Source organism: Mannheimia granulomatis (genome assembly GCF_011455695.1).
GTDB lineage: Bacteria > Pseudomonadota > Gammaproteobacteria > Enterobacterales > Pasteurellaceae > Mannheimia > Mannheimia granulomatis_A.
The window spans coordinates 288357-749729 of sequence record NZ_CP015030.1; the positions used below are offsets into that span (position 1 = coordinate 288357).

Sequence of the window (461373 nt, forward strand, 5' to 3'; positions counted from 1 at the left end):
AATATATGCCCTAACTCATTGTTATGTTTTAAGAGTGCTTTACCTGATTCCTCTATTGTTGTGACTAAAGTATTTTGAGCTAGAGTTTTAGAGAGATTATTGTTAGGTATGGAGTCCATAGCTAATTTAGCCTGTTTTAGCTCTAAGTTTATTGCTCCAATAGTGGTGTATTTCCCACTAAATGGAGATTTTTCTATCTTGCTTAGTTGTTTTCTATTTTTTGAAACTATGTCAACCGCATCAACCATTTTTTTTGAAAAGGCTGAAAGTGAGTAGTCTGTTCTATTTTGCTTATCGCTGACAAAATGTGACGTAGCTACAAATCGATCATTCGTTAGTGGATTATTTGTATTTCTTGATGAACTTGCAGAACGGCGAACATTAATATTATTTTTACCGCCTACTTTGTTTATTGTGTTTACAGCTGTTTTAGCAACGCTAGTGGCTACAGAAGCTGGGTTTCTGCTTACAGAGTTAGAATGATTTTTTGATAAGTTTGAAGGGCTGTTATTTCTTGATGAGCTTATCGAACGATTGTTTTTTGCTGAACTTGCAGAGCGGTTGTCTTTCGATGAACTTACAGATCGATTATTTTTTGCTGAACTTGTAGAACGGTTGTCTTTCGATGAACTTACAGATCGATTATTTTTTGCTGAACTTGCAGAGCGATTATTTTTTGCTGAACTTGCAGAGCGATTATTTTTTGCTGAACTTGCAGAGCGGTTGTTTCTTGATGAACTTGAAGAGCGATTGTCTCTTGATGAACTTGAAGAGCGATTATCTCTTGATGAACTTGAAGAGCGATTATCTCTTGATGAACTTGAAGAGCGATTATCTCTTGATGAACTTGAGGAACGGCTGCCTCTGGATGAGCTTGAGGAGCGACTGTCTCTTGATGAACTTGAGGAGCGATTGTCTCTTGATGAACTTGAAGAGCGATTATCTCTTGATGAACTTGAGGAACGGCTGTTTCTTGACATAATATTCTCGCTGAAGTTAATGTTGATATTAGAAATTGTATTTGTGAATAGAATGTAATCAATATGTTTAGATGAAATACAATGAGATTTTTTCTAAAATGAGATCTTCATCACATTCGGCTATTTTTGTTCTAGATCAAAAAAATGTGCCTTTCCGATAATTTTTTGCTAAAATAACTGCCGGGTTTTTACTCTATTACCTATAATTTTTTGAGGAGTTTATAATGGCATACACACTACCTGAATTAGGCTACGCTTATGATGCGTTAGAGCCACACTTTGATGCAAAAACAATGGAAATCCACCATTCTAAACATCACCAAGCTTATATCAATAACGCAAATGCAGCGTTAGAAGCTCATCCGGAATTATTAGAACAGTGTCCGGGTAAATTAATTACCGATTTAAACCAAGTGCCTGCGGAAAAACGCACTGCGGTACGTAACAATGTGGGTGGTCATGTAAATCATACTTTATTCTGGAAAGGCTTAAAAACTGGTACTACTTTGCAAGGTGCATTAAAAGATGCCATCGTGCGTGATTTCGGTTCAGTTGAGAACTTCCAAGCAGAATTTGAAAAAGCGGCAACCACCCGTTTTGGTTCAGGTTGGGCGTGGTTAGTGATTGAAGACGGCAAATTAGCGGTAGTTTCAACAGCAAACCAAGATAACCCATTAATGGGTAAAGAAGTGGCAGGCGTTTCTGGCTACCCGATTTTAGGTTTAGATGTTTGGGAACACGCTTACTACTTAAACTACCAAAACCGCCGTCCAGACTTCATTAAAGCATTCTGGAATGTGGTTAACTGGGATGAAGCGGCAAGCCGTTTTGAAAAACAAACTCCAGGCTGTGGCTGCGGTAAATAATACCTAATCTATAGAATTTAAGCGGTCATATTTTGTAAAATTTGATCTGCACCCCAAAAGTAAGTTAAGCAGCTAACTGATTAAGGTGCAGATTTTTTATTATCACACCTACCTCAACCTTCAAATCTATAAGTAATAGTTTAGTTTTTTGGAAGAGTAATAACTCTTTAGGAATTTTTGTCTTTTTATGTGATCTACTTCGCATTTTTGGTAATTTTCGATTGCTTTTGATTTTAAGGGTAATAAAATCAAATTCGAAAGCAATCGTAATTTTGTTGATTGCTTGTTCAGAGGAGAGAAAATGAAAAGTGCTTTGGAAAGACGCGCTGAAATTTTGAGTTTACTGCAACAAACCGGTAGTCAGCGAGTGGAGTTACTTGCTAATCAGTTTAACGTCTCAGCGGTAACTATTCGAGGTGATTTAAATTACCTTGAACAGCAAGGCTTTATTACTCGTTCTCACGGGTTTGCAGTGCTTAATTCTAGACTGATCAACGAACTTTCTATTGCGGATAAAGATCATCACTATCCTGAGCTAAAGCAACGTATAGGAAAATTAGCCGCCACTTTACTGAAAAACGGAGAGCGGGTTATTTTAGACTCCGGTACAACAACGAAAGCAATCGTAAGTCATGTTGGCGAAACGGAACTCACTGTTTTAACTAATGGTTTGGATTTAGCAATGGCATTAGTTCCTTGTCCGAATGTTGAAGTACGCTTAACCGGCGGTGTGTTACGTAAAAATGCGATGTCTTTTTCAGGTGTGATGGCAGATAATCATCTGCGGCAATATCGCTTTGATAAACTTTTTCTCGGTGTTGATGGTTTTGACTTAGATAAAGGTATTACTACCTTTAATGAGCAAGAAGCGCAATTAAACCGCCTGATGTGCGAAGCAGTCAATCAAGTGATTGTAGTTGCTGATTCCAGTAAATTCGGGCAGTACAGTGATTATGTCATTTGCCAAGCTAATCAAATTGACGTATTAGTGACTGATGATAAATTGCCGAGAAATTATCAGTATTATTTGGAAAATGCCGGTGTGCAGGTGTTGATCGCTTAATCACGGTAATTATCCGAAATCTCTCCTTCTCTCCGATAATTCTTATTTAGGGGGAAGTATGATCCTGAATATCGCTAACCAGATTTTGGAAAGCCAAAATGCCTTTTGGACGGCTAAAGAGATCGCCCAACAGCCTGAGACTTGGCGGGAAACCTCTGAAATTGTCTCTAATTCGCAAATTTCCGCCTTTTTACAACCGCTTGTTGAACGAGCTCAAAAAGGCGAACTCCGTATTATCTTTACCGGTGCTGGTACGTCCGCCTTTATTGGTGGCGTGGTTTCCCCAATTTTGAGTGAAAAACTCGGCTGTGTAGTGGAAGCAATTGCCAGTACCGATTTAGTCTCCAGTCCACATCAATTTCTCTTTGCTGATAAGCCAACGCTGCTTGTCTCTTTCGGTCGCTCCGGCAACAGTCCGGAAAGTGTCGGTGCAGTCGATAATGTTAATGCGATTGTGAAAGATGCCTACCACTTGGCAATCACCAACAATATCAATGGCGCACTCTTTACCAAATGCACCGATAACCCGAAAGCCTTCCCGCTTGCCCTGCCGGACAGCACCCACGATCAAGGCTTTGCAATGACCTCCAGTGCCAGCAATATGATGCTTGCCTCGCTGCTGAGCTTTGCACCGCACGCATTCGATAAAACGTGGGTAGAACAGTTTGCCACCGTGACCGAGCAGCTTTTAGAGCAAGACAGCCTTGAAATTCAACGCTTGGCACATTTACCGTTAAAACGGATCGTCTATTTAGGCTCTGGCCATTTCCAACATCTTGCCCGTGAAACCGCCCTCAAATTATTAGAACTGACCGCCGGTGAACGCTTGGGCTTCTTTGAAAGTGCGATGGGCTTCCGTCACGGGCCGAAATCCTTAGTGCAGCATGAAACGCTTATTTTCCTGTTTAGCTCTGCCAATCCTTATACCGCAAAATACGATGCCGATCTCTACCACGAGTTAGTCAATGACAAGAAAGCCTGTGAAGTGATATTACTCGGCGGAACAAGCGGTCGGTTTAAAGCGGAAATTTGCAAATTAGACGACGCAGCACGTATTTTCCCATTCCTTGTGATTGGTCAGCTCTATGCGTTTTATAGCTCACTGCACCTCGGTTATACCACCGATAACCCTTGTCCTACAGGCGAGGTAAACCGTGTAGTGCAAGGAGTAACCCTCTATTCTTATAAATAAACAGGAGAGAACTATGGCAATTTTGAATGTGCGAATCGATGCCCGCTTGATTCATGGTCAAGTAGCAAACCTTTGGACATCTTACCTGAATATTACCCGCATTATGGTGGTGGATGAAGTTGTAGCCAATAATGATATTGATAAAGCAGGCTTGCGTTTGGCTTGCCCTGCGGGGGTGAATTTAAGTGTACTCACCGTAGAGAAAGCGGCGACTAATATCAACGAAGGTCGCTACGATTCACAACGTGTGCTGCTGGTGGTACGTAATCCGCAAACAGTGCTACAGCTTGTGGAAGCCGGTGTCAATTTACCTGAGATCAACGCCGGTAATATGTCAAAAACCGATCTCACTCGTCCAATCCGTAAAACCGTACATGTGACGGAAGACGATGTTGAGACCTTCAAAAAACTTTCTGCAAAAGGTATTAGCCTGACGGCGCAGTTGGTACCGAATGAAGAAAAAGTCGATCTGATGAAACTTTTATAGGAGTAACATGCTATGATTGAATGGTGGCAAATCCTCTTGATTACGCTTTATGCGTTTTATCAAATTATTGATGAAATTACCATTGTATCCAGTGCAGGTTCACCGGTCTTTGCCGGCTTAGTCACCGGCTTGATTATGGGTGACTTAACAACCGGCTTGCTGATCGGTGGTTCAATGCAATTAACCGTGCTGGGTGTCGGCACGTTCGGCGGTGCATCGCGTATAGATGCCAACTCCGGTACTGTTATCGCGACTGCATTCTCGGTGGCAGTCGGTATGGATCCGCAATTAGCACTGACCTCTCTTGCTGTTCCAATCGCTGCTCTGATGGTTTATACCGATATTTTGGCTCGTATGTCTAACGTGTTCTTCGCACACCGTATCGACAAAAATATCCAAGACCACAACTATCGTGCGATTACCGTAAACTATCTCTCCGGTGCATTGGCTTGGGGTCTCTCTCGTGCGCTACCGATTTTCTTAGCTCTCGTCTTCGGTGGCCCGTTCGTGGCAAGCTTGGCTGAGGCGATGCAAACCGGCTTCCTGAAAGTGATCGCAGACGGCTTAACGCTGGCTGGCGGTGTATTACCGGCACTCGGTTTCGCTATCCTATTACGTTACTTACCGACCAAACGCCACATTGCGTACCTGATCTTGGCGTTCTCACTTACCTCCATCTTTATCACACTGTTTGGCAACGTGACCGCCGCCAGTGCAAAAGTGGGTGTGGTGAACAACATCAACAGCGTACCAATGCTTGCAATGGCTGCCATCGGCTTCGCCTTCGCCTACATTGTTTACCAACGTAGTACCGAAACAGGCTCTGCTCCTGTAGCGAAAAACACTACCTCTGCAAAAGGAGAAATTGAAGATGACGAACTCTAATAGCCAAGTCGGTAACCCAAAAGGCTACAAATTAACCGACGCAGACTTCCGCCAAATTAACATTCGTAACTTACTCTGCAACCAATTAGGTTGGAACTACGAACGTATGCAAGGCTCAGGCTACCTTTGGATTATGTTGCCACAACTACGCAAAATGTACGGCGACAACACCCCTGAACTGCAAAAAATGATGGTGATGCACAACCAATTCTTTAACACCAGCCCGTTCTTTAACACCATTGTAAAAGGGATTGATTTGGCATTAGAAGAGAAACAAGGCACGAAATCCCTTGAAGCGGTTGCCGGTATTAAATCTGGTTTAATGGGGCCGTTTGCGGCGATTGGTGATGCGATCTTCGGCTCACTCGTCCCAGCCATTATGGGTGCAATTGCCGCAACAATGGCCGTTGGCGGCAACCCGCTCGGTGTCGGCCTATGGGTGATGGTTGCCATTGCAACTATGCTGTTCCGCTGGGTGCAGCTGAAAGTGGCTTACCGTGAGGGCGTGAACTTAGTCACCAACCTCGGCCACAAACTCAACGCCTTAACCAACGCCGCTACCGTCCTCGGGGTGTTCGTGGTCGGGGTGATGTGTGCCACAATGGTCAATGTGATGGTGCCGTTTACCGCCACCATCGGTGAGAAAGTGGTTTCTGCCCAAGCGAACTTAGACCTCATTCTCCCACGCCTTGTGCCTGCGTTGGTAGTCGGCTTCATCTACTGGTTACTCGGCAGACCGAAAATGAACTCCAACAAAGCGATTATGATCATCATCGCCCTCTGTATCCTGCTCTCTTGGGCTGGATTGTTGGCGAAGGGCTAGAAATATCATCGCTAACTTAAATTCTCCCCTCGCTTGCGGGGGGAGTACCGCCGAAGGCGGGGAGGGGGGCAACAAGCGGTTAATATCGAATAAAAATCTGCAAAGCCCCCTACCCCCTTGCTACGCAAGGGTACTTCCCTCACAAGAGGGGGAGGAAAATTAAACAAACGTTCTCACTATTATTAAGGATAGATTATGAAAAAATTATCAATATTCTCCTTAGCATTACTTATGGGATTAAATACAAATACGTTTGGATCAAATGCTATGTCTAGTTTTTCGGAAAAGGGCTATGAGTTAAAAGAGGTTGTCGTTTTAAGTCGGCATAATATTCGAGCCCCTTTATCTGGTAAAGATAGTGTATTAGGAAAAGCAACAACACATCAATGGATAGACTGGAGTGCAAATCCAAGTGAATTAACGTCAAGAGGTGGTGTGCTCGAAAGTATTATGGGACAGTATTTCCGTAAATGGTTAGAGAAAGAGGGACTATTAACTGAAAATACCTGCTTAAATCGTGATGAGCTAAATATTTATGCAAATAGCATGCAACGTACTATTGCAACCGCAGAATATTTTAAATCTGGTTTTTCACCAACTTGTGGTATTGAAATATCACACCGTTTTTTACCAAGCAAAATGGATCCGATATTCTTTCCTCGTTTAACAAAACTCTCACCTGAATTTAAAGAGCAAGCGATAAAAGAAATTAATACTCTAGGTGGTAAAAATAGCTTAAAAGCACTCACAGAAAGTTTGAAACTTTCCTTTGAACTGATTGAAAAAGTGATGGATATGGAAAATTCTGTCGCTTGTAAAGAAGAAAAAATCTGTAAGTTAGATGATTTTGACACCAAAATGCTTTTTGCTCTAGGTGAAGAGCCTAATTTGTCTGGCTCATTGAAATTGGCGACGCGTATAGCAGATGCCCTAGTGCTTCAATATTTTGAAGAACCAAATGATAAAATCGCCGGCTTTGGAAATGATTTAAGCGCAGAGGATTGGGAGAAAATTTCTCGAGTAAAAGATGTTTATGGTGACGTATTATTTACTGCTCCAAGCGTTGCAACTAATGTTGCTCATCCATTATTAGTTTATTTGCGTGATGAGTTGAATGCAAAAAATCGCAAATTTACCTATCTTGTAGGACACGATTCCAATATCGGTTCCGTTACCAGTGCCTTAGGGGTGGAAGAATATTCTCTGCCAAATACTATTGAAAAGAAAACACCTATCGGCTCTAAATTGTTGTTTGAAAAATGGGTAAATAAAGAAACGAAAAAAGAGTATTTATCCCTAAACATTATGTATCAAACAACAGAACAGTTAAGAAATCTGGCCTTAGTTGATTTAAATAATCCGCCAATGATTTACACCTTAAAATTATCGGGATTAAAACCAAATGAACATGGTTTATACGATTTCTCTGAAGTAAATGCTCGTTTTAACGAAGTTATTTCAAAATATGAGGGAATGAAATGAACATAAGGCTTCCCTTATTTAACAGGGAAGCCTCAGAGTTAAATTTATATCAGAGGTAAAACCTAATGAAAGATCTCTGTTGAGGTAGCATAATGACCTTCCAAATCACCCAATCCGATTTCCTCCTTCATGGCAAGCCGTTTAAGATCTTGTCGGGGGCGGTGCATTACTTTCGTATCGTGCCAGAATACTGGTACAAAACGCTCTATAACCTGAAAGCGATGGGCTGTAACACGGTCGAAACCTATGTGCCGTGGAACTTGCACCAACCGCAACCGAACGAATTTGACTTCGACAAGCGGGCAGATTTACCGACATTTTTGCAAACCGCACAAGATCTCGGGCTGTATGTGATTTTACGCCCCACGCCGTACATCTGTGCTGAATGGGAGTTTGGCGGGCTGCCGGCGTGGTTGCTCAACATTCCGAATATCCGCCTACGCCAAAACGATCCGCTGTTTTTAGGTGAAGTCGATCGCTATTTTGCCGAGCTGCTGCCTCGTGTTGCACCGTTTCAAATTACCCTCGGCGGCAACATTTTGATGATGCAGATTGAAAACGAGTACGGCTCGTTCGGCAACGACAAAAATTACCTACGAGCGATTCGGGATTTAATGCACAAGCACGGCGTGGACGTGCCGTTGTTCACCTCTGACGGGGCGTGGCAAAACGCTTTGGAAGCTGGTGCGCTGATTGAGGACGATATTCTCCCGACCAGCAATTTCGGCTCTCGTTCCAATCAAAATTTAGACGAATTACAACGCTATTTCGACACCAACGGTAAATCCTATCCGCTGATGTGTATGGAATTTTGGGACGGCTGGTTTAACCGCTGGAAAGAGCCGGTTATTACCCGAGAAGCAAGTGACTTGCTCGCTTGTACCAAAGAGCTGCTGGATCGTGCCAATATCAACTTCTATATGTTCCAAGGCGGCACGAATTTCGGCTTTTGGAACGGCTGCTCCGCACGGCTTGATACTGATTTACCGCAAGTCACCAGCTACGACTACGATGCCCCTGTGCGTGAATGGGGTGAACCGAGTGAAAAATACTATCGGCTACAACAGCTTCTCGCTCAATACCCGAACGCCAGCCCGATTTGTGTGCCGATTTTGCCCAAAATCACCGCTTACCCACTCCTACAAGCGGCCAATTCCGTCTCCCTTTTTGCAACGCTGGATAGACTTAGCCAAAAAGTCGACAGCCTACACACGCTGACATTTGAGCAGCTCGGGCATTACTACGGTTTTGTACTTTATCGGGCAAATCCGACCGCTTACAGCGAGGAACTCAAACTGCGGATTTTCCAAGGGCGGGATCGCATTCAAGTGTTCAACAACCAACAAAAAGTGGCGACCCAATATCAGCACGAAATCGGGCAAGATGTGATGCTACAAACCCCTAACGGCAAGTTTCAGCTTGATCTGCTCGTAGAAAATATGGGACGAGTCAATTACGGCGGCAAACTGCTTGCCCCAACCCAACGCAAAGGGATTGGTGCGGGTGTGGTGCTGGATCTCCATTTCCACACCGGTTGGACACATTATCCGATTGATTTTAAACACCTGAGCCAAATTGATTGGGCGGGCGAAAAACAGCCGCAAAATCCATCGTTCTACCAATTCTTCCTTGATATTGACAGCGAACCACAAGATACCTTTATTGACACATCAACGCTCGGCAAAGGCGTGATCTTCGTCAACGGCGAAAACCTCGGACGCTACTGGAGTGAGGGCCCAACCTGCTATCTCTACCTGCCTGCCCCACTGCTGAAACATGGTAGAAACGAAATCATTGTGTTTGAAACCGAAGGGGTGGAGATCCGCGAATTGCGGTTTAGTAACGTGCCGATTTATAAAAAGTTGGAGACGAAAAATCTGTAATCGAAGAGAGAAAAATTCTGCCCCCGCTTGCGGGGAAGTACCCTGCTTAGCAGGGGGTAGGGGGCAAAATTTAGTATTATGAAAGGAGCAAAAAATGAGCTTAATCCTAATCAGCCACGGCGATTTCGCCAAAGGTTTACTTGAAACTGCCGAGATGATTTTAGGCGAAATCGACAACGCCCAAACCGTCTGCCTCTATCCGGACGAAGGCTCGGAAGATTTCCAACGCAAATTTGAACAAGCCCTTGAAAAAGCGACAGGCGACGTCGTGGTGTTCTGCGACATTATGGGCGGTACGCCTTGCAATGTGGCAATGCGTTACTTACCGAAATTGGCTGGGCTATACAGTGGAATGAACCTGCCGATGGTGATCAGCTATGTCTCCGAAGACGGCATAGACGGCTTGCTCGAAAATGCTAAAGAGCAGATCCACGATGTTGGGGCGAAGTTAAAGGCGTTGTCGTCTGGAGATGATGAGTAAACAACATTCTCGTAGGGGAGGGTTTTAACCCTCCCGTTGGAAACGATAAAGGGCGGGTTAAAACCCGCCCCTACACCAATCATAAAAATTAACAAGAGGTAACCATAATGAGCAAACAATCTTTCCTAAAAAAACTCTGTACCGAAGACGGCATTATTGCGGCATTGGCGATTGATCAGCGTGGTGCGTTACGCCGTATGATGGGCGATGACATCACCTTCGACCAAGTCAGCGAATTCAAAACTCTGATTTCCCAAGAACTCACCCCATACGCCTCCTCTATTCTGCTCGACCCTGAATTTGGCTGGGCGGCAGCCGGCAAACGTGATGAGAACTGCGGCTTAATTATGGCGTACGAAAAAACCGGCTACGACAAAACCGCTGTCGGTCGTTTCCCTGACTTAATTGATGACGTTTCTGTTTTCCGTCTGAAAGAAAAAGGGGCGGAAGCAGTGAAATTGCTGATCTATTTTGACATTGACGAACCGTTTGAAATCAACGACCGTAAAGCCGCTTTTGTGGAACGTGTGGCTTCCGAATGCAATGCCGAAGGCTTGCCGCTGTTCCTCGAAATTCTGACTTATGACGGTTCGAATGAGGATAAAGTCTATAACGCTAAAGTGAAACCACGCAAAGTAATCGAAGCGATGAAATTTTTCGCCGATCCACGATTTGGCGTGGATGTGCTGAAAGTGGAAGTGCCGGTGGTGATGAGCTATGTGGAAGACTTTGCCGAGGGTGAAGTGCTTTACACCGCAGCGGAGGCCAAAGCCTTCTTCAAAGCCCAAAGTGAAGCAACCAACTTGCCGTTTATTTTCCTCAGCGCAGGCGTATCGGCAAAACTGTTCCAACAAACCTTAGAGTTTGCCAAAGAGGCTGGCAGCCAATTTAACGGCGTACTCTGCGGCCGCGCAACGTGGGCAGGTGGGGCAGAAACCTACAAAGAAAAAGGTGTTGATGCCGCTCGTGAATGGCTCAAAACTCAAGGTAAGCAGAACATCAGTGAGTTGTTGGAAGTCTTGAAGCGTACGGCAACACCGATTAAATAAGCTGTTTGCAAAAAAATCCCGAAAATTAACCGCTTGTAAGCCAGCAGTTTTCGGGATTTTCGTACAAGAAGAGCGATAACTCCGTAAAAATAGTTTTATTTCGGTCGATTGTTCACATATTCCGGTTTGCAGAATTTTAGATTAGATAAGCCATACTTTACTTATATTCAAAAATCACACGAGGAGTGAGCTTGGTAATCAGCTCATAGCTAATCACGCCAATGTGTTTTGCCACATCTTCAATTAATAAATTCTCGCCCCAGAAAATCACTTTATCGCCCACTTTATCTTGGCTGTCTGCACCTAAATCTACTGTCATCATATCCATTGAAACACGCCCGACAATAGGGACGATTCTGCCATTGACTAAAACTGGGGTGCCTTCGGGGGCATTACGAGGGTAGCCATCGCCGTAGCCCATGGCAATTACGCCTAATTTAGTCTCTTTCTGGCTCACCCAAGCTCCGCCGTAGCCGACAGGTTCACCCGCTTTATGAGTGCGAACTGCAATTAAGGATGAAGAAAGGGTCATTACAGGCTTAAAGCCTAAATCGGTAATCGGGCTGTAGTGTGGAGAAATACCGTGCATAATGATACCGGGGCGAACCCAGTCATAATGAGCTTGCTTCCAATAAAGAATACCACTTGAGGCAGAAATGCTGCGGTCGTGATCCTTATATTTTTCGGTGGCTTGTTCAAACACGGCAATTTGCTTCTCGGTATAGCCGCAATCTAGTTCGTCTGCACGGCTGAAGTGGCTGACAAAACTGATTGAATTAACTAATGCACATTGTTTTAAGCGTTCCACAAACATATCCACTTGTTCAGGGTGAATACCTAAACGGTGCATTCCAGTGTCAATTTTAAGCCAAATATTGATCGGGAAATAGATTTTTGCCTTGCGTGTCCAAAAGCCTTTTTTCTGTTCTTCTTCCCACTCTTGAGCAACTTGTTCAAGGAGTTCAAGTTGCTCAATATTATGAATTACGGTATCAAATTTGCGAGAAAGAGTTTTAAGTAGCTCTTCTCGATCAAAAAAACCTTCCACCAATACAATTTTGCCGGTGTAGCCTGTTTCTTGAATTTCCAAAGCTTCACGTAGGCGAGCAACGCCAAAACCATCCACTAAATCCGTGAGTGTTGCAGCTGCAGGCAATAAGCCCTGCCCATAGGCATTGGCTTTAATCATTGCCAATAATTTTTGCTTAGGCGCAAAAGATTTAATAAGTTGGATATTATGTCGGAGAGCTTGGCTATCAATGGTTGCTGTTGCTGGTTTCATACTTATGTGACTACAATTAAATTACAAGTGTACTAAATTATACGCGGAAAATGAAAAATACCTTAGAAAATAATGCAAAAAAGATTAGTATTAGCATATCTAATAAGAGACGGTTTCCTTATGCTGAATTTATTACTTGAATTGAAAAAAGAAAAGATTATTTCCGATTTAAACTATCAATTTGCCCGCTTGATTGATAGCAAGCAGCAAAATTACGACTATTCACCGCTTCAAAAAAATTTAGCGGTGTTGCTAGCGGCTTTGGTTTCCTATCGGGTGGCTCAAGGGCATACGGCATTGCGTTTAGGTTCAGCCAATATCTCGAATTTTTTTGAGCTGAAAAATAAAGTTTCAACTCAGCCTTTTCTACAAAGTATTTTGCAAAAAATCGAACAAATTCCACCGCTTGAATGGCAATCAGTGCTGAAAAATCATATCGCTTTTAGTGATTCACCACGAAAAATTGCTCCCATGCTGTTTCAAAATGGTTTGCTCTATTTCTACCGCTACTGGCAGGCGGAGCATAATATTGCAACTTATTTACAACAAGCGGTCGAATTTTCCCCCAAAATTGCAAATACTCAGTTAGATGAGCAGATTATCCAACAGTTATTCAAAGACAAACAAACTCAAGACGAAATTGATTGGCAAAAAGTGGCGGTTGCAACAGCATTGAAGCAGAATTTTAGCCTTATTTCTGGTGGGCCTGGCACGGGAAAAACGACTACTGTCGTAAAATTATTGCTTGCTCTTCAACTTAAACAGCTGGCACAAAATGCTCCGTTATTACAAATTGCATTAGCTGCACCAACGGGCAAAGCTGCCTCCCGCATGAAAGAGTCGATTGAGGCTAAGTTAGCTGAAGAAAAGAATTTAGCGCAAGGTTTAAAAGAAGCTATTCCAAGTGAAGCAGTCACGATCCACCGTTTACTTGGTGCAAGACCGCTCACAGAAGAAACTAAATATCATGCCCAAAATCCACTGCATTATGATTTATTAGTATTGGATGAATCTTCAATGCTTGATTTATCTATGATGGAGAAGATAGTACAAGCTCTAAAACCTTCGGCTCGCTTGATTATGCTGGGAGATAAAGATCAGCTGGCCTCTGTGGAAGCGGGGGCGATTATGGGCGAATTAGGTGCATTTTTGCAATATGGCTACAGCCAGCAACATTGTGATTATCTCAAAGAAGTTACCCACTACCAGCTTAAGGCAGGAGAACCTTTGCCGATCTGTGATTCACTCTCACATTTGAAACATAGCTATCGTTTCGGGGAAAAAGCGTGGATTGGCGAATTAGCTAATGCGGTAAATGAGCAAAAGATTCAATTATCGTGGGACATTTTAGAAAAATACAAAAATAGTGGCAAGCTAGAAACGGTGCTTTATCCTGAAACAAAAGAGATGGAAGATAAAGCAAATTGGACGCAAAAAAGTGTGCAGTTAGTGGTAGATAACGCAGTGAAATTTTATCGTGACTATCTCCTGGCAGTAAAACAGAGAGAGCTAGAGCCTCAATCTGTTAGCATTGCAGAGATTTTTGAAAAATTTCAACAAGTGAGGTTTTTGTCAGCATTGCGTGTTGGGGAATTGGGAGTAGAACGATTGAATCACTTTATTGCGGAAGGCTTACGTCATGCAGGTTTAGTACAATTTAACCATAGCCGAGAGCGTTATATCGGTAAGCCGATATTAATTACAGAAAACATGTTAAGTAATAAAGTGGCAAGTGGTGATATCGGCATTATTCTACCTGATGAAAATGGCGAAAGTAGAGTATATTTTGATTCGAAACAGGGCGAAAGCGAGCAACACCACAACTTATCACTTAGCCAAGTTCCAAATCACGAAGCTGCCTATATTATGACGGTGCATAAATCACAAGGTTCGGAATTTGAACATACGCTTTTAGTTTTACCGCTTTCGATTTCCCCTGTCCTAACCAAAGAGCTGATTTATACCGCTATTACGCGTGCAAAAGATAGATTCACTTTATTTGGAAGTGAAAAAGTCTGGAAATATAGCGTTGCTTCTAAAACAGAAAGACAAAGTGGGCTAAAAGAACAATTAATTGCCAAATTTTGCTAACAGAATAATCGAGTTGTATTAAAACTATGCAAGCGGTAATATTTTTCAATTTTTTTACAATTTTTGCTTGCGTTCGTTTTATTTTTCCCTATAATACGCACCACACAACGACGCGCTGTTGTGAACGGTTTGTTTAGATTGCAGTGCGTCGTTTTATTTTGTTCTTTAAAAATTTATCAGACAATCTGTGTGGGCACTTGTTGATTGACTTGATTTAAAAATATTTTTTTTAATTTTGAAGTCTTAATAGGTGCTTAACTAGAAATTCATTACTTTCTTTTAACTTAACATTGAGTTGAGTGTAAATTTGAAAGTGCGATTTTATGTCAGTACATATTGAGCGATTAAACTTTTTGAATTGAAGAGTTTGATCATGGCTCAGATTGAACGCTGGCGGCAGGCTTAACACATGCAAGTCGAACGGTAGCACAAGGGAGCTTGCTCCCTGGGTGACGAGTGGCGGACGGGTGAGTAATGCTTGGGAATCTAGCTTATGGAGGGGGATAACTACTGGAAACGGTAGCTAATACCGCGTAATGTCTGTGGACTAAAGGGTGGGACCATTTGGCCACCTGCCATAAGATGAGCCCAAGTGGGATTAGGTAGTTGGTGAGGTAAAGGCTCACCAAGCCCGCGATCTCTAGCTGGTCTGAGAGGATGACCAGCCACACTGGAACTGAGACACGGTCCAGACTCCTACGGGAGGCAGCAGTGGGGAATATTGCACAATGGGGGGAACCCTGATGCAGCCATGCCGCGTGAATGAAGAAGGCCTTCGGGTTGTAAAGTTCTTTCGGTAGCGAGGAAGGTGATTGTTTTAATAGAACAATCAATTGACGTTAACTACAGAAGAAGCACCGGCTAACTCCGTGCCAGCAGCCGCGGTAATACGGGGGGTGCGAGCGTTAATCGGAATAACTGGGCGTAAAGGGCACGCAGGCGGACTTTTAAGTGAGGTGTGAAATCCCCGGGCTTAACCTGGGAATTGCATTTCAGACTGGGAGTCTAGAGTACTTTAGGGAGGGGTAGAATTCCACGTGTAGCGGTGAAATGCGTAGAGATGTGGAGGAATACCGAAGGCGAAGGCAGCCCCTTGGGAATGTACTGACGCTCATGTGCGAAAGCGTGGGGAGCAAACAGGATTAGATACCCTGGTAGTCCACGCCGTAAACGCTGTCGATTTGGGGATTGGGGTTTAACTCTGGTGCCCGTAGCTAACGTGATAAATCGACCGCCTGGGGAGTACGGCCGCAAGGTTAAAACTCAAATGAATTGACGGGGGCCCGCACAAGCGGTGGAGCATGTGGTTTAATTCGATGCAACGCGAAGAACCTTACCTACTCTTGACATCCAAAGAAGCTTGCAGAGATGCGAGTGTGCCTTCGGGAACTTTGAGACAGGTGCTGCATGGCTGTCGTCAGCTCGTGTTGTGAAATGTTGGGTTAAGTCCCGCAACGAGCGCAACCCTTATCCTTTGTTGCCAGCGATTCGGTCGGGAACTCAAAGGAGACTGCCGGTGATAAACCGGAGGAAGGTGGGGATGACGTCAAGTCATCATGGCCCTTACGAGTAGGGCTACACACGTGCTACAATGGCGTATACAGAGGGCGGCGACCCAGCGATGGTGAGCGAATCTCAGAAAGTACGTCTAAGTCCGGATTGGAGTCTGCAACTCGACTCCATGAAGTCGGAATCGCTAGTAATCGCAAATCAGAATGTTGCGGTGAATACGTTCCCGGGCCTTGTACACACCGCCCGTCACACCATGGGAGTGGGTTGTACCAGAAGTAGATAGCTTAACCGCAAGGGGGGCGTTTACCACGGTATGATTCATGACTGGGGTGAAGTCGTAACAAGGTAACCGTAGGGGAACCTGCGGTTGGATCACCTCCTTACCAAAAATCAAGGGTGAAGCTAAGCGAGAGCGAAGTGGAGCTGTAACGACAGCAAGTGTTCACACAGATTGTTTGATAGATGAAAGTAGAAGACAAAACCGAAGGTCATCCGTTGGGTCTGTAGCTCAGGTGGTTAGAGCGCACCCCTGATAAGGGTGAGGTCGGTGGTTCAAGTCCACTCAGACCCACCACTCAGAAGGCAAGCGAAAGCGAAGCGACTATGAGTGAAGAAAACGGAAGATGAAATTGGGGATATAGCTCAGCTGGGAGAGCGCCTGCCTTGCACGCAGGAGGTCAGCGGTTCGATCCCGCTTATCTCCACCAATCATCATACCTAAGGTTGCAAGCGGTTGAATTAAAGCAAAAAATTGCAAAATTCAACAGAAAATAAACCGCTTGTTGTTTTAGGTATGATGATAGGCGAAAGCCATTGTCTTAATGTTCTTTAAAAAATTGGAAACAAGCTGAAAAACTGAGAGATTTTCGAAAGAAAGTCTGAGTAGTTGAAGTCTTGAGTGAACAAAAGCACTCAAGCAAGTTGTTAATTTAGCAACCGAGAAAAAAACATTTGAGGTTGTATAGTTAAGTGACTAAGCGCACAAGGTGGATGCCTTGGCAATCAGAGGCGAAGAAGGACGTGCTAATCTGCGAAAAGCTTGGATGAGTCGATAAGAGGCGTTTAATCCAAGATGTCCGAATGGGGAAACCCAGTAGGTGAAGAACCTACTATCATTTACTGAATACATAGGTAAATGAGGCAAACCGGGAGAACTGAAACATCTAAGTACCCCGAGGAAAAGAAATCAACCGAGATTTCGTTAGTAGCGGCGAGCGAACGCGAAAGAGCCAGTTAGTGATAGCAGTTTTGTTAGAGGAATGAGCTGGGAAGCTCAACCACAGAGGGTGATAGTCCCGTACTCGAAAACATTATTGTGGTACTAGGCTAACAACAAGTAGGGCGGGACACGTGATATCCTGTTTGAAGATGGGGGGACCATCCTCCAAGGCTAAATACTCCTGATTGACCGATAGTGAACCAGTACTGTGAAGGAAAGGCGAAAAGAACCCCGGCGAGGGGAGTGAAATAGAACCTGAAACCTTGTGCGTACAAGCAGTGGGAGCAGACTTGTTCTGTGACTGCGTACCTTTTGTATAATGGGTCAGCGACTTATATTTTGTAGCAAGGTTAACTGAATAAGGGAGCCGTAGGGAAACCGAGTCTTAACTGGGCGTTTGAGTTGCAAGGTATAGACCCGAAACCCGGTGATCTAGCCATGGGCAGGTTGAAGATTGGGTAACACTAATTGGAGGACCGAACCGACTAATGTTGAAAAATTAGCGGATGACTTGTGGCTGGGGGTGAAAGGCCAATCAAACCGGGAGATAGCTGGTTCTCCCCGAAATCTATTTAGGTAGAGCCTTGAGCGGACACCTTCGGGGGTAGAGCACTGTTTCGGCTAGGGGTCCATCCCGGATTACCAACCCGATGCAAACTGCGAATACCGAAGAGTGATACTCAGGAGACACACGGTGGGTGCTAACGTCCATCGTGGAGAGGGAAACAACCCAGACCGCCAGCTAAGGTCCCCAAGTACTAGTTAAGTGGGAAACGAAGTGGGAAGGCTTAGACAGCTAGGATGTTGGCTTAGAAGCAGCCATCATTTAAAGAAAGCGTAATAGCTCACTAGTCGAGTCGGCCTGCGCGGAAGATGTAACGGGGCTAAAACTAGTCACCGAAGCTGCGGCATCAGACGAAAGTCTGTTGGGTAGGGGAGCGTTCTGTAAGCGGAAGAAGGTGAATCGAGAGGTTTGCTGGACGTATCAGAAGTGCGAATGCTGACATAAGTAACGATAAAACGAGTGAAAAACTCGTTCGCCGGAAGACCAAGGGTTCCTGTCCAACGTTAATCGGGGCAGGGTGAGTCGGCCCCTAAGGCGAGGCTGAAAAGCGTAGTCGATGGGAAACGGGTTAATATTCCCGTACTTGGTGTAATTGCGATGTGGGGACGGAGAAGGTTAGGTTATCAGGGTGTTGGATATCCCTGTTTAAGCCGGTAGGTGGAGCGTTTAGGCAAATCCGGACGCTTTTAACACCGAGAAGTGATGACGAGGCTCTACGGAGCTGAAGTAACCGATACCACGCTTCCAGGAAAAGCCACTAAGCTTCAGATTACACTAAACCGTACTATAAACCGACACAGGTGGTCAGGTAGAGAATACTCAGGCGCTTGAGAGAACTCGGGTGAAGGAACTAGGCAAAATAGCACCGTAACTTCGGGAGAAGGTGCGCCGGCGTAGATTGTAGTCCCTCGCGGACGAAGGTTGAACCGGTCGAAGATACCAGCTGGCTGCAACTGTTTATTAAAAACACAGCACTCTGCAAACACGAAAGTGGACGTATAGGGTGTGATGCCTGCCCGGTGCTGGAAGGTTAATTGATGGTGTTATCGAAAGAGAAGCTCCTGATCGAAGCCCCAGTAAACGGCGGCCGTAACTATAACGGTCCTAAGGTAGCGAAATTCCTTGTCGGGTAAGTTCCGACCTGCACGAATGGCATAATGATGGCCAGGCTGTCTCCACCCGAGACTCAGTGAAATTGAAATCGCCGTGAAGATGCGGTGTACCCGCGGCTAGACGGAAAGACCCCGTGAACCTTTACTATAGCTTGACACTGAACATTGAATTTTGATGTGTAGGATAGGTGGGAGCCTTTGAAGCATGAACGCTAGTTTGTGTGGAGGCGTCCTTGAAATACCACCCTTTAACGTTTGATGTTCTAACGAAGCGCCCTAATCGGGTGTTCGGACAGTGTCTGGTGGGTAGTTTGACTGGGGCGGTCTCCTCCCAAAGAGTAACGGAGGAGCACGAAGGTTTGCTAATCACGGTCGGACATCGTGAGGTTAGTGCAATGGTATAAGCAAGCTTAACTGCGAGACAGACAAGTCGAGCAGGTGCGAAAGCAGGTCATAGTGATCCGGTGGTTCTGAATGGAAGGGCCATCGCTCAACGGATAAAAGGTACTCCGGGGATAACAGGCTGATACCGCCCAAGAGTTCATATCGACGGCGGTGTTTGGCACCTCGATGTCGGCTCATCACATCCTGGGGCTGAAGTAGGTCCCAAGGGTATGGCTGTTCGCCATTTAAAGTGGTACGCGAGCTGGGTTTAGAACGTCGTGAGACAGTTCGGTCCCTATCTGCCGTGGGCGTTGGAGAATTGATTGGGGCTGCTCCTAGTACGAGAGGACCGGAGTGGACGCACCCCTGGTGTTCCGGTTGTGTCGCCAGACGCATTGCCGGGTAGCTATGTGCGGAAGAGATAAGTGCTGAAAGCATCTAAGCACGAAACTTGCCAAGAGATGAGTTCTCCCCGACTATAAGTCGGTAAGGGTTGTTGAAGACTACGACGTAGATAGGTGTGGTGTGTAAGCGTTGCGAGACGTTGAGCTAACACATACTAATTGCCCGAGAGGCTTAACTATACAACGCTCAAGTGTTTTTAGTGAAAGGGTTGAGAAATTAACAAAACAAAACGAAAAGACGGAAATTAAGAATCAGTAACAGCTTGTTTCGAATGAAAGGCGAAAGCCGAAGAAAGTAAAGAACGAAAGAACAATTTGGAAAGACAAAGATAAAAAGAAAGACGAAGAAAGTCTGAATCATCGAAGATTTTCCTGATGTCGATAGTGCTGTGGTGCCACCTGATTCCATTCCGAACTCAGAAGTGAAACGCAGTGACGCCGATGGTAGTGTGTGGATTCCGCATGTGAGAGTAGGGCAACATCAGGGCTTAATTAGAGGACCCCGAGCTTAGCGATAGGCTTGGGGTTTTTGTTTTGGGGTAGGTACGCAGAAAGGGCATGCAGAGATGGGCAGAGGCAGAGAAAAGAGAGGCTCGAGCCAGAGGGAAGAGCGAGGGTAAGAAGAAAGAGTAAGAGGAAAGAGGGTGTAGAGGCCGTGAGGGGAAAGCAGAAAGTAAGGATGATGATATCGCGAATCCTTTGCAAGATAAAGTAGACCGCTTGTGGTTATAAGCGAATACAAGCGGTCTGTTTTTAAGAAAAATCTGTAACTATTCTTTTTTTATGCCGGTAATACGGCACCATTCGTCATTAAAAAGCTAATACGCTCTGTAATTGCTCTACTGGTTTCTAGTTAATTAGCAGAGGATAATATTTATATTTTAGCTTCAATAATTTTGACCAACGCTTTGATATGATCACCGTTAGCGTTAAGAGCCGGAATGTAACGGTAAGATTCCCCCCCTGCTTTTTCAAAGTTCTCTCGGTTTTCTTCAGCGATTTCCTCTAAAGTTTCTAAGCAGTCGGCTGAGAAGCCAGGGCAAACAACAGCGACTTTTTTAATTCCTTTTTCCGGAAAGCCTTCTAAGGTTTCATCTGTGTAAGGTTGTAGCCACTCTTCATCACCAAAGCGAGATTGGAAAGATAAATGCCATCTTTCTCTTGGCAATCCAAGTTTTTCTGTAACTAATTCGGCCGTTTCATAGCAATGTTTTGAGTAAAAATCTCCCTCAGTTTCATAGCGTTTGGGAATACCGTGGAATGAAAATAATAGCAATTCATCTTCTTCAATTTCAATAGAATTAGCTAAGGCCTCAATATAGAGAGAATCGTTATGGTAACTATGGATAAAATCAAATGGTACAATTTTACGCTGTGTTTTTAAGCCATTGGCAAAAGCATCAAATACAGAAGCAGTAGTTGTGCTGCTATATTGCGGATAGAGTGGCAATACGATAATTCTCTCGACCCCTTGTTTGATTAAGTTATCTGTAGCACTTTCTATGCTCGGATTACCATAAGACATACCTAATTCAACCACCACATTTTTCCCTTTTGCATCAAAATAGCGCTGAACTGCTTTTTGTTGTTCACGAGAAATCGCCAATAATGGAGAGCCTTGATTGCTCCAGACAGATTTATAGAGTTTAGCTACTTTAGGAGAGCGTTTTGGTAACACGATGAAATTTAAGATAGCCTGCCATTTGATTTTAGGTAAATCAATAACACGGGGATCGTTTAAAAATTGTTTTAAATAACGTTTAACAGCTGGGGTTGTAGGCTCATCAGGTGTGCCTAAGTTTGCAAGTAAAATACCTATTTTTTGTTGATTCATGTTTTACTCTCAAGAACAAGAAATGGAATAGTTAACTGGAATTATGCCATAAAGAGATTTAAAATTCTGCGAAAATATGCCTCTTATTGCAAGCGGTTAAAATTTCCAAAAAATTTACAAAATGCGATTTGATGTTAGATTCATTCTTGCTTTTTGTTTTGTTTACCTGTAGAATTGCAACTCTTTTTATGGTCCTTGTTTGGCAGAAATAATTTTGTATGCCAACTCTTTAAATTTAGGTAGATAGTAATGAAACGTACATTTCAACCATCAGTATTAAAACGTGCTCGTACTCACGGTTTCCGTGCTCGTATGGCTACTAAAAACGGTCGTCAAGTGTTAGCGCGTCGTCGTGCTAAAGGTCGTAAATCTTTATCTGCATAATTTGCAGTAAAGAAAAGCAAACCTCTCTTTTTTAGATAAGAGTGAATAAGCTAACTTTTTCTCGGGAGCTACGTTTGTTAGCTCCCGTTCAATTTAAGGCTGTGTTTGAAGATCCTCTTCGAGCAAGCACTCCTCAAATGACACTTCTCGCTAGAGCTAATGCTTTGCAGAATCCCCGTCTGGGCTTAACTGTTGCTAAAAAACATTTAAAAAGGGCTCATGATCGCAACCGTATTAAGCGAATTGTGCGTGAAAGTTTTCGTTTAAAACAACATGAATTACCTCATTTTGATTTCGTGTTTGTTGCAAAAGGCGGTATCGGTAAGCTGGATAATGCAACTCTTTTTGAAACACTTGAAAAACTATGGGCAAGACACATTCGCCTGAGCAAAAAGCCGGTTCAGACCAATCAGTAAATGAAGCGAATCATGTAAGTTTATTGGCAAGAATACTGTTGTTGCCGATTTACTTTTATCGCTATGCCATTAGCCCATTAATTGGCCCTCGTTGTCGCTTTTATCCAACCTGTTCTACCTATGCTGTGGAGGCAATTAAAATTCACGGTGCAATCAAAGGTAGTTATCTAGCCTTGAAGCGTATTTTACGCTGTAATCCAATGAGCGAAGGAGGGGAAGATCCTGTTCCACTTTGCGGATGCCATAAAAATAAAAAACAGCCTAAATAGCGATTATTTAGGCTGTTTTTGTTTAAGACAAGCGGTCAAATTTGACGGTTTTTTTGCTAATTAAATACTAAATGAAGAACCGCATCCGCAGGTTGAGCTAGCGTTAGGATTGTTCACGACAAAGCGTGAGCCTTCTAAGCCTTCAGTATAATCTACAGTACCTCCAATCAAATATTGCAAACTCATTGGGTCAACCACTAAGCCGACATTTTGATTTTCAATAGTTAAATCACCATCATTTACCTGATCATCAAAGGTAAAGCCATATTGGAAGCCACTACAGCCACCGCCTGTAATATAAACACGCAAGCGAAGATTTGGATTATCTTCGCCTTCAATTAAGCTTTTCACTTTACGTGCAGCTGAATCGGTAAAAGTTAAGGGAATCTGGATATCACTCATTTTGTTTTAGATCAAATTTCTACTATAGTTCAATATTATCTAATAATTATTCTATAAGTGCAATCTTAAAAGAGAGTAAAGAAATTACACTAGGAGTATATCTCGTGTATAATGGCAGGCTGGAAATTGGTTAAATTCAGAGGAAACTATGAGAGATTCACTAAAAGCAACCCAACAACCGGCTGATGAAATTGATTTAATGGAAATTTTCCGTATTTTATGGAATAAAAAATTATGGATTATTTTCACGACATTTATTACAACTGTTTTAGCCGGAGTATATGCTTTTAATGCTAAAGAACAATGGACGTCGAAAGCAACGGTTATCGCACCTAAACTAACAGAACTAGGTGATTATTTGAATATTCGTAGAGAATATAACCGAATTTTACGCGTGGAGCCTATTGATCCAAATGCTTTATCTGCAAGTTTATTCAATAATTTTAACCGATTGGCACAATCTCAAGATACTAAAAATGAATTTTTTGTAAATTCTAATGTTTATAAGAAGCTAGCTGAAGGGAAAGATGAACAAGGGCAGCGTGCTGTTTTATTTAATTTAAGTAATGAAAGTACAAGCTTTATTATTCCTGATGCAAAGAAAGAGCCTAATGCAATAGGACGTACAATATCTTTTTCTGCGGAAACGCCAGTAGAAGCACAAGATACTCTAGGCGAATTGATTCAATTTATTAGTAACAAAGCCTTTAGCGTTGAATTAGAAGACTTTTTGGTTGATTTCCAAAATGTATTAGCGGCATTAAATTATGAAAAATCGCTTATTCAAGAGGATTTATCGGTAAATAAAGCTGTGCAGCTAGAAAACTTAAATAAAGCCTATGAGACCGCACAAAAGGCGGGAATTAAAGAATATTCAAAAGTTTTTAATGAGGCAAATCCATCAAATATTGCTGCGGCTTTAAGTGATACTAAAATTCCTCTTTCTGACTCGAAACTAGCAGATAGTTCTTATTTGTTTATGTTAGGTGAAAAATACTTAAGAGCACAAATTGATGTGGCGAATGAAAAAGGTATTATTTATCCCCCTCGCTATTATCAAATTGATTATCAACTTAAACAATTAGAGCCTTTATTTGAAAAAACGAAAGTAGCTAAGGCAGATGCTTATAGTTATCAAGCATCGCCGGATTATCCGGTTAATAAAGATAAGCCTAAAAGAGTATTGATTCTATTAATTGGAACTTTCATTGGTTTGATGATTTCTTGTTTGTCAATTATCCTAACTAATTATCTGCTTGTGAGTAAATTTAAATGAATTTGATTATTTGTTATACTCCATTACAAGTGAAAATAGCTGAATATATTGTAAAAAAATACTCAGCAGAAAAGTTTTTTGGGGTTTTTCTAGGTTCTGAGAAAAATGATAAGATAAAATTTTATTTTGATAAAATGTCTTCTTTTTGTGAGAAATCAATTTATATTGATATTAGTGTTGAAACTAATAAATTAGGATATCTTTTTAGTTTAATAAGTTTTCCCAAAAAATATTTATCTATATCTTTTTTTGAAAAGGTTTTTTTGGCTAATGTTAATTCTTTATGGATACAAAAAATACTTTCTAATATAATTTTTGAGGAATTATATACATTCGATGATGGTCTAGGAAATATCATTAAAAATCCACCTATTTTAGTTGAGAAATGGCTGAGTAGGAAGATAATTAATTGTATAATTCGTAACTCTTATTCAGTTAAAAAGTTATTAAAAATAAATAAAAAACATTTTACTATTTATCCAAAGTATAAAAACATTATTTCTAATGTAGAAACACTAAACATTTTTTCTAATAGAGAGCCATCTGATTTACCTTCGACTACTAAAGATGAAATAAGTATACTAATAGGTCAGCCTATTTTTGCTGATAAAGATAGGAATATCTCATTGATTAATAAGGTTTTTTCTATATTTAATATAGATTTTTATTATCCTCATCCAAGAGAATATTATCATTTGAGTAATATAGAATATATCTATTCTAAAATGATTTTTGAAGATTATATTTCTGAGTTACTTCTCTATAAAAGTAAAATTATTGTATATACCTTTTTTAGCTCTGTTGCACTTAATATAGCTAATTTTGAGGGAGTTGAAGTACGTATAATAAAGTTAAGTATAAGTGAAAATCGTGATGATATTACTAATGCATATAGGCTATTTGAAGAGTTAGGGATTGATACATATAGTGAAATAGAAATCTAATTTATTAGCTTAAGGTTTTTATATGATTTATTTTTTTTCTGTTTTTAATTTTGTCTTCCCTATATTAGGATTATATTGGGGGGTGCTTTATTTCTTTTTATCACGTAATCTTAATGAGAATCATATAAGGATATTTTTCTTTAACTTATCCTATTCATTAGCAATGGTAGCATTTCTATATAATAGAACTAACGAAACCGGGGATATATATCATTATTTTTTGTTTTTTAATGAAATAAAAGATCTAAATACTCTGTCTTTATTGTATAATGAATATACATCTTATTATTATAGCTGGGTATCACTTTTAAAGATATTATCTTACTTAGAATTTGATTTTAACTTTATTAATTTTATCTGTGTTTTTATAATTTATTATAGTTGTTTTAGTGTTATTATACATATATATTCTGAATATAGGGATATTCATACACTAAAGATAATTGTATTTAAGATATTGACTATGATAAGTATAATTACTATAGTTTCCTCCTATAGAAATATTCTTGCATTTTCTGTGACTTTTCTAGGAGTGTCTTTTATTCTAAAAAATAACCTTTTCAAAGGGGTAGGGCTATGTGTAATTGGAGTTGGATTTCATCCTAGTGCAATAATTATTATAGTGTGTTTAGGGATTTCTCGTTTCTTTAAATTTAGGAAAGTATACCTGTATGTGTTCTCTTTAATTGGTATTTTCCCTTTTTTACTAATATCTATCCTTTCTTTATTAAATATTCCTTTTTTGGATAATAAAATAAATGAATATATTTATGGTCAGTGGGCAAGCTATAAATTTGAGTCAAATATAGAGTATATTGTTATAATAGCAATTTATTCTTTTATTTTTTTTATTTTCTTTTCTGTTACTAAGTTTGATTATAATTATTTTCGGACTAGATATAGTAGTCGAATTCTTAATTTTATACTTTTCTATTTTACTATTTCATTGATCTTTATTCAATTTAAAACTCTATCTGATAGATTTATGTTTAGTGCAGGAGGAATATTGTTAATTTCACTTTCTTATTTTATTTTTTATTCCAGAGTCCTTTATAGAAGGAGTTTGTTGAATTTTATTCTTTTATTTATTTGGTTTTTATATATTGATTCACAATTGATTCATTTTTCGCAAAAATCCTATGTGATAGGTAATGGTTTTCCATATAATTTCATTTATTCTCCTTTATTTCAAAGCCTATTATAGACTGGAGCTTTTATTATGAATAAGAAAATTTCTGTTTTAATGAGTACATATAATGAACCCGTAGAATGGGTTGAGGAATCAATTAAATCAATATTGAATCAGACATATACTAATATAGAATTAATTGTTATATGTGATAATCCTGGTAATAAAGATATAGTTAATTTATTAAATTTAATAAAGGAGGAAGATAATAGGGTTGTTTTACATTTTAATGAAGAAAATAAGGGGCTAATCTATTCATTAAATAAAGCTATAGACTTATCCTCTGGTGAATATATAGCAAGAATGGATGCTGATGATATATCTTTACCTACTAGATTATCAGAGCAAATTTTATATTTAGAAGAAAATCATTTAGACTTATGTGGTTGTAATGCTTTGCTTTTTTCTGAAAATGGTAACCTTGGTATTACAAATAAACTGAATAGCCATGAGGCTTTAGAAAAACTTATGATGGCTGGTGATATTGGAATAATTCATCCTACTTTTTTAGCAAGGAGAAAAGTATTTGTTGAATCTAGAGGGTATAATCCCTTAGCTTTACATGCTGAAGATATGGAGTTTATTGCTCGTATTTTATCAATGGGATTTAGATTAGGAAATAATCCTAAGGTATTATTTAAATATAGATTTTCTACAAATAGTGTTACTAGAAGAAATGCTTTTCATTTATATACCACAATAAGTAATATAAATAAAGCATATAAGAGTTTTAAGAATGGAAACGATTATATGTTTTTTAATTCAATGAAATTGAATAAAAGAAAAGAAGAAAGATATTCTATGAATAAAATTTTAATGACTGAGGCTAGAGAAGAGCTAGTTAAGAAAAATTACTTTGGCTTCTTATATAAGATTATATTTTCTTTTATTTACTCTCCGAAACTTTTTTATCATACTATAAAAATAAAGTATATAGTTCATAAATTGAAAAAGCAGGAAAAGTAGTTGTGACGTTTTCGATACTAATATCTTTGTACTACAAAGAAAAACCGGCTTATTTAGAGATGTGTTTAGATTCTTTAGCATCCCAAACTTTGCCGGCAAGTGAAATCGTGGTGGTCTTTGATGGCAGAATTCCTGAAGACTTAGAGAAAATAGTGCAAAAATTTGTTGAAAAATTACCGCTTGTCGTTGTTCGTTTACCACAAAATATAGGGTTAGGACGTGCATTAAATGAAGGATTAAAGCATTGTTCCAATGAGTGGGTACTGAGAATGGATACGGACGATATTTGTTTGTCTGAGCGTTTTGAAAAACAGGTTGCTTTTATTCGTAATAATCCTGATGTTGTTTTGTTTAGTGGCCAAGTTGAGGAGTTTGACGAAACCATGTCAAACTCCCTTGGTATTAAGAGAGTGCCGGTAAGTTGTGAGGAAATTTATTCCTCTGCTTTATTACGAAATCCATTTAATCATATGACGGTTGCTTATAAAAAATCAGTTATTGAAAGAGTGGGGGGCTATCAACACCACCTTTATATGGAAGATTATAATTTGTGGTTAAGAGTGATTGCAGAACGATATCAAGTGTCTAATTTACCTGAGATTTTGGTGAAAGTAAGAAGTGGAGCTGCAATGTATGCTCGCCGCAAAGGATTAGACTATATTAAGAGCGAGTACCAATTAGCAAAATTAAAAAAAGATTTGAAATTGCAATCTGCTGGTGCTGCCACGATTTGTTTTATAATCAGAGCATTGCCTCGATTATTACCTAAATCCCTATTAGGAAAGGTTTATAAGAAGTTAAGAAAAGGATAGTTTATGGAAATTTATAAAAAGAAACGCCATTCTCGTTGGTATGAAAGATTATTTTTTAGTACAACGGTGCAAAGTGTCTTCGGTGTTCTCTTTTCTAGTTTATTGCCAGCCCTTTATTTTTGGGGCAGCGGCTTCAACTTAATTGATACTCGCTCTAATACCATTATTGCTACATCTTTAGCTTTTGTAATGATTGCAATTAGTTTGAGAGTGTTAATTAAATATCCGGGTAATAAGTCGGCTAGCTTTGTATTTTCTACTGTCATTGCATGGTATTTTATCGTGCTGATAGTATTAACATTATTCCGTTTAGATTATTCAAATATGTTGTTAGGCACTAGTTTTGTCTTAACAATGTTGTTTTGTTTTATCGGCTATTTTGTATCAAGAAGTTGGATTGTGCCTAAAATAGCTTATATTTCTCTTGGGCGTGCAGTCAATTTAAATCAAATTCAAAATGTAGAATGGATTGAGTTAACAGAGCCTAAGTTAGGGGAGCAAAGAATTAATGCGATAGCTGCTGATTTGCATGCCCCTGAATTATCTGCTGAATGGCATAAATTTTTAGCACAATGTACCTTAAATGGTATTCCTGTGTACAATGTCCGTCAATTACAGGAATCCTTAACAGGGCGTGTTAAAATTCACCATATGTATGAAAATGATTTAGGGTCGTTACTTCCTTCGCCAATTTATTCTTTAATAAAGCGTGTTATTGATATTTCTCTTATTGTACTGACATTCCCGATTACTTTGCCTGTTATGGCAATTACAGCGGTTGCTATTCGCCTAGAAAGTGAGGGCGGAGCAATGTTTATTCAAAATCGTGTTGGGCAAGGTGGTAAAGAGTTCCGTATCTATAAATTTAGAAGTATGTGTAAAGATTCTGAAAAAGATGGTGCACAATTTGCTTCAAGCGGTGATATGCGTGTTACTCGTATCGGGAAGTTTATTCGAAAAACTCGAATTGATGAGCTACCACAGTTCTTTAATGTATTGAAGGGTGATATGAGTTTGATTGGTCCTCGTCCTGAACAAAAAGCCTTTGTAGATAAATTTGAAGAAGAAATCCCTTTTTATAATTATAGACATATTGTGAAACCAGGTATTTCTGGTTGGGCTCAAGTTGTTCATGGGTATGCTGCTGATGTTGATGATACTCGAGTTAAAGTCGAACATGACTTCTATTACATTAAAAACTTTTCTCTGTGGCTAGATATTTTAATTATTTTTAAAACATTAAAAACTATGCTGACAGGATTTGGGGCAAGATAATCTTTTTATATTCATATTAAAGAGGATATGAAAACAATTTTGATAACAGGCGGAGCCGGTTTTATCGGTTCTGCAATGATTCGTCATTTTATCTCCAATACGCCACATGCCGTTATTAATGTGGATAAATTAACCTATGCTGCTAATTTATCATCTTTGTCTGCTGTGGAGTGGAGTTCGCGCTACTATTTTGAACACGCTGATATTTGTGCAAGCGGTCAAATTTCTGAGATTTTTTGCAAATATCAACCCGATGCTGTTATGCATTTAGCGGCAGAAAGTCATGTGGATCGTTCTATTACTGGTCCGGCTGATTTTATTCAAACCAACATTGTTGGAACTTATACTTTATTAGAAGCTGCTCATGAATATTGGATGAACTTGCCGGAAACTAGAAAATCAGCCTTTCGCTTTCATCACATTTCAACCGATGAAGTATTTGGTGATTTGCCATTAACGGCTGAATTATCCAAAGAAAATTCTCCTTATGCCCCTAGCAGTCCTTATTCCGCCTCTAAGGCTTCGGCAGATCATTTGGTTCGTGCGTGGTATAGAACCTATGGTCTACCGACTATTATTACTCACTGTTCTAATAATTTTGGTCCTTATCAGTATCCCGAAAAATTGATTCCATTGATGATTTTAAATGCGGTGCAAGGAAAAGCTTTGCCGATTTATGGTAATGGTTTACAGCGTCGGGATTGGATTTTTGTTGAAGATCACGTTAGGGCTTTATATCAAGTTTTAACTCAAGGTAGGGTGGGAGAAACTTATAATATCGGCTCTCACCAAGGAAAAACAAATATTGAGGTGGTAAGCGCGATTTGTGATTTATTGGAAGAACTTGTGCCTAATAAACCTGAAAATGTTAAATATTACGCAGATTTAATTACTTATGTGCAAGATCGCCCTGGGCATGATACTCGTTATGCGATCGACTCTTCAAAAATTCAAAAAGAGTTAGGCTGGCAGCCACAAGAAACTTTTGAGAGCGGGCTCCGTAAAACAGTGGAATGGTATTTAGAGAATCCAAATTTTTGGAAAGTATAAAAGGCAGAAATTATTTCTGCCTTTTCGTTTTTATTAAAGTTCTTGCTCTTTGTGTTTAATTAGGTGGTACAACAAAATCAATACAAAGAAATAAAATATTGAACCGGAATTATGTGCTAAGAAAGATTGGCTTAAGAAAAAGAATGAGTGTGCAGTAATATGTACTATACCTAATACTGCAATGCATTTAACTGCTCTGTCTTCAGCTTTTAGACGTCTTGCAAAAATTACAAATGGAATGAGTAAAATTGCCATGAGTGCAGTAAAGCCGATAATACCTCTTTTAACGAAAGATTCTAAATATTGATTATGTAGGCTGTTAAATCTTAAGGTAGTTTTTGCCATTTTTTGGGTTTCAACTTGTTTCTTTTTGAAAACTTCATATCCAGAGCTGCCATGCCCTAATAATGGTTTTTCACTTATCGCGCCTAGAGCATTTTCCCACATATCGAAACGAGCTCCTAGAGAAGAATTTTTCTTACCTTTTTCAAAATATTGAGTGATATCACTTTTAGCTGCATTGTATCTTTTTTGAATACCGAATTCAGGCTTATAGATAAATAATGAGAGAGAAAGTCCTAATAAGAGGGCTGAAGTGGCAAGAATTTTTTTATTTATCTGTTTAAAGTTAAATAGCAGAATGAGCAAAAAGCAAGCAGGGAAGGCAATCCACCCACCTCTTGCACCGGTTAGAATACTAGCAAGTAAGCCTAGCCCTGCAAATAAAATATATAAAATACCAATTTTATTTTTCTTTTGTGAAAACCAGTAAAATGCAATCGCGATACTAAATAAGCCTAGTACAATAGCAATATCACCTGCTTGAATGCTCATAATTTCAGGAAATGGCTTTACTAATTTTAGAACAAATTTCTGATAAATCGCTAACAGCCCTACTACTAATGCCCCAATTGGAACAAAGTGAAAGAGTGTCGTTTTTTTAATGGGGTACAGCCCGAAGAAAAAAATTAATGGAATAAAGAGTAAAATTCGACTTGGGTTGTCGATTTCACGAAATCCATCACCGTTACAAACAGCCGAGATTACAAAAGTCAGAAAATAGGCAAGAAGGGCGCAAATAAGATATTTGTCTTCTTTATCAATTTGCCATTTGTTTTTTAATTTGAAACGATGGTATAAGAATGTGAGCGTGGCGATAACACTTAACGCCATTGGCACATAACTGTAGCCTTTTTTGAAGGTTAAAACTGTAATAAAAAAAAGGGCGACGAGCAGATTGGAGAACAGCATCATCTTATTTTCTATTTTTCTGAAATTGAGCAGCATAGATTTATCCAAATAATTAAAAGAATACTACTCATTTTATAATAATAAAAGTGAACCTATCCATCTATTTTTTGAGATAAGAATCCGAGATTTTTACTTGAACTATGTTCTATAAACTTAGATTTTCAGCATCAATCTGCTCTTTACTTTGCTTTTTTGTTGAGGTAGAATGCACTACCTTTTTTGTTCTATGCCGCCAAAATTGTGTGCGGTTTAATTTAATCATATTTTTCTGAGGTGATGGCATATGCCAGTAATTAAAGTTCGTGAAAATGAATCATTTGACGTAGCATTACGTCGTTTCAAACGCTCTTGCGAAAAAGCAGGTTTATTAGCAGAAGTTCGTGCTCGTGAATTCTACGAAAAACCAACGACAATCCGTAAACGTGAAAAAGCATCACTTGCTAAACGTCACGCAAAACGTAACTTCCGCGAGAACGCACGTAACACACGCTTATACTAATTAGCAGAGCTGATTAGCAAAAATTTATCGAAACCGTGCTTCCTTTTAGGCTCACGGTTTTGGTGTTTTTATCCTTTGATTACAAGCGGTTTATTTTTGTGGTATTTTTGCAAAATTCCAGTGAAATATGATCGCTTGTGGAATCTTTATGAGCAGGAGGACAATCAATGAAAGGTATGATTCCACGTTCGTTTATTGATGATCTCATCGCTCGTACCGATATTGTTGAGGTCATCAACAGTCGGGTCAAGCTTAAAAAAGCCGGGCGGGATTATCAAGCCTGCTGCCCTTTTCATCATGAAAAGACCCCTTCTTTCTCTGTAAGCCAATCTAAACAGTTTTATCATTGCTTCGGCTGTGGTGTACACGGTAATGTTATCAGTTTTTTGATGGATTACGATAAGCTTGAATTCCCTGAAGCCATTGAAGAACTTGCCGCGATGCACGGTTTAGAAGTACCGCGAGAGAATGTTATCAATCAAGATGGCAAGCCCCAAGCTAATTACAAGACTAAACGCAATTTATACGAATTAATGGAGGCTGTGGCGAAGTTTTATCAGCAAAACTTAACTCACCAGGATGCGGCTCAGCGCTATTTGCAAGAGCGAGGGTTATCTCAGGAGATTATTATCCGTTTTGAAATTGGTTTTGCACCGAATGCCTTTGATGCTGCTTTAAGAACTTTCGGGCAATCACAAGAAGATGTGCAGAAATTATTAGATACCGGTGTACTAACTAAAAATGATAGCGGTCGAATTTATGATAAATTTCGCAATCGAGTGATGTTTCCAATTCGGGATAAACGTGGACGAGTTATCGCTTTTGGCGGACGAGTGTTGCCTGGGGATGAGCAAGGCGCGAAGTATATGAACTCGCCGGAAACAGTGATTTATCATAAAGGCAGTGAGCTTTACGGCTTATATCAAGCTCTGCAAATTAATGAGAATCCAGATTATCTATTTGTGGTAGAGGGCTATATGGATGTAGTTGCTCTCGCTCAATTTGGGGTCAACAATGCAGTCGCATCGCTTGGTACAGCTACTACAGGCGATCAAATTCAGCAGCTATTTCGTCATACTGAGCAAATTGTTTGTTGTTATGATGGTGATAGAGCGGGAAGAGATGCAGCTTGGCGGGCGTTAGAAAATGCCTTACCTTATTTGCATGATGGCCGTCAGTTAAAATTTATTTTCTTGCCGGATGGGGAAGATCCGGATACTTTCGTTCGTTCACAGGGAAAAGATGGCTTTGAGCAATATTTGGCAGATAATGCAAAATCATTAAGCGATTTTTTATTTGATAGTTTATTGGTTGATGTTGATTTATCTTCGAAAGAAGGCAAATCTAAGCTTGCGGCGTTAGCGGTACCGTTAATTAACCGCATTCCGGGTGAAATGTTACGGGTTTATTTACGCAACATTTTAGGTCAGAAACTGGGTATTTTCGATATATCACAATTAGAATCTATGCTGCCGAACAAAAAGGCAGAAGAAAACCCGCTTTATCAAGTGGTAAAAATTAAACGCACGCCAATGCGATTGCTGATTGCCTTGTTACTACAGAACCCTTATTTAGTTAAATTTGTTCCAGAGATTTCTTCATTAAAAGCGTTAAAAGAGCCGGGATTTGAGTTATTAACGGATCTGGTGCTAACCTGTCAGCAAAATGCAGGTATTAGTATGGGGGGGCTACTTGAACATTATCGGGATCATCCCCAATATAGAATCGTTGAAACACTGGCAAACTGGGATCATTTAGTCTTGCCGGAAAATATTGAAACGACTTTTATTGAAACCCTCGATTTTCTCTATGCTAATTTAGTCGAGTTGCGCAAAGAAGAGCTTATTGCTAAAGACAGAACCGTTGGTTTAACCGATGATGAGAAACAAGAATACGCGATTTTGATGTTTCAATAATCATTACAGCCCCAGGGGGGCTGGATATTTCTAACCTAGTGCGGTGATGGCGTGCTAGGTAAAAAAATTTTGCAAATTTACCAGTAAACCTAAATTTAGTGGTATAATTCACTACTATTTTTATGCTCGCATAATAAACGGATACACTATGGAAAACCAAGCAGATCAACAATTAGAACAGCAATCTCAATTAGAACTTCTGATTACTCAAGGACGTGAACAAGGTTATTTAACACTTTCTGAGGTTCACGATCACTTACCTGAAGAGTTAGTTGATGCAGAGCAAATCGAAGATATTATTCAGATGATCAACGATATGGGGATCCAAGTACTGGAAGTCGCTCCGGATACGGATGATTTATTACTTGCTGAAAATATTGCCGATGAAGACGTAGTAGAAGAAGCAACCAAAGTGCTTTCTACCGTAGAATCAGAATTAGGTCGTACTACTGACCCTGTGCGTATGTATATGCGTGAAATGGGAACAGTAGAACTTTTAACCCGTGAAGGCGAAATTGATATTGCTAAGCGTATTGAAGATGGAATTAACGAAGTTCAATGTGCAATTGCAGAATATCCTGAAGCTTTAGAAGGGCTTTTAAATTGCTACGCTCAGGTTGAGGGTGGTGAAATGCGTTTATCAGATTTGGTTACGGCTTTTGTCGATCCAAATGCAGCGGAGGAAGTATCAGAAGAAGAGTTAGAAGCTGCAATTGGCGATGATGAAGAATCTGATACTGTAGCAGATGTTGCTGATGATGAAAATGAAGACGAAGAGAGTGATGGTAACTCAGATAATAGCGATGATAGCTCTATTGACCCTGAACTAGCTCGTGAAAAATTTGAAGCGTTACGCAGCCAGCATCAAAAAGTATTGGTGTTCATTCAAAAACATGGTCGAACAAGCAAGAAAGCGAAAGAACAGATTGAAATTCTATCCAATATTTTCCGCGAATTCCGCTTAGTGCCAAAACAATTTGATTTACTTGTGGAGTCAATGCAGAAATTGATGAAACAAGTACGTGCAGAAGAACGCCAAATTCAGCGTTATGCAGTTGAATATGCTGGCATGAAAAAAACGGATTTCCTAAAAGCTTTTCAAGGACATGAATTAAGTGAAGCTTGGATTGAAAAAGCGATTAATGCGAAGAAAAATGCTGCACCAAAACTTGCAAATTATATTGACAATATTCGTGCTAACATTGCTAATTTACAGAATTTAGAGCAAACATCCGGTTTGACGATTTCGCAGATTCGTGAAATTGGTGGGCGTATTGCAAATGGTGAATTGAAAGCCCGCCGTGCTAAAAAAGAGATGGTCGAAGCTAACTTACGTTTGGTTATCTCGATTGCGAAAAAATACACCAACCGTGGTTTGCAGTTCCTAGACTTGATTCAAGAGGGCAATATCGGTTTGATGAAGGCGGTAGATAAATTTGAATATCGCCGTGGTTACAAATTCTCGACTTATGCAACATGGTGGATTCGCCAAGCTATTACCCGCTCAATTGCGGATCAGGCTCGTACTATCCGTATTCCGGTGCATATGATTGAAACTATTAACAAGCTCAACCGTATTTCTCGCCAATGTTTACAGGAAATGGGGCGTGAAGCAACGCCGGAAGAGCTGGCTGAACGCATGGGCATGCCGGAAGATAAAATCCGTAAAGTGCTGAAGATTGCTAAAGAGCCGATTTCAATGGAAACGCCAATCGGTGATGACGACGATTCACATTTAGGTGATTTTATTCAAGATGAAAGCCTTGAATTACCGTTAGATTCTGCGACCGCTGAGAGCCTACGTATGGCAACTAACGAAGTGCTGGAAGGCTTAACTCCGAGAGAAGCGAAAGTATTGCGTATGCGTTTTGGTATTGATATGAACACCGACCATACGCTTGAAGAAGTGGGTAAACAATTTGATGTAACCCGTGAGCGTATTCGCCAGATTGAAGCGAAAGCGTTGCGTAAATTACGCCACCCAAGCCGCTCGGAAACCTTACGCAGTTTCTTAGATGATTAATCATTTCCCCTGTGCCGGTTGGTACAGGGGATTTTTTTTATCCAAAACCGCCTACAAGCGGTTTGATTTATAGAATTTTTTGCAAAAGGAAACATTGATGAAAAAATCTCTATTAGCTCTGATGATTGCCGCGGTGTTGATGACAACCGCCTGTGAAGACAAAGAAACCCTACAGAAATTACAACATGCTGAGAAAGCAGTGGTTCAGTTAGAAACGGATTTAAAAACTGCGAAAGCTGAAAATGAAACCCTGAAAGCGGAACTTGCTAAGGCACAACAAAATATTCCGCTTCAGGTGGAAATTGCTAAAATTTTCGACAAGAGTGAAGTGATTAAACACAAAGTCGATCCAAAAGAAGAATATGCGATTGAAGAGACTAAAGTGACTTCATTTGTGACGATTCCAAAAACCAACTTAATGTGGCTTAACAACATTCTGATTAAATTTGCATATGATTACAATGAAGAGCAAGGTCGAAAATTGCAGAATCCGACAGAGCAAGACTTAATCAAAAGCCGTGAAGAAATTTACCAAGATATGGTAAAGAGTGCGAAAGAAGAGCCTGTATTTGGTTATGAGGAGAGCATTTTGAGTGATTTTATCGGGCAGCGTAATAATATTGTCACTTTTAGTATGCAGCCTTTTTCCTATAGTGGAGGAGCTCATGGATTACACCACACAAGCTATATCAATGTGGATTTAAATAAAAAATCGGTGATTAGTCTCAATGATTTAGTAAGTGAAAAAAATCAAGCTAAGCTTAAAGAGGCGCTTTGGGAAAACTATGCTGTGTTACGAGTGGACGAAAACGGTAAATATAATGGATTTGCGGATAAAAAAGAGTTTCGCATTTCATCGGAGTTCTATTTTGGTGCAAATGGGATTGTGTTTGTTTACCCGCCTTACGAACTTGGTCCGTATGCTGAGGGAGATGTGGAAGTTGAGCTACCTTGGTATCTGGCAAATGAATTACTGAATCCGGATTATCAACGTGGAGAGAAAGACGGATTCTTTAAACGGGAAGAGTAATTGCAAATTTCTTGCAAAAAAGAACCGCTTGTTGTGATGCAAGCGGTTTATTTTTACCAAAATTTTACACTTTAGCCCAACATAATTCCTAAACTAAACAGTAGATTTGTGATTAATGCCAAGCCTGCCATTTGCCCTAAAATCGGGTAAAGCTCTTTCGGATCTTTATGTAAATAGACAAATCGAGCGTGTTTGGCAAGGAGCGGTACGACTAGTAAGAATAGGAAGCTGTACCAATGCTGAAATTCGGATATTGCAAAAATCAGGTAAGAAATGACCGCTAGCACGAGCAGTACAACGTGATATTTTCGCCCGTTTTGGCTACCGATTCTCACAATGAGAGTATTCTTGCCGGCTTGTCTATCTTGGTTGATATCACGTAAGTTATTGATATTTAAAACCGCAACCGAAAGTAAACCACAACCGAAGGCAGGAAGTAAAATCATTGGTGGTAGGCTATGTGCCTGTAAATAAAATACCCCGATAACTGCTACGAAGCCAAAGAAAATCAGTACGAACAGATCGCCTAACCCCAAATAGCCGTAAGCCTTTTTGCCCACGGTGTAGGTAATGGCTGCGAAAATCGACACCAAGCCCAGCCCGATAAAGAAAAATAGATCTTCAATGGTTTTATAGGCGTACACGCTTAACACCACACCGGAAAAAAATGAAAGCACGCTTAACACAATCACTGCATTTTTTAGTTGCTCACCGCTGATCGCCCCTTGCTGAATGGCACGCAACGGCCCAATTCGCTCTTGGGTGTCTGAGCCTTTAACGTGATCGCCATAATCATTGGCAAAGTTAGATAAAACCTGCAATAAAATAGTAGTGATAAAGGCAAGAAGTGTGGTGATAAAATCAAACTTCCCTGCCCAATGAGCAAGTGCCGAGCCAACAATAATAGAGGCTAATGCCAAAGGTAAGGTTTTCGGACGAGCTGTGGTGAACCAAATAGAAAAATAAGAATTTTTGTTCATAAAATACATTTCGTTTAAAATAAGAGGTAATCGCTCTTATTTTAGCAGAAAAAATGCCAATGAACTCTACCCAGATCCAATTATCCCCCATTCAATATGTGCCTATTGGTTTTATTGAAAGCCCTTATGATGAAAAATTTTCCGTGCCTCGTCAGCCTAATTTGGTATGTGAGGGGCGTGGGCGATTAAAGTTAGTGCCGCCTTACAATACTGTTGATGCGGTGCGGGGCTTGGAGCAATTTAGCCATGTTTGGCTGATTTTCCAATTTCATCAAATTCCCGAACGGGATTGGCACGCTACCGTCAGACCGCCTCGTTTGGGCGGGAATGAACGCATCGGCGTGTTTGCTAGTCGAGCAACTCATCGCCCGAATGCGATTGGGTTATCCAAAGTAAAATTAGAGGAAATTGTGGTTGAAGGCGGCGAGGTGTATTTAAGGTTAGGGAGTGTGGATTTAGTTAATGGCACGCCGATTTTGGATATTAAACCCTATATTGCTTATGCAGATAGTGAGCCTGACGCGATTTCGGGCTTTGCTCAATACAAGCCGGAGGCAAAATTAGAGGTTATGTTTAGTGAGCAGGCAACACAAGCGGTTAAATTCTGCCAAAATTTTGCAAAATTCGGTATTGAGCATCCACTTACGTTTATTCGTGATGTGATTGCTCAAGATCCTCGCCCAGCTTATCAACAGAGGAAAAGCTCGGAACGAATTTACGGGATGAGCTTAGCCGGCTATAACATTCGTTGGCAAATTATTCAGCACGAGGAAAAAGAACAGGCCTTAGTGCTTTCGATTGTGCCTATTGAACTTTCTTAATAGTTATAAATCAAAAGAACAATGTTTAATCACTTTAAGGATAACATTTCTATGAAATTGAAAAATTTTCTAACTATTTTACCGCTTGCAGTTGCGACAATGTCAGCTTCAGCAGAAACAACTGCTGCTGAAAATAAAGAGAAAACATCAACCTTTAATTTTTCAACGGAAGTAAGCCGTACTGTAGATAAAGATTTAATGCAGGCAAGTGTGTATAGCCGTAAATCGGGAAAATCTTTGCCTGAGTTGAAAAAATCAGTGTCGTTAAATTTGAATCGTGTGTTGGAAGAAGCTAAGAAATATCCGAATATTGAAGTGCAAGCTGAAGGTTTAACCAATAATGTAAACTATAACAGCAAAGGCAATATTGACGGTTGGGAAACCACAGGCAGCATTAATCTCAAAAGTAAAGATTTTGAAGCAATGGCAGCAGTGCTTGAGAGCTTAGGCAAAGATGTGGCGATTAGCTATATTGATTTCAGTGTTTCTCCGGAAAAAATGGCTTCTCTTGAAGATGAGATGACTCTTGAAATTATCCGTAAATTCCAACACAAAGCAGATATTATCCAAAAAGGGCTAGGTGCGAAGAAATATAAGTTAAGCAATATTAATATCCAGACCCCGAATGATGGCGGCGCTAACCATCCATATTATCGCCAAGAGCGAATGTATGCTATGGCGGCTGCACCTAAGATGTCGGAAAGTAACCCAATGGAACAAATCCCATTAGAAGCAGGTAAGACGACTATTTCTGCCAGTGCGTCAGGAAATGTGGAGTTTGAATAGAAATGTATAGATTTGTATAGACTTGTATGTCTGCTTAATTTGGGCACAAAATCAGTTTATACTAGAAATATGAGCATTTAATTTATTCTTAGATGCTCATATTTTTATTTGGCTAGAAATAGCATTCGGAAAGTAAAACACATTATGTGTTATTCACCTTAATTAAGGTAAGGACAAAAAATGAAAAAGTATTTTGCTGAGTTTTTCGGTACATTTTGGTTAGTATTTGGCGGTTGTGGTAGTGCAGTATTAGCAGCCGGCATTCCTGAGTTAGGCATCGGCTATGCAGGCGTATCATTAGCCTTCGGTTTAACCGTATTAACAATGGCGTATGCAGTTGGTCATATTTCCGGTGGTCACTTCAACCCTGCCGTATCTATCGGCTTATTGGTTGGCGGTCGTTTTAATGCGAAAGATTTACTGCCTTATATTGCAGCACAAGTAATTGGTGCGATTGCAGCCGCCGCCGTATTATATGCTATCGCTTCAGGCATTCCGACTTTTGATGTAACCGCGGGTTTTGCAAGCAATGGTTATGGGGAACATTCTCCGCACGGTTATAGCTTAACAGCAGCATTGTTAATTGAAATCGTCTTAACCGCGTTTTTCTTAATCATCATTATGGGAGCAACCGATAAACTTGCACCGGCAGGCTTTGCACCGATTGCAATCGGGTTGGCATTAACCTTAATCCACTTAATCAGCATTCCGGTAACTAATACGTCTGTAAACCCTGCGCGTTCAACAGGTGTAGCGCTATTCCAAGGTAGCTGGGCTGTTGAACAATTATGGTTGTTCTGGGTTGCACCAATTGTTGGAGCAATTATTGGCGCTGTCGCTTATCGCGTTATTGCAGAAGAAAAATAATCCTAGCTGTGAATTTTATGCAGTCTCAATTATTGATTGGGGCTGCTTTTTTGTTTTGAAAAGGGCAAGAAAATGAAAAAATTAATCAAATTATGTGGTGTAATTTCAGCAACAATTTTACTGAGTGGCTGCCTAGTTACTTCTGTTGTTGGTGGTGTTGTGGGTACAGCCGTAGATGTAGTGGATACAGTAACACCTGATATCATTGACTAATGAATGTTACAAGCGGTTAAAATTCGCGGATAGATTGCAAATATAAAATAAAGCGTTACAATGGTTTGCTATTTTATAAAACAGATGAATTAAAAGGATTCAATATGAAAATTACCAAAGATTTAGTGCCAAGTATTGCTTATCAAGTTCGTACGCAAGAAGGCGTATTAGTTGATGAAGCACCGGTAAATCAGCCGTTAGAATACTTGCACGGTCATAACAATTTAGTGGAAGGTTTAGAAAAAGCTTTAGAAGGCAAAGCGGTTGGCGATGTGTTTGAGGTGCGTGTAAAACCGGAAGAAGGTTATGGTGAATACAACGACAATATGGTTCAACGTGTGCCGAAAGAAGTCTTTATGGGTGTGGATGAATTAGAAGTAGGTATGCGTTTTATCGCGGATACCGATTTAGGTCCACTGCCGGTTGTGATCACTGAAGTTGATGGTGACGAAGTGGTTGTTGACGGTAACCATATGCTAGCCGGTCAAGAATTGCTATTCTCTGTAGAAGTAGTTGGTGTGCGTGAGGCTACAGAAGAAGAGATTTCTCATGGCCATGTTCACGGTGGACACGGTGGCTGTGGTTGCGGCGGTCATGGACATGATCACGACCACGAAGGTTGCTGTGGTGGACACGACCATGATCACCATCATCATAATCACGGTGGCTGTGGTTGTGGTGGTCATCACTAAATTTAGTTTATCCCTCCTTTATGGAGGGATAGCTACTTTCAGCCTATGAGGATAGTGGTAAGCGGTTAAATTTTGCTAAAAATTTACCAATATCTTTATAAAAATCTAAATATGACAACAACCTTTCAAAATATGAGTGAAACCAAACAAAATCAATCTTCTATTGACTATCTGCGTGCGATTTTAAGTGCCAATATTTATGATTTAGCACAAGTTACCCCTTTGCAAAAAATGGAAAAATTATCTGAACGTTTAAGTAATCAGATTTTTATTAAGCGTGAAGATCGCCAACCGGTGCATAGTTTTAAATTACGTGGCGCTTTTGCGATGATTTCTAATTTAACCAAAGCGCAAAAAGAAGCTGGTGTTATTGCTGCTTCAGCCGGTAACCATGCACAAGGCGTTGCACTTTCGGCACAGCATTTAGGTTTAAAAGCATTAATTGTGATGCCACAGAACACACCTGCAATTAAAGTAGATGCCGTGCGTGGTTTTGGGGGGGAAGTGCTGCTATATGGTGCCAATTTTGATGAGGCGAAAGCTAAAGCTATTTCACTTTCCGGTGAATTGGGGATGACTTTTATTCATCCGTTTGATAGTCCTGCCGTCATTGCCGGGCAAGGCACAATCGGTTTGGAGCTGGTTCAGCAAAAATCCGATTTAGACTATGTCTTTATTCCTGTTGGTGGCGGTGGCTTAATTGCCGGTGTGGCGGTGCTGATTAAGCAAGTTTTGCCCAATATTAAAGTGATTGGTGTGGAGTCTAAAGATTCTGCTTGCCTTTATCATGCTTTAAAGCAAGGCCAGCCGACTGACTTAGAGCGAGTGGGGCTATTTGCCGACGGTATTGCGGTAAAACGTATTGGTGAGGAAACTTTCCGTTTATGTCAGCAATATGTGGATGATGTAGTATTGGTGGATAATGATGAAATTTGTGCCTCAATGAAACTGATTTTTGAGAATGTACGTGCGATTTCTGAACCATCAGGAGCAGCTTCCCTTGCCGGTTTGAAAAAGTATGTGAAATTACATCAATTAGAAGGTAAAAACTTAGCCTGTATTCTTTCCGGGGCGAACTTAAATTTCCATACCTTACGTTTTGTTTCCGAACGTTGTGAAATTGGTGAAAAGCGTGAGGCGATTTTGGCGGTCACTATTCCGGAGCAAAAAGGCAGCTTCTTGAAATTCTGTCAAATTTTAGGTGATCGTGCGGTAACTGAATTTAATTACCGCCATTCAGATGATAACAAGGCGTGTGTTTTTGTCGGTGTGCGTATTAGCGGCTCGGCAGAAAAATTGGATATCATTAAAGATCTTCAACAGCATGGTTATGATGTGGCGGATTTATCCGATGATGATATCGCTAAAACCCATATTCGCTATATGGTGGGCGGACGTACAACTTCGATCGAAAACGAACAGCTTTATAGTTTTGAATTCCCTGAACAGAAAGGGGCGTTGCTGAAATTCTTACAAACCCTAACCGATTGGGATATTTCTTTGTTCCATTATCGTGCACACGGCTCCGATTATGGGGATATTTTGGCAGCATTTGCATTAAATCATGGCGATGAAGTAGAATTAAACAAACATTTAGAACAGCTTGGTTATCGTTTCCAAAACGTCAGTGAAAGCCCGGCTTATCAATATTTTTTAAAATAAACTTTTGTTATAAAACTAGGAATCATAATGGCTCGTAAATATTTCGGCACAGACGGTGTGCGTGGTGAAGTGGGTAAATTCCCGATTACGCCTGAATTTGCATTAAAATTAGGTTGGGCAGCTGGTAAGGTACTTGCCACTCAAGGCACTAAAAAAGTGCTGATTGGTAAAGATACCCGTATTTCCGGTTATATGTTGGAGTCTGCTCTTGAAGCAGGTTTAACCGCGGCCGGTTTATCGGCTGTATTTGTTGGTCCGATGCCAACCCCGGCTATTGCTTATTTAACCCGTACATTCCGTGCAGAAGCGGGAATTGTGATTTCGGCTTCTCATAACCCTTATTATGATAATGGCATTAAATTTTTCTCCTCTGTGGGCGAAAAGTTGCCGGACGAAATTGAAGAAGCCATCGAAGCGATGTTAGATGCTCCAATGGATTGTGTAGATTCCGCCAACTTAGGTCGAGCAAGTCGTATTAATGATGCAGCAGGGCGTTATATTGAATTTTGTAAAGGGACTTTCCCTTCAGAATTAAGCCTTGAGGGTTATAAAATTGTGGTAGATAGTGCCAATGGTGCAACTTACCATATCGCACCAAATGTAATGCGTGAATTAGGCGCAGAGGTGCTTGAAATCGGCACTAAGCCGGATGGTTTAAATATCAACGAAAAATGTGGTGCGACTGATATTAAAGCATTGCAAAAAGTAGTTATTGAATCAGGTGCAGATGTTGGTTTGGCCTACGATGGTGATGGCGACCGTTTGATTATGGTCGATCATCTCGGTAACAAGGTGGATGGTGACCAAATCCTGTTTATTTTGGCTCGTGAAGCTCTGCGTTCAGGTAAATTACAAGGTGGGGTAGTTGGTACGTTAATGAGTAATATGAGTTTGGAATTGGCGTTAAAAGAGTTAGCAATTCCGTTTTCTCGTGCGAATGTCGGGGACCGCTATGTATTAGAACAGCTAAAAGAGAAAGGCTGGAAATTGGGCGGTGAAAATTCGGGCCATATTATTGTGTTAGATAAAAACACCACAGGTGATGGCATTATTGCTTCACTACAAGTATTGGCCGCAATGGCAAGCCATAAATTAAGTCTCAATGATTTAGCTAAAGCCGTGCCGTTATTCCCACAGGTATTGCTTAATGTCCGTTTTGAGAAAGGCGCTGCTAATCCGCTTGAAAGCGATGAAGTAAAAGCGGTAGCGGCAGAAGTAGAAAAACGCTTAGTCGGAAAAGGGCGTATCCTGTTGCGTAAGTCCGGCACCGAACCATTAATTCGTGTTATGGTTGAATGTGAAGATGGGCAACTGGCTCAAAGCTGTGCGGAAGAGATTGTTGAAGCGGTAAAACGTAATTAATCCAAGCGGTCATATTTTGTAAAAAATTTGCAAAATATGACCGCTTGTTGCTTAAAAGGAATAAATGATGAACCAACAAGAGATGAAAAAAATTGCGGCTCAAGCTGCATTAAAATTTGTTAAGCCAGATACAATTGTCGGGGTGGGCAGTGGCTCAACAGTAAATTGTTTTATTGATGCTTTGGCTTCTATGAAAGATGATATCAAGGGGGCGGTTGCTGCATCAAAGGCGTCGGAAGATCGTCTGCGTGAAATCGGAATTGAAGTATTTAGTGCTAATGAAGTCAGTGAGCTAGATGTTTATATTGATGGTGCAGATGAGATTACGCCTCAAGGTGCGATGATTAAAGGTGGTGGGGCAGCATTAACCCGCGAGAAAATTGTCAGTTCTCTGGCGAAAAAATTTATCTGTATCGTAGATAGTTCAAAGCAAGTAGATGTGTTAGGTTCAACTTTCCCGTTGCCGATTGAAGTAATTCCGATGGCACGTTCTTATGTTGCCCGTCAGTTAGTTGCATTAGGGGGTTCGCCGGAATACCGTGAAGGTGTGGTAACAGACAATGGTAATGTGATTTTAGATGTGCATAATTTCCAAATCTTAGAGCCGTTAAAGATGGAACATACAATTAATAATATTGCTGGTGTGGTAACTAATGGCATTTTTGCACAACGTTTTGCCAATGTAACTATTGTCGGCACGCCTGAAGGCGCTGTTATTTTAGAATAATTTTATATCGCAAACACAAAATATAACTAGGAGCAAAGCATGACCAAAATTTCTTTGGATAAATCAAAGATTAAATTCCTCCTGCTTGAAGGAGTACATCAAAATGCAATAGATGTGCTTTTAGCTGCAGGCTATACCAATATTGAAGTACACAAGAAGGCATTAGACGGTCAAGAGTTGCTTGATGCGATTAAAGATGCTCATTTTATCGGGATCCGATCACGTACATTTTTGACTGAAGAAGTGCTTGCTCATGCTCAAAAGTTAATTGCAATAGGCTGTTTTTGTATCGGTACCAACCAGGTTGATTTAGATGCAGCGAAAAGACGCGGTATTCCGGTATTTAATGCCCCATTCTCAAATACTCGTTCTGTGGCAGAATTAGTATTAGCTGAAATGATTTTACTTATGCGTCAAGTGCCAACTGCCAATGCTGAGGTACATCGTGGTGTGTGGAATAAATCGGCTGCCGGCTCAAATGAAGTGCGTGGTAAGAAATTAGGTATTGTGGGCTATGGACATATCGGCTCGCAGTTAAGTATTCTTGCTGAAGCCATTGGGATGAAAGTCTATTTCTATGATGTAGAAAATAAATTACCGCTTGGCAATGCGCAGCAAGTCCCAACATTAGAGCATTTGCTTTCTACTTGCGATATGATTTCATTGCATGTGCCGGAAATTGAATCGACTAAAAACTTAATGAGTGCGGAGCGTATTGCCCAGCTTAAGAATGGCTCAGTGTTAATTAACGCGGCACGTGGTACCGTAGTGGATTTAGATGCTTTAGCGGCTCGTCTTGAAGAGGGTTCTTTGCGTGGTGCTGCAATTGATGTATTTCCAGAAGAGCCGGCATCCATTAACGATCCATTTATTTCACCATTGTGTAAATTTGATAATGTGATTTTAACGCCACATATTGGCGGTTCAACGTCTGAGGCACAAGCAAATATTGGTACAGAAGTTGCAAATAAATTTGTGAAATATTCGGATAATGGTTCAACCTTATCGGCAGTAAACTTTCCTGAAGTCTCTTTGCCGATTCATAACCAAACTAAACGTTTATTACACATTCACGAGAATCGCCCAGGTATCTTAAATCAAATTAACCAAGTGTTTGTGGAATCGAATGTGAACATTGCAGCACAATATTTACAAACAGATCCAACCATTGGTTATGTGGTGATTGATGTTGAGTGTGATGATGTAGATAACGCATTACAACGTTTGAAAGCGATTGAAGGAACAATTCGTGCTAGAGTGTTATATTAATTGATATAAAAAGAGCCTGAAGACAGGCTCTTTTTATTACGAGTTACAAGCGGTCATTTTTTTAAAAAATTTTACCGCTGACTAAGGTTTAGAAGCGATAAGTCGCATTCGCTGAGAATAAATTTCCTTTTAGTTTTGTTCCACCACGTTTTAAATTTTCACGTGTGTATTCCGCACCGATCTCCACATCGCTTGATATCGCGTATTTTGCACCAGCACCAATACCGAAACCACGGAAAGTATCATTCCCTACTTTGCTTGAGCTTGCATCCACTTTCACGTAAGGAAGTAAGTCTGAGCCTACACGATAACCTTGTTGATAGGCAATCGTATATTTATGCTTTTGTTTTACATCATTAAACACTTTAGTGCTGCCTAATTTTGCTTTACCTTGTACGATACCGATAAAATTATTACCTTGATCAATACCGTAATCAACCACAAGAGTTGGGCCTGTTGATTGTTTACTTTTAACGCCGTTAACATCGTATTTAGTCGTGGTAACATCTACTCCTACGCCAACGCCGGTAAAAGTTTGACCTACAGGTGCTGCGAAGGCATGAGTAGAAAATAGGCAAGCTAATGCAACTATAGTTAGTTTTTTCATAAATGACTCCTATATGATTATTCAATATTGCCACAGAAGCGATAACCTTCGCCATGAATTGTAACAATAATTTCTGGGGTACTTGGATGATCTTCAAAGTGTTTACGAATACGACGAATAGTAACATCAACCGTTCTGTCGTGTGGTTTTAGCTCTCGCCCAGCCATTTTTTTCAATAAATCTTCTCGTGTTTGGATTTTGCCCGGATTTTCGCAGAAGTGCAGCAAGGCTCTAAACTCACTACGAGGTAATTTATTTACTTCACCTTCGGGGCTGATTAAGCTATGGCTGTTAATATCTAATGTCCAGCCGTTGAAATGATAACTATCAATTTCCGCTTGTACTTTAAATGCTTTTTCTGTATTCGCCATTGTGCGTTGTAACAAATTTCTAGCACGAATGGTTAGCTCACGAGGGTTGAAAGGTTTAGTAATATAGTCATCAGCACCGATTTCTAATCCTAGAATTTTATCAATCTCATTATCTCTACCGGTTAAAAACATAAGAGGAAGTTTCATATTCTCTCGGATTTCTCGAGCTAAAATTAAGCCGTTTTTACCCGGTAGATTAATATCCATTATCACCAGATTAATTTCTTGGTTGTTGAGCACCGTATGCATCTCGGCACCATCAGATGCTTCAAATACTTGATACCCTTCACCTTCGAAAATGCTTTTAAGCATATTTCTTGTTACCAATTCATCTTCAACAATTAAGACTTGTGGGGTTTTCATTTTTTAAACCTCGGATTTAATTTATCAATTCTTTTCATAACGTTTATGTTACAAGTTGATTTCATTCTACTGATAAATGGATTAATGAAAAAGTATAAAAATGCTAATTTATTTAATTCAATCAAATTTTTAGCGATTTCTCTCTGTCATCCACACCCAAAATTAAATAATTACCATCGATATCAGCAAGGCTACGAAAACCGATATTATAAATTTGGCATTCCTGATGGTGTTTTAAATGGCTGTAATTGAAATTATCGTGATGATGCCCATGGAATATTTTAGTTACCCCTAATTTTTTAGCTAATTGGTTAATTACCGAAAAACCTTGTGGGTGTGGTTTAGGGGCTTCGTGCGTAATTAAAATGTCGGCTTTTTGAGCCTCGAGAGCTTCAAAATCCGACGGAAAAATTGAAGAGCGATGCCTTAACGGAACGCCTCCCCGCCAAATTTTCTCTTGTGGAGAATATTGGCAGAAGTGAATAGGATCAAAAAACATCGGTCGGTTTGGCGGCATCCAGATATGACCTCGAAAAACACCGCCAACACCGGCAATTTTTACCCCTTGAATATCAACTACCTTACCGTGGATATTTCGCTCTTTCCAGGCACTATTCCAAATAGCATCGAAAGAGGCAACCGTTTTGCTATCATGGTTACCGTGAATAAACCAAATATCACAATATTGCGAGAGTTTATCCAGTTCATCTGGAGTAGTTAATTGGAGATCACCTAGGATGACTAATGCCACTTCCTCAGTCTGTGCTTTGAGAATGGGGTAAAGATGGTCATAGCTACCGTGTGGATCGCCTGCAAAAAGTATCATGTTATTTTTTTCCGTGAGCTTTATTGTGTTTCGTCTAAATTATATTGTTTAAATTGTAGTGGAATAGGTTCTTCGTTTAAAATCGCTTCAACTACTTCTTTAGTTTGATTGTATCTATCCAAATAGCTTGGAGACTCAATTTCAATATAAGGAATTCGGTATTTTTCCAATAATTTTTTCAATAATTGCTGAAATTGCTGACGCTGTTTTTTCGAGCCTAAACTACGTAGACCATCTGCCACCCATTTTGTGTTGTTTGAAAGTAAGATAGTGACATCAAACGGATACTCTCTAATCATTGAATCCAAGAATGGATGCGCTTTTCCCTCATATTGAATACAAAATGCTTGGGTTGTAATGTAGTCGGTATCAATAATAGCGACTTTGTGGGCGTGTTTCATAGCATAATCGACATAACGCTGATGACCTAATACCATCTGCGGATAGTCCGAATATTGCATTGCTTGTTCATTGCCCCCTAGCTGTTCAAACACAAATTCACGCCCATATTCCCACGCAGAAGTTGTATTAAATACATTTGCCAACTTACTGACAAGCACTGATTTACCGCTACTTTCACCTCCTAAAATTGCGATCGTTTTCACAAAGAACGGGCGAACCTCTTTGGGAATAAAACGCCAATATTGGAATGGATTATTCCGAATTTGAGTCGCAGAAACGTTGAAAGATTCACGGGCAGGATCCACTAATTCAACTTCTAAGCCCAAATATTTTTCGTAAGGTTCTTTGTCTTGAACTTCGCTGCTAAAAACAATGCTTGGGTTAATATTGTGTTCGGAAAATAGCTCTTTCACCCTAGCCGACCAACCTTCCCAACCGTTTGGATAGCTTGGAATACCGTCTTCTACTAAATGATGAATAAAGATTTGTTTTTGTTGATATTTAAATATTTGCTGTACCCAACGTAAACGATCTTCGTTAGTCGGCATCCGCTTCATTTTACTTTGTTCGAACAAGCGTAAGTCACGCTCAGAATCGGTACAGACAACTACATGAAGCACATCTACTTTACTAAATGCTTCATAAATCATATTAATATGACCTGTATGAATTGGGTAGAATTTCCCGAAAATAACCCCGGCTCTTTCATTGTTATCTTCCGCAATGTTTAAGACTCTATGTAAAGCTTTGAGCTTGCTAGCACTGGGGTTTTTTATTTTACCGCTGACTAACTGGTTAAAATAAGCGCGGGTTAAGCCTGCTTGCTCGCAAATTTCATTTACTTTCAGTTTGAGCTGTTTGCGTTTTTGTTGAAGATAAGCGAAGTCCGTCATAATTATTTCCTTATATTTCCTTATTTTTATTCGCAATCATATAGCAAAACGTAGTATTTGAATATATTTTATATCGCATAGAAGTAATTTTTATGCGATATTTTTCATTTTTTTAACCTATTACATTCCTCGTGTAACAACTTGGTTAGTTAATAGGCAGAACCTATGTTTTTCTTTCGCTATAGGTAAAAAATGTACGGAAATTTTTCCTTTTTTATCGATTTATCGCTATAATCACAGCAATTTTCACTTATAAAACGGTCTCTTTTTTATGCAACTTATTCGAGGTTTTCACAATTTAGCAAAATACGGCGCTTTGAATAAGGGCTGTGTTCTCTCAATTGGAAATTTCGATGGCGTGCATGTCGGACATCAAAATATTTTAAGTCGTTTGTGTGATAAGGCATTAGAGCTGAATTTACCCTCAGTTGTGATGCTGTTTGAGCCGCAACCTAGAGAGTTTTTTGCAAAAAAAAGTGGAAACTTGACCGCTTGTAACCCACCTGCACGCTTAATGCGTTTGCGTGATAAGTTAAAATATTTAGAAGAGGCTGGCGTAGATTTCGTCTTATGCGTTCGATTTAGTGAAAAATTTGCCCAAATTTCTGCAGACGATTTTATTAGTGATTTATTGGCGAAAAAGCTCAAAGTCCGCTATTTAAGTGTGGGCGATGATTTCCGCTTTGGAGCTAAACGTGCCGGCAGTTTTGAAACCTTACGCAATGCCGGGCTGAAATACCGTTTTGCGGTGGAAGAAAGTCACACGCATAGTTTAAATGAAGATCGTATTAGTAGCTCGCTTGTGCGGGAAGCCTTACAAAATAACGATTTAACCTTAGCTGAAACATTATTGGGTAAGCCTTACTCAATTCACGGGCGTGTTGCCCACGGCAACAAGCTTGGTAGAACAATTGGCTTCCCAACAGCCAATATTATGCTCAATCGTTTGGTCACACCGATTCAAGGCGTGTTTGCGGTGAAAGTAAACACAAAGAACGGAAGTTATAACGGCATTGCCAATGTCGGCAACCGCCCAACCATTAACGGTACAAAGCCGTTATTGGAAGTGCATATTTTTGATTTTAATGACTCCATTTATGGAGAAGCGATTGAGGTTATCTTTCTGCAAAAAATCCGTAATGAAACAAAGTTTGAGAGTTTTGAAGCGTTAAAAGTACAGATTGAGCAAGATGTAATGGCTGTAAGAAAGTATTTTCAAGCGGTCTGATTTTTAGAAATTTTTACAAAAATATTGATTAAAGTTGGTAGATAACAATGACAGTTGATTACAAAAACACCCTTAACCTGCCTGAAACAGGCTTTCCGATGCGTGGCGATTTAGCTAAACGCGAACCTGATATGCTAAAAAATTGGTATGATAAAAACCTATACCAAAAAGTGCGTGAAAGCTCTAAGGGCAAGAAAACCTTTATTCTGCACGATGGTCCTCCATATGCTAATGGTAATCTTCACTTAGGTCATGCAGTCAATAAAATCTTAAAAGATATTATTATGAAGTCTAAGACTTCGCTTGGTTATGATACACCTTATGTGCCGGGTTGGGACTGCCATGGTTTGCCGATTGAGTTAAAAGTAGAAGGTATTGTAGGCAAGCCGAATGAAAAAATTTCTGCAGCCGAATTCCGTCAAGCTTGCCGTGATTATGCCAAAGAACAAGTCGAAGGGCAGAAAGCTGATTTTATCCGTATGGGAATTTTAGGGGATTGGGATAATCCTTACCTTACAATGAACTTCAACACAGAAGCACATATTATCCGCACTTTAGGCAAGGTGATTGCTAACGGTCACTTATACAAAGGTTCTAAGCCGGTGCATTGGTGCTTGGATTGTGGTTCTTCGCTTGCGGAAGCGGAAGTGGAATATGAAGATAAAGTTTCCCCTTCTATCTATGTGCGTTTTAATGCGGTCGATAGTGCTGAAGTTGAGGCAAAATTTAACGCACAGGGTAAAGGCAACGGTAAATTATCAGCAGTAATTTGGACAACTACCCCTTGGACTATTCCTTCTAACCGTGCTATTGCTATCAATCCAGAGCTTGAATACGCATTAGTGCAATTAGGCGATGAGCGTGTGGTACTAGCGGTCGATTTAGTGGAAGATGTTGCAAAAGCGGCAGGTGTTGAAGCATTTGAAATTCTAGGCACAACCAAAGGCGAAAATTTAGAATTAATCCGTTTTAATCATCCATTTTATGATTTTAGCGTACCATTTATTTTCGGCGACCATGTTACGACAGATGGCGGTACAGGTTTAGTTCATACTGCTCCTGATCACGGTGCAGATGACTTTGTTGTCGCACGTAAATATAAGATTGAGATGGCAGGTTTAATTTCCAATGATGGTAAATTCAAATCCGACACCCCATTCTTCGCAGGCTTGGGCGTGTTTGAATCAAACGAGAAAGTGGTGGAAAAACTACAAGAAGTCAGTGCATTGCTGAAATTATCCCGCATTAAACACAGCTACCCACACTGCTGGCGACACAAAACGCCAATTATTTTCCGTGCCACCCCACAATGGTTTATCGGTATGGAAACCCAAGGCTTACGCCAACAAGCATTAGGCGAAATTAAATCGGTTCGTTGGATCCCAAGCTGGGGTGAGGCTCGTATTGATACTATGGTTGCCAACCGTCCGGACTGGTGTATTTCACGCCAACGTACTTGGGGCGTGCCAATGGCGATGTTCGTTCATAACGAAACAGAAGAGTTGCACCCACGCACATTAGAGTTAATTGAAGAGGTGGCTAAGCGTGTTGAGCAATCAGGCATTCAAGCATGGTGGGATTTAGATCCTGCTGAGTTATTAGGTGAAGAAGCTAAAGATTACCGTAAAGTGCCAGATACCTTAGATGTGTGGTTCGATTCAGGCTCAACTTATGCTTCTGTGGTAGAACAACGCCCGGAATTTAACGGTAAATCGGCAGATATGTATTTAGAGGGCTCAGACCAACATCGCGGTTGGTTTATGTCATCTTTAATGCTGTCAACTGCAACTAACGGTAAAGCACCATATAAGCAAGTATTAACTCACGGTTTCACTGTGGATGAAAAAGGCAGAAAAATGTCAAAATCGCTCGGTAACGTGATTTTACCAAGCGAAGTATGGAATAAAAACGGGGCAGATATTCTGCGTTTATGGGTAGCTTCTACCGATTACACCGGTGAAATTGCTGTTTCGCACAATATCTTAAACAGTGCCGGTGAATCTTACCGCCGTATCCGTAATACCGCCCGTTTCTTATTAGCAAACTTAAACGGTTTTGATCCGAAGCGTGATTTGGTTCAGCCTGACGAGATGATCGCACTTGACCGTTGGGCGGTAAGCTGTGCGTTAGAAGCCCAAAACGAGATCAAAGAAGCGTACGATAACTACCAATTCCATACCGTAGTGCAACGTTTAATGCGTTTCTGCTCAATTGAAATGGGATCGTTCTACCTCGACATCATCAAAGACCGTCAATATACCACTAAAGCGGACAGCCTTGCCCGCCGTAGCTGCCAAACCGCATTATGGCATATTGCAGAAGCCTTAGTACGTTGGATGGCACCGATTTTATCTTTCACCGCTGATGAAGTTTGGGGTTATTTACCTCAGGTGGAAGGGCGCAGTGAATTTGTGTTTACCGAAGAATTCTATGAGGGCTTATTCGGCTTAACTGAATCTGACAAATTAGACGATGCTTATTGGCAACAAATCTTAAAAGTTCGCGCTGAAGTAAACCGTGTGTTAGAGCAGGCACGTAAAGATAAAGTCATCGGTGCCGGCTTAGAAGCAAAAGTAACTGTATATGCGAACGATACACTACTTCCGTTACTTGAGCAGCTTGGCGATGAGTTACGTTTCGTGTTAATTACTTCACAGGCGATTATCAAGCCACTTGCAGAGGCAGAGGTGGCAGAGGGCGAATTAGCCGGATTAGCAGTGAAAGTAGAGCATGCAGACGGCGAAAAATGTCCTCGCTGTTGGCATTATGCAACTGATATTGGTACCCACACAGGTCATGAAGAAATCTGTGGTCGTTGTGTAGAAAATGTTGCAGGAGAAGGCGAAAAACGTTTATTTGCCTAATCGTAAGGGCGGGTTTTTAACCTGCCCTTATTTTTTTGTTTCTTCTTTCTCACAATATGCTAAAAAGAACAATAATATAATATTTGGTTATTTTTATTCTTCAATAAAATGAGTAGATTAAGAGAAAAAATGTTATCAGGAGATGATTATGACTATTTTAAAAGCGATTGAATTCTTACATACGCAAAAATGGGTGGATTTGAGCCACGGAGTGAATGCAACTATCCCTTATTTTCCTGCTTTTAAACCCATTGAGGAGAAAACTTTATTTACCGTAGAAAAAGATGGCTTTCTAGCCAAAGAATATACCGTTGCTAGCCAATACGGTACACATATTGATGCACCTGTTCATTTCGCGGATGGTAAACGTACTTTAGATGAGATTGGTGCTACAGAATTTATTTTGCCGCTAATTGTGATTCATAAAGAGAAAGAGGTTGCGACAAATCCTGATTATCGGTTGACAGTTGAGGATATTCAGCAATTCGAGGCTGAATTTGGAAAAATTCCGTCTGGTAGCTTTGTTGCTTTTGCAAGTGGTTGGTCAGCTCGTTGGCAAGATACTGTGGCATTTTATAACAAAGACGAAAACGGACAGGCCCACACACCGGGCTGGAGTTTGGAGGCATTACAGTTTTTGCATAATGAAAGAGATGTAGCGGCAATTGGGCATGAAACCCTTGATACAGATAGTGCGTTAGACTTTGTGAAAAACCAAGATTTAGTGGGTGAGCGTTACTGGTTATCGCAAAATAAATTTCAGGTAGAGGTACTAAATAATTTAAGCTCATTACCGTCGGTAGGCGGAGCAATTTTTATTGGTGTGCCGAAAATTGAACAAGCTTCCGGTTTCAATGCTCGAGTATTAGCGGTTGTGCCGGCATAGTGTATTAATTATATAAGATTTTGCAGTTGATTAAGATTGCCGATAAAGTTCGTCATCTAGTAATATATTAGGAAACTGTCTTTTTTATCAATAGTTAGACAGTTATCCTAAAATTTGCAAAAATTCTCCAAATAAGTACCGCTTGTATTTGGAATAATGATGAAACGTATTTTCCCTTTTTATCTGTTCTCGCTCCTCTTCCTTTTTTCTCACATTCTTAAAGCGAATTCCCAGCAATGTGAAAACTTAAAGTCCGTTCCACTTTATAACACCGAAATTTATAAGGCAGACTGGGTTGAGCAGTCTGAAAAATTGCCTGCATATTGCTTAATTCAAGGTGAAATTGAAAAAAGAGTAGGGGAGGGTGATAAGCCATACGGTATTCAGTTTGAGCTACGTTTGCCCGAGAAATGGAATGAAAAATTTCTATTCCAAGGTGCAGGAGGCATCGGTGGTGTCATTTTTCCGGCTGAGGGAAAGCTTTATCCTCATGGGACAACAGGCTTGAGTGCCTTGAGTCGGGGCTATGCAGTGGTAAGCAACGACAGCGGTCATCCTTATCGTGATTTAAGTTTTACCGAAGATTGGCAAGCCCGATTGAATTATGCCTATGCTTCGATTGGCAAAGTAACAGAGATTGCCAAACAGCTGATTACGTATTTCTACCAAAAATCAAGCCGCTATAACTATTTTATGGGCTGCTCAAATGGTGGACGAGAGGCAATGATGGCGGCAATCCGCTATCCGCAAGAATTTGATGGTGTAATTGCCGGTAGCCCTGGTTTTCGGGTTTCTCGTTCGGTATTGGCAGAAGTTTGGGATAATCGTGCTTTATTGGCTGCTTCGCCCCAAAATAGCGAAGGTGAGAAAATCTTAGCCGAAGCCTTGAGCCAACAGGATTTAGATCTTGTAGCCAAAGGTGTGTTGCAACACTGTGATAAGCTAGATGGTTTAGAGGATGGCTTGATTAATGCGTGGGAAAAGTGTGATTTTCAGCCTGAAATGGTTGTTGATAAGATAGGTAAAGAGAAAGTTAACCTACTTAAAACGCTCTTTGATGGAGCAAAAAATAGCCGGGGTGAATTGATTTATAGCTCTTGGCCTTATGATTCCGGCATTAACAGTAAAGGCTGGCGGCATTGGAAGCTGGGCGACAGCAAAACGGCAGCACCGAATAGTATCAGCTTTAAAATGGGGTTGAAAAGTTTAACTCATTATTACCTGACACCTCGCCAGCCGGAAGCGGATCCGCTGAATGTGGATTTGGATATCGTTGCTGAGCAAGTTAAAGCGGTTGGTCAAATTCACGACACTGACAGTCTTGATTTTTCCGATTTTCAGCAGCATGGTGGGAAAATGTTGATTTATCAAGGCGTTTCCGACCCGATTTTTTCTGCAGTTGATCTTAGAAATTGGTATCAAGCCTTACAACAAGCGGTTAAAAATCCGCAAAATTTTGCAAAGCTGTTCTTCGTTCCCGCAATGAACCATTGTGGGCGAGGAGCAACGGTAAATGATTTTGATATGCTCACTGCTCTTGAAAATTGGGTAGAAAAAGGAAAATCCCCAGATCATATAGAAGCAAAAGCGGGTGAACTTTATCCGAATAAAGCCAAACGGATTCCGCTTTGTGCTTATCCTAAGATTGCTTATTACCGTAGAGGAGACCCTCATCGCTTGGAAAGCTTTGAATGCCGTTAATCCAAAATCGCTTTATTGACAATTTCCGTGTAAAATAGACAGCAGTAATTAAAAAATCGGGAATCATTAATGTTAATTTTGAATAAACAACGCAAAGCCCAGCATCTGTTAGACAATTTATCATACTTGCCTCAACAGGCTGAGCAAATTAGCTTTCTCTCTTCCAGCGAAGCGTTTAAACAGCAAATTTTACAGCGGATTCAAACTGCCGAAAAACGAATCTATTTAACCGCACTCTATTTTGAAAAAGATGAAGCAGGACAAGAAGTATTAGCTGCTCTTTATGCGGCAAAGCAAAAAAATCCAAATTTAGAGATTAAGATATTAGTGGATTGGCACCGAGCTCAACGTGGTCGTATTGGGGAAGAAAGTTCAAGCTCAAATGCGGACTGGTATGAGCAAATGAAGCAGCAATATGCTCTTCCTCCTGAACAAGAAATTGAGTTTTGGGGGGTGCCGATTAATGGCCGAGAAGTTTTCGGTGTCCTTCATCTAAAAGGTTTTGTCTTTGATGATGCCATACTTTATAGCGGAGCAAGTATCAATAATGTCTATTTACAGCAATTTGATCGTTATCGCTACGACCGTTATCACATCATTGAAAATCAAGAACTGGCAGATAGCTGGGTAGCATTTATTCGCCAACATATTTTAAGCCATGAAGCGGTTACGCGTTTAGACACTGAACTTCGACCGAAAACGGTTGAAATTCGTTCACAAATTAGAGCCTTTCGTAAGCAATTAAGCGGTGAACGTTATGAATTTGATGGCATTCGTCACAATGGTGGTTTAAGTGTTTCACCATTGGTTGGGCTTGGCCGCCGTCATAATCAGTTGAACAAAGTAATTGAGGCTCTTTTTTATCAAGCTGAAGAAAAGCTCACAATCTGTACACCTTATTTCAATTTTCCTCGTTCATTAAGAAGCCGAATTGAGTGGTTACTAACAAATGGGAAATCGGTTGAAATTATTGTGGGTGACAAAACTGCCAATGATTTCTACACCAAGCCGGAAGAAAAATTCACCATGGCATCGGCACTACCTTATTTGTATGAAAAAAATCTGCGAGCCTTTGCAAAACGCCTGGATTTTTATATTCAAAATAAGCAGTTAACCATTCGTTTATGGAAAGATGGCGAGAATAGTTATCACCTTAAAGGCGTTTGGGTAGATAACAGCTATGTTTTGCTTACCGGTAATAATTTAAACCCTCGTGCTTGGCGGTTAGATGCTGAAAATGCGATTTTAATTTCTGACCCTAAAGCCGAGCTTAGCGAAAAAGCCCAAGCTGAGTTGAGCCAAATTCGCCAGCATACGACGATTTTAACTCATTATAGTGATTTAGAAATTTTGGCGGATTATCCGGAAAATGTACGCAAGTTGCTGAAAAAATTTGGACGAGTGAAATTAGATAAAATTGTGAAGATGTTGTTGTAGTTTCACCTCGTAGGGGCGGGTTTTAATCCGCCCTAGTATTTAACAGAAGATAAGAAGATAGAATATGAGTGAACAAATCTACGGAATCCATGCCGTTAAAGCCTTTTTGGACAATGCCCCGGAGCGGTTAATTGAAGTATTGGTGCTAAAAGGGCGTAAAGATAAGCGATTATTACCGCTATTAAATGAATTGCAGCGTTTAGGCGTATCGGTTCAGCAAGTAAACCGTCAGACCTTAGATAATAAAGCGCAAGGTGAAGTCCATCAGGGCATTATTGCCCGTGTTGTGCCGCAAAAAGAACTGAACGAACACGATTTAGCGGCAATATTAAGCCAAAAGCAAAACCCGTTATTATTGATTTTAGATGGCGTAACCGACCCTCATAATCTGGGAGCTTGTTTGCGTACTGCTGATGCAGCGGGGGTGGATGCTGTGATTGTGCCAAAAGATAAATCGGCACAATTAACTTCGACTGCTCGCAAAGTGGCTTGCGGAGCGGCTGAAGTTATACCACTCATTCGGGTAACCAACCTTGCCCGTACCATGCGTGATTTACAAGAGCGCCACAATGTTTGGATTGTCGGCACCGCTGGAGAAGCAACTTCAGGTATTTATGAGGCAAAATTAACCGGCTCAATTGCATTAGTGATGGGAGCAGAAGGCGACGGTATGCGACGTTTAACCCGTGAGCATTGTGACCAGCTTATCAGTATTCCAATGGCAGGTTCGGTGTCATCGCTCAATGTTTCTGTTGCCACAGGCGTATGCTTATTTGAAATTGTCCGCCAGAAATTGGCAGCTCAATAAGAAAATAAAATGCGAAGATGAATATCTTCGCATTTTTTATGTCTTTGCAAAAAATCCTCGAAAAAGAACCGCTTGTTAGCCTAAATACGCTTCCAAATTAATCACCTTATCGCACGATTTCTCAATCAAATGTGGATCGTGGCTCACTAAAATCAAGCTACAATTTCTTGCTCGGCATTGGCTGATTAAAAGCTCGATGGTTTCTTTCTGGGTAATTGGATCTAAGCGAGAGGTAACTTCATCAGCAAATAACAACACAGGTTCAAGGAGTAAGGCACGTAAAATTGCCACTCGTTGTAGCTCGCCACCGGACACATTTTCAGCCGTACGTTCCAAAATCTCAGGGTTTAATGAAAGCTGCTCTAATAAACTTGGAATCGGCAAGCGGTCAAGTTTGTGTTTGTTAATTACATCATCTAATAAGGTGTTGAGGCTTACATTCGGGGCAAACGCCTCGGGCGGATCTTGGTAAAGTTTCAACACCTGATGTTTTTTGTGGCTTTGGCTATGCCAGACCACTTCACCTGCTTTCGGCTTAAGTAAGCCACACAGCACATCAGCAAGCGAGCTTTTGCCAATACCGCTATGACCGACAATTCCCAATACCTCGCCTTTGTTCAGTTGAAATGACAGTTTACTAAACAGCGTTTTTTTGCCACGTGCTACAGTTAGATTTTTTACTGAAACAAGCGGTTGTTTTCCTTCCAAATTTTGCAAATTTTGTTGGGCTTGCCAATGTTTTGGATCAGCGGAAATGAGCGCTTTCGTATAGGGGTGCTGTGGATTGTTCAGCAAAGTTTGCGCCTCGCCTTGTTCCAATAGCTCGCCTTTTTTCATCACTAAAATTTGTCCGCCTAGTTGTTCGGCAACTTCAATATCATGGGTAATGGTGAGCAGTCCGCCACCATTTTCATAAGCTGATTTTAACAGCTCAATCACCTTTTCTTTACTAACAGGATCTAGCCCTTTAGTTGGTTCATCGGCAAGTAAAATTCGTCCACCTGCTGCTGTGGCTATTGCAAATGAAGCCCGTTGTGCCATACCGCCTGAGAGTTGGTGCGGGTAGCTTTCAACCCATTCGCCTAAGCCGAGTTGAGTTAAATAGTCCGTACTTTCGGTTTTTGCCTGAGATTTGTTTTTGCCTGCTACCAGATGAAAACTTTCCCATAGCTGTTTGCCGATAGACATAATTGGGTTAAGCGAACGGCGAGGCTCTTGGGGTAGCATTACTAAGGTTTTGCCCCACTGTTTTTCAATTTCAGTTTGATTGTTAAAATCAATATTGCAATTTTCTATCAAAATTTGACCGCTTGTAGTCAACCCAGATGGTAATGCTCCCATAATAGCTTGAATCAGCAGACTTTTGCCTGAGCCAGTCTCGCCTAGAATAGTAATGTTTTTACCTGACTCAAGAGCCAATGAAATCGGCTGTACCAGTGTGATTCCTGATAGAGTTTGCACACCGACATTTTTAATTTCTAACAGCATTATTTCACTCTCCCTGATAATAATTGCAAGCTTAGCACCATTAGGAATACGGTTAATACAGGTTGTAAGAAAATCATAGGTGCTTCGTAATAATAAGGGAACAATTCAGTCATCATTAACCCCAGTTCTGCCGTTGGTGGACGTAGCCCCACGTTTACAAAGCCAAGGGTGGCAAGAGCTAAAATCGCATTACCTAGTGAGAATGCCGATAAAGTTGCAATCATCGGTAATAAACGTGGCAATAAATGACGTTTGAAGCTGTAGATCCAGCCCATTCCCATTAAGCGGGAAGATTGAATTTCCGAGCTGTTTGCCATGGTAGAACTAATTGAGCGGATAACGCGGTAAAATTCTACCCACATCACCAGCGAAATGCCTAAATAGAGTGTCCAAAACGATCCCGGTGAAAGTGCGGCAAAGAGTAAAATCAGCAGTAAGCCGGGAAGAGCCATCACTAAATCGCAGATAAAGCTTAAAATACGGTCAAACCAACCACCAAAAAAGCCGGCCATAATGCCGGTAATTAATCCTGCAATTAAGGCACAAGCAACACTAAAGAGCGATAAGCCGAAAGATAAACGAATGGCTGAGGCAAGGCGTGCTAACATATCTCGCCCAAGATGATCGGTACCGAACCAAGCTAATTCGTTTGGATTGGAAAGGGTGTTAGTTAAATCCTGAAAGCCCATATCCATTGGATAGAAATAGGGTTGTAAAAAGGCAAAGCCGAGAATAATTACCAGCAGACTTCCGCCTAGAAATTGGGATGTTGAAATTTTCATTATCGTTATTTTCCTCTTAGCCTATCGCTTAATGCGTGGGTCAATCCAAGCACTGAGCATATCTGCAATCATATTAAGCACGACAAATAAGCCACCCATGACTAAAGTTGTGCCTTGAATCATTGGCACATCACGGGCAATAATGGCGTGAACGAGAGCATGCCCACTACCCGGCCAAGCGAATAAGCTTTCCACTACCACAACGCCTTCAATTAAATAAACTAACTGTACAGCGTGATAGGCAATTACTGGCACGGCAATATTGGGTAAGCCGTGGCGGATAAAGGCTTGGTGGCGACTTAGGCCTTTTAATTGGGCGAATTGGTAAAATTCCGCTTCTTTAATTTGCACCATTGCCGAGCGGGTTACTCTCACTGAAACCGCGCTTAGTCCAATGGCAAGGGTTAGTGCCGGCAAGACAAAATGTTGCCAACTGCCATAGCCGCCTGCCGGTAACCATTTGAGTTGGGCGGCAAATAGGGTAATTAAGCCGATGGCGATAATAAACACAGGTACAGAACGAAATAGGGTGCTAAGCACTAATGTCAAGCGGTCAAAAAAGCCGTTTGGTTTGCGGGCAGCTAATAATCCAAGCGGTGGGCCGATTAAGAGTGCAAGAATGAGAGAGACAATCGCAAGGCTTAATGTATGCCCGAATTGGTGCTGAATTTCCGCCCAAACAGAATCGCCTGTCACTAAAGATTTACCTAAATTAAATTGAGCTAAATCTAATAACCAATCAAAATAACTTTGCCACCAAGGTTGGTCAAGGGCAAGCTCGGCACGCACAGCTTCTGCAGCAGCACTATCGGCTTGGTCATAGCCATAGCGACTGGCAGCAATGCGGTATGCCATATCGCCCGAAAGCTGTCTGGTTAAAATAAAGGTGAGTGTTCCCACCGACCAAATTACCAGTAGTATTTGAGTTAGACGGCGGAGGAAAATGTTAAGCATTCAGATATCCTTAAAATAGAATAAGGCACGCGTGAGATAAGCGTGCCATCACTTTGTATTAGACGAAGTCTTATTTCGATAATTTTTCTAAATAGAAACGGCGTTCAAATGGGTCAAGAGTTAAGCCGTTAATACCTTTATGCGACACCACAGTTTGTTGATCGTAGACGATCGGAATAATCGGCAATTCATCATAGATAATTTGGCTGACCTGCTGTTTCAGCTGTTTGTTTTTCTGTGGATCGCGTTCTACTTCAATTTGTTTGAGCGAGTTTTCTAAGGTTTCATTACGCCAGTTCATCACCCCCCAATCGCTGCCGCCATTGGCATAATCTTGCACAATTAAGGCAAATGGGTCGAGGGTTTTGGCGTAGTTGAATGAGTAAAGTGCCATTTCTAATGTACCGTCTTGGTGACCAGACGGAATCTCACTGAAGTTACCTACAGATACATTTACATCAATACCGATTTTCTTCCATTCTGCTTGCAAAATAGTTGCGGTAATTGGCAATTCCGGACGATCTGAGTAAGTTCTTAGTGTGAAGCTAAACGGCTTACCATCTTTAGTGAGCTTACCTTCAGCATTATATTGATAGCCGGAAGCGGTTAAATTTTCCTTAATTTTTGCAATCACTTCTTCATGGCTGAGTGTAGTCTCTTTGGTTTCTACACGCCAGTCAGCAAAAGATTTCGGTAGAATTTGATCTGCCATGCCATCTTGGATTTTTAAGATCTGCTCAGCGATCGCTTTGCGGTTAATGGCTTGTGATAATGCTTGGCGAATCGTTAAATCATTAAAGAACGGTTTGGCTAAGTCCATTTTCAGCTGCATCGTACGGGCAATTGAGGTATTGATTAGCTGTAAATTCGGATCGGTTTTTAAGCGAGCCACGCTGGCTTTATCTAAGTTGAACACCAGTGAAGTTGCATCGCTTTGTGCCATCAGCGTGCGGGTTTCACTACGGCTGCTGGCAAGATAATTCGCTTGCTGAAGCTGTGGCTTATTACCCCAATAGCCCTCAAAACGGACAGTTTCCAATTTTTGTGGCGCCTCAATTTTAGTCGCTTTAAACGCCCCTGTACCGATAACCTCGGTAACATTGCCTTGTGCGTCAAAACTTTCTTCCGCCAGAATAAGCGTGGTGTAGTGTGTTAAGAAAGAAGGAAATGGTACAAAGGGTTGGGTTAATTCAAATTGTACTTTGTTGGCATCCAAAGCCTTAATGTCTTTGATAAACGCTTTTTGTAATACACCCGGTTTGGAATGTGCAATTTTTAAGGATTTTTCTACCGCTTGTGCGTTTAGTGGTTTGCCGTTGTGGAATGTTGCATCACGCAGGGTGAATGTCCAAAGGGTAGCATCAGCATTGCTTTCCCATTGAGTGGCTAAACCTGCTACCAATTGTCCCTCTGAATTGGCTTCCACTAAGGTTTCAGCAAGGTTCATTCGTTGGAAAATGACGCCCGATTGGTTAAGATCTAAGCTGTTTAATTCCCAAGGCGCAACTACGGTCACAAGCGGTAACATTTCTGCATTTTTTTGCAATTGTTCATTTGGCGTTGCCGCTTTTTGTACATTTGCTTGGGTATTGTTTTTGTCATCACAAGCAGCAAGACAGAATGTTGCTACTGTTAACGGAATTAACCACTTTTTCATTTCTTTTTTTCTCCATAAAAAAATCAGGGCTTTGATTGGCGAAACTTTAGCATATTTCCATAAAAAAAATAGAGTTTTTTAAGTTGAGTATTTTAATTGGTTGTTTTTACGCCAAAATGGTTGGCAACTTTCCGCTCTTCATTTTGCAAAATAGGCAAAGAATTTACCCGCTTGTTGCCGATTACCATGCTTGAACTGCCTCCTCCATCAAGGTTGATCGCCTGTGTTAGCTCAAGTTTGCTGGCAAGTTCAGCTAGCTCATCTAAAGTTACGCCTCCAAAGGTAAGCTGTCGCCCTTCCACCACAACCAGATAGAGCCAATTTTTCTGCTCGTTCAATCCAAGCAAGGTGCGAGGGTGCTTATCGTGAAAAATACTTTGTACGCAGCCGACCTTATCATTTTCCGCACACTCAAATTTTCCGTTTTTGGCGTTATACCAATGCCAACCGCTAATCGCTATTTGCCATTTCGGGTTCAGAGGAGTAATTTTATTTTTTGCCTCAATAATACATTTATTGGTTTTATCACAAGCAAAAATGACTCGATTACGCACATCACCATATTTTGACCAGCGTTTTCCTTGAGAAACAACTAAGCCAATAGGAGTGTAGTCTTTCCAATAAAAATTGGCGTTGATTGCCACATCGGTTTGATATTTTTCGGCAAAGGAAGACACCGTTGATCCGCTATCGCTTTTTTCCGAGCCGATAAAGGCTAAATTCTTGCAGTTCAAATCCACCCGAGTGATGTGAAAAGGGGATTGATCGGAATAATCAATACATTGATTTTCTGCGTGGGTGAAATTGGCTAATAGCAGAGATAATAGGAAGAAAAATAGTTTCATAGAGCGTTAAAAGTCTGCTTAGACAGGCTTTAAAATAGTGATTAGACAAGCGGTCAATTTTGCAAAGTTTTTTGTAAAATCGACCGCTTAAATAAAGGTTAGAATTATAAATTTTATTGAATATTACTACTTCCGATAGTTAATACTTGCTTAACTGTAGAATCAACCTCTTCCATTAAATATTTTTTTATAATATTTCTTGCATTTTCTGCATCAGCACTAAGTTTCTCGTAGGTTGTATATTTATCTCCCAACCATCCACCTACGCCTCCTACTTTCCCTAAACTAAGGATATTTGAATCATGCATAACTTGATAATTTACTACTCTATTGGGCTCAAATAGTAATGAATTTGGTGGGCTTAAATAACCCGTTTCAATATGTAAGAAAATTTTAAGCCCCTTTTGAGATTTATCTTTTTCTATACTACTTTCATTAGCTTCAATCACCTTGACATCATAGCCTTTAGTTTTTAGTTGTGTAACAAAAGCATTTGTAAAATCTGTATTCATTGAGTTTTTCTCATAAATACCTTTTAATTTTTCATTAAAATTGATCGTATATTTATTAGATTTGGCTTTATTTCTATCTGTGACTATATCATCAATTTTTAAAGAAATAAGATAAGGTAATATACCAGCTTTTTTATTTTCTGAAGCTTTACTCTCTTCTACTTTCACCTCTTGAAATTCTTGAGAATTATAAAATACAGTCACTTCTTTAGAATTATTAATCAATGTTTGATAATTTGATATTCTTTGTTGCATTTCTGGGTTGGTGCATCCAACTAAGAATAATCCACATACAATAATTAAGTTTTTCATTTTCTTTCTCCATGTACCCATATATGAGATTAATGCTCTCTTGTTTTAAAGAACGTCACATCAGGATAACGCTCTTGAGCTAAGTTCAAATTCACCATGGTTGGAGCGATATAAGTAAGGTTATCGCCTCCGTCTAAGGCTAAGTTTGCTTCATTTTTACGTTTAAATTCTTCAAATTTTTTCGCATCACTGCATTCAACCCAGCGGGCTGTTGCCACGTTTACCGCTTCGTAAATTGCTTCTACGTTGTATTCCGATTTTAAACGGGAAACCACCACATCAAACTGCAACACACCCACGGCACCCACAATTAAATCATTGTTGATTAACGGGCGGAAAACTTGTACCGCACCTTCTTCTGAAAGTTGTACCAAGCCTTTGAGCAGTTGCTTTTGTTTTAGTGGATCTTTTAAGCGAATACGGCGGAACAGCTCCGGTGCAAAGTTTGGAATACCAGTAAACTTCAGATTTTCACCTTGGGTGAAGGTATCGCCGATTTGAATCGTGCCATGGTTATGTAAGCCGATAATATCGCCTGCATAAGCCTCTTCAGCGTGTGAGCGGTCACCTGCCATAAAGGTTAAAGCATCAGAAATCACCACATCTTTACCGATACGGACGTGTTTAAGTTTCATCCCTTTTTCATATTTGCCGGAAACAACACGCATAAAGGCGACTCGGTCGCGGTGTTTTGGATCCATATTCGCTTGGATTTTAAATACGAAACCGCTGAATTTTTCTTCACTTGCCTCAACGGTGCGGCTGTCCGATTCACGGGCTTGCGGTGCTGGTGCCCATTCGGTTAAACCGTCTAAGAAATGGTTGACCCCGAAGTTACCTAATGCTGTTCCGAAGAAGACTGGTGTTAATTCACCGTTGATGAACGCTTCGTGTTCAAATTCGTGAGATGCACCTTGCACTAATTCCAGTTCATCACGTAATTGTTGGGCTAAATCATCACCTACGCTTTGGTCTAGCTCAGGGTTGTCTAAACCTTTGATAACTCGCACTTCTTGAATCGTATGCCCTTGTCCGGTTTGGTAAAGGTAAGTTTCATCTTTATAAATGTGATAAACCCCTTTAAACAATTTACCGCAGCCGATTGGCCAAGTGATTGGTGCACATTTGATTTTTAGCACGCTTTCCACTTCGTCCAACAATTCCATTGGGTCACGAATATCACGGTCGAGCTTGTTCATAAAGGTGAGAATTGGTGTATCACGCAGGCGGGTGACTTCCATTAATTTGATGGTGCGTTCCTCAACCCCTTTTGCTGAGTCAATCACCATCAAACAGCTATCTACCGCAGTTAGGGTACGATAAGTATCTTCCGAGAAGTCTTCGTGTCCCGGGGTATCTAACAGGTTCACTAAGCAATCATTGTAAGGGAATTGCATCACAGAGGTGGTAATGGAAATTCCACGTTGTTTTTCCATCTCCATCCAGTCTGATTTAGCGTGTTGAGCCGAGCCTTTGCCCTTTACCGAACCTGCGGTTTGAATTGCATTTCCGTATAAAAGCACTTTTTCGGTGATAGTAGTTTTACCCGCATCGGGGTGGGAAATAATCGCAAAGGTGCGACGTTTATTGACTTCTTGTGGATATGACATATTTTCTCAATAAGTAAATAAAAAAGGGCGGAAATACCGCCAAGAAATTTGTTGCTATTTTCGCTGATTTGAGGCGAGAGGGCAAGCGGTTAAATTTTCAGAGAATTTTGCAATATAACGCAGTTTCGCAAAAAAGTCGGCAAAAACGACCGCTTGCTTTTTGAACTTTGGCATAATACAAGGTAGAATAGCGAACTTTTACTCTCGGATTAAATAGATAATGAAAAAACTACTTCCTTTAATGATTGCAGCGATGGTGCTAAGTGCCTGTTCTTCCCAGCCTGCAAAGAAACAAAGCCCTCGTATTAAAGCTTCGGCTGCTTATATCCCGACTGAAAATTCAGCCTATGTGGTATTTGATTTAAACCAGAAAAAATTTTTAGAGGGTAAGAATTTTAATTTGGTTCGCCCGATTGCTTCTGTCACTAAATTAATGACCGCTGTGGTTTTCTTGGAAGAGAACCGCTACGGTAACAGTTGTCAAACGCAAATTTTGCCGTCGGATGCGGATTTTTTAAAAGGCACAACCAGCCCTTTGCCGAAAAATATCAATATCGCTTGTAGCGAATTACTTAAAGCGATGTTAGTACGTTCCGATAATTATGCTGCTCACGCATTGGCACACGCCACACACTTGAATAAAGCTCAATTTTTGGCACGAATGAATAGTAAGGCACGCGAAATCGGTATGACTCAAACCTATTTTAGCGACTCCTCCGGGCTTTCTTCAGATAATGTTTCAACAGTAATTGATTTGGCAAAACTTGCCGGTTATGCTGCAGGTAAAAAGGAAATTCAGCAACTTTCTAATTCGCCTTTAGTGAGTGTTTATGCCGGTGGGCAATATATTCCGATGAAAAATACGAATAGTATGGTGCGTTCACAATCTTATCAGGCTTTAGTCAGTAAAACAGGATACACTCGTGAGGCAGGTTATAATTTAGCCTTTATTGCTAAAGGTGATTGTAAAGGTAAGCGAATTGGTGTGGTAAGCCTTAATAATAGTAATGCTACAGCTCGTACTTATTTTACTGAATCGATGTTAGCTAAATATCAATGTATAGCAAATCCGTTTAGACAGTATGGTTAAATACAAAAATATAGTTTCTCTACGCCTTGAGGGGCTAAGCATTGAGAAAAGCGTATTTTTTCTCTACAATATTGCCCTTTAACTTCAATATATTGAGACAAGATTGTGACACAAATTAAATTGATTGTCGGGCTTGCTAACCCCGGAGCAAAATATGAGGAAACCCGTCATAATGCAGGGGAATGGCTGATAAATGAAATTGCCCGTATGTATAATGTAAGTTTGAAAGATGAGGCGAAATATTTCGGTAAAGTGGCAAAAATCAATACTCCTCAAGGCGAGGTACGTTTATTAGTGCCTACTACCTTTATGAATCTGAGCGGTAAGGCAGTTGGGGCATTGGCGAATTTTTTTCGCATCAAGCCGGAAGAAATTTTAGTTGCTCACGATGAGTTGGATTTACCGCCCGGTTCGGTCAAGTTGAAACAAGGTGGGGGACACGGTGGTCACAACGGCTTAAAAGATATTATTGCTGCTCTTGGCAATAATAAAGAATTTTACCGTGTCAGAATTGGTATTGGGCATCCCGGTCATAAAGATCTGGTCGCAAATTATGTGCTGGGCAAGCCGGCTCCTGCAGAAAAAGAGTTAATCAATGCGGTAGTGGATGAAAGCAGCCGTTGTATTGACATTTTATTAAAAGAAGGCGTAACTAAAGCGATGAACCGCTTAAATGGGTTTAAAGCCTAGTAAAAATTGTAGGGTGGGAGAATTATTTTCCTCTACAAGCGGTCAAATTTATACAAAATTTTGCAAAATAATTTTAATTTAAAGGAACAGAAAAATGGGATTTAAATGTGGAATCGTTGGTTTACCGAATGTTGGTAAATCAACCCTTTTCAACGCATTAACAAAAGCAGGTATTGAGGCAGCGAACTATCCGTTCTGTACTATTGAGCCAAACACCGGTGTGGTGCCAATGCCAGATCCGCGTTTAGATGCGTTGGCGGAAATTGTCAAACCTGAGCGCATACTTCCAACAACTATGGAATTTGTGGATATTGCAGGTCTGGTTGCCGGTGCGAGTAAAGGTGAAGGGTTAGGGAATAAATTCTTAGCGAATATTCGTGAAACCGATGCAATTGGTCACGTTGTACGTTGTTTTGAAAATGATGATATTGTTCATGTAGCAGGTAAAATTGATCCGGCTGATGATATTGAGATTATCAATACTGAATTAGCCCTTGCTGACTTAGATAGCTGTGAGCGTGCGATTCAGCGTTTACAAAAACGTGCAAAAGGTGGCGATAAAGACGCTAAATTTGAATTATCTATTATGGAAAAAATCTTACCTGTACTTGAAAATGCAGGGATGATTCGCTCGGTTGATTTAGATAAAGACGAACTTCACGCTATTAAAGGTTATAACTTCTTAACTTTAAAACCAACTATGTATATTGCTAACGTAAACGAAGATGGTTTTGAAAATAACCCATACCTTGATCGTGTACGTGAAATTGCGGAAAAGGAAGGGGCAGTTGTTGTGCCGGTATGTGCAGCGATTGAATCGGAAATTGCAGAACTTGATGATGAAGAGAAAGTTGAATTTTTGCAAGATTTAGGCATTGAAGAGCCGGGCTTAAACCGTGTAATTCGTGCCGGTTATCGTTTGCTAAATCTGCAAACCTACTTTACCGCAGGGGTAAAAGAAGTACGTGCGTGGACGGTTTCTGTCGGTGCAACTGCACCAAAAGCAGCAGCGGTTATTCATACTGACTTTGAAAAAGGCTTTATCCGTGCTGAAGTGATTGCTTACCAAGATTTTATCGATAACAAAGGTGAAGCAGGAGCTAAAGAAGCCGGAAAGTGGCGCTTGGAAGGGAAGGATTATATCGTTCAAGATGGCGATGTTATGCATTTCCGTTTCAATGTGTAAAATTTCTTAGAAAAAAGACCGCTTGTTATCTGCTCGAAAAGTGGGTTGTCAATTTAAGAGGTATTTTTGATCTGACTTTAAAAGTTAGACTTTTTTATGCGAGGGGTGGGTTCTGTTTCTGACAGGGCTTAGCCCTTTAATTTTTTATGGCACTATGCGTTTTTGTATATGAGTGAATAACAGAACGATTACCGGTAAGCTTCACAATCGATTAGTGATAAGTTTTTTGCTAAACGGCTTTAGTAGAGTCTAAAATGTTAAAAATCATATTGATTTTGTTACTTTTTTATCCGTTTGTGCAGAAAAAATTTGAAACAGATCACAAATTTATAATAATTTGATTACATGGCTTCACAAAGCGAGTAGAATGCGAGCCACTCTTGACCAGTGGGTCATTTTTATTTTTTAAAAGAGGTGCTTTATGGCTCTATTTCTGAGTATTTTTCCGATTGTTTTACTGATTTATTTAATGGTAAAACGTAACGCTCTACCGTCTTATGTGGCGTTACCGTTAACGGCGGCTTTAATTTTTGTTTTACAACTTACCTATTTTGGTAGTGATTTCACCCTTGTCGCGGCAAATATTATTGCAGGTCTGGGTGATGTTTTAACACCAATTACTGTTATTTTTGGTGCAATTTTATTTAACCGCTTTTCAGAAGTTTCTGGTGCAACCAATACCATGCGTAAATGGTTAGGTAATATTAATCCTAACCCTATTGCACAATTGATGATTATTGGTTGGGCGTTTGCTTTCATGATTGAAGGAGCTTCAGGTTTTGGTACTCCAGCTGCAATCGCCGCTCCAATTCTAGTAGGTTTAGGCTTCCACCCATTAAAAGTAGCAATGTTAGCTTTAGTAATGAACTCTGTGCCTGTTTCATTTGGCGCGGTAGGTACACCGACTTGGTTTGGTATGGGCCCTCTTTTAAAAGATGGCTTAATTACAGATGCACAGGTGCTTGAAATTGGCTCAATGACAGCCTTTATCCATTCTATTGCGGCCTTCGTTATTCCATTAATGGCATTGCGTTTAGTGGTGAGCTGGAAAGAAATTCGTCAAAATATCACTTTTATTTGCATTAGTATCTTAGCTTGTGTTGTGCCTTATTTCATTATTGCGCAATTTAACTATGAATTCCCATCATTAGTGGCTGGTGCTATTGGTTTATTGGTGTCAGTATTTGTGGCGAACTTGGGTATCGGTTTAGCTAAAACAGAAAATAATCTCGGTAATGATAAAGTAACCTTTGGTGAAGTGGCAAAAGCTTTATTACCAACAGGATTATTGATCGCTATTTTAATTGTTACTCGTGTTCAGCAACTTCCATTAAAAGCGATGATGAATGATGCAACTACTTGGATTGCAAGTACAGTTGGTTTTGCTAACTTTGAAATTAGCCAAGGTTTAATTTTTGCCTTAAAAAATATTTTAGGCACAAATGTGGCGACCAGCTATAAATTGCTTTATGTTCCAGCATTAATTCCATTTGTGATCACAGTATTAATTTGTATCCCGATTTTTGCAGTTTCTGGTAAAAATACTGCGAATATTTTCTCTACCAGCTTTGCTCAAGTGAAAAAACCATTCTTAGCATTATTAGGTGCGTTAATTATGGTAAAATTAATGTTAATTGGCGGTAAAGAGTCAATGGTACAAATTATCGGTCAAAACTTTGCGGCAGCAACTGGTGAATATTGGACAATATTTGCTTCATATTTGGGTGCAATTGGTGCATTCTTCTCCGGTTCTAATACCGTATCAAACTTAACATTCGGTACTGTACAATTTGCAACAGCTCAGGCAACAGGCTTATCTGTTACTCTAATTCTTGCATTGCAATCTGTAGGTGGTGCAATGGGTAACATGGTTTGTATCAATAATATTGTAGCGGTATGTTCAGTACTGGGTATTGATAAACAAGAAGGTAATATTATTAGGAAAACAGCAGTGCCAATGTTTGTTTACGGCGTGATTGCTGCTATCGTTGCACTCTTTGTTGTACCTTTATTCTATACAATCTAATCTTTAAAAATAGAGTAAGGAAGGAAGTAGATAGTCTATCTGCTTCCTTTTGCCGTTTTAGGGTGGTGCTTTTTGAGTTTAATTCTTATTTATATTTATTAATGTGGGAGTTCTTATGAACGTCAATTTTTATGTTACTTGCATTGCAGATGTGATGAAAGCAGGTGTTGCAAAAAATACGGTGCTTTTGTTAGAAAAACTCGGCTGTAAAATCACTTTCTTAGAAAAACAGGGCTGCTGTGGACAGCCGGCAATTAATAGCGGTTATACGAAACAAGCTTTATCGGGAATGAAAACTTTAGTTGAAACCTTTGAAGCAAATGATTACCCAATTGTGGCCCCTGCGGGTTCTTGTGTGTATGCAATTAAAACTTATCCAGAACATTTTGAGCGTTTTGGTGAGAGACAATGGGCTGAGCGTGCGAAAAAAGTCGCAGACCGCTTTCACGACCTTACAGATTTTATTGTTAATAAACTCGGCGTTAAAGATGTAGGCGCTTATCTTCCAGGAAAGGCTGTTTACCACCCATCTTGCAGTTTATTCCGTAAATTAGGGATTAAAGATGAGCCTATTATTTTGTTACAAAATGTAAAAGGCTTAGAACTATTACCAATCAAAAACCAAGAAACTTGTTGCGGTTTTGGTGGTACGTTTTCTGTGAAAATGGCAGAAATTTCCGGTGAGATGGTAAAAGAAAAAGTAGCAAATATTGATAATGATGAGCCGGATTATTTAATCGGTGCAGATGTGAGCTGCTTAATGAATATTGGTGGACGTTTAAGTCGTGAAGGTAAAGAGATTAAAGTTATGCACATTGCTGAAGTTTTAATGCAGGGGGAGAAATAATATGTCTTATTTACAAACAAATACCCTACCGTTTAAACAGCGTATTGAACAGCAAGTTAATAATGAAATTGTCCGTAAGGCATTAGTAAAAGCCCAAGAAACTATTGGGGCAAACCGTCAGCGTATGGTGGATGAGCTGGGTAACTGGGAGGAGTGGCGTGACGCGGCAAAACAGATCCGTAACCATGTTTTAGCGAATTTAGATGCTTATCTTTACCAATTAAGTGAAAAAGTTGCTCAAAACGGCGGTAAAGTTTTCTTTGCAGAAACGGCGGAAGAAGCAACTGATTACATTAAAAAAGTGGCTAAAGAAAAAAATGCGAAGAAAATTGTAAAATCTAAATCAATGGTTACTGAAGAGATCGGGATGAACCATGTTTTAGAAGCTGAAGGCATTAAGGTGGTGGAAACTGACTTAGGCGAATATTTATTACAAATTGTAGGCGACAAACCCTCTCACATTGTTGTACCGGCAATCCATAAAGATCGCCACAGAATCCGTCAAGAAATGCACGATGTGTTAGGCTATCAAGGCAGTGAGGCTCCAGAAGAAATGACAGCCTTTGTTCGCCAAAAAATCCGTGAAGATTTCTTAGAAGCCGATATTGGTATTTCAGGTTGTAACTTTGCCGTACCGGAAACAGGTTCTGTTTGTTTAGTGACTAACGAAGGTAACTTACGTATGGCAACTACAGTGCCAAAAACACATATTGCGGTAATGGGAATGGAACGTATCGCTCCGACTTTCCAAGAAGTGGATGTGTTAATTACCATGCTTGCTCGTAGTGCGGTAGGGGCAAAACTGACCGCTTACAACACTTGGTTAACCGGTCCTCGCTTAGAAGGTGAGACGGATGGTCCTGAAGAATTCCATTTAGTGATTGTGGATAATGGCCGTTCTAAAATCTTAGAAAGCGAATTTAAAGAGGTTTTACGTTGTATCCGTTGTGGTGCTTGTTTAAACACTTGCCCTGCTTACCGCCAAATTGGTGGCCACGGTTACGGCTCAATTTACCCGGGACCGATTGGTTCGGTAATTTCGCCATTATTGGGTGGTTACGAAGAGTTTAAAGAACTGCCTTATGCCTGCTCACTCTGTACGGCGTGTAACAGCGTGTGTCCGGTGAAAATTCCGTTGGCTCAATTGATTTTAAAACACCGTGAACATATTGCTCAACAAGGACTAACTCCGATTTCTGAGCGTTTATCCATTTTTGGCTTTAATTTCGCAAACTCACATCCAACAGTGTGGAAAGTAGGGGTTAAAGTAGGTGCGAAAGTTGCCGGCAAGTTGATTAAAAACGGCAAAGTACCTATTGAGTTTGGTGCGTTAGGTGAGTGGACAAAAGCTCGCGATTTGCCGACTGCCGAAGGCGAAAGCTTCCGTGAATGGTTTAACAACAGAGGATAACAGTATGGATTTACAAAACCGAGAAAAATTTTTAACTAAATTGGCAGAACGTATGGGCAGACCATTGCAAACTGTGCCTGAGCCAATGCCGGAATTGGTAAATGACCACGCAGTTACCCGTTTAACAGACCTCAGCCAAGAGCAGCTTTGCAAAGAGTTTGTTGATTTTGCTCGTGTGATGATGGCTGATGTGGTGGAAGTTAAAGAAGCTGATCTACCAACGGCAATTATTGAGATTTGCGAGAAATATGGCGGTGGCAATATTATTGTAAATAATGATGAACGCTTAAAAGCACTTGGTATTACAGGTGCAGTTCAAGCAAAATATGAAAACTGTCATCAATGGGATTTCAATTTAGGTGAAGAAAACCTTGAGAAAGCTAAACAAGCGAATATCGGCATTGTGTATGGTGAATATGGCTTAACTGAATCTGGCGGTATTGTGCTGTTTTCCAGCAAAGACTACGGTCGTTCAGTTAGCTTACTCCCTGAAAAATCGGTAGTTGTATTGCGTAAAAGTAGTGTATTACCAAGGGTGGCACAGTTAGCCAAAATCCTACACGATAAAGCACAACAAGGCGAAAGAATGCCATCTTGTGTGAATATTATTTCCGGACCATCAGCCACTGCAGATATTGAGTTAATCAAAGTAGTAGGTGTTCACGGGCCGGTAAATAAAATTTACCTCGTGATTGATGATTTGTAATTGCAAAAAATCGAATAAAAATGACCGCTTGTTAGTCTTACAAGCGGTCATTTTTTGTTAAAATTTTGCAATTATGCTGCCAATGCTTTGCGCTGAGCTTCAACTAGCTGGGCAATACCTTGTTTCGCTAGATCTAACAAGGTGAGAAGCTCTTCGTGGGAGAATGGTTCACCCTCAGCGGTGCCTTGCACTTCGACTAATCTACCGTCTTCGACCATTACCACGTTCATATCGGTTTCAGCGTTGGAATCTTCCACATATTCTAAATCGCATACCGCTTGCCCATCTACAATACCGACTGAAATGGCGGCCACTAAGCCTTTCATTGGGTTCGTTTTCAGAACGCCATCTGCCACTAATTTATTCATCGCGTCGTGTAGAGCGACACACGCTCCGGTAATGGAGGCGGTACGGGTGCCGCCGTCTGCTTGGATAACATCACAATCGACGGTGATAGTGCGTTCGCCTAAGGCTTTGAGATCAACTACTGCACGTAAAGAACGGGCAATCAAGCGTTGAATTTCCATCGTACGACCGCCTTGTTTGCCTTTTGCTGCTTCACGTTGGGTGCGAGAATGAGTAGCACGCGGCAACATTCCATATTCTGCTGTTACCCAGCCTTGTTGCTGACCTTTGAGAAAACGTGGCACAGTTTCTTCCACCGTTGCATTACATAAGACTTTAGTATCGCCAAATTCAATTAACACTGAGCCTTCAGCATAACGGGTGTAGTTACGGGTAATTTTAACTTGTCTGACTTGACTAATTTCTCGATTATTTGGACGCATTTTCTTTTCCTTTTCTTTAAAATTTTTACCATTTTAACAAAGAAAACAGTAGAATGTGATGTTTCTTTACAAAGAAGAATATTAAAGAATTTATTCCCCTCTTTAGCAAAGAGGGGTTAGGGGAGATTTGGCAGAAGTAATTTTATCCTCATACGAAATTTTAGCATCGTAATCAAATCTCCCCCTGCCCCTCTTTTCTAAAGAGGGGAGTAAAATACAAATAACAGTAATAAAACAAGGAATAACAATGATTTATAGTATGACAGCTTTTTCTCATTTGGAATTGAAAAAAGAGTGGGGAAATGCGGTATGGGAAATTCGCTCGGTAAACCAACGTTTTTTAGAAACCTATTTCCGCCTGCCGGAACAGTTTCGTAATTTGGAAATGACTTTACGGGAACGCCTACGAGCAACGTTGACGCGAGGTAAAGTGGAATGCAGTTTACGCATTGATTTAAGCAAAACTCAAAACAGCGAAATTGCGTTAAATAAAGGCTATGCTGAGCAGGTAATTCAATCACTAAAATGGATTAAAGAAACCGCTAACGAAGGTGAAATCAACCTAGTGGATGTGCTGCGTTTTCCGGGGGTAGTGGATAATGAAAGCCAAGATTTAGACCAAATCGCTCAAGATTTATTAGCCGGATTTGAGCAGATCTTATCTGACTTTATTGCAATGCGAGCCAGAGAAGGTGAGAATGTACAAAACTTAATTCAGCAACGTTTAGATGCTATTTCGGTTGAGGCAACCAAAGTACAATCTTTAATGCCTGAAATTCTGCAATGGCAGAAGGAACGCCTACAACAACGTTTTGATGAACTGAACTTGCAACTTGATCCACAACGTTTAGAACAAGAAATGGTACTATTAGCCCAACGTGTTGATGTGGCTGAAGAATTAGACCGCTTGCAACTGCATGTGAAAGAAACTTCTAATATCCTGAAAAAAGGGGGTGCTGTCGGGCGTAAATTAGATTTTATGATGCAAGAGCTAAACCGAGAGTCTAATACGCTTGCTTCAAAATCCATTAATGCAGAGGTGACTAATTCTGCGGTGGAACTGAAAGTACTAATCGAACAAATGCGTGAGCAAATTCAGAATTTAGAGTAGGAATAAACCATGAAATGTGAATGCAATCAAATTATTGAAGCTTATCCAGCACTCTGTGTACCACTTGCTCAGTATCGCTTAATTGAAATGGCAGGGGCCGATGCTGAGAAATATCTACAAGGGCAATTGACCTGCGATGTAACCAAACTGGCGGTGGGCGATCATACGCTAACCTGCCATTGTGATCCGAAAGGCAAAATGAGCTCGCTTTTCCGCTTATACCGTGCAGAACAAGAGAAATTTATTGCGGTAATTCATCAAAGCCTACTGCCTGAAGCCTTAACGCAACTTAAAAAATATGCGGTGTTTTCAAAAATCACTTTTAGTGAATTAGATACTCAAATTTATGGCGTAGCAGCCGAGCAAGTTGCAAAATTAAGTGAAAATATGACCGCTTTAACGTTAAGCGAAGGGCAAAAACGTGCTTTTGTTTGGGGCGAAGCCTTAGAAACTAATGCCGATGAAAGCCTTTGGACGTTAATGGATATTCAAGACGGTATTCCTGTGTTAGTGAAGGAAAATCAATTTGAATTGATTCCACAAGCGGCGAATTTACAACAACTTGAAGCCGCGATTTCATTCACCAAAGGTTGCTATATTGGGCAAGAAACGGTGGCTCGAGCCAAATACCGTGGGGCAAATAAGCGAGCGTTGTTTACCCTTGTAGGGCAATATGAAGGCGAAATTTCACTCCCTGAACCGGCCTCTGCGGTAGAAATGCAACTAGGCGAAAATTGGCGGGCAACTGGTACAATTTTAGCCTGTGCGACTCACAAAAATACCCTATGGGTGCAAGTTGTGTTAAATAAAGAGGTAGAAGCGGAAACTCAATTCCGAGTCAGCAGGGTGAATTTGAAAATAGTAGAATTGCCATATAGCTTGAAAGAAAACTAGAAAACGAACGGTCATATATTCAAAATATGACCGTTTTTTATATCTTATCAGGATGGTGGATCATCACGAAACGTTCCCAAAGTTGTTCCTCAGTTTCCTCATTATCGGGATCTTTTACAATACAGCTTGTAATCGGACAAACCTTCTGACAGGTCGGCTTTTCATAATGCCCTACACATTCCGTGCATAAAACGGGATCGATAATATAAATATCATCCCCCACCGAAATTGCCTCATTCGGACATTCCGGCAAACACATATCGCAGTTGGTACATTTATGGGTAATCAGTAAAGCCATAGTTATTGATAAGAATAGAAAAATTAAACAAGCGGTAAGATTTACAAAAATTTTTACCGTTTTATCTTAAATTAATCGTAAAAATTTTAAAAAAATCGACCGCTTGTCAGTAGATAAAGCCTATTATAAAACAAAAAAATTTGAACTACTTCACATTTTTACAATTTGCTTGTTTATTGTTAAGTAAAAATTTTTTATTCTCTCATCGAAACGTTTCGATGAATGGTTTAATCAGATAATGGAGCGTAAAGGGAGAGATTAGATGAAAAAGACGCTAAATCTTAATGCACAACTTTCACATTGTATTGCAAAACTCGGGCATACAGATAGCCTGGTAGTTTGTGATGCAGGTTTGCCGATTCCACAAACAGTAGAGCGGATCGACCTTGCATTAACTGAAGGGGTGCCAAGTTTTTTGCAGACATTTGATGTGGTTGTAAGTGAAATGTTTGTTGAAAAAGTGCTATTGGCAGAAGAAATTAAGCAGAAAAATCCAGATATCTTATCTACTCTTTTGGAGCGTTTACAAAAATTGGAACAAGCACAGAAAAACCAAATTCAAATTGATTATGTAAACCATGAAATCTTTAAAGAGTATACACAAGGTAGCAAAGCTATTGTGCGTAGTGGTGAATGTTCTCCTTATGCGAATATCATTTTATATTCGGGCGTACCGTTTTAAGGTGGAATGATGGAAACCTTGTTGAATATGAATGGGATAGATAAATCTTTCCCAGGCGTTAAGGCTCTGAGTAATGCCTGCCTTTCTGTCTATGCGGGTCGTGTAATGGCATTAATGGGTGAGAATGGTGCTGGTAAATCCACCTTGATGAAAGTCTTAACCGGTATTTATAGCAAAGATGCCGGTACTATCATCTATTTAGGACAAAATGTGTCTTTTAAAGGACCAAAACACTCCCAAGAAGCAGGTATTAGTATTATTCACCAAGAATTAAATTTAATCGGTAACTTAACAATTGCTGAAAATATTTTCTTAGGTCGTGAATTTAGAACCGCTTGGGGAGCGGTTGATTGGAAAAAAATGTATGCAGAGGCTGATAAATTATTGGCTCATTTAGGAGTAAAACATAGTAGTCATCAGCTTTGTGCCGAACTTTCTATCGGTGAACAACAGATGGTTGAAATTGCTAAAGCACTCAGTTTTGAATCCAAAGTCATTATTATGGATGAGCCAACCGATGCTTTAACTGATACTGAAACTGAAGCTTTATTTAAAGTCATTCATGAGTTAAAAGCAGAAATGCGTGGCATTGTTTATATTTCTCACCGCTTAAAAGAGATTTTTGAGATTTGCGATGATGTGACTGTGCTTCGAGATGGGCAATTTATTGGTGAGAAAGTGGTGGCGGATATTGATGAAGATCAGCTGATTGAAATGATGGTTGGCCGCCGTTTGGAAGAGCAGTATCCCCATTTAGAGCAAGAGCGTGGCGAGCTACTGCTAGAAGTGAAAAATTTAAGTGGCAGCGGCGTGAATAATGTATCTTTCCAACTGTATAAAGGTGAAATTGTCGGAATTTCGGGCTTAATGGGAGCTGGGCGAACAGAGTTAATGAAGCTACTTTATGGGGCTTTACCAAAAACCTCAGGAGTTATTGAGCTAAGAGGTAAAGAAATTTCAAACAGTTGCCCTCAAGATGGATTAAATAATGGCATTGTTTATGTGTCAGAAGATCGTAAAGGTGATGGGCTGATTTTAGGTATGTCAGTTAAAGAAAATATGTCTTTGACTTCTTTAGATCATTTCTCGAAAGCAGGTTCAATTCGCCATGATGCGGAAAGATTGGCGGTAGATGATTTTATTACGATGTTTAATATCAAAACTCCAAGTCATGATCAGCAAATTGCTCTGCTTTCCGGTGGCAATCAACAAAAAGTAGCGATAGCAAAAGGATTAATGACACGTCCGAATATCTTGATTTTAGACGAGCCTACTCGTGGCGTGGATGTAGGGGCAAAAAAAGAGATTTACCAATTAATCAATGAGTTTAAAAAAGATGGATTGAGTATTTTAATGGTGTCATCTGATATGCCAGAAGTCCTGGGAATGAGTGACCGTATTTGGGTGATGTGTGAGGGGCAAATTAGTGCAGAATTTTCTCGAGCTGAGGCAACACAAGAGAAATTACTGGCAGCGGCGATTGGAAAAAGTGCACTCTAAAATAAAGGTGTTTTTATGGCTACGCAAAAAAAAGAATTTCAGTTAGGTAAGTTTTTAATAGAGCAACGCTCCTTTGTGGCATTACTAGTATTGATTTTAATTGTTTCAACAATTAATCCTGATTTCTTCAGCGTTGATAATATCTTGAATATTCTACGCCAGACTTCAGTAAATGCGATTATTGCTGTTGGGATGACTTTTGTGATTTTAATTGCGGGGATTGATTTATCTGTTGGTTCTGTACTGGCATTAACCGGTGCGGTTGCAGCCTCATTAGTTGGATCTGAAATCCCTATTTTTTTGGTGATTCCTTTAGTGTTATTACTGGGAACAGCCTTTGGTGGAATTAGTGGTGCTATTGTAGCTAAAGGGAAAGTGCAAGCCTTTATTGCTACTTTAGTGACGATGACATTATTACGTGGTATTACGATGGTTTATACCGATGGTAGGCCTATTAGCACTGGGTTTTCAGAACAAGCGGATTTCTTCGCATTCATCGGCACAGGATATTTATTAGGTATCCCAGTACCAATTTGGATAATGGCAGTTGTGTTTTCAGTAGCTTGGTATATTTTAAAACATACTCCAATTGGCCGCTACATCTATGCGTTAGGTGGTAATGAGGCCGCAACCCAGCTTTCAGGCATTAATGTTAATAAAATTAAGATCTTTGTTTTCGCTGTAAGTGGCTTCTTATCTGCGCTTGCTGGACTCATTGTGACTTCTCGCCTTTCCTCAGCACAGCCCACAGCGGGCGTTTCTTATGAACTTGATGCCATTGCTGCGGTGGTAGTGGGGGGGACAAGCCTAATGGGTGGAAAAGGGCGCGTAATGGGAACATTGGTAGGAGCATTAATTATCGGTTTCTTAAATAATGCACTTAATTTGTTAGATATTTCTTCATATTATCAGATGATCGCTAAAGCATTGGTTATTCTTATTGCGGTATTAGCTGATAATTATCTAGGTACTAAAAAAGTATAATCATTTTAAGGAGATTTCTATGAAAAAATTAACTACTTTAGCATCAGCAATTATGCTTAGTTTTGCCATTGTAGGTAATGCTACTGCAAAAGAGACTATTGCACTTGCGGTATCAACCTTAGATAACCCATTCTTTGTGAGTCTCAAAGATGGTGCTCAGAAAAAAGCCGATGAATTAGGCTACAAATTAGTGGTGCTTGATTCGCAAAATGACCCGGCCAAAGAGCTTTCAAACGTGGAAGATTTAACCGTGCGTGGTGCAAAAGTGCTTTTAATAAACCCAACTGATTCGGAAGCGGTTGGAAATGCGGTGGCAATTGCAAATCGTAATAAAATTCCAGTCATTACGTTAGATCGAGGTGCCTCAAAAGGTGATGTAGTAAGCCATATTGCTTCTGATAATGTTGCCGGTGGTAAAATGGCAGGTGATTTTATCGCACAAAAATTAGGTGATAGTGCTAAAGTTATCCAATTAGAAGGGATTGCTGGTACCTCTGCTGCTCGTGAGCGTGGTGAAGGCTTTAAACAAGCAGTAGAGGCCCACAAATTTAATGTTCTAGCAAGCCAACCGGCAGACTTTGACCGTACTAAAGGTTTAAATGTAACTGAAAACTTATTAGCCAGCAAAGGCGATGTACAGGCAATTTTTGCTCAAAACGATGAGATGGCTTTAGGTGCTTTACGTGCAGTTAGTGCGGCAAATAAAAAAGTGCTAATTGTTGGATTTGATGGTACAGATGATGGTATAAAAGCGGTGAATAGTGGCAAATTAGCTGCAACTATTGCCCAACAGCCCGAATTGATTGGTTCTTTAGGTGTTGAAACTGCTGATAAAGTGTTAAAAGGAGAAAAAGTTAAAGCGAAAATTCCTGTAGATTTAAAAGTCGTTTCAAAATAATATTTGTAGGGGCAGGTTTTAACCTGCCCGCTATTTTATCCGTTATTGGGAAGAGCAAACCTTCCTTTATACTTTATAATAGAAATAAGGACTCAATATGAAAAACCTAACCGTTCTCGGCAGCATTAATGCTGATCATGTTATTTCTGTTCCCTATTTTGCAAAGCCGGGGGAAACCTTAAGCGGTACTGGCTATCATATTGCGTACGGAGGTAAAGGAGCGAATCAGGCGGTTGCAGCGGCACGTTTAGGTGCAAAAGTTTCTTTTATCGGTTGTATCGGTAACGATGATATTGGACGAGCAATGAAAACTGCCTTTGAGCAAGATGGTATCAATACGCAGTCGATTAAAACCATCCAAAATGAAATGACGGGTATTGCGATGATTCAAGTTGCCGAGTCGGGTGAAAACAGTATTGTGATTTCAGCTGGGGCAAACGGGCATTTAGGTGAATCTGTTGTGGTAGAATATCAAGCCGAGATTCAGGAGGCTGATTATTTATTAATGCAGTTAGAAACTCCACTACCGGCGATTATTCAAGCTGCAAAAATCGCCAAAGAAAATGGTACAAAAGTAGTGTTAAATCCGGCACCTGCAAAAGCTTTACCTACAGAATTCTTGAGTTTGCTAGATATGATTACCCCAAATGAAACCGAGGCGGAAATCTTAACTGGTATAAAAGTGATTGATGAACAAACTGCCGACCAAGCCGCTACTGTTTTCCACCAAAACGGTATTGAAAAAGTATTGATTACACTTGGTTCTAAAGGTGTGTTTGTAAGTGAACGTGGCGAAGGCAAAATTGTTGAGGGCTTTCGTGTGAAAGCGGTTGATACTACTGCTGCCGGTGATACATTTAACGGTGCATTAGTTACTGCAATGTTGGAAGATAAAACGCTTGATGAGGCGATTCGTTTTGCTCATGCTGCAGCGGCAATCAGCGTGACCCGTGAAGGGGCTCAGCCGTCTATTCCAACTCGTCAAGAAACTTTGGATTTTTTAAGTCAGCAAGGTTAGCAAGCGGTGCTTTTGAGGGAAAGTTTTACAAATGGCAACTATGAAAGATGTCGCTCGCTTGGCGAGAGTGTCCACTTCAACGGTTTCCCACGTTATCAATAACAGTCGTTTTGTGAGTGAGGAAATTCGCGAGAAAGTGCTGCGTGTGGTTAAAGAGCTTAACTACACGCCCTCTGCGTTGGCAAGAAGCCTCAAGGTTAATGAAACTAAAACCATTGGAATGTTAGTGACAGCAACCAGCAATCCATTTTTTGCAGAAGTGATGGCAGGAGTCGAGCTTTATTGCCAGCAGCAGCATTACAATCTGATTATTGCTACCACTAATGGTGATTCTGAGCGTTTGCAGCATCATTTACAGATGTTAATTCAGCGGAAAGTCGATGGCTTACTCTTAATGTGTGGTGATGCGAGATTCAGTGCTTCCAGTAATTTGAATATTCCCTTACCACTTGTGGTAGTGGACTGGTGGTTTACCGAGCTAAATGCAGATAAAATCTTTGAAAATTCCGCATTCGGTGGTTATCTTGCAACAAAAGCATTGATTGATGCAGGTCATCGTAAAATCGGCATTATTACTGGAAATTTAGCAAAATCTCTCGCTAAGAACCGTTTAGAGGGCTATAAACAAGCTTTAATTGAAGCCAATATTGCCATTAATCCGAATTGGATTATTGAAAGTCATTTTGATTTTGAGGGAGGCATTGTTGGAATGAACAGTTTACTTGCTCAAGAAGAACATCCGACAGCCGTGTTTGCTTCAAGTGATACCATTGCTGTTGGAGCGTATCAAGCGATTTGGCAAAAAGGGCTTAGCATACCGCAAGATATTTCTATTATCGGCTATGATGATATTGATCTGGCAAAATATCTTTCGCCACCACTTTCCACGATTAGCCAACCGAAGTCAGAATTAGGTCAGTTAGCGGTGGAAACCTTACTGAAACGAATTCGCGCAGAGTTGACCGAATTTCAAACTATTATGCTAGAGCCGGAGTTGGTATTACGAGATTCCATTCGTCAGGTAAACAAAAATGCTGAATAATTTGTTAGATTATTCAGCATGTTACATTGAATAGATTAGCCTTTTTGTTGCTCCAAATAAAGTACAGTGGCAGCTACGCGAGAGTGAACATTCAGCTTACGCAATAAGTTGCGAATATGCACTTTCACCGTTTCCTCGGAAATAAAGAGCTGTGCGGCAATTTGTTTGTTAGACATACCCGTTGCGATCCACTGTAGTACATCCAGTTCACGATCGGTTAAACTACTTAAAGGATCGTTTTCCGGTTGGCGGTTTAGTAAATGTTGGCGAACCGTTTCACTTAACACCATTTCACCACTGGCGGCTCTGCGGATATTATCCAGCAATTCCGGAGTATCGGTATCTTTTAATAAATAGCCATCTACACCGGCATCCATTAAGGCAAAAATGTCAGACTGTTCATCTGAAACAGTAAGCACAATGATACGGGCATCTACGCCTTTAGCTCGTAGTGAACGTAATGTGTCCAGCCCTGAAATGCCTTTCATATTTAAATCTAAAATAATGACATCCGGCTCAAGTCGCAGAGCCAGTTCAATTCCATCTGTGCCGTTGCTAGCTTCACCGATTACGGTAAATTGATAATCTAATTCCAATAATTGACGCATGCCCTGACGCATTAGAGGGTGGTCGTCAATCAATAAAATGCTAGTTGGAGCAGCCATTCATTTCTCCTTTCTTCTTCCTCTGTTAAGCGATTAATTTTGCTATCATTGCCTAAAAATAGCAAGTTGTGCTTTTTAATAAATGGTTGTTTTTTGATCTGGGCTAATTTTTATAACAAAAGAAATTGCAAATCTTTGCAAGAAAAAGACCGCTTGTTCGGCTATAATGAGGCAAAATTTTATATGAGCAAAAGATAATGATAAATAAAACTACTTATTTCGCAACCGCCGCTCGAGGTTTTGAAGAAATACTTAAAACCGAACTTGAGCAAATCTGCGGTGCAGAGTGCAAAGTTGCACAAGGCGGTGTGCATTTTACTACAAGCCAAAAAGGGGCATACCAAGCGTTATTACACAGCCGTTTGGCATCTCGTATTTTATTGCCTTTAATCAGCACTAAAATTTTCAGCGACAGTGATTTATACGCTTCGATTATCGCCTTTAATTGGGCAGAATTATTTGATCCACGCGATACTTTCTATATTGATTTCAACGGCACAAACCGAGAAATTCGCAATACCCAATTTGGAGCAATGCGGGTAAAAGATGGTATTGTGGATTATTTTGAGCGTAAAGGTTTTGCCCGTCCAACCGTAGATAAAGATAATCCTGATGTGCGGATTCACGTCTATTTAGATCGTGAAAATTTGGTGGTCTCGCTAGATCTGAGCGGTGATGCTTTGCATATCCGTGGCTACCGCGAAGACACCGGTAAAGCTCCGCTGCGTGAAACCTTAGCCGCGGCGATTATTTTACGTTCCGGCTGGCAAAAAGGTACACCATTGGTTGATCCGATGTGCGGCTCCGGTACACTTTTAATTGAAGCAGCCCAAATAGCGGCGAATATTGCCCCGCAACTTCACCGTAAATATTGGGGATTTAATGCTTGGAAAGGGCATGATGTGGAACTGTGGCGTGAAGTTTTAGAGGAAGCCTTTTCGCAAAAAAATGATCAAATTCAACCGCTTTTCTTCGGTTTTGATTTAGACCACCGCGTGCTTGCCAAAGCGAAACAGAATGCGAAAAATGCCGGGGTTGATCATTTAATTCAATGGCAACAGGGCGATATTGCGGCATTGAAAAATCCAATTCCCGAACAAATCGGTACGGTAGTGTGTAACCCACCATACGGCGAGCGTTTAGGTACTACACCGGCATTAATCGCTCTTTATTCGGTGTTCGGACAACGCTTAAAACAGCAATTTGGCGGCTGGAATGCCTCGATTTTTAGTGGTGAGCCGGAGTTGCTAAACTGCTTGCGTTTACGTTCGGCACGACAATTCAAAGCCAAAAACGGCCCGTTAGATTGTGTGCAAAAAAATTATTTGATTAGCGAAAATAACAAGCGGTCAGATTTATCTGAAAATTTACAATTTGAGCAAAACGCTCAAGTTGCTCCAGACTTCGCCAATCGTCTAGCGAAAAATATCAAAAAAGTGGAAAAATGGGCGAAGCAGCAGGGCATTGATGCCTACCGCTTATATGATGCGGATTTGCCGGAATACAACTTGGCGGTAGACAGATATGGTGATCATATTGTGGTGCAAGAATACCAAGCACCAAAAAGCATTGATGAGCAAAAAGCTCGCCAACGCTTGCTGGACGCGGTTTCTGCAACTCTTTATGTAACTGGCGTGGAAACGAATAAATTAGTGCTAAAAGTTCGCCAAAAGCAAAAAGGCACGAACCAATACGAGAAGTTAGCGAATAAAGGCGATTACTTCTACGTAAACGAATACGGGGTGAAGCTTTGGGTGAATTTAACCGATTATTTGGACACAGGCTTATTCTTAGACCACCGCTTAACCCGCAAAATGGTCGGAGAAATAGCGAAAGGAAAAACCTTCCTGAATCTCTTTGCTTATACAGGCTCGGCAACGGTTCACGCGGCACTAAATGGGGCGAAATCGACCACCACTGTGGATATGTCTAACACCTATTTGAATTGGGCTGAACAGAATTTGGAGTTGAACAAGCTATCGCTACGAAACAACCGTTTATTCCAAGCGGATTGTTTGCAGTGGCTTGCAGAATGTCGTGAGCGTTTTGAGTTGATTTTTGTTGATCCGCCTACTTTCTCAAATTCAAAACGAATGGAAAACAGCTGGGACGTTCAACGGGATCATATTGAGCTAATGAAACAGCTTAAACGCATTTTAACCGCAGACGGCACAATTGTTTTCTCTAATAACAAACGTGGTTTTAAAATGGATTTTGAGGGATTAGCAACTCTTGGCTTACAGGCAGAGAACATCTCACACAAAACTCTACCACTTGATTTTGAACGTAATCCACAGATTCATAATTGTTGGATTGTGAAACATTTATAAGGTGGAAAATTTAAAATGTTAGATATTGTTTTATACGAACCGGAAATTCCACAAAACAGCGGGAATATTATTCGTCTTTGTGCAAATTGTGGGTTTCGTTTACATATGATTGAGCCATTGGGCTTTGCTTGGGATGATAAAAAGTTACGCCGCTCAGGCTTGGATTACCACGAATTTGTGAACATTCAAAAATACAAAAATTTTGAGGATTTTTTAGAAAGAGCCAACCCAAAACGCTTGTTTGCTTTAACAACTCGTGGCGAGCAAAATCACAGTGATGTGAAATATGAATTGGGTGATTTTTTAATGTTCGGGCCGGAAAGTAGAGGGATTCCCAAACCTTTGTTGGCAGAAATGCCGATGTCGCAAAAAATCCGTATTCCAATGTGCCAAGACAGCCGTAGTATGAATTTATCCAATTCTGTTGCTGTTGTGGTATATGAAGCATGGAGACAGCTTGGTTACCGAAATGCAGTGTCGGCACAGTCTATTTAAATAACAAGCGGTTTGATTTTTGCAAAGTTTTGCAATGATCGAACTGCTTAAATTTTCTGTGATCCAGATCACAAAAACAGCATAAAAAATAGAATTTGAAGTTATATTTCATTAGAATAATAAAAAATGAAGTGTTTTTTCTCAAAATGAATTTTTTAAGGAGCTGTTATGCGTTTAATTCCGTTAGAGACTGATCATGATGTAAGTGTTTGGGCTGCTCGTTATATTGTAGATCGTATTAATGCCTTCAAACCAACCAAAGAGAAACCTTTCGTACTTGGCTTACCAACTGGTGGAACCCCTGAAAAAACCTATAAAGAATTAATTAAACTCTACCAAGCGGGTGAAGTCAGCTTTAAAAATGTGGTGACTTTTAATATGGATGAATATGTTGGCTTACCTAAGGAACATCCTGAAAGCTACCACAGTTTTATGTTCAAGCATTTCTTCGACCACGTTGATGTGCCACTTGAAAACATTAATATCCTAAACGGTATGGCAGAAGATGTGGATGCAGAATGTGCACGTTATGAAGAGAAAATCCGCTCTTACGGCAAAATCCACCTCTTTATGGGCGGTGTGGGTGTTGATGGGCATATTGCGTTCAACGAACCTGCCTCTTCACTCTCTTCCCGTACTCGTATCAAAACATTGACGGAAGATACCCGCATTGCGAACTCTCGTTTCTTTGATAATGATGTCAGCCAAGTGCCGAAATTTGCATTAACAGTGGGTGTGGGTACATTATTAGATGCGGAAGAAGTGATGATTTTAGTTACAGGTCATAATAAAGCATTAGCTTTACAGGCGTGTGTGGAAGGTGCGGTAAATCACCTTTGGACCATCAGTTGCTTGCAATTACACCGTCGTGGTATTGTGGTGTGCGATGAACCGGCAACGCAAGAATTGAAAGTGAAAACAGTTAAATATTTCAAAGAGTTAGAGAAAAATGTAGCGCGTTAGGTGCTTTATTACAAGCGGTTATTTTTGCAAAAAAATTTGTAAAAACGACCGCTTGCTACAATCTAAAGGAACAAAATATGAACCATTATGCCTTAACAAATTGTGTGATTTATACAGGCGAAGAAGTGTTGTATCAGCACGCATTAGTGGTGAAAGACGATAAAATCGACGCTATTGTACTGGAAGAAAATTTGCCGCAAACTCTTGAAAAAGTGGATTTGAAAGGGGCAAATTTATCAGCAGGTTTTATTGATTTGCAGCTCAATGGTTGTGGCGGTGTGATGTTTAACGAGGAGATCACTACGCGTACGCTTGAAATTATGCAAGAAACTAACTTGCGTTCAGGTACTACCAGCTATTTGCCGACTTTTATTACCTCACCCGATGAAGGAATGAGAGAAGCAGTGGCAGTTATGCGTGAATATCTTGCCAAACATAAAAACCAAGCACTGGGGCTTCATTTTGAAGGACCTTATTTAAGTGTGGAAAAAAAAGGTGTTCATCGCCCGGAATTTATCCGTGAAATCAGCCCGGAAATGTTAGATTTCTTATGTGCCAATAGTGATGTGATCACCAAAGTGACCATTGCTGCAGAAAACCCGACTGCAGATCATATTAAGCGTTTTAACGATGCTGGCATTATTGTTTCGATCGGCCATTCCAACGCAACTTTCGCTCAAACCAAACAGCGAATTGCTGAAGGAGCGGCCTTTGCAACACACTTGCATAATGCTATGTCGCCGGTGAGCAACGGGCGTGAAGGCGGTGTTGTAGGGGCAGTGCTGGATAGTGATATTTACACAGGCATTATCTGCGATGGCTTACACGTAGAATGGGGCAATATCCGCATTGCGAAAAAAGCCAAGGGGGATAAATTAGTGATTGTTAGTGATGCTGTTGCCGCTGCTGGTAGCGATATCGACTCATTCATCTTTGTTGGTAAGAAAGTGACAGTTAAAGACGGTAAATGTTATGATGAATTTGGATCTTTAGGTGGTGCAGCGATCACGATGATCGAATCTATCCGCAACGTGGTACTGCATTGTGATATCAGCCTAAATGAGGCGATTCGTATGAGTACGCTTTACCCTGCCAAAGCGATTGGTGTGGATGATACTCTAGGATCACTGGTTTCTGGCAAAATTGCTAACTTAGCCGTTTTTGATAATCAATTTAACGTAAAAGCTACTGCTGTCAATGGACAACTTCGTTGGCATTCGTAATTTAATAAACAGAACAGTCGGAAGGCTACACAAGGTGTAGCCTTCTTTTTGTTTACGCTTTATGCAAAAAACGATTTAAATGCTAATCGTTTTTAACTAGAATGTTGCAGTTTATTTTATTGTTTAAGGAACACTTTTGAATTACCATCAGCTACTATTGTTGATTTAATGGCAATCTATCAATTTAATAATAATTGGGTAGCGCAATTAAATGTGCAGAATGTGGGCGCATAAATATGTAGAAAGTTTAATTGGTGTTGTTATTATGGATCCGATCGCCATATTAATGCGACAGTAAGCTACAAATTCTAACCACAAAATCGTATAATATTAAGGCAGGCTTTGTGCCTGCCTTTATTTTTACTAGGGAGTATTCAATGCAATTTAAAGACTATTTAGCTACTTTTCCGGCTATCGACCATCTTGCAGGTTTAAACATAATTAACGAGAAAGGTGAAGTGATTCACAACATTCCAGCAATTGAAGGGAAATTAGGTTCTCTTAAACTTTACAATGCATTATTTGCAAAATTTGAAGGAAAATTAACCGCTTGTGCAGCCAAACAAGGCTTAGAATGGTTCGCAGAACATGTAGAAGATGCGAAAAATAACCTTGGCAAGCACCCGAATATTGATTTGTTGTGTAAAGTAATTGATGAAGATCTTACTTTAATCTTAGAACCTGTGGCTAAGTAATTTTAGTGTCTAAACAAAACCCACTTTAGTGTGTTTCTAAAGTGGGTTTTACATTTTATATCTTAAAAAGATCAGAGTTTTTCAGAAAGCATTGCTTCTAATTTTTCTTGGTCAATTGCAAATTTGCGGATACCTTCCGCTAATTTTTCAACAGCCATTGGATCTTGATTGTGCTCCCAATAGAATTCTGCTTCAGTCATCGGCTCTGGGCGAGCTTTCACTTCACCTTTATATTCTAATTTACGCACTAAAGTTTCATTGCTTTCTTGTAATGCTTTTAATAATGGTGGAGCAATAGTTAAACGGTCACAACCGGCTAATTCAACGATCTCACCTACATTGCGGAAGCTTGCACCCATTACAATGGTTTTATAACCATGTTGTTTGTAGTAGTTATAAATATTAGTCACAGAAATTACCCCAGGATCTTCTGCTGGTGCGTATTCTTTGCCTTCATTAGCTTTGTACCAGTCTAAAATACGGCCTACAAATGGGGAAATCAAATAAACGCCTGCTTCCGCACAAGCGCGAGCTTGAGCCTGAGAGAATAACAATGTTAAGTTACAGTTAATCCCTTCTTTTTCTAACACTTCCGCAGCGCGAATACCTTGCCATGTAGAGGCAATCTTAATTAGGATACGATCATTACTAATACCTGCAGCATTATATAAAGCGATCAATTTACGTGCTTTAGCGATCGTTTTTTCAGTATCGTAAGAAAAACGAGCATCAACTTCGGTAGAAATACGTCCGGGCACCAGTTTTAAAATCTCTAAACCAATGTTTACTGCTAATTTATCTTCTGCATCAACTAATTGCTGTGCTTTATCACCACTTTGTGCTTTAGCGTAGGCTACTGCATCCTCAATTAATGGAGCGTATTGCGGTAGTGCTGATGCACTAAGAATTAAAGAAGGATTGGTCGTTGCATCTTCCGGTTTATAAAGCTTCATTGCCTCAATATCGCCTGTATCTGCAACAACAACAGTAACTTTACGTAATTCATCTAATTGACTCATGTTCATTCCTTATCTGAAGTTAATAACTAAATTGAATTTTCGAATAATAGCAGTAACTACTTCAAAAGAGTAAATAATTTTGTGATATAGATCACATTTTTATAAAATAACTCAATAAATTTAGATAGAAGTTTTTCTTTTACGTTTAACTGATGAATAAATGCAACTATTTTGCTAGTTAGATCGTCATTTTGCTGAAAAGATCAACAAGCGGTAATATTTTTCAATTTTTTTGCAAAAAAGGCTTGCAAGGGTTTTATTTTTCCCTATAATACGCACCACACAACGACGCACTGTTGTGAACGGTTTGTTTAGATTGCAGTGCGTCGTTTTATTTTGTTCTTTAAAAATTTATCAGACAATCTGTGTGGGCACTTGTTGATTGACTTGATTTAAAAATATTTTTTTAATTTTGAAGTCTTAATAGATGCTTAACTAGAAATTCATTACTTTCTTTTAACTTAACATTGAGTTGAGTGTAAATTTGAAAGTGCGATTTTATGTCAGTACATATTGAGCGATTAAACTTTTTGAATTGAAGAGTTTGATCATGGCTCAGATTGAACGCTGGCGGCAGGCTTAACACATGCAAGTCGAACGGTAGCACAAGGGAGCTTGCTCCCTGGGTGACGAGTGGCGGACGGGTGAGTAATGCTTGGGAATCTGGCTTATGGAGGGGGATAACTACTGGAAACGGTAGCTAATACCGCGTAATGTCTGTGGACTAAAGGGTGGGACCATTTGGCCACCTGCCATAAGATGAGCCCAAGTGGGATTAGGTAGTTGGTGAGGTAAAGGCTCACCAAGCCCGCGATCTCTAGCTGGTCTGAGAGGATGACCAGCCACACTGGAACTGAGACACGGTCCAGACTCCTACGGGAGGCAGCAGTGGGGAATATTGCACAATGGGGGGAACCCTGATGCAGCCATGCCGCGTGAATGAAGAAGGCCTTCGGGTTGTAAAGTTCTTTCGGTAGCGAGGAAGGTGATTGTTTTAATAGAACAATCAATTGACGTTAACTACAGAAGAAGCACCGGCTAACTCCGTGCCAGCAGCCGCGGTAATACGGGGGGTGCGAGCGTTAATCGGAATAACTGGGCGTAAAGGGCACGCAGGCGGACTTTTAAGTGAGGTGTGAAATCCCCGGGCTTAACCTGGGAATTGCATTTCAGACTGGGAGTCTAGAGTACTTTAGGGAGGGGTAGAATTCCACGTGTAGCGGTGAAATGCGTAGAGATGTGGAGGAATACCGAAGGCGAAGGCAGCCCCTTGGGAATGTACTGACGCTCATGTGCGAAAGCGTGGGGAGCAAACAGGATTAGATACCCTGGTAGTCCACGCCGTAAACGCTGTCGATTTGGGGATTGGGGTTTAACTCTGGTGCCCGTAGCTAACGTGATAAATCGACCGCCTGGGGAGTACGGCCGCAAGGTTAAAACTCAAATGAATTGACGGGGGCCCGCACAAGCGGTGGAGCATGTGGTTTAATTCGATGCAACGCGAAGAACCTTACCTACTCTTGACATCCAAAGAAGCTTGCAGAGATGCGAGTGTGCCTTCGGGAACTTTGAGACAGGTGCTGCATGGCTGTCGTCAGCTCGTGTTGTGAAATGTTGGGTTAAGTCCCGCAACGAGCGCAACCCTTATCCTTTGTTGCCAGCGATTCGGTCGGGAACTCAAAGGAGACTGCCGGTGATAAACCGGAGGAAGGTGGGGATGACGTCAAGTCATCATGGCCCTTACGAGTAGGGCTACACACGTGCTACAATGGCGTATACAGAGGGCGGCGACCCAGCGATGGTGAGCGAATCTCAGAAAGTACGTCTAAGTCCGGATTGGAGTCTGCAACTCGACTCCATGAAGTCGGAATCGCTAGTAATCGCAAATCAGAATGTTGCGGTGAATACGTTCCCGGGCCTTGTACACACCGCCCGTCACACCATGGGAGTGGGTTGTACCAGAAGTAGATAGCTTAACCGCAAGGGGGGCGTTTACCACGGTATGATTCATGACTGGGGTGAAGTCGTAACAAGGTAACCGTAGGGGAACCTGCGGTTGGATCACCTCCTTACCAAAAATCAAGGGTGAAGCTAAGCGAGAGCGAAGTGGAGCTGTAACGACAGCAAGTGTTCACACAGATTGTTTGATAGATGAAAGTAGAAGACAAAACCGAAGGTCATCCGTTGGGTCTGTAGCTCAGGTGGTTAGAGCGCACCCCTGATAAGGGTGAGGTCGGTGGTTCAAGTCCACTCAGACCCACCACTCAGAAGGCAAGCGAAAGCGAAGCGACTATGAGTGAAGAAAACGGAAGATGAAATTGGGGATATAGCTCAGCTGGGAGAGCGCCTGCCTTGCACGCAGGAGGTCAGCGGTTCGATCCCGCTTATCTCCACCAATCATCATACCTAAGGTTGCAAGCGGTTGAATTAAAGCAAAAAATTGCAAAATTCAACAGAAAATAAACCGCTTGTTGTTTTAGGTATGATGATAGGCGAAAGCCATTGTCTTAATGTTCTTTAAAAAATTGGAAACAAGCTGAAAAACTGAGAGATTTTCGAAAGAAAGTCTGAGTAGTTGAAGTCTTGAGTGAACAAAAGCACTCAAGCAAGTTGTTAATTTAGCAACCGAGAAAAAAACATTTGAGGTTGTATAGTTAAGTGACTAAGCGCACAAGGTGGATGCCTTGGCAATCAGAGGCGAAGAAGGACGTGCTAATCTGCGAAAAGCTTGGATGAGTCGATAAGAGGCGTTTAATCCAAGATGTCCGAATGGGGAAACCCAGTAGGTGAAGAACCTACTATCATTTACTGAATACATAGGTAAATGAGGCAAACCGGGAGAACTGAAACATCTAAGTACCCCGAGGAAAAGAAATCAACCGAGATTTCGTTAGTAGCGGCGAGCGAACGCGAAAGAGCCAGTTAGTGATAGCAGTTTTGTTAGAGGAATGAGCTGGGAAGCTCAACCACAGAGGGTGATAGTCCCGTACTCGAAAACATTATTGTGGTACTAGGCTAACAACAAGTAGGGCGGGACACGTGATATCCTGTTTGAAGATGGGGGGACCATCCTCCAAGGCTAAATACTCCTGATTGACCGATAGTGAACCAGTACTGTGAAGGAAAGGCGAAAAGAACCCCGGCGAGGGGAGTGAAATAGAACCTGAAACCTTGTGCGTACAAGCAGTGGGAGCAGACTTGTTCTGTGACTGCGTACCTTTTGTATAATGGGTCAGCGACTTATATTTTGTAGCAAGGTTAACTGAATAAGGGAGCCGTAGGGAAACCGAGTCTTAACTGGGCGTTTGAGTTGCAAGGTATAGACCCGAAACCCGGTGATCTAGCCATGGGCAGGTTGAAGATTGGGTAACACTAATTGGAGGACCGAACCGACTAATGTTGAAAAATTAGCGGATGACTTGTGGCTGGGGGTGAAAGGCCAATCAAACCGGGAGATAGCTGGTTCTCCCCGAAATCTATTTAGGTAGAGCCTTGAGCGGACACCTTCGGGGGTAGAGCACTGTTTCGGCTAGGGGTCCATCCCGGATTACCAACCCGATGCAAACTGCGAATACCGAAGAGTGATACTCAGGAGACACACGGTGGGTGCTAACGTCCATCGTGGAGAGGGAAACAACCCAGACCGCCAGCTAAGGTCCCCAAGTACTAGTTAAGTGGGAAACGAAGTGGGAAGGCTTAGACAGCTAGGATGTTGGCTTAGAAGCAGCCATCATTTAAAGAAAGCGTAATAGCTCACTAGTCGAGTCGGCCTGCGCGGAAGATGTAACGGGGCTAAAACTAGTCACCGAAGCTGCGGCATCAGACGAAAGTCTGTTGGGTAGGGGAGCGTTCTGTAAGCGGAAGAAGGTGAATCGAGAGGTTTGCTGGACGTATCAGAAGTGCGAATGCTGACATAAGTAACGATAAAACGAGTGAAAAACTCGTTCGCCGGAAGACCAAGGGTTCCTGTCCAACGTTAATCGGGGCAGGGTGAGTCGGCCCCTAAGGCGAGGCTGAAAAGCGTAGTCGATGGGAAACGGGTTAATATTCCCGTACTTGGTGTAATTGCGATGTGGGGACGGAGAAGGTTAGGTTATCAGGGTGTTGGATATCCCTGTTTAAGCCGGTAGGTGGAGCGTTTAGGCAAATCCGGACGCTTTTAACACCGAGAAGTGATGACGAGGCTCTACGGAGCTGAAGTAACCGATACCACGCTTCCAGGAAAAGCCACTAAGCTTCAGATTACACTAAACCGTACTATAAACCGACACAGGTGGTCAGGTAGAGAATACTCAGGCGCTTGAGAGAACTCGGGTGAAGGAACTAGGCAAAATAGCACCGTAACTTCGGGAGAAGGTGCGCCGGCGTAGATTGTAGTCCCTCGCGGACGAAGGTTGAACCGGTCGAAGATACCAGCTGGCTGCAACTGTTTATTAAAAACACAGCACTCTGCAAACACGAAAGTGGACGTATAGGGTGTGATGCCTGCCCGGTGCTGGAAGGTTAATTGATGGTGTTATCGAAAGAGAAGCTCCTGATCGAAGCCCCAGTAAACGGCGGCCGTAACTATAACGGTCCTAAGGTAGCGAAATTCCTTGTCGGGTAAGTTCCGACCTGCACGAATGGCATAATGATGGCCAGGCTGTCTCCACCCGAGACTCAGTGAAATTGAAATCGCCGTGAAGATGCGGTGTACCCGCGGCTAGACGGAAAGACCCCGTGAACCTTTACTATAGCTTGACACTGAACATTGAATTTTGATGTGTAGGATAGGTGGGAGCCTTTGAAGCATGAACGCTAGTTTGTGTGGAGGCGTCCTTGAAATACCACCCTTTAACGTTTGATGTTCTAACGAAGCGCCCTAATCGGGTGTTCGGACAGTGTCTGGTGGGTAGTTTGACTGGGGCGGTCTCCTCCCAAAGAGTAACGGAGGAGCACGAAGGTTTGCTAATCACGGTCGGACATCGTGAGGTTAGTGCAATGGTATAAGCAAGCTTAACTGCGAGACAGACAAGTCGAGCAGGTGCGAAAGCAGGTCATAGTGATCCGGTGGTTCTGAATGGAAGGGCCATCGCTCAACGGATAAAAGGTACTCCGGGGATAACAGGCTGATACCGCCCAAGAGTTCATATCGACGGCGGTGTTTGGCACCTCGATGTCGGCTCATCACATCCTGGGGCTGAAGTAGGTCCCAAGGGTATGGCTGTTCGCCATTTAAAGTGGTACGCGAGCTGGGTTTAGAACGTCGTGAGACAGTTCGGTCCCTATCTGCCGTGGGCGTTGGAGAATTGATTGGGGCTGCTCCTAGTACGAGAGGACCGGAGTGGACGCACCCCTGGTGTTCCGGTTGTGTCGCCAGACGCATTGCCGGGTAGCTATGTGCGGAAGAGATAAGTGCTGAAAGCATCTAAGCACGAAACTTGCCAAGAGATGAGTTCTCCCCGACTATAAGTCGGTAAGGGTTGTTGAAGACTACGACGTAGATAGGTGTGGTGTGTAAGCGTTGCGAGACGTTGAGCTAACACATACTAATTGCCCGAGAGGCTTAACTATACAACGCTCAAGTGTTTTTAGTGAAAGGGTTGAGAAATTAACAAAACAAAACGAAAAGACGGAAATTAAGAATCAGTAACAGCTTGTTTCGAATGAAAGGCGAAAGCCGAAGAAAGTAAAGAACGAAAGAACAATTTGGAAAGACAAAGATAAAAAGAAAGACGAAGAAAGTCTGAATCATCGAAGATTTTCCTGATGTCGATAGTGCTGTGGTGCCACCTGATTCCATTCCGAACTCAGAAGTGAAACGCAGTGACGCCGATGGTAGTGTGTGGATTCCGCATGTGAGAGTAGGGCAACATCAGGGCTTAATTAGAGGACCCCGAGCTTAGCGATAGGCTTGGGGTTTTTGTTTTGGGGTTTTAGAGGAAATTGGAATAAAAGATAATAGCTTAAGGGCAAAAGGATGAGTGTTTGCTAGGTAGTAATAAGTTGTAAAAAGTTATTATATAATTGTGTTTCTATTTTCTCGACTGGCATCGATTTAATTTCTGCAATTTTCTTCACAACAGCTAAAAGTTGCTCAACGATATCAACTCTGCTAAACCCTTCATACTGCCAAGGAGCATCTGTTTCTATAAGAAGGCGTTCGAGGGAGAAATATTCGGCAACTCTTTGAGTTTTAGGATTGTACAGAATATCTGGAGTAAGGCTGACAAAATAATGGGTGCTCAATAGCTTTTCAAGCATTTCATCATTGGCTTTAAACCAGTGAAATTGAGCTTTATTTATATTGTGTTTACTCAGCAGCTCAAGGGCGATATCAGTATCTTCGTAGACGATATGCAAATTTAGAGGTAAATTATACCGCTTGCTGAGAAGGATAAAGTGCTCAAGTAAGGTAATATAAGGTGCGTAATCTAGTTGTGGGGTTTCCCGTTTAAGATAGTGTGGTAAACCAACTTCGCCTAAAGCGGTTAATTTTGTATGATTTTTTGCAATCCAATCAAACAACTCAGCTTGTTCTGTTTCAGAGGGTAGAGGCTGTTCAGGGTGGAAACCGGCAGCGATATGAAGTTTAGGAAACTGCTCTTTAAGTGTTAAAAGGCGTTTACAACTGGCTAAATCTGTTGCTACAGCAAGCAGACTATTAAGTTGAGCTGTTTGAAGAATAGAGTGGATTTCATCATCTGAAAATTGATCTAAGTGAATATGGCTATCATAAAGCATATCTTCTTCCTGCTAATCCTTTCTTTAGGGGTATATTCCTTACATATTTCACCCCGTAAATCCCAATAAATAAGGGCGAATATAATATTCGCCCCATATTTTTATAAACCTGCTCCAGCTCTTAATGCTTCTGCTTTATCTGTTTTTTCCCAAGGGAAATGTTCACGGCCAAAGTGACCATAAGCAGCAGTTTCACGATAAATCGGTTTAATTAAATCTAACATCTTGATTAAACCATAAGGGCGTAAGTCAAAGTTTTGGTAGATTAATTTAACAAGCGTTTCATTGCTTACTTTACCTGTGCCGAAAGTTTCCACCATAATTGAGGTTGGGTCTGCCACGCCGATAGCATAAGAAAGTTGGATTTCACAACGATCAGCTAAACCTGCAGCAACAATGTTTTTAGCAACATAACGAGCAGCATAAGCAGCAGAGCGGTCTACTTTTGATGGGTCTTTACCCGAAAATGCACCACCACCGTGGCGAGCTGCACCACCGTAAGTATCAACAATGATTTTACGACCAGTTAAACCACAGTCGCCCATTGGGCCACCGATCACGAAGCGGCCTGTTGGGTTGATGAAGTATTTGGTATTTTGGCTTAACCATTCGCTTGGTAGAACAGGTTTAATGATCTCTTCCATCACCCCTTCAATTAAATCTTTTTGGGAAATATGTTCCGCATGCTGGGTAGAAAGCACCACTGCATCAATACCAATAATTTTGTTGTTTTCATAGGCGAAGGTTAATTGGCTTTTCGCATCTGGGCGTAACCAGTCTAATTTACCTGATTTACGAACGATCGCTTGTTGCTCCATTAAACGGTGAGCATAGGTAATCGGTGCAGGCATTAATACTTCCGTTTCATTGGTTGCATAGCCGAACATAATACCTTGGTCACCGGCACCTTGTTCAAGTGGGTCGGCGCGATCAACACCTTGGTTGATATCCGGAGATTGTTTGCCAATTGCATTTAAGACCGCACAAGAGTGAGCATCAAAGCCCATATCTGAGTGGGTGTAGCCAATATCGCAGATTACTTGACGGGTTAAATTTTCAATATCTACCCACGCTGATGTCGTAATTTCACCGCCGACCAACGCCATACCGGTTTTTACATAAGTCTCACACGCTACACGTGCTTTCGGGTCTTGTTTTAAAATTTCGTCTAACACCGCATCTGAAATTTGGTCTGCGATTTTATCCGGATGCCCTTCTGATACTGACTCAGAAGTAAATAAATTAATAGCCATTAATTATTCCTCGTTAATTTAAAATAATAACAAGCGGTCGTTTTTTGCAAAACTTTTGTGTATTTCAACCGCTTGTCTAAAATCTGTTTGGAAGTATTTCCGTCTAGACGTCTATAATATATTTTTTGAGCTTTTTAGGCAAATGGTATTTTGCTATTTGCTCAAATAACGCCTTAATCCTACAAGAGCATTTTTCGCATCTTCCACGCCTAAATCATACATAGTTTGTAGCCTGTCGAGGTTCTTTTCCAAGCGGCTGATTTTCATTGTTTTGCTTGGGCGAATAACAAAAATCTCTTGTTTTTCATTAAGTTGAATTACCTCTTCAACCGCCTGATTATATTCCGCATAACGGTTTTCCCAACGCTCGATTAATTTCGGATATTTTTGATAAAACCATTTAAACAGCCACATTGAGCTTGGCTTTTTACGATATTCTAATGGGCGGGTGAGGACGACAATAATTTTATCGTATCCCATTGCCTGGAGTTTTTGATAAGGAATACTATCTGAAATGCCTCCGTCTAAATATTTTTTACCATCAATTTCCACAATTTTTGAAACAATAGGCATGGCTGAGGTGGCACGAAAAGCTTCCATCTGCTCAAAGGCATTATTGATTTTCACGTATTCAGGTTCACCTGTTTCTATGTTGGTTACGGTTACCCAGAAATCAGTATTTGATTGCTGAAAAGTTTCTTGATCGAAAGGATCAAGGGTGAACGGTAATTCATAGAAGGCAAAGTCTCGATTAATGATATTTCCTGTTGTAAGTAAGCTACTTATGCTCATATATCTTTTATCGTGCAGATATTTTTTGTTATATCTTAAGGCCCTTCCTTTTTGTTTCGAGGGCAAATTTACGCCAAATAATGCTCCGGCGGAAACACCAATTATGCCATCAATATGAATATTTTCTTCTAAGAAAACATCTAACACACCTGCAGTGAAAATGCCCCGTAAGCCACCGCCTTCAAGCACCAATCCGATTTTCATATAATTTCCCCCGTAATTTGTGTATTATAACCCGAATTTTCGCTAAAGGAGATCACATGGCAATGCAGAATTTATCCATTTTTTATTGGATCAACTTTCACCGATTTCGGGCTTGCGTTCAAAAAAGATGTTTGGTGACTATTGCCTGTTTTTTGGTGAGAAAATTGTGGCCATTATTAACAAAGATTATCGAATTTTTGTCAAAGCCAATGCCGAGACCTTGCCGCTGTTTTTAGCGGAAAATGCCGAGCAATTTAGTTATTTTGCCAAAGGTAAAATAAATAAAATGCACTATTGGACAATTCCCGAATACGCAGTAGAAGATTCAGACGAATTGAAAAAATGGATTCGTTTGGGTTTACAAGCGGTCTGATTTTGCAAAAAATTTGCAAAATATCACCGCTTGCTGTTGGAATCCGAGAGTTTTATATTCAACGAGATATTAAATAAATGAAAATGAATCAGCAAAAAATTGTATCCCTTATTGTGTTGGTCGTGCTGGCGATTATTTCCTACTTTTTTAACGATTCGGGGAAAAAAGAGTCGCCTAGAACAACGAAACAGCCACAAACACAACAAAGCACTCAGTCGGCAAATTCGTCTTTAGGCAATTACGATGTTCAGATGAAAAATGACCGCTTGAAGCAAAATGTTGTCGATACCGATTATTACACCCTTGCACTTTCGTGGTCGCCGGCGTTTTGCCAAAAACAGAGACGTAATAACAATGGTAAAGTACCACAGCATTTGAAATATCAATGTGACGGTCGCCAAGAATTCGGCTGGGTCATTCACGGTTTGTGGCCACAGAGTGAGGAAGCCCGTAGTGTGGAAGATCACCCGCGTTATTGTCAGGGTGATTTGCCGATGGTTGAGGAAAATACGATTAAAAAATATTTGCCGGAATCCCCGGGGGCTACGCTTTTGCAAGGCGAATGGGAAAAACATGGCGCTTGTGCCTTTAATCAAGCTGAGGATTATTTCAGTAAGCAAAAATCACTTTATAACGAGCTGACTTTGCCTGATTTTGAGATGTCAAAATCAGAGTTGTTTAAGTGGATAAAAGCCAATAATCCGCAATTAAGAGATGTTTATTTAAGTGGTGGCAAAGATGAATTCTATATTTGCTATAACAAACAATGGCAGCCGATGGATTGCCCGCGTTAATGTCTGATCTTCGTCAACTGAAAATGCAGGTTCAACGTCAGCTTAAGCGTGATCTGGAGCGTGCCAATACCTATTTCAATAAAACTTTTACACAACCCACCGTCAGCTATGCGGTGCGTGGTGTAAAAGCCGGTGTTGCCTATTTGGAGCGTGATGAAGTTCGCTTCAATCCTGTTTTATTACAGGAAAACGGATTAGAGTTTATTAGCCAAGTAGTGCCGCACGAGCTTGCCCATATTTTGGTTTATCAACATTTTGGGCGAGTGCAATCGCATGGTAAAGAATGGAAAATGATGATGGAAACCGTCTTGGGTGTACCGGCTGAAATCTATCATTGTTTCGATGTTCAAAGCGTGCAGCAGCAATTTAGCTATCAATGTGCTTGCCAAACTCACCAACTGTCTATTCGCAGACATAATGCAGTGATGCGTAATAAGCGAAGTTATATTTGCCGTTTGTGTAAAACAAAGCTTCATTTTTCTGGTTAGGCGTCTTCTTAATTTGCAAAAAATTACCAAATATAGACCGCTTGTTATTTATTTTTCGGCCTAAAAAGTAATAATCTTACTAATTTACTAGACATTATTCTTTTCGCGCATACAATGCATTTTAGTATCTAAATTTTAATCTTAACTTTACATTTTCGGAGTATTTTTATGGAAACTATTGTTATTGTAGGCGGTGGTGCAGGTGGATTGGAGCTTGCAACCTATTTGGGTAATAAGCTAGGGCGTAAGCAGAAAGCAAAAGTCATTTTAATTGATCGTAATGCAACCCATTTATGGAAGCCTTTATTGCATGAGGTAGCAACAGGAACCTTAGATGAAGGTACGGATGCATTAAGTTATCGGGCTCATGCAAAAAATCACGGTTTTGAATTTCAACAAGGTACTTTAGTTGCAGTAGATAGAGAAAATAAATCGGTTTCTCTTGCTCCAATTTATAACGATCATAACCAGTTATTAGTGAAAGAACGTAATATCCGTTATGATAAATTGGTGATTGCAATCGGGAGTAAATCAAATGATTTTGGCACCAAAGGTGTGGCGGAAAACTGTATTTTCCTTGATAGTTCAGAACAGGCGAAAGCTTTCCAAAAACGTCTGATGGAGCTGTTTTTACATTTCTCTCATAGTGAAGATAAAGATGTAAAAATCGCAATTGTTGGCGGTGGGGCAACCGGTATTGAGTTATCGGCAGAGCTTTATAATGTAGCGAAGAATTTAAACTCTTACGGGTTTGGTAAATTAAATCGCGCAAGCTTAAAAGTAACGTTAGTTGAAGCAGGTCCACGCCTTATTCCTGCTTTACCGGAAAGAGTTTCTATTTCTGCTTTCCATGAATTGAAAAAAGCCGGCGTAGATGTACGTTTGGGAACAATGATTACAGAGGCTCGCCTTGATGGATTAATGACCCGTTTAGGTGAGAAAATTGAAGCTGATATTATGGTGTGGGCAGCAGGTGTAAAAGCCCCTGAAATCACTCGAGAATTTGGCTTTGAGACTAATCGCTTAAATCAAATTGAAGTTAAAGATACCTTGCAAACTACGGTGGATGATTCGGTATTTGTGATTGGAGATTGTGCAGCCTTAATACAAGACGGTAAACCAATTCCGCCACGAGCTCAAGCCGCACACCAAATGGCAAGCCAATGTGGAAAAAATATTGTGGCTCTAATTGAAGGTAAAGAGATGAAACCGTTCAAATTTAAAGATAAGGGATCGCTACTTTCATTCTCAAAATTTGGTACTGTGGGTAATTTAATGGGAAATCTGGTCAGTGGAGATATGTTTATTGAAGGTAAAATTGCCCGCCTTGCTTACTTGTCGCTTTACCGAATGCATCAAGTTGCTTTACACGGCTGTGTAAAAACCGGCTTGATTGTATTAGTTGGGCAGATTAACCGATTCTTAAGACCAACGATGAAGTTACATTAAATTCTAATTTAATCGCAATTATCGTGGCTACGATAATCAATAAAAACCGCTTGTTTGATGTTGTGATTTACATCTTACAAGCGGTTATTTTTTCACTTAATTTTGCAATTAGTTGATATTATTTAGCCAGTTTGATTTCGGCTAACCATTTATCGACTAAGCGTTTACCTTCTTCACTTGAACCAGCTTTTTTATAGTCAATTTTAATAAACTCTAATGCATCTGCTTTAGTCGATTGCGGTGCAACTTCGGCATTTACATTAGTTGGTGTTTGGTATACGCCATGTTGTCTCCATGGGATTTCTTGGGCTTCTTTAGACAGCACCCAATCCATAAACAGTTTTGCATTTTCTAAGTTGCGAGCATTTTTTAAAATACTTACCCCACCTAAGGCATAGCCTACTTTGCCTTGTGGGATAACCGCTTCCACTGGTGCGCCTTTCTCTTTTTCAGTGGCATAACTATGCACAAATCCAACGGTAACTGCACTTTCACCACGGGCTAAATTACTAGTGACTAAAGTACTTTTTACATATTGAGAAATGTTGTTGTCTAGCTTTTTCAAATAATCAAAGGCTTTTTCTTCTCCCCATAAAGTCGAGAGGGTGGTAATTAGAGTATAGGTTGTGCCTGAGCTTCGAGGATCGGGCAGTTGTACTTCGCCTTTTAAGCGAGGATCAAGCAAATCTTCCCATGTTTTTGGAGTAGGTAAGCCGAGATTAGCCAATTTCTCACTGTTTACGCCAAAACCAAGTACTAACATATAAATGATAGAGGTGAATTTTCCTTGTTCGCTTTCAACTAAAGATTTAAATTGAGGTAAGATTTCCGCTTGGAGTGGTGAACGATAATCTTCTAGTAAGCCTAACTCACCAGCTTGAAAGTGAGGTTCAATAGTACCACCAAACCAAATATCTGCTTGTGGGTTGGCGGATTCTGCTTTGATTTTACCAAAAATAGTACCTGTTCCACCGTGGATAAACTGAGTTTCCACATTGTATTTCTGTGAAAATTGTTTGGTTATATCTTCACATACATTATTTTGTACCGAGCAGTAAACGGTTAAACGACCTTCTGCTTGTGCGGTATTAGCAGATAATAAAGTAGTGGCAAAGCCTAAACTGAATAATAAAGATTTTAATGTAAAGGATTTCATGATTTCCCCGAATAATATAAACAAAATAGATAGACGAAGTCTATCATTTCAGACCAAGAGTGGAAATAATTACAAACGATAAAATACGCTCAAAGAATCTAATTCTAGCCTATTATTTCAATGAGTTTCGGCTATCTTGCAAATTTTAAAACAAAAATGACCGCTTGTTTTGTATTGTAAGCGATCATTTTTAGCTATTTTTTACAAAATTAAATTGCTAATTCAAAAGCATAAAAGGCGACTAAGATTACAGCAATCATAACAGTGCCGACATTGAGTTTTCTAGCTTCTCCTGAAATTAGGCGACCGATCACAAGAGTTGCAAAACCTAACATAATACCTGTTACGATATTAGCAGTTAATACAATAAATACTGCACAAACTAAGCCTGACATTGCACCTACGAAATCACTAAAATCTAATTTAGATACATTACTTAGCATTAATAAACCCACATACATCAAAGCAGGGGCGGTTGCATAACTTGGTACTAAGAAAGCAAGTGGTTGGAAAAACAGCATAAATAAGAAGCCGATACCGACCACCACTGCAGTTAAGCCCGTTTTGCCGCCTACTGCAGTGCCGGCTGCTGATTCAATATACACTGCAGCGGGAGCCGTGCCAAATAAGCCGGATAAAATTGAGCCGAATGAGTCTGATGTTAGAGCTTTATCACCATTGATTATCTGCCCGTCTTTATCTAATAAATTTGCTTGTCCTGCAACGGCTCGAATTGTGCCTGTTGCATCAAAAATAGCGGTCATTACTAGGGCGAATACAACAGGTAAAATCGCCGTATTTAATGCTCCCATAATATCTAGATTTAAGAATTGGGAATTTTCTCCAAAACTTGGCATTTTGAAAAAGCCTGAATATTTTACATTTGGATCAAAGATTAAACCAACAATCGTGATAGCAATAATCACCCATAAAATACTTCCTTTTACTTTAAGTTTTTCTAAGCCGATAATTGCAGCCAAGCCGATTAAAGACATTAAAACAGGGAATGAGGTGAAATCACCTAGTTTGACTGGAATATCCATCCCACTATTAATCACTAATTTTACGTTGGTGGCAGCGATAATAAGCAGGAATAAGCCAATGCCAATACCGGCACCATGTGCAATACTGCTTGGTAAATTACGCAGAATCCAAGTTCGAATGCCTGTTGCAGAAATGATGGTAAAAACAACCCCCATTAAGAAGATAGCACCTAAGGCAACGGGGATAGAAACTTGCTGCCCTAGAACCAGGCTGAATGCGGTAAAGGCGGTAAGAGAAATGGCACATCCGATTGCCATAGGGGCATTAGCCCATAATCCGATTAAAATTGAACCAAGTCCGGAAACTAAACAAGTTGCAATAAATACAGATTCTGCAGGAAACCCAGCTTGGCTTAACATTCCCGGTACAACAATTACAGAATAAACCATTGCTAAGAATGTCGTTAAACCGGCAATCACTTCTTGACGAACGTTTGAACCACGTTCTTCAAATTTAAATAAGGACATAGAAACCTCAAAAGAGAAATAGAGAAAATTTTGGAAGCTGAATTTTACAGAAATCCGAAAGATTTAGCAAACGTTTGCGTACCTTAAAAAATAAAAGCAAGAATAAATCCTGCTTTTATATTAGTAATGTTAGTAATCAATAAATGAATCTTGATCTGCCCCTTCTTTTTCAACAGTAGGTTGAAGCATATGTTCACGCTTCAAGCCAAGTTGCAAGGCAACACCGATTGCAATATAAATAGATGAATAAGTACCAAAACCAATACCAATCAATAATGCAAGGGAGAAGCTATGTAATGTTGGACCTCCTAAATAGAAGAGTGCCAATACTACGAATAAAGTAGTCACCGAAGTCATTAAAGTACGGGAAAGTGTTTGGCTTAAAGAAATATCAATAATTTCAATAGAGCTTGCCCGACGAATTTTGACAAAGTTTTCTCGTACACGGTCGAATACGACGATAGAGTCATTTAGTGAGTAGCCTACCACAGATAAAATAGCAGCCACAAAGGTAAGATCAATTTCAATCTGTAGGAATGAAAAGATACCAATGGTTACTAATACATCGTGGAAAAGGGCCACAATACCACCTACCGCTAAGCGCCATTCAAAGCGAGTGCCTACGTAAATTAATAGCATCGCGAGAGTGGCAAGGGTCGCATAGATTGCCCCTTGAGTAAGCTCTTCGCCCACATTAGGTCCAACAAACTCAATGCTTTTGATAACGGCATTTGGATCTAATTTTTGATGGATCATATCCATCACTTGATTACCTACGGACATATCACCCGCATTAGCAGACAAGCGAATCATCAGATCTTTTTGGCTACCGGTTGTTTGTACTAATGCACTACCATAACCGCTGTTTTCAAGCTCAGAACGTAGCTTAGCTAAATCTGCAGGTTGCGAGAATTGTGTTTCAATAACTGTACCACCGGTGAAGTCTAGCCCCCAGTTAAATCCTTTTGTTACAATTGTGAAAATACATAGTGCAGTCACAATTAATGAGAAAACAAAACCAACATAGCGGTATCTCATAAAAGGAATCAGTTTATAAGGCAGCTTAATGTCTGCTACATCTTTTGTTACATTTTCAATAGCCATTTATTCCACCTTAAATCCAGAGTTTCTTCACGCGTTTGCCACCATACATCCAGTTTACCAGCATACGGGTTCCTGTAATGGCGGTAAACATGGAGATAATTACCCCCAATGCAAGTGTTACGGCAAAGCCTTTTACCGGGCCTGTTCCAACCCCGTAAAGCACTAATGAGGTTAATATCGTGGTTAAGTTTGAGTCAAAAATACTTGAGAATGCACCGTTATAGCCTTCATCAATTGCTTGTTGGATCGAGCGACCATTACGAAGCTCTTCTTTAATCCGCTCATAAATCAGCACATTTGCATCCACTGACATACCTACCGCAAGCACAATCCCCGCAATACCCGGCATGGTTAGCGTTGCACCGATTAATGACATTAAACCTACGGTTAGCACCATATTGGCAAGTAAAGCAAAAGACGCAAACACACCAAACATTTTGTAGTAAGCCAAACAGAATAGGATAGTTAAGCCAAGCCCTAAAATGCCGGCATCCATACCTTGTTTCACGTTATCTGTACCAAGTGATGCACCGATAGTGCGTTCTTCTACAATCACAATTGGAGCAATTAAAGCACCTGAACGTAACAATACCGACAAATTCTGTGCTTCAGCCGGTGAGTTAATGCCGGTAATTTGGAAATTATTACCAAGACGTGTTTGAATAGTTGCAACATTAATCACTTCTTGGTGTTTCTCAAGGATTACCTTGCCGTTAGCATCTTTACGTCCGGAATCTTTAAATTCGGTATAAAGAGTTGCCATCGGTTTTTTGATTGCCATTTTAGTGATTTCGCCCATCATTTCACCACCTGCAGTATCTAGCTTGATACTAACTTGTGGTAAACCACGCTCATCTTTACCTGCGGTTGCATCAATAATATGTTCACCGCCTAAAGAAGGCTTACGACGTAAGACTACAGGTTCACCGTCACGCGTGTTTTGGACTTCCGAATCAGCCGGCACGATACCACGGGCAGCAGAGGCAACATTAGCTTCGGTATTGACCAAACGGAATTCAAGGGTTGCAGTTGCCCCTAGAAGCTCTTTTGCACGAGCCGTATCTTGCACACCCGGTAATTCAACTACAATACGATCTGCACCTTGGCGTTGAATAGTTGGCTCAGAAACGCCTAATTCTTCAACACGTTTACGCAAAATTGATAAGTTTTGTTCAATTGCTGAACTACGAGAATCAGATAAAGCTTGCGTAGATTGTGTTAAAGTAAGATTATTTTCTTTAATTAAAATATCTAAATTGGGATGTACACGACGAATTAAACGTCCTGCTTTTTCAGCGGTTTCGTTATCAATGAACTCAATTTCAGTTGCAAAATTTTCGCCTTTTTTGACCGCTTTATACTGTAATTTTTCTTTACGGAAATCATTACGTAGGCTGTCTTGCAAAGAATCTTGTTGTTTTGCAAGTGCCGTATTCATGTCAACTTCCATTAAAAAACGTACACCGCCACGCAGATCTAAACCACGTTTCATTGGGCTACCACCAATATCGCTTAGCCAATTTGGTGTTGCAGGTGCAAGGTTTAATGCCACAGAATATTTGTTACCTAATACTTCGGAAATTTTTTCTTTGGCAGGAAGTTGTTGATCATCCTGTTCCAAGCGAACCAAAATCGAGCCGTTTTCCAGCACAGCGGATTTTGGCTGAATGTTCATTGATGAAAGTGTGGATTGTACTTGAGCAAGGGTTTCAGGCGTTGCTTCTTGACCACGAGTGCCGGAAATCTGCACTGATGGATCTTCGCCATATAAATTTGGAAGGGCATATAAAGCACCAATGGCGATCACGAAGATCACCATTAAATTCTTCCATAGAGGGAAACGGTTTAACACAATAAATCCCCAAATGTTAAATGTTTAATTAAAGCGATTTTAATGAACCTTTTGGTAGCACTGCAACCACGAAATCACGTTTGATGGTAACTTCTGTTGTATCATTTAGTGCAATGACGATGTTATCATTATCCGCAGTTACTTTTGTGATTTTACCGATTAAACCACCGCTGGTTAATACTTCTTCACCTTTTGCTAGGCTTGCAAGTAATTCGTGTTGTTGTTTTTGGCGTTTCGCTTGTGGGCGATAAATCATAAAATAGAAAATCAGACCAAAAATCAGTAGGATAAAGATCATCTCCATTCCGCTGCCTTGTTGCATATAAAGCTCCTTAAATTGTTATAAATGAATAAAAAATAAATGTTATAAAAACGCCTGTTAAAATACCATAAATTCAATGAATTAACGAGTAGAAAAATTCATCGAATGCTTTTCTTTTAAACAAAGATTTGAGTAAAATCGGTTTATTTGGTTCCCTGTAGGGATAAATTTTATAAATGTAAGGAGAAAAAATGAAGAAATCATCTCAACTAGCGGTTATTTTTGGCTTAATTTTTGCAAATGCAGCATTTGCTCACAATGTACAGCTAAATCAATCTGTACCTAATGTTGCAGTTGCTAAAGATGGCGAATTAACAGCTTCGGGCGGCAAAGTTTCTTATAAAAATTGGAATTCATCATCTCTAAGTGGAAAAGTGCGAGTAATCCACCATTTTGCCGGCAGAACTTCGGTTAAAGAAAAAAATGAAGCCTTGATGACAGCGATTAAAAGTGCCGGTTTTGATCGCAGTAAATACCAAACTGTCACTATCGTAAATGCAGATGATGCGATTGTCGGCACAGGTTTATTTGTAAAAAATAGTGTAGAAAACGGGAAATTAGACAATCCGCACAGCCAAGTTGTATTAGATCAACAAGGTAATGTGAAAAAAGCTTGGGGCTTAAAAGAAAAAGAGAGCTTTATTGCGGTGCTTGATAAATCAGGTAAAGTACAGTTTACTGCCGAAGGCAAATTATCCGCTAAGCAAATTGAAGACGTGATTAATTTGGTAAAAGCATTGACTCAATAAGTTGAAATGAGGGGCTAAATAACCCCTCATTTATTTATCGAATAAAGCGATAACTTATTGAATGCTGATAAGTTTCCCCGGCCTTAGTAATTCCCCCAAATTGCAATAATTCAGGTTGATTCACCGAGTTCGGGAAAAACTCGGGTTCTAATGCTACACCTGCATAATCCTCATATTCACCGCCTTTTGCATTCGGTTGCCCTTTTAGCCAGTTGCCCGTATAGAGTTGTAAAGCCGGCATTGAGGTCCGAAGTTCCATTTTTAGATCCGATACAGTTAAACAAGCGGTCGGATTTTGCGAATTTTTTGCAAGTTGGAAGGCGTGATCGTACCCTTTAACCGCTTTTTGATCGCCATCGCTTAACAGATCTTGCCCAATTGTTTTCGCGATGTGGAAATCAAAGCTTGTGCCGTCCACTTTTTTTAGTGGAGCATTGGGAATACCGCTTTCGTCCACCGGAAGGTAAGCCTCGGCATTAATCATCAGTTGGTGATTTAACACATCGCCAAAACCTTGTAAATTAAAATATGCATGATTGGTTAAACAAAGCGGCGTGTCTTGATTAGCCTTGGCATTAAATAGAATTTTCAGTTCGTTTTGTTCTAAACGATATTCTACAGTTGCTTGCACTTCACCGCCAAAGCCCTCTTCGCCATCTGCAAAAATATAGGAAAATTTAACCGCTTGTTCGTTTTGGTTTTCCAATTTCCACGTGACTTTATCTCCACCTAAAGCCCCTCCGTGCAAATTATTATTGCCGTTATTTTTGCCAAGCTGATAGGTTTTACCGTTCAGCGAATATTCGGCATTGGCAATGCGATTAGCATAGCGACCAATAGTCGCCCCAAAGTAAGCGGTCTGTTTTTGCCAATTTTTTGCAGATGTTGTAACTAACACTTCCCGTTCTTCATTTGGCATTTTGACTATGCAGGATAACCAAGAAGCGCCTAAATCGGATAGGGTGATTTTTAAAAATGCATTTTCGAGAGTGAATAGGTTCATAGATTACCTCTTTGCCCCATACGAGCCGTATGGGGTTAGAAAATCTGAGCCATGCTGTGGCTCTCTATTTTTCAGCTCTAGAGGAGCTGGGATAATGTAACCTAGCACGGTTGTGTTAGGTAAAGCTTATACCTCACGCACACCATCAGAAGCAATGCAAAGATAGAAAGTTTCCTTAATGCCAGTCTGCTTTTCATAGTTTTCAGCAACAAGTTGGCGAAGAGACTCTACTTTATCATTTGGTACTAAACAGACAATACAACCACCGAAGCCGCCACCTGTCATTCTTGCCCCGCCATTTTTCCCAATAGCTCTTTGGGCAAGTTCGACCAAATAATCAATTTCCGGAATAGTGATTTCAAAATCATCACGCATAGAGTCGTGCGATTGAGCCATTAATTCGCCTAGTTTTACCATATCATTCGCTTTTAATGCTTCTGCTGCTTCCAACACACGTTGGTTTTCACTAATGATATGTTTAGCTCTTTTATAAGCAAGTTCATTCACTTCGTTTAATTCCGCAGCTCGCTCGATAAACTGCTCGGCAGTGACATCACGTAATTTTTTTGCTCCAAAGAAATGAGCAGCAAATTCACATTGTTCACGACGGCTATTGTATTCACCTGTTACTAAATCGTGCTTCACGTTAGAATTGATGATTGCGATTGAATATCCTTGTGGAACAGGGGTAGGGGTGATTTCAAGGCTGCGGCAATCAATCATCACAAAATGATCTTTTTGCCCCAATGCAGAAGTCAGCTGATCCATATTACCGCAATTACAGCCAACAAATTTATTTTCCGCCTCTTGCCCGATTAAGGCAATTTTTTGCAACGAAAGTGGTAAATCGCCAAGCAGTTGAGCGGTTTTGCCGATAGAAATTTCGAGTGCGGCTGAGGAGCTTAAGCCTGATGACATCGGCACATCGCTGGTGATGACTAAATCCGCCCCCTGTTTGAAATCGGGATATTGGGTTTGAATGTATTTGACTACGCCACGCACATAGTTTGCCCATTTATGTTCACTTTGAGTGATTGGCTGGCTTAAATCAAACTCATCTTGTTCGTTAAGATCGATAGCAAAAACACACCATTTATGGTCGTCTCGTTTGGCAAAACTCACCGCAGTGCCATAATTAATGGCACAAGGCATCACAAAACCATCGTTATAATCCGTATGTTCACCGATAATATTCACCCGACCAGGGGCAAAAACGGTACGTTCAGCGGTGTAGCCAAAATGTTGTTCAAATTTTTGAATGGCAATTTCTTGTGGTTTCATTGGTATTCCTTACTTTTTATAATGTTCAATGTCACTGACTGCATTTAAACGTTCTGCTGCCTGCTCTGGGGTTAAATCTCGTTGGGTTTCAGCCATCATTTCATAGCCAACCATAAATTTACGCACCGTTGCCGAACGCAGTAGTGGTGGATAAAAATGAGCATGAAGTTGCCAATGTGCGTTTTCTTTGCCGTTAAACGGGGCGAAATGAAAGCCCATTGAATAAGGGAAGCTGATATTAAACAGATTATCGTAGCGCGTGGTGAGTTTTTTCAATGCCAAGGCTAAATCGGCTTTTTCCGATTCGTTTAAATCAGTAATCGACTTAAATTGTTTGGCTTTTGGCAGCAACAACGTTTCAAACGGCCAGCTCGCCCAGTAAGGCACAACCGCAATCCAATCTTCCGTTTCTACCACAATTCGCTCTTTTTTATCTAATTCACGCTTAGCATAATCCAGCAACAGCGGGCTGCCATATTGAGCGAAATAGTTGGCTTGGCATTCATCTTCAAGGGTGATTTCATTAGGCAAAAAATTACTCGCCCAAATTTGACCGTGCGGATGTGGGTTAGAGCAGCCCATCATTGAGCCTTTATTCTCAAAAATTTGTACCCATTGGTAACGCGTTTTCAGCTCGTTTGCTTGCTCTTGCCAAACGGTCACTACATCGGTAATTTCTGCCACAGAAAGTTGAGGCAAGGTTTTGCTGTGATCGGGCGAAAAGCAAATCACACGGCTTTCCCCTTGGGTATGTGAGATTTGAAACAGCGGATCGTTATTTGGCTCAGGAGCCGGAGTGTCGGGCAGTAACGCCGAAAAATCGTTTTTAAACACAAACGGCTTGGTGTAATTCGGATTTTGCTCACCGGTGATACGTTTATTGCCCGGGCAGAGATAACAAGTTGGATCGTAGCTTGGTTTATCATCTTGCACAATTTCTTCTTGCTGCCCTTGCCAAGGACGTTTTGCTCGATGAGGGGAAACCAAAATCCACTGATTTTTCAGCGGATTAAAACGGCGATGTGGATGGTCGTTAAGAACAAATTCGCTCATAAAGCACTCCTTGAAATTATAACTTTCAAAAGTATAGCGAAAGTTGTAAAAAATGACTGTGATATAGCTCACAAAAATGATGTCAAGCGGTTAATTTATCTGACATTTTTGCAAATTTTGAGATAAATTTTACCGCTTATAAGTGTTATGGATTTTTCCCTTCCACCTCAATAATCATCACTTCTGATTGAGAACCTAATCGCATTGGTACGCCCCAGAAGCCGTAGCCTGAGGTCACAAAATAATGCCCGAAACCGATTTTTTCATAGCCGTAATGTAGGCGATACATCAGCTTGGTAATAATGCTGGCGGGGAAAACTTGCCCTTTGTGGGCGTGTCCGGAGACTTGAATATCAATCGGTAATTGTGCGTGTTTTTCAATTTCTGTCGGGCGATGGTCGAGCAAAAACACGGGTAGGTTTGTATTTACCCCTTGCAGTAGTTTTTCCGTGGAAGGGCGGTCTTTTACCAAATCATCATTTCGTCCGATAATAGTAAATTTTCCGTCAATTTCAACCGCTTGATCCCATAAAACTGTGATCCCGGCTGCGGTAATTTCTTGTGCGATACTCTCTTGATCGCCAAAGAAATCGTGGTTGCCGAGGGTAGCATAAACGCCAAGTGGAGCTTTTAATTTCGCTAAATGCGGTTGCATATTTTCGGCTCGATAGGCACTGACATTATCGTCCATAATATCGCCGGGCAATAAAATCAGATCCACTTTTTCTTGGTTGAAAATGTCCGCTAGTTTATCAAGTTGCTTGGCTCCAAACAGTTTGCCTAAATGTAGATCGCTTGCCACACCAATACGTAGCGGTTGAGCTAATGGTTTATCTAGTTTTACCGAATAATGCACCACCGTTGGCGTATAGGCGTTATAAAAGCTCAGTGCAATTAAGCCTAAATACGTAAAAGGATAGCTGATTTTGAGCCAACGAGTAACGCTTGGATTTCCCTTAAATAATTTGTAAATACAAGCGGTCAAAAAACTGATAAAAAATGCAAATAGCAGCAATACCAGCACAAATGCCATTGGTCTAAACAGCATTACTGTGCGAGTAAGGTGTAAAACGACTAAGCCGTTAATCAGTAAAAAGGTGATGATAGTAAAGGTTTTACGGGCTTTAGCGGATAGATTAAACAGCCAAGCTATTGTTTTGCTAAAACTGAATAAAAAAAGTTGTAATGCGATAATCGCAATAGTGCTGGTGATGTAATAACGATATTCCATGTAATTTCCTATTAAAATAAAGTTTGTTCCATAAAATTAAACCCAGCCCATTTGGCGTAATATAAATAAGCCCAAGCTTGCACTCAACATTGAGCCAAGGGTGGTAACAGCAATTAAATTAGCGGCTGCTTCACCATCACCGCCATAATTTCGGGTCATTGCATAGGTGGCAGAGGCCACAGGCGCAGAGGCGGTAACAAATACAATGCCGAGTTCCATTGGTGGTAAAGCGAAAATAAATTTGCCGAACAGTAATAAAAATAGCGGGGCAAAAATTAAGCGAACTGAGGCAGAAAACAGCACAATTTTGTTAATCGTACTTTCCGCCCCTTGATTAAATTGCTTAAGCTGCTTGAAGTTAAGGCTTGCTCCGGTGCAAATTAACGCCAGCGGCAAGGTTAACCCGGCAATTAAATGTCCGGCAGATTCAATCGGCTTAGGAATCAGGCTGCTTAATTCAAATACGTTAAATATAATGCCTGCCACCACAGCCAATATTAGTGGATTTTTAAAAATTGAAATAATTAATCTGCCTACATTCACTTTTCTTTCGCTAAGTGAAGAGGTGAGTGTAATTACCGCCAGCACATTAAAGGTAATCACCAAACACGAAATATAGACAGAAGCCGCAGCTAAGGCTTTATCGCCGTAGGCATTGAGAATTAACGCAATGCCTAAAATTGCCGCATTAGCACGGAATGTGCCTTGGGTGAAAATGCAGCGATAACGTCTGTTTTCAATATGGCGTGCTGCCCACCATTCTGCCCAAAAGTAAATCAATAATGTTCCTACAACCCCTGTAGCAATGAGGTTGATTTGGCTGGAAAAATTCAATGGGCTTTTCAGCATATTGAAAAACAGCATTGGCGGCAGGGTAAAATTAAATACTACTTTTGATGCAGTCTGGCAGAATGCATCGTCAATAAATTTTCGATAACGTAAAAAGATACCGAACAACATTAATAAAATAGTTGGCAGCGTAACACTGATGCTGAATTGTAAGGATTCTAGGAACATAAGTTATCTTAATGGATGAGGCACCCTGCTTATCATGAGTGCCTTTCGTTTTGCTTGTTCAAGCATTAAGTGAACAATATTAAAGCCCAGCTTTCAAACTCGCTTCCACAAATTTGTCCAAATCGCCGTCTAGCACTTGTTGTGTAGTGCGGTGCTCCACACCGGTGCGGTGGTCTTTGATACGGGAATCGTCCAATACATACGAGCGGATCTGACTGCCCCAGCCGATGTCGGATTTATTGTCTTCCATCGCCTGTTTTTCGGCATTTTTCTTGCTCATTTCCAGCTCATACAGCTTCGCTTTAAGCTGTTTCATTGCCTGATCTTTGTTTTGATGTTGCGAACGTCCGTTCTGACACTGCACCACAATCCCACTTGGCATATGAGTAATTCGCACCGCCGATTCCGTTTTATTAACGTGCTGACCACCGGCGCCCGAGGCACGGTACACATCAATGCGGAGATCGGCAGGGTTGATCTCAATATCAATATCGTCATCAATTTCAGGATAAACGAATGCTGCGGAGAATGAGGTATGGCGGCCGTTATTGGCATCAAACGGGCTTTTACGCACCAAGCGGTGAATACCGGTTTCGGTTCTAAACCAGCCGTAAGCATAATCGCCGGAAATTTTTACGGTGGCGGATTTTATGCCTGCCACATCGCCGTCTGATGCTTCCATTAATTCGGCTTTGAAGCCTTTGGCTTCTGCCCAGCGTAAATACATTCGCAGCAACATTTCCGTCCAGTCTTGCGCTTCCGTGCCACCTGAGCCGGCCTGTAAGTCCAAATAGCAGTCGGCGCTGTCATGTGGGCCACTGAACATACGCTTAAATTCTAAATCAGCGAGTTTTTTCTCTAACTCGTCAGCTTCTGCTTGTGCTTCGTTGAAGGTATCCAAATCTTCGGCTTCTACGGCTAACTCAATCAAGCCTTCCACATCTTCAATGCCTTGTTCTAACGCTTTGATGGTATTGACGATCTGCTCCAACATCGCTCGCTCTTTGCCGAGTGCCTGTGCCTTTTCCGGCTTGTTCCACACATCAGGCTGTTCCAGCTCGGCATTCACTTCTTCTAAGCGTTCGACTTTATGTTCAAAGTCAAAGATACCCCCGAATTACCTCAGTTCGTTGAGATAAATCAGCAAGTTGGCTTTTAATCGGGTTCAATTCAAACATTATTTCTTCCTTTTTATTTAAATTCTGCGTTCAAAATAGAGCGTGATTATACCGCAAGCGGTCAAATTTTCGGAATTTTTTGCAAAAAATTTGCCGAATTTCACCGCTTGTTAGAGTACAATAGTACTTATTTTGATTGATTATGGAGGCGAGATGTCTGAACCGATTAGATTAACCCAGTTCAGCCATGGGGCGGGTTGAGGCTGTAAGATTTCGCCTAAGGTGTTAGGGACAATTTTACAAACTCAGCTAGAGAAATTTATCGATCCGAATTTGTTAGTCGGTAATGAAACGGCGGATGATGCGGCGGTTTATGATCTGGGTAATGGGCAGGCAATTATCAGCACAACGGATTTCTTTATGCCGATTGTGGATGATCCGTTTGACTTCGGGCGGATCGCCTCTGCCAATGCGATTAGCGATATCTTTGCGATGGGGGGTAAGCCGATTATGGCGATTGCCATTCTTGGATTTCCTGTCAATAAATTGCCGGCGGAAGTCGCTCAACAAATTGTTGAGGGTGGTCGTTTTGCGTGCCAACAGGCAGGTATTGCCTTAGCAGGCGGACATTCGATTGATTCGCCCGAGCCGATTTTTGGTTTAGCGGTAACCGGCGTGGTGCCAACCGAGCGTGTAAAACGTAATGCTTCTGCCGTGGCTGGTTGTGAGTTATTCTTAACTAAGCCGTTAGGTATTGGCATTTTAACTACCGCAGAGAAAAAAGGCTTACTCAAGCCTGAACATCAGCACTTGGCAAGTGAAGTGATGTGCCAAATCAACTTGATTGGGGCTGAATTTTCTGAGCTTGATGAAGTGACAGCAATGACAGATGTAACAGGCTTCGGACTATTAGGGCATTTAAGCGAAGTGTGTCAAGGCTCAAATGTGCGTGCCGAAGTGCATTTTGCCGATATTCAAACCCTTGACGGCACGAAAGATTATATCGCTTTAGGAGCAGTTCCGGGTGGTACAGCCCGCAATTTCGACAGCTACGGTCATCTAATTTCTGTGATGACAGACGAGCAAAAAGCGATTTTGTGCGATCCACAAACTTCGGGTGGATTATTGGTTGCAGTGCTGCCACAAGCGGTTGAAAAAATCCAACAAATTGCAAAAAATGCCGGTGTTCCTTTATTTCATGTTGGTAGATTGCATGAGCAAGAAGAAGGCAAACCGTTAATTGAGGTCATTTAATGTTTAAACCGAATGTAACAATGGCTTGCGTGGTGCATTGCAAAGGCAAATTTCTGTTTGTGGAAGAAATTGAGTACGGCAAACGCACGCTGAATCAGCCTGCAGGGCATTTAGAGGAAAATGAAACTTTGTTGGAAGGGGCAAGTCGAGAGCTGTTTGAAGAGACTGGTATTCAAGCAGAAATGACAAGCTTGATTAAAATTTATCAATGGAAAGCCCCGCAAATCCAAACCGATTATTTGCGTATTTTGTTTGCGGTGGAACTAGATGATTGGCTTAAGCCTCAACCCAAAGATGCAGATATTACCCAAGCGATGTGGCTTACGCTTGATGAGTTCCATCACTATATTCAGCAAGAGGGGCAGTGTGAGCGAAGTCCGTTGGTGATTCAGTCGGTGCAAGATTATTTAAAAGGCGAGCGTTATCCGTTAGCGATTTTGCAAGCGGTGGTTTAGGAGTGGGAATGGAAAGGCAGTTTGATGTTGTGATTGTAGGCGGAGCCGTCACCGGTTCGGTGTTGGCGTTGGCGTTAAGCAGTTTTTGTCAGCACAAAATTTCAATTGCGATTGTCGAAAAATTGTTACCTAACTATGAACAGCAAGGCGGTTTTGATGCGCGCAGCATTGCCTTAGCTGAAGGCAGTTTGCAAAAAATGAGCCAAATTATCCCGCTTTTAGGCGAGAATTTGCGGGCGATGATTCAATCTATTGCTACTCCAATTCAGCAAATCCAAGTAGCGGATAAAGGGCATTTTGGCAAAGCAACTTTAAAAGCAACTGAGCAAAATGTTACGCAGCTTGGAGTTGTGGTTGAACTTGCAAAATTAGGTAAAAATTTGACCGCTTGCATTGAGAAACAGCCTAATATCAGCTATTTCTGCCCAAATGAAGTAGTGGTAATTGAACGCTCACAACAAGATTGCAGACTCACTTTAGCCGGCGGTGAGCAACTGAGTTGCCGTTTACTGATTGCCGCAGACGGTATTCAATCAGCGATTGCCAAACAATGTGGCATAGAAACTCTGCAAGTTAAAGATTACGGGCAATCGGCGGTGATTGCGAATGTGGAGTTGAGCGAGCATCATCAAAATCAGGCGTTTGAATATTTCACCGAGCAAGGGCCTTTCGCTTTATTGCCTTTGGCGGGGAATTTTATGTCGTTGGTTTGGTGTGTGAAAGAGGCTGAGACATTAATGCAATTGTCAGATAGTGAATTTTTATCTCGCCTACAGCAGCAATTTGGTTGGAAATTAGGGCAATTTTTACGTGTAAGCAAGCGGTTTGTTTACCCGTTAATTTTGCAAAAATCGGAATCCCATATTCACCACCGTTTGGCGGTAGTCGGCAACGCTGCTCAAATGCTGCACCCCGTTGCCGGGCAAGGCTTTAACTTAGGTTTACGAGATCTCTTTACTTTAGCTACATTGGTCACTACTGCTTTTAATCAAGGCAAAGATATCGGTGAATTTTCGCTGTTATCTGAGTTTGAGCAGCTGCGAGAAAAAGATCAGGCTAGTATGATGAACTCAACAAGCGGTCTGATTTCACTCTTTTCTTGCGAAATGTTACCTGTGCAAATAGTGCGGAATTTAGCTTTGTTTACGGTTTCACATTCTTCTAACGCGCGTGATTGGGTAGCAAATAAAGCGTTAGGATGGTAGTTTAAAGGACGTATTCATGCGTCCTTATTACGCTAAATAACCTTTCAAAATGGATTGCCAGTCTTCGTCTTTAAATAAAATATTTAACCTCTCTTGCTCTTTTTTAAAAGAACGTAACAGGCGGGCTAAATTGCCTTTTTTCCAAATATCGCCTTTTTGAATACGACATTTATCGAAATCGATCAGCCAAAATTTACCCTTATCGTCCAGTAGAATATTATGAATATTCAAATCAGAATGATGAACTTGGTGATTATGCAAATGGCGGATTAATTTCCCAATCTGTTCATATTGCTTGGCTGATAAAGCCTGAGATTGTAAGCTTTTACTCAAATCCTGTGTGTTATCCAGTTTTTCCAGCATAATATCGGCACGATAGCAACATAAGGTTCTAACCACCTTGATTGCGACAGGACGTGGCACCGGTAAATTCCATGCCAACATTTGCTGTAGCAAGAAAAATTCTTGATATGCCCGAGTGTGTTTAAATCCGCTAAAGAAATAACTATCTTTCACTAATTTTCCGAATAATCCGCCTCGATAGTAATGACGAAGCACGATGTTTATTCCAAGCTCAGCCTTAGTTTTTAAAAACCATGTAATACCGCGACCTTTTGAGAAGCCTAGCAAGCGGTCGGAATTTTCAAAATTTTTGCAACTGAGTAATTCTTGGATAAACTCGACCTGTTCTTCGGCAACGAGTTCGGCATTAAAGAGATAGTGATTATTTCGCATGTCTAATATTGTATTTATAACTATGATAGGTCATTTTAGAGCTATTTTTTTTGATGTCAATTTGTTAGAATTTGCGGCTTATATTTGAGAGGAAAACCAATGACAACGATCTCACCGGAATTAGACACAACAGAAAATAGGATTTCTGCCGAAGCACAGAAAGTACGCCAAGCGTTATTGGCAAAAGGGATTGAGACCCCGACAGTTGCGCACCGCAAAGATAAAGATAGCCGCCGTGCGGAAATTCAGCAGCATATGCAAGCAGTATTGGAATTACTCGGCTTAGATTTAACGGACGATAGCCTTGAAGAAACGCCTCATCGCTTGGCAAAAATGTATGTGGATGAGATTTTTAGCGGATTAGATTATGCCACTTTCCCTAAAATTACCAATATCGAAAACCGAATGAAAGTGAGTGAAATGGTGTTGGTGGATGATATTACCTTAACCTCAACCTGTGAACATCATTTTGTGACTATTGATGGCAAAGTGGCGGTAGCGTATTACCCGAAAAAATGGGTGATCGGTTTGTCTAAAATTAACCGTGTGGTGCAATTTTTTGCCCAACGTCCGCAGGTACAGGAACGTTTTACCGAGCAGATTCTCACGGCATTCCAAACCATTTTAGAAACCGATGATGTGGCAGTGTATGTGAAAGCGACCCATTTCTGCGTAAAATGCCGTGGTGTAAAAGACACTAACAGCTATACCGTTACCTCGGCTTTCGGCGGCGTGTTCTTAGATGATCGAGAAACCCGTAAAGAATTTTTAGGTTTATTAAATAAATAATCGTAGGGGCGAAAAATTTTTCGCCCTTATTTTTGATATTAGGTTTTGAGGTTGAGATGAAAATTGCATTAGGCATTGAATATGACGGCAGCCGCTATTTTGGCTGGCAACGGCAAGAAGCAGTGGAAAGCGTGCAGCAAAAGTTAGAGCAGGCATTGTCTGTTGTGGCGGATTCCCCTGTTGAAGTGTTTTGTGCCGGTCGTACCGATGCTGGTGTACACGGCACCGGTCAGGTCGTGCATTTTGGTACTCGAGCCGTTCGTCCGTTGCAAAGTTGGTGTTTTGGCACGAATGCTCATTTGCCAGACGATATTGCGGTGAAATGGGCAGTTGAGGTAAGCGAGGATTTTCACGCTCGTTTTAGTGCAACTGCTCGCCGTTACCGCTATATTATTTTTAACAGTAAATTACGCTCAGCCATTTTGCCTAAAGGTGTAACCCATTTCCATTTTCCGCTGGATGAAGCCAAAATGCACCAAGCAGGGCAGTTTTTATTAGGCGAAAACGATTTTTCCTCTTTCCGAGCGGCGAAGTGCCAATCCAACACGCCATGGCGGAATATTCATCACTTAAATGTATCTCGCCAAGGCGATTATGTGATTGTAGATATTCAAGCGAATGCTTTTGTGCATCACATGGTGCGAAATATTGTCGGTACCTTACTTGAAATCGGGCAGGGCAGACAGCCTGTAGAATGGGCAAAATGGGTACTCGAGCAACGTAATCGAGAAATTGCCGCCCCTACAGCCAAAGCGGAAGGTTTATATTTAGTGGAAGTGCATTACCCTGAACACTTTGTGATTCCTAAAACACCATTGGGGCCGCTGTTTTTAGTGGATTAAAGGTTGCAAGCGGTCTAATTTACCTAAAACTTTGCAAAAGCGGCTAAATTTCCTTAAAATTCAGCCTTATTTTGATTTGATAAGCTAAGAGAAAGAATAATGTCTGAAAAACGCTATGGGGCGGATGAAATTACCGTTCTGAAAGATCTTGAGCCTGTGCAGCTTCGCCCGGGGATGTACACCGATACCACACGTCCGAACCATTTGGGGCAAGAGGTGATTGATAATAGTGTGGATGAAGCTCTGTCAGGCTATGCGGATAAAATTGACGTTATTCTTCACACGGATAATTCGTTAGAGGTGATTGATAACGGACGAGGAATGCCGGTGGATATTCATTCTACCGAGAAAATTTCCGGCGTAGAGCTGATCTTAACCAAATTACACGCAGGTGGTAAGTTCTCTAATAAAAACTACACTTTTTCCGGTGGTTTGCACGGGGTGGGGATTTCGGTGGTGAACGCTCTTTCCGAACGTGTAGAAATTCAAATCAAGCGTGGTGGAGAGGTTTATTCCATTGCGTTTGCCAACGGGGCGAAAGTGGAAGAGTTGACGGTTATCGGTACTTGTCCGAAAAAGCAAACCGGCACGACTGTGCGTTTTTATCCGAACCCGAAATATTTTGACAGCCCGCGTTTTTCGGTTAGTCGCCTACGCCATTTATTGCGTGCTAAAGCGGTACTTTGCCCGAAACTTACCATTAATTTCATTGATAAAATCAATAATACCGAAGAGACTTGGTACTATGAAGATGGCTTATCCGATTATTTGACCGAGGCTTTAAGCGGTTATGAATCGTTGCCGAATCCGCCATTTATTGGCGATACCTCAGCAGAAACGGAGGCGGTAAGTTGGGCTTTAACGTGGTTGCCTGAAGGTGGGGAATTAGTGGCTGAGAGCTATGTAAACCTTATTCCAACGCCGCAGGGCGGTACGCACGTAAACGGTTTACGTAATGGATTGCTCAAAGCGATGGTAGAGTTTTGTGAAATCCATAATTTATTGCCGAAAGGCGTTAAGCTGACGGCGGATGATGTATGGAACCGTTGTGCTTATGTGCTTTCGCTGAAAATTCAAGAGCCGCAATTTGCAGGGCAAACTAAAGAGCGTTTGTCTTCTCGCCAAGCCTCAAGTTATGTGGATAATTGCTTAAAAGACGCCTTTAGTTTATGGCTGAATCAAAATGTACAAACAGGAAAATTAATTGCTGAAATGGCAATTAGTTCTGCTCAAAGTCGTTTACGTGCAGCAAAAAAAGTGGTGCGTAAAAAATTGGTCAGTGGCCCGGCGTTACCGGGCAAATTGGCAGATTGTACCGCACAAGACTTAAGCCGTACCGAGCTTTTCTTAGTGGAAGGGGATTCTGCTGGCGGTTCAGCAAAACAGGCTCGAGATAAGGAGTATCAAGCGATTTTACCGTTGCGTGGTAAGATTTTAAACACTTGGGAAGTATCCTCAGACCAAGTGTTAGCCTCACAAGAGGTTCATGATATTGCGGTGGCATTGGGTATCGATCCGGATAGTGATAAATTAGATGAGTTGCGTTATGGGAAAGTCTGTATTCTTGCTGATGCAGATTCAGACGGCTTACATATTGCGACCTTATTATGTGCTTTGTTTTTACGCCATTTCCCGAAATTGGTACAAAACGGTCATGTTTACGTCGCAATGCCGCCACTTTATCGTATTGATATTGGTAAAGATGAGGTGTATTACGCCTTAGATGAAGCGGAAAAAGAAGCAATTTTGGCTCGTCTAGCCAAGAAAAAAGGCAAACCGAATGTGCAGCGTTTTAAAGGGTTGGGTGAAATGAACCCTAGCCAGCTACGGGAAACCACAATGGATCCAAGTACCCGTCGTTTAGTGCAGCTCACTTTTGATGAAAATGGTGAGTTGCAAGAGGGGGAAGTGGATACTTTTGAGATTATGGATATGCTGCTTGGCAAAAAACGGGCAGAAGACCGTAAACAATGGCTACAAAATCGCGGTGATGAAGCGGATTTAGCCGTGTGATATGAAATAGGCATAGTGAATTCACTATGCCTATTTTGCCCTATATGGTTGCTATGTTTTCTTTTTCTTAAATCTATCCCAAATTTTGTCTTCTTGTCCGCGCCATAAGCGTTGAATATTATCGTGATGGCGGTAAACCAACAAGCAGCATACCAGCGCAACAGGAAAGGTAAATTGTGGCTCAAACCACCAAATATAAAAAGGTAAAAGTAAGGCTGCCATGACCGCACTTAATGAGGAGTAGCCAAACAGTAGAAAAATGATCAGCCAAGTGCCAACTGCTCCAGCAGCTACAATAAAACTCAGCGGTATTATAGCGCCAAAGGCGGTGGCGACTCCTTTACCGCCTCGGAATTGAAAGAAAATCGGAAAAATATGCCCAAGGCAGACCGCTAAAGCGACAAACCCCAGCTGAGAAGGCGTTAAGGAAAAATAGATCCCCATAGCTACCGGCAAAGTGCCTTTTAATATATCAAATAGCAGTACGCCAAGCGCAGCACTTTTTCCGCCGATACGTAATACATTAGTTGCTCCGGCATTATGTGAGCCGTTTTCTCTTGGATCAGGCAAGCCGGCTAGCTTACAAAAAATAATCGCACTTGAGATAGAACCAAGCGAATAGGCGATTAAGATCAATAAATAGGGAATCATATTTATAAATTTTCCTGATTAAATTTATCTTGTGCTATATTCTACAGAAATTCAGAAAATAAAACAGGACGAAAAATGAGTGATAAAGTTTTTATTCGGGAGCTGACCGCATTTGCTTCTATCGGGGCTTATGATTGGGAACATACAATTAAACAACGTTTGGTTTTTAATATTGATATGGCATGGGATTTTTCCCAAGCCGCAAAAACAGATGACGTACAATTTTGCCTAAATTATGCAGAGGTTTCACAAAAAGTGTTGAATTTTGTGGAGTCGCAACCCTTTAAATTGGTTGAAACAGTGGCTTATCAGTTGGCAGACTTATTACAAAAAGAATATCAACTCAACTGGGTTCGTATTGAGCTACATAAACCCAAAGCAGTGGCGCAAGCAAGTAGTGTAGGTGTGATTGTTGAACATGGAAATAATCAATAAAGTTTGCAAAATATTAAGAAAATCCGACCGCTTGTTGTAGGCGATTTTCTGTAACAAAAACATTAATTGGAGGAATTATGGTGTTTAATTCAGCTATTTTAGCTCGCTTTGAAAAATTAGTAGTGGAAAAAAATGATGAAGTCACTCAAGCTGTTGTTGAACAGTTGGTGAACCAAGGTTTTCACGGGCAATTAAAAGCGGAAATAGTTCAACAGTTATGCAGGAAATTTAATTTATCTTCAGTAGAGCTGGCTTTAGGTTGTATTTCTGTTGCAGCCTGTTATGCAATTACACCGGTTTCTGCTTTCAATGTTGGGGCTGTTGCGATTGGCAAAAACGGTGATTTCTATTTTGGTGCAAACCAAGAATTTTCTGGTGAATGTATTCAACAGTCGGTTCACGCTGAGCAAAGTGCAATTTCCCACGCTTGGCTTGCGGGCGAAAGTTTGATTACCGATGTAGTGGTTAATTACACCCCTTGTGGGCATTGTCGCCAATTTATGAACGAGCTAAACAGCTCTACCAGCCTAAAAGTACATTTACCGCACAGCCAAAATAATTTATTGCAGAGCTATTTACCTGATAGTTTTGGACCGAAAAATTTAGGTATTGAGAAAGTGTTGTTTGATGAGCAACTTCAATCTTTTGAAGTTAAGGGTGATAAGTTAGAACAAGCGGCTATTCAGGCGGCAGCTTCATCTTACGCTCCTTATAGTAGAGCGTTTAGTGGGGTAGCATTGCAAGTTGGGGAGCATATTATCTGTGGTAAATATATGGAAAACGCCGCTTTTAACCCAACATTTTTACCTCTTCAAAGTGCGTTAAATTATCGATTATTTTTAGGTTTAGCTGATATACCGGTAAGTAGAGCAGTATTAGCAGAGTCGCAAGGAACTTTGAGTAGCAAGGCAATTACAGTATCCCTTGTGAAATCCTTGCTGGGTCTTGAGCTTGAATATATTTCTATACAAACTGCGTAATTTTATGTGTTTAAATACAAAACAGCCGAGATCTTACTCGGCTGTTTTTATACTTAAATAAGAAAAGGATTAATTTCCCCACACTTCATCGGCAATTTCTTTAATTAAATGTAATTTTGCCCATTGTGCGTTCTCTGTGAGGATATTGCCTTCTTCTGTAGAGGCAAAACCGCATTGCGGCGATAAACAAAGCTGATTAATTGGTACAATTTTCGCTGCTTCTTGGATACGGGCGATAATCGCATTTTTATCTTCCAAATCACCAAATTTAGAGGTAATTAAACCGAGTACCACTTGTTGATCTTTAATATGACGTAGCGGTTCAAAAGTTCCGGCACGTTCGGTATCGTATTCTAAGAAGAAACCATCAATACGGCATTTGCCGAATAAGACTTCAGCAATCGGTCCATAACCGCCTTCTGAGAACCAAGAAGAACGGAAATTACCACGACAAATATGCATTGTAATTGACATATCAGACGGTTTTGCATCCACAATACGGTTTAAGAGAGCAACATATTTTTCTGCTAAATCGGACAAATCAAAGCCTCTTGCTTCAAACTCTTTACGTTTATCCTCAGCACAGAATTGTCCCCAACTAGTATCATCTAATTGAAGGTTACGTAGTCCCATATCATAGAATTTATGCATTGCTTTAATGTAAGCATTAGCAATATCATCATACAATTTTTGTTCATCTTGATATTGCGGTAATGGTTGATAGTCTTCCGCTCTCACGCAGCAAATAATATGTAGCATTGTGGGGGCAGGAATTGTGAATTTTGTTGGGTAATCACCTGCAGCTTCTTTTAAAATACGGTAGGCATCTACAAAAGAGTGATTATCGGAAAAACCAATATCGCCCACGATTTTTACCGATTGAGCTTTAGGCTTATGCCCGGTGAAATTGACACTAAAGGTTTCGGTTTCTGTCCAATCCATGCCATCTAGTTCCGCTAAGAAATCCAAATGCCACCAAGTACGGCTAAATTCACCGTCGGATACTGCTTGTACACCATGTTGTTTTTGTAATTCAACTAATTTTTTAACTTCGGCACGAGTTACTTCACGTAATTGCTCTTGGCTGATCCTTTTCTGGTTAAAATCTTCTCTTGCCTGTTTTAACGCATCGGTGCGTAAAAAGCTCCCTACAATATCATTGCGATAAGGGGCTTGATGACGTGTGGTTGCTTCTGGAAATAGCTTACTCATTGAACACTCCTATTCAGTTTGATTATCAAAATTCTGCTCATCATAGCAAAATCAGATAAAAAAAGCCCTTCATTAACAGATGAAAGTTAATGAAGGACATTATGAAAATATTTAATATACAAGCGGTCTTTTTTTGCAAAATTTTTGCATTTTTTGACCGCTTGTTATCTATTGAACTGCTACAATTCTATCGCCTTGGTAATCTACCGTTACTGCTTTATTCGGCAATAATTGACCACTTAAAATTTGCTGTGCCAGCGGGTTTTCTAGCTCTTGTTGAATGGCTCGTTTTAAAGGTCTTGCACCGAATAATGGGTCGAATCCGGCTTTGCCGATATGGTCGATTGCCGCATCGGTTACTGTTACCTCATAGCCACGCTCCGCTAAACGTTTGATTAAGCGTTGTAGCTGAATTCGTGCGATAGAGCGAATGTGTTCTTGACCAAGCGGGTGGAACACAACAGTTTCATCAATCCGGTTGATAAATTCCGGACGGAAGTGTTGTCCAACCACAGACATCACCACTTCTTTCATTCCTTGATAATCCAATTCAGGATTTTCTTGAATGAGATGTGAGCCTAAGTTTGAAGTCATAATCACCACCGTATTACGGAAATCGACTGTTCTGCCTTGCCCGTCTGTTAGGCGGCCGTCGTCTAATACTTGTAATAAAATGTTAAACACATCAGGATGTGCTTTTTCCACTTCATCCAACAACACCACAGAATACGGACGACGGCGAACTGCTTCGGTCAAATAGCCGCCTTCTTCATAGCCTACATACCCCGGAGGCGCTCCTACTAAGCGTGAAACACTGTGTTTTTCCATAAACTCAGACATATCAATCCGCACCATGGCATCTTCATCGTCAAATAAGAAATTTGCCAAGGTTTTACAAAGCTCGGTTTTACCCACACCGGTTGGACCTAAGAATAAGAACGAGCCAATCGGCTTATTCGGGTCTGAAAGCCCTGCACGGCTACGACGAATGGCGTTAGCGACTGCTTCTACCGCTTCATTTTGTCCAATTACACGGCTATGAAGTACCGATTCCATGCGTAGTAATTTCTCTTTTTCGCCTTCCATCATTTTGGAAACCGGAATGCCGGTGGCTTTTGAAAGCACCTCTGCGATTTCTTCTTCGGTCACTTTAGTACGAAGGAGTTGGGCATCTGCATTTTTTTCGCCATTTTCGACCGCTTGTAACTGTTTTTCCAAGTTTGGAATCACGCCATATTGTAATTCTGACATTTTCTCAAAATCATTTTCACGGCGGGCTTGATCCATTGCTATGCGGGCATTTTCCAGTTCGGTTTTAATGTGCTGAGTACCTAACAGGGCAGATTTTTCTGCCTTCCAAACTTCTTCAAGCTCGGAATATTCACGCTCTTTGGCTGCCATTTCTTCGTCTAATTTGGCTAAACGTTGGCGGCTTGCCTCGTCTTCCTCTTTTTGTAATGCTTGGCGTTCCAGTTTAAGTTGGATAATACGGCGTTCTAATTTATCCAACGGCTCAGGTTTAGAGTCAATTTCCATACGCAGGCTTGACGCCGCTTCATCAATTAAGTCAATTGCTTTGTCCGGCAATTGGCGATCTGAAATATAGCGGTGCGAAAGCGTTGCTGCAGCCACAATTGCCGGGTCGGTAATTTGTACGTGGTGGTGAATTTCATAACGTTCTTTTAAACCACGCAAAATCGCAATGGTATCTTCTACAGTTGGCTCATCAACTAGTACTTTTTGGAAACGGCGTTCTAGTGCGGCATCTTTTTCGATATATTGGCGATATTCATCTAAAGTAGTCGCTCCCACACAGTGAAGTTCACCACGGGCAAGGCTTGGCTTTAATAAATTACCGGCATCCATTGCACCGTCTGTTTTTCCGGCACCGACCATCGTGTGAATTTCATCAATAAAGAGAATAACTTGTCCTTCTTCTTTAGCTAACTCTTTGAGTACGGCTTTTAGACGTTCTTCAAATTCACCACGATATTTTGCCCCGGCAATTAATGCTCCCATATCAAGGGAAAGCACTCGTTTATTTTTTAACCCTTCAGGCACTTCTCCATTGACGATACGCTGGGCCAAACCTTCCACAATCGCTGTTTTACCTACGCCCGGTTCACCGATTAATACAGGGTTGTTTTTCGTGCGGCGTTGTAGCACTTGCACCGCTCGGCGGATTTCTTCATCACGTCCGATAACAGGGTCTAATTTACCTGCTTTGGCACGTTCGGTTAAATCAATGGTATATTTTTGTAAAGCCTGTCTGGTTTCTTCTGCGTTTTGATTATTCACGTTTTCCCCTCCTCGAATTTGGCTGATTGCTTGTGTCAGCTTTTCTTTGCTCAAGCCAAATTTTTTAAATAATTTGCCTAAATCGCCATTATCATCAAGAGCTGCTAAAACAAACAATTCAGATGAAATAAAGCTATCCCCAAATTGTTGAGCAAGCTTGTCAGACTGATTTAATAGTCGAATTAATTGTTGTGAAACTTGGGTATTGCCGCCTTGAACTTGTGGCAAGCGGTCTAAAATTGTTTGTAATTCGCGAATCAATGTTGGCACATTCACATTTAATGTAGTAAACAATGAAGCGATAGAGCCTCCATCTTGTTTTAACAATGCATACAGTAAGTGAGCCGGTTCGATATACGGATTGTCTTTTCCAACAGCAAGTGATTGAGATTCTGCTAATGCTTCTTGCAGCTTGGTTGTCATTTTTTCAAAATTCATATTTTCTCCATATCATTATTAATGGATTATCACATTGAGCTAATGGTATTTAGCGTCAATCTCTAACGAAACTATAAATGGTGTTTGTCAAGCACTTTTCAAGTAAAAATGTGAAAAAGATCACAAAAATTAATGCATTAGCAAATTTTTGGCCGATTAATATAGGTGATTTACCCAGATTTAACGGTTTTAGTTTAGAAAAATAAAAATTTTTTGTCAGAACCTACCGCCGGCTCCGTCTAACTAATAATTTCATTTATTTTAGGAGCGTTTTATGTCCTCTTGTTCAACCCAATTTTCCGAATGCTGTGCAAAAACAATAGTAATGCCCGGCATAGGTTTACTGGTGTTACGTATATTTCTTGCCTATGAATTTTTTGAGGCCGGTTTAGAAAAGTTAAACGGCGAAAACTGGTTCAGTTCTATTGAGGACAGTTTTCCGTTCCCGTTTAGTCTGTTACCTACGGATTTGAACTGGGCAATGGCAAACTGTGCAGAAATTATTCTGCCAATCTTGTTAGTGCTAGGGCTATTTACCCGTTTTAGTTCGCTTGGTTTGATGATTTTAACCTCAGTAGCTTGGTATGCCGTTCATGCCGATTTAGGTTACAACGTGTGTAGCAATGGTTACAAAATGGCCTTGATCTATTTAGTGATGCTCGTGCCTCTATTAATGCAGGGGGCAGGTGCATTATCTCTCGATTTTCTATTACAGAAAAAATCGCCAACCAAAACTTGGTTGAAATTCCTTTAATCTTTAATTTGGAGAATTTTTAATGAAAAAATCAACTTTAATGGCATTAGCTAGCGCGTTAGCAATGGCAACTACAACCGTAAATGCAGAAACTATGGCAGTAAAAGCAGATGCCTGTGTTGAAATGAAAGATGGTAAATGTGTGAAAATGAAAGCCGCAGAAGGTAAATGTGGTGAAGGTAAATGTGGTGCAGCTGCACCTAAAAACATGATGTCGAAATCAGCAGAAGGCAAATGTGGTGAAGGTAAGTGCGGTGCTACTTCACCAAAACACACCATGTCAAAAGCAGGTGAAGGCAAATGTGGCGAAGGGAAGTGTGGAGCGACTAAGTAACCTCTGATTCCTCTATCCATTGAAGGGGAAGGCTGGGAGAAGAATAAAATTAGCAGATTTGCCTACCTTCTTGCAATTTTGTTGTAATTTTTTCCTCTCATTCCTTCCCTCTCACTTCCTCCCTTAGTCGGGTTGAGAAATAAGCAACAAGCGGTTGTTTTTCCCTATTTTTTTACAAATCATTAAAGGAACACAAAATGCTGAAATTTACAGGTGCAGGCTTAGGTTATCGCCGTGATTTGTCGGATGGCTTTTTATCTTTAACGGATAATAGTGTTATTAACTTTATGGAGGTATCGCCGGAGAACTGGCTTAAAATGGGCGGTCAGGCACGTTATAACTTCGATAAAGTAGCGGAAAAAATTCCGCTGGTTATTCATGGTTTATCGCTCTCACTGGGTGGTCAAACGCCGTTAGATAGGGAATTGCTCAAAGGCATTAAAAAAATGCAACAGCAATACAACTCTCACTTTTTCTCCGATCATCTCAGTTATTGCGAGTGTGAGGGGCATTTATACGACTTACTGCCGATGCCATTTACTGATGAGGCTGTCATGCATGTTGCTAACCGTATCAAGCAGGTTCAGGACTATCTCGGTATGCAAATCTCGCTGGAAAATACCTCTTACTATCTGCATTCACCAACCAGCACCATGAATGAGGTGGAGTTCCTGAATGCGATTGCAAAGGAGGCAGATTGTGGCATTCATCTGGATGTGAACAATATTTATGTAAATGGAGTCAATCATGGGCTTCTTGATCCATTTGTATTTGTCGATAAAGTAGATAAAGATCGTGTGAACTATATTCATATTGCCGGTCACGACGAAGATCATAATGCCGCAGAAGAGGTGAAAATCACCGAGGGTGAGTCGTTTAATATAGTGAAAGGAGAACTTCGCCATTTGCCGACTTTGTTGGTGGATACACATGGCGAGTCAGTGCAAAAAACGGTGTGGGATTTACTGGAATACACTTACGAACGTTTGCCATACATTCCACCAACACTTTTAGAGCGTGATTTTAACTTCCCTCCATTCCAAGAGCTGGTTGAGGAAGTTCAACATATAGCAGGCTTACAGAAAAAATATGCAAAAATGGAGCTTAAAGATGTTGCTTAAGCTGGTTGAAGATCCAAAACCCACGCTAAAGGAGATCCAAGTCGAGTTTGCTAATGCTATTCGTCACAACAATGTGAGTTTAATGCGTGGTAATGTGTCGCCGCAGCGATTGGGTGTATACGCCCGTTTGGTACGTAATAATACGTTGGGTTTTATTGATCGCTGTTATGTAGAATTGCCTCAGCATATTTCGGTTGAGCAATGGCGTGATGTTAAAGAAAAATTCGTACGGGAGGGCAAAGCCCACTCGCCGTATTTCCAAGATATTGCCAGTGAGTTTTTACATTTTTGCCAAGAATATGCCTATTTTGAACCTCACTTACTTGCTTTAATGGACTTTGAAAACGCACAGTTACAGGTAGAAGTATCGATGGCCAATGTGCCGGCAGAGTTTGAATGGGATAACAATACTGTAATGCAATTTTCCGGTGCTGCTGAGCTACGCCAATATGATGTCAATTTTATCCGTAGTGAGTTTAAGCAGTTTGAAGTTGAGCCAACCAATGTGCTGATTTGGCGTGATGCGACATTTGGTATTTACTATAACTGCTTAGAAGAGCTGGATTTTTTTCTACTTAGCTCGCTGCAAGAAGGTGCAAATTCACTAAATGGCTTACTGGCGGAATTGAGCAAATTTATCAATCAAGATCCAAATTTGAAAACAGTATTAAGACGGTTGTGGGACAAATGGGTTGAAGCAGAAGTGTTGTATCCGTCTTCAATTAAGGCAGATGAAGGTTAAATTTACAATCAATACGTTCTCGTATTAATTTTTGCTCCTATTTTCTAAGAGTAGAAATTAATAGCCATACAAGAGAAGGTATCTAAATTTAAGTAGTGCAATTTCTCCAATTTTTACCAAAGGATCTGTTTATGTCCCACCCGTCTTTATGGCAAATTTCTCCTAAGCAACTGGAAGAGTTACGTTTACAAATGGTGAAGTTTGCCTTTTTATATTTAAAAAACAACGAACTTGCTGAAGATGTGGTCCAAGAAGCATTTGTTAGTGCCTATAAATATGCTGACTCTTTTAAAGGTGAAAGTGCATTGAAAACGTGGGTTTTTGCTATTTTAAAAAACAAAATTGTCGATTTAATCAAAGCTAAGAGCAAATTGGTAACGGTATCTGAGCTCATTGAGCAAGATGAGCAGGATTTGAGTGAGAAGTTGTTTCATGAAAATGGGATGTGGGACCACGATGTGTATGTGTCAAGTGAATGGAAAAGCATTGATAGTGCTATTTATTCCGCGCAATTCTGGCAGATATTTGAGTTTTGTCTGAATAATTTACCGGTAAATCAAGCCCGAGTGTTTATGATGCGTACTCATTTAGAAATGGAAACAGAAGAAATCTGTACAGAGTGTGAGATTTCAGTGGCAAATGTACATACGTTGCTCTATCGATCAAGATTGCGTTTACAGGTCTGTTTAAGCCAAAAATGGTTTGGAGAGTAAGATGTTAAATTGTAAAGAAACTACCGAGTTGATTTCTCTTTCTTGCGAGCAGAAACTCAATTTTAAACAGCAGTTACAGTTGAAAATTCATTTGATGATATGTCCTCGTTGCCGAGGCTTTGCCCGCAATGCGCAGAAAGTGGATAAGTTGATGAAAGCATTTAGCAGCAGGACAGAGAGTTTAACTTTGGAATAACACAACAAAGCCAATTTAGCTGTATTTTTAATTTCTAGAATATTTTGAAGTAAAAATGTGAAAGAGATCACAAAAATAATGTTTATTAAGTCGTTTAATGTTAAATATTTGATAAATATCAATTCATTTTTATTTCACTTCATTTACACTTCACTAAAGTTTACCTCGTTATAGGTAATCTAATTATTTTTTGAGGATATGAAAATGAAAAAAACAACTTTAGCAATTATTTTAGGTGGAGCTTTATTAGCTGGTTCTGCAATGGCTCATCAAGCAGGTGATGTAATGTTCCGTGCCGGTGCAGTGCATGTTAAGGCGAATTCAAGTTCTAAAACAACATCTCCGGTACAGGTTGACTTAAAAGTTAAAAACAACACTCAGTTAGGCTTAACCGCAACTTATATGCTAGCAGATAACGTGGGTATTGAATTATTAGGTGCAACACCATTCTCACATAAAATTAATGCAAATGTTCCAGCATTAGCACCAAATTCAGACTTAGGTAGAGTTGTCAGCTTAAGACACTTACCACCTAGCTTATATGCTCAGTACTATTTCTTTGAACCAACTGCAACAGTGAAGCCTTATATTGGTGCAGGTTTGAACTATACACGTTTCTACCACGCTAAATCTGTTCACCCGGCAGTAACAGACTTGAATGTTAAAAAGCATTCATTTGGTCCAGTGGCTAACTTGGGGGTAGATGTTAAATTAACTGATAACATTTATTTTAACGCATCGGCTTGGTACACTCGTATCAAAACAACAGCGAAATTTAAGACTCCGGCTGTAACTCAGGATATGCAACACGAAGTAAAAGTAAAACTTGATCCTGTTGTATTATTTGCGGGTTTCGGGGTGAAATTCTAAATTTTTAAATAATAATATTAAGGGCTAATGTTTAATTAGCCCTTAAATTTAAGTCAAAATATCTTTTATGTATGAACTGATATTACCATTGATAGCCGATACTTCCACCGTAAGAAACATCGCTACGGCTATTCACTCCAAGCCCAAGCTTAATTGATACTTTGTTGTTATCTGAATTTCTAGCATAACCTACAGCAACCGCTGATTCTCCTTTGTATCCTCCTGCTGCTGCCGAAACAAGGCTTTTACCTGCTTCATTAGGGCGTTGTAGGAAAGACATTGCAGTGGCACCAGCAATACCTGCTCTTAGATTTTTATCTAAACGGTTCATTTTGTTATTAATGCTTTGTTCGCTATCTCTTAATTGACTCACATTAACTGCATCAGTTGCATTCACTCCTCGTGCGACATTAGTAATGCGATTCCCACCATTATTCAACCCATTTTGAGTTAGGCTTACGGTTCTATTTGGATCTGCATTATTGATGATAATGCCATTATTATTCATTACTGTGTTACCGGTTGTGACTGAATCAACTTTTACATTATGATTTAATGTAACTTCAACTTGGTTACCAGATGCTTTAGTTGTGATATTACGATCACCTTTTACTTTAACCGTGGAACCTAATTTCTGGCTGTTTGTGGAACCATTATCAGTAGAGAAGGTTAAACCTTTATTATCAACTATATTTTTGGCATCGACACCTTTTTTGATATCGTCTTTGGTTGATTGAGATAAATCAACTGCATAGTCAGTTACATCAGTATTTCCAACTTTAGTTGTTGCGCCTTTTGTAACTGTAATTGCATTAGAACCCGCGGAGGTTGAAGCTGATGTGTCTTTAACATTGCTAACAACATTACTGATTTCTTGCTTGATTGCATATAATTGACTACCGTTTACTGCATCAGTACTGGTTGGTGAAATATCACCATCTTTTACACCAACAATTTTAGTATTGTTAGCATTAATACCAACCTGATTAATAGTTACAGGTCCAACTGTTAAAGTATCTGTTACATTAACATTATTGAAAGAAACATCATCTTTAGTTGCAACACTAATAGTATTCCCGGTTTGGGTTACTTTGATATTTTTGCCCGCATCTAAAGTTACTGTTTCGCCTGTAGCGATTTTCTCAATAGTTGTACCTGATACCTCACCGGCTGAAGCAGATGTCGTTAAATTAAAGCCTGCATTATTAGCAACATCTTGAATGTCTGATTTGGTTTTCTCTGCAACCGCTTTCAATTGTGCTACGTTTACTGCATCTGTATCAGCAGTACCTGCTGCAACAGAGGTAATTTGACGTGTCACGCCATTTGCAATATCACCCACTGAAATTGCTGCTGCAGTCGATGTCCAAGTAGGGGAGGATGTATTAATATTTGCGTTTAATGGATTAGCACCTACAGCACCTTTATCTATACTTGCAACTGAGTTGTTACCTAATGCAACACCACCAGCCACATTGGCTTGAGCCGATGTACCGATAGCAATGCTATCCTGCTTACTTGCATTACTTGCCGAACCAATAGCAATAGCATCATTTTCAGCAGAAACAGCTGAACGACCTAAGGCGATTGATTGTATGCCAACCGCTTTAGATTGAACTCCTGAAGCGATACTGTATTTTCCTGTGGCAGTTGAGCCAGCACCTAAAGCAGAAGAGGACTCACCCTCAGATATAGCGCCTCGACCTAAGGCTACAGCACTACTGCCGGTTGCATTTGCAAAACTACCTAAAGCTAAAGCACCATTTTTAGTTGCTTGTGCTGCTTGACCTAATGCTACACTTGCAATACCGGTTGCAACAGAATTTGTCCCGACTGCTAATGCCGAGCCGGAAGTTGCTGTCGCACTATTGGTATCAACACCTGAGGCAAGGGCATTTGTGCCGATAGCAACGTCTCCTTGCTTATTAGCTTGTGCCTTGATACCGGCTGCTAAAGCATTGATACCTTTTGCTCCACCAATACCATCAACCGAATCTAAGTTTGTATCGTTACCTGTTTGTTCAGCGTTAGTATCATTCACATGGAAGTAGTTTTGCTTAGAAAGACCTTTAGCAACTATATATAACTGTGAGCCGTTAATTGCATCGGTAGAAGTCTCAGTAATCTGGCCGGCAGCAACATTAGTAATAGTACGCTTATATATTTCAGTTCCTATACTTACTGTTGCTGTCGGAGTATTGCCAGCAAAGCCCGAGTAAGTAATACCGTTTATCGTCGCACTGTCAGTACCGACAGCCTCTTCAGTTGTAGAGAGAAAGCCTAAAGCAACTGAACCTTCATGTAAAGCTGTTGCACTCTGACCAAGCGCAAGCGAATAATTACCTCTAGCTGTAGTTTCGCCGCCAAGAGATACACTTTGCATGCCGTATGAGTGTGCATTAGTACCATAGGCGATAGTATCAATTCCCTCGGCGGAGCTTTGAAATCCTATTGAGCTTGAGTGATAACCTGATGCAATAGCCATACTACCAATGGCAAGGCTTAACTCTCCTTCAGCTCGCCCTCCATTAATAGCCGTAGAAGCTCCTCCTGTTGCAGTAGAGTACGAGCCTATAGCCATATCGTACCGACTGGAAGAGACCGTATTGGTACCAATAGCGATACTATCAGTAGCAGAGGCAGTGACATTATTACCGAGAGCAATAGCTCTATCAGCCGGTGAGTTAAGACTAATAGATGTAGCAGTTGGTTCTCCGGTGTCTGATTTAATAATCATCGTTCCACCATCCGTGTTTGTAAAAATAACGGCTGAATAAGCTATGCTTGGGATGATAGCGGTGGTTATAGCAGCCGCAATTGCAGTTAGTTTAACGGACTTTGTTTTGCCTTGGCCTTTTGCAAATTCTGCAACTGCCATAAAAGCACCCGTGGATTTATTAAGAATGACTTTATAGATTGTGTTCATTAATATTCCTATATTAATCTTTCTATAAGCTATAAGCTATAAGCTATAAGCTATAAGCTATAAGCTATAAGCTATAAGCTATAAGCTATAAGCTATAAGCTATAAGCTATAAGCTATAAGGTTAAAATGAAAATTGAACAGAAAACCGGAAGTGATATTTTATTGTTCAACCGCTTAGCACTGTATGTTGAAATGCTAGTGTAATTTAACCATATTTTGGTTGTTATTTGATCATTATTTACAAATTTTATGCATTTTTTACAATTCTTATTGATTTTGTGACGTCTGTGCTACTGGAAGCTATAAGTTAAACTGCAAGTTGAGTGTTGTTAGAACGAGAATAGGGCGAATTTATCGCCCTATTTTGTTAACTATTTGAAGCAGTCTGTAATAAGTAAAAAAATGGAGAAAAAAGACCGCTTGTTATGTATTTTAGTCTTCTCTGCCCAAAATCTGATTTACCTCACTCTTATACAGCACCGCTTTTGCACCAAAAACCGCTTGTACGCCGCCGCCGACTTCGAGTACGTCAATCGCACCGAGTTTTTTGAGGGTGGCTTTATCAACCGCTTTCACGTTTTTCACTGCGACACGCAGGCGAGTGATGCACGCATCGACGTTTTCGATGTTGGCTGCTGTACCAAGTGCGGCAATGATTTTATGGGCATTTTCGGTCAGCGAGCTGGTTTGTTGCTCGGTGGCTTCTTCGGTGTCTTCCGCACGCCCCGGTGTCATCACGTTGAATTTTTTAATCAGGAACAGGAACGAGAAGTAGTAAAGTGCTGCCCACGGTAAACCGACCATCACCACACGCACCCAGTTGGTGTTTTCGTTGCCTTGCAGAATGCCGAACAGGGTGAAGTCAATAATACCGCCTGAAAAGGTGTTACCAATCGAGATGTTCAGCAGGTCAGCGATGAAGAACGACACACCGTCCAAGAAGGCGTGGAACACATAGAGCCACGGCGCAACGAACAGGAACATAAACTCAATCGGCTCAGTGATACCGGTGATGAACGAGGTCAATGCCGCCCCTAAGAATAAGCCACCCACTGCACCACGACGTGCTTTTGGCACAGCGTGATACATGGCCAAGCACGCTGCCGGTAAGCCGAACATCATCGTATCAAAACGGCCGGCAAAAAAGCGTGTCCCTTCGGTAAACAAGCCTTGATGCGTTGGGTCGGCAAGCTGGGCAAAGAAGATTTTTTGTGCGCCGATAATGGTTTCGCCGTTCACCACTTCCGTGCCACCCAGCTCGGTGTACCAGAACAGTGGGTAGATCATATGGTGCAAGCCTACTGCCCCACTCAGACGCATTAAGAAGCCGTAGAAAAAGGTACCGATTTCGCCCATTGAGCTAATGCCTTGCCCAGCAGAGACCAGCCAGTTTTGGAAGGTCGGCCAAATCAGGAAGAACAGCGCACCCACGAAGATCGCCGCAAATGCCGTCACAATCGGCACAAAACGCGACCCACCGAAGAAGCCGAGAATTTGTGGCAGTTGGATATTGTGGTATTTATTGTGCAGTTTAACAGTAATCAAACCCATCACCAGCGAGCCGATCACACCGGTATCAATCCCTTTGGTTTCAGGGGAAAAGAGCGGAATGAGGGCAGCAATCGTGCCGGTCATAATCAAATAACCAACCGCCGCCGCCAATGCCGCCACGCCTTTATCCCGCTTCGCCAGCCCGATACCCAAACCGATACAGAGCAGCAACGCCAGATTGCCGAACACCACGCTCCCTGCCGAAGACATAATCTGAAAAATGCCCTGCAAGGTAGGGTTATCCAACATCGGGTAGGCTTGCACCGTTGCCTTATTCGACAATGCCCCGCCAATTCCAAGCAGCAAACCTGCCGCCGGCAAAATCGCAATCGGCAGCATGAAGGCTTTACCGACCTGTTGAAGTTGTTTAAACATAGTTTCCTCCTTTGATAGTAATGTTAATAGCATACTTAAATTTAAGGATTTTCGATGTGATATAACTCACAGTTTTGCAAAATTTTTTATAAATCTGACCGCTTGTAAAAAAATTACCGCAGCTTCTAAAATTCAAGTAGAATAACTCAATTTATAGCAAACACAACATTCAAAATTTGGAGAGATTATTTATGCCTAAATTGAGATCAGCGACCAGTACACAGGGTCGTAATATGGCAGGGGCGCGTGCGTTATGGCGTGCCACAGGGATGAAAGAAAACGACTTCGGCAAGCCGATTATTGCGGTAGTGAACTCCTTTACGCAGTTCGTGCCGGGGCATGTTCACTTAAAAGATCTGGGACAGATGGTTGCCGAGCAGATCGAAAAAGCCGGCGGTGTCGCCAAAGAATTTAACACCATTGCGGTTGATGACGGTATTGCGATGGGCCACGGCGGTATGCTCTACTCGCTGCCAAGCCGTGATTTGATTGCAGACAGCGTGGAATATATGGTCAATGCCCACTGTGCTGATGCGATGGTCTGTATCTCCAACTGCGACAAAATCACCCCGGGAATGTTAATGGCAGCAATGCGTTTAAACATTCCAACTGTGTTCGTCTCAGGTGGCCCGATGGAAGCAGGTAAAACCAAACTTTCCGATCAAATCATCAAATTAGACTTGGTCGATGCGATGATCCAAGGGGCGAACCCGAACGTCTCGGACGAAGTGAGCGACCAGATCGAACGTTCCGCTTGCCCGACTTGCGGCTCTTGCTCAGGAATGTTCACCGCCAACTCGATGAACTGCTTAACCGAAGCTCTCGGTTTAAGTTTGCCGGGCAACGGCTCGTGCTTGGCAACTCACGCCGACCGTAAACAGCTCTTCTTAGACGCAGGGACGCAAATCGTGGAACTGTGCAAACGCTACTACGAGCAGGACGACTATTCTGTTCTCCCACGTTCGATTGCAACCAAAGAAGCGTTCGATAATGCGATGAGCCTTGATATTGCGATGGGCGGTTCAACCAACACCGTGCTGCACTTGCTTGCAGCGGCACAAGAAGCGGAAGTGGATTTCACGATGGCAGACATCGACCGCCTCTCTCGCAAAGTGCCGTGCCTGAGCAAAGTCGCCCCGAACACACAAAAATACCATATGGAAGACGTGCATCGTGCAGGCGGCATTATGGCAATTTTGGGTGAGCTAGATCGTGCAGGTTTGCTCAACAACCAAACCCGTACCGTGCTGGGACTGAGTATGGCGGAGCAGATCGCTAAATACGACATCGTTTTAACCAAAGACGAAGCGGTGCATAAATTCTTCCGTGCGGGACCGGCGGGCATTCGCACCACCAAAGCCTTCTCGCAAGACACCCGTTGGGATACGGTTGATGACGACCGTGAAAACGGCTGTATCCGCTCAAAAGAGTTTGCGTATAGCCAAGACGGCGGCTTAGCGATGCTCAAAGGTAACATAGCCCTAGACGGCTGTATCGTCAAAACCGCCGGCGTGGACGAGAGCATTCTCAAATTCACTGGCGAAGCCATTGTGTTTGAAAGCCAAGAAGATGCTGTTGCAGGGATTTTAGGCGGTAAAGTCAAAGCCGGCCACGTTGTGGTGATCCGCTACGAAGGCCCGAAAGGTGGCCCGGGTATGCAAGAAATGCTCTATCCAACCAGCTATTTGAAATCAATGGGCTTAGGCAAAGCTTGTGCATTGCTGACAGACGGACGTTTCTCGGGCGGTACATCGGGCTTATCAATCGGCCACTGCTCACCGGAAGCGGCGGCTGGCGGTTTAATCGGCTTAGTGAAAGACGGCGATAAAATCGAGATCGACATTCCAAACCGCTCAATTGAACTCGTTGTGCCACAAGCTGAATTAGACGCACGCCGTGCCGAGCAAGACAAAAAAGGCTGGCAGCCGGCAAACCGCCAACGTGAAGTATCCTTTGCGTTGAAGGTTTACGGACACTTTGCGACCTCGGCAGATAAAGGAGCTGTGAGGGATAGGTCGTTGTTGGATTAATACCATTTAGTCGCTTAATCTGCATCTTAAATATTTGAGGAATCAAGGTATTTAAGGTGCAGTTTTTTATTTGAGGCTACCCAATGCGTAGTAAAAAACGAATTGTTGAGGTCGCTCAGTATTTTCTTAAAGTACAAGCAGTTAAAAAAGAGAAATTTTGGAATAGTGGAAAAAATTGAGCATGGTTTCCCTATTATATAGCTATAATAATGGGTATTTTGAGTTTGTTATGGCTCTATTTTTAACTGTGTCAGTAAGTCAAACCCTTGATAAACATCATTGTATCGCTCACCCAGTTAATTCTTGTTGGGGGAGGCTAACTTGGCTTTCATCTGTTAAAAAATGACTTTACTAAATGAGGCGTCTGTGTGATATGTATCTCAGGATAGTTTATCAATAGTATATTACGTTTTAAACTTCAATAGGAACTTTGTAATCCCTTGTGTATGAATTGTTTTGTATGATGCTCAGAACTTTCATTAAAGTAGTTTTTATATTCATTAAGCCATGTTGATAGATTTTGTCGATCTTTATGTTCATTATAAATAGAAGATTTATATTGAGTGCTATGGTATATTGCCAAATATTTTTCACTGTCGTTTTAGTTGTTAAAAATTTATCAATAAATTTTCATTTAAGTTTTAAAGCGATAGTGTGTAAATGTGTGATGATCGCATAATCTTAGAGCTTGCTAAGGTTTAAGTTATTATATTGTTCAATTTTATTAAGTTAATTTACGAGGTATTTGTGAATAAGATTTACAAAGTGATTTTTAACAAATCAACCGGTACCTTCACAGCGGTATCTGAATTTGCAAAAGCAGAGGGTAAATCGTCTGCTGCAACAATTGGTTTGGTTGATAACCCTATTATGGGCAATTCTTATCTGTCTAAAGTTTACTCTCTGGTAGGAGCAGCTTTGGGGACGGCATTATTAAATATGCCGATTGTTGTTGGTACAGCAATGTTGCCAGTTTCTGAAGCGGTGGCAGTTGCTTGTACTATAAATTCTGGTTCAGCACCTGTTTCAAATCAAATTACCTCTTTAGCTTGTGGTCCAGGGGCAACAACAGCATCACTCCCTAATGCTGTCGCTGTTGGTGCTTCAGCAACAGTAACTAGTGAAGGCGGAGTATCAGTTGGTCAAGGGACCAATTCAGGAGCTCAATCTGTTGCTGTTGGTAAAGCTGCGAATGCAGCATCTGCGTATAGTGTGGTTATAGGTACTGAAGCAAAAGCAAATACTACAGGTACTAATCAGGGAGTAGCGATTGGTTATAAAACGAATGCTTCAGGTGATCAATCAACCGCATTGGGGGCAAATGTTATTGCTAGTGGTGCATCATCTGTTGCTATTGGTGGCGATGATTTGGATTCTGCCTCTAAATATATGACAAATGCTGACGGAGTTAGTGGTTCAGCTGGTACTGGTGCTATCAATAGTGGTAGTTTAAACACTAAATTTAAAGAAATTTCAGGGCATGATTTAGTTGATATGACTACGCCAGCTCAATATATTGCAACCCAATCCTCGGGGCAGGCATCAGTAGCTGTAGGGGTACAAGCTAGATCATCTGGTCACTTGGCGACCGCCTTTGGTACAAGTGCTGAAGCGTCTGGATTAGCTTCAACTGCCTTAGGGGTTGCAGCTAAATCTACGGGATATGGTGCTTTATCTGCGGCTCCTGGCGCACTAGCATCAGGAGAAACATCAATTGCGCTTGGAGCTGCTTCTCAAGCAACTAAAATAAACTCAGTAGCTATTTCTGAAAAAGCAAAGGCTACTGGTGATAATGCGATTGCTATCGGTCAATTATCAAATGCTACGAACACTAATGCAACTGCTCTAGGTTCTGCTGCTAATGTGACAGAAGAGAATGCATCTGCTATTGGTGCAGGTGCACAAGCTACTTTGAGTAACTCAGTAGCTTTAGGTAGTGGGTCTACTACTGCAACTAATGCAACCAAAGAAGATAATGCAACAGTTAATGGTATTACTTATGCTAATTTTAAGGGTGATGAAAATGTTGCTGTTGGAGATCAAGTTTCTGTTGGCTATGCAGGTCAAGAGCGTCAGATTAAGCATGTTGCACCAGGGGCTATTAATGCAACTTCTACTGATGCAATTAATGGTTCACAGCTTTATGCCACCCAAAATATTTTAGGTAACTTAGCGAACTCGGTCAAAACTGAATTTGGTGGGAACGCTCTATTAAACCCAAATACAGGTGCAATTACTTTCTCTAATATTGGAAATACAGGTAAAGACACTATTCACGATGCGATTGCTGCTGTGAAAGAAAATGTGGTAGCTGGTAGCAATGTTGTGGTTACACCAGTGACAGCAGCTAATGGTTCAACAACTTACACTGTTCACGCGAAAGATACCACGGCGAATCATTCTAGAGCATCTGCGGGATTCTTAACGGTAACTGCTCAGCCTCAAGCGAATAATGTAACTAATTATGAAACTGCACTTACAACCCGTGCTGTTACCGCATTAGAAAAGGCAGAAACTGCGGTACAACAATTTACCACAGCGGTAAAAGGAGCAACGGTTGATACCATCAATCAGCAGAACACTGTTATCAATTTTGTAGATGGCGTTGGTACAACGGCAACCATCAAAGATAATGACATTACCTTTGATGTGAATAAAGGTGGCTTAACAACTGATACTGCTGGCAATGTAACATCAAATAAAGCGGGTGATAACTTTGTAACTGGTGATGATGTAGCCAAAGCCATCAATGAAGCGGCTGCACGTACTGAAAAAAACACGACTGTTGTAGCGGGTAAGAATACTCACGTTCAAAACAAAGTTGATGGTAACAACACTGAATATACTGTGAGTGCAGATAAATCGACAGTATCGGTAAGTTCAGCATTAACTAAAACTGAAACATCAACAACAGATGCGACAATAGGTGCAGTCACAACTGACTACGCACTTGATTTAAGCCAAACAACTAAAGACGAAATCAAAAAAGGTGTGGATGCGAAAGACATCGTTGATAACAAAGGTTTAACGTTCACTGGTGATAGTGGTTCAACTGATGTTAAAAAATTAGGTTCAACAGTAGCAGTCAATGGCGATGACAACATCACCACAGAAGCAACTGCTGATGCAATTAACATCAAGTTAAACAAAGACATCACCGTTAATAGCGTGACAGCAAATACCGTAAAAGCTGGTGATACCACGATTAATAACGATGGTGTGACCATCAATAACGGTACAGCAGGTAATTCTGTTACTTTAACCAAAGATGGTTTGAATAACGGTGGTAACCAAATCATGAATGTAGCAAGCGGTGGGGATGTTAATACTAACGCAGCGAACATTGGCGATGTGAAAAATGCAAGAACGGTTGTAACTTCAAATAATAATTCAGTGAAAATTGTTAAAACCACAAACGGTTTACAAGATACCTATGATTTATCGGTTGATACTACAGTACCTACAACAACTTTAACAACAAATAAAGGTGTGGTTGAGACACCTACGAACGGAGATTCTTTTGTTACAGCAACGAATTTAGCAACCACTATTAATAGTGCAGTAGCCTCTGCAAAAGAAAAAGTGGAAGCAGGTACTAACATTGTTTCTGTAACATCTGAAACTGATCAGACTACAGGTGCAACGACTTACACCGTAAACGCTAAAGGTACGACTGCGTCAGCAGGTTCTGATAAAGTTAAGGTTACCCTAACAGAGAAAGCCGGTAATATTACTGATTATGTAGTTGATTTGTCTGATGCAGCCAAAGACAGTTTGAACAAAGCTGATACCGCGGTGCAAAATTTTAAAGTTGCTGTGAATGATAATGGCAATGTGAAAACTGTTTCAAATGGCGGTACGGTAAAATTTGTTAATGGTACAGGTACAACAGCAAAAGCAGTTGGTGAAGATGTGACCTTTGATGTGAATTTTGACGATAGTACATTAGAAATCAAAGATGGTAAGCTGAATGTTAAGGCAGATGCACTCGCTAAGCCACAGAACTATTTCCACGTTAATGACACCAATTCAGAACAAGTCGGCAACGCAAGCAACCTTGATAATGTTGATGGTATCGGTGGTGCAAAAGGTATAAATGCATTAGCAGCAGGTGTGAATGCACAGGCGATTAAGCAAGGTGATCTTGCTATGGGTAGTAATGCAAGTGCAGATGGTACAGATACAAACCCTGCACCAGGCACTATATCTGGTTCTGCATTGGCAATTGGTACAAATGCAAAAGCAAGAGGTATTGCAAGTACAGCATTAGGTGAAGAAGCAAATGCTGCTAAAAATGGTACATTGGCATTAGGTAGCAAAGCTCAGGCAACAGAAAGCGGTGCAGTTGCAGTGGGTAGAGGTGCAGTATCTAGTGGTGAGTCAGCGGCAGCATTAGGTGCAGCCGCAACGGCAACTGGTAAATACAGCATTGCATCAGGTGTTCAGTCAAATGCTAAAGGTACTCAATCTATTGCATTAGGTCGTTCAGCTGTTGCCGGAGATACTACTGCTACAGATGCGATTGCAATTGGTTCTGAGGCAAATGCATTATTTACTAATTCGATTGCGATCGGTACATCTACGAAAGTGGATGTAGATAATGGTGTTGCTTTAGGTAGTAACTCTGTTGCTACAACAGATAAAGGTGTTGAAGGGACCAACCCACTCAATGCTGTAATTGCTGATAAGACTTCTTCAGTATGGACATCTACAGCAGCCGCAGTTTCTGTGGGTGATGTAGGCAATGACGTTACTCGTCAAATTACTTCCGTAGCTGCTGGTACAGAAGATACTGATGCAGTTAACGTTGCACAGTTAAAAGCCACAGCTCAAGCTGCAAAAACAGAGGTAAAAGCGGGTAAAAATGTTACTGTTACTTCAGAGAAAGATAATACGGACGGTCACACAATTTATACTGTTAATGCTAAAGATACGACCGTAAGTGTAGCAGCATACAGTGCTAAATATGTGACAGCAACGAAACAACCAAATGCTGGAGAGAATACTACTAACTATGAAGTAGCATTGACTGAAGATGCGATCACAGACTTCACTAAGGATGTGTCTGCAAGCGTGACTGCGGGATCGACAGCGGTATCTGTTGAAAAAGGCACAACTCAGAATATTGATGGTGTAGATGTTACTAACTATAAAGTTGATCTTTCAGATGAAACTAAAGAACAAATCGCAAAAGAAGAAAGTGTCGATACCGAAGATGATAACCTAAGTGTTGAACAAGATAAATTGAACGACACGAAAGGTAAAAACTACAAGGTTAGCTTGAAGAAAAATCTTGATTTAGGTAATACAGGCTCAGTGAAAATGGGTGATACCACTATCAATTATGGCGGTTTAAAAGTTGGTGACATTACTGTTACCAATGCACCGATTACTGTAAACGGTAATACTGTAAATAATATCAATGATGCTATTAACCAAACAGCGGCACAAGCATTTAGCCCATTGTCATTCTCTGGCGATACGGGTACTAAATTTGACCGCAAATTAGGTACTGAAGTTAAGGTTGTGGGTGGTTCAACAGCCGCTGCAACAGATTCAAATATCGTTGTTGATGCAAATGGTACGGATACATTAGCAATTAAATTAGTTAAAGACTTAACAGACATCAATAGCATTGTGATCAATGATGGCCCGACTATTAACGGGAACGGCATTGATATGAATGGCGACAAAATTACCAATCTTGCTGATGGTGAAAATGACAGCGATGCAGTTAATGTTAAACAGTTAAAAGCGTCTAAAGAAGTTGTTAAATCTGATGATAAATCGGTAACTGTTAAAACAACACAAAATGCTGATGGTGCGAATGTATTCGATCTCTCTATTAAGAGAGCAACTATCGATGATGATCGTGATGATGCTGTATATCCAAACGCGATTTTGGCTGATTTCGATGGTTCTCTAGAAGCTCCACTTGAAGATGAAGATAAGAAAGCCTTTGTGGATGCTGAAACTTTAGTTAAGGCAGTAAACAGTGCTGGCTGGAAAGCTAAATCAGGTGGTAATAAAGCTGCTGGCGATGATGCCAAGGCTGAGTTAATCAAACCAAGCGATGAAGTGGAATTTGCAGCAGGTACAAACTTAAAAGTTAAACGTGTAGGAAAAATATTCACTTATGAGACTGCCGATGACGTTACCTTTAACAGCGTAACTTCTAATAACGTAACAGTGAAAGAAGGTGGCAATCTGACTGTGGGAGGAAACTCGACTGTTGATATGGGCGGTAACAAGATTACTAATGTAGAAGCAGGTGAAGCTCCGACAGATGCGGTAAATGTTAGCCAATTAACTGAAAAAACCAATGCAGCCAAAACTGAAGTGACAGGTACAGGCTTGGCAAATGTGACACAAAAAGCGGGTGATAATGGTCAAACCATCTACAATGTAGATGTGGCTAAAGCTGATGCTCCAACAGTTACACGTGGTAATGTAACTGTAAAAGATGGTGATGAAAATAAAGTCATGACTGCTAGTGATGTTGCTAAAGCGATTACAGATTCGGAGAAAACCTCGTCTGTTAAAGCTGGCTCAAAAGCTGTAAAAGTAACTACAGGTGAAGAAGATGCTAAAGGCAACACTGAATACACCGTGGATGTAGAAACCGATAAATCTATTGCTCGTGACGACGATGGTAAATTAACGGTGAATACTGACAACCTTACTATTGTGAAAGATCCTGATACTGGTGCAGTAAAAGCTAATACAACAACATTAACCAATACACCTGAAGGTAAGGTTACTGAGCCAACAGGTGATGATGCTAAGAAACTTGTGAATGCAGGCGATATTGCGAATGCAATTAATAACTCAGGCTTTACGTTAAAAACATCAGCAACAGAAGGAGAGAAATTATCTGGTGATAATGAGTTTATCAATCCGGGTGATAGTGTTGAAATGATTGCAGGTAAAAACTTAACTGTTAAGCAAGAAGCAGATGGTAAAGTAACTTATGCAACGAAGGCTGATGTCGAATTCAACAGCATCGATATGAGCAATGGTACACCTAACCAAACCGGTAAGATCACAAACTTAAGTAGCAGTGTTGCGGATAAAGCTCCAGTAGCTGATCCAAAAGCACCAACAATAGCAGAGCAAAAAGCAATTGCAGAAGCAGTTAAAAATGCGACGGGCGATAGCTTAACTAACGCTGTAAACTTAGGTGATTTACAGGCGGCAACTAATGCAGCGAAAACCAAAGTTGAAGCTGGCAAAGGTGTAACGGTAACATCTGAGACTAACGAAGATGGTTCAACTACTTACACTGTGGCAGCGAAGACTGATGGTACAACAATCAAAGTTGATGATGCAGGTAACATTACTGCTAACACTAGCGATTTAGGTAATAATACAGATGGTACGGTTAAAGCTCCAACTCAACCAAATGCGTTAGTGACTGCACAAACTGTAGCTGATGCTATTAACAATGCAGGCTTTAATATTCAAGCAAACGGTGATACGAAGAGCTTGGTGAAAACTGGTGATACTGTTCAGTTCTTAAATGGTAAAAACATCGAGATTACTCGTAATGGTAATGACATCACTGTTGCAACAGCATCGGATGTGGATTTCGATAAAGTAACCGTTGGTCCTGTAACCATTGATAAAACAGATGGTATTGATGCGGGTGATACAAAAATTACTGGCGTGAAAGCTGGCGAGGCTGATACTGATGCAGTGAATGTATCTCAGTTAAAAACGGAAGTAGCAGCAGCAAAAGAAAATGTTGTCTCTTCTGATGGTTCTATCAATGTTGATAGAACAGTAAATCCAGATGGTTCAACTGACTTTGATGTTACAGTCAATACTGATGATGTTACGATTGTGAAAGATCCGACAACAGGTGCAATCAAAGCAAATACGACGACCTTGAACGATGCTGATAAAGATGGAAAAGTTGATGCACCACAAGGCGATGATGCGAAGAAACTTGTGAATGCAGGAGATATTGCAAATGCTATCAACAATTCTGGTTGGAAACTTGCAGCTGATGGCACAGATGGTAATGAGTTAATCAACCCAAGTGATACTATTACTTTCAAAGTAGGTAGTGAAAATATCACTGTAAAACGTGAAGGTGCGGATATTACCTATGATTTAGCAAAAGATATTAATGTTGATAGTGTAACCTCTAATACGATTACCGTACCAACTGATGAAAATAATCCGGCGAATAACCCGATTACGATCAACAAAGACGGTATTAATGTAGGTAACAAAACAATTAGCAATGTAGCTTCTAATCTGAAACCTGTAACAGCTGATGATAAAACTCAGCCGTCAGCGAATAATCCTGCAGATTTAGCTAACAAACTGAACAATGCAGCAACGGTATCTGATGTGTTGAATGCAGGCTGGAACTTACAAGGTAATGGTAAAGCAGTTGATACGGTGACACATAATGACACGGTAGACTTTGTAGATGGAAAAGGTACAAAAGTAACTGTAGAGAACAAGGATGGCAAAAACACGATTAAAGTGAACAGTGCAGTTGAGTTTGTAAACACAGATCCTAATGATAGCTCAACACCAAGCAGCACAGCTAAACTAACTGGTGATGCACCGGTTCAGTTAGGTAATGTAGCAAGTGGTGTGCGTAATCAAGATGGCACCACTCCGGCAGGTAAAGATCGTGCAAATGCAATTAGCAATGCATCGGGAGATACTTTAAATAATGCTGTTAATGTTGGTGACTTACAAGCAGCAACTAAAGCAGCAACCACTAAAGTAGAGCAAGGTGACAATATTGTTGTTACTCCAACTACAAACCTAGATGGCAGTACGACTTACAAAGTAGCAACTGCAAAAGACTTGGTTGTAGATAGTGTTAAAGCAGGCGACACGACTGTAAATAATGACGGTGTTAAAGTTGGTGATATTAGCGTAACTAACGCACCTATTACTGTAGATGGTAATACTGTAAATAACGTGAACGAAGCGATTAACCAAACTGCTGCACAAGCGTTTAAACCACTCACTTTCGCAGGTGACAGTGGTACAAATGTAGAGCGTAGATTAGGTACAACTGTGAATGTGAAAGGCGGTGTGACTGATTCTGCTAAACTTTCAGACAATAATATCGGTGTAGTTGCAAATGGCACAGATACGTTGGAAGTGAAATTAGCAAAAGATATCAAAGGTATCGATAGCATTGCAGTAAATAACGGTCCAACTATTAATGATGATGGCATTAATATGAACGGTGATAAGATCACTAATGTAGGTAATGGTGATATTTCTCCGAACAGCCAAGATGCAGTTAATGGTTCACAGTTAAACAACTACACCAAAGTAAACGGTAACAACATTGGTACGGATAACGGTGCGATTAATATTGTCAACGGTGCTGGAACGACGGTAACGAGCGATAAATCCGGTGAGGTGAGAGTTAATGTGAACAATACTGATCTAACGGTCGCTGATAATGGTACTATCAATGTTCAAGACCCGAACGGCACAGGTGCTCACTATGTCAATGCAACAACGGTTGCAAAAGCAGTGAACAATGTAAGCTGGAATGTGGGTTCCGGTAAGGACGAAGCAACTGCGAACACAGCTACGAAGAATACTTATACTGCAGGTAGCAACAAGGTGAAAGCAGGCGATACTGTAAAAGTGAATGCCGGTCGTAACGTTGAAATCAGTGGTTCAGGCAAAAACATCAATGTTGCAGTATCTGACAACCCAGAATTTAACACAGTGAAAGTAGGTAAGGGCAATAATGCTACAACCATTTCTTCAGATGCAGACGGTGTACGTATTGCAAAAGCAGACGGTTCACCACAACGTATCACTAACGTTGCAGCCGGTCGAGCAGATACTGATGCAGTGAACGTAGGTCAGCTGAAAGGTGCGGTAGGTGATTTAAATAACAAAATCAACCGTAACCAACGTGAAGCACGAGCGGGTATTGCTGGTGCTGCGGCAATTGCAGGTTTACCGGAAATTCACTTAGCGGGTAAATCAATGCTTGCAACAGCTGCAAGTACCTATAAAGGTGAAAATGCGATTGCGGTTGGTTACTCAAGGCTTTCAGATAACAGTAAAATTAAGTTGAAACTCTCCGGTAGTGCCGATACCCGAGGTGACTTCATCGGTACTGTCGGCGTGGGTTATGCTTGGTAATAACTAGATAAATAAACTGCAAAAGCTATATGCAGTTTATTAAATGTGTATCATAAAGGCTGCTAATATTTAACTATTAGCAGCCTTTATTTTTAAACAATATGAACTGAAAAGGCTGATGTCAGATACAGAATATTTAAGAGAGATTTTCAAATAGGCAGTTATTTTTTCTGTTTAAGAAAATGGACAGTACAAGCTGCAAGTATTAATACAATCGCTGCACCTAGATAGAGCTCATTCTTTTTCCAGCCAGCATCTAATAAAACACCTGCAAGTGTTGGGGAGACTATAGATCCTAAACGACCAACACCGATTGCAGTACCAACTCCTGTGCTGCGAAAATCAGATGCGTAAAGGGTAGGATTAATGGTATATAAACCGGTAATACAGCCGTTGATTAATCCACCTACTAAGATAGCTAATGCAATAGCGAGACCTAAGCTGCTAGAGAATACAAAGGCAACAACTGCAGCGGCTGAGCAAAGGCTAAATAGCTGTAAAATATGTTTTGCAGCAAAACGGCTGACTAAGAATCCGAAGATAAGTGAGCCTATAGTACCACCTACTGAGATTGCCATGCCTACAGTTTGGCTTTGAGTTTTTGCCATGCCAGCTTCTTCAAGCAATGCCGGAGTCCAAGAACTGATAAAGTAGAATGAAGCAGAAATTGCAATAAATGCAAGCCAAATTAATAAGGTATTACGGCGATATTCAGGTTCAAATAAATGGCTAATCGCTACTTTGTTTTTACCTTTAAATTCAACTTCGGGTAATTCCCAACCTTCACCTATGCCTAATTTTATCGCGATTTGATTTAATCGTGCTTGGGCATTTTTCGGACGTTTGGAAATTAAAAACTCCACTGATTCAGGTAGTACGAAAAAGAGTAAAAGGAAAACCAAACCAGTTAAGATAGCTCCGACTAAGAATACCGCCCGCCAGCCATAAATATCTTGCAGTAATACCGCAGAAAGACCGCCTAACATTGCACCGATACCAAAACCGGAAGCGTAAATAGCAATGGCTAAACCACGCCATTTATTACTGGAATATTCGCTGACTAATACGTTAGTTCCGGTTAAGATTGAAGCGACGCCTAAGCCTGTTACAACACGCCATAATCCAATTTCAAATATAGAGTTTGCGAAATACGTCATTAGCATCCCAAGGGTTGCCAGCGCTGTGCCGATAAGTAGTAGTGGACGACGACCAAATTTATCGGCTAGAGGCGAAAGGCATAATGAGCCAACTGCCATACCAAATAGACCTGCGCTCATTAATGTGCCGATTTGTGCACCGTCTAACTGTAATTCTTCTCGAATACTTTTTGCTGTAAAGGCAAGGGCCATTAAATCAAAGCCATCAAGCATATTTAGTATCACGGTAAGTGCTACGACTAACCATTGGAATGAAGTCATTTTGTTGTGAGCAATTTTTTGGCGAATATCCATAAGTCCTCTAAATTCATATTTATTAAGTTATATTGTTGTAGATTGAACTATATGAATTTCAAAGAGAGGAATCAAACTCAAAATTTACATAAAATTTATGAAAGATTTTCATATTTGCAGATTTTCAAGGAAAAATGACCGCTTGTAAGTTACGATGATAGCCCCCTCTTTAGTAAAGAGAGGGGAGTTGATAATTAGGGGAAAATTACTTCTTGGCAGCGGCTTGTTCCGCTGCTTTTTTACGTCTGATTTCTTTTGGATCGGCAAGTAATGGACGGTAGATTTCAATTCTATCGCCATTTTCCACTGTCTCATTGAGTTTTGCCGGGCGGCTGAAAATGCCGACTTTGTTTTCACGTAGATCGATTTCGGTATATTTTTCTAACACACCGGAAAGCAAAATAATATTTTGAATAGTGGTATTTTGCGGCACTTGCAACTTTTTTAGAAAATATTTATCAGGGTAGGCATAGACTACCTCAACATTAATTTTATTTTCTTCTTTCGCTTGGATTTCCGTATCAGACACCATACACCTCTTTTGCTCGTTGTTTGAAGGCATTCACCATTTTTAAGGTTAGTTCATTAAAGACTTTGCCGAATACCAATGCAACGATAGGGCTGGCAAATTCGAATTCTAATTTAAGGGCAATTTTACAGCTTTGTTCATCAAATGGAGTAAATGTCCAATCACCGTGCAAGTGGTGGAAAGGGCCTTCAATTAAGGACATCTCGATCTTATACGGTGGGGTCATTTTATTGTGAGTGCTGAATGTTTGGCTAATGCCTAATTTTTGGATGTGTAATTCTGCTTTTAGCTCATTTTCATCCATACTTAATGTTTTAGCGTTAATGCAGCCGGACAAAAATTCGGGATATTTTTCATAATCGTTGACGAGTTGATACATTTGCTCAGCGTTGTAAGGCACTAAAGCAGATTGATTAACAATAGGCATAATTTTCTTTTATTTAAATTAACAAGCGGTCGTATTTTACAAGAATTTTGCAAATCTACAAAGAAACGCTTTTTATCTGCAGATAAACGGTTTGCTCAGTGGTAATCGCTAATTCATCAAATGCCCATAGGCTAATGGTTGCCCAAATCTGCTGACTTTCCACCACAACGGCAATATCGACACGTTCAGAGTGTTTTTCGATAAGCATGACTTTACCTTTTAATTGGTTGCGAATGGAGCTTTGAGTTGGCTTTTCCACACTAATGGACACATCTCGGCTGGCAATGGTAATTCGCAATTTATCGCCTATTCGGTGGCGAGGTGTTTCGTGAATCCACAGCATTTGCTCATTTAACGCCAAACCCAGCATTTTGTAGTCAGGCTGATGTTGTTTTATCGGTAGTTCCAACAAGCTGATGTGTTGATGATTCGGCTGCCAATCGGCAAAGGCTTTGCTATGCCAGACCTTTTCTACCGTATCAAATGCCACTACTTTACCGTTTTCCAGTAATACCAGATGATCGGCAAGACGGACGATTTCCTCAAGGCTATGGCTAACATAGAGAATCGGAATATCTAACTGCTCGGCAAGTTTGCTCAAATAATCCATTAGCTCCTGTTTACGAGGTAAGTCTAAGGCAGATAAAGGTTCGTCCATTAATAAAATATCGGGGGAACTTAATAATGCCCGTCCGATCGCCACCCGCTGCTTTTCACCACCTGAGAGGCCGGCAGGGTAGCGATTGAGTAGCTGAGTAATGCCTAGTAGCTCGGTAATTTGCAAAAAATCCTTATAATCCGACCGCTTGTAGCCGTATTTTAGGTTTTTTTCTACTGAATAGTGAGGGAATAAACGGGGCTCCTGGAATACATAGCCAATATTGCGTTTTTCCGGAGCAATATTTATTCGATTTTGGCTGTCAAAGAGCGTTCGTCCATTTAGCTCAATCATGCCTGATTGCGCAGTAGAAAGCCCGGCAATCACATTAATCAGACTGGATTTCCCTGCACCTGAACGCCCGAAAATTGCGGTAACACCTTTTGCCGGCAGGGTTAAATCTACATTCAGCGTAAATTCGCCAAGCTGTTGGGTAAGATTAAGTTTTAGCATAACGTTTTTGCCTTTCTGCTAACCATTCAGAACAAAAAAGAGCGATTAATGAAATGATAATTGCCACCATACATAAGCGTGCGGCTGCTAGCTCGCCATCTGGCGTTTCAATAAAGGTGAAAAGGGCGGCCGGAATAGTTTGAGTTTGGTTGGGAATGTTCGATACAAAGGTAATGGTTGCTCCAAATTCCCCCAGTGAGCGAGCAAAACCTAGCACGCTACCTGCGACAATGCCGGAAAAAGAAAGCGGAAGATTAAGAGTAAAGAAGACTTTTAGCGGGCCGGCACCGAGCGTACGGGCGGCTTGTTCTAATTTCGGGTCAATGGCATCTAAGGCTAAACGAATAGAGCGAACCATTAGCGGAAAGGCCATGACCATAGAAGCCAGTACCGCCCCTTTCCATGAGAAGCTAAAGCTAAAATTAAACCATTCCCACAAATATTGCCCGATTACGCCACGTTTTGCCATGGAAATTAACAGCAAATAACCGATGACCACCGGGGGTAAAACTAATGGCAAATGCACAATACCGTTTAAAAGGCTTTTTCCCCAAAACTGTTTGCGAGAGAGAATCCATGCCACCCAGATTGCAAGGGGCAGGGCAAGCATAACGGCAATTGCAGCAATTTTCAGGCTAAGAAAAATGGCATTGAGTTCTTGGGGAGTAAAGCTAAACATATTTTATGCATTGAATATTTGGTTTTATACGCTCTCAATAAGAGTGGAATTAATTGACCGGATAAAACCCGGCTGCTTCAAACTTCGCTTTTGCCTCAGATGTTTTTAAGAAATCTAAGAATTTTGTTGCTGTTGCTTTCCCGCTAACAGTTGCTGCCGGGTAAACAATTTCGCCGTAGCTCTCTGTTGGGAAAACGGCAATCACTTTTACTTTATTGGAAACTTTAGCATCGGTTGAGTAAACAATCCCTAATGGTGATTCGCCTCTTTCGACAAAAGAGAGAGCATCCCGCACGTTTTTAGCTCGCGCCAGACGAGGTTCAACGCTTTCCCATAATTTGTAGTAAGTTAAAGCTTTTTTCGCATAAATGCCTGCAGGCACATGGCTTGGGTCACCGACCGATAAATAACTATTTGCTAATTCTTTTGTAAAATTAACCGCTTGTATATTATCTGCTTGAATTTGGCTGTTAAGAGGTGCAATCAATACCAAATCATTTTTTACCAAGTTGGTGCGATGTTGAATTTTCTCCGGTCTTTTTTCAGCGATATAGTCCATCCATTTTTGGTCGGCAGAAATAAAAATATCGGCAGGGGCATCTTGTTCAATCTGTTTTGCAAGCACTGATGAAGAGGCAAAAGAGAAAAGCACTTTATCTTCAGGGTGTTTTTGTTCAAATGTTTTACCGATTTCTTGTAATACATTCGTCATTGAGGCCGCAGCAAAGACTGTAATATCTTGTGCAAGTGCGAAAGTTGAACTAAATGCTAAGGTGCCTGCAAGCGTTAATTTGTTGAATAATTTCATTTTCATAATAGCTCCTAAATAATGATAGTTAACAAGACTATAGTATGAAGATTAATTAAGAACGAAGCCCAATACCTCGTTGAATAAGATAGTATGCCACGAAGTATAGCAATACACATAACGAGCTTAAGACTGAAAAGGTATAGATCAGCGGTACATCACTCACTCCTAAAAAACCGTAGCGAAGCCCGTTAATCATATAAACAATCGGATTAAATTTAGATACCGTTTGCCAAAAATCAGGTAACAATGATATAGAGTAAAAAACACCACCTAAATAAGTGAGCGGTGTTAATACGAAAGTAGGGATAAGGCCTACATCATCAAAGGATTTAGCAAATACAGCATTAATTAAACCACCAAGAGCAAAGGTGATAACAGTTAGTAGTAGCGTTAAAAGTATGATGCTAAAAGAATAAATATCAAAAGAGACAAAAATCATAGCCACACACATAACTAATAATGCCGATAGACCGCCGCGTAACAGACTGCCTGCGATATAGCCCCAAATGATGTTATGGCTGGAAAGAGGTGAAATTAGCATCTCCTCAAAATCTCGCGTGAATTTACTCAAGAAGAAAGAGGAGGCCGTATTGACATAAGATGCGGTGATTGCCGTCATCATAATTAAGCCTGGGGCGATAAATTGCATATAGCTTACGCCATTCATTTCACCGATACGCTCACCAATTAATTTACCAAAAATCAGGAAGTATAACGTGGTGGTAATCACCGGCGGAACAAGGGTTTGTCGCCAAATACGCAAGATACGGCGGCATTCTTTAAAGGCTAGGGTATAAAATCCGATTAAATTCATTTTACTGTGCCATATTCATAAAAAGTTCTTCTAGACGATTTGATTTATTTCGCATGCTTAACACTTCTGCACCTTGTTGTGCAATTTGTGAAAAGAGATTTGTTAATCCTTGTTGGCGTTTTACATTGACCTCAAGGGTATTTTCATCCAACCATTTATGCGGATAATTGTGAATAACAAGCGGTTGATTTCTATCAGAATATTGCAAATCCAACACAAATACTTCACTTTCCAGTTTTGCCAATAAGGCTTTCATTGAGGTGTTTTCAATCAGTTCCCCATGCTGAATAATACCGATATGACGGCAGAGCATTTCTGCTTCTTCTAAGTAGTGGGTTGTGAGAATAATGGTGGTGCCTTGTTCATTTAAAGTGCGTAGAAAATCCCATAATGAACGACGAAGTTCGATATCCACCCCGGCAGTCGGTTCGTCTAAAATCAGCAATTTTGGGTTATGCATTAATGCTCGGGCAATCATCACTCGGCGTTTCATTCCGCCTGAAAGTTCACGTGTGAGGTGGCTACGTTTTTCCCATAAGTCGAGCTGTTTTAACCATTTTTCGGCACGCACTAACGCCTCTTGGCGGGGAATCCCGTAAAAGCCGGCTTGCTGCACCAGCACATCAATGACTTTTTCAAATTGATTAAAATTAAATTCCTGTGGCACTAGCCCAATTTGTTGTTTTAATTGGACTTTTTGGCTATCTAAATCATAACCAAATACTTTTACGCTTCCACTAGTTTTATTGACAAGTGAACTGATAATACCAATAGTGGTAGATTTCCCTGCACCGTTATGTCCAAGTAGGGCGTAAAAATCTCCTTGCTCAACGACCAAGTTGATACCCTTAACTGCTTTCACACCGGTAGGGTAGACTTTAACTAAATCAATTAATTCTAATGCTTTCATTTCGGTTTACTCATTTTTCTGCCACAGCGCGGATGGTGGATTCATCTATTTGAGCGTCAAATGCTTGGCGTAATAACATTAACTTTTCGTCGGTTAGTAAGGCTGTTTTCGCCTCTTCGGTTAATTGTTTAAAAATAGCTCGGCGAATTTCCAATGGTGTATTTTTTTCAGCGTTTTCACTGATGGATAATTCGTAAGTAAAACCTTTTTCTGCTAATGCAATTTCTAAATTCTTACGAGATTCCGGATTATCCAAATGTGCCATATTACTTTTTAATACTAAGATAAGATGATTCTCGTTTTGGGACGCTAAATAGCTATTTAAGGCAACTTGACGCGAAAAGCCACCTAAGTTGAGCGAGTTTGCAATATCGCACCACCTATCTTGTTGGCAAGAAAGAAGAATCGTTTTTGCCACCAGTTCAGGTGTGCGTTCTTGCAGAATTGCCTGTTTTATGTCTGAAGGTTTTTCACTGGTTTCTTTATTCTCTAATTCGGGGTTTAGCCATGTCCAGCGGTAATCTTCATCTTCAACACTTTTAGGGGGAGCACTATTGGGTGCTTGATGAATAATAGTTTGCTGCTGATTTTCAGCAAGACTGATAAACCGCTCTTGGAGTGAAGCGGTCTGATTTTCTGATTTTTTTGCAACTAATTGAGGAGCTTTTAACTCAGGCTTTTTTTTTTCAGATTGAACAAGCGTTGCTTGTTGCTGCTGTAATTTTTTACGTGCTTCAAGGGCCGCCATTGCCAGAGATAGCTCGGAGTTTACCTCATTAGCTTGGAGTACGCTTTGTGGCACAGAAGATGACACAGAAGCTACTGAAGAAACAGCAGGCTGTGGTTGTGCCGATTTTTCCGCAATTGGCGGTTTTATTTGCACATTTGAAGATGATTTTTGCTGATTTTCAACAAAACGCTCACGTAACTGGCTAATCTGGCTTGGAGTATCAGATTGGCTTGCTTGAGCATAATTAGCCTGTTGTGGTGTATTGGGTTGCATTGTAAGAGGTGCAACTGTTGCCATTTTTTCAGCATTTTTAGGGTGGAAAGCTAAGGCTCGTAGAATTGTCATTTCTACACCGGCTCGTTGTTCCGGTGAGAAAGGTAATTCTTTTTTGCCGTTAAGCATCAGCTGATAGAAAAACTGTACATCTTCAGGCGAAATTTGTTTGGCTAGAAAATGCAGCTGAGTCTCTTCTTGGCTACTGTTTTTGACTAATTGCAAAATCGCAATTTGGTGTAAGGTTTCGGCAATATCACTTAATAATTGCGTCCAGTCGCCACCTTTTTCAGCTACGTGCTGAATAATTGCCATTGCTTTTTCACCATCAGCCAAAGCTAAGGCTTGTACTAATTCCAAGGGTTGTTGATCGTCAATCAGCCCTAACATTTGGCTAACAACCGGTAGTGTAATGTTAGCGTTGCTTATCGCAATCGCTTGGTCAGTCAGGCTTAGAGAGTCTCGAATACTGCCTTGTGCTGCTTTTGCCAGTTTAGTAATCGCAATAGCCTCATAAGGAATTTTTTCCTCGTTGAGAATAAATTCAAGATGACGGCTGATTTGGCTTTGATCTAAAGCATGCAGATGAAATTGCATACAACGAGAAAGGATTGTAATCGGCAATTTTTGTGGATCGGTGGTCGCGAGTAAGAATTTGACATACTCCGGCGGCTCTTCAAGGGTTTTTAAGAGAGCATTAAAGCTATGACGAGAGAGCATATGCACTTCATCAATTAAATAGACCTTAAAACGCCCGACAGTCGGTTTATATTGTACATTATCGAGAAGTTCTCGAGTATCTTCCACTTTAGTTCGTGAGGCAGCATCGATTTCAATTAAATCAATAAAACGTCCTTCTTCAATAGCTTTGCAATTAGCACATTCACCACAAGGCTCAGCAGTAATGCCGTTTTCACAGTTTAAGCCTTTGGCGAACAGGCGAGCAATAGACGTTTTGCCGACACCTCGCGTTCCTGAAAACAGATAGGCATGATGAAGTCTATCCTCTCTTAAACCGTTTTCAAGAGCAGATAAAACATGTTGCTGACCAACCACCTCGCTAAAGCGTTGTGGTCTCCATTTTCGGGCTAAAACTTGATAACTCATTGGTTTCTCGTGTTACGTTAGAGAGTATGCAAGCGGTCTTTTTTGACAGTTTTTTTGCAAATTTTAATGAAAAATCAACCGCTTGTATCAGATTAATGACCTTCAAAACTCACTAGGGTAAAGGAGTTAATTCCTTCTTTTTCTAAACGTTCTTTACCGCCTAATTCCGGTAAGTAGATAACAAATGCGGCATGTTCGACTTTACCCCCTAAACGGCGGATAAGTTTGGCAGTAGCATCAATGGTGCCACCGGTTGCTAATAAGTCATCTATCATTAATACATTGTCGTTAGCATTAATGGCATCTTTGTGGATTTCGAGTGTATCTTCACCGTATTCAAGGGTGTAGGATTGCGAAACCACTTCACGTGGTAATTTTTTCGGTTTACGTACCAAGACAAAAGGCACTCCTAATGCAAGGGCTACCGGAGCACCAAAGATAAAGCCACGAGATTCGGTTCCGGCAATTTTGGTAATGCCTTTATCTTTAAATTCTGCCACAATAGCATCAATACTTGCTTGAAACGCTGCGGGTACTTCCAAAAGAGAGGTAATATCACGGAAAATAATGCCTGCTTTTGGATAATTGGGGATGGATTTGATCGATGATTTGATTAAATCTAATTGACTCATTGTTCAACCTATTTTTGTTGTAATTTGAAAAATTAAAAAAATAACTGAAAGACTCTATAGAAAAATAGAAGAAATTACAAGGAAAATTATTCGCTATGCTTAGCATAATTTAGTGTGCTGTGCCTTTTATAAACACTTCGCCGGTTTGGGTAATCCTGCAATTTTGGTTGCTTGCTTTGCTGGACCATCAGGAAATAAGCGTTGTAGATAGCGGCTGTTGCCTTTTTCTTCACCAAATTTTTGTGCCATTGCTTTTACTAACATGCGGATAGCGGGCGAGGTTTTGTATTCTTGGTAAAACTCACGAACTAACCAAATAATTTCCCAATGCTCTTCGGTTAACGTAATTTGCTCTTTTTCGGCAATTTTAATTGCCAGTTGTTCTGACCAATCATCTAAATTTTGTAGATAGCCTGAAGGATCAGTCGGGTAGAGAATAGTGTTTAGTTCAATATAAGCCATAAAAATAAAAATGCCACATAAAGTGGCATTCCTCTTAACCTTTTACATTAGTCATCGTTACCTAACACGCCAAAGATTTGTAAGAAGCTTACAAACAGGTTGTAGATAGAAACGTATAAATCCACGGTTGCACGGATATAGTTAGTTTCACCACCGTGAATAATATTGCTAGTTGCAAGCAAAATCGCACCGCTTGAGAAAATCACAAATAAGCTGCTTAACGCTAAACCTAAAGCAGGAATAGCTAAGAAAATGTTCGCAATAATGCCGACTAATAAAACCACAAATAAAGCAACCATCATTCCGCTGATAAAGCTCATATCTTTTTTAGTGGTTAATACATAAGCCGAACAAGCAAAGAAAACTAATGCAGTTGCACCAAATGCAAGGGCAACGATATCGCCTAAACCTGCACCGATATAGCGATTTAAAATCGGACCTAATGTATAACCTAAGAAACCGGTTAAGGCAAATACGCTTAAAATCCCTGCACTACTGTTTGAAGTAGCATTAGTTAGGAAAAGTAAACCGTAGAAGCCTACTAACATGCCCCACCAAGGTAAGGCTGGTGCATTCATTGTCATAGCTGCGAAAGCAACAACCGCTGAGAAAGCTAGAGTCATAGCCAATAGCATATAGGTGTTACGCAGAACTTTGTGTGTGCTGATTAATGATTCACTAGTTGAATAGCTGTGAGCTAAACGATTTTCCATAAAAATTCCTTCTGTTTTTGTGTTCAAATCGGAAAAGCCGATGGATTCATATCTATGGACGATTTTCCATAAATCAAGGTTTAAGTTAGCGATAATTTATTGTAAAGTCAATGCGATTTTTGTGTTAGAGGAGTAAAAAAAATGATTTAGTTATGTTACACTTAAAGCAATTCTACTTTTGTTTCTTTGTCGCCTATGAAACTTAATTTTCCAACTTATTTAACACTGTTTCGTGTCGGAATGATCCCACTTTTTATTGTGGCGTTTTACCTGCCGACCAAATACGCTCCTGAAATTTCTACTCTGATTTTCTTTATTGCTTCTATTACTGATGCGTTTGATGGCTATTTGGCTCGTAAGTGGAATCAAACCACACGATTGGGAGCATTTTTAGACCCAGTTGCCGATAAAGTATTGGTCGCAGTTGCCTTTGTGTGCATAGCAGAATATTACCACTCTTGGTGGATTACCATTCCTATCTGCATTATGATTGCCCGTGAAATTATTATTTCGGCATTACGTGAGTGGATGGCGGAATTAGGTGAAAGAGCTAGTGTTGCTGTGTCTATTTGGGGAAAAGTAAAAACTACTGCCCAAATGCTAGCCTTAGGTGGAATGCTGTGGCGACAAAGCCCGGCAATGGAAATTTTAGCCTTTATTTTGCTTTATATTGCTGTAGGATTAACAATTTGGTCGATGTTACAATATTTAAATGCCTCAAAAAGCAGTTTATTGAAATCCTAAGCGGTCAAATTTTTATTATTTTTTGCAAATTCTAATGTTCGACTCTAAATCTTTCCTTACCGATGTACCTCATCAACCCGGCGTTTATCGTATGTACGATAATAAAGGGGAGATTATCTATGTAGGTAAAGCGAAAGATCTGAAAAAGCGGTTATCCAGTTATTTTAGGAGCCAACTTTCCAGCAAAAAAACGGAAGCCTTGGTTGCCAATATTGCCAATATTGAAACGACCATTACCCATTCGGAAACTGAAGCGTTATTGCTTGAACATAATTATATTAAGGAAAATCAGCCGAAATATAATGTGTTGCTGCGAGATGACAAATCCTACCCCTATATTTTATTAACTAAACATAAGCACCCCCGTTTAACCGCATTTCGGGGTAGTAAAAAAATTGCCGGTGAATATTTTGGACCTTATCCGAATGTGAGTGCAGTGCGAGAAACCTTAAATTTACTGCAAAAGCTGTTCCCGATTCGTCAATGTGAAGATACCTATTACAAAAATCGCTCACGCCCTTGCTTGCAATATCAAATCGGGCGTTGTCTTGCCCCTTGTGTTGAGGGCGTTTATTCGCAAGAAGAATACGATCAACAAGTAAATTTAGTCCGTCTGTTTTTACAAGGGAAAGATCAGCAGGTGATCACCCATTTAGTGCAGAAAATGGAAAAGGCGGCAGAAGATCTGGATTTTGAAGGGGCAGCTCGTTTCCGAGATCAAATTCAATCGGTACGGGCGGTGCAAGAAAAGCAATTTGTCTCAAACGAGCGTTTGGACGATCTTGATATTATTTCTATCGCTTACCAACACGGTATCGCTTGTGTGCATATTCTGTTTGTGCGACAGGGTAAGGTGCTCGGCAACCGTTCCTATTTCCCGAAAGTACCAAACAATACCGATTTAACCGAGTTGGCGGACACCTTTGTCGGACAATTTTATTTGCAGATGAATCAACATCGTACAATGCCGAATCAAATTGTGATCGACCATAAACTCAGTGAGGCAGATTCTTTAAGCAAGCTTTTAAGTGAACAAGCCGGCCATAAAGTCACGATTTTAGACAAAGCCGCTCGGGGCGAAAAGCATCGTTATTTAGCCTTGGCAAAAACCAATGCGATTGCCGCTTTAACTTTACAGCTTAAGCAAGATTCACGGATTCAAAGCCGCTATCAAGCGTTAAAAGAGCTGTTGCAAATGGCAGACATTAAGCGGATGGAATGTTTTGACATCAGCCATACAATGGGAAACCAAACTGTAGCTTCTTGTGTCGTATTTGATGAAAACGGACCGCTCAAGTCTGATTACCGCCGTTTTAATATTGAAGGCATTACCGGTGGCGATGATTACGCCGCGATGGAACAAGCGTTGTTAAAACGTTATGATCGTGATTTAGAACCGGAAAAAATCCCCGATATTATCTTTATTGACGGCGGTAAAGGACAGTTGAACCGTGCGTTAAATACCTTTGAATCGTTGAATGTGAATTGGGATAAAACCAAACCACTGCTAATTGGGGTGGCAAAAGGTGTGGAGCGAAAAGCCGGGCTGGAAACCTTGATTATCAGCAAATGGGATAAAGAAATCCACCTACCGCCTGACAGCCTTGCCTTACATTTGATTCAACATATTCGTGATGAATCGCACAATCACGCCATCAGCGGGCATCGCAAAAAACGACAAAAAGCCTTTACTGAAAGCGGGTTGGAATCTATACCCGGCGTAGGAGCGAAACGCCGCCAAGCGTTATTAAAATATTTGGGCGGTATGCAAGGGGTGAAATCAGCCACTTTGGAAGAAATTGAATCAGTTCCCGGCATTTCTAAAGCCTTGGCGGAAGTGATTTTTGATACGCTGAAAAATAGTTAAGACAAGCGGTGGTTTTTTTGCAAAACTTTGCAACAAAACGACCGCTTGTAGAACTTTAAATTATATTCGATAAGGAGAATACGATGAAACTTTGGTATTCCACCACCAGCCCCTTTGCCCGCAAAGCGATTGCGGTTATCAAACACCATCAGCTTGAAGATAAAGTTGAAATGTTGCGTGTAACGGCAGCGATGGATTCTAATTCGCCGCATAATCAAGACAACCCGCTTGGAAGGATTCCCGCCTTACAACGTAATTGTGGACGTTGGTTATTTGGCAGTTTATTGATTAGCGAATACCTTGACCAAAAAGGCAATAACGCGCCGTTGTTACCGAAAGAGGGAAAAGCCCGCTGGAATATTTTAGCATTGCATAATGTGGTGGACGGCATTATGGAGAACACGATGCACACAGTGTTACAAGAACGAATGAACCGCCCTGAAAATGAATGGTGGGTTAGCCGCCACGAGCAACTCATGGCACGCAATATCCGTTCTTTTTATCAGCTTGAAGAAGCATTAAAAGAGTTTGGCACCGAGCTAAATTTAGGCACACTCTCTGCGGTAGCTTTAATTGACTGGTGGGCGTTCCGTTTAGAAAAACTGGGCTACGATCTTGCAAAAAATCACCCAAATTTGACCGCTTGGGCAGTAGAAATGAATGCGAAATATACAGTGTTGGCGGACACCTTACCGAGAGTTTAGTTTATTTCTTTCCGTTTTTAAGTAGCAAATAGGCAATATAAGCCACTATTTGCTACTTTCTACTACTTTTTCTAAAAAATCCATTACGGCTTCTTTTTGTAATAACGGCAGTTGTTCCCATTTTTGATTTAAGTCGTTCAACTTAGCTTCATCTAAAAGCATCTCACTGGGTAAGCAATCTTGGAAAAACCAACTGATAGGCGTTTTAAGTAAAATAGCGATTTCAATTAGATGAGCAACGTTGATTTTACTTGCTCCCCGTTCATATCTTGATAATTGCTGCTGCGACAAATCAATATATTCTGCCAATTTTTCAGCAGAATAGCCCAAGTCTTTACGTTTTTCTTGAATACGTTTACCGATTAATTTATCTGCTTCCACTGCTAATAATTGTGCCATTTCATACTCTTTACAAATATTTACTCATTTATAGATATTTTGTTGATTTTTTTGCTTGAAAACAGATCGATAAATAAGTAATAATTTGGATTAATACTTATTTATTGGGTATTTTTGTCTTTTTTACTTATTTAAACTAAGGAATTTAGTATGAAAAAACTACTTATTTGTTCAGTGGCCAGCTTATCTGTTTTATTAACTGCTTGTGGTGGCGGTGGAGGCAGTGGATCTGCTAAAACGCCTGATGGTACTAAAGTGGATTTAACAAATAGCCAAAAAGGCTATGTTGCTGGTAATACAGCAGCGGGTTCTTTATATGGAAAAAACCAGAATGATTCATTTTATGGCGTATGGTTAAATGATGCTAAAACAGTGAGAGAATTACGTTATCAAGGTACGGAGGCCACAAATCTACCTTCAGGTTCTGCAACTTATGTAGGTGAATCTTACTGGGTGAGTGGTACAACAGGTGAGGTATCAAAAGGTGGTGTGACAACCCTTAATGTAGATTTTGACCAAAAAACGGTAGATGGAAAAATTGAATATTCATTGCTAAGAGACGGTAGAACTCAAGACATTACTCTACATTCAACATCATTAAATGGCACAAAATTTAATGGTAATGCAAGTACGTTATTGCAAAATGGTACTTATGAAGGCGCATTATTTGGCAAAGAGGCTAAAGAAGCTGCGGGATTGGTGAAGTTCCCTGATTCAAGCTCTTACGATACTTCATTTGGTGGCGTTCGCTATTAATGCTTTTATTCAAGTCGGGTAATATTGCCCGACTTTTCATTTTTCCTAATTCCAACCCTATGATCAGATTTTCCTTCTTATTCCTTACTCTTTGTATCACTCACACAGTATTTGCTACTAATAAACCTGATTTAGAAGAGCAGTTAAAGCAAGCGGTTTACCTCCAACGATTAGATGATATTCAGAAATTATTACAAGAGTATCAAGAGCAAACTGATTCAGATCCAAAACTTATTGCCTATGCACAGGCAAAATCGGCGTTTATTCAGCAAGATTATTCAACCGCTATTGCGATTTATCGCAAAATAATCAGTAGTCACCCTGAGCTAAATTCCATTCGAATGGAGTTAGCCATTGCCCTATTTGCAGATCGACAAGATAATGCATCTAAATCACAGTTTGCAAAAGTGGCAGCTGCTTCAGGCTTGCCAGATAGTGCGTATCAGACAATTCAAGCTTATTTAGATGCGATAAATCAGCGTAATGAATGGCAATTTAGCCTGAATTTATCCTACTTGAGAACCGATAATGTTGATAATGTTTCTAGCGATTCAACTATAGAGAATACAGGTTTTACCAAGCACAAAAATATGCTGCCTAAAAAAGCACACGGTATTGCCTATAATCTTGATTTCGGCAAAGATTTTAATTTGTTCGGCTCCCATTATTTAAGCTTTCATAATGAAACAAATGGCAAAACATATTGGGATAATCACCGCTTTGATGATCTTTCAAGCCGTATTTTGGTTGGCTATGCCTATAAAAAGCAAGATAGCATTTTCCGGCTTCAACCTTTCTATGATAAACGTTGGTATGGTAATAGCTCTTTTCATTGGTCGAACGGCATACAGCTTAGTTATGATTTTAGACTGTCTAATCAATGGCAAAATCAAACGTTATTTGCATTTGAGAAGCGGTCATTTTTTGATGAAAATTTGCAAGCCGGGAACATTAAAACAGCATCAAATACACTTATTTGGCAACCTAAACCGCAACAACTCTTTTATTTAGGTGGAACAATTTCCAAAGAAAACACGAGAGAAAAACAATATGGTTCAACCAGCCGAAATATTCGCTTGGGATGGTTACAAGAATACCGATGGGGGATTTCTACTCAATTAAGTTTTTCTTTTACCCATCGAAAATTTCACGATGAAGCGGTATTTGCAAGCATTATTCCTCTTAATAAAACTAGACGCGATCATATTTATAATATTAATGCCAAAATTTGGAAACGAGATTGGCATTTATGGGGAATTACACCAAAGCTGAGTTTTGTTTGGAAAAAGCAACGAAGCAATTTGAAAACTTTGTATTCCTACTATGATCAGCAACTGAGTTTATTATTTGAGAAAAGTTTTTAATCTGATAAGTTATTCTTTTATTTTGATTTTATCTTAGCAAGAAGAAAGAAAATTTCGAATCACTTGCGAATGAATAGTGATTAGTATAATCGGTAAATCTTTCTTGAAATTTAAGCAATTAATCACTATCTTATAGCAAGCTGAACGCCTTAACTTTTCAGTTAGGGCGTTTCTCTTTTTATTTTATTATTGAATTTTTAAGGATAATTTCATGAGTAATGTTATTCACACAACAGACGCTACATTTGAACAAGATGTTTTAAAATCAGATGTGCCGGTATTATTAGATTTCTGGGCACCATGGTGTGGCCCTTGTCGCATGATTGGTCCTGTGCTTGATGACCTATCGGTAGATGCACAATTTGAAGGCAAAGTGAAAATTGTGAAAATGAATGTGGATGAAAATCCATCTGTTCCTGCACAATTTGGCGTACGTAGTATTCCATTCTTACTGTTATTCAAAAACGGTGAAGTGGTTGCACAGCAAGTAGGTGCATTGCCACACGCGCAAATGGCAGCATTTATTCAACAAGCTCTATAATTTTTGTAGAGCGCAATAGGGCGAGTTTGTCGCCCTATTTTTTTGCATGTTAGTTTTAGCTTGAGGTTTAGTGTATTGTTAATCGCACGAAATGAAAATGTAATGTGCAAAAAAATAATAAAAAAAGACCGCTTATCGGTTTATAAGCCTAGTCAAATGATTGCCAAATAGGTACAATCTTTAACTTGCATTTTATTGATTAGAATGTGTGAGTCGATTTTTTTGGAGAGATTTATGTCGTGGAATGAATCAGGTAATCAGCAAGATCCTTGGGGTAAACCAGGGCAGAAACGAGCTGAACAACAGCCTGAACAACAAGACCCGCAAGGTCAAGGTTCTCAACAAGAACCTAAAAATAATCAACGAAATGAACAACAGCCCCCTGATTTAGAAGAGGTTTTCAGTAGCCTAATGAAAAAAATGGGAGGTGGGAAGGGTTCTAATAATGGAGCCAATAACCAAAACGGCATTGGATTGGGTAAATTCCTCCCGGTAATTCTAGGGCTTGCTGCAGTAGTATGGGCAGGTTCTGGCTTTTATACTGTGCAAGAGGCGGAGAGAGGTGTTGTTACTCGTCTTGGTAAATTAGACCAAATCGTCATGCCGGGCTTAAACTGGAAACCGACATTTATTGATTCTGTTCAGCGTGTGAACGTAGAGCGTGTTTCTGAATTGAACACCAGCGGTTCAATGCTGACCCAAGATGAAAATATGGTTCAGGTTGAAATGACAGTACAATATCGAGTGGAAGATCCAGCTAAATATTTGTTTAGTGTGAATAATCCGGATGATAGCTTAAAACAAGCAACAGACAGTGCATTACGTTATGTTATTGGTCATATGACGATGGATGAAATTTTAACTACCGGTCGTGCGACTGTTCGTGAAAGAACCTGGACAACATTACGTGAAATTATCAAGACCTATGATATGGGTTTGTTGGTTACAGATGTAAACTTCCAGTATGCTCGTCCACCTGAGGATGTGAAGGCTGCATTTGATGATGCAATTAAAGCACAAGAAGACGAACAACGTTTAATTCGTGAAGCCGAAGCTTATGCAAGAGGAGAAGAGCCAATTGCTCGAGGTCAAGCACAACGTACTATCGAACAGGCTCAAGCCTATAAAGAAGCAGTAGTGTTAAATGCAAAAGGTGAAGTAGAGCGTTTAAGCCGATTATTACCGGAATATAAAGCCTCGCCGGAATTAACCCGTGAGCGTTTATATATCCAAACCATGGAAAAGGTAATGAAAAACACACCTAAAGTGGTGATGGATGCAGCCGGCAATCATTTAAACGTATTACCGTTTGATAAATTAATGAATAACTCATCTGCACAAGCAGCAAAAGTAGAGCAGCAAAGTGTTGCGCCAATACAGTCTGTACAACCTCAAGTAGTTCAGCCAAGAGTACAGACTCAAGCGGAGGAAGCTCAGCCGGAACAAACACGTAAAGGGAGATTTTAATAATGCGTAAATTATTATTACCTGTACTTGCAGTTGTTGCCTTTGTAGTGCTTCAGTCTGTAACTATTGTCAATGAAGGTGAACGTGGCATTATGTTACGCTTTAATAAAGTACACCGTGATAGTGACCAAAAAGTAGTGGTTTATGAGCCGGGTATTCATTTTAAAGTGCCGTTTATTGATACGCTAAAAGTATTAGATGCGCGCATTCAAACTTTAGATGGACAAGAAGACCGTTTCGTAACTGTTGAGAAAAAAGATCTACTTGTGGACTCTTATGTGAAATGGCGTATTAGTGATTTTGGACAATTCTACACCTCAACAGGGGGGGATTCGAAAAAAGCGTCAGACTTATTAAGCCGTAAAGTGGGTGACCGTCTGCGCTCTGAAATCGGTTCTCGTACTATTAAAGACATTGTGTCTGGCTCTCGTGGCGAATTAATGGCAGGCGCTCAAAAAGCACTTAATGCAGGTGAAGATGGCGCTGAGCGTTTAGGAATTGAAGTAGTTGATGTGCGTGTAAAACAGATCAACCTACCAAATGAAGTTTCATCTTCTATTTATCAACGTATGCGTGCAGAACGTGATGCGGTAGCACGTGAACATCGCTCACAAGGTAACGAAAAAGCAGAAGTGATTCGTGCGGAAGTAGATAAAAAAGTGGTGTTAATTTTAGCAAATGCAAATAAAACTGCGCAAGAATTGCGAGGTGAAGGGGAAGCTTTATCTGCAAAACTTTATGCTGAAGCGTTTGGTAAAGAGCCGGAGTTTTATAGTTTTGTACGTAGCTTAAAAGCCTATGAAGATAGCTTTGCTGAAGGTCAAAATAACATGATGTTATTAAAGCCAAACAGCGAGTTCTTACGCTTTATGCAAGCTCCGACAAAATAATTGTATCTAGCAAAACCCGATCTTGTATCGGGTTTTCATTTTCTGAACTGTTCCCTCATTGTTAGTATATGTTACAAGCGGTACGATTTGCCCGATTTTTTGCAAAAAGTCTAAAAATTTGACCGCTTGTGATATGAGGTTATAATAGTTTTTCATATTAATTTGAATTGAAGAGGCATTTTCTATGGGTAAAAGTGTTGCTATTCTTGGCGCTCAGTGGGGCGATGAGGGTAAAGGTAAAATTGTAGATTTATTAACAGATCGCGTGAAATACGTGGTGCGTTATCAAGGTGGTCATAATGCCGGCCATACTTTGATTATCAACGGCGAAAAAACTGTTCTTCGCCTTATTCCATCAGGTATTTTACGCGATAACGTAACTTGCTTAATCGGTAATGGTGTGGTGCTTTCTCCAGAAGCATTAATGAAAGAAATGGGGGAGTTAGAAGAACGTGGCATTAATGTACGTGAACGTTTAAAAATTTCAGAAGCTTGCCCATTAATTTTGCCTTACCATGTAGCAATGGATCACGCCCGTGAAGCCGCATTAGGTAAAAATAAAATCGGCACAACAGGACGTGGTATCGGACCTGCTTATGAAGATAAAGTCGCTCGCCGCGGCTTACGTGTGAGTGATTTATTTGATAAAGAACATTTTGCTGAAAAATTAAAAGATATTTTAGATTACTATAACTTCCAACTTGTAAACTATTATAAAGTTGAAGCAATTGACTATCAAAAAACCTTAGATGATGTATTTGCGATTGCGGATGTTATCAAAGGTATGGTAGCGGATGTGACTACATTACTTCACGAAGCACGTGAAAATGGTGATAATATCCTATTTGAAGGCGCACAAGGCACGATGTTAGACATCGATCATGGTACTTACCCATTTGTAACCTCATCAAATACAACAGCTGGTGGTGTTGCAACCGGTTCTGGTTATGGCCCTCGCCATTTAGATTATGTACTGGGTATCATTAAAGCCTACTGTACCCGTGTAGGAAGTGGCCCATTTACGACAGAATTATTTGATGATGTTGGAGCTGAAATTGCCCGTAAAGGTAATGAATTTGGTGCAGTAACTGGCCGACCACGCCGTTGTGGCTGGTTTGATGCTGTTGCTGTTCGCCGTGCAGTTCAAATTAACTCAATTTCTGGTTTCTGTATGACTAAGCTGGATGTGTTAGATGGCTTTAAAGAGTTAAAAATCTGTACAGCTTACAAAATGCCTGATGGTAGAATTGTGGAATATGCACCACTTGCAGCAAAAGACTGGGAAGGCGTTGAACCAATTTACGAAACAATGCCAGGCTGGTCTGAGAATACCTTCCGTGTAACTAAACGTGAAGATTTACCACAAGCGGCATTAGATTATATTAAACGCATTGAAGAATTAGTCGGCGTACCAGTGGATATCCTCTCAACCGGCCCAGACCGTGTTGAAACGATGATTTTACGCGATCCATTTGCTGCTTAATCTAAGGATAAATAAAAGCCATTTAGTATTCACTAAATGGCTTTTCACAAAATGGAAAATTAACTGCTTGTAGGGTCTTACAAGCGGCTATTTTTGAGTTGTATTTTACAAATTAGAATGAACCAACTAATGTGCCTAGTGCAATTACGCTAATTACAGCAATAATTGGGATTGCAATCGTAACAGCAGCAATATTAAAGTAAGACTGTTTATGATTCAAATGGCAAATTGAAAGCAAGGTAATAATTGCTCCACAATGCGGCAATGTATCAAAACCACCTGCTGCCATTACTGCTACACGGTGCAATAATTCTGGATCGATCCCTGCCTCAACTGCCATACGCAAATAATCTTCTCCTAATGCTTTCAATGCAATACTCAAACCACCCGATGAAGAGCCGGTGATCCCCGCAAGGGTACTCATTGCCACCGCTTCGGAAATAAGTGGATTAGAATGCACATTTAAGACAGAGTCACGGATAATCGCAAAGCCTGCCAGTGAGGCAACCACTGCACCATAGCCTACTTCTGATGCGGTATTAAAGATAGGTAACATTGAGCCATATACGCCTTTATTCACTGTACCTTGCAGTGATTTCCATTTGCCTAAGCGTAATACAATTAATACAGCACAAGCTACTGCTAATGATGTGATAATTGCCCATAAGCCTAAACGCCCTTTAATTACCAAGCTTGGGAATGCGTTGGTGATAGCAGAGAAATCCATATTTGGGAAGATTCCGTAGGTTAAGAATGCATTTACTGCAATAACGAGCACCAACGGTAAAATGGCTAAACTAAATGGCATCACGTTGCTATCTAAGGCTGATATATCTTCATTTATTTCACTTTCATGTTCGCCATAACCTTCGCCTAGTACAGCTGCTTTTCTTGCTCTGCTTTGTAACCATAACCAACCGCCAACAAACATTACCGCTGCACCGATTAAGCCTAATCCTGGAGCTGAGAATGCATTGGTGTTAAAAAACGGCATTGGGATTGCATTGGTTGCTGCTGGCGTACCAGGTAATGCAGTCATAGAGAAAGTAAATGAACCCAGTGCAATAGTTGCGGGAATTAAGCGTTTTGGAATATTTGCTTCACGAAATAGCACTTTTGAAATTGGATAGATCGCAAATGCCACCACGAAAAGCGATACTCCACCATAGGTTAATAGGCCACAAGCAATAATTATGGTAAGAATGGCATGTTTGCTGCCTAGCATGTTTACAATACCTTTTGAAATTCCTGCTGCGGCTCCTGAGTCTGCCATAAGCTGACCAAATAATGCTCCAAAGAGGAATACCGGGAAAAAGTTAAGTAGATAACCACTTAATGCCGACATAAAGGTTTCGGTGTATTTTGGCATCATCATAAAGCCATCACCGCTTAATATCACCGCAAAAATAGCAAGTAATGGTGCAAGTAACAATACTGTCATTCCACGATAAGCGAAATACATCAACATCAATAATGAGAGAACAATTGCAATAGTACTCATAGAGATATTTCCTTGTTAAAAGATAAAAAATAGGCGCCATTGCACAGAAGATAAAACCAATGTCGTCCAAAAAAGCTAGCGAGCGGTCCAGCCGCCGTCCATTGTTAAGGTGGCTCCTGAAATTGATGCAGCTGCATCAGAGCAAAGAAATTTCACAAATGTACCTAACTCTTCTGGTTCTATCATTCGTTTTACGGCAGCGTTCGCTAGCATAATTTTGCTGATTACTTCTTCTTCTGAAATACCGTGATTGCGTGCTTGGTCTGCAATCTGTTTATCTACGAGTGGAGTACGCACGTAAGCCGGGCAAATTGAGTTTACGGTAATACCAAATTCGCCACCTTCTAATGCCGCAGTTTTAGTTAGACCGGATAAACCATGTTTGGCAGAAACGTAAGCAGATTTGTAATCAGAAGCGACTAAGCCGTGAATGGAATTCAAGTTTATGATACGTCCCCATTTTTTCGCTTTCATATATTTCCAGCTATATTTGGTGAGTAGGAAAGGAGCAGTAAGCATTAAATTGATCATAAAATCCCATTTATCTTCTGGGAATTCTTCGATTGAGCAAACATTTTGAATACCAGCAACATTGACTAAAATATCTACTCCTTCAAATTTTTCAGCTGCAAATTCTACAGCAGATTGGCAACCCTCACGTTTAGATAGATCGGCTTTAATATAAACTGCATTTAAACGAGCAGAATGTTCTTTTAATGCCTCTTCGTTTACATCAACCATTACGATATTTAGATTTTCAGTTGCTAGGCTTTCACAAACTGCCAAACCGATACCGCTTGCAGCACCTGTTACTAAAGCTGTTTTTTTAGACATAGTATTTTCCTTCTGTTTTGGTTAATTTTTATTGTTAATTAATGGTGGGCTAAAGCCCACCCTACGATTAAATGCGTTCAATGATTAATGCGATACCTTGACCACCACCGATACAAAGTGTCGCTAAACCTAATTGTTTATTGCGTGCGTGCATTGCGTGTAATAGCGTAACTAAAATACGTGCACCGCTTGCTCCGATTGGGTGACCTAATGCCACAGCACCACCGTTGACATTTACTTTTTCAGGATCAAGACCTAACTCTTTACCCACTGCTAAGAACTGTGCTGCAAATGCTTCATTCGCTTCAATTAAATCGATATCATTTAAGCTTAAGCCTGTTTTCTTCAACACATTTTGAGTGGCTAGCACAGGCCCCATACCCATAATATCTGGAGCCACACCACCACTGGCGTAGCCTTTGATACGAGCAAGAATATTTAAACCTAATGTTTTTGCGGTCTCTTCTTCCACAATCACTAAGGCTGCTGCACCATCGTTGATACCCGATGCGTTGCCTGCGGTTACTGTGCCTTCTTTATCAAACGCCGCGCGAAGTGAAGATAAACCTTCCAATGTTGAATCTTGTTTTACAAATTCATCTGTATCAAAAATTACTTCTTTGCGTTTTACTTTTACCGTCAATGGTACAATTTCATTTTTGAATGCACCTGATTGAATCGCTGCGGTAGCTTTTTGTTGGGAAGCAAGAGCAAGCTCATCTTGCATTTTGCGGGTAATACCATATTTTTTCGCCACATTTTCCGCGGTGATTCCCATATGGTAGTGGTTTTCGGCACACATTAAGCCATCAGATAAGATCACATCGTACACTTTGCCATCGCCTAAACGATAGCCCCAGCGTGATTTAGAATCTAACAAATACGGTGCTTGACTCATATTTTCCATACCACCTGCAACAATGATATTGGCATCGCCTGCCTTGATCGCTTGAGCTGCTAAGGCAACCGCTTTTAAGCCAGAACCACAAACTTTATTGACCGTATAAGCGGGAACTTCTTGTGCGATACCTGCACGAAGTAATGCTTGGCGAGCAGGATTTTGGCCAACACCTGCTTGTAAAACATTACCCATAATCACTTCATCAACTTTAGCAATATCAATGCCTGATTTTTCAATCGCAGATTTGATCACGTGAGTACCAAGTTCGACAGCTGAAACGCCAGATAAAGAACCGCCAAAGTTTCCGATTGCGGTACGTACCGCACTTGCAATAACAACATTTTTCATACTATTTTCCTTATTTTTCCGTACCAGGGTGTAAACAAACTCCCCTACAAGCGGTTGTTTTTTCAAAATTTTTTACAAGAAATACAATCCAATGATGAATATAGGTGTGGTAAAGATTAGTGCTGTCATACAGTAGCCCATAATGTCCCTTACCCCTAAACCTGCGATCCCTAGTGCTGGTAATGCCCAAAACGGTTGAGCCATATTTGCCCACATATCTCCATAAGCAATCCCCATTACCGCTTTACCTAAATCCGAACCCAGTTCTTGAGCCGCCGGAATAACGAACGGACCTTGTACTACCCAGTGACCGCCGCCGGAAGGCACCGCAAAGTTCACTAATGCCGAACTAAAGAATGTGAGAAGCGGGAAGGTTTCTTTGTTGGAAATATCTACGAAGAATTGGGTGATTATTCCACCTAAACCAGAGTGTTCCATCATTAACTGCATACCTGCATAGAATGGGAACTGGATTAAGATCCCTGCTGTTGAACGTGCTGCGTTAGTAATTGCACGTACATAAGCTGCTGGTGAGCTGTGTAGGGCTAAGCCAACCATTAAGAAGATGAAATTAACAATGTTGATCGTTAAGTTGAAACCTTTATCAACAAAGTACATTCCTAAATAGATAAACCCTGTCCCAGTAATCAAGTAAGCCAACCAACGGCTTTCCTCAATTTTTTCCGCAATGGTTGAATCCGCAGTGATTTTTTTGCTGAAATCAGGATCTTCTTGTAATAGACGAGGATCAACTGCTTTCACATCTTCTGCTTTCGGGTGCATCATTTTGGTGAGGAATGGCAAGGTGATGATCAACATACTAACGATGAAGATGTTATAGCCTGTTAATAGTGTTTGCGTAACAGGAATAATGCCATCAGTATATGTTGGATCAGTGATGAAACGTGCGATTGGGTTGTTCGGCGTTGCGGCTTGTAATGGCATTGAGCCTGAGAAACCACCACCCCAAGTCATAAAGCCAATATATGCACAAGCAATCAATAATGCATAATCCACACCTTTAATACGGCGAGCCACTTCTTTTGCAAACATTGCACCGACAACTAAACCAAATCCCCAGTTAATTGCACAAGCAACACAGCTCATAAAAGTAACAAGCATAACACCTTGAGTTGGTGTTTTCGCAACGGATGCCGCAGTTGAAAGGAAACGACGAATTTGAGGCGCTGAAGCAAGAGCATTACCCGTTACGACCACCATGGCCATTTGCATTGAGAAAGCAAGCAGATTCCAGAAACCATTCCCCCACATTTCAATTAATGCACCAGCACTGTGTTCGGTAACCCCAAACGCCCAGAAGAAGATGACAATACTGAGTAATACCGCCAGAACCAGTGGCTCTGGCATATATTTACTGACAATAGTCGTCATAAATCGAGAAATACGGCTAATCATAATAAGCCCCTTATGCACCTGCGAGCGGCATTTTTTTCAAGGTAGGCGAAACGATAAATTCTGCTTCAGTTTTTGCTTTAACAGTTTCTAAATCATAACCTTCAGCAATTTCAGTTAAGGTTAATTTACCCTCAATAAACTCAAATACCGCAAGCTCGGTAACCACCATTTTCACTTTATTGCGTGCAGTTAATGGTAAAGTGCATTTTTTTAAGATTTTAGATGCACCTGTTTTATTGCAGTGTTCCATACCGATGAGCACACGGCGAGCTCCTGTCACTAAATCCATCGCTCCGCCCATACCAGGCACCATTTTTCCTGGTACCATCCAGTTTGCTAGATTGCCTTCTTGGTCAACTTCCAAGCCACCTAATACACAAGCATCAACGTGTCCACCACGAATTAATGCGAATGAGAAAGCACTATCAAAGAACATACCACCAGCTTTGATACCACAAGGTTGCCCACCTGCATTAACAATATTTTCATCAGGATTTTCAGGATCAAAAGCACTTAATCCTAAAAAACCATTTTCAGACTGAAGCGTAATTGAAATATCACTTGGTACATAGTTTGCAACCATAGTTGGTAATCCAATGCCAAGATTTACAATATCACCATCTTTAAACTCTAATGCGATACGGCGGGCAATAATTTCTTTTGCGTTCATTTTCAATTCTCCTTCCATTATGCTTTCACAATGTAATCCACAACAGCCGCAGGGATCATCACCATATTTGGATCGATTTCGCCTACTTTCACCACTTTACGAGCTTGTACAATAACTGTTTTTCCTGCCAAAGCCATCATCGGGTTAAAATTGCGCGCTGAACCTGCAAACACTAAGTTTCCGCTCTCATCGGCAATATCGGCTTTAATAATTGCTACATCTGCTTTTAATGGAAGCTCTAATAAGTATTCAACCCCATCAATCGTCATTTTTTGTTTGCCTTCTTCCACTACAGTACCAACACCCGTTGGGGTTAAAATACCGCCTAAACCTGCACCGCCAGCACGAATACGTTCAGCCAAAGTACCTTGCGGGCAAAGTTCTACCTCAATTTCGTCTGCAATCATTTTTTTGCCTGTTTCTGGATTAGTACCAATATGTGAGGCATAGAGTTTTTTCACACGCCCATTAACGATTAAAGGACCTACTCCAGTATCGACCATTGCGGTGTCAGTACTAATTAGAGTAATGTCCTTAATGCCAGCATCTAAGATTTCTTTGATAATCATTTCAGGAGCTCCGCAACCCATAAAACCACCTGACATAATTGCCATTCCATCAAATAAATAAGGTCTGATCTTATCTATTGAAATACATTTAGACATAATATTCTCCTATAAGATAAAATAAATTTATATAAAACTATGAATCTGGGTATATGTAAGGTTGTGTGGTAAATACTCATAATCTTAATTTTTTTATAATTGGAGAAGAGTTTATTTATTTATGTATGTAATTTAAAATATAGTTTTTTTACATATCTATAAGTAAAATTTATAGAGTTTTATAAAGTAAAATCTAATACCTATAATGAGGTATTTGTTGCGATGGGATATGTGATCTAGATCACGATGTAATGGAGGAAAAATGGATATTAAACATTTACGATATTTTATAGGCATTGTTGAAAATGGCTTTAATTTGAGCAGGACATCTCAAAACTTATATATTTCTCAGCCTGCACTAAGTATGATGATCAATGATTTTGAACAAAGAGAATGTGTAACTTTATTTACAAGAGCAAATGGAAAGATAAGTGGATTAACTTATGTTGGAGAAAATTATTACCGTGATGCGAAAGAATTGCTTGAAAAATACTATCAGATGAATCGAAATCTACATAAAAAGGAGGAAGTAATAGCAGGAAATGTATCAATTGGCATCCCTCCATTGATTTTATCAGTTATTTTCCCCCAAATTTTGCCAGAGATAATGCTAAATAATTCTCAAATTAAGTTTATAGTGAAAGAACAAGGAGCTTATTCATTAAAAAGTGAGTTATTGTTAGGAAATGTTAATTTTGCGACTTTACTATATCCTGAACATATTTCACCTAAAATCATAGATTCCTTCGAAATTTACCAATCGGAACTGTCTGTATTTTGTTCTCCGAAGCACCCTTTTGCTGATAGGGAATTTATAACTTGGCAAGATTTACATAAAGAGAAAATAGTGACTTTTGATGAAACCTTTATGATTTACCAGCATTTAAGAGAGGCATTTGAACGACACAATATTCATCCTAATATTGTTTATGAATCTGCTTCTTGGGATTTTTTATATTATACTGCGAAGTCTAATTCAGATATATTGACTATTCTTCCCCTTGCAACAAGGCAGTATTATCCTGATCCACATTTAGTTAGTGTAAAAATTAAGGATCCTGTTTTATGGAAAGTCACACTATGCCGCCTTAAGAAGAATAATTACTCTGCAGCAGAAAATTATATATTCGATGAGATTTTAAAAAGATTTAGATGATGAAATAGAAAGACTATTTAAAGAGATTAGAAAATGGCACGCCCTAAAGGATTCGAACCTTTGACCCACGCCTTAGAAGGGCTTTCATATATTTTATTTTTATTTTTATAAAAATAATAAAAAAAATGACTTACAGAGCTAATCAATCATAATAACACTGTTTTTATTACCATCTTTTCACATCTTTTAATACCTTTTGTGTCACAATTTTGACACAAAGTGGCATATCTGTATGTAATAGAGGTAAGATATATTCTCACCTTATCATAGGCTCTGTTTCGTCATCCAATACCGCGTGTAAATCTAGCCTAATATCCTGTAGACTGACTGGCTCCCCGTCTGCTTGCCTAAACAAAAGGCGATAACTTACGTCATCGCCTCTGAAAAACTTAAATTTATGCTTTTGCATTTAGACCCCTACACTACAATCTGACCTGTCTCTTTTAGGTGATTGTAGATACGTCCTAACATAATCTGAGTTGGTGTTTTGCCTAAATCATCTTTTGTTAGTGGTGCATCTGTAATTGCTTTAGCTGATTGTGCATCAATATATTTGTACTCGCTGGTTACAATCACAAAGTTTGTAACTGCACCATCAGCATCATCACCAGTACCGACGACATATTTGGCACTAAGTGAGCCGTCGTCTTGCGTTGAGTAGCTGGCGATAGTTGAGTACATTGGATTTAGGATTTTATTGAATGTTGTCATGATTTTCCTCCTATTGAATAGCTGAATATGATTTTACGGTAAATTTTACGCCGTCTATACTGTGATAATCAGTAGTAAATAATAAGCTCCCAGAATTAGGCCTTAGCTGAAAACTAAAATCCATATTCAGGTCTGAGATAACTTTTATTAGATTGGCACATAATTCGTGTAAATTTACAATTTCAGCACCTGTATTTTTTAGGTAGCCCGCTGTTATTTGTATGGTACTAGTGTTTCTTAATACAGCGTCTTTTGTTGTTATATATTTGTCTTCAACTTTAATGCCATAATTACTTTTAGCTTGCGTGATTGCTCCTATATGTATAATATCGCCCGTTATATAAATATTCAGATCGCCATTGTTATTATCCCAATTTTCAGGGCAGTACACGCTTAAATTGTTATTTAATCTGACGTATAAGTCTTCAGGTATGCCTGTTGTTATTTTTGTAACATCAGCATTACCATTATTATAAGGTGGTAACACCCCAGTAAACATTTTACGAGTAATTCGTTCGTTTTTTGCAATCAACCCTATTTTCGACAAGTCAATTTCATTCGTGTTATTTCTAACTCCGTATTGATGTTTAATAGGATTGTTAAATATCGTAAATTGTTTATTTTCAACTTGTAACCCATACGCCATATCATCAGTCTCTTGTTGATTTGTAGGCTTCGCTCCAACCGTTTGTGATGTCTTGTTCGAGCGGTTTATCAAGTTTTTCAGCCAGCGCCAAAAGTCTTTTAGCATTGTTGTAATCTTGTTTAGTTTTAGCATAAATACCTCTACTTAGTTGTTTAAATAATTCGTTATCAAGTATTACTACTTCTCCGGTCATCGTACTCCATTCTTCAGCCAGCTCTTCTCCTAATAAGACCAGTCGAGACAAGTCATCATATTTAGTGCGACTCACACTATCGGTATGCCACCAATAACCATTTACTAACACACCGGTTTTACTGTGTTCATCTATTTTATTTTTTAAGATTTCCCATAATGCATCTAAATCCTTTTTATGTTTTATTGCTTTAAGCTCCGGGCAAATTTGCCATTCTTTAAGCTCTTCATTCCATTTGTGGATATGACTAGGGCAAGCTCCGCTGCAACCTATGGTATATTTATCAATGGACCAAAAAAAACCATCGCTATCGATGGTTTCTTGTAGTTTTTCAGCTTCTTGGTCTGTGACTAAAAAAGTATGTTCGGTAATTTCTTCTTTTTTAGTAATTGTGGATAAGATTTTTAAATCATTCAGGAATACTCTCATTTGTTATTTCCTCTTTATTTTTAAACTGTTCAATGGAATAATCTTTTTGTAAATCCGCTTTATAGAAAGGGCTTGTTTCTGAGCTGATTAAACAGCGCCAAATAAATAAAATTGGATCAACACTAAAATTAGGAATTGCATTTAATGTTAAAAATGTTACAAAAGAATTATTATTGTTTTTAAAATCTTCCTCATTATCATAAGATGATATTTCAAACATACATTCTTTATTTACATAATCAAGAGAGACCTTGCTTATACAATGCCAGTTTTTACTGACACTATTTATAAAATCGACTCTATAGCTAATCGCTTTATTAATGTAATACATTATGATAATTTCCCTACTTTAACTTTAACCGTATTACCTTCCCACACTGTTAAGGCTCGACTGGATGATGATAATTCTATTCCGCCACTACTATCTCTGGACACTAATCTAAATCCGCCATTATTTAACACCTCAAAATAAGTGCCATAAGCTCCACTCAAAGAACCTATTCGCAGATTACCACCATTGATATTACCCAAATTACTATTAATAGCAGACAAATTAGCAACATTAAGTTTATCCGCGGTAATTGAGTTACCCACAATATGCACCGCATTAATTGAGTTTGCTGCCATATTTCGGGCTGCAATCGTACCGGTTGCAATCTCATTGGCTGTAATGGTATTTGCTGCAATTTGTTGAGCGGTCACCGTGTTAGTTACGATAGAGCCGCCGTGAATAGAGGTTACACCAGCATTTACCCAAGCACTAGGTTGAGTTGTGTACTCAGTGCATTCTTCCAGCATTGGACGGGCTACATAAACATCAGGGTTGCTTGCAGTTTGTTGATCTGCTCGTATCATAACTTCGACATAGCCGCTAGCAGGACATCTAAACTTAACAAAGTTACGGCTATTTGCGTCCACGCCATTAACAAATGACCCTCTATTATGTAGTCGAGCAATAGCTATTTGCCTAACATAACCGCCATCTGCATTTAGCTCTTCGACCAAAAGCATCGCCGAACAACGATAAGCATTAGCGTAAACACTAAACATATACCATTGATTAGGGATTAAGTGTATTTTTTGGCGTACAACATCAATCCATTGATTTTTAGGAGTGTTTATTGTTTCGGCCAATGTTAGTTTTACAATCCGTTCTTTGTCACTGATCGAATTTTTTAACGTCCAGTTAGCATTATTCTGACCGATATATTGACGATTAGGTGTACCTCCTGTGTAATTACCATTATTAGTAAACCAACCATAGCCGTTATTATCAAAAATCGGGTTATACAGCAAATTACCACCTAACCCAATCGCCATTTTATCGGCAGACACTTGGCCTGCTGCAATGTGTTGAGAATTGATTGCAGCAGCTTGGACTTTGGCGGCAGTAACAGAGTTTGCTTGGAGCTTTTCCGCGCCAATCGCATTTGCTTGTATTGCATTAGCACCAATACTATTAGCCGCCATTTGGCGAGCCTCAATAGTGCCATCTAATTTTCGGGTTGGTATGCTTGCAAGTTGTTCCGGCTGAATAATCCCTTTAATTGCACCGGCTAAAATTTCTTGTTCCAATGGCAAGTATTTAGACCCATTCCAACTGTATAATTTATTAGTTGTGGTGTCGTAAACCTGTTTTTGTCCTTGATATACGTTTACATTGAGATTTTGGACGTATTTTGTCATGCCAAGCTGACGGGCAGGTAATGCCGTATCAATGATTTCATTCACAATATTTTTAGAGAGTTCTTGATTGAGTTCCTCTAATTTTGTATCTAAATCAACCGCACTTTCGCCTTTTAAGCCTAGCTCTTGGTAAAATGGCCCAACGTTAATACCTCTTGTGTGTCTTAGCCAATAATAGCGTACAACCTTGTTACCCTTGACGGTATGAGCATAGGTACGAGCGGTCACTTTTGCGATTTTTTCTGCAAGTGAAAAATCATCTGTTTCCGCCGCAAAAATCTCGGTTTGAGTAACCTCATTGACCCAATCCCACTCAAGGGTAATATTGCCCAATCCACCTGTTACAACCACGCCTGTCGGAGCCGGTGGTCGGTCAATAGTAAATGACTGCGTTTTTTCGGTAACAATTTGCCCTTTAGCGTTTTTACCGTAGATAACCACGGTGTAATCACCGTTGGGTAAATCGCTTAACTCAATATTCGGGTCTGGCAATCCCTTTTTGTACTGATATAAATTACCGTCTTTGGTGATTTTAATATCATAAGTGAGTTTGCCATCGCCAGAGCTAATATCACTAGCAATATAGAGCTTACCGTCATAACCGGTCGAGACTTCCACCGCATTAATTTGTGGGGCTTTATAGAGCGTTCTGGCCGTTTCCACAAAGTGAGCCGAATTATCAACGATAGCCTCTTTCTGAGGTTCGTGTTGCAACGCTGTGATAGTGTTAGTGCCATCTGCATTTTCCACAATCGAAATTGAGCGGTATAAGCCTGAGGTAATTTGCTTGGTTGATAATGACCATACACCGTAGACCTCCAATCCAGCTAGTGTGCTATCTAGCGTAACTTCCGTTCCATTTACCGATCGAATTTTAATTGTTGAGTGTGTTGCTTCACCGTTGATATATGTAAAATAACTGGCATCATCAATTGTGATTTCTCGGTCTAATGTGACTTTTCTGCCATTTATAGCAAGTACACGTCCCCCTATTTCGGTTCCGGCATAGTGGCTGTCAGCCACACGGATAATATCACCCGGTAAGTGCATTAACCCTTCACGGCCAACGGTAAAAGTAATGGTTTCTTTTTCTCGTTTTTCCGTCTCTAAAATCCATTTGCCTGTACGGTGAGCTTGCCCTCGAGAGGTACAGCCAAAAGCAGTGACTTGCTTTAAATTCAAACCGTGCTTTTTGATTTCCTCATCGTCCGAGACGTATTCAATCGCACTTTCATAGCCATTCGTTTTATCCGAATAGGTGACTTGCACCGCATTATGGCGAGATTTTCTGGCAGAGTAAGAGCGTTCAAATCCATTGACTACGTTAGCGTTAGTATAAGTCCAAACCGGATCACGTGGGCGGTCGATAATGACTGAAACCTCCGTTCCTGTCCAAATCGGAATCGCACGGAATACCGAGCAGAAATCATTTAATAAATCGTAGGCGCTTTTCACTTCGGTTAGCCAAACATTACAGGTAAAACGCGGCTCTTGTCCTCCCATACCGTCCGGCACAAGCTGATCGCAATAGCGTGAGACATCATACAACGCCCATTTATCAAAGCTGATTTCAACCCCCAGCATTTTGCTTAAGATTGGGCCTAAATCGTAAATTTCCCACGCCGGATTGTTTGTCCACGCAATCTTAAATGTACCGTCCCAAAGTCCGTTATATGTGCGAGCAATCGGGTCATAGTTGCTCGGCACTTTGACTTTCTTCGCTTTGATTAAGTAGTTGCGAGTCGGGATATTATTAAAATACTCCGAATCAAAACTGATACCGGCAACCGCAGAATTCGGATAGGTAAATTCGGTATCGATAATTTCGGTGTAACTACTCCAAATTGTGCCGTTTTGTAGGCGCTGGGAATTACTGTCATCTGTGAGTCGTTCAACTACAACATTAAACGGCACAGGTGGCAAGTTATCAAAAATAATAGATTCCAAATATTGAGAGCTGTATTTGCCATCAAATGCATGAGTATATTGCTGTGTTCCTACATTGATTTTAAGACTAACGCTTGTTGTATTAGTATCACCTTGGTTGTTTTGTTCAAAAAGAGAACGCACTCCGAGTGTTAAACGCAAGCGACTTACACGCTCATCAGTAACCGTACGAACAATTGCGCCGGTCTTCTTTTTAACTTCAACACCCACATTCACTTCATTCTGTGATGTGTCGTATCCATCCAACACATTCTGTTCTTGTGTGCCGACATTTAGCTGACCGCTCACATTATTAAAATTATAAGTGCCGTCATCATTTTGGATTTTGGTATTGTCTAAATAAATAGATTTAAAACCATCCACTAAACCTTCGATTTCGCCTTCGCAGAGTAACTCAACGATATTTACAATCTGTTTTGATCGACCTGTTTCCGGTGCTTCAATCGGGGTATGTCCACCGCCACCACCGCCTTTTGCTCCGATAATACGCATACTTTATACCTTACTTTTTAAGTCCTGTTTTCTTTTTGCCTGCCGGTTGGTTTTCTTTGATTGTAATCGTCTCAACCCCTTGTGAAATTACAAGCGAGCCAGTTCTGATTAATCCATAAGCCAATGGCACCGGCTTACCTTGAGCAACTAGGTTATTGAGATTAGAAAAAGCGGTTGAGCTTTCTTTCTCTTTCTCATTTCCCATTGTTGGCCCTTTTGGCATTTTGGTCAGCATTTGCGCCACACCGCCCAGCAACATTGATGCACCTATACCCATCACCATGCCTTTTGTAATCAAACCACCAAGCAAGCCGGCTGCGGGGATAAAAAATGATGCACCAAGTAATGCCGCACCTAATACAAAATTAAACACGCCTCCACTTTTTGCCCCTTGAATCACAGGCGTAAAATGGATGGTTTGCCCTTTCTTCAGGCAATAAAAAAGCCCTTTTTCAAGGGCTGATGGGTCTAAATACCGTTTACCAATTCGGACTTTGTAAATGCCATCCCGTAGCGTTTCACGCAAGCCTGAAAGCTGTGAGCATAAGGCTCGGATAGCTTCGGCAGTATCTTTAACTTCTAAGCTAAATTCACTACCAAATTTTTTTAAATTGCCGTAAAATTTAATTTTAGTCATGACTCACCATTACAATTATAGCCAAAATAAAGGGGATTTATGTTCTTTATTTTTCTTAACTCTATAAGCATATTATTACTTATTTGTTTATATGCAATTACTAGTTATTTTTTTATTTTCGAGAAACAAATTAAATACACCATAAAATCAGCAATCTATATTGGAATACTTATTTTTTTATTTAAAATAATATTGCCAATTGTTTTATATTACTATCATAATTAAGGTGTTATTTTTATCTTCTTGTCTATCGAAAATCGTACCGGTTTTATCCAGCTATCTTGAATAATATAAGGTGTTCCATTTGGGTTCCATTCTCCTTTAGTAAAATTAAATGTATCAAATGGGTCAGTGAATCTGTCCCTGATATTATAATGGATATTTCCCCTAGCAATACCACCGGGAAAAGTTTGTATATCTTTCAATTCTCCACTAATGGTAGCTGTTCCTAACGCCCATAACGGATCTGCAATACCCGATGCTTCTTTTGTAAAATCATAAGCATTGGAGAAAGATGTGCGTCCTTCATTTTTATATTGCGAAATAAAGCGGCTTTCTATACTTCCATTGGATTTACCAAATGCTTTATCTTTATTCACTAGAGGACGAATTTTATTACTTAATCCAACAGATGAAAGATTTAATGCCTCTCCATTACCATAAGAATAATGCTGATATAAGTCAAAAGAATCAAATGGAACTCCCTGATAAATAGGAGGTATACGATTTTTCTCTAAATTCTTTTCCATTTCATGACCAAAAGATTTAGAAAACTGTGAAAACTTCATATTATATATTTTATCTGCTTTATCAATATCCCCTTTTTCTAAAGCATCCAAAAAGTCTTTGTAGTCTTTACTCTTTTTCATTTGTGGACAATCTTTTTTACCACAAATAAAGCAGATCTTATTAACTAATAATTGATATTTACTAAATTTCATATTGTTCTCCTATATCATTAAATATGCCGTCAAAATCTAACTTATCCGCCAATTTATGCCGCCAAATACTGTGAGTATGGCGTAACCAATAGCCATCGTATAAATCCCGTTTAGACAAACGGTTCGGGCTATGGTGGATTACCATTTGTTCACCAATATAAATCGCTGCGTGGTTCGGCACATCAGCCCCAACTTGCATTAAAATGACATCTCCGATTTGTGGTGTTTCCACTCTCTCAAAGCCTTGCCCTTGGATATTATCCAAGTAGAGATTTTGCCCGGTATGCCACCAGTCATCGTGCCGTTCAAATTCGTCCATCTCGTAACCTGCCAACATATAGGCATCACGATAGAGCGTGTAGCAGTCCATCATACCGTGTTTAAACTCACGACCAATGAGCGGCGGCACATTGCGAAATTTGTGGATTTGCTGATTATGCACTAACCACCAATCCAAACCTGTTTGTACCTGCATTTTACGGTCTAGGGTTGATAACACAGGCTTTCCGTTTGGCTCGGGGTGCGAATGTACCACCGCCACTAGCTCACCTTGCTCTTCTGCTTTAATGTAATCCAAATCGGATATTTCAAAGTAATTGGCTTTGTCTTCCGCTTGGTTTTCGCAAGGTATAAATAGATTTTTTGTCTCGTCAAAAACAACAAAACCGCATATTTCGTGCGGTTCGTGTTTGATAGCATAGTCGATGATTTGTTGTTCCAATTCCATTGTTTACCCCAATTTATTTACTGATACAAAGCCACCAAAATTACGCTGATTGCCTCGTAGTTTACAACCGTTTAAGCAATGGCTGCATTTATCCGCTTTGGGGTCAGATGTTGGCTTGTCTTTTTCGTCAAAATACATCTTGCCGGTATAACCGCATTCAGCCGAGCGATAAATCCAAGTGCAGGTGTCCGCCATAATCAGTCGGCTTGGGATTTTAGCATTATCGGTTTCAATCGGTAATGCTAGCGTAAAGGTTGCCGTATCACGAGTGAGACTAGAGAGTTGCTCAATCACAAAATGGCTGATAATTTCTTGATTTGGGTCAGCCTTTGGATTTCCACCGGCAAAATTAACCGCATCTAAATATTGAGCGTAAACCTGATGTCTCCGCACAATAGCTCCGATGCACTCATCAAACTGGTTAGCAATACCCGTTACCAAGCCAAATAGATTAGATAGCGTTAGGGTAGGGCGGTTGCTGGGTCCGCTACTGTTTCGCTCAAATCCACTTGCTTCAATCGGGTAAGGTTCGTAAGTTCTACCTTGCCATACTACACTAGCTTTCAGCTCATTGAGTCCCGAGTAAAAGCGGTAAACACTACCGGCATTACCGCTTTTATCTTTTAGATTGCGTAAATCCACCTCGTACAAATCCAGCATTGCATTTTGCTCAAGTTTGGCAAGATCGAGCTTCATTTGATTTGAGATACTAACAGGCATTATGGCACTTCCTTAAAAGTTACACTAAATTCCCAATGGTTTAAGCCAACCATTTTGGCGGGCCAACTGCTACACACTACTTTTTTGTTTTGTTGTGTGTATGGATCTTTAAAGAAAAAAGGGGAGACACCTCGATGTTTGGCAAAAAATGCCTCTACCGCTAAATGTTTCCCTTTCTTCACTTTGATTGTGCCGGTATAGGTTCGCAACAGATTATTCAACCCTTTAGGAGAGCGTTGCGTATAACCATCCCCGAATTTAACTTCCATTATTTCGGGGTTATTTTCAACCGATAAATCAGTGCGTACACACCATTTTAATGTTTCCATTAGGCAAATACTCCTCCTGCTCGGAAGTTATTTTGGATCATACCGTTTGCTTCCTGTCGGGCAATTTTACGCATTAACTCAACGGTAATTTGCGTTTGCTCGCCTTGCTGTTTTTGGCTCACTTTGGCATCTACTGGTTCACCATTATTGATAACCTGTACACTAATACTACTTTGAGCAGATTTAGGCTGATAAGATGATGATGGTACTCTTGGCACCGCTACACCACCGCCGGAAGCAAAACCACGCTTACCATAGTTAAGATAGTTGAGATAATCCAAACCAAGACGTGCAGTGGCTTCTTTGGTAAGAACATATTCACCTTTGTGGACAATGCCTGCCGGGGTGTATTTGCCACCGTCGCCGGTATAGCCGCCAGTAGCCCAAGTGCCTAATCCATAGGTAGCATTACCATCAATTGTAGTTGTTGGTCCTTGATAACCGAACAACATAGTTGCTCCTTGCTTGATAGCATTAAATAACATCATTTTGATGATCATTTTGCTAAGATCGGATAATACAGAATTAGCAAAACTGCGAAAATCGGCTTTACCGGTCATCACAAAATTAGTCAAATTATCAGCCATTCCGTCAAAGGTGTTTTGGGTAATATTAGCAACATTTGCTGCTACATTGCTGACATCAGTCTCAATATTATTCCAGCCTTCTAGCATACCTTGTTTAAAGCTACCTCGAGATTGCTCTGTTTGAGTTTGGATTTCGGCTCGACGTTCCTTGAGCTTAGCGATTTCTTCATCTAATTTGGCAATATTTTCAGCCGTCATACCAATTTTGAGCCTTGCTGCCTCAAGATCTAACTCGTGGTTATACTGCATTAGCTCTTGCTCTTGGCGAGTTTTACCGAGCAAGGTTAATTCAAACTCCATTGCTTTGAGTTTTTCACCATTATTGTAGGTAAATTGAGAAATGGCTACCTGTTGCTGGGCGGAATCTAACTGACCGGCTAACTCTTTAAGCCTTGCGACACCTTGCTCACCGTAACCTTTGTATTTTTCAGCGTTGATCGCAATATCTTCTGTTAGTTTTCGGACTTCTTGGTAGTCGGAAACTTGACCGAAAACGGCAATATCTGCGGCATTCGCTTTTAGACCAGCTAAACGGTTTGTCATCTCCGCCACTTGATTTTGATAACTTTCCGCAGAGCGTTCCGCATCACGCTGTTGCTTTTTAGCCGCTTTTTCTGCCTCTTTTTCTGCCTTGGTTTTCTTAGGTTTACTGCCTTTACTACCTGTTTTGATACTACTTTCTTTCAGGTTTGCTAATTGAGCTTCATAGGCTTTTTGATAATCTAACCCGGTAAAATCTTGCCCCTCAAGATTAAGCTCCGCTTGTAGCTTATTGGCTTCATCGGTTTTGCCATCTCGTTTTAATTGGCTGATTTTGGTTTGTTTATTTAAGCGGTCAATGTATTTTTGAGCCTTGTCAGATACAACAGCACCTTCGCCAATATTTAGCCCCATACCGGATAAATTAGCCACCATTACCGCTGCTCGCATAGCTTCACCGGCAACACCGCCAAGTGCAGTAGCGATATTATTCGCAGCAATCACCATTTCGGGAGATTTGACAGTAAAGTTACCAATAGAGAGGTTTAATCCATCAATTTTGATTTGGCTTTCGTCAATGTGAGGATATAATTTGACAAATTCCTCTCGTAGGTTAGCGATTGGAATATGGGCTTTTAAGGCTTCTTGAGCCTCTAAGCTAGAGTTCAAGGTTCTTTGAGTTTTTTCAGTATCTGCGGTCACTAATTTCAGCTCTTCTTGTTTTTTCGCAAGCTCTTCCGCACTCATTGTAACACGCACAGTGCCAGCAAACGCATCCTCATAAACCGTCGCACCTTGCTCAATTTCACGAGTAAGTTCAGCTTGGCGTTGTTTCAGACTAGCTAATGCTGTTTCCTGTTCTTTGATCGAACGAGACAATTTAACCATTTCGGCATCAGTCTGAGCCTTAGTCATTTTCTCGATATTAGCTCGAACAGAGTCTAAACTGTCTGCATATCGTAGTGCTTCTTCTCGGGCTGCTTTTTTACTTTCAGATAATCCCCATAATGCAGCACTAGCGGTTGTGGCAATAGTGACTAAAGTCATCAACGGGTTAGACAATACTGCAGCTTTGAGCATATTCATTTCATTTCGAACACCTGCAGCAATACCTTGATAAAGAACCATTGTGGCACTCGTTGCCCGAGTACTGACAGCATAAGCTGATTGTGCGACGGTATTTTCTAAATAAGCTGCTTTTAACGCATTTTTTGCTACTTGTTGCTGCTGATCCAAGAAAATTTGCTTTTGGCTCAATTCATGTTCGACACGATTTAATTGCTGCAACTGCTGTTGAATAACCTTCCTCTCGGTATAACTCACTGCTGAGAGAGACTGAATTTGCAATTTTTGACGCTCTACTTGAATTTGTGCCTGTGTTGCAACAACATCAGCCTGTTTTGCTTTAGTATCTTCATACTGAGCAAGGGTATTAGCATACGTTGCTTGAGTTTCTTGAGCCATTACAACAAATTTTTCTCTTTTAGCTGCTGTTTCAGTCACGGTTGCTTGAGCATTTTTAATTGCCCCAATTGCTACATTTGCTTGATCTTGTAAAAATGAACCGAGTTTTAATCCAGCAAATGATATACCCAAAACTGTTACAGCACGTGCAGCAATATCAAAATTATCTGCAAGCAACCCTAATACATTAACAACTGATTGTGATACCCCTAATGCTTGATCCGTTTCGCCCACCCACTTTTCAGTTGCAGTAGAAAGATTTTGCATTGCACCACTTATTGTTGTTGCCGTTTGGTTATATTGTCCGTTTACATAACTTTCTGCTTTCTTTAAGCCTTCAATCATCTTTTCAGCGGACATTTCGCCGTTATCGACCATTGCTTTAAATTCAGCAGTAGTAATACCTAAGCCTTTGGATATCGCTTGAACTATTGATGGCGTTTGGGTCATCAACGAGTTAAACTCTTGGGCTTTCATCTTGCCCATTAATAGCGACTGACTAAATTGCACTAATGCATTTGAGGCAGTAGCGGAGCTTGCTCCTGATATAGCTACCGATTTAGCGACTGTTTCTGTCAGCTTTGCAACCTCTGTTTGTGAAATCCCGAGCTGTTTGGAATTTTGTGCGAATGTTTGATAAACAGACGATGTAGCTTGAGTCGATTGTGCCGTTTTGAGCGAAATATCGTACACATCAGCCATAGCTCGGGCGTGTTGTGTTTCGGTTTCAGTGACTAATTTGAGTTTATTACCGAGTTCGGTATAGCGATCAGAAAACTGTGATAATTGACCTGCAGCATTACGTAGTCGTTCAAGATTATTTAGCTTAAATTCCCATTTAGTTGCAGTATTGATATTCTTAGCTGCATTTTCTATATTACCTAAGTATTTAACTGTTCGATTCGAAAATTGTTTCGCAGCATTTTTAGTTTTTTCTAAATCAACCTGAAAATTCTTGGCAAACTTTTGTGCCTGCTGTTCTGACTTACCAAGAGCTTGTTGGAACTGTATAGCCTCCAAACTGAGATAAATGTTGAGTTGTCCAAGAGAAGACATCATTTTTCTCCCATAAAAAAAGCCCACCGATGGTGAGCTTTATAAAACAAAATAGCAAATTTATTGACTTAGTAACGTGGCTTTAATAGATAGTCACAAAATTTAATAATGCCATTTAAAACAGCGATAATGAGATAATAACCAAATACGCCAATAAGTATTGCTGCAAATAGAATATCTCCGAAAGTACCGTTAGACCACATTTGTGGGATTGTAATAAAAAGAAAATAAGGAGTCACAATAAATAAAGCAAATAATTTACATAAAATCCAAACAGCATTAGTCGTTGATGATATGAGATATTTAACCATTGTGCCTCCTTCAAAATAACTAAAATATACTTATGCTAAAATAAGATAATTTCTCCTAAAATTCAAGTAATATCCTGCATTATTTTCTTTTATTCAAATACTCTGCCACTCCGTCATCAACTAAGTCATCATCTTCATCAACACGATTAAAAAACGGCATAAAGTCTGACAATTCGGGAGCTTTGCCTTTCGGATCACGGTTAATCATTGCCATTAAATGTGAGAGCTGAGCCTGACGGTAATCTTCCCGCCATAGGCCGAAAGGTTGCTCTTGATAGAAGAGTTGGTATTCAGCAAAGTGGCATTCGGGCATCTGTTCGATTTCTTCCAGTGTTTTACCTAATGCGAGAGAGTGTGTTAGTTGGAACTTTCTTCGCTCGCTAAGTTTTTTGGCTCACCCGCTGCCACTGCAGCACTAAAAGCCTCAAAAACACTACCGTCTAGTTTAGATATAGCAATTAAGTCATCTTCGCTTTCTGGGTTAAACAGATTATTACCATCTTCATCACATAATCGAGTAGCAATCGCTCGAGGCAATGAATATGGGTCATATACATTACGCAAAGTAGCTTGTAGTTCGTCTTCATCCTCAAAATTTAGTTCAATACCTTGTGTTTGAGCTAATTGTATTAAATGCTGACGTTGCCCAAAAATTTGTTTATTGGTTTCTCCGACTGTTAAATCACGTAGGAAATATTTTTCACCATTGATGTTAATTTCACGCAGAGCCGGTTTGTTTGATAATAATTTATCGCGTAGCGTCATAGATTATTCCTTTAGTAAAATTCTGATGTAAAAAGACCGTTTGTAGAAATAACAAGCGGTCGGTTTCTAGATAAAATTTGCAACTAGATTAGCAAATAGTCTCGGCCTGCAGGTTTAATTGAAACAGAGCCTTCGTATTTGCCTTTGACTTCGCCGGAGAAACCATTACCAGCTTCAATAAAGCCTGTACCATAGGTTGTACCATTTTCATTCGGCAATTCAAGTTTGAATGGAAAGGTCGCTTTTTCATAGAATAATTTACGCAGGCGTTTTTGCATTTCGTGGCTTGGGCTGTGGAAGAAATTCAGCTTGATAGAGCCAAATTCAATTTCACCTGGTTCGGTTTCTGTGCCTTCGGAGCAAACCGTCGTTACATCTTCGGTAGAAAGCGTATCGTCCGATTTTTCAATGTTTTTGATCGCACAGAATTGGGCAGAGAATTGTACTCGTGCGGCTTTGGCTTGTGTGTAGCTACTTGGTAGGTCTTTACCTTCCCAGTTCACTTCTTCACAGAGTTTAACCTGATCGCCTGTTACCGATAAAACAGGGTAAACGCCGTCAAGTTGGCCACAGCCGGTAATTTCAATCGCATCACCTTTATTGTAGCCTGAGCTAGCGATAGTTAATGTAGCTGTAGCAAGGGTAATTGCAGTAATTGCTTTTTGCCCTTCCTTGCCTACGCCAATGCGGAATTTAGTGCCTTTAAATGGGGTAGTTTTAGCCATAGTTTAGTCCTCATAAGCTATTTGATAAGTAAACATTCGCCGATGGAGTTGGGTTTCTGCTTCGTAATCGCTGAAATCTGATACTCGTTCGGCAAAATTAAAAGAATCTTCGACTGCTTCTATCACTTTTTTACGCAGTCGAAAAATATCATCAGGATTGCGACTGTAAATATCAATTTGCACCGTGTAATCGTCCATGTCACAGTCAATTAGGGCGGAGTTGGGCGATATATTAGGAAATTGATACACAATCACAGGGTATTCCGTGTTGGTTTCGGGAATAACCTCATAAAAACAACGCCCCGAAACAAGCGATTTCAGGGCGGAGTAGAGTTTGTATTGGATCAAGAAGTTGCCTCCTTGTGGATTTCGGTGCGGAGCGTGTCGGTGATCGCTTTTGCTGCTTGCTGTTTGCTTTGCTCAAATGCCGGTCGCATAAATGGTTTGGCTGCCATTTTACTTGTACCAAATTCCACAAACCGCCAGTAGTATGGATCGTTAGGGTTGTAAGCCCCTCCTTTTCCGCTCTTGCCTTTGAAACGACTGATCTGATTTTGGCTGGCTTTTTTTACCCAAATAATGGTTTCGGTTTTACCATTTTTGATTTTAGTTCGAGCCGTGATTGCCTTTTTCAACGTGCCTTTCTTTCGATGGGGTACATTTTCCTGCAAAACAGGGGCTTTGGCTCGTGCCGTATCTCGCACAATCGTTCCACCTTGTCGCATAGCTTTCACTGCAATGCGGTTGGCAGCTTTTCTACCAAGCTGTTGCATTTTCTGCCCCAGCTCTTTTAGCCCTTCGACTTTGACGTTAAGTGTTGCCATTCGTCAGCTCCTTACAATGCAGTAAGAGGCTTCGGTTTAGTTCTCGCCAGTTTTGGATTGCTACAATCTCAAATAGGCGTGCGCCAAACTTAATCCGCATTGTGTGATCAAGGTTTGGCAGGTAGCGTAACCAAATTTGCACTGTTGCCTCAGCGTGAATTTGATTTGCTGAAATCAGTTCTCGCCCAGAAATCGGTTTTACTTCCGCCCAAACGGTGTGTAGATCGTGCCATTCAGCAACGACTGCACCATATCCGCTTGGGCGTTGGCGTTGCGTCTGGATAATAATACGATGACGAAGTTTGCCGATGTTCATAATTTTCCTTACTGTAAATGTTTAGGGAAATTCGACCGCTTGTTAGAGCGTGAGAAATTTATAAGGCTGAATAATGATTTCGACTGTTGGCGGAATCGCAAAATTCGGTGAGTTATTCGCTTCGTTCCAACCACTACGGTTTTCATACAAGTATGCCGTGAGCATCAATACCGCCAACTTGATGTCTTCCTTCAGCAGTAACGCATTTGCCGGTGGCTCTTCGGGCAATTCATCAAATAGTTGGCGATTTGTCAGGTTTTCTACTGTTTTGCGGGCTGAAAGTAGATAGCCATTGAGCAAATCGTCTTCTAGTTCGTGTTCGATACGGCATTGTTGTTTGACTTCTTCTAGAGTAATGTTCATTGCTTTACCTTATAGAAACAGGGAGAATAGTTTTTCTCCCTGTGTAGAGTGATTAGCCTTTACTGGCTAAAGATTTGATTGCAGCGGTATCTTCAAGCACACAGTCGAAACGGTGGAATGCTAGGAAACCGACTTGGTCAAACTCTGCGTAGCGTTCCACTAAACGGCGTAATGTCATACCCGACACTCGGCGGATAATGAAACGGCTGAAATCGCCGAAGTACGCAAATTTTGCACCGGCAGCAATGTCTGCGATTCCTTGGTCAATAACGTATTGCTGACCTAAAATAGTTGCTGGTGCAACACCTGCAATATCAGGCAACCATAATGGGCGTTTTTGACCGTCCACCATTTCTTTTAATGCTCTCAATGTGTTGTCGTTAAACGCAAGGCGAGTAGTACCTACATTGCGGTATGCAGGATCAACTGAGTGAATTAAAGCGTTTAAATCTGTCCATGCTACAGCAGTGGCCGCCGCTGCTTGTGTGACACCAGTCACCGAAGCCTGTAAGCCTTTCGGTTGTGCCGGTGTGCCCAAGCCTGTACCTTGGATAAGATATTTTGCCTCCGTACGTCCGATACGTTGAGCAATACGGCTTGCTAAAAATGCTTCAATATCTACCCCTGAATCTTGTAGTAATTCATTCGATACACGGATAATTTTTGAAGAAAGTTTTTTAGCACCCAATTCAGCAGAACCAAATTCTACATCTTGCTCGGTTGCAGCTACGTTTTCCCCGATTAATTCACCTTCTTCTGCTGTGCCGTCTGCGGTTGCCCACATAATCGGATGACCATCTGCCGTATTAAGAATTTGAGCTACGCTTGCAATACCGCCATAGGCTTTCATTTTTTCCACAATACGAGCTTGCATTTCTTTTGGCACGGTATAGCCGCCCTTGTTATCTGTGCCGGCAGCTTGAGCTCGAAGTTCAGCCATTACCTGTTTTTCTTCTTGGGTTAACTCACCCAAGCCACGGCGTAGGAATGAATCAAATGCTTGTGAGCGTTTTGCTTCCGTATCTAATACCGGATCTTTCGCTTGCTCTTCACGTTTTTCTTCCACAAAGAGTGCATCGGTTGAACGTAACGATTCTTCACGCTCAATTTGTGCCTCTACGCCACCCAGTTCGTGTTTCATTGAGTCCCACTTAGTGCGTTGTTCGTCCGTCCACGTTTTTTCTCCGATTTCGTCATTTAATTGACGCATTTGAACCGCAATATTGCGGCGTTTTTCTTGTAGCTCGTGTAATTTAGCCATTTTGGTTTCCTCTTAAATGAAAAAAGCCACAAGAATGTGGCTCGTATTGATAAAAATTTTGTTGGTTTAAGCACTAATCAGGCTCAAAAATCGTTCTCGTGCGGCTTTTTGTGAAACGGCTTTTGCGATTGCTCCTGAATCTCTTGCCTCTTTCCACGCTTCAAGGGAACGAGCGGTGCTGCTGGCTTCTTGGTAAGCCGGATAAGTTACCGGACTAACGTCATACAGACGTGAAATTTTGTGAATTTCCCGAATGATGATGCCATCTTCATTTTCGTACCAATCATCACCATTGCGTGCGATCTTGAACGCGAAAGATGATTGGGTAATATCGCCGCGTTTTAGTGGGGCGATAACTAAATCACGAATGGTAGGGGTGTCGGGGGCGATGATGTCATATTTTAAGCCTGTTTCATCGACAGAAAGGCTTAGTGTGCCAGCTTTGCTTCGACCAAGAATGAAGTTTGGATCGTGATTGAATAAACCCCGGACATCGTCTTCTAGAACATCATCAAAGGCCCCTGGCATAATGATTTCACGGAAACCCCACATTACTTCTGATTTTGAGTTGAATACTGAGCCGTAGCCGATAATGTGCGTTGGCTCGTTTTCTCGGTTTTCGGCTCGTACTTCGCCAGCGTAGGAGCGTTTTTCAATATCACTCATTGCTGTTCTCCTGTTGTTTGTTTTGTTGAGATTGTTGGGCGGCATTCACGCTGACAAGCATTTCATCTAATCCCTCAACCGGGTTCATATCTTCCAGTTGGCGTGCTTCGTTGCGTGACATCCAGCCATCGGTGATAGCATTGTGGTAGAACGTTGCTCGTTCCGCTGCTGTACCACGCATAATGCCGGCTAGGTTAAATTTGACGAAATAACCTGCTTTGCGTTCTGCATCAGTAAATATTTTACGATTAAGTTCTTGCTCCCAATTTACAACCCACGGCATTATGCTATAGCGGATAAACTGAATAGTTTGCTCGGAAATATTAGAGAAAGTCGCCTTTTCTAAATCATTTATCATGTGAGCCGGTACATTGAAAATACCGGCAATTTCTGAGCGGTTGAGTTTCATCATTGAGAGTAGTTCGGTATCAACAGGGGAAACTGTTAAGGCTTTATAATCAAGTTCAGCAGGAAGAAAAATAGTTTTATTTTCTTCACTTCGCAGCTTATTTTGTGCCTCTTGCCACATCGCTTTGAAATTCGTCCAAGAACTGCTATTGATAGGTGTTTTTACCGATAAAATCCCTGCGGGGCGTGCATTACCGCCAAAAAAACTACTAGCAAATTTGCGTGCATCTAAGCCTAAGCCAATAGTTTCGGCGTGCGTTTGAATGACGGATTTGCCTGTTTTGATTGACGGCCCAAGTGATTTAATGTGAATCATATCATCGGGCGAAATGCTCAATGTTTTGTCATCATCGTAATAGCCGTAAACGTGGCGACCTCCATTTTTCAGTAGCTGAACTTTCCATGGTTCAAGCGATTCGAGAGACTGCACTGTCCCATTTTTATTCCGTACGATGTGAATGTATGCATTGCCATACAGTAGCACCGCACTTTGGGCATATTCACGCAATTTATATGAGGTTTGCCAAAAATTAGGGCTGTCGTGGAGCAAATAATATGTGGGGTGTTCTCGCTCCGTTTCTACCTTGCTGCCACTTTTACGCTTAACGTGTAGAGGTAGTTGTGCAATGGAACTAGATAGCACATAGACACAAGCATAAACCGCCGACAATTTCATTGCGAGATCGGGGCTAACGGTTTTTGTTGGCTGTGAGCCAAATAATTCTTCATAAGCATTTTCTGCACTTAATGGAACAGCTGGGTTTTCTAGTGAGCGAGTGGTAAAAAGTTTGTCAAAAATCACCGCTTACCTCCTGAGGCAAAAATAGCCAGTAGCAGTAGCAACGCACCACTTGTCATTAATGTCACCTCTAATCCATATTTGAGGTATAAGCCATAGCACAAGAGCCCAAAACCTGTTAAACCTAACAGATCTAAAATCAGATTTTTCATAGCGTTAATACCTCATTAGGGAAAAAGTTATCGTCCACGTTCAACATAATGCGACCGATTGCCATCATTAGGGCAACTGCTCCGTCAATTTTGTTTTCTGGGATTTCTTTAATCGGGCGAACCACGTCATCATTACCCGGTACAGTTTTACCGACAACGTTACCGATACACCACGTCATAATCGGGTTGCCGTCGTGATGGAAACGTCCGCTTTCGATAGCCGCCTCCAACTCTTTCATCGGGTCGGAGAGGTTTGTGTAGTTTTGGGTAATGGTTATCGGGTTTAAGCCTTCGTCCGCCAAATTGTGGCTGATCGCAATCGCTCCGTGTGGGTCAATCGCCACACAAGACACTCTGTGTTGGTGGTTGGTTTCTTTGATGACTTCTTCGATTTCGCGATAATCCACTTCTGCACCGTCTGTTGCGGTTAGATGTCCGCTGTTTACCCATTTTTGGTACTTATCGACTACACGTTTTAACGCTGTGTCGGTGTCGTAAACAGTATCTTCCGGCACAAAAAATTCAGGAGAAATGCAGTAGTAATGGCGTTTACCATCAATGATTCGGCTGAATACTTTAACGAGCGAGTTCATATCGAGTTTGCGAGCCATATCTAGCCCTAAATAAACCTCGTCATTTTGGAAATCATTGAGGCTGAGACTTTCGTCTTTGCAGTTTTCCCAGCTTACCATATTGAAAAAGCTCTCTTTTGCCGATACCCATACGTTTAGGTGTTTGGTTTTAAAGGTGTTGGTAAGTCGTGCGTTGTTGATTGCTTTATTTTGTTGGCTAATCAGATAATCGCCATACACCGATACATCAAAATTGGGGTTCGCCTTACGAAGTACGCTTTCGTCTGTCCAATCATCATCTTCATCAATGGTGTAGATAATGCCGAATAGTTCGTCATTTGGGATTGCTCCGTTGAGTTTTTCAATTACTTCTCGGCGTTTGTCGTAGCACGGTCCTTCGATGTTGTAGCCAGCGGTAGTGATAATAAACATCAGCGGCTGTTTTCTTGCTCCCATACCGGTGAGCATTGTGGTGTAAAGTTCATCATTTTTGTGTTCGTGGTATTCGTCCACGATGGCACAACTTGGTGATGCACCATCACCCGGTGAGCCGATCAGCGGTTCAAATCGGGAACCATCACTTGGACGGTTAAGATTTGATGCATTTACTTCAATGCCAAAAGTAGAGCAGAGCAGATCGGTTTTCTTACACATTAAGCGAGCAGGGCGGAATACTTCCCACGCTTGCTTTTCGGTGGTTGCACCTGAATAGACTTCAGCACCAAATTCATTGTCCATACAGAACATATACAAGCCTACACCGGCAGAAATTGCCGATTTACCATTTTTACGCGGCACTTCGACATAAATTTCACGATAGCGACGAAGGTTGTTAGATTTGCGTAGCCAGCCAAAGGCATTTGCTACGATAAACAGTTGCCACGGTTCAAGTGTGATGTTTTGGCGTTTCAATGCCCATTCACCCTTGGTGTGCGGTAGGTATTGAATGAACTTACAGGCTTTTTCCGCTTTCACTTCATCAAAAAAGTAAGGGAATTTAACCGCTTGTTGTTGCTCTAAATCATCTAAAAATTGTTGGCACGTTTTCACGATAAATCGACAAGCGGGGATTTTACCTGCGACAACATCTTTGGCGTATTTAGTCGCTTTTTTGATATTGTCCGTCATTGTAATAACTCCGCAAATGGGTTGATGTTTTGTTCGTCTGCTTTGCCGGTTAGGCGTTGGCGGCTGCTTGGGTCAAGTCCAAGCAGAGAGCCAAATGTTGTCATCTGTTTTAGTGCCTCATTTAGTACAGTAAATGCCGGATTTTTGGATAGTCCGCCATTGCTGTTTTCTACGAATGTGCCGTATTTATCTATATCTTTACAGGCTGAATTTCGGTTCTGATAGGCAATACAGTAGTTAGCAACAACCTCAAGATCCGTTTGAAACAGTACGCCTTGAGGTAATAGTTCTTTCAAAAGAAAAGCCCACATTCGCTGACCATCTTCATTAAGTTGGGGCGGTGGTGGGCTGTTTTCATTAAATGGGCTAAATTCAGGCTCGTTCTGATTTAGTTTTCGTTTCCCGGGGTTGCCTCGACGTTCTTTCACTTTCGTCGGGGTGGGTTTTCTTCCTCGCCCCGGCGTTGTTGATTTTCCTGTCATTTGGCGTTTACCCTAAATTTTTAATTTCGCGGTTGTAAAAATTGAGTTCAGGGAGCGGTTTCCAAGGCGAAAGGTTGTAGAGATTTTCCTACCCCTCCCCACTAACAATCTATGCTAATCGTTCTCGTGCGGTTTTCGTTTTATGGCACGAATAACACAAACTTTGTAGATTGGATAAATCATCATTGCCACCGTGAGCCTTAGCAACAATATGATCCACAGTTGAAGCTGACACATACAAACCTCGCTGTAAACAGGCTTGGCACAAATGCTTATCGCGTTCTAGTACGATTGCTCTTAGCTTTCGCCATTGTGAGCCATAACCACGTTGCGATGATGTTTTACCTTGTTGGTGTCGCTGCCAACCGCAAGCCTTGTGTGTATCACAATACCCACTCGGATCAGTTGTTGTATGCTTGCAGCCTTGCTTGCGACAGGCTTTGGGGATTCTAGCTGGCATAATAAGTTATTGATAACGTTTAGCTTTTACTTTACTTAGCGTAGTACCTGTATCAGTAAGCACTTCCGCATAATCTGTTTCATAAATAAAAATAGATTGTAGCTCGCCAAGCACGTTATCATCTGGAATTAATACCACGGCAACAGGCTTACCACTCACACCATCGGAACGTACTGTGGTTGCAATCTGTTCAGGACATACCTCTTCTTTGCCTTCCTCATCGGCATAAACAGTAGGGAAGTGGAGAACAGTTTCAAAGGGCTTGCCTTTGTCTTCATCAAGTAAACCTTAGGGCTTGCTCAATTGCGGTTTGATAACCATCAGAGCCAGCGTATGCGATGGTAGCTTGTTTAACTTGTGATAACACAACTAACGAACCTAATTTCAATTTAATAATCATAAGTAATCCTTTTGTTAATAGAACACATTGCTTAGTTATGATCTTGATATAATCAAAAGCATAACTAAGTAATGCAACACAAATAGAAAAGGGAACAATTAAGCTCCCATTTATAGTGGCACATCATTCATCAGCACCTAGTCATTTAAACCCTTGTTTGGTTTGTGCCTGCCACTCTCTAATGCGGTCGATTTGACTCGCACATAAGTCACGTTCCTTGATAACAATCATCAAGTAATCAATTGCATCCGCATACGTTTTGCCACTAAACTCTGTCCGTTCGCACGATACTAAATAAGCCGCTGGCGGATATAAATAATTAGTCTTTGTGACCACCGACCGAGTGCAACCGCTTAATGCTGTCGATAACAGCGCCAGGCATAGCAACACTGCCACATGGCTCTTTAATAAGCACTGTCTTAACATTCTCACGCTCCGTTTCCATTTGTGCTTTTAATGCATTTGTAATCTTTTGCTGATTTTCGACCGCTTGCTTTTCCGCTTCCAGTTGAACTGTCAACTCTTGGTTTACAGCTCCCTGCTCAGCAATCAACGAATCCTTTACCTTAACTTCTGCATTCAGTTCATTGATTGTTTGAGACTGGTAGAAAATCCAACCGCCTAGACTCAACACTATGACCGCCAAGCCGACCACGATAAAAGTAATCGCCTTCGTGAATCCATCTAACATAAACACCACCTTAAGTAGCGGTGCGGTTTAGGCTCTTTTGTACACGCTTACGCCATCTAATTTACTTACTCCCATAACCGCACCACTAATCTTATAAATCTGATAAACACAATGCTTTTTCTTTTTCTCTGCGAATAATTAACCCTTTCAGTTTACGACCTCCCGAATATACCCAACGGGGTAATTCATTACATACGCCTTTCCAATCTTGGGAATTTGCTTTACGAAAGAGAGTGGATTTTGATAACGCTCCACAACCAGCATTGAAAGTAATAGATACCGTCGAATCAAAAACAGATTGTGGCATTTGTTTACCGTTCGCAAAACGATTTACACAACGCTCAGCAATTACAATATCGTTTTTCCACCAGCGAGCGATTTCAATATCTGAGTAAATTTTCTTTGCATCAATAGGCTCGCCACTAGCTGCTGTACTACCTACACCAACCGTTAAAACATCAGCGGGGCATTTATAAGGTTCTCGACGACATCCCTCTGCATTACCAATAATTTCTAATCCATCAATACTCGTTCGGAATTCATCACCGTAATTTGTAATCATGACAGCTATCATTGTTAATATAGAACAAGCACCACCGATTTTACTTAAGGTTCCCCATCTATTACTCATCATCAAGCCCTTTTTCTAAACGTTTCACTTTTAACTGATGGATCTGCTCAGCTCGCTCTTCTTCACGGCGTTTAATCTTTCTAAGCTGATATTTTTCCACCAAGTTCACAATAGCGGTAATTGCACCAATAACTAAACTGATTAGTGCTAAGATTTCTTGAGCGGACATCAGCGAAAAAAAACCGCCAATGCCAGCCCACCAGTAACTTTGATTTCCAGGGTCTTTAAACATTTTATCCATACCTTACCTCCTTTTCTTGAGGCAATAAAAAAGACCCTGTTTAAGGGTCTTATCACTGAACTGCTTTATGTCAATGAATCTATGTATTTCTTGACTGTTCGGCGTGCTCTACCATGTTGTCCTTCCAAAACATGGCATTCTGTACCATGGAAGACTTTAAGGCTTTCTGTTGATTGAAGCTCATCATAAGCTAATAAAGCCCAATAATCACCGACATAAAGTCTAAGAATAAGCAATGGCAAAATGTTATTTTTTTGCCCAAACTGAATAAGCTCTTTGTATGTGGTTGATTGTTTCCGTGCAACTGGATTAGAGCTAAGCAGTGAGTTTTTATCTGCCGAATCCTGCCAAAACTGAATCCAATTTTCATACAATGTATCAAAATCATGAATTACATTCTTAGATAATAAAGACAGTGCTTTACTAAGTTTTATCAGGTCTGAATGAGTAATGGTAGGCTGTTGTCTTTGTAGTTTCGGGCGGTTTTGCTGTACTGCTTCACCGGCTGATTTTTTATAATATGCTACAGGTTGTCCATAAGATTCGCCTTTTAATCCGTCTAAATCATGAGCTATGCGAATGTAAGCACCTAATTTCGACTCCCATTGTTTTGATTGAGGATAAGCAATACAAGCATGCGTCATATATAACTTGCCATTTGGTAATGTATTTCCCCAAGCAATAATATGAGCCTCATTTATATTCGATACTCTTGTAAACCCGGCCTCTTGATAAAATCTATCAAAGTCCGCTAAGGTTGTATCTTTATCTGTAAGATATGGATGATATAAAGGCCATAGCCAATCATCAGTAACACCTAAAGTCCAAGCGACACAGTTATAGCATTGTGTAGCAATACTGGTTTCCTTAGTTGTAGCCAGATTTAAGTTTGGAAAGAATGATTTATAAAGGATACTTTCACCTTTATCTAAAGGCTTTGAATATGTGGGAATATTTTTGCACTCGTTCATTTTAAACCTCCAATGAAACCGTGATAATAAAAAAGCCCCGACTGGTAAACCAATCAGGGCTGTAACAATAGTGTTGCGTAATGCACTTGCAATAATCGCAAGGATTACATAAATCCTATACTTTTAGGGCGACCTTGTCAATCTTTTTTAATCATTTGAACACGTCCGCCACAATAATGTCCATCACAGTCGTTATCTAAATCTAATACGTAGCCGCCAACACAGAGAAAAAATATCAATACATATTTCAGCATAATGCACCTCAACCAAATTTTGCGTGTAGAAATCCGCCACTTGATGTTTCACAAGCGGTCAGATTTCATTAATTTTTTGCGAATTAAATTCGGACTATTCCACCTAAGCCTTGAGGTTTATAGGTTCGTAAGGTTTGCAGGGCTAAATGGTAGTGAGCCTCTTCTTTCGGATCGACATCAAATTCTTCTAAGAGTGGTTCAAGAAGTCTTTTCATCGCTCCAAGAGTGGTCTGGTATTCTGTTACGTGGGTATAGGCTTCTATGCCGTGGCGTGAACCAAGCATTTCAAGCGGTTTATGAATTTTTCTCAACAATTCTAAATTGTTGTAAAGTGCGAACCACATTGACGCGAATCTTAGCCATTGCTCTTCCGTGAGCTCTTTTGAGTATTTTTTCTTACGCAATGAGAGTGGTAGTTGGTCATCAGGCAAGGTTAATTGTGTTTGTGTGCTGTATTGCCCGGTTTTGCGAATTTGGGGTAAAACTTCTGAAGTTACCCATTTTCTGAAACGGTGTGGCACTGAACCTTTTTTCACGGCTTCACGGCAACGGAGAATTAGTGTGTACATTCCGCTTTCGCTGACTAAATTTACCTCTTGAACTTGCTTTGAGATACTCTCGGTTAAACCGAGGTTCATTATTGATTGCAATTACACGGATAGAATGAGTTTCAAAATTGAAGGTTGAGAGTTGGGTTTGAGTAGAGATTTGATTAGTCATAATTGACTCCTTTGTTTTTATTTCGAAGTTTTAGCCCTAAGTTTAACTTAAGGTAGCCGAGAGGTTCGAAAACTGAAACAAAGAACAGCCGGGATTATTCCCCTTTCGGGTATTGTATTCTCCGCCCTCTCGACATTGAGCCTATACAATCCTTCTCTAATGGCAAGAAAAAGATCGCAAAATTTAGACACAAAAAAACCGCTTGTCTGACGGGTGCGGATACCGCTTTGTTTCTTTAAGGTTTCGACGCCTATGGAATGTATAATAGTATTTTTTATTTTTGTGGTCAAGATCTCATTTTTATTTATCAATATATAGTATATTTATATAACATTTAAATGATATTTAGAGGTTATTATGAAAAAGCTGGCAGCACAAATCGCTCTGACGGTATTAATGGGAACATTATCAATGTCATCTATTGCCAAAACAGAATGTTTTGGAGAAGGTGAATATCGAGTTTGTACCGAAACCATTACACAATCTGACGGTACAACTAAAGTAGGATCCTATGATACTATGGGGAATAACTACTCGGTAGAATCAGGATGTAAAGGTAATACCTGCTATTCTCAAGATAGTGAGGGAAATTCATATTTGATAAAATCATGGTGTGATGATAAAGGATGTCATTCAGAGGATAGCGATGGTAATCGTTGTACTGTTACCCCATCAGGGAAAATGATTGGTTGTGGACAATAATTTACTTTTAAATATGAGGAGTTGAAAATGGAAGAAACCACACAAATTCAAAAACTAGAAACTCAAAATTCTAATCTATTGACGTGGGGGTGGCTAAGCTACCTTGCTGCATTTTTCTCTATTGGTTTAGGTCTATATAAACTTTTCGTTTATTATAATTCAACCGCAGAAAGCCTGAGAAAAAATGCTTACGTTAGTGGCGATGCTTATAATTATATCATCAATGGCACCCACGCAACGGTGTTTTGTGTTATCGGTTTAGTCTTTGCTGTCATTGGTGCAGGCTGTTTTATTGTTAATGCGATAAATAACAAGAAGTAAAGAATAAAGCCCCTTGGGTGTCAAGGGGCGTTATGATTATTTCTTTCTTGAGAAATTTTCATCATTTTGGCAGTATTCTAAACAATCTCGAATTAAGCCACTTATTCTTAGAATATTTTCAGGTCTGTTAATTATAATGTTGTTACCATTGACTTCCAAACCCGCTCGTTGGATTTCTGCTTGATGGATATCAAGTAGTTCTAATGGCACGTTGATACAAGGTTGCTGTTTATTATCAAAATATCTTAAAACCCATCTATTTGATTTCCCTTGATATAAAACGCTGAAATAACTTTCAGTATCTTTTGCGACTAATTCTGCATTTTCACCAAGAATTAATACAACATAATCAAACAGTAATCTTTCCGTATATGTAGTAACAATTTTGCTATTTGTTTCGTCAACAATTGGAGCTTTTTCGTCAATATCTACATTCACACTTTCTTGCGGCTCAGGTTCTTGTATTTTACGAGATAATCCCGAAACAACCATAGCACTAACCGCTTTTTCTACAGCCTGTTTAACAATAGGTGTTATTGCTTCTATAAAACGTTGATTTAATTGTCTACCTACATTCGAACGACCTGCAACATACCTTACAAATTCGTGATCAACATCTTTTAAACTCTCACTAATTGTTTTAGTAAAGGCAGATAGGTACACGCTTTCTTCGGCTAAAGTTCGTAGTGCCTCAGGCTGGAAACGGTCATGACAAAATTGACTTAATTGATTAATTTTAGAGTCATCTACATTTTCAAAATTAATACGTAAAAACGGAGATTCATCCATAATATTTTTATCTTTTAAATCAGTAAAGAAACGCCATTCTCGTCCATTAGTAACTGCTGCGACAGTAACCTCAGGTGTCGCATTAAAATATCTAGATAGCTGTGGAGAATGATTTGTTAAATTTTCATTATATGATTTTGCTTCAATAAACATAACCGGCACATTATGGCAAAATAAAGCATAATCGACTCTTTCACCATTCTTAACACCTGGAAAGTCAGCTCCATACTCAGCTCGTACTTTAGTTGGATCATATGGATTAAAGCCTAAAATATCTAATAAAGGTAGAATTAACGCTTGTTTAGTTGTTTCTTCAGTTGTGCAATGTGAACCAACCTTAATAACATGCTGGATATGAGATAGTACTTTTTCTTTGAATATATTTTGACTCATTTTTAAAATCTCCCATAGGTAAAAAGAGCCTATACTTTATCGTATTTTTGTAAATTATACTGTGACGTAGATCACGTTATTTAAACCACTAAAGCCAATTTTAACCCAACCACCACACCTAAAACATACATTTCCGCTTGAGCTAACTCTCGCTTGAATGTTGTATGGCTAATCCCCAACACTTGTTCAATTTGGCTATCAGACACCCTTGCCGCATATCGACCAATTAGCACCTCATATTGTTGAGGTTCTTGCTGTTTGAGTTGTTTAACACAGCGGTCAATTTCAAAAATTGAATCATCGGTTAAACGTAATATCCTGTGATTGCTTGTTGGTACAGCTTGTGCCATACCTGCCGCCACGCATGGAAATTCGGTCCCAAGTCTGCCATTGGCAGAATAGCCCCAAAAACGTAAAATACCTTTAATATCAATTAACATCGAATCGCTCCTTAATCCTTACAATTACCGCACCGTCTTTTTGATTACCTTTGTCCTCAAATGTGAGCTTTTTCACATATTTTCGGGAGTCATCAATAATGATTTTGCTATGCACCAAAGAATCCAAAATACATTTCCCTAAGTTGTCTAAATCCCGATCTCGGTTATCCGGAAAGTAAACATCGCACTCTATTTCAACTTGTTCGCCAAATTTTGGCTTATTTTGAGCTGCGAGAAATGTTGCCCATTGATAGGCTTTACCACGTTTACACACCACTCGTCTTGTTTTGCTTACCCATTTCCAGTAGTCATTTACACTTGGCGGATAGGGCAGTATTAATTCAACCATCAATTTCTAACGCTCCTAATCCAATCGCTCGATCTAAAAACTTAATCAACAACTCCAACTGTGAGCCGTAATCTTGCTCAAACTTACCCACATTGCGATGCAATTCGTCGTGGTGGATTCGGCAGAGTGGTATTACAAATAAATCGTGTTGCTTACTTCCCATTTTGCCGCCATAACCGATAATATGATGTGGGTCATCTGCTTGTTTACCGCAACACATACAAGGTTGAGCTTTCACATACTGCAACCACTTCCGCCACTCGAACCGTTGTAATTTCGGTTTTGCCATAAATGCCGCCAAAGGCTCCGGCTCGACTTTCAATTTTAACTTTTCGGCCCATTGCTTTAGATTAGCTCGAGCATTCGGAACATCATCAAAGCCGATATTACTTTCTCGACTGAAACCATTTTTATTCAGAGCTGGATAACCTAAAAATAGTTGTAATGCGTTATCGTCTAACTCATTAAGTAAGCCTTTTATACTGGCAAACAGCACTAAATCAGCAAATTCAATCGCTGTGGATTGCGTTTTTCTCAGCGTGAGCCGGATTTGTTGGTCCACAAAGTTTTCCCAGTTTTTATCCGCTAATGCAATTAAGGTGTCTTTGGTAATTTCACCATCCATTCGCATTTTGTCGTGATGCCAACATAGCTGTGCTGCACCGTTTTCGGTATGAGCTATTACTCTTTCCGGGTGGCAGTATTTACCATCTCGGCATTGGCAAGTTTGGATTGACTTCACAAAACGAAAATAGGGTGATTCTTTACTCTGTTTATTTAGCTCATTGAGCTTTTTTCTCACGTTTTCTGATTTCGCAAATACCGCTAACTCTTTACAAGCGGTCAAATTATCCGAAAAATTTGCAACCTTGCCTGATTTAACCGTCGCTAAATCGGTCGGTGCAGGTTGCAATAATGTCCGCTCACCGAAAGCGGCAGGAGAAACATCTTTCGGCACGCGGTAAAACACAATGCCGACTTCTGTTTGGAAATAGGGAGTGAGTAATAATCCTTCTGCCATTTGGCTAATCCTTACTGAAATGTTGGCACTTTTAACTGGTCAATACGCTCAACTGCGTTTTTAATTTCTTGGCTGATAACCATCGGCAAATCTCGTTCAAGTGGCCGCTTGTTTTTGGTGTTGATCGTAGCGTGGTACATCACTAAATTACGTTTGTCACTAAAATCCCATTCCTTAAATGGATTCCTACTTAGAGATTTGCTCCATAAATCTCTTACTTCCTCCACCGTTGGCATAATCAACCGCTTTTCTAACTCAGCCGGTGCAACCCACTTGCCATTTACACAAACAGGCTTGCCGTTGTTCGCCCAAGCGGTCGATTTTGGCAAATAATCTGCAAAATTGGATTGGCGGAAAATCGTTTTAGGGCAGAGGTATTCACGCATTTTTTCATCTCGTCCCCATTTGGCGACAAGGTAATCTATCACTTGGCAACATTCCGCCACCGAACATTCCCGAATACGAGCCGCAATGTTTTTTGCCCACGGTTTGAGTGAGTAGCCTACAGGCTTACGCTCGCCAAGCTGTACCGCCAAAGTTGCCAAAGCCGAATTGAGATAATTCAATACAACTTCAGCCGGGTCAGGTTCCCCCGATTCGGGGGTTAGGGGGCTATTATGATCATTATTATTTTTATAATTAGTATTATTATCTGTCGGATTTTTTTCCGAGCTTTCTCGGATTTTTTTCCGAGTTTTTGCGGAATTATTTCCGAAACTCGGATTTTTTTCCGACTCTCGGATCGACTCGAATTTATTCCAATCACACCCTTTTTCGGTTAAGCGGACGTAATCCTTACCATCCATTTTGAAATGATCGATAATGCCTTTTTCTTTCAGTACCTTATATTGGCGGTAAACTGTATCTTCTTTGCTAAATACGGCTGGCAACTCTTCACAGACTTTGCCAAATGACATCCAGTAATACGTTATACCATCAATCACTACAGCTTTCGCCCAACTAGAGGCTTGATTGATTAAATCAACCAACGCACCTTGTGTGATATTAATTTCCCACTCCACTAAGCGGACATTGTTTATTGTTGATGTGAATCTCATTGTCCTAACTCCGATGCGTAACGTTGAGCAATCCATTCAATCCCTTTGGCGGTTACTCTTGTTTGGGTAAAATTATGACCGTGTTCTGCTGTGCCAGTTTTAACTGCAAAAAGCTGTTTAGCCTGTTTGTCTTGGTAGGGGAGTAAGTTGCCGGATTGGCGATATAAAACCCGATCCCGCTCTAAGCACTCAATCAATCGCTTTTCCGGGAAACTGAGTATCTTGGCGGTTTCTCGCAATGATTTTGTTGTTCCCACCTCAACATAATGCTCAACAAATGCCACTTTCGGGGCTTGAAGTGCTAATTGGTGGTTTTGCTGTTCGATGACTTCTTGTTGCTCTGCCGCCAACCGTAGAGCTTGTGAGAAAGATTGCGGAATACCTTGTCTGCTTTCTAGCTCTTGCCAGCGATCAACCAAACGGGCAGTAAATTCTGGACATAACTGAGCAACAATTACATAGGTATCACGTTTATTGATATGGTATTCATAATAGATTTGACCATTCTGAGGGTGGGTGTACGGCATTGCCTGATACCCCCCAATAACCCCTTTTTTCATCAAGCGGTCTATTGATACGCAAACATCTGAATGACGACTTTCAGTTAGCTGAGCGATTTCACGACTACTCATCGTAATGCTTGCTTTTTGTTCGGGAATGTTTAATAATTGAGTCATCGAAAATACCTTTCGTGTTTAGTTATGTACGAAGACCACCGTTCCAGCGGTGGTTTTTTATTTGCCTGAATTTCGTAAAACAGCCCAATCCACATCGGGGCGTAATTCTTCACAGGTTACTTTCCCTTCTGTAAATTTTTCGATTTCCGGACAACGTTCCGCCGGTACTTGGCGTTTGCCATTTACCCAAAATGACACTATGGGTTGAGCAACTTTGATTGCTTTTGATAGGCGAGCCATTTCCCCTCGTTCTGAGGATTCTAAATATTCATGTAATTGCATACAGCCTCTATAAACTCTAAAGAATATCTAAATGATATCTTAAAAGCAATATCTAATCAACATCTAAATATTGTGTGATTTGATATCAATTTGATATTAAAATGATAAAAACTTGGAGGTTGGTATGAAAACAGTAAAAGAAAACAGATATGCTAATTTATTACTCTTAATTGAAGAGGCTGGAAGTGTCCCCAGATTGGAAGAGAAGACTGGTGTCACGGCTAATTATTTAAGGCAAATCAAAAACAAAAATGCTATTCAGAACGGTAAGCCTAAAGGAATTGGCGACAAAATTGCTGCTAAACTGGAAGATGGTATGAATAAGCCTAGAGGATGGTTGGATCAAGTACATTCAGAGCAATCAATCCTTATCAATTCAATGATAGGAAATGAAGAGCAAGAATTACAGGAGCAAGATTTAAATGATTTTGTCATCATTGATGTATTAGATGTCAGTGCTAGTGCAGGCTTCGGCTCAAGCAGTGAATTAGTTGAAGTAGTCAATCAAATGCGTTATGTGCCTGAGCAATTTTATTCCCTCTTTCGGAATATGGCACCTCGATACATCAGAATTATCAATTTAAGTGGTGATTCTATGTACCCGACCTTTTCCTCGGGAGATATGCTTTTCGTTGATATTAGCGTAAATGAGTTTACCGGCGATGGTGTTTATGTATTTACATATAAAGGACATTTATATGTTAAAAGATTACAAAATACAGGTGATCAATTATTAGTTATTTCAGATAACAAACTCTATGAAAAGTGGAGTATCAAAGAAGAAAATCAAGAGCAGTTATTTATTCACGCTCGAGTAAAAGTCCACCAAAGCCAACAGTTGAATTTTATTGGGTAAAGCATGCTATCACCTACAAAACAGATGGAGCAATTTAATATTGCTTATGTATTAGCGATAACAGCGAGAGCTGGGTTTAATCATTCAGTGCCTGTTGTTGATGATCATAGTATCGATATTGCTATTTCTGCCGAATTTCCAACCGAAAAAGGCAAACGAAGCGATCCAGAAATAAAGCTACAACTTAAATCAGAAGGTGATGTTCAGATTAAAAATGGTGTGGTAAGCTATACTCTCAAAAAGAAAAACTATGATGATTTAAGAAAAAATTGTGCTAATCCACGCTACTTGATTGTATGTGATTTACCCAAAAAACCGAGTCAATGGCTTTCACATAAAAAGAAATTCATGACTTTAAAAAGACACTGTTATTGGATATCACTAAAAGATTTCCCAGCAATATCTAATAAAAGTAGTGTTACGCTTAAAATTCCAGTAAACCAACGATTTACCACGGATGTATTAATTCAAATGATTGAATGTGCTAGAGTAGGAGCAAACTTATGAAAAACAATAAAACGGATACGTTACTGTTTCTCGAACAGTTAGCTCGCTATTTAACTGCCAAAAATTGGCACATTGCGTTTGAGTTAGAGTATGCCATTATTTGGCAAAGAGATTTGGGGTATCAAATTTTAGAAATTACGCTACCAAAACCTACTGCTGAAGATAGTGATGAGGTATTGAAAAAAGCACTTGAAAAGCTTGCTCATTTTGAAGAGAAAACAGTAGAAACCTTAAAACTCAATATTTCTAATCAATATACAGACAAGCTATCTGTTCGAGTTGTCGGTGAAAGCGTCAAAGATGGTACAATTCCTCTAGATGACGGCGTTAAATTGTTTGAAAAAACCAAACATTTAATTAATGCACTGGCACTTTCAGCTAAAAGTAAAAAAGCGGTTTTTGGGCATAATTCAGGTGGGAAAAATGTAGCTGAGTTTATGTCTCAAGTTCGTTTAGGGCAAACTCAAATTGGGAGCTATATTATCAATTTATCTTATCCTGTTGAGAATATTGAAGTTAAGGAACAAAATGAAATCATTCAAGCCATTTCATTTTCTCGAAGCGTGTCGCATAATTTAGTCAATAGTCTTAAAAAACTGAAAGAAAAAATTACACATTATGAGAACAACCCGACAAGTTTTGCTGAATTGATACCCGAAGGCGTTAGTCACAATCTTTGTGAAGCGATTATCGGTTTAAGCGGACCAGAACTGCAAAGAAAAGTCGAAATTAAACTCCAAGCGGGTGAAATTAATGACGAAGCAATGCCTGATGAAGTGGACATTCAATTTGATCAAAACGAAATTAAAGTTGTACAGATAGCATCCAAGTACTATCAAGGGGAATATACTCTCCCACACTATGAAATTATTGGCAAGATTGTAGGACTACATTCCAGTAATTTAGCTGATGGGGGGTATGTTCAAGTACCTTGTAAAATTGAAAATAAAACGGTTGAAATTAGAATTGACCTACTACCAGAGCAATACCAACTAGCAGCCGAAGCACACAAAAATGGACAACAAATTCGGTGTAAAGGCAAAAACCTATATATCAATAAGAAAAAAGGTCGATTCCAAACATTAACCTCAATGAATATCTTATAACCCAACCGCCCTCGCGGCGGTTTTCTTTTATCTCGAAATCAGTTTCGCTGACATAACAAGCGGTCAAAATTTGCAATTTTTTTGCAAAAATAAAGCCCTCTGAAGAGGGCTTTATTATGCGTGTGCAGCTTGCTTTACTTCAAAAGTAAGATTAAGTGCCTTCATCACTTTTAGCACGGTAGAAAATGTTGGATTACCTTTGCCGGAAAAGGCTTTATATAACCCTTCTCGACTTACTCCCACTTCTCTCGCTAACTGGCTCATATTTCGTGCTTTGGCAATATCCCCCAATGCAGAAAGAATTAAGTCCACATCATCTTCTTTTAACACTTCATTCAAGTAAAGCTGAATTTCCTCTTCGCTTCTTAAATGTTCCGCCATATCAAAATCTTGTAGTTCCGCCATATTAAACTCCTAATTCTTTTGCTAATGCTTTCGCCTTTTTAATATCATTTTCTTGTGTCGATTTATCACCACCACACAATAAAATCACAATAACGCCATTCTGATTTTTTAGATAAACCCGATAACCTTTACCCTCAGTAATACGCAATTCAGAAATACCCTCTCCAACTGCTTTTACATCGCCAAAGTTACCCAGCTGCAAACGCTTAATGCGAGTTTGAATTTTTGCCCTTGCTCGTAAATCTTTTAAATCATCAAGCCACTCTTTAAAAACCGTTGTTGATTTAATCTGAATCATATCCCCTCCAGTAGTCTTATTATAATACTTTTATTTAAAAATGTGAACTATAATTTACATACATTAGTAATACACCTCAATTTTGTAAAACCCCCACCAAAAATGACCGCTTGCAACCCTATTTCGTTTATTTATTAAGCAATCAAACAACCTTTCAAAATTTTATTCTCCTTTAAAATCAAACAGATAACATAAAGATGTTATTTTGATTGTGAAATAAATATCAAATAGATATTGATTTATAGATATCAAATAGATATTATACGTGCATAGAAACGAGCTACGGCTCAATGCTCTTTAACAATTCGGTGCTTGTGCGGATGATATTAACAACCTAGAGCAGTTATTAAATTTTATTTAATAACTCGGCAAGGTTGGTTAGACCCTGACATACAAATTTGAACGACTTGCCAAAAAGAGGTGGCAAGGTTTAGGCAACACACTCGCAAGGTGTGGAGAGCTGAAAAGGCAACACTGGTATCAGTCCTAAGCAATCACGCTTATCTCAAGTTTGAGTAAGTACGGATACAAGCAGCCCCCGACGGAATGGCGAAAGCCGGGCGGGCGACGGCGTGGGCAGACACGCTATTATTCCAAAGTGCATTTCAACGAGTGTACTTTGGAATTTTTAAACCAAACTTAAAGGTCAAAATAATGAAAGTAAAACAATGCTTATTAATTTTATTTATTATCAACTTCAACCCTATTGGTTTGTTGATCCATAGCTGGGCGTTTAAGAATTTTATTAATTATCAATGCCATGACTTCCAAGCAAAGGATAAACATTTGCCAAAAAGCTGTAGCAGCTACCAAATAGAAAATATAGAGCAATGTATAAGTAGGTAGTCCCGGTAAGGCATTAGCCAGTAAATGATTTTGTATGCCTATTGGCATATATAACCAACATAGAATAAAGGACAGAAACCAAGTTGTAATACGCATAACGATGTTATCAAACTGTTCTTTTAATATAGAAAAGATAGAAGGTATCAAAACTTCCCACATTGTAAAGTTCCTGATTTTTAGTGATGAGAGGTCTTTAATTATATTCCTGTGAGTGGTGAGAGACAAGCAGGGCTTGCTGTCCGTGGCAAGTATAAAATCACGGACACCGTATTTCGAAACTTCTACAACCTAGACGCAAGTCGCTCCATTTGCCCACCGTAAAACGTGGGCTTTTTTTATCTAAAAGGACAATCCTATGAACAAAATGAAACAACTTGCTCCGTTTGCCTTGCTAATTTTGATATTAGGCATTGTTGGGCGAATGGACTATGACGACCACATTCAACTTGAACGGTATAAATGCGAACGACAGCAAAGTGTTTGGACAATTAAGAAGAACGGCAATCAATATTGCGGAGGTAAATATGGCTCGAAAGGTTGATGCCGGTGTAGAGATTATAGAAGTAGATAAGCGGTTTATCGCTAAGTTTTACTATGAAGGCAAATTGCAACATAAAACCTATCCACAATACTCTCGGGAAAATGCAATTATGCTGATTAACCGAAAAATAGAGCGATTTAATACTTTAAATGAAAAATCAATTAAGCCCTATGAGGAATAACAATGGCTGGAGTTAACAAAGTAATTATTGTCGGTCGCTTAGGTAGCGACCCAGATATGAGAACAATGCCAAATGGCGACCAAATCGCCAAAATCAGTGTAGCAACCTCAACCGAATGGACCGATAAAACATCGGGTGAGAAAAAGCAAGCAACAGAATGGCATAGCATTATCGCCTTTCGCAATTTGGCAGAAATTATCGGGAAATACCTGAAAAAAGGCTCGCAAGTCTATATTGAGGGCAAGCTACGCACTCGTAAATGGCAAGCCCAAGACGGTACAGACCGTTGGACTACTGAGATTATTGCTGACCAGTTACACATGCTAGGTAGTCCGAATAGTGGTACCAGCAATAATAATTGGGCAACCGAACCAGCTGGCAATCTACCGCCAAGCAATCCATACAACCACGTAATGACAGAATCAGAATCACGAGATTTTGATAATGATATTCCGTTTTAACTCTCAACCCTAATTAGGAGAAACCAAAATGGCAAAAACAAACGTACCTGAATTCTTAGCTGAATTAGATTGCGGTATTTTCAAAGACAAACTGGCAACAGCTCTTTCAGAGGTAGCATTAGGCGTACTGACTCACGATAAGAAAGGGAAAGTTACAGTTGAATTTAGCTTAGACAAAATGGATAGCGACAGCCCATCTGTTCAAATCCAACATAAATTAAGCTATGTCAAACCTACCAAACGCGGTAAATCTGCGGAAGAAGATACGACCGCTACACCGATGTATGTACATAAAGGTGGTGCATTATGTGCTACACCTGAAAAGACTGAATCAACCGTAAAAGAAAGCCCTAGCGGTTTAAAGGCTCTCTCTAAAGCTGCTGCATAATCAATTATTTTCAATCCAAGCCACGTTAATGCGTGGCTTTATTTTTTACTCAAACAAAAGGAACTCAAAAATGGATAAATCTACTATTCAGCAAATCTCCGCTCTTGCTGTAGCTGCAACTAAAGATATTCAAGCGGATTTTGGTGCAGTAATGTTGCCTGAAGGCATTAAATTACAAAATTTAGAGCCTTTCCAAGCTCATCGTAATCAATTCCGAGCTGCCTTCTCTACGCAACGTTTCGGTAGTTTAGTTGAGTATGCCAAAGCCAATACCCAAGACAACGCACAATGTTTTATCGACCAAGAAAAAATGAGTGCGGAAGTGGTATTTGATATGGGCAACCGGGAACAAGCCGGTCACGCAAAACATCGTGCGAAATTAGCAATGAAGAAAACCGCTGCTTACAAAGCCTTGTGCGAAATTAACGGCACAAAATGTTCACAGCGTGCCTTTTCCGACTTTTTGGAAGATTGGGGCGATTATCTGACAGCGTACCACCACGATGAAGAGCTCAGTATTAAAAACGCCGTTCAAGCCGTGCGCAAAATGACGATTGACTCCGCTCGCAATGAAGAACACGAACTGAGCGACTTCGCCGCCAAGAAATCGGCAATGGAAGCGATCGAAGCAAAATCCGTGTTGCAACTGCCAACCCATTTGGTCTTTACCTGCAACCCATATAACGGCTTAGACACGCGTGCCTTTACCCTACGCTTACAGGTACTGACCGGCAGCAGCGAACCAGTATTAGTCGCTCGCTTAATCCAAGCCGAACAAATTGAAGAAGCGATTGCGACCGAGTTTGCCGAAAAACTCTCGGAAGCACTCAGCGAGACTCAAATCAAGGTCAATATCGGTACGATTGAGATCTAGTTTGTAAATTTTTAATCAAAACCGACCGCTTGCGGTAATAACAAGCGGTTGGCTAGCAATAAAAAGGTAAATTTATAATGAGTAAAGAACAAATCGAATTAACCCGCCAAGATTTAATTGTCGGACACGTTTATGAAGCTAAGCGGAAACAAGTGAACCCTTACCGAGAAATTAACGATCGGCAAATTTTATGGATTGGGAAAGAATTTTATAAAGATGAATATCAAGAGGTGGTTCAATATGACAGCCCAACTGTTAGAAGTGGTCAAAATTATCCGAAAGTGAGTGTTATTAAATTTCTAAAATGGGCAAAATCTGATGTAACCGTTGAAATGCCAAAAGGTGAGTGGCGTATAGAATAAGGATTAAATAATGATGAACTTTCTTCATAGCTCTACCAAGAATAATGATATTGCTCCTGCAGAATTACTCGATAACAGAAAATATATCATTCTTAAATACCTTAGCGTATTTAAAGATTGGAATGTTGTTCAAGAGTCTAAAGGTGGTGTTTCAAAACTTGATGCTCAAACCATTTTTAATTATGAAGTGAAATACGGCAAAACAGATCCTCTCAAACTAATTATTGTGGAAGTACCTGAAATTTAGAAAAGAAGATATGGAACACCTAACGATTAACCAAGTAGCAAAAGAACTAAATTGCCACCCTAATACGGTTCGCCAACACCTAGCAGATTAGGGTTTCTTTAAAATGGCAGGATCTAAAGTTTGGCGGGTTGCAAGAACAGATCTTGACCAAGTGAAAAAACGATCTAATAATGACCGCGGGTTATCTCTGTTGGTCGAGGAGAAAAGAAAATGTCGATCTACAGACGAAAAGCAAACGGTCCGTGGTGGGTTGATATCACAACCCCAAACGGCAAGAGAATTAAGAGAAGCACTCGCACGCTTGTAAAACGTGAGGCCCAGCAGTATCACGATAAACTCAAGCAAAAAATGTGGGCAGAAGATAAGCTAGAGGAGAAGAGAAAATATATCTTCGAGGATGCCTTATTACACTATGTCCGTTCAGCCGAAGAATTAAAAGATAAATCCACTAAAAAGCGACACGCTGAATATTGGTTATCTAAATTTTCAGGTAGAGAACTCAGTTCTTTAACAGCTCAAGAAATCATCTTAAATATTCCGAAAAAGAATATGAATACTAAACTGCCACTTTCTCATAGTACGCAGAATAAGTACGTTAAATCTTTGTCGAGAGTATTAAATATTGCTCATAAACTTGGTATGTTAGATGCAGTCCCACACATACAGAAGAAGAAAGAGTCGCCAATTCGTGTACGTTGGATCACTAAAGAACAGGCAAAACAACTCATAGATAAACTGAGTTCAGACTGGATGAAATCTATCTGCTTGTTTGCTTTGATGACTGGGGCAAGACGTACAGAAATTTTAACAATGACTTGGGATAAGATAGATTTTGTAAGGAAGGTAGCAATCGTGTCTAATGATGTTGCAAAATCAGGTAAGGCACGATCGCTATTATTGAATCAAGAAGCGATTAAACTGCTTGAGTCTATCCGCCACCGCCATTCTAAATATGTATTTGTTGGCAGAAACGGTAATCCTTTACAGGATATTAACCGAAAAGCATTTAACTTGGCTACAAAAAAATGCTTGCTGCCTGATTTCCACTTTCACGACCTCCGCCACACTTGGGCGAGCTGGCACGTTCAAGCCGGAACTCCACTTTTTACATTAAAAGAATTAGGCGGTTGGGAAACCTTAGAAATGGTTAAAAAATACGCCCATTTAAATGCAGATCACCTGCTGGAACACGCAAATAAGGTTGAAATTTACGGTACATTTACGGAACATTCGCAAAATGAACCAAGATTAAAACTTGTTGCGTAGCATATAAGTGATTGAATTTAAAGGAATTTAATGGCACGCCCTAAAGGATTCGAACCTTTGACCCACGCCTTAGAAGGGCGTTGCTCTATCCAGCTGAGCTAAGGGCGCAAATAAGATTAAGATAAAAGAAGTGGTCGGCGAGATAGGATTTGAACCTACGACCCACTGGTCCCAAACCAGTTGCGCTACCAAGCTGCGCTACTCGCCGAAAGATGTGATTGATTATAGATTTCTTTATTCAACAGTCAATCTTTTTTTATCAAACAATGCTTAAATGGTGGAAGTTTATCCGCTATTCAAATTTAGCTTATCAAAATGTTAATTTTTTGAGAAAATAGCAAACGTTTTCTTAAAATTGATTATTGGGGGAAGAAAAATGTCTGCACAAATTATTTCCGGTAGTGCTATTGCATCGCAAATTAAACTTAATATAAGTGAAAAAATCGCTCAATATGTTCAGCAAGGCAAGCGTAAGCCGGGGCTTGCGGTTATTCTTGTGGGGGAAGATCCGGCTTCTCAAGTTTATGTAGGGAGTAAACGTAAAAGTTGTGCAGAAATCGGCATTGAATCAAAATCTTATGATTTATCGGTAGAGATAACAGAATCAGAATTATTGGCTTTGATTGAACAGTTAAATCAAGATGAGAGTGTTGATGGCATTTTGGTGCAATTACCACTTCCAAAACAAATTGATTCCACCAAAGTAATTGATGCAATTGTGCCACATAAAGATGTAGATGGTTTCCACCCTTATAATGTTGGGCGTTTGGCTCAGCGTATTCCAACCCTGCGTTCTTGTACCCCATACGGTGTGATGAAATTACTTGAAACAACAGGTGTAGATTTATATGGCCAACATGCTGTCATTGTTGGGGCTTCGAATATAGTGGGGCGTCCAATGGCATTGGAATTATTGCTTGGCGGCTGTACAGTTACGGTCACCCATCGTTTTACCAAAGATCTGGAGAGCCATATTCGCCAAGCCGATATTTTGGTGGTAGCAGTTGGCAAGCCTGAATTTATTCCTGGCAATTGGATTAAAGATGGGGCGATTGTAATTGATGTTGGTATTAACCGTACAGTAGATGGCAAATTAAAAGGTGATGTCGAGTATGCTGTGGCATCACAAAAAGCCTCGTTTATTACTCCTGTGCCAGGGGGCGTAGGCCCTATGACGGTGGCAATGTTGATGCAAAACACCTTGCAAGCTTATGAAAATCATTTATGAGCGAGCAGCTCCGTATTTTATTGAAGATGGGCTTTACTGGAGGTAGAGAAAACATGAATCCTTCTTTAAAGGATTGTGAGGAAAAAGATAATATTTTTAAAAATCCCACTTTGAATGTGGGATTTTATTGGGTATAAGCCTTATGCTCGCCAATAACGCCGCTCATCCATTTCAAACTCACCGCTAAAGCCCCAGAAAGTTGCATTTTCGGCGGTAATGCGAATGTTGATGCCGAGTTTTTCGTCTGTGCTTGCTTCCACCAGCGATTTGCCCGTCCACGAAACCAAATAGGCTCCGTTCGGCTGTTTTTCCATTGGGCATTTGTCTGCTTCGAAGCCCTCTTTACCCTGAATACTGATCGCCAATTTACCGCCTTCGGCAATGTCGGCCCAAATTTCCAGTTTTTCACCGTGGAATTTAAGCGGATTGATGCCAAACTCCATCGGCTTTCCGCTGTGGCGGGCGACTAAGCCGACAAATTTATTACGGTCCACATACGCCAAGCCTAGGCCGGTTTCACGCCAGTTGCGGTGGCGGCCACGACTGCCGGTGTAGTAAATACGATCAGTGCCCGCCGTCATTGCTGAAGCAAATTGAGAGGCACTGTCAAACTCACCGCCTAAGAATTTTTCCCGCCCTGCGCCGAACGGAATTAACACATTATTTTCCGGCACAGCACGGTTCCATTCAGTGAGATTGGTACTCCAATAGAGTTGCAATGTGTGGGTGTCGAAATCGATCTCGCCGATGTCGTCTTGTTTATATACTGAGGCAAAACCGAAATAGATGTCGTTGTACTCAAACACCGTCATTGAATAGACCTGATCTTCATAGCCGTTGCCACGCAAGATTTCCTCAAACGGCGACCAAGTGATGAAATCATCGCTTCTCGATTGTGCCACCACACGCAGGTTATTTGCCCACAGGCGGGTGGTTAAAATATATTGATTAGTCCGGCTGTCACGGAATACCGAGTTGTGGCAATCCGCCCCAAATTTGGTGTTGTTTTCCGGCCACTCGACAAGCGGTGAAAAATGCAAGCCGTCTTGCGAAAAGGCAACCGCCAGCTTTTTATTCTCTTCTTTACGTGTAATCAGCTTAAACCGTTTTTGTGGATCGGCCTCGTTCGGCTCATACAGCACGCCCGTACCTGCCACATCCAACATCAGCAAGTTATTCTCTTTGCTACCCTCAAACTCGACAATGCCCAAATTCGGTTTTTCCCACACAATCCCATCTTTGGATCGGGCATAGGCCAGCCCGACTTTACGCTCCCCTTTGGTTGGGTATTCGGTCTTCGCACGCTCGGCACGAGGCGTGCTTTGGGTCGGGTGTTTGGTAAAGAGGGTGTAGTAGCAGTGGTACACGCCGTGTTCGTCCAAAATCACGTTCGGGTAGCCGTTATCAATGCGAGGCTCCCACGCTTTCGGTGGGTTTTCAAATAAGCCGTCAATGAACATCGGGTTGTGGCTGTCTTTCTTCACTTCGCCCATTTTGAGCTTGGCATTTTTGGTGATATTGGCCGCATAAATGCCGTGATCAAAAGCGAAATAGTGCTTATAGGTGCGTTTTGCCGGCTTCGGTTCGGCAAATGCCCCTTTCACGTTAAAGCCTTGAGCAGAAGCGATTTTCGGTGCAACCGCAAGGGCGGCCGCACCACTGATGCCGAGCAACAAACTACGGCGGGAGAGTTGAATAGCCATAATAGACTCCTCTTGATGGTGGATCACAAGCGATCAGAATAGCCAAAAATTTTGTAAACACAATTCGCAGTGTCTCGTTTTGTGCAGTAGATCACAGTTTTGAGAAATTTTGAGTTTATTTATTAAATTCTAATGGCGTGAGACGAGAAGGTGGAGTAGGATAATTTTACACAAAACAGACAAGAGGGTTGAGCAATGGCAAAACTTGAAATCAAAAATATCACCAAGAAATTCGGCGATTTTTACGCAGCGAACAATATTTCATTTACCGCTGAGGAGGGTGAGTTTGTCACCCTGCTCGGGCCGTCAGGGTGTGGGAAGACTTCACTTCTTAAACTGATAGCCGGTTTCCACGTTGCCGATGAGGGCGAAATTCTGATTGGCGGTAAGAATGTCAATTTCATTCCGCCGGAAAAACGCAACACGGCGATGTGCTTTCAGTCTTACGCTCTCTTTCCGCATCTGAATGTGTCGCACAATATCTGCTACGGCTTAAAGCAACGCAACATTGCGGTTGATGAGCAGAAAGCCCGCCTTGATGTCGCCATTCGTCAAATGGACTTAGAAATCCACCGCTTGAAACTGCCGAGCCAGCTTTCGGGCGGCCAGCAGCAACGGGTGGCGTTGGCACGGGCGATGGTGACTCGCCCCGATGTGATTTTGTTCGATGAGCCGCTCTCCAATCTCGATACAAAATTGCGTGAAAGTGTGCGGTTTGAGATCAAACAGCTCTCCAAACAGCACAATCTCACCAGTATTTATGTGACCCACGACCAAGCCGAAGCTTTGGCGATGTCGGATAAAATCATCGTGCTGAATAAAGGACGGATTGAGCAGATCGGCTCGCCACAGGAGATTTACCACCGCCCGATCAACCGCTTTGTGGCGGATTTTATCGGCATTACCAACATCGCCGAAGCGAGCGTACAAGCGGTCGGAAACGGTAAATATTTTGCAAAATCGGTATTTGGCGAGTTTGAAATTCAATCGGACGCAGCTCCCCAAGCCGAGCGGGTCTATCTCTGCTTCCGACCTGAAAATGCGGAATTGGTGAGTAGTGATAGCGACAAACCGAACAAAATTACCGTGAAAGTCGCCCACACTGCCTTTATGGGCAATCTTACCGAAGTGCAGGGCGTGGTGAGTAACGGCGGGCAACAGCAAATGGTGCGGCTGCAACTGACTAAATTCCCACAACTCAATGCAGACGGCACGCTCACCTTCAGCATTGATCCGCAAGCGATTTGTTTCTTGGAGGCGGTGCAATGAAAAGCCTGAGAAATGATTTAAAAGCGTGGCTGCTGCTCGCCTCAGGTGTCGGCACGATTGTGGTGTTGATGGGGTCAACCTTCTACATTGTCGTGGCACAAAGTTTGGGGCTTTACAATATGGGCGGCGAAGAGAGCCTGTTTACCCTTGCCCATTGGCAGAAAGTGCTGAATGACAGCGTATTTCACAAAGCCTACCTCTACTCGGTGAAAGTTGCCCTATTTGGGGCGTTGCTCTCCATTATTGCCGCTTACCCGATTGCGATTTGGCTGAGTAAACCGATGAAAGGCAAAATTGCCATTGTGACGATTTTGCGTGCACCAATGCTCGTGCCGGGTTTGGTGGCGGCGTTTTTGTTCATCAATATGATCTCCTATCACGGCATTTTGAACGAAGCCTTCGTTTGGCTCGGTATTTGGGACGAACCTAAAACCCTGCAAAATGATGAGTACGGCTGGGGCGTGATTATTTTGCAGATGTGGAAAAACATTCCGTTTGCGTTGATTTTGGTGGGTGGGGCGATTAACGGTATCCGTACCGATCTGCTCGATGCCGCCGCCAACCTCGGCTCTAATGCGTGGCAGCGTTTCCGCTATGTGATTTTCCCACTCAGTTTAGGTGCGGTGCAGGTGTCGTTTATCCTGATTTTTATCGGTGCACTCGGCGACTTTGCCTTTTACAGCATCGCTGGCCCACGGGATACCTACTCTCTGGCAAAACTGATGCAGATGACCGCCTATCAGTTTGAAGAGTGGAACCAAAGTGCGGTGATGGCACTGACGATCATGGCCACCTCAGCAGTTGCCACCGTGCTGATTTCGCTGCTGATTAAACCGCTTGCAACCAAAAAAGGAGAGATCAAATGAGTGTACAAACCAAAAACGGCAAGCTGATTGGGCGAATTGCACTCGGTTTGTTTATCTTCGGTAATGCGATTTGGCTATTTATTCCGTTTTTAATGGCAGGGTTGTGGTCGTTTGTTGATCCTGACCACCCGTGGGCGTACCCCGATATGTTCCCGCAGTCGCTCTCCTTTGAACGCTGGATCAGCGTGTGGCAGAACACCTCGCTGCCGGAGGCGATGTTAAACAGTTACACCATTGCCCCAACGGTGGCGGCGATTGCGATTTTATTGGCGATTCCGACCGCTTACGCTTTCGGGCGGATGGAGTTTCGTGGCAAGCGGATTGCCGAGCTGCTCACCCTCATTCCGCTGGTGATCCCGGGGATGATTATCGCCCTGTTTTTCAGCCGAATGCTGCTGGATTTAAACATCGGCAGCCCGTTTGTCGGGATTGTGATCGGTCATACGGTAATGACGTTGCCTTATGCGATCCGCATTCTCTCGGCAGGTTTTGCTTCTGTGCCGCAAGATCTGATTGATGCCAGCCGTGATTTGGGCGCAAGCAAGCTTACCACTTTCAAAGATGCCTATCTGCCGATGCTCAAACCGAGCTTTTTAGCGGCGATTATTTTCTGCCTAGTGAAAAGTATCGAGGAGTTTTCGATTTCGTTTGTGATCGGCTCGCCGGATTTCATCACCGTACCGACCATTCTCTACTCTTTCTTAGGCTACTCGTTTATCCGCCCGAATGCGGCAGTAGTTTCGCTGATTTTACTTGTGCCGAACATCTTGCTGATGATGTTGATCGAGAAATTGCTGAAAGGGAACTATTTATCGCAGTCGAACGGCAAGGGATGATTTGGCAAAGATGATGCTTGACACATTCTGCCCCCGCTTGTGGGGGAAGTGAGTGAGCGTAGCGAACCCGAAGGGGGCTTTGCAGAATTAACATCAACAAGCGGTACCATTCCGCCAAAAATTTACCAAACCCACAGAGGAGATTATCCGATGAAAAAACGCAACACATTACTTATGGCATTATTTGCTGTCTCATTGACCGCTTGCAGTCATACGCAAACGGCTATTGATTACACGGCAGAGGCAAATGCCCAATTACAGCAACAGACAATGCTGGCGGTGAACTGGGTGCAGCAGTCGGGCGAGTATGACGCACTTGCCTATCAAGCATTTAACAGTGCAAAGCAGGCGTTTGATCAGGCCAAAGTGAAAAAGGGCAAGAAAAAAGCGGTGGTGGTCGATCTCGATGAAACGATGATCGACAACAGTGCCTACGCCGGTTGGCAGATAGCTCAAGGTAAACCGCACAGCTCGGCGGATTGGGTGCGTTGGACACACGCCCGACAAGCTACAGCCATTGCCGGTGCGGTGGAGTTCAACAACTATGTGAACCGCCACGGCGGTAAGGTGTTTTATGTCTCCAACCGCAGCGAGAAGGAGTCTAAACAGGCAACGGCAGACAATCTGGTGCAGCTCGGTTTCAGCGGTGTGGACGATCTGAGCTTGCTGCTCAAACAGGATAAATCCGCCAAAGCCGCACGCTTTGCTCAAATTACCGAGAAGGGCTATGAGATTGTGCTGTTTATCGGCGATAACCTTAACGATTTCGGCGATCAGTTCTATGGAAAATCGAATGCCGAACGTAAAGCGGTGGTGGCCGAGCAGCAAGCCGAATTTGGCCGCCGCTTTATCGTGCTGCCGAACCCGACCTACGGGGATTGGGAGGGCGCACTTGGCAAGGATTACCGTAAAGCCGATGCCAACGGCAAAATGCAAATCCGTGCTAACTCGTTAAACGCGTGGGACGGGCAGTAAGCTTTCAATGCCGCCTTACAGCGTGGCATTCACTGACAAGCGGTGTTATTCCGCCAAAAATTTACCAAACCAACAGAGGAGAAACTCTATGAAAACCTTAACCAAACTGGCCCTAGCAAGCCTTGCGACTGTCGCTTTTTCCACGTCTTATGCCAACGAGCTTGCCGGCAAATCGTGGAGTGAGATTGAAGCACAAGCGAAAAAAGAGGGCAACGTGACCGTGAGTATCTGGTATTTGCAACCGCAATTCCGTACCTTTGTGAAGCAGTTTGAACAAGAGTACGGCATTAAGGTGAAAATTCCGGAAGGCACGCTTGACGGCAATATCAACAAGCTGTTTGCCGAGCAGAACCAAGCCAAAGGCAAAATGGACGTGGTGGCGTTCGGTGCTGAAAAATTGCCATCGATTGTGAAAGCCGGTGCATTGGCGGAAATCAACCAAATGCCGGAATTTCCGACTTTAAACCACAGCCTACAAGGGGTAGATTTCGGAAATTATGCGGTCGGTTTCTGGGGAAATCAGACCGGCTTTGCCTACGATCCGCTTAAAATCAGCGAAGACAAACTGCCGCAAAGCTGGCAGGATTTAGAGGTTTACATCAAAGCCAATCCGAAAAAATTCGGTTACTCGGATCCAAACGGCGGTGGTTCGGGCGGGGCGTTTATTCAGCGTGCGTCCGTCAATATCAGCGGCGAATATGACTACCGCAACACCGAGCCAACGCCGGAGCAGATCGCCAAATGGGAGAAAACGTGGCAATGGTTTGTGGATAATAAAGCAAATTTAACCCGCACGTCGTCTAACGCCGATAGCCTAACCCGTTTGAATGACGGCGAGTTGGATATTGTGGCGGCGTGGCAGGATCACCTGTTCAGCCTGCAAAAACAGGGGGCGATTACACCACGCCTGAAATTCTATGTGCCGCAATTCGGTATGCCGGGTGGCGGTAACGTGCTGGCGGTGGCAAAAAATGCCCCAAATCCGGCCGCTTCACTGGTCTTTATTAACTGGATGGCTTCCCGCCCAACCCAAGATAAATTGGCGGCAGAACTCGGTTCACGCCCGTTAGACAAAGCCTCCGGCGAGCAAGGCGTACATTCTTTCTCGCATCTTTGGTCAAAAGCCCAAACAGCGGCATTTACGAAAGAGGTGATTTCGCGTTAAAATTTAGCTAAATGCCAAGGGGGCGTACCCCCCTTTTTCTTTGCTAAGAACACCGTGAATACTATGACAATCCATTCGCCGATCCAACAACTGCGTGCCAGCCACCGCCTTTTACTCAAACTAATTCGCCAACATACGCCCTCTCGTGCCGAACTTAGCCAACTTTCCGGCTTAACGCCGGGGGCGATTACCCAATATTGTGATCAACTTTTTGAATTGGGGCTGATTAAAAACGGCGATAAAATAGAAGGTAAGCGTGGTACGGCATCTTACTACCTCACCTTAAATCCGGCCGCTTGTTATGCATTAGGCATTACTTTTTCGGTAGATGTGTTCTATTTAGCGATAGTGGATTTCAGCGGAAAATGTGTCTATTCGCACACTGTGCCTTACCAATCGGAAAATGATTTTGAGGCAACGATAGCACAAGTCAAGCAGAGCATTTATAGCACGCTTACTGCGCAAGGCATCGCTGAAGCACAAGTGATCGGTGTGGGTTATGCCATTCCGGGCTATATTCAGGATGACGGCTCCTATTCGGCAGCGTGGCTGCCGATGATGCAGCAAGGGCCGAATTTACAGGCTGTGTTTGAGGCGGAAATCGGCTTAAAAGCGTGGGTAGAAAATAATATTAATGCGATTACGATTGGCGAATACTATTCGGGGCTGTGGAATCAAATTGAAGATATGGTGGTGATCAGTGCTGATTTTGGCGTGGGAGCAGGGATTATTTCGCAAGGGCAGTTAGTGGCAGGCGGATTTGGTAATGCCGGTGAAATTGGAATGTTCTTCCCGCAGCAACGCAACCGTCCCAGCTGGCGGGATCTCTTACTGCAACTTCAGCAGCACGGCTTTTCCGAGGCCGATTTACCGCAGCTCCTCCGCCAACGTCCTCCGTTGTTGGAAAGTTGGCTCACACAGGCAAAACAGCAGCTACTGTTTTTAGTGACTTCGGCAACGGCATGGCTTGACCCGAAAGTGATTGTGATCACCGGCTTGCTGCCAGCTGAAATCGTCAGTGAAATCATCGAATACATCCGCCACGCTGACAGCTTTACCGCTTATCCGAATAAACCGCATCCGCTACTAAGCAGCTCTCGTCTGGAAAAAGAGCAGACCGCTATTGGCACGGCATTACTGCCGATTTATCATCTGTTTAATGATTGAACGTAGAGGGCAGCTTGTTGCATCCTAAATACAAGCGATCATTTTGCTCAAAAAATTTGCAAATTACTTGCATATTTAGTGTAAAGGACTAAAATCTCTTGTGAATTTAAATTTTAAAATCAAAAGGGGTTCCTATGACTTTCGACTTTCACTCTGCCAAACGCGGCATTATCTTAGCAAATCCGCATCGCGGCTACTGTACCCAATTCCCCGAAAATACGATGCCGGCTTTTCAGGCAGTGTTGGATAATGGCTTACATACGATAGAAATTGACACGGTAATGACCGCAGACGAGCAGTTTGTGGTGATTCACGATACCACGATTGATCGCACTTCAAACGGAACAGGCTATGTGGAGCAGATGACGCTCTCAGAGCTTAAACAGTACGATTTTGGCTGCTATTTCGGCGAAGCGTTTAAAAATACCCCGATTCCTGAGTTGAGAGAAGTGTTGAAATGGGCAGTAGAAAATGGTGTGGGTTTAGTTGTTGAACTCAAACAACGCCGCAACCACGCTCGTTGCGCTGAAGTATTAGCCAATTTATTTCGTGAGACGGGCTCGGTGGATAACGTGATTTTGCTTGGCTTCGACCACGTGCTGCTCAACCGTGTCAAAACTTTATTACCACAAACCAAAATCCAAGTCGTAACCCTTGCCCGTTATCAAAATCAGCTGCAAGCGGTGCTTGGCTCGAATGCCGATAGTGTTTGCTGTGAATATCATTTTGTAGCGAAGGAGGATTTAATCGCTTACAAAAATGCCGGCCTTACCACCCGCTTGTTCTTGCATTCTGCCAAGCCGGGCGAAATCCTCTCTACCACCCAACGCTATAATGAAAAATATGGCTACGATGCCGAAAGCGAAATTATTGAGTGGCTGCGTGAGGGCTTGATTGATATGCTCAGCCACGATGATATTGGCTATTTAAAATCAATGATTGAAAGGGCTGGTAAAGTTAAAAGCGAGCGAGATAATTGCGATGAAAAAAGCGAGATAATTAGATCTCGCTTTTATTGCACATAGAGAAATATCTTTACAAATTATTAAGTGTCATAATCACAGCCAAATCGTTAGGGTTAAACCTCCATCCTTGTTCCTCGCCAGAAATCAGGTTGAAGCACCATTCAGAGCAGAAATATTTATCTTGTTTTTGTTTGATGCCAAATACAATTCCAAACATCCCTCGCCAGTCGTAAGATTTTCCCTTGGTTTTTACAAAATAGGCTTTAATCTCAGACTCTTTAAGGTTTGGCAGCTCAATCAAATCCCATTTACCATCATTAAGGTTAATCACTTTTTGACGCACCCCACTATCACGAGGACTTGATGAATAACATTCAAACCATTCTTCACGGTGGTAATGGTCTTTAATTTCACTTTTCTGCACTGCAATTTCACAGTGGGAATATTGCCCTTTAGTGATTTTGCGAATAAGCCAATCCGTTAATCGGTCGTATAGACTGCGACCAGTTCCTTTATAGAGTGCCAGATAGACTTTATCCATTGATTTACTCCCCTAAAAACTCTTGATAGGTTTTGCTCCAGCCACCAGAATAATCGTAGGCTAACGGGTCATTTGATTGCTCAACCGCTGCTTTGTGGCGCAACGCATTAGCGTGGTTGCTTGTCTTGGCTGCCATTAATGCTTGCCAAATTAACATCAGTTTATCTTTGTTAATCATCAAAATTGAATTATCCGCACAGGTCCACGCAATATCCATATCACCAAATAAGTCGTAACTTGCTTTGACAGATAAGATATTACGCTCAGCGGTGGCATCGGTATCAATCCATTTCCCAACTGCATCAACGTACACGCCACCATTGATTTTACTATCACGCAAGGCATTAATAGCCTCACGCACTTTTGCAATATCATCGGCTTTTTTGATCGCTTGTTGTTCTGGGCTGATGGTCCATTTTGTGCCGTTCCAAGTATGATATTTACTTGGAGCAGTGCCTTTATCAACAATTTTTATCCCGTCGTAAAAAGGCTCAATATAGGCTTGATTGCTCTCTATAGCAGTTTCACCACGACTTTCCAAATCGTCCAAATTTGGCTCACAGTTAGAGCTGGCTAAAAAATTGCCTTTAGCATCAAAAATGTAATACATTACTTAACTCCTATTACCAGATAATTGGCACGGCTATTATCAAACTTTTTACCGGTGGCAGAATCAGTATTTGCACCTGCCTTACTATATACTCTTGCTACAACTCTACGATTATCACCTACATAACATTCTGTTTTGGTGTATCCTGTATTAGTGTTTTCAATTCGGTCTAATGCAACATCCTCACTCATGGATACAATCCAATGGCATTGACTTTCATTGTATCCGCTTGGAAGAGGTAGGATAGAACCGTTACCAACTACGCCTTTAATTACCGATATGCTATTTAATTTATTGCCCCGCTCGTAAAATGGTCGATTTGAGGTAACTCTATCTTCCAACAATTCAAGATATGTGTCAGAGTTCCAATCTGGGACTCCATTACGATATCTCACTAACACGAGATCATCACTGGTGGTATTTCTTAAGCCCACCCCATACTTTAAAACCCCGTTGCGCTTACCTAGTAATATTGACGAGATATGATCGATAGTCAGCGGTCCTGTCATCGTATCACCGGCTTTATTTACTTTTTTGCTCAACTCTGTCAATAACGTATTTTTTAGATTACCGTCACTACCTAATGCGACTGCAATTTCTGCCAGAGTGTCTAATGCGGCAGGAGCCGAGCCGACTAATGCAGCAATTGCAGCCTTAACGTATGCGGTAGTTGCCAATGTTGTGTCATTGACACTCTGTTCTGGTGTTGGAGCTTTAGGTGTGCCTGTAAAGTTCGGGTTATGTGTTGGAGCTCGTTTTTCGACTTCCGCTTTTAGGTAAGCGGTACGATTACCCAGCTGTTTAGCTTGACGGTTATCAATACCATCAGGCCCACCCATTACCGGGTCAGATGTTTCAAGTTGATAGATGCCATCAACCCATTCAGGCGTTAAAATTAAATTTGCCATAGCTTTATGTCCTCCTGCTTAGGCTGTGCCTCGGTTATATTGTCCATTACGTAATGCCTTACCGTTGTGGCGTAATGCTACGGTGCGATAATCAAGGCTCGCTAATACACAACGAGCAGGTGCAAAAACTCGTAATGTTTTGCGTAATAAATCCGCTTGGTCATTAGTAATCGCTTTTTGCAAAATTACTCGGTAATGAGCCCATTTTGAGCGGTCACCGTGGAAATAAGTGCCATCACGTACAAATGACCCATCGTGGCGTTTATCAAATAAGCCTTCGATAATCTCGACTTCACCAAATCCAAGCTGACGAATAATTTCTCGCATTGCCCAAGGTGTGCCTTTATGTCTGTGTAGCTCAACGGCTCGTTTAATTAAGTTACGTTTTGCATCATCACTTTCCGCTAGTAACCAGCCGTCATAGCCTGTTACGCTCCATTTTTCTGCGAGTAGCTCAAGGTATTCTGCAAGGACTAAATCTACTAAATTTGTCATAATTAACGACAAGTCTAACCTTGATACACTATAGCTTAAATTTGCTAAGGCGGTATATTTCAGATCTTGATTGATGATAATCGGATAGTCTAACTTAGCCATATTTACGTGTCTCACTTACGCTTAATGTGATTTTTTGGCAGTTAGCCCATTGTTGATTATTGACCTCGGTCAGAGGTGGCTGTAGCAAACGCACGTTATACACACCTACAACCTTAAGTGCTGCTTGAATATCTAACGGTACAATATCTAAGCCCAGCTTTTGAGTTCGTGCTGATAAATAGGTACGCAAAGCTTGCTCTGCATTAGCTAACACTGCTTGTTCTTGTGCAGTTTCTAACAAGTCTAACTCGGCGTTAATTTGGTATGATATCTCTTGTGCGGGTATAACTTGTACGGTATCACATAAAGTACGCCGTTTAGGATCTGCTACATAGCTTTGTACTTGACGCAGAATTGACTCACTTGGTGCACCGTTACGTGTTAACACCGCAATTTGTACTGTGCCACCTTGAGGAGTTGATATATCCACATCCGCAATAAACTGAGATACACTTAGTGCGTGGTAAGTGTAAGCCCCTGCAGTGCCACAAGTGGTGAAAGCTTCAGGTGCTAATAAGATACGTTTTCGGTAGTTATCGTCATCTTCAGTGTCAATTCCTCCACTAGTAGTATCAAGATTACTCACCGTCACAACTGAATCAGTATTTAACACTGACACAAGTTTTGAAACTCGTCCAGCCTCCCAGCCATTACCCATTTCACCTACCACATTTGCAACCGCTTCAACATCAACAAATTGCTCAGTAGCCCTTATCTGCATTTCATAAAGCGTACTAAATGATAGCGAGTCAGTCGCTTGCACAACCGTACCTACAGGAATTGTAATCGCACTATGAGAACCATTTACACTAAAACGCAACATACAGCGCGCAGCTTGATTTTCGAGACGTTCACAACCTACTTGCCCCCCACATAAATCCAATGCAATTCCCGTTGCCGTCTGAGGAAAAGTTTGACGAAATGCCTCGTTAATTCCTTTACGCACTAACAGTTCACGAAATGCATATACATTAATAATCAAGCGTTCAATATGAGCAGGTTGTAGCACTTTACCTGTGTCTTGCTCATATTTGGCAATAGTTTCCGCGACAATCTGTTTTACATCTTCGGGGACTACGGTAATATCATAACGGCTACTGATTTCCATAATTGAACTCCGTTGAATAGATTTGTTTAGCCACATCATCAGCTACACACCATTTCACATTAAAGAAAAAGTGCGGTGCCGTACCGCTAATCTGTACTTCTTGCACAATTACCCTTTTTTCCCACTTATCAATAGCGACAAAAATTTCACGCACCATATTCGGCACTGCAATATCAAAGGGTTGGTCAATATATTCGAAATGGTCTGAACCAAAATCAGGGCGTAGCACATCAGTTCCTTTGCGCGTTGAAAGGATATTGATAATGCATTGATGAAGGTCATCTTCGCCTTGAATCGTCTTCACGCCATCTGGGGCAATTTGCCAGTGTGTGTATTGAGGAGTATTTATATTCATAGCCGCAGAATAGCGGCTAGTGAGGAATTTAGATTTTAAACTAGTTTAATAAACTACTTATTCGGTTCCGGACCACCACCGTGTTTATGTGTGCCAAGCTCAACTGAGCCTTGTTTCACAACAGGGGCTGATACTTCCTCGTCTGATGTAATTTTGCCTGTAGCGTGTAATGTACCATTCACAACTGTGTTTGCATTAATCGTTGCACCTCCTTTTGCAGTTGCCGTTAAATGACCATTGGTATTTACGACCACATCACCTGTTTTACGATCATGCGAAATCACTGTGCCATTTTTAAATTTATGTAACCACATATCACTATCTGCAACAGGCACAGGGTCTTGTTCATTGTAAATCGTACCAAGTACGTAGCCACTTTCACCTCGTGCATCTAAAATCATTGCGACTAACTCGCCCACGTCGGGTAAACCATAAAAGTGATTGCCGCCCGCATTAATCGTAAAAAACGGTAACCATGCTGTCTCAAAATCTTCCAAAGCAGGAATTGTCGCTTTAATTCGATGAGTTTTTGGGTCAATTTGGCTCACAATCCCTTCTTGATAGGTTGCGCTAAAGTTATGTGTATTCATTTGCAAAAGAACTCCTATAACGTACCGCTTGTAAAAGGAAAATCTTCAATAAATTCTAACATTCTCACCTCTAAATCGGTGGTGTAACCTTGATTACGACTATAATTATGCCGAGCTGATTTAATTAAATATTTACCACTAAACATACCCAGACCAGTTAGCAAAACTGTATTACCTGCAACAAGTTTGGGATTACCAATCACTGTAATGTTGCCTGCTTGCTGATCATCATTTTGTGCTGATAGAGCTGCATCTGCACGAGCATCTATCTGAGCTTGACTTTCACCACGTGTGACAATTTTTAATGTATCTGCATTGCTTGCTTTAGCTTGTTTCTTACGTGGGCGTTTGGGCTTACTTTTTTTCTTAGCCGACAGAGCTTTCTTTCCCTGCACATCCATACCACGCACTTCAACTTTTTCTACTGTATCTTTAATACGATCACGTAAGCGTAATTTTTTAATATTACCCAAATCTAATGTAGCGACAGGAGATCGTTCTTCTAAGCTCTTCATAGTAGTAAATACAAGGGTTTTGCCAACAATCTTAAAACTATGTCTATATTCGTGAGCCAACCTCGTTAGGAACTCTACATCACGCTCTTGATATTGTGTTACCCGTTTAATCGGAATATTGGCAACAGTTCCTGTTACATTTAACTTAAGATTCTTGGCAACTTTTCGTACTATATTTGCCAGTGTTGTATTTTCGTAAGCTTTTGGTTTAAGAGTCCTATTAGCACGTGTAATTCCTGTACTTAATGCACGAATAGTCACAACAGAACCTGACTGTTTTTCATAATTCCACTCAATATCATCAATCTCAAATGCACCTAAGCTAACTAGGTTTTCCCCTAAATAACCCAATTGAGGTTTTAATTCGTCCCCCTGAGTAGGGAACCATGTATTAATCCATTTACGCTCAATATCCTCAAAAGTTACTTGCAATTCATCAGATTGATCACTTAAATGGTCCGTGTAAGTTAGTGAAATCAAGTGTGGTTTGATATTGTGGGTAATTTGCTTTTTGCCGTAGAATAACTCAAAAGTCGGTGTTTGAACTTGCATAACTTACTCCTGTAACCACGGTGGTAAGTCAACTTGTGATGTTGCCTTAACTTCAATCACCGGTATAAATAAGATTTTTCCCATCGGCAATACTTCACAAAATGGAATATGTGGATTGGCATTGATAAGACGATTAATTTCACCTACATCACTATAGTAGCGATAAGCGAGTAAATCCCAGCGCTCTCCCTCTTTAATATTATGCTGAATTACACTGTCCATTTAGTTGTCTCCTGTGGTTTTGGTTCATCGGCCCGAATAGCTATCCATGCAGTGAGTTCTGCACTGTTTTTTGCCTGTGCGGCTACAATCTCATCCGCTGACTCAATAGCTTTTACACCAAAATCAAACCAATCTCCTAAATCGTTACTATTTAAACCTCTTTTAAATTCTGTTTGAGCCGTATTCAAAGCCTCATTAAGCTCGGTCAAACCACGCAAAAAAGGCTGTGCTGCATTTAAGCCTTGGGTTAACATTGAAAAGCTGTTACTCAATCCTACCATCTCGCCAAGTCCAGAGAGTGATGATCCAAGACTAACGAGTACATTGGGTAACTGTGCCAAGGCTTCGCTTGGGTTGCTTGCTAAAGCTCGCATAACCGATACTGCATCGCGTACATCACCAATCGTCTGCCGTACCTGCCGATAAACACGAATGCCTTTATTAACCAACTCTGAGGTTTTACTTACAAAACCGCTTAAACCCTTCGGTAGGATCGAAGACAGAGGTAGGTTGCCACCAATTGAAAGTGCAGCCCCCAATAAGCCTTGACCTGAATCACCAACAAATTCACGTAATGTGATTGATACATCACGAGCTAAGGCATTACCTTCTAGGTCTGAAAATAAAATACCGCTACTGATTTCAGTAATCACAAAATGTCCTTTAAATTGTGAGAAACCCAGTACTAGTGCTAAAGCTTCTTGCGTCTCTTTCGCTGTCAGTAGAGACTGATAACGTTGTTCTACATTACCAAGCTTGTGGTGTAATTTAAGTTGTAATGTGATTTCGGTTAGCTCCAAACCCATTGCTTGTAACTTTGGCTTACCTGCAAGCACCGAGTGTTCTGCAAAGCTAGCTAGACGACGCTCGTCAAATGCCGATGGTGCATTGAGTAGGTCGAAAGTAATATTTCCCAATAATGCGTAATTTGCCATTAGTAAGTTCTCCGTTGTTTTTGATCTACTACACGAGCCATCATCTGTTCAAATTCATATAACATGGTCGGATTTTGTAGCGCCAGCATGAGTTGCTCTTTTACATCAGCAGGAACCGTGCCATTAATGTTAATAGTGGGGCTAAAATGCACTACAATACCACCTTGGTTATTAGTTGTTGCATTATGTGTAACGTTACTTCTATTTAGTGATTCATAGTTGGCAAATAGTCCATCATTTTGCACACTTGGGTTAAAACTTGGGTGGCTAATATCTTGATTATGATTAAACCCAACAAGGTTACCAATCACATTCGCACCAAATTTAATATCATTCCAAATATCATCAAAGAATGATTTTTTCTCTGGTACAAAACTTGGCGTTGCAAGTATAGGTGGCTCAATACTTTTTAGCATAGAGGACTGCATCATGTCGCCTAGAGATTTAGTCGATTCAGCAGCTATGCTTTGTTTGTTGTCCATACCAATAGCAAGCCCCTCTACAATATTTATACCGTAGCCTTTAAATACACGACTCGGAGAGTGGATACCTAATTTCTCGGCAAACCAACCTTTAATACTTGATCCTAATTCACCAATTTTTTCTTTAGCTACCGTCCAAGCATTACTGATACCATTTACAAGACCATCGATAATATTTTGTCCAAAATTGCTGAATTGTGCAGGCAAATCAATACCAAACCAGTTAAGTACGGAAGTAAATATCGAGGTGAATAAAGCTAAGGGATTAAATGCAAGAATAATGTTTCCCAGTGCAGAAAAATTACCACTAAACAGGCTCTTTATATTCTCCCAAATGCCGGAAAACCACGAGCTTACGCCGCCCCATACTGCTGACCAAATACCAGTAATACCATCCCAAAGCGTAGAAGCAAATTGTAAAAAGCTTTCAAAGTACGGTCTTATTCCTGCCCATAAATTCTGAAAGAACCCTTTAATTGGCTCCCAGTATTGATAAATGAGCAATGCAACGGCAGCAATACCGATTAAAACGCCTACAGGGCTTGCTAACATTGCCTTACCTAAGAATAAAAAGGCTTTGCCAATTCCAAGCACTGCTTTTAGCAATACACCTCCCAATACTTTCCCTAACATCACAGCAACAGAAAATACTGATTTCAAAATGAAGGCAAAGCCTTTCAAAACACCTAAATTTATTCGGACAAAGAGCTTAGCTAATGAGATACCTAAATCGAAAATCTTCAAACCAAGCAAGCCTAAGATACGAGTTAATGCCCAGCCTATACGAAAAAATGCAGCAAAGCCTTTATAGGCTCCAAAAGAAACAAATGCGAGACCGGAAAGAAGCGCTTTGAGTGCGAAGAAACCAACAGAAGCAGTTGCAAGACCCGCACCAACTAGTATAATTTGATTAACTAACTTTTCATTACTTCCTATCCACTCTATAACTGAATAGATAACAGGCTTAATATCATTTACTACATTATTAATAAGTGGTAAAAACTTAGCACCAATCGTCACACCAAGCTCAGAAAAACTGTTTTTTAATAGCTGTAAATTATTTTCAGTTGTTGCACTACGGCTTTCAAACTCACGTTGCATTGAACCCAAATATTTCAATTCGCCTTTAGCATCGGTTTCTTGAAGTAATTGTAGCTGTCGGTTATATTCTCCCGTATTTTGAGCAAGCAACATCACATCATCGGCATATTGTTTACCGAACATTTTAGCTAATAATGGATATTGCTTATCTTTCGGTAGTTTTTTCACTTTCTCAATAAAGCTTGTAATAGCACCTTGAGCATCTTTATTCATTGCAGAAGCAAAGGATTTAGTGGTAAATCCAAGGGCTTTTAATTCGTCCTGATGTTTACCCGCTTTAAGTTCAGCAAAAGCAGACGTCATACCTTTCATTGCTTGTGCAGCAAGCTCAGGTGCTTTACCCATAGACAAAAATGTTGAACCTAATGCCGCAGCTTGATTTTCAGTAAGTCCTAGCATTCGGGTATCTGAACCGGCTCGGGTAATAACATTGACGATATCAGAGGCTTTGGCATTAGCATTATCCGAAAGATAGTTGATGGCATCACCAAACTTAGCCATCTCTTTAATTGGTTTACCAAGCACATTAGCCATAGTTGCCATTGCAGTACCTGCATCGCCCGCAGCCATATCAAATGCCACCCCCATTTTTGCAGCATCTTCGGCATATCCCAACAAATGTTCACGAGCGATACCGGCTTGACCACCGGCTGCTACAATTGCAGCAATCTCTTCTCCAGCCATAGGAATAGAACGAGTCAATTTAAGAATATCTTTTTCCATTTCTTTAAATTGTGCTGGAGTGTCGAAATTCACAACCTTTTTCACATCAGCCATCGCACTTTCAAATTGCATTGCAGGCTGAGCAAGCCCCATAATGGAAGAGCCAATTGCTGTTGTAGTTGAGATTGCGCCACCAATACCCTTAATAACCCCTACACCCAAAGCACCAAATTTTGCCTGAGTAGATAAAGAGTTATCTTTTAGTACATTTAACTCATTTTTTAATCCTCTTAGTGCACTAACTGCACCACCAATAGAAGCGCCAATAACTAAAGATATTGCTAAATTTGACGACATAATTTATAGTTCCGATAAGTCGTTAGGAGAAAAGACTATGTTGAAATTTTTTGATACTGTTTTTCTGATTGTAGGAGCGATTGTTCTTGCATTTATTGCGATTGGCTTTGTCATGTACGGATTAGTCACTTTCCCGAAAATGGCTGGAATGTTTATGGTAGGCATAGGGATTATGATGAGCTTATTTTACCTAGTAAAATTGACTAAGAAATCTGCTCAAACAAACCAAGAACCACCCAGACTTTTACAAGCAAAAAACCTAACATTACGTAAAATACAAAACAAAATTTGGGATAGCTTCCGTAAAGAAGCTCAATAATGAAGATGAAAAGCCGCTAAATAGCGGCTTTTATGTATTTAGCATCAACTTGACGACGAGCCTGTTTTAGCCACCGCTCAATCTCTTCTAATGTCATTTCTTCAACTTCGCTCGGTTGCCATCCATACCACCACATCAGATCTGCAAGTGCTTTATCTAGCTCCTCTAAGCTGACTTTCCCTTTTGCATCTCTTTCAAAATGGCTTGTAACTTGGAATAGTCTGCAATATCCAATTCGGCAATATCTTCTATCGTCAATCCGGTAAGAATAGCGAGCAAGTAAAACTCTTGGTCAGCTTCATTTTTTTGGCTTTGGGCAGTACGCAAGTCTTTTGCTTTAGCACGACGTATTTTTAGCTCTGTAACATCGTTGCTATGACCGTCTTTGATAGGGAAATCCAATGTAACTTTACGAAAGATCGCAATATCATTTAATTTTTCAGACATAATAAAAACTCCATAGGTTGTGGTTAATCAACGCTATGGAGTTTAAATTTTCAGAGCTAAAACAGCTTTTAAACTGGTTTAAGGATTTAGCCACCGATATTCGAACGGAATTTTTGTAAAATATCCTGTCCTGCTACGCGGTATTGGTTGGAGAACGCGTCGTAGAACAGCACCTCTTTGCCGTCAATCACTTGCTTGATGTTTTTCACTTGATAAGCCATGGGGTATTCCGTCGGCTCTTTTTTATATTCGCCCACGTTGAACTTGTTAAAATCCACGGTCATCGTGATAACCAACGGGACTTCCGCCACCACACCAAGTGAGTTAAAGGCTTGCACATTGGCACGCACCATCAGTTGGTTGCTCTTAAACGGATTGTAGCCGAGAGCAGCCACCTCGGGGTAGAAACCGTCCCATGTAATTTCGCCTTCAAGCGCATTGACTTTATTCGGCAATTTGATTTTGCCGATTAAGCCAAGGTTATCGTGTTCGACAAACTCCACCTCAAATTCCGGTGTTTTTACCGTTTTAGCGCGCCCCAAGTGATTATTGCCGTTGAGGTAGATATTGGCATTGGCAACTTGGTTAATTACAGCAGTGGTCATTATTTACCTCCTCGGCTGCTTAAGTTGATCAAGTATTTACGTGTTACCACGCTAGTGTTGGTAATGCGTTCTGCCGGTGGTTTTGGCGTGAAGGAATACACAATCGGTACATTGCCTTTACTGAATGCATCGGTTAAATCTGCTTCTGCATCAAGGCTGACATCAAAGCCTACAATCGACTTCAGCGTACCCATATAGGTTTCCACCGTACCGAGCAAACTATCCAGTAAGGCATCATCAATCGGTAAATCCACAAACTGTAGTTCCACCCGACGAATGCTTTCATCAATCAAGTCCGCCGTGCGTTGCACCACTTCAAAGTTGCTGATATGACTCACGGCTGGGAAACACGCCAAGCGGTTGCCCCATAGGCGGAAGCCCGTCCCGTAGCTGTTAAACACCGTGGTAATCCCCACCGCATTTAAGCGGTTGGTTTCAGACTGAATATCATCCACCCGAGCCGTCAGCGGAATTTCTACCCCAATCACCCCTTTTAGCTGACGGTTGGAAGTCGAGAACCAGTAGCCGTGTTCCACATCGGTTTTCATTCGTAGCCCTGCCGCGTGGGTGGCTAAACTTTCAAGGTTGTTACGTTCGCCAAGCACGTGTGGGAAGAATAAATGTGTCCGATCACTGGAGGTTTTAAAGTTAATCGTGCCTTCCGGGCCGCGACCTGCAAGTGCTTGTGCAAGGGTTGTTCCTTTCGGAGCTTGCACATAGGCAATCGCATTAAGCTGCCCTGCAAGGGTCTCTAACGCCGTTGCCATGGTTGCACTGGTGTCAAACTGTGGGCAGATTAAAATTTTGGCATCGCTCCCAAACAGGTTAAAACCGGCACGCAACAGCTCAAAACCGGTGCGCTTACCTGTTGCCGTATCAATGCCGCCTTTCACATCGTCTTCGGTGACTTTGCTTGGGTCGGCAAAGGTATAACTTGCTGTGAGGTTTTGTTGCACACTGTGTAATTTGATTTCACCGCTAAGTAAATCTGCCGTGTAATCACGTCCGCTGACTAACACACCGCTGTCACTATTAAGAGATAACTCCAACAAACCGGCATTTGCCGTTTGTGCCATCAGCGTATCTTTATCCACACGCAAGACTTCGCTGCTGACCACCGTGCGGTGGCGCGCTGGGTCAAGTACGTTGATAACATACACTTGCCCTGCGGCATAGCGGCTTAAAATATCCAGTGCGTTCGGCAAACTGTAGCCTTTATCTAACACATTGCCGAATTGGGCAAAGTCTTTTTTCAGCATACAGAGTTTCAGCTCATTGACTGCACCGATAGGGGCAGTGCCGACAATGCCGATAATCGCCCCATCGACGGTATAAACCGGCACAGACCCGCCGTTAATACGCTTGGTTTCCGTGCCGTGATGAAATTGAGACATAGCTCCTCCTATTTAGGTTTTAATTGCGGGCTTAAGGGTTGCCCGTCTTGACGAGGGATAAGGTTTGCAAATTTCGGGCTGTTTTTGACCGCTTGTTGTTCCACTTGCACGGTTTCACAGGCGGCTGCCAGTTGGTATATCCAAATACCGCTGGTGTGCTCGTCGAACTGCTCATCGACCAAATAACAACCTTGGCTATTCGGCGGTCTAAAACCGACAATGGCAAGGCGCAGGCTGTCGAGCAGCTCTACTGCACCAAAATCATTGTGTAGATGACGGCTGATGACCGTCAGCACAATATGCACTGTGCGGGTTTGGATCACGGCATCGGTCGGGCGCACCGCCCCAAACTTTGAGCCTGCATAGCTAATCAAAATCGCGCCGTTCGGGTGGCTTAAGTAGTAGCCTTCGGGCTCGTCCGGCATCAGTTCCACCACCCAATCCGGAAACAGCTCGTTTAAACGGTCTTTAACCGCGTTTAAAATCGGGAGGGTTGCCGACATCAGTAGCCCTCCGTATCGACACGCTTAGCCGCTTTAACCCGATATTCGCCTTGGTCGGGCAACAGGTCGCCGTGCTTTTCATCCGGCGGATGATTGGGGGCAAGTCCCAAGTGCAGCATGCCTTTGGCGATTTGTTCCAGCTCTTTAATCGCTTGGTCGTAGGTCTCTTTCACCACCTGTGGCATCCCCTTTTCAGGGCGACGGGCATAGAGCCAGTAACGCGCCAAATACAGACCGTGATTGTGGATAACCGTCGGCACCTCACTTAACGGCAGGCGATAGCGACTACGCAATGCACTATCAATCCGCTCACAGGCAGATTGCACCGCCTGTTGCAATACCACCTCATTCGGCTCCGTGGCTCGTGGCTCATCATTACTGAGCTGGACGAGCGTGGTTTTGCTAAAGGCTTGAGTTAAATCCTCGGTGGTGAGATACATCACTACTCCTCAACCGCCTTCTCTGTCGGTTTTGCTTTGTTGCCTTTGCCGGACTTCTCCGACTTACAAGCGGTCAATTCGGCGGAGATTTTTGCAATCTCTTCTTCTTTTTCCGCCAGTGCTGCTTCTGCCGTTGCGAGTTGTTGTTCCAACTCAACCACACGGGCTTGTGCTTCTTCGGCACGTAAACCGTTTTCCGTCGCCAAGGCTTCGGCTTGAGCGTGGGCTTCTTGGCTTTCGCGCAAGGCTTGCTCTAAGGCACGTTTTTCTGCATTGGCAGCGTCTGCCATCGCCTGTGCTTTTTCTTCGGCTTCTGCTTGGGCTTTCTGACGGGCTTTAACGACTTCGTCTTTTGGCTCGAGGTAGATCGCCAGTTCGTGAAATTCGGCTTCGGTCACTTCAATCTCATCACCGATGTTGTAGTGCTTGCCGTTGTGGTAAATGGCTGAGTTGGCGACTACCGCCATAATCAATTCGTGTTTCATTGTCTGGTTCTCCGTGTCGGATTTGGTAGGGTGGGGCTTGCCCCACCGTAATAGGATTAAATACAGCCTTTAATCAGGTAACCTGCCGGTTTACCGACTAAATGCGGGCGATGAATATCAGTAGTACGCACTACCTGCACCTTACCGCCGTTTTCGTCATAGGTATCGACAAACAAGCCCCCTTTACGGCGCACGGTGTAGCCGTAAGACGGTTCGTAAATAGAGCCTTTTTTCTCGCCGGAGCTGCGCGGCACATACGCTAAAATCACGCTGTCCGTCCAAATATCTTTAATCGCGTTATTGTCTGCCGTGTCTTCATACACCGCTTCGCCAATCACGACTTTTTCCACGTTAATCAACTTGGCAAAGGTTGTCTCGTCAATCAGTGCCACCTGCACGTTTTTGATTTTATCCAGCACCGTAGGGTGTTCTTTCAGCAATGCCCAAACATCGGCAGCAATCACGCAGACATTCGGTTTGCGCCCTGTGGCACGCTTAATCGCGGTAATGCCGTTGCCGATCACCTTAAACGGATCGGAGCCTTTATCGCTGAATTTGCTGGTACCGGACAACACCACTTTGTTGCCGGTCTCATAATTGGCTTCATTTTGCGCAAGGTCGGCGATTTTTTTCTCACGCCCTAACGCAATCACATCTTGGGTGGTATTGACCGCAAAATGCTGTAACGAGAAAAAGGCCTCGCTCTCTTCACGGTAATCAATCGGGAATTCCACGTCGTTTTCGTCCAACGCCACATCAATCGAACCAATATCTTCCGGATCTAAGCGGTTGGATTTACCACGCAATTCACGCACGGTAGAAGTTAAACGGAACGCAAGGCGACCAAAAGTCGGGATTTTGCCGGCTTCTTTATCAATTTCGACCACCGGCATTAAATGCTCGCCGATTAAATCAAGATTGTGGTAGCCCAACGCAAGATTGGTTAAAACCGGATCTTGCACACGCAATTTGGACAGGTTGTAGGCTTTTTGAGTCATAGTTTCTCCTAGTTAAAAAGGTGTTTGAATGCTGTGGTGTAGTCCACCGAATGCCGCTTCATATAAGCGCGAATTTTTTGGTCGGCTTCAATGGAAGCCGGATTTGTACCTTCGGCATAGCTCACCGTGTCCGCCTCTGTCTCTGCTGCTTTTTTCGGATCAGCAACTTCGGCAAACTCGACAATTTTCGGTTGGGCTTGCAAAAAGGCTTTGGTCACGGTTAAAAGACTCTCGCCTTCGTTAAACGAAACCGTGCCACCGCCTGCCACGGTTGCGGAATGGTTGAGCAAATTCAATGCTGCTTCTTTCGCAACTGGCGCAAGTTTGCCTTCGCTAATCAGCTGCTCGCAGAAGTTAGCGTTTTCAACCTTGGTGGCTTCCAGCTCGGCTTCCGCTTTTGCCGCTTCCGCAGCGGCTTTATCGGCTTTCAGCTTGGCATTCTCCGCTTGTAGGGCAGCGATTTCTTCGGGTGTCATCGACATTTCAGTATCTCCTTTGGGGTCGGGTTGGGGTTCATTAAAAATTGGTTCATGGGAAGGTTCAGCAGACTTCATTTCTTCACGCACCACGTTGTATTGCACGTTTTCAACAAGATAATCGGGCAAGGCTTTGTCTGCTTCATCTTGCCCAAACTTGCCAATCAGCCAATCACGCAGTCGCCGAAACATCGAGGCTTCTGCCCAGTCGGCAAAATCCACCACACCTTCTTCACCTTCCGCAAATTCAGGATTGCGCAAACCTTTCACAGCAGGGGGCATCGCGCCTAAAAAACCGACGTGGCGTAGATAGAGCGAGCCTTGTTTCGGGTTGTTTGGGCTGTTAGCAAGGTAAAACGAGGCGGAGACTTTCTTAAACCGACCGGCTTCCACCATTTCGGCAAATTCAGGGTCGATTTGGTCGAATTCGGCTTTCAGCGTATCGCCGTCCAGTTGCAAGCGTTTTACCCAGCCATAGGCAGGGTGGTTATGCTGAGGGTGTCCGACAACAGCAGGGGCTTCGTGATACTCTGGCGAATAGCTTTCTACCGCCTGTTGCAAGTCTGCGGTGGTGAGGGTGATTTCAACGCCGTGCGCGTCTTTACGCGTTCCGGCTTTAAAAATTTCAATTAGGTTCATAATGCCTCCGTGATGGGAGTATTATGAAAAAAGGAAGGGACTTTTAATTTTAAACTGGTTTAAGGATTTGAAATGGGAGAAGAAAATTACAAGCGAGGCATAATTCCCTCGCTAAGAAGCCTGCTATGCGTGTTTATAAACACCCCAAAAACGCGTTGTGCTATCGTTCATCGAATTTTCAATAAAACGCACAAGCGGGCGTTTTAGGGCGTATTTTTGAAAAATTAGGATTGGCTGATAATTCGGCGGATAAAATGCTCGGTTTTTGCCAATAAATAATCCTTATTCTGCTCGCTTACCCCGAGCCACGGACGAGCCGATACGCCCGAACCTCGCCCACTTGCCTTTTGGCTTCCGAACTGGTGCAAACGGGCATATTTGCGATCAGAGCCAAAGACCACGCTGTTATCGTCTGCCCGATAGCGCAGCAGGTTTTTCAGATAGCCGTCTTTAATCAGTACCTTATCGGCATTGCGTTTTTTCTTTGCACGGTATTTCGGCGAGAGCGGTTGCCACTTCTCGCCCTCGGGCGAGGCTTGTTCTTTCTCAAAGCGTTGCTTATGGATAGTTCGCAACGCCTCGCCTAGCACGCCATAGAGCTTTTTGCCTTGTTGCAAGTTTGTAGCGGTTTGGGCTAGAGAACGGATAGCACCGTCGGCATCGAGGCGGATTTGGAGCATGGGAGTTTCTTCCTATTGATTAAAAAATAGTTTAGGAGTATAGTTATTCCAACGGTGGGGGTTTCCTACTGGAAAGGTTGCGGTTCCGCCCGTATTATCCTGTTCGAATCAGGCAAGCCACCGTTATTCCAAACTTCCCCAAAGTAACTCATACGAGTTTTTCAAATTTCCCCATTCTTTCGTTGGTTCAATTTTACTGCCGGTTCTAACCATATTCAGTTTGATACGCTCTTTTTGCTTGCTTAATTTGTCTTTAATTTGCACCTCATAGTCCATTTTAATAGCAACTTTGCCTTGGTCTGTGCTATACACAAATAGTAAGGTTGGCTGCTTTTGGCTGGTTTCCAATAAAATAGCGTCAGGTTGTTTGAGTTTTTCCGGTAACTGCTGCCAAAACTCCACTGGCAGATTAATGCCTTTGCCCTGTTTGCTGTCTCTAAGTGCGTGCAAAATATCCTCATCACGCACCGCAATTACTGCCGTTTGTGGGGCTTTATCGAGGGCTTCAAGCTTTTGAATAACCGGTCGAGGGATAGCCCCCACATACTTCATCGTGCCACGAGGTACACGCTCGCTGACCACTGTATCGACCATCTCTTTAACCGACTGATTAAGCAACGCCAATGCAGGCGGATAGTTCAGTACGTTTGAGACGGCGGATGAGGCAAATTGTGGTGGCGTATCGACCAGTTTCTGAAACAGAATTTCATCGACCTTGTGGATAGGCACTAACCGTTTCGGGTGTTCAAAACTCGGATCAACCCCTTTCGGCACACGTACAATGCGAGGGCTGCCGCTGCGTTGCCCAATCAGCTTTTCTTCCCACTCAATCGGTGGGCTTTCTGCAACGGTTTTTCCCTCGGCTTGTAAGTCAAAATCATCCAAGGCTCGCACGGTGCAGTGGCAACCGTAGGCACGTACAGGGTAGTGGTAGTCCCACCACGGGTCGTCTGCACGCAACACTTTACCGTCCCAGGCTTGATGCTCGGGGCGAGGGTGTGCGCTGTCGTTGTGTTCGTACTCCCAATAGGGCTGCACATCGGCAAGAGCTTTCTGCTGGGTATAACGCCCGTGGTTGTAGCTGGCATAAAGATTGGTGTCGTAAATAATCCGACTGCGCCAATTTCTGCCGCCGTTATATTCCCACGAATGCTTTTCGACAATTTCATCAAATCTCTTGCGGAATTGTTCCAACGTGCCACCCTGTTCAATTACTTCATCCACTGCCTTGCGAAAATCACCAACAATTTCCTGCGTATGCGCCCCTGCCACCGCAAAGGCGTAATCATGTGCTTCGCCATAGATGTCGAGATAGCTTGCCGTTGGCATATTGATTTTGCGGCGGAAGTAGTCGATTTGCTCATTAAAAGGCAAAGGTTTAGCAACACTTGTGGTCATCGCTTACCTTCCTCTTGCACTTCAAACCGTCCACGTAAATTTGCCAAGGTCAGCCCTTCGGCAAACAGTTGTGCATACTCGGCAAATTCCAACTCAGGGATAAAGTCGTCTAAAATTTGCTGGCACTCTTCAAGGCTACCGGCCATATCCAACTTCGCCCGAATGTTGGCAATATTGCTGTTAAGTGGATGGCTTGCCAGTTCGCCCATTTGGTCGATGATTTCGTCAATCGGTTTGCGTTTGTGAGTATGAGGCTCACTAAAATTTGCAAATTTTGGCGTAGTACCGACCGCTTGTTGCGTTGTAGCCAGCTCAATATCACCTTTTTCAAAGCCATAGGTGCGCTCCAAATACTGCTGCGAAAACCGTACACCTAATCCAAAGAGTTTTTCATCGCGTCCAACTAATACCGTATCAATTTCTTCTTGTTCATAAAACTCAAACCTCGGTAGGGTCTCGACCGCAAAGTTGTAGTGGCAAATCCATTGCAGCAACTGATTGAGAGTTTCCTCAATCATTGCCTTGTCATCATTGCGAATATCTTCCACCACTTCCAACCCTGCTTGTGCTGAGGCTCGGTTACTGTCTTGTTCGGTAGTTTGGTTTTGTCCAAGCAAGGCAATATTAATTTCGCCCTTACAAAAATTTAAAAATCGTTCATAACTGTCGCTGGATGTACCTTTCCCGGCAGCTTCTAAAATTTCTACAGAGCTATCGTTTGGTACGACAGCAATTGCTGTACCAATCATTGCTTCCAAACTGTCAGCAAGGGCTTCTTTATCCGGCTCGGCAGTTTGGCGCGGATGTTTACCAACCAACCAAGGCGAGCCATATTTCTCCACAAATTCCAACCAAAATTTAAAACCACCTTTCTTAAAAGTTGCTGCCCAAAAGCAGAGCGAGAGATCGCCTAAGCCGTAGGGGTTGTCCTGTGTGGCTTCTTGGGTGGTGAGCAAAAATTTATGTTCCGGCAACAGCTCGCCTTCCAGCCAGCTATCCTTGGTACGAAAACGTAATCGGTTCTCCTCATCAAACACAAACCATTCCGGCTTTTTGCCCACAATCGCCGTTGGGATAATCAGATCGCTTTGCTTTGCCCACATCACCTCGCTAACTTGATAGCCAAATAACGAGGCATTAAGCATTTCGGTAATGATATGATTTAACGGCAAGGCTTCAAAAATCGCATTTAACGCCTCATCAATTTTCGTGTTGTTCGTGGTGGTAATCCGCCAGTTCAGTCCTTTGATAGCCGCTTTTCGGCGGCGAACGCCGGAGCGAACTTGCCCGTCGGAAAGCAGCTCACGGTAAGTAGAAATATCCTTACCCATTTTTTTGAGTACAGGATCAGGGTTTGGCAGGTAATAGCCAAACGACCAGCCGTCAAAGCTGCGGGCACGGGTGGCAATTTCATTGATAAGATCTTTTTTCATTTAGTATCCTTTGCTTAACGATTGACTACGTCGCGGTTTGCGAGCCAGTGGACGCACCGGCATTTGAACAAGCTGACGGCTCGCATAATGTGCAAGTAACAGAGATATTGCTGTATCTCCATGGCGTTTATTCTTACCACCATCAACACTACGAACGCGTTTATCTGGAATGCGTGGCACGCCTCGTACAATTTCAAAGGCTCGTAAATCGGCAAGTACATCCGCATTTTTAGGTATTTTGGTTAGTGTGCCGTCTTCCAGTGCTGCTTTAAATGGAGCCGTATTTTCCTTGTACCATTTTTCGGTGAGATGAATGCTGTGAACCAAATCGGTGCCGAAGGCATCACGTGCTTTTTCTGCCAATGCACCACCATTACCACCACCATCAAATGCAGCCCCCGAGAACATCGGGAGGCGTTTTAAAATGTAAAGTACAATCTGTTCCTGTTGGGCATATGGCATATTACCCAGCTCAACAATAAACTGAATTTCATTGGTTAAGTTTGGCTGTTGTGCAGCGATAGCTAAGGATGTTAAGTCACCTTTTCGAGCAAAATCCTCGCCTACAAAATGTCGTTTAGATTTATCCAAATCATCTAAAAGAGGTTGAATTTCCTCTTTAAGCCATAGATCAATTTCTTTGGCGCGAACAGGCTCATCTATTAACTCAAAATCTAGAGACATCTCTTTACGAATAAGTGGTGTATGTGAGTGCATTTGGCTTTCAATTAAGGCTCGGGATAACCACTTACCTCCAGAGTTTTTAGGTATGCAATCTAATTCTTCTGATGCATCTTCACCATAAGAAGCCCGAATACCCGTTTCCCATTCAATTTCACCCTCTTTCGTATAAGGGCGATTGGTGCGTAAGCAAATACGCTCATACAAACCGTCTTCCATCGCATCACGGAAAGTAATAGTATGTAAGCTATAAGGCTTTTTACCCTCTCGAATTTCTTGGCATAACTCATTGAATGGGTTATCTACGCCATCGTGGGTGCTGATAATATGAACTTGACCACCCCACATTAAGAGAGCCATTGCGGCTTTAAGTAATTCACTTAAACAAGGGTGGAATGCGGCTTCATCAATAATGACTCGTCCCTGCTTACCACGCAGATTTGAAGGGCTACTGGACAGAGCAGTAATACGCCAGCCACTGGCAAAACGGATAGTGAAAGCTAGAATACTTTCTTCATCTTTTCCCTCTTTGAACACCTCTTGGGTTTCTTCTATCTCGCTTGCAGCAAGTCCGTAAAATTTCGCCCAGTTAGCACAATCCCGAATAAATTCGAGTGCCATATCTTTGTTATAGCCTACATACCATATATCCATACCGTTGGCAGACGCAGCTAATAAAGCACTGTCGGCGCCTTCCGCCCAAGTTAGACCGATACGGCGAGATTTCTCAGCTACTTTCACATAGCTGGTATCGGCACACCAATCTTGCTGATAAACCAGTAAGACCATTGGCGTACGGGACATCACCTTGGTAATGGGATTAAGCTCAAATTCTACGGTTTTCTGTTTTGTCATTTGGTTGCAATACCTAAAATTTTGCGGCGAATTTCATTCGCAACATCGTCACTTAAACCGCCTTTTTTCACGACTTTTTCTACGTCTTTTGCTGCTTGTTCGGCACGTTGTTTCACTTCTGCTTGATAAGTTTTCAATTTGGTACTGGCTTGAATAAGTGAGGCGATATTTTTGCCTGCGAAACTTAACGCTTGGAATTTTTCCATTGGAGACATTTCTTCACTTTGAGCATCCTCAATTTCAACCAATGCCTCAAACAGAGAGGACTGCAGCATTCCCATTAAGGCTTCGCTGCGTTTGTCATCTTTATCTTCCGCACCTTCTGCGATAATCCGTGCGGCTTCTGTACTTTGTTTTATGGCTTTAAATCGACGCTCAATTTTTTGTCCATAGCGATGAATAGCAGATTTGCTGATAACAAATCCTTTTTCTTTCAGTAAATTTTCTAACTCAATATATCCACTGAAACCATTCTCAGTTAGAGCTCTTTCAAGCCAATGTCGAACATCTTCGGGCAATTTTTCAATACTGGATCTCGGAGCCATTATTCCTCCTATGCCCAGTATTTTTCAGGGCGGGCAATACCGGCTTGGCAGTCGATGGTATATTCCACAATATCGACACCTAAGCGGTTGATGTCGGCATACCATACGCCGTGCGGTGTTTTGTTCAGTTCAATCAACTTGCGGTCTTGCAGATATTCCAACTGCTGACGCAATTCAAGTGCAGTTACATCAGGGTAAATGCCACGCATTACATCTAACAAAAACTGCTCACTTGTGGTATAAGGCATTGCCTTGTGCAGCACATTCAGCAACTGCCAACGCATTCCTTCACGACGAGCTTTTTCCATCATTTGGTACTCTCCATTTTGTATAGGTCGGTTAGGGTTTTATGCACTGCATCAAGTTTTGCCTCAATAATTGCTTGCCCACGGATATAGTCTTCGCGTAACACATAATTCAGGGGCAAGGTGGCGTTCAGATTGTGGACTTGATGCTCTAAATCCTCCACCTTGTCGAGAGTTTTCTGTTGCTGTTGGTAGCGTTCGTTTAGCTGGCTCTGAAATTGGCTCATTAAGAGTTTGGCAAAACCAAAGCAGCAACCCAAAAACGACAACAGCAAGCCGACTAAATGCCAAAAATCAACGTTGATTGTCATTGGCTTGCTCCTTACAAATTTCTCGGTAGGTGGCGTTATGCACCATAATCTGCCGTAGGGTTTCGGTGGTGTCTTGGCGACTGGCTTTAATCACGCCAAAACCGGCACAGCTCGGGTTAATCACGGAGATCGTTGGACTGCTGCAAGCGCTCAAGCACAGAAGTGCGGTCAGAAATACGAGCATTTTCTTCATTTTGCTTCCTTGTTTGATGATGTTTTATTTGGGTTTGAGCCACTGTTTTTTCCGCTTGTAACTGCGTGTTTTGGGCGGTGAGCTGTTGATTTTGTTGCTCTACCGCTTCAATCTTGCGTTCGGCACGGTAAGACTGCCATTTAAACCACGCTGATATGGAGAGCAAACAAGCTCCAATAATTAAAGCTAAGGTTAATGAGATCATCTATTCCCCCTTATGTGATTTGATAGCGTTGGCAAATCCTTTGGTTGCCACACCGCCGCCGCAAAAAAGGGCGAAAACCGTAAATAATTCCGCTACGTTGGCTCGGTCTAAATAGACTGAGTAAGCCAAAATAATTGCCATCAAAATTGCACCAAAAAATTGGATAAATGCTGTTGTGGATAATCTGCCGTTATCATTGGTAATTAATTCTTTGAAGCCCATTATCGCCCCCATACCAAGTAAAAATAGGTTGCAGCCGTACGACCTCCATTTAGTCGTTTGTTGCGCTTAGCGTTTTTGCTCATTTTTCTCATTGATTATTCCTTAAATAGATGATCGACATTGATAACTTGCTCGCTATCCAGCCAGCTCCACACATCAAAACAAGGGCAATCTTTCAGCCATTCATTCGGGCTGATAGTGCCATCTCCGTTTAAGTCCGGCGATAAATCTCGGTGTCCGCAGATACGGGCTTCGGGATAATCGCTTTCTAATTTGCGTAATAAACGATGCAAGGCTTGCCACTGTTTTTCAGTGTACTCGCCGTGGTTGCGTTTGTCTTTGGTTACACCGCCGACTAAGCAAATGCCAACCGAGTGCATATTGTGTCCTTTGACATGAGAGCCGATTTCGCCCACTTTTCGCCCTGTTTCAACCGTACCATCTGTATCAATTACATAGTGATAACCAAGGTGTTTTAAGTGCGGATTAAATGCGATGAGATTAGAATAAGTACGCTTAAACCCACGCCCTGCGTGCCAGCTGTCAATTACTTGCGCAGCAGTTTGGGTTTTATTACGTAAGGACTTGCCGTTTTGAGTGGCTGAGCAGTGGATAACAATTTTTTGGATTTGAGGCATAAAAAAACTCCTATCAATGTTGGTTGATAGGAGTTTAATAAATAAGGTTTAAAAGTGATTTTAAACTGGTTTAAGGAAAATTATCTACCCATTAAATGATCAATGTTATTTTGCCTTGCAGTATCTATTTCAGCTTGCCGTTTCAACATATCAGCTGGTATTAATGTGATGAAAACAGTCCAAATCTGCCAAAATGTTAGACAACATAAGATAAAAAAACTACTAGCCCGTAAATATCCTTTATATTCCAACAATGCAGGAATCTGTTTTAATACAGGAGCCAAAATTCCAATCAACAAAATCAAGCAAAGAATAACTGTTGAATTAACAATAGGTGAAAATAATGAACCAAAACGGGTATCAGAGCTAGCTTGAGTTGTAATACGCTCTCGAAAAGGAGCCCTAAGTTTTTCAGGATACACAATAGCAAACCACGCCCCAACAACTGCAAAAATAATTGAAGCTGTTGTGCGTAGTGTTTCGTAAAGTCCCCATTGCTCGGAGAATGTTATTTTATCGCCCACAAAATATGCTGCACTTGCAGAAAGTGCAAATGATAATACTAGAACGATCTTTTCACATAGTGCCATTTAACTAATCACTGATAATATTGAACTTTTCTTACTTTCTAATTCAGAAAGCAATGCGGTTATATTACCAAATGAATTTTGTTCCGTAAATGATAGAGCAAGCTCTCCTTCCCATTTTACAGCTGCATGACTGAACCAATGCTGTTTATCTCCAATCTTGAAACCATAATCAAGACTTTGCCAGCTATCAACTTCTTGTTCCCACTCATCAAATAAACCTTGAACTTCAGCTTTAGTTAAACCATTCACTGAGACTTCAGCCTTAACATTAAAATCTTGATTAGATGACAATTGTTGTGGTAAGCCGGTAAAAAGTCCTGTTACTTTTTGGAACATACTTAAACTAGTAGGGTTTAAATAACTACAAGTTGCTTTTTTAGTGACTTTCTTAATTTGAGGAGCTTGTCGTTTTAATAATTCTAGTTCTTGTGGTTTCGGATAAATGCAGCTATAAAAGCTTGGTGGATAATGAAATACCTTTTCATGAGTATCGGTTGGATCAGCACTATATCCCTTGATTTCCAATATTTTTGTTTGTTCGTTTAACTCTTTTACTACATAAGATGAGAACTGGCACATAAATTGCTTTATATAGGCTTCCATTGCTAAACGCCCATTCACATTAGTATTAAAACAAATGGTTGCAAATACTTTTGATCGTGGGATAAACCAGAAATATGTAGGATAACCAGGAATAGAGTCGGCTTTAATTGAATTTGCGTCAGCGTGCTGAATCTGTCCAAATTTAGCTCTATTTGGCAATGATAAAACACCTGAGTCAGTATGTGGAACTTGATTCCATAATACCATAATAGCAGAGTCAGGTGTTGATTTTAAATCCGCAAGGTAAGTACATAGACTTTGCTTATTCTTGTTTTGAAAAATATCAGTATCGACAAGATCTTTACCATCTGCCCAATTCTTAAGTTGTTCTAACATATCCTGAACACCTAGAAACAATGGTTGCGTTCCATTTCCTTTTCTTGCGTATAGCCCACAGCGTTGAATATCATAAAAAGTAATTTGTGCTTGCATATTTATTCCTTAGTTCAACTCTTATTATTTCTTTTTCTTCCCACCACAAATACTTTCACAAGGCACGCCGTCCCTATCTCTATCAAGGCTGCTTACACCGCATTGGATGAGGTAAAAACGAGCTTCTTCGCAGCTTTCCATTTGGCTACAGGTGCGTTTGCCTTCGCATTCATATTTTTCTTTGGCATAGACGGCAGCAACGAAAATAAGTAAACATATACCCATTAATTTTACAGATTTTTTCATATTGCTTCCTTACTTATCGAAAGTGCATTTAGCTCCTGTTTTGTTTGTAAATGGGTTTGTTTGGAGTAATTTGGCGGTTTCTGTTCCTGTGCAACCAAATTTCTCCCATGCATTTTCACAAAGTTTCTTATCGTTATTTGCTTTATTTAAGCCTTTCATACAGCTATCCGCATAAGGACTATTAGGCTCTCTGATTTTTTTACCGACAATACCTTCGACCTTCGCTTCGGTGTCTAAACGCATATTAAGATCAGGGCAATTCCCACTGGCTTGTACTGCATAACAAAAGTTTTCAGCCAACTTATGGTTAGCTTTATTGTCATTTGCCACTACAAATGCTGAAAAAAGAGCGGTAACTAATACAAATAATTTCTTCATAGTCATTTCCTCAAGTTGTTAAAAAATCATTAAGCTATTTTACTATTCGCAAGTAACGCCGCCTGCGCCAGCGCGCTAGCGGTTTTTTCAATAGCTTCTTTGCCTTGTTCGTTACTTTCACGATAGTCGTCAAGTAGCACTTGTTCTTGTTTGGTTAAAGCGCTTTCAGGAATATTTCCAATAAACATATCCCCAACACTAGCAATCAGCCAGTTAGCATTTACGTGATACTGAGAGATTAATTTAAGCAATAAGTCTTCAGGCATCTTTTGTTTTTCACGCATAACATCTGTAATTCGAGCTTGGGAAATATCCAAATCTTCTGCAAATTCTTTTACGCTGGCAAATCCTAGAGCCTTAATCAAACGCTTAAACTTCTCGCTGGTGTTCATTTTTCAACCTATTAAACTGGAATAATCCCAAAAACAATAAAAATATCTTGATTTAATGGATTATTTCCATAAAATGGAATTATTCCAATTTGATTAAATCTTTAATCATTATAACACAACAAGGAGCATCAACAATGCAGAGAAAAACAAAAACGCCAAGTGAAGTTAAGGCGGAATTTCGAGCCAAAGGCGAAACCTTTGCTCATTGGGCAAAAGCCAACGGCTACGACCCGACCCATGTTTCCCGTGTGCTGAACGGCACGATTAAAGCAAGTTACGGCAAAAGCCACGAGATTGCGATGAAACTGGGCTTGAAAGCCGCTGCGTAAGTCAGCCTAAACCTTACCTGCTCTTTAACAATTTGGTAGATCCTAAAGCGAAGCACGAGAGTGCCTAGCACGGCAAAGCCGTACTAGGTTAGGCATAAGTCAGCCCGTTGGGGCCGGGAATTAGATTGTAAAAAATAAGCGGAATTTGACCGCTTGTAAGGAGTAGAAAATGTTTGAAAAAGTAGAACCTAGTCGCTCGACAACAGAGAGTTGCCAAGAATGTCCGCAAACTCTTGCAAAGAGTCGAAGCCGGCAGATGAGAGACGGAATCCTTCATCGGCGTTTTCAGAAACATTCTGGAGAGCCTGTAGTTCTTGCTCAAGGTCGAGAGAAATTCTGGCACGCTGCTCAGGCGATAATTCAAGAAGCAGAACAATCAAGAAATACTCATACGCATTGCGACGATTGTTAAGGTCGGCAACTTGTTGTTCAAGTGTACCAATTTTGGCTTCTAAATCAGCCAACCGTTTAATCGGTAGTTTAATTATAGTCATTGGTTGTCCTTTTGGAGTGTGAGGGAGCCTTAAGGATAGCAAGGAGAATTTGATATGAAAAGAATGTTAGAGCGATTTGCGATGTGGTTTTTACGTCGCAACGGCTACATCGTGCGTAGCAAAGCGGAATGTAATTTAGTGCCTGACTTTGTGTTGCGAATGCAGGAATACAAAGTGCCACGTATTGAACCTGTGGATTGGGCGGAAGAAGGAGAAACAAAATGAGTGAGAAAATCAACAGCACACAGCGTGCTTTGCGAATTTTGAAAGCCTTGAAAGGCAGAACTCTAACAGGGTTAAGCAATAAAGAATTAGCCGACCGATTAAATGAAAGCCCTGTGAACATTACACGTTCATTACAGGCGTTAATTGCGGAAGGGTTGGTAGTGAAACTGGAAGAAACAGGACGCTTTGCCTTAAGTATTCAGATGTTACAGATTGCTGTTACCCACCAGCGTGATACGGAAAAAATGCAAGCCCGAATGGCAGAAATGGATCAGCGCGTAAAGGCTGGGGCATTTTAAAACGGTCGACGTCGACCGTTTTGACAAATTTAGAACAAAATAAAAAGGATCATAAAAATGACAGAAACAACCGAAAAATCGACCGCTCTTTCGAATGAAAGTTATCTTCGCCACAGTATTGCCATTATGGATAAATGGGGCAACGGCGAAGTATTTGATAAGAAACTTATTATTGACCGAGCTAAACATTGCCAGCGTTCTATTACAGAACAAATGCTAGAGCTAGGGCGAGCGTTAATTATTTTAAAAGAACATTTAGACCATGGCGAATTTAGTGAAACAGTCAGAAGTGAGCTAGATATTAGCCCTGAAACAGCACGCAAATTTATGCAAGCCACGCTGAAATTCTGCGGTGAAGGATTACAAGATACCACACCGAAGCTGGTGCAGTTAGGTAAATCGAAGTTATTAGAGCTGGTGACGCAAGATGATGACGATTTAAAAGAACTCGCCGAAGGTGGCACAGTGGCAGGCTTAAAGCTGGACGAAGTGGACAGAATGAGCGTGCAAGAATTGCGTAAGGCGTTACGCAAAGCCCGAGAAGATAAAGATGCGATGGCAAAAGTGCTTGCCAATAAAGATGAAAAAATCAACCGCCTTGATGTGGATTTGGCAAAAAAACAAAAGCTGATTGAAACCCAAACACCTGAACAGCGTGGCGGTGTGTTACGTGAAGAAGCAGCAGCGATTAGCTATAAAGCGGAAGCTATTTTGCGTGGGCAAGTGTTCCAAGCCTTTGAAGCCTTGCAAACCCATCAAGAAGAACATGGCATTGACCATCGCCAGTTTATGAGTGGCGTGCTTGCCGAGTATCAGTTGATTTTAAGCGAACTGCAAGAACGCTTTAACTTGGACGATACGCCTTCAGGTTCTCACATTCCTGAATGGGCAAGGGCGGATTCGCCTTGGGCAGATAATACAGACGACGAGCAGAGTTTGGCTTCGATTATTGATGAAGTCAGCAATGCAGAGACGGTGGAGTAAGGACGAATGCAATGGCAATTTTACCGAGTGTGCTATCCCATTGGGCAAACCGTGTGGAGACGGCAAAGTTTGGCGAGACGGAGAGCGAGATTGCAAAAGGTTGTGAGCAAACAGGCTTAAGCCGTGCGGCTTTCTTGCGACAGATTAAGCCGTTTCGCCCTGCCAGCGGTCGCAAAGTGCGGTGCGATAAAGGGAAACATCAGTTAGATGACACGGAACTACGGATCATCAATGCAGTGTGGTTGCATATGCGACGTAACAATGGCAAGACGATGATGACGCTTGAACGTGTACTTGATATTTTGCGTGCCAACGGCAAAATCAAAGCGGAATTTGTGGACGAGAAAACAGGCGAAGTTCGTCCCTATTCTGCCACCAGCATTGAGCGAGCTTTACGCAATGCGAATTTACACCCTGACCAAATGTTACGCCCTGCCCCAGTAGTGCAGTTGCAGAGCAGACACCCTAACCATGTGTGGCAAATCGACCCGTCGTTGTGTGTACTGTATTACTTAAAGGAAACAGGCAAAGGCAATGGGTTGTGCATTATGGAGCAGGAACAGTTTTACAAAAACAAACCTGCCAATGTAGCGAAGGTGGAACCGCAACGAGTGTGGCGGTATGTGATTACCGACCATACGTCAGGCGTGATTTATGTGGAATATGTGTACGGTGGCGAAACTGCCGAAAACGTGAGCCAGTGTTTTATCAACGCCATACAGCCGAAAGCAAACAAATCCGAGCCATTTTATGGCGTGCCGAAAATCTTAATGTTCGACCGAGGCACAGCGAATACGTCGCAAATGTTTAGCCATTTATTGCATCAGCTAGACGTAAAGGTGGAAATTCCGAAAGCCCACAACGCCCGGGCCAAAGGACAAGTGGAAAAAGGCAACGACATTGTGGAACGGCAATTTGAAAGCGGTTTGCGGTTTATGAATGTATCGGGGCTAGATGAGTTAAATCAACTGGCTCACCAATGGATGCGGTATTTCAACGGCACGAAGAAGCATTCACGGCACGGCAAAACACGCTATCAGATGTGGCAATACATTCGGGAGGACGAGTTGATTATTCCACCGAGCCGTGAGATTTGCCAAGAATTGATGATTACCGCATTAAGCGAACGTGTGGTCAGCGACAAATTGGAAATCAGCTTTGAAAGCCGTCGCTACGATGTGCGTGATGTTCCCGATATTCGTGTAGGCGAGAAGATTACGGTGGGCAAAAATCCGTATCGTCCTGAATGTGTGCAGGTGCAGTGTTTTGAGCGGTCATTTGATGATGACGGCAAGGCAGAATCGAAGCCTTACTGGGTGGTGTTAGAGCCTGTTGAAGTCAATGAATACGGTTTCCGCGTAGATGCCGCAATGATTGGCGAAGAATACAAGGCACAACGCAAAACAGAGTTTGAAATCAACAAAGAACAGGCAGAACACTTGGCTTACGGTGTGGACAATGAAGACGCTTTAAAACGTGCGAAAAAGGCGAATAAACCGTTATTTAACGGCGAAATCAACCCTTACAAGCATATTGAAGAAACGGATTTGAACTGGTTTATGCCTAAAACAGGACAAGAGCACGAGCTTACTACCAACGCCCGACGTGTGGAACAGAAGCCGGTTGGGCTTGTGGAATGTGCCAAACAGCTTAAAGCTCGCTTTCCGAAATGGAGTGGCAAAAACTATAAGCATTTGGCGGCGAAGTTCCCAGACGGTGTACTTGTGCAACAGTTGGAAGATTGGCTGCAAGGCGAGAAATTGCCTGACAGCCTGAACCCTGAAACGAAAATTTTGCAGCTTAAGGCTGCATAATTTTGATGAACGGAGACGCTATGTTGAAGTTAAAACAGGTGCTGATTGATAAGGGCGTGAGCCTGCGGCAGTTGGCACAAAAGATGAACGTTTCGCCTGCGACGGTTTCGCAATTGGTTAATCATAACCAGCGTGTGAAACAGTGGGCGGAATTTGAGAAAAGATTGAGTAAAGTTTTGCAAGGTTTAAGTATTATTGAACCGCTTGCAGACTTGCTTGAAGTGGAAGCGACAGGGAAAAGTTTGGCGACCGAGCCTGCCGCTTCCATCCCCAAAACCACAAAAGAGATTAAGGAGGACATTATGTTACTCGCAAAACAGGCTTTATTTCCAGCCACAAAACGACATTTTGGGCTGTTTCGTGATCCATTTGCTGAAGATGTACGCAGTGCGGATGATGTGTTTAGTTCGGCAGACGTGCGGTATGTACGTGAAGCCTTATTCCAAACCGCCAAGCACGGTGGTTTTATGGCGGTGGTGGGCGAAAGCGGTGCAGGCAAATCGACACTTCGACGTGATTTGATTGACCGCATCAACCAAGAGAACGCACCGATTACGGTGATTGAGCCCTATATCATCGCCATGGAAGACAATGATGTAAAAGGTAAAACGCTGAAAGCAGCACATATTGCCGAAGCGATTATTTCCACCCTTGCGCCGTTGGAAAGTGTGAAGCGTTCGCCTGAAGCACGTTTCCGCCAGTTGCACCGAGTGTTGAAAGAGATCTGTAAATCAGGTTACAGCAATGTCCTGATTATTGAAGAAGCCCACGCGTTGCCGATTCCGACGCTGAAACATTTGAAACGCTTTTTTGAGTTGGAAGATGGTTTCAAGAAGTTGCTTTCTATTGTGTTGATTGGTCAGCCTGAGCTGAAAGTGAAACTTTCTGAACGCAACACGGAAGTGCGTGAAGTGGTGCAGCGTTGCGAAGTAGTGGAACTCGCCCCACTCGACAGCGAACTGGAAAACTATGTGCAACACAAGCTCGACCGAGTAGGCAAAAAGTTGGGGGATATTTTTGAAGAAGACGCTTTCTTAGCAGTTCGCCAACGTTTAACGACGGTGGGCAGAAACAAAACATCGCAGAGTTTGTTGTATCCATTAGCGGTGGGTAATTTGCTGACGGCAGCGATGAATATGGCGGAAAGTTTAGGTATTCCAAAGGTAAACGGACAGGTGGTTATGAATGTGTAAAAAAATATTAGGAAGCATCACTCGTGCTAATGAAGAAGCATTTGCTGATTTTTGTTATGACTTTGCAAAACTAGTAATTAATTCACCAGAAGTTATTGCATCAGCCCTAGTACACGGTGTTGAACAATTTGACTTAGTTGAAGATGAAAATGGCAAAAAAAGCATTGAAGCGAAACTTTATGATAAGGAGAAACAAAATGGCAAAAAAAACAGTACGAATTAAGGCAGACGTTCACGAATTAAACCTGCAAACAGTAGATGATGTTGCGTTGGCGATTAAGGAAATCGGCGATTTAGAACGTGAACAGGTACGACTTTCCACCCTGCAAGCGGACGAGAAAGCGGCGATTGATGAAAAATATACGGCACAACTGACCGCACTTAAGGATAAGGTTAAGCCGTTACAGGCAGCTGTACAAGCCTATTGCGAAAGCCGACGTGATGAACTGACAAACGGAGGCAAACAGAAGACCGCTTATTTTAATACCGGTGAAGTACAATGGCGACAAAAACCGCCTGCGGTGAAAATTTCAAGTGTGGCAAAAGTGATTGAAGCGATTAAAAACACGGGCTTTTTACAGTTCTTGCGTGTGAAAGAAGAAATCAATAAGGAGGCATTACTTGCTGACCCGAAAACCGCACGCTCAATCAGTGGTATTTCCATTCGAGAGAATGAAGAAGAATTTGTAATTAAACCCAATGATGAAGAGGTGCGAAAATGAGTAAAGACGATCTCATTATGAGACTTCAACAATCCATTACGCAATTAAAACAGGCGGAAAAAGCAGTTTATCGGGAAGAGATGACTCACGCCTCCGTTTATGTGGAAAACGCAAAAGGGATTTTGATGAAATTGGGTCAAATTAAATAATGACAAACCACCTTCGGGTGGTTTTGTTGTATGTGGAGATAAACAATGAAAGTGAAATGTAGTGCCTGTGGTGCGGTGCATTCATTAGATGCCTTAGTGGCTAATCAGGCTGCGAGTGAGGCTTTAAATGCTGCGTTGTTGGTTAATGGTGAATTAGGCAAAGCATTAATAGGTTATTTGGGCTTATTTCGTCCTCTCAAATCATCTTTAACGTTTGAGCGTGTGGCAACTTTACTGAATGAGCTTACGCCAATGATTCAAGCGGGCAAAATCAATCGTGACGGACGTGAGTTTGCCGCCCCTGTTGAGGCATGGATTTATGCAATTCATCAGATGTTAGCAAGTCGCCAAACCTTAAAGCTACCAATGAAATCTCACGGTTATTTGTTGGAAATTATTGCCGGTTATAAAGCTGTCGGTTCGACAGTGGTATTGCAACATACCGAACAAAACCGACAGCTTAGCAGCAAAATGAATGCAGTAAAAGGAGCGTTAGAATGGGGAATGAATGGTTAAAACCGGTACTAGCTCAAGGATTTGCGATGTTGTTGGTGCTACGTCTTAAAAACGCACCTACGGAAGATATGGTTAAACCAACGCTGGAAACTTGGTTTCGTACTATTAGCTATAAGCGAAAATGGGAGAAAGAGCAAGACCAGTGGCGTATAGAAGCTGCTTTTATGTGGATGTCTCAAAATTGTGATTGGTTTCCCACACCAAAGCAATTTTTTGACGCATTACCGCAACGACAATACAAAGAACTTCCTCCGCCACCACCCAAAACAGCAGAGGAAGAAGAAAGCGATCGATTACGTAGCTTAGCAAATTTACGCAAGCTAAAAGCAATGCTTAGGGGGACAAAATGCATACTAAATTAATTCAATTAATCCATATTGGAAAAGAGCAGTTAGGAATGGATGAGGAAACCTATCGAAGTTTGTTAAGACAACAGTTTGGTAAATCATCAAGTAAAGAGCTAAAAGAAAATGAATTACGTCAGTTGATTGCTACTCTGCAACAAAAAGGGGCAAAAATAAGACTTCCACAAATGAGAACTACACTTACACCATTACAACGTAAGTTGTGGGCAGTATGGAAATCCACAGCTGATGAGGCAACGAATAACGCTTTAAATGCTTATGTTGTCAGAATGGGCATAGATATGCGTTGGAATCAGTTAAATAATCAGCAAGCGACTTTTGTTTTAGAAACGCTAAAGCAATGGCAGAGACGCCTAGGAGACAAGTATGAGTGATGCAAAATTTGATAATCAGGACTTTCATGCCAAAGCTCCTGATTTATTAGAAGACTTAGCAAAGCATATAGCGGTAGCTGCGAAAGAGTTTGATATTTCAGAAGAACTTGCTGAAAACATCGGTATGATTACAGCAATGCGCATTACTCAGGCTTGGGGTGGATTATTTATCTATATGCCTAAAGCTCAAGATTTGTTTTCTTCTAAACGTGAAAAACAGATTTTTAATGAGTTTAATGGTGCAAATCATGCTTACTTAGCGAAAAAATATGGTCTGTCCATTCAGTGGATCTATAGGATTGTGAAACGTGTACAAAAAGAGGAGATCGCCAAACGACAACTTGATATGTTTATGCAAAATCGCTAGAAAGAAAACCCCAGTTATCATGAAAAAATAACTGGGGTTTTCTTTTCTCTATGTGTAACGTTATTTCATTTCCCTTACCACGTCTTCCCACATCATCCAAATTTTTCCCATATTTATCTCGATTATTATTGTGGAGTTATATTAATGGGGATTATAAAGTTGCTTATTAGCTGTAAGCAGTTGGTTTTAATCTGCTCATAAGATTTGGACTAAATATTAAGTTATGCAAGGATAAGATTATTTCATTTGGGGATTTTCTTTTTTAACTTTCTAGGCTTTTTATTAATAAAAAGCTAAAATAGCTTCCATTTTTTTGCGAGCAAACTGATTGTTATATGAAATTTATTATTAAACTATTCCCTGAAATCATGATTAAAAGCGATTCCGTACGTAAACGCTTTATCAAAATTTTGACTTCTAATATCCGCAATGTGCTATTAAAAGAGACAGAAAATATCTCCGTTGTGCGTAATTGGGATTTTATTGAAGTTCGGGCTAAAGTTGCGGAAGAGGCCCCTCTTGTATTGGAGTTATTACAACGAACTCCAGGAATTCATCATATTTTAGAGGTGGAAGAAACCCCGTTTACCGATATGCACGATATTTTTGAACAAACTTATGCAGCCGTGAAAGATGAGCTAGAGGGGAAAACTTTTAGTGTGCGAGTTCGCCGTAAAGGTCAGCACGATTTCCGTTCTTTAGATGTTGAGCGTTATGTTGGAGGCGGTTTAAATCAACGTATTGAAAGTGCAAAAGTCAAATTAAAAGATCCGGATGTTACTGTTCGTATTGATATTGAATACGACAAAATGTTGTTAATTAAAGCTCGTTATCAAGGTTTAGGCGGTTATCCAATCGGTACCCAAGAAGATGTGCTTTCGTTGATTTCTGGAGGCTTTGACTCAGGTGTTTCAAGCTATATGTTGATTCGCCGTGGTTCTCGCGTGCATTATTGTTTCTTTAATTTAGGCGGTGCAGCGCATGAAATCGGCGTGAAGCAGATGGCATACCATATTTGGAGCCGTTACAGTACCTCCCACAAGGTTCGCTTTGTGGCAATTAATTTTGAAAATGTGGTTGGCGAGATTTTAGAAAAAGTCAATAACGGTCAAATGGGGGTAGTGTTAAAACGCATGATGGTGCGTGCGGCAAGTAAAATTGCCGAGCGTTTTGATATTCAAGCAATTGTAACCGGCGAGGCATTAGGGCAGGTTTCCAGTCAAACGCTTACCAATTTGCGATTAATTGATAAAGCTTCGGATACTTTAGTTTTGCGTCCGCTAATTACCCACGATAAAGAACAAATTATCGCGATGGCTAAAGAAATTGGCACAGATGATATTGCTAAATCAATGCCGGAATTTTGTGGTGTGATTTCCAAAAATCCGACAGTAAAAGCAATTGAAAGCAAAATTGTAGAAGAGGAAGGTAAGTTCAATTTTGAAATTCTCGAACAAGCAGTGCAAAATGCGAGCTATTTGGATATTCGCGAAATTGCTCAGCAAACGGAGAAAGAGGTTGTTTCGGTTGAAACGACGACAGAATTGGGCAGTAATGATGTGATTTTGGATATTCGTAGTCCTGAGGAAGTGGATGAGAAACCATTTCGCTTAGAGGGTGTAGATGTGAAAGAACTCCCGTTCTATAAACTTTCCAGCCAATTTGCAGCTTTAGACCAAAGCAAAAATTATCTGCTTTACTGCCAACGTGGCGTGATGAGTAAATTGCAAGCTCTTTATCTGAAAGAAAACGGCTACAGCAACGTAAAAGTGTTCCGTGTGAAATAAGACAAGCGGTCGGATTCTTCAATTTTTTTGCAAAAAAACAGCTAAATATAACCGCTTGTAGATACAAGAAAGCCATCTTCAGTAGATGGCTTTCTTTTTCATTAGAACTCGTAACGTAGGCCTACATTAAAGTTACGCCCAGGGGCAGAGTAGCGGTCTGCGTTAGCTTGGTTAATTGCTAATGGAATACCATTAGCGCCACGGCCTTGATCTACACTTGCTTTACTTAACAAGGCAAGATAAGAAATATCATTCCAGTTCCAATATTTTTTATCAAATACGTTGTTGATATTAGCAGTCAGCGTTAAATTTTTAATAGGTTTAATGTAAAGACCAATATCCACTAAACCATAGCTATTGCTTGGGTTGTAGAGGTAAGCGGAGGATTGCTCGATGTCTTTACCTGCTTTAGTTCGGGTATAGCTCCAAACTACATTTGCCCCAAATTTTTCGCCTTCATAGCCTAAGCCAAGTTTGGTTTTAAGTGGCTGAACACTGTTGATTGGCGTTTTCACGCTGTTGTTTTCCGCTTTGCCACGCATATAAGCAACACCACCTAAGAGGTAATAATCTTCATAGAATTTCCATTTCGCATCAAAGGTAACACCATAGACTTTAGCTTTTTCTAGGTTTTGGTATTGTACGAAGCTGGTGTATTTACAGCCACGCATACAACCTAGAGCGGAATTTGCTTGCCAGTCAATAAAGTTTTTGTAGCGGTTGTAGTAACTGGTGAGTAAGTAATCAATGGTATCTGATTTACCTTTAATTCCTAACTCAAAGTTGTCAGCTGTTTCTGATTTCAGATTTGGATTACCAATTACTGCGATGGTGCTAGAGCCGGTTACTATTCTATTGGATCTCGGGTCGAAGTATCGGTAGGTTGGGTTTTCAAAGAAATAAGAGGTTAGCTGTTGTGGCGATGATGTGCGTACACCACGAGAATATTGCACATAAGGGGTAAATTCATTTGAGGAGCGCCACTCTAAACTGATTTTTGGGGTGAATTTGGTTTCGCTACGTTTAGTAGGAGTAAATTCATCCACTTGAGAAGACGTTGCTGATGTTGGGTTCACACGGTAGTGTACTAAGCCGATTTGTGGCGTGATGAAGAATGAGCCAATGCCGATTTCATCTTCCAAATAGGCTGTAAATTTATGTTGTGTAGTATCTGCCGTTGGTTTACCGTTAAAGTAGGCTGAACCTGATGTTGAGCCAATATAGCCTGGTCGTTCATAACGTAAATGGTTGGTGGCTTTAGTGTGACTGTAACCGAATCCATAACGTAATACGTGTGGAATATTGGTATCAATGTAACTCATTAGATCGGTATTAAAGCCGAAGACTTTATGCCCTGAAGTGGTGTTTTCTTGGCGATAATTATTGCTACCTTGGCGGAAACGATGGTTTTTCGTTCCGCTGTCTTGATAGTAAAGTTGGCTACTTGCCGTTTGCACAAAACCTTTGTCATTGTGGTGTTCGTGACTGATAGAAAAACGATTACGGCTGATTTTATCTTGAGTATTGCCGTAAATTTGTACACCACTACCGGCATCAATACGGGTGTTGGTTTGAGCAAGTAAATTTGAATCCACTTTTTTACTTAAATGTTCAAAGCTAAAGTTTAGCGTGTTTTGCTCATTCAGTTTGTAATTATGCTTGGTTAGAACGTAGTGGCTTTTATGATCGGACGGGTTTGGTTCAGTACGGTTATCTCCGGTGCTTCCGTTTTTACCTTTGTTAATAGGGTGATCGCCATCTCGTAAGGTTGTCATTAACATACCTTGATAAGCATCGGTCTCAATAGCACCGCCAATTGTGCCATAAAGAGAATTATCTACACTATTATAGCCGGTACCGATAAACCCACCGTAAGTTTTACCTTTGAGTAAATCTTGTGGAGTGAGTGTCGAGAAATTTACACTGCCAGATAAGCTGTTTGCTGAGCCTGCATATTGGACAGATGCACTACGTAATGCAGTGACTTCCACATAATCTCCACGACCAAATTCTGAACCATATGCCATAAAGTGTTTTGCTTCTTGGGTTTCTGGTAGCGGAATGTTATCTATTGTTGTCGTCACACGGTTGCCTTGCAAGCCCCTAATATTTACGCCCTCACTAGCTCTGGTCATTTGGGCTTGAGTAGCATAGACATCCATTTTACCTTTCAACAGATCTTTTAAATCACGGGCTTGTTGCTGTTGAATTTGGCGTTGTTTAACGGTAGTGTTTACAATCGTATCACTGATTTCTACAGCAAAAACTTTGATTTCATCTAGATGGGCAACATCGTTAGCAATCACAAATTGTGATGTACATGAAACGGCAACTAACATTGCCAATTTGGATGGAGTAAAGCGAAGATAAGAGCGAGACATATTTAACTTCCTTATTTGATAATGGTTTTTATTTACTTTATCAAATAAGTGGCAGGTTTAGCAATTATTTAGTAGAAAATTTATGCAAAAAATATTCTTTTTTATACCGCTTGTTCTTGCATAAAAAACAAGGCTAAATGATTTCTCATTTAGCCCTAAAATGTTTAAGAAAAATTAATGTTCATTTTTCTCTTTAAGTTTAATTAACTGACCCTCTAATTTTTTCTTCACGTCGAAAATTGCACTGTATAAGTCTTCATGTTCGGCTTTCGCAACTAAGTCCCCTAGTGGGGTACCGATAGTTGCTTCAACTTGGAAAGTATTTGGTTGTTTTACAAGCATAAAATGCGGATTTATGAGTTGGGTATGATACTTTTCTAACTTAGCTAAACGCTCCTCAATATGAGTACGGATTGCAGGGGTAATGTCCATTTGTTTGCTTGAAATATTTAATGACATAACATTTTCCTCTTTGTTTAGTTAAGGCTTTAGCCGATGAATTTCTATTATTCAAAATATGCGGTTCATTTCTAAAATTCAAGTATAAATTCAAACAAGTTTCTAAAAATTTGATCTAGTTAACATTTTTAACCGTTTTTCGATATAATGTTTCAGTAAGTTAATATGTGAGAAGATTATGAACGAGAAGAAAAAATTACCTCCTTTCCAAAAACAATTTTTGCACCCGAAATATTGGATGCTATGGATTGGGTTAGGTGTTTTTAAATTACTTTTGTGCTTACCTTATCCAATTTTGGTGAAGATTGGCTTAGCTTTAGGGAAGTTATTTGCGAATTTAGGCTTTGGTAAGCGACGTATGCGAATTGCACGTCGTAATTTAGAACTCTGTTTTCCTGATTACTCTGCCGAAAAAATTGAAAAATTAGTGCAAGAGAATATGAAGTCGGTTGGGATGGCGATTATTGAAACGGGAATGGCATGGTTCTGGTCGGATAAACGCATTTTGAAGTGGTCGAAAATTGAGGGTGTTGAATATTTAAAGCAGCAGGGGAGTGATACAGGGATTTTATTAGTCGGAGTTCACTTTTTGACCTTGGAATTAGGCGCAAGAATTATTGGTTTGCACCATCAAGGAGTAGGTATTTATAGACCTAATGATAATCCACTTTTAGATTGGTTACAGTATCGAGGGCGCATTCGCTCAAATAAGGCGATGATTGACCGAAAAGACTTAAGAGGAATGATTCGGGCATTAAAAGCTGGAGAGACCATTTGGTATGCCCCCGATCATGATTACGGTAGACGAAATAGCGTATTTGTGCCGTTTTTTGCGGTAAATGAGACTTGTACAACAGGTGGAACTTATATGTTGCTCCGCTCAGCACCAAAAACAGTGGTGATTCCTTTTAGCCCGATTCGCAATGCAGATTATTCCGGTTATACAATAAAAATCAGTCCGGTAGTCGATTTCAGTCAATGTGAAAATGAGATTGATACGGCAGCCTTGATGAATAAGGTAGTGGAAAGGGAAATTATGAATGCCCCGGCACAATATATGTGGCTACATCGTCGTTTTAAAACCAGACCGCATGAACAGGATAAAAGCCTTTACGATTAATTTTGAGAATAATTGCAAAAAATGCTTGCATATTGAGGCTGAATTTTGCAATCTAGCAGAGCATATTAAACATAATAAAAAATACAGGAGATGATTATGGCAACCCCTTTATTTCACGGTAGCATTATTGCTTTAGTAACACCTATGACACATGGTGAAGTAGATTATCAAGATTTGAAAAAATTAGTTGAGTATCATATTCAAGCGGGATCTCATGGTATTGTGTCTGTGGGGACAACCGGTGAATCAACCACTTTAAGCATTGATGAAAATGTTAAGGTTATCAAGAAAACAGTCGAATTCGCTGATGGTCGTATCCCTGTGATTGCAGGTACCGGCTCAAACGCAACCAGCGAAGCAATTACTATGACCAAACTCTTAGCAAATAGCGGTGTTGCCGGCTGTTTAAGTGTTGTACCTTATTATAACAAACCAACTCAAGAAGGTATGTTTTTGCACTATAAAGCAATTGCAGAAAGTACCGATTTACCGCAAATTTTATACAACGTACCAGGACGTACAGGGAGTGATTTAAAACCTGAAACGATTGGTCGATTGGCAAAAATTGAAAATATTGTTGCAGTAAAAGAAGCAACGGGTGATTTAAGTCGTTTACCGCTTATCAAACAACTAGCCGGTGAAGATTTTATTTTCCTAAGTGGAGATGATGCAACAGGCTTTGAATCAATGAAATTAGGCGGTCAAGGTGTTATTTCTGTAACTAATAATGTTGCAGCAGCGGATATGGCAAAAATGTGTAATTTAGCTCTAGCCGGAAAATTTGATGAAGCTGAAGAGATCAACAATCGTTTAATGGCATTACATCACGACTTATTCGTTGAATCTAACCCAATTCCGGTAAAATGGGCAGCGTATAAATTAGGTTTAATCAGTGAGCCAAACTTACGCTTACCGTTAACTACCTTATCTGAATCTGCACAACCGGTAGTGTTAAAAGCATTACAGCAAGCGGGTTTGATCTAATTTTTAGATACACATAATAACAAGTAAGGCATTGAGTTAATCGCTCAATGCCTTATTTTGATTTTAGGCTATTCCGAAAGCATCCCTTCTAACTCCTCCTGTGCCTCTAGCCATTGCATTTCAATATCTTCTAGTTGTTTTTTTGCTTCGACTTGTTTGGCGAGAGTATCGGTTAATTTCGTTTTATTTTCTGCTTCGTAGATCTCACTGTCGGCAAGCATTGTTTCTAACTTATTCAGCTTTTCGGTCGCTTTTTCCAGCTCTTTTTCCAACTGGGTGATTTTTTTACGCAGTGGGGCGGTTTGCTGGCGGAGTTCGGCTTCCAAACGTTTTTGCTCTTTGCGGTTTGCCGAGCTGTTTTCATTGGTATTTGGGGTGGAACAAGCGGTTAAATTTTCCGAATTTTTTGCAAGTACCGATTTTGGCTCGTTAGCGAGGGCATTTTGCTCATTCAGCCATTTTTGATAATCGTCCAGATCGCCTTTAAATTCTTCGACTTTATGATCGTGTACCAAATAAAATTCATTCACTGTACTGCGAAGCAAATGGCGGTCGTGCGAAACCACCACTAATGAGCCCTCGTAGTAGGTGAGAGCATCAATTAGGGCTTGTCGCATATCAAGATCTAAATGGTTGGTCGGCTCATCCAATAACAATAAATTCGGGCGTTGCCACACAATTAAGGCAAGCACTAAGCGAGCTTTTTCTCCACCTGAAAAGGATTGTACTGCTTGCACCACTTTATCGCCTTTAAAATCAAAACCGCCCAAATAATTCCGCAGTTCTTGTTCGGTTTTTTCCGGTGCAATTTTTTGTAAATGCCATAGCGGGCTTTCATCAAAGCGTAAAGTATCCACCTGATGTTGAGCGAAGTAGCCAAGTTGCACGCCTTTTGCCAATTGCATTTTGCCTGTTTGTGCCGGAATTTCGCCCGCTAATAATTTAATCAGTGTCGATTTTCCTGCCCCGTTTCGCCCAAGCAAGCCAATGCGAGAACCCGGCACAAGATTGAGTTTGACCGATTCCAATACCGTTTTTTCACCGTAACCGGCACTCACTTTTTCCATCATCAATAGCGGGCTAGGCAAAGCAAGTGGCGGACGGAATTCAAATTCAAAAGGCGAATCTGCATAAGCCGGGGCAATCAATTCCATTTTTTCTAACGCTTTAATACGGCTTTGAGCCTGTTTTGCTTTGGTGGCTTTGGCTTTAAAGCGGTCAATAAAACTTTGTAAATGCGCAACTTTACGTTGCTGTTGCTGGTAAGCAGCATTTTGTTGTGAAATTTTGGTCGCCCGCTGAATTTCAAAGGAGGTGTAATTACCTGTGTACTCGTTCAGTTTTTGATGTTCAATATGGATCACTCGGTCGATAATCGGATCAAGAAAATCGCGGTCATGGGAGATTAAAATCAATGTGCCGCGATAATTGGTTAGCCAACGTTCCAGCCAAATCACGGCATCTAGATCTAAGTGATTAGTCGGTTCATCTAATAAGAGCAAGTCAGAGCGACAAATCAGCGCTTGAGCTAAATTTAAGCGCATTCGCCAACCGCCCGAAAAGGATTTTACCGGCAGTTGCAGCTGTTCGGTGCTAAAGCCTAAGCCGTTCAGTAGTGTTGAGGCTCTAGCTTGAATTGTCCAAGCATCAATAGTATCTAAATGGGTGTGAATGGTGGCAATACGGTTACCGTCATTTTGAGTATTGGCTTCATCTAGCTGAGCCATTAATTGTGTATATTCACGGTCACCTTGAATCACATAATCAAGAGCAGAAATATCAAGCGCCGGCGTTTCTTGATTCACCCAAGAAATAGCCCAATTTTTGGGTAGTGAGACATCACCACCTTCAGGTTGTAATTCATTTTTCAGTAACGCAAAAAGGGAGGATTTTCCACAGCCGTTTTTGCCTACCAAGCCCACTTTTTGCCCCGTGTGAATAGTGGAAGAGCTGTTATCGATCAGGACAGAATGTCCGCGTTTTAAAATTAAGTCTGTAAAAAAAATCATTATAGTAGTCTATTTATGTTAATATTTCGCAATATTTTAGCATAGTAAATTTAAGCCAAGGGCAATGTTAAAGTGAAAATTAAGTTTAATTCAACGCAACCTATTGAATTAAACTTAATTTTTAATGAAGTTTAATGAAGAGCAGAAAAAACGAATAAAAATGTGTCATATTTATCTCTTTTTATAGCGATTCATTTATAAAATTTAACTAGGGATAAATTTATCAGAGAGGAATTTTGAGTAATCAATAAATTTGATGTTGTAGCTTATTGGTAAGCGGTTGTTTTATGATAAAATTTTGCAAAATTTAATATAACGGGAGGAAATATGTTTGATTCATTAGTAGTACAGTTTGTGGTTCTTTGGGCAGTTATTGACCCTATTGGTTCCGTTCCTGTTTATTTGGCGAAAACTATTGGCTTACCGATAGATGCAAGACGTAAAATTGCGTTGAACGCTGTGTTGATTTCTGCCGGTATTTTGCTTTTCTTCTTAGTTGGTGGGCAGGTTCTTTTAGAATCTATGCAAATTCCGTTGCCGGCGTTCCAAGCGGCCGGTGGATTAGTGCTATTGCTGTTTGCTTTAACGATGATTTTTGGTGAAAGCAAGCCGGAAAAAGAGATGAAGATGAGTAGTAATTTGAACGAATTAGCAGTTTATCCTCTAGCGGTGCCGTCGATTGCCTCACCGGGGGCTATGATGGCGGTAGTATTGCTTACCGATAACCATCGTTTTAATTTGCTTGAACAAGCTACTACTGCAAGCATTATGTTGCTAGTATTAGTAATTACTTACCTTCTTTTCCTGGTAGCAAATCGCATTCAGCATTTAATCGGTAATGCAGGTGCTGCAATTATTAGCCGGGTAATGGGATTGATTTTAGCGGCAATCGCTATGAATAATTTATTGATTGGTGTGAGAGATTTCTTTGTTCAAATTAGTTAGACTGTTTTACTTATAGGATGAGAGATATGGCGCTTTTACCTCTTTCTGATGCTCTGGCAAACATACTTGAGACTTTACCTCAACCAACCGCTATAGAGCGATTATCCTTAAATGCTTGTGCGAATCGCACTTTAGCTGAGGATATCTTTTCGCCAATTAATGTACCCGGTTTTGATAATTCTGCGATGGATGGTTATGCACTGAGAGCGGCTGATTTAGAGCAAAGCCTAACTCTAACGGTTATTGGTAAGTCTTTTGCAGGAAATCCTTTTCAAGGTGAAATAAAAGCAGGCGAATGTGTACGTATTATGACCGGAGCAATGATCCCCAAAGGGTGTGATGCTGTGGTGATGCAAGAAGAGACTGCACTGAATGCTGATGGTTCCGTTACATTTAACAATATTGCCCAAAAGGGCAGTAATATTCGTAAAGTTGGCGAAGATATTAATCAAGGCGAATTAGTATTAGCGAAAGGTTCTCTCTTGAATGTAGCTAGTTTGCCGCTTTTAGCATCGCTTGGTATTGCAACCGTGCCTGTCTTTAGTAAATTAAAAGTGGCAATTCTTTCAACCGGTGATGAATTAACCAGTGTCGGCGAACCTCTGAGTGAGGGGAAAATTTATGATACCAATCGCTTTGCAGTTCGCTTAATGTTAGAAAAGTTAAACTGTGATATTTTAGATTATGGTATTTTACCCGATGACCCTATTCAATTTGAGCAAACCTTTAGGGCTGCACAAGATGCTGCGGATGTATTAATTACCAGCGGTGGAGTTTCTGTCGGTGAGGCGGATTTTACCAAAGAAGTATTAGAAAAATTAGGTAAAATCGGTTTTTGGAAAATTGCAATGAAACCGGGCAAGCCATTTGCATTTGGGCAATTAGAGAAAGCTTGGTTTTTTGGCTTACCAGGTAATCCGGTTTCTGCCTTGGTTACATTTTACCAGTTAGTGCAACCTGCATTAGCTAAATTATCGGGGCTATCTGCAGAGAAAATTGCAAAATTAACGCAAAATTTAACCGCTTGTAGCGCTGAAAAACTGAAAAAAGCAGTTGGTCGGCAAGATTTCCAGCGTGGTTATTTTTATGTAAATGAAAATGGTGAATTAGAAGTTCGCCCGGTTGGTCTTCAGAGTTCACATATTTTTAGTGCTTTTAATGAAAGTAATTGCTTTATCGTCCTTGAGAGAGAACGTGGTAATGTGGAAGCTGGAGAAAAAGTCACGATTCAGCCGTTTAATTCGTTGTTAAACTAATAATCATAGAATGTTATGGAACTTACTGATCACGAAATGCTGCGTTATAACCGCCAAATTATCCTAAAAAATGTGGATTTTGACGGGCAAGAAAAGCTTAAAGCCAGCAGAGTGTTAATTGTAGGGCTTGGTGGTTTGGGCTGTGCTGCCTCACAATATCTTGCCTCTGCCGGTATTGGGCATTTGATTTTAGTGGATTTTGATACGGTATCGCTTTCTAATTTGCAACGTCAGATTTTACATACAGATCAAACAATTGGTCAGCCGAAAGTTGAATCTGCCAAAGCAAGACTTACTGCGATTAATCCAACTATTCAAATTGAGGCAATAAATCAAAAATGTAATGATGATGATTGGGCAAAATTGATTAAGAAAGTTGATTTAGTTTTGGATTGCACCGATAATGTGACTGTTCGTAATCAGCTTAATTTGCAATGTTTTAGACAAAAACGACCGCTTGTATCAGGTTCGGCTATTCGTTTTGAAGGGCAAGTAAGTGTTTTTACTTACCAAGACAAGCAACCTTGTTACCTTTGCCTAAGTCAATTATTTGGGGATGGTACTTTAAGTTGCGTGGAAGCCGGTGTTATTGCACCCATAGTCGGGGTGATTGGTAGTATCCAAGCATTAGAAAGCATAAAAGTCTTATTGAATATCGGTAAAACATTATCCGGTAAATTATTAATGATTGATGGTCTACATTTCTCAGTTAGAGAGATGGCATTACCAAAACAAGCGAATTGCTCGGTTTGTGCTGATATAATGTAAATTCAAAGTCAAGAAATGTAAATTGTGAACCTGTGTTCATTATTTTGTTTGACGGCTAAAACGCTTTAGCTTATTATTCGAAATGTTTATTCCTCCTTAGTTCAGTCGGTAGAACGGTGGACTGTTAATCCATATGTCGCAGGTTCGAGTCCCGCAGGAGGAGCCAAAATTTAGATTTTCTTTTGTTCTTGTTTTATTTGTCTCCTTTTATAAAACAGTAATTCAAACCTCCAGAATTAGAACAAAAGTATTTTGCCCCTTTCATGATGAAAGGGGATTTTTTTATCAAAGTTCATCAAAATAAGCATCTCCCCAAGTTTCTTCTGCTAGCTTGAGTAAATTAGCAAAATCTTGAAAAGATGGAAGTGCTTGCTCTTCCTCTAGTTTGACATGAGCGGTAATCAGTTTTTGTCTGAGAGACTCATACCATGCCAATAATGAGAGTGAGAGCGGGGATTTCGCTCTTTTTCCCAGCCAATAAAGCCCTTGAAAAGGAATTGAAATAGCGAATATTGCAGTAATCACAGCGTTAGCTAAGATAGATTGAGTCGGATCAGAAAAGAGATATTGCCAGACTATAGCAAAGCAGGCAAAAGCCGGCATCGCTTTAGAGGAAAACTTAACCAAACGAATAATGTGATAGTCAGGTATAAAATTCGCTAATTTTTTTTGATTGGGCAGAGTATTCAGATAACGTTGTCCGGCTTCAAATAGATTTAACATAGCATTCTCTTAAAAATTTTTCCTCATTTTATCTAACTAGCGAAAATCTACAATAGATTAATGCAGTCTTGTCTAACAATTGCTATACTTTAGGTTAACTTTTTTTACACCAATTGAAAGGATATTTTATGCAAATTAAATTTGCGGATTTATTACAAGAAAGCTGGAATTTTATGCGTAATCAGCAGCGTTTCGCGCTGATTGCTATAGTGACTATTGTGATTGTACAACTTGCCGTAATTTTTTTATTTCCTCATGAGCCGAGTTCTATTTCTCAACAACAAATTGATTCTCGACAAATTGAGCTGCCGAACATGCTGCCAACTATTTTATTAGGTGTAGCAAATTCTTTTATCAGTTTATTAATAGTTTTAAATATTCAATCGATTAATAATGGATATTATCGGCACTTTTTTCAGCATACAGCAGAGGCATTAAAAGCATTTTTTCCGGTGTTGTTATTGAATTTTGTGATGATCTTACCGCTTTCGTTAGGGGCCAGTATTGCTATGGGAAGTGCTGATATGATGATTCTGGCATTCCCGATGATTATAATCGGCTTTTATTGGTTTTTTAAATTATGCCTTGTTATTTATGTTTATCTGCTGGAAAAACCACAAAAAGGGTTAATGGAAACGATTAAATTTACCCTACAACTATCGCGTGGAAGAATGTTACCATTAGTGTTATTCTGCGTAATTTCTTATGTAGTACCGGGGATTTTATCTCGAATCTTCTCGGGTTTTGGGAGCAGTTTTGTTGGTGTGCTTATTACAATCATTTTAAGTACGTTAATTAGTGTATTTATAGCGATTTTCAGCTTCCGTTTTTATCAAGTTTATCGCCAATCACCAGCAAATTACTAGGAGATTTCATGAAGCAGTTACTTGAATTTATTCCGCTGATTCTATTTTTTGTTGTGTACAAAATGTCCGGCATTCAGATGGCATCTATTGTGCTGGTTCTTGCAACCATTGCTCAAATGGTTGCTTTAAAAGTGTTGTATGGAAAAATAGAAAAGCAGCAAGCTATTATGGGGGGAGCCGTTGTTTTCTTTGGCTTATTAAGTGCTTATTTTAACGAAGTCAAATATTTACAATGGAAGGTGACGATTGTCTATTCCCTTTTTGCTTTAGTTTTATTGGTGAGTCAGTTTGGGTTTAAAACCCCATTAATTAAAAAATTATTGGGAAAAGAACTTCAATTACCAGATAAAGTCTGGAATAAGCTCAATTTAGGCTGGGCGTTGTTCTTTGTACTCTGTATGTTGTTGAACATTTATATCAGTCAATATTTCTCTGAAGAGATTTGGGTTGATTTTAAATCTTTCGGCATTATCGGCTTAACGTTGGTTGCAACTATTGCAACCGGATTTGTGATTTACCCTTATTTAAAAAATGCTGAAAAACAGGAACAGCAAAATGAAAAATAAACCTTACGAAAAAGACCCACAAGGGAAGTTAATTTTAAGAACCTTGGCAATGCCTTCGGATACTAATGCCAATGGGGATATTTTTGGCGGCTGGATTATGTCGCAAATGGATTTAGGCGGGGCGATTTTAGCAAAAGAATTGGCTAAAGGCAGAGTGGTAACAGTTTCTGTAGATAAAATGATTTTCCATATGCCGATTTCAGTCGGTGATGTTGTATGTTGTTACGGCACGTTAATTCATGTAGGTCGCTCGTCTATGCAGGTAAAAGTGGAAGTCTTTATCAAACAAGTTTATGAAGGCGCACGTGAGCGTTTCCGTGTTACAGAAGCGTTATTTACCTATGTTGCTATTGATAAAGATGGAAAACCTCGTGCAGTGCCGAGAGAGAATAATCCGGAGCTTGATGAAGCACTATCATTAATTAATTCAACTGATATTGAATAAGGAGAATATTATGTACTATGTGATTTTTGCACAAGATAACCCGAATATGTTAGAAAAACGTTTGGAAGTTCGTCCTGCACATTTGGCTCGCTTAGAAAAACTTCAAGCAGAAGGTAGGTTATTTACTGCGGGTCCAAATCCGACGGAGGATGGTTCTGGCGTTACCGGCTCTACAGTGATTGCTGAGTTTAATTCTCTTGAAGAGGCCCAACAGTGGGCAAGCCAAGATCCTTATGTTGAGGCTGGCGTATATGGTGAGGTAATTATCAAACCATTTAAAAGAGTGTTTTAATTAACAAGCGATAATATTTTGCAGATTTTTTGCAAATTATCTTGATCTAGTTCCCCTCTTTTCTAAAGAGGGGAGCAGATCTTCCAAATAAAAAATACAATCTCTCACTAATATACATTTTATTCTTATGCTCTCCAATCTTCTTGCTCAATCTCAGTTATGTCTAAATGAACAATTGGTAGATTTGCAAAATCCTGAGCAAATTCAACCGCTTGTGGTCGCCATTTCTCTCTCCAATTTCGTAAAAAAAACCTTACAAAAACAGCCCGATTTATTACATGAATGGCTAACACAGCCACCTACAGCACAAGACTGCGATAATTATTCTGAGCATTTAACGGAAATCTTGGCTCAGATTGAAGATGAACAATCTCTTGCTCGTGAGTTACGCCTGTTCCGCCACCGTGAAATGGCAAAACTGAGTTTTATTCAATCTAATAAGCTGGCAACGGTAGAATTTGTATTTCAACGTTTATCCGATTTAGCCGAAAGTTTAGTTTTAGCTGCCCGAGATTGGCTGTTTGATAAGTGCTGTGAAGAATACGGTACACCGATGAATAGTCTGGGTGAGAAGCAAGAGCTAATGATTCTAGGCATGGGAAAATTAGGTGGGAGAGAGCTTAATTTTTCTTCCGATATTGATCTGATTTTTACTTATCCTGATGCTGGCGAAACGGAAGGTGGGCGAAAACCGATTGAGAACAGCAAATTTTTCACGCGAATGGGGCAGCGTTTAATTAAAGCGTTGGACGATATTACCGCAGATGGATTTGTTTACCGTACCGATATGCGGCTTCGTCCTTTTGGCGACAGTGGCGCTTTAGTGCTAAGTTTTGCCGCCATGGAAGATTACTACCAAGAACAAGGTCGGGATTGGGAACGCTATGCGATGATTAAAGCCAAAATTTTAGGTGAAGATAACCAAAACCCGAATCATCGCTACTTAAAACAGATGTTACGCCCTTTTGTTTATCGCCGTTATTTGGATTTTAGTGCGATTCAATCTCTGCGAGAAATGAAAGAAAAAATCAGCCGAGAAGTGGTTCGCCGCAATTTAACCGACAATATCAAGCTCGGTGCGGGGGGAATCCGTGAGGTGGAATTTATCGCCCAAACCTTCCAGATGATTCGTGGCGGGCGGGATAAAATTCTGCAAGAACGTAGCCTTTTGACCGTGTTACTACGTTTAAGCCAATTGACATTATTGAGTGAAGAAAAGGCGATGAAGTTATATAACGCCTATATTTTTTATCGCCAAATTGAAAATGTATTGCAAGCAATTGATGATAAGCAAACGCAAACCTTGCCGATTGATCTTGAAGATCAAGCCTGTGTGATGTTTGCTTGCCAAAGCTACTGGCAGCGCGATTTAGTAAGCGGTGAAAGCCGTTTGGTTGAACACCGTTTTGAAGATTGGACGCAGTTTTTAATGGTTTTAACGGCTTACCAAAATGAAGTTCGCCAGATCTTTAACGAAATCATCGGAGAGGAAGAGAGCGAAGATGAAAATAATCCGCTAAATGAAAAATTAGCCGAATGGAAAGATATTTTACACTATGAGATTACATACGAAGATTTAGCCTTGCTGTTAAAAGACTATCCATTGGTAACCGACAGTGATTATGAGGAAATCTACCGTTTGTTTTCGACCACATTCCAAGATTGGGTAAAACGCCCGATTGGCGGACGTGGGCGAAATGTGTTGCGTAATTTAATGCCCAAAATTGCTGACAGCATTTTTCAACGTGAAGATTATCTGGTACTACTGCCTCGTATTATCAATATTGTAGATAAAATCACGACCCGCACTACCTATATTGAACTGATGCTGGAAGGCGAACAAATTTTGCCTCAACTTTTAACGCTTTGTGGGCAGTCGGTTATGATTGCTGAGCAAATTGCCCGTTATCCGATGTTGTTGGATGAGTTAATTAGTTATCGCGGATTGAGCCAAGTGCTGGAATTAGAAAATTACCGTTTAGCACTCCAAGATTACTTAATGCGGATTCCTGAAGAAGATGAAGAAGCTTTAATTGACGGTTTGCGGCAATTTAAACAGACCCATATTTTACGTATTGCGGCAGCAGATATTTTAGGAGTGTTACCTGTTATGAAAATCAGCGACCATCTCACTTATCTTGCCGAAGCGATTATTGATGCAGTGGTGAATATGGCGTGGAAACAAGTTACCTATCGTTTTGGGCAGCCGGAACATTTAGAAGCCGGTGAGAAAGGTTTTGCAGTAATTGGCTACGGCAAATTAGGTGGGATTGAGCTAGGTTATAATTCGGATTTAGATTTAGTTTTTTTGCATAATTCCCCTGAAGATAGCCAAACAGTAGGCGGTAAAAAAGCCATTTCCAGCCATCAGTTTTATTTAAAATTGGCACAGAAAATCAACTCGATTTTTAATTTGAATACCAGTGCCGGTATTTTATATGAAGTAGATATGAGACTTCGTCCATCAGGAGAGGCGGGGCTTTTGGTTAGCACATTTAAGGCCTATGATAACTACCAAAAAAACGAAGCATGGACTTGGGAGAGCCAAGCGTTAGTGCGAGCAAGATGTGTGTTTGGCTCAGAGAATCTTAAACAAGAATTTGAACAAATTCGCCAAACAACTCTATGCTTGCCTCGTACAAGCGGTCAATTACGCCAAGAAATTTGCGAAATGCGACAAAAAATGTACCAGCATTTATCATCTCATTCACCGGATAGTTTCCATATTAAAACCGATCAAGGCGGAATTACCGATATTGAATTTATCGCCCAATATTTGGTGTTGGCACACAGCTACCAAAAACCTCAAATGGCAGTGTGGTCAGATAATGTCAGAATTTTCGATAGTGCAGTAGAATCCGGTATTTTAAGCCAGCAAGATGGAAAAGAACTAAAACGTTGCTATACCTCATTACGCAATCAAATTCATCATTTAAATTTATTACGCAAACAGGGTGTTGTAGCGGGGACGGAATTTAAGGCTGAGCGAAATTTTGTTACGAAGATGTGGCATTTATTATTGAATTGATTTGCAAAAATTTTCGCAAAAATGACCGCTTGTTAGGCTATAATAGCCAAAATAAGAGGAGAAGGTGTATGGAATATCAATTTACTCATAGTATTCACGGGGTTGTTGCAAAATGCTCAATGGATCACGAGGCTTTTGCTCGTTGGTTAAACTGTGAAATTACGGAAAATCAGAAAGATCTGGACACCATTTTTGCGGAAATAGAAAAATGTCGTGCCGCTTTCCCAAATCATTATGAATGCGTTTTTGAAGGCAAAGAATACAGCATTTATTTTGATTATGACGAAGTGATGGCAAAGGCAAATAATTTAGATACTGCTTTTGAAGAAGACGAAATCGAGGATGGATTTCAGTTTTATAATCAAGAAAGCATCGCATTTTGTGGTTTGGACGATTTTGAAAAGTTTTTAAAAGCTTACAAGCTTTTTATGCAAACCTATCATTAAATAGCAAATAAAGGCATGGATGAGCCATGCTTTTATTTTTTGGATTGTAAATCTAGACTATCAACAGACAGCAATTCCTTGTAGAATAATCTTTTATATTAATTTTAAGCAACATTGAACAAATTATGAGTCGTACTAAAAAAACACGTCGTATTACCGACATTATGCCGGCTAGAAAAAGTGATAAGCCAACACAGCCTACGCCAAAATTAGGTGGTGGTAAAAAGCGTAAACTTACTCGTTATGAGCTAGATGCTCAAGCCCGTGAGGAAAAGCGTAAACGTAAGCACAAGGGGTTACCGACGGGCTCTCGTAATGCAGACCTAGCGGAGAAGAAAAAAGAAAGCGTGAAAGAGGTAAAAGATCCACGTATCGGCAGTCGTAAAAAAGTGCCATTAATGGTAGAGTTTGTCAATCAGCCGGAAAAAGGGCGTACTATCAAGCCTGTGCTGATTGAGCCACAAAAACCAACACTTTCGCCAGAGCAAGAGCTAGAGCAGTTAGAAAATAATGAATGCTTAAATCAGCTGTTAGATGATTTAGAAGCCGGTAAAACGTTATCTCTTGAAGATCAGAAATTTATGAATGAGTGTTTAGATCGTATTGATGAGTTGATGACTGAATTGGGTATCGAATTTGAAGATGAAGACAGCGATGCAGGAGATGCCTTACTTCGTCAATTTGAAACAATGGATATTAATAAATTTCGCTAATTATCAGCAAGGATGATAGCCGATTATGATGCTAAAAATATTTCTTATTGTGTTGGCTGCTTTAATTCTAATTTCATTGGCAGGTTATGCCATACATTTAATGCTGAAATTGCGAATTCAAAAAAGACGGGAAAAAGCGCTGCTTGAAGAGGCAAAACAGGCACAAAAAGAACGTTATTTGCGTATATTAGAAAGTATTGATGTGATTGCCAAAGCAATGATGTCAGAACAATGTGATTTATCTGAAGGGGTTTTAAGGTTAAAACCGTTATTAGACGTTTTAGGTAGAAAATTAAGCCAATATACAGCGATGTGGGCGTTGTACCAAGTGGTGGAAAATATGCCGATTTTAGACGAGCGAAAAAAACTAAAACGTAATGAACGGATGAAGCTGGATTTGGAACGTGAAGCCAAAGAAGTTGAACTTGAATCAGATATCAAAATTGAGTGTTACCAACTATTACAAGATATTGAAGAAATGAAAAAGGCAATCTAATGTCAGAAATTATTTGGGATTTAGCCCTTATTCAAAAATATAATCAATCGGGACCTCGTTATACTTCATATCCGACAGCATTGGAGTTTAATGAGAATTATACTAACGATGATTTTAAAGCGGCAGCGGCTCGTTATCCGGAGAGACCGCTTTCCCTTTATGTACATATTCCGTTTTGTCATAAGCTTTGTTATTTCTGTGGCTGTAATAAAGTCATTACACGCCATCGTCACAAAGTTGAAATTTATCTAGATTATCTTGAACGGGAAATCAAAACACGTGCACCGTTATTTAAAAATCGACTGGTTACTCAAATTCACTGGGGTGGTGGTACACCAACCTACTTAGATGAAGATCAGTCTGCCCGTTTAATGGCAATGCTTCGTTCCAATTTTGAAGTTAGTGATGAAGCCGAGATCAGCATTGAGATGGATCCTCGTGAAATTGAATTAAATATGCTTGATCATCTAAAAGCGATTGGCTTTAACCGTATCAGTATGGGGATTCAGGACTTTGATAAAGAAGTCCAACAATTGGTAAATCGTGAGCAAGATGAGGAATTTATCTTTGATTTGATGAAACGAGCTAAAGAGCTAGGTTTTGTTTCTACGAATGTGGATTTGATTTACGGTTTGCCAAAGCAAAACGTAGAGGGCTTTATGTATACCTTAAAGCGGGTAGTTGAGCTGAATCCGGATCGTATGAGTGTCTTTAATTATGCACACTTGCCAAGTCGTTTTGCGGCACAAATTAAAATCAAAGAAAATATGTTACCCGGACCTGAAACTAAATTAACGATTTTGCAAAAGTCGATCGAATTTTTAGGGGAAAACGGTTATAAATTTATTGGCATGGATCACTTTGCTAAGCCGGACGACGAGTTGGCGATTGCACAAGAAAAAGGCATTTTACACCGTAATTTCCAAGGTTATACGACTCAAGAAGAGTGTGATTTATTAGGTATGGGAGTATCTGCGATAAGCTTATTAGGCGATACTTATGCCCAAAACCAAAAAGAGTTACAGCAATATTATGCAGATGTTGAAGCAACAGGCATTGCCTTGCATAAAGGGATTGCACTCAGTCAAGATGACTGTATTCGCCGTGATGTGATTAAAGCATTGATCTGTAATTTTAAATTGGATTTCACTACTATTGAAAACGCATACGGTATTGAGTTCAACTCCTATTTTGCTGAAGATTTAGACTTACTCAAACCATTGGCAGCAGATGGTTTATTAACACTGAGTGATAATGAAATTGTGGTTTCTCCTCAAGGACGTTTACTCATTCGCAATATTTGCTTATGTTTTGATGTGTATTCAAGGCAATTAGCGAGAAGACAGCAATTTTCTCGTATTATTTAACGAACAAGCGGTCGTTTTTAGGCAAAATTTTACAAACCTCTAAACCTTGAACTATTTGTAAAATTTCTCTGTTTTTTGACCGCTTGTTCCCTAATTCATAAAGGAAAAAGTATGAAACAGCGTTATAGCTTACTTTCTCTTGCTGTGATGGCAGCTTGTTATAGCAACTATACAGTCGCTGATTTAAGGCAACAATGTTTACTTGGCGTGCCTCAATTTCAAGGTGAATTGGTAGAAGGCGATCAACTTAGCATGCCTGTAACCATCGAGTCAGATAGTGCTGTGATTAATCAGCCACGAGATGCGACTTACAGCGGTGATGTAAGTATCAAGCAGGGGAATCGTTCTATTGTTGCAGATCAAGTTCGTGTGGAACAAGATGGCGAAAATGCCCGTATGGCATATTTACAAGGTAATTTTAATTATCAAGATGATCTGATTCAAGCAACGGGCGCTGATGCAACAATTAATCTACTTTCCAAAGAGGCTAATCTTGCTAATGCTAACTATCAATTAGTTGGCAGACAAGGCCGTGGTACGGCAGAGTTGGGCGAGTTTGGTAATGAGAAGCGAACGTTAAAAAATGCAAGTTTCACGTCTTGCTTGCTGGATGATAACTCGTGGTCGATTGAAGCCAATGAGATGATCCAGCATGTCAAAGATGAATATGCCGAAATGTGGCATGCTCGCTTTAAAGTATTAGGTGTGCCGGTGTTTTATTCTCCGTATTTACAATTCCCAATTGGTGATCGTCGCCGCAGTGGTTTATTAATTCCAAGTTTTGAGCGTTCAAGTAGAAACGGTTGGACTTACTCTCAACCATTTTATTGGAATATTGCACCTAATATGGATGCAACCATTACTCCAACTTATTACTCACGTCGTGGTTGGCAAATCAGTCCGGAGTTTAGATATTTAACGAAAATCGGTCAAGGTTTGGTAGCCAGTGAATATATGGCAAGAGATCGTTTAACTGAATATCAGCCGGAAGATAAAGATCGTAAACGTTATTTGTTACATTGGCGTCATAGCATGAGCTTTTTAACCGATTGGCGTTTTTCGGTTGATTACACCAACGTAAGTGATAGACGTTATTTCTCGGATTTTGATTCGGCTTATGGTAACCGCACAGATGGCTATGCGACTCAGAACTTTAAGTTAGGCTACTATCAACCAAACTATAATTTGTCGATTTCAGGTAAAAAATTCCAAACATTCGATAATTTGAATATCGGACCTTACCGAGTATTACCGCAAATTGATTTTAATTACTACAAAAATGATTTAATTCAAGGTGGTGATTTTAAATTTTTTGCTCAAGCTGCACGTTTTGAAAATGATAGCAGGTTGATGCCGAAAGCATGGCGTTTTCATGCAGAACCAACACTTAATTTTCCTCTTGCAAACCGCTATGGTAGTTTGAATGTAGAAACAAAATTATATGCAACTCACTATATGCAAAATAAAGGAAGTGAGAGTACAGAGGAAATAAAGAAAAGTGTAAGTCGTGTAATCCCTCAGTTTAAATTAGATTTCCAAACGGTTTTAGAGTCGGATAAACAGTTATTTTCAGGTTTTAACCAAACACTTGAACCTCGAGTGCAATATATTTACCGCCCATATAAAAACCAAAGCGATATTGGTTCAAAGAGACACCAAAGTGTAAGCTTAGGCTATGATTCCGCGCTGTTACAAAATGATTATTTCTCACTGTTTAATGATCGCCGTTATAGTGGTTTAGACCGTATTTCGTCTGCCAATTTAGTTACAGCTGGTGGAACAACCCGCTTCTTTAATGATAAAAGCGGAGAAGAGGTTTTTAACTTCAGTTTAGGGCAGACTTATTATCTGGGTCCATCAAAAATTGATGATAGTGTAGAGAATAGTATCAATAAACGTACTGCCTCGTGGTCAGCAGAGTCTAACTGGAAATTTCATAAAAATTGGAATTGGCATGGTAGCTATCAATATGATACTCGTCTGAAGCAGACCTCTTTGGCAAATATGTCTTTACAATATAAGCCTCAGTCGGATAAGTTGATTCAATTAAATTATCGTTATGCAAGTAAGGATTATATTAATCAGAACTTAAATACGAATAAGTATGGTCAATCTATTAAACAGGTAGGTGCAGTTTTTGCTTGGGAATTAACGGATAAGATCTCAATGATGACAAGTTACTACCAAGATATTGCATTGAATAAGCCGGTTGAAGGGCAGCTTTCGTTAAATTATAACACTTGCTGTTGGGCTGCGAATGTTTATGTTGCTCGCAGATTGGTTTCTACTCCGGTAGGTTCGCCAGATACTATCAACGATTTGTACTATGATAACAAATTCGGTATTAACTTTGAGTTACGCTTCGGGACGAGTTATAGTAATGGCGTATCAAGAATGTTAAAACGAGGCATTATTCCTTATACAGAGCCTTACGGTATTAACTAAAACAAAAGCGAGAACAATGTTCTCGCTTTTTTCATATTTGTGTTTTTACCAAGCGGTCAGATATTGTTGAAATTTTGCAAATTTTCTACCAAATTTAACCGCTTGCAATGCAATTTAACCCGTATTACGCATACCGGCTGCAATCCCTGTGATGGTAATCATCAAGGCTTGTTCTAATTCCGGATCAGCATTTTCGCCTTGACTACGAATACGGTGTAGAAGCTCAACTTGCAGTAAGTTTAGCGGGTCGGTATATACATTACGTAGTGCAATAGATTCTGCAATCCAAGGTAAATCTGCCATTAATTGACCATCGTGAGCAAGAGCTAAAACCGTTTTAATATCTGATTGTAGCTGGCTACGCAGTGCTTTACCTAAACGGTGTAAATTTGGCTCGACCAAACGTTGATCGTAATATTCCGCCAACCATTCATCCGCTTTACTAAATACCATTTCCAGCATCCCAATTCGGGTAGAGAAGAATGGCCACTCATTACACATCTCTTTAAGTAAATTTTCATTACCATCATTAATGAGTTGCTGTAATGCTTGCCCTGCGCCTAACCATGCCGGTAACATTAATCGATTTTGCATCCAAGCAAAGATCCAAGGAATAGCACGTAAACTTTCCACCCCACCATTTGGATTACGTTTTGCCGGGCGTGAGCCTAGAGGTAAGCGAGAAAGCTCTAATTCCGGCGTTGCCGAGCGGAAATATGGTACGAAATCCGGCTCGCCACGCACCATATTACGATAGATCTGGCAGGAAATATCCGAACCTTTTGCCAGTACATCTCGCCATTCTTGTTTTGGTTCCGGTGGTGGGAAAATATTCGCCTCAAGAATTGCACTTGCATACAATTCTAAGCTTTCGACTGCAACTGCAGGCAAGCCTAATTTAAAGCGGATCATTTCACCTTGTTCGGTTACACGTAACCCATTTTTCAATGAACGAGGGGGCTGAGAAAGTAGTGCTGCGTGAGCTGGAGCACCGCCTCGACCGATTGTACCGCCACGACCGTGGAATAAGGTTAGCTCGATATTATATTTTTCACAAAGATTCACTAAAGATTCTTGTGCACGATACTGAGCCCAACTTGCAGCAAGCATTCCTGCATCTTTAGCGGAGTCGGAATAGCCGATCATGACCATTTGGTAGTTATTTATCACACCACGATACCAGCCAATATTAAAGAGATCGGTCATCACTTTTTCACTGTGATCTAAATCCCCTAAGGTTTCAAACAGAGGTGCCACCGGAATAGTAAATTTGCAGCCGGCTTCTTTTAATAAAAGGTGCACGGCTAGTACATCGGAAGCTTCACGAGCCATAGAGATCACATAAGCAGAAATGACACCTTCAGGTTGCTCTGCAACTACTTTACAGGTATCTAGTACTTCTTTAGTTTCCGGGCTCGGCGTCCAGTTTGTAGGAATGAGTGGACGGCGAGAGCTTAATTCACGCACTAAGAAAGCTTGTTTATCATCTTCGGTCCAGTGAGAATAATCGCCTAAGCCAATATAGCGGGTAATTTCTGCAATTGCTGCTTCATGACGACCACTTTCTTGGCGAATATCTAAACGAGATAAACCTAAACCAAAGCAGCCAACTCGGCGCAAGCAATCCAATAATGCGCCATTGGCGATAATTCGCATTCCACAGGCTTGTAGTGATTGATAGCAATCAAATAGCGGTTCCCATAGTTGTTCATCAGACGTGAGAATATCATCTTCATCAACGGTTGAGATTTTATCTTCCAATAATTCGGCATAATAGATACCGGTATTGATCAATTTTTGGCGAAGTTGTTTGAGTAAGACACGATACGGCTCTAAATGCTCCCCATATTTTGCACGAAATGCCGGAGTACATTGTGTAATTGAAAGCTCTTCTGCCAAAGCTTTAATATCTTGTAAAAATAATTCAGCCGCTTTCCAACGGTTCATTCTTAATACTCGGCGAGTAGTTTCGGCAGTCACAAACGGATTACCGTCACGGTCTCCTCCCATCCAAGAAGAGAAGCGAACAGGTGCTAAACTGACAGGATATTGTACGCCAAAGTGTTTTTCCAGATAAAAATTAAGCTGGCGGCAAAATTCAGGTACGGCTTTCCATAAGCTATTTTCAATGACAGCCATACCACTTTTCGCTTCATCAACAGGGGTAGGACGCTGTGTTCTGATTTCATTGGTATGCCAAGCTAGTGCAATAAGCTGCATTAAGCGGCGTTTGATTTTATAAGATTCTGCCTCAGTTAAATCGTCATGTTCCAGTAGATTTAAACATTTATTGATTTCAACGTGTTTATGCCCCAGAGAGCGACGTGTGACTTCCGTTGGATGAGCGGTTAATACCAAGTCAATCATTAATCCTTCAACGGTTTTAATTACTTTTTCAACAGGAATATTTTGTGCTTTTAAACGTAGGAAAAGTGAATCTAATGAACGGCTACCTAGCGATTCATCAATATGATGGCGGGAAATAGTTTGGTACTGCTCAGCAATATTCGTTAAATTCAGAAAGTGGCTGAAGGCACGGGCAACCGGCAATACGTCCTCATTAGAAATGTTGGCTAATTTATCTAATAGTTGCTCACGAGCTGCTTCATCACCGGCACGGGATTTTTTGGAAAGCACGCGAATGCTTTCAATCAGCTCAAGAATATAATCACCTTGTGCATCGCGAATAGTTTCCCCTAAAAACTCGCCTAGCATATGAATATTATGCTGAATAGTTGAATATGGATGACTCATAAAAAATTCCTATGGTAAACATAAAATAAAATAATCTCTAACTCTTTCTAAATATGCCGAAAATCGACAAAAATAGCAAATAGATTTAATTAAATTTTTGAATTAAATGATATAAAACAAAACAAGCGGTGATATTTGCAAAAAATATTACAAATATTACCGCTTGTACTTTCTAAGATTTAAATAACGCTAAGAATTTTAATATTTAGCCACATACTAAACTTTAAACTAAAAACATTGTCGAAATGCAACAATACTTTTGCTTTATACTCTTAAGAAGGAGATTTAATATAATGAAAATACTTGATACATTAAGTATGGCATTATTGATAAGCACTATAAGCTTACCTACTATGGCATTGGGCGATTCAATTTATCACTCTACCGAGCAAGGTTTAAAATATAAAGTCATCAAAAAGAGCACTGGAAAAAGGCCGGCTTTAGGTGATGAAGTGGAGGTTCGCTTTACTTCTTACAATAGCCAAGGTGAATTGTTAGAAGGGACGCTGAATAATGTACCGGTGATTTTACCGATTAGTGAGATGTTCTCCGGCTTGCAACAAAGTTTATTGCTAATGCCTGCTGGCTCTATTTATGAATTTTATATTCCCGCTCATTTGGGGTATCAGGAAGAAGGAAAAAAAGCAAAGCAAGCTGTTAAGTACCATATTGAGTTATTAAGGATTAATCCTTAATTTTTATAACTTTTTAAAGCAAGATTGATCTGCACCCCAAAAGTCGGATTAAACAACTAACTGATTAAAGGTGCAGATTTTTATGACTAAATAAATTTATCGAGTCAGCAGGCGTTACCAACTTCCTCCTGCACCGCCACCGCCGGAGGAACCTCCACCGAAGCTGTCACCGCTGCCTCGGCTTCCACCGAAACCTCCGCCAAATCCACCTGAATTTCGACCGAATCCACCTCCAAAGCCGCCATTAAATCCCCCGTTTCTACGTTGGTTTTCTCGTAATATTTGCCCTAATTGATCCATTGAGCCGGGGCTGATGTAAGTTGTGTTTCTACGAGGACGGAAAATAAGAAAAATCACCATAGCAGCAAATAGGAAGAATAGTAGTCCTTCAATATCTTCAAATTCTTGGGATTCTTCACCATAGCTGGCATAAGGGGCATATTCACCATTAATGGCTGCCATAATTGCTGATAAACCACGTGCTATACCGGCTGCATACTGTTCTTGTTTGAAGAATGGAGTAATGTCATTACGAATAATGCTTGAGGCAATCGCATCCGGCAATACACCTTCTAAACCACGACCGGTTGCAATAAAGAGTTTACGGTCATTTTTAGCAATTAATAGCAATATACCATTGTTCTCATTGTTTTTAGTTCGGCCAATTCCCCATTTATTAAAAAGGGTATGAGCGTAGGTAGAAACGGCTTCTCCCTCGGTAGTTGGCACAATGACTACAATAATTTGTGAGCTGGTTTTGGCGCGATTAGCAATTAACGCATCTTCCAATATCCGCCATTCTTGCGGACTTAAGGTGTTTTTTGTGTAGTCTGTAATGTAATAAAACGGATTTGGCGCTTCAGGGTAGGTTACTGCCGAAGCATTCACACTAAATAATGCTAAGCAGAGAAATAACAAGCGGTCAAAAAAGTGACGAATTTTGCAAATGGATTTTATCATTTAATCACCACCTCATTGGAAAGTTCGTTTCGATCACTTGCTTGATAAGGGAAATAGCGGGCTAACGGGCCTTCTAGTGTTTGTATTGCATGGCAAATGGCTTGAGTGTAATCCCCTTGTTGGCAATCTATACACATTGCTTTGTAAACATCTTGCCAAAAGGTTTCGCCAACTTTTTGATGAATGCCTTCATCACCAACCACTGCTACATAATGTGGCTTAAATGAAAGATAAAGCAACACACCATTACGTTCTGCAGTTTCTTGCATATTTAATTCATCAAAGAGTTGGTTTGCACGTAAAACCGCGGCATTTTCAACTTTATCAATGTTTGCTTTTCGTTCAACAACAACACGTAATTCTGCCGATGTCTGCCGTTCTAAATGTACGATTGCTTGTTCAATAATAGCTGTATCAATAGGCAATTTATTGGAAAGAAAAGAAAATAATCCCATTTGTTCCTCTTAAAAATAAAGCAATAAGCGCTGAATTGAGAGGCTTATTGCTTTAAGTTAGGTTAATACAAGCGGTCAAATTTTAGTTAAAATTTACAACCGGTGCTTTATCCGAACCTGCTTCGGACTTAAACTGTGGTTTTGCTTTAAAGCCCATGATCATCGCAGCTAATTTAGTCGGGAATTCACGCACTTGTTTGTTATACTCTTTTACTTTTTCGTTGAAGTTATTGCGTTCAACATTAATACGGTTTTCTGTACCTTCTAATTGAGCTTGAAGGTTTAAGAAGGCCTCGTGTGCTTTTAACTCAGGGTATTTCTCAACAGAAACCAATAAGCGGGAAAGTGCAGAATTTACCCCTTGTTGCGCTTCTTGGAATTTTGCCATTTGCTCTTCGGTAGCATTACTTGGGTCGATGGTTACCGCTGTCGCTTTAGCGCGCGCTTCAATAACAGAGGTTAAAGTTTCTTTTTCAAAGTTAGCTTGACCTTTAACGGTGTTGACTAGGTTTGGAATTAAATCCGCACGGCGTTGATAAGCAGATTCAACATTTCCCCATACTGAGTTGATGTCTTCTTCTGCACGCATTAAGTCGTTATATTTCGTTAATGAATAACCACCGATTGCAACTACAGCGATCACTAAAATCCATAAAATCTTTTTCATTATTTAAGTCCTATGATGTGAAAAGAAAGTGAAAAATTGAGGGCATTGTATAGTTAAAAATAAGCTATGGCTAGCGAACTTACAAAATTTTGCAGAAAAATGACCGCTTGCTGGCATTGAAAAGATAAAAAACGGAACCTAGAGGCTCCGTTTTTTAGTTGAAATGGATTATTCCGCTTTTTGTTTGATGGTTGCGTAAACTACGCCGGTAACTAATGAACCGATTGCGATAGCTGCTAAGTACATTAATGGTTGTGATACAAACGGAATCACGAATAAACCACCGTGCGGAGCTTGTAAAGTAATGCCTAATGACATTGAAATTGCTCCGGCTGTTGCACCACCTAAGATTGAACTCACAATTACACGAATTGGGTCTGCTGCAACAAATGGTAATGCTCCTTCTGAAATAAAGCATAACCCTAAGACAAAAGAAGCTTTACCGGCATCACGTTGGTTGGTATTAAATTTATTACGCGCAATCAGAGTAGCAATTGCCATACCGATTGGTGGCACCATACCCGCTGCCATAACTGCCGCCATTGGCGTGTATTGTTGTGAAGCAATTAAGCCAACGCCGAAGGTATAAGCTGCTTTGTTTACCGGGCCGCCCATATCGGTACACATCATTGCCCCTAACACGATACCTAAAAATGCCGCGTTTAATTGCCCCATTGTATTTAACCATTCAACCAATGAATCCATTAAGGCTTTCACCGGTGGGTTGATGATATAGATCATCGCCAAGCCGACAATCGCTGAGCCTAATAACGGTAAAATAAGGATTGGCTTGAGCGAGGTTAAGCTCGGTGGAAGTTGAATTGCACCATTTAGGAATTTCACCGTATAACCAGCTAAGAAACCGGCAACGATACCGCCTAAGATCCCCGCTCCTGCGGTTGTGGCTAGCATACCACCGATTAAACCCACAGCTAAGCCCGGACGATCTGCAATAGAAAAGGCAACATAGCCCGCAAATACTGCAATCATTAAGTGGAATGCTGCACCGCCACCAATGTCCATTAACGCTTTTGGTAAGCCAGCCGCGATGGTTTCATCTTTGAAAGCTTCAATCCCAAACATAAAGGAGATAGCAATTAATAAGCCTCCTGCCACTACTAGCGGTAACATATGAGAAACGCCTGTCATTAGATGTTTATACAAGCCTTTTTTCTCACCTGTTGCAGATTCTGTATTTGCTGCTTTGGTTGCTCCGCCTTCATACACTTTTGCTTGTACAAAGGCTTTTTCAAACTCTTGAGCAGTTTTCTTCAAGGCTAAGCCTGTTGAGGTGCGGTACATCGGTTTGCCTTTGAATTTATCTAAATCTACATCAATATCAGCGGCAACGAAGACTAAATCAGCCGCTGCAATTTCTTCCGCGGAAATTGGGTTGCCTGCACCTACTTGTCCGCGGGTTTCGACTTTCACATTCCAACCTTGAGTTTTTGCGTAATTTTCAATTGCTTCTGCTGACATAAAGGTGTGAGCCACGCCGGTCGGGCAGGCAGTTACAGCAACAATATTTTTCACCGCAGAGGATGCCGAGCCGGATGAGAAATCAGTTGAGAAAGTAGCACTTGCAAAAGTTTTTGCATTTTCGACCGCTTGTTTAAGGCTGGCTTCAGGTTGAGCGAAGGCTTGGTCTAAATCTAAAACCGCTCCTCGTTTACCTGCCGCTTCTGCCGGAACTGCGTTATCAAATAACACAAGGAAATCAGCTTGGCTGGCAGCAACCACTTGATGACCTTGCTGTTTTGCTGCCGCAGCCAGCACTTCATTCACTAAAAAACGGCGAGCGTTGCCGAGTGTTTGTGGGAAAATAAAAGAAACGTTCATTATGTATTCCTTTGTTTAAATAAAATTGTATTTTGGTTAAGAAACTACGTTAATTTGGGTATCGTTAAAGATCTGATCTAGCACATTACGATCTGAAATACCGACATTGCTCTGTGATACGGCAAGGGCGGAGGTTGATGAAGCAAAACGTAAAGTTTTTTCCTTATTCCAGCCCTGCGATAAACCGTAAATTAAGCCTGCAACCATAGAATCGCCTGCTCCTACGGTACTGACCACATTTTCGCAACGAGGAGGTTGAGCTTGTAGTACGCCTTCGCTATTTAGCCAAAGTGAACCTTTTTCGCCCATTGAAATAATCACATTTTCAATGCCTTGAGAATGTAATGTTTGTGCCGCTTGAATGATCTCTTCTGTACTGTTTAAGGCTTTGCCAACAAAGACTTCCAACTCACGGCGGTTTGGTTTAACCAACCAAGGATGAGCTTTTAAGCCTGCCGTTAATGCTGCATTGCTGGTGTCTAGCACCACTTTTAAGCCCTGTTGATGGAGAGACTCCAACCAAGAGGCAAATTGCTCGGGCGTAATGCCACGAGGTAGAGAACCACAGACTGCAACTAGGTCAAATTTATCTTTCCATTTAGCCGATTCAGCAATAAAGTTCTGCCAATCTTGGGTGGAAATTTCAAAGCCTAAAAAGTTAAGATCGGTTACATCGGCTTCAGTTTCGGTAATTTTGACATTGATGCGGGTTTTGCCTTGAATACGATAAAATTCATCTTTGAGCTTATTTTGCTCAAAAGCATTTACAAAATCGCCTTGATTTTCAGCACCTAAGAAACCGGTAATAGAAAGGCTTAAACCTAAATCTGCTAATACTTTTGCTACATTAATACCTTTACCGGCAGGGTATAAGCCTAAGGTCTCAACGGTGTTCACTTCGCCAATTTCAATACGTTTTAAACGACCGACTAAGTCAAATGCTGGGTTTAGGGTAACAGTTGCGATACGCATAGTGATTCCTCGTTTATTCGCCTAAACCTGATTCAATGGCTTTGCCGATAGCAGTAAGAGCAACTTCGGCATCCTCACCAGTGGCAACAAAGCGTAATGTCGTACCTTTGGTTACACCCAGTGCTACAATTTTCATCAAGCTTTTTGCACTCACAAGCGGTGAATTTTTATCAACATTTTGCACTTCGATTTTGGCATTGAATTTTTTCACTTCGTTAACCAAAACAGCACTTGGACGAGCGTGCAAACCGTGTTCGTTTTTGATCACAAAGCAAGCTTCTTTTTGATTTTCTGTTGTTAAAGATTCGGTGGTAATTTCTGTTTGAGCTGGTGTAGCAACAGCGCCGGCAATTTCAATGCTGTCTTCAACAGTTGGTACAAATGAAACGTTTTCACCTAAACCGTCTATAAAGGCTTTTTGTAATGTTTCGATGGCTTGTTGTGCATCTTCGCCCTCTGCTACAAAGCGTAAACGGTGAGCTTGGCTGGCACCTAATGCTACTACTTTCATCGCACTTTTCGCACTTGCCGGTGCGGTAGCTCTGTCTAAGTTTTCTACTGTGATTTTGGCGGTAAAAGGTTTCACTGTCTGTACTAACATTGCCGCCGGGCGAGCATGTAAGCCGTTTTCGTTTCGTACAGTAAATATACCAATCACTTGCTTGCCACTTGAAACGTCAGCGGTTGGTGTTGTGCTGTTTGAAGCTAATTCTCCAGACTCTCCTTTTAGTAGAGAAACTAATTGTGCAGCAGTTGCCATTGCAATTTGTTGACGAACATCAGCTTTTAAAAATTGTGCTATAACCAATTGTAAGTTATTACCGGTATCTGAAACGGTGATTAAGGTTTGACCTTGTGTATTACGGGCAACTGCCAGGCCGCTTGCTTGGTTGCCTTTAGAAGAATCAACAATAAATAGATTATCGCCCAAATTTAATGGGTTAGAGGAAACTACATCGCTGATAAAAGCTTGGGAAACATAACCTTGTTCTTGTAATTTGCCTGCGTTGATAGCGGATAGGGTAATCAGGCTTGAAGATTCCACATTCAATGAAATTAAGGTTTCAGATAGGACTGGAAGATTTTTGCTACCGCTGAGTACGGCAATAAATTCATCAAGATTTTTGGTTTTTGCTAGTGTTTCAGCCGCTGCTTCATCGCTTAGGACTGTCGTGAGTTGGCGAAGTAGGGCTAAATGCTCGTCTGATTTGGCAGCAATACCGATGACAACATAAGCGATATTGCCTTCACCCCACTCAATTCCTTGTGGGAATTGGATAATTTGCACTCCGGTGTTTTTTACTAGGTGGCGAGTATCTAAAGTTCCGTGAGGGATAGCAATACCATTGCCTAAGAATGTAGAGGTTTGGGTTTCACGAGCAAGCATGCCGGTTTCATAACCTTCTGCTACATTGCCGTTTGCCACTAATTCAGCTGCAACAAGGCGGATAACCTCTTCTTTGTTGTTTGCCGAGCCATTTAAACGGATATTTTTTGCCGATAAATTAAGCATTTTAGCTCCTTCAATTCAGGTGGATTTAAATTGTAAATTTGCGGGCTAGTTTACTCTATTTTTTGCTAAACCGTTATAGCTAAATACAGATAAAAATGGTTAAAAATGTGATCTAGCTCACAAATTTATAAAGTTTTTATGCTTTTGAGGTAAGTGGCTAAAACGATTTAGCTCTAAAAATATTTTGTGATCTGAGTCAAAAAATAGAATAAATATACTTCTTTTATTGTTATTTAGTGGTAGAGTAGAAGGTAAAATTAACGATAGCGTTAAGCAGGGAGTGCCTATGCAGTATTACAGTTATTCTGAGCAAGATTTAACTTTTATTACGCAACTATCTGAGGGATATTGCAAGGATCCTTTTTCCTATCTAGGTATTCACTCAATTGATAATGGCGTTATTATTAGAGTTTTTCTTCCTTCCGCTCTTTCTTGTCAAGTTATCGATCTGCAAGGCAAAGTTATTTCAGCTATGCAGAAAATTGATGATAAAGGTTTTTTCATTGCTGAATTGATTGGTAAAAAAATTGATTTTTCTTACCGCTTGTTGGTACAGTATCCACACACCCAAGCTGATATTGAAGATCCTTATCGTTTCAAAACCCATATTCAAGAGTTGGATAACTGGTTGTTTACCGAAGGGAAACAGCTTCGTCCTTATGAAAAATTAGGCGCTCATCCAATTACTCAAAACGAAGTAGGAGGTGTCCACTTTAGTCTTTGGGCACCGAATGCAAAGAGGGTGTCTGTGGTGGGCGATTTTAACCAGTGGAATGGGCTTGTCCATTCTATGCGGTTCCATCCGGATTCAGGCATTTGGGATATTTTTATTCCAAATGTTGCTAAAGGGGCCTGTTATAAATTTGAAATACTGGATAACAATGGTGTGTTACGCTTAAAATCCGACCCTTACGCCTTCGCATCTCAATTCCGACCCGAAACCGCATCTGTTGTATCAGGTTTACCAAGTGTTGTACCTGCTGAGAAAACTTGTCGCACAGGTAATGCGGTAGATAAGCCGATTTCTATTTATGAAGTACATTTAGGCTCTTGGCGCCGAAATATTGTCAATAATTACTGGTTAAGTTACGAAGAATTAGCCGATGAACTCATTCCTTATGTAAAAGATATGGGATTTACCCATATTGAATTGCTCCCGATTTCAGAATTTCCATTTGATGGCTCTTGGGGCTATCAAACCACCGGAATTTATTCTCCAACCAGCCGTTTCGGTAGCCCTGAAGGCTTACGCTATTTTATCCAAAAAGCCCACGATAAAGGCATCGGCGTAATTTTAGATTGGGTCGTCGGGCATTTTCCTGTCGATGAACATGGTTTAGTTTATTTTGACGGCACACATCTATACGAGCATTCTGATCCCAAAGAGGGATATCATAAAGATTGGAATACCTTGATTTTTAATTATGGCAGAAATGAGGTAAATAATTATTTATCCGGTAATGCACTTTATTGGATTGAGCGTTTTGGCATTGATGCCTTGCGTGTTGATGCGGTTGCTTCCATGATTTACCGAGATTATTCTCGTGCAGATGGCGAATGGATCCCTAATAAATATGGTGGACGTGAAAATTTAGAGGCGATCGATTTTTTACGCCATACTAACAATATTTTACGAGAGGAAAGTCACGGTGGGGCGACGATTGCAGAGGAGTCGACTTCCTTTGCCGGTGTATCGCATCCAACCGAACAAGGCGGACTTGGCTTTAACTATAAGTGGAATATGGGCTGGATGAATGATACTTTGCGCTATATGCAAAAAGATCCTATTTATCGCCGTTATCATCACAATTTAATGACCTTTGGGATGACTTACCAATATAGTGAGAAGTTTGTGCTACCGCTTTCGCATGATGAAGTGGTACATGGTAAAGGCTCACTACTGAGTAAAATGCCGGGAGATTGCTGGCAAAAATTTGCTAACTTACGGGCTTATTATGGCTATATGTGGGGCTATCCGGGTAAAAAATTACTCTTTATGGGCAATGAATTTGCACAAGGCAAAGAGTGGAATTTTGAAGAAAGCTTGAACTGGCATTTGCTTGGAGAAGACGGGGGCGAGTGGCATAAAGGTGTGTTAGGCTGGGTAAAAGCACTTAACCGTTTATATACAGAGACTCCGGCACTTTTTGAGCAAGATTATTCTCCTGAAGGCTTTGAATGGCTAGTGGTGGATGACTACGACAATTCTGTTTTTGCCTTTGAGCGTAAAGCAAAAAACGGCAATAGCGTGATAGTAGTCAGTAATTTCACCCCTGTTGTACGCAAGGATTACCGGATTGGCGTGAATGAATTGGCGGAATATAAAGAGATCTTAAATTCTGATTTAGGCTGTTACTGTGGTAGTAATGTGAGCAATACTGATAGATTTGAAAGTCAATCGGTAGCATCGCACGGTAAAGCTTATTCAATCAATATTACTTTACCACCGCTTTCAACTATCTTTATCACCAAGACAAAAGTGATTAAAGCGAAGAAGCCGTTAAAAAATCATAAGAAATAATAAAAGATGATGCACTATTTTAAAGGAAAGCCTTTTCCATTTGGCAGTCAGACTTCTGTACAAGCGGGCAAATTTGGCACAAATTTTGCAATTTTTTCTGAAAATGCGACCGCTATAACATTGTCTGTTTTTGATGAGCATAACCAAGAACACCGTGTTCCAATGTACTGCACAGAGGGGACGTGGCATGTTTTTGTGCCAGGAATCGGTGCCGGTACAAAATATGGTTATCGGGTAAAAGGTGTAGTAGATGAAAATCGCGGCTTTTTGTTTAATGAAAATAAATTATTACTCGACCCTTACGCTAAAGCGATTACAGGCACACCTGATTTAAGTAGCGTTGAAGCAGCCTCATGGTACATTTGGATCGATGAGCGTGATAATGCCCATTTCGCTCCAAAATCAATTGTTGTTGATGAAAAATTTGATTGGGAACAGGATTGTCAGCTTTTTACCCCTTGGGAAGAAACCATTATTTATGAGTTGCAGGTTAAAGGCTTTAGTAAGCTTAATCTTAATGTACCACAATCAATAAGAGGTACTTTTGCAGGCTTGGCACACTCGGCATCAATCGCACATTTGAAAAAACTTGGCATTACTGCGGTGGAATTACTGCCAGTTACTTACCACATCGATGAGACCCATTTGCAGAAGCAAGGCTTAGTGAATTATTGGGGCTACAATGTGTTAGGTCATTTTGCCGTAGATCCGAGATTAGCTGCAGATAAACAAAATCCATTGCTAGAATTTAAGCAAATGGTGAAAACGCTTCATCAAGCGAATATTGAAGTGATTATGGATGTGGTATTTAACCATACCGCGGAAAGCGATAAAAATGGTCCAATGCTGAGTTTTCGAGGGATTGATAACCATGCCTATTGGCAAAATGAGCAAGGTGACTATGAGAATTGGACAGGCTGCGGAAACACATTAAATTTAAACAATCCTTATATACTTCGTTGGGCAATCGATTGCTTGTACTATTGGGTGGAGGAGTGTCACATCGATGGCTTCCGTTTTGATTTAGCTTCAATTTTAGGTAGAACGCCTCATTTTTCCGAAAAAGCAGATTTTTTTAAAGCAATCAAAAGTTGTTCGAGATTAGCCCATACTAAATTGATTGCTGAGCCTTGGGATATCGGCACAGAGGGTTACCAATTAGGCAGATTTCCGGAATCCTTTTATCAATGGAACGATCGTTACCGTGATGATATGCGATGTTTATGGCTACAACAAAAAGGTGATTTGGGGTTGTTTGCCTGCCGTTTTGCCGGCAGCGATGATATTTTTTCTAAGCACACATCTTCTAGAAGCATTAATTTTATTGCCTCGCACGATGGCTTTAATCTGCAAGATTTAGTCAGCTATAACCAAAAACATAATTTTGCTAACGGCGAACAAAATCGTGACGGAGATAATGAGAATTACAGCTACAACCATGGCGTTGAGGGCGAAACCGATGATGAATCGGTAAAAAATCAGCGAGAAATGACCGCTTGTGGGCTATTGGCGACGTTATTTTTATCTGCCGGTGTGCCGATGCTGCTTGCCGGCGATGAAATGGGACATAGCCAGCAGGGTAATAATAACTGTTATTGCCAAGATAATGAAACCGCTTGGTTGGATTGGGAAAAAGCCAACCAAGCACGGATAGATTATGTAGCGGCATTAATTGCGCTACGCAAAAAAATCCCGCTACTCTCAAAACAAAATAAATGGTGGGATAGCCAATCGGTCAGTTGGCTGAATGTTTCGGCACAGTCTATGCAAATTAGTGATTGGCATAATAATGCCTTAAAAGAAATGGCAATTTTATTACAGGATAAGTGGTTGTTTTTGGTTAATGCCAAACGCCAGAAACAGCAATTTCGATTGCCTGAAGGCAACTGGACAGTGGTTTTAGGGCAAATAACAGGAACTTTGATGACAGACACGCAAGCAGTTACACTCAATGATATGGGAGTATGCGTACTTCAAAAAAGTGATGCAATTCACACAGCAACATTGGAGACACAACATGCTTAATCAAGAATCAACGGCACTTGTTGCCAGACAGGATCTGACTAACGATACTTTAGTTTTAATTTTAGCCGGTGGACGGGGGTCTCGTTTGTATGAATTGACTGATAAACGTGCAAAACCTGCAGTCTATTTTGGTGGAAGTCGCCGTATTATCGACTTCGCTTTATCGAACTGTATTAACTCTAACTTATTGAAAATTGGCGTGATCACCCAATATGCTGCTCACTCATTGTTGCGTCATTTACAACGAGGTTGGTCATTCTTGCCTTATGAACGTAATCAATATATTGATATGTTACCGGCTCGCCAGCAATTAGATGAAAACACGTGGTATCGTGGTACTGCTGATGCTGTCTATCAGAATATGGCGATGATGAAATCGCACTATCGTCCGAAATATGTGGTGATTTTAGCCGGAGATCATATATACAAAATGGATTATACCCAAATGTTGAAAGATCATGTGGATAAAGGGGCAAAATGTACTGTCGGCTGTATTGAAGTACCTCGTTCGCAGGCCACAGAATTTGGTGTGATGGCGGTAAATGAAAAATTAAAAGTCAAAGAATTTGTAGAAAAACCGGCTGACCCACCATCAATGCCGGGCAAGCCTGAATCATCTCTGGCCTCAATGGGAATCTATGTTTTTAATGCAGATTATCTCTATGAAATGCTGGAAAAAGAAGCTTCAACACCGGGAACTTCACATGATTTCGGTAAAGATATCATTCCAAAAGCGGTTGAACAAGGCGTGTTATATGCTCATCCTTTTGAACGTTCTTGCAAAGGGCGTAATGCAAGTGGGGCAATTTATTGGCGTGATGTGGGAACTATTGATAGTTATTGGGCCGCTCACATGGATTTAGTCTCTGAAGAACCGGAATTAGACTTATATGATGAATCTTGGCCAATTCATGGTCGCCCGCAGCAAACTGCACCGGCTCGTTTTTTCTATAATCGAGCTCGTGCCAGAACCCTAGACAACTCCCTCATTGCTGGTGGTTGTGTGATTACCGATGCAGAAATCAGTAACTCGGTACTGTTTAACCGTGTTCATGTTGAGGCTGAATCAGTGATCGAACATGCGGTTATTCTGCCACAGGTAACAATTGGGAAAAACTGTATTATCAAACGTGCAGTGATTGACCGTCATTGCGTGCTGCCTGATGGATTACAAATCGGTGTGAATTTGGAAGATGATGAGAAACATTTCCGTGTGAGTAAAGAAGGTATTGTGTTAGTTACACAAAAAATGCTGGATAAGCTTGCCGGAAAAGAAGTGTGTTCGGATATTAAATATACAATTTAAATATTGATGATATAATGCTTCGGGTTTGGAACACCCGAAGTATTGTGATTCAAGCGGTCTTTTTTTATAAAAAATTTGCAATGGTTATAAAATGAAAGTTTTACATGTTTGCTCTGAAATGTACCCTCTTATTAAAACTGGCGGGCTTGCTGATGTAATGGGGGCATTACCTTTTGCGCAACAACAAGCGGGTAATGATGTTAGAGTATTAATTCCTTACTATCCTAAAGTTACCCAAACATTGGGTGAAACAGTAGAAGTTGCCACAATCGGGACTTTTGCTGGTTTAGTAACGGTTAGATTTGCTTATTTTAATGGTGTGGGTGTGTATGTAATTGATGCCCCACATCTATTTATGCGTGAGGGTAACCCTTATCACGACAGTAATTATCAAGATTATCCCGATAATTATAAACGTTTTGCTTTGTTGGGCTATATTGGTGCGCAGTTAGCACAAGGGCTAGATCATTGGTGGGGGGGAGCAGATGTCCTACACGCTCATGATTGGCAGGCAGGTCTTGCCTGTGCTTACCTAAAAAGCTGGGGAAGTTCGGTAAAAAGTGTATTTACCATTCACAATATTGCTTATCTCGGGCGTTTTAACGCTTTCCATTTGGCGGAACTTGGCTTACCGTGGGAATTTTTCCACGCGGAAGGTTTGGAATTCTACGGTGAAATTTCCTACCTAAAAGCCGGCTTATATTTTGCCGACCGTATTACTACCGTCAGCCCAACCTATGCTCGTGAAATTACTGAAGAAATTGCCGGTGCAGGCTTGCACGGTTTATTAGCAACCCGTCAATATCAAGGTAGGTTACGTGGTATTTTAAATGGGGTGGATGGTGAGGTATGGGATCCGGAAATCGATCCAAATATTATTGCCAATTACCGCCCGAACTATATGCACGGTAAAGCGAAAAACAAAGCAGAATTGCAACGTATTTTTGGTTTGCCGGAAGATAAAGAAGCTCTATTGATGGTAATGGTAACCCGTTTAACCGAACAAAAAGGAGCGGATTTCCTATTGGCTAATATTGATACCTTAATGCAGCATAATGTGCAAATTGTGGTGCTGGGTAGTGGCTCGCCGGATTTAGAAAATGCCTTACGCTATTTCCAACATAAATATCCGAACCAAATCGGCGTGAAAATTGGTTATGATGAAGCTTTATCGCATCAAATTATTGCTGGTGGCGATCTGATTTTAGTCCCAAGTCGTTTTGAGCCTTGTGGCTTAACTCAACTTTATGGCTTGAAATACGGAACCTTACCGCTTGTCCGTCGCACTGGGGGTTTAGCGGATACGGTGTTTGATAGCCATAAAGAAAGCATTGAAAACCGCACAGCAACAGGCTTTGTGTTTGATTATCCTGATGCACCTGCATTTTTAGATGCCGCAATGCGAGCTATTAGCTTATGGCAGAAACAGAAATTATGGTCAAGTGTTCGCCAAAATGCGTTAGCACAAGATTTTGGTTGGGCAAAAGTGGCAGAGCAGTATCAAAATTTATATCACGAAATTATTTAATTTAGATTTACATTGCAACAAGCGGTCATATTGGCAAAAAATCTTGCAAATTTGACCGCTTGTAATTGTATAAAAAGCGAGAGGAATATATCAAATGGGCAGCCAGTCATTAAGTCCTGAAATGATTAAAAATGTCAAAAATGCTATTTTACACAAAATGGTTTTTGCATTGGGGGTGGAGCCTCGTGATGCAAGCAAACGCAATTGGCTAAATGCCACACTTCGAGTGGTGCGTGATTTATCTACCGAAGATTGGTTACAAACCCGCCGCAGCCAAGTGGCGAATGGAAGTCGTCGAGTCTATTACTTGTCAATGGAGTTTTTGATGGGACGGACTTTCAGTAATGCAATGATTTCAGAAGGGGTCTATGAGCTTGTTGGCGCTGCGTTAAAAGAGTTAGGGCAAGATCTGGAAGCAATAATCAATGAAGAGGGCGATCCAGGCTTAGGTAATGGTGGTTTGGGGCGTTTGGCAGCGTGCTATATGGATAGTTTGGCTACGATGAAGATTCCGGCTATCGGTTACGGCATTCAATATGAATATGGTATGTTCCGACAAGAAATTCGTAATGGTGAGCAAGTTGAGCAGCCTGATGAATGGTTGGAAAATGAATTTGTATGGCCATATTTACGTTCGAGTAAGCGCTTCCCAGTGCGTTTTGGCGGGAAAACTTGGCGTGAAGGTAAAAAAGTAGTGTGGCAGCCGGAAGAAGAAATTATGGCACAAGCTCACGATCAACTCATTCCGGGTTTTGAGACGACCTCAACCAATAGCTTACGTTTATGGTCTGCTCACGCATCTGGTAAAGGTTTTGGTTTATCTGATTTCAACCGTGGCGACTATTTTGCTGCGATGGTAAAACAAAACAGCTCGGAAAATGTCTCTCGTGTGCTGTATCCTGATGATTCGACTTACAACGGCAGAGAATTACGTTTACGCCAAGAATATTTCTTATGCTCAGCATCAGTGCAAGATATTATTCGCCGCCATGAAGCGGAGTTTGGCTCTTGTGTGAATTTAGCCGATAAAGTGGCAATTCATTTAAATGATACCCACCCAACCCTTGCTGTGCCTGAATTAATGCGTATTTTAATTGACGAAAAAGGCTACTCTTGGGAACAGGCTTGGGCGATGACACACAAAATTTTCTTCTATACCAATCACACCTTAATGAGTGAAGCGTTGGAAACCTGGCCGGTGGAAATGTTAGCAAGAATTTTACCTCGCCATTTGGAGATTATTTTTGATATTAACGAACATTTCTTAGAGCAAGTTCGCAGCCAATTTCCGGATGATAACGATTTTATCTCTCGTGTCTCATTAATTGATGAGCAAGGTGATCGTCGAGTGCGTATGGCATGGCTTGCAGTAGTTGCTTCAACGAAAGTAAATGGTGTTGCGAAAATTCACTCAGATTTAATGGTGGAATCAATTTTTGCTGACTTCGCCCGCATTTTCCCTAACCGATTCACAAATGTGACGAACGGTGTAACACCTCGCCGTTGGATAAAAATCGCTAACCCGGGCTTAGCGAATATTTTAGATAAATGTATTGGTAATAAATGGCTAACCGATTTAAGTGAGCTTGAAAAATTCAATGCGTTTGCGGACGATGCGGACGTGCAAGCAGAAATTGCGGCAGTGAAAACCGAAAACAAACGCAGCTTGGCAAAATATGTGGAAGAAACCCAAGGCATTAAATTAAATCCGGAGGCGATTTTTGATGTGCAGGTTAAACGAATCCACAAATACAAACGCCAACAAATGAATGTGTTACACATTATCACATTGTATAATCGCATTTTGAAAAATCCGAGTGCTGATTGGACTCCACGAGTATTCATCTTTGCCGGTAAAGCGGCAAGCGCTTACTATGCGGCGAAAAAAGTGATTCGTTTAATCAATGATGTGGCAAATGTAGTAAATAACGATCCTCGCATTAATGATTTAATCAAAGTGGTCTTTATTCCAAACTATGGTGTATCTCTTGCTCAAATGATTATTCCGGCAGCGGATGTGTCTGAACAGATATCTCTTGCAGGAACTGAGGCATCAGGCACTTCTAATATGAAATTTGCCTTAAACGGTGCTTTAACGATTGGCACACTAGATGGGGCAAACGTAGAAATTTTAGAGTGTGTGGGTAAAGAAAATATTTTTATTTTCGGTAACGAAGTGGAACAAGTGGAAGAACTTCGCCGCAATGGCTATTCGCCATATCACTACTATGAAAAAGACAGTGAGCTGAATGAGGCGATTTCTCAAATTTTAAGTGGTAAATTCTCACCAGAAGATCCATACCGTTATCAAGATCTCATCTTAAATTCGGGCGACTACTACCAAGCTTGTGCAGATTACCGTAGTTATGTAGAAGCTCAGGAAAAAGTCGCGCAAGCCTACCGGAATAAGCAGGCTTGGACTCGTTCTGCGATTATCAATATTGCGAATATGGGCTACTTCTCATCAGACCGTTCAGTGATGGATTATGCAAAAAATATCTGGAAAATCGAACCGATGACAGAAGAGCAACTAAAAGGCGATGCGACCTTTGATAGTATTCTAGAGAGTTCAAATAAACTATTGAATTTAAAGAAATAATGTATTAAAAAATGAGAAAACGGTAAGGTACACTCCTTACCGTTTTTTGTTGGTTTCTATTTGGATTTTTCAACCGCAGTGAGCATTCCCCTCAATAAATTCAGTTCATTACTTTCTAATTCTGCTCGTTGATAAAGACGGCGAAGTTTTAGCATTACAGCTTCATTACGAATAAAGCCCAACTCTTTATACACGCGTTCAGTGTGATCAAAAAAATGTTCTAACGCCTGTGCGGTAGGGTACTCTTTTTGTTCTGCAAGCGGTCGTTTTTCTTGAGAATTTTGCAAATATGCCATTCGGATTTCGTAACTTGCCAATTGAACTGCCATTGCAAGATTCAATGAGCCGTAATCGGGGTTAGTTGGAAAATTCAGGTGATAGTGGCATTTGAGCAGCTCTTCATTGGTTAGCCCAACTCGCTCTCGCCCGAAGACAATAGCGGCCTTGCCTCGTGTCGCACGGTGTAGCACTAATTCACCACATTCTCTCGGCTCAATTAAGGTGCTTTGCAAATGACGAAGTCTGGCACTGGTGCCTATTACAAGCTGACAATCGGCAATTGCCTCATCAAAAGAAGAGAAAATTTGGGCGTTATCCAGCACATCTTTAGCACCGGCAGCAAGGGCGTATGCTTGTTCATCTATTGGATGCTTTGGGGCAACTAAACGTAGCTGAGCTAGGCCCATTGTTTTCATTGCTCGGGCTGCTGAGCCTATATTGGCCGGGAGTGACGTTTCAACAAGAATAATGTGAATTTGATCGAGAATCTGCATTGGAGTTTGTTTCTTTTTTGTTAAATTTTTATCTTTCAATAGTGTAGCAAAATTTGTTATCGCTGGAAATTTGAAAAAAATCAGTAATATCCCTTTAAATTTAGAGATTTTTTTACCAATCTGCTTTATTTAGTGGTACATTTAAGAGATTCTTTAAACTTAAACGGGCTATTCATTTAGCTTTTAAATCACAACATTACAGGAGTCTTTATGCTTATTGGTGTACCAAGAGAGCTGTTAGACGGTGAAACCAGAGTGGCGGCAACGCCAAAGACCGTTGAGCAGATTAAAAAACTTGGCTTTGATGTCCTCATTGAAGAGAATGCAGGCTTTAAAGCCAGTTTTGAAGACAATGCATTTGTTAATGCAGGTGCAAGTATCGGCACTCAGCAAGAGGTTTGGAATGCGGACATTATCTTTAAAGTAAATGCCCCAACCGAGGCTGAAATTGATTTAATCAAAGAAGGTGCAACTTTGGTTAGCTTTATTTGGCCGGCACAAAATCCACAATTGATGGAAAAGTTGCAGTCTAAAAAAATCAATGTCCTGGCAATGGATGCAGTACCACGTATTTCTCGAGCGCAAGCCTTGGATGCTTTAAGCTCAATGGCAAATATTTCGGGTTATCGTGCCGTGATTGAAGCAGCGAATTCCTTTGGCAGCTTCTTTACCGGTCAAATTACCGCAGCAGGTAAAGTACCACCGGCGAAAGTGTTAGTTATTGGTGCAGGTGTTGCCGGTTTAGCGGCAATTGGCGCGGCAAACAGTCTTGGTGCGATTGTGCGTGCTTTTGACTCCCGTCCGGAAGTAAAAGAACAGGTAAAATCAATGGGCGCTGACTTCTTAGAAATTGATTTTGAAGAAGAGGGTGGCTCCGGTGACGGCTATGCAAAAGTGATGTCGGAAGAGTTTAACCGCCGTGCAATGGAGCTTTATGCCGCTCAAGCAAAAGAGGTGGATATTATCATTACTACGGCAGCGATTCCGGGTAAGCCGGCTCCGCGTCTATTGACCCGTGAGATGGTTGATTCTATGAAACCTGGCTCAGTGATTGTGGATTTAGCTGCTGCTACAGGTGGTAACTGTGAATATACGAAAGCAGGTGAAGTTTTTGTCACCGATAACCAAGTGAAAGTGATTGGTTATACGGATTTTCCGGCTCGTTTGCCAACACAGTCGTCCCAACTTTACGGTACTAATTTAGTTAATTTATTAAAATTACTTGCTCCGAACAAAGATGGTCAAATCGACATTAATTTTGAAGATGTGGTATTACGTGGCGTAACCGTTGTGCGTGATGGTGAATTAACTTGGCCGGCTCCACCGATTCAAGTTTCGGCTCAGCCTCAAAAACAAGCGGCAGCTAATCCACAAGCGGTCAAAAGAGAAGAAAAACCTGCAGATCCACGTGTGAAATATGGCGTAATGGCTGGGGCGGGTGCATTATTCCTATGGCTGGCTTCAGTTGCACCAGCTGCATTTTTATCGCACTTTACCGTATTCGTATTAGCCTGTGTAGTGGGTTACTATGTGGTTTGGAATGTCAGCCACGCATTACACACTCCACTAATGGCGGTAACCAATGCGATTTCAGGTATTATTATCGTAGGTGCGGTTTTACAAATTGCTCAACCTACCGGTAATTTCTTTATTGATATTTTAGCATTTATTGCAATATTAGTTGCCAGCATTAATATCTTTGGTGGCTTTAAAGTGACGCAACGTATGCTTGCAATGTTTAGAAAAGGTTAAGGAGAAACGAAACTATGTCTTTTGGATTTGTTACCGCTGCTTATATTATCGCAGCTATTCTCTTTATCATGAGCTTAGCCGGTCTTTCTAAACATGAAACGGCAAAAGCAGGCTGCTGGTATGGTATTGTAGGGATGGGAATTGCTTTAGTGGCAACAATTTTTGGACCACAATCACACGGCACCGTTTGGATCTTAATTGCAATGGCAATTGGTGGCTTCATTGGGGTGAAAAAAGCCCTTAAAGTGGAAATGACCGAAATGCCTGAGCTGGTTGCAATTCTTCACAGTTTTGTTGGTTTAGCTGCCGTATTAGTTGGTTTTAACAGCTACGGCTTACATACCAATGCATTAATGCCGGCAAATTTAGATGAGGTAGCGCAAGCCGCATTTTTAGCCGAGCAAGCGACTCTTGCGAACATTCATAATGTAGAAGTGTTCTTAGGTATCTTTATCGGTGCGGTGACCTTCTCCGGTTCACTTGTTGCATTCGGTAAATTAAGCGGCAAATTATTTGGTCGCAAAGTCTCTTCTGCGGCATTAAATATTCCACACAAACACAAATGGAACTTAGCGGCAATCGTCGTATCTGTGTTCTTGATGATTGTCTTCCTTAATCATCCGGAGAATATTTTCCCGGTATTGATTATGACGATCATTGCTTTAGTGTTTGGTTGGCATTTGGTCTCTTCTATCGGTGGTGCAGATATGCCGGTTGTGGTGTCAATGCTTAACTCTTATTCCGGTTGGGCTGCGGCTGCAGCAGGTTTTATGCTAAGCAATGATTTATTAATTGTCACCGGGGCATTGGTAGGTTCTTCAGGTGCAATTCTTTCTTACATTATGTGTAAGGCAATGAACCGTTCATTTATCAGTGTGATTGCAGGCGGCTTTGGTAATGATGTGCAATCAAGCAAAGGTGATGAAGAATATGGTGAGCACCGTGAAACCAACGCGGAAGAAGTTGCAGAAATGTTGAAAAACGCAAGCTCTGTTATTATTACTCCAGGGTATGGTATGGCCGTTGCTCAAGCTCAATATCCGGTTGCAGAAATTACCGCGAAATTGCGTGAAAAAGGCGTAAATGTACGTTTTGGTATTCACCCTGTTGCAGGTCGTTTACCGGGCCATATGAACGTATTATTAGCGGAAGCCAAGGTGCCTTATGATGTCGTATTAGAAATGGATGAAATCAACGAAGATTTCGAAGAAACGGATGTGGTATTGGTTATCGGTGCAAATGATACTGTAAACCCAGCTGCATTAGACGATCCATCAAGTCCAATCGCAGGCATGCCGGTGCTTGAAGTTTGGAAAGCACAAAACGTTATCGTATTCAAACGCTCAATGGCAGTAGGCTATGCCGGTGTGCAAAACCCACTGTTCTTTAAAGAAAATACCCAAATGTTATTTGGTGATGCGAAAGAGCGTGTGGACGATATTTTAAGAGCATTAAACAGCTAATTATTCTTGAAGGGAAAGCGGACAAAAGTCCGCTTTTTTTGTGCTTACAAGCGGTTATTTTTTTCTGGTTTTTTGCAAAAAAATAACCACAGCCAAGGCTGTGGTTTAAAATAGTGTTTTGATTCTTGCTATTTTCTCTTGAAGAAAAATGAGATAACAGAGATCGCTAGGAATACGAAAAAGAGAATTTTCGCAATTTCTGTGGCACTACCTGCAATACCACCAAAGCCTAATAACGCTGCGATAATGGCAATAATAAAAAATACAACTGCGTAATGTAACATACTGTTTCTCCTTATTGTATTTTAATCAAACAACTTGAAATTAACATAATTGTAATATTATTGCAAATAATATGATTTTTTAGTCTTGGTTAATTCGGCTTGAAATCGCACTTTGTTGATTTTTGTATTTTGCATCTTTGCGGGCATTGTATGGTTTGGCTGCATCACCACTTAAGATTTCAAAACTTAATGCCCCGATTGCCATATTGGGGCGTAAGGCAAGAGGTAATTTGCCAGCATTAAAAAATTCCAGCACAATTTTACCTTCCCAACCCGGGTCAATACGGTGTGCGGTAACGTGAACCATTAAGCCTAACCTTGCTAAAGAGGAACGCCCATCCAGCCAGCCGACAATATTTGCCGGCAGTTTGACGGATTCAAGTGTTGTTGCAAGAGCGAGTTCACCGGGGTGTAGAAAAAAGGCTTCTCCATCTTCAATAATGATTTCATCACTCATGACTTTATTGAGTTGGGCGGCAACTTCTTCTCGTGGCCCGCTTAAATCAATATATGGAGTGTTGTGTTCACGAAATACGCGAAATGAGTTACCTAAACGTACATCAGCCGTTGCCCCGGAAATTTTGTCATCAGCCGGGCGAGGGGTAATGGTAATTTTGCCTTCATCTAGGTAACGTTTAATATCTGTATCACATAAACGCATGAGTCGCTCCTATTTCAGTAGTTGCTTGATTTGTGCTTTGAGAATATCAATCGCAATACGGTTTTTTCCACCTTTTGGCACAATAATATCGGCATATTGTTTAGATGGTTCGATAAATTGTAAGAACATCGGGCGAACAGTTTTGCGATATTGGGTAATCACCGAGTCCATTGAGCGACCACGTTCTACCATATCTCGTTGCAAGCGACGGATAAAGCAGATATCTAATGGTGCATCAACGAAAATTGACACATTGAGTTCATTACGAATTTCTTCATCTGTTAACAACAAAATCCCTTCCAAAATAATGATCTTTTTCGGTTCAAAATGACGGGTGGTAGTTTTGCGGTTATGCTCGGTATAATCATATTCAGGAATTTCTATGGCATTACCCTGTTTTAATTGGCGTAAATGTTCAACCAATAAATGATGATCCATTGAATTAGGGTGGTCATAATTGGTTTTGATGCGTTCTTCCATACTGAGATGAGATTGGTCTTTATAATAGGCATCTTCAGAAATAATACCGATATTATCCGTCCCCAATTCGTTTTTTAATTCTTTATAAATGGTTGAGGCAATTAAGCTTTTTCCTGATGCTGAAGCTCCAGCAATGGCAATCACAACGCACGATGGGGTCTGAATAATATTACTCATAAAAAATTTCCTATTAAGTCAAAAGAGTTTCTGCATAAATTATACCGAATTTTTGCAAAATTTTCTGTATAATCGACCGCTTGTTATACATTTTGGAGAAAAAAGTGGATATTTTTATTCAAGGTTTTGTAGTTTGCTTTGGTTTAATTGTTTCTATCGGGGCACAAAACGCTTTTTTACTGAAACAAGGTATTTTAAAACAGCATGTTTTTTGGATTGCATCTCTCTGCTTTTTAGGTGATGTGCTGTTAATGACTGTTGGCGTCTTAGGACTTGGAATGATCATTTCTGAATTGCCGATATTAAGTCTAATTATTTCTCTATTAGGGGCGCTGTTTTTATTGACTTATGGCAGCCGTTCTTTTATCAGCGTATTTAAAAGTACAGACTATTTAACGGCAAGTGGAGAAACGGCAACAAGCCTTCAAAAAGCCTTAATGATTACCTTTGCCATTACATTTTTAAATCCACATGTTTATATTGATACAGTGGTGATTGTGGGTAGTATTGGAGGAAAGCTGAGCTTTGAGGGCAAAATGTATTTCTTAGCTGGGGCATTGATTTGTTCATTTCTTTGGTTTTTTGGCGTTGGCTATGGGGCAAGGTTACTTTCACCTTATTTTGCTAAACGCAGAACCTGGCAGATCCTAGATGCCATTACAGGGCTGATTATGTATTTTATTGCTTTTAGTTTGATTGTGTATGCTTATCAGCTAATTGAGCAAATTTTTTAGAGAATTAAATTTTTCATTGCTGAATAGACCTATTTTTTGCTATATTTAACAGCAATATTCGCACGATAAAACGTGCCTGATTTATTAAACAATTTTATTTTGACGGATTCTTTTATGTTTAAAAAATTTTTAGGATTATTTTCAAATGATCTTTCTATCGACCTCGGAACAGCAAATACTTTAGTCTATGTAAAAGGGCAGGGTATTGTATTAGATGAGCCTTCAGTTGTTGCAGTCCGACAAGATAGAATGGGATCATTAAAAAGCATTGCAGCAGTTGGTACTCATGCGAAATTAATGTTAGGTCGTACACCGAAAAGCATCATGGCAATCCGTCCGATGAAAGATGGCGTAATTGCTGATTTCTTCGTTACAGAAAAAATGTTACAACACTTTATCAAACAAGTGCATAGCAATAACTTTATGCGTCCAAGTCCTCGTGTATTAGTGTGTGTGCCTGCCGGTGCAACGCAAGTAGAACGTCGTGCGATTAAAGAGTCTGCAATTGGTGCCGGTGCACGTGAGGTATATTTAATTGAAGAACCAATGGCTGCTGCAATCGGTGCCGGCTTACCGGTACATGAAGCAATGGGTTCTATGGTTATTGATATTGGTGGTGGTACAACTGAAGTTGCAGTACTGTCTTTAAACGGTATTGTGTATTCAACCTCAGTTCGTATTGGTGGCGATAAATTAGATGAAGCGATTATCGCTTATGTTCGTCGCCATTTCGGTTCTGCAATCGGTGAAGCTACCGCAGAGCGTATCAAACAAGAAATCGCCAGTGCAAAAATTGAGTCTGATGAAGATGTTAAAACCATGGAAGTACACGGTCATAACTTGGCAGAAGGTGCACCACGTACATTTGAATTAAACTCAAAACATGTTTTAGAAGCTATTGAGCAACCATTAAACGGTATTGTAGAAGCAGTAAAAGCAGTATTAGAACAATGCCCTCCTGAGCTAGCAGCAGATATTTTTGAGCGTGGTATGGTGTTAACCGGTGGTGGTGCATTATTACATAATTTAGATCGCCTACTTTCTGATTCAACCGGGGTACAAGTGATTGTTGCTGAAGATCCGTTAACCTGTGTTGCTCGTGGTGGCGGTAAAGCATTAGAAATGATCGATATGCACGGTGGCGATGTGTTTAGTAGCGATGATTAAGTATTTTTTCTAAGCAGATATTAAATTGAAAGTTGGCAATGGATCTGATCTATTGTCAATTTTCATTATATATTCCCATAAATTTCACATAATATTTCTCTAATGAAACCGATTTTTGCTAAAACGCCTTCTTTAGGCATGCGTCTGATTATTGCGATAATACTTTCTATTGCGCTTATTCTTTCTGATGGGCGTAGCTCATTGATGATTCAAGCCCGTAATATGCTTGAAACTGCAGTGAGTGGATTATATTATTTTGCAAATACTCCTCGCTCAATATTAGATGGCGTTAGTGGCAATTTTATCGATAACAATAAATTGCAAATGGAAAATAATTTATTGAAAGAGCAATTAAGAGAAAAAAGTGCGGATTTATTATTACTTGATCAGCTTAAAGTGGAAAATCAGCGTTTAAGACTGTTGCTAAGTTCTCCTCTTCGCCAAGATGAATATAAAAAAATTGCAGAGGTATTGGCTGCCGAAATGGATGCATATCGCCAACAAGTAGTAATAAACCAAGGGCGTTTGGACGGTGCTTTTGTCGGACAGCCGATTATTGATGAACGAGGTGTGGTAGGTCAGGTCATTTCAGTGGGTGAGAAATCAAGCCGAGTGCTACTTTTAACCGATATCACCCACGCAATTCCTATTCAAGTATTACGTAATGATGTACGTGGTATCGCAAATGGTACAGGCGGAAATAATGAGCTGATTGTTGATAACCTGCCACGTTCTATTGATGTGGTAAAAGGAGATGTATTAGTTACATCAGGTTTGGGAGGGCGTTTCCCAGAAGGTTATCCGGTGGCGATTGTAGAAACTGTTGAAAACGATACCAAAAGCCAATTTGCACGTATTGTAGCGCGTCCTCTAGCTTCATTCGACAGGCTACGCTATTTACTTTTGCTTTGGCCAACGTCAGAAGAGAAAAATTACAGCCAAAGTTTATCGCCGGAACAAGTACGTGAGGTCGTAGAGGAAAGACGTAACAGCATTAATCCTTTTGAACGTTTAAAACAGATGTCGAATAAGAAAGTTGAAGTTCAATTAGATGCAAAAGAAGAACAGATAGACGCGGATGAAACTATTGAAAATCCGGCTGAGCAACCGGATATCGAAAATCATGAAAATTATCACACCGAACAAGGAGCTGAATAAATGAGAGCAAATCCGATTTTTCAGCTATTGGTGTTAATTGCCATTTTTGTTGTCTCATTTGTATTGGAAATCATGCCTTGGCCTATTGGTTTCCAAGGCTTACGCCCAAATTGGATTGTATTAGTATTAATTTACTGGGTACTTGCATTGCCGGATAAAATCAGTGTTGGTACAGCTTTTATTGCTGGCATTGTGTGGGATCTGATTCTTGGTTCCATTTTAGGCATACATGCTTTAGTACTATCGATCGCTATTTACTTTGTTGCGAAATATCATTTAATTTTGCGTAATCTTTCCCTTTGGTTACAAAGTTTACTGGTGATTGCTTATATTATTTTGATCCGTTGCTCGATTTTTATTATTGAATTTCTGTTGCATCGTGCAGAATTTAACTCTCAAGAGCTCTTAGGTGCAGTGATAAGCGGTATCTTATGGCCATGGATTTTCTTGCTGATGCGTCATATTCGCCGCCAATTACGGTTACGCTAAGAGATGAGGTTTAAATGAACAGTTTGTCTTTTGATTTCGCAGAAGATTTTCGACCGCTTGCAGCTCGCATGCGGCCTCGAAATTTAAGCGAATACATCGGTCAATCTCATTTGATTGGCGAAGGCAAACCGCTTCGCAGAGCTATAGAGGCTGGGCATAGCCACTCCATGATTTTCTGGGGCCCACCGGGAACCGGTAAAACTACTTTAGCAGAAATTATTGCTCACCATTTTGATGCTGAGGTCGAACGTATTTCAGCTGTTACCAGCGGGGTAAAAGAAATTCGAGAGGCAATTGAGCGGGCAAAGCTGAATTGTCAATCGGGCAGAAGAACTTTATTATTCGTAGATGAAGTCCACCGTTTCAACAAAAGCCAGCAAGATGCTTTTTTACCGCATATTGAAGACGGTACCATTATCTTTATCGGGGCGACTACTGAAAATCCCTCTTTTGAGCTGAATAATGCATTACTTTCACGTGCAAGAATTTATATTCTTAAGCCCTTACAAGCGGTTGAAATTGAAAAAGTTTTGCAAACAGCGGTGTTTGATAAAGAGCGAGGTCTTGGCAATGAAAATTTGCAGTTTGAAGATGATGTGCTAAGACTACTGGCCGACTATGTTAATGGTGATGCTCGTTTTGCCCTCAACTGCTTAGAGTTAATGGTGGATATGGCGGAAAGCACAAGCGAGACTAAGTTGCTAAACAAGACCCTTCTGATCGAAGTTTTAGGTGAACGACAAGCCCGTTTTGATAAAGGTGGTGATCGTTATTATGATCTGATTTCTGCATTACATAAATCTATTCGAGGCTCTTCGCCAGACAGTGCTTTGTATTGGTATGCTCGTATTTTAACGGCCGGTGGTGATCCGCTTTATGTTGCCAGAAGATTACTCGCGATTGCCTCGGAAGATGTGGGAAATGCGGATCCAAGGGCTATGCAGATTGCGATTGCGGCTTGGGATTGTTTTACCCGAGTGGGAGCTTATGAAGGTGAAAGAGCGATTGCCCAGGCGATTATTTATCTTGCGGTGGCACCAAAAAGCAATGCGGTCTATCAAGCCTTTAATGAGGCAAAACGGTTGGCTAAAGAGGCGAAAGATTACGATGTACCTGAGCATTTACGTAATGCCCCAACGAATTTAATGAAATCCTTAGGCTATGGTGAAGAATATCGCTACGCCCATAACGAGCCAAATGCTTATGCAGCCGGAGAAAATTATTTTCCACCTGAATTAAAAGATACTCAATTCTATTTTCCGACAGAAAGGGGAATGGAAAAGCAAATTAAAGAAAAAATGGCATGGCTGAAAGCACAAGATGAGGCCAGCCGGACTCAACGTTATAAATAGTTGCAAGCGGTTGAAATTGGCCAAAAATTTGCAAATTTTTAGTAAAAAATCACCGCTTGTTATTCACCTAAATTGAATTATGTTTGATATTTTATTTCCCGCTTGGCTTGCCGGCGTTTGTTTAGCTTTTATTACGGCACCGCTTGGTGCTTTTGTGGTATGGCGAAAAATGGCTTATTTCGGTGATACTCTTTCCCATTCTGCCTTACTTGGGGTAGCATTAGGCATTTTCTTGCAAATTGATCCCTATCTTGCTGTTATTGTGATGACCATTGTGTTGGCGTTGTTACTGGTTTGGTTGGAGCAGAAAACCCATTATTCGGTAGATACTGTACTTGGTATTATTGCGCATATCAGTCTTTCTCTTGGGGTTATTACCATTAGTTTACTGGATAATGTCAGAGTGGATTTAATGTCCTACTTATTTGGCGATTTATTGGCGATCAATTCCAACGATGTTCTTTTTATTGCTCTTGGCGCGGCTGCTATTTTGTCCATTTTAGCGCTCTATTGGAAAGCTTTACTGTCAATGACTATCAGTGCTGAATTAGCTCAAATTGAGGGGCTAAATGTTGTACGTCTGCGTTTATTGTTGATGATTTTAACTGCATTAACTATTGCTTTGAGTATGAAATTTGTCGGAGCATTAATTATTACCTCATTACTCATTATTCCCTCGGCTACTGCAAGGCGATTTGCTAGAACGCCTGAAAGAATGGTGATTATTGCCATTTTATTGAGCATAGTTGCAGTAACAGGTGGGCTGTTATTGTCGGCTTGGAAAGATACTCCGGCAGGGCCTTCTGTTGTGATTTGTGCTGGTTTTATCTTTTTATTATCGCTGTTTAAGAAAGAGAAAAGTTAAACGAATATATAATGATATAAAATATAAACAGAAAGCATAATATTTTAGCTAAATGCCATTGAATTTCAGCATTAATCCGTTTAAATTGCATTATTATTTTTTGTGTTTTTACTTACCTATTATTTAAGAAGTTATTATGTGTCAATTACTTGGAATGAATTGTAATACGCCAACTGATATTACCTTTTCTTTTGATGGTTTTCGCCGCCGGGGAGGCTTAACTGATCATCATACAGACGGATTTGGAATCGCATTTTTTGAGGGAAAGGGAGTACGTGTTTTTCGCGATAACCGCCCGGGAGCCTCATCACTTATGGCTGAGTCAATCGGTCAATATCAAATTAAATCTTTAAATGTTGTGGCACATATTCGTAAAGCAACACGAGGTGATGTTAACCTTGAAAATACGCATCCTTTTATTCGAGAATTGTGGGGCGAAAACTGGGTCTTTGCTCATAATGGTACAGTAGAAGGAGTTGGTGTTTGCGAAGATTGTCATTACCAACCGATTGGTACTACTGATTCTGAAGCGGCATTTTGCAGAATTGTTTCTGAATTAAAAGAGATGTATCCGGCTAAACCAAGCGAAAAAGAGATTTTTGATGCAGTGGTGAAAATTACCTCAAAAATTGCTGAACACGGTGTATTTAATTTTATTCTTTCTAACGGACATTGGATGATTGCTCGTTGTACCACAAATCTCCATTATGTTTGTCGTAAAGCCCCTTTTGGTAAGGCTCTGCGTGATGACGATGTTTCTATTGATTTTAGCCAATATACGAAAATTACCGATAAGGTGACTGTTATCACAACACAGCCTCTCACCAAAAATGAGAATTGGACTAAAATGAAAAATGGTGGTTATGTTTTCTTTAAAGATGGTGATGTAGTTTATGAAATAGAAGGCACTTTGCCTGAGGCGAAACCTCACGTTTAATCTTAGAAAATATAGTGTTTGATCTGCACCTTAATCAGCTAGCTTTGAGTCTAATTATTAGGGCAGAGCAATATTATGCCTTTTCATATTTTCTTATTCTTATTCATCTTATTTTTGTCCCACATTTTTGTGGGATTTTTTTGCTTGAAAGAAAGCTATATTTCTATACTAAACCGTTTTAGCTTGTTTTTTTATTGAGAATAAATTATATTAAAAACAATTCTCAATTAAATTTTTATAAGGAAGCTCCATGAAATTCAAACACAGCTTTATTTATTCTGCGTTATTCCTTTCCCCTATTACTTTTGCTCAAGAGCAAGACGCTCAACTTGATGAGGTTGAGGTTATTGCTGAATTAGAAAAAATTAAAGCGGCAGATAATCAAAAAGCCGTGGTGGATTTAAGCCTACTCGGTAAACAGCTTGCTTTCACTTCGCCTATTACGGTCGTGAATTATGATGAACAAGCTTTTGCGGATAAATCGCCACGTAATGTAGTGGATGCCTTAGCAAAAACAGATGCATCAATTATAAATTTTGGTGGTGAAACCAATACACTGGGTGGCATTTATGTGCGAGGTTTGCAGCTAGATGCTCGTCAGTTTAGCGTTAATGGTTTGTCTGGTTTATACGGAGCGTACAATACTGCTACTTCAGCGGTAGGTTCAGTACAGTTAATTAAAGGGGCTTCAACTGCAACGGTGGGAATGGATCCTGAAGGTGCTGCAGGAGCGGCAGTAAATATTGAAACTAAACGAGCAACGGATGAGCCGATCAATAAAATCGGCTTGGCGTGGTTCTCAAATAGTCGTTTGCAAGAGAGTTTTGATTTTGGCAGACGCTTCGGGGCGAATAACGAATGGGGCGTTCGTGTCAGTGGCGTTTATCGTGATGGCAATACCGCTCGCCAACATTACAGTGAACTGGCAAAAGAGATTGCACTTGGTGCAGATTATCGTGGTGATAAATTGCGTGTCGGTGTGGATTATTTCCAAAGCAAACGAGCGACTAAAGGCGGACGTGCAAGGGTGCAAGATATGCAAAATTTAACTTTTGCTTTACCGGTTGCACCGAGTGGTAAAACTAATTTAGTGCCTAGCTGGTCTCGCCAAACCACTGATGATGAAACCGCATTAATCACTTTTGAATACGACTTACCTTGGCGGATGATGCTCTCAGGGGGCATTGGGCATATGGAGTCTAAATACTACGGCAATTTTACCCAATTAACGATGCTAAATAGCGAAGGGAATTATCGAGCTGTTAATGCGACGGCAATGGATTTCCGCTCTCGTACTACCAGTGGCAATTTAAAACTACAAGGAGAGCTTGAAACCGGCTCAATTTCTCATTCTTGGAGCATCGCTTACGATTTAGTTCAACGCCAACGAGATCACGATAACAACCCGGCTAAACAACGTAGTGGCAGATTTAATAGCAATATCTATACGCCAGAATTTATTAATGAACCAAATCACGGTAGCCTTGAGCAAGCTGCTGATAATAAATTTACTGCCCAAAGTATAGCTTTTTCTGACACACTTGGCTTTATCGATAATCAAATTCGCTTAACTCTTGGTGGACGCTTCCAATGGATTGAGCAACTTAACCGTGCCACCGATGTACGTTTAAAAGCTGATCGCTTCAGCCCGATGGCAGCGATTGCTTATGTACCAAATAGTGATCTGGTTTATTACGCTAACTATTTGGAAGATTTAGAACCGGGTAATGCAGACCCTGATACAGGTGAAATGAATAGCCCACGCGTAACCAAGCAAATTGAATTAGGGGTGCGTAAAAACTGGAATAAAACTTTTAGCTCAAGTTTAAGTGTTTATGAATTAAGCCGTCCGGGGATTATTCGTGGTAATACAGCGGCACTTGCAGCACGTGCTGGGAAAGAGCAAGGTGAAGAACGCAATCGTGGTGTGGAGGTAAATCTTTATGCCAAATTGCTGGAAAACACGCTTCGTCCAAGTTTAGGCATCAGTTATAATCAAGGTAAAGTATTTGATTTTCCAACCTATGCCGACACTATCGTAAACGGCGTGCAAGTGACAAGCCCTCGTTGGATTGCTAAAGCTGCGGTAGAGTGGGATACGCCATTTGTTCAAAACTTAACTTTGAATGCGGGTTTACAACACTATGGCAAATCTTACCAAGATACCGCTGCAACTTACCGCTTACCCTCTTACACTACGGTAGATTTAGGTGGAAAATATAGCCTGAAATTTGCTGGAAAACAGGAACTCACTTTGCGTGCGGGAGTAGAAAATCTGTTTAACAAACACTATTGGCAAATTCAACGTGGTCAGTACGATCGCAGTTTTGCTGTAGTCGGTATGCCTCGTACCTACTGGACAAAAGTGGAATATTCATTCTAATTAAAGCCTAAAGCAAGCGGTCAGTTTTGCAAAAAAATCTGCAAAAATGACCGCTTGTTATGTTGTTTTTAAATGGTGATTCTCGGTAGAGTCGCAATTTAAAAGCAATCATTGATTTATAAATTATGAACTGGCAAACCGAATTAAATAATAGTTTTTCGTGGTTAATCACCGCACTTTTTTGTACATCTTTTGGGCTGTATCTTTTTGGTCGATTATTAGGATTTACTGAATTTGGGCAGCGATTTTGGCATATTACTCGCCCTGTTTGGCAAAAGTCGAATAAAGTCAAAACCATCGGACTAATTTTATTGCTGCTTTTCATGGTGCTGATGGAAGTGCAGATCAGCGTGCTGAATACCTTTTTCTATAACGGGCTATATAGTTCAATGCAGAAAATGGAAGTCGAGGCTTTCTGGTTTTTTGCCTTAATCAATTTAATGTTGGTGATCGTTAAAATTGTTCATTCGGTCATCAACTATTTTTTACAACAAGTGCTGGAAATTCGCTGGTTGGAAAAGTTAAATTCAGAAATGCTGGCACGTTGGCTCGCCAATAAGAATTACTATTTGGTGAAGTATGAAAAAGAGTTGCCTGATAACATCGACCAACGGATTGAACAAGATGCTACGGAATTTATTCACGGCACGCTTGATGCAGTGCGTGGTGTGATCAATGCGATTGTTTCGACTATTGAATTTACCCTTATTTTATGGGGATTATCGGGCATTCTTGCCATCTTTGGCTTTGAAATTCCAAAGGGTGTGGTATTTTTCATCTATATTTTCATTATGCTTGCCACACTGCTTTCAGTCGTAATTGGTAGGCCTTTAATTCGGTTGAATTTCAACAAAGAAAAATATCAGGGTGATTACCGTTATTCACTTATTCGGGTGCGAGAGAATGCGGAAAGTATTGCTTTTTATTCGGGCGAAGCCCGTGAGCGCGAACATCTACAGCAGCGTTTTCGCACTATGATTGCCAACCGCTGGCAAATTGTACGTAAAATGTTAGGGTTAGATGGCTTCAACACCGGTGTGACTCAAATTGCGATGATTTTGCCGTTGATGTTACAAGCCCCTCGCTTTTTCATTGGGCAAGTAACCCTTGGGGATATGCACCAAACTGTGCAATCTTTCAACCGCTTAATGCGTGCACTATCCTTTTTTCGCCTATTTTACGATGATTTTACTCTCTACCAAGCTCGCTTAAATCGTCTTTATGGCTTTTTCACTACATTGGATAAACTCGATGCAATGCCGGTGCATCATCCTTTAGCTTGCTCAAAAGGATTTTATCTAAAAGATTTTGGTGTGAAAGATAGTGAAGGCAGAGTGCTGTTTGGGCAGATAAATATCGAATTAAAAGCAGGTGATGCTCTGCTTATTCAAGGTGATTCCGGTTCGGGCAAAACTACTTTGCTTAAAGCGTTGGCGGGGATTTATCCATTTGAGACTATTGGTATTGCCGAACGTGCTTGCGTAGAACAGCCACTTTTCTTGCCGCAACGCCCTTATGTGCCACAAGGTACACTGAAAGAAGCGATCTGCTATCCACATATTCAAGCAAGTGATGATGAGATTAAACAGGCGATGAGTCGGTGTCGTTTAGAAAAATATCAGCACGCTTTAGATCAAGAAAATGATTGGCAAGTGATTTTCTCCCCGGGGGAATTACAACGTATTGCCTTTGTACGGATTTTACTCAGTAAGCCGGAGTTGATTTTCCTAGATGAAACCACTTCCGCACTTGATGAACCAACGGAAGCTTTGCTTTATCAAACAGTACGAAATACGTTGCCGGAGAGCATTATTATCAGTGTGGGACATCGCTGCACATTGCAGCAGTTTCATTCTAAATCCATTTATCTTACACCGCAGAATAGTTGTGGTTTGCCGGATTGCTGTCGAAATTAGTTGAGAAAATATAGCTAAAAAGCGAATATTAAATGTTTCCCAAAAGTTAGACCTATTTATTCAATGGCTAAGTTCTGTAATGTCCACAGAGCTTAATTTTATTTGGATAAGTTCATTGCCATAGTAATAAATGTATAAGTTTAACTTTTGGGGCAAACCACTTAGTATCGGGTATTTTATCTTAACTTTCTCGTTTTACGATAAAAGAGGCTAATTCTTTTAATGCTGTTGTATCAAAGGGAAGTTTGGCAAGAGAAGCTAATGCTAGTTGATAAAGTGCTTCTGCTTTTTGTTTCGCTCCTTCTAATCCTAGTAGTTTGGGATAAGTGCTTTTATTAAGATTTTCATCTGAGCCGACTGTTTTACCGATTTTATCGGTTTCACCAATGACATCCAAAATATCATCTTGTACTTGAAAAGCTAAGCCAATGGCTTTTGCATAGCTTTCAAGCGGTTGTTTTATCGCTAAATTTTGCGAATGCTCGGAAAGGTTAAAGCCCATCATCACAGAAGATAAAATTAATGCACCGGTCTTATTGCGATGAACCAACTCAAGTTCTTCCAAACTAATTGATTTATTTTCTGCAATCAAATCCAAGCTTTGCCCCAAGCACATTCCTTTTGCACCGGAAGCTATGGCTAGTTCACCTACTTGGACGATTTTTTCTCTATCTGTCAAATAAGGATCGGTTGCCAGTAACTCAAAAGCAAAACTTTGCAAGGCATCACCGGCTAAAATAGCCGTTGCTTCATCAAAGGCAATATGACAGGTTGGTTTACCGCGGCGTAATTTATCATCATCCATTGCTGGTAAATCATCATGAACCAGTGAATAAGCGTGGATAGATTCCATGGCAGCGGCACTATGATCTAATTTTTCAAGACAAACGCCAAGCATTCTGCCTGTAGCATAGATTAAAAAGGGACGAACCCGTTTACCACCTAATAAAACAGCATAAGACATAGCCTCAATCAACGGAGAGCCTACCTCTTGGTGTTGATTTAATTTATCAGATAAAAAGTGATTAATACGCTGTTGTAGGGTATTTAGATCGTAGGCTAAATCATAGCTCATAGTATTATTCTCTTTCGTAATCTGCCAGTTCCGCGTTTTCATCTTTATTCAATAGAATTTGAATACGTTGTTCAGCCTTTTGTAAGCGTTCTTGCCCCTGTTGTACTAATTTAATAGCTGTTTCAAATTCATTTAATGCTTCTTCAAGTGGCAAATCACCAGCTTCTAAATGGGTTACAATTTCTTCTAATTCTTTGAGTGTGGTTTCAAAATCTTGAGTGGGTTTTTTGGCCATTTGGTATTCTCTATTGATTGTCTAAAGTTGCTCAAGTTTACCGTTCTGTAAGGGGATTTGCAAATTCCTTTTACTTTTTGACCGCTTGCGGTTATGGTAGAATTTATTTCAATATAAGGAGTTTCTATGAAAGTGACAGAACTGAATATTTACCCGATTAAATCAACAAAAGGTACGTCCGTTTCACAGGCATTTGTTGAGCCTAAAGGGCTTAATTTTGACCGTGAGTTTATGATTACCGAACCAGACGGCAAATTTATTACTGCTCGTAAAGATAAGGAATTATACCGTTTAACTGCTTTGCCGATTGCAAGTGGTTTAGTGATTACCCATGTCAGCGGTGAAAAATGCGTTGCACTTTACCAAGACTTTGTAGAAGAACAGAGTAGTGAGGTTTGGGGAACTCATTTTGCTTCTAAAGTTGCTGCGGATTCAGTAAATGCTTGGCTGAGTAAAATTTTTGACAGGGCTGTACAACTTCGTTGGCTCGGGGCTAAAAGCCAAAGAGAGGTTAATCGTTTTCCTGGCAATCCGCTGAGCTTTGCTGATAGTAATCCAGTAACATTGATGTCGGAAAAATCGCTTGAACAAGTTCAGCAATGGTCACCGATTAAGCTTGAAATGGCACGTTTCCGCCCGAATATTGTCATCGATGGAAATGTGGCTTTTGAGGAAGAGCAGTGGGAACAAATTCAAATAGGCGAAGTCTTATTTACCAAATCCGAGTTGTGCACCCGTTGTGTCTTGATTACCCGAGATTTAACCACGTTAGAGCTAGATCCTCAAGCAGAACCATTTAGAACCCTAAAACAAAAGCATACCAATGAACAAGGCAAACCGATTTTTGGTATTCATCTTGTGCCACAAAATAGTGGAGTAATTAGAGTTGGCGATGCGATTAGCGTAAAAGTATAACAATCTAATATTTAAATATAAAAGGAGAATTTTAATGAATCAACGCAGTGAATCAAAAACTGTGCTATTCCCTATTTTGCTGTTTGTAGGGGTCAATCTGCTCATATTTTCTATTGCCCGCTTAGGACTGGCTGTTTGGCAAGCTGATAGAGTATCTGCCGTTAATGGCTGGTTTCCCTTAATGTTACAAGGTATTCGCATTGATATTTCCGCCCTTTGCTGGTTATTTGGATTACCTACCTTATTGAGTATATTGCTGCTTCAAGAAAATACGGTTGGCTCAATTTGGCGCACTATTTTAAGAATATGGCTGACAGTTGGTAGTGTCTTTATTCTTTTTATGGAAGTAGCAACCCCTAACTTTATTGAAACCTTCGATCTTCGCCCTAATCGCCTGTTTATTGAATATCTTGTTCACCCAAAAGAGGTCTTTACTATGTTGATTAACGGTCACTTAGTGAGCGTTATTTGTGGTGTATTGGCTTTGATTGTATCATCAATAATTTATTGGAAATTATCGGGCTGGGCAACTCAGAATTTACGTTTTCCTAACTGGAAAATGCGACCTTTACTGGCTTTATTAGTTGCTGCGATAGTGTTTGTAGGCGGGCGTTCAAGCTTTGCTCATCGTGGCATTAATCCTGCAATGGTGGCGTTTTCAAGCGATCCTCTAGTGAATTCGTTGGTATTAAATTCCGGATATTCCGTACTTTATGCTGTTCAGCAGTTAAAAGATGAAGATAAGTCCTCAGAACAATACGGAAAAATGTCAGTTGAGGAAATGTTAAATATTGTTAAACAGAGTCGTAATCGAGCAGCCTCAGATTATATTTCAGAAGAACTTCCAACTTTGACAGAAAATAAAGCAAGTTATCAAGGTAAAGCAAAAAATATTGTCATTATTTTAGAGGAGAGCCTTGGGGCACAGTTTGTCGGCTCATTAGGTGGGAAGGAACTTACTCCAAATCTGGATAAGCTTTCAAAAGAAGGCTGGTATTTTACTAATCTTTATGCAACAGGAACCCGTTCTGTCAGAGGTATTGAAGCCGTTACAACCGGATTTACCCCAACTCCTGCTCGTGCAGTGGTGAAATTGACTAAAAGCCAAAACAATTTTTTCAGTATTGCAGAATTATTGAAACGCCAAGGTTATCACACCTCGTTTATTTATGGTGGTGAAAAGCATTTTGATAATATGGCAAGCTTTTTTTATGGTAACGGTTTTCAACAAATTGTTGATGAAAAGGATTATAAGAATCCAAAATTCACCGCAACCTGGGGTGTGAGCGATGAGGATTTATTTGATAAGGCCAATGAGACTTTTAATGCACTTCATCAACAGGGTAAGCCTTTCTTTAGCTTAGTTTTTAGTTCAAGTAACCATGATCCTTTTGAATTCCCGGATGGTAAAATTGAACTGTACGAACAGCCAAAACAGACTCGCAATAATGCGGCAAAATATGCTGATTATGCTATCGGACATTTCTTTGACTTAGCTAAAAAATCTGATTATTGGAAAGACACGGTATTTCTAGTGATTGCCGATCACGATTCTCGAGCAGTCGGTGAGCATTTGGTTCCGATTCAACATTTCCATATTCCGGCACTTTTATTAGCAGATCATATTGAACCAAGAGCGGATAATCGCTTAGTCAGTCAAATGGATATGCCAACAACATTGCTTTCGGTTGCGGGAGTAAGTGGGCAATATCCGATGATAGGTTACGATTTAACTCAAAATATCGACCCTAATCGTGCTTTTATGCAATATGATGCCACACAAGCAATGATGAAGGGGAATGATGTTGTGGTGATGCGTCCTAATTTACCGATTGAAGGTTTTGAGTATGATCAATCTACACATAAATTAACACCGAAAGCATTACCTGAGGAATTTAAAAAAGAGGCGTTAGCTCATGCTTTGTTAGGTAGCTATTTGTATAAAAACCAATTATACAAATTGCCGAAAGAAGAGAAATAATCTTAAAAAATATCCCCTTCTTAGTTTAAAGAAGGGGATATTTTCATGTAATTTTATAGATTTATTTCAAAAATAATGCGGCTGCACCACGCGTGCCACCGGAGTCGCCGTGAATGGCTTTTTTAATGACCGGAACTTTAGCTGAACGCATTAAATGTTTTGGCAACGCTTTCGGTAGGGCTTTATAAATATAATCAAAGTTAGATAAACCACCGCCAAAAACAATCATATCCGGATCTAAAATCGTAATAAGATTGCTAATGCTGATTGCCATTAATTCAATATATTTTTCAACAAACTCAATGACTTTAGTGTCTTGGTTGTAAAAGCGGTCAATAATCTCTTTTGCGGATACCTTTTCGCCAACCAGATCAGCAAACAGTAACTCAAAACCACGCCCTGAAATATAGGTATCTAAACAGGCGTGGTTACCGCAGCCACAGTCATAAATCGGAGCGTTCTCCCAACCGAGTAATTTCAAAGCATGGTAGTTGAGCTGCATGTGACCGACTTCACCTGCCATACCGATTCGGCCTGAATGAACCTTACCGTCAAACACGAAGCCACCGCCAAAACCTGTGCCGATAATTAAGCCTAATACGGTTGAGAACGACTTATTACTTTCATCCCACGCTTCAGATAGGGCAAAGCAGTTGGCATCGTTTTCTGCTCTTACTTCACGCCCTAAACGTATACTTAAATCTTGAATAATAGCTTTACCGTCTGCAACACGAATATTGGTAATTTCTGCAATGCCTGTTTCTCGGTTTACAAAGCCCGGCAAGCCTAGACCGACTGAGCCTTTTTCACCGAATTTGCTATCGGCATTATTCACCAAAGTTTCAACGGTATTAAGCCAATCATCGTAGTTAGTTTGTGGGGTTGGCACACGTTCGCTATACAGCTTTTCCAATTTTTCATTGAATGCTGCCAGCTCAATTTTGGTGCCACCGATATCTAAACCGTAATAAATCGCCATAATTAGACTCTCTTATGAAATAAGTTAAACGGATTTCTTTTTTCTAGCCAAGGTAAAAACCAGATAAATAAGGCTAAATTGACCACAAAGGCAAGTAAGCTACTGACGAAAAGATCGATAGGGTAGTGCATGCCTAAACGCAAGCGGCTAATCAGCATTAAAGCCGCCCAGCTAATTGCAAAAATATGCGCAAAAATGACCGCTTGTCCACGCATATTCATACATAAACCGACGACTAACAGCAACCAAGATACGGCAAAAATTGTATGACCTGACGGGAAAGAATAACCGACTTCTTTGGACTGGTGTCTGGTAACAAAATTCTCTTTTTCACCGATATATTTAATAACTTCCTCAGTTCGTTGAGCTCGTTCTAATTGATAGAATGCTTCTGTTTTGTCGGCAAAGAATGCGGTTACAAACGGCCTCGGCTCTTGATATACTGATTTCATTCCGCTTTTGATAATTTGCGTTGAAAGCATAGAGGCTACGCAAACCGTAATGACTAGAAATAAGGAATAACGTTTTCTTACTACCCAAGCCAGTAATAAGGTAAAAATGACGCAGGTTATTGCTGCATAAGGGAATGAGCCGGTTTCTGTAATTAAAAACAAGAAATAGTCAAAATCAAAGTCATGATATTGGATAGCCGAAGACCATTGCCAATTTGCCAGCCAGGTGACTACAGGAATAAGAAGCATAGCTAAAGTGTAGGCAGAAAATTTTTTAAACATAATAAGTTACCGATATAAAAAACCGCCTGAAAACAAGCGGTTGGATTAATAGAAAAATTTGCAACTAAACAGCTTTTTTCGCTTTTGGCAAACTGATTTTTTTCTCTTCGCTTTGGCGATAAAGTACTAAAATATGCCCGATAGTTTGTACTTCTGCCGCTTTAGTTTCACGCAAAATCGCATCAATGATGAGTTGTTTGGTTTCACGATCGGCACCGGCAACTTTCACTTTAATTAACTCGTGATGTTCCAATGCGTTGTCGATTTCAGCTAGAACCCCTTCGGTTAAGCCGTTGCCGCCTAGCATTACGACAGGACTTAAATGATGGGCTAAGCCTTTTAAATATTGTTTTTGTTTGGTTGTTAATGTAATTGACATTATTTTTTCCATTCATTGATTCGTTGATAAAATTTGGCGTAGAAAATAGCACAAAAACAGTTATTTTTAAAGTAAAATGCGAGAATCTCATTAAAAGATTAAGGAAAGATTATGCCAACGTTAAGTGTTGCAATGATTGTAAAAAATGAAGCCCAAGATTTAGCCACTTGCTTAGAGACCATAAAAGGTTGGGTGGATGAAATCGTGATTTTAGACAGCGGCAGTACCGATGAAACGGCCGAAATTGCGGCTCGCTACAATGCGAAATTTTATACTAATACTGATTGGCCGGGCTTCGGTAGGCAACGTCAGCTTGCACAGCAATATGTTATGGGCGATTATGTGTTATGGCTTGATGCTGATGAACGGGTAACCGAGGAACTTAAAAATTCGATTTTACAAGCGGTTAAAAATGATGAAAAAAATACCGTTTATAAAATCAGTCGTTTAAGCGAAGTATTTGGCAAACAAATTCGTCATTCGGGCTGGTATCCGGATTATGTGGTGAGATTGTATCCGACACAATTTGCCAAATATGGCGATGAATTGGTTCACGAAAAAGTTCATTTCCCGAAAGAGGCTAAAGTAGAAAAGTTACAGGGCGATTTACTGCATTTTACCTACAAAGATATTCACCATTATTTAGTGAAATCTGCAAGCTATGCCAAAGCATGGGCAATACAACGGGCAAATGCCGGTAAAACCGCAACTTTATTTGATGGCGTAAGCCACGCTATAGGCTGCTTTGTAAAAATGTATTTATTAAAAGCCGGCTTTTTAGATGGAAAACAAGGCTTTCTGTTAGCGGTGCTTTCTGCCCATTCTACCTTTGTGAAATATGCGGATTTATGGAATCGCACTCGAAAATAGGATTTTCCACTCTCCCTGATTTCTCTTCTGAACGAAGAAAAATTCCTCTCTCCCATAAGGGGAGAGAGGAATTTACCTCCACATTTTCCCAATAAAAGGAATGACTGTTTTTAACGCTTCTGAAATGGATATCAGCGTTAAATTCATTTGCGATGCTTTATCTGGTGGAGGACAAAAAGCAATATGCTTATCCGCATCATTAATAGGTTTCCATCGGCGTGGAATGGCCGATAAACGGCTTGGGTAAAAACCCACGGTTGGAATATTCAACGCACCGCTAATATGAAGTGGGCCCGTTGAGCCGGCAATAAAGAGATCGGCACAGGCAAGCGAGCGGGAAAAATCCGCTAATCCCTCATTTTTATCATAAACTACCACATTTGGCTGGTTGATTTTCTGAGCGAGTTCATTCGCTTTTTCACTTTCTCCTTTACCTGCGGTTAAAACCACATAGCAATCAAATTCCGCCAAAATACCTTGAATTAATTGAGCATATTGCTCAACCGAGAGATTATTGGCAGAGCCACCTGTGGAGCTATGCACAAACAACCATTTTTTATCTGATGAGATCTTTAACTGTTCGGATAATTTGGCTTTTTGTGCTTGCAGGATATCGGTGTCAAATTGTAAATAAGGAGCGCTTGGTTCGATAATTTGAATGTTATGCTTAGTTAAGAAAGTACGAGCTAAATCTAAATTATATTCTGATTCCGCTTTTGCTGATTGCGAACGGCGTTGGGTTAAGCGATGGTTGTATAAGAATTGAAACAATTTAGTTGCCGGAGCTAGGCGATATTTTATTCCACTTAGGAAAGTGAGTTTAGCATTGTACCAATCCGACACAAAACAAATTACTGCATCAAATTGCTCTTTTTTGACCGTTTGTAAGATGCGGTTAAATTCAGTTTTATCTTTTTTATTAGCAGTATCGATAATTACTTTGTCGATAGAAGGGCAAAGCTTGGCAAGCGGTGCGGTATAATTTGGCACAAGAGCAGTAATTTCAACACCGGGTAGGGATTGTTTTAGCATTGCAAATGCTGGAAAACAGACCATAAAATCCCCAATTTTATCATTTCGGATAACTAGCAGTTTTTTCATTGTTGTTTTTCTCTATTTTGAACTTCAGTCTGACTCATTTAAAGTATTTTGGTAAGCGGTTGAATTTTATCAAAACTTTGCAAATTGAGTCAGTAAATTTTAGATGAAGTTTTAGTGTATTTCAGCTAGAATATTTTATTTGAATGCAACTGTTTGCGTTTAGTTATCTTAAAACTTACAAGTCAAAATTTATAGGAATTCGTATGTCAGCAACAATTTTAGAAGCTCTACCGTTAGGTCAGAAAGTAGGTATTGCATTTTCAGGTGGTTTAGATACATCAGCAGCATTACTTTGGATGCGTAAAAAAGGTGCAGTGCCCTATGCTTACACGGCAAATTTAGGTCAGCCGGATGAAGATGATTATAACGCAATTCCAAGAAAAGCGATGGAATACGGGGCAGAAAATGCGCGTTTAATCGACTGTCGCCAACAATTAGCTCACGAGGGTATTGCAGCGATTCAGTGCGGTGCATTCCACATTTCAACCGGTGGTATTCCTTATTTTAACACCACACCTCTAGGCCGTGCGGTAACCGGCACAATGTTGGTTGCAGCAATGAAAGAAGATGATGTAAACATTTGGGGTGATGGTTCAACATTTAAAGGTAATGATATTGAGCGTTTTTATCGCTACGGTTTGCTAACCAACCCGAAATTAAAAATCTATAAGCCTTGGTTAGACCAACTTTTCATTGATGAGTTAGGTGGTCGTTTAGAAATGTCACAATTCTTAATTGCCAACGGTTTTGACTATAAAATGTCGGTAGAAAAAGCTTATTCAACAGACTCAAATATGTTAGGTGCAACCCACGAAGCGAAAGATTTAGAAGAATTAAGCACTGGCATGAAAATTGTAAAACCGATTATGGGCGTTGCGTTCTGGGACGAATCTGTTGAAATTAAAGCAGAAACCGTATCTGTGACCTTTGAAGAAGGTGTGCCGGTAGCATTAAACGGTAAACGTATTGATGATGTGGTAGAATTAATTATGGAAGCGAACCGCATTGGTGGTCGTCACGGTTTAGGTATGTCAGACCAAATTGAAAACCGTATTATTGAAGCGAAATCGCGTGGTATTTACGAAGCTCCGGGAATGGCGTTATTACACATCGCTTACGAACGTTTAGTCACCGGTATTCACAACGAAGATACGATTGAGCAATACCGCATTAATGGTTTACGTTTAGGTCGTTTATTATACCAAGGTCGTTGGTTTGATCCGCAAGCATTAATGCTGCGTGAAACTGCACAACGCTGGGTAGCTAAAGCAATTACAGGGACAGTAACTCTAGAGTTACGCCGTGGTAACGATTTCACGATTCTTAACACAGAGTCGCCAAACTTAACGTACGAAGCAGAACGTTTAAGTATGGAAAAGGTAGAAGATGCACCGTTTACACCTGCTGATCGTATCGGTCAATTAACCATGCGTAATTTAGACATTGTGGATACTCGCGGTAAATTAGCGGTCTATACCGATGCTGGTTTACTGGCAGCTAACAACAGTGTCATTCCTCAATTAGGTAAAAAATAAATAGTTAGGTCAAAAGAATAAGTTGATCGAAATTCTAATAACTTTTAGAATTTAATAAAAGCTGCCCCAAAGTTAATGCTTTGGGGCTTTTGTTTTCAAAGATTAAAGTGATGAAATTAGTTGAAATTTTTACAGATGGTTCTTGTTTAGGAAACCCTGGTAAAGGCGGAATCGGTATTTTGCTTCGCTATAACGGTTATGAAAAAACAGTCAGTCAAGGTTACTTTCAAACTACGAATAACCGTATGGAGCTGCGAGCTGTGATTGAGGCCTTGGCTATGCTGAAAGAGCCTTGTTTGGTTCAGCTTAATAGCGATAGCCAATATATGAAAAACGGTATTCAAAAATGGATTTTTAACTGGAAAAAAAATGATTGGAAAACCAGCGATAAAAAACCGGTTAAAAATAAAGATTTATGGATAGCTTTAGATAAAGAAATTCAACGTCATCAAATTGAGTGGATGTGGGTTAAGGGTCATTCAGGGCATCGGGAAAATGAAATTTGTGATGAGCTGGCGAAAAATGGAGCGAATAATCCTACTTTAGATGATGTTGGCTATATTGTAGAATAAACAGTCTTTTCAAGCGGTCATATTTTGCAAATTTTTTGCAAAATGCAACCGCTTGTTATTTTGCGTAGATTGCTAAAATTTAACAAAATAGGGCTACGCAAACGTTTTCTTTTTTTGTAGAATAGGAGAGCTTTAAGCTTTTAAGGTGTTTTATGGTTGATTTAATTGTTATCGGGATCATTGCTTTTTCTGTATTAGTCAGTTTATGGCGAGGTTTTACTAATGAAGCATTGTCGCTACTTGGATGGGTAATTGCATTTTTTGTGGCAAGCTCTTTTTATCCTTATCTCAGTAGTTATCTTATCCAGATAAATTCGGTTTACCTGCAGAATTCAGAATTTTTACGTAATGGCTTGGCAGCAGCAATTCTTTTTATTTTAACCTTAATTGTATGCGGTGTAATAAACGGTTTGCTTAGCAAAATCATTGATTTAAGTGGACTATCTATTACGGATCGAATTTTGGGAGGTGCTTTTGGTGCATTGCGTGGTATTTTAATTGTTTCAGCCATTTTATTTTTCTTAGATACATTTACCCAAGCAAGTCAGACTGAATTATGGAAATCATCGTTATTGATTCCGCACTTTGACTTTATTGTGAAATGGTTCTTTGAACAGTTACAAACAAACTCAAGTTTTTTACAAACGACTAAATAAAGAGGTCTTTCTATATGTGCGGCATTGTCGGTATTATTGGGAACTCGCCGGTGAATCAGGCGATTTATGATGGATTAACATTACTACAACACCGAGGACAAGATGCCGCAGGGATCGTAACAATAGATGACGAGAATCGCTTCCGCTTGCGTAAAGCAAATGGCTTGGTAAGTGATGTTTTCCAGCAAGAACATATGGTTCGTTTGCAAGGAAATGCGGGGGTTGGCCATGTCCGTTATCCAACCGCAGGTAGTTCTAGCGTATCGGAGGCTCAACCTTTCTATGTGAACTCACCGTTTGGCATTACTTTAGTGCATAATGGCAATTTGACGAATAACGCACAGTTGAAAGAGAGCTTATTTAATGAGGCCCGCCGCCATGTCAATACGAATTCCGACTCTGAATCTCTTCTTAATATTTTTGCCTACTTTTTAGATCTTTACTCAACTCAACACCTAAGTCCAGATAATATATTTGAAACCATCCGTAAAACGAATGATACTATTCGTGGTGCTTATGCTTGTATTGCAATGATTATCGGGCATGGTATGGTGGCATTTCGTGATCCGTTTGGTATTCGCCCACTAGTATTAGGTCAGCGGATAGTTGATGGCAAAACCGAATATATGTTTGCTTCGGAAAGTGTCGCACTTGATGTTGTTGGTTTTGATTTTGTTCGAGATGTGTTACCGGGTGAGGCGATTTATATTACCTTTGACGGTCAATTATATTCGCAAATTTGTGCGGATAATCCAAAACTCCATCCTTGTATTTTTGAGTATGTGTATTTTGCCCGCCCTGACTCTGTGATTGATGGAGTATCTGTTTATGCAGCTCGTGTGCATATGGGAGAACTATTAGGTGAGAAGATCAAACGTGAATGGGGGCGTATTATTGATGATATTGATGTAGTTATCCCAATTCCGGAAACGTCAAACGATATTGCCGTGCGTATTGCTAATGTGCTTTATAAACCTTATCGCCAAGGTTTTGTTAAAAATCGTTATGTTGCCCGTACTTTTATTATGCCAGGGCAAGCTCAGCGTAAAAATTCAGTTCGTCGTAAATTGAATGCGATTTCATCCGAATTTAAAGGCAAAAGTGTATTATTAGTTGATGATTCTATTGTGCGTGGCACAACCTCAGAACAAATCGTTGAAATGGCTCGAGTCGCAGGAGCGAAAAAAGTCTATTTTGCTTCAGCCGCTCCGGAAATTCGCTACCCGAATGTTTATGGTATTGATATGCCAACTTGTGAAGAGCTGGTCGCCTATGATCGTTCAGTTGATGAAGTAGCAGAAATGATTGGGGTTGATAAGCTGATTTTCCAAGATTTATCGGCTTTATATCAATCGGTACAGATGGAAAATCCAAATATCCATCACTTTGATGCTTCAGTCTTTACCGGTGAATATATTACCGGCGATGTGGATAAATGCTATTTAGATGCGATTGCTAATTCTCGTAATGATAAAGCAAAAGAGATTGCCGCTAAACATGCGACAAACTTAGAAATTCATAATGAGAGTTAAATTGCAAAATAGAAGAATAAAACTCGCAATAGATATTGCGAGTTTTTTGTTATTTATAGACTTTAGGGAGTGTATTTTGTACTCGTTTATACACATCTTGATAAGTAAGCTTAAAATTCTCACAGAGTTCTTTATCAACATTCGCTTTTTGATGATTTAATTTAGTATGCAATAAATTGAAATAATTCATTGAAGAGTCATCTGCTTGCATCGTATTAAAATGTTTCTCACCTAACAATTCTTTCAGTATTTGGTGTTCAAAATACTGGATAGTGAGTGTCTCAGCGACACTCCATTTGCTATAAATCTCTTTATAATTATGCTTACCTAAGTCAGGGTAAATACATTGTTCAATATTGTTAAGCTGTCGGATAAAAATCTTCATATCTATATCGGATATTTTATATTTAGGTTCGTTTAAAGCGGTTGTATTTTCCGGATTATTTGCAAATACAAGATTTGAACCGAGCAATAAAATAGCTAAGGCTTTTTTCAACATATTTACCTACTTAAAAATTAATTTAGGACCCAAACACGACCATAGTGTTTCATTAGCCCGGCTACATGACCCGCTTTATCGCCAATACCTTGATATAAATCGAAGTGATGACCTTTTACCGCACCACCTACATCAAGAGCAATCATTAAACGCATTTCGTGTTTTCCTGTCCAGTTTCCGTTTTTATCAATAAGTGGCATTTCCACTAATAAAACACTACCGGAAGGCACAATGCTACGGTCTGAAGCAACAGAGGCTAATGCAACTAATGGTACACCGGCAGAGCCTTTTACTTGACCGGTAGGATCATTTTTGAAGAAAACATAAGATGGATTACGTTCCAACAACCCTTGCACGCGGCTTGGATTACGCTCACCCCAGTCACGAATAGCTTGTACAGACATTTTCTCTTTTGGAATTTCACCATCTTCTACTAGTAAACGCCCAACGCTTGCATATTTAAAGCCGTTTTGACCGGCATAGGCGAAATAATTTAAACGTCCATCACCAAAATCAACATAGCCACTTCCCTGTACGCCCAATAAGAAATTATCAAGCATAGAATCACTATAGGCTAGCTCTAAGCCTTGACCTTGCAATGCACCGGCATAAATATCAGCACGTGAGAAGCGTTTATTAGCCGGCATAGCATAAATTGGGTGCTGATATTTTCCTTGTGGTGTGCGGCGGGCATTAATAACCGGTGAATAATAACCGGTCATCAGCACATTTTGATAGCCATCTTCACCACGCATTAAACGGGTAGTAATGCCATGTTTTGCCAGATCGTTGATATTCGCTCCTGAGGCAATCCAGCTACTTACTTTACCATAAGCAATAGAGTGAGAATCCGCTAGGCTGCTATAAGCGCGTACATTTGATAGCTGCTGTAAAAAATCACGCTGATTAACCGGTGCGGTATTTAAAATTAAACGTCCGCTTTGGAAATGGATACCATAGGGCATAAATTGTCGGCCACTATATTTAGCCCCAAATTTTATTTTTTCGCTATCGTATCCACCGGCTTTTGTTTTGGTACCGGATGGCGATGAACATCCGGCTAAAATAGTAGTTGCTACTGCTATTGTTGCGAATGCAATGGCTTTTTTATATGCTTTCCAACTCATGTAAAATCCTTGTTTTATAAACAATCAAATGTGAAATAAAAGCGAAGAATAGCAAAAATGCAGTCAAAATAAAACAAGAATATATTTGTATGATTTTAGCTCAATAAATGGATTTTTATACTATTTTTGTGCTAATTTAAATCAATTAAACTAAATATCTACTTTTTTGCTTGTTATTATTCTGTATTGCTATATTATAGCTTCCATCAGACGCGGGGTGGAGCAGCTTGGTAGCTCGTCGGGCTCATAACCCGAAGGTCGTTGGTTCAAATCCAGCCCCCGCAACCAAATTTCAAGCCTCCGATTTATCGGAGGCTTTTTCTTTGCAATTTTTTCATAAAAAATAACCGCTTGTTTTCTTATTAGCCCTTTCTCTCATCTTAATTTCTCGCTACACTGCATAAAAAGTTTTTCAATTTTACGATTATGAGCAATATTTTAACAGTCACTCAACTCAACTATGCTGTTCGTCATTTACTTGAAATGGAATTAAGCCAAATTTGGCTAACCGGCGAAATTTCCAATTTCAGTCAGCCTGTTTCCGGCCATTGGTATCTCACGCTAAAAGATGATAAGGCTCAGGTGCGTTGTGCGATGTTTAAAATGAAAAATGCCAAAGTGCATTTTCGCCCGCAAAACGGTATGCAGGTCTTGGTACGAGCAAGTGTTACCTTGTATGAACCAAGAGGAGACTACCAAATTATTATTGAAAGTATGCAGCCGGCTGGCGAAGGTTTACTGCAACAGCAATTTGAGCAACTTAAAGCAAAGTTAGCTGCTCAAGGTTGGTTTGCTCAAGAGCATAAAAAAACTATTCCAGCTTTTGCTAAACGAGTGGGGATCATTACCTCATCAAGTGGTGCAGCACTACAAGATATTTTGAATATTCTACAACGCCGTGATCCTAGTTTATCTGTGGTCATTTATCCTACTTTAGTGCAAGGTAAAGAAGCTGCGCAAGATATTGTTAATGCGATCGAATTAGCAAATCGTCGCAATGAGTGCGATGTATTAATTATAGGACGCGGTGGTGGTTCATTGGAGGACCTTTGGTGTTTTAACGAAGAAGTGGTTGCTCAAGCGATTTATCGTTCCCAAATTCCAACCATTAGTGCGGTTGGGCATGAAACGGATATCACTATTACTGACTTTGTGGCAGATCTTCGTGCGCCGACTCCTTCTGCAGCTGCAGAATTAGTAAGCCGAGATCAAAAAGAATTATTACGTCAATTGCAGCACCAATTCGATAAAGTTAATTTAGCTTTTGATCGCGTTTGGAGTCGAAAAGTTGGGCATTTCCAACAGTTGATATTACGCTTAAATGCTCAGCATCCAACCAGACAGCTCCAATCGCAGCAGCAAAAATTAGCTCATATTAAATTCCGTTTGGAATATACGATTAACTCTCTTTTAGCTGCTAAAAAACAGTATAGCAAAGAGCTTGGCTTACGCTTGGCGAGTCAGCATCCTAAAAAACAGATTGAGCGTCAGAAACAAACTTTAAGCCAATCCATGAAAAATCTGCAGTGGCAAATGGAACAATTGTTACTTAAAAAACAACAGCAGTGGGCATATTGTGTCAAACGGTTTGAGAGAAATCCATTTCCTTATCAACTTAAAGAACATCAAGCGTTAGTCACAACATTTTCTCAGCGTTTAGATTATGCAATTGAGAAGAAAATGCTAACAGATAGTCAACGTTTTCAATCATTATGCACTAAGCTTGATGGGCTAAGTCCATTGAAAATCCTGACTCGAGGCTATTCCATCACACAAACGGAAGACGGAAAAATGCTGACTTCCACTACTGATTTGAAACGGGGAGATAAAATTACTACACAGCTAAAAACAGGAAAAATAATAAGTCAAGTAGTGGATTTTTTGTAGGGGAAATTTTGAACGCCCCAAATTTTGAAAATTAAATATATGAAAATCAGTAGGTTAAATATCTATAAACAGGGTTGTGCACTTAGTTATCCACAGAGTGTGTGCATAACTATTTTTGTAAAGAGGAATCAAGTGCCGATTTTTGAATCAACTGATTTTAAAGGCTGTTTTTATGCTTGCACAAGCGGTTATATTTTTCTATAATCTTGCGAAATTTAAGCCAGTGTGGCGAAATCGGTAGACGCAGCGGATTCAAAATCCGCCGCCCATAAAGCGTGTCGGTTCGAGTCCGACCACTGGCACCATTTACTAAGAAGAACCCAAAAGAATAGTAATATTCTTTTGGGTTTTTTGTTTGCTATTTTTCTGAATAACTTAATAGTTCACAGGCATAATAAATACCAAAAAGCGTATCCATACCTGATGAGTGGCCAATCTTTTCAAATTGTGTTTGGATGTGAGAAATGTTTATGGATTCACTTTCATTTAAGTTTAAAAAGTCTAACACAATAACAGAAAATTGTTGCATTAACGCACATTCTAGAAATCTTGCACTGATAAGATTTGTTTTATCTAAGTTTTGTTGGATCTGATCTGTAAGTGTTTGGTAAAAAACGTTTTTCGTCAAGTTCATACGTTGAAAAACCGCTAAAAATCCACAAAGAAAATCATCTCCGCTAGGGGTTAGTCCAATTCCTAAACCAATAAATTTTGCCAGTTTGTGAGCAGCGTTACACATATCTTTGTTATGGTAGAGGTGTTGCACCTCGTATAGATAGCTTTGACAGCTGGATAAAATCAGATCATCAAAATTGCTTTTTAATAGCTGTGAGAATCCTAAAGTGTTTGTTTGTTGGAGAATTTGTTGTGCAATATTAGCATACAGGGCAAGTAAGCTCTTTTCTGATGGAATACAAGCGGTCAATTTTGAGCAAAAAATTGCACAATTTTGATAATGCAGATTAAGCTGATATTGTTGTGGAAATAGTGAAAGTTGTTGAAATTGAGCTACCGATAAATCGGTAATTAAGCTAACCGGTGAAAGATAGCTGCCTTTGGGCTGTAAAGCAAAAAGTTTATTGTGAATCAATAGGTTAATAGCTTTTTTATAGATGGAATGAATATACACAATCGGCATATTTCCAACAAACTCTTGGGCATAATCAGAGGTAGCTGAAAGAGATATGTTTATTATTTGTTCTTTTATATTCATGTTGTAAAATACCTATTGATTTCGTATGACTTTATTCCTTAGTATAAACAAAGCTTGGAATGATGTTTCATATTTTGCATTTTCCTTTCAAACTATCAAAAGTCAATAACAAAAGAAGGTTCATTATGTATGATTTAATCGTTAAAAACGGACAGTTAGTAACGCCGGATAGAATTTATCCTGCTACTATTGCGGTGAAAGAGGGAAAGTTTGCAGCATTTTTATCGCCTGATCTAGACGCTCAAGCCAAAGAAGTGATTGATGCTAAAGGTAATTTTGTTTATCCCGGAATTATTGACTGTCATGCCCATTTAAATGAACCAGGCTTTGATTATCGCGAAGATTTTGAAACAGGTTCCCGTGCTGCAGTAGCAGCCGGTTGTACCACTCTTATTGATATGCCTCTTAATAATGATCCTTCTCTCATCAATAAAGATGTCTTTAAATTAAAACACGCCAACGTTAGTAAACATTCCTTTATCGATTTCGCTCTTTGGGGCGGTATTGTGGGCGATTATGATGATAGCCCTAACTCAATCAAAAGTAATTCTGCTGATTTAATTGAGCTTGAAGCTTGTGGTGTGGCTGCATTTAAAGGTTTTACTTGCCCAAATGGGGATTTATTTCCAACCGTAAATTTAGGCAATGTGCGTAAAGCATTGGAAATTTTAAAACCGTTTAATGCATTGTCGGGTTTTCATTGTGAAGAATTTGGTCAGGTAAAGGAGCGTGTTAAAGAAGCAAAGGCGAAAACAGGCCTAACCAATCAAGAAAAGATCCGTGAATTTTTAGATGCTCACGATGTGTGGGTGGAGTATGTCGCGACTAAAAATATTATTGATATGTCGCGTGCAACCGGTGGTCGAGTGCATATTTGCCATGTAACACATCCAATGGTGGCACAACTTGTTAAAGATGCGATTTATGAAGGCTTGCCGGTATCGGGTGAAACTTGCCCACACTATTTAGGCTTTACTGAAGATTTCGTGTTTGAAAAGGGCGGTCCGGCAAAATGTACCCCACCACTACGTAAAAAAGAAGATATGGAAAAACTGTGGGATTATGTGATTGACGGCACGCTTTCTTGCGTGGGTAGCGATCACTCGCCGGCGGCGGATGAAGAAAAAAATAATGAGACTCACGATATTTGGGAGGCTTGGGGTGGTTTAAACGGTATTCAATTCTTCTTACCGATGATGTTTGATATGGTCGTTCATCAACGCAAACTCAGTCCAAGTTTAATTGCGAAAGTAATGGGCGTGAATCCGGCGAAATTATTCGGTTTATACGGTCGTAAAGGGGCGTTTGAAATTGGTTTTGATGCGGATATCGTGATTGTCGACCCTGAAAAACCATGGAAAGTCGAGCAAGAAAAACTCTTCACTAAAGGCCATATAACCTGTTTTAACGGCTTAGAAGGAAAAGGTGCAGCAACTCATACCTTTATTCGTGGTCGTTTGGTGGCAGAAAACGGTATGTATAAACAAGATGCAATGGGATACGGTGAATTTATTCGCCCGGTCAAACGTTAAAGATTTAAGTGCGGTCAATTTTCGAAAACTGACCGCACTTTTATTATTAAAAATAACATTATACGATTTACAGGAGCAGCAACATGTCTGAAAAAACCAATCTACAACCTATTCCGGAAAATAAGCGGATTATGGATCTACTTTCTTACCTCTTTCTTTGGCTTGGAGGATGTGTATCTATCGGCACCTTTGCCCTAGGGTCGGGTCAACTGGAAAAAGGGCTAAATTTAACGCAGGCTTTTGTCGCAATGTTAATTGGTTCATTATTGCTGATTGTGTGTTTATGTTTAAACGATCAAATGAGCTATAAAAGCGGTGTGCCTTATGCCGTTCAATTAAAAAGTGCCTTTGGAACAAAAGGCGGTATTTTACCGGCAATGTTACGGGGTGTGCCGGCAATTGTTTGGTACGGGGTACAAAGCTGGCTGGGTGGTTCAGCAATTAACCAAATTTCTATTCTTTTATTTGGTTATGATAACTTGGTTCTTTATTTCCTATTATTTCAGGCATTGCAAATTTGGATTTCGACTACAGGTTTCCATGGTTTGAAATGGTTGGAAAATATCGGTGCGGTTATTATTATCGCTTCTCTTGCTTATATGTTCTATGTGTGTATGACTAAGTTTGGCGGTCGTATTGAAGAAAACTTAATCAATAAAGAAGGCACTTGGGGTTTGCCATTTGTGAGTGCTATTATGGCATTCTTTGGCGTGAATGTATTAGTGATGTTAAATGTAGGCGACTATGTTCGTGAATTAAAACCGGGCTATTCTACAGTAAAACGTGGTGTAGTGTATTTCTTAGCAATGGTGCCAACTACTGTATTTATGGGTGTTATCGGCTTAATGATTTCTTCTGCAACAGGTATTGCTAACCCAATTAATGCCTTTGCACAAGCAGCAGATAATAAATTCTTAGTAGTTATCACATTAATCTTTATTTTATTTGCTCAAATGACGACTAATTTAGCAAGTAATGTAGTACCGCCTGCTTATGCATTAATGGATGCATTTAAGATCAAACATAAAACTTCCGTTATTCTTATTGGGCTATTAGCAATTGCAACTTGCCCTTGGTTAATTACCTCCGATGCCTCTTCAAAAGGTGTGGATATTTTCGTCTTAACTTATACGGTGTTCTTTGGTCCGATTTTCTCCGTGTTATTAGTTGATTATTACATTTTACACAAAGGCAAAATTGATATTGCTGAGTTGTATGATGAAAACGGTAATCGCAAAGGCGTTAACTGGGCGGCAATTATGGCTATTTCGGTTGGTGCAGTAATTGGTTTGTTTAATGCGGATATTTCATTCTTAACAGCAACGATTCCAACCGCATTAGTTTATTATTTCGGTATGAAATATATGGCATCAAGTGCACGTTTTAGAAAAGGGACGATTTTAGAGAAATAATTTCTCTGAATAATCCCATACGAACTGTATGGAGTCCAATAAACAGAGCCATCTTGTGGCTCAGAAAAATAAGTCCTTGCGGGATTTGGTTTAATTAACCTAGCACGGTTCGTGCTAGGTATTTTGAACAAAATTGATAGCTGCCTTCAACAATTCCTGCGTATGCACAGATTGCTCATCACGATCAAAATCATGGAGGTCGGCAGCAATCACAAAGCGAGTTGGATTGAATTTTTCACACAGTGCCTGAAATTCAGCAAATGGCACATCGGGGTCATTGGTTGCGTGAGCAGCAAATATCGGTAGGTTTAATTCAGCCAAGCGTAAGCTGTAATCAAGGTAGAAAAATTTATCTCTGCCTTGATAAATAAGCGATTTCCATTTACCTGTTTGGCGGGCATAAATATAGGCACTGAAGTGAGTATTTAATGCGGCTTCTTGGCTGGGAGTTGTTATTAGTGATTGAAAGGTGCTTTCACTCACTAATGGTAATTTTAAATAATAAGGACTTGGGCTATCAAGCCATCCATCAGTTAAGAAACCGTAACCGTAAAAAGAGAGCACGCCCTTGGGCTGAATCAGTTCATCTTGTTGGCTTAATTTGGTGGCAGCTAATAAAGCAAGATAGCCACCGGCAGAACGTCCGAAAAGAAAATAGGGAAGTTCAGTTGCAAATTGATTTTGTAACGCTTTTAAAGACAATAAAATGGATTGCATAATTTGTTCAAGCTGAGCCTGTGGTGCAAGCGGATAATTTATTGCAAAAATTTGCAAACCTGCTTGAGTAAATTGTTTAAGATGAAGTGCAGGTAAATCCTCTTTACTGCCATAGAGCAAACCGCCTCCGTGCAAATAGATAAGATTGGCTACAGGTTGTGTTTCATTATCTTGGTAAAGTGTTGCCTCAATAGGCAGTACAGTGTGTTGAATTTCAATAGAGTTTAGGGTGATTTGTGTCTTTTTCAGCATAAGGATTCTCAACGGTTTTGTGCATTATAGTACAAGATAAATTCAAGTTATCAAACTCACTTAAGGTATAGGAGAATGTCATGGGATATTTGAATGCTCAAACAGGTTATCGCAAAGGATTACTTGAAACACGTTCGGTAGTTCGTAAGAATAACTTTGTAATTTTGGAAACAGATGGTTTGGTAAAAAACAGTATTCCAAACTACCATCATTGCGATATTAGTATTTTATCTTCACCGGCATTAGGTGCATCTTTTGCGGATTATATTGCAACAGTTCATCCAACGGGTGGCTGTACACAATTAGGGGGTAATGGCATTGAAGTATTTATCTACTGTGTAAGCGGTCAATTATCGGTAAGAAATTGCGATACCGAAGCGATCCTTGAAACCGGAGGCTATATTTTCTCACCTGCTGATAAAGTGCTCAGTTTTATTAACCATTCTTCTAGCCCGACTAAAATTTATATTCATCGCCGTCGTTATACTTTCTTAGCAGGTCATCATGCAAAAACCTACATCGGCAATGTAAATCAAATAGAATATAGCGAATATGAAGGCATGAAGACTTGCTTGATTAAAGATTTGCTCCCTTCTGCCACTGATTTCGGTTTTGATATGAATATGCACATCTTATTATTTAAGCCGGGTGCTTCACACGGTTACATTGAAACCCATTTCCAAGAACACGGAATGCTATTTCTTTCCGGTAAAGGCATGTACCGTTTAGACGATGAATGGATCCCAGTGAAAAAAGATGATTATGTCTTTATGGATTCCTATTGCCCACAAGCCTGCTATGCCGTTGGCGATGAAGATTTTGTCTATATTTACTCGAAAGAGTGTAATCGTGATGTAGAACTTTAATTTAACGTTGAGGAATTGACTATGAAACTATCAAGAGAAGAATTAAAAGGCTTAATGAAAGCTAAATTAATGAAAGCGGGATTAAACGATCAACACGCAGAGATTACGGCAGAAATTTTAACTTGGTCGGATGAGAGAGGCTACCATTCTCACGGAGCGGTGCGGATGGAATATTATTGCGAGCGTATTTTTAAAGGTGGTATTACTCGTAATCCTAAATTTGAGTGGAAAGAAACCGGTCCGGCATCCGCGATTTTTGAAGGCGATAACGGTTGTGGTTATGTTGCGGCAACTTTTGCAATGGAAAACGCTATTGAAATGGCAAAAAAATCAGGCATTGCGATTGTGGGAATCCGTAATATTTCTCATAGTGGTGCGATCGGTTACTATACGGAAATGGCAGCAAAAGAGGGATTATTAGCGATTTCATTTTGCCAATCTGACCCAATGGCGGTTCCTTATGGTGGCTCTGAGCCTTATTATGGCACCAACCCGATTTCTTTTGCGGCTCCTGCTGATGAAGGTAGAAATGTGGTGTTTGATATGGCAACAACGGTTCAGGCATGGGGTAAAATTCTGGATAAACGTTCTCGTGGTGAATCTATCTCACCTGATTGGGCGGTAGATGCTGAGGGGAATCCGGTTACCGATCCAAATAAAGTGAATGCATTAGTGCCAATTGCTGGGGCGAAAGGCTACGGCTTAATGATGATGGTTGATATTTTCTCCGGTATTTTATTGGGTGTGCCTTTTGGTAAGCATGTTTCATCTATGTACCACGATTTATCGGAAGGTCGCTGTTTAGGTCAAATGCACATTGTTATTGACCCGGCACGTTTCTGTGGTGCAGAGCAGTTCCGCGAAAATATGGCACAGTCTATCAATGAATTAAATGAAATGGCCCCAGTACCTGGTAATGATAAGGTTTATTACCCGGGGCAACGAGCAGAAATGCGTCGTGACAAATATTATGCAACCGGCGGTATTGAAATTGTAGACAAGGTGTATGAATATTTAATTAGCGATGATATCCACTTTGACCGCTACGATCATAAAAACCGCTTTGCAGATTAATCTAACTACCTAGTACGCACCGTACTAGGTTAAATAAACTAAGTGCCTTTGGGATTTTTAGTAGAGCCATAAGTGGCTCGGCTCATTTATCCGTACACGGCTTGTATAGGGAAATAGGAAGGAAAAATATGTTAAAAACCGTAGTAAAAAAAGGTAGCTACCATGACTCGGTGGTATTAATGCTACTCACCAATGCTATTTCAGGCTTAGAGGGGGTGAAAAAAGTGTCAGTAATGATGGCAACCCCAGCCAATAAAGATATTTTTGCACAAAGCGGATTAGATACTCCCGAATTATTAGATGCCACTGCCAATGATATGGTGGTGGTAGCAGACGTTGAGCAAGAAGAATTGATCAATGTCGTAATGGAAAAAGTAGAAGAATTTTTAAAACAAAAATCACAAGCAAGCTCATCTCAAACCGGCACAGAAATAGTGAAGTCTTGGAATAAAGCAACCGCAATATTACCGGATGCAAACCTTGCAGTCATTTCTATTCCGGGGGCTTATGCTGCTTTAGAAGCGAACCGTGCTTTAGATGAAGGTTTGAATGTGTTTATGTTTAGCGATAACGTAAGCGTTGAAGATGAAAAAGCCTTAAAAGAAAAAGCCCATAGCAAGGGGCTAGTTGTGATGGGACCGGACTGCGGTACTGGCATTATCCAAGGTGTGCCGGTAGCCTTTACCAACAGTGTAACCCCGGGTTCTATCGGTATTATTGGTGCATCAGGGACAGGTATTCAAGAACTCACCACCATTATTGACCGTTTAGGCGAAGGTGTGGAAAATGCAATCGGTACAGGCGGACGTGACTTATACGAAGACATCGGCGGTATTACAATGTTAGACACCATCGAAGCGATGGAACAAAACGACAAGGTGAAAGTGCTGATCGTGATTTCTAAACCACCTGCAAAAGAGGTGCGTGAAAAAATCTCTGCACGCTTAAGCCGTTACACCAAGCCGGTCATTACTTTATTCCTAGGCGAGAAACCGGAATTCCATGAAGAGAATTTCTACCACGCTTATACCTTAGATGAGGCGGCACGTTTAGCGGTCGCTTTGGTGCGTAATGAGCCAATCCCGACATTTGCAAAAAATACTGTAAATTCGACCGCTTGTGGTAAAACCTTAAAAGCTTACTATTCAGGCGGTACGCTAGCTGGTGAAGCTGCAATGTTATTGAAAGATGCGTTAAATATTGAAGGCTCAGGTGCGAAAACAGACGGCTTTATGTTTAAACAAGATGGTCACATTGTGGTGGATTTAGGCGATGATGTTTATACTCAGGGTAAGCCGCACCCAATGATAGATCCGGCTAAACGTATTGAGTCTATGCGTGAAGCGGTGGATGATGCAAGTACCGGCGTGATTTTATTTGATATCGTGTTAGGCTACGGCTCACACGAAGATATGGCAGCCGCCTTAATTCCGACTATTGAAGAATTACAACAAAAAGCCAAAGCACAAAACCGTGATGTAGCGTTCGTAGCAACCGTATGTGGTACTCGCAGCGACTACCAAGGTTACGATGAAACCGTGCGTAAATTAAAAGATGCCGGTGTGGATGTATGCGAAACCAATAAAATTGCGGTGGAAAAATCATTAGGTTTACTAGGTTTACAATTTGATGAGCCGGTGAAACCGATTCAAGCCAAAACCGTAATTCAAGGTGAAAACCATCCTGCCTCTGAGCAGTTATTACGCTTATTGTCTGAAAAACCGAAAATTATCAATATCGGTCTGAAAAGCTTTGCAGATGTAGCAGAAAAATTCGGCTGCCAAGTAGTGCAGTTCAACTGGCAACCACCGGCGGGTGGTAATATCCAGCTAATCAAAGCCTTGAATTTCTTAAATGAATATGAGGCGTTGGATATTGATGAGGCTAACCGTAAAGTGATTGCGAAAGTGGTGGCAGCAGCTCCGATCATTCGTGATAACGTGTTGGCGAAAACAGTCATTAAAGAGCTGAACAAAGGTAAAGTGATTTTACACGCAGGCCCGCCAATTCAATACAAAGATATGCCTCATACGGTGCAAGGCTCTTGTGTGGGAGCGGTGTTATTTGAAAAATGGGCAACAGATGAAGCCTCAGCTCGTGCATTATTAGAAAGTGGCGAAATCAAATTTATGCCGTGCCACTACGTCAATGCAGTTGGCCCGATGGGCGGTATTACCACAGCCAATATGCCGGTTTGGGTGGTGGAAAATGCCACAGACGGCAACTTTGCTTACTGTACGATGAACGAAGGTATCGGTAAAGTATTGCGTTTTGGTGCTTATTCTGAGGAAGTGATCACTCGTTTAGAGTGGATGCGTGATGTGTTAGGCCCGACTTTAGGCAAAGCGATTCGCTCTATGGAAAACGGCTTAGCGATAAATCCGCTTGTGGCAAAAGCGATTGCGATGGGTGATGAATTCCACCAACGTAACATTGCTGCTTCAATGTCATTCTTTAAAGAGGTTGCCCCACGCATTACCGCAATGAGTGATTTAGCTGAAAATGATAAATATGATGTAATCAAATTTTTAGCCGATACCGAACAGTTTTTCTTAAATATTATGATGGCAGCAAGTAAAGCGATTATGGATGGTGCAAGAACGGTAACTGATGGTACTGTTGTTACTGCAATGTGTCGTAATGGCGTGCATTTCGGTATTCGTATTGCCGGTATGGGAGATGAATGGTTCGTTGGGCCGGTTAATACGCCACAAGGCTTATATTTCACAGGTTATGACGGCGAAGATGCTTGCCCGGATATTGGTGACTCTGCCATTACCGAAACTGTGGGGGTAGGTGGGATGGCAATGATAGCCGCGCCTGCCGTTACCCGCTTCGTGGGGGCAGGTGGTTATGAAGATGCACTTCGCACCAGTAACGATATGATGGAAATCTGTATCGATCGTAACCCTAACTACATTGTGCCGAATTGGAACTTTCAAGGAGCTTGTTTAGGTATAGATGCACGTTTAGTGGTAGAAAAAGGCATTACGCCTGTCATTAACACAGGTATTGCACACAAAGTCGCCGGCTTCGGTCAAATTGGTGCAGGCACAGTACGCCCACCACTTGCTTGTTTTGAACAAGCGGTGTTGGCGTATGCGAGGAAATTAGGATTTAAAGAATAACTTTTTTGACCTAGCACGAGCTGTGCTGTATAAGCCAAGTCCCTTTGGGACTTTACTGAGCCACAGAGTGGCTCAGATAATAGAACTCTATACAGCTCGGATGTGGTTAGCGGTTATAATGATTTTTAAGGACGAATCATGTCAAAACAAACCATTGTCTTAGCCTTAGGTGGAAATGCCCTCGGTAATAATTTAAAAGAACAGCGTGAAGCTGTGGCAAAAACAGCGAAAGTGATTGTGGATATTTTAGAGCAAGGCAAAAATATTGTGATCACCCATGGTAATGGTCCTCAGGTTGGTATGATTCAACGTGCAATGGATGATTTTACCAAAAGCTCAGGTGATGAAATCCCATTACCCACTTGTGTTGCAATGAGCCAAGGTTACATAGGGATTGATTTACAAAATGCGATTAAATATGAACTGATTTCTCGTGGTATCGACCAAAAAGTGAGTACCATTCTGTCTCAAATTGAAGTAGATGCAAAAGATCCGGCATTTGAAAATCCGGATAAGCCGATTGGGCGTTTCTTAACGGAAGCTGAAGCTCAAGAGTTGGAAGCTAAAGGTTTCCGTACCATGGAAGATGCCGGTCGTGGCTACCGTATCGTAGTACCATCACCAAAACCACAGCGTATTCGTGAATTGGAAACCATTAAAACCTTAGTGAATGCCGGGCATATTGTGATTACTTGCGGTGGTGGCGGTATTCCTGTAGTAGCAGATGAACAAGGGCGTTTAGTCGGGGTGAATGCTGTTATCGACAAAGATAATGCCAGCTCGTTATTAGCCCAAAAACTCAATGCGGATTACTTGGTAATCTTAACTGCGGTAGAAAAAGTGGCGATTAACTGGGGCAAAGCAAATCAAGAGTGGTTATCTGATTTAAGCACCGACCAAGCTCGTCAATATATTGCCGAAGAGCAATTTGCGAAAGGCTCGATGTTACCGAAAGTAGAAGCTGCGTTGAAATTTGCCGAAAGCGGTGCAAACCGTCGAGCATTAATTACCTTATTGGATAAAGCAGCGGAAGGGATTGCCGGCGAAACCGGTACGGTGATTTATTCGTAAAATTGACCGCACTTTGCGAGCCTAGCACGAGCCGTGCTAGGCTAAATAAACCAAGTCGCTTTGCGACTTTGGGGTGCGTTGAGCCACAACGTGGCTCGGTTGATTTAACCCCATATGGCTCGTATGGGGTATATGCAAGCGGTCATTTTTCTACATTTTTTTACAACTTAGGTTTTTCAATCAAAAATGGATATTCCGGTAAACTTTTTTATGTGGTTTATGGCGTTATTGCCAATTATCACATTAGTGATTTTGATGGTGAAATTCCAATGGGGGGCAACAGAAGCTGCACCTGTTGGTTTGTTGATCACCATTTTCAGCGGTATTTTTTTATACCAAGCAGATGTTTCGCTGATTGCGATTGAATCTGCCAAAGGTATTTGGAATGCCTTCGTGATTTTATTGATTGTTTGGACTGCGGTCTTGATGTATCAAGTTAGTGACGCAGCAAAAGCTTTTTTAGTGATTCGCACAGGAATGAGTAAACTCTTCCCAAATGAGCTCTTACTTGTGATGACAATGGGCTGGATTTTTGAAAGTTTCTTACAAGGTATCACAGGCTTTGGTGTGCCTGTTGCAGTAGGGGCACCGTTATTAATCGGTATCGGCGTTCGTCCTTTATGGGCAGTGGTATTGCCGTTATTAGGTCAAGCTTGGGGCAATACTTTCGGTACTTTAGCCGCAGCTTGGGACGCATTAGCGGTTTCGGCAGGTTTAGAAGTGGGGAGCGATGATTACTTCTTAACGGCACTTTGGTCCGCAGCCTTTTTATGGTTCTGGATTGTGGTAACTGGCTTAGCCATTTCTTGGTTCTATGGTCGTGGTAAAGCCTTGAAAAAAGGCTTATTGGCGACTGTGATTATTGCGACCATTCAAGGGGGCGGGGAGTTAGTTTTAAGCCAAGTAAATACTACCATTTCTGCCTTTATTCCGGCCTGTTTGTCTATTTTAGCCATCGTAGTTATCAGCAAAATGAGTATGTATAAAGATAACTGGCGAGTGGAAGATAGCCCGATTATGGACAGAACCAAAACCACCGAAAGCACAGAAAAATTGCCGAATATGAATTTGCTGCAAGCCTTTATTCCTTATATTGTGCTTTCTGTGATGACGTTTGCGATTTTAGTGATTACGCCGGTAAATCAATTCCTATCACAGTTTAAATTTGGTTTTGCCTTCCCCGAAACGATAACAGGCTATGGCTTTGTAAATAAGGCTTATACCTCTTATTCGCCGATTGCGATTTTCACCCATGCAAGTATGTTCTTATTTGTCTCTTCGATTATAGGTTTATTGTATTACAAACATAAAGGTTGGATTGGCAAAGGCGGAACTCAAGCGGTTTTTGCTAAATCAATTTCAATGACAATGCCATCCGGCATTGCTGTTGTAGGTTTGGTGATTATGTCGAAAATTATGGGCGGAACCGGACAAACTGCGGTGTTGGCACAAGGAATGGCAGCAGTGTTAGGAAAATCTTATGTGATTCTTTCCCCGTTTATCGGCTTCCTCGGCACCTTTATGACCGGTAGTAATATGAGTTCGAATATTTTATTTGGTGATTTCCAAATGACAACTTCAAAATTATTGAATGCGAACTCAGCAGCGATTTTAGGGGCACAAACAACAGGTGGGGCAATTGGTAGTGCGATTAGCCCAAGTAAAATTATTTTAGGCACAACAACCGCCAATATTTTAGGTAAAGAGGGCGATGTAATGAAGGCGATTATTTGGATCACTTTATTACCGACTTTATTTATTGGTATTGTGGCTTATTTTGCCTCGCTTTAGGTTGGAGAATAGGAGTAAATATGGCAAATACGTTTTTTAAAACCAAAGCCGGCAAAATGACCTTAGCCTTTATTGTCATTATGTTAGCCTTTGCATTGATTATGTTTGGGATTGATCAAGCTAATAATATGTTTATCCACATTGGATTTATATTGATGGTAGCTGCAATGGTCTATTCACCTATTGATGTATTTATTCTAAACCGAAAAAAATGATATAGGGGCGAATCATCACTCACCCGGAAATGAAAATAATGTCGATAAAAGGAATAAAAAAATGGAGCAAATTACACAACGTATTACGCAAAATTTAGAAACTTTGAAGCAATTTACTGCAACACCAGGGAATGGTTGTACCCGTTTGCCTTTCTCTCAAGAAGCCAGAAGTGCGGTTAATTATTTAAGAGATTTAATGGTTGAAGCAGGCTTGCGAGTGAAAGAAGATGAAGCCGGTAATATTTTTGGTGTACTTGAAGGTGAACAACCTGATTTGCCTTGCGTAATGTCTGGCTCGCACTATGATAGTGTTCTTCACGGTGGAGATTATGATGGTATCGCCGGGGTGGTTACCGCATTAGAAACTGCCCGTTTATTGAAGGAAAGTGGTAAAAAATTTAAACGCAATTTTGTAGTAGTGGGTTTTAACGATGAAGAGGGAATGCGTTTCGGCACAGGCTATTTCGGCTCTGGTGCAATGTTGGGTCTTCGCGATACAGAGTATTGTAAAAAATTCCTAGATAAAGATGGTATTTCGATTTATGAAGCAATGCGTAATTACGGATTAGATCCCGAAAAAGTCCAAAAAGCAAAATGGGAAGAGGGGGCAATCGGGCATTTTATTGAAACCCATATCGAACAAGGTCCAGTATTAGATACACACGGTATTGAAATCGGTTTAGTTACCGGTATTGTGGGGTTGCATCGCCACATGTTTACTGTTCACGGACGTGCCGATCATGCAGGCACAACACCAATGGAAATGCGTTTAGATGCCGTTGATGCAGCATCGAAAGTGATCGCTAAAATTGCAGACTGGGCAAGAGAGAAAAATGATGGTACGGTGGCAACTGTTGGCTATATGAGTGTATTGCCGGGCGGGATTAATATTGTTGCAGAAAAAGTGATTTTCAGCGTGGATATTCGCTCGTTAAATATGGCAAATGTTGAAGATATTACAGCTAAAATTGAGCAAGCATTAGCCGAAGAAACGGCAAAAATCGGTTCAACTTTTGAGAAAGAGACCAAATTAGTTATTCAGCCGGTAGCGTTGTCTGAAAAAATGTTAGCGATTTTAGAGCAATCTAGCAATGCTCACCAGTTTAGCTATAAACGTTTGTCGAGTGGGGCGGGGCATGATTCGTTAGAAATCGGGCAAAAAATTCCAACTGTGATGATTTTCGTGCCAAGCAAAGAGGGTAGAAGCCACACACCGGTTGAATTTACGGAATATCACTATTTTGCTAAGGCTGCGGTATTACAACAAGAGTTGGCGGAAAAATTGTTAGATGAATAGTATCTCTTCCCCGAATAGGGGAATTAGGCGTGCTGTTTAGGGAGAACAAGCGGTTTATTTTTACTAAAAATTTGCAAATTTTCTTCTATTTTTTGCAGGATGAATGATTTTCCCAAAAGGGAAGAAAAATAACTAGAAAATTAAATACAAACATAACTATAAGGAGTATTTGGCTATGTATGATCTCGTTATCACAAATGGGAAGATAGTTTTATCTGATACCATTTTTGACGGTAATATTGCAGTCAAGGCAGGTAAAATCGCAGCGATCTTAGACGATGGTTCTGTGCCAGAGGCTGTTGAGGTCATTGATGTAAAAGGACATTATGTTTTTCCGGGAGCTATTGATACCCACGCTCATCTAAATGACCCTGGCTATGAATGGCGTGAAGATTATGAACATGGTACAGCGGCAGCGGCGGTTGGTGGTTATACAACTATTATTGATATGCCACTACAAAATGAGCCAGCTTTAACCGATGGCAAAATTTTTGATGCTAAAATTGCAAAAGTGTCGCCAAATGCTTATGTGGATTATTGTTTCTGGGGTGGGTTAGTGCCGAGTAATTTTGAACATTTAGGCGAATTAAATGATAAAGGCTGTGTTGCATTAAAATCCTTTATTGGGCCTGTTTCTCCTGATTATGCCTCTCTCAACTACGGTCAAACCTATGAAGCAATGGAAATTATCCAAAAATTCGGTGGACGTGCCGGTTTCCATTGTGAAGATTTCTCAACGATTAAATGGCAAGAGCAAAGAATGAAAAACAAAGGTCGTCTAGACTGGAAAGCTTTCTTAGATTCCCGCCCACTTATCGCAGAAATGCTGGCAACTATTAATATTATTGAAATTGCTAAAGTTACCGGCTGTAAAGCGCATATCTGTCATGTTAGCCACCCTGATGTTGCCCAAAAAATCAAAGAAGCCCAACAAGAAGGCTATGATATTACCGCAGAAACCTGCGCTCATTATCTCTGTTTTAGCGAAGATGATGTGATTGAAAAAGGTCCGTTATTTAAATGTGCACCGCCGTTACGTTCTAAATCTGATGTTGATCGCCTTTGGGATTATGTGGTTGACGGTACATTTAGCGGTATCGGTAGCGACCATTCTCCTTGTTCTTATGATGAAAAGCACAATGAAATTTTAGGCCAAAAAATTGAAAATGTGTTTGATGTTTGGGGTGGTATTAGCGGTATTCAAAGCTGTGTGCAAGTGGTGTTCTATGAAGGCTGTGTAAAGCGTGGTATTTCGCCGACTGTTCTAGCTAATGCCATGGCAAAATTACCGGCTAAAGCATTCGGTATTTATGGACAAAAAGGCGATATTCAAATTGGTTTTGATGCGGATTTCACTATTATTGATCCAAATAAAGAATGGGAAATCAAAGCAGAAGAACTACAGTATGTGAATAAAATATCTGCTTACGTGGGTAAAAAAGGTAAAGGCTTACCGGTTTGCACCATCGTGCGTGGTAAAGTCATCGCCCAAGACGGTAAATTAACCGACAGCAAAGGTTTTGGTAAATTCATCCGCAAAACACAACAAGGAGTATAACTATGATGGATAATAAAGAACTCAATCCTGAGTTGGCTAGAGGAGTTAATCCTGATCTTCAGCCGACCAAGGAGCGAATTATGGATAATTTCTCCTATTGGGCAAGCTTCTTAGGAGGCTGTGTATCTATCGGTACATTCTCAATGGGAGCAAGTTTAATCGGGGCATTAACAGTAACACAAGCAATTTTGGCAATGTCAATTGGCTGTGTGGTTATTGCTATCGGCTTAGTGCTAATTGGTAATGGAGGTCATAAATACGGTATTCCATTCCCAGTTCAATTACGCAGCTCTTTTGGTACTACAGGGGTGAAAATCCCGGGTATTTTACGTGGTGTACCAGCTATTGTTTGGTTCGGCTTCCAAAGCTGGGTGGGTGCCGGTGCCATCAATATGTGTTTAAATCTCCTATTTGGTTTTGATAATTTACCGATTGTTTATGTGCTATTTACCGCATTACAAGTTGCTTTATCGATCAGCGGCTTTAAAGGCATTAAATGGTTAGAAAATGTGTCTTGCGTTTTCTTAATTGGTATTTTGGCATATATGCTTTGTGTCGTAAAAACCCAGTTCTCGGTGGAAATCGGTAACCGTTTTTCAAGCATTGAAGGCTCATGGGGAATGCCATTCTGGGCGGCAACCACGGCATTCTTAGGTATTTATTCAACTATGATCTTAAATGCCTCAGACTATTCCCGCCACGTAAAACAAGGCACAGGCTCAGTCACAACTGGCGTTATCTATGTGCTTTCTATTTTACCTGTAACGCTCTTTATGGGATTAATCGGGTTATTAGTCACCGCGGCAACAGGCAACAGCGACCCAATCCAAGTTTTTGCAACAGCGATGGATAACAAATTCTTAACGGTAATTACTTTATTATTTATCGCCTTTGCGCAAATTACGACTAACGTGCTTAACAACATTGTACCGCCATCATATATTTTAATGGATTCATTCAAAATGAAATGGTCACACGCAACCATTTTAGTGGGTATTCTTTCAATGTGTGTAATGCCATGGAAATTGGTAACAGCAGAATCGGCTGATGGCTTATCGTTATTCATTAAAATCTACTCTGCATTCTTAGGTCCGATCTTTGCGGTAATGGTGGTAGATTATTACATCTTGAGAAAACAAAAACTCAATGTAAACGATCTCTACAATAAAGACGGTATTTTCAAAGGTATTAACTGGGCAGCGATTATTGCGATTGCTATCGGTTCACTCTGCTCATTGGTTATTGTTGATCTTTCTTGGTATGTGAGCTTGCTCCCATCAGGTTTAAGCTACTACATTTTAATGAAATCACTCAAAAGCTCAGAATCTTTCCGTAAAGGCACGATTTTAGAGCATAAATAACAGATACAAGCGGTAAAATTTTACCGCTTGTATAAGATGACTGAACATAAAAACGGCTAGTATTAAAGCACTAGCCGTTTTTATGTTGTAAAAAGTTAGAATTATTTTTCTGCGTCTTTATACACTGCTAAGGCAGCCGCTACAGCATCACCCGAAGGTACTTTTACTTTATGGCTTAATAATACGGCTTCTAACGCGCCTAAGGTTAATAACACGTTGCGTTTTTGGCTCGAGAAGCCCATATTGCCCACACGAATTACTTTGCCGTCTAACGGGCCGAACGAGGTGGCTAATTCGATGCCGAAGTGGTTTAAAATATCGCTACGCAATGCCGGTCCGGTAATGCCCTCCGGAATGTGGAATGCGGTTACCACCGGGGCTTTGTGTTTGCGATCACCGAAGATTTTTAAGCCCATTGCTTCTAAACCGGCACATAGTGCTTTGTCGTTTAAAATATGGCGGGCAAAACGGTTTTCCAAACCTTCTTGTAAAATAATACGTAAGGCTTCATGAATACCGTATTGAGCACTGGTTGCTTCCGTGTGGTGGTTTAAACGGCGTGGGCTCCAATAATCTTGTAACTGTGCTAAGTCTAAGTAGTTACTTGGAATTTGCGGTAATGTGCCATCCACATCAGAGTCCACACGAATGCCTTGTTCTACACGCTTACGTTTTGCAATAATCTCTTCAATGCGTTTGTTATAAGTAATTAATGCCGTGCCTGAGGGGGCCGAGATACATTTTTGTGTTCCACCGATACAAGCGTCAATACCCCATTCATCTACACGAATATCCACACCGCCTAAGGTTGCAACCGTATCGACAATTAACATGGCATCATATTGTTTACAAAGTTTGCCGATTTCTTCTAATGGTTGCATCATTGAGGTTGAGGTTTCACCGTGAATAATCGCAACAGCTTTATAGCCACCTTTTTTCAATTCAGCTTCGATCTCTTCAGGCTCGAAAACGGTTCCCCATTCTCTTTCAATAATCGTAATATCAGCGCCGCTACGAGATAAAATTTCATTTAATAAATAACCAAAACGCCCAAATGCAGGAATCAATACTTTATCGCCCGGGCAAATTGCCGCTGTCAGCACGGTTTCTAAACCACCACGAGAGGTTGAGTTGACCACATAGGTTTGTTCATTTTTAGTTTGGAAAAGGCGGCGTTCCATTTCCATGGTTTCATTCATAAGTGAGGTAAACTCAGGGTCAAATTGCCCTAAAATTGGGGCTGACATAGCACGTAATACACGCGGGTCTGCATCTGTCGGGCCGGGGCACATTAATAAACGTGGGGAAGGATTGATTTCTCTGAATTGCATAATAATTTTCCTATATTTTATTTCAATTAAAAAAACTTATGGATTCTACAATAAAAATTTGTGATTACCCAATATTTTGGAATGTTATATAAATTTTTGCACAAATTATTTATGGATTGTTTGAAATTTATTCGCTTTTATTACTAGGTGATAACCCGAAATAGCGTTTATATTCTCGGCTAAATTGGCTTGGGCTTTCGTAGCCGACTTCGTAAGCAGTTTCTGAAATTGCTTTACCTTGCTTAATCAATCTTTGTGCCTCCGTGAGCCTTAGTCGTTTTTGATATTGCAATGGCGACATTCCGGTGACTTTTTTGAAGTGATTGTGAAAACCTGATACCGACATACTGCTTTGATAGGCGAGCATTTCAACCGTAAACGACTGACTTAAATTCCGCTCAATCCATATTGCCGCCCGGCTGATCAGATGGGTATGCGAATCTTGCTTAAGCAGATTTTGTAATTTTTCGCCTTGATCACTTTGCAACAGGCGGTAATAAATTTCCTGTTGAATTAGCGGGGCAAGAAAGTCAATGTCATTTGGTGTTTCGAGCAAATTCAGCAGGCGAGTAAACGCATTTTCTAGCCCACTTTCAAGTTGCCATTGTCCGAACGCGGTCTGATTTTCGGCTTTTTTTACAAAATTTTTTGGCAACTGAGCCAACACTTTAGCTACAGTTTGCAAATCAATTTTCATTGAAATGCCCAAATAGGGCTCGTTCTCAGTTGCCTGTGGAATTTCTATAGTAACAGGCAAATTCACAGGGCAAAACATAAACTGCCCCTGCCCAAATAGATAACATTCTCCGCCATTACAAATTTGTCGCCTCTGTTGTAGCACAATACAAATACTCGGCTCTTGAATATAGGAAGAAAGTTGAGTGGGCTGGTCACAACAGTGAATTGTTAAGCCTTGAATAGGCGTGTGCCACACTTCATTTTTGGGTGAAAGAGCGGTTAAGCGTTGGATTAAATCTGAAGTAAACATCTAAAGAATTAGGCAAGGAATTTGGAGAAATCGTATAACAGTTCGGCAAATTGAGCAATATAATTTGCACCATTCCAACAGGAAACGAATTTCACACAATATTAGTGGAGAACATTTTAAAAGATGAGGAAGAACATTTAGCGTGGTTAGAATCCGAAATAAGCTTATTAGACCGCTTAGGTGAACAACTTTATCTAGCTAAAAGAGCATAAAAAATGAGTGTGTTTGATAAAAATGATTTAACCAACCAATTTGAACAAGCGGTAAAAAGCCCCGAATCCGAATTGAACACTTTGCAAGAGTGGCTTTATCAGCAAATTCCAGCCATAGCGTTACTTGATGTTCGGCTTGAACAAGCTGACTTACAAGCGGTGCGTTTGCGAGCAAATTTTGCTAAAAATTGTAATCACCATAATACGATGTTTGGTGGCAGTATAGCGTTGATAGCTACCGCTTGTGGCTGGGTATCTGCGTTTGTGCAATCCAATTATAATGTTCATATCGTTATCAAACAGAGCGAAATTGATTATATCTTACCTGTAACAACTGATTTAGTTGCACTTTGCCAACCAGTTTCTGTTGAGCAAATTAAAAAATGTCAAAAAATGCTACAACGCTTTGGCAAAGGTTCGCTCAACATTGAATGCCGATTATTAAGCAATAATCAGTTATCAGCACATTGGAGAGGAGAGTTTGTTATCTATTCTGGAAAGGGTTAAAGATCAACCTGTAAAAGCGGTATTTTTATAGGTTTTTATAAAGACAGAGAATTAGGCAAGTAATTTGGAGAAATGCAATAACGATTTTTTCATATTCTACCTATAATACTCTCCATTCCAACATATTCACTTAGTTTACTTAGGAGTTTACAATGAAAATTTTTTACCACACTTCAGCAACTGCAACAGGTGGCCGTGATGGGCATACTCGTATTGATGATGGCTCAGTCGGCTTTGATTTAGTCGGTTTCCAAAACGAAACAGGCAAACAAGGTACAAACCCTGAACAGCTTTTCGCAATGGGTTATGCCGCTTGTTTTGACAGTGCGATGAACCACGTTGCCCCAACGTTAGGAATTAAACCAACCAAATCCTCTACAAGCGTAGCGGTGGGGATCGGGCAAAAAGCAGACGGTGCATTTTCGTTAGATTTAGATATTACCATTACTGTTGAAGGCGTCAGCGAGGCAGAAGCACGTAAGCTGATTGAAAAAGCACACGAAGTTTGCCCTTATTCCAACGCGGTGCGTGGCAATGTGGAAACGCGTTTGCACGTGAATTTAATTCAATCTTTTGATTTATAATGACAAGTGGTCAAAAAATTGCAAAATTTTGCAAGAATTTGACCGCTTGTTGATCTGCTCCTATTAAACTTGGACTAAATAACCAATTAAGGTGTAGGGCATACAGAACGCAGTCCTTGAATTAAATGAATCTAACTTTTTGTCGTCAGATCACTATTCAGGGCTTATTTTACTTGGAGAGTAATCTTTCCACCAAAGAGGTGTAGATATTCACACCTGTTAAGAGTTGTTCCTCATCAAAATCAAATTCGGCTTGATGGTGTTCGGCGGCTCTATCCGCTCCGATAATAAAGTATATTGCTTTTCCACCGTTATCTTGTACTCGTCGCCCTAAAACAGTGGCATCTTCGCTGGCGTTGAAGGCATATTCTCTATCACTGCTGTGAACCTGTGGCTGTGCGATAGCAATCTCTTTAATGAGTTCTACTAATTCAGCATCATTATGCATATCCACCGCTTCACCCATAATTTCGGTTTCATATTCTACATCAAAGCTAATTGCAATCCCTTTAGCAATTTGCATCACTTGATCCACCATATACTGATTGATCTCTTTATTTTCGCCTCTTACTTCAAGTTTAATCTCGGCATCGGCTGGGATCACATTTCGCCCGGAACCTGCTTTAAAAACGCCGACATTAATTCTCGTCATACCATCGCCGTGGCGGGAAATCCCGTGCAGTTGAGTAACTGCATGAGCGGCTGCAAGTAACGCATTATGTCCTAAATGGGGAGCTGCCCCTGCATGTGCCGGTTTGCCTTTGTAGCGAATATCAATTTTGGTGGTGGAAAGGAAATTTTTCGGATCCGCCAACACCGTGCCGGAATTGGCACAAAAGCTGATATGCGAGCTGGCAAAATAATGGGCATCATCAATTACACCGCTTGCGGCAATGGCTGCAGCACCCCGTACGCCTTCTTCTGCAGGTTGGAAGACAATTTTTACTTTGCCATTGAGTTTATCTTTATTCTCCATTAACCAATGAGCAACACCTAAGCCGATGGTAATATGTCCATCGTGACCACAAGCGTGCATTTCACCTTCGTTGATGGAAGCAAATCCAAGTTGGTTAGCTCGGTGCTGTGGCGATTTGGTTTCGCACACATCTACACAGTCAATATCAAAACGCAGGGCAACGGTTTTGCCCGGTTTGCCAGAATCAAACACCGCCACACAGCCTGTGTAGCCGTCCATTTTGTCTAACCATTTTTGGTTCGCTCCATAGTTAATGGCTCGTTGGATGCCTTTTTCGACAATCGCTTTATTGCGGCCACGTACAAAATCCGGATGGATAATTTCTTTACCTAATAGAATTTGGAATCCGATAGCCTCTAAATAATCAGCGATTTTGCTGGTTGTCCAAAATTCGCTCCAGCCTGTTTCTGGAAATTGGTGAAATTCACGGCGTAATTGAATCAGTTGTTCTAATGAAAGGCTCATGATGTTCTCCTCATTAAGAAAATGCCCTTACCATAGGTAAAGGGCAATTTGGTTATAGCATAAATAATGCAAGGAATAGGGTAGCAAGGATCATTCCCGGAGCGGTTCGTTTGATCATTTCAACCGGATTCACCCCAGCAATACCGGCACACACAATCACCACGCCTGCAATTGGGGAAGCGGTTCGACCAATCGCCCCTGCAATAGCGGCTGCCATACCTAAATTCACGTGGGTGTAACCTAATTCGGTCGCATGTGGTGTAACAGCGGTGTTAAAGGCAATAGCGGCAGCATCGCCCGAGCCGGTTACCACACCCATTAGGAATGGACCGATAGTTGAACCCCAGCGGACAAATTCGTTTGAGTGTTTTAAAAATTCAATGGCCGCATCAATTGCACCGGTGGCTTTTAAGCCTGCCACAAAAACACCAGCAGCAATGATAATGCCTAATACATTTGCATAGGCATTGCCCATACCGTTAAAGAATTCATTGGTAATTTTAGCCGGTGAAGTACGGGTAACAATGAGACCATAAATAGCGCCGATTAACATTGCTTGAGGCACGCCCATTTTGGTCCAATTTAACCAACTTATCTGCTGTAAAGAAGTACCGCCAATAACTAAGATCACTAATGGCACTAAAGGGGCAATTGCAAATAACAGGTTAGTTTTGGTTTCAGCTGTGTGAGTGTGATTTGATTCAGCTAAATAAGCATCACGGTGCTCTTTGCCGTAATCTTTTAAGATGATTGCGATAATAGTCAGCATTACTGCACCAATTGCTCCAGCTATCATCGTATAAGGTGCGTGAGAGAGATTGACTTCAGTGATAGTTAAGCCGGACATTTCGCTAATCATCGCAGAATGTGAGGAACCTGGGCTCATCATTGAACCAAATGTACCGGCAAGAATCGCTGCACCAGCGGTGGCAGGGCGAACGCCTGAAGATTTTAGTACCGGAATTAAGGTTGCCCCCACAGCAGCCGCACAGCCCGCAGCCGATGGAATAGCAATATTGATAAAGAAGGTGATAATAGTTGCTACAGGAATTAAAAAGAATTTTAATCCGCTTAACGGCTTCGTTAATAATTGGACGAGGTGGCTATCGCATTGGGTATATTTCATTACATACGCAAAACCCATGCTCGAACAAATCGCCATAATTAACCCGCCTGAGGTCATACTTTTAGCAAAAGCATCAAGAGCTGCCATTGGTTGCAGGGTCAAAATAGCCATACCTAACCCGATAGCAATGAGCACTGTACGGGTTTCGTGTTTTTTGATTAATAGATAGATGGTTGCAATAATCCCGACTATTGCAATCACAAGATTGAAGGTTTCCATAGATTATCTCCTTAATAGGTAAAAGTTGAATATGGTTCAAGGGTTTTTAATTGCATAGCTTGGCTGAACTGTAATACAGAATTTTCTCCTAAAACGACCGCTTGATCTCCTTTGATCTGTAAGGCAGTGCCTTCCGGTAAGCCATAAACCAACGCAGTTGGATTAACAGTCAGAAATTCTGCTAAGCGTTCTTCTCTGCTTTCGCCATTATGACCTTGAATTTTGCCGGAAATAAAATGCGGATTAATTTGATGAGGAAATAAATTTAATGCTTGAAAGGAGGGCGGATAAGTTATTGGCATATCATTAGTAGTCATAATTGAACTGCCCGCCACATTTGCACCTGCACTCCAACCAAAATAGGGTGTACCGTTCTCGACTTTTTGGCGAATACAGTCTAACACATTGTTTTCATACATCTGCTTGAGCAAACAGAATGTATTACCGCCACCAACTGCGATTACATCGGCTTGTTCAATAATGTCGGTGTGTTTAGTGCCTCGATGCACGGAGATAATTTCTAATTCTAAATCAGCTAGTGCGGTTTTAACGGTACTTTCGTATTCATCATAGCTACGTCTAACACCGGCATAAGGTAAAAAAGCGACTTTTTTACCTTGGTAATCTGCTAAAAAGCTTTTTAACCACGGAATAGTGTGGACCAAATATTCCGTATTTTTGTACTTAGAACCACTCATTAATAACATTGTTTTCATCGTAATTTCCTTTTTATTTCATTTTAAATATATGAATAAAGTTTGATACAGATAAACATTTTCATGTTTGAGCTTAGCTATGATTATAGCTGGCTTAGAATAAAAAGGGGTGATTTATGTCAAGTAATAGGCAAAGAATAAAAGAAATTTTTACAAGCGGTTGCTTTTACAAAGAATTTAGCATAGAAGTCCGTTTGTCTGCTATGCTAATTTAAAAATAAGATCAACAAATCTTCGTTGCTCAGAGGAAGATTGAGTTATTTTAGGCTACAAGGGGGATAGAAAGTTTTATCTGAATTATTCAACACGCTCTCCGTGAATACTAATATCTAAACCTTGGCGTTCATCATCTTTTTCTACACGTAGACCACCACAAATAAAACTAATAATTTTAAGCAGAATGAAGCTAACTATGCCGCTATAAATGACGGTAATCATTACATCTTTTACTTGTATCAGTAATTGAGAAGTCACAGTAGCATCGCCTGAAAATACGGTGTTATTGAAGAAAATTCCGGTCAGTAATGCACCGACTATTCCTCCAAAACCATGAATACCAAACGCATCTAATGAATCATCATAGCCAAGTTTATGTTTTATTACTGTCACAGAGACATAACAAGCAACAGCAGTTAAGCTGCCGATGAAAAGAGCGCCCTGTGGATCAACAAAACCTGCCGCTGGAGTAATGCCAACTAAACCAGCCACAGATCCGGATGCTAATCCAAGCGATGATGGGGAGTGTCCTGCTAATTTTTCACATAAAAGCCATGTTAATGCTCCAACTGCGGCAGAAATTTGGGTTACGGCAAGAGCCATTCCGGCAGAAGCATTTGCTGCAACAGCTGAGCCTGCATTAAACCCAAACCAGCCTACCCATAGCATTGCAGCACCAATAAGAGTGAATGCCATATTGTGAGGTGGCATAGCCTCCTTTTTATAACCAACGCGTTTACCTATAACGATAGCTGCTACTAGTCCTGCAATCCCTGCATTGATATGTACTACAGTGCCACCAGCATAATCTAATACACCACCTGCTGCCATAAAGCCACCTCCCCAAACCCAATGACAAGTTGGCACATAAACAAATAAGAACCATAACCCGGAAAACCACATCATCGCGGAATATTTGATTCTTTCGGCAAAAGCACCCGAAATAATGGCAACAGATATGACAGCAAAAGTCATTTGGAAAAACATAAATACAGTTTCAGGAATAGAACTTGCATTAGGTGCGATGGTGCCGGTATTGTTAGCCAAGTCTAAGCCAATCCCTGTTAAGAATATGCGGTCAAAGCCCCCGATAAAAGCATTACCTTCTGTAAAGGCAAGTGAATAACCGATAGCTATCCATAAAAAACTAATTAATGCAGTAACAGAAAAACTATGCATCATGGTACTGAGAATATTTTTCTTACGAACCATGCCACCATAAAACAGAGCAAGTCCAGGTATAGTCATAAAAAGCACTAAGATGGCTGAAATCATGACCCAAGCGGTATCTCCCCCATTAATTTCAGAAAGTGGTCTCCACCAATTTGTTTCAGCATAGCTAGATGATGGGATAAGAAAAGAAGAAAGCAGAAAGTATTTTTTCATAAAATGTTCCTAATGAGATTCCTATATTGCGTCGTTATCCGTTTCACCTGTACGGATTCGAATGACTTGCTCAACTGGTGAGACAAATATTTTTCCGTCCCCCACTTTTCCTGTATGAGCGGCATGGATGATGGTTTGTACCACTGAATCAAGCATTTCATCAGAGATGACCAAGACAATTTTTATTTTAGGTAGGAAATCAACTTCATACTCTGCACCACGGTAACTTTCAGTATGACCTTTTTGTCTGCCAAATCCATTAACTTCTGTTACAGTCATCCCTGAAATGCCTAAATCAGATAATGCCTCTCTAACATCTTGAAGCTTGAAAGGCTTTATTATTGCAATTACTTGTTTCATGTTAACTCCTGTATTTTATGTGTGATTAGTTATATTTATGATAACAATTAAAAAAACTAATTCAATATATATTTTTAATAAGTAACTGCTTTTTGCAAAATTTTTGCCAAAAATGACCGCTTGGCTTAGATTTCTACACGCTGCTCAATGTCTTTCAATTCCGAAAATTTCTCTACCAAGCTTGGTATATCACCAACATCATTACCGAGCCGACAATGAAAAGCGAAACAATCCAATTTGACACTATAAACCAAATGGTCTATATTATTTAGACCATTTGGTTTAATTTATGAGACGTATGCAAGAAAAAGTTAAAAAGCGAGGGAGACCTGCTAAAAACCCTCCCAACTTTGATACCAAAACTCAACTTATTCGCACAGGCATTGAATTACTCACAGAACGTGGTTATATCACAGCAGATATTGATAGCGTGCTGAAAAAAGCGGGCGTGCCGAAAGGTTCGTTCTATTATCATTTCAAAAATAAAGAAGAGTTTGGTTTGGCGGTAATTTATGGTTATGCCGATTACTTCAACCGAAAATTAGACAAATTTCTTTGTGATGAAACCCTTTCCCCACTTTCTCGCATTCTTGCCTTTTATGAAAATGCCAAATTAGGAATGGAAAAATTTGGTTTCTCTCGTGGCTGCTTGATTGGAAATGTAGCACAAGAAGCGACGATTTTGCCAGAAAGCTATCATTCCATTTTGAATGAAATTTTTGAGGTTTGGCAAAAGAAATTTGAGCAATGTTTTTTATCAGCTCAAACAGCAGGAGAATTAAATAATAAGTACGACTGCAGACAGCTTGCTTACTTCTTTTGGCTCGGTTGGGAAGGGGCTGTAATGCGTGCCAAGCTGATTAAAACTCACGAGCCTTTAACGATTTTTATTGAATACTTTTTTCCACTCTCAAAAAACAAGGAATGCACAATGTTCAAAGCAATTTTAATTAACAAACAAGACGATCAATACATCGCCAATCTCTCAATGGTTGATGAAAAAGAACTACCTGAAGGCGATGTGTTAGTGAAGGTGGATTATTCTACGCTGAATTATAAAGATGCTCTTGCAATTACAGGCAAAAGCCCGGTTGTGCGATCTTTCCCAATGGTCGCTGGAATTGATTTGGTTGGCACGGTATTAGAAAGTCAATCGGAGCAATTCAAGATTGGCGATAGTGTTCTGCTAAACGGTTGGGGAGTGGGTGAAAAGCATTGGGGCGGATTAGCTGAAAAAGCTAGATTACGTAGTGAATGGTTGATCTCTTTACCGGAGAATTTTGCCCCGAAACAAGCAATGGCAATTGGTACTGCTGGCTATACGGCAATGTTATGCGTGAATGCGTTAGAGCAAAATGGTATTCAGCCTGATAGTGGTAAAGTGTTAGTGACAGGTGCAAACGGCGGGGTAGGCAGTTTTGCGGTGGCGATTTTAGCAAAATTAGGATACGAAGTGATCGCATCAACAGGGCGATTAAGCGAAAGCGATTATCTAAAATCATTGGGGGCGGTAGAAATTATCGATCGTGCCGAGCTAAGCGAAAAAGGCAAACCACTGATGAAAGAGCGTTGGGTTGCTGCCATTGATAGTGTTGGTAGCCATACACTTGCCAATGTGTGTGCCAGTACGCAATATGGTGGTGTAGTTGCCGCTTGTGGATTAGCTCAAGGAATGGATTTTCCTGCAACCGTTGCTCCCTTTATTTTGCGTGGTGTAACCTTAAAAGGTGTAGATAGCGTAATGTGTCCAAAGCCTTTGAGAGTGCAAGCGTGGCAACGATTAAGCGAAATAGTCGATGATGAGTTGCTTGCAAAAATTAGTCGTGAAATTTCTCTTGATGAAGTAATCTCAGCCGCAGAAAAATTACTAAAAGGCGAAGTGCGTGGTAGAATTGTAGTAAAAATTTGATGATAAAAAAGGCAACATACAAGTTGCCTTTATTTCATGATTTATATTTCTACTCGACTACCAATATCTTTCAATTCGGAAAACTTTTCCACCAATCTTGGCATATCGTCAAGGGAAAAGGCGAATGACCAAAGGTAGGTAATTACGGCATAAATATGCCCTGCGGTAACATTGTCGTTTAGGCTTAACATTGCCAATGCCGATCCGAACAGTAGGCAGAGTGAAATGCCGATCAGAAAGAAACTTAATGCTTCACGGTTGGAAATCGCAATGCGAAGTTTTGCCAATAATCCGTAGTGCTTGGTTAAGCCGTGATTTGAGCCTTGTTCAATCACGGTAACTTCGTTTTCCAAGCGGTTGTTTAATTTGAAATAGAGCCGATCATTGAGTTTCGCATAGCGTGGCAGGGCAATCCCCCAGCCAAGTAGCACGAAAAAGGTGAGCAAGCCTGTCCAAAATTCAATGATCATCAACATTACCACCGAGCCAACAATGTTGAAAACGGAGGTAATCAATATCGGTAAATGCTCTTCAAAAAAATCGACAAACTGGCGGGAAAGTGCCGCGTGAGCAGCAGCCGATGAGGTTGAGCCTTTGCGTTTTTGATTGAGTACTGCATTTACCGCAAGCTCGGCATAAATCCGCACGAAAACCCGTGTATCCACCGCACGGCGTGCTGAACCGACCGCCCAAATCGAAAACACCATTACCGCATAAAGCAACGCTAACCCCACATCGTGGTTTAACACCGCATTGACCGCAAGACTGCCCACCAACGGATAAAGCAACAGCAATAAATTTTCTGCCGCCACCAGCGAAAACGTCACCCCCAGTTTTTTACGATGATCAAGGGCGATCTGTTTTAATGTACTGAATACATTGATATTCATAAAGTAGTCCTAAAAATTACTTAATTGTGGTGCATTATAGGGAGGCTAAAATCAAAATCAAGTAAATTTTAGGACTATTAATCATTCTGTGCTAACCTATAACTATTTCTCAAAATCACATAAGGAAATACTATGTCTCACTTTGATGAACTTTCTACACATATTGGCAAAATGGATGCTGTTATGGAAAGCTGGATTGCAAAGCTTGGCTTAACCTACAACCATTTTGCGGTGCTACATACTCTTGCCGAACAACCAAATGGTTGCACGCAAAAACAGATTGCAGACGAGTGGTATTTGCCGAAACAGACGGTATTTAATATCTGCAAAGAGTATCGGGAAAAAAGCTGGATTGAATTTGCCGAAAGTGAAAGCGATAAACGGGAGCGAATTTTGCTTTTAACCGAACAGGGTAAGGCTCAGGCTATGCCGATAAAAATAGCAACTGATTCAATTTTTGCCCGTGCTTTTGAACATTTTGGCGCAAAAAAAACGGAGCAGCTTTTTAAATTAATGGCGGAATTGGGGGATATTTGCCAAGAAGAAATAAAATTGCATAGTGAAATAGCGAAAAGTTAGCCACTTTGGTACAGAGGATTAAGCATCATATCGACTTGTTTCTCTTTGCAAAACCTTGCATTTCAAGTACAATTCCCCGATTAATTTTTTGATAATAAACAACAAAACAGGACATTAACTGCCCGATGAAAATGCAAAATATTCGTAACTTTTCGATTATCGCTCACATTGACCACGGTAAATCAACCTTATCTGACCGCTTAATTCAAACCTGTGGCGGCTTATCAGACCGTGAAATGGAAGCTCAAGTGCTAGATTCTATGGATCTTGAACGTGAACGTGGAATTACCATTAAAGCACAAAGCGTAACTTTAAATTATAAAGCGAAAGACGGTGAAACTTATCAGCTTAATTTTATCGACACCCCGGGGCATGTGGATTTTTCTTATGAAGTTTCTCGCTCGCTCGCCGCTTGTGAAGGGGCATTGTTGGTAGTAGATGCAGGGCAGGGTGTTGAGGCTCAAACATTAGCCAACTGCTATACTGCAATCGAAATGGATCTCGAAGTTGTGCCGATTTTAAACAAAATCGACTTACCAGCAGCCGAGCCTGAACGTGTGGCAGAAGAGATCGAAGATATTGTTGGTATTGATGCGATTGATGCAGTACGCTGTTCGGCAAAAACCGGTTTAGGGATTGAAGATGTTTTAGAAGATATTGTGAAGAAAATTCCGGCACCGGAAGGCGATGCAGAAGCTCCATTACAAGCACTGATTATTGATTCTTGGTTCGATAACTATTTAGGCGTGGTGTCTTTAGTGCGTGTGAAAAACGGTGTGTTACGCAAAGGTGATAAAATCAAAGTGATGAGTACCGGACAATCCTACAATGTAGATCGTCTTGGTATTTTCACGCCAAAGCAAGTAGATACCACTGAGCTGAAAACAGGTGAAGTAGGTTGGGTAGTCTGCGCGATTAAAGATATTTTAGGTGCACCGGTGGGCGATACATTGACTCATCACCACAATTCAGCCACCGAAGTATTACCAGGCTTTAAAAAAGTAAAACCGCAGGTTTATGCAGGTTTATTTCCGATCAGTTCGGATGACTACGAAGCGTTCCGTGATGCGTTAGGTAAATTAAGCCTAAATGATGCTTCATTATTCTATGAGCCGGAAACCTCAAGTGCGTTAGGTTTTGGTTTCCGTTGTGGTTTCTTGGGACTTCTCCACATGGAAATTATCCAAGAGCGTTTAGAGCGTGAATACGATCTGGATTTGATCACCACTGCCCCAACGGTAGTCTATGAAGTAGTACAAACAGACGGTGAAACCATCTATGTGGATAGCCCGTCCAAATTACCGGCAATCAATAACATTGCGGAAATCCGTGAGCCGATTGCAGAGTGTAATATGCTTGTGCCACAAGAATTCTTAGGCAATGTGATTACCCTTTGTGTGGAAAAACGTGGTGTGCAAACTAATATGGTTTATCACGGTAACCAAATTGCGTTAACCTATGAGATCCCGATGGGAGAAGTGGTGTTAGATTTCTTCGACCGCTTAAAATCAACCTCTCGTGGTTATGCTTCGTTAGACTATGGTTTCAAACGCTTCCAAAATGCTGATATGGTACGTGTGGATATTATGATTAATGGCGAACGTGTTGATGCGTTAGCGATTATTGTTCACCGTGCGAATGCCGCTTATCGTGGGCGTGAGCTAGTGGAAAAAATGCGTGAATTGATTCCACGTCAGCAATTTGATATTGCTATTCAAGCGGCAATTGGTAACCACGTTATCGCTCGCTCAACGGTAAAACAGTTGCGTAAAAACGTATTGGCGAAGTGTTACGGTGGAGATGTAAGCCGTAAGAAAAAACTGCTACAAAAACAAAAAGAGGGTAAAAAACGCATGAAATCTCTCGGTAATGTAGAAGTACCACAAGAAGCGTTCTTAGCAATTCTTCACGTTGGCAAAGATTAATTTGCTAAAAAAATGCGAAATTTGACCGCTTGCAAGCGGTCATATTTCTTGAAAATTTTGCAAAAAACCTAGTACGCTTAGCGTGCTGGGGTAACTAAAAAAGGAACATTCAATGGCACAATTTATGCCAATTATTTTTTTAGGCATTATTTACGGTATTTGGAAATGGTTGGATTCAATGCAGCTACCGAATACGATTTCAATTATTTTAGTTGTCCTAGTTCTGATTTGTGGAGGATTTTGGGCATTTTATAAATTTAGTGCTGATCCAAGACGTAAACGGGCGATTGCACAACAACAAAAACGCTTAGGTAGAGAATTAACGGCAGAAGAGATTGCCGATATTCAGCCAAAATCAGCAGTAGGCGAATTTTTTGCTTCGCTTTTCGGTGTGTTGTTTTTTGTAACGGTATTGCGTTCATTTTTATTTGAACCCTTTCAAATCCCAAGTGGTTCAATGGAACCAAGCTTACGCGTGGGTGATTTTTTAGTGGTAAATAAATTTGAATACGGTATCAAAGATCCGATTTGGCAAAAGACGTTAATCGAAACCGGCAAACCTGAGCGTGGCGATGTGATCGTATTTAAAGCACCTATTGAGCTACATGTTGATTATATTAAGCGAGTAGTTGCCATTGGTGGTGATAAGTTGAAGTATGATTTTGCGACTCAGCGTTTGACCTTAACCAAAGCTAATGGCGAAGTGCAGGTTTTTGAATATAGCGAAGGCAAGCCAAATGCAGAGTTCTTCTATAAAGGGGAAATGCAAGTTGAACGTACTGAGAAAAGTGATGTTATCCACCAAATTTTAAATCACCCGATGGCATTTAACTATGCTCCTTATTTCTTCAAACAAGAAGGGCTATCCGAGGGAGAATGGATTGTGCCGGAAGGGCATTATTTTGTAATGGGTGACAATCGAGACAATAGTGGTGATAGCCGTTTTTGGGGATTTGTACCCGAACAAAATGTTGTAGGCAAAGCCAGCTTTATTTGGCTAAGCATTGATAAACAACAAGATGAAAGCTCACTTAAAGCCTTATTTAGCAAAGGGCTACGTTTCTCAAGAATGTTTACTTCCATTCACTAATAAACTGACAGGGCGTATTGCATACGCCCTTTATTCAAATTAAAGGCAAGCAAAAGCCTAAAATAAATACTATGCAATTAGAACGATTACAGAAAAAATTAGGTTATCAGTTCCATAACCTGGATTACCTCACACAGGCTTTAACACATCGTAGTGCGGCGGCAAAAAATAACGAACGTCTTGAGTTTTTAGGCGATTCAATTTTAAATTTTACTATCGGCAAAGCCTTATATGACAAATTCCCTAAAGCTAATGAAGGGGAGCTTAGTCGTATGCGGGCAACCCTTGTTAGAGAGCAAACCTTAGCTATTATTGCTCGTAAATTTGATTTAGGCGATTATCTGAAATTAGGGCCGGGCGAGCTAAAAAGTGGTGGATACCGCCGAGAATCTATTCTTTCAGATTGCGTTGAAGCGATTATTGCAGCAATTTATCTTGATCAAGATATGGCAAAAGCAATGGAAAAAGTAGCAGATTGGTATGCGGATTTACTAAATGAAATCAGCCCGGGCGATTCGCAAAAGGATCCAAAAACACGCCTACAAGAATTTTTACAAGGCAAAAAATTACCGTTGCCGGAATATGATGTGTTGGATATTAAAGGCGAAGCTCATAACCAAACATTCCGAGTCACTTGTAAAGTGATTAACTTAGATGAAATTTTTATCGGCATAGGCACAAGTCGCCGTAAAGCTGAGCAGAATGCAGCAGAGAAAGTATTGGCTGTAATTAAGACAAAAAAATAATGAGTTCCTCTTTTTAGCAAAGAGGACTAAATAAAGGAAACTAAAATGACAGAATTAAACCAAATCCCGGCTAAAACCTATTGCGGTTTTATCGCTATTGTCGGTCGCCCAAATGTTGGGAAATCGACATTATTAAATAAGATTTTAGGGCAAAAAATTTCAATTACATCACGCAAAGCGCAAACTACCCGCCACCGTATTGTCGGCATTCACACTGAAGAACAATACCAAGCAATTTATGTTGATACTCCGGGGCTTCATATTGAAGAAAAACGAGCAATTAACCGTTTGATGAACCGTGCGGCAAGTTCGGCAATTGGCGATGTGGATTTAATCATTTTCGTAGTAGAAGGTACAAAATGGACGGAAGATGATGAAATGGTGCTGAACAAACTGCGTGCAGCTAAAGCCCCTGTTCTGCTTGCGATCAATAAAGTAGATAACATCAAAGAAAAAGAAGAATTATTGCCGCATATCACTGAACTTTCACAAAAATTCGATTTTGCTGAAATTCTACCGATTTCCGCACAACGTGGAAAAAACGTCCATATTTTACAAAAATATGTGCGTAAATCATTGCGTGAAGGAGTTCATCATTTCCCGGAAGAATATGTTACAGACCGTTCGCAACGTTTTATGGCATCAGAAATTATCCGTGAAAAATTAATGCGTTTTACCGGTGAAGAGCTGCCTTATTCTGTAACGGTGGAAATTGAACAATTTAAGATGAACGAGCGTGGCGTTTATGAGATCAACGGTTTGATTTTAGTTGAACGTGATGGACAGAAAAAAATGGTCATCGGTGCCGGTGGTCAAAAAATTAAGACCATTGGTATTGAAGCCCGTAAAGATATGGAACGCCTATTTGATAACCAAGTCCACCTTGAACTTTGGGTGAAAGTCAAAGCCGGCTGGGCTGATGATGAACGTGCGTTGAGGAGTTTGGGGTACATGGATGAGTAGTCTAAAACTGCTCACATTCTGAAGTTGATTTTGAAATCTTGAACAAATCTCCCCTTCTCCTCTTTGCTAAAGAGGGGAAGGGGAGGTTTGGCAGAAGTATTAAAACCTCATAATTAGTAAAAATATTATGACCACAGACCAATGGCAACGAGCCTTTGTACTTCACCGCCGAGAATACAGCGAAAGTAGTTTGCTTGTGGATTTCTTCACAGAACATCACGGGCGGATCACACTACTTGCCAAAGGGGCGAGACGTTCTCGTTCGCCATTAAAAGCCGTGCTACAGCCGTTTACACCGTTGTTGTTGCGTTGGACAGGAAAGGGCGATTTGAAAACCTTAACCAAAGCAGAGCCGGCAGCCTTAACCTTGCCGATGAATACTATTTCACTTTACAGCGGTTTTTATATCAATGAAGTACTTGCACGAGTATTGGAAAATCAGACCGCTTACCCAACGCTTTTTCAGCATTATTTAAGCTGTATTACTCAGCTTGCTACCCAACAGGAAGTTGAACCCATTTTACGTACTTTTGAATTTCAGACCTTAAAAGCACTTGGTTATGGTGTGGATTTTACTCATTGTGCGGCAACAGGTTTAGCAGTAGATGCGGATATGAGTTATCAATTTAGAGAAAATGAGGGCTTTATTGCCTCTTTACTGCAAAATAATAATAGTTTTTTAGGGCGGGAGCTGCTGGCATTTGCCGAGCTGGATTTTTCGGAAAAGTCTACTCAACAGGCAGCAAAACGCTTTACCCGAATTGCATTAAAACCTTATTTAGGTTCTCAGCCATTGAAGAGCCGAGAGCTATTTCAAGCTATTTTGCCGAATAAATTAAAAGGAAGTTAAACTTTATTTATCTAATAACAAGCGGTTGGATTTGCAAAATATTTTACAAATCCAACCGCTTGTTGTTAAAGAGAGCTAGTTTATACTACGCCCGATGTCATCAGTTTCCCCAATTGCTTGTTTAAATGAATTAAGGAGAGATTCTCTATCATTGGCAGAGTAGTAGTTATTTTTCCCGACACATTTCTCCCAAGCATTTTTGGATTTTGAAGCATAGCCGAATTCAACAAACACGATTTTGGTGTTTTGATCGCCATTATGTTGATTTAGCTTCTCTCTAATTTTATCACATGCATTTGAGGATAATTTTTTACGTTGATTTTCCTCTTTAAAATAAATAGGAAGTGAGCCTATATAATAACCATATTTTTCGTTGTAAAAGCTTTTGCTACTGTAACTGGTTTTCTGTATTACTTCTTCCTGCCCTAACAGAAAGTTTTCGGTAATTCGACTATATTGTGTAAATGGTGTGCCTTTATCACCGGCAGTTAGCTCATCATTACCATCAGATAAAACTAAAATTACCCGTTTAGTCGCTTCTCCTAATTTTTTAGTTCGACTTTCTTCTTGGAGCATAATCGTTGCTGCTGTAAGCAATCCTGAACTGACTAATGTACTTCCTTCAGCATGAAGTCCTTTCACCAAATCGGAAAATTTATCTGATTCATGTTTTGTATACCACTGATGGCTATTTTTATTTTTTTCTCCTAAACAAAATCTGTTTTTATTAAATTTAATTGAATCTGTTGGATAGTTTTCCCCAATAGCATTAATGGTTTTTTCAATATCAGTTAAATAAGCCAAGCTATGTGCAAATTTGATTTTGTCAATTTCATGTCTCTGGTAATTTGATGTTAAATAATTAGTAATATCTTTTCTCATACTTCCATTAGAGTATCCATAAGTATTTTGATATTTTTTATCTTCTCTTAAGACAAAAGGTAGTATACACTGGCTACTAGAATATTGTGCACCCAATGCAAAAGGTGCAACCGCAATACGGTTGTTATCATTAGATTCCGGGCTAAATAATGATTTTGCAGTTAATTCTTGGAGTACAGATTTTAATATTCCTAGTTTACTATTTTCATTATTGACCTCATGCTTATTAGATAAATCAAATCTCATCGAGCCGGATAAATCGGTTACAACCATTAGGTCAATCGGAATATTAAAGCTATTCTTTTTAAATGCTTTGGACTCGCTGGCAACAGATACATTTTGGGGGATAACAGTAATATTACCTACTGTTAGTGGGAACCATGAAAGGTGATCAATATTACCGGCAACCGTACAAGTGACTTCACTTGAGCTTGTATGTCCTTTTTTATTTGTTTCGTGCTTTGTTGTACAGACCGGCTTTAATTGCATTTTTTGTTCATCTGTTTGAGGGAGATAGACTTTTACAAAAGTTTTGGTGATTTGATGATCGCGTTTTCCCACTTCGGAATGCATATTAAAGGTGTCATCGTTTGCATTACCACCAGGTAATTTATAATCAGTCTCCTTTCGCCCACTGTTATTCTCTGCGGTCAGTGCTAAAACAGCTTGTTCTAGACTATCGGCAAGGCGTGCTTTATCTTGAATAATCGCAGCACCTTCAAGAGAGACAAAAATAAGTGCAAGAATAGGGAGTGCTAATAAGCCACCCATAATGGTATAGACACCCGATTCGTCTTGAATAAAACGTTTAGTTTGAAATAGTGATATTATTTTCATAAGCTCAATCCTCTAAAAATAAGATTAGCGACCTACGCCTAAGGCTGAAGCTCTTAAAAACCCTGACTCATAGTCACTTTTTGCTAGGGTCAGCCCTTTGAATAAATTCGTCATTTTTCGACATACCGTAACATGATAAATGGAAGCATAACGGTTTGAACCTTTAAAATTCTCGGTAATAGGGGATGCATCTGTAATATTGGTTGTATAAGCAGATTTGCAATTGTTATTGTTTGTTGAAATACTTTTTGAAGACGATTTGGTTTTCTTTGGTGGACGGGTAGCACTACCATTTAGCTTTTGAGGGCTAATTGATTCAAAACCATAATAGTGTACAGTTACATCAATAAGAGATTCATCTGAGTCTCCCATTAAACGTGCAGCAAGTTTCTTCAGTTTTTTTACATCTTCTTCAGTTACTTCTTCTTTACCGCCATCGGAGATATTGCGTTCTTTTACTACGTTAAGTATGGAATAAGAAGTACGTTGTAATTTTCCCGTTGTTGATTGCAAAATCGCAACATCAATTAGGAAAATAAGTAATATGGAGAACAGGAAGAAAATAAATATAAATTCAACTGTTACAGACCCTTGGTTATTTTTAAGGAGTTTTATTATCTTTTTCATATTCTTGAAGGACTACAATGTTACGTGTGAATAATGGTTCAACTGCAGTTTTAGAAACCCAGAAAAATAAAGGCGTATATTTATACTTAAAAGTATACTGTGCAAAAGGCGAGCCGACAGAATTACCATGAAGCTTGCCGGTGACCAGATCATCAAAACTATTTGCATATTGCACAGTTACTTCAGTAATGGCATTTTGGTTGAGAAATGTCCAAAGCTTATCTGGGCTTTTTATATTTTGTGTAAATATTTCTTGATAGTTACTTCCGGCAGGATTTTTCTTGGCAAAACGCGATGCTTCTGAAATCGATAAATCCAAGTAGGAGGAAAGCAGCGCAATTCGGCAGCCTTCCGCAATCATAAAAAGGACGAGAACAAAGAGTCCAATCGTGAGACTGAACTCAATTGTTGATGTACCTTTTATATTAGAAATAAAACGAGATACAGATCTTTTCATCATTTATTCATGCTCACTTTAGGCAATTTTTCGGTTTTTTTGAGTGCATTGACTAAATCTTCAGGCGAAGTGTTTAGGTTTTCTTTACGGATAATATCTAATGCGTAATCAATATCACCGCTTTTAACCAGCGCAAAGACTAAGTTATGAACTAGGCGAGGATCTTTAGAACCGCTTAAATATTGTGGTAATAGTAAATTGACTGCATTACGATAATCAGTATTTAGAATGCTTAACATCGCGATATTATTAATAGCGGTGATATCATTAATAAATAGCTCACGTGCTTTATTTATATCGATCTCTGCATCTGCCAGTTTTCCCATTTGAGCTAAGCTAATACCTCTTAGGTTATAGGCTTCACTATTTCTAGGAGCAAGTTGAATTAAATCAGTGGCAGCTAAATAGGCATCTTGGTATTGACCTAATTGAATTTTATTGCGGATATAGAGCAATTCAATATCTTGATTGAATGGGTGCGCACTAAATCGTAAAGGTTCAAGGTAGATAAGTGAGGATGCACTATCTCCCAGATGATAGTAACTTTTCGATAGTTTAAATTGTGTCAATGGATCTTGATTTAATTTTAATTCATCTCGATACATCGAAATAAGTGCGCTGTAATTTTTTGTGTTTTCATACAATTTTTCTTGTTCTGCTTTGCGTTCAGGCAAATTATGTGAAGGTTGATTTAAGGTTGAACAAGCAGATAAAGTTAGTAATAAACCAGAAACGAAAGTAACTTTTATAAGTTTATAAGACATTTGGTAAAACCCTCATTGCACCAGGTGCCACAATTAAAATAATGATTGGAAACATAATGAATAGAATAAGAGGAATACTCATTTTAGCGGAGAGTGTTCCAAGTTTTTCTTCCATTACCAGTAATTGCATTTCACGAATGTCGGCAGACAATTGTGTTAAATGTTCATAAAGCGAAGAGCCAAAATTTAAGCTTTGTTGTATTACTGTACAGAACATCCGAATTTCTTTAGTTGGTAAAGAAATTGCCAGATCTTGCAGCGCAGTGCTAAAGTTGGTTAATTCCGCTTTACGAATAATCCGTAAGATGACATAAGTTAAATCGGCATTTAAATGTTCAAAATCTATAGCGACTTGCTTAAACGCAGATTCAACACCTATACCTGTTTGAACATTTACTGCAACTAAGTCGATAAAACCGGGTATATCATTCATAATACGTTTAATTTTACTTTTTAAAATTGTATTAATTACAATACTTGGAATTAAAATAGTGAGTACAATAATAAATGCACAACCTAATATAAACGTAGTTTGATCTTTATTAATTAAGTAATTAATAAAAGTTAAAAATAAAATGGCAAATAATTTTATTTTAATATTTTTATCAATTAGCCCTAATAACTTAAGTAAAGGGCTGTGATTAACCAGTAATAATTCCAGCTCAATTTGCTGTTTCGTTTTGCCTTTTGGTCTTTCTTCTTCGTTGTTTTCTTTAGGGCGGTTACCTGCTAGTATCTCTTCGTGATAATCAATCTTTTTCTTATAAGAAAATGCCATTATAAAAATGAAGACGCCTAGTAAAATAATCAGTAAAAAGAATAAGATGATTTTCATTATGTAGATTTCCTCATTAACCACCAGATAATAAACATACCTAAAAGTTCGCTTCCTATAACGTAGTATAGGATGATACGTCCAGAGGGGTTATTAATTAGAAAATCAAAATTCTCTGGAGTGGCGATTTTCATAAAGAAGAAAAATCCTATAGGAAAACACGCAACAATAGCTGCAGACATTCTAGCTTCAGATGTCATTGCTTTCTTTTTTTGTTCCATTTTATTTGAATCAGCTATCGCTCTACCTAAACGAGAAATAACTTCACGCATTTGCCCACCTCTGGAAAGATTAGTTCGAACAATACTGATAAAGAAATAAAATTCTTTGTAAGGGTAGCGTGAATAGCTATCATTGAATACTGCCATAGCGTCTTCACCTCGAGCTAAACGTTTATAAATAATTTGGAATTCTTCACCTATAGGGCCTGTAATATCTCTACCGCATCGCTCAAGTGCTTGTAGTAAGCTAATGCCCGATGATGTGGCAGAATTAAGAACTTGTATTATTTCTGGAAATTTCTCATTAAACATTTTTTTATTACGACGTTTTCCCAATTTCCATACAATCAGAATAAAAGCAAGAATTTCTGCAATCAGGAAATATTGGTTGTCAAAACGAATAAATGAGGCATTTAAATAATACAAGCCGGCAAAAATAGCGAAATGAATAATAAGGTTTTTAACCAAATTATCTTTATTATTTGCCATGAAGTAATAAACCCATAAGTTAACGTTTTTCTTGATTTTTTTTATCAAATGAGTAAATTTTTCACTCAAAGTTGTTTCTCTGGCATTAACTTTTTTACGGGTTTTAATCCAACCTGAAGCAGTAAATATGAATAACAATATACCGAAGGTAAACACAAGATAATAAAGAATAGTCATCCATGCTCCTTAAAAATATGTTGTAATTCGTTACTTAAATTAAACAATTGAGCATTTTGGTAAACTGCAGAACGTGTTAAAAGTCCATGATTAATAAATTTACCGATAATATTATTGTTTGCATCACGATCTTTACTTGGCTCGTAGGAGAAAATATCTTGTAAAACGATTTGGCCGTTTTCCATACCCATTACTTCTGTAATATTAGTAATTTTACGTGAGCCATCATTTAAGCGAGATGCCTGGATAATAATATTTACTGCAGAGGCAATATTTCGGCGAATTGCTTCTAGAGGTAATGAGGCATTCGACATCATTACCATACTTTCTAAACGTGCAGTTGCATCACGTGGGTTATTGGCATGTAGAGTAGACATTGAGCCGTCATGTCCGGTATTCATTGCCTGTAACATTTGGAATGCTTCTGCTCCACGACACTCACCAACGATAATACGTTCCGGGCGCATACGTAATGCGTTAATAACCAGATCTTGCATTGTAATTTCACCAGTATGCTCTACACCTGCTAAACGCGTTTCCAAACGAACAACATGAGGTTGTTCTAAGCGTAATTCAGCTGTATCTTCTAACGTTAGTACTCGTTCTGTATGAGAAATATAGTTAGAAAGTGCATTTAAAAGTGTCGTTTTACCTGAGCCGGTTCCACCTGAAACAATAATATTTACTCTAGAGCGCGCAGCAATAATTAAGAAATTCGCCATATCAAGTGTCATTGAGCCAAAATTGACAAGATCTTGTAATGATTTCTTCGATTTAGAGAATTTACGAATAGAAATAGATGTACCATCTATCGCAATGGGCTTAATAACCACATTTAAACGGCTACCATCAGGTAAACGAGCATCTACTAATGGCATTCCTTCATCAATTCGTCGTCCGATACGTGTGACTAAACGCTTAGCAATATCTGTTAATTGTTCGTTATTGATAAAGGTTTTATCTGTTTTTTCCAAAATACCCGCACGCTCAACCCAAATATTATCAGGACCGTTTACCAAGATGTCATTGATAGTTTCATCTTCCATTAATTCTCTAATTGGCCCATAGCCGTCAATTTCATCGGCAACAATTTCAGCCATATAATTAGCATCTTGTGGCGTAAGATAAATATTACTGTTACTCGAAATACGTTGAAGAGATTGGGTTAGTTCTTCAATTAATTTTATCCGCTCATTTTGGATTTGATCTAGTTTCTCTATATCCAGATTACTTAATAATTCAGAACGGAAAAATATTTGTTGTTCTTTTGTTAGCATAATAATGTTTAGTTAAAAAGTTTCTTTAAGAAAGATGTCCCTGTTTTATTAGGTACCTTAACTTTTTGACGAGATAGAATACCTATTACTTTCATTGTGAGAGATTCAATTTCTTTCTTTCCATTGCGACTTAAATTAGCATTAAGTACTTTATCGTTAGATGTCATATGTTTAGAATAAGGAATTACACTATCTATTTCACATCTTAATAAGCGTTCAATATCAGTGGTTGCCATCAGTTTTGATATTTCAAGATTATGATCTGAAATACATATGAAGGTACGAATTAATTGCCCTGAAGTATTTTTAAGCCGTTCACATTCATCTAAGAATTGTTTAGCAACCCGTAATGAGCTGATTTTTCTCTCTACAATTAAGATAAAGGTATTACTTTCTTTTTGAATATCAGAATAAAATTCTTTACCTAGATTAAAAATAGGTTGGTCATAAACAATAAAATTATATTTATTCAATGTATCCGTAGTTAATTGAGATGGAGCTCCTTTATATAAGTCAAGATTTTCTGTACTTTGAACAACATCGCTTTGGATTTTTTTATCGAATAATAAATCAAGGTCCTGGGAACCATTTTTTCCTTGAGCAAGCAATACAGGAATTTTTTTCTTAGTTGCAATGGTATTGGCGATATGAGCACTAATAAAACTTGCACCAATACCACCTTTGCAACTTAAAATACTCACTTTAATAGTATCCCGAATAAGCGGTATATTTACGCCTGTAATAATACGCTCTACCATTTGGGTTAATTGAGTCTCTGTATTAAAGTAAAGAACACCTTGTTCGAGTAACTTTTGAGCAAGAGAAATAGAGTCACTATTACCAATTACACAGCACCATACGTGCTGTGGCACAATACTGTGAATGCGATCGGTTATTTCAGTAAGATGCGTTTTATTTCCTATATCAATAATGACTCCTAGAGTTTCTTCGGCAGAAATGGATAAATTATCTGCCGCAAAAAAATCCATATTAATTAACTCAATATTTTCTAAACCACGGGACCGTAAAAGTTGTGCAACATGGTTATTTAGCTGATTTTGTTGTGAAATAACCGTTATTTTACGTACGCTATCAACAGTACGGCTTTCTTGATCGAGTAGTAACATAGTAATCCTTTTGTAATTTAAAATATAAGTTGTAGCTTGTTGTTGTGCTTTAATGTACAAGCCTTATATGGATCAAAACTCATATGATCTTCTGCCGTATCTGCTTTGCAAGGTTGCATTTTTCTTGCTGTTTGATGAATTTCTACATAAAGAGGATATAAGCTATTTGTAGTTTTTCGATGTTCTACATAAATCATATTTTTTATTTTTTCGGATTTAAGGCGTTTACTTAGTTCTTTGGCTAAGTCTTTTGCTCGGTTTTCTAAAGAGATCAGATGAATGGTTTGTTCATCTTTTGTGCTAGTTGCATGGCGTTTAATCTCAGTAAGTAAATTTTCGATTGCTACGGCAGAAAAATCGGCTAAAACCAAACGTTTTATATTTAGAGATTTATGAGTAACTATTTCACTATTAGTTGGTTGAGCCGGTCGAGTATTACTTAAAAGTTCAGTATTATTTTTTGCAAAAAGGGGTAGCGATAGGCTTAAAATGCTACATAAGGTTAATAATCTTCTCATTGTATAAAACCACCATTTTTTAAGAAGTTAGACGTTAGTGTTTTGTGGTAAACATTTTTTAATGATGTAGTGTTAAAAAATCTTTCCATTGTTCCTGTATTTTCAAATGTTGGGTAAAGTATTTGTGAGCTATCAACCGGTTTGACTAAGTTCACTGTCGCAACTACGACAAGTTCCTTACTTTCACGAGATGAATTTGCACTGCGGAAAAATGCTCCTAAAATCGGAATATCTCCCAAGATAGGTACTTTCTTCACTCCTTCAAGGTCTTGTTTATTCAATAAACCGCTGATAATAAAACTTTCTCCATTACCTACTTCAAAGGTTGACTTAGAACGGCGGGTATTAAAGATAGGAATAGAGTTATTCTCAATTTCATAATTTCCAGCAATTGTGCTGACAGATTGTGAAAGAATTAAACGAATACGATCGCTTTTTTGTACTTTTGCACCAACAAGTAATTTAATACCAAACTCTTTATAAAGAATATTGAGCTCGCCATCTTTGTTACGTTGCACAAAAGGGACTTCGCCGCCAACTAAAATATCGGCAGTTTCTCCAGAGAGCATGGAAATATTTGGTTCTGCTAAAATTTTGCCATTATTTTGATTGTCTAATGCACTAATGAGAACATTTAGATTGTTGGAGTTGACTAAAGCTAATTGTCCTCCCTTATTACTAAATCCTCCACTAATTGAGGTTCCGCCTAAGTTTTTGAAGAAATTACCACTTAAGTTATTCCAATTAATACCGATTGCATCAGAGAAAGTTTTGTTAACTTCTGCAACAGTTAATTTCACATTAACTTGAGTTGCGGCTTCTTCATTAGCATTATTGATAACCCCATCATATTGATATTTATTTAAGAAAGGGACTTCTTCTTCTGCGTTATCATGTTTAATTTTCTTTTCGATTACCTTTTTCTGAGAACCTAAGGCTTCGCCTACAATGCGATTAATTTCTTCACTTTCAATTGAGTTTTTGGCTTTACCTTCAATAACATAAGCCTTACCAATTTTCTTAACGGAAAGACCACTATCCGGAAAACGAGTTTGAATTTGTTCATTTGTTGCAGAAATGTTATTTATTACATTGTTTACATTAACAAAATCTTCTGTTAGAGCATTACCGTTATTATCAAATGCAATAATTTCTGCTTTACCCTCATTTTTGGCATAAAGCATAAATGTGTTGTCGTCTAAAATTTCATAATCTGCAACATCTGGTGATGAAACAAAAATAGTGTCAATTTTCTGTGAAGTTTTAATTAATTGACTTTGTCCTTGTTCTAAATTAAATGTTTTTGCAGAAATATGATTAGGTAATGTCAACAAACTGCACATTACACAATAGAATGCTGCTCTTTGGAATTTATTAATTAGCATTATTTTTTCCTCTTAATTGGCGAATAAACATTCCACGATGATTTATCGTTTGAGTATTAGTACCCATTGGCAGAGCAATGAGTTTGGCCTGTTTATCTAGTGAATAAAATTCTTTTAATTGGTGTGCATTCATCTTAATGCTCACATAGCCTAGATAATCTTTATTATTTGAGCTTTCATTCTTTGTATCTTCTTGAGTAAATTTTTTTACTTGTAATACTTTGAAGTTATCAGCCAATTTTGTCATTGAAGTTTGTTCTCTTTCTTGATGAGCGAGATCTTGTTGTACACTATAAATAGAAACAACATCTCCACCACGTAATGAATCCAATAGATATTGCTCGGTATCGCGAATATAAATGCGATAAGCAACTTCTTCCGTTGAATCAATACTCATCAAAATAAAACGAGGATCTTCAGGCGAAATTAATAGTTTAGGATTAAGTAAAGAGCCTGATTGTGTATCTTCCGAGAGCAAAAAACCTTGTAAGGAGTGGCTTTCTACGCTATCAAGCAGAGGCTTAAGATCTGACTCAGTTAATGGATCTGTTTCTCCTACCTTTAATTCAGATAAGGAATAATCCTCCGATTGTAGAAGAGAGCCTTTAGGTAAATCTCGGTTTAATGTAATAACGGTAATGGTTTTTTCCGTTATTTCCGTAGGTTCTGCAGATGAACTCTGCACATCATTTTGTTGGGAGGCTTCTACAGTAGTTTCTGAATTTTCTGTATTTAAATTCGGCAACATAAACAACCCGCCAAACCCAATAAGAATAATGAAAAGAGAGGTGATAAATAGTACCCTGTAATTCATTGTCTATTTCCTTAAGTGATAAATAGTTATAGGCTAAATAGCACGACTGTCGCTAAAAAGCCCGAGCTAATTGCAATCCCATAGGGGAGTCCTTTTTCTCGAATAGAACGAAAAAAGAACAAGCTACCGATAATAATGAGTATCAGCCCTGATAATGCAGTTAGAAAAAGAAAATATGGAGCATATTCTGTGGGGATAGCCAACATCAAGACAGAAAGTAATTTCACATCGCCGGCACCAATTACTTTACATAAAAAAAGCAGAAAACCGATGATTAAGCAAAGTAATGCCGGTAAGAAGTAGAACGTACTATGTGTAAGCCAACTGAATGGGATAATCACACATAACAGTACTACAATGATTCGATTACTAATAATACGTTGTTGGAGATCTGTCCAAGAAAGCCTTATTAACAATAAAATAATGGCGGCAAGTAAAATAGAACGGAAGTGAAATAACAACATAAAAGCAATTCACCTTAATTATTATTTGTACATATCTGCAACTGATTAAAAGGATCACGAAACGGTCAAAAGTGCACTTTTAACTAAGTTTGCAAGTTGCTCAAATTTTATTAAGGTTTCTTTGCTGAAGCTGTTATTACCATATAACACAAATACAACAAATACTGCCACTGCACAACCAATTAAGCCATATTCAATTGAGGTAATCCCTTTTTGCTGCTGACAAAATCGAATAAAGTCTCTAATGTTCATAATGGATTAAAGATATCCTTATGTCCCAAAAGACATAAGGATAATTAAAGACTAGGATGCTACTTACTTAGTTAGCCCATTTGTGCTTTTAACTGTGTCTGTTAATGTTTTAAATTTCGCTTGTAGGCTCTGAATAAAGCCATCTTTGTTGTAAAACACAGCAACAATTAATACGGCTACCGCTACAGCAATTAAGCCGTATTCAATAGCAGTCACACCTTTTTGGTTTTCTTTGAAAGAACGAAAGCCTTCAGTTACAGCAATGTAAGCCTTTGTTGTTAGAGTTGATAACATGTTTGAGTCTCCTTTTATTTAAAATAAAGTATATATAATAGTAGTTTAGAAATTTTATTAATTTCCATTTGGTAATGATACGCAATAACATCTAATGCGTAGTGGTGTGTATTCTAGATCTTTATGAAAGTGATGTAAATGCTACAAATTTAAGATTTAAACAAATCAATGTTATATTTTTGTAATTTATTATTTTATTGTTAATATTTTGTTAATTTCTTAAAGATAAAAAATGTGAATAGGAAATTTATTTGGAAACTTGAATTAACCTAGGTTTGTAATTAATTTTTAAGTATGAAAAAATTGTTAATTTCAAATGCTTTTTTGGTTAATTTTTATGCTTTTTAGAAACTGGTCGGATTTCAATAAAAAATTTATGGCAATAATGTGAATTTTGATTTAATTGGGTGAATTTTGAGCAAAAATCGTCTTGCCATATTTTTTCTTTATAGTAATGCGTAAGAAATGAGACAAAATTATGCATAGCACATAATAATATGCTAAATTTATGGCAATAAATAAGCTAAATATAAGGAATTTATGATGTCGAATCATCTTACAGAACACCGCTTTATTGATTTCCCTATTCACACGAATGTATTAAATGCCTTAGATAGCAAAGGTTTTGAATTTTGTACACCGATTCAAGCGAAAACATTTCCAATTACGCTTGCCGGCAATGATATTGCAGGGCAAGCCCAAACAGGCACGGGAAAAACGTTAGCTTTTTTAGTAGCAACTTTCCATTATTTGTTAAGCAATGAAATTAAAATAGCTAAAAATCAGCCTAGAGCATTAATTTTAGCCCCTACCCGAGAATTAGCCGTGCAAATTGCAGCAGATGCACAGCTTTTTCTACAACATTCTGATCTGAAATTGGCCCTGGCTTATGGTGGTGATGGTTATGATAAACAGCTACAAGAAATTGAAAAAGGTGTGGATATTTTAGTTGGTACAACAGGGCGAGTGATTGATTATGTTAAACAAGGCATTATTAATTTAGATAAAGTCCAAGTGATTGTGCTAGATGAGGCGGATCGAATGTTTGATCTGGGTTTTATTAAAGATATCCGTTACCTTATGCGTAAATCGCCACCACCGCAGAAACGCCTAACACTATTATTTTCAGCAACGCTTTCTCCAAGAGTGAGAGAGCTTGCCTATGAAGATATGAATAACGCCGAATATATTGAAATTGAGCCGTTACAACGCACGGGGCATCGTATTAAAGAAGAGCTATTTTATCCCTCTAATGAAGATAAAATGGCGCTATTATTAACGTTACTTGAAGAAGAGTGGCCGGAGCGTTGCATGGTTTTTGCTAATACCAAGCATAAATGCGAAGAAATTTGGCAATATTTATCTGCAGATGGCCATCGTGTAGGCATGCTGACCGGAGATATTCCACAGAAAAAGCGTCTATCCTTGCTTGATAATTTTACTAAAGGCAATTTAGATATTTTAGTTGTAACAGATGTTGCTGCCAGAGGTTTACATATTCCTGATGTCACGCATGTGTTTAATTATGACTTACCTGATGATAAAGAAGATTACGTGCATCGTATTGGCAGAACCGGTAGGGCGGGGGAGAGCGGACATTCTATCAGCTTCGCTTGCGAGCGTTACGCGGTTAATTTGCCTGCGATAGAGGAGTATATTGGACACCAAATTCCTGTTAGTCAATATGATAAAAGCTCTTTACTGCCTTTGCCGAAAGTGAATCGTTCAAGAAACAAACATGCTTTTGCGCAGAAACGAAATGGACGTAACTAGAACAAAATGATGAATAGCATTTGTGTTTTAACTCAGATTGAAAGGAGAAATATGAACTTACCTAAGTTCGCAGCAATCGTGTGTAGCATTCTGGTGATTGCGGGGTGTAGCACATTAGAGAAATGGGAGGAGGATATGGGCTTATTCTCAGAATCGGCAAATCACCATGCCTCTATTGATAAATCAACCATCAAAAGAGAACGTATGATTTCTAAACAAGTTGCCTTCCCAACACCAAGTAGCCAGCCTGTTGTAAATACTAAGGTAACAACTAAGAGAATTAATACAACAGCTTGTAAAGACAGTGATGATTGGTATTTAGATGGTTATCGTGTAGGAAAATCTTTCCAGACTCAGAAACTACAGATGCTACAGCAGCGAAGTGAATATTGCGGTTATAATGTAAGGCAGCTTCCTGCACAATATCGTAGTAATTGGGATAGAGGCTTCCTTATAGGAACAAAAAGTTAATTTAAGAAGAGAATTTGATATGAGTTTATATAACATTGCTCAAACCGAATCAGGGGAAGTAATTTCTCTGAATTCAAAAATGGCGAATCGTCACGGTTTAGTGGCAGGGGCGACTGGTACAGGTAAAACCGTAACTTTACGCAAATTGGCAGAAGCCTTTAGTGATGATGGCGTGCCAGTGTTCTTGGTTGATGTAAAAGGTGACTTGTCAGGCCTTGTGCAAGCGGGCAGTTTTTCCGGAAAAATTGCAGAACGCATTGAAATGTTTAATTTAGGCGGTGAGGCTTATTTAAAGGGTTATCCCGTTTCATTTTGGGATGTGTTTGGTGAATCTGGCATTCCTCTTCGCACCACTATTTCGGAAATGGGGCCAATGCTGCTTGCTCGTTTATTAAATTTAAACGATACCCAAGAGGGCTTATTAAATCTTGTTTTCCGTGTAGCAGATGACAGAGGTTTACTGCTCATTGATTTAAAAGATTTACGTGCCTTATTGAAATTTGTCGCAGATAATGCAAAAGAATTCCAAGTGGAATATGGGAATGTTTCCGCTGCGAGTGTGGGAGCAATTCAGCGTGCGTTGTTAGCTCTTGAAAATGAAGGAGCAACGAATTTATTCGGTGAGCCTGCATTAGATTTACATGATTGGCTCCAAACCCGTGACGGTCGTGGTGTCATCAATATTTTAAATTCGGAAAAATTGATCAATTCACCAAGAATGTATGGAGCGTTCTTACTTTGGTTTATGGCAGAATTGTTTGAAAACTTACCTGAAGTAGGCGATCCGGAAAAACCGAAGTTTGTGCTTTTCTTTGACGAGGCTCACTTATTATTTGATGGAGCCCCGAAAGTATTGGTGGACAAAATCGAACAGGTGGTACGTTTAATTCGTTCTAAAGGTGTAGGTGTTTATTTTGTCACACAAAATCCGTTAGACTTGCCGGATTCGGTGTTAGGTCAGCTAGGTAATCGTATTCAACACGCATTACGAGCTTTCACTCCGCGTGATCAAAAAGCGGTGAAATCAGCAGCAGAAACCTTCCGTGCCAATAAAGATGTGGATGTGGTAGAAGCCATTACTCAATTAGGTGTTGGGCAAGCCTTAGTTTCTGTATTAGATGAAAAAGGGATGCCAACGCCGGTTGAAATTGCTTATATTTACCCTCCGAAAAGCCAGCTTACACCGCTTGCAACCGGCGAGCGATCTGCATTAGTGAAACAAGATGATTTATACCATCACTATAGCCAATTTGTAGATAATGAATCTGCTTTTGAACGCCTTAATGCCAAAGCAGAACAAGTTAAGGCTGAACAAGCGGCAGCAGAAGAAGCTAACAATGATTTCTTCGGTGGTATTATTTCTTCCATTTTTGGATCAAAAAAGAAAAAAGATCAATCGGTGACCGAGCAGATGGTGAGCCAAGTAGCACATTCTGTGGGGAGAAATTTACGCAACCAAGTTACTAAGCAAATTATGCGTGGAATTTTAGGAGCGATCACCAAAAAGTAAGCGGAATTATCCGTTACAAGCGGTCGAATTTTACTAAAATTTTGCACAAACGCTCTTGTTTGAACATCGGCTTGACTGATGGCGCTAACCGATCCTAGCAAGTTAAAGGCTGAGTGCTTTATTTTTACAATCTTTTGCATGTTGATGCTAAAAATAGTGGTAATGTTGTCTGTTTTTTGGCATAATATGCCTCGTTTTTTGTCTATTTCAGGCTGAAAACATAAACATTTATTTTTTAACACTAAAACACACACATATCACAAGCTAGGGATTGGGGTGTCTATTATCGAACAGAGCGTAGATCAATTTTCTAGGATATGTGGAGGCTAAACCCCGTTTTGCCGTTCATAAGTGGCAAAACAAACAACTTTGAAGGAAAATTCTTATGGCACAAGTTTCTATGCGCGATATGCTTAACGCGGGCGTTCACTATGGTCACCAAACTCGTTACTGGAATCCAAAAATGAAACCATTCATTTTCGGTGCGCGTAACGGTGTTCATGTAATCAACTTAGAAAAAACATTACCTTTATTTAACGAAGCATTAGCAGAATTAACACGCATTGCAAGCAATAACGGTAAAGTATTATTCGTTGGTACAAAACGCGCGGCAAGTGAAGCAGTTAAAGCAGCAGCAGTAGATAGCCAACAATTCTATGTTAACCACCGTTGGTTAGGTGGTATGTTGACAAACTGGAAAACTGTTCGTCAATCAATCAAACGTTTAAAAGATTTAGAGACTCAAACTCAAGACGGTACTTTTGACAAAATCACTAAAAAAGAAGCGTTAATGCGTACTCGTGAGTTAGAGAAATTAGAGTTAAGCTTAGGCGGTATCAAAGATATGAACGGCTTACCGGATGCAGTATTTGTAATCGGTGCTGATCACGAGCATATCGCAATCAAAGAAGCAAACAACTTAGGTATTCCTGTATTTGCGATTGTTGATACTAACTCAACTCCAGATGGCGTTAATTACATCATCCCTGGTAATGATGACGCAACACGTGCAATCCAACTTTACTTAGATTCAGCGGTTGCTGCAATCAAAGAAGGTCGTGGTCAAGAAGTTGAAGTTGCCGCAGAAGCAGCAGCTGAATAATTCAGTTTGTAAGGGCAGGTTTTAACCTGCCCTAAACGATAAAATCTCTAGACAGGTGAATGCCTGTCTTTCCCGTATCAAATCAAGAGGAATTAAAAAATGGCTGAGATCACAGCATCATTAGTTAAAGAACTTCGTGAACGTACCGGCGCAGGTATGATGGAATGTAAAAAAGCATTACAAGAAGCAAACGGTGACATCGAATTAGCGATCGATAACATGCGTAAATCTGGTCAAGCGAAAGCTGCTAAAAAAGCAGGTAACATCGCTGCTGAAGGTGTAATTTTAGCTCGCGTAGCGAACGGTTTCGGCGTATTAGTTGAAATGAACTGCCAAACTGACTTCGTAGCAAAAGATGCAGGTTTCTTAGGTTTAGCAAACGAAGTTGCAGACTATGCAGCAGCAAATAAAGATATCTCTATTGAAGCATTAGCAGTGCAATTTGAAGAAAAACGTGTTGCATTAGTAGCTAAAATCGGTGAGAACATGAATATTCGCCGTGTTAAATTCTTAGAAGGTAACGTGATTGCACAATACTTACACGGTGCAAAAATCGGTGTATTAGTAGCAGGTGAAGGTTCTGAAGAAGAATTACGCAAAGTAGCAATGCACGTTGCTGCAAGCAAACCTGAGTTTGTAAACCCAGAAGATGTTTCTGCAGATGTTGTTGCAAAAGAGCGTGAAATCCAAATCGAAATCGCGATGAACTCAGGTAAACCAAAAGAAATCGCTGAGAAAATGGTTGAAGGTCGTATGGCTAAATTCACCGGTGAAGTTTCATTAACTGGTCAACCATTCGTAATGGATCCATCACAAACTGTGGGTCAATACTTAAAATCAGTAGGTACTTCAGTATCTAACTTCATCCGTTTAGAAGTGGGCGAAGGTATCGAAAAAGTTGAAGAAGATTTCGCAGCAGAAGTTGCTAAAATTACTGGCGGTAACGCTTAATTCAAACTTTGAGTTGATAAAAAAAGCAGGCTTTAGCCTGCTTTTTTTATGTTCTATTTTTTATTATTAACCGGAATGGTAACGGCCGGATCTTCAACGGTTGATTGGGTTTCAATGATTTTTTTCAATCCATAATCGTTTTTATCCGCTTGATTACTAAATAAATCAATTTCTTTATTCAATAACGGATTCTCAATTCCCATCCAATTTGCAATGCCATTAGTAAAATTTAAGCCGGATTTAAAGGCTTTATAGACATTACGCTTAGTATCATCACTCGAAATTTTAAATAATGGGATATCGTAGTGTAGTTTACTTTTATCCTTACCGTTTTGAATCAAAATGTTATCTTTACTCATTTCGTGCGATAAGCCATGGTCAGATAAATAGATCATCGAAAAAGAACGCTGATTAGCTGTTTGGTTTTGAACTAAGGTTTCATACACACGTTTGAGCAATTCGTCTGTTTTCTTAATAGAAGACACATAGCAATTCACATTAAAATAACGTTTCGGTAATTTATTATCGTCAAACATTTTCGGATAATCGGTTAATCTGTCACAAGTAATCGGATGAGAGCCGTATAAGTGTAAGAAAATAAAGCGTTTACCGCTTGCAGGCTCTGCGATAACTTTGCTGAAATGCGGTAGCAGTTCAAAATCGCTTACATTGGTATTTAATGAATCTCCGGCTTTGGTAAAGATTCTGACATCGCTTTTATTGCCGATAGAAGAAATCGGAGTGTCGTAATTACCCAAATAACCTTGATTGGAAATCCAGTAGCTTTTCACGCCTGCAGACTTAATTAAATCAATCAAAGTTAAAGCATAGTCAGCTTCCCATTTTTCCGTATCTGGTTTAGTGAGCATTAACCGCAGAGAAGCGATTGTGTTAGTGCCACCGGCAGTTAGGCCATCAATTAGCGTTCCATTTGCTGAACTCATAAACGGTGTGTTAGGAGCAGGGTAGCCATAAGCATGGTGGTAGTCTTTTCTTGCACTTTCCCCCATAATTAAGATGTAGTCGTCATATTTAGCATTTTCGTTGAGTGTTGATTCTCCCCATTTTGACTCCAATGTTAAATTATTTAATACCTCTAACTCTTTTTTAACTTTTAAGCCTGACTGGTAAAATTCATGGAAGAATTTAAAAGGAGCAAGAGAGAAGAGCATCAAAATAAATGCACTCATCACAAAGGTTTTGTTTTTTAGAAAACGAATATGATACATTTTGGTAATTTTTCGATAAAAAATGACCGCTAGTACAATCCCAATTCCTGCCAAAATATGCAATATGGGCAGTTGGGCAATAAACTCACGGCTTTCCATCATATCGGTGGCAAAAATAGAAGCAATATATTCATAGGTAGGACTACCAAAATTAATGCCAACTGGGGTATAAAAGGCATAAGCGATACTAATAGGTAGCAGCAATAAATAGTAAGTCCATTTTGAGCTGGATAGGGTAATGATCAGAAAAATGCCAAAAAGCACATCTAAAACGGTCGGCTGTGGAAAAAATCCTGAGCCGATAAGCATAAGATAGCTTGCAGAACTTGCTAGGAAAAGAGCAGTAATAATGCCGAAAATTTGTTTTGAATTCATTTAGTTAAAATTTTTCAGTTTATCGTAGAAAAGGATTGTTCTATAATAACGTAATTTTGTGTTTAGTCCATACAGTATAAGAGGCAATTAAAATGAGTAACCCAATCTATAAACGAATTCTTCTCAAATTAAGTGGCGAAGCTTTACAAGGGAACGAAGGTTTTGGTATCGATCCGTCCATTCTAGATCGTATGGCGTTAGAGATTAAAGAACTTCTAGCGGAAGGCGTGGAAGTGGGTGTTGTTCTTGGCGGCGGTAACTTATTCCGTGGTGCAAAATTAGCAAAAGCGGGAATGAACCGTGTAGTGGGTGATCATATGGGCATGCTTGCTACTGTAATGAATGGTTTGGCAATGCGTGATGCCCTGCACCGTGCAGAGGTGAATGCAAAATTGATGTCAGCATTCCAATTAAACGGTATTTGTGATACCTATAACTGGTCTGAAGCAATTAAAATGTTAAGAGAAAAGCGTGTAGTTATTTTCTCGGCAGGTACTGGTAGCCCGTTCTTTACGACCGACTCAGCAGCCTGTTTGCGTGGTATTGAAATTGAAGCTGACGTAGTATTAAAAGCCACAAAAGTAGACGGCGTTTATGATAAAGACCCGGCAAAATACGCAGATGCGAAACTCTATAACAAACTGACTTATGCACAAGTTATTGACCAAGAATTACAAGTGATGGACTTAGCTGCATTTACTCTTGCTCGTGATCACGGTATGCCGATTCGAGTGTTTAATATGGGCAAACCGGGTGCATTACGTAAAGTCGTGTTTGGTACTGAAGAAGGTACAACCATTTCTGAATAATTTATTTCTCTGTTTTTTTATAAAGGATAAAATCAATGATTAACGAAATCAAAAAAGATACACAAGATCGTATGGAAAAAAGCCTAGAGGCTTTAAAAGGTCATATTGCGAAAATTCGTACGGGCCGTGCTCAACCTTCTTTATTAGATGGCATTCAAGTTGAATATTACGGTTCAGCGACTCCATTACGTCAAGTTGCAAACGTAGTTGCTGAAGACGCACGTACTCTTGCGGTAAACGTGTTTGATAAATCTTTAATTTCAGCGGTAGAAAAAGCGATTTTAACTTCAGATTTGGGCTTAAACCCATCATCTGCCGGTACCACTATTCGCGTTCCACTTCCACCGTTAACAGAAGAACGTCGTCGTGATTTAATCAAAATCGTTAGAGCAGAAGGGGAGCAAGGTAAAGTAGCTATCCGCAATGTTCGTCGTGATGCCAATGATCAAATCAAAGCATTATTGAAAGATAAAGAGATCAGCGAAAACGAGCAGCATAAAGCCGAAGAAGATATTCAAAAAATTACTGATACTTTCATCAAAAAAGTTGATGAAGTATTGGCAGCAAAAGAGAAAGAGTTATTAGATTTCTAATTTGCAAAAAAGATTAAAAAATTAACCGCTTGTAATCATCAATTACAAGCGGTTGTTTTTTATCGAAACTTTACTATTATAAGTAACGTTTGCTGATAACTTTTAAGTTATCGTCTAATTCATACACTAATGGCTGACCAGTTGGGATTTCTAAATCCATGATATCTGCGTCAGAAATTCCTTCAATGTGTTTTGCTAATGCACGTAATGAGTTACCGTGAGCGGTTACAAGAACACGTTTGCCGGAAATTAATGCCGGAGCAATTTGATCTTCCCAGAATGGTAATACGCGCTCAAGCGTGATTTTTAAGTTTTCGGCATTTGGAATTAAATCTTTCGGTAAATTTGCATAACGGCGGTCGTTATGAGCAGAATTTGGATCTTGTGGGTCTAAATCCGGAGGAGAAATATCGTAAGAACGACGCCAGATGTGAACTTGCTCATCACCGTATTTTTCTGCGGTTTCTTTTTTGTCTAAACCTTGTAACGCACCATAATGACGCTCATTTAAACGCCAGTTTTTCACTTGAGGAATCCATAATTGATCAGATTCTTCTAACACGATATTACAGGTTTTGATTGCACGAGTTAAAACAGAAGTGAAAGCGATATCAAATTCAAAACCTGCAGCTTTTAATTTTTGACCTGCTGATTTTGCTTCTTCAATACCACGCTCTGTTAAATTAACATCACGCCAACCTGTAAATAAGTTTTTAGCATTCCATTCACTGAAACCGTGGCGGATAAATACTAATTGCATAATAACTCCTTGCTTTGAGTAAAAAATAATGGATTTAAAACTGCGTTATTTATAGCAAAATTCTGCTCATTTTGAAATAGATAGTTAAATTCTTTCACTAAAAAGCTGATCTTAAGCAAATAACCGATTAGAATATAGCCTTAGCGATATTTTGAATAAAAAAGGAATACTTGTGAAACGAAGAAATTTTGATTTTTGGGCATTACTATTGGGCGGAGTAATTAGTATTTCCGCATCTTTTTCTTTTGCAAATAACCTTAACCAGATTCAGCAAAAAATTCAGCAACAAACTTCTAAAATTAATGAGCAGAAACAAAAGCGTACTGCTTTACAATCAACATTAAAAACCCAAGAAGTTGAAATGGGTAAAGTGTTAGATAAATTGCAAAAAACAGAAATGTCGTTAGGTGAAATTCGCCAAACTATTAAGGCAACCGAACTTGAAATCAATCGCCTTGAAAAACAAGAGAAGCAGCAAAAAGAAAAATTAAAAGAACAGCTGGATTCTGCTTATCGTTCAGGCGTTAATCCTTCTGTATTAGAGCGTTTAATGTCTGAAGATGCAAAAAATGCAGAAAGAATGACCGCTTATTATGAGCATATGAATAATATTCGTATTGATGCCATTCATGAAATTCGCAAAACGCAGGCAGACTTAAAAGCCAGACGAGATGAGTTAAAAGGTCAGCAAAAAGATCATCAATCACAATTAAATGAGCACAAAAAGCAAGAGAGGGATTTGAAAAAAGTACAGGCTCAGCGTGAGAGTACGCTACGTTCCATTGATAAAACGCTTGAGCAAGATCAAAGCCGTTTAGAGAATTTGAGGAATAATGAAGCTGCTCTAAGACAGCAATTGGAACAGGCACAAAAAGAGTCTGAGCAAGCTCAAAAACGTGAGCAGCAAGCAGCAAAATCTAAGTCTCAATCTAACGCGAAAGTAGATACTACACCAATTAAGGCCGGTAGATATACGATGCCGGTATCGGGCAATGTGATTACTAAATTTGGTAATAATTGGCATGGTGTTGTCATTGCCGCACCTGCCGGTACATCTGTTAAAGCAATGGCTTCTGGTCGGGTGATTATGGCACAATGGCTTGCAGGTTATGGACAAATGGTTGCAATTGATCATGGCAATGGAGATATTTCTCTTTATGGCTATAACCAATCAATTTCCGTCAGCAAAGGAAGCCGGGTACAAGGTGGGCAGGCGATTGCCAAAGTAGGCAACAGCGGAGGACAAAATCGATCAGCTCTTTATTTTGGTGTGACTCGAAAAGGAACACCGATTAATCCTTTAAATTTGGTGAAATAATTAATGTTAAAAGAAGTTTACAAGCGGTTAAATTTGAGCATTTTTTTGCAAATTTTTCTGTTTTTTCCACCGCTTGCACATGCAGCGAAACTAGCTATTGTTATTGATGATGTCGGTTATCGAGTAAAAGAAGATAAGGCTATCTTATCCATGCCGAAGGAGGTGAGTGTGGCGATTATTCCATCGGCCCCTTATGCGAAAGCCAGAGCGATTGATGCTCATCACCAAAAGCGGGATATTTTAATTCACCTGCCAATGGAGCCTAAATCCAAGCAACCTATTGAACGAGGTGGACTTAAAATTGGTGATAGCGAAGAAAAACTTCGGAAACTTATTGAGAGTTCTCGTGGTCAAGTACCATATGCGATTGGTTTAAATAATCATATGGGAAGTGGTGCAACCTCAGATAGCCAAACGATGATAAATTTGATGAATGTGCTAAAAGAAAATCAACTGTTCTTTTTAGATAGTAAAACCATTGGTAGCAGTGTTGCGGCAAAAATTGCCCGCCAAATGGGCATCGGTACACTGGAGCGAGATATTTTCTTAGACGATAGCGATGAGTTTGCCAATGTGCAAAAGCAGTTTTCATTAGCCGTTGAACACGCAAAGAAACACGGCGTAGCAGTGGTTATTGGGCATCCACGTCAAAATACAATTCGTGTGTTGAAGAATACTTTAGCTAAATTACCCAAAGAGGTTGAGTTAGTTAGTATCGGAGCACTTTGGCGAAATGAAAAAATCACACCGGAAAAACCACTTATTATGCTGTTTGAGCATGAGCCGGCAGTTACATCTATACCGCCTTATGAAAGCATTCCGCTTTTACGTGGTATTCCAAGAGAATAAAAGGTCATCAATGAATACAAAACTTCATTTTTTAACATATTGCTGTTTAGTTGCGTTCGCCTCAATGGCACAAGCAGAACCGTCTAAGCGTATTACAGATATCGATGCCGATAAAGTTGAAGAATTAGAAGAGGACTTAGCAGAAGCCTCCTCAGAAGAATTGATAGAAGAAGATAGAGTTGAGCCACTCGTCGATTTAGAAATAAAAGGTATTAAAGATAAAGAGGCGAAGAAAAATGTCAATTTATATTTAGCCCAAATTGCTAATGAATATGCAGATGGTTCAGAACGCTATCAATATTTAGTACAAACTAATGTTGATAAAGCATTAAGAGCTTTAGGCTATTACAACAGCCAATATCAATTTGTACAGCTTCCTCGTAACGGGAAGAAACCGCTATTAGTGTTAAATGTACAATTAGACAAAGAAACCGTCAAAATTGATGAAACTGATATCGTCTTGCAAGGTGAGGCGAAAGAAGATGAGGCATTTATTCGATTAGTTGAAAAAGCACCAAAATCAGGATCTAGGCTTAATCATAAAACCTATGAAAATTTTAAAAGTAATATTGAAAGCAATGCTTTTAGTCGAGGGTATTTTGATGGACATTGGCTATATCATCGCTTAGAAGTTTATCCACTCGACCACAAAGCAGACTGGCGTTTGGGCTATGACAGTGGCAACCGTTATCGCTATGGAAATATCACTTTTGTGGATAATCAAATTCAAGAAGAATATTTGCGTAATATTCTTAAAATCCAGACAGGTGATCCTTATTTAGCAAGCGATCTTTCCGTTTTAACTCAAGACTATTTATCGAGTAAATGGTTTTCGTCCGTTATGGTTGAGCCTCACTTAAATGAACAAGATAAAAGGGTGGACTTAAATATCCTTTTCCAACCAAGAAAGAAAAACGAAGTAGAAATTGGAATTGGTTTTGAAACAGACGTTGGTCCACGTTTACAACTTAACTGGAAAAAATCTTGGTTAAACAGCCGTGGTCACAGCATTGAGACTCGAACTTATGTGTCAAAGCCCGAACAATCATTTGAGTTGGGTTATAAAATTCCGTTAAGGAAAGACCCTTTACACTACTATTATCAATTATCCGGTACTTTGGAAAACGAAAACCAAAATGACACCAAATCAACCGCGGCAATTCTAGGATTACAACGTTTTTGGACGCGTGAAACCGGTTGGTCATTTTCAGCTGGCGTAAAAGCGCGTTATGATTCTTTTACTCAAGCACAAGATCGTTTCAAAACATTGTTAATTTATCCAACCGCTTCGCTCAACAGAACCCGAACAGATGGTAAACCTTATCCGTTATGGGGCGATACGCAAAAATTAACCGTAAACTGGGGGAGTAAAGCTTTCGGTTCAGATGTGAATTTTTATAGTTATAAGGCTTCAACCTCTTGGGCTAGAACCTATTTTGATAATCATCGTTTCTACTTAAGAGCAGAAATCGGTTATATAAAAGCGAATCAATTTGAGCGTATTCCACCGGCTTTGCGTTATTTTGCCGGTGGTGATATGAGTGTTCGTGGTTTTGGCTATAAAGATATTTCTCCGCGTGATCCTAAAGATGGAAAACGTGTTGGAGGCTCTCACCTGGCAACAGGTGCGGTCGAATATCAATACCAGGTTTACCCGGGGTGGTGGGCGGCAATATTTTACGACACCGGGTTGGCTTCTAATAAATTTAAAACCAAAGATCTGCATTCGGGAACAGGAATTGGTGTCCGTTGGGCATCGCCAATTGGTGCAATTAAATTTGATGTCGGCACACCAGTGAAATCGCCTGATAATAAAAAAGGCTTTCAAATTTATATTGGTTTAGGTTCGGATCTTTAAATGGCAGCAAGCGGTCAATTTTAGATAAATTTTTACAGTTATTAATCACGACTATGAACGAAGAAAAACAACAAATAATGCAAAATCAAAGGATGATACTGCCTGAACAGGCTCCTAAATCGGATAAAACTGAAGTTGATAAAACCTCCTCAAAAGCTTCAACATGGCGTTGGTTGCGTTGGGGGATTTGCGTATTGCTTATTGTGTTGTTAATTCCACTTCTGTTTTTAGCTACAGGATATGGGCAGCGTAAAGCGCTTACGTTGGTAGATAAATTTGTTGAACCGTTACAAATTGGGATGGTAGAGGGTAGCCTACAAGATGGACTGACATTAACCAATGCTCAGTTTGTGATAGATGGTGTTAATGTACAGGTAGGTAAAGCTGATTTACATCTTGGCTTGAATTGCTTGGTGCATTATGAAGTCTGTCTGAATAATCTGAGTGTGAAAGATACTTCTGTGGTAGTTGATACCAGTAAATTACCCCCTTCTCAAGATAAAGAGGATACAAAGCCCTTTACTGAGTTGAATTTACCGCTTGGAATTTCTGCTAACAATATTCAGCTAGACAATATTGAAGTTAAGGTAGATGAAACAGAAATTCACCTTAACCATTTCCATTCAGCACTTTCCGGAAAAGGGCGTTCAGTTACGTTACATCCGACCAAATTAGACGGCTTAAATCTGCTGTTAGCTTTAAAATTAGAGGAAACAGAACAGAAACAAGCGGTTGATTTTAATGAAAAAATGGCAAAATCGGATGATGAGTTGCCGACAACACCAACCAATGCTCAAGAAGTGGCAGATAAGGTTGTAAAAGAAGCTGTAGAAAAAACAGGAGAAAAAGTTGTTGAGCAATTCCACGAGTTGCAAGGTAAAACGCCGGAAAAAGCAGCCCAAGAACCACGCAACAATATTGACTGGGCAACTATTCGTGCCGAATTGGAAAAACCATTATTAGATAAACAAGTTCGCTTTACATTACCTTTGGATTTGATGATTGAGCAAATTGAGGTAAAAAATGTTGCGCTTGCACAAAAAGCTAAGGATGAAAAAGGAAACAGTATTGAGCCGATTTCTTTGTTAAAAGTAGATTCTTTAGATTTAAAAGCACAAGCAAAAGATCAACATATTGCTTTGCAATACCTTGATTTTAAAAGCGATCAAGGTGATTTGACAGCAAAAGGGGAATTATCCTTGAAAGATAATTATCCGTTAGCATGGAATATAGAGGGGTATGAAGCAAAAAATGCAAAGGTGAAACTTCCATTTAGTCATATTAAAGCTGATGTTTCCGGTGAATTATATGAAACGACAAGACTGAATGTTTTAACTAAAGGCGCAATTAACGCGGATGTTAGCGGTAATGTTCAATTAGCAGCCTCTAAAATGCCCTTTGATCTTAGTTTAAAAAGTGAATCAATGAGTTATCCTTTTGCTGCACAGCAAGGGAATGATGTGCTGAAGTTAGAGAATATTGATATTCGCTTAAATGGTGATCTGCTTCAATATGATTTGGCGGCAAATCTGAGTGCAAAAGGTATGGGGATACCGCCAAGTTCTGCGCTATTGAAAGGCAATGGAGAGCTGACGCATTTTAATATTCAAGATTTAACCCTAAATACATTAGGGGGCAAGGCTCAGTTACAAGGAGTTGCGGATTGGGTAGATGGTGTGGAATGGGATGCAAACCTTGCGTTAAATGATATTAATACTAAATCATTATTGGCTGATTGGCCTGCCCAGCTTTCCGGCTCACTTAAATCGAAAGGTTATGCAGCGCGAGGCAGTGCAGGTTCAGATTGGAATGTAGATATCTCTAATATTGATTTAAAAGGACTGTTGCAACAGAAAAATCTGAAATTAACCGGTGATCTTAATGCCAATAATCAGCAATTGTTAAATGTACCGGCTCTGTCTCTTGTGTATGGCGAAAATAAAATTGATGTTAAGGGGAGCTTAGGCGAAAAATCCGATTTCTATGCAGATATTAAAGCTCCGAATCTACAAGGACTAGTACCGAATTTAAAAGCCGGCATAAGTGGTAATGTTAAGTTATCAGGGCAAGTGTCTCAGCCTAATATGGATTTAGATTTAGTAGCCTCAAATGTAAGTTATGATCAATTCAAATTACAGCACCTAACTGCCAAAGGTAAAATCACGACGGAAAAAACAATTCAAGGTGATGTTGAGTTAGGGCTACGCCAGTTTGCATATAATGATATTAAAGTGGAGAGTGCAACAGTATTGGCGCAGGGTAATGAAGCAAATCATACGTTAAAATTAACCTCAAAAGGGAATCCTGTTGGGGCAGATTTGCAAATTTCCGGAAAATTTGACCGCTTGCAACAGATTTGGGAAGGGCAATTAAGCCAAGTTGCGATTCAGTCTAAGGATTTTGGCAAATTCCAAACCGACAAAGCGGTAAATGTGAAATATGATAACAAGGCAATTAATGCCAATGTATCCGCCCACTGTTGGCATAATCCGAAAATTAATTTATGTTTTCCAACTGCCTTTAATGCCGGTGTTGAAGGAAAAGTACCTTTTGAATTACGCAATTTTAATTTAGCCGTATTGCAAGAGTTTTTGGATAAAAACAGCCAGATTTCCGGCATTGTGAATGCAAAAGGTGATGCAGCGTGGTTTAAGAACAAACAGCCTGAAGTTAATGTGGATCTCACATCCAATTCAATTAAGTTCCTGCAAAAAATGGAAGGTGGTAAAAGTTTTCCGTTAACGGTTTCGCCATTGAAAATTAATTTAAAAATGGCAGAGAATAATTTAGTGCTGAAATCAGATTTACGAATGGAAAATAACGGTAGGTTATCGACTGATGTAGTGATGAAAGATTTAAATAAAGCAAGAACGTTGTCGGGCAATATTCATATTGATCAATTAACTCTAAAACTTCTTCGTCCTTTGTTAAATAAAGGTGATTCAGTTGATGGTAATATTAACGCTCGTTTGACTTTAGGTGGAACTGCAACTTCGCCATTATTGCATGGGAATCTGAATTTAACTTCGCTCAAGGCTCGGTCAACTGTGATGCCGTTTGATATTACCGGTGGAAATTTAGCGATGAATTTCCATGGTGCAACTTCAACACTAAGTGGGCAAATTCAATCAAACCAAAGCCAATTACAACTGAAGGGAGATGCTGATTGGCGTAATTTAAATGCTTGGAAAACAAGAGTCCATGCACAGGCTAACCGCTTCCAGGTGGATATTCCAAATATAGCTAAAGTGCAGATAAGTCCGGATATTCAAGTAACAGCAACACCGAATTTGCTCACATTAAGTGGTAATATTGACATTCCATGGGCAAGAATTGAGGTGGAAAAGTTACCTGAAAATGCGGTTACAGTCAGCGGTGATGAAGTGATTATGGATGGTTCGGCTAAAGCGAAAATGCCGTTTAATCAAAGGAATATTCCAGCTCAAACTGCAAACGGCATGATGGTCAATGCAGACATTAAAATCAATATTGGTAGTGATGTGAAGTTAAAAGCCTATGGTTTGAATAGTAATCTAAATGGATTATTATCTGTCCGCCAAGGTAAGCAAGGCTTAGGGCTTTACGGGCAAGTGAATTTGGATGAAGGACGTTTTGCGGCGTATGGTCAAGATTTATTGATCCGAAAAGGCAATATTATTTTTGCCGGTTCACCATCTCAGCCTTCACTTGATATTGAAGCGATCCGAAATCCGGAGGCGATGGAAGACCCAACAATTACCGCAGGTGTTAGGGTAACCGGGCTTGCGGATAACCCAAATGTGAAAGTATTCTCAGATCCGGTTATGTCACAAAACGAGGCACTTTCTTATATTTTAACCGGGCGTTCGCTAGAAAGTAGTGGTGACGCCAGCTCAAGTAATGCGGTTGCTGCGGCATTATTAAGCATGAGTTTATCGAAAAGCAGTAAATTAGTAGGGGATGTTGGCAGTACCTTTGGTTTAAAAGATTTAAGTGTCAGCACTGCAGGTATTGGCGATAATACAAAAGTAGAGTTCAGCGCCAGTCTTGCTCCGAAATTCCGTGTTAAATATGGTGTGGGGATTTTTGCCCCATTAACGGAATTAACCCTACGTTATAATTTAACCCCGAGGCTTTATTTGCAATGGGTTTCAAACATTAACCAAGCGGTAGATTTAATGTATCGTTTTGAGTTTGATGAACTCTTCTAATTTAAAGGGTTGTTGATGGAAACATTAACAACCTTTTTGCTTTATAGTAGAATGTTGTTTCAATTTACAAGCGGTCAAAAAAATAAAAATTTTACATATCATTATGGAAAAACAACGCCAACGCGAACTACAAAAATGGCTCAAAAGTCAGCAAAAAGTTATAAAAAAATATATGCACATAAATGTGCTGTTAGGGATAATCAGCAGTTTATTGATGATCGGGCAAATGTGGCTGCTTGCAACAGTATTGCAGAAAATGATTGTGCAGCACCAAAGCTCAACAACCTTTTTGACAGAAATTGGTTTATTGTTTCTCTGTTTTATTGGTAGAGCTTTGTTGATTTTTATGCGTGAACGTGTGGGGTTTAAAGCCGGGCAAGTGCTGAGATTTCATCTTCGGCAACAAATTTTAACCAAAATGGAAGCCGTGGGGCCGATGACCATTCAACAAAAACCGGCGGGGAGTTGGGCAACTCTTATGCTTGAGCAGGTGGAAAATCTGCATAATTTCTATGCTCGTTATTTACCACAACAATTTTTATCGCTAATTATACCGCTGGTTATTCTTTGTTTTGTCTTTCCGATTAACTGGGCGGCAGGCGTTATTTTATTTGCTACAATGCCACTACTACCACTTTTTATGATCTTGGCAGGAATTAAAGCGGTGGAAGCTAACCAACGCAATATTGGCATTCTTTCTCGCATCAGCGGTCAGTTTTTAGATAAGCTTAAAGGCTTGGAAACTATTCGTTTGTTTGGTCAGGCTGAAAAGCAGACCGAGCAGATTTATCAAAGCACAGAAGATTTTCGCATCAGTACAATGGATGTGTTGAAAATGGCCTTTTTATCGTCTGCAGTGTTAGAGTTTTTTACAGCGATTTCGGTGGCGGTAATGGCAGTTTACTTTGGTTTCATCTATTTGGGAGAGCTGGATTTTGGGTATTATGGTACGAATGTCACGCTTTTTGTCGGTTTCTTCTGTTTAATGATGGCACCGGAATTTTATCAACCTATGCGTGAGCTTGGGGTTTTCTACCATGATAAAGCGGCTGCTATTAGTGCGGCAGACAGTATTGAAAGTTTTTTAAAAGAAGAGGTAAAAACGCAAACTTCCAGCGATTTGCAAAAAAAATTACAAAATCAACCGCTTGTTATTCAAGCAGAAGATTGTGTGATCCTTTCACCACAAGGTAAGGCGTTAACCCAGCCGCTTACTTTTACCTTGAATGCTCATCAGCATATTGCGCTGGTAGGACAAAGTGGCGCGGGCAAAAGTTCTTTGATGAATATGTTACTTGGCTTCTTACCTTATGAAGGGAGCGTTAGCATTAATGGTGTTGAGTTACGTGAGCTAAATTTAAGTGAGTGGAGGACTAAGCTGGCTTGGGTAGGGCAGAACCCGCAATTAATACGAGGTTCTTTAAAAGAGAATATTTTGCTTGGTAATTCGAATGCGACTGAAACGGAATTAGCCAATGCTTTGCACTTATCTAAAGCAGATGAGTTTGTTGAGCGTTTAGGTTTAGATCATCAAGTTCAAGATAGTAATATCGGCATTTCAGGTGGACAGGCACAACGTATTGCGATTGCTCGAGCCTTATTACGTCCTTATCAATTATTATTGTTAGATGAGCCAACTGCAAGTCTTGATATGGATTCTGAGCAACAAGTTTTAGCGGCATTACACCATTTAAGTCGTCAGCAAACTACTTTGATGATTACCCATCGTGTTGAAGATTTAACCCAATGCGATGAAATTTGGGTGATGAAGCAAGGACAGATTATTCAACAAGGTACTTTTGCCGAATTAGAACACACAGGCTTTTTTGCAGAGCTGTTAAATAACGAATTAGTTCATCAGGGAGAACGCTAATGAAAGCACTTTTTCCATTTTTTTCTCTCTATCGTACTCATTTCGGGCGTTTGTTGTTAGGGATCGTGCTTGCAATCTTAAGTCTTGCTGCCAGCATCGGTTTGCTCAGTTTATCGGGCTGGTTTTTAGCAGCTTCTTTTTTAGCCGGCTCTGCTATTACGTTTAACTTTTTCTACCCATCATCAGGGGTGAGAGGTTTGGCTATCGGACGTACTGCTTCACGTTACCTTGAACGCTTGGTTACACACGATGCGACCTTTCGTGTGTTGGCAAATTTGAGGGTGAGTGTATTTAAAAAGCTGATCCCTCTTAGCCCAAGCGGTTTAAATCGTTTCAGAAACAGCGAGCTACTCAACCGTTTAGTGGCGGATGTGGACACTTTAGACACGCTTTATCTTAATTTGGTATCGCCTTTTGTCAGCGCAGTCATGATTATTGCCTTTATGGCATTTGGACTGTCTTTTGTATCCATTAAGCTAATGCTGATTATTTGTGGCAGCCTATTATTCCTTTTATTGGTTATTCCTGCCGTTTTTTACCGATTAGGCATGAAATTAGGGCGACATGCTATTCAAAATCGAGCAAATTATCGCAGCCAATTTATTGAATGGGTGCAGTTCAATGCCGAATTTCTCCTTTTCGGTAATTTAAATCAAGCCAGCGAAAAACTACAAGAAATCGAACGTAAATGGTTGAATGCACAAAGTAAAGAAAGTCAGCTTTCAGGTTTATCAAGCAGCCTGTTAATGCTTTCAAACGGTATTTTAACTTGTGTGGTTATTTATTTGGTTGCTAGCGCAATTAATGTGCCGAGTGCCGAATATCCGGAAGCTTTAATTGCTTTAGTGATTTTTTGTGTGTTGGCATCAAATGAAATCCTTGCTCCGATTGGCATTGCCTTTTTGCATTTAGGGCAGCTGATTACTGCAGCCGAACGTTTAAATGAAATTACTGAACAACAGCCGAACGTGCAATTTAATGGTTCAGCAGAATGGCAAAATTTAGAGAAAAATCAAACGCTCGTCCGCTTTGAACAGGTGGATTTCCGCTACTTAAATGGTGAGCAAAAGGTGCTAAACCAACTTTCTTTTGAGGTGCTAAAAGGGCAAAAAATGGCTATCTTAGGTAAAACGGGCAGCGGTAAATCAACTATTTTCCAGCTATTAAATCGTAATTATGAGCCAACAAGCGGTCAAATTTGGTTAAATAATTGCAAAATTGAAGATTTTTCAGAACTGACTTTGCGTTCAAAATTAGTCACGCTTAGCCAACGTGTCCATATTTTTAGCCAGACCTTGAAGGATAATTTATTGATGGGCAATGCAGCAGCAACTGAAGCTCAAATGATTGAAATTGTGGAAAAGGTCGGTTTAGGCTATTTGCTTGAAACAGAGGGTTTAAAACTTTGGCTTGGTGAAGGTGGCAGACCGCTTTCCGGTGGTGAACAGCGCCGTTTAGGCTTAGCCCGTTTATTACTGAGTTCTGCTGAATTAGTGTTATTAGATGAACCGACTGAAGGGTTGGATCGGGAAACCGAGCAGCAGATCTTAAATTTAATTCTTACGCATTGTAAAGATCGCACTTTATTGATGATCACTCACCGTCAAAGTGCATTAGAGAAATTTGATGTGATTTATCGAATAGATAACGGGCGATTACTGAATTAAAACAATAACCCAAAGGCATTTATCTTTTTTGCGGATAAATGCCTTTTAGCATTCAAAATAAAGGGAAAAAATGCTATATTCTCTTTTATTGATTTATGGGATTACATTTATACAATATGACGGATTATCACGATATTACCCTTGCTTATGCCGGCGTATGCCAAGCAGCAACTTTAGTGCAACAGTTTGCTCATAAAGGTGTAGCAGATAGAGAGGTTTTTGAGCATTCCATTCGTAGCTTATTAGTTACCCAGCCTGAATCGGCATTAAGCGTATTTGGCGATTCAATTTCACATTTAAAAATCGGGCTTGAAACAGCATTATCACAAACAAGTGGTGGTAACGGGAAATTAGATACGGAGATCGGTCGTTATTGGATAAGTCTGATTGCATTAAGCCAAAAGCTAAATAAAAATCCACAAGCCAAGCAGCAATTAGCCCAGCGTTTACAACAAGTTGAACGTCAATTATCGTTGTATGAAGATAATATCTTAGCCGATCAAATGATTGCTAATTTGGCGGCCATTTATAGCGATGTTATTAGTCCGTTAGGGAACAAAATCCATGTGGTGGGCTTACAAGACTATTTAGTTCGCCCAGATATTCAGCATAAAATTCGTGCTTCTTTGCTTGCCGGGATTCGTGCTGCGATTTTATGGCAACAAGTGGGCGGTAGCCGTTGGCAATTTTTATTTTCTCGTAAGAAAATTTTTAATCAAGCACAGCAACTTTATCGTCAAATTTAATTACACATTTATCTATTTGGAGAATACTAAATAATGGAACTGACTGCGTTAACAGCATTATCCCCAATTGATGGCCGCTACCAAGATAAAGTGGCGAGTCTTCGCCCGATTTTTAGTGAATTTGGTCTATTAAAATTCAGAGTGACGGTTGAAGTGCGCTGGTTACAGAAATTGGCATCTCACGCACAAATTAAGGAAGTTCCGGGGTTTTCTGAAAAAGCAAACGATTACTTAAATCAAATTGTGGCTAATTTCTCATTAGAAGATGCAAATCGTATCAAAGCAATTGAGCGTACAACTAACCATGATGTAAAAGCTGTAGAGTATTTCTTAAAAGAAAAATGTGATGCTTTACCCGAGTTACAAGCGGTTAATGAATTTATTCATTTTGCCTGTACTTCAGAAGATATTAACAACACCTCCCATGCGTTAATGCTAAAAGCGGCTCGTGAAGAAGTATTATTACCTGAATGGAAAAAATTGATCAATGCCGTGGTAGATTTAGCCAAACGCTATCAACATATTCCTTTACTTTCTCGTACCCACGGCCAGCCGGCCAGCCCGACAACGATCGGTAAAGAAATGGCAAACGTAGCTTATCGTTTACAACGTCAATATAAGCAGTTAGAAAATTTAGAAATTTTAGCTAAAATCAATGGCGCGGTAGGGAATTACAATGCGCATTTATCCGCTTATCCTGATGTGGATTGGCATACTTTTAGCCAAGAGTTTGTGGAATCATTAGGGGTAACATGGAACCCTTATACTACGCAAATTGAACCGCACGATTATATTGCCGAGTTCTTTGATTGTGTGGCACGTTTCAACACGATTATTATTGATTTTGACCGTGATATGTGGGGCTATATTGCGTTAAATCATTTTAAACAACGCACTATTGCAGGAGAAATTGGCTCTAGTACTATGCCACATAAAGTAAACCCGATTGACTTTGAAAATTCAGAAGGTAATTTAGGCTTAGCGAATGCGGTGATGACACACTTAGGGCAAAAATTGCCGATTTCTCGCTGGCAGCGCGACTTAACTGACTCAACAGTATTACGTAATCTAGGTGTTGGTTTAGGATATGCCTTAATTGCCTATGCTTCAACCTTAAAAGGTATCAGTAAATTAGAGGTGAATGAACAACATTTACGTGATGAATTAAATCAAAATTGGGAAGTATTGGCAGAGCCGATTCAAACAGTTATGCGTCGTTATGGTATTGAAAAACCATATGAGAAATTAAAAGAGTTAACGCGTGGTAAACGGGTAGATGAAGTGGCAATGCGTGAGTTTATCGAGAAGTTGGCTCTCCCTGAAACAGAGAAAGCTCGCTTGAAAGAGATGACTCCGGCTACTTATATCGGCTATGCTGTTGAATTGGTCGATCAATTGTAAAATTTAGCCCAAAATAGACCGCTTGCAAGCGGTCTTTTTCTGTATTTATTTTGCAAAAGGAAGAAATATGAAACAGGCAAATAGACATAAAAAAATAATTGACTTAGTAAACCAGCTTGGATATGTCAGCACGGAAGAATTAGTTACAGTGTTAAAAGTGAGTCCGCAAACCATTCGTCGAGATTTAAATGAAATGGCGGAAAACAATTTGATCCGCCGTCATCATGGTGGGGCTGCGGCGCCATCTAATACGGAAAATAGTGATTATACTCACCGTAAACAGTTTTTCTCACAAGAAAAAAATGCTATTGCTCAGCAAGTGGCAAAACTCATTCCAAATGGGGCTTCAGTTTTTTTAGATATTGGCACTACATCGGAAGCGGTGGCTTTTGCCTTAAGACAACATAAAAATTTAAAAGTAGTCACCAACAACTTAAATGCAGCTCATATTTTAATGCAGAATCCGGATTGTCAAATTACGGTTGCAGGTGGTAGCTTAAGAACAGACGGTGGTTTGATCGGTGAAGAAACTGTGCGTTTTATTAATCAATTTAGATTGGATTTTGGTGTCTTAGGCATTAGTGCGGTAGATTTAGACGGTTCAATGTTGGACTACGATTATCACGAAGTGCAAGTTAAGCGGGCTTTAATGGAATGTTCCAGACAAGTGGTTTTAGTGACCGATCACTCAAAATTCAGTCGTAATGCTATTGTTCGTTTAGGAAATGTTAAAGAAGTAAATTATTTGTTTACAGATACCTATTTACCGCTAGAATTACAAAACCATTTAAATCAATCGGATGTTATCGTCAAAATTTGTAATGAATAACGAGACTTTTTTTTCTAAGCAAAAATGGATTGCTTATGCTCAGCTTATGCGGTTTGACAAACCTATCGGCACACTATTATTGTTGCATCCAACGCTTTGGGCATTATTTGTAGCGGCAAATGGAATGCCTCCCGTATCTACACTGATTATTTTTATTCTTGGTGTGATTGTTATGCGAGCAGCTGGATGTGTGATTAATGATTATGCAGACAGAGAAATTGACGGGCATGTTAAACGCACTTCACAACGTCCATTGGCAACAGGGAGGGTTTCAACTACAGAGGCTAAAATCATTTTTGCTGTCTTATTAATTTTTGCTTTCTTACTTGATTTAATGCTTAACCGATATGCGTTTTTGCTCTCTTTTGTGGCGGTGTTTTTAGCGGTTATCTATCCTTTTATGAAACGCTTTACTCATTTACCACAAGTGGTGCTTGGTATGGCATTTGGTTGGGCAATCCCAATGGCGTTTGGTGCAGTAAGTGAATCGCTACCACTTGAGTGTTGGTTATTATTTTTGGCAAATTTAGCGTGGACAGTTGCTTATGACACCCAATATGCAATGGTTGATAGAGATGACGACTTGCGAATTGGGGTGAAATCTACTGCGATTTTATTTGCTCAATATGATAATAAAATCATTGCCTTATTACAGTTCACTGCCCTGATTTTATTGGGATTATTAGGCGTAATTAAAAATTACCATATCGGCTATTTTATTGTCTTGGCGTTAAGTGCCACACTCTTTATCTACCAATGTTGGCTAACCAAAAAACGAGAACGTAGTGAATGCTTTAAAGCGTTCTTAAATAACCACTATTTCGGCTTAGGCGTTTTTGCTGCAATTTTGGTAGGGATTTATTTTTAATCTATTTTTTAGGGCAAAATAATTTTCGCCTTTTAAAATCTACTTTGGCGAATGATGAGTTGCTTCTACAAGCGGTTAAATTTCATCTGGAATTTGCAAATTCCTAAAGAAATTTAACCGCTTGTTTTACGATACTTTCTTGCATTTTTCTGCTATAATCGACCCAATTTTTTCCATTTTAAAATAGTAGGAATAAGAATGTCTGAACAAAATCAAACAACAAGTTATGATTCTTCAAGTATTAAAGTTTTACGTGGCTTAGATGCTGTGCGTAAACGTCCGGGAATGTATATCGGCGATACGGACGATGGCACAGGCTTGCACCATATGGTGTTTGAGGTTGTGGATAATGCGATTGATGAAGCATTAGCAGGGCATTGTAAAGATATTATTGTCACTATTCATTCAGATAATTCAGTTTCCGTACAAGATGATGGTCGTGGTATTCCTGTCGGTATTCACCCGGAAGAAGGTGTTTCTGCAGCAGAAGTTATTATGACCGTACTGCACGCCGGTGGTAAATTTGACGATAATTCTTATAAAGTATCGGGTGGTTTACATGGTGTAGGTGTGTCGGTGGTAAATGCACTTTCTTCAAAATTACAGCTTACCATTCGCCGTGAAGGTCATGTTCATGAGCAATTTTATAGCCTTGGTGAGCCGGATGCACCATTAACGGTTATCGGTAATACCGAAAAAACGGGTACAGCGGTTCGTTTCTGGCCGAGTTTAGATATCTTCAAAAATAAAACCGAATTTGAATACAAAATCTTATCTAAACGCTTGCGTGAATTGTCTTTCCTTAATTCTGGAGTGTCAATTAAATTAATTGATGAGCGTGATGGTAAAGAAGAGCACTTCAAATATGAGGGTGGTATTAAAGCCTATGTAGAATATTTAAACGAAGGCAAAACCCATATTCATAACACTCCATTTTATCTTTCAACCGAAAAAGACGGCATTGGGGTGGAAATTTCATTGCAATGGAATGACAGCTACAATGAGAACGTTTACTGTTTCACCAACAATATTCCACAACGTGATGGCGGTACGCACTTAGCCGGTTTCCGTGGTGCTTTAACTCGTGCCTTGAAAAACTATATGGATAACAGCGGCGTGCTAAAAAAAGCGGATGCCAATATTGATGCCTCTGGTGATGATGCACGTGAAGGCTTAGTGGCGGTGATTTCGGTGAAAGTGCCGGATCCAAAATTCTCATCGCAAACCAAGGATAAATTAGTCTCTTCAGAAGTACGTGGGGCAGTGGAAAGCTCTATGAACGAAGCCTTGGCAGAGTATTTGGCAGAAAATCCGGACGATGCGAAAAACATTGTTACTAAAATTATTGATGCTGCTCGTGCGAGAGAAGCTGCTCGTAAAGCCCGTGAAATGACGCGTCGTAAAGGGGCGTTAGATTTAGGTGGGCTGCCGGGCAAGTTAGCCGATTGTCAGGAAAAAGATCCGGCATTATCTGAACTTTACTTGGTGGAGGGGGACTCTGCGGGCGGTTCGGCAAAACAAGGTCGTGATCGTAAAAATCAAGCAATTTTGCCACTGAAAGGTAAAATCCTAAACGTAGAAAAAGCTCGCTTTGACAAAATGCTTTCTTCTCAAGAAGTCGCAACTTTAATTACTGCATTAGGCACAGGCATTGGGCGTGATGACTATAATCTGGAAAAATTGCGTTACCACAAAATCATCATTATGACCGATGCTGATGTGGATGGTGCGCACATTCGTACGCTTTTATTAACTTTCTTCTATCGTCAAATGCCGGAGTTGATTGAAAACGGTTATATCTATATCGCTCAGCCACCGCTTTATAAAGTTAAAAAAGGCAAACAAGAGCGTTATATTCAAGATAACGATGAAATGTCGCAGTATGAAATTGATATTGCCCTTGAAGGTGCAGGTTTATATGTGAGCAATGATGCCCCAGCATTAAGTGGTGTAGCGTTAGAAAATCTGATTTCGCAGTATAACAATGTACAAAAATTAATTGAACGTTTAAGTCGTCGTTATCCGACTCTGCTATTAAACGAGCTGATTTATTCTCCTGCGTTATCGGTAGAATTTGCAAAAAATCAGGCAAATATGACCGCTTGGAGCGAGCAGTTTGTGGCAAAATTAATGGAAAAAGAAGTAGGTGGTAGTTTCTACCGTGCGGGTACGGTATTTAATGAAGAACGTCAAGTCTATGAAGCTGAAATTGTGGTGACCACTCACGGTATGGATACGACCTACCGTTTAGATTTTAATTTCATTAGCGGTAATGAGTATGCCCGTATCGTTGCATTAGGCAATGAGTTAAATGATTTACTCTCAGATTCTGCCTATGTAGTGCGTGGCGAACGCCGCCAAGAAATCAGCAGCTTTGCGGAGGCTTTGGATTGGTTAGTGAAAGAATCCCGCAAAGGTTTAACCATTCAACGCTATAAAGGATTAGGTGAGATGAATCCTGAGCAGTTATGGGAAACCACAATGGATCCGGTTGCTCGTAAAATGTTGCAGGTGAATATCACCGATGCAATTGCGGCAGACAAACTATTCAGTACCTTAATGGGGGATGAGGTTGAGCCTCGTCGAGATTTTATCGAAACTAATGCGTTGTATGCTCAGCTAGATATCTAGTCTTTGATAATTTATTTAAAAAGTAGCGAAATAGCTCAGCTTCTTTTTAATAAATTACGTAAAGTTGTGTAATAGTAGAGAAAAGTTACTGGCCTTATTCTTATAACGCTAGTAACTTTTTTAATTTAAAACTCCGTTATAAACATAACCTTACCTTCTGACTTGGTTCTCAATGATCGTTAAACCCCAATTATTTATAATGAAAGAAGAATACTGTGGAAAAATTAATTAAACAACGTCCTTTACTCACAACAGAAATACTTTCTCCTAATAGATTGCTTAACCGTATTTATCAAAGTAGGGGAATAAAATCAGTTCAAGAATTAGAACATACCTTGCAACATTTATACCGTCCGCAGCAGCTTGCTAATATTGAACAGGCTGTGGATTTATTGCTGGATGCCTATCATACTCAAAGCAGGATTGTGATCGTTGGGGATTTTGATGCTGATGGTGCAACCAGTACTGCTTTGGCGATAACAGCTTTACGTCAACTTGGGTTTAGGCAAGTCGATTATTTAATTCCGGACCGTTTTTCACAAGGTTATGGTTTAAGCGTTGCTGTTGCTGAAATGGTATTGGAAAAGGGAGCGGATTTAGTATTAACAGTAGATAATGGTATCTCCTCTTTTGAAGGCATTGATTTATTAAAAAGTAAAAATATAAATGTTTTGGTCACTGATCACCATCTACCGGCGGAAATGTTACCGAATGCAGATGCTATGGTTAATCCGAATCTCTCTTTCTGTGCTTTTCCTTCTAAGTCATTAGCGGGGGTTGGGGTTATTTTTTATGTCATGATGGCATTGCGTGCTCGTATGCGTGAGCAAAAGTTATTTGAAAAAACACCTGAACCTAATTTTGCTGAGTTGTTAGATTTAGTAGCATTGGGGACTGTGGCGGATGTTGTGCCGTTAGATCAAAATAACCGTATTTTGGTTCATCAAGGGTTAATGAGAATTCGCTCAGGCAATTGTCGATTTGGAATAAAAGCCTTAGCAGAAGTTGGAAAAAGGGATCTTTCAACACTACAAGCAGCTGATTTAGGATTTGCAATAGCACCGAGACTAAATGCAGCAGGCCGATTAGAAAATATGTCTTTAGGGGTTGAGCTATTGATATCGGATAGTATGGAGACTGCTCGTAAGTTAGCTTTTGAACTAGACTCCTTGAATCAGACTCGAAAAGAATTTGAGCTTGAGATGAAAACTGAAGCATTGGCAATTTGTGCTGAGCTACCAAGCCTTAATCAGTCAGAACAAGCTCATGGGATAGTGTTGTATCAGCCTGATTGGCATCAAGGAGTTCTGGGCATTCTTGCTTCACGTATCAAAGATCAATTTAACCGTCCTGTGATTGCTTTTGCACAAGAAAGTGATGAAAGTGAATATCTAAAAGGTTCAGCTCGTTCTATTTCAGGTGTGCATATAAGAGATCTTTTAGAGCATATTGATCTTCAAAATCCAGAGTTAATCACAAAATTTGGTGGGCATGCGATGGCTGCCGGGCTCACTATTCATCAATCTAAGTTAGATTTATTTAAGCAAGTTTTTGATGAGGCTATTGATGAAATTTTAGAGCCTGAGCAACTACAAGGCATTATTTATACCGATGGGGAACTTACCGCCCAAGAGTTTAATTTAGAATGTGCTGAAATGTTACGTCAAGCAGGCCCATGGGGACAGCATTTCCCAGAACCGAGTTTTGAAGGTGAGTTTAAAATTCTTCAACAGAAATTACTGGCAGGTAAGCATTTGAAATTAATGTTAGAGTCAAGCTCTGGACAGTTATTAGATGCAATATGGTTTAATGTTGATGTTCGTTTTTTTCCCGATTTGTCTGTTAAAAGAGCAAAATTAGTTTATAAGCTGGACGTGAATGAATTTCGCGGGAATAAATTTTTACAGTTGAAAGTAGAGTATTTGCATTATATTTAAGTGATTTTACATATAGATGTAATTTACATAAATTTAAGAGAATTAGTTAGAATTAATCCAATTTCTATTGTAAAATCTGTGCGTATACAGCTTTTATTGGTTGTAAAGTTGTAAGCAATTTTTTAGATGGTATTTAATTAAGGAAACTAATAAGGAAACTATATGAAAATGGAGAAAACAGTACTTTTCCGTGGTTTATTATTATCGACGGTAGCTCTTGCAGTGGCTGCATGTGGTAATTTAAGCAAAGTAAGTGATGAAGGGACAACTGAAAATCCGGTATTCCCAAAAATCTCAGAATCTGAATTCAACCACGATGGTTCGCAATTTGGTTCATGGCCAAATTGGGAAAATGTTCGCCAAATTGAAAAAGGTATGAACAAAGATCAACTATATAACCTAATCGGTCGCCCACACTTTGAAGAGGGTTTATATGGTGTGCGTGAGTGGGATTATGCATTTAACTATCGTGAAAATGGTGTTCATAAAATTTGTCAGTATAAAATCTTATTTGATAAAAATATGAATGCACAAAGCTTCTTCTGGTATCCGAATGGTTGTAACGGTAATTCATCATTCAACTTAACGGGTGATTTCTTATTTGACTTCGATAAAGATACTTTAACAACCAAAGGTAAAGAAGTTGTTGATAATGTAGCTGAACAATTAAAATCATCTAAAGCTCAACAAGTTAAAGTTTCAGGTTACACAGATCGCTTAGGTTCTGCTGAATACAACTTAGATTTATCACAACGTCGTTCAAATATGGTAAAAGCACGCTTAATTCAACAAGGTGTTAATGCACAAATTGAAGCTGTTGGTTATGGTAAAGCAAATCAAGTAAAAGCGTGTGATGGCGAAAGCGGTAAAGCGTTAAAAGATTGTTTACGTCCTAACCGTCGCGTAGAAATTTCTGCAAATGGTGGCGTAATTAAACAACAAGATGGTGGTAATGTTGCAGGTCCTAATGGTCCGGCTCCGCTTTACCAAACTCCTGCATATAACGGCAGTAAATAATTTCTAGTTTTGATTAACTTAGAGTAGAATAGAAAGGCAACCAATAGGTTGCCTTTTCTTTTACTTTTTACTTTCTAGGAGAATGCTATGAGTTATCAAGCTATTGCTTTTGATTTAGACGGAACGTTACTTTCATCCAATGCTACTATTTTAGAGTCAAGTAAATTGGCTATTCAAAAGGTAAGAGAAAAGGGAATCAAAGTATATTTTGTTACAGGCAGACATCACACGGCGGTGCGTCCTTATTATGCGGAGCTCGGTTTAGATACACCTGTAGTTTGTTGCAATGGCACTTATGTGTATGATTTTAAAAATGAAAAGGTGGTAACAGGTAATCCGTTGAAACCAGAAACTGCGACGAAATTAATTAATGAAGCACAGTTGGAAGGTATTCATACAGCGGTTTATTTTCAGGATGCCATGACTTATGAAGAACCTAATAACCATTTTATCAAATTTAAAAAGTGGGTAGATTCCTGCCCTGAATCAGTTCGTCCAAATGTGCAACAGGTTGAAAATTTCCAAAAAGAAATTGATAAAGGAATAACAATTTGGAAGGTACTCATTAGCGATCCGGATTTAGCCAAGATGCAAAAATTTGTGGAAAAATTACCGCTTGACGAAGTAAGCCCTGAGTGGTCTTGGATTGACCGTGTTGATATTACCAGTGTGGGTAACAGTAAAGGGGCAAGATTGGCAGAATTATTGAAATTAGAAGGTATTGAACCACAGAAAGTTATTGCATTTGGAGATAATTTCAATGATATTTCTATGTTGGAAAGTGTAGGCTTGGGTATTGCAATGGGCGGTTCCGAAGAAGAAGTTCAGCAAAAAGCTAAAAAAACGATCGGCTCTAATAATGAAGATAGTATTGCAAATGAATTAAAACTGCACTTTAACCTTTAAATTATGATTAAGCCCAAAGATTCTATTGCTCGCCGTATAGGGCTCTATTTTTTAATTATGATTGCATTTGCTTCCATTATTAGTGGTATCTCATTGGGGATTATGTGGAGCAATAAATCTGATGCAAGTCTGATTAATGTTTCGGGTTCATTACGTATGCAAAGTTACCGCTTATTATCGGAAATGTATACAAAGCAAGAAGTGTTGCCCGAGCGTTTATTAGAATATCATCGGACATTACATTCAACCGAGCTGAGTTCACTGAAAAAAAATTGGTTATTGCCTAATAATCTTGAGCATAGTTACCAAAAACTGTTAAAAGATTGGTATGAAATGCAGTCCTATGCAAATCGTGGGGATAGAGGCAGCTATGCTGCTCATATTGAGGCTTATGTACAGAAAGTTGATGATTTTGTTTTGCGGCTTCAAGAATTTGCGGAGTTGAAGCTAAAGATTGCAACAGGCGTAATTTCTGTTGCAATGTTACTGATTATCGCCCTTGCATATATCGGTGTTTGGTATACTCGCAAACATATTATTAGTCCATTAAAGCAGCTTGTGAAAGCAAGCTTGCAAATACAAAATAAAGATTTTAGCCATCTTAAGTTAGCGGTAAACGACCCGAATGAATTAGGCTTACTTTCTGCTACATTTATCGACATGTCTAATGAGTTGTTAAAATTTTATACCTCCTTAGAAGATAAAGTTCAGGATAAAACCCGCCGTTTATTGGCGGTAAATCGTTCGCTTTTAGTTTTATATCAATGTTCTCAACTATTGACAGCTAAGCCGATTAATCAAGATGTTCTCAATCAAGTGCTGAAAACAGTATTTGATAATGAACATCTTCTTGGTATTGAATTGCAAGTTTATGGTGCAGATTATTGGAACGTTACCATAGATAATAAACCGCAGATAGACTGGATTTCATTAGAGATTGCAATAGAAAATGAAAAGCTTGGATTATTACGCTGGAAGCCATCACTACTTTGTCCTGATGAACGATTAATTCAAAACGTATCGGAAATGATTGGCCGCAGTCTTTATGTAGTACAAATGCAAAAGCAGCAGCAACAATTGGTTTTAATGGAAGAACGAGCTATTATTGCACGAGAATTGCATGATTCATTAGCACAGTCTCTTACATTTTTTAAAATTCAAGTGAGTTTGCTTAAATTAGCGAAAAGCGATGAAAAAAGAAATGAAATTTTAACCGTATTTGAAAAGGCATTGAATGAAGCTTATAGCCAGCTAAGAGAGTTGCTTTCCACCTTTAGGTTGACTATCCAAGAGGCAAATCTACAGCAGGCATTAGAAAAAATTATTGAAGGGCTAAGAGCAAAAACTGCAGCACAGATTCGCTTAAGTTGTAAATTACCCTCTCATTTGTTTAATGCCCAACAGCAAGTTCATGTGCTGCAAATTGTTCGGGAAGCAGTAATTAATGCGATTAAACACTCAGAGGCGACAGAAATTAACGTTGTGGCTGAAACCAACGCAGATGGAGAACATTGTCTTATTATCCAAGATAATGGCAAAGGATTACCGAATAATACATTATTAGACGGACATTATGGATTAACCATTATGCAAGAGCGGGCGGCTGAATTAAAGGCAGAATTTTCAGTCCAGAATCATGAAAGTGGTGGTGTGAAAGTCCAAATTGTTTTGCCGAATATGATGAGCAAGCGGTAATTTTTTACAAGAATTTTGCAAATAGAAATAGATTAGTACAATATAAGGATGGAAAATGCAAATCAGAAAATCAACAGAAGCGGATTTTGAAAGCATTTTAGCAATTTACAATCAAGCTATACCTACTCATCAGATTACAGCAGATTTAGACTTAGCAACATTAGAGAACCGTAGAGAGTGGTTTGACTTTCATCTAAATAGCCAACAGTATCCGTTGTGGACAGTTGAAGATGAAACAGGAATAGTGGGCTGGTTTAGTTTTTCACCTTTTTATGAGCGGTCTGCATTTGTGCATACGTCTGAAATCAGTATCTATTTAGATAGTAAAGCAAAAGGGAAAGGTTACGGCTCAAAAATTATTGAATTTATGCAGGCAGAAATGCTCAATCATAATATCCATACCTTAATGGCGTATGTATTTGAGCTGAATCAAGTGAGCCAAAATCTGATGAAAAAACACGGATTTGAACAGTGGGGTAGATTTCCTCATATTGCAAACATGGGAAAAGATGAACAAGGGAATGATAAATGGCGTACCTTGTTAATGATGTCTTACCAAAAAGGGATTGAATCATAAATGAATAGAACAAAAGTAGTGCTTGCTACAGGCAATGCCGGTAAAGTAAAAGAAATGGCAGATGTGTTATCGCAATTCGGTTTCGATGTGGTGGCACAAAGTGAATTTGGTATTGTTTCCCCTGAAGAAACCGGTTTAACCTTTGTGGAAAATGCGCTAATTAAAGCGCGTTATGCCGCAAAAATGACCGGGTTGCCAGCAATTGCTGACGATTCCGGTTTGTCAGTTGAAGTATTAGGCGGAGAACCGGGATTATATTCTGCCCGTTATGCCGGTGCTGAAGCAACGGATGCGGATAATCGTAGAAAATTATTGGTAGAGATGGATGGTAAAATAAGCAGAGAAGCAAAATTTGTTAGCTGTATTGTATTTTTAAAACACGAAACCGATCCTACTCCTTATATTGCATTAGGTGAGTGCTTCGGTGAAATTTTAAAAGAAGAGCGAGGCGACAACGGCTTCGGTTACGATTCACTCTTTTTCTATCCACCTAAAAATTGCACCTTTGCAGAATTAGAAACCAAAGAGAAAAAAGCAATCTCTCATCGAGCTATTGCACTAAAAAGTTTAAAGCAGCAATTAGAAGGAAATAACAAATGATCATTACGACAACACCTACTATTGAAGGAAAAACTGTTACTGAATATAAAGGATTAGTATTTGGTGAAGTTGTTTCAGGGGCGAACTTTATCCGAGATTTTTTAGCCGGAATTACTGATATTGTTGGCGGGCGCTCTGGTGCTTATGAAAGCAAACTCCACAGTGCCAGAAAAAATGCGCTTGCGGAGCTGGAAAAAGAGGCGAAAAAAGTAGGCGCAAACGCAGTTGTTGGTGTCTCTCTCGAGTATCAATCAATGGGTGGTGATAAAGGCATGTTTATTGTGGTAGCAACAGGCACGGCAGTAGTTGTGCGTTAGTTATGACAATCAATCAAAACAGCATTGAGCCTGATTTCTGGCAGAAAAAAAACTTGCTCGAAATGAATGAGGCAGAGTGGGAAGCGCTATGTGATGGTTGTGGGAAATGTTGCTACCGGAAATATATTCAAGGACGAGGCAAGCGTGAAAGACTTTATTACACTTCGGTTGCTTGCAATTTATTAGATCTCAAAACAGGGCGTTGTAGCAATTATGCTAATCGGTTTAAGGTTGAGAGAGATTGTACTAAACTCACTAAAAAGAATTTACCAGATTTCGGCTGGTTGCCGAAAACCTGCGCTTATCGACTACTTTATGAAGGAAAACCGTTGTTTGATTGGCATCCGCTTATATCACAAGATCCGAACTCAGTGCAAAAAGCCGGTGTTCTTATTCCAAATGGTATTCATGAAAAAGAGATTATTGACTGGTTTGAATTTGTGATTGATGAGGTTTAAATTACAAAAAAGGCGTTTCATTAGAAACGCCTTTTAACTGTTAAGCTTTTGCCATTTCAAATTCAATTAACATCATTAAAATATGGATAACTTTAATGTGAATTTCTTGTGTGCGGTCTGCATAACGGAAGTGTGGCACACGGATTTCGATATCGGCTAATCCTGCCATTTGACCACCATCTTTGCCTGTCATGGCAATGACTTTCATCCCTTTTTCTTTTGCAACTTTAATCGCATTCAGCACGTTTTTAGAATTACCCGAAGTTGATAAACCGAATAGCACATCGCCTTTTTGTCCAACCGCTTCCAGATAACGGGAAAAGACATATTCATAGCCAAAATCATTACTTACACAGCTTAAATGGCTCACATCGGAAATCGCAATTGCCGGATAACCGGGGCGGTTCTCGCGGTAGCGACCGGTTAATTCTTCCGCAAAATGCATAGCATCACAGTGTGAGCCGCCATTCCCGCAAGAAAGCACTTTGCCACCTTGTTTGAAACTGTTGGAAATCAATAAGGCTGCTTCTTGAATTAGTTTAATGTTATTTTCATCAGACATAAATTTATCTAATACATCTGCAGCTTCTTGAAGTTCCGCTTTAATTTGTTCTAAATACATAGGATGCCCCTTTTGCAAAAAAATGAAGTTTTTTAACCGCTTGTTGCGATTAAAAGTAGCTTAAGTTTAGAAGATCTCAAGGAAATTGTAAATCAAGTAGCCTAAATAATACTTTTGGGTTGTAAACAAAAGTTTCCAAAAGTAAAAAATAGCGGTATTATTCATCCAAAATTTTGCAAATAAGGGGGGAGTCTCTTGATGACGGAAAATCTAGCGTGTTTTGAAAAAATTATTGGGGAATCGGAAAAAATGAAGCAAGTGATAGCACAGGCTAAAAAATTTGCCAATTTAAATGCCCCTTTATTGATTCAAGGAGAGACCGGTACAGGAAAAGACTTATTTGCGAAAGCTTGTCATAATTTTAGTGGCAGAAGAGCAGAAAAATTTATTGCAGTAAATTGTGCAGGTTTACCATCAGAAGAAGCTGAGTCGGAAATGTTTGGGCATCGGGGCAATGGCGTAGAAAATATCGGCTTTTTTGAATATGCCAATGGCGGAACGGTGTTATTGGACTCTATTTCTGAATTATCCCTTGAAATGCAAGCAAAGTTGTTACGTTTTCTAAATGATGGTTCTTTCCGTCGAGTGGGAGAAGATAAAGAAATTCAAGTAGATGTCCGTGTGGCTTGCACCTCGCAAAAACCATTATCACAGTTGGTGGTAGAGGGGAAAGTCAGAGAAGATCTTTATCATCGTTTAAATGTATTGACCCTTGATTTACCGCCATTAAGAGAGAGAAAAGAGGATATCCCGCTTCTAGCTGAGGCTTTTATTGCTCACATTAGTAAGCAGTTAGGCGTAAGTAAATTGGAATATGATGAGCAATTCTTACAAGCACTGCAAAATCATCGTTGGTCAGGTAATTTAAGGGAGCTTTATAATGCGATTTATCGAGCTTGCACACTTTCTTATGAGGGGCGTTTAGCCGTTAAAGATTTAAATTTACCGAATGAATTCCCCCAAATTGACGAAATAGAAACAGGGAATGAGACGTTAGAAGAATTAATGAATCAATATGAAGCAAAACTGTTGCAAAAATTTTATGCAGAATATCCGAGTACTCGAAAATTGGCTCAACGATTAGGGCTATCGCATACAGCAGTTGCAAATAAGCTACGCCAATATGGTTTAACAAAAAGCGGAAATGGTAAAAATGAATAAACTAGCGGTTGTTTTCTTAGCACTTTTTGCAAATTTTTCTCTAAATTTGACCGCTTGGGCTGCTCCTAGTATACCTAAAGAATTACAGGAGAACAGTCTGGTTTATTGTACAACCTCATCGGGCTTTTCGTTTAATCCGCAAAAGTCAGATCTCAGCTCCAATATGAACGTAGTCACAGAGCAGATTTATGATAAATTATTTGAGTTTAATCCGAAAAAGAATCAACTCGAATCTGCATTGGTAGAGCGTTATTCTATTAGTGAGAATGGTTTAGTCGTTACACTTTATTTACGGAAAAATGTGTCGTTTCATTCGACAAAATGGTTTACTCCTACCCGTAAATTTAATGCAGAAGATGTGGTTTTTTCGTTAAACCGTATGATGGGTAATACAACAGATTTGCCCGAAATCAGCTTGTCTGATATAAGTGGCACTTTACACCATCAACATCAAAGCTATATTTACCAAAAAGCCGCAAGACAGATTTATTATCCTTATTTTGAAAGTGTTGATTTACGTAATAAAATCGTTCGAATTTCCGCTCCTGCCGCACATGTGGTTAAGATTGAGCTGTCAAAACCAGATTCATCTATTTTGGCTCATCTTGCCAGCCAATATGCTGTGATTTTATCGAAAGAGTATGCCCTACAACTTAACGCCGATGAAAATTTAGCACAACTGGATTTATTGCCGGTTGGGACTGGGGTTTACCAGTTAGAAAGTTATGAAAATAACAATGAAGTAAGGTTAAAACCTAATCCATATTATTGGGGAAAAAAGGCGCATATTCAAAATATGATTGTGGATTTCTCGACAGAAGCCACAGGGCGAATGGCAAAGTTTTTGAATAATGAGTGCCATATTGTTGCTTTCCCTGAGCCAAGCCAACTTTCGGTATTGAAAAACGAGCGGCTAATCAGCAGTAAAGGGGCAAATTTGGTTTATTTAGCATTTAATATGCAAAGACCTATCGGTGAAGATTTGCCTTTTCGCCAGAAGATTGCTCAAAGCATCAATCGCCAGCGTATTGCCGATAAGTTGTTCTACGGCACAGGCGAAGTAGCGGATAACGTGTTACCTACAGCGCTTTGGCAGAAGAAAAATCCCGAAAGTTACCCATATTTAGCCCACCAGCAGCGGGAACAAGCGGTCGAAAACAGTAAAAATTTTGCAAAAAATGACCGCTTGAAATTGTGGGTAATTGATGAAAAACGGGTGTACAATCCGCATCCGATTAAGATGGCTGAGATGATTCGTGCGGATTTGAGCGCACAGCAAATTGAGGTTGATATTCGCCTAGTCAGTAGGGCTTATTTGGTTCAACAGCTAGAAAATAAAACCGCCGATTATGATCTGATTTTAGGCGGATGGTTGGCGAACAACTTAGATCCTAACAGTTTTTTGGAGGCAATATTGAGCTGTAAAATGGCGGATACGGTGACGAATTTGTCGAATTGGTGTAACGAAGATTTTGATTTTTGGCTACAAACGGCTCGTTTGAGTGAAGATGCTTCCTCGTCTCATCTGTTATATGAATTTTCACAAAAATTATTAGAGGAGCAATTACCGATTTTACCTTTAGTGAATGCTAATCGGGTTTTGGTAATAGATAATGTTGTGCAAAATGCAGAAATATCTCCTTTTGGGCAAGTAAAATTATCTGAGTTGCGACTTGCAGCAGGTAAGAAAAAGGGGCAATAATTTATGTTAACTGCATTAATCCGAAAAATGTTTTTGACATTTATTACGCTGATTGTTCTATCAATTATCAGTTTTCATATTTTGCTACGAGATCCACTCAATCGTTTAACGGATATGAATTGGTTTGGGGCTTATTTTAACTATCTCAAAGGGCTATTAGCCGGTGATTTTGGTATTAGTTTTAGCAATGGTGAGCCTTTGACAGCTCAGATTTTACAGGTGTTTCCGGCAACGATTACGCTTTGTTTATCGGCATTGCTACTTTCGTTGATTTTAGGTGTGCCTCTCGGCTTTTTCTCTGCTACGCAAAAAAACAATATGCTGGGCAAAGCATTAAATATGTTAGGCTCATTAAGTTTGGCGGTGCCGGTATTCTGGCTCGCATTAGTTTTAATGTATTATGCCTCTTTGCATCAATGGGAGATCGCCGCTATTGATGAAATGCATTCGATTTATCCGAAAGAAAGTATAACCGGATTTTTATTACTGGATATTTGGCTATCAGACAGTCCATATAAATTAAAGATGATACAAAATGCTTTACATCATTTAGCTTTGCCAACACTGATTTTAGCTGTTCCTGCAACATTAGAAATGATGCATGTTACTCAGGCTCGAGCCAGTTATGTGATGAAACAGAATTATATTAAAGTAGCAAAAACTCGTGGTTGGACACCATTTCGAATTTGGACAACACATATTCTTCGTAATACTTTGCCCTCACTTTTACCAATGATCGCCCGTACCTTTATTTTAATTTTTGCCTTTGGTATGTTGATTGAAACCATCTTTAGTTGGGGTGGAATTGGTCGTTGGTTGATTAATGCTCTTGCTATTCAAGATTACAATGCGATTTCAGCCGGTGTAGTGGCAATAGGGGTATTTGTGCTCAGTGTAGATATGATAACAGGCTTTATTCGTGTAATTTTAGACCCTTCAGAGAAAAAGGATTGGTATGGAACTCATTAGAGAACCCGAACAATTTAGAGAGACGGAATTGCTTAAAAAATTCTGGCATTATTTCCGACAAGATAAGGTGGCTCTAGGGAGTTTTTATCTTTTTCTTTTTTTATTAATACTGGTTTTTTTCGGAAGTTTATTAGCGCCTTATAATTATAACCAGCAGTTTGTTGGCTTGGAATTAATGCCTCCGTCATGGGATGAAAAGGGGCAAATTAGTCATTTTTTAGGAACAGATGACTTAGGGCGAGATATTTTAAGTCGTATTCTCTATGGTTTTTATTATACAGTCGGCTCTGCATTAATGATTACTGGATTGGTAGCTTTATTTGGCGGCTTTATTGGAATTATTGCCGGTTTAAAAAAAGGGCGTTCATTTTGGTTTATCAGCCATCTGTTTGATACTTTCTTATTTATGCCGATTTTATTAATTGCCATTATTATTGCTACCTTAATGGATGCAAGTTTGATTAACGCAATGTTGGCGATTTTTTTAGCTATGTTGCCACATTTTATCCATAAAATTTATCAAGCGACTGAGCAGCAATTAAAAAAAGAATATATCATCACGCTCAAATTAGATGGGGCAAGTCGTTGGTATCTTATTCGAGAAGTGATTATTCCAAATTTAACTGGCGTTGCAATTAAAGAATTATCACATATTTTTGCGATTGCAGTTTTAGATATCAGCGCATTAAGCTTTATTATGTTAGGCGCTCAGAATCCAACGCCTGAATGGGGAGCGATGATCCGAGAATCAATGGAGCTAATTTATGTTGCACCTTGGACCGTTGTATTACCAGGGCTGGCTATTATTTTCAGTATTTTTGCAATTACAATGCTTGGTACTCGTTTAAGCAATGTGTTTGAAAAGTATCGAAAGGAATAAAGAATATTCTCCACTTCCCTAAAGCGGCATGTAGTACTCTACAAGCGGTCCTAATTTTGTCAAAATTTACACATAAGGAACATTATGGCATTACTGGATATTCGCCATTTAAGTATTGAAATAAACACGCCAAAAGGGCGAGTGAAAATGGTCGATAATATCAACTTAACCCTTGATGAGGGAGAAATTTGTGGCTTAGTAGGAGAGTCCGGTTCAGGAAAAAGTTTGATAGCCAAAGTCATCTGTGGTATTACCAAAGACGAATGGACGGTAACTGCCGATCGCTTTCGTTTTAATGATGTAGAATTATTAAAACTTTCTCCGAAAGAGCGGCGAAAATTAGTGGGTGACCAGATTTCTATGGTGTTTCAAGATCCGCTTACCAGCTTAGACCCAAGCCAACAAGTAGGCAAACAATTGATGCAAACCATTCATTTCAAAGGAAAATGGTGGCAATGGTTCGGCTGGAAGAAGAAGAAAGCGATTGAGCTGTTACATAGGGTAGGCGTACGTGATCATCAAGATATTATGACAAGCTATCCGAAAGACATTACTGAAGGTGAAGCACAAAAAGTCATGATTGCGATGGCAATAGCCAATCAACCTAGATTATTAGTGGCGGATGAGCCGACTAATATTATGGAATCGACTACTCAGCTGCAAATTTACCGTTTGCTTTCCAGTATGAATAAAAACTTAGGAACTTCCATTTTATTGGTGAGTAATGATATGCGGAGTATTCAAAACTGGGTAGATTCTTATAATGTGCTTTATTGTGGACAAACGGTAGAAATTGCAGATAAGGAAAGTATTCTGGAATCACCTTATCATCCTTACACTCGGGTTTTATTAAATAGTATGCCGGATTTCTCACAGCCATTAGCCTTTAAAAGTAGCCTCAATACTTTAAGAGGTTCAGTGCCTATGTTACAAGAAATGCCGATAGGCTGCCGTTTAGGACCACGTTGCCCGTTTGCTCAAAAGAAATGTGTGAATAAACCACCATTGGTAAAAGTTAAACAGCATGAATTTGCTTGCCATTTTCCAATTAATTTTAGAGAGCAGAATCTATTGAAAAAACAGCAAGAACAGATGCCGTTGATGGTAGCGGAATTATCGGAGTAACTCATATTTAAAGGGCAAGCTCATATCAGCGAATATCTGATTTAATCGCTTGTGCTATTGAGTTAGAGTAACTGGTAGCATCAGTGTATCTAATACAAAGCTCAAAGGTAAATCGATCACAGCAAGTATAGCGAATGCGCCCCCTTCTTGCATGGCGTAAAAATCTTTTGTTACGCCGGCATATACGCTGTAATCCTGCTCAACCAGGCTGATAATTGTGCCACAAGCAGCCAAATTAAAGACTAAATAGAGTAGGATAACGGTTCTACAAGCGGTTAATTTCATCAAAAAATCTCCAAATACTCGGCTATTTTACGCTATTTTTGCGAAGTCTGCTGAAAAACTCATTTTAAAAAAAACGATTTTAAGGCAGAATGTAGCAGACTCAAACGTTATTATTTTAAAGAGGATTTTATATGCAAACTTACAACATCGCCGTTTTGGCTGGGGATGGAATCGGCCCCGAAGTGATGGCTCAAGCAATCAAAGTATTAGAGGCTACCCAACAAAAATTTGGCTTTAAACTGAATTTTAATGCATACAATATCGGTGGAGCAGCGATTGATGCACAAGGTAAAGCCTTACCTGAAAATACCTTAAAAGGTTGTGAAGAGGCTGATGCGATTTTATTCGGTTCAGTTGGCGGACCGAAATGGACTCATTTACCGCCAGATGAACAGCCTGAGCGTGGCTCGCTTTTACCGCTACGTAAGCATTTTGCGTTATTTTGTAACTTACGCCCAGCAGCACTTTACAAAGGGCTGGAAAAATTTTGCCCGTTACGTGCAGATATTGCGGCAAAAGGGTTTGATATGGTGGTTGTGCGTGAATTAACCGGTGGTATTTATTTTGGTCAGCCAAAAGGTAGAGACGGAGAAGGTTCACAAACCCGAGCTTTTGATACGGAAGTTTATTATAAATATGAAATTGAACGTATTGCCCGTGTGGCGTTTGAATCTGCCATGAAGCGTAAAAAACATGTTACTTCGGTGGATAAAGCCAACGTGCTACAAAGCTCGATTTTATGGCGTGAAACAGTAGCAGAAGTGGCAAAAGAGTTCCCTGAAGTGACCTTAGAACACATGTATATTGATAATGCGACAATGCAGCTTATCAAATCCCCTGAATCCTTTGATATTTTATTATGTTCAAATATTTTCGGTGATATTATTTCTGATGAAGCAGCGATGATCACGGGGTCAATGGGAATGTTGCCGTCTGCAAGTTTGAATGAAAAAGGTTTTGGCTTATATGAGCCGGCGGGTGGCTCCGCGCCTGATATCGCAGGTAAAAATATTGCTAATCCGATTGCCCAGATTTTATCGGCAGCGATGATGTTACGCTATAGCTTTAACTTAAATGAAGCAGCAGATGCGATTGAAGCTGCGATTCAAAAAGCCTTAGCAGATGGTTATCGCACCGCTGATTTAGCGGATGAAAGCAAACCACTTTCAACTTCGGAAATGGGCGATATTATTGCAAAAAATATTTTAGCCTAATGCTTACATTTTGATGAAACAAGCGGTCAAAATTAAGAAATTTTTTTCCAATTATTATGTAGCGAATGCACGAAGCAGTCTCAGTAACGGTAATTTCAGCTTTGTGCAACCGCTATATAATATCGAATTTTTTGCAAATTTCCTGCTTATTTTGACCGCTTGTTTTATAGTAATGGACTCATTAGTCGGATAGTATTTTCAACCAATCCCCACCATTTTGAACGATAAAGCCAACGTGTCTCATCAATATATTCAGATTGTTGCAAATATTGCTGCTGAAGAGCGGCAATTTTTTGAGTCATTTCTTGATTATAGATAGCTAAGCTGATTTCAAGGTTTAAGAAAAAACTTCGCATATCCATATTAACTGTTCCAAATAAGCTAAAATTGTCATCAATCACCAACGTTTTAGCGTGTAGTAAACCACCTTTAAATTGTGCAATCTTTACATTATGTTTAAGCAACATCCTAAAATAGGCTTGTGAGGCGTAACGAACCATATTGGAATCATTTTTTTCTGGCAAAATTAAAGTGACATCCACCCCACGGCGAGCCGCTGTTGTTAATGCAGTCAGTAAAGGTTCATTAGGCACGAAATAAGGTGTTGTGATAACGATTCTTTTGGTTGCAAGGTGAATTGCACATAAGATCGTTTCATAGATAATGCTATCTTCTTGCTCTGGCGCTGATGGAATCACCTGAACAGTTATATTCCCTTCAGATTTCGTTATTAACTGCTGATTTTTCTCATATTTTTGCTTGAGATAGGTTTTGACTCTTTGTAAGTTATCCTCACTCTCGACTGCAATATCCGCATAGAGTACGGCTGTCATTTCAAGCACGACAGGGCCTATACAACGCATCATTACATCCACCCATTCACCAATGCCGGCATCTTGTTTGAAAAGTATAGGATCAACTAGATTGAAGCTTCCTGTGTAACCAATATGATAATCAACAATTAAAATTTTTCGATGATTCCGCAAATCGTTGCGGCTATAAAAGGTTTGGAATAATCCAACAGGTAAAGAATTTTGGATAAAAACACCGGCTTGTTCTAATTTCGTTTTCCATTCGCTACGGAAAAAACGGCTACTACCGAGATCGTCTGCTAAGATAACACAATGAACTCCACGTTCCGCGGCATCTTTTACTGCGTGTAGTAATTCGTTGATTTTGCCTTGTGGATCGATAATATAAAATGCCAGTAAACAGCTTGATTTCGCTTGCTGAATATCATCAATCATAGAATAGATAATATCATCTGTAGTAGTCAGCAGTTGCATATCATTATGCACATTGGCACCAAAGCTTGTTGTTTGTTGGGCCATTCTTTCAATACCTTGGAAAGTAGAAGGTATGTTTTTAGTGGCATTAAGCTGCTCATCAGACATGTATTTTTCAGCAAATTCATCATAGAATTGCTTCATATCTGCTGTCCTTGCAAGGCGTTTTTTCCCAACTCGAGCTTCTCCAATCAATAAGTAGGTAATAATGCCAACCATTGGAAAAGCAAATAAGATAATTAGCCAAGCAAATACAGTCCCGATATTACGCTGGGTATATAGCACTCGTACGGCACACGCCAATACAATTAAGAAGTTAATTAGGAGCAGCACCTCGTGCCAGGTAATAGAAAACAGCATAAGATCTCCTTATCAAATAATATGCATTTCCGGCTATTCTAGAGAAAAATTCAATTCGAGTGGATTGTGGTCTGAGCTTTTCACAGAATAGCTTGTTGCCGAATGTACAGTGATTCCTCGGGTAAAAATATGATCCAACGGATACCCAAATGCAGTGCTTCTCTCATCTGGCTTAAGCGATATTTTACTTAGCTTCTCCGATGTGATTAATTCAAGTAATTGCTTATTTCGTTTTTCATTCCATGTGTTGAAATCACCCGCAAGAATAATAGCTCCTGTATGCTTTTGCATTAATGCTTTTAATGCATTTAACTGCTGTTGATAGTTACCCTGACTATGCCACTCAAAATTAATCAAATGAACATTAATTAGCAATAATGAACGGTGATTTTTTAAAGGGAAACGCATTGCAGACATCACTTTTGGTAGTTGAAGCAGTGGCTCTTGCAATTGATTTCCGCAGTAAAGATTAGCATCTAAGGAGCTTAAACTTAAAACACCTGTTTTTTGTTGCTGATATTCAAAAGCAAAGAGATGCAAGTATTGTTTAAAGTGTAAAAGTGTTTGAGGGATCTCCTGTAAAGAGGTCGCCTCTTGCAATAATACAAAATCTTTGTTGTTTGCAGATTCTATTAGAGTGTTTTGCCAGCCATTATCTACACCTTTGTGGATATTCCAGTTAAACAATTTAAAAGGACGATTTTTATTCGGCGATATTTCATTATTTTGATAGCATAACCAGCCTTTATATACGTCGGTTTTTTCAAAAACACGTTGTTTGGAATCTTGAAAAATAATGTTGGGGTTAGGGTAAATAACTAAATTTTTATGAATAAATAATGCTGCGCTACCAATAATAAGAGCAATAATCAGTAATAAGCGTTTTTTTATTTTCTTATACATAATGATTTTAGCAAGCGGTCAAATTTTATCAAAAATTCGCTATTATGTAGCAGTTGCACAACGTTGAAATGACGTACATTTCGATAAGCTCAGTAACCTTCTCAGCCACTGTTTTATGCATTTACTACATAATATTGTCAGAATTTGCAAAATCACCCGTTTTTTTGACCGCTTGTTTATGTTGTTAAGTATTAACCATCAATTTCTTCGCCGGTTTCAGCCCATTTAAAATTTAATGCCACAGAGTTTAGGCAAAAGCGTAAGCCTGTTGGCGGTGGGCCATCATTAAATACATGTCCCATATGGGAATCACAATTAGCACAACGAATTTCGGTTCTATGGCATCCTAAACTATAGTCATCTAAATAACGTAATGCAGATTCAGAAATGGCTTCATAAAAACTTGGCCAGCCACATCCTGCGTCAAATTTCGTCTCTGAACGGAATAAGTCATGATGGCATCTGGCACAGCGGTAGGTTCCAACTCGGTACTCATTCAATAATTTTCCGGTAAATGGGCGTTCTGTACCATGATTTATTAATATTTCAACTTGCTTTTCCGTTAAGTCTTTAATCTCTTTTATCATTCAAATTTCCCCTTGGATAATTGCTTAGTATTGTAGCGTTTTTTATCCTAAAAATCGTGCCAAATTTTAAAATTTGACATAGATCACAAAAAATTTATCTGTTATATTGGAAGCGTTCTTTTGGCTTGTCAGGAAGTAGAAAAGATGTGTTATAATCCACACATCTTTATAGTAGTACATAAAGAACAAATTTTGTTTAACTTTAAATATAGGTAGAAAAATCTATGGCAATTAAAATTGGTATTAACGGCTTTGGTCGTATCGGTCGTATCGTTTTCCGTGCAGCACAACATCGTGATGACATCGAAGTAGTTGGTATTAACGACTTAATCGATGTTGACTATATGGCTTACATGTTAAAATACGATTCAACTCACGGTCGTTTTGACGGTACTGTTGAAGTTAAAGATGGTCAATTAGTTGTTAACGGTAAAGCAATCCGTGTAACTGCTGAGCGTGATCCTGCTAACTTAAAATGGGACGAAATCGGTGTTGATATCGCAGTTGAAGCAACAGGTTTATTCTTAGATGATGAAACTGCACGTAAACACATCACTGCTGGTGCGAAAAAAGTTGTATTAACAGGTCCGTCTAAAGATGCAACTCCTATGTTTGTTAATGGTGTAAACTTTGATGCTTATGCTGGTCAAGACATCGTTTCTAACGCTTCATGTACTACAAACTGCTTAGCACCATTAGCAAAAGTTATCCATGAAAAATTCGGTATCAAAGAAGGTTTAATGACTACAGTTCACGCAACAACTGCAACTCAAAAAACTGTAGATGGTCCATCAGCTAAAGACTGGCGTGGTGGTCGTGGTGCTTCACAAAACATCATTCCTTCATCAACAGGTGCAGCGAAAGCAGTAGGTAAAGTATTACCTGCATTAAACGGTAAATTAACCGGTATGGCTTTCCGTGTTCCTACAACTAACGTTTCTGTAGTTGATTTAACCGTAAACTTAGAAAAACCGGCAACTTATGCTGAAATCTGTGCGGAAATCAAACGTGCTTCAGAAAACGAAATGAAAGGCGTTTTAGGTTATACAGAAGATGCAGTAGTTTCAACAGACTTCAACGGTGCAACTGAAACTTCAGTATTTGATGCAGCAGCGGGTATCGCATTAACAGATACTTTCGTTAAATTAGTATCTTGGTACGATAACGAAGTAGGTTATTCAAACAAAGTATTAGACTTAGTTGCTCACGTATATAACTACAAAGGCTAATTGCTAAGTTAATTAAAATTAAGGATCAAATTCTGAAAAGGGTTTGGTCCTTTTTATTTAGTATATACTGCTTTAATGTCGATCTAGGGTTATAAATGCGAACGGTAAAATACGTTTGAAAAGAAATGAAGGAAATTCTTTGATTTATGACGATAGCTTATTGAAATTTGAAATCGAAATTGCTATATAGTATTCACAAGCTGGCTACTATAGAGGAAGTAGAATGGGTAATATATTTCTTTTCATTATGTTATTTATTATTACTTTTTTTACGACCTCAATTTTTAATAAGATAGGTTTAGAAAATGTTGGTTTTATATTTGCCTTTTTTCTTGATATTTTTATAGTATGGATATTTCATACTGATCAAAAGATGCAGAAAGAAGCCGAAGAAATAATATTTAATAAACAGCTTGAAGACGAACTAAAACGCCCAGTTGTCAAAAATAAACTATGCCATCTTCAATCAAATAATATTGATGATGAAACCAGTACTATTGCTAAGGGTAAGGTAAGTTGGACGGATAAAGAGGGAAAAACTACAGAAGACCTTTTCGATATTGAGATAAATATCAAATCCAAATAACTTGAGATAGCTTGATGCTCCAGAATGAGAAAAAGCCTGTAAATGTTGATTTTACAGGCTTTCTTCTAAATGGTGCCTGGGCGAGACTTGAAATTAATAATTAACATATTGATTAATAAGTAAAAATAACTTATTAAATCCATATCGTGTAACTAAACGTGTAACAATGATTTTTTGGCATTATATCAAGTGATTTAGCTTAGAGAAAATTATTTTATAAAACAAGTCGTCACCTCATCACTAAAATAGAAAAATCCCTTATATATCAATATATTAATATAGTGACTACTTATTTTTAAGTCGTCACTAAGTCGTCACAGTCATCACTTCTATAAAATTATTTGTTTATTCCCTCCTTTTTTGTTCTTTGTTGAATAAAAAATAATCACTTAAAAATTTTCTTCTTAACGTGTTCAAACGTATCTAAACGATTAAATTTTGCCCTATTTACTCCGTTGAAATTAAGCCTATATTGTTCTATGGCTAATTGTAGCCTTCTTAATTAAGAGGACTTTTTTATGATTTCTAACGAAGCAATCCGCCAAGAAGTTATCGACCTATTGCGAGATAAAATTCAAGGCATTCAGCATTTTCATAATGGCAGAGCCGTGTTCACCGATGTAGAAAATGAATTACCGGCTATCGCCGTATTCATTGATGAAGCGGAATATACCCAACTTACACTTTGTGATGGTGAATGTAACGCCTATTTAAAAATCGGTATTTACTTACCAATGTTTTCAACTGAAAACGATCTTGATTTAGTAGCTCAAAAAATCAGTGATGTCATGAATGATGTTACTTTCCGTAGTATGGACGAATGCGTGCTTGCTAAATACAGCTATGACTACGATGCTAACGAATCAGCGTGGAAAACAGCCACACTTCATTACAACATCAATTATTTGAATTAAGGACAAAGCAATGTTTAAAAAACTTTTAGAACTCCGCCAGCAAAAAGCGGCTATTGAAGCAGAAATGCGTTCAATCTTAACCAAAGCAGACGAAGAAAAACGCTCAACGACTGAAGCAGAAGGAGCTAAATTCGATGAATTACGCTCACAGGCTGAAAATCTAGTTAAAGAGATTGCCCGCTATGAAGCAATCACAGAAGAACAGCGTAACCAACCCGGTCAAGATGCAGAAACGGCAAACATGAAAGTATCTGATGATGAGCTTCGCCATTGGATCAAAACGGGTGAATTGCGTTCACTTGCTACGAATACCAATGGCGGTGCAGATGGCGGATATTCTGTAATCCCTGAGCTTGATAAGCAAGTGATGAAACGATTAACCGATGATTCTGTAATGCGACAAATTGCTAATGTAGTGAAACTCACTCAAGGCAAAGAATACAAAAAATTAGTATCGGCTGGCGGTGCGGTAGTAAATCATATCGGTGAAGGTGAAGCACGCACTGAAACAGCCACCCCGAAAATGAATGAAGTAACGATTGCCGTTCATAATATTTACGCTTACCCGAAAACAACGCAAGAGATTTTAGATTTTGGCGGTGTAGATATTCTAGGCTGGTTAACGGAAGAAATTTCAGAATCTTTTGTTGAAACGGAAGAAACCGACTTAACCAACGGTACAGGTACGAAACAGGCTAAAGGTTTCTTAACTTACCCACGAACGACAGCAAACGATAAAGCCCGACCATTCGGCACACTTCAAAAAATGGAAGTGCAACCGGCTAAACTTGATGCTGATGTATTAATTGACTTGTTATTCTCACTACATAGCAAATACCGTAAAAATGCCGTATGGGTGATGAACTCACAAACTGCAGCAACGCTACAGAAGATCAAGAATAAAAATGGTGATTATATTTGGCGAGATGGTTTACAAGCTGGCAGCCCTAGCACGCTTTTAGGTTTACCGGTTTACTATTTAGAAACAATGCCAGACGCTACGGACACCAATCCATTCTTAGCGGTAGGTGATTTTAAACGTGGTTATACCATTGTTGATCATACAACAGGTACACGCACCAAACCTGATTCAATCACAGAGCCCGGATTCTATAAGGTTCACACTGATAAATATCTTGGCGGTGGCGTGGTTGATTCTAACGCTATCAAAGTGCTTGAAGCGAAAGCCTAAGCAATTAAAACATAAGGGGCAAATTCGCCCCTTTTGTTGTTTTAAAGGTGGAAATAATGACAGATTTAGAAATTCGATCCGCCACACTCTCCGCAGATAAAGAAAGTAAAAAGTTAGTCGGTTATGTGGTGCAATGGAACAAAGACAGTGAAATTTTATGGGGAGAGTATATAGAACGATTCGCCCCAAATGCTTTCGCAGAATCACTAAAAAGCGGCCAAGACGTAAGAGCCTTATTTGAACACGACCACACAAAGCTACTAGGCAGAACATCAAGCGGTACTCTTACCCTTGAAGAAGATAATATCGGTTTGCGTTTTGAATTGCTGCCGCCTGATATACAAACTGGGCGTGATTTATTGGTAAGTGTAGAACGTGGCGATATTAGCGGAATGTCTTTTGGTTTTCGCACAGTCAAAAATGAATGGGATTTTAGCGTAGAGCCGAATACTAGAACGGTGTTACAAGCGGAACTGGTAGAAATTACAGTAACCAGCATTCCGGCTTATCCCGATTCTAGCCTAGAAATTTTGAAACGTTCGCAAGCGGTAGCAAAAGGCAACGATTCTTCAAATTGGCAAGATGATAACCGCCATAAATGGCTTCATATTTTGGGGGCTTAAATGTTCGGATTATTTAAAAAGAAACCTGAAACTAGAAGCCTTACCATTGATGACTTGTTCGCCAATATGGGAGCGGCTAACACCGGAGCCGGTGAATACGTTAGCTCTTACAATGCGGAATCATTGCCCGCCGTGCTTAATGCAGTAAATGTTATTTCTCAAGCGGTGGCGGCTATGCCTTGTTATCTATTTGAAGTAAACGCAGAAGGACGAAAACGCATAGAGAATCACAGCGTTGAATATTTGCTTAATGAAATGCCGAATCGCAATCAAACACCTTATCAATTTAAGGAGGTGATGATGAGGCACGTTCTTTTGAATGGTAATGCTTATGCGATTATCGGTTGGAATAGTAAGGGACAGCCCGAAACTTTAACCCCTTGCCCGCCTTATATGGTAAACGTTCAAAGAACGATTAAAGGCGATTACATTTATCAAATCACCAATTTAAACGGCAAAGTAAAAAACTACTTTCAAGATGAAATCCTACACTTACGCCACGCCTCTAATGATGGCTTTATGGGGCGTTCGCCTATTACGGTATGCCGTGAAGCGGTGGGGCTTGGATTGGCTCAACAGAAGCACGGTTCAAGCGTAATGAAAAACGGCTTGATGGCTGGCGGTATTGTAACAACTGCCGAATGGTTCGACCAAAGCAAAGGGCAAAAGGCGATGGAAGCCTTGAAACGTTATCAAGGTGCGAAGAATGCCGGTAAAACACCGATTTTAGAAGGTGGAATGGAATATAAACAGCTTGGAATGAGTAACCAAGATGCGGAATGGTTAGCGAGCCGTAAATTCACGATTGAAGATATAGCACGCATTTTTAATATCAGCCCTATCTTCCTTCAAGATTATAGCCACTCGACCTATGCGAACTTTAGCGAAGCCAGTCGGGCGTTCTTAGGTCAGACCCTACGCCCCCACTTAGTCAATTTTGAACAACAATTAAAAGACGCCTTGATGATTGATTTAACCAGCAATAGCAAGAAGCGTTACGTTGTGGAATTTGATACTAGCGATTTATTACGCACGAACCAGCAAGAACGCTTCAGTAGCTATGATGTAGCGATTAAATGCGGAATCCTTAGCCCAAATGAAGCCCGTAAGCGTGAAGGCTTACCGCCTTATGTTGGCGGTGATGAATTTAGTCAAGCGTGGAAGCAAACCGTAGAAGTTAAGAAAGACAACTCAACAGGGGGCAAGAATGGCCAGAATGGTTAAAGCCGGTAAATTCGATAAGGTTATCACAATTCAAAAAGCGGTTGTCGGTTCAAATAATTTTGGTTCAGTTAAGCGTAATTGGCAAGATGTGAAAACCATTCGAGCCAGTATCGAGCCATTACAAGGACGAGAGTATTTTAGCGGCCCATTTCAGCTAGGCGAAAACATTACCCGCATTCGTATTCGCTACCAACCTGATTTAGAGATTGATCGCAAAATGCGGATTAAATACGGCAATAAACTATTTGATGTGTATTCCGTTATTGATGATAAGGAACGACACGAGGAGATCCAAATAATGTGTAAAGAAGGAGAAGCACATAATGGCTAAACCTGAAATAGACTTAGACGTAATCAAACAACATTTACGCATAGACCACGATTTAGATGATGATTTACTTGAAGAATATGCCGAAACGGCTTTAGAAGTTGCTCAACAGCATATCGGCAAAGTGTTTGGATCGGATAATACAAGTGAAACTATTAAATTCACTAAATCTATTAAAGTCGGTTGCTTAATGTATATAGGCCATCTATATGCTAATAGAGAGATGACTTCTGAGAGTATGGCTATTATGCGAGTTATCCCAATGTCTGTAGAAAGCCTTTGGAATCCATACAGAGAGCCAGCAATCTATTAAGGGGGAAATTATGCCACTACAACCCTTAAGGCGTTGCACCTTTCCCGGTTGTCGTAATCGTGTGAAGTCTGGACGATGTGAAGAACATAAACCGAAGGACACCCGAGAGAGTGCAGCTAAACGAGGTTACGATCACCGATGGACGAAATACCGCAAAGGCTACTTAGCACAAAATCCCTTGTGTGTGATGTGTTTAACAAAAGGAATCTACACACCAGCAACGGTGATAGACCATATTAAACCAGTTGAGAACGGACAAGCTGATCCGCTCTTTTGGGTGCAATCAAACCATCAAGCATTATGCCGTGATTGCCACAGCTACAAGACACGAGAGATAGACAAACGAGGATATGGAGCGAAGAAATAAAAGTATTCGTATGATACGAATACTTGACTAATAAATGAACGAAACTCAAATATGAGTTTTGCGGGAAAATTAAACAATCTCAACCAGTGGGGGGAGTTTTAAAAAGAAATTGCTTTAGCCGTAGAACCGCCCCCCTAATAGAATTTTTACGCACAGCAATTTTTCAGAAAATATAGGTGCGGTCATTATGACCTCTCCTCAATCTGCTGAATTTTCAGCAGATCAATTTCCCCAAATTTGGGGAGATTGAACGAACGAAGTTTTGCGTTGGTTAGTCTCCTCAATTTTGAGGAGATTAAATCAAAACATTAAAGGACTGAACGAATGACAAAAAAGAAACTACCCAAAGCCCCCGACTACCTCGACAAAATCGCAAAGGAACAATGGGGCAGTAAAATTAAAGTATTAGCTGAGCGTGGCGATATAACAAGCGAAGATTACACCAATTTAGAGCTTTATTGCGTGAATTATTCACTTTATCGACAAGCGGTTCAAAATATCGCAGAACGTGGCTTTAGCATTACCAACAGCCAAGGTACAGAAGCACGCAATCCGGCACTTACAGCTAAAAGCGAAGCTGAAAAAATCATTATAAAGATGTCTTCATTACTAGGCTTTGACCCGGTAAGCAGACGTAAAACCCCGATAGATACCGAAGAAACTGACGCACTAGACCAACTATGACACCGTGGCACACTTACGCAGAACAAGTACAAAATGGCGAAATCATCGCTTGTAAACGCATAAAGCAAGCGGTAGAGCGTTATTTTTCTGACCTAAACAACCCCGAATACTATTTTGATGAAGAGATTGTAACGAAATTCATCAAGTTTTCAGCCCTTTGCCCGCACGTTAAAGGGCCTTTATACGGCAAACCGATAGAGCTTTCAGACTGGCAAATCTTCTTATTTGCGAACATTTTAGGCTTTAAATACCGTGATAGTGGCTTGCGAAAATACAGATCCGCTTATGTTCAAGTGGCACGAAAAAACGCAAAAAGCACGGTGGCGGCAATACTGGCTAACTGGTGGCTGGTTATGGAAGAAGGGCAACAAGATATTTACACTGCAGCAGTAAGCCGAGATCAAGCCCGAATTGTATTTGATGACGCAAAGAAAATGGCAACCTTAAGCAAGCCATTAAGCAAACGCCTCACAATCCAACAGCACAAAATGCTATACACGCAAAAAAATAGCCTAATGCGACCGCTTGCGGCTAAATCCTCCACCATTGAAGGTACAAACCCAAGCCTTGCGATTGTGGACGAATACCACTTACACCCCGATAACAGCGTATATAGTGCGTTAGAGCTAGGGCAAGGGGCAAGACCTGAAGGGCTTTTATTTGCGATCACGACTGCGGGCAGTAACACTATTTCAGCCTGTAAACAACATTATGATTATTGCTGCCAAATTTTGGACGGTTCAGAACAGAACGAGAGCATTTTTATAATGATTTTTGAGCTAGACGATGAAACCGATATTGACGACCCGAAAAACTGGATCAAGGCAAACCCCAACATAGGGAAATCTATTCCTTACAAAGATTTTGAAAATACCATAGCCAAAGCAAGGGGCATTCCGTCCGAATGGGTGGAAATGCTAACTAAACGCTTCAATGTATGGTGCAACGGCTCTACCCCGTGGCTAGGTGATGGCAACTGGAAAGCGTGCGAAAGAGCCTACCACGAAGAAGAATTACAAGGTAAAGCGTGCTATATGGGGCTTGATTTATCCAGTACCAACGACTTAACAAGCCTTTGCTATGTTTTCCCGGTGGAACAAAACAAAGTACGAATAATCACCCGGCACTACATACCCGAATACCAGCTTGCGAATGTGGCAAACAAGAACCGTGCGATGTATCGCAACTGGGAGCGTATGGGCTGGCTACGCATTACTAAGGGCGACTGTATCGATTATGACCGAATTAGAGATGATATTTTCAAAGACGCAGAAAAATTTGAAATCAAGATGATCGGCTTCGATGTATGGAACGCTACCCACTTAAGAACGCAGTTACAAGGCTATGGGCTGGAAGTTGAGCCATTCCCACAAACCTATCAACGCTATAGCCCTGTGGCAAAATCAGCCGAAGTGCTAATCAATCGCCAAATGATAGAGCATAACGGAGACCCTATTCTAGCGTGGGCGTTATCAAATGTCGTAATGGAATCCGATGCCAACGCCAACATTAAGCCGAACAAGAAGAAATCAGCAAATAAAATCGACCCGGCAATCGCCTTTTTAATGGCGTTAGGCACTTATCAGCTTGAATATGGCGATCTTGCTTTCGAGATGACAGAAGAACAACGTAAAACCCTAGAGAATTTCACAGGAGTGGATATTTAATGAAATGCGAATTTGCGAAAACTAACCCGCTAATCATCAAGCAAGCGGTTGAATTTTACCTAAAAAATAAAAATGGCTTATTTACCTTTGTTAGCCTATGGAATGATGAAGAGCCATTCCCAAAAGATGAACTATTAATCTGTTTAGATGTGTGGATTAAACAGCTAAAAGAGCTGCATTCAACCGCATCGACAATCGAAACCGAACTCACCCTTAAAAACCTATTAGAAAAACGGAGAAAGCTAAAATGAGTGCCAAAATTACAGGACTTAAAGAACTACAGCAAGCCTTGAAGAAGAAAGAAAAAGAAATTCAGAGCAAGGCTAAAAAAGCGATCAGAAAATCGCTGAATGCCGGGGCAAAAGAGGCAAAAGGCATAATGAAGCCTTATATTCCTGTGCTAGGCTCAAGCACTAATTTTAGACAAAAAGGCACGGTAAAAAACAACCTCCGACACCGCACTCATATAGCCCGAGATGGTTTAAGCGGATCGACTATTATCAGAATTAGACGAGCTGGCGGAAAACGTATGGCAAGAGTAGGCGAAAATACGAGAGACCGCACCGACCCTTTCTACTGGTTTATGCTTGATCGAGGAACAAGCAAAATGACCGGCACACACTTTTTTGACAAAGGAGCAAAAGCGGCAGAGGAAAGAGCCTTGCGAACGGTAGCAAATACTTTTGAAAAAGAGATGAAAGATGTTATAAAATAATCTCAATAATTAATACCTATGAATAACCTAAAAAATTATTTTAAACAAATGAAGATTTATATATGAAAAAGTTTAATGTGAGCTATGTTATTTTATGCTATGACAGAGGCATAATTTCTGAAAATTTTTTAGAAGATGTTATTGCTGAAAATGCTCAAAAAGCAAGGTTAGAGGCAATTCGTAAATTATCAACTATTTATCCAAAAACTAATCCACAAATTGTAGATGTAATAGAAATAATAGAATAATAACCCAATTTAATGCACCTAGGCTGATCCCCGAAAGCAAGAAACCTTATCTTGTTGGTGCATTACCTATCTATAAGGACTAAATGCTAAAGGGGCGTTTATGAATAAATTCGTTATTGTGGATATTGAAACCGCAAACCCAGATATTACCAGTATTTGCCAAATCGCTATAGTAACCTATGAAAATGGCGAGATTACAGACCAATGGCACACCTTAATCAATCCTAAAACTTACTTCCACGAAATAAATGTAATGATACACGGCATCACAGAAAGAAAAGTAAGAAATGCACCGACATCTTTCAGATGTGGCGGATATTATCAAAGAAAAATTTGCGGATAACTTAATTTGTTCTTACGGAGCATTTGATAGAAGTTCATTGACTAGAATTTTCCCTGAATTACCTAATCAATGGCTTGATATTGTTAGAGTAGTACGCCGTTCTTGGGATAAACAATTTGCTAAATATGGTTATGGTTTATCAAGTATGGCGGAAGCATTAAAGATTAATCAAGAAAACCATCACGATGCTTTAGATGATGTGTTAGTAGCTGGTGAAATCCTAAAGAAAGCATTAGCGGATAGCCAGCAAGATTTAGCATTTTGGCTAGATAGGGTAAGAAAACCTATTGATCTTGAAGCATACAATAAGGCTCACAGCAAATTAGAAGGAAATCCGGAAGGCTCGTTATATGGTGAAACAGTCGTATTTACTGGTGAATTATCAATACCAAGAGCAAAAGCGGCAGAAATGGCGGCTCAAGCAGGTTGTAATGTTGCAACAGGAGTAAGCAAGAAAGTAACGTTACTTGTTATCGGTGAACAAGATATAACAAAATTAGCAGGCAAAGAATTAAGCAGTAAAGAAATAAAAGCAAGGGAGCTAATAGAAAAAGGATACCCTATTCAATTACTTTCAGAAAGTGATTTTTATCATTTAATCCAATCATCATAGGATATTATTATTTATGACTAATCAAAAATTCTTACCTAAGAAAGCATATTCAATCAATGACGCAGTAAAGTATATTTCTTTAAACCATAATATAAGCATAACAGAAGCAGATTTACTTGAATATATTCAGAATGGTGATTTAGTGGCTTCTATTCATATAGACGGAAGAATAAATAAAATAGACTGTATCAATAGAAAAGAGCTTGCTGAAAATGAAAAGTTAAGAGTTCGTAGTGAAGAAATATTCTTACAATTTAGTAAATCAGAATGCAATGCCACAATTCAAAGAAATGAAGATTTTGAAGTCATAAGCATAGACTTAAGAAATATTTATTTTAATATAACTGTAATTCTAAATGATGAATTTTATCTAGATAGCTACTTTTCTGATAATGATAAAATTAGGCTATACTCTGGTGAAATAGGAAGATTTCAAAATATATTATTTAATGGTTATTTTCCTTTGCCTAGAGAAATATTTGATAAGTACAACGTGAGAGAACTTATTTTACAAGGCTACATAGATGAGCTAGAGGATATAAAAGCAAACACAGGGGAATCGTTCTACTTTCATTTACCTTTTTATGAAAATAGAACAAAAGTATATTTAGATGATATTTATATTCTTCATCAAGATATTATTGAGTTTTTAGAGTTGTTTTCTGTTATTGAGCCAAATAATAAACAAGATGAGTTACAGAAACTAAAAAATCAAATCAAAGAGAAAAACGAGGAGATTTCAAAATTTTATCAAGACACAGGAACAAAAGAGCGTATCAGCGTTCAGCAAAAGCAACTATTTGCCCTATTAGTTAAAAAATGTTATTCAAATCTGGATAGTAGAAATAAAGTATTTGAAGTGATAAATGCGGACTTGAAAGAAGCAGGAATAAGAAATACTGCAATTAAAGCTGATACATTCTACAAATTGATTGATGAATCAGCTGATTTTACAAAAGAAATTTTTCCGCCCAAAAAATCCTAATCTTCCATTTAGCCCCTAATCTTTCCAATTAAGGGGCTTTTTCTTTCCATTTAAGCCATACTTTTCTTATTAAGAAACCAACCTTTTGAATTTAAGCCCATTTTTCTAAAAAATATCTTTCGTCTAGACAGCTCAACGAAACGCAACAGCGTTTTAAATAATTGAACTAATGAGAGGAATTTTTTATGACCCAATCACAAACCCAATCTAAAAAATTGATTTCCGGCAAGGAAGTCACCGCCATTGTTGGCTTCGGCCGTACAAAACTAAATTTACTGGTAAAAGCCAATCAATTTCCACAACCGATCCGATTTTCAGACAACTTTATCCGCTGGGATTTAGAAGAAGTGAATAGTTGGATTGAAGAGCAAAAAGCAGCAAGGGCTTAAGGAGATGGAAATGAACGAAGCAAGAAAACCAACCCAATTTTTAAAAGTTCTTCATCGCTTAATTGTGGCAAGTGTTAGCGGCATTGATGGCTACGCTATGAATATGACCTCTGCCCGAAACTATATCAGCGAACTTGAGCGTAATCAGCGAACTTGAGCGTAATCACTTAACCGAAAAAGTAAAACGCACACGAGAAAGCACAAAAGACGGAGTAGGGCAGTATTACCGTTATGAAGTTGCCAATCTTAAGCAATTAAAGCAAGTGATTGCCATTTATAAGGCGAAAGGTGGAGAGCTTACACCAGAAGAGCAACAACGAGCCTATTCTAGATTCCAAACTCAACAGGAGAAAGCAGAATGATTACATTTACAAGCATAGCCGAAGAGCTAGATAACCTTTTAACCTACATTGACAGCGTAAGAAGTGGTAAGCCTATTTACTGGGTTAATCCGGCAACTGGCGAACGTAAGCAAGCAACAGCAGACGAAAATTTATCTTACATTGAAGATCAAGTTTTATTAGTAGCGGCAAGTGTGAACATTCTGAAAGATGAGCTGAAAAATCAAGTAGGTAAATTCACAAACTAAGCAAGGGGGAAATAATGCTAAGAATAAGAGGAAAAATGAGCCAAAAAGCGGCAGATCAAGCAGATGAGGCTATTTCTGAAGGTTTACGATTTCTTTTCAAATCTATCGGAATTGCCTTGGCGGTTGTGTTGATTATTACTCTTTGCCGTTCCTAGGTAGAAACAACGGATAAAAAACAACTCCAAGTCTTTCAACTTGGAGTTATTTAAGAGTATCTCACTCTCTTAATATCAATACGAACAAGATCAAAATCAGTGGACGTGGCACACAGTAACACTGATGTTTATTAAAGGACTTTACAAATATGCCTGTATTCATAAAGCAATGCTATTTTAGCAAAATTAATACAAAAATCAATGTAATTGAAAATATTTCATTTTCAAAAAGCAAAAATTCGATTTATTCTATTCCCGTTGTAGCAAAATCTACAACCGAGCCTGGAAACTCGAATAATTTACTAATGGCGAACAAAAGCACGCCTCTAAATCGTGCTATTTTTGTTTGTAGCACACGCACACCTAAAGAAAACAACAAGCTCAAATTTGAGCTTGTTGAGTTTCTCTCTATGGTAGCGTGTAATGGGAAAGGTTTCGCCCTTTGCTACGTTCCATTAGTCGTAGTTTTCCAGCCTGTTACACGTTACCGCCCAAACCCTGGAAAGTTTAGCGGTAGCTTTCATCAATCACTAATGGACACCGTTATGAAACGCTTCAAATTTCTAACAGGCTCACGCCTTATCATTACCATTTACGCCAATAACCGCCAAGAAGCCGAGAATAAAATCAAATGGGCTAGCAAACCTCTATGTATAGGTCTTAATTTACCAAGCATTAAGGGGGTGGCTTATGCGTAATCCACTTGTAAATAATTCAGCAAATCTGACCGCTTGTAATACTGAACAAAATAACAGCTTGCCAAGTGTGGGCGGTTGCGGTCATAATGACCTCACTACTACATACGACGCTAACCGCAAGCGTTATACAAGCGGTCTTTTTTTATCTCAAATTTACCAACATCAAGGGACTACTACACCCGAGATCTATTCAGAATTTGCGATAAGGGCGACACCCCGAAATAAGGCTTTAAGCACGAATAAGGGGGGCTATTCGTATGTAGCAGTTGAACCCTTATCGCACCTTTCAAAAAGCGATAAGCTATTTTATCCACTAACTAAAACATACGACACTATGAAAAATCCAACCCAAACCCTAAACGGCTTAACCGCCATAACTACGCCTATTGTTCTCTCTACACGTTTTCAGGGGGTGGCTTATGCGTAATCAAGAAATCCAAACCGCTTTAACTGAATTATGGCAAGCACAAGCTATGGCTGAAATTATTTCCAATGCTGATTTAGAAGAAGCCGATCCTATAACTATTCAAACTGCAGTTAGAGGAATCTCAAAATTCATTTTAAATGGCGTAATGGCACTTGAAGAAGAGTTATAAAAGGGGGTGAGCTATGCGAAATTCTAGTAATCAAAACAGACAACAAGCACAATTCAATAAAGGCATTTCTAAATGCTGGCAAGCAGCAACTATTCTTCAAGCAATGTCAAAATCACGCCTTCAAGAAATGGATGGACTAGATGTATCTGTAGCCTTAGAAGGCGTTTATAGCATTTTACATTCTGCTTTATGTGATATGGAAGATTTAGATTTTAACCTGGTATCAGGCAATGCCGTACACCCCCAACAGACAGAAAAAGGGGGAAATAATGGCTAAACTCAAAAACGCCCCCAATGTTGGTCAGCAACCTAAAGGCAAGCCATACGAGGCTTATATCATCGCTGGCTCAAATGCGTGGGATAAAACCAAACAGAAAACTGTGCTAGAGTGGACGAAAGCTGAGCCAAATTATCAGCCTATCATTTTAGGTGGTAAACAACTTCAAGAAATCGACTGCTTGAAGCTGGCGGTAGAGGTGGGATATATCGCAATTTATCGAGCGGGAGAGCTGACAGAGGCGGAGAAATCCGCTATCTGCCAAAACCTGGCCCAACACTCAACGGCTGAAACCGTGGTTTTTTATGACGAAGCCCTACAGCTTGAAGAAAATGCGAGTGGATATATTGCCAGATTGCGTACTGAGAATGGAAGAAGTGTGGCGGATAAGCCGAAGATCAAAGAAAGCGATAGCACCAATGACAAGGCGAGAGCTTTTCAAAAGTGGCTAGGCTTAGATCTTGCCTTTCAATGCAGCAACCGAGAAATACACGCATATAACGGCAAAATATGGGAAAAAGTGGAGAGAGAACAGATAAACCGAAATGTCGTTACCTTTTTAGAAGAAAACGGCATAGGGTATAGTAAAAAATCGGTTACATCGCTACTTGAGACAATGGAGATCCAACTACCATTAATGGGCGAGCCTTTAGGCGATTTAGTTGCATTTAATAATGGTGTATTAAATCGTAGCACACTATTATTTGAGCCACATAACCGCCAAAACTGGCTAACTGCTTATATTCCATATAGCTATGACGAGAACACAGCCGAAACGCCCCATTTTGATCAATGGTTGAATTTTGTATCAGATAGTAATAAAAGCAAGGCAAAAAACATTCTAGCCGCACTTTATGCGATTTTAACAAACCGCTACAACTGGCAAGTATTCTTCCAAGTAACAGGGAAAGGCGGTAGCGGAAAGTCTATATTTTCGGGTATTGCTACGCTATTAGCTGGAGAAAAGAACACGGCTTCCGCAAGGTTAGAAAATTTTGATGATGAAAGAGGTTTAGCAGGTTTTGAAGATAAAAAGCTGATTATCTGCTCCGAGCAGACGAAATACGCTGGCGATGGTGGCGGATTAAAAGCGATAACTGGCGGTGATATGGTAAGGGTGAGGTATAACTACCAGCAACCCTTCAGCACAAAAATAAAAGCCTTAGTGATGATTGTCAATAATGAGCCTTGTAAGTGGACGGAACGCAACGGCGGAATAGAAAGACGAATAGTAAACTATTGCTTCGATAAAGTAATGCCAGATAATGAGCGTGATCCGTATTTTATGGATAAAATTACGCTTGAAATTGGCGGTATTATCAGAAAAGTGCTTGATACTTTTCTTGATGTTGAGGAAGCTAAAAAAGCCCTAGAAGAACAAAAGGGGAGTAAAGAGGCTTTAGAAATTAAGATGGAATCTGATCCAATAACGGCTTTCTTTGAGTATTTCTATACTTCAGAAGAATTAAATGGGCTTTTTATTGGAAACACACCAAAAGGGCTAGGAGAGCCACAAAAATACCTCTACCACGCTTATTTAGAATATGTAAGAGCGTTAGGGCTGGCAACGTTGAACGTAATGTCGTTCAGTAAAAGCATTGAACAGGCACTCAAGCAACACGGCAACCCTTACCCATTTACGAAACAGCGAAGAAATAATGGACGCAGAACAAACGTTCACTTTAAAGACTTTGATGTGTTCAGGCGTGAAATTATACAGTAACAAAAGCGGGAGAAATCCCGCTTTTTTTATGACGTGACACTATTTGATGACGGATAGTGACAGGTAGTGTCATTATTTAACTATTTGATTTTAAAGATAAAAATGGTGATGGTGACGGAGTGACAGGTAAAACATAAAAAAACTTTTCCCGAACCCTTTAATTAAAATTCAAGGTCAAATTCATTCCGCACTGTTCGCAGTAATCGCCTAAAAGCTGCATTACTGGCACACGCTCTTCTAAAAAATCATATCGGTTGTATGTATTTTCCAAATCATCGCCACCTTCTAATAAATGGGATAATATTGATTCTGATACATTCCTTTCTACTTTGCGAGAAGCTAAGAATGTTTTAACAAACGCCCTAATACCGTGAGCAGTAAGCCTACCTTTGTATCCGTTTCTTTTTAATGTTGAATTTACGGTTGCGTTGCTCATTGGTTTACTATTTGATGAACGACCGGGAAAAACAAAAGGGCTGGAATTAGAGTACATTTTCATCATCTCTAATATTTTTAACGCTTGGGAAGATAACGGTACGGTGTGAGGGCGTTTTTTATCCTCTTTCCCTTTCATTTTCTCTTTAGGGATATTCCATAGTTTTTTCTCAAAGTCTATCTCTTTCCATTCCGCATTAACGGCCTCATTCGGGCGTAGAGCAGTCAAAAACGACCAACAGACAAGGGCGTAAGTTTTTTTTGATAACTTCGCATTATGTAAATCGGTGAATAATTGCGGCAGTTCTTGGGGCCTAATCGTTGGATTTGGAGTAGATGGCTTGATGTAAAAGTTTTTAACTGCTAACCGGCAATTATGGCTTTCTATAATGCCTTGTGTAATGGCGTGATCCATTACAGCAGATACAAGCTGATGCAGTTTTTTTAATGTGTTGCTTTTGTCGGCCACTTTAGAATAAATATCAACTAAGCCTTTGACTTTGATTTCTTCAACGTGCTGATCGCCAATATAAGGGAAAATATGATTTTCTAGCCTTATCCAATTCTTTTCACGAGTAAGCGGATTTTTCGCTTTCTCTTTATAAATGCCATTGAAATAGCTTTCGGCAACATTCCGGAAAGTGTCATTTACTCTATTTTCTGCTTCTTGTTGGATTCTCTCTTGCTCTTTTTTAGGGTCTATTCCTTTTGCTAATAAAGCTCGGTATTCATCACGGATAGCACGAGCTTCAGCAAGTGTAACGGAAGGATAACGACCAATAGTTAAATTTGTTCTACCTTTGGTTATTGGATTGGTGTAATTAAAAATCCAAATTTTAGAGCCTTTAGGAAGTGGTTTAACTCTAAGATTTAATCCATCGCCATCGGATAAAATGTATTCTTTATCTTTTGGCTTGGCGTTTTCTATTTGAGTTTTGTTTAATGCCTTGGTTGTTCTAGCCATAAATTAAACCTACAAGATGTTACACAATGATTAAGAGTATAGTAACACGATTTAAAACGTGTAACTAAACGTGTAACTAAAATTTGTGATAGGAAACGTTTAGATGTGTTGAGATAAGATAGCAAAAAAGCCTGTAAACGTTGATTTTACAGGCTTTCTAAGGTTTTTATTGTTTAGCTCCGTTGAGCTAAAATTAGTTAAATGGTGCTCTGGGCGAGACTTGAACTCGCACGGACTACGTCCACCACCCCCTCAAGATGGCGTGTCTACCAATTCCACCACCAGAGCTTTATTTGTTTTAGCGATTATTGAGGGATATCGCTGTTTTCTGTTTTAACAGGCTCAACCTGTTTTTGTTCAACTTGGCTTAAATCTTCAAATTGGCTTGTTGGTGCTTTTGAATGTGAACTTAAGTTACCGATTACTAAGCTAATTGCAAAGAAGATTGTTGCTAATAGTGCTGTTATTCTTGATAAAAAATTTGCCGAACCTGCTGAACCAAACACAGTAGCTGAAGCACCAGCACCAAATGATGCACCTGCGTCAGCGCCTTTACCTTGCTGCATTAATACGAATGCAATCAGTAAGATGGCAACAACAAGATAAGCAATTGTTAAGACATTAATTAACATTAATTTATTCTCTATGTATTCTTTATGCTAAATTTGCAATGGCGTGAATAATATAGAATTTATCCCTTTTTGACAAGAGGAAAACGCTGATTTTTAAACGCTTGGCTTAATTTTCAGCAGATTGTGTTGTCTTTTTTGCATAACGAGCTTTTGGCTTCGCTGCAAGCGGTGAAATTTTAGCTAAATTTTGCAAAATTTGCCGATTAGGACTTTGCAATAAGTTAGGTAGTTGATTGCTTAGCTCAAACATAAATTGTTGATAGCTTGTTTCTTTTTTACTAATTTGATTCAGCTGCATTTCCCAATGAGCCGTCATATCAGGTTGAGTCGCGGAATCAGGTAAGGCATGAATCAGCGTTCTACCTGCTTCAGTGCTGTGGATATTTTTACCTTTGCGAATGAGAAAACCACGTTTAAACAGTAATTCGATAATCCCTGCTCGAGTGGCTTCGGTGCCTAATCCGTCGGTTTCTCGCAAGATTTTTTTCAGTTCTTTATCTTGCACAAAGCGGGCAATACCTGTCATGGCTGAAAGCAGGCTACGGTCGGTAAAATAACGGGGCGGTTGTGTTTTTTTACTGATAATTTCGCCATTTTCACAATGCAGTTGTTGCCCTTTTTTCACAATCGGAAGTGGCGGTTCTGATATATCAAAATTATCTTCTTTGCCTAAAAGTGACTTCCAGCCTGCAACTACTAAATTGCGGGCTTGAGCGATAAAATTCCCGCCTGCAATTTCAAGCCCGATTTTGCTTTTGCGATACTCGGCATCGGGGCAAAATTGCAATAAATATTGACGGGCTATCAGTTGGTAAATTCGCTTTTCGTTTTCAGTTAAATGCACCGTACCTTGTCGAGAGGTTGGAATAATCGCATGATGTGCCTCAACCTCTTTATCGTTCCAACAACGATTGCGTTGATTTGGATCAACTGCCTCTGGTTTTTCTTGATATTCCGGTAGATGATGGGCGATTGCAGCCATCACTTTAAAGCGATCGTTAAAATGCTCATTCGGCAAATAGCGGTTATCGGAGCGAGGGTAGGTAATCAGCTTATGGGTTTCATATAATTTCTGACAAATATCTAATACGGTTTGAGCCGATAGCCCATATTTACCCGCCGCTTCCATTTGTAAAACAGAGAGAGAATAGGGAAGCGGTGCGGTTTCTTTTTCGATTTTATCTTGGTATTCGGTGACACTTGCCGGCTGATTGGTGATGCGTTTGACCACATTTTCTGCCAACGGGCGGGAAAGCACTCGACCGTCTTCATCTTGATAATCTTCACAAGCCTTGCTTGGCTGCCATTGTGCTTTAAATTTCTCTTGGGTTTCCGGTACTACAATATGGGCGAATACTTCGAAATAATCTTTGGGTACAAAATTTTCAATTTCCAAATCTCGGCGAACAATCAGCCCAAGCACAGGAGTTTGCACCCTGCCTACTGATAATACCCCTTTATATCCAGCCCAACGCCCTTGCAGTGTATAGGCTCGAGTCATATTGATGCCGTAAAGCCAGTCGGCTCTAGCGCGGGCAAGAGCTGAGGTCGCAAGCGGTATAAAATCGGTATTTTTTTGCAATTTTTCAATGGCTCTGCTCACCGCACTTGGGTTGAGATCGCTTACCAGGCAACGTTGAATTTGATTACGGCGTTCAGGGGGTAAATTTAGGTAGCCGAAGACTTCATCCACTAATAATTGCCCTTCTCGATCCGGGTCGCCGGCATTGACTAAAACATCCGCTTTTTTGATGAGTTTTTCCACTACCTTAAACTGTTTTAGGGTTTCTTTTTTCGGTACTAATTTCCATTGTTCCGGAATTATAGGTAGGTGTTCCATCCGCCACATTTTAAAGCGTTCATCGTAAACATCAGGCTCAGCTTGTTCTAATAAATGACCGATACACCAAGTCACCATATCATTTTCACCGCACTGAATAAAACCGTCACCTCGGTTGTGAGGCTTCGGTAAGACATCGGCAATTGCACGAGCGAGGCTGGGTTTTTCTGCTACAAATAAACGCATAAATGCACCATAAACAAAATTAACCGCTTGGTTTAACAGAGCAAGCGGTTAAAAAAGAGAAAAAATTTACAAATTAGTTTAAACCGTTTTCAGATAAAATCATCTGGCATTGAACCGGTGGCGTTGGCAGCACTTTTGATCTCGGTGTGCCAGTGTCGGTTTTCGGCTCAAACCAAGAATAAAGCTCCTCGCCACAACCGTCGCCAGCCGGCACAGGTGATTGGTTTTCGCAGCTTGGGGCATCAGCCGGACAGCTTAAACGAATATGAAAGTGGGAGTCATGTCCATACCAAGGGCGGATTTTACGTAACCATTCGCGATCATTACCGGCTGTTTGACAAAGTTTGACTTTGATAGCCGGGTTGACAAAAATACGATCTACACGGCTGTCTGTAGCTGCAAGTTTAATCAAATTAGTGTGGTGTTGATTCCATAAATTGTCATCCACTCGTTCGGTAGTACGATTCACCATAATGGTCGCAAGCCCTGCTGGGTTTTGAGCGGTTTTATCGTCCATTGGTCCGAATTTTAGCCAGATATCTGCATCTAAGCCGGTTTGGTGAGAGGCATGACCAGATGCAAAGCGTCCGCCAGCGGGCATTCCCATATCACCAATTAGAATAGTTGGCACGCCGGCAGCTTTGGTTTTTTTGGCTAATTTCGTTAAGTAATCTAATAGTTGGGGATGCCCGTAATAACGATTTTTAAGTGAGCGGATCACTTGATAACCCTCGCCTTTTAAGGCAAGGGGCTGTGCACCGATAATGCAACCGTTGCTGTATCCACCAATAGATTGTGCATTACCTTGCACAGGGGCTTTTATTTTTTCCCATTGTGTGGCATGGGCTGCGGTTGCGACCATAGCGATGCTTGAAATAAAGAGAGTTTTAACTAATTTCATAGATTCCTGTAGAGGCGGGTTTTAACCTGCCATTACAAATTAAATTTTAACGGCATTGTGCCTTAAAGCGTAATAAATGATCTAACAATACGATTGCCATCATGGCTTTTGCAATCGGCACAGCACGAATGCCCACGCAAGGATCGTGTCTGCCACGGGTAATCACTTCAACTGCCTCATTGTTTTTATTTACACTTTTGCCCGGAATGGTGATACTTGAAGTCGGTTTTAGGGCAATATTGGCAATAATCGGTTGCCCCGAACTAATACCGCCTAATATACCGCCTGCGTGGTTTGATAGAAAACCTTCCGGTGTCATTTCATCACGATGCTCACTGCCACGTTGCTCAACAACTGCAAAACCATCACCGATTTCGACCGCTTTCACCGCATTGATAGACATTAATGCGTGAGCTAAATCGGCATCTAAACGATCGAATACAGGCTCGCCTAATCCCACCGGTACTCTTTCGGCAATTACCGTTAATTTGGCACCAACTGAGTCACCCTCTTTTTTCAGTTGGCGAATTAATTCATCAAAACCTTCAACAGCAACAGGATCAGGGCAGAAAAACGGATTACCGTTAACCGCATTCCAATCAATTTTTTCTATATTTTCAACTGTTTTAGGGTCAATTTTGACATTACCGATTTGCGATAAATAGCCACGTACTTCAATACCAAACTGTTCACGTAAATATTTTTTAGCGATTGCACCGGCGGCAACACGCATGGCAGTTTCACGAGCAGATGAGCGACCACCACCTCGATAATCACGAATACCGTATTTTTGTTGATAGGTATAATCAGCGTGTCCCGGGCGGAATTTTTCCGCAATATCACCGTAATCTTGCGAGCGTTGGTCGCCATTTTTGATAATTAAACCGATACTGGTACCGGTAGTTTTTCCTTCAAATACGCCAGAGAGAATTTGTACCTCATCATCTTCACGGCGCGGTGTGGTATAGCGCGATGTGCCGGGCTTGCGACGGTCTAAATCAGGTTGTAAATCCGCTTCGCTTAGTTCCATATTAGGGGGAACACCATCAACGATACAACCTAATGCAATACCGTGTGATTCGCCAAAAGTTGTTACTTTAAAGAGTTGTCCAATGCTGTTGCCTGCCATTTTTATTCCTTTTCTTTATGCTTTGTGTTGTCTGTTGTGTTAAATTCAAAACGTTTTGAATCAATTTTTAGTTCATCTTGTGTGTCGTTATTTTTAATAAAAATATCGAGCTGGTTGAATGCGATCTCGATGTCGTGTTCATTAAAGACACGATGAATTTCGCTGTTTAATGCATCGACAGTTGAGGTTCTATCTGCCAGTTCATTTACATAAACTCTCAGTTCGTGATCTAGTGTACTTGCTCCAAAGTTTAAGAAGAAAGCTCGCGGTGCCGGATCTTTTAATACTTTTGGATTGTCTTCGGCGACTTTTAAGAGTAAGCGTTTTACGAGTTCTAAATCGGAACCATAACCGACACCGACTTTCACAATCACTCGGGTTGCAGTACTGCTTAAGGCCCAGTTAACCAAGCGTTCGGTTACGAAAGCTTTGTTCGGTACAATCACTTCTTTACCGTCAAAATCCACTAAGGTTGTCGCACGAATACGGATTTTAGAGACTTTACCGCTAAAAGTACCGATTGTGATTGTATCACCAATTCGCACAGGGCGTTCAAACAAGATAATAATGCCGGATACAAAGTTAGCAAAGATCTCTTGCATACCAAAACCTAAACCAACGGATAGAGCAGTAAATAGCCATTGAAGTTTAGTCCAAGACATCCCTAATGTTGCAAAGGCAAATATCGCCCCTAATGCAATGATGACATAGGTTAATAAGGTTGTAATAGTATAAGGTGTACCTTGAGATAACTTAATATGCGAGAAGATAAGTGTTTCTAAAACCCCGCCTAGCGTTCTTACTAATACTACAGAAACTACAATAATAATAATTGCTGTCAGTAAGTTAAGTAAAGTGATGGACTCCATTATTGTGCCAGATTGGGTAATTACACTTTGTTGCCATAAGGTAATACCATCTAAGTAAAGAGCAACCGTCACTAAATCTGACCATACCCAGTAGAGAAGCAAGAAGAGTCCGACCCAAAGTACGAAATCAATTAATTTTATCATTTGGTTTTTGACATCACTCACTGCAATGGAGTCATCTCTTAATTCAAACGGAATCTCTATTTCGCTAGAGTTTTCATTGTTTTGTTCGGCTCTTGCTTTGGCTGCCTCACGTTTTTCCTGTAAACGGCGATAAGCTAATCGGCGTGACGAAATGGAAAATACGCGGTATAAAATATTACGGAAAATAATCCAAGTAATAATTGCAAAATAGGAGTCAACTAAATGCTCTATAATCACTAAAGCAGTATAGTAATATCCCAGTACAATTAAAATAATCAGAATGATTGGTGCAATTAGCAAGACTACTTTAACTGTGGTTAGCAGAAGATTCGGCGAACTTTTGGTTTCCCCTGTTGTTACATTTTCATAGGTTGAGATTGCTTGCCTAAAGGCAGGAACAATCATCCAAATCATTAAAATAAGGGTAAAAATCGTCATGATTTGCCCGATCACATCATAAGCTACCCCCATCTCTAAGTTAGTGAAGATTGAGGTGTTTAACAGTAGGGCAATCAACCATACAGAACGTTTTAAGATGTTATGGAATATTTCATTACTTTTTTGTGGCATATTAAAATGAACATAGCCGATACCATTAGGGCGTAACATAGCGACCATAAAAGCAAAATAAAGCCAGTAAACCGCCATTTTTAATCCCCAAGGCCAAATTTCCACTGGGTTTTGGAATGAAATATAGGTTATAGCAATAAAGCAAGCCAAGAACATTAAAGTACTCGGTAGGCAAAGTACCAAAGTCCAAAAAATCGCAATGGGTGTATTCCATTGACTATCGGTTGCAACGGTTTTAAGTTGGCTATTAATTTGGGTTAACTTTCGTTTAATATTATTTTTCTGGCGTTGAATAAAGGCTGCCAAACACAATAAGAAAGTAACTAGCACACCGGCAGGTAACAGATTATCCCGCCAATTTGAGAAATTAAGTTTTTTGCTAATATCATTAAATTGATAGCCTGCGATATCTACAAATTTGCTAAACCATTCCAAATCCATCGGGCTGTTGCTTCTCACCCAGAAACTTTGTTGCTGTAGTTTTTGCTGCAAAGTATCACTGATGGTTTTAACTTGTTGCTGGTTTAATTCAATATTAATTAATAAATTAAGCTGGTTATTTAATGACTTGATCATTTCTGACAAAGTGTCGGAACGCTCTTGTAAGACTTTTGTCAGTTGCTCTTTTTCTTTAGCAGTGAAAGTTATCTTCTCATCTTTTTCCAAGGTGGCAATATAAGCGGCCGGGTCAGCAAAAGAGTCCTTAAACTCTGTAATATCGAAAACTCGTACACGTAAATCAGCAATTTGTTTAGATAAGCCGGAAATCAGCTCATCTTGAGGTAGGGCTTGTTTTTGTTTATTGATGATACGAGAAAGCACAAGTGTACCTTGAAGCGAGCTGATTTGTTCTTCAATATTACGTTGAGTTTGTTGTAAATTATCTAGAATACTTTTAATACGTAAATTATCTTGCGACAATTGACTCATATCTTTTGTTTGTTTGAGTAGCTCTTGGCTGACACGTGTGTTGGTGTCTAGCTCACGCAAAAGAATTGGGTTTGCAGTCGCATTATTTTGTTGATCTTGAACCGCTTGAGCTTGTTCAACTTTATTTTTGGATTCTTCAACAATTTTGTTATCAATAGCACTCTGTAAGTTGGTAATTTCAGCTTGTAGATTTTGCTGAGCTTGCCTTTTTTCATCTAATTGGGCTGAATAGAGAGCAGATAAATTTTCGTTACCATTTAACAAAATTTGGCTATAGCTACTTTTTAGCTCAATTAATTCTAGCTCGGTTTCCAATTTGTTTCTCTCCTCGCTACTTATTGAGCTGGAAGCGAGTAGAGTATTGATTACCTGTTTACGTTTAACACTTTCAGTTAAAGTCGATTGTGCTTTATCCGGTGCAGTATTTTGAATAACCAAGTTATTATTAATAACGCTTAAGTCGTGTTGTACCACCTCTAATTTAGATTGAGTAGCAGTCAACTCTTTTTGCAAATCAGTCGTTGATTTTTGGTCTAAGGTTTCAATGGCAGGAATTACCTCAACTTTTAATTTTTCAAGATTAGCACGGCTGTTTTTCAGTGACTTTTGAGATTCCTGAATAGATTGTTTTAGCGCCTCATTTTCTGCTTTTTGTTTTTCTATTTGAGATAAAAGTGATAGCGTTTCTTCAAGGGTTTGTACCAATGCTTTATTATTTGCATCGGTTTGGTCTAGTTTTTTCGCGCTATCTAGCTGCTGTTTTATTACTTTTTCCGTAGGAATTTCAGATAGAGCATAGCTATTATTGACATGCAACATTAGCCCTAAACTGATGAAAAGTGTTTTTAAAATGTGTTTAAACATGGATTTCCTTTATTATTTTATTGTTTAAATCTTTTTGTAACTCCGTTCTGGAGATTTTGATTGTGCCTTGTTTTTGATATTTTTCAATATCTAGCAGATAGTAGGCAATCGGATGTTTGAATTTTTCCAATTTATCAGACAGCCAAATTTTCAATTTGTTAAGTTCCTGTGAAAAATCCGGATTTTTAAATTGCAATACAGCAACAGGACGCTGACCAAATTCTTTATCCGGGATAGGTAAAATAAAAACTTGTTCTACTAGTTGAGAGTGAAAAATCACCAGTTCAATTTCTTCCGGTTGGATATTCTCTCCTCCGGAGATAAACATATTATCTAATCGCCCCTTTATTACAAGCTGTTTCTGTGCGTTGCATACCCCTTTATCTTTGGTTTGAAACCAGCCTTGCGCATTAACAAGCGGTCGAATTGTGTGATTTTTTTGCCAATAACCTAATGCTAAGCTTTCGCCTTTTACCCAAATTTCATTATTTTCTAATTTTACTTCTCGATATTTCAGTGGAAAACCTACATTATCCGATTCATTTTTCACTGCACAAATGGTAGAGGCCATTTCCGTCATACCATAGCTGGCAAAGGTGGTAATACCATACTGTTGTGCTTTTTCCAACAATTCTGCCGGAATATGCGTTCCGCCAAGTAAACATTGTAGAGAAGTCGGTTTTGTTAGTTGGTTAAGGTAACGCTGTAATTGAGTCGGTACGAGCGAACTATGAGTGACTTTTTCAAGTATCTTAAAAAAGTTGGCTTTATTTTCAGTCAGATAAAGGGTGGCACCTTTTAGTAACCAACGCCAGATAATCCCCTGTCCTGATACGTGAAAGAGTGGCAAGCTGAGATGCCAGCTATGTTGTTTTTCAAACCCCATTAATTTACAGACACCTTCAGCACTGGCTAAATGAGCGGAAATAGAGTGAACGACCGCCTTAGGTTTACCTATAGAACCCGAAGTTAATGTCAAGGTGGCTGCTTGCTGAATGTGAAGTTTAGGGAAAGGATAACAAGCGGTCATTTTTGCAGAAAAATTTACAAAATCATTCTCACAAATGAGTATGTCAACCCCATTATCTTCTAAGATAGTTTGCCGTTGGAAATCGGATAGAGCTGGATTTAACATTAAAATCTTTGCTCCCATTGCCAATGTTGCACAGTAGGTTAAAAGACCACATAAGCGATGAGTTCCGCTATAGGCGACCAAACTTTGGGGGGTTATCCCTTTTTGTTGAAAAAATACTGAAACTTGTTGAAGTAATTGATGTAATTTAGCCCAACTTAATTGAGATGGGAGGCATGAAAAATAGCCTG

The 461373-nt window shown here is 40.2% G+C and carries 453 protein-coding genes, 10 tRNA genes and 6 rRNA genes (2 of these 469 running past the window's edge); 262 read left to right on the plus strand and 207 right to left on the minus strand.

The window, feature by feature from the left end:
• Positions 1–248, minus strand: the beginning of a protein-coding gene (locus A4G16_RS01390) for a hypothetical protein (protein WP_165888380.1). Its footprint begins 445 nt before the window's first position; 248 of the gene's 693 nt are visible here — the first part of the coding sequence; its start codon is at positions 246–248; its stop codon lies off the left edge, out of view.
• 286 nt (positions 249–534) lie between these two features.
• Here A4G16_RS01390 and A4G16_RS01395 point away from each other — a divergent pair, with 286 nt between their 5' ends.
• From A4G16_RS01395 to lacD, 11 genes are all read left to right on the plus strand, one after another.
• On the plus strand, positions 535–1038 hold the full coding sequence (locus A4G16_RS01395; RefSeq protein ID WP_165888381.1) for a hypothetical protein: 504 nt from the start codon (positions 535–537) through the stop codon (positions 1036–1038).
• A 166-nt stretch (positions 1039–1204) separates the two neighbouring features.
• Positions 1205–1846, plus strand: coding sequence for a superoxide dismutase [Mn] (sodA, locus tag A4G16_RS01400; protein ID WP_165888382.1), 642 nt, complete (start codon positions 1205–1207; stop codon positions 1844–1846).
• A gap of 301 nt (positions 1847–2147) precedes the next feature.
• Positions 2148–2909 (plus strand): transcriptional repressor AgaR, encoded by a 762-nt coding sequence (agaR, locus tag A4G16_RS01405; protein ID WP_165888383.1) that lies wholly within the window; start codon positions 2148–2150, stop codon positions 2907–2909.
• Positions 2910–2967: 58 nt separating this feature from the next.
• Entirely contained in the window at positions 2968–4101 is a 1134-nt protein-coding gene (locus tag A4G16_RS01410; RefSeq protein ID WP_165888384.1) for an SIS domain-containing protein, read from the plus strand.
• Between the two features lie 13 nt (positions 4102–4114).
• Positions 4115–4588: a PTS system mannose/fructose/N-acetylgalactosamine-transporter subunit IIB gene (locus A4G16_RS01415; protein WP_165888385.1), complete on the plus strand. Its 474-nt coding sequence runs from the start codon at positions 4115–4117 to the stop codon at positions 4586–4588.
• Between the two features lie 12 nt (positions 4589–4600).
• Complete coding sequence (locus tag A4G16_RS01420; RefSeq protein WP_165888386.1) at positions 4601–5473, plus strand: PTS mannose/fructose/sorbose/N-acetylgalactosamine transporter subunit IIC; 873 nt, start codon at positions 4601–4603, stop codon at positions 5471–5473.
• Entirely contained in the window at positions 5460–6296 is an 837-nt protein-coding gene (locus A4G16_RS01425; RefSeq protein ID WP_165888387.1) for a PTS system mannose/fructose/sorbose family transporter subunit IID, read from the plus strand. The genes A4G16_RS01420 and A4G16_RS01425 overlap by 14 nt, the downstream gene beginning before the upstream one ends.
• Positions 6297–6491: 195 nt before the next feature.
• The gene (locus A4G16_RS01430; RefSeq protein WP_165888388.1) at positions 6492–7778 is read left to right on the plus strand and encodes a histidine-type phosphatase; all 1287 of its coding nucleotides are present in this window, start codon (positions 6492–6494) and stop codon (positions 7776–7778) included.
• A 92-nt stretch (positions 7779–7870) separates the two neighbouring features.
• Entirely contained in the window at positions 7871–9661 is a 1791-nt protein-coding gene (locus tag A4G16_RS01435; protein ID WP_165888389.1) for a glycoside hydrolase family 35 protein, read from the plus strand.
• 94 nt (positions 9662–9755) lie between these two features.
• Positions 9756–10142 (plus strand): PTS sugar transporter subunit IIA, encoded by a 387-nt coding sequence (locus tag A4G16_RS01440; RefSeq protein ID WP_165888390.1) that lies wholly within the window; start codon positions 9756–9758, stop codon positions 10140–10142.
• 107 nt (positions 10143–10249) lie between these two features.
• On the plus strand, positions 10250–11191 hold the full coding sequence (gene lacD, locus A4G16_RS01445) for a tagatose-bisphosphate aldolase (protein ID WP_165888391.1): 942 nt from the start codon (positions 10250–10252) through the stop codon (positions 11189–11191).
• Between the two features lie 157 nt (positions 11192–11348).
• On the opposite strand, the gene alr is transcribed toward lacD, so the two are convergent.
• Entirely contained in the window at positions 11349–12473 is a 1125-nt protein-coding gene (gene alr, locus A4G16_RS01450) for an alanine racemase (protein WP_165888392.1), read from the minus strand.
• A gap of 120 nt (positions 12474–12593) precedes the next feature.
• Here alr and recD point away from each other — a divergent pair, with 120 nt between their 5' ends.
• From recD to rrf (A4G16_RS01480), 6 genes are all read left to right on the plus strand, one after another.
• A complete protein-coding gene (recD, locus tag A4G16_RS01455) occupies positions 12594–14564 on the plus strand; it encodes an exodeoxyribonuclease V subunit alpha (protein WP_165888393.1) in 1971 nt (656 codons plus the stop codon).
• Between the two features lie 355 nt (positions 14565–14919).
• Positions 14920–16459: ribosomal RNA gene (locus A4G16_RS01460) — 16S ribosomal RNA — on the plus strand.
• Between the two features lie 114 nt (positions 16460–16573).
• Positions 16574–16650 (plus strand) — tRNA-Ile (locus A4G16_RS01465).
• 57 nt (positions 16651–16707) lie between these two features.
• Positions 16708–16783 (plus strand) — tRNA-Ala (locus A4G16_RS01470).
• Positions 16784–17039: 256 nt separating this feature from the next.
• Positions 17040–19940, plus strand: a 23S ribosomal RNA gene (locus A4G16_RS01475).
• A 191-nt stretch (positions 19941–20131) separates the two neighbouring features.
• Positions 20132–20247: ribosomal RNA gene (gene rrf / locus A4G16_RS01480) — 5S ribosomal RNA — on the plus strand.
• Together the 16S, 23S and 5S rRNA genes with 2 tRNA genes alongside form the textbook arrangement of a ribosomal RNA operon.
• A 387-nt stretch (positions 20248–20634) precedes the next feature.
• On the opposite strand, the gene hemH is transcribed toward rrf (A4G16_RS01480), so the two are convergent.
• Entirely contained in the window at positions 20635–21594 is a 960-nt protein-coding gene (hemH, locus tag A4G16_RS01485) for a ferrochelatase (RefSeq protein ID WP_165888394.1), read from the minus strand.
• A gap of 249 nt (positions 21595–21843) precedes the next feature.
• On the opposite strand from hemH, the gene rpmH reads away from it, so the two are divergent.
• Genes rpmH through yidD form a run of 3 tightly spaced genes read left to right on the plus strand, consistent with a single transcriptional unit; the run spans position 21844 to position 22663 of the window.
• The gene (rpmH, locus tag A4G16_RS01490; protein WP_005599701.1) at positions 21844–21978 is read left to right on the plus strand and encodes a 50S ribosomal protein L34; all 135 of its coding nucleotides are present in this window, start codon (positions 21844–21846) and stop codon (positions 21976–21978) included.
• A 41-nt stretch (positions 21979–22019) separates the two neighbouring features.
• On the plus strand, positions 22020–22394 hold the full coding sequence (gene rnpA / locus A4G16_RS01495; protein WP_165888395.1) for a ribonuclease P protein component: 375 nt from the start codon (positions 22020–22022) through the stop codon (positions 22392–22394).
• Positions 22343–22663 (plus strand): membrane protein insertion efficiency factor YidD, encoded by a 321-nt coding sequence (gene yidD / locus A4G16_RS01500; RefSeq protein ID WP_165888396.1) that lies wholly within the window; start codon positions 22343–22345, stop codon positions 22661–22663. The genes rnpA and yidD overlap by 52 nt, the downstream gene beginning before the upstream one ends.
• Before the next feature lie 60 nt (positions 22664–22723).
• Here yidD and erpA read toward each other — a convergent pair whose 3' ends face one another.
• Positions 22724–23065, minus strand: coding sequence for an iron-sulfur cluster insertion protein ErpA (erpA, locus tag A4G16_RS01505; protein ID WP_165888397.1), 342 nt, complete (start codon positions 23063–23065; stop codon positions 22724–22726).
• A gap of 148 nt (positions 23066–23213) precedes the next feature.
• Between erpA and A4G16_RS01510 the strand changes: the two genes are divergently transcribed.
• From A4G16_RS01510 to rfbB, 7 genes are all read left to right on the plus strand, one after another.
• Positions 23214–24341 (plus strand): LPS O-antigen chain length determinant protein WzzB, encoded by a 1128-nt coding sequence (locus A4G16_RS01510; protein WP_165888398.1) that lies wholly within the window; start codon positions 23214–23216, stop codon positions 24339–24341.
• A complete protein-coding gene (locus A4G16_RS01515; protein ID WP_165888399.1) occupies positions 24338–25285 on the plus strand; it encodes a glycosyltransferase family 52 in 948 nt (315 codons plus the stop codon). Before A4G16_RS01510 ends, A4G16_RS01515 begins: the two co-directional genes overlap by 4 nt.
• A 163-nt stretch (positions 25286–25448) precedes the next feature.
• Positions 25449–26489 carry an EpsG family protein gene (locus A4G16_RS01520; protein ID WP_237052401.1) on the plus strand — a complete coding sequence of 347 codons (1041 nt, stop codon included), beginning with the start codon at positions 25449–25451 and terminating at the stop codon, positions 26487–26489.
• Between the two features lie 15 nt (positions 26490–26504).
• Positions 26505–27440 (plus strand): glycosyltransferase family 2 protein, encoded by a 936-nt coding sequence (locus tag A4G16_RS01525; RefSeq protein ID WP_165888401.1) that lies wholly within the window; start codon positions 26505–26507, stop codon positions 27438–27440.
• 2 nt (positions 27441–27442) lie between these two features.
• Positions 27443–28252: a glycosyltransferase gene (locus tag A4G16_RS01530; protein WP_165888402.1), complete on the plus strand. Its 810-nt coding sequence runs from the start codon at positions 27443–27445 to the stop codon at positions 28250–28252.
• Between the two features lie 3 nt (positions 28253–28255).
• Positions 28256–29527, plus strand: coding sequence for a sugar transferase (locus A4G16_RS01535; protein ID WP_165888403.1), 1272 nt, complete (start codon positions 28256–28258; stop codon positions 29525–29527).
• A gap of 27 nt (positions 29528–29554) precedes the next feature.
• Positions 29555–30577: a dTDP-glucose 4,6-dehydratase gene (gene rfbB / locus A4G16_RS01540; RefSeq protein WP_165888404.1), complete on the plus strand. Its 1023-nt coding sequence runs from the start codon at positions 29555–29557 to the stop codon at positions 30575–30577.
• A gap of 33 nt (positions 30578–30610) precedes the next feature.
• Here rfbB and A4G16_RS01545 read toward each other — a convergent pair whose 3' ends face one another.
• Entirely contained in the window at positions 30611–31864 is a 1254-nt protein-coding gene (locus A4G16_RS01545; protein ID WP_165888405.1) for an O-antigen ligase family protein, read from the minus strand.
• 247 nt (positions 31865–32111) lie between these two features.
• On the opposite strand from A4G16_RS01545, the gene rpsU reads away from it, so the two are divergent.
• The 4 genes from rpsU (at position 32112) to A4G16_RS01565 (ending at position 37296) form a co-directional block, all read left to right on the plus strand.
• Positions 32112–32327, plus strand: coding sequence for a 30S ribosomal protein S21 (gene rpsU, locus A4G16_RS01550; RefSeq protein ID WP_005712190.1), 216 nt, complete (start codon positions 32112–32114; stop codon positions 32325–32327).
• A gap of 167 nt (positions 32328–32494) precedes the next feature.
• Entirely contained in the window at positions 32495–34243 is a 1749-nt protein-coding gene (gene dnaG / locus A4G16_RS01555; RefSeq protein ID WP_165888406.1) for a DNA primase, read from the plus strand.
• 148 nt (positions 34244–34391) lie between these two features.
• The gene (gene rpoD / locus A4G16_RS01560; RefSeq protein ID WP_165888407.1) at positions 34392–36266 is read left to right on the plus strand and encodes an RNA polymerase sigma factor RpoD; all 1875 of its coding nucleotides are present in this window, start codon (positions 34392–34394) and stop codon (positions 36264–36266) included.
• Positions 36267–36363: 97 nt separating this feature from the next.
• Complete coding sequence (locus A4G16_RS01565; RefSeq protein ID WP_165888408.1) at positions 36364–37296, plus strand: DUF3298 and DUF4163 domain-containing protein; 933 nt, start codon at positions 36364–36366, stop codon at positions 37294–37296.
• 71 nt (positions 37297–37367) lie between these two features.
• Here A4G16_RS01565 and A4G16_RS01570 read toward each other — a convergent pair whose 3' ends face one another.
• Positions 37368–38276, minus strand: coding sequence for a 1,4-dihydroxy-2-naphthoate polyprenyltransferase (locus A4G16_RS01570; RefSeq protein WP_165888409.1), 909 nt, complete (start codon positions 38274–38276; stop codon positions 37368–37370).
• Between the two features lie 59 nt (positions 38277–38335).
• Between A4G16_RS01570 and tsaA the strand changes: the two genes are divergently transcribed.
• From tsaA to serA, 9 genes are all read left to right on the plus strand, one after another.
• Positions 38336–39097, plus strand: a complete 762-nt coding sequence (gene tsaA / locus A4G16_RS01575; RefSeq protein WP_165888410.1) for a tRNA (N6-threonylcarbamoyladenosine(37)-N6)-methyltransferase TrmO — start codon at positions 38336–38338, stop codon at positions 39095–39097.
• Positions 39098–39148: 51 nt separating this feature from the next.
• Positions 39149–39883 carry an SIMPL domain-containing protein gene (locus A4G16_RS01580; protein WP_165888411.1) on the plus strand — a complete coding sequence of 245 codons (735 nt, stop codon included), beginning with the start codon at positions 39149–39151 and terminating at the stop codon, positions 39881–39883.
• Between the two features lie 180 nt (positions 39884–40063).
• A complete protein-coding gene (gene aqpZ / locus A4G16_RS01585; protein ID WP_165888412.1) occupies positions 40064–40750 on the plus strand; it encodes an aquaporin Z in 687 nt (228 codons plus the stop codon).
• A 72-nt stretch (positions 40751–40822) separates the two neighbouring features.
• Positions 40823–40963 (plus strand): hypothetical protein, encoded by a 141-nt coding sequence (locus A4G16_RS01590; protein ID WP_165888413.1) that lies wholly within the window; start codon positions 40823–40825, stop codon positions 40961–40963.
• 104 nt (positions 40964–41067) lie between these two features.
• Entirely contained in the window at positions 41068–41655 is a 588-nt protein-coding gene (gene slyD, locus A4G16_RS01595) for a peptidylprolyl isomerase (protein ID WP_165888414.1), read from the plus strand.
• A 132-nt stretch (positions 41656–41787) separates the two neighbouring features.
• Complete coding sequence (ilvA, locus tag A4G16_RS01600) at positions 41788–43317, plus strand: threonine ammonia-lyase, biosynthetic (RefSeq protein ID WP_165889873.1); 1530 nt, start codon at positions 41788–41790, stop codon at positions 43315–43317.
• Positions 43318–43341: 24 nt separating this feature from the next.
• The gene (gene glmM / locus A4G16_RS01605; RefSeq protein WP_207951348.1) at positions 43342–44679 is read left to right on the plus strand and encodes a phosphoglucosamine mutase; all 1338 of its coding nucleotides are present in this window, start codon (positions 43342–43344) and stop codon (positions 44677–44679) included.
• A gap of 67 nt (positions 44680–44746) precedes the next feature.
• Positions 44747–45406, plus strand: coding sequence for a ribose-5-phosphate isomerase RpiA (gene rpiA, locus A4G16_RS01610; protein ID WP_165889874.1), 660 nt, complete (start codon positions 44747–44749; stop codon positions 45404–45406).
• A 39-nt stretch (positions 45407–45445) separates the two neighbouring features.
• On the plus strand, positions 45446–46675 hold the full coding sequence (gene serA, locus A4G16_RS01615; protein WP_165888416.1) for a phosphoglycerate dehydrogenase: 1230 nt from the start codon (positions 45446–45448) through the stop codon (positions 46673–46675).
• 88 nt (positions 46676–46763) lie between these two features.
• Here the strand turns inward: serA and A4G16_RS01620 are convergent, their stop codons facing one another.
• The 4 genes from A4G16_RS01620 to nadR form a co-directional block, all read right to left on the minus strand.
• Complete coding sequence (locus A4G16_RS01620; RefSeq protein WP_165888417.1) at positions 46764–47282, minus strand: porin family protein; 519 nt, start codon at positions 47280–47282, stop codon at positions 46764–46766.
• Between the two features lie 17 nt (positions 47283–47299).
• Positions 47300–48016 (minus strand): two-component system response regulator ArcA, encoded by a 717-nt coding sequence (arcA, locus tag A4G16_RS01625; RefSeq protein ID WP_165888418.1) that lies wholly within the window; start codon positions 48014–48016, stop codon positions 47300–47302.
• Between the two features lie 121 nt (positions 48017–48137).
• The gene (locus A4G16_RS01630) at positions 48138–48842 is read right to left on the minus strand and encodes a metallophosphoesterase family protein (RefSeq protein ID WP_165888419.1); all 705 of its coding nucleotides are present in this window, start codon (positions 48840–48842) and stop codon (positions 48138–48140) included.
• A 20-nt stretch (positions 48843–48862) separates the two neighbouring features.
• Positions 48863–50137 (minus strand): multifunctional transcriptional regulator/nicotinamide-nucleotide adenylyltransferase/ribosylnicotinamide kinase NadR, encoded by a 1275-nt coding sequence (gene nadR, locus A4G16_RS01635; RefSeq protein ID WP_165888420.1) that lies wholly within the window; start codon positions 50135–50137, stop codon positions 48863–48865.
• Positions 50138–50408: 271 nt separating this feature from the next.
• On the opposite strand from nadR, the gene ribF reads away from it, so the two are divergent.
• From ribF to rlmB, 6 genes are all read left to right on the plus strand, one after another.
• Positions 50409–51365, plus strand: a complete 957-nt coding sequence (gene ribF / locus A4G16_RS01640) for a bifunctional riboflavin kinase/FAD synthetase (RefSeq protein WP_165888421.1) — start codon at positions 50409–50411, stop codon at positions 51363–51365.
• 47 nt (positions 51366–51412) lie between these two features.
• Positions 51413–54229: an isoleucine--tRNA ligase gene (ileS, locus tag A4G16_RS01645; protein WP_165888422.1), complete on the plus strand. Its 2817-nt coding sequence runs from the start codon at positions 51413–51415 to the stop codon at positions 54227–54229.
• A 148-nt stretch (positions 54230–54377) separates the two neighbouring features.
• Positions 54378–55115: a cyclase family protein gene (locus tag A4G16_RS01650; RefSeq protein WP_237052379.1), complete on the plus strand. Its 738-nt coding sequence runs from the start codon at positions 54378–54380 to the stop codon at positions 55113–55115.
• A gap of 156 nt (positions 55116–55271) precedes the next feature.
• The gene (locus A4G16_RS01655; RefSeq protein ID WP_165888423.1) at positions 55272–56816 is read left to right on the plus strand and encodes a tannase/feruloyl esterase family alpha/beta hydrolase; all 1545 of its coding nucleotides are present in this window, start codon (positions 55272–55274) and stop codon (positions 56814–56816) included.
• Between the two features lie 69 nt (positions 56817–56885).
• On the plus strand, positions 56886–58253 hold the full coding sequence (gene pssA, locus A4G16_RS01660; protein WP_165888424.1) for a CDP-diacylglycerol--serine O-phosphatidyltransferase: 1368 nt from the start codon (positions 56886–56888) through the stop codon (positions 58251–58253).
• Positions 58254–58317: 64 nt separating this feature from the next.
• Positions 58318–59061, plus strand: a complete 744-nt coding sequence (rlmB, locus tag A4G16_RS01665) for a 23S rRNA (guanosine(2251)-2'-O)-methyltransferase RlmB (RefSeq protein ID WP_165888425.1) — start codon at positions 58318–58320, stop codon at positions 59059–59061.
• Positions 59062–59136: 75 nt separating this feature from the next.
• Here rlmB and A4G16_RS01670 read toward each other — a convergent pair whose 3' ends face one another.
• From A4G16_RS01670 to prfC, 7 genes are all read right to left on the minus strand, one after another.
• Positions 59137–60552, minus strand: a complete 1416-nt coding sequence (locus A4G16_RS01670) for an ABC transporter ATP-binding protein (protein ID WP_165889877.1) — start codon at positions 60550–60552, stop codon at positions 59137–59139.
• Positions 60549–61331, minus strand: a complete 783-nt coding sequence (locus A4G16_RS01675) for an ABC transporter permease (protein ID WP_420704459.1) — start codon at positions 61329–61331, stop codon at positions 60549–60551. Before A4G16_RS01675 ends, A4G16_RS01670 begins: the two co-directional genes overlap by 4 nt.
• A gap of 21 nt (positions 61332–61352) precedes the next feature.
• The gene (locus tag A4G16_RS01680; protein ID WP_165888426.1) at positions 61353–62285 is read right to left on the minus strand and encodes an ABC transporter permease; all 933 of its coding nucleotides are present in this window, start codon (positions 62283–62285) and stop codon (positions 61353–61355) included.
• Positions 62286–62355: 70 nt separating this feature from the next.
• Positions 62356–63942, minus strand: coding sequence for an ABC transporter substrate-binding protein (locus A4G16_RS01685; protein ID WP_165888427.1), 1587 nt, complete (start codon positions 63940–63942; stop codon positions 62356–62358).
• Positions 63943–64034: 92 nt separating this feature from the next.
• On the minus strand, positions 64035–64787 hold the full coding sequence (locus A4G16_RS01690) for a phosphodiester glycosidase family protein (protein ID WP_165888428.1): 753 nt from the start codon (positions 64785–64787) through the stop codon (positions 64035–64037).
• A gap of 113 nt (positions 64788–64900) precedes the next feature.
• Positions 64901–65611, minus strand: coding sequence for a hypothetical protein (locus A4G16_RS01695; protein ID WP_165888429.1), 711 nt, complete (start codon positions 65609–65611; stop codon positions 64901–64903).
• A gap of 29 nt (positions 65612–65640) precedes the next feature.
• Positions 65641–67221: a peptide chain release factor 3 gene (prfC, locus tag A4G16_RS01700; protein WP_165888430.1), complete on the minus strand. Its 1581-nt coding sequence runs from the start codon at positions 67219–67221 to the stop codon at positions 65641–65643.
• 220 nt (positions 67222–67441) lie between these two features.
• Between prfC and A4G16_RS01705 the strand changes: the two genes are divergently transcribed.
• The 7 genes from A4G16_RS01705 (at position 67442) to A4G16_RS01735 (ending at position 75177) form a co-directional block, all read left to right on the plus strand.
• A complete protein-coding gene (locus A4G16_RS01705; protein WP_237052380.1) occupies positions 67442–68311 on the plus strand; it encodes a D-alanyl-D-alanine carboxypeptidase family protein in 870 nt (289 codons plus the stop codon).
• A gap of 105 nt (positions 68312–68416) precedes the next feature.
• Complete coding sequence (gene pth, locus A4G16_RS01710; RefSeq protein WP_165888431.1) at positions 68417–69001, plus strand: aminoacyl-tRNA hydrolase; 585 nt, start codon at positions 68417–68419, stop codon at positions 68999–69001.
• Positions 69002–69095: 94 nt separating this feature from the next.
• Positions 69096–70187: a redox-regulated ATPase YchF gene (gene ychF, locus A4G16_RS01715; protein WP_165888432.1), complete on the plus strand. Its 1092-nt coding sequence runs from the start codon at positions 69096–69098 to the stop codon at positions 70185–70187.
• A 421-nt stretch (positions 70188–70608) separates the two neighbouring features.
• On the plus strand, positions 70609–72213 hold the full coding sequence (locus A4G16_RS01720) for an L-lactate permease (RefSeq protein WP_165888433.1): 1605 nt from the start codon (positions 70609–70611) through the stop codon (positions 72211–72213).
• 115 nt (positions 72214–72328) lie between these two features.
• A complete protein-coding gene (locus A4G16_RS01725) occupies positions 72329–73060 on the plus strand; it encodes a (Fe-S)-binding protein (RefSeq protein WP_165888434.1) in 732 nt (243 codons plus the stop codon).
• Position 73061: 1 nt separating this feature from the next.
• Positions 73062–74471 (plus strand): LutB/LldF family L-lactate oxidation iron-sulfur protein, encoded by a 1410-nt coding sequence (locus A4G16_RS01730; protein WP_165888435.1) that lies wholly within the window; start codon positions 73062–73064, stop codon positions 74469–74471.
• 4 nt (positions 74472–74475) lie between these two features.
• Positions 74476–75177: a LutC/YkgG family protein gene (locus tag A4G16_RS01735; protein WP_165888436.1), complete on the plus strand. Its 702-nt coding sequence runs from the start codon at positions 74476–74478 to the stop codon at positions 75175–75177.
• 71 nt (positions 75178–75248) lie between these two features.
• Here the strand turns inward: A4G16_RS01735 and rph are convergent, their stop codons facing one another.
• The gene (gene rph / locus A4G16_RS01740) at positions 75249–75965 is read right to left on the minus strand and encodes a ribonuclease PH (protein ID WP_165888437.1); all 717 of its coding nucleotides are present in this window, start codon (positions 75963–75965) and stop codon (positions 75249–75251) included.
• A 247-nt stretch (positions 75966–76212) separates the two neighbouring features.
• Here rph and A4G16_RS01745 point away from each other — a divergent pair, with 247 nt between their 5' ends.
• Positions 76213–77076: a YicC/YloC family endoribonuclease gene (locus A4G16_RS01745; RefSeq protein ID WP_165888438.1), complete on the plus strand. Its 864-nt coding sequence runs from the start codon at positions 76213–76215 to the stop codon at positions 77074–77076.
• 9 nt (positions 77077–77085) lie between these two features.
• Complete coding sequence (locus A4G16_RS01750) at positions 77086–77970, plus strand: folate-binding protein (protein WP_165888439.1); 885 nt, start codon at positions 77086–77088, stop codon at positions 77968–77970.
• Between the two features lie 37 nt (positions 77971–78007).
• Here A4G16_RS01750 and A4G16_RS01755 read toward each other — a convergent pair whose 3' ends face one another.
• On the minus strand, positions 78008–78268 hold the full coding sequence (locus tag A4G16_RS01755) for a YfhL family 4Fe-4S dicluster ferredoxin (protein ID WP_165888440.1): 261 nt from the start codon (positions 78266–78268) through the stop codon (positions 78008–78010).
• Between the two features lie 262 nt (positions 78269–78530).
• On the opposite strand from A4G16_RS01755, the gene rbsD reads away from it, so the two are divergent.
• From rbsD to A4G16_RS01785, 6 genes are all read left to right on the plus strand, one after another.
• Positions 78531–78950, plus strand: coding sequence for a D-ribose pyranase (gene rbsD / locus A4G16_RS01760; RefSeq protein ID WP_165888441.1), 420 nt, complete (start codon positions 78531–78533; stop codon positions 78948–78950).
• 9 nt (positions 78951–78959) lie between these two features.
• Complete coding sequence (gene rbsA / locus A4G16_RS01765; protein WP_165889879.1) at positions 78960–80450, plus strand: ribose ABC transporter ATP-binding protein RbsA; 1491 nt, start codon at positions 78960–78962, stop codon at positions 80448–80450.
• 15 nt (positions 80451–80465) lie between these two features.
• Positions 80466–81434 carry a ribose ABC transporter permease gene (rbsC, locus tag A4G16_RS01770; RefSeq protein ID WP_165888442.1) on the plus strand — a complete coding sequence of 323 codons (969 nt, stop codon included), beginning with the start codon at positions 80466–80468 and terminating at the stop codon, positions 81432–81434.
• A 19-nt stretch (positions 81435–81453) separates the two neighbouring features.
• Positions 81454–82332, plus strand: coding sequence for a ribose ABC transporter substrate-binding protein RbsB (gene rbsB, locus A4G16_RS01775; RefSeq protein ID WP_165888443.1), 879 nt, complete (start codon positions 81454–81456; stop codon positions 82330–82332).
• A 97-nt stretch (positions 82333–82429) separates the two neighbouring features.
• On the plus strand, positions 82430–83350 hold the full coding sequence (rbsK, locus tag A4G16_RS01780; protein WP_165888444.1) for a ribokinase: 921 nt from the start codon (positions 82430–82432) through the stop codon (positions 83348–83350).
• Between the two features lie 31 nt (positions 83351–83381).
• Positions 83382–84392 carry a substrate-binding domain-containing protein gene (locus A4G16_RS01785; RefSeq protein ID WP_165888445.1) on the plus strand — a complete coding sequence of 337 codons (1011 nt, stop codon included), beginning with the start codon at positions 83382–83384 and terminating at the stop codon, positions 84390–84392.
• Positions 84393–84427: 35 nt separating this feature from the next.
• On the opposite strand, the gene narL is transcribed toward A4G16_RS01785, so the two are convergent.
• Positions 84428–85057 carry a two-component system response regulator NarL gene (gene narL / locus A4G16_RS01790; RefSeq protein WP_165888446.1) on the minus strand — a complete coding sequence of 210 codons (630 nt, stop codon included), beginning with the start codon at positions 85055–85057 and terminating at the stop codon, positions 84428–84430.
• Positions 85058–85254: 197 nt separating this feature from the next.
• Here narL and rlmKL point away from each other — a divergent pair, with 197 nt between their 5' ends.
• The 5 genes from rlmKL to A4G16_RS01815 all read left to right on the plus strand — a co-directional run bounded on the left by rlmKL (position 85255) and on the right by A4G16_RS01815 (position 90763).
• The gene (rlmKL, locus tag A4G16_RS01795; RefSeq protein WP_165888447.1) at positions 85255–87387 is read left to right on the plus strand and encodes a bifunctional 23S rRNA (guanine(2069)-N(7))-methyltransferase RlmK/23S rRNA (guanine(2445)-N(2))-methyltransferase RlmL; all 2133 of its coding nucleotides are present in this window, start codon (positions 85255–85257) and stop codon (positions 87385–87387) included.
• A gap of 15 nt (positions 87388–87402) precedes the next feature.
• A complete protein-coding gene (trmL, locus tag A4G16_RS01800; RefSeq protein ID WP_165888448.1) occupies positions 87403–87882 on the plus strand; it encodes a tRNA (uridine(34)/cytosine(34)/5-carboxymethylaminomethyluridine(34)-2'-O)-methyltransferase TrmL in 480 nt (159 codons plus the stop codon).
• Positions 87883–88050: 168 nt separating this feature from the next.
• Positions 88051–88845: a glucosamine-6-phosphate deaminase gene (nagB, locus tag A4G16_RS01805; protein WP_165888449.1), complete on the plus strand. Its 795-nt coding sequence runs from the start codon at positions 88051–88053 to the stop codon at positions 88843–88845.
• 77 nt (positions 88846–88922) lie between these two features.
• The gene (gene nagA / locus A4G16_RS01810; RefSeq protein ID WP_165888450.1) at positions 88923–90068 is read left to right on the plus strand and encodes an N-acetylglucosamine-6-phosphate deacetylase; all 1146 of its coding nucleotides are present in this window, start codon (positions 88923–88925) and stop codon (positions 90066–90068) included.
• 377 nt (positions 90069–90445) lie between these two features.
• On the plus strand, positions 90446–90763 hold the full coding sequence (locus tag A4G16_RS01815) for a DUF2322 family protein (RefSeq protein ID WP_165888451.1): 318 nt from the start codon (positions 90446–90448) through the stop codon (positions 90761–90763).
• A gap of 71 nt (positions 90764–90834) precedes the next feature.
• Here the strand turns inward: A4G16_RS01815 and tal are convergent, their stop codons facing one another.
• Entirely contained in the window at positions 90835–91782 is a 948-nt protein-coding gene (gene tal / locus A4G16_RS01820) for a transaldolase (protein WP_042804568.1), read from the minus strand.
• A 532-nt stretch (positions 91783–92314) separates the two neighbouring features.
• On the opposite strand from tal, the gene A4G16_RS01825 reads away from it, so the two are divergent.
• From A4G16_RS01825 to rrf (A4G16_RS01845), 5 genes are all read left to right on the plus strand, one after another.
• A 16S ribosomal RNA gene (locus tag A4G16_RS01825) occupies positions 92315–93854 on the plus strand.
• 114 nt (positions 93855–93968) lie between these two features.
• Positions 93969–94045, plus strand: a tRNA-Ile gene (locus A4G16_RS01830).
• Positions 94046–94102: 57 nt separating this feature from the next.
• Positions 94103–94178 (plus strand) — tRNA-Ala (locus A4G16_RS01835).
• Between the two features lie 256 nt (positions 94179–94434).
• A 23S ribosomal RNA gene (locus A4G16_RS01840) occupies positions 94435–97335 on the plus strand.
• A gap of 191 nt (positions 97336–97526) precedes the next feature.
• A 5S ribosomal RNA gene (gene rrf / locus A4G16_RS01845) occupies positions 97527–97642 on the plus strand.
• A gap of 110 nt (positions 97643–97752) precedes the next feature.
• Here the strand turns inward: rrf (A4G16_RS01845) and A4G16_RS01850 are convergent.
• The 3 genes from A4G16_RS01850 to A4G16_RS01860 all read right to left on the minus strand — a co-directional run bounded on the left by A4G16_RS01850 (position 97753) and on the right by A4G16_RS01860 (position 100754).
• On the minus strand, positions 97753–98505 hold the full coding sequence (locus A4G16_RS01850; protein ID WP_165888452.1) for a TatD family hydrolase: 753 nt from the start codon (positions 98503–98505) through the stop codon (positions 97753–97755).
• Positions 98506–98606: 101 nt separating this feature from the next.
• Positions 98607–99758: a methionine adenosyltransferase gene (metK, locus tag A4G16_RS01855; protein WP_165888453.1), complete on the minus strand. Its 1152-nt coding sequence runs from the start codon at positions 99756–99758 to the stop codon at positions 98607–98609.
• Between the two features lie 153 nt (positions 99759–99911).
• The gene (locus tag A4G16_RS01860) at positions 99912–100754 is read right to left on the minus strand and encodes a patatin-like phospholipase family protein (protein WP_165888454.1); all 843 of its coding nucleotides are present in this window, start codon (positions 100752–100754) and stop codon (positions 99912–99914) included.
• Between the two features lie 85 nt (positions 100755–100839).
• Here A4G16_RS01860 and A4G16_RS01865 point away from each other — a divergent pair, with 85 nt between their 5' ends.
• From A4G16_RS01865 to A4G16_RS01880, 4 genes are all read left to right on the plus strand, one after another.
• Entirely contained in the window at positions 100840–101127 is a 288-nt protein-coding gene (locus A4G16_RS01865) for a TfoX/Sxy family protein (RefSeq protein ID WP_257792997.1), read from the plus strand.
• Between the two features lie 83 nt (positions 101128–101210).
• Positions 101211–101921, plus strand: coding sequence for a ribonuclease T2 family protein (locus A4G16_RS01870; protein ID WP_165888455.1), 711 nt, complete (start codon positions 101211–101213; stop codon positions 101919–101921).
• Positions 101921–102409 (plus strand): SprT family zinc-dependent metalloprotease, encoded by a 489-nt coding sequence (locus A4G16_RS01875; RefSeq protein ID WP_165888456.1) that lies wholly within the window; start codon positions 101921–101923, stop codon positions 102407–102409. The genes A4G16_RS01870 and A4G16_RS01875 overlap by 1 nt, the downstream gene beginning before the upstream one ends.
• A 168-nt stretch (positions 102410–102577) precedes the next feature.
• On the plus strand, positions 102578–103858 hold the full coding sequence (locus tag A4G16_RS01880; protein ID WP_165888457.1) for an NAD(P)/FAD-dependent oxidoreductase: 1281 nt from the start codon (positions 102578–102580) through the stop codon (positions 103856–103858).
• 118 nt (positions 103859–103976) lie between these two features.
• Here the strand turns inward: A4G16_RS01880 and A4G16_RS01885 are convergent, their stop codons facing one another.
• The 5 genes from A4G16_RS01885 to yajC form a co-directional block, all read right to left on the minus strand.
• Entirely contained in the window at positions 103977–105014 is a 1038-nt protein-coding gene (locus A4G16_RS01885; RefSeq protein ID WP_165888458.1) for an ABC transporter substrate-binding protein, read from the minus strand.
• A 209-nt stretch (positions 105015–105223) separates the two neighbouring features.
• Positions 105224–106525 (minus strand): NCS2 family permease, encoded by a 1302-nt coding sequence (locus tag A4G16_RS01890; protein WP_165888459.1) that lies wholly within the window; start codon positions 106523–106525, stop codon positions 105224–105226.
• 129 nt (positions 106526–106654) lie between these two features.
• Positions 106655–107629 (minus strand): protein translocase subunit SecF, encoded by a 975-nt coding sequence (gene secF / locus A4G16_RS01895; RefSeq protein WP_165888460.1) that lies wholly within the window; start codon positions 107627–107629, stop codon positions 106655–106657.
• Between the two features lie 10 nt (positions 107630–107639).
• Entirely contained in the window at positions 107640–109481 is a 1842-nt protein-coding gene (gene secD / locus A4G16_RS01900) for a protein translocase subunit SecD (protein WP_165888461.1), read from the minus strand.
• A 28-nt stretch (positions 109482–109509) separates the two neighbouring features.
• Positions 109510–109803: a preprotein translocase subunit YajC gene (gene yajC, locus A4G16_RS01905; protein ID WP_165888462.1), complete on the minus strand. Its 294-nt coding sequence runs from the start codon at positions 109801–109803 to the stop codon at positions 109510–109512.
• A 191-nt stretch (positions 109804–109994) separates the two neighbouring features.
• On the opposite strand from yajC, the gene A4G16_RS01910 reads away from it, so the two are divergent.
• A complete protein-coding gene (locus tag A4G16_RS01910) occupies positions 109995–110552 on the plus strand; it encodes a YtfJ family protein (protein ID WP_165888463.1) in 558 nt (185 codons plus the stop codon).
• Between the two features lie 34 nt (positions 110553–110586).
• On the opposite strand, the gene A4G16_RS01915 is transcribed toward A4G16_RS01910, so the two are convergent.
• From A4G16_RS01915 to prfB, 6 genes are all read right to left on the minus strand, one after another.
• A complete protein-coding gene (locus A4G16_RS01915) occupies positions 110587–111555 on the minus strand; it encodes a galactose-1-epimerase (protein WP_165888464.1) in 969 nt (322 codons plus the stop codon).
• Positions 111556–111681: 126 nt separating this feature from the next.
• The gene (gene galK, locus A4G16_RS01920; protein ID WP_165888465.1) at positions 111682–112836 is read right to left on the minus strand and encodes a galactokinase; all 1155 of its coding nucleotides are present in this window, start codon (positions 112834–112836) and stop codon (positions 111682–111684) included.
• A 9-nt stretch (positions 112837–112845) separates the two neighbouring features.
• Positions 112846–113889 (minus strand): galactose-1-phosphate uridylyltransferase, encoded by a 1044-nt coding sequence (galT, locus tag A4G16_RS01925; RefSeq protein ID WP_165888466.1) that lies wholly within the window; start codon positions 113887–113889, stop codon positions 112846–112848.
• A 145-nt stretch (positions 113890–114034) separates the two neighbouring features.
• Positions 114035–115120 carry a metallophosphoesterase gene (locus tag A4G16_RS01930; RefSeq protein WP_165888467.1) on the minus strand — a complete coding sequence of 362 codons (1086 nt, stop codon included), beginning with the start codon at positions 115118–115120 and terminating at the stop codon, positions 114035–114037.
• Between the two features lie 36 nt (positions 115121–115156).
• Positions 115157–116137 carry an AEC family transporter gene (locus A4G16_RS01935; RefSeq protein ID WP_165888468.1) on the minus strand — a complete coding sequence of 327 codons (981 nt, stop codon included), beginning with the start codon at positions 116135–116137 and terminating at the stop codon, positions 115157–115159.
• 79 nt (positions 116138–116216) lie between these two features.
• A protein-coding gene (prfB, locus tag A4G16_RS01940; protein WP_165888469.1) for a peptide chain release factor 2 occupies positions 116217–117315 on the minus strand; the annotation gives its coding sequence in 2 pieces (ribosomal slippage) (positions 116217–117239 and positions 117241–117315; 1098 coding nt in all).
• Between the two features lie 153 nt (positions 117316–117468).
• Here prfB and selD point away from each other — a divergent pair.
• From selD to ubiH, 3 genes are read left to right on the plus strand one after another with little or no spacing between them, the layout of a single operon-like run.
• Complete coding sequence (gene selD / locus A4G16_RS01945) at positions 117469–118509, plus strand: selenide, water dikinase SelD (RefSeq protein ID WP_165888470.1); 1041 nt, start codon at positions 117469–117471, stop codon at positions 118507–118509.
• Positions 118509–118964, plus strand: a complete 456-nt coding sequence (locus tag A4G16_RS01950) for an NUDIX hydrolase (RefSeq protein WP_165888471.1) — start codon at positions 118509–118511, stop codon at positions 118962–118964. The genes selD and A4G16_RS01950 overlap by 1 nt, the downstream gene beginning before the upstream one ends.
• Before the next feature lie 8 nt (positions 118965–118972).
• Complete coding sequence (ubiH, locus tag A4G16_RS01955) at positions 118973–120169, plus strand: 2-octaprenyl-6-methoxyphenyl hydroxylase (protein WP_165888472.1); 1197 nt, start codon at positions 118973–118975, stop codon at positions 120167–120169.
• A 27-nt stretch (positions 120170–120196) separates the two neighbouring features.
• On the opposite strand, the gene A4G16_RS01960 is transcribed toward ubiH, so the two are convergent.
• Positions 120197–120904 carry a 3-deoxy-D-manno-octulosonic acid kinase gene (locus tag A4G16_RS01960; protein ID WP_165888473.1) on the minus strand — a complete coding sequence of 236 codons (708 nt, stop codon included), beginning with the start codon at positions 120902–120904 and terminating at the stop codon, positions 120197–120199.
• Between the two features lie 99 nt (positions 120905–121003).
• On the opposite strand from A4G16_RS01960, the gene folE reads away from it, so the two are divergent.
• From folE to parE, 3 genes are all read left to right on the plus strand, one after another.
• On the plus strand, positions 121004–121693 hold the full coding sequence (folE, locus tag A4G16_RS01965) for a GTP cyclohydrolase I FolE (protein WP_165888474.1): 690 nt from the start codon (positions 121004–121006) through the stop codon (positions 121691–121693).
• Positions 121694–121749: 56 nt separating this feature from the next.
• A complete protein-coding gene (truA, locus tag A4G16_RS01970) occupies positions 121750–122535 on the plus strand; it encodes a tRNA pseudouridine(38-40) synthase TruA (protein WP_165888475.1) in 786 nt (261 codons plus the stop codon).
• Positions 122536–122634: 99 nt separating this feature from the next.
• Positions 122635–124548 (plus strand): DNA topoisomerase IV subunit B, encoded by a 1914-nt coding sequence (gene parE / locus A4G16_RS01975; RefSeq protein WP_165888476.1) that lies wholly within the window; start codon positions 122635–122637, stop codon positions 124546–124548.
• 51 nt (positions 124549–124599) lie between these two features.
• On the opposite strand, the gene plsY is transcribed toward parE, so the two are convergent.
• Positions 124600–125205, minus strand: a complete 606-nt coding sequence (gene plsY / locus A4G16_RS01980; protein WP_420704467.1) for a glycerol-3-phosphate 1-O-acyltransferase PlsY — start codon at positions 125203–125205, stop codon at positions 124600–124602.
• Between the two features lie 69 nt (positions 125206–125274).
• Between plsY and folB the strand changes: the two genes are divergently transcribed.
• On the plus strand, positions 125275–125634 hold the full coding sequence (gene folB / locus A4G16_RS01985) for a dihydroneopterin aldolase (protein WP_165888478.1): 360 nt from the start codon (positions 125275–125277) through the stop codon (positions 125632–125634).
• Positions 125635–125711: 77 nt separating this feature from the next.
• Positions 125712–126614: a cytidine deaminase gene (gene cdd, locus A4G16_RS01990; protein WP_165888479.1), complete on the plus strand. Its 903-nt coding sequence runs from the start codon at positions 125712–125714 to the stop codon at positions 126612–126614.
• 69 nt (positions 126615–126683) lie between these two features.
• Here the strand turns inward: cdd and A4G16_RS01995 are convergent, their stop codons facing one another.
• Both A4G16_RS01995 and clpB read right to left on the minus strand, forming a co-directional pair.
• Positions 126684–127826 (minus strand): 5-methyltetrahydropteroyltriglutamate--homocysteine S-methyltransferase, encoded by a 1143-nt coding sequence (locus tag A4G16_RS01995; RefSeq protein ID WP_165888480.1) that lies wholly within the window; start codon positions 127824–127826, stop codon positions 126684–126686.
• A 168-nt stretch (positions 127827–127994) separates the two neighbouring features.
• Positions 127995–130562 carry an ATP-dependent chaperone ClpB gene (gene clpB, locus A4G16_RS02000; RefSeq protein ID WP_165888481.1) on the minus strand — a complete coding sequence of 856 codons (2568 nt, stop codon included), beginning with the start codon at positions 130560–130562 and terminating at the stop codon, positions 127995–127997.
• A 274-nt stretch (positions 130563–130836) separates the two neighbouring features.
• On the opposite strand from clpB, the gene A4G16_RS02005 reads away from it, so the two are divergent.
• The 7 genes from A4G16_RS02005 to A4G16_RS02035 all read left to right on the plus strand — a co-directional run bounded on the left by A4G16_RS02005 (position 130837) and on the right by A4G16_RS02035 (position 135292).
• A complete protein-coding gene (locus A4G16_RS02005) occupies positions 130837–131316 on the plus strand; it encodes a DoxX family protein (RefSeq protein ID WP_050436804.1) in 480 nt (159 codons plus the stop codon).
• A 22-nt stretch (positions 131317–131338) separates the two neighbouring features.
• Positions 131339–131650 (plus strand): hypothetical protein, encoded by a 312-nt coding sequence (locus tag A4G16_RS02010; protein ID WP_165888482.1) that lies wholly within the window; start codon positions 131339–131341, stop codon positions 131648–131650.
• Between the two features lie 197 nt (positions 131651–131847).
• Positions 131848–132771, plus strand: coding sequence for a DUF692 domain-containing protein (locus A4G16_RS02015; RefSeq protein WP_165888483.1), 924 nt, complete (start codon positions 131848–131850; stop codon positions 132769–132771).
• Positions 132761–133513, plus strand: coding sequence for a DNA-binding domain-containing protein (locus tag A4G16_RS02020; protein ID WP_165888484.1), 753 nt, complete (start codon positions 132761–132763; stop codon positions 133511–133513). Before A4G16_RS02015 ends, A4G16_RS02020 begins: the two co-directional genes overlap by 11 nt.
• Before the next feature lie 131 nt (positions 133514–133644).
• Positions 133645–134226 (plus strand): sigma-70 family RNA polymerase sigma factor, encoded by a 582-nt coding sequence (locus A4G16_RS02025; RefSeq protein ID WP_165888485.1) that lies wholly within the window; start codon positions 133645–133647, stop codon positions 134224–134226.
• A gap of 1 nt (position 134227) precedes the next feature.
• Positions 134228–134422 (plus strand): zf-HC2 domain-containing protein, encoded by a 195-nt coding sequence (locus A4G16_RS02030; RefSeq protein WP_165888486.1) that lies wholly within the window; start codon positions 134228–134230, stop codon positions 134420–134422.
• Between the two features lie 204 nt (positions 134423–134626).
• Positions 134627–135292 carry an OmpW/AlkL family protein gene (locus A4G16_RS02035; protein ID WP_165888487.1) on the plus strand — a complete coding sequence of 222 codons (666 nt, stop codon included), beginning with the start codon at positions 134627–134629 and terminating at the stop codon, positions 135290–135292.
• An 82-nt stretch (positions 135293–135374) separates the two neighbouring features.
• Here the strand turns inward: A4G16_RS02035 and A4G16_RS02040 are convergent, their stop codons facing one another.
• Together A4G16_RS02040 and A4G16_RS02045 are read right to left on the minus strand one after the other, a co-directional pair.
• A complete protein-coding gene (locus A4G16_RS02040) occupies positions 135375–138218 on the minus strand; it encodes a YadA-like family protein (RefSeq protein ID WP_165888488.1) in 2844 nt (947 codons plus the stop codon).
• Positions 138219–138650: 432 nt separating this feature from the next.
• Complete coding sequence (locus A4G16_RS02045; protein ID WP_165888489.1) at positions 138651–140144, minus strand: PTS transporter subunit EIIC; 1494 nt, start codon at positions 140142–140144, stop codon at positions 138651–138653.
• Positions 140145–140335: 191 nt separating this feature from the next.
• Here A4G16_RS02045 and ilvD point away from each other — a divergent pair, with 191 nt between their 5' ends.
• Both ilvD and A4G16_RS02055 read left to right on the plus strand, forming a co-directional pair.
• A complete protein-coding gene (gene ilvD, locus A4G16_RS02050) occupies positions 140336–142174 on the plus strand; it encodes a dihydroxy-acid dehydratase (RefSeq protein WP_165888490.1) in 1839 nt (612 codons plus the stop codon).
• A gap of 747 nt (positions 142175–142921) precedes the next feature.
• A complete protein-coding gene (locus tag A4G16_RS02055) occupies positions 142922–152317 on the plus strand; it encodes an ESPR-type extended signal peptide-containing protein (RefSeq protein WP_165888491.1) in 9396 nt (3131 codons plus the stop codon).
• Positions 152318–152478: 161 nt separating this feature from the next.
• Here the strand turns inward: A4G16_RS02055 and A4G16_RS02060 are convergent, their stop codons facing one another.
• From A4G16_RS02060 to A4G16_RS02115, 12 genes are all read right to left on the minus strand, one after another.
• Positions 152479–153768: an MFS transporter gene (locus A4G16_RS02060; RefSeq protein ID WP_165888492.1), complete on the minus strand. Its 1290-nt coding sequence runs from the start codon at positions 153766–153768 to the stop codon at positions 152479–152481.
• A 205-nt stretch (positions 153769–153973) separates the two neighbouring features.
• Entirely contained in the window at positions 153974–154300 is a 327-nt protein-coding gene (locus A4G16_RS02065; RefSeq protein WP_051498343.1) for an RnfH family protein, read from the minus strand.
• A complete protein-coding gene (locus A4G16_RS02070) occupies positions 154290–154724 on the minus strand; it encodes a type II toxin-antitoxin system RatA family toxin (RefSeq protein ID WP_165888493.1) in 435 nt (144 codons plus the stop codon). Before A4G16_RS02070 ends, A4G16_RS02065 begins: the two co-directional genes overlap by 11 nt.
• Positions 154725–154779: 55 nt before the next feature.
• Positions 154780–155835 carry a molybdenum ABC transporter ATP-binding protein ModC gene (gene modC / locus A4G16_RS02075; RefSeq protein WP_165888494.1) on the minus strand — a complete coding sequence of 352 codons (1056 nt, stop codon included), beginning with the start codon at positions 155833–155835 and terminating at the stop codon, positions 154780–154782.
• Positions 155822–156514: a molybdate ABC transporter permease subunit gene (gene modB, locus A4G16_RS02080; protein WP_165888495.1), complete on the minus strand. Its 693-nt coding sequence runs from the start codon at positions 156512–156514 to the stop codon at positions 155822–155824. The genes modC and modB overlap by 14 nt, the downstream gene beginning before the upstream one ends.
• A 49-nt stretch (positions 156515–156563) precedes the next feature.
• Positions 156564–157322 (minus strand): molybdate ABC transporter substrate-binding protein, encoded by a 759-nt coding sequence (gene modA, locus A4G16_RS02085; protein ID WP_165889881.1) that lies wholly within the window; start codon positions 157320–157322, stop codon positions 156564–156566.
• Between the two features lie 55 nt (positions 157323–157377).
• Positions 157378–158139, minus strand: coding sequence for an ABC transporter permease (locus A4G16_RS02090; protein ID WP_165888496.1), 762 nt, complete (start codon positions 158137–158139; stop codon positions 157378–157380).
• A 1-nt stretch (position 158140) separates the two neighbouring features.
• The gene (locus A4G16_RS02095; RefSeq protein WP_165888497.1) at positions 158141–159049 is read right to left on the minus strand and encodes an ABC transporter ATP-binding protein; all 909 of its coding nucleotides are present in this window, start codon (positions 159047–159049) and stop codon (positions 158141–158143) included.
• A 10-nt stretch (positions 159050–159059) separates the two neighbouring features.
• Positions 159060–161159 carry a DNA polymerase III subunit gamma/tau gene (dnaX, locus tag A4G16_RS02100; protein ID WP_165888498.1) on the minus strand — a complete coding sequence of 700 codons (2100 nt, stop codon included), beginning with the start codon at positions 161157–161159 and terminating at the stop codon, positions 159060–159062.
• Positions 161160–161251: 92 nt separating this feature from the next.
• Complete coding sequence (apt, locus tag A4G16_RS02105) at positions 161252–161791, minus strand: adenine phosphoribosyltransferase (RefSeq protein ID WP_165888499.1); 540 nt, start codon at positions 161789–161791, stop codon at positions 161252–161254.
• Positions 161792–161917: 126 nt separating this feature from the next.
• Positions 161918–162253 (minus strand): TusE/DsrC/DsvC family sulfur relay protein, encoded by a 336-nt coding sequence (locus A4G16_RS02110; protein WP_165888500.1) that lies wholly within the window; start codon positions 162251–162253, stop codon positions 161918–161920.
• Between the two features lie 47 nt (positions 162254–162300).
• The gene (locus A4G16_RS02115; protein WP_165888501.1) at positions 162301–162966 is read right to left on the minus strand and encodes a Bax inhibitor-1 family protein; all 666 of its coding nucleotides are present in this window, start codon (positions 162964–162966) and stop codon (positions 162301–162303) included.
• Positions 162967–163161: 195 nt separating this feature from the next.
• On the opposite strand from A4G16_RS02115, the gene pgsA reads away from it, so the two are divergent.
• The 3 genes from pgsA to A4G16_RS02130 all read left to right on the plus strand — a co-directional run bounded on the left by pgsA (position 163162) and on the right by A4G16_RS02130 (position 166281).
• A complete protein-coding gene (gene pgsA, locus A4G16_RS02120) occupies positions 163162–163710 on the plus strand; it encodes a CDP-diacylglycerol--glycerol-3-phosphate 3-phosphatidyltransferase (RefSeq protein WP_042804060.1) in 549 nt (182 codons plus the stop codon).
• 34 nt (positions 163711–163744) lie between these two features.
• The gene (gene uvrC, locus A4G16_RS02125; RefSeq protein ID WP_165888502.1) at positions 163745–165577 is read left to right on the plus strand and encodes an excinuclease ABC subunit UvrC; all 1833 of its coding nucleotides are present in this window, start codon (positions 163745–163747) and stop codon (positions 165575–165577) included.
• A gap of 83 nt (positions 165578–165660) precedes the next feature.
• Entirely contained in the window at positions 165661–166281 is a 621-nt protein-coding gene (locus tag A4G16_RS02130; protein ID WP_165888503.1) for a glutathione S-transferase, read from the plus strand.
• Positions 166282–166326: 45 nt separating this feature from the next.
• Here A4G16_RS02130 and A4G16_RS02135 read toward each other — a convergent pair whose 3' ends face one another.
• The gene (locus A4G16_RS02135; RefSeq protein WP_165888504.1) at positions 166327–166680 is read right to left on the minus strand and encodes a helix-turn-helix domain-containing protein; all 354 of its coding nucleotides are present in this window, start codon (positions 166678–166680) and stop codon (positions 166327–166329) included.
• Positions 166681–166830: 150 nt separating this feature from the next.
• On the opposite strand from A4G16_RS02135, the gene A4G16_RS02140 reads away from it, so the two are divergent.
• The 6 genes from A4G16_RS02140 (at position 166831) to purA (ending at position 173181) form a co-directional block, all read left to right on the plus strand.
• Positions 166831–167436, plus strand: coding sequence for a transferrin-binding protein-like solute binding protein (locus tag A4G16_RS02140; RefSeq protein ID WP_165888505.1), 606 nt, complete (start codon positions 166831–166833; stop codon positions 167434–167436).
• A 59-nt stretch (positions 167437–167495) separates the two neighbouring features.
• Entirely contained in the window at positions 167496–168800 is a 1305-nt protein-coding gene (locus tag A4G16_RS02145; RefSeq protein ID WP_165888506.1) for a surface lipoprotein assembly modifier, read from the plus strand.
• A 211-nt stretch (positions 168801–169011) separates the two neighbouring features.
• Entirely contained in the window at positions 169012–169341 is a 330-nt protein-coding gene (gene trxA / locus A4G16_RS02150) for a thioredoxin (protein ID WP_027074928.1), read from the plus strand.
• Between the two features lie 234 nt (positions 169342–169575).
• Positions 169576–170808, plus strand: coding sequence for an FtsH protease activity modulator HflK (gene hflK, locus A4G16_RS02155; protein ID WP_165888507.1), 1233 nt, complete (start codon positions 169576–169578; stop codon positions 170806–170808).
• Positions 170809–170810: 2 nt separating this feature from the next.
• On the plus strand, positions 170811–171698 hold the full coding sequence (gene hflC / locus A4G16_RS02160; protein WP_027074926.1) for a protease modulator HflC: 888 nt from the start codon (positions 170811–170813) through the stop codon (positions 171696–171698).
• Between the two features lie 184 nt (positions 171699–171882).
• Positions 171883–173181 (plus strand): adenylosuccinate synthase, encoded by a 1299-nt coding sequence (purA, locus tag A4G16_RS02165; protein ID WP_042804050.1) that lies wholly within the window; start codon positions 171883–171885, stop codon positions 173179–173181.
• 112 nt (positions 173182–173293) lie between these two features.
• On the opposite strand, the gene A4G16_RS02170 is transcribed toward purA, so the two are convergent.
• The 6 genes from A4G16_RS02170 to atoD all read right to left on the minus strand — a co-directional run bounded on the left by A4G16_RS02170 (position 173294) and on the right by atoD (position 179519).
• Complete coding sequence (locus A4G16_RS02170; RefSeq protein ID WP_165888508.1) at positions 173294–174682, minus strand: GntP family permease; 1389 nt, start codon at positions 174680–174682, stop codon at positions 173294–173296.
• Positions 174683–174757: 75 nt separating this feature from the next.
• Positions 174758–175516, minus strand: coding sequence for a 3-hydroxybutyrate dehydrogenase (locus A4G16_RS02175; RefSeq protein WP_165888509.1), 759 nt, complete (start codon positions 175514–175516; stop codon positions 174758–174760).
• 67 nt (positions 175517–175583) lie between these two features.
• Positions 175584–176765 (minus strand): acetyl-CoA C-acetyltransferase, encoded by a 1182-nt coding sequence (locus A4G16_RS02180; protein ID WP_165888510.1) that lies wholly within the window; start codon positions 176763–176765, stop codon positions 175584–175586.
• Between the two features lie 72 nt (positions 176766–176837).
• Complete coding sequence (locus A4G16_RS02185) at positions 176838–178181, minus strand: TIGR00366 family protein (RefSeq protein ID WP_165888511.1); 1344 nt, start codon at positions 178179–178181, stop codon at positions 176838–176840.
• Positions 178182–178191: 10 nt separating this feature from the next.
• A complete protein-coding gene (locus A4G16_RS02190) occupies positions 178192–178851 on the minus strand; it encodes a 3-oxoacid CoA-transferase subunit B (RefSeq protein WP_165888512.1) in 660 nt (219 codons plus the stop codon).
• Positions 178852–178868: 17 nt separating this feature from the next.
• Positions 178869–179519 carry an acetate CoA-transferase subunit alpha gene (gene atoD, locus A4G16_RS02195; protein WP_207951351.1) on the minus strand — a complete coding sequence of 217 codons (651 nt, stop codon included), beginning with the start codon at positions 179517–179519 and terminating at the stop codon, positions 178869–178871.
• A gap of 259 nt (positions 179520–179778) precedes the next feature.
• On the opposite strand from atoD, the gene A4G16_RS02200 reads away from it, so the two are divergent.
• Positions 179779–180672, plus strand: a complete 894-nt coding sequence (locus A4G16_RS02200) for a LysR family transcriptional regulator (RefSeq protein ID WP_165888514.1) — start codon at positions 179779–179781, stop codon at positions 180670–180672.
• Between the two features lie 417 nt (positions 180673–181089).
• Here A4G16_RS02200 and A4G16_RS02205 read toward each other — a convergent pair whose 3' ends face one another.
• The 35 genes from A4G16_RS02205 to A4G16_RS02375 form a co-directional block, all read right to left on the minus strand.
• A complete protein-coding gene (locus tag A4G16_RS02205) occupies positions 181090–181383 on the minus strand; it encodes a hypothetical protein (RefSeq protein WP_165888515.1) in 294 nt (97 codons plus the stop codon).
• A 10-nt stretch (positions 181384–181393) separates the two neighbouring features.
• Positions 181394–182029: a hypothetical protein gene (locus A4G16_RS02210; protein WP_165888516.1), complete on the minus strand. Its 636-nt coding sequence runs from the start codon at positions 182027–182029 to the stop codon at positions 181394–181396.
• Between the two features lie 4 nt (positions 182030–182033).
• A complete protein-coding gene (locus A4G16_RS02215; protein WP_165888517.1) occupies positions 182034–182651 on the minus strand; it encodes a DUF4376 domain-containing protein in 618 nt (205 codons plus the stop codon).
• Positions 182632–182982, minus strand: a complete 351-nt coding sequence (locus tag A4G16_RS02220) for a hypothetical protein (RefSeq protein ID WP_165888518.1) — start codon at positions 182980–182982, stop codon at positions 182632–182634. Before A4G16_RS02220 ends, A4G16_RS02215 begins: the two co-directional genes overlap by 20 nt.
• Positions 182982–186776 carry a host specificity protein J gene (locus A4G16_RS02230; protein ID WP_237052381.1) on the minus strand — a complete coding sequence of 1265 codons (3795 nt, stop codon included), beginning with the start codon at positions 186774–186776 and terminating at the stop codon, positions 182982–182984. The genes A4G16_RS02220 and A4G16_RS02230 overlap by 1 nt, the downstream gene beginning before the upstream one ends.
• 10 nt (positions 186777–186786) lie before the next feature.
• Entirely contained in the window at positions 186787–187413 is a 627-nt protein-coding gene (locus tag A4G16_RS02235; RefSeq protein ID WP_165888519.1) for a tail assembly protein, read from the minus strand.
• 221 nt (positions 187414–187634) lie between these two features.
• Positions 187635–188354, minus strand: coding sequence for a preprotein translocase subunit YajC (locus A4G16_RS02240; RefSeq protein WP_165888520.1), 720 nt, complete (start codon positions 188352–188354; stop codon positions 187635–187637).
• Positions 188344–189081, minus strand: coding sequence for a C40 family peptidase (locus tag A4G16_RS02245; protein WP_165888521.1), 738 nt, complete (start codon positions 189079–189081; stop codon positions 188344–188346). The genes A4G16_RS02240 and A4G16_RS02245 overlap by 11 nt, the downstream gene beginning before the upstream one ends.
• A 3-nt stretch (positions 189082–189084) precedes the next feature.
• A complete protein-coding gene (locus A4G16_RS02250; RefSeq protein WP_165888522.1) occupies positions 189085–189801 on the minus strand; it encodes a phage minor tail protein L in 717 nt (238 codons plus the stop codon).
• Positions 189801–190130: a phage tail protein gene (locus A4G16_RS02255; RefSeq protein WP_165888523.1), complete on the minus strand. Its 330-nt coding sequence runs from the start codon at positions 190128–190130 to the stop codon at positions 189801–189803. The genes A4G16_RS02250 and A4G16_RS02255 overlap by 1 nt, the downstream gene beginning before the upstream one ends.
• Positions 190130–193717 (minus strand): phage tail tape measure protein, encoded by a 3588-nt coding sequence (locus A4G16_RS02260; RefSeq protein WP_165889882.1) that lies wholly within the window; start codon positions 193715–193717, stop codon positions 190130–190132. Before A4G16_RS02260 ends, A4G16_RS02255 begins: the two co-directional genes overlap by 1 nt.
• A gap of 68 nt (positions 193718–193785) precedes the next feature.
• Positions 193786–194028 carry a hypothetical protein gene (locus tag A4G16_RS02265; RefSeq protein WP_027074913.1) on the minus strand — a complete coding sequence of 81 codons (243 nt, stop codon included), beginning with the start codon at positions 194026–194028 and terminating at the stop codon, positions 193786–193788.
• A 79-nt stretch (positions 194029–194107) separates the two neighbouring features.
• The gene (locus tag A4G16_RS02270) at positions 194108–194341 is read right to left on the minus strand and encodes a phage tail assembly protein T (protein WP_165888524.1); all 234 of its coding nucleotides are present in this window, start codon (positions 194339–194341) and stop codon (positions 194108–194110) included.
• Positions 194342–194385: 44 nt separating this feature from the next.
• A complete protein-coding gene (locus tag A4G16_RS02275) occupies positions 194386–194793 on the minus strand; it encodes a hypothetical protein (protein ID WP_027074911.1) in 408 nt (135 codons plus the stop codon).
• Positions 194794–194876: 83 nt separating this feature from the next.
• Positions 194877–195518, minus strand: a complete 642-nt coding sequence (locus A4G16_RS02280) for a hypothetical protein (protein ID WP_165888525.1) — start codon at positions 195516–195518, stop codon at positions 194877–194879.
• 3 nt (positions 195519–195521) lie between these two features.
• A complete protein-coding gene (locus tag A4G16_RS02285; protein WP_165888526.1) occupies positions 195522–195866 on the minus strand; it encodes a DUF3168 domain-containing protein in 345 nt (114 codons plus the stop codon).
• A complete protein-coding gene (locus A4G16_RS02290) occupies positions 195863–196342 on the minus strand; it encodes an HK97-gp10 family putative phage morphogenesis protein (protein WP_165888527.1) in 480 nt (159 codons plus the stop codon). The genes A4G16_RS02285 and A4G16_RS02290 overlap by 4 nt, the downstream gene beginning before the upstream one ends.
• Positions 196329–196658, minus strand: coding sequence for a phage head closure protein (locus tag A4G16_RS02295; RefSeq protein ID WP_165888528.1), 330 nt, complete (start codon positions 196656–196658; stop codon positions 196329–196331). The genes A4G16_RS02290 and A4G16_RS02295 overlap by 14 nt, the downstream gene beginning before the upstream one ends.
• A 42-nt stretch (positions 196659–196700) precedes the next feature.
• A complete protein-coding gene (locus A4G16_RS02300) occupies positions 196701–197021 on the minus strand; it encodes a head-tail connector protein (protein ID WP_165888529.1) in 321 nt (106 codons plus the stop codon).
• Positions 197022–197073: 52 nt separating this feature from the next.
• Positions 197074–198282, minus strand: coding sequence for a phage major capsid protein (locus A4G16_RS02305; protein ID WP_165888530.1), 1209 nt, complete (start codon positions 198280–198282; stop codon positions 197074–197076).
• A 66-nt stretch (positions 198283–198348) separates the two neighbouring features.
• On the minus strand, positions 198349–198948 hold the full coding sequence (locus A4G16_RS02310) for an HK97 family phage prohead protease (RefSeq protein ID WP_165888531.1): 600 nt from the start codon (positions 198946–198948) through the stop codon (positions 198349–198351).
• The gene (locus A4G16_RS02315; protein ID WP_165888532.1) at positions 198941–200158 is read right to left on the minus strand and encodes a phage portal protein; all 1218 of its coding nucleotides are present in this window, start codon (positions 200156–200158) and stop codon (positions 198941–198943) included. Before A4G16_RS02315 ends, A4G16_RS02310 begins: the two co-directional genes overlap by 8 nt.
• Positions 200155–200307, minus strand: a complete 153-nt coding sequence (locus A4G16_RS02320; RefSeq protein ID WP_165888533.1) for a hypothetical protein — start codon at positions 200305–200307, stop codon at positions 200155–200157. The genes A4G16_RS02315 and A4G16_RS02320 overlap by 4 nt, the downstream gene beginning before the upstream one ends.
• Complete coding sequence (locus A4G16_RS02325) at positions 200304–202007, minus strand: terminase large subunit (RefSeq protein WP_165888534.1); 1704 nt, start codon at positions 202005–202007, stop codon at positions 200304–200306. Before A4G16_RS02325 ends, A4G16_RS02320 begins: the two co-directional genes overlap by 4 nt.
• Entirely contained in the window at positions 202004–202489 is a 486-nt protein-coding gene (locus A4G16_RS02330) for a phage terminase small subunit P27 family (RefSeq protein ID WP_165888535.1), read from the minus strand. The genes A4G16_RS02325 and A4G16_RS02330 overlap by 4 nt, the downstream gene beginning before the upstream one ends.
• A gap of 109 nt (positions 202490–202598) precedes the next feature.
• Entirely contained in the window at positions 202599–202949 is a 351-nt protein-coding gene (locus tag A4G16_RS02335; RefSeq protein WP_165888536.1) for an HNH endonuclease, read from the minus strand.
• Positions 202950–202955: 6 nt separating this feature from the next.
• A complete protein-coding gene (locus tag A4G16_RS10935) occupies positions 202956–203108 on the minus strand; it encodes a hypothetical protein (protein ID WP_237052383.1) in 153 nt (50 codons plus the stop codon).
• Between the two features lie 118 nt (positions 203109–203226).
• Positions 203227–203349: a hypothetical protein gene (locus A4G16_RS11010; protein ID WP_257792999.1), complete on the minus strand. Its 123-nt coding sequence runs from the start codon at positions 203347–203349 to the stop codon at positions 203227–203229.
• A gap of 141 nt (positions 203350–203490) precedes the next feature.
• A complete protein-coding gene (gene lysC, locus A4G16_RS11035) occupies positions 203491–203775 on the minus strand; it encodes an Rz1-like lysis system protein LysC (protein WP_420704460.1) in 285 nt (94 codons plus the stop codon).
• Complete coding sequence (locus A4G16_RS02350) at positions 203669–204040, minus strand: DUF2570 family protein (protein ID WP_165888538.1); 372 nt, start codon at positions 204038–204040, stop codon at positions 203669–203671. The genes lysC and A4G16_RS02350 overlap by 107 nt, the downstream gene beginning before the upstream one ends.
• A gap of 91 nt (positions 204041–204131) precedes the next feature.
• Positions 204132–204674 carry a lysozyme gene (locus A4G16_RS02355; protein WP_165888539.1) on the minus strand — a complete coding sequence of 181 codons (543 nt, stop codon included), beginning with the start codon at positions 204672–204674 and terminating at the stop codon, positions 204132–204134.
• A complete protein-coding gene (locus tag A4G16_RS02360; RefSeq protein ID WP_207951339.1) occupies positions 204664–204912 on the minus strand; it encodes a hypothetical protein in 249 nt (82 codons plus the stop codon). The genes A4G16_RS02355 and A4G16_RS02360 overlap by 11 nt, the downstream gene beginning before the upstream one ends.
• 65 nt (positions 204913–204977) lie before the next feature.
• Positions 204978–205883 carry a DUF7689 domain-containing protein gene (locus A4G16_RS02365; RefSeq protein ID WP_165888540.1) on the minus strand — a complete coding sequence of 302 codons (906 nt, stop codon included), beginning with the start codon at positions 205881–205883 and terminating at the stop codon, positions 204978–204980.
• A 337-nt stretch (positions 205884–206220) separates the two neighbouring features.
• On the minus strand, positions 206221–206706 hold the full coding sequence (locus A4G16_RS02370; RefSeq protein ID WP_237052384.1) for a P22AR C-terminal domain-containing protein: 486 nt from the start codon (positions 206704–206706) through the stop codon (positions 206221–206223).
• Positions 206678–206857: a hypothetical protein gene (locus A4G16_RS02375; protein ID WP_165888152.1), complete on the minus strand. Its 180-nt coding sequence runs from the start codon at positions 206855–206857 to the stop codon at positions 206678–206680. Before A4G16_RS02375 ends, A4G16_RS02370 begins: the two co-directional genes overlap by 29 nt.
• 357 nt (positions 206858–207214) lie before the next feature.
• On the opposite strand from A4G16_RS02375, the gene A4G16_RS02380 reads away from it, so the two are divergent.
• Positions 207215–207559 (plus strand): hypothetical protein, encoded by a 345-nt coding sequence (locus A4G16_RS02380; protein ID WP_165888541.1) that lies wholly within the window; start codon positions 207215–207217, stop codon positions 207557–207559.
• Between the two features lie 27 nt (positions 207560–207586).
• Positions 207587–207880 (plus strand): hypothetical protein, encoded by a 294-nt coding sequence (locus A4G16_RS02385; protein WP_165888542.1) that lies wholly within the window; start codon positions 207587–207589, stop codon positions 207878–207880.
• Between the two features lie 36 nt (positions 207881–207916).
• On the opposite strand, the gene A4G16_RS02390 is transcribed toward A4G16_RS02385, so the two are convergent.
• From A4G16_RS02390 to A4G16_RS02420, 7 genes are all read right to left on the minus strand, one after another.
• Positions 207917–209062, minus strand: coding sequence for a type I restriction endonuclease (locus A4G16_RS02390; protein WP_165888543.1), 1146 nt, complete (start codon positions 209060–209062; stop codon positions 207917–207919).
• A gap of 80 nt (positions 209063–209142) precedes the next feature.
• Positions 209143–209502, minus strand: a complete 360-nt coding sequence (locus A4G16_RS02395) for an antiterminator Q family protein (protein WP_027074893.1) — start codon at positions 209500–209502, stop codon at positions 209143–209145.
• On the minus strand, positions 209492–209851 hold the full coding sequence (locus tag A4G16_RS02400; protein WP_165888544.1) for a RusA family crossover junction endodeoxyribonuclease: 360 nt from the start codon (positions 209849–209851) through the stop codon (positions 209492–209494). Before A4G16_RS02400 ends, A4G16_RS02395 begins: the two co-directional genes overlap by 11 nt.
• On the minus strand, positions 209844–210872 hold the full coding sequence (locus A4G16_RS02405) for a DUF968 domain-containing protein (RefSeq protein WP_165888545.1): 1029 nt from the start codon (positions 210870–210872) through the stop codon (positions 209844–209846). The genes A4G16_RS02400 and A4G16_RS02405 overlap by 8 nt, the downstream gene beginning before the upstream one ends.
• Before the next feature lie 11 nt (positions 210873–210883).
• A complete protein-coding gene (locus A4G16_RS02410) occupies positions 210884–211930 on the minus strand; it encodes a conserved phage C-terminal domain-containing protein (RefSeq protein WP_165888546.1) in 1047 nt (348 codons plus the stop codon).
• On the minus strand, positions 211927–212607 hold the full coding sequence (locus A4G16_RS02415; RefSeq protein WP_165888547.1) for a phage antirepressor KilAC domain-containing protein: 681 nt from the start codon (positions 212605–212607) through the stop codon (positions 211927–211929). The genes A4G16_RS02410 and A4G16_RS02415 overlap by 4 nt, the downstream gene beginning before the upstream one ends.
• A gap of 57 nt (positions 212608–212664) precedes the next feature.
• A complete protein-coding gene (locus A4G16_RS02420; RefSeq protein WP_165888548.1) occupies positions 212665–212889 on the minus strand; it encodes a transcriptional regulator in 225 nt (74 codons plus the stop codon).
• Between the two features lie 124 nt (positions 212890–213013).
• Here A4G16_RS02420 and A4G16_RS02425 point away from each other — a divergent pair, with 124 nt between their 5' ends.
• Genes A4G16_RS02425 through A4G16_RS02435 form a run of 3 tightly spaced genes read left to right on the plus strand, consistent with a single transcriptional unit; the run spans position 213014 to position 215358 of the window.
• Entirely contained in the window at positions 213014–213745 is a 732-nt protein-coding gene (locus tag A4G16_RS02425) for a S24 family peptidase (RefSeq protein WP_165888549.1), read from the plus strand.
• Between the two features lie 3 nt (positions 213746–213748).
• Positions 213749–214252: a DUF4365 domain-containing protein gene (locus A4G16_RS02430; protein WP_165888550.1), complete on the plus strand. Its 504-nt coding sequence runs from the start codon at positions 213749–213751 to the stop codon at positions 214250–214252.
• The gene (locus A4G16_RS02435) at positions 214249–215358 is read left to right on the plus strand and encodes a hypothetical protein (RefSeq protein ID WP_165888551.1); all 1110 of its coding nucleotides are present in this window, start codon (positions 214249–214251) and stop codon (positions 215356–215358) included. The genes A4G16_RS02430 and A4G16_RS02435 overlap by 4 nt, the downstream gene beginning before the upstream one ends.
• Positions 215359–215472: 114 nt before the next feature.
• Here the strand turns inward: A4G16_RS02435 and A4G16_RS02440 are convergent, their stop codons facing one another.
• From A4G16_RS02440 to A4G16_RS02450, 3 genes are all read right to left on the minus strand, one after another.
• Complete coding sequence (locus tag A4G16_RS02440; protein ID WP_027074885.1) at positions 215473–215763, minus strand: addiction module antidote protein; 291 nt, start codon at positions 215761–215763, stop codon at positions 215473–215475.
• Between the two features lies 1 nt (position 215764).
• The gene (locus A4G16_RS02445) at positions 215765–216061 is read right to left on the minus strand and encodes a type II toxin-antitoxin system RelE/ParE family toxin (protein WP_027074884.1); all 297 of its coding nucleotides are present in this window, start codon (positions 216059–216061) and stop codon (positions 215765–215767) included.
• 681 nt (positions 216062–216742) lie between these two features.
• Positions 216743–217066: a hypothetical protein gene (locus A4G16_RS02450; RefSeq protein WP_165888552.1), complete on the minus strand. Its 324-nt coding sequence runs from the start codon at positions 217064–217066 to the stop codon at positions 216743–216745.
• 196 nt (positions 217067–217262) lie between these two features.
• Here A4G16_RS02450 and A4G16_RS02455 point away from each other — a divergent pair, with 196 nt between their 5' ends.
• The 8 genes from A4G16_RS02455 to A4G16_RS02490 all read left to right on the plus strand — a co-directional run bounded on the left by A4G16_RS02455 (position 217263) and on the right by A4G16_RS02490 (position 221227).
• On the plus strand, positions 217263–217448 hold the full coding sequence (locus tag A4G16_RS02455) for a hypothetical protein (RefSeq protein ID WP_165888553.1): 186 nt from the start codon (positions 217263–217265) through the stop codon (positions 217446–217448).
• Positions 217432–217629 carry a hypothetical protein gene (locus A4G16_RS02460; RefSeq protein WP_165888554.1) on the plus strand — a complete coding sequence of 66 codons (198 nt, stop codon included), beginning with the start codon at positions 217432–217434 and terminating at the stop codon, positions 217627–217629. Before A4G16_RS02455 ends, A4G16_RS02460 begins: the two co-directional genes overlap by 17 nt.
• A 2-nt stretch (positions 217630–217631) precedes the next feature.
• Positions 217632–218090 carry a single-stranded DNA-binding protein gene (gene ssb, locus A4G16_RS02465; protein WP_165888555.1) on the plus strand — a complete coding sequence of 153 codons (459 nt, stop codon included), beginning with the start codon at positions 217632–217634 and terminating at the stop codon, positions 218088–218090.
• 28 nt (positions 218091–218118) lie between these two features.
• Entirely contained in the window at positions 218119–218478 is a 360-nt protein-coding gene (locus tag A4G16_RS02470; protein ID WP_165888556.1) for a hypothetical protein, read from the plus strand.
• 70 nt (positions 218479–218548) lie between these two features.
• Complete coding sequence (locus A4G16_RS02475; protein ID WP_165888557.1) at positions 218549–219352, plus strand: DUF2303 family protein; 804 nt, start codon at positions 218549–218551, stop codon at positions 219350–219352.
• 77 nt (positions 219353–219429) lie between these two features.
• Positions 219430–219714, plus strand: a complete 285-nt coding sequence (locus tag A4G16_RS02480) for a hypothetical protein (protein WP_165888558.1) — start codon at positions 219430–219432, stop codon at positions 219712–219714.
• Between the two features lie 10 nt (positions 219715–219724).
• Positions 219725–219961, plus strand: coding sequence for a hypothetical protein (locus A4G16_RS02485; RefSeq protein ID WP_165888559.1), 237 nt, complete (start codon positions 219725–219727; stop codon positions 219959–219961).
• 210 nt (positions 219962–220171) lie between these two features.
• The gene (locus A4G16_RS02490; RefSeq protein ID WP_165888560.1) at positions 220172–221227 is read left to right on the plus strand and encodes a tyrosine-type recombinase/integrase; all 1056 of its coding nucleotides are present in this window, start codon (positions 220172–220174) and stop codon (positions 221225–221227) included.
• Between the two features lie 31 nt (positions 221228–221258).
• Here the strand turns inward: A4G16_RS02490 and A4G16_RS02495 are convergent.
• Positions 221259–221335, minus strand: a tRNA-Arg gene (locus A4G16_RS02495).
• Positions 221336–221358: 23 nt separating this feature from the next.
• Positions 221359–221435: transfer RNA gene (locus A4G16_RS02500), tRNA-Pro, on the minus strand.
• A gap of 168 nt (positions 221436–221603) precedes the next feature.
• Between A4G16_RS02500 and folD the strand changes: the two genes are divergently transcribed.
• A complete protein-coding gene (gene folD / locus A4G16_RS02505) occupies positions 221604–222455 on the plus strand; it encodes a bifunctional methylenetetrahydrofolate dehydrogenase/methenyltetrahydrofolate cyclohydrolase FolD (RefSeq protein ID WP_165888561.1) in 852 nt (283 codons plus the stop codon).
• Entirely contained in the window at positions 222452–222592 is a 141-nt protein-coding gene (locus tag A4G16_RS02510; RefSeq protein WP_165888562.1) for a hypothetical protein, read from the plus strand. The genes folD and A4G16_RS02510 overlap by 4 nt, the downstream gene beginning before the upstream one ends.
• A gap of 3 nt (positions 222593–222595) precedes the next feature.
• Here A4G16_RS02510 and A4G16_RS02515 read toward each other — a convergent pair whose 3' ends face one another.
• Positions 222596–224158 (minus strand): hypothetical protein, encoded by a 1563-nt coding sequence (locus tag A4G16_RS02515; protein ID WP_165888563.1) that lies wholly within the window; start codon positions 224156–224158, stop codon positions 222596–222598.
• Positions 224159–224353: 195 nt separating this feature from the next.
• Here A4G16_RS02515 and A4G16_RS02520 point away from each other — a divergent pair, with 195 nt between their 5' ends.
• The 7 genes from A4G16_RS02520 to A4G16_RS02550 all read left to right on the plus strand — a co-directional run bounded on the left by A4G16_RS02520 (position 224354) and on the right by A4G16_RS02550 (position 231461).
• Positions 224354–225427 (plus strand): ABC transporter ATP-binding protein, encoded by a 1074-nt coding sequence (locus A4G16_RS02520; protein WP_165888564.1) that lies wholly within the window; start codon positions 224354–224356, stop codon positions 225425–225427.
• Positions 225424–226293, plus strand: coding sequence for an ABC transporter permease (locus A4G16_RS02525; protein WP_165888565.1), 870 nt, complete (start codon positions 225424–225426; stop codon positions 226291–226293). Before A4G16_RS02520 ends, A4G16_RS02525 begins: the two co-directional genes overlap by 4 nt.
• Positions 226290–227129, plus strand: a complete 840-nt coding sequence (locus A4G16_RS02530) for an ABC transporter permease (protein ID WP_165888566.1) — start codon at positions 226290–226292, stop codon at positions 227127–227129. Before A4G16_RS02525 ends, A4G16_RS02530 begins: the two co-directional genes overlap by 4 nt.
• Before the next feature lie 150 nt (positions 227130–227279).
• Entirely contained in the window at positions 227280–228104 is an 825-nt protein-coding gene (locus A4G16_RS02535) for a 5'-nucleotidase, lipoprotein e(P4) family (RefSeq protein WP_165888567.1), read from the plus strand.
• An 88-nt stretch (positions 228105–228192) separates the two neighbouring features.
• Entirely contained in the window at positions 228193–229269 is a 1077-nt protein-coding gene (locus tag A4G16_RS02540; protein ID WP_165888568.1) for an extracellular solute-binding protein, read from the plus strand.
• A 63-nt stretch (positions 229270–229332) separates the two neighbouring features.
• On the plus strand, positions 229333–230436 hold the full coding sequence (locus A4G16_RS02545) for an ROK family protein (protein WP_165888569.1): 1104 nt from the start codon (positions 229333–229335) through the stop codon (positions 230434–230436).
• Between the two features lie 134 nt (positions 230437–230570).
• Positions 230571–231461 carry a glycerophosphodiester phosphodiesterase gene (locus A4G16_RS02550; RefSeq protein WP_165888570.1) on the plus strand — a complete coding sequence of 297 codons (891 nt, stop codon included), beginning with the start codon at positions 230571–230573 and terminating at the stop codon, positions 231459–231461.
• A 10-nt stretch (positions 231462–231471) separates the two neighbouring features.
• Here A4G16_RS02550 and A4G16_RS02555 read toward each other — a convergent pair whose 3' ends face one another.
• From A4G16_RS02555 to A4G16_RS02605, 11 genes are read right to left on the minus strand one after another with little or no spacing between them, the layout of a single operon-like run.
• The gene (locus A4G16_RS02555) at positions 231472–231942 is read right to left on the minus strand and encodes an enoyl-CoA hydratase (RefSeq protein ID WP_165888571.1); all 471 of its coding nucleotides are present in this window, start codon (positions 231940–231942) and stop codon (positions 231472–231474) included.
• 4 nt (positions 231943–231946) lie between these two features.
• Positions 231947–232552, minus strand: a complete 606-nt coding sequence (locus A4G16_RS02560) for a DUF4376 domain-containing protein (RefSeq protein WP_165888572.1) — start codon at positions 232550–232552, stop codon at positions 231947–231949.
• Positions 232552–233460, minus strand: coding sequence for a hypothetical protein (locus A4G16_RS10890; protein ID WP_207951340.1), 909 nt, complete (start codon positions 233458–233460; stop codon positions 232552–232554). The genes A4G16_RS02560 and A4G16_RS10890 overlap by 1 nt, the downstream gene beginning before the upstream one ends.
• 18 nt (positions 233461–233478) lie before the next feature.
• Positions 233479–234057, minus strand: a complete 579-nt coding sequence (locus tag A4G16_RS02570) for a phage tail protein (protein ID WP_165888573.1) — start codon at positions 234055–234057, stop codon at positions 233479–233481.
• The gene (locus A4G16_RS02575) at positions 234050–235165 is read right to left on the minus strand and encodes a baseplate assembly protein (RefSeq protein ID WP_165888574.1); all 1116 of its coding nucleotides are present in this window, start codon (positions 235163–235165) and stop codon (positions 234050–234052) included. Before A4G16_RS02575 ends, A4G16_RS02570 begins: the two co-directional genes overlap by 8 nt.
• Entirely contained in the window at positions 235152–235520 is a 369-nt protein-coding gene (locus A4G16_RS02580) for a GPW/gp25 family protein (RefSeq protein ID WP_117471603.1), read from the minus strand. Before A4G16_RS02580 ends, A4G16_RS02575 begins: the two co-directional genes overlap by 14 nt.
• 53 nt (positions 235521–235573) lie before the next feature.
• Positions 235574–236110: a phage baseplate assembly protein V gene (locus A4G16_RS02585; protein WP_042802629.1), complete on the minus strand. Its 537-nt coding sequence runs from the start codon at positions 236108–236110 to the stop codon at positions 235574–235576.
• A gap of 14 nt (positions 236111–236124) precedes the next feature.
• Complete coding sequence (locus A4G16_RS02590; protein WP_165888575.1) at positions 236125–237177, minus strand: phage late control D family protein; 1053 nt, start codon at positions 237175–237177, stop codon at positions 236125–236127.
• Positions 237178–237180: 3 nt separating this feature from the next.
• A complete protein-coding gene (locus A4G16_RS02595; RefSeq protein WP_042802625.1) occupies positions 237181–237399 on the minus strand; it encodes a tail protein X in 219 nt (72 codons plus the stop codon).
• Positions 237387–238334, minus strand: coding sequence for a phage tail protein (locus A4G16_RS02600; RefSeq protein ID WP_042802623.1), 948 nt, complete (start codon positions 238332–238334; stop codon positions 237387–237389). The genes A4G16_RS02595 and A4G16_RS02600 overlap by 13 nt, the downstream gene beginning before the upstream one ends.
• Positions 238334–240937, minus strand: a complete 2604-nt coding sequence (locus A4G16_RS02605) for a phage tail tape measure protein (RefSeq protein ID WP_165888576.1) — start codon at positions 240935–240937, stop codon at positions 238334–238336. Before A4G16_RS02605 ends, A4G16_RS02600 begins: the two co-directional genes overlap by 1 nt.
• Before the next feature lie 37 nt (positions 240938–240974).
• Here A4G16_RS02605 and A4G16_RS02610 point away from each other — a divergent pair, with 37 nt between their 5' ends.
• Entirely contained in the window at positions 240975–241256 is a 282-nt protein-coding gene (locus A4G16_RS02610) for a hypothetical protein (RefSeq protein ID WP_042802621.1), read from the plus strand.
• Between the two features lie 16 nt (positions 241257–241272).
• Here A4G16_RS02610 and A4G16_RS02615 read toward each other — a convergent pair whose 3' ends face one another.
• From A4G16_RS02615 to A4G16_RS02735, 25 genes are all read right to left on the minus strand, one after another.
• Positions 241273–241392, minus strand: coding sequence for a GpE family phage tail protein (locus tag A4G16_RS02615; RefSeq protein ID WP_181966262.1), 120 nt, complete (start codon positions 241390–241392; stop codon positions 241273–241275).
• 29 nt (positions 241393–241421) lie between these two features.
• On the minus strand, positions 241422–241703 hold the full coding sequence (locus A4G16_RS02620) for a phage tail assembly protein (RefSeq protein WP_165888577.1): 282 nt from the start codon (positions 241701–241703) through the stop codon (positions 241422–241424).
• A gap of 86 nt (positions 241704–241789) precedes the next feature.
• Positions 241790–242308 carry a phage major tail tube protein gene (locus tag A4G16_RS02625; protein WP_042802615.1) on the minus strand — a complete coding sequence of 173 codons (519 nt, stop codon included), beginning with the start codon at positions 242306–242308 and terminating at the stop codon, positions 241790–241792.
• On the minus strand, positions 242308–243702 hold the full coding sequence (locus A4G16_RS02630) for a phage tail sheath family protein (RefSeq protein WP_165888578.1): 1395 nt from the start codon (positions 243700–243702) through the stop codon (positions 242308–242310). The genes A4G16_RS02625 and A4G16_RS02630 overlap by 1 nt, the downstream gene beginning before the upstream one ends.
• 8 nt (positions 243703–243710) lie before the next feature.
• A complete protein-coding gene (locus A4G16_RS02635; protein WP_165888579.1) occupies positions 243711–244205 on the minus strand; it encodes a Gp37 family protein in 495 nt (164 codons plus the stop codon).
• Positions 244205–244645, minus strand: coding sequence for a gp436 family protein (locus tag A4G16_RS02640; protein WP_165888580.1), 441 nt, complete (start codon positions 244643–244645; stop codon positions 244205–244207). The genes A4G16_RS02635 and A4G16_RS02640 overlap by 1 nt, the downstream gene beginning before the upstream one ends.
• Positions 244646–244647: 2 nt before the next feature.
• A complete protein-coding gene (locus tag A4G16_RS02645) occupies positions 244648–245130 on the minus strand; it encodes a hypothetical protein (RefSeq protein ID WP_165888581.1) in 483 nt (160 codons plus the stop codon).
• 56 nt (positions 245131–245186) lie between these two features.
• A complete protein-coding gene (locus tag A4G16_RS02650; protein ID WP_165888582.1) occupies positions 245187–246128 on the minus strand; it encodes an inorganic pyrophosphatase in 942 nt (313 codons plus the stop codon).
• An 8-nt stretch (positions 246129–246136) separates the two neighbouring features.
• A complete protein-coding gene (locus tag A4G16_RS02655; RefSeq protein ID WP_165888583.1) occupies positions 246137–247243 on the minus strand; it encodes a peptidase in 1107 nt (368 codons plus the stop codon).
• Positions 247244–247467: 224 nt separating this feature from the next.
• A complete protein-coding gene (locus A4G16_RS02660; protein WP_165888584.1) occupies positions 247468–247923 on the minus strand; it encodes a phage virion morphogenesis protein in 456 nt (151 codons plus the stop codon).
• Positions 247924–248046: 123 nt separating this feature from the next.
• Positions 248047–249321 (minus strand): phage minor head protein, encoded by a 1275-nt coding sequence (locus A4G16_RS02665; RefSeq protein ID WP_165888585.1) that lies wholly within the window; start codon positions 249319–249321, stop codon positions 248047–248049.
• Complete coding sequence (locus A4G16_RS02670) at positions 249318–250754, minus strand: DUF935 domain-containing protein (RefSeq protein WP_165888586.1); 1437 nt, start codon at positions 250752–250754, stop codon at positions 249318–249320. The genes A4G16_RS02665 and A4G16_RS02670 overlap by 4 nt, the downstream gene beginning before the upstream one ends.
• Positions 250755–252290 carry a terminase large subunit domain-containing protein gene (locus A4G16_RS02675; RefSeq protein WP_165888587.1) on the minus strand — a complete coding sequence of 512 codons (1536 nt, stop codon included), beginning with the start codon at positions 252288–252290 and terminating at the stop codon, positions 250755–250757.
• Positions 252287–252835, minus strand: coding sequence for a DUF3486 family protein (locus A4G16_RS02680; RefSeq protein WP_042802600.1), 549 nt, complete (start codon positions 252833–252835; stop codon positions 252287–252289). Before A4G16_RS02680 ends, A4G16_RS02675 begins: the two co-directional genes overlap by 4 nt.
• 8 nt (positions 252836–252843) lie before the next feature.
• Positions 252844–253146: a hypothetical protein gene (locus A4G16_RS02685; RefSeq protein WP_042802598.1), complete on the minus strand. Its 303-nt coding sequence runs from the start codon at positions 253144–253146 to the stop codon at positions 252844–252846.
• Positions 253143–253451 carry a hypothetical protein gene (locus A4G16_RS02690; RefSeq protein ID WP_042802596.1) on the minus strand — a complete coding sequence of 103 codons (309 nt, stop codon included), beginning with the start codon at positions 253449–253451 and terminating at the stop codon, positions 253143–253145. Before A4G16_RS02690 ends, A4G16_RS02685 begins: the two co-directional genes overlap by 4 nt.
• Positions 253435–253575, minus strand: a complete 141-nt coding sequence (locus A4G16_RS02695; protein WP_165888588.1) for a hypothetical protein — start codon at positions 253573–253575, stop codon at positions 253435–253437. Before A4G16_RS02695 ends, A4G16_RS02690 begins: the two co-directional genes overlap by 17 nt.
• A complete protein-coding gene (locus A4G16_RS02700; protein ID WP_042802593.1) occupies positions 253568–253849 on the minus strand; it encodes a DUF2681 domain-containing protein in 282 nt (93 codons plus the stop codon). Before A4G16_RS02700 ends, A4G16_RS02695 begins: the two co-directional genes overlap by 8 nt.
• Complete coding sequence (locus A4G16_RS02705) at positions 253850–254071, minus strand: DUF2644 domain-containing protein (RefSeq protein ID WP_042802591.1); 222 nt, start codon at positions 254069–254071, stop codon at positions 253850–253852.
• A gap of 95 nt (positions 254072–254166) precedes the next feature.
• A complete protein-coding gene (locus A4G16_RS02710; protein WP_165888589.1) occupies positions 254167–254709 on the minus strand; it encodes an N-acetylmuramoyl-L-alanine amidase in 543 nt (180 codons plus the stop codon).
• Between the two features lie 80 nt (positions 254710–254789).
• A complete protein-coding gene (locus A4G16_RS02715; protein WP_042802588.1) occupies positions 254790–255299 on the minus strand; it encodes a hypothetical protein in 510 nt (169 codons plus the stop codon).
• Complete coding sequence (locus A4G16_RS02720; RefSeq protein ID WP_165888590.1) at positions 255300–256334, minus strand: hypothetical protein; 1035 nt, start codon at positions 256332–256334, stop codon at positions 255300–255302.
• Between the two features lie 24 nt (positions 256335–256358).
• Positions 256359–256580, minus strand: coding sequence for an excalibur calcium-binding domain-containing protein (locus A4G16_RS02725; protein WP_165888591.1), 222 nt, complete (start codon positions 256578–256580; stop codon positions 256359–256361).
• Between the two features lie 9 nt (positions 256581–256589).
• A complete protein-coding gene (locus A4G16_RS02730; RefSeq protein ID WP_042802582.1) occupies positions 256590–256958 on the minus strand; it encodes a hypothetical protein in 369 nt (122 codons plus the stop codon).
• Positions 256959–256987: 29 nt separating this feature from the next.
• On the minus strand, positions 256988–257350 hold the full coding sequence (locus tag A4G16_RS02735) for a helix-turn-helix domain-containing protein (protein WP_165888592.1): 363 nt from the start codon (positions 257348–257350) through the stop codon (positions 256988–256990).
• Between the two features lie 134 nt (positions 257351–257484).
• Here A4G16_RS02735 and A4G16_RS02740 point away from each other — a divergent pair, with 134 nt between their 5' ends.
• Positions 257485–257679 (plus strand): DNA-binding protein, encoded by a 195-nt coding sequence (locus tag A4G16_RS02740; RefSeq protein ID WP_042802580.1) that lies wholly within the window; start codon positions 257485–257487, stop codon positions 257677–257679.
• 188 nt (positions 257680–257867) lie between these two features.
• On the opposite strand, the gene A4G16_RS02745 is transcribed toward A4G16_RS02740, so the two are convergent.
• Positions 257868–258173, minus strand: a complete 306-nt coding sequence (locus A4G16_RS02745) for a hypothetical protein (RefSeq protein WP_042802578.1) — start codon at positions 258171–258173, stop codon at positions 257868–257870.
• A gap of 54 nt (positions 258174–258227) precedes the next feature.
• Between A4G16_RS02745 and A4G16_RS02750 the strand changes: the two genes are divergently transcribed.
• The 13 genes from A4G16_RS02750 to thiI all read left to right on the plus strand — a co-directional run bounded on the left by A4G16_RS02750 (position 258228) and on the right by thiI (position 266968).
• Positions 258228–258398 carry a hypothetical protein gene (locus tag A4G16_RS02750; RefSeq protein WP_158497417.1) on the plus strand — a complete coding sequence of 57 codons (171 nt, stop codon included), beginning with the start codon at positions 258228–258230 and terminating at the stop codon, positions 258396–258398.
• Positions 258395–258697, plus strand: a complete 303-nt coding sequence (locus A4G16_RS02755; RefSeq protein ID WP_042802576.1) for a helix-turn-helix domain-containing protein — start codon at positions 258395–258397, stop codon at positions 258695–258697. The genes A4G16_RS02750 and A4G16_RS02755 overlap by 4 nt, the downstream gene beginning before the upstream one ends.
• Positions 258698–258754: 57 nt before the next feature.
• On the plus strand, positions 258755–259681 hold the full coding sequence (locus A4G16_RS02760) for a DUF3102 domain-containing protein (RefSeq protein ID WP_165888593.1): 927 nt from the start codon (positions 258755–258757) through the stop codon (positions 259679–259681).
• Positions 259682–259692: 11 nt separating this feature from the next.
• The gene (locus tag A4G16_RS02765; RefSeq protein ID WP_165888594.1) at positions 259693–261495 is read left to right on the plus strand and encodes a DDE-type integrase/transposase/recombinase; all 1803 of its coding nucleotides are present in this window, start codon (positions 259693–259695) and stop codon (positions 261493–261495) included.
• Between the two features lie 20 nt (positions 261496–261515).
• Positions 261516–262688, plus strand: coding sequence for an AAA family ATPase (locus tag A4G16_RS02770; RefSeq protein WP_165888595.1), 1173 nt, complete (start codon positions 261516–261518; stop codon positions 262686–262688).
• On the plus strand, positions 262681–262911 hold the full coding sequence (locus tag A4G16_RS02775; RefSeq protein ID WP_165888596.1) for a hypothetical protein: 231 nt from the start codon (positions 262681–262683) through the stop codon (positions 262909–262911). The genes A4G16_RS02770 and A4G16_RS02775 overlap by 8 nt, the downstream gene beginning before the upstream one ends.
• Positions 262886–263410 carry a host-nuclease inhibitor Gam family protein gene (locus A4G16_RS02780; RefSeq protein ID WP_165888597.1) on the plus strand — a complete coding sequence of 175 codons (525 nt, stop codon included), beginning with the start codon at positions 262886–262888 and terminating at the stop codon, positions 263408–263410. Before A4G16_RS02775 ends, A4G16_RS02780 begins: the two co-directional genes overlap by 26 nt.
• Positions 263407–263559 carry a hypothetical protein gene (locus A4G16_RS02785; protein WP_165888598.1) on the plus strand — a complete coding sequence of 51 codons (153 nt, stop codon included), beginning with the start codon at positions 263407–263409 and terminating at the stop codon, positions 263557–263559. Before A4G16_RS02780 ends, A4G16_RS02785 begins: the two co-directional genes overlap by 4 nt.
• A 45-nt stretch (positions 263560–263604) precedes the next feature.
• A complete protein-coding gene (locus A4G16_RS02790; protein ID WP_165888599.1) occupies positions 263605–264075 on the plus strand; it encodes a hypothetical protein in 471 nt (156 codons plus the stop codon).
• The gene (locus A4G16_RS02795) at positions 264057–264437 is read left to right on the plus strand and encodes a hypothetical protein (protein WP_165888600.1); all 381 of its coding nucleotides are present in this window, start codon (positions 264057–264059) and stop codon (positions 264435–264437) included. Before A4G16_RS02790 ends, A4G16_RS02795 begins: the two co-directional genes overlap by 19 nt.
• On the plus strand, positions 264422–264814 hold the full coding sequence (locus A4G16_RS02800; RefSeq protein ID WP_165888601.1) for a regulatory protein GemA: 393 nt from the start codon (positions 264422–264424) through the stop codon (positions 264812–264814). Before A4G16_RS02795 ends, A4G16_RS02800 begins: the two co-directional genes overlap by 16 nt.
• Positions 264807–265181, plus strand: coding sequence for a Mor transcription activator family protein (locus tag A4G16_RS02805; protein WP_165888602.1), 375 nt, complete (start codon positions 264807–264809; stop codon positions 265179–265181). Before A4G16_RS02800 ends, A4G16_RS02805 begins: the two co-directional genes overlap by 8 nt.
• Positions 265182–265516: 335 nt before the next feature.
• On the plus strand, positions 265517–266968 hold the full coding sequence (gene thiI, locus A4G16_RS02810) for a tRNA uracil 4-sulfurtransferase ThiI (RefSeq protein WP_165888603.1): 1452 nt from the start codon (positions 265517–265519) through the stop codon (positions 266966–266968).
• Positions 266969–267069: 101 nt separating this feature from the next.
• On the opposite strand, the gene A4G16_RS02815 is transcribed toward thiI, so the two are convergent.
• A complete protein-coding gene (locus A4G16_RS02815; protein WP_165888604.1) occupies positions 267070–269349 on the minus strand; it encodes a TonB-dependent receptor domain-containing protein in 2280 nt (759 codons plus the stop codon).
• Between the two features lie 174 nt (positions 269350–269523).
• Complete coding sequence (hpf, locus tag A4G16_RS02820; RefSeq protein WP_027074868.1) at positions 269524–269808, minus strand: ribosome hibernation-promoting factor, HPF/YfiA family; 285 nt, start codon at positions 269806–269808, stop codon at positions 269524–269526.
• 178 nt (positions 269809–269986) lie between these two features.
• Between hpf and A4G16_RS02825 the strand changes: the two genes are divergently transcribed.
• Both A4G16_RS02825 and dapA read left to right on the plus strand, forming a co-directional pair.
• A complete protein-coding gene (locus tag A4G16_RS02825; protein ID WP_165888605.1) occupies positions 269987–270928 on the plus strand; it encodes a Kdo(2)-lipid IV(A) acyltransferase in 942 nt (313 codons plus the stop codon).
• Positions 270929–271018: 90 nt separating this feature from the next.
• Positions 271019–271912, plus strand: coding sequence for a 4-hydroxy-tetrahydrodipicolinate synthase (dapA, locus tag A4G16_RS02830; protein WP_420704461.1), 894 nt, complete (start codon positions 271019–271021; stop codon positions 271910–271912).
• Positions 271913–271980: 68 nt separating this feature from the next.
• On the opposite strand, the gene A4G16_RS02835 is transcribed toward dapA, so the two are convergent.
• On the minus strand, positions 271981–273921 hold the full coding sequence (locus A4G16_RS02835; RefSeq protein ID WP_165888607.1) for an ABC transporter ATP-binding protein: 1941 nt from the start codon (positions 273919–273921) through the stop codon (positions 271981–271983).
• A 327-nt stretch (positions 273922–274248) separates the two neighbouring features.
• Between A4G16_RS02835 and A4G16_RS02840 the strand changes: the two genes are divergently transcribed.
• From A4G16_RS02840 to A4G16_RS02855, 4 genes are all read left to right on the plus strand, one after another.
• Positions 274249–274866 (plus strand): MarC family protein, encoded by a 618-nt coding sequence (locus A4G16_RS02840; RefSeq protein ID WP_165888608.1) that lies wholly within the window; start codon positions 274249–274251, stop codon positions 274864–274866.
• A 26-nt stretch (positions 274867–274892) separates the two neighbouring features.
• Entirely contained in the window at positions 274893–276122 is a 1230-nt protein-coding gene (moeA, locus tag A4G16_RS02845) for a molybdopterin molybdotransferase MoeA (RefSeq protein ID WP_165888609.1), read from the plus strand.
• A gap of 15 nt (positions 276123–276137) precedes the next feature.
• Positions 276138–276890, plus strand: a complete 753-nt coding sequence (gene moeB, locus A4G16_RS02850; RefSeq protein ID WP_165888610.1) for a molybdopterin-synthase adenylyltransferase MoeB — start codon at positions 276138–276140, stop codon at positions 276888–276890.
• Positions 276891–276980: 90 nt separating this feature from the next.
• Positions 276981–277056, plus strand: a tRNA-Asn gene (locus A4G16_RS02855).
• 119 nt (positions 277057–277175) lie between these two features.
• Here the strand turns inward: A4G16_RS02855 and yfbV are convergent.
• Positions 277176–277613: a terminus macrodomain insulation protein YfbV gene (gene yfbV / locus A4G16_RS02860; RefSeq protein WP_165888611.1), complete on the minus strand. Its 438-nt coding sequence runs from the start codon at positions 277611–277613 to the stop codon at positions 277176–277178.
• Positions 277614–277741: 128 nt separating this feature from the next.
• Between yfbV and A4G16_RS02865 the strand changes: the two genes are divergently transcribed.
• The 10 genes from A4G16_RS02865 (at position 277742) to lptD (ending at position 288277) form a co-directional block, all read left to right on the plus strand.
• A complete protein-coding gene (locus A4G16_RS02865) occupies positions 277742–278479 on the plus strand; it encodes an ABC transporter permease (protein WP_165888612.1) in 738 nt (245 codons plus the stop codon).
• 8 nt (positions 278480–278487) lie between these two features.
• Entirely contained in the window at positions 278488–279045 is a 558-nt protein-coding gene (locus A4G16_RS02870; protein ID WP_165888613.1) for a septation protein A, read from the plus strand.
• Positions 279035–279490 carry an acyl-CoA thioester hydrolase YciA gene (gene yciA, locus A4G16_RS02875; RefSeq protein ID WP_165888614.1) on the plus strand — a complete coding sequence of 152 codons (456 nt, stop codon included), beginning with the start codon at positions 279035–279037 and terminating at the stop codon, positions 279488–279490. The genes A4G16_RS02870 and yciA overlap by 11 nt, the downstream gene beginning before the upstream one ends.
• Before the next feature lie 10 nt (positions 279491–279500).
• Complete coding sequence (locus A4G16_RS02880; RefSeq protein ID WP_165888615.1) at positions 279501–279782, plus strand: YciI family protein; 282 nt, start codon at positions 279501–279503, stop codon at positions 279780–279782.
• Between the two features lie 127 nt (positions 279783–279909).
• Positions 279910–282810: a bifunctional [glutamate--ammonia ligase]-adenylyl-L-tyrosine phosphorylase/[glutamate--ammonia-ligase] adenylyltransferase gene (glnE, locus tag A4G16_RS02885; RefSeq protein ID WP_165888616.1), complete on the plus strand. Its 2901-nt coding sequence runs from the start codon at positions 279910–279912 to the stop codon at positions 282808–282810.
• 68 nt (positions 282811–282878) lie between these two features.
• Positions 282879–283256: a YacL family protein gene (locus A4G16_RS02890; protein ID WP_165888617.1), complete on the plus strand. Its 378-nt coding sequence runs from the start codon at positions 282879–282881 to the stop codon at positions 283254–283256.
• Positions 283257–283381: 125 nt separating this feature from the next.
• Positions 283382–283969: a Der GTPase-activating protein YihI gene (yihI, locus tag A4G16_RS02895; protein ID WP_042803909.1), complete on the plus strand. Its 588-nt coding sequence runs from the start codon at positions 283382–283384 to the stop codon at positions 283967–283969.
• A gap of 28 nt (positions 283970–283997) precedes the next feature.
• On the plus strand, positions 283998–284465 hold the full coding sequence (locus A4G16_RS02900) for a DUF2489 domain-containing protein (RefSeq protein WP_027074853.1): 468 nt from the start codon (positions 283998–284000) through the stop codon (positions 284463–284465).
• On the plus strand, positions 284465–285832 hold the full coding sequence (hemN, locus tag A4G16_RS02905; RefSeq protein WP_165888618.1) for an oxygen-independent coproporphyrinogen III oxidase: 1368 nt from the start codon (positions 284465–284467) through the stop codon (positions 285830–285832). The genes A4G16_RS02900 and hemN overlap by 1 nt, the downstream gene beginning before the upstream one ends.
• Before the next feature lie 111 nt (positions 285833–285943).
• Positions 285944–288277, plus strand: a complete 2334-nt coding sequence (gene lptD / locus A4G16_RS02910) for an LPS assembly protein LptD (RefSeq protein WP_165888619.1) — start codon at positions 285944–285946, stop codon at positions 288275–288277.
• Between the two features lie 114 nt (positions 288278–288391).
• Here lptD and ppc read toward each other — a convergent pair whose 3' ends face one another.
• Complete coding sequence (gene ppc, locus A4G16_RS02915; RefSeq protein WP_165888620.1) at positions 288392–291031, minus strand: phosphoenolpyruvate carboxylase; 2640 nt, start codon at positions 291029–291031, stop codon at positions 288392–288394.
• 293 nt (positions 291032–291324) lie between these two features.
• On the opposite strand from ppc, the gene A4G16_RS02920 reads away from it, so the two are divergent.
• The gene (locus A4G16_RS02920) at positions 291325–291726 is read left to right on the plus strand and encodes an FKBP-type peptidyl-prolyl cis-trans isomerase (protein ID WP_237052385.1); all 402 of its coding nucleotides are present in this window, start codon (positions 291325–291327) and stop codon (positions 291724–291726) included.
• 114 nt (positions 291727–291840) lie between these two features.
• Here A4G16_RS02920 and A4G16_RS02925 read toward each other — a convergent pair whose 3' ends face one another.
• The 6 genes from A4G16_RS02925 to fruB all read right to left on the minus strand — a co-directional run bounded on the left by A4G16_RS02925 (position 291841) and on the right by fruB (position 298132).
• Positions 291841–292686 carry a TPM domain-containing protein gene (locus A4G16_RS02925; protein ID WP_165888622.1) on the minus strand — a complete coding sequence of 282 codons (846 nt, stop codon included), beginning with the start codon at positions 292684–292686 and terminating at the stop codon, positions 291841–291843.
• Complete coding sequence (locus A4G16_RS02930) at positions 292683–293141, minus strand: TPM domain-containing protein (RefSeq protein WP_165888623.1); 459 nt, start codon at positions 293139–293141, stop codon at positions 292683–292685. Before A4G16_RS02930 ends, A4G16_RS02925 begins: the two co-directional genes overlap by 4 nt.
• Before the next feature lie 82 nt (positions 293142–293223).
• Positions 293224–293808 carry a LemA family protein gene (locus A4G16_RS02935; protein ID WP_042803894.1) on the minus strand — a complete coding sequence of 195 codons (585 nt, stop codon included), beginning with the start codon at positions 293806–293808 and terminating at the stop codon, positions 293224–293226.
• A 168-nt stretch (positions 293809–293976) separates the two neighbouring features.
• Entirely contained in the window at positions 293977–295647 is a 1671-nt protein-coding gene (locus A4G16_RS02940) for a fructose-specific PTS transporter subunit EIIC (RefSeq protein WP_165888624.1), read from the minus strand.
• 36 nt (positions 295648–295683) lie between these two features.
• Positions 295684–296619: a 1-phosphofructokinase gene (fruK, locus tag A4G16_RS02945; protein ID WP_165888625.1), complete on the minus strand. Its 936-nt coding sequence runs from the start codon at positions 296617–296619 to the stop codon at positions 295684–295686.
• Between the two features lie 13 nt (positions 296620–296632).
• A complete protein-coding gene (fruB, locus tag A4G16_RS02950) occupies positions 296633–298132 on the minus strand; it encodes a fused PTS fructose transporter subunit IIA/HPr protein (protein ID WP_165888626.1) in 1500 nt (499 codons plus the stop codon).
• Positions 298133–298418: 286 nt separating this feature from the next.
• Here fruB and glgB point away from each other — a divergent pair, with 286 nt between their 5' ends.
• The 5 genes from glgB (at position 298419) to A4G16_RS02975 (ending at position 308111) form a co-directional block, all read left to right on the plus strand.
• Positions 298419–300653 (plus strand): 1,4-alpha-glucan branching protein GlgB, encoded by a 2235-nt coding sequence (gene glgB, locus A4G16_RS02955; protein WP_165888627.1) that lies wholly within the window; start codon positions 298419–298421, stop codon positions 300651–300653.
• Positions 300654–300662: 9 nt separating this feature from the next.
• Positions 300663–302678: a glycogen debranching protein GlgX gene (gene glgX, locus A4G16_RS02960; protein ID WP_165889885.1), complete on the plus strand. Its 2016-nt coding sequence runs from the start codon at positions 300663–300665 to the stop codon at positions 302676–302678.
• Positions 302671–303984: a glucose-1-phosphate adenylyltransferase gene (gene glgC, locus A4G16_RS02965; RefSeq protein WP_165888628.1), complete on the plus strand. Its 1314-nt coding sequence runs from the start codon at positions 302671–302673 to the stop codon at positions 303982–303984. The genes glgX and glgC overlap by 8 nt, the downstream gene beginning before the upstream one ends.
• Positions 303985–304075: 91 nt before the next feature.
• Positions 304076–305512: a glycogen synthase GlgA gene (gene glgA, locus A4G16_RS02970; RefSeq protein ID WP_165888629.1), complete on the plus strand. Its 1437-nt coding sequence runs from the start codon at positions 304076–304078 to the stop codon at positions 305510–305512.
• 94 nt (positions 305513–305606) lie between these two features.
• A complete protein-coding gene (locus tag A4G16_RS02975; RefSeq protein ID WP_165888630.1) occupies positions 305607–308111 on the plus strand; it encodes a glycogen/starch/alpha-glucan phosphorylase in 2505 nt (834 codons plus the stop codon).
• Between the two features lie 56 nt (positions 308112–308167).
• Here A4G16_RS02975 and trmJ read toward each other — a convergent pair whose 3' ends face one another.
• Positions 308168–308884 (minus strand): tRNA (cytosine(32)/uridine(32)-2'-O)-methyltransferase TrmJ, encoded by a 717-nt coding sequence (trmJ, locus tag A4G16_RS02980; protein ID WP_165888631.1) that lies wholly within the window; start codon positions 308882–308884, stop codon positions 308168–308170.
• A gap of 210 nt (positions 308885–309094) precedes the next feature.
• Between trmJ and pntA the strand changes: the two genes are divergently transcribed.
• Complete coding sequence (gene pntA, locus A4G16_RS02985; RefSeq protein ID WP_165888632.1) at positions 309095–310636, plus strand: Re/Si-specific NAD(P)(+) transhydrogenase subunit alpha; 1542 nt, start codon at positions 309095–309097, stop codon at positions 310634–310636.
• A gap of 14 nt (positions 310637–310650) precedes the next feature.
• Positions 310651–312099, plus strand: a complete 1449-nt coding sequence (pntB, locus tag A4G16_RS02990; RefSeq protein WP_165888633.1) for a Re/Si-specific NAD(P)(+) transhydrogenase subunit beta — start codon at positions 310651–310653, stop codon at positions 312097–312099.
• 128 nt (positions 312100–312227) lie between these two features.
• Here the strand turns inward: pntB and A4G16_RS02995 are convergent, their stop codons facing one another.
• The 3 genes from A4G16_RS02995 to udk all read right to left on the minus strand — a co-directional run bounded on the left by A4G16_RS02995 (position 312228) and on the right by udk (position 313701).
• The gene (locus tag A4G16_RS02995; RefSeq protein ID WP_165888634.1) at positions 312228–312383 is read right to left on the minus strand and encodes a DUF1328 domain-containing protein; all 156 of its coding nucleotides are present in this window, start codon (positions 312381–312383) and stop codon (positions 312228–312230) included.
• A gap of 79 nt (positions 312384–312462) precedes the next feature.
• Entirely contained in the window at positions 312463–313044 is a 582-nt protein-coding gene (gene dcd, locus A4G16_RS03000; RefSeq protein WP_042803832.1) for a dCTP deaminase, read from the minus strand.
• Between the two features lie 9 nt (positions 313045–313053).
• On the minus strand, positions 313054–313701 hold the full coding sequence (udk, locus tag A4G16_RS03005) for a uridine kinase (RefSeq protein WP_027074833.1): 648 nt from the start codon (positions 313699–313701) through the stop codon (positions 313054–313056).
• A 104-nt stretch (positions 313702–313805) separates the two neighbouring features.
• Between udk and A4G16_RS03010 the strand changes: the two genes are divergently transcribed.
• The 9 genes from A4G16_RS03010 to A4G16_RS03050 all read left to right on the plus strand — a co-directional run bounded on the left by A4G16_RS03010 (position 313806) and on the right by A4G16_RS03050 (position 324702).
• Positions 313806–314435 (plus strand): LysE/ArgO family amino acid transporter, encoded by a 630-nt coding sequence (locus tag A4G16_RS03010; RefSeq protein WP_042803830.1) that lies wholly within the window; start codon positions 313806–313808, stop codon positions 314433–314435.
• A gap of 114 nt (positions 314436–314549) precedes the next feature.
• A complete protein-coding gene (locus A4G16_RS03015; protein WP_042803828.1) occupies positions 314550–315602 on the plus strand; it encodes a rod shape-determining protein in 1053 nt (350 codons plus the stop codon).
• Between the two features lie 102 nt (positions 315603–315704).
• Positions 315705–316760 carry a rod shape-determining protein MreC gene (gene mreC / locus A4G16_RS03020; protein ID WP_165888635.1) on the plus strand — a complete coding sequence of 352 codons (1056 nt, stop codon included), beginning with the start codon at positions 315705–315707 and terminating at the stop codon, positions 316758–316760.
• Positions 316761–317249: a rod shape-determining protein MreD gene (mreD, locus tag A4G16_RS03025; protein ID WP_027074829.1), complete on the plus strand. Its 489-nt coding sequence runs from the start codon at positions 316761–316763 to the stop codon at positions 317247–317249. It begins immediately after the preceding gene.
• Positions 317250–317263: 14 nt separating this feature from the next.
• Positions 317264–318601 (plus strand): replication-associated recombination protein A, encoded by a 1338-nt coding sequence (locus A4G16_RS03030; protein WP_165888636.1) that lies wholly within the window; start codon positions 317264–317266, stop codon positions 318599–318601.
• Between the two features lie 79 nt (positions 318602–318680).
• The gene (znuB, locus tag A4G16_RS03035; RefSeq protein WP_165888637.1) at positions 318681–319466 is read left to right on the plus strand and encodes a zinc ABC transporter permease subunit ZnuB; all 786 of its coding nucleotides are present in this window, start codon (positions 318681–318683) and stop codon (positions 319464–319466) included.
• A gap of 136 nt (positions 319467–319602) precedes the next feature.
• A complete protein-coding gene (locus tag A4G16_RS03040) occupies positions 319603–320403 on the plus strand; it encodes a class II glutamine amidotransferase (protein WP_165888638.1) in 801 nt (266 codons plus the stop codon).
• A gap of 250 nt (positions 320404–320653) precedes the next feature.
• The gene (locus A4G16_RS03045) at positions 320654–322786 is read left to right on the plus strand and encodes a TonB-dependent receptor (RefSeq protein ID WP_165888639.1); all 2133 of its coding nucleotides are present in this window, start codon (positions 320654–320656) and stop codon (positions 322784–322786) included.
• Between the two features lie 125 nt (positions 322787–322911).
• Positions 322912–324702, plus strand: a complete 1791-nt coding sequence (locus tag A4G16_RS03050) for an ABC transporter ATP-binding protein/permease (RefSeq protein WP_165888640.1) — start codon at positions 322912–322914, stop codon at positions 324700–324702.
• Positions 324703–324883: 181 nt separating this feature from the next.
• Here A4G16_RS03050 and ispA read toward each other — a convergent pair whose 3' ends face one another.
• Together ispA and xseB are read right to left on the minus strand one after the other, a co-directional pair.
• Positions 324884–325777: a (2E,6E)-farnesyl diphosphate synthase gene (ispA, locus tag A4G16_RS03055; RefSeq protein ID WP_165888641.1), complete on the minus strand. Its 894-nt coding sequence runs from the start codon at positions 325775–325777 to the stop codon at positions 324884–324886.
• Positions 325778–325781: 4 nt separating this feature from the next.
• Entirely contained in the window at positions 325782–326012 is a 231-nt protein-coding gene (gene xseB, locus A4G16_RS03060; RefSeq protein WP_165888642.1) for an exodeoxyribonuclease VII small subunit, read from the minus strand.
• A gap of 126 nt (positions 326013–326138) precedes the next feature.
• Between xseB and A4G16_RS03065 the strand changes: the two genes are divergently transcribed.
• Both A4G16_RS03065 and A4G16_RS03070 read left to right on the plus strand, forming a co-directional pair.
• Positions 326139–326927 carry an MOSC domain-containing protein gene (locus A4G16_RS03065; protein WP_165888643.1) on the plus strand — a complete coding sequence of 263 codons (789 nt, stop codon included), beginning with the start codon at positions 326139–326141 and terminating at the stop codon, positions 326925–326927.
• Positions 326928–326961: 34 nt separating this feature from the next.
• Complete coding sequence (locus A4G16_RS03070; protein ID WP_165888644.1) at positions 326962–328908, plus strand: LTA synthase family protein; 1947 nt, start codon at positions 326962–326964, stop codon at positions 328906–328908.
• 61 nt (positions 328909–328969) lie between these two features.
• Here the strand turns inward: A4G16_RS03070 and nagK are convergent, their stop codons facing one another.
• The 3 genes from nagK to yhbY form a co-directional block, all read right to left on the minus strand.
• Positions 328970–329887: an N-acetylglucosamine kinase gene (nagK, locus tag A4G16_RS03075; protein WP_165888645.1), complete on the minus strand. Its 918-nt coding sequence runs from the start codon at positions 329885–329887 to the stop codon at positions 328970–328972.
• Positions 329888–329889: 2 nt separating this feature from the next.
• A complete protein-coding gene (locus tag A4G16_RS03080) occupies positions 329890–330621 on the minus strand; it encodes a phosphatase PAP2 family protein (protein ID WP_165888646.1) in 732 nt (243 codons plus the stop codon).
• A gap of 64 nt (positions 330622–330685) precedes the next feature.
• Positions 330686–331000: a ribosome assembly RNA-binding protein YhbY gene (yhbY, locus tag A4G16_RS03085; protein WP_080686605.1), complete on the minus strand. Its 315-nt coding sequence runs from the start codon at positions 330998–331000 to the stop codon at positions 330686–330688.
• Positions 331001–331111: 111 nt separating this feature from the next.
• On the opposite strand from yhbY, the gene A4G16_RS03090 reads away from it, so the two are divergent.
• The gene (locus A4G16_RS03090; RefSeq protein WP_165888647.1) at positions 331112–331870 is read left to right on the plus strand and encodes a glycosyltransferase family 2 protein; all 759 of its coding nucleotides are present in this window, start codon (positions 331112–331114) and stop codon (positions 331868–331870) included.
• Between the two features lie 72 nt (positions 331871–331942).
• On the opposite strand, the gene A4G16_RS03095 is transcribed toward A4G16_RS03090, so the two are convergent.
• On the minus strand, positions 331943–332971 hold the full coding sequence (locus tag A4G16_RS03095) for a glycosyltransferase family 9 protein (RefSeq protein WP_165888648.1): 1029 nt from the start codon (positions 332969–332971) through the stop codon (positions 331943–331945).
• Between the two features lie 203 nt (positions 332972–333174).
• On the opposite strand from A4G16_RS03095, the gene argG reads away from it, so the two are divergent.
• The 4 genes from argG (at position 333175) to purF (ending at position 337266) form a co-directional block, all read left to right on the plus strand.
• Entirely contained in the window at positions 333175–334506 is a 1332-nt protein-coding gene (gene argG, locus A4G16_RS03100) for an argininosuccinate synthase (RefSeq protein WP_165888649.1), read from the plus strand.
• A 110-nt stretch (positions 334507–334616) separates the two neighbouring features.
• Positions 334617–335078 carry a ribonuclease HI gene (rnhA, locus tag A4G16_RS03105; RefSeq protein ID WP_165888650.1) on the plus strand — a complete coding sequence of 154 codons (462 nt, stop codon included), beginning with the start codon at positions 334617–334619 and terminating at the stop codon, positions 335076–335078.
• A 152-nt stretch (positions 335079–335230) separates the two neighbouring features.
• The gene (locus A4G16_RS03110) at positions 335231–335734 is read left to right on the plus strand and encodes a CvpA family protein (RefSeq protein ID WP_165888651.1); all 504 of its coding nucleotides are present in this window, start codon (positions 335231–335233) and stop codon (positions 335732–335734) included.
• Positions 335735–335748: 14 nt separating this feature from the next.
• On the plus strand, positions 335749–337266 hold the full coding sequence (gene purF / locus A4G16_RS03115) for an amidophosphoribosyltransferase (RefSeq protein ID WP_165888652.1): 1518 nt from the start codon (positions 335749–335751) through the stop codon (positions 337264–337266).
• 49 nt (positions 337267–337315) lie between these two features.
• Here purF and A4G16_RS03120 read toward each other — a convergent pair whose 3' ends face one another.
• Together A4G16_RS03120 and mltA are read right to left on the minus strand one after the other, a co-directional pair.
• Entirely contained in the window at positions 337316–337765 is a 450-nt protein-coding gene (locus A4G16_RS03120) for a DUF5358 family protein (protein ID WP_165888653.1), read from the minus strand.
• A 17-nt stretch (positions 337766–337782) separates the two neighbouring features.
• Entirely contained in the window at positions 337783–338892 is a 1110-nt protein-coding gene (gene mltA / locus A4G16_RS03125) for a murein transglycosylase A (RefSeq protein WP_165888654.1), read from the minus strand.
• Between the two features lie 211 nt (positions 338893–339103).
• Between mltA and A4G16_RS03130 the strand changes: the two genes are divergently transcribed.
• The 3 genes from A4G16_RS03130 to A4G16_RS03140 all read left to right on the plus strand — a co-directional run bounded on the left by A4G16_RS03130 (position 339104) and on the right by A4G16_RS03140 (position 341084).
• Positions 339104–339180, plus strand: a tRNA-Met gene (locus A4G16_RS03130).
• Positions 339181–339318: 138 nt separating this feature from the next.
• Positions 339319–340779, plus strand: coding sequence for an exodeoxyribonuclease VII large subunit (gene xseA / locus A4G16_RS03135; protein ID WP_165888655.1), 1461 nt, complete (start codon positions 339319–339321; stop codon positions 340777–340779).
• Positions 340780–340998: 219 nt separating this feature from the next.
• Positions 340999–341084, plus strand: a tRNA-Leu gene (locus A4G16_RS03140).
• A gap of 53 nt (positions 341085–341137) precedes the next feature.
• Here the strand turns inward: A4G16_RS03140 and A4G16_RS03145 are convergent.
• Complete coding sequence (locus A4G16_RS03145) at positions 341138–341992, minus strand: DUF2877 domain-containing protein (RefSeq protein ID WP_165888656.1); 855 nt, start codon at positions 341990–341992, stop codon at positions 341138–341140.
• A gap of 125 nt (positions 341993–342117) precedes the next feature.
• On the opposite strand from A4G16_RS03145, the gene allB (A4G16_RS03150) reads away from it, so the two are divergent.
• Entirely contained in the window at positions 342118–343524 is a 1407-nt protein-coding gene (gene allB / locus A4G16_RS03150; RefSeq protein ID WP_165888657.1) for an allantoinase AllB, read from the plus strand.
• A gap of 83 nt (positions 343525–343607) precedes the next feature.
• Positions 343608–344936, plus strand: a complete 1329-nt coding sequence (locus tag A4G16_RS03155) for an NCS1 family transporter (RefSeq protein ID WP_165888658.1) — start codon at positions 343608–343610, stop codon at positions 344934–344936.
• Between the two features lie 114 nt (positions 344937–345050).
• Here A4G16_RS03155 and A4G16_RS03160 read toward each other — a convergent pair whose 3' ends face one another.
• Complete coding sequence (locus A4G16_RS03160; protein ID WP_165888659.1) at positions 345051–345905, minus strand: alpha/beta hydrolase; 855 nt, start codon at positions 345903–345905, stop codon at positions 345051–345053.
• An 80-nt stretch (positions 345906–345985) separates the two neighbouring features.
• Here A4G16_RS03160 and allE point away from each other — a divergent pair, with 80 nt between their 5' ends.
• The 9 genes from allE (at position 345986) to A4G16_RS03205 (ending at position 358266) form a co-directional block, all read left to right on the plus strand.
• Positions 345986–346771 carry a (S)-ureidoglycine aminohydrolase gene (allE, locus tag A4G16_RS03165; protein WP_165888660.1) on the plus strand — a complete coding sequence of 262 codons (786 nt, stop codon included), beginning with the start codon at positions 345986–345988 and terminating at the stop codon, positions 346769–346771.
• A 21-nt stretch (positions 346772–346792) separates the two neighbouring features.
• Complete coding sequence (gene allD, locus A4G16_RS03170) at positions 346793–347845, plus strand: ureidoglycolate dehydrogenase (protein ID WP_165888661.1); 1053 nt, start codon at positions 346793–346795, stop codon at positions 347843–347845.
• A 128-nt stretch (positions 347846–347973) separates the two neighbouring features.
• A complete protein-coding gene (gene fdrA, locus A4G16_RS03175; protein ID WP_165888662.1) occupies positions 347974–350973 on the plus strand; it encodes a DUF1116 domain-containing protein in 3000 nt (999 codons plus the stop codon).
• A gap of 138 nt (positions 350974–351111) precedes the next feature.
• The gene (gene arcC / locus A4G16_RS03180; RefSeq protein ID WP_165888663.1) at positions 351112–352044 is read left to right on the plus strand and encodes a carbamate kinase; all 933 of its coding nucleotides are present in this window, start codon (positions 351112–351114) and stop codon (positions 352042–352044) included.
• Positions 352045–352230: 186 nt separating this feature from the next.
• Positions 352231–353835: an L-lactate permease gene (locus A4G16_RS03185; RefSeq protein WP_165888664.1), complete on the plus strand. Its 1605-nt coding sequence runs from the start codon at positions 352231–352233 to the stop codon at positions 353833–353835.
• A gap of 20 nt (positions 353836–353855) precedes the next feature.
• Complete coding sequence (locus A4G16_RS03190; RefSeq protein ID WP_165888665.1) at positions 353856–354050, plus strand: hypothetical protein; 195 nt, start codon at positions 353856–353858, stop codon at positions 354048–354050.
• Between the two features lie 61 nt (positions 354051–354111).
• Positions 354112–355347, plus strand: coding sequence for a M20 family metallo-hydrolase (locus A4G16_RS03195; RefSeq protein ID WP_165888666.1), 1236 nt, complete (start codon positions 354112–354114; stop codon positions 355345–355347).
• A gap of 175 nt (positions 355348–355522) precedes the next feature.
• On the plus strand, positions 355523–356905 hold the full coding sequence (gene allB, locus A4G16_RS03200) for an allantoinase AllB (protein ID WP_165888667.1): 1383 nt from the start codon (positions 355523–355525) through the stop codon (positions 356903–356905).
• Between the two features lie 2 nt (positions 356906–356907).
• Entirely contained in the window at positions 356908–358266 is a 1359-nt protein-coding gene (locus A4G16_RS03205; protein WP_237052386.1) for an NCS1 family transporter, read from the plus strand.
• 101 nt (positions 358267–358367) lie between these two features.
• Here the strand turns inward: A4G16_RS03205 and A4G16_RS03210 are convergent, their stop codons facing one another.
• Both A4G16_RS03210 and A4G16_RS03215 read right to left on the minus strand, forming a co-directional pair.
• Positions 358368–359597 carry a pyridoxal-phosphate-dependent aminotransferase family protein gene (locus A4G16_RS03210; protein WP_165888668.1) on the minus strand — a complete coding sequence of 410 codons (1230 nt, stop codon included), beginning with the start codon at positions 359595–359597 and terminating at the stop codon, positions 358368–358370.
• Between the two features lie 127 nt (positions 359598–359724).
• A complete protein-coding gene (locus tag A4G16_RS03215; RefSeq protein WP_165888669.1) occupies positions 359725–360585 on the minus strand; it encodes an AraC family transcriptional regulator in 861 nt (286 codons plus the stop codon).
• A gap of 215 nt (positions 360586–360800) precedes the next feature.
• Between A4G16_RS03215 and A4G16_RS03220 the strand changes: the two genes are divergently transcribed.
• Both A4G16_RS03220 and A4G16_RS03225 read left to right on the plus strand, forming a co-directional pair.
• Positions 360801–361304: a YiiD C-terminal domain-containing protein gene (locus A4G16_RS03220; RefSeq protein WP_165888670.1), complete on the plus strand. Its 504-nt coding sequence runs from the start codon at positions 360801–360803 to the stop codon at positions 361302–361304.
• 152 nt (positions 361305–361456) lie between these two features.
• Complete coding sequence (locus tag A4G16_RS03225; RefSeq protein WP_165888671.1) at positions 361457–361888, plus strand: organic hydroperoxide resistance protein; 432 nt, start codon at positions 361457–361459, stop codon at positions 361886–361888.
• A gap of 169 nt (positions 361889–362057) precedes the next feature.
• Here the strand turns inward: A4G16_RS03225 and A4G16_RS03230 are convergent, their stop codons facing one another.
• The 5 genes from A4G16_RS03230 to A4G16_RS03250 all read right to left on the minus strand — a co-directional run bounded on the left by A4G16_RS03230 (position 362058) and on the right by A4G16_RS03250 (position 367352).
• On the minus strand, positions 362058–363329 hold the full coding sequence (locus A4G16_RS03230) for a M20 family metallo-hydrolase (protein WP_165888672.1): 1272 nt from the start codon (positions 363327–363329) through the stop codon (positions 362058–362060).
• A gap of 52 nt (positions 363330–363381) precedes the next feature.
• The gene (dcuC, locus tag A4G16_RS03235; RefSeq protein ID WP_165888673.1) at positions 363382–364674 is read right to left on the minus strand and encodes a C4-dicarboxylate transporter DcuC; all 1293 of its coding nucleotides are present in this window, start codon (positions 364672–364674) and stop codon (positions 363382–363384) included.
• Between the two features lie 11 nt (positions 364675–364685).
• Entirely contained in the window at positions 364686–365390 is a 705-nt protein-coding gene (gene pepE / locus A4G16_RS03240; RefSeq protein ID WP_165888674.1) for a dipeptidase PepE, read from the minus strand.
• 297 nt (positions 365391–365687) lie between these two features.
• Positions 365688–366992 carry an ammonium transporter gene (locus A4G16_RS03245; protein ID WP_165888675.1) on the minus strand — a complete coding sequence of 435 codons (1305 nt, stop codon included), beginning with the start codon at positions 366990–366992 and terminating at the stop codon, positions 365688–365690.
• A gap of 21 nt (positions 366993–367013) precedes the next feature.
• Positions 367014–367352 (minus strand): P-II family nitrogen regulator, encoded by a 339-nt coding sequence (locus A4G16_RS03250; protein ID WP_165888676.1) that lies wholly within the window; start codon positions 367350–367352, stop codon positions 367014–367016.
• A gap of 289 nt (positions 367353–367641) precedes the next feature.
• Between A4G16_RS03250 and A4G16_RS11025 the strand changes: the two genes are divergently transcribed.
• On the plus strand, positions 367642–369261 hold the full coding sequence (locus A4G16_RS11025) for an acryloyl-CoA reductase (RefSeq protein ID WP_207951341.1): 1620 nt from the start codon (positions 367642–367644) through the stop codon (positions 369259–369261).
• Positions 369262–369302: 41 nt separating this feature from the next.
• Here A4G16_RS11025 and A4G16_RS03265 read toward each other — a convergent pair whose 3' ends face one another.
• Complete coding sequence (locus A4G16_RS03265) at positions 369303–370151, minus strand: ABC transporter six-transmembrane domain-containing protein (RefSeq protein WP_165888677.1); 849 nt, start codon at positions 370149–370151, stop codon at positions 369303–369305.
• 132 nt (positions 370152–370283) lie between these two features.
• Between A4G16_RS03265 and A4G16_RS03270 the strand changes: the two genes are divergently transcribed.
• From A4G16_RS03270 to recO, 6 genes are all read left to right on the plus strand, one after another.
• Positions 370284–370730, plus strand: coding sequence for a MarR family winged helix-turn-helix transcriptional regulator (locus tag A4G16_RS03270; protein ID WP_165888678.1), 447 nt, complete (start codon positions 370284–370286; stop codon positions 370728–370730).
• Between the two features lie 131 nt (positions 370731–370861).
• Positions 370862–372655, plus strand: a complete 1794-nt coding sequence (gene lepA, locus A4G16_RS03275; protein WP_165889888.1) for a translation elongation factor 4 — start codon at positions 370862–370864, stop codon at positions 372653–372655.
• Positions 372656–372767: 112 nt separating this feature from the next.
• A complete protein-coding gene (lepB, locus tag A4G16_RS03280) occupies positions 372768–373745 on the plus strand; it encodes a signal peptidase I (protein WP_165888679.1) in 978 nt (325 codons plus the stop codon).
• A 71-nt stretch (positions 373746–373816) separates the two neighbouring features.
• Positions 373817–374491 carry a ribonuclease III gene (gene rnc, locus A4G16_RS03285; protein WP_165888680.1) on the plus strand — a complete coding sequence of 225 codons (675 nt, stop codon included), beginning with the start codon at positions 373817–373819 and terminating at the stop codon, positions 374489–374491.
• A gap of 45 nt (positions 374492–374536) precedes the next feature.
• Positions 374537–375454, plus strand: coding sequence for a GTPase Era (era, locus tag A4G16_RS03290; protein ID WP_165888681.1), 918 nt, complete (start codon positions 374537–374539; stop codon positions 375452–375454).
• 127 nt (positions 375455–375581) lie between these two features.
• Entirely contained in the window at positions 375582–376304 is a 723-nt protein-coding gene (gene recO, locus A4G16_RS03295) for a DNA repair protein RecO (RefSeq protein ID WP_165888682.1), read from the plus strand.
• Positions 376305–376379: 75 nt separating this feature from the next.
• Here recO and A4G16_RS03300 read toward each other — a convergent pair whose 3' ends face one another.
• The 14 genes from A4G16_RS03300 to A4G16_RS03365 all read right to left on the minus strand — a co-directional run bounded on the left by A4G16_RS03300 (position 376380) and on the right by A4G16_RS03365 (position 387724).
• Positions 376380–378023: a pilus assembly protein gene (locus A4G16_RS03300; RefSeq protein ID WP_165888683.1), complete on the minus strand. Its 1644-nt coding sequence runs from the start codon at positions 378021–378023 to the stop codon at positions 376380–376382.
• A gap of 24 nt (positions 378024–378047) precedes the next feature.
• The gene (tadF, locus tag A4G16_RS03305) at positions 378048–378650 is read right to left on the minus strand and encodes a tight adherence pilus pseudopilin TadF (protein WP_165888684.1); all 603 of its coding nucleotides are present in this window, start codon (positions 378648–378650) and stop codon (positions 378048–378050) included.
• Positions 378625–379107, minus strand: coding sequence for a TadE/TadG family type IV pilus assembly protein (locus tag A4G16_RS03310; RefSeq protein ID WP_165889889.1), 483 nt, complete (start codon positions 379105–379107; stop codon positions 378625–378627). The genes tadF and A4G16_RS03310 overlap by 26 nt, the downstream gene beginning before the upstream one ends.
• Positions 379107–379871, minus strand: coding sequence for a tetratricopeptide repeat protein (locus A4G16_RS03315; protein ID WP_165888685.1), 765 nt, complete (start codon positions 379869–379871; stop codon positions 379107–379109). Before A4G16_RS03315 ends, A4G16_RS03310 begins: the two co-directional genes overlap by 1 nt.
• Positions 379861–380706, minus strand: a complete 846-nt coding sequence (locus A4G16_RS03320) for a type II secretion system F family protein (RefSeq protein WP_042803764.1) — start codon at positions 380704–380706, stop codon at positions 379861–379863. Before A4G16_RS03320 ends, A4G16_RS03315 begins: the two co-directional genes overlap by 11 nt.
• On the minus strand, positions 380706–381593 hold the full coding sequence (locus A4G16_RS03325) for a type II secretion system F family protein (protein WP_165888686.1): 888 nt from the start codon (positions 381591–381593) through the stop codon (positions 380706–380708). The genes A4G16_RS03320 and A4G16_RS03325 overlap by 1 nt, the downstream gene beginning before the upstream one ends.
• Complete coding sequence (locus tag A4G16_RS03330; RefSeq protein ID WP_165888687.1) at positions 381590–382870, minus strand: CpaF family protein; 1281 nt, start codon at positions 382868–382870, stop codon at positions 381590–381592. Before A4G16_RS03330 ends, A4G16_RS03325 begins: the two co-directional genes overlap by 4 nt.
• An 8-nt stretch (positions 382871–382878) precedes the next feature.
• Positions 382879–383997, minus strand: coding sequence for a pilus assembly protein (locus tag A4G16_RS03335; protein ID WP_165888688.1), 1119 nt, complete (start codon positions 383995–383997; stop codon positions 382879–382881).
• 17 nt (positions 383998–384014) lie between these two features.
• Positions 384015–384515, minus strand: a complete 501-nt coding sequence (locus A4G16_RS03340) for a hypothetical protein (protein ID WP_027074770.1) — start codon at positions 384513–384515, stop codon at positions 384015–384017.
• Positions 384512–385900: a type II and III secretion system protein family protein gene (locus A4G16_RS03345; RefSeq protein ID WP_165888689.1), complete on the minus strand. Its 1389-nt coding sequence runs from the start codon at positions 385898–385900 to the stop codon at positions 384512–384514. The genes A4G16_RS03340 and A4G16_RS03345 overlap by 4 nt, the downstream gene beginning before the upstream one ends.
• Complete coding sequence (locus tag A4G16_RS03350; RefSeq protein ID WP_165888690.1) at positions 385890–386714, minus strand: flp operon protein C; 825 nt, start codon at positions 386712–386714, stop codon at positions 385890–385892. The genes A4G16_RS03345 and A4G16_RS03350 overlap by 11 nt, the downstream gene beginning before the upstream one ends.
• A 26-nt stretch (positions 386715–386740) precedes the next feature.
• The gene (locus A4G16_RS03355) at positions 386741–387178 is read right to left on the minus strand and encodes an A24 family peptidase (protein ID WP_051498335.1); all 438 of its coding nucleotides are present in this window, start codon (positions 387176–387178) and stop codon (positions 386741–386743) included.
• Positions 387179–387232: 54 nt separating this feature from the next.
• Positions 387233–387430 carry a Flp family type IVb pilin gene (locus A4G16_RS03360; protein WP_165888691.1) on the minus strand — a complete coding sequence of 66 codons (198 nt, stop codon included), beginning with the start codon at positions 387428–387430 and terminating at the stop codon, positions 387233–387235.
• 63 nt (positions 387431–387493) lie between these two features.
• Positions 387494–387724 carry a Flp family type IVb pilin gene (locus A4G16_RS03365; RefSeq protein ID WP_165888692.1) on the minus strand — a complete coding sequence of 77 codons (231 nt, stop codon included), beginning with the start codon at positions 387722–387724 and terminating at the stop codon, positions 387494–387496.
• Between the two features lie 543 nt (positions 387725–388267).
• Between A4G16_RS03365 and rhlB the strand changes: the two genes are divergently transcribed.
• The 5 genes from rhlB (at position 388268) to tsf (ending at position 393531) form a co-directional block, all read left to right on the plus strand.
• Positions 388268–389497, plus strand: a complete 1230-nt coding sequence (gene rhlB / locus A4G16_RS03370; protein WP_165889890.1) for an ATP-dependent RNA helicase RhlB — start codon at positions 388268–388270, stop codon at positions 389495–389497.
• Positions 389498–389548: 51 nt separating this feature from the next.
• On the plus strand, positions 389549–389968 hold the full coding sequence (locus tag A4G16_RS03375) for a hypothetical protein (RefSeq protein WP_165888693.1): 420 nt from the start codon (positions 389549–389551) through the stop codon (positions 389966–389968).
• Positions 389969–389987: 19 nt separating this feature from the next.
• Positions 389988–391478, plus strand: coding sequence for a helicase HerA-like C-terminal domain-containing protein (locus tag A4G16_RS03380; RefSeq protein WP_165888694.1), 1491 nt, complete (start codon positions 389988–389990; stop codon positions 391476–391478).
• A 385-nt stretch (positions 391479–391863) separates the two neighbouring features.
• Entirely contained in the window at positions 391864–392580 is a 717-nt protein-coding gene (gene rpsB, locus A4G16_RS03385; RefSeq protein WP_027074762.1) for a 30S ribosomal protein S2, read from the plus strand.
• 99 nt (positions 392581–392679) lie between these two features.
• The gene (tsf, locus tag A4G16_RS03390; protein WP_165888695.1) at positions 392680–393531 is read left to right on the plus strand and encodes a translation elongation factor Ts; all 852 of its coding nucleotides are present in this window, start codon (positions 392680–392682) and stop codon (positions 393529–393531) included.
• 53 nt (positions 393532–393584) lie between these two features.
• Here the strand turns inward: tsf and A4G16_RS03395 are convergent, their stop codons facing one another.
• Positions 393585–395135 (minus strand): phosphoethanolamine transferase, encoded by a 1551-nt coding sequence (locus A4G16_RS03395; RefSeq protein ID WP_165888696.1) that lies wholly within the window; start codon positions 395133–395135, stop codon positions 393585–393587.
• A 92-nt stretch (positions 395136–395227) separates the two neighbouring features.
• Here A4G16_RS03395 and pyrH point away from each other — a divergent pair, with 92 nt between their 5' ends.
• On the plus strand, positions 395228–395944 hold the full coding sequence (gene pyrH, locus A4G16_RS03400; protein ID WP_027074759.1) for a UMP kinase: 717 nt from the start codon (positions 395228–395230) through the stop codon (positions 395942–395944).
• 35 nt (positions 395945–395979) lie between these two features.
• Positions 395980–396537: a ribosome recycling factor gene (frr, locus tag A4G16_RS03405; protein WP_165888697.1), complete on the plus strand. Its 558-nt coding sequence runs from the start codon at positions 395980–395982 to the stop codon at positions 396535–396537.
• 76 nt (positions 396538–396613) lie between these two features.
• Here frr and A4G16_RS03410 read toward each other — a convergent pair whose 3' ends face one another.
• Entirely contained in the window at positions 396614–397297 is a 684-nt protein-coding gene (locus tag A4G16_RS03410) for a 2,3-diphosphoglycerate-dependent phosphoglycerate mutase (RefSeq protein WP_027074758.1), read from the minus strand.
• Between the two features lie 208 nt (positions 397298–397505).
• On the opposite strand from A4G16_RS03410, the gene A4G16_RS03415 reads away from it, so the two are divergent.
• The 19 genes from A4G16_RS03415 (at position 397506) to A4G16_RS03505 (ending at position 423034) form a co-directional block, all read left to right on the plus strand.
• Positions 397506–398615, plus strand: a complete 1110-nt coding sequence (locus A4G16_RS03415) for a peptidoglycan DD-metalloendopeptidase family protein (protein ID WP_237052406.1) — start codon at positions 397506–397508, stop codon at positions 398613–398615.
• Positions 398616–398618: 3 nt separating this feature from the next.
• Positions 398619–399464 (plus strand): divergent polysaccharide deacetylase family protein, encoded by an 846-nt coding sequence (locus A4G16_RS03420; protein ID WP_165888699.1) that lies wholly within the window; start codon positions 398619–398621, stop codon positions 399462–399464.
• A 10-nt stretch (positions 399465–399474) separates the two neighbouring features.
• Positions 399475–401322, plus strand: a complete 1848-nt coding sequence (locus tag A4G16_RS03425) for an autotransporter assembly complex protein TamA (RefSeq protein ID WP_165888700.1) — start codon at positions 399475–399477, stop codon at positions 401320–401322.
• A gap of 53 nt (positions 401323–401375) precedes the next feature.
• Positions 401376–405512, plus strand: a complete 4137-nt coding sequence (locus tag A4G16_RS03430) for a translocation/assembly module TamB domain-containing protein (protein WP_420704462.1) — start codon at positions 401376–401378, stop codon at positions 405510–405512.
• Positions 405513–405615: 103 nt separating this feature from the next.
• Positions 405616–407385, plus strand: coding sequence for a heme ABC transporter permease/ATP-binding protein CydD (gene cydD, locus A4G16_RS03435; RefSeq protein ID WP_165888701.1), 1770 nt, complete (start codon positions 405616–405618; stop codon positions 407383–407385).
• Positions 407385–409052, plus strand: coding sequence for a heme ABC transporter ATP-binding protein/permease CydC (cydC, locus tag A4G16_RS03440; protein WP_165888702.1), 1668 nt, complete (start codon positions 407385–407387; stop codon positions 409050–409052). The genes cydD and cydC overlap by 1 nt, the downstream gene beginning before the upstream one ends.
• A 116-nt stretch (positions 409053–409168) precedes the next feature.
• Positions 409169–409798: a high frequency lysogenization protein HflD gene (gene hflD, locus A4G16_RS03445; protein WP_165889892.1), complete on the plus strand. Its 630-nt coding sequence runs from the start codon at positions 409169–409171 to the stop codon at positions 409796–409798.
• 33 nt (positions 409799–409831) lie between these two features.
• Positions 409832–411199 carry an adenylosuccinate lyase gene (purB, locus tag A4G16_RS03450; RefSeq protein WP_165888703.1) on the plus strand — a complete coding sequence of 456 codons (1368 nt, stop codon included), beginning with the start codon at positions 409832–409834 and terminating at the stop codon, positions 411197–411199.
• Between the two features lie 67 nt (positions 411200–411266).
• A complete protein-coding gene (locus A4G16_RS03455; protein ID WP_165888704.1) occupies positions 411267–412028 on the plus strand; it encodes a DeoR/GlpR family transcriptional regulator in 762 nt (253 codons plus the stop codon).
• A complete protein-coding gene (ubiA, locus tag A4G16_RS03460; protein WP_165888705.1) occupies positions 412021–412896 on the plus strand; it encodes a 4-hydroxybenzoate octaprenyltransferase in 876 nt (291 codons plus the stop codon). The genes A4G16_RS03455 and ubiA overlap by 8 nt, the downstream gene beginning before the upstream one ends.
• A gap of 198 nt (positions 412897–413094) precedes the next feature.
• The gene (gene gyrB / locus A4G16_RS03465) at positions 413095–415527 is read left to right on the plus strand and encodes a DNA topoisomerase (ATP-hydrolyzing) subunit B (protein WP_165888706.1); all 2433 of its coding nucleotides are present in this window, start codon (positions 413095–413097) and stop codon (positions 415525–415527) included.
• A gap of 215 nt (positions 415528–415742) precedes the next feature.
• Positions 415743–417464, plus strand: a complete 1722-nt coding sequence (gene recJ, locus A4G16_RS03470; RefSeq protein WP_165888707.1) for a single-stranded-DNA-specific exonuclease RecJ — start codon at positions 415743–415745, stop codon at positions 417462–417464.
• A gap of 168 nt (positions 417465–417632) precedes the next feature.
• Positions 417633–418481 (plus strand): OmpA family protein, encoded by an 849-nt coding sequence (locus tag A4G16_RS03475; RefSeq protein WP_165889893.1) that lies wholly within the window; start codon positions 417633–417635, stop codon positions 418479–418481.
• Positions 418482–418568: 87 nt separating this feature from the next.
• Positions 418569–419387, plus strand: a complete 819-nt coding sequence (locus A4G16_RS03480; protein WP_165888708.1) for a pyridoxal phosphatase — start codon at positions 418569–418571, stop codon at positions 419385–419387.
• Positions 419388–419390: 3 nt separating this feature from the next.
• Positions 419391–421082: a nitrate/nitrite two-component system sensor histidine kinase NarQ gene (gene narQ / locus A4G16_RS03485; RefSeq protein WP_165888709.1), complete on the plus strand. Its 1692-nt coding sequence runs from the start codon at positions 419391–419393 to the stop codon at positions 421080–421082.
• A gap of 55 nt (positions 421083–421137) precedes the next feature.
• Positions 421138–421659, plus strand: a complete 522-nt coding sequence (locus tag A4G16_RS03490; RefSeq protein ID WP_165888710.1) for a GNAT family N-acetyltransferase — start codon at positions 421138–421140, stop codon at positions 421657–421659.
• Entirely contained in the window at positions 421660–422259 is a 600-nt protein-coding gene (rdgB, locus tag A4G16_RS03495; RefSeq protein WP_165888711.1) for an RdgB/HAM1 family non-canonical purine NTP pyrophosphatase, read from the plus strand. It begins immediately after the preceding gene.
• On the plus strand, positions 422256–422576 hold the full coding sequence (locus A4G16_RS03500) for a heavy metal-binding domain-containing protein (protein ID WP_027074740.1): 321 nt from the start codon (positions 422256–422258) through the stop codon (positions 422574–422576). The genes rdgB and A4G16_RS03500 overlap by 4 nt, the downstream gene beginning before the upstream one ends.
• A gap of 2 nt (positions 422577–422578) precedes the next feature.
• Positions 422579–423034: a YcgN family cysteine cluster protein gene (locus A4G16_RS03505; RefSeq protein ID WP_165888712.1), complete on the plus strand. Its 456-nt coding sequence runs from the start codon at positions 422579–422581 to the stop codon at positions 423032–423034.
• A gap of 40 nt (positions 423035–423074) precedes the next feature.
• Here A4G16_RS03505 and lpcA read toward each other — a convergent pair whose 3' ends face one another.
• The gene (gene lpcA, locus A4G16_RS03510; protein ID WP_165888713.1) at positions 423075–423656 is read right to left on the minus strand and encodes a D-sedoheptulose 7-phosphate isomerase; all 582 of its coding nucleotides are present in this window, start codon (positions 423654–423656) and stop codon (positions 423075–423077) included.
• A gap of 198 nt (positions 423657–423854) precedes the next feature.
• Here lpcA and A4G16_RS03515 point away from each other — a divergent pair, with 198 nt between their 5' ends.
• The 5 genes from A4G16_RS03515 (at position 423855) to A4G16_RS03535 (ending at position 429493) form a co-directional block, all read left to right on the plus strand.
• Positions 423855–424817, plus strand: coding sequence for a sigma 54-interacting transcriptional regulator (locus tag A4G16_RS03515; protein ID WP_165888714.1), 963 nt, complete (start codon positions 423855–423857; stop codon positions 424815–424817).
• Positions 424801–426519 carry an ABC transporter substrate-binding protein gene (locus tag A4G16_RS03520; RefSeq protein ID WP_207951342.1) on the plus strand — a complete coding sequence of 573 codons (1719 nt, stop codon included), beginning with the start codon at positions 424801–424803 and terminating at the stop codon, positions 426517–426519. Before A4G16_RS03515 ends, A4G16_RS03520 begins: the two co-directional genes overlap by 17 nt.
• Before the next feature lie 3 nt (positions 426520–426522).
• Positions 426523–427488 (plus strand): ABC transporter permease, encoded by a 966-nt coding sequence (locus A4G16_RS03525; protein WP_165888716.1) that lies wholly within the window; start codon positions 426523–426525, stop codon positions 427486–427488.
• Entirely contained in the window at positions 427475–428368 is an 894-nt protein-coding gene (locus A4G16_RS03530) for an ABC transporter permease subunit (RefSeq protein WP_165888717.1), read from the plus strand. The genes A4G16_RS03525 and A4G16_RS03530 overlap by 14 nt, the downstream gene beginning before the upstream one ends.
• Before the next feature lie 84 nt (positions 428369–428452).
• Positions 428453–429493, plus strand: coding sequence for an oligopeptide/dipeptide ABC transporter ATP-binding protein (locus A4G16_RS03535; protein WP_165888718.1), 1041 nt, complete (start codon positions 428453–428455; stop codon positions 429491–429493).
• A gap of 54 nt (positions 429494–429547) precedes the next feature.
• Here the strand turns inward: A4G16_RS03535 and A4G16_RS03540 are convergent, their stop codons facing one another.
• A complete protein-coding gene (locus A4G16_RS03540; RefSeq protein ID WP_165889894.1) occupies positions 429548–429778 on the minus strand; it encodes a YceK/YidQ family lipoprotein in 231 nt (76 codons plus the stop codon).
• Positions 429779–429909: 131 nt separating this feature from the next.
• Between A4G16_RS03540 and leuB the strand changes: the two genes are divergently transcribed.
• Positions 429910–430992: a 3-isopropylmalate dehydrogenase gene (gene leuB, locus A4G16_RS03545; protein ID WP_165888719.1), complete on the plus strand. Its 1083-nt coding sequence runs from the start codon at positions 429910–429912 to the stop codon at positions 430990–430992.
• Between the two features lie 164 nt (positions 430993–431156).
• On the opposite strand, the gene cls is transcribed toward leuB, so the two are convergent.
• The 3 genes from cls to msrB form a co-directional block, all read right to left on the minus strand.
• Positions 431157–432638, minus strand: a complete 1482-nt coding sequence (cls, locus tag A4G16_RS03550) for a cardiolipin synthase (RefSeq protein WP_165888720.1) — start codon at positions 432636–432638, stop codon at positions 431157–431159.
• A gap of 33 nt (positions 432639–432671) precedes the next feature.
• Positions 432672–433541 (minus strand): endonuclease/exonuclease/phosphatase family protein, encoded by an 870-nt coding sequence (locus A4G16_RS03555; protein ID WP_165888721.1) that lies wholly within the window; start codon positions 433539–433541, stop codon positions 432672–432674.
• A 191-nt stretch (positions 433542–433732) separates the two neighbouring features.
• Complete coding sequence (gene msrB / locus A4G16_RS03560; RefSeq protein WP_165888722.1) at positions 433733–434128, minus strand: peptide-methionine (R)-S-oxide reductase MsrB; 396 nt, start codon at positions 434126–434128, stop codon at positions 433733–433735.
• 224 nt (positions 434129–434352) lie between these two features.
• On the opposite strand from msrB, the gene gap reads away from it, so the two are divergent.
• The 27 genes from gap to A4G16_RS03690 all read left to right on the plus strand — a co-directional run bounded on the left by gap (position 434353) and on the right by A4G16_RS03690 (position 450586).
• Positions 434353–435357 (plus strand): type I glyceraldehyde-3-phosphate dehydrogenase, encoded by a 1005-nt coding sequence (gene gap, locus A4G16_RS03565; protein WP_025217416.1) that lies wholly within the window; start codon positions 434353–434355, stop codon positions 435355–435357.
• A 223-nt stretch (positions 435358–435580) separates the two neighbouring features.
• A complete protein-coding gene (locus A4G16_RS03570; protein WP_165888723.1) occupies positions 435581–435943 on the plus strand; it encodes a sugar porter family MFS transporter in 363 nt (120 codons plus the stop codon).
• Between the two features lie 518 nt (positions 435944–436461).
• Positions 436462–436857 (plus strand): phage tail terminator protein, encoded by a 396-nt coding sequence (gpU, locus tag A4G16_RS03575; protein ID WP_165888724.1) that lies wholly within the window; start codon positions 436462–436464, stop codon positions 436855–436857.
• Between the two features lie 10 nt (positions 436858–436867).
• Positions 436868–438049 carry a phage major capsid protein gene (locus A4G16_RS03580; protein WP_165888725.1) on the plus strand — a complete coding sequence of 394 codons (1182 nt, stop codon included), beginning with the start codon at positions 436868–436870 and terminating at the stop codon, positions 438047–438049.
• Positions 438050–438105: 56 nt separating this feature from the next.
• Positions 438106–438672, plus strand: coding sequence for an HK97 family phage prohead protease (locus A4G16_RS03585; protein WP_420704463.1), 567 nt, complete (start codon positions 438106–438108; stop codon positions 438670–438672).
• Positions 438673–439896, plus strand: a complete 1224-nt coding sequence (locus A4G16_RS03590) for a phage portal protein (RefSeq protein ID WP_165888726.1) — start codon at positions 438673–438675, stop codon at positions 439894–439896. It abuts the gene before it with no gap.
• A complete protein-coding gene (locus tag A4G16_RS03595; protein WP_165888727.1) occupies positions 439880–440227 on the plus strand; it encodes a phage head closure protein in 348 nt (115 codons plus the stop codon). Before A4G16_RS03590 ends, A4G16_RS03595 begins: the two co-directional genes overlap by 17 nt.
• Positions 440220–440537 carry a head-tail connector protein gene (locus A4G16_RS03600; protein ID WP_165888728.1) on the plus strand — a complete coding sequence of 106 codons (318 nt, stop codon included), beginning with the start codon at positions 440220–440222 and terminating at the stop codon, positions 440535–440537. Before A4G16_RS03595 ends, A4G16_RS03600 begins: the two co-directional genes overlap by 8 nt.
• A gap of 10 nt (positions 440538–440547) precedes the next feature.
• The gene (locus A4G16_RS03605; RefSeq protein ID WP_165888729.1) at positions 440548–440904 is read left to right on the plus strand and encodes an HNH endonuclease; all 357 of its coding nucleotides are present in this window, start codon (positions 440548–440550) and stop codon (positions 440902–440904) included.
• A 324-nt stretch (positions 440905–441228) separates the two neighbouring features.
• Positions 441229–441588 (plus strand): phage terminase small subunit P27 family, encoded by a 360-nt coding sequence (locus A4G16_RS03610; protein WP_165888730.1) that lies wholly within the window; start codon positions 441229–441231, stop codon positions 441586–441588.
• Positions 441585–443255: a terminase large subunit gene (locus tag A4G16_RS03615; protein ID WP_165888731.1), complete on the plus strand. Its 1671-nt coding sequence runs from the start codon at positions 441585–441587 to the stop codon at positions 443253–443255. Before A4G16_RS03610 ends, A4G16_RS03615 begins: the two co-directional genes overlap by 4 nt.
• On the plus strand, positions 443255–443506 hold the full coding sequence (locus A4G16_RS03620) for a hypothetical protein (protein WP_165888732.1): 252 nt from the start codon (positions 443255–443257) through the stop codon (positions 443504–443506). The genes A4G16_RS03615 and A4G16_RS03620 overlap by 1 nt, the downstream gene beginning before the upstream one ends.
• A complete protein-coding gene (locus tag A4G16_RS03625) occupies positions 443503–443970 on the plus strand; it encodes an HK97-gp10 family putative phage morphogenesis protein (RefSeq protein ID WP_165888733.1) in 468 nt (155 codons plus the stop codon). Before A4G16_RS03620 ends, A4G16_RS03625 begins: the two co-directional genes overlap by 4 nt.
• 62 nt (positions 443971–444032) lie before the next feature.
• Positions 444033–444218, plus strand: coding sequence for a hypothetical protein (locus tag A4G16_RS03630; RefSeq protein WP_165888734.1), 186 nt, complete (start codon positions 444033–444035; stop codon positions 444216–444218).
• A gap of 100 nt (positions 444219–444318) precedes the next feature.
• Positions 444319–444561 carry an exonuclease domain-containing protein gene (locus A4G16_RS03635; protein WP_165888735.1) on the plus strand — a complete coding sequence of 81 codons (243 nt, stop codon included), beginning with the start codon at positions 444319–444321 and terminating at the stop codon, positions 444559–444561.
• Positions 444506–445174, plus strand: a complete 669-nt coding sequence (locus A4G16_RS03640; RefSeq protein WP_165888736.1) for a BRCT domain-containing protein — start codon at positions 444506–444508, stop codon at positions 445172–445174. Before A4G16_RS03635 ends, A4G16_RS03640 begins: the two co-directional genes overlap by 56 nt.
• 13 nt (positions 445175–445187) lie before the next feature.
• A complete protein-coding gene (locus A4G16_RS03645) occupies positions 445188–446159 on the plus strand; it encodes a SlyX protein (RefSeq protein WP_207951343.1) in 972 nt (323 codons plus the stop codon).
• A 185-nt stretch (positions 446160–446344) separates the two neighbouring features.
• Positions 446345–446548 (plus strand): helix-turn-helix transcriptional regulator, encoded by a 204-nt coding sequence (locus tag A4G16_RS03650; RefSeq protein WP_165888737.1) that lies wholly within the window; start codon positions 446345–446347, stop codon positions 446546–446548.
• Between the two features lie 10 nt (positions 446549–446558).
• Positions 446559–446705, plus strand: coding sequence for a hypothetical protein (locus tag A4G16_RS10950; RefSeq protein WP_237052388.1), 147 nt, complete (start codon positions 446559–446561; stop codon positions 446703–446705).
• Positions 446683–446910, plus strand: a complete 228-nt coding sequence (locus A4G16_RS10955) for a hypothetical protein (RefSeq protein WP_237052389.1) — start codon at positions 446683–446685, stop codon at positions 446908–446910. The genes A4G16_RS10950 and A4G16_RS10955 overlap by 23 nt, the downstream gene beginning before the upstream one ends.
• Positions 446907–447137, plus strand: a complete 231-nt coding sequence (locus A4G16_RS03660) for a hypothetical protein (protein ID WP_165888738.1) — start codon at positions 446907–446909, stop codon at positions 447135–447137. The genes A4G16_RS10955 and A4G16_RS03660 overlap by 4 nt, the downstream gene beginning before the upstream one ends.
• 14 nt (positions 447138–447151) lie before the next feature.
• Positions 447152–447292, plus strand: coding sequence for a hypothetical protein (locus A4G16_RS03665; protein WP_165888739.1), 141 nt, complete (start codon positions 447152–447154; stop codon positions 447290–447292).
• A gap of 305 nt (positions 447293–447597) precedes the next feature.
• Positions 447598–447990, plus strand: a complete 393-nt coding sequence (locus tag A4G16_RS03670) for a hypothetical protein (RefSeq protein WP_237052390.1) — start codon at positions 447598–447600, stop codon at positions 447988–447990.
• Complete coding sequence (locus A4G16_RS03675) at positions 447983–448417, plus strand: hypothetical protein (RefSeq protein WP_165888741.1); 435 nt, start codon at positions 447983–447985, stop codon at positions 448415–448417. The genes A4G16_RS03670 and A4G16_RS03675 overlap by 8 nt, the downstream gene beginning before the upstream one ends.
• A complete protein-coding gene (locus A4G16_RS03680) occupies positions 448410–448586 on the plus strand; it encodes a hypothetical protein (RefSeq protein WP_165888742.1) in 177 nt (58 codons plus the stop codon). The genes A4G16_RS03675 and A4G16_RS03680 overlap by 8 nt, the downstream gene beginning before the upstream one ends.
• 13 nt (positions 448587–448599) lie before the next feature.
• Positions 448600–448863, plus strand: coding sequence for a hypothetical protein (locus A4G16_RS03685; RefSeq protein WP_237052391.1), 264 nt, complete (start codon positions 448600–448602; stop codon positions 448861–448863).
• The gene (locus A4G16_RS03690) at positions 448856–450586 is read left to right on the plus strand and encodes a DNA primase family protein (protein ID WP_165888743.1); all 1731 of its coding nucleotides are present in this window, start codon (positions 448856–448858) and stop codon (positions 450584–450586) included. Before A4G16_RS03685 ends, A4G16_RS03690 begins: the two co-directional genes overlap by 8 nt.
• A gap of 157 nt (positions 450587–450743) precedes the next feature.
• Here the strand turns inward: A4G16_RS03690 and A4G16_RS03695 are convergent, their stop codons facing one another.
• The 8 genes from A4G16_RS03695 to menE all read right to left on the minus strand — a co-directional run.
• Entirely contained in the window at positions 450744–451985 is a 1242-nt protein-coding gene (locus tag A4G16_RS03695) for a tyrosine-type recombinase/integrase (protein WP_165888744.1), read from the minus strand.
• A 202-nt stretch (positions 451986–452187) separates the two neighbouring features.
• Positions 452188–452273: transfer RNA gene (locus A4G16_RS03700), tRNA-Leu, on the minus strand.
• A 17-nt stretch (positions 452274–452290) separates the two neighbouring features.
• Positions 452291–452617 carry a preprotein translocase subunit SecG gene (gene secG, locus A4G16_RS03705; RefSeq protein ID WP_165888745.1) on the minus strand — a complete coding sequence of 109 codons (327 nt, stop codon included), beginning with the start codon at positions 452615–452617 and terminating at the stop codon, positions 452291–452293.
• A gap of 106 nt (positions 452618–452723) precedes the next feature.
• Positions 452724–454643, minus strand: a complete 1920-nt coding sequence (locus A4G16_RS03710; protein WP_165888746.1) for a DNA topoisomerase III — start codon at positions 454641–454643, stop codon at positions 452724–452726.
• Between the two features lie 73 nt (positions 454644–454716).
• The gene (gene mepA, locus A4G16_RS03715; protein ID WP_165888747.1) at positions 454717–455544 is read right to left on the minus strand and encodes a penicillin-insensitive murein endopeptidase; all 828 of its coding nucleotides are present in this window, start codon (positions 455542–455544) and stop codon (positions 454717–454719) included.
• Positions 455545–455590: 46 nt separating this feature from the next.
• Positions 455591–456673: a chorismate synthase gene (gene aroC, locus A4G16_RS03720; protein WP_165888748.1), complete on the minus strand. Its 1083-nt coding sequence runs from the start codon at positions 456671–456673 to the stop codon at positions 455591–455593.
• Between the two features lie 2 nt (positions 456674–456675).
• Positions 456676–460050: a mechanosensitive channel MscK gene (gene mscK / locus A4G16_RS03725; protein WP_165888749.1), complete on the minus strand. Its 3375-nt coding sequence runs from the start codon at positions 460048–460050 to the stop codon at positions 456676–456678.
• Positions 460043–461373, minus strand: partial view of an o-succinylbenzoate--CoA ligase gene (gene menE / locus A4G16_RS03730; protein ID WP_165888750.1) — the 3' portion only. 88 nt of this gene lie beyond the right edge of the window; only the last 1331 of its 1419 coding nucleotides appear in the window; its start codon lies beyond the right edge, outside the window; the stop codon is at positions 460043–460045. Before menE ends, mscK begins: the two co-directional genes overlap by 8 nt.

Coding starts and splice junctions, on each gene's coding strand:
- sodA (WP_165888382.1), top strand. CDS start 1,205: ATGGCATACACACTACCTGAATTAGGCTACGCTTATGATGCGTTAGAG.
- agaR (WP_165888383.1), top strand. CDS start 2,148: ATGAAAAGTGCTTTGGAAAGACGCGCTGAAATTTTGAGTTTACTGCAA.
- A4G16_RS01410 (WP_165888384.1), top strand. CDS start 2,968: ATGATCCTGAATATCGCTAACCAGATTTTGGAAAGCCAAAATGCCTTT.
- A4G16_RS01415 (WP_165888385.1), top strand. CDS start 4,115: ATGGCAATTTTGAATGTGCGAATCGATGCCCGCTTGATTCATGGTCAA.
- A4G16_RS01420 (WP_165888386.1), top strand. CDS start 4,601: ATGATTGAATGGTGGCAAATCCTCTTGATTACGCTTTATGCGTTTTAT.
- A4G16_RS01425 (WP_165888387.1), top strand. CDS start 5,460: ATGACGAACTCTAATAGCCAAGTCGGTAACCCAAAAGGCTACAAATTA.
- A4G16_RS01430 (WP_165888388.1), top strand. CDS start 6,492: ATGAAAAAATTATCAATATTCTCCTTAGCATTACTTATGGGATTAAAT.
- A4G16_RS01435 (WP_165888389.1), top strand. CDS start 7,871: ATGACCTTCCAAATCACCCAATCCGATTTCCTCCTTCATGGCAAGCCG.
- A4G16_RS01440 (WP_165888390.1), top strand. CDS start 9,756: ATGAGCTTAATCCTAATCAGCCACGGCGATTTCGCCAAAGGTTTACTT.
- lacD (WP_165888391.1), top strand. CDS start 10,250: ATGAGCAAACAATCTTTCCTAAAAAAACTCTGTACCGAAGACGGCATT.
- alr (WP_165888392.1), bottom strand. CDS start 12,473: ATGAAACCAGCAACAGCAACCATTGATAGCCAAGCTCTCCGACATAAT.
- recD (WP_165888393.1), top strand. CDS start 12,594: ATGCTGAATTTATTACTTGAATTGAAAAAAGAAAAGATTATTTCCGAT.
- hemH (WP_165888394.1), bottom strand. CDS start 21,594: ATGAATCAACAAAAAATAGGTATTTTACTTGCAAACTTAGGCACACCT.
- rpmH (WP_005599701.1), top strand. CDS start 21,844: ATGAAACGTACATTTCAACCATCAGTATTAAAACGTGCTCGTACTCAC.
- yidD (WP_165888396.1), top strand. CDS start 22,343: ATGGGCAAGACACATTCGCCTGAGCAAAAAGCCGGTTCAGACCAATCA.
- erpA (WP_165888397.1), bottom strand. CDS start 23,065: ATGAGTGATATCCAGATTCCCTTAACTTTTACCGATTCAGCTGCACGT.
- A4G16_RS01510 (WP_165888398.1), top strand. CDS start 23,214: ATGAGAGATTCACTAAAAGCAACCCAACAACCGGCTGATGAAATTGAT.
- A4G16_RS01515 (WP_165888399.1), top strand. CDS start 24,338: ATGAATTTGATTATTTGTTATACTCCATTACAAGTGAAAATAGCTGAA.
- A4G16_RS01520 (WP_237052401.1), top strand. CDS start 25,449: ATGGTAGCATTTCTATATAATAGAACTAACGAAACCGGGGATATATAT.
- A4G16_RS01525 (WP_165888401.1), top strand. CDS start 26,505: ATGAATAAGAAAATTTCTGTTTTAATGAGTACATATAATGAACCCGTA.
- A4G16_RS01535 (WP_165888403.1), top strand. CDS start 28,256: ATGGAAATTTATAAAAAGAAACGCCATTCTCGTTGGTATGAAAGATTA.
- rfbB (WP_165888404.1), top strand. CDS start 29,555: ATGAAAACAATTTTGATAACAGGCGGAGCCGGTTTTATCGGTTCTGCA.
- A4G16_RS01545 (WP_165888405.1), bottom strand. CDS start 31,864: ATGCTGCTCAATTTCAGAAAAATAGAAAATAAGATGATGCTGTTCTCC.
- rpsU (WP_005712190.1), top strand. CDS start 32,112: ATGCCAGTAATTAAAGTTCGTGAAAATGAATCATTTGACGTAGCATTA.
- dnaG (WP_165888406.1), top strand. CDS start 32,495: ATGAAAGGTATGATTCCACGTTCGTTTATTGATGATCTCATCGCTCGT.
- rpoD (WP_165888407.1), top strand. CDS start 34,392: ATGGAAAACCAAGCAGATCAACAATTAGAACAGCAATCTCAATTAGAA.
- A4G16_RS01565 (WP_165888408.1), top strand. CDS start 36,364: ATGAAAAAATCTCTATTAGCTCTGATGATTGCCGCGGTGTTGATGACA.
- A4G16_RS01570 (WP_165888409.1), bottom strand. CDS start 38,276: ATGAACAAAAATTCTTATTTTTCTATTTGGTTCACCACAGCTCGTCCG.
- tsaA (WP_165888410.1), top strand. CDS start 38,336: ATGAACTCTACCCAGATCCAATTATCCCCCATTCAATATGTGCCTATT.
- A4G16_RS01580 (WP_165888411.1), top strand. CDS start 39,149: ATGAAATTGAAAAATTTTCTAACTATTTTACCGCTTGCAGTTGCGACA.
- aqpZ (WP_165888412.1), top strand. CDS start 40,064: ATGAAAAAGTATTTTGCTGAGTTTTTCGGTACATTTTGGTTAGTATTT.
- A4G16_RS01590 (WP_165888413.1), top strand. CDS start 40,823: ATGAAAAAATTAATCAAATTATGTGGTGTAATTTCAGCAACAATTTTA.
- slyD (WP_165888414.1), top strand. CDS start 41,068: ATGAAAATTACCAAAGATTTAGTGCCAAGTATTGCTTATCAAGTTCGT.
- ilvA (WP_165889873.1), top strand. CDS start 41,788: ATGAGTGAAACCAAACAAAATCAATCTTCTATTGACTATCTGCGTGCG.
- rpiA (WP_165889874.1), top strand. CDS start 44,747: ATGAACCAACAAGAGATGAAAAAAATTGCGGCTCAAGCTGCATTAAAA.
- serA (WP_165888416.1), top strand. CDS start 45,446: ATGACCAAAATTTCTTTGGATAAATCAAAGATTAAATTCCTCCTGCTT.
- A4G16_RS01620 (WP_165888417.1), bottom strand. CDS start 47,282: ATGAAAAAACTAACTATAGTTGCATTAGCTTGCCTATTTTCTACTCAT.
- arcA (WP_165888418.1), bottom strand. CDS start 48,016: ATGAAAACCCCACAAGTCTTAATTGTTGAAGATGAATTGGTAACAAGA.
- A4G16_RS01630 (WP_165888419.1), bottom strand. CDS start 48,842: ATGATACTTTTTGCAGGCGATCCACACGGTAGCTATGACCATCTTTAC.
- nadR (WP_165888420.1), bottom strand. CDS start 50,137: ATGACGGACTTCGCTTATCTTCAACAAAAACGCAAACAGCTCAAACTG.
- ribF (WP_165888421.1), top strand. CDS start 50,409: ATGCAACTTATTCGAGGTTTTCACAATTTAGCAAAATACGGCGCTTTG.
- ileS (WP_165888422.1), top strand. CDS start 51,413: ATGACAGTTGATTACAAAAACACCCTTAACCTGCCTGAAACAGGCTTT.
- A4G16_RS01650 (WP_237052379.1), top strand. CDS start 54,378: ATGACTATTTTAAAAGCGATTGAATTCTTACATACGCAAAAATGGGTG.
- A4G16_RS01655 (WP_165888423.1), top strand. CDS start 55,272: ATGATGAAACGTATTTTCCCTTTTTATCTGTTCTCGCTCCTCTTCCTT.
- pssA (WP_165888424.1), top strand. CDS start 56,886: ATGTTAATTTTGAATAAACAACGCAAAGCCCAGCATCTGTTAGACAAT.
- rlmB (WP_165888425.1), top strand. CDS start 58,318: ATGAGTGAACAAATCTACGGAATCCATGCCGTTAAAGCCTTTTTGGAC.
- A4G16_RS01675 (WP_420704459.1), bottom strand. CDS start 61,331: ATGAAAATTTCAACATCCCAATTTCTAGGCGGAAGTCTGCTGGTAATT.
- A4G16_RS01680 (WP_165888426.1), bottom strand. CDS start 62,285: ATGCTTAACATTTTCCTCCGCCGTCTAACTCAAATACTACTGGTAATT.
- A4G16_RS01685 (WP_165888427.1), bottom strand. CDS start 63,942: ATGAAAAAGTGGTTAATTCCGTTAACAGTAGCAACATTCTGTCTTGCT.
- A4G16_RS01690 (WP_165888428.1), bottom strand. CDS start 64,787: ATGAAACTATTTTTCTTCCTATTATCTCTGCTATTAGCCAATTTCACC.
- A4G16_RS01695 (WP_165888429.1), bottom strand. CDS start 65,611: ATGAAAAACTTAATTATTGTATGTGGATTATTCTTAGTTGGATGCACC.
- prfC (WP_165888430.1), bottom strand. CDS start 67,221: ATGTCATATCCACAAGAAGTCAATAAACGTCGCACCTTTGCGATTATT.
- A4G16_RS01705 (WP_237052380.1), top strand. CDS start 67,442: ATGAAAAAACTACTTCCTTTAATGATTGCAGCGATGGTGCTAAGTGCC.
- ychF (WP_165888432.1), top strand. CDS start 69,096: ATGGGATTTAAATGTGGAATCGTTGGTTTACCGAATGTTGGTAAATCA.
- A4G16_RS01720 (WP_165888433.1), top strand. CDS start 70,609: ATGGCTCTATTTCTGAGTATTTTTCCGATTGTTTTACTGATTTATTTA.
- A4G16_RS01725 (WP_165888434.1), top strand. CDS start 72,329: ATGAACGTCAATTTTTATGTTACTTGCATTGCAGATGTGATGAAAGCA.
- A4G16_RS01730 (WP_165888435.1), top strand. CDS start 73,062: ATGTCTTATTTACAAACAAATACCCTACCGTTTAAACAGCGTATTGAA.
- A4G16_RS01735 (WP_165888436.1), top strand. CDS start 74,476: ATGGATTTACAAAACCGAGAAAAATTTTTAACTAAATTGGCAGAACGT.
- rph (WP_165888437.1), bottom strand. CDS start 75,965: ATGCGTCCAAATAATCGAGAAATTAGTCAAGTCAGACAAGTTAAAATT.
- A4G16_RS01745 (WP_165888438.1), top strand. CDS start 76,213: ATGATTTATAGTATGACAGCTTTTTCTCATTTGGAATTGAAAAAAGAG.
- A4G16_RS01750 (WP_165888439.1), top strand. CDS start 77,086: ATGAAATGTGAATGCAATCAAATTATTGAAGCTTATCCAGCACTCTGT.
- A4G16_RS01755 (WP_165888440.1), bottom strand. CDS start 78,268: ATGGCTTTACTGATTACCCATAAATGTACCAACTGCGATATGTGTTTG.
- rbsD (WP_165888441.1), top strand. CDS start 78,531: ATGAAAAAGACGCTAAATCTTAATGCACAACTTTCACATTGTATTGCA.
- rbsA (WP_165889879.1), top strand. CDS start 78,960: ATGGAAACCTTGTTGAATATGAATGGGATAGATAAATCTTTCCCAGGC.
- rbsC (WP_165888442.1), top strand. CDS start 80,466: ATGGCTACGCAAAAAAAAGAATTTCAGTTAGGTAAGTTTTTAATAGAG.
- rbsB (WP_165888443.1), top strand. CDS start 81,454: ATGAAAAAATTAACTACTTTAGCATCAGCAATTATGCTTAGTTTTGCC.
- rbsK (WP_165888444.1), top strand. CDS start 82,430: ATGAAAAACCTAACCGTTCTCGGCAGCATTAATGCTGATCATGTTATT.
- A4G16_RS01785 (WP_165888445.1), top strand. CDS start 83,382: ATGGCAACTATGAAAGATGTCGCTCGCTTGGCGAGAGTGTCCACTTCA.
- narL (WP_165888446.1), bottom strand. CDS start 85,057: ATGGCTGCTCCAACTAGCATTTTATTGATTGACGACCACCCTCTAATG.
- rlmKL (WP_165888447.1), top strand. CDS start 85,255: ATGATAAATAAAACTACTTATTTCGCAACCGCCGCTCGAGGTTTTGAA.
- trmL (WP_165888448.1), top strand. CDS start 87,403: ATGTTAGATATTGTTTTATACGAACCGGAAATTCCACAAAACAGCGGG.
- nagB (WP_165888449.1), top strand. CDS start 88,051: ATGCGTTTAATTCCGTTAGAGACTGATCATGATGTAAGTGTTTGGGCT.
- nagA (WP_165888450.1), top strand. CDS start 88,923: ATGAACCATTATGCCTTAACAAATTGTGTGATTTATACAGGCGAAGAA.
- A4G16_RS01815 (WP_165888451.1), top strand. CDS start 90,446: ATGCAATTTAAAGACTATTTAGCTACTTTTCCGGCTATCGACCATCTT.
- tal (WP_042804568.1), bottom strand. CDS start 91,782: ATGAGTCAATTAGATGAATTACGTAAAGTTACTGTTGTTGTTGCAGAT.
- A4G16_RS01850 (WP_165888452.1), bottom strand. CDS start 98,505: ATGCTTTATGATAGCCATATTCACTTAGATCAATTTTCAGATGATGAA.
- metK (WP_165888453.1), bottom strand. CDS start 99,758: ATGGCTATTAATTTATTTACTTCTGAGTCAGTATCAGAAGGGCATCCG.
- A4G16_RS01860 (WP_165888454.1), bottom strand. CDS start 100,754: ATGAAAATCGGATTGGTGCTTGAAGGCGGTGGCTTACGGGGCATTTTC.
- A4G16_RS01870 (WP_165888455.1), top strand. CDS start 101,211: ATGAATCAGCAAAAAATTGTATCCCTTATTGTGTTGGTCGTGCTGGCG.
- A4G16_RS01875 (WP_165888456.1), top strand. CDS start 101,921: ATGTCTGATCTTCGTCAACTGAAAATGCAGGTTCAACGTCAGCTTAAG.
- A4G16_RS01880 (WP_165888457.1), top strand. CDS start 102,578: ATGGAAACTATTGTTATTGTAGGCGGTGGTGCAGGTGGATTGGAGCTT.
- A4G16_RS01885 (WP_165888458.1), bottom strand. CDS start 105,014: ATGAAATCCTTTACATTAAAATCTTTATTATTCAGTTTAGGCTTTGCC.
- A4G16_RS01890 (WP_165888459.1), bottom strand. CDS start 106,525: ATGTCCTTATTTAAATTTGAAGAACGTGGTTCAAACGTTCGTCAAGAA.
- secF (WP_165888460.1), bottom strand. CDS start 107,629: ATGGCTATTGAAAATGTAACAAAAGATGTAGCAGACATTAAGCTGCCT.
- yajC (WP_165888462.1), bottom strand. CDS start 109,803: ATGCAACAAGGCAGCGGAATGGAGATGATCTTTATCCTACTGATTTTT.
- A4G16_RS01910 (WP_165888463.1), top strand. CDS start 109,995: ATGAAGAAATCATCTCAACTAGCGGTTATTTTTGGCTTAATTTTTGCA.
- A4G16_RS01915 (WP_165888464.1), bottom strand. CDS start 111,555: ATGAACCTATTCACTCTCGAAAATGCATTTTTAAAAATCACCCTATCC.
- galK (WP_165888465.1), bottom strand. CDS start 112,836: ATGAAACCACAAGAAATTGCCATTCAAAAATTTGAACAACATTTTGGC.
- galT (WP_165888466.1), bottom strand. CDS start 113,889: ATGAGCGAATTTGTTCTTAACGACCATCCACATCGCCGTTTTAATCCG.
- A4G16_RS01930 (WP_165888467.1), bottom strand. CDS start 115,120: ATGGAATATCGTTATTACATCACCAGCACTATTGCGATTATCGCATTA.
- A4G16_RS01935 (WP_165888468.1), bottom strand. CDS start 116,137: ATGTTCCTAGAATCCTTACAATTCAGCATCAGTGTTACGCTGCCAACT.
- A4G16_RS01950 (WP_165888471.1), top strand. CDS start 118,509: ATGTTTAAACCGAATGTAACAATGGCTTGCGTGGTGCATTGCAAAGGC.
- ubiH (WP_165888472.1), top strand. CDS start 118,973: ATGGAAAGGCAGTTTGATGTTGTGATTGTAGGCGGAGCCGTCACCGGT.
- A4G16_RS01960 (WP_165888473.1), bottom strand. CDS start 120,904: ATGCGAAATAATCACTATCTCTTTAATGCCGAACTCGTTGCCGAAGAA.
- folE (WP_165888474.1), top strand. CDS start 121,004: ATGACAACGATCTCACCGGAATTAGACACAACAGAAAATAGGATTTCT.
- truA (WP_165888475.1), top strand. CDS start 121,750: ATGAAAATTGCATTAGGCATTGAATATGACGGCAGCCGCTATTTTGGC.
- parE (WP_165888476.1), top strand. CDS start 122,635: ATGTCTGAAAAACGCTATGGGGCGGATGAAATTACCGTTCTGAAAGAT.
- folB (WP_165888478.1), top strand. CDS start 125,275: ATGAGTGATAAAGTTTTTATTCGGGAGCTGACCGCATTTGCTTCTATC.
- cdd (WP_165888479.1), top strand. CDS start 125,712: ATGGTGTTTAATTCAGCTATTTTAGCTCGCTTTGAAAAATTAGTAGTG.
- A4G16_RS01995 (WP_165888480.1), bottom strand. CDS start 127,826: ATGAGTAAGCTATTTCCAGAAGCAACCACACGTCATCAAGCCCCTTAT.
- clpB (WP_165888481.1), bottom strand. CDS start 130,562: ATGAATTTTGAAAAAATGACAACCAAGCTGCAAGAAGCATTAGCAGAA.
- A4G16_RS02005 (WP_050436804.1), top strand. CDS start 130,837: ATGTCCTCTTGTTCAACCCAATTTTCCGAATGCTGTGCAAAAACAATA.
- A4G16_RS02010 (WP_165888482.1), top strand. CDS start 131,339: ATGAAAAAATCAACTTTAATGGCATTAGCTAGCGCGTTAGCAATGGCA.
- A4G16_RS02015 (WP_165888483.1), top strand. CDS start 131,848: ATGCTGAAATTTACAGGTGCAGGCTTAGGTTATCGCCGTGATTTGTCG.
- A4G16_RS02020 (WP_165888484.1), top strand. CDS start 132,761: ATGTTGCTTAAGCTGGTTGAAGATCCAAAACCCACGCTAAAGGAGATC.
- A4G16_RS02025 (WP_165888485.1), top strand. CDS start 133,645: ATGTCCCACCCGTCTTTATGGCAAATTTCTCCTAAGCAACTGGAAGAG.
- A4G16_RS02030 (WP_165888486.1), top strand. CDS start 134,228: ATGTTAAATTGTAAAGAAACTACCGAGTTGATTTCTCTTTCTTGCGAG.
- A4G16_RS02035 (WP_165888487.1), top strand. CDS start 134,627: ATGAAAAAAACAACTTTAGCAATTATTTTAGGTGGAGCTTTATTAGCT.
- A4G16_RS02040 (WP_165888488.1), bottom strand. CDS start 138,218: ATGAACACAATCTATAAAGTCATTCTTAATAAATCCACGGGTGCTTTT.
- A4G16_RS02045 (WP_165888489.1), bottom strand. CDS start 140,144: ATGTTTAAACAACTTCAACAGGTCGGTAAAGCCTTCATGCTGCCGATT.
- ilvD (WP_165888490.1), top strand. CDS start 140,336: ATGCCTAAATTGAGATCAGCGACCAGTACACAGGGTCGTAATATGGCA.
- A4G16_RS02060 (WP_165888492.1), bottom strand. CDS start 153,768: ATGGATATTCGCCAAAAAATTGCTCACAACAAAATGACTTCATTCCAA.
- A4G16_RS02065 (WP_051498343.1), bottom strand. CDS start 154,300: ATGGTGTCTGATACGGAAATCCAAGCGAAAGAAGAAAATAAAATTAAT.
- A4G16_RS02070 (WP_165888493.1), bottom strand. CDS start 154,724: ATGCCTATTGTTAATCAATCTGCTTTAGTGCCTTACAACGCTGAGCAA.
- modC (WP_165888494.1), bottom strand. CDS start 155,835: ATGCTAAAACTTAATCTTACCCAACAGCTTGGCGAATTTACGCTGAAT.
- modB (WP_165888495.1), bottom strand. CDS start 156,514: ATGTTTAGCTTTACTCCCCAAGAACTCAATGCCATTTTTCTTAGCCTG.
- modA (WP_165889881.1), bottom strand. CDS start 157,322: ATGAAATTATTCAACAAATTAACGCTTGCAGGCACCTTAGCATTTAGT.
- A4G16_RS02090 (WP_165888496.1), bottom strand. CDS start 158,139: ATGAATTTAATCGGATTTTATACCCTAGCCTTTAAAGAATGCCGCCGT.
- A4G16_RS02095 (WP_165888497.1), bottom strand. CDS start 159,049: ATGAAAGCATTAGAATTAATTGATTTAGTTAAAGTCTACCCTACCGGT.
- dnaX (WP_165888498.1), bottom strand. CDS start 161,159: ATGAGTTATCAAGTTTTAGCCCGAAAATGGAGACCACAACGCTTTAGC.
- apt (WP_165888499.1), bottom strand. CDS start 161,791: ATGAGTCAATTAGATTTAATCAAATCATCGATCAAATCCATCCCCAAT.
- A4G16_RS02110 (WP_165888500.1), bottom strand. CDS start 162,253: ATGGCTTATATTGAACTAAACACTATTCTCTACCCGACTGATCCTTCA.
- A4G16_RS02115 (WP_165888501.1), bottom strand. CDS start 162,966: ATGGAAAATCGTTTAGCTCACAGCTATTCAACTAGTGAATCATTAATC.
- pgsA (WP_042804060.1), top strand. CDS start 163,162: ATGAAACTTAATTTTCCAACTTATTTAACACTGTTTCGTGTCGGAATG.
- uvrC (WP_165888502.1), top strand. CDS start 163,745: ATGTTCGACTCTAAATCTTTCCTTACCGATGTACCTCATCAACCCGGC.
- A4G16_RS02130 (WP_165888503.1), top strand. CDS start 165,661: ATGAAACTTTGGTATTCCACCACCAGCCCCTTTGCCCGCAAAGCGATT.
- A4G16_RS02135 (WP_165888504.1), bottom strand. CDS start 166,680: ATGGCACAATTATTAGCAGTGGAAGCAGATAAATTAATCGGTAAACGT.
- A4G16_RS02140 (WP_165888505.1), top strand. CDS start 166,831: ATGAAAAAACTACTTATTTGTTCAGTGGCCAGCTTATCTGTTTTATTA.
- A4G16_RS02145 (WP_165888506.1), top strand. CDS start 167,496: ATGATCAGATTTTCCTTCTTATTCCTTACTCTTTGTATCACTCACACA.
- trxA (WP_027074928.1), top strand. CDS start 169,012: ATGAGTAATGTTATTCACACAACAGACGCTACATTTGAACAAGATGTT.
- hflK (WP_165888507.1), top strand. CDS start 169,576: ATGTCGTGGAATGAATCAGGTAATCAGCAAGATCCTTGGGGTAAACCA.
- hflC (WP_027074926.1), top strand. CDS start 170,811: ATGCGTAAATTATTATTACCTGTACTTGCAGTTGTTGCCTTTGTAGTG.
- purA (WP_042804050.1), top strand. CDS start 171,883: ATGGGTAAAAGTGTTGCTATTCTTGGCGCTCAGTGGGGCGATGAGGGT.
- A4G16_RS02170 (WP_165888508.1), bottom strand. CDS start 174,682: ATGAGTACTATTGCAATTGTTCTCTCATTATTGATGTTGATGTATTTC.
- A4G16_RS02175 (WP_165888509.1), bottom strand. CDS start 175,516: ATGTCTAAAAAAACAGCTTTAGTAACAGGTGCTGCAAGCGGTATCGGT.
- A4G16_RS02180 (WP_165888510.1), bottom strand. CDS start 176,765: ATGAAAAATGTTGTTATTGCAAGTGCGGTACGTACCGCAATCGGAAAC.
- A4G16_RS02185 (WP_165888511.1), bottom strand. CDS start 178,181: ATGATTAGCCGTATTTCTCGATTTATGACGACTATTGTCAGTAAATAT.
- A4G16_RS02190 (WP_165888512.1), bottom strand. CDS start 178,851: ATGAACGCAAAAGAAATTATTGCCCGCCGTATCGCATTAGAGTTTAAA.
- A4G16_RS02200 (WP_165888514.1), top strand. CDS start 179,779: ATGGATATTAAACATTTACGATATTTTATAGGCATTGTTGAAAATGGC.
- A4G16_RS02205 (WP_165888515.1), bottom strand. CDS start 181,383: ATGACAACATTCAATAAAATCCTAAATCCAATGTACTCAACTATCGCC.
- A4G16_RS02210 (WP_165888516.1), bottom strand. CDS start 182,029: ATGGCGTATGGGTTACAAGTTGAAAATAAACAATTTACGATATTTAAC.
- A4G16_RS02215 (WP_165888517.1), bottom strand. CDS start 182,651: ATGAGAGTATTCCTGAATGATTTAAAAATCTTATCCACAATTACTAAA.
- A4G16_RS02220 (WP_165888518.1), bottom strand. CDS start 182,982: ATGTATTACATTAATAAAGCGATTAGCTATAGAGTCGATTTTATAAAT.
- A4G16_RS02230 (WP_237052381.1), bottom strand. CDS start 186,776: ATGCGTATTATCGGAGCAAAAGGCGGTGGTGGCGGTGGACATACCCCG.
- A4G16_RS02235 (WP_165888519.1), bottom strand. CDS start 187,413: ATGACTAAAATTAAATTTTACGGCAATTTAAAAAAATTTGGTAGTGAA.
- A4G16_RS02240 (WP_165888520.1), bottom strand. CDS start 188,354: ATGAAATTTAGTAAATATCAATTATTAGTTAATAAGATCTGCTTTATT.
- A4G16_RS02245 (WP_165888521.1), bottom strand. CDS start 189,081: ATGGAATTGGAACAACAAATCATCGACTATGCTATCAAACACGAACCG.
- A4G16_RS02250 (WP_165888522.1), bottom strand. CDS start 189,801: ATGCCTGTTAGTATCTCAAATCAAATGAAGCTCGATCTTGCCAAACTT.
- A4G16_RS02255 (WP_165888523.1), bottom strand. CDS start 190,130: ATGGAAACATTAAAATGGTGTGTACGCACTGATTTATCGGTTGAAAAT.
- A4G16_RS02260 (WP_165889882.1), bottom strand. CDS start 193,717: ATGTCTTCTCTTGGACAACTCAACATTTATCTCAGTTTGGAGGCTATA.
- A4G16_RS02265 (WP_027074913.1), bottom strand. CDS start 194,028: ATGGTTAAATATCTCATATCATCAACGACTAATGCTGTTTGGATTTTA.
- A4G16_RS02270 (WP_165888524.1), bottom strand. CDS start 194,341: ATGCCCGAATGCCACTTTGCTGAATACCAACTCTTCTATCAAGAGCAA.
- A4G16_RS02275 (WP_027074911.1), bottom strand. CDS start 194,793: ATGACGCTACGCGATAAATTATTATCAAACAAACCGGCTCTGCGTGAA.
- A4G16_RS02280 (WP_165888525.1), bottom strand. CDS start 195,518: ATGGCTAAAACTACCCCATTTAAAGGCACTAAATTCCGCATTGGCGTA.
- A4G16_RS02290 (WP_165888527.1), bottom strand. CDS start 196,342: ATGGCAACACTTAACGTCAAAGTCGAAGGGCTAAAAGAGCTGGGGCAG.
- A4G16_RS02295 (WP_165888528.1), bottom strand. CDS start 196,658: ATGAACATCGGCAAACTTCGTCATCGTATTATTATCCAGACGCAACGC.
- A4G16_RS02300 (WP_165888529.1), bottom strand. CDS start 197,021: ATGAACATTACTCTAGAAGAAGTCAAACAACAATGCCGTATCGAACAC.
- A4G16_RS02305 (WP_165888530.1), bottom strand. CDS start 198,282: ATGGCTAAATTACACGAGCTACAAGAAAAACGCCGCAATATTGCGGTT.
- A4G16_RS02310 (WP_165888531.1), bottom strand. CDS start 198,948: ATGAGTGATATTGAAAAACGCTCCTACGCTGGCGAAGTACGAGCCGAA.
- A4G16_RS02320 (WP_165888533.1), bottom strand. CDS start 200,307: ATGAAAAATCTGATTTTAGATCTGTTAGGTTTAACAGGTTTTGGGCTC.
- A4G16_RS02325 (WP_165888534.1), bottom strand. CDS start 202,007: ATGACGGACAATATCAAAAAAGCGACTAAATACGCCAAAGATGTTGTC.
- A4G16_RS02330 (WP_165888535.1), bottom strand. CDS start 202,489: ATGACAGGAAAATCAACAACGCCGGGGCGAGGAAGAAAACCCACCCCG.
- A4G16_RS02335 (WP_165888536.1), bottom strand. CDS start 202,949: ATGCCAGCTAGAATCCCCAAAGCCTGTCGCAAGCAAGGCTGCAAGCAT.
- A4G16_RS11010 (WP_257792999.1), bottom strand. CDS start 203,349: ATGATTATTAAATTGAAATTAGGTTCGTTAGTTGTGTTATCACAAGTT.
- lysC (WP_420704460.1), bottom strand. CDS start 203,775: ATGTTAAGACAGTGCTTATTAAAGAGCCATGTGGCAGTGTTGCTATGC.
- A4G16_RS02350 (WP_165888538.1), bottom strand. CDS start 204,040: ATGTTAGATGGATTCACGAAGGCGATTACTTTTATCGTGGTCGGCTTG.
- A4G16_RS02355 (WP_165888539.1), bottom strand. CDS start 204,674: ATGATGAGTAATAGATGGGGAACCTTAAGTAAAATCGGTGGTGCTTGT.
- A4G16_RS02360 (WP_207951339.1), bottom strand. CDS start 204,912: ATGGATAAAATGTTTAAAGACCCTGGAAATCAAAGTTACTGGTGGGCT.
- A4G16_RS02365 (WP_165888540.1), bottom strand. CDS start 205,883: ATGAACGAGTGCAAAAATATTCCCACATATTCAAAGCCTTTAGATAAA.
- A4G16_RS02370 (WP_237052384.1), bottom strand. CDS start 206,706: ATGTACACACTAATTCTCCGTTGCCGTGAAGCCGTGAAAAAAGGTTCA.
- A4G16_RS02375 (WP_165888152.1), bottom strand. CDS start 206,857: ATGACTAATCAAATCTCTACTCAAACCCAACTCTCAACCTTCAATTTT.
- A4G16_RS02380 (WP_165888541.1), top strand. CDS start 207,215: ATGAAAAAGCTGGCAGCACAAATCGCTCTGACGGTATTAATGGGAACA.
- A4G16_RS02385 (WP_165888542.1), top strand. CDS start 207,587: ATGGAAGAAACCACACAAATTCAAAAACTAGAAACTCAAAATTCTAAT.
- A4G16_RS02390 (WP_165888543.1), bottom strand. CDS start 209,062: ATGAGTCAAAATATATTCAAAGAAAAAGTACTATCTCATATCCAGCAT.
- A4G16_RS02395 (WP_027074893.1), bottom strand. CDS start 209,502: ATGTTAATTGATATTAAAGGTATTTTACGTTTTTGGGGCTATTCTGCC.
- A4G16_RS02400 (WP_165888544.1), bottom strand. CDS start 209,851: ATGGTTGAATTAATACTGCCCTATCCGCCAAGTGTAAATGACTACTGG.
- A4G16_RS02405 (WP_165888545.1), bottom strand. CDS start 210,872: ATGGCAGAAGGATTATTACTCACTCCCTATTTCCAAACAGAAGTCGGC.
- A4G16_RS02410 (WP_165888546.1), bottom strand. CDS start 211,930: ATGAGATTCACATCAACAATAAACAATGTCCGCTTAGTGGAGTGGGAA.
- A4G16_RS02415 (WP_165888547.1), bottom strand. CDS start 212,607: ATGACTCAATTATTAAACATTCCCGAACAAAAAGCAAGCATTACGATG.
- A4G16_RS02420 (WP_165888548.1), bottom strand. CDS start 212,889: ATGCAATTACATGAATATTTAGAATCCTCAGAACGAGGGGAAATGGCT.
- A4G16_RS02425 (WP_165888549.1), top strand. CDS start 213,014: ATGAAAACAGTAAAAGAAAACAGATATGCTAATTTATTACTCTTAATT.
- A4G16_RS02430 (WP_165888550.1), top strand. CDS start 213,749: ATGCTATCACCTACAAAACAGATGGAGCAATTTAATATTGCTTATGTA.
- A4G16_RS02435 (WP_165888551.1), top strand. CDS start 214,249: ATGAAAAACAATAAAACGGATACGTTACTGTTTCTCGAACAGTTAGCT.
- A4G16_RS02440 (WP_027074885.1), bottom strand. CDS start 215,763: ATGGCGGAACTACAAGATTTTGATATGGCGGAACATTTAAGAAGCGAA.
- A4G16_RS02445 (WP_027074884.1), bottom strand. CDS start 216,061: ATGATTCAGATTAAATCAACAACGGTTTTTAAAGAGTGGCTTGATGAT.
- A4G16_RS02450 (WP_165888552.1), bottom strand. CDS start 217,066: ATGTGGGAAGTTTTGATACCTTCTATCTTTTCTATATTAAAAGAACAG.
- A4G16_RS02455 (WP_165888553.1), top strand. CDS start 217,263: ATGAACAAAATGAAACAACTTGCTCCGTTTGCCTTGCTAATTTTGATA.
- A4G16_RS02460 (WP_165888554.1), top strand. CDS start 217,432: ATGGCTCGAAAGGTTGATGCCGGTGTAGAGATTATAGAAGTAGATAAG.
- ssb (WP_165888555.1), top strand. CDS start 217,632: ATGGCTGGAGTTAACAAAGTAATTATTGTCGGTCGCTTAGGTAGCGAC.
- A4G16_RS02470 (WP_165888556.1), top strand. CDS start 218,119: ATGGCAAAAACAAACGTACCTGAATTCTTAGCTGAATTAGATTGCGGT.
- A4G16_RS02475 (WP_165888557.1), top strand. CDS start 218,549: ATGGATAAATCTACTATTCAGCAAATCTCCGCTCTTGCTGTAGCTGCA.
- A4G16_RS02480 (WP_165888558.1), top strand. CDS start 219,430: ATGAGTAAAGAACAAATCGAATTAACCCGCCAAGATTTAATTGTCGGA.
- A4G16_RS02485 (WP_165888559.1), top strand. CDS start 219,725: ATGATGAACTTTCTTCATAGCTCTACCAAGAATAATGATATTGCTCCT.
- A4G16_RS02490 (WP_165888560.1), top strand. CDS start 220,172: ATGTCGATCTACAGACGAAAAGCAAACGGTCCGTGGTGGGTTGATATC.
- folD (WP_165888561.1), top strand. CDS start 221,604: ATGTCTGCACAAATTATTTCCGGTAGTGCTATTGCATCGCAAATTAAA.
- A4G16_RS02510 (WP_165888562.1), top strand. CDS start 222,452: ATGAGCGAGCAGCTCCGTATTTTATTGAAGATGGGCTTTACTGGAGGT.
- A4G16_RS02515 (WP_165888563.1), bottom strand. CDS start 224,158: ATGGCTATTCAACTCTCCCGCCGTAGTTTGTTGCTCGGCATCAGTGGT.
- A4G16_RS02520 (WP_165888564.1), top strand. CDS start 224,354: ATGGCAAAACTTGAAATCAAAAATATCACCAAGAAATTCGGCGATTTT.
- A4G16_RS02525 (WP_165888565.1), top strand. CDS start 225,424: ATGAAAAGCCTGAGAAATGATTTAAAAGCGTGGCTGCTGCTCGCCTCA.
- A4G16_RS02530 (WP_165888566.1), top strand. CDS start 226,290: ATGAGTGTACAAACCAAAAACGGCAAGCTGATTGGGCGAATTGCACTC.
- A4G16_RS02535 (WP_165888567.1), top strand. CDS start 227,280: ATGAAAAAACGCAACACATTACTTATGGCATTATTTGCTGTCTCATTG.
- A4G16_RS02540 (WP_165888568.1), top strand. CDS start 228,193: ATGAAAACCTTAACCAAACTGGCCCTAGCAAGCCTTGCGACTGTCGCT.
- A4G16_RS02545 (WP_165888569.1), top strand. CDS start 229,333: ATGACAATCCATTCGCCGATCCAACAACTGCGTGCCAGCCACCGCCTT.
- A4G16_RS02550 (WP_165888570.1), top strand. CDS start 230,571: ATGACTTTCGACTTTCACTCTGCCAAACGCGGCATTATCTTAGCAAAT.
- A4G16_RS02555 (WP_165888571.1), bottom strand. CDS start 231,942: ATGGATAAAGTCTATCTGGCACTCTATAAAGGAACTGGTCGCAGTCTA.
- A4G16_RS02560 (WP_165888572.1), bottom strand. CDS start 232,552: ATGTATTACATTTTTGATGCTAAAGGCAATTTTTTAGCCAGCTCTAAC.
- A4G16_RS10890 (WP_207951340.1), bottom strand. CDS start 233,460: ATGGCAAATTTAATTTTAACGCCTGAATGGGTTGATGGCATCTATCAA.
- A4G16_RS02570 (WP_165888573.1), bottom strand. CDS start 234,057: ATGGCTAAGTTAGACTATCCGATTATCATCAATCAAGATCTGAAATAT.
- A4G16_RS02575 (WP_165888574.1), bottom strand. CDS start 235,165: ATGGAAATCAGTAGCCGTTATGATATTACCGTAGTCCCCGAAGATGTA.
- A4G16_RS02580 (WP_117471603.1), bottom strand. CDS start 235,520: ATGAATATAAATACTCCTCAATACACACACTGGCAAATTGCCCCAGAT.
- A4G16_RS02585 (WP_042802629.1), bottom strand. CDS start 236,110: ATGAATACACATAACTTTAGCGCAACCTATCAAGAAGGGATTGTGAGC.
- A4G16_RS02590 (WP_165888575.1), bottom strand. CDS start 237,177: ATGCAAGTTCAAACACCGACTTTTGAGTTATTCTACGGCAAAAAGCAA.
- A4G16_RS02595 (WP_042802625.1), bottom strand. CDS start 237,399: ATGGACAGTGTAATTCAGCATAATATTAAAGAGGGAGAGCGCTGGGAT.
- A4G16_RS02600 (WP_042802623.1), bottom strand. CDS start 238,334: ATGGCAAATTACGCATTATTGGGAAATATTACTTTCGACCTACTCAAT.
- A4G16_RS02605 (WP_165888576.1), bottom strand. CDS start 240,937: ATGTCGTCAAATTTAGCAATATCTTTAGTTATTGGCGCTTCTATTGGT.
- A4G16_RS02610 (WP_042802621.1), top strand. CDS start 240,975: ATGTTGAAATTTTTTGATACTGTTTTTCTGATTGTAGGAGCGATTGTT.
- A4G16_RS02615 (WP_181966262.1), bottom strand. CDS start 241,392: ATGTGGTGGTATGGATGGCAACCGAGCGAAGTTGAAGAAATGACATTA.
- A4G16_RS02620 (WP_165888577.1), bottom strand. CDS start 241,703: ATGTCTGAAAAATTAAATGATATTGCGATCTTTCGTAAAGTTACATTG.
- A4G16_RS02625 (WP_042802615.1), bottom strand. CDS start 242,308: ATGACCACTGCTGTAATTAACCAAGTTGCCAATGCCAATATCTACCTC.
- A4G16_RS02630 (WP_165888578.1), bottom strand. CDS start 243,702: ATGTCTCAATTTCATCACGGCACGGAAACCAAGCGTATTAACGGCGGG.
- A4G16_RS02635 (WP_165888579.1), bottom strand. CDS start 244,205: ATGTCGGCAACCCTCCCGATTTTAAACGCGGTTAAAGACCGTTTAAAC.
- A4G16_RS02640 (WP_165888580.1), bottom strand. CDS start 244,645: ATGTATCTCACCACCGAGGATTTAACTCAAGCCTTTAGCAAAACCACG.
- A4G16_RS02645 (WP_165888581.1), bottom strand. CDS start 245,130: ATGAAACACGAATTGATTATGGCGGTAGTCGCCAACTCAGCCATTTAC.
- A4G16_RS02650 (WP_165888582.1), bottom strand. CDS start 246,128: ATGACTCAAAAAGCCTACAACCTGTCCAAATTGCGTGTGCAAGATCCG.
- A4G16_RS02655 (WP_165888583.1), bottom strand. CDS start 247,243: ATGAACCTAATTGAAATTTTTAAAGCCGGAACGCGTAAAGACGCGCAC.
- A4G16_RS02660 (WP_165888584.1), bottom strand. CDS start 247,923: ATGCTCCAAATCCGCCTCGATGCCGACGGTGCTATCCGTTCTCTAGCC.
- A4G16_RS02665 (WP_165888585.1), bottom strand. CDS start 249,321: ATGACCACAAGTGTTGCTAAACCTTTGCCTTTTAATGAGCAAATCGAC.
- A4G16_RS02670 (WP_165888586.1), bottom strand. CDS start 250,754: ATGAAAAAAGATCTTATCAATGAAATTGCCACCCGTGCCCGCAGCTTT.
- A4G16_RS02675 (WP_165888587.1), bottom strand. CDS start 252,290: ATGACAAAACAGAAAACCGTAGAATTTGAGCTTAATCCCATTACCAAG.
- A4G16_RS02680 (WP_042802600.1), bottom strand. CDS start 252,835: ATGGCTCCGAGATCCAGTATTGAAAAATTGCCCGAAGATGTTCGACAT.
- A4G16_RS02685 (WP_042802598.1), bottom strand. CDS start 253,146: ATGATGGAAAAAGCTCGTCGTGAAGGAATGCGTTGGCAGTTGCTGAAT.
- A4G16_RS02690 (WP_042802596.1), bottom strand. CDS start 253,451: ATGACAATCAACGTTGATTTTTGGCATTTAGTCGGCTTGCTGTTGTCG.
- A4G16_RS02700 (WP_042802593.1), bottom strand. CDS start 253,849: ATGATCTCATTAACCTTAGCTTTAATTATTGGAGCTTGTTTGCTCTCC.
- A4G16_RS02705 (WP_042802591.1), bottom strand. CDS start 254,071: ATGGGCTTCAAAGAATTAATTACCAATGATAACGGCAGATTATCCACA.
- A4G16_RS02710 (WP_165888589.1), bottom strand. CDS start 254,709: ATGCCTCAAATCCAAAAAATTGTTATCCACTGCTCAGCCACTCAAAAC.
- A4G16_RS02715 (WP_042802588.1), bottom strand. CDS start 255,299: ATGGCACTATGTGAAAAGATCGTTCTAGTATTATCATTTGCACTTTCT.
- A4G16_RS02720 (WP_165888590.1), bottom strand. CDS start 256,334: ATGCAAGCACAAATTACTTTTTATGATATTCAACGCTGTGGGCTATAC.
- A4G16_RS02725 (WP_165888591.1), bottom strand. CDS start 256,580: ATGAAAAAATCTGTAAAATTAATGGGTATATGTTTACTTATTTTCGTT.
- A4G16_RS02730 (WP_042802582.1), bottom strand. CDS start 256,958: ATGAAGAAATTATTTGTATTAGTTACCGCTCTTTTTTCAGCATTTGTA.
- A4G16_RS02735 (WP_165888592.1), bottom strand. CDS start 257,350: ATGAACACCAGCGAGAAGTTTAAGCGTTTGATTAAGGCTCTAGGATTT.
- A4G16_RS02740 (WP_042802580.1), top strand. CDS start 257,485: ATGCAGAGAAAAACAAAAACGCCAAGTGAAGTTAAGGCGGAATTTCGA.
- A4G16_RS02745 (WP_042802578.1), bottom strand. CDS start 258,173: ATGACTATAATTAAACTACCGATTAAACGGTTGGCTGATTTAGAAGCC.
- A4G16_RS02750 (WP_158497417.1), top strand. CDS start 258,228: ATGAAAAGAATGTTAGAGCGATTTGCGATGTGGTTTTTACGTCGCAAC.
- A4G16_RS02755 (WP_042802576.1), top strand. CDS start 258,395: ATGAGTGAGAAAATCAACAGCACACAGCGTGCTTTGCGAATTTTGAAA.
- A4G16_RS02760 (WP_165888593.1), top strand. CDS start 258,755: ATGACAGAAACAACCGAAAAATCGACCGCTCTTTCGAATGAAAGTTAT.
- A4G16_RS02765 (WP_165888594.1), top strand. CDS start 259,693: ATGGCAATTTTACCGAGTGTGCTATCCCATTGGGCAAACCGTGTGGAG.
- A4G16_RS02770 (WP_165888595.1), top strand. CDS start 261,516: ATGTTGAAGTTAAAACAGGTGCTGATTGATAAGGGCGTGAGCCTGCGG.
- A4G16_RS02775 (WP_165888596.1), top strand. CDS start 262,681: ATGTGTAAAAAAATATTAGGAAGCATCACTCGTGCTAATGAAGAAGCA.
- A4G16_RS02780 (WP_165888597.1), top strand. CDS start 262,886: ATGGCAAAAAAAACAGTACGAATTAAGGCAGACGTTCACGAATTAAAC.
- A4G16_RS02785 (WP_165888598.1), top strand. CDS start 263,407: ATGAGTAAAGACGATCTCATTATGAGACTTCAACAATCCATTACGCAA.
- A4G16_RS02790 (WP_165888599.1), top strand. CDS start 263,605: ATGAAAGTGAAATGTAGTGCCTGTGGTGCGGTGCATTCATTAGATGCC.
- A4G16_RS02795 (WP_165888600.1), top strand. CDS start 264,057: ATGGGGAATGAATGGTTAAAACCGGTACTAGCTCAAGGATTTGCGATG.
- A4G16_RS02800 (WP_165888601.1), top strand. CDS start 264,422: ATGCATACTAAATTAATTCAATTAATCCATATTGGAAAAGAGCAGTTA.
- A4G16_RS02805 (WP_165888602.1), top strand. CDS start 264,807: ATGAGTGATGCAAAATTTGATAATCAGGACTTTCATGCCAAAGCTCCT.
- thiI (WP_165888603.1), top strand. CDS start 265,517: ATGAAATTTATTATTAAACTATTCCCTGAAATCATGATTAAAAGCGAT.
- A4G16_RS02815 (WP_165888604.1), bottom strand. CDS start 269,349: ATGTCTCGCTCTTATCTTCGCTTTACTCCATCCAAATTGGCAATGTTA.
- hpf (WP_027074868.1), bottom strand. CDS start 269,808: ATGTCATTAAATATTTCAAGCAAACAAATGGACATTACCCCTGCAATC.
- A4G16_RS02825 (WP_165888605.1), top strand. CDS start 269,987: ATGAACGAGAAGAAAAAATTACCTCCTTTCCAAAAACAATTTTTGCAC.
- dapA (WP_420704461.1), top strand. CDS start 271,019: ATGATTATGGCAACCCCTTTATTTCACGGTAGCATTATTGCTTTAGTA.
- A4G16_RS02835 (WP_165888607.1), bottom strand. CDS start 273,921: ATGATTTTTTTTACAGACTTAATTTTAAAACGCGGACATTCTGTCCTG.
- A4G16_RS02840 (WP_165888608.1), top strand. CDS start 274,249: ATGTTTGATTCATTAGTAGTACAGTTTGTGGTTCTTTGGGCAGTTATT.
- moeA (WP_165888609.1), top strand. CDS start 274,893: ATGGCGCTTTTACCTCTTTCTGATGCTCTGGCAAACATACTTGAGACT.
- moeB (WP_165888610.1), top strand. CDS start 276,138: ATGGAACTTACTGATCACGAAATGCTGCGTTATAACCGCCAAATTATC.
- yfbV (WP_165888611.1), bottom strand. CDS start 277,613: ATGTTAAATCTATTTGAAGCCGGACAACGTTATCTGAATACTCTGCCC.
- A4G16_RS02865 (WP_165888612.1), top strand. CDS start 277,742: ATGCAAATTAAATTTGCGGATTTATTACAAGAAAGCTGGAATTTTATG.
- A4G16_RS02870 (WP_165888613.1), top strand. CDS start 278,488: ATGAAGCAGTTACTTGAATTTATTCCGCTGATTCTATTTTTTGTTGTG.
- yciA (WP_165888614.1), top strand. CDS start 279,035: ATGAAAAATAAACCTTACGAAAAAGACCCACAAGGGAAGTTAATTTTA.
- A4G16_RS02880 (WP_165888615.1), top strand. CDS start 279,501: ATGTACTATGTGATTTTTGCACAAGATAACCCGAATATGTTAGAAAAA.
- glnE (WP_165888616.1), top strand. CDS start 279,910: ATGCTCTCCAATCTTCTTGCTCAATCTCAGTTATGTCTAAATGAACAA.
- A4G16_RS02890 (WP_165888617.1), top strand. CDS start 282,879: ATGGAATATCAATTTACTCATAGTATTCACGGGGTTGTTGCAAAATGC.
- yihI (WP_042803909.1), top strand. CDS start 283,382: ATGAGTCGTACTAAAAAAACACGTCGTATTACCGACATTATGCCGGCT.
- A4G16_RS02900 (WP_027074853.1), top strand. CDS start 283,998: ATGCTAAAAATATTTCTTATTGTGTTGGCTGCTTTAATTCTAATTTCA.
- hemN (WP_165888618.1), top strand. CDS start 284,465: ATGTCAGAAATTATTTGGGATTTAGCCCTTATTCAAAAATATAATCAA.
- lptD (WP_165888619.1), top strand. CDS start 285,944: ATGAAACAGCGTTATAGCTTACTTTCTCTTGCTGTGATGGCAGCTTGT.
- ppc (WP_165888620.1), bottom strand. CDS start 291,031: ATGAGTCATCCATATTCAACTATTCAGCATAATATTCATATGCTAGGC.
- A4G16_RS02920 (WP_237052385.1), top strand. CDS start 291,325: ATGAAAATACTTGATACATTAAGTATGGCATTATTGATAAGCACTATA.
- A4G16_RS02925 (WP_165888622.1), bottom strand. CDS start 292,686: ATGATAAAATCCATTTGCAAAATTCGTCACTTTTTTGACCGCTTGTTA.
- A4G16_RS02930 (WP_165888623.1), bottom strand. CDS start 293,141: ATGGGATTATTTTCTTTTCTTTCCAATAAATTGCCTATTGATACAGCT.
- A4G16_RS02935 (WP_042803894.1), bottom strand. CDS start 293,808: ATGAAAAAGATTTTATGGATTTTAGTGATCGCTGTAGTTGCAATCGGT.
- A4G16_RS02940 (WP_165888624.1), bottom strand. CDS start 295,647: ATGAACGTTTCTTTTATTTTCCCACAAACACTCGGCAACGCTCGCCGT.
- fruK (WP_165888625.1), bottom strand. CDS start 296,619: ATGCGTATCGCAACTGTTACCCTAAACCCAGCATTTGACTTAGTCGGT.
- fruB (WP_165888626.1), bottom strand. CDS start 298,132: ATGCTTAATTTATCGGCAAAAAATATCCGTTTAAATGGCTCGGCAAAC.
- glgB (WP_165888627.1), top strand. CDS start 298,419: ATGCAGTATTACAGTTATTCTGAGCAAGATTTAACTTTTATTACGCAA.
- glgX (WP_165889885.1), top strand. CDS start 300,663: ATGCACTATTTTAAAGGAAAGCCTTTTCCATTTGGCAGTCAGACTTCT.
- glgC (WP_165888628.1), top strand. CDS start 302,671: ATGCTTAATCAAGAATCAACGGCACTTGTTGCCAGACAGGATCTGACT.
- glgA (WP_165888629.1), top strand. CDS start 304,076: ATGAAAGTTTTACATGTTTGCTCTGAAATGTACCCTCTTATTAAAACT.
- A4G16_RS02975 (WP_165888630.1), top strand. CDS start 305,607: ATGGGCAGCCAGTCATTAAGTCCTGAAATGATTAAAAATGTCAAAAAT.
- trmJ (WP_165888631.1), bottom strand. CDS start 308,884: ATGCAGATTCTCGATCAAATTCACATTATTCTTGTTGAAACGTCACTC.
- pntA (WP_165888632.1), top strand. CDS start 309,095: ATGCTTATTGGTGTACCAAGAGAGCTGTTAGACGGTGAAACCAGAGTG.
- pntB (WP_165888633.1), top strand. CDS start 310,651: ATGTCTTTTGGATTTGTTACCGCTGCTTATATTATCGCAGCTATTCTC.
- A4G16_RS02995 (WP_165888634.1), bottom strand. CDS start 312,383: ATGTTACATTACGCAGTTGTATTTTTTATTATTGCCATTATCGCAGCG.
- dcd (WP_042803832.1), bottom strand. CDS start 313,044: ATGCGTTTATGTGATACAGATATTAAACGTTACCTAGATGAAGGCAAA.
- udk (WP_027074833.1), bottom strand. CDS start 313,701: ATGAGTAATATTATTCAGACCCCATCGTGCGTTGTGATTGCCATTGCT.
- A4G16_RS03015 (WP_042803828.1), top strand. CDS start 314,550: ATGTTTAAAAAATTTTTAGGATTATTTTCAAATGATCTTTCTATCGAC.
- mreC (WP_165888635.1), top strand. CDS start 315,705: ATGAAACCGATTTTTGCTAAAACGCCTTCTTTAGGCATGCGTCTGATT.
- mreD (WP_027074829.1), top strand. CDS start 316,761: ATGAGAGCAAATCCGATTTTTCAGCTATTGGTGTTAATTGCCATTTTT.
- A4G16_RS03030 (WP_165888636.1), top strand. CDS start 317,264: ATGAACAGTTTGTCTTTTGATTTCGCAGAAGATTTTCGACCGCTTGCA.
- znuB (WP_165888637.1), top strand. CDS start 318,681: ATGTTTGATATTTTATTTCCCGCTTGGCTTGCCGGCGTTTGTTTAGCT.
- A4G16_RS03040 (WP_165888638.1), top strand. CDS start 319,603: ATGTGTCAATTACTTGGAATGAATTGTAATACGCCAACTGATATTACC.
- A4G16_RS03045 (WP_165888639.1), top strand. CDS start 320,654: ATGAAATTCAAACACAGCTTTATTTATTCTGCGTTATTCCTTTCCCCT.
- A4G16_RS03050 (WP_165888640.1), top strand. CDS start 322,912: ATGAACTGGCAAACCGAATTAAATAATAGTTTTTCGTGGTTAATCACC.
- ispA (WP_165888641.1), bottom strand. CDS start 325,777: ATGAGCTATGATTTAGCCTACGATCTAAATACCCTACAACAGCGTATT.
- xseB (WP_165888642.1), bottom strand. CDS start 326,012: ATGGCCAAAAAACCCACTCAAGATTTTGAAACCACACTCAAAGAATTA.
- A4G16_RS03065 (WP_165888643.1), top strand. CDS start 326,139: ATGAAAGTGACAGAACTGAATATTTACCCGATTAAATCAACAAAAGGT.
- A4G16_RS03070 (WP_165888644.1), top strand. CDS start 326,962: ATGAATCAACGCAGTGAATCAAAAACTGTGCTATTCCCTATTTTGCTG.
- nagK (WP_165888645.1), bottom strand. CDS start 329,887: ATGGCGATTTATTACGGTTTAGATATCGGTGGCACCAAAATTGAGCTG.
- A4G16_RS03080 (WP_165888646.1), bottom strand. CDS start 330,621: ATGTTTAAAAAATTTTCTGCCTACACTTTAGCTATGCTTCTTATTCCT.
- yhbY (WP_080686605.1), bottom strand. CDS start 331,000: ATGTCAATTACATTAACAACCAAACAAAAACAATATTTAAAAGGCTTA.
- A4G16_RS03090 (WP_165888647.1), top strand. CDS start 331,112: ATGCCAACGTTAAGTGTTGCAATGATTGTAAAAAATGAAGCCCAAGAT.
- A4G16_RS03095 (WP_165888648.1), bottom strand. CDS start 332,971: ATGAAAAAACTGCTAGTTATCCGAAATGATAAAATTGGGGATTTTATG.
- argG (WP_165888649.1), top strand. CDS start 333,175: ATGTCAGCAACAATTTTAGAAGCTCTACCGTTAGGTCAGAAAGTAGGT.
- rnhA (WP_165888650.1), top strand. CDS start 334,617: ATGAAATTAGTTGAAATTTTTACAGATGGTTCTTGTTTAGGAAACCCT.
- A4G16_RS03110 (WP_165888651.1), top strand. CDS start 335,231: ATGGTTGATTTAATTGTTATCGGGATCATTGCTTTTTCTGTATTAGTC.
- purF (WP_165888652.1), top strand. CDS start 335,749: ATGTGCGGCATTGTCGGTATTATTGGGAACTCGCCGGTGAATCAGGCG.
- A4G16_RS03120 (WP_165888653.1), bottom strand. CDS start 337,765: ATGTTGAAAAAAGCCTTAGCTATTTTATTGCTCGGTTCAAATCTTGTA.
- mltA (WP_165888654.1), bottom strand. CDS start 338,892: ATGAGTTGGAAAGCATATAAAAAAGCCATTGCATTCGCAACAATAGCA.
- xseA (WP_165888655.1), top strand. CDS start 339,319: ATGAGCAATATTTTAACAGTCACTCAACTCAACTATGCTGTTCGTCAT.
- A4G16_RS03145 (WP_165888656.1), bottom strand. CDS start 341,992: ATGAATATAAAAGAACAAATAATAAACATATCTCTTTCAGCTACCTCT.
- allB (WP_165888657.1), top strand. CDS start 342,118: ATGTATGATTTAATCGTTAAAAACGGACAGTTAGTAACGCCGGATAGA.
- A4G16_RS03155 (WP_165888658.1), top strand. CDS start 343,608: ATGTCTGAAAAAACCAATCTACAACCTATTCCGGAAAATAAGCGGATT.
- A4G16_RS03160 (WP_165888659.1), bottom strand. CDS start 345,905: ATGCTGAAAAAGACACAAATCACCCTAAACTCTATTGAAATTCAACAC.
- allE (WP_165888660.1), top strand. CDS start 345,986: ATGGGATATTTGAATGCTCAAACAGGTTATCGCAAAGGATTACTTGAA.
- allD (WP_165888661.1), top strand. CDS start 346,793: ATGAAACTATCAAGAGAAGAATTAAAAGGCTTAATGAAAGCTAAATTA.
- fdrA (WP_165888662.1), top strand. CDS start 347,974: ATGTTAAAAACCGTAGTAAAAAAAGGTAGCTACCATGACTCGGTGGTA.
- arcC (WP_165888663.1), top strand. CDS start 351,112: ATGTCAAAACAAACCATTGTCTTAGCCTTAGGTGGAAATGCCCTCGGT.
- A4G16_RS03185 (WP_165888664.1), top strand. CDS start 352,231: ATGGATATTCCGGTAAACTTTTTTATGTGGTTTATGGCGTTATTGCCA.
- A4G16_RS03190 (WP_165888665.1), top strand. CDS start 353,856: ATGGCAAATACGTTTTTTAAAACCAAAGCCGGCAAAATGACCTTAGCC.
- A4G16_RS03195 (WP_165888666.1), top strand. CDS start 354,112: ATGGAGCAAATTACACAACGTATTACGCAAAATTTAGAAACTTTGAAG.
- allB (WP_165888667.1), top strand. CDS start 355,523: ATGTATGATCTCGTTATCACAAATGGGAAGATAGTTTTATCTGATACC.
- A4G16_RS03205 (WP_237052386.1), top strand. CDS start 356,908: ATGATGGATAATAAAGAACTCAATCCTGAGTTGGCTAGAGGAGTTAAT.
- A4G16_RS03210 (WP_165888668.1), bottom strand. CDS start 359,597: ATGCAATTCAGAGAAATCAATCCTTCCCCACGTTTATTAATGTGCCCC.
- A4G16_RS03215 (WP_165888669.1), bottom strand. CDS start 360,585: ATGTTTACTTCAGATTTAATCCAACGCTTAACCGCTCTTTCACCCAAA.
- A4G16_RS03220 (WP_165888670.1), top strand. CDS start 360,801: ATGAGTGTGTTTGATAAAAATGATTTAACCAACCAATTTGAACAAGCG.
- A4G16_RS03225 (WP_165888671.1), top strand. CDS start 361,457: ATGAAAATTTTTTACCACACTTCAGCAACTGCAACAGGTGGCCGTGAT.
- A4G16_RS03230 (WP_165888672.1), bottom strand. CDS start 363,329: ATGAGCCTTTCATTAGAACAACTGATTCAATTACGCCGTGAATTTCAC.
- dcuC (WP_165888673.1), bottom strand. CDS start 364,674: ATGGAAACCTTCAATCTTGTGATTGCAATAGTCGGGATTATTGCAACC.
- pepE (WP_165888674.1), bottom strand. CDS start 365,390: ATGAAAACAATGTTATTAATGAGTGGTTCTAAGTACAAAAATACGGAA.
- A4G16_RS03245 (WP_165888675.1), bottom strand. CDS start 366,992: ATGAAAAAATACTTTCTGCTTTCTTCTTTTCTTATCCCATCATCTAGC.
- A4G16_RS03250 (WP_165888676.1), bottom strand. CDS start 367,352: ATGAAACAAGTAATTGCAATAATAAAGCCTTTCAAGCTTCAAGATGTT.
- A4G16_RS11025 (WP_207951341.1), top strand. CDS start 367,642: ATGAGACGTATGCAAGAAAAAGTTAAAAAGCGAGGGAGACCTGCTAAA.
- A4G16_RS03265 (WP_165888677.1), bottom strand. CDS start 370,151: ATGAATATCAATGTATTCAGTACATTAAAACAGATCGCCCTTGATCAT.
- A4G16_RS03270 (WP_165888678.1), top strand. CDS start 370,284: ATGTCTCACTTTGATGAACTTTCTACACATATTGGCAAAATGGATGCT.
- lepA (WP_165889888.1), top strand. CDS start 370,862: ATGCAAAATATTCGTAACTTTTCGATTATCGCTCACATTGACCACGGT.
- lepB (WP_165888679.1), top strand. CDS start 372,768: ATGGCACAATTTATGCCAATTATTTTTTTAGGCATTATTTACGGTATT.
- rnc (WP_165888680.1), top strand. CDS start 373,817: ATGCAATTAGAACGATTACAGAAAAAATTAGGTTATCAGTTCCATAAC.
- era (WP_165888681.1), top strand. CDS start 374,537: ATGACAGAATTAAACCAAATCCCGGCTAAAACCTATTGCGGTTTTATC.
- recO (WP_165888682.1), top strand. CDS start 375,582: ATGACCACAGACCAATGGCAACGAGCCTTTGTACTTCACCGCCGAGAA.
- A4G16_RS03300 (WP_165888683.1), bottom strand. CDS start 378,023: ATGAAAATAATATCACTATTTCAAACTAAACGTTTTATTCAAGACGAA.
- tadF (WP_165888684.1), bottom strand. CDS start 378,650: ATGAAAAAGATAATAAAACTCCTTAAAAATAACCAAGGGTCTGTAACA.
- A4G16_RS03310 (WP_165889889.1), bottom strand. CDS start 379,107: ATGAAAAGATCTGTATCTCGTTTTATTTCTAATATAAAAGGTACATCA.
- A4G16_RS03315 (WP_165888685.1), bottom strand. CDS start 379,871: ATGTCTTATAAACTTATAAAAGTTACTTTCGTTTCTGGTTTATTACTA.
- A4G16_RS03320 (WP_042803764.1), bottom strand. CDS start 380,706: ATGAAAATCATCTTATTCTTTTTACTGATTATTTTACTAGGCGTCTTC.
- A4G16_RS03325 (WP_165888686.1), bottom strand. CDS start 381,593: ATGACTATTCTTTATTATCTTGTGTTTACCTTCGGTATATTGTTATTC.
- A4G16_RS03330 (WP_165888687.1), bottom strand. CDS start 382,870: ATGCTAACAAAAGAACAACAAATATTTTTCCGTTCTGAATTATTAAGT.
- A4G16_RS03335 (WP_165888688.1), bottom strand. CDS start 383,997: ATGTTACTACTCGATCAAGAAAGCCGTACTGTTGATAGCGTACGTAAA.
- A4G16_RS03340 (WP_027074770.1), bottom strand. CDS start 384,515: ATGAGAAGATTATTAACCTTATGTAGCATTTTAAGCCTATCGCTACCC.
- A4G16_RS03345 (WP_165888689.1), bottom strand. CDS start 385,900: ATGCTAATTAATAAATTCCAAAGAGCAGCATTCTATTGTGTAATGTGC.
- A4G16_RS03350 (WP_165888690.1), bottom strand. CDS start 386,714: ATGAATTACAGGGTACTATTTATCACCTCTCTTTTCATTATTCTTATT.
- A4G16_RS03355 (WP_051498335.1), bottom strand. CDS start 387,178: ATGTTGTTATTTCACTTCCGTTCTATTTTACTTGCCGCCATTATTTTA.
- A4G16_RS03360 (WP_165888691.1), bottom strand. CDS start 387,430: ATGAACATTAGAGACTTTATTCGATTTTGTCAGCAGCAAAAAGGGATT.
- A4G16_RS03365 (WP_165888692.1), bottom strand. CDS start 387,724: ATGTTATCAACTCTAACAACAAAGGCTTACATTGCTGTAACTGAAGGC.
- rhlB (WP_165889890.1), top strand. CDS start 388,268: ATGTCGAATCATCTTACAGAACACCGCTTTATTGATTTCCCTATTCAC.
- A4G16_RS03375 (WP_165888693.1), top strand. CDS start 389,549: ATGAACTTACCTAAGTTCGCAGCAATCGTGTGTAGCATTCTGGTGATT.
- A4G16_RS03380 (WP_165888694.1), top strand. CDS start 389,988: ATGAGTTTATATAACATTGCTCAAACCGAATCAGGGGAAGTAATTTCT.
- rpsB (WP_027074762.1), top strand. CDS start 391,864: ATGGCACAAGTTTCTATGCGCGATATGCTTAACGCGGGCGTTCACTAT.
- tsf (WP_165888695.1), top strand. CDS start 392,680: ATGGCTGAGATCACAGCATCATTAGTTAAAGAACTTCGTGAACGTACC.
- A4G16_RS03395 (WP_165888696.1), bottom strand. CDS start 395,135: ATGAATTCAAAACAAATTTTCGGCATTATTACTGCTCTTTTCCTAGCA.
- pyrH (WP_027074759.1), top strand. CDS start 395,228: ATGAGTAACCCAATCTATAAACGAATTCTTCTCAAATTAAGTGGCGAA.
- frr (WP_165888697.1), top strand. CDS start 395,980: ATGATTAACGAAATCAAAAAAGATACACAAGATCGTATGGAAAAAAGC.
- A4G16_RS03410 (WP_027074758.1), bottom strand. CDS start 397,297: ATGCAATTAGTATTTATCCGCCACGGTTTCAGTGAATGGAATGCTAAA.
- A4G16_RS03420 (WP_165888699.1), top strand. CDS start 398,619: ATGTTAAAAGAAGTTTACAAGCGGTTAAATTTGAGCATTTTTTTGCAA.
- A4G16_RS03425 (WP_165888700.1), top strand. CDS start 399,475: ATGAATACAAAACTTCATTTTTTAACATATTGCTGTTTAGTTGCGTTC.
- A4G16_RS03430 (WP_420704462.1), top strand. CDS start 401,376: ATGAACGAAGAAAAACAACAAATAATGCAAAATCAAAGGATGATACTG.
- cydD (WP_165888701.1), top strand. CDS start 405,616: ATGGAAAAACAACGCCAACGCGAACTACAAAAATGGCTCAAAAGTCAG.
- cydC (WP_165888702.1), top strand. CDS start 407,385: ATGAAAGCACTTTTTCCATTTTTTTCTCTCTATCGTACTCATTTCGGG.
- hflD (WP_165889892.1), top strand. CDS start 409,169: ATGACGGATTATCACGATATTACCCTTGCTTATGCCGGCGTATGCCAA.
- purB (WP_165888703.1), top strand. CDS start 409,832: ATGGAACTGACTGCGTTAACAGCATTATCCCCAATTGATGGCCGCTAC.
- A4G16_RS03455 (WP_165888704.1), top strand. CDS start 411,267: ATGAAACAGGCAAATAGACATAAAAAAATAATTGACTTAGTAAACCAG.
- ubiA (WP_165888705.1), top strand. CDS start 412,021: ATGAATAACGAGACTTTTTTTTCTAAGCAAAAATGGATTGCTTATGCT.
- gyrB (WP_165888706.1), top strand. CDS start 413,095: ATGTCTGAACAAAATCAAACAACAAGTTATGATTCTTCAAGTATTAAA.
- A4G16_RS03475 (WP_165889893.1), top strand. CDS start 417,633: ATGGAGAAAACAGTACTTTTCCGTGGTTTATTATTATCGACGGTAGCT.
- A4G16_RS03480 (WP_165888708.1), top strand. CDS start 418,569: ATGAGTTATCAAGCTATTGCTTTTGATTTAGACGGAACGTTACTTTCA.
- narQ (WP_165888709.1), top strand. CDS start 419,391: ATGATTAAGCCCAAAGATTCTATTGCTCGCCGTATAGGGCTCTATTTT.
- A4G16_RS03490 (WP_165888710.1), top strand. CDS start 421,138: ATGCAAATCAGAAAATCAACAGAAGCGGATTTTGAAAGCATTTTAGCA.
- rdgB (WP_165888711.1), top strand. CDS start 421,660: ATGAATAGAACAAAAGTAGTGCTTGCTACAGGCAATGCCGGTAAAGTA.
- A4G16_RS03500 (WP_027074740.1), top strand. CDS start 422,256: ATGATCATTACGACAACACCTACTATTGAAGGAAAAACTGTTACTGAA.
- A4G16_RS03505 (WP_165888712.1), top strand. CDS start 422,579: ATGACAATCAATCAAAACAGCATTGAGCCTGATTTCTGGCAGAAAAAA.
- lpcA (WP_165888713.1), bottom strand. CDS start 423,656: ATGTATTTAGAACAAATTAAAGCGGAACTTCAAGAAGCTGCAGATGTA.
- A4G16_RS03515 (WP_165888714.1), top strand. CDS start 423,855: ATGACGGAAAATCTAGCGTGTTTTGAAAAAATTATTGGGGAATCGGAA.
- A4G16_RS03520 (WP_207951342.1), top strand. CDS start 424,801: ATGGTAAAAATGAATAAACTAGCGGTTGTTTTCTTAGCACTTTTTGCA.
- A4G16_RS03525 (WP_165888716.1), top strand. CDS start 426,523: ATGTTAACTGCATTAATCCGAAAAATGTTTTTGACATTTATTACGCTG.
- A4G16_RS03530 (WP_165888717.1), top strand. CDS start 427,475: ATGGAACTCATTAGAGAACCCGAACAATTTAGAGAGACGGAATTGCTT.
- A4G16_RS03535 (WP_165888718.1), top strand. CDS start 428,453: ATGGCATTACTGGATATTCGCCATTTAAGTATTGAAATAAACACGCCA.
- A4G16_RS03540 (WP_165889894.1), bottom strand. CDS start 429,778: ATGAAATTAACCGCTTGTAGAACCGTTATCCTACTCTATTTAGTCTTT.
- leuB (WP_165888719.1), top strand. CDS start 429,910: ATGCAAACTTACAACATCGCCGTTTTGGCTGGGGATGGAATCGGCCCC.
- cls (WP_165888720.1), bottom strand. CDS start 432,638: ATGCTGTTTTCTATTACCTGGCACGAGGTGCTGCTCCTAATTAACTTC.
- A4G16_RS03555 (WP_165888721.1), bottom strand. CDS start 433,541: ATGTATAAGAAAATAAAAAAACGCTTATTACTGATTATTGCTCTTATT.
- msrB (WP_165888722.1), bottom strand. CDS start 434,128: ATGATAAAAGAGATTAAAGACTTAACGGAAAAGCAAGTTGAAATATTA.
- gap (WP_025217416.1), top strand. CDS start 434,353: ATGGCAATTAAAATTGGTATTAACGGCTTTGGTCGTATCGGTCGTATC.
- A4G16_RS03570 (WP_165888723.1), top strand. CDS start 435,581: ATGGGTAATATATTTCTTTTCATTATGTTATTTATTATTACTTTTTTT.
- gpU (WP_165888724.1), top strand. CDS start 436,462: ATGATTTCTAACGAAGCAATCCGCCAAGAAGTTATCGACCTATTGCGA.
- A4G16_RS03580 (WP_165888725.1), top strand. CDS start 436,868: ATGTTTAAAAAACTTTTAGAACTCCGCCAGCAAAAAGCGGCTATTGAA.
- A4G16_RS03585 (WP_420704463.1), top strand. CDS start 438,106: ATGACAGATTTAGAAATTCGATCCGCCACACTCTCCGCAGATAAAGAA.
- A4G16_RS03590 (WP_165888726.1), top strand. CDS start 438,673: ATGTTCGGATTATTTAAAAAGAAACCTGAAACTAGAAGCCTTACCATT.
- A4G16_RS03595 (WP_165888727.1), top strand. CDS start 439,880: ATGGCCAGAATGGTTAAAGCCGGTAAATTCGATAAGGTTATCACAATT.
- A4G16_RS03600 (WP_165888728.1), top strand. CDS start 440,220: ATGGCTAAACCTGAAATAGACTTAGACGTAATCAAACAACATTTACGC.
- A4G16_RS03605 (WP_165888729.1), top strand. CDS start 440,548: ATGCCACTACAACCCTTAAGGCGTTGCACCTTTCCCGGTTGTCGTAAT.
- A4G16_RS03610 (WP_165888730.1), top strand. CDS start 441,229: ATGACAAAAAAGAAACTACCCAAAGCCCCCGACTACCTCGACAAAATC.
- A4G16_RS03615 (WP_165888731.1), top strand. CDS start 441,585: ATGACACCGTGGCACACTTACGCAGAACAAGTACAAAATGGCGAAATC.
- A4G16_RS03620 (WP_165888732.1), top strand. CDS start 443,255: ATGAAATGCGAATTTGCGAAAACTAACCCGCTAATCATCAAGCAAGCG.
- A4G16_RS03625 (WP_165888733.1), top strand. CDS start 443,503: ATGAGTGCCAAAATTACAGGACTTAAAGAACTACAGCAAGCCTTGAAG.
- A4G16_RS03630 (WP_165888734.1), top strand. CDS start 444,033: ATGAAAAAGTTTAATGTGAGCTATGTTATTTTATGCTATGACAGAGGC.
- A4G16_RS03635 (WP_165888735.1), top strand. CDS start 444,319: ATGAATAAATTCGTTATTGTGGATATTGAAACCGCAAACCCAGATATT.
- A4G16_RS03640 (WP_165888736.1), top strand. CDS start 444,506: ATGCACCGACATCTTTCAGATGTGGCGGATATTATCAAAGAAAAATTT.
- A4G16_RS03645 (WP_207951343.1), top strand. CDS start 445,188: ATGACTAATCAAAAATTCTTACCTAAGAAAGCATATTCAATCAATGAC.
- A4G16_RS03650 (WP_165888737.1), top strand. CDS start 446,345: ATGACCCAATCACAAACCCAATCTAAAAAATTGATTTCCGGCAAGGAA.
- A4G16_RS10950 (WP_237052388.1), top strand. CDS start 446,559: ATGAACGAAGCAAGAAAACCAACCCAATTTTTAAAAGTTCTTCATCGC.
- A4G16_RS03660 (WP_165888738.1), top strand. CDS start 446,907: ATGATTACATTTACAAGCATAGCCGAAGAGCTAGATAACCTTTTAACC.
- A4G16_RS03665 (WP_165888739.1), top strand. CDS start 447,152: ATGCTAAGAATAAGAGGAAAAATGAGCCAAAAAGCGGCAGATCAAGCA.
- A4G16_RS03670 (WP_237052390.1), top strand. CDS start 447,598: ATGGCGAACAAAAGCACGCCTCTAAATCGTGCTATTTTTGTTTGTAGC.
- A4G16_RS03675 (WP_165888741.1), top strand. CDS start 447,983: ATGCGTAATCCACTTGTAAATAATTCAGCAAATCTGACCGCTTGTAAT.
- A4G16_RS03680 (WP_165888742.1), top strand. CDS start 448,410: ATGCGTAATCAAGAAATCCAAACCGCTTTAACTGAATTATGGCAAGCA.
- A4G16_RS03685 (WP_237052391.1), top strand. CDS start 448,600: ATGCGAAATTCTAGTAATCAAAACAGACAACAAGCACAATTCAATAAA.
- A4G16_RS03690 (WP_165888743.1), top strand. CDS start 448,856: ATGGCTAAACTCAAAAACGCCCCCAATGTTGGTCAGCAACCTAAAGGC.
- A4G16_RS03695 (WP_165888744.1), bottom strand. CDS start 451,985: ATGGCTAGAACAACCAAGGCATTAAACAAAACTCAAATAGAAAACGCC.
- secG (WP_165888745.1), bottom strand. CDS start 452,617: ATGTTAATTAATGTCTTAACAATTGCTTATCTTGTTGTTGCCATCTTA.
- A4G16_RS03710 (WP_165888746.1), bottom strand. CDS start 454,643: ATGCGTTTATTTGTAGCAGAAAAACCCAGCCTCGCTCGTGCAATTGCC.
- mepA (WP_165888747.1), bottom strand. CDS start 455,544: ATGAAATTAGTTAAAACTCTCTTTATTTCAAGCATCGCTATGGTCGCA.
- aroC (WP_165888748.1), bottom strand. CDS start 456,673: ATGGCAGGCAACAGCATTGGACAACTCTTTAAAGTAACAACTTTTGGC.
- mscK (WP_165888749.1), bottom strand. CDS start 460,050: ATGTTTAAACACATTTTAAAAACACTTTTCATCAGTTTAGGGCTAATG.